At 40.9% G+C, this 341,507-nt stretch carries 339 protein-coding genes, 7 tRNA genes, 1 other RNA gene, 6 pseudogenes and 3 riboswitches; of the genes and pseudogenes, 91 read left to right on the top strand and 262 right to left on the bottom strand.

The window, feature by feature from the left end:
* The first annotated feature begins 635 nt into the window (after positions 1-635).
* On the top strand, positions 636-1,193 hold the full coding sequence (locus tag BW961_RS12425; RefSeq protein ID WP_068587316.1) for a collagen-like triple helix repeat-containing protein: 558 nt from the start codon (positions 636-638) through the stop codon (positions 1,191-1,193).
* A gap of 368 nt (positions 1,194-1,561) precedes the next feature.
* Here BW961_RS12425 and BW961_RS12420 read toward each other — a convergent pair whose 3' ends face one another.
* Together BW961_RS12420 and BW961_RS12415 are read right to left on the bottom strand one after the other, a co-directional pair.
* The gene (locus BW961_RS12420; RefSeq protein WP_068587385.1) at positions 1,562-2,092 is read right to left on the bottom strand and encodes a hypothetical protein; all 531 of its coding nucleotides are present in this window, start codon (positions 2,090-2,092) and stop codon (positions 1,562-1,564) included.
* 531 nt (positions 2,093-2,623) lie between these two features.
* A complete protein-coding gene (locus BW961_RS12415; RefSeq protein ID WP_068587314.1) occupies positions 2,624-3,577 on the bottom strand; it encodes an alpha/beta fold hydrolase in 954 nt (317 codons plus the stop codon).
* Between the two features lie 249 nt (positions 3,578-3,826).
* On the opposite strand from BW961_RS12415, the gene BW961_RS12410 reads away from it, so the two are divergent.
* Together BW961_RS12410 and BW961_RS12405 are read left to right on the top strand one after the other, a co-directional pair.
* Positions 3,827-3,910 (top strand) — tRNA-Leu (locus tag BW961_RS12410).
* 128 nt (positions 3,911-4,038) lie between these two features.
* Positions 4,039-4,359, top strand: coding sequence for a transposase domain-containing protein (locus BW961_RS12405; RefSeq protein ID WP_068587313.1), 321 nt, complete (start codon positions 4,039-4,041; stop codon positions 4,357-4,359).
* Between the two features lie 69 nt (positions 4,360-4,428).
* Here the strand turns inward: BW961_RS12405 and BW961_RS12400 are convergent, their stop codons facing one another.
* From BW961_RS12400 to BW961_RS12385, 4 genes are all read right to left on the bottom strand, one after another.
* Entirely contained in the window at positions 4,429-6,735 is a 2,307-nt protein-coding gene (locus tag BW961_RS12400) for a glycoside hydrolase (RefSeq protein WP_068587310.1), read from the bottom strand.
* Between the two features lie 530 nt (positions 6,736-7,265).
* Entirely contained in the window at positions 7,266-7,481 is a 216-nt protein-coding gene (locus BW961_RS12395) for a hypothetical protein (protein ID WP_068587308.1), read from the bottom strand.
* Between the two features lie 109 nt (positions 7,482-7,590).
* Positions 7,591-7,920 (bottom strand): hypothetical protein, encoded by a 330-nt coding sequence (locus BW961_RS12390; RefSeq protein WP_068587306.1) that lies wholly within the window; start codon positions 7,918-7,920, stop codon positions 7,591-7,593.
* A 97-nt stretch (positions 7,921-8,017) separates the two neighbouring features.
* On the bottom strand, positions 8,018-8,590 hold the full coding sequence (locus tag BW961_RS12385; protein ID WP_068587383.1) for a xanthine phosphoribosyltransferase: 573 nt from the start codon (positions 8,588-8,590) through the stop codon (positions 8,018-8,020).
* 151 nt (positions 8,591-8,741) lie between these two features.
* Between BW961_RS12385 and BW961_RS12380 the strand changes: the two genes are divergently transcribed.
* Entirely contained in the window at positions 8,742-9,770 is a 1,029-nt protein-coding gene (locus BW961_RS12380; protein ID WP_068587305.1) for a YkvI family membrane protein, read from the top strand.
* Here the strand turns inward: BW961_RS12380 and BW961_RS12375 are convergent.
* From BW961_RS12375 to BW961_RS12365, 3 genes are read right to left on the bottom strand one after another with little or no spacing between them, the layout of a single operon-like run.
* Positions 9,745-12,942 (bottom strand): AAA family ATPase, encoded by a 3,198-nt coding sequence (locus BW961_RS12375; protein ID WP_068587303.1) that lies wholly within the window; start codon positions 12,940-12,942, stop codon positions 9,745-9,747. The two genes, BW961_RS12380 and BW961_RS12375, sit on opposite strands and share 26 nt — an antisense overlap.
* Entirely contained in the window at positions 12,942-14,246 is a 1,305-nt protein-coding gene (locus BW961_RS12370; RefSeq protein ID WP_068587301.1) for a metallophosphoesterase family protein, read from the bottom strand. Before BW961_RS12370 ends, BW961_RS12375 begins: the two co-directional genes overlap by 1 nt.
* Positions 14,246-15,385, bottom strand: a complete 1,140-nt coding sequence (locus BW961_RS12365) for a glycosyltransferase family 4 protein (RefSeq protein WP_068587299.1) — start codon at positions 15,383-15,385, stop codon at positions 14,246-14,248. Before BW961_RS12365 ends, BW961_RS12370 begins: the two co-directional genes overlap by 1 nt.
* 161 nt (positions 15,386-15,546) lie before the next feature.
* Between BW961_RS12365 and BW961_RS12360 the strand changes: the two genes are divergently transcribed.
* Together BW961_RS12360 and BW961_RS12355 are read left to right on the top strand one after the other, a co-directional pair.
* Entirely contained in the window at positions 15,547-16,692 is a 1,146-nt protein-coding gene (locus BW961_RS12360) for a GGDEF domain-containing protein (protein ID WP_170878560.1), read from the top strand.
* A 106-nt stretch (positions 16,693-16,798) separates the two neighbouring features.
* On the top strand, positions 16,799-17,236 hold the full coding sequence (locus tag BW961_RS12355) for a MarR family winged helix-turn-helix transcriptional regulator (RefSeq protein WP_068587380.1): 438 nt from the start codon (positions 16,799-16,801) through the stop codon (positions 17,234-17,236).
* A 75-nt stretch (positions 17,237-17,311) separates the two neighbouring features.
* Here BW961_RS12355 and BW961_RS12350 read toward each other — a convergent pair whose 3' ends face one another.
* From BW961_RS12350 to BW961_RS12325, 6 genes are all read right to left on the bottom strand, one after another.
* Positions 17,312-17,737, bottom strand: coding sequence for an Ohr family peroxiredoxin (locus BW961_RS12350; RefSeq protein ID WP_068587297.1), 426 nt, complete (start codon positions 17,735-17,737; stop codon positions 17,312-17,314).
* A 182-nt stretch (positions 17,738-17,919) separates the two neighbouring features.
* Positions 17,920-18,720: a Cof-type HAD-IIB family hydrolase gene (locus tag BW961_RS12345; protein WP_068587378.1), complete on the bottom strand. Its 801-nt coding sequence runs from the start codon at positions 18,718-18,720 to the stop codon at positions 17,920-17,922.
* A 47-nt stretch (positions 18,721-18,767) separates the two neighbouring features.
* Entirely contained in the window at positions 18,768-19,517 is a 750-nt protein-coding gene (locus BW961_RS12340) for a pseudouridine synthase (protein WP_068587295.1), read from the bottom strand.
* Positions 19,518-19,690: 173 nt separating this feature from the next.
* Positions 19,691-20,161: a DUF309 domain-containing protein gene (locus tag BW961_RS12335; protein WP_068587293.1), complete on the bottom strand. Its 471-nt coding sequence runs from the start codon at positions 20,159-20,161 to the stop codon at positions 19,691-19,693.
* Positions 20,151-20,963 (bottom strand): GTP diphosphokinase, encoded by an 813-nt coding sequence (yjbM, locus tag BW961_RS12330; RefSeq protein ID WP_068587376.1) that lies wholly within the window; start codon positions 20,961-20,963, stop codon positions 20,151-20,153. The genes BW961_RS12335 and yjbM overlap by 11 nt, the downstream gene beginning before the upstream one ends.
* Before the next feature lie 35 nt (positions 20,964-20,998).
* A complete protein-coding gene (locus BW961_RS12325; RefSeq protein WP_068587374.1) occupies positions 20,999-22,093 on the bottom strand; it encodes a quinone-dependent dihydroorotate dehydrogenase in 1,095 nt (364 codons plus the stop codon).
* A 186-nt stretch (positions 22,094-22,279) separates the two neighbouring features.
* On the opposite strand from BW961_RS12325, the gene BW961_RS31575 reads away from it, so the two are divergent.
* Complete coding sequence (locus BW961_RS31575) at positions 22,280-22,414, top strand: hypothetical protein (RefSeq protein WP_280175203.1); 135 nt, start codon at positions 22,280-22,282, stop codon at positions 22,412-22,414.
* Here BW961_RS31575 and BW961_RS12320 read toward each other — a convergent pair.
* The 3 genes from BW961_RS12320 to BW961_RS12310 form a co-directional block, all read right to left on the bottom strand.
* Positions 22,411-23,820, bottom strand: coding sequence for a L,D-transpeptidase (locus tag BW961_RS12320; protein ID WP_068587291.1), 1,410 nt, complete (start codon positions 23,818-23,820; stop codon positions 22,411-22,413). The genes BW961_RS31575 and BW961_RS12320 overlap by 4 nt on opposite strands.
* Before the next feature lie 116 nt (positions 23,821-23,936).
* The gene (locus BW961_RS12315; protein ID WP_068587289.1) at positions 23,937-24,179 is read right to left on the bottom strand and encodes a ferredoxin; all 243 of its coding nucleotides are present in this window, start codon (positions 24,177-24,179) and stop codon (positions 23,937-23,939) included.
* Between the two features lie 127 nt (positions 24,180-24,306).
* Positions 24,307-25,599, bottom strand: coding sequence for a DNA polymerase IV (locus BW961_RS12310; protein ID WP_068587287.1), 1,293 nt, complete (start codon positions 25,597-25,599; stop codon positions 24,307-24,309).
* 182 nt (positions 25,600-25,781) lie between these two features.
* Here BW961_RS12310 and cimA point away from each other — a divergent pair, with 182 nt between their 5' ends.
* Positions 25,782-27,401 (top strand): citramalate synthase, encoded by a 1,620-nt coding sequence (cimA, locus tag BW961_RS12305; RefSeq protein ID WP_068587284.1) that lies wholly within the window; start codon positions 25,782-25,784, stop codon positions 27,399-27,401.
* A 54-nt stretch (positions 27,402-27,455) separates the two neighbouring features.
* On the opposite strand, the gene BW961_RS12300 is transcribed toward cimA, so the two are convergent.
* Positions 27,456-28,007, bottom strand: coding sequence for a TlpA disulfide reductase family protein (locus BW961_RS12300; protein ID WP_068587282.1), 552 nt, complete (start codon positions 28,005-28,007; stop codon positions 27,456-27,458).
* 228 nt (positions 28,008-28,235) lie between these two features.
* Between BW961_RS12300 and BW961_RS12295 the strand changes: the two genes are divergently transcribed.
* Positions 28,236-28,712, top strand: coding sequence for a M67 family metallopeptidase (locus tag BW961_RS12295; RefSeq protein ID WP_068587279.1), 477 nt, complete (start codon positions 28,236-28,238; stop codon positions 28,710-28,712).
* Here the strand turns inward: BW961_RS12295 and BW961_RS12290 are convergent.
* From BW961_RS12290 to BW961_RS12280, 3 genes are all read right to left on the bottom strand, one after another.
* Positions 28,698-29,435: an exonuclease domain-containing protein gene (locus BW961_RS12290; protein WP_068587277.1), complete on the bottom strand. Its 738-nt coding sequence runs from the start codon at positions 29,433-29,435 to the stop codon at positions 28,698-28,700. The genes BW961_RS12295 and BW961_RS12290 overlap by 15 nt on opposite strands.
* Positions 29,432-30,511, bottom strand: a complete 1,080-nt coding sequence (locus BW961_RS12285) for a DUF294 nucleotidyltransferase-like domain-containing protein (protein ID WP_068587275.1) — start codon at positions 30,509-30,511, stop codon at positions 29,432-29,434. Before BW961_RS12285 ends, BW961_RS12290 begins: the two co-directional genes overlap by 4 nt.
* 66 nt (positions 30,512-30,577) lie before the next feature.
* Positions 30,578-31,990, bottom strand: a complete 1,413-nt coding sequence (locus BW961_RS12280; RefSeq protein WP_068587273.1) for an ammonium transporter — start codon at positions 31,988-31,990, stop codon at positions 30,578-30,580.
* A gap of 290 nt (positions 31,991-32,280) precedes the next feature.
* Between BW961_RS12280 and BW961_RS12275 the strand changes: the two genes are divergently transcribed.
* Entirely contained in the window at positions 32,281-32,712 is a 432-nt protein-coding gene (locus tag BW961_RS12275) for a MerR family transcriptional regulator (RefSeq protein ID WP_068587372.1), read from the top strand.
* A gap of 45 nt (positions 32,713-32,757) precedes the next feature.
* Positions 32,758-33,438 (top strand): zinc metallopeptidase, encoded by a 681-nt coding sequence (locus BW961_RS12270; protein ID WP_068587271.1) that lies wholly within the window; start codon positions 32,758-32,760, stop codon positions 33,436-33,438.
* Between the two features lie 48 nt (positions 33,439-33,486).
* Here the strand turns inward: BW961_RS12270 and gltC are convergent, their stop codons facing one another.
* Both gltC and BW961_RS12260 read right to left on the bottom strand, forming a co-directional pair.
* Positions 33,487-34,407 (bottom strand): glutamate biosynthesis transcriptional regulator GltC, encoded by a 921-nt coding sequence (gene gltC, locus BW961_RS12265; protein WP_068587269.1) that lies wholly within the window; start codon positions 34,405-34,407, stop codon positions 33,487-33,489.
* 44 nt (positions 34,408-34,451) lie between these two features.
* Positions 34,452-35,057 carry a rhomboid family intramembrane serine protease gene (locus BW961_RS12260; RefSeq protein WP_068587267.1) on the bottom strand — a complete coding sequence of 202 codons (606 nt, stop codon included), beginning with the start codon at positions 35,055-35,057 and terminating at the stop codon, positions 34,452-34,454.
* Positions 35,058-35,173: 116 nt separating this feature from the next.
* Between BW961_RS12260 and tpx the strand changes: the two genes are divergently transcribed.
* Positions 35,174-35,692 carry a thiol peroxidase gene (gene tpx / locus BW961_RS12255; protein ID WP_068587265.1) on the top strand — a complete coding sequence of 173 codons (519 nt, stop codon included), beginning with the start codon at positions 35,174-35,176 and terminating at the stop codon, positions 35,690-35,692.
* A gap of 69 nt (positions 35,693-35,761) precedes the next feature.
* On the opposite strand, the gene BW961_RS12250 is transcribed toward tpx, so the two are convergent.
* The 4 genes from BW961_RS12250 to cshA form a co-directional block, all read right to left on the bottom strand.
* Positions 35,762-36,154 (bottom strand): DUF1499 domain-containing protein, encoded by a 393-nt coding sequence (locus BW961_RS12250; RefSeq protein WP_068587263.1) that lies wholly within the window; start codon positions 36,152-36,154, stop codon positions 35,762-35,764.
* A 167-nt stretch (positions 36,155-36,321) separates the two neighbouring features.
* A non-coding RNA gene (gene ssrS, locus BW961_RS12245) (6S RNA) lies at positions 36,322-36,512 on the bottom strand.
* An 85-nt stretch (positions 36,513-36,597) separates the two neighbouring features.
* Positions 36,598-37,380, bottom strand: a complete 783-nt coding sequence (locus BW961_RS12240) for a YesL family protein (protein WP_068587261.1) — start codon at positions 37,378-37,380, stop codon at positions 36,598-36,600.
* A 151-nt stretch (positions 37,381-37,531) separates the two neighbouring features.
* A complete protein-coding gene (cshA, locus tag BW961_RS12235; protein ID WP_068587259.1) occupies positions 37,532-39,148 on the bottom strand; it encodes a degradosome RNA helicase CshA in 1,617 nt (538 codons plus the stop codon).
* Between the two features lie 356 nt (positions 39,149-39,504).
* On the opposite strand from cshA, the gene BW961_RS12230 reads away from it, so the two are divergent.
* The 4 genes from BW961_RS12230 (at position 39,505) to BW961_RS12215 (ending at position 43,556) form a co-directional block, all read left to right on the top strand.
* A complete protein-coding gene (locus BW961_RS12230) occupies positions 39,505-40,326 on the top strand; it encodes a YitT family protein (RefSeq protein ID WP_068587257.1) in 822 nt (273 codons plus the stop codon).
* 177 nt (positions 40,327-40,503) lie between these two features.
* A complete protein-coding gene (locus tag BW961_RS12225; RefSeq protein ID WP_068538187.1) occupies positions 40,504-40,698 on the top strand; it encodes a hypothetical protein in 195 nt (64 codons plus the stop codon).
* A gap of 207 nt (positions 40,699-40,905) precedes the next feature.
* Positions 40,906-42,090: a putative glycoside hydrolase gene (locus BW961_RS12220; protein ID WP_068587254.1), complete on the top strand. Its 1,185-nt coding sequence runs from the start codon at positions 40,906-40,908 to the stop codon at positions 42,088-42,090.
* Between the two features lie 107 nt (positions 42,091-42,197).
* Entirely contained in the window at positions 42,198-43,556 is a 1,359-nt protein-coding gene (locus tag BW961_RS12215) for an MATE family efflux transporter (protein WP_068587252.1), read from the top strand.
* Positions 43,557-43,685: 129 nt separating this feature from the next.
* Here BW961_RS12215 and pfkA read toward each other — a convergent pair whose 3' ends face one another.
* From pfkA to BW961_RS12195, 4 genes are all read right to left on the bottom strand, one after another.
* On the bottom strand, positions 43,686-44,657 hold the full coding sequence (gene pfkA / locus BW961_RS12210; RefSeq protein ID WP_139331621.1) for a 6-phosphofructokinase: 972 nt from the start codon (positions 44,655-44,657) through the stop codon (positions 43,686-43,688).
* 20 nt (positions 44,658-44,677) lie between these two features.
* Complete coding sequence (locus tag BW961_RS12205; protein WP_068587370.1) at positions 44,678-45,709, bottom strand: tetraprenyl-beta-curcumene synthase family protein; 1,032 nt, start codon at positions 45,707-45,709, stop codon at positions 44,678-44,680.
* A gap of 314 nt (positions 45,710-46,023) precedes the next feature.
* Positions 46,024-46,767: a YebC/PmpR family DNA-binding transcriptional regulator gene (locus tag BW961_RS12200; protein WP_068587244.1), complete on the bottom strand. Its 744-nt coding sequence runs from the start codon at positions 46,765-46,767 to the stop codon at positions 46,024-46,026.
* A 183-nt stretch (positions 46,768-46,950) separates the two neighbouring features.
* Positions 46,951-47,148 (bottom strand): cold-shock protein, encoded by a 198-nt coding sequence (locus BW961_RS12195; protein WP_068587242.1) that lies wholly within the window; start codon positions 47,146-47,148, stop codon positions 46,951-46,953.
* A gap of 169 nt (positions 47,149-47,317) precedes the next feature.
* Here BW961_RS12195 and BW961_RS12190 point away from each other — a divergent pair, with 169 nt between their 5' ends.
* From BW961_RS12190 to BW961_RS12170, 5 genes are all read left to right on the top strand, one after another.
* Positions 47,318-47,551: a hypothetical protein gene (locus BW961_RS12190; protein WP_068587241.1), complete on the top strand. Its 234-nt coding sequence runs from the start codon at positions 47,318-47,320 to the stop codon at positions 47,549-47,551.
* A gap of 6 nt (positions 47,552-47,557) precedes the next feature.
* Complete coding sequence (locus BW961_RS12185) at positions 47,558-47,737, top strand: hypothetical protein (RefSeq protein ID WP_068587240.1); 180 nt, start codon at positions 47,558-47,560, stop codon at positions 47,735-47,737.
* Between the two features lie 209 nt (positions 47,738-47,946).
* Positions 47,947-49,737 (top strand): oligoendopeptidase F, encoded by a 1,791-nt coding sequence (gene pepF / locus BW961_RS12180; protein WP_068587239.1) that lies wholly within the window; start codon positions 47,947-47,949, stop codon positions 49,735-49,737.
* 149 nt (positions 49,738-49,886) lie between these two features.
* Positions 49,887-50,225: a LapA family protein gene (locus BW961_RS12175; RefSeq protein WP_068587238.1), complete on the top strand. Its 339-nt coding sequence runs from the start codon at positions 49,887-49,889 to the stop codon at positions 50,223-50,225.
* Positions 50,206-51,243, top strand: coding sequence for a M42 family metallopeptidase (locus BW961_RS12170; RefSeq protein ID WP_068587233.1), 1,038 nt, complete (start codon positions 50,206-50,208; stop codon positions 51,241-51,243). The genes BW961_RS12175 and BW961_RS12170 overlap by 20 nt, the downstream gene beginning before the upstream one ends.
* Positions 51,244-51,336: 93 nt before the next feature.
* Here the strand turns inward: BW961_RS12170 and BW961_RS12165 are convergent, their stop codons facing one another.
* The 7 genes from BW961_RS12165 to hemE all read right to left on the bottom strand — a co-directional run bounded on the left by BW961_RS12165 (position 51,337) and on the right by hemE (position 59,140).
* Positions 51,337-53,262: an ABC-F family ATP-binding cassette domain-containing protein gene (locus BW961_RS12165; protein WP_068587232.1), complete on the bottom strand. Its 1,926-nt coding sequence runs from the start codon at positions 53,260-53,262 to the stop codon at positions 51,337-51,339.
* A 76-nt stretch (positions 53,263-53,338) separates the two neighbouring features.
* A complete protein-coding gene (locus BW961_RS12160) occupies positions 53,339-54,160 on the bottom strand; it encodes a DUF92 domain-containing protein (RefSeq protein ID WP_068587367.1) in 822 nt (273 codons plus the stop codon).
* Positions 54,161-54,163: 3 nt separating this feature from the next.
* Entirely contained in the window at positions 54,164-54,787 is a 624-nt protein-coding gene (locus BW961_RS12155) for a fumarylacetoacetate hydrolase family protein (protein ID WP_068587230.1), read from the bottom strand.
* A 7-nt stretch (positions 54,788-54,794) separates the two neighbouring features.
* Positions 54,795-55,565: a glycerophosphodiester phosphodiesterase gene (locus tag BW961_RS12150; protein WP_068587229.1), complete on the bottom strand. Its 771-nt coding sequence runs from the start codon at positions 55,563-55,565 to the stop codon at positions 54,795-54,797.
* A 31-nt stretch (positions 55,566-55,596) separates the two neighbouring features.
* Complete coding sequence (locus BW961_RS12145; protein WP_068587227.1) at positions 55,597-56,991, bottom strand: CapA family protein; 1,395 nt, start codon at positions 56,989-56,991, stop codon at positions 55,597-55,599.
* Positions 56,992-57,109: 118 nt separating this feature from the next.
* The gene (hemH, locus tag BW961_RS12140; protein ID WP_068587226.1) at positions 57,110-58,051 is read right to left on the bottom strand and encodes a ferrochelatase; all 942 of its coding nucleotides are present in this window, start codon (positions 58,049-58,051) and stop codon (positions 57,110-57,112) included.
* A 45-nt stretch (positions 58,052-58,096) separates the two neighbouring features.
* Positions 58,097-59,140 (bottom strand): uroporphyrinogen decarboxylase, encoded by a 1,044-nt coding sequence (gene hemE, locus BW961_RS12135; RefSeq protein WP_068587225.1) that lies wholly within the window; start codon positions 59,138-59,140, stop codon positions 58,097-58,099.
* Positions 59,141-59,337: 197 nt separating this feature from the next.
* Between hemE and BW961_RS12130 the strand changes: the two genes are divergently transcribed.
* Positions 59,338-60,552 carry an MFS transporter gene (locus BW961_RS12130; RefSeq protein ID WP_068587223.1) on the top strand — a complete coding sequence of 405 codons (1,215 nt, stop codon included), beginning with the start codon at positions 59,338-59,340 and terminating at the stop codon, positions 60,550-60,552.
* Between the two features lie 192 nt (positions 60,553-60,744).
* Here the strand turns inward: BW961_RS12130 and BW961_RS12125 are convergent, their stop codons facing one another.
* Positions 60,745-61,377: an O-methyltransferase gene (locus BW961_RS12125; protein WP_068587221.1), complete on the bottom strand. Its 633-nt coding sequence runs from the start codon at positions 61,375-61,377 to the stop codon at positions 60,745-60,747.
* A 198-nt stretch (positions 61,378-61,575) separates the two neighbouring features.
* Between BW961_RS12125 and BW961_RS12120 the strand changes: the two genes are divergently transcribed.
* Together BW961_RS12120 and BW961_RS12115 are read left to right on the top strand one after the other, a co-directional pair.
* The gene (locus BW961_RS12120; RefSeq protein ID WP_139331632.1) at positions 61,576-62,739 is read left to right on the top strand and encodes a THUMP domain-containing class I SAM-dependent RNA methyltransferase; all 1,164 of its coding nucleotides are present in this window, start codon (positions 61,576-61,578) and stop codon (positions 62,737-62,739) included.
* A 192-nt stretch (positions 62,740-62,931) separates the two neighbouring features.
* Positions 62,932-64,905, top strand: coding sequence for an LTA synthase family protein (locus tag BW961_RS12115; protein WP_068587216.1), 1,974 nt, complete (start codon positions 62,932-62,934; stop codon positions 64,903-64,905).
* A gap of 72 nt (positions 64,906-64,977) precedes the next feature.
* On the opposite strand, the gene BW961_RS12110 is transcribed toward BW961_RS12115, so the two are convergent.
* The 11 genes from BW961_RS12110 to BW961_RS12060 all read right to left on the bottom strand — a co-directional run bounded on the left by BW961_RS12110 (position 64,978) and on the right by BW961_RS12060 (position 71,553).
* On the bottom strand, positions 64,978-65,253 hold the full coding sequence (locus BW961_RS12110) for a hypothetical protein (protein WP_068587215.1): 276 nt from the start codon (positions 65,251-65,253) through the stop codon (positions 64,978-64,980).
* Between the two features lie 108 nt (positions 65,254-65,361).
* Entirely contained in the window at positions 65,362-65,583 is a 222-nt protein-coding gene (locus BW961_RS12105) for a YuzB family protein (protein ID WP_068587213.1), read from the bottom strand.
* A 32-nt stretch (positions 65,584-65,615) separates the two neighbouring features.
* Entirely contained in the window at positions 65,616-65,918 is a 303-nt protein-coding gene (locus BW961_RS12100) for an iron-sulfur cluster assembly accessory protein (RefSeq protein WP_068587210.1), read from the bottom strand.
* A gap of 133 nt (positions 65,919-66,051) precedes the next feature.
* Positions 66,052-66,294: a hypothetical protein gene (locus tag BW961_RS12095; RefSeq protein ID WP_068587207.1), complete on the bottom strand. Its 243-nt coding sequence runs from the start codon at positions 66,292-66,294 to the stop codon at positions 66,052-66,054.
* 130 nt (positions 66,295-66,424) lie between these two features.
* The gene (locus BW961_RS12090; protein ID WP_068587206.1) at positions 66,425-67,624 is read right to left on the bottom strand and encodes a M14 family metallopeptidase; all 1,200 of its coding nucleotides are present in this window, start codon (positions 67,622-67,624) and stop codon (positions 66,425-66,427) included.
* Positions 67,625-67,816: 192 nt separating this feature from the next.
* Entirely contained in the window at positions 67,817-68,629 is an 813-nt protein-coding gene (racE, locus tag BW961_RS12085) for a glutamate racemase (protein ID WP_068587204.1), read from the bottom strand.
* Between the two features lie 196 nt (positions 68,630-68,825).
* Positions 68,826-69,179 (bottom strand): YtxH domain-containing protein, encoded by a 354-nt coding sequence (locus BW961_RS12080; protein ID WP_082867535.1) that lies wholly within the window; start codon positions 69,177-69,179, stop codon positions 68,826-68,828.
* Between the two features lie 158 nt (positions 69,180-69,337).
* Positions 69,338-70,270 carry a DUF4261 domain-containing protein gene (locus BW961_RS12075; RefSeq protein ID WP_082867534.1) on the bottom strand — a complete coding sequence of 311 codons (933 nt, stop codon included), beginning with the start codon at positions 70,268-70,270 and terminating at the stop codon, positions 69,338-69,340.
* A gap of 16 nt (positions 70,271-70,286) precedes the next feature.
* A complete protein-coding gene (locus BW961_RS12070; RefSeq protein WP_068587201.1) occupies positions 70,287-70,721 on the bottom strand; it encodes a DUF86 domain-containing protein in 435 nt (144 codons plus the stop codon).
* A 40-nt stretch (positions 70,722-70,761) separates the two neighbouring features.
* Positions 70,762-71,049, bottom strand: coding sequence for a Dabb family protein (locus tag BW961_RS12065; protein WP_068587199.1), 288 nt, complete (start codon positions 71,047-71,049; stop codon positions 70,762-70,764).
* 87 nt (positions 71,050-71,136) lie between these two features.
* The gene (locus BW961_RS12060) at positions 71,137-71,553 is read right to left on the bottom strand and encodes a phage holin family protein (protein ID WP_068587198.1); all 417 of its coding nucleotides are present in this window, start codon (positions 71,551-71,553) and stop codon (positions 71,137-71,139) included.
* 196 nt (positions 71,554-71,749) lie between these two features.
* On the opposite strand from BW961_RS12060, the gene BW961_RS12055 reads away from it, so the two are divergent.
* Positions 71,750-72,343, top strand: coding sequence for a helix-turn-helix domain-containing protein (locus tag BW961_RS12055; RefSeq protein ID WP_068587197.1), 594 nt, complete (start codon positions 71,750-71,752; stop codon positions 72,341-72,343).
* Between the two features lie 139 nt (positions 72,344-72,482).
* Here BW961_RS12055 and BW961_RS12050 read toward each other — a convergent pair whose 3' ends face one another.
* The 3 genes from BW961_RS12050 to hxlA form a co-directional block, all read right to left on the bottom strand.
* On the bottom strand, positions 72,483-72,839 hold the full coding sequence (locus tag BW961_RS12050; RefSeq protein WP_068587196.1) for a winged helix-turn-helix transcriptional regulator: 357 nt from the start codon (positions 72,837-72,839) through the stop codon (positions 72,483-72,485).
* A 139-nt stretch (positions 72,840-72,978) separates the two neighbouring features.
* Positions 72,979-73,530, bottom strand: coding sequence for a 6-phospho-3-hexuloisomerase (gene hxlB, locus BW961_RS12045; protein ID WP_068587195.1), 552 nt, complete (start codon positions 73,528-73,530; stop codon positions 72,979-72,981).
* 7 nt (positions 73,531-73,537) lie between these two features.
* Positions 73,538-74,170, bottom strand: coding sequence for a 3-hexulose-6-phosphate synthase (hxlA, locus tag BW961_RS12040; RefSeq protein ID WP_068587193.1), 633 nt, complete (start codon positions 74,168-74,170; stop codon positions 73,538-73,540).
* A 266-nt stretch (positions 74,171-74,436) separates the two neighbouring features.
* Here hxlA and BW961_RS12035 point away from each other — a divergent pair, with 266 nt between their 5' ends.
* Positions 74,437-75,822: an MATE family efflux transporter gene (locus tag BW961_RS12035; RefSeq protein WP_068587192.1), complete on the top strand. Its 1,386-nt coding sequence runs from the start codon at positions 74,437-74,439 to the stop codon at positions 75,820-75,822.
* 42 nt (positions 75,823-75,864) lie between these two features.
* Here the strand turns inward: BW961_RS12035 and BW961_RS12030 are convergent, their stop codons facing one another.
* The 7 genes from BW961_RS12030 to BW961_RS12000 form a co-directional block, all read right to left on the bottom strand.
* A complete protein-coding gene (locus tag BW961_RS12030; protein ID WP_068587190.1) occupies positions 75,865-76,974 on the bottom strand; it encodes a sensor histidine kinase in 1,110 nt (369 codons plus the stop codon).
* Complete coding sequence (locus BW961_RS12025; RefSeq protein ID WP_068587188.1) at positions 76,971-77,651, bottom strand: response regulator transcription factor; 681 nt, start codon at positions 77,649-77,651, stop codon at positions 76,971-76,973. The genes BW961_RS12030 and BW961_RS12025 overlap by 4 nt, the downstream gene beginning before the upstream one ends.
* Complete coding sequence (locus BW961_RS12020) at positions 77,626-79,446, bottom strand: ABC transporter ATP-binding protein (protein ID WP_068587187.1); 1,821 nt, start codon at positions 79,444-79,446, stop codon at positions 77,626-77,628. The genes BW961_RS12025 and BW961_RS12020 overlap by 26 nt, the downstream gene beginning before the upstream one ends.
* Before the next feature lie 177 nt (positions 79,447-79,623).
* Entirely contained in the window at positions 79,624-80,379 is a 756-nt protein-coding gene (pstB, locus tag BW961_RS12015) for a phosphate ABC transporter ATP-binding protein PstB (RefSeq protein ID WP_068587364.1), read from the bottom strand.
* A gap of 13 nt (positions 80,380-80,392) precedes the next feature.
* Positions 80,393-81,289: a phosphate ABC transporter permease PstA gene (pstA, locus tag BW961_RS12010; protein ID WP_068587185.1), complete on the bottom strand. Its 897-nt coding sequence runs from the start codon at positions 81,287-81,289 to the stop codon at positions 80,393-80,395.
* A complete protein-coding gene (gene pstC / locus BW961_RS12005; protein ID WP_068587183.1) occupies positions 81,286-82,191 on the bottom strand; it encodes a phosphate ABC transporter permease subunit PstC in 906 nt (301 codons plus the stop codon). The genes pstA and pstC overlap by 4 nt, the downstream gene beginning before the upstream one ends.
* An 89-nt stretch (positions 82,192-82,280) precedes the next feature.
* The gene (locus BW961_RS12000; protein ID WP_068587181.1) at positions 82,281-83,207 is read right to left on the bottom strand and encodes a phosphate ABC transporter substrate-binding protein PstS family protein; all 927 of its coding nucleotides are present in this window, start codon (positions 83,205-83,207) and stop codon (positions 82,281-82,283) included.
* Positions 83,208-83,434: 227 nt separating this feature from the next.
* Between BW961_RS12000 and BW961_RS11995 the strand changes: the two genes are divergently transcribed.
* Entirely contained in the window at positions 83,435-84,313 is an 879-nt protein-coding gene (locus BW961_RS11995; RefSeq protein ID WP_068587180.1) for a LysR family transcriptional regulator, read from the top strand.
* A gap of 192 nt (positions 84,314-84,505) precedes the next feature.
* Here the strand turns inward: BW961_RS11995 and BW961_RS29505 are convergent, their stop codons facing one another.
* From BW961_RS29505 to BW961_RS11935, 6 genes are all read right to left on the bottom strand, one after another.
* Positions 84,506-88,816: an S-layer homology domain-containing protein gene (locus tag BW961_RS29505; protein WP_082867533.1), complete on the bottom strand. Its 4,311-nt coding sequence runs from the start codon at positions 88,814-88,816 to the stop codon at positions 84,506-84,508.
* 254 nt (positions 88,817-89,070) lie between these two features.
* Positions 89,071-92,412: a GH36-type glycosyl hydrolase domain-containing protein gene (locus tag BW961_RS11955; protein ID WP_068587179.1), complete on the bottom strand. Its 3,342-nt coding sequence runs from the start codon at positions 92,410-92,412 to the stop codon at positions 89,071-89,073.
* A gap of 55 nt (positions 92,413-92,467) precedes the next feature.
* Positions 92,468-94,633 carry a beta-glucosidase BglX gene (gene bglX, locus BW961_RS11950; protein ID WP_068587178.1) on the bottom strand — a complete coding sequence of 722 codons (2,166 nt, stop codon included), beginning with the start codon at positions 94,631-94,633 and terminating at the stop codon, positions 92,468-92,470.
* A 33-nt stretch (positions 94,634-94,666) separates the two neighbouring features.
* Positions 94,667-95,431: an alpha/beta hydrolase gene (locus BW961_RS11945; RefSeq protein WP_068587177.1), complete on the bottom strand. Its 765-nt coding sequence runs from the start codon at positions 95,429-95,431 to the stop codon at positions 94,667-94,669.
* A gap of 60 nt (positions 95,432-95,491) precedes the next feature.
* On the bottom strand, positions 95,492-96,364 hold the full coding sequence (locus BW961_RS11940) for a carbohydrate ABC transporter permease (protein WP_068587174.1): 873 nt from the start codon (positions 96,362-96,364) through the stop codon (positions 95,492-95,494).
* 15 nt (positions 96,365-96,379) lie between these two features.
* Entirely contained in the window at positions 96,380-97,330 is a 951-nt protein-coding gene (locus BW961_RS11935; RefSeq protein ID WP_068587170.1) for an ABC transporter permease, read from the bottom strand.
* 142 nt (positions 97,331-97,472) lie between these two features.
* Here BW961_RS11935 and BW961_RS11930 point away from each other — a divergent pair, with 142 nt between their 5' ends.
* From BW961_RS11930 to BW961_RS11915, 4 genes are all read left to right on the top strand, one after another.
* Entirely contained in the window at positions 97,473-99,287 is a 1,815-nt protein-coding gene (locus BW961_RS11930; RefSeq protein ID WP_068587168.1) for a sensor histidine kinase, read from the top strand.
* A gap of 1 nt (position 99,288) precedes the next feature.
* Positions 99,289-100,899 carry a response regulator transcription factor gene (locus BW961_RS11925; protein WP_068587164.1) on the top strand — a complete coding sequence of 537 codons (1,611 nt, stop codon included), beginning with the start codon at positions 99,289-99,291 and terminating at the stop codon, positions 100,897-100,899.
* Between the two features lie 104 nt (positions 100,900-101,003).
* The gene (locus BW961_RS11920) at positions 101,004-102,686 is read left to right on the top strand and encodes an extracellular solute-binding protein (protein WP_068587162.1); all 1,683 of its coding nucleotides are present in this window, start codon (positions 101,004-101,006) and stop codon (positions 102,684-102,686) included.
* A 241-nt stretch (positions 102,687-102,927) separates the two neighbouring features.
* Positions 102,928-103,764, top strand: a complete 837-nt coding sequence (locus BW961_RS11915; RefSeq protein WP_068587161.1) for a patatin-like phospholipase family protein — start codon at positions 102,928-102,930, stop codon at positions 103,762-103,764.
* A 21-nt stretch (positions 103,765-103,785) separates the two neighbouring features.
* On the opposite strand, the gene BW961_RS11910 is transcribed toward BW961_RS11915, so the two are convergent.
* From BW961_RS11910 to BW961_RS11880, 7 genes are all read right to left on the bottom strand, one after another.
* Positions 103,786-104,706: a VanW family protein gene (locus tag BW961_RS11910; RefSeq protein ID WP_068587362.1), complete on the bottom strand. Its 921-nt coding sequence runs from the start codon at positions 104,704-104,706 to the stop codon at positions 103,786-103,788.
* 93 nt (positions 104,707-104,799) lie between these two features.
* Positions 104,800-105,582, bottom strand: coding sequence for a tyrosine-protein phosphatase (locus tag BW961_RS11905; protein ID WP_068587156.1), 783 nt, complete (start codon positions 105,580-105,582; stop codon positions 104,800-104,802).
* Between the two features lie 117 nt (positions 105,583-105,699).
* Positions 105,700-106,395 carry an N-acetylmannosamine-6-phosphate 2-epimerase gene (locus BW961_RS11900; RefSeq protein ID WP_068587154.1) on the bottom strand — a complete coding sequence of 232 codons (696 nt, stop codon included), beginning with the start codon at positions 106,393-106,395 and terminating at the stop codon, positions 105,700-105,702.
* Positions 106,392-107,312 (bottom strand): dihydrodipicolinate synthase family protein, encoded by a 921-nt coding sequence (locus BW961_RS11895; RefSeq protein WP_068587152.1) that lies wholly within the window; start codon positions 107,310-107,312, stop codon positions 106,392-106,394. The genes BW961_RS11900 and BW961_RS11895 overlap by 4 nt, the downstream gene beginning before the upstream one ends.
* Positions 107,313-107,343: 31 nt before the next feature.
* Positions 107,344-108,234, bottom strand: coding sequence for a carbohydrate ABC transporter permease (locus BW961_RS11890; protein ID WP_244555940.1), 891 nt, complete (start codon positions 108,232-108,234; stop codon positions 107,344-107,346).
* A gap of 11 nt (positions 108,235-108,245) precedes the next feature.
* A complete protein-coding gene (locus BW961_RS11885) occupies positions 108,246-109,142 on the bottom strand; it encodes a carbohydrate ABC transporter permease (RefSeq protein WP_068587149.1) in 897 nt (298 codons plus the stop codon).
* Between the two features lie 76 nt (positions 109,143-109,218).
* Positions 109,219-110,616, bottom strand: a complete 1,398-nt coding sequence (locus BW961_RS11880; RefSeq protein WP_068587146.1) for an ABC transporter substrate-binding protein — start codon at positions 110,614-110,616, stop codon at positions 109,219-109,221.
* Positions 110,617-110,858: 242 nt separating this feature from the next.
* Here BW961_RS11880 and BW961_RS11875 point away from each other — a divergent pair, with 242 nt between their 5' ends.
* Entirely contained in the window at positions 110,859-112,508 is a 1,650-nt protein-coding gene (locus BW961_RS11875) for a response regulator (RefSeq protein WP_068587143.1), read from the top strand.
* Positions 112,509-112,512: 4 nt separating this feature from the next.
* Positions 112,513-114,324, top strand: coding sequence for a cache domain-containing sensor histidine kinase (locus tag BW961_RS11870; RefSeq protein WP_068587141.1), 1,812 nt, complete (start codon positions 112,513-112,515; stop codon positions 114,322-114,324).
* Positions 114,325-114,375: 51 nt separating this feature from the next.
* On the opposite strand, the gene BW961_RS11865 is transcribed toward BW961_RS11870, so the two are convergent.
* Complete coding sequence (locus tag BW961_RS11865) at positions 114,376-115,386, bottom strand: Gfo/Idh/MocA family protein (protein WP_068587136.1); 1,011 nt, start codon at positions 115,384-115,386, stop codon at positions 114,376-114,378.
* Positions 115,387-115,413: 27 nt separating this feature from the next.
* Positions 115,414-116,256: a sugar phosphate isomerase/epimerase family protein gene (locus BW961_RS11860; protein WP_068587134.1), complete on the bottom strand. Its 843-nt coding sequence runs from the start codon at positions 116,254-116,256 to the stop codon at positions 115,414-115,416.
* A gap of 163 nt (positions 116,257-116,419) precedes the next feature.
* On the opposite strand from BW961_RS11860, the gene BW961_RS11855 reads away from it, so the two are divergent.
* On the top strand, positions 116,420-117,328 hold the full coding sequence (locus BW961_RS11855; RefSeq protein ID WP_244555939.1) for an AraC family transcriptional regulator: 909 nt from the start codon (positions 116,420-116,422) through the stop codon (positions 117,326-117,328).
* A 61-nt stretch (positions 117,329-117,389) separates the two neighbouring features.
* Here the strand turns inward: BW961_RS11855 and BW961_RS11850 are convergent, their stop codons facing one another.
* Positions 117,390-119,294, bottom strand: coding sequence for a beta-N-acetylhexosaminidase (locus BW961_RS11850; RefSeq protein ID WP_068587130.1), 1,905 nt, complete (start codon positions 119,292-119,294; stop codon positions 117,390-117,392).
* Between the two features lie 85 nt (positions 119,295-119,379).
* Positions 119,380-120,240, bottom strand: coding sequence for a helix-turn-helix domain-containing protein (locus BW961_RS11845; RefSeq protein ID WP_068587128.1), 861 nt, complete (start codon positions 120,238-120,240; stop codon positions 119,380-119,382).
* 130 nt (positions 120,241-120,370) lie between these two features.
* Here BW961_RS11845 and BW961_RS11840 point away from each other — a divergent pair, with 130 nt between their 5' ends.
* Genes BW961_RS11840 through BW961_RS11830 form a run of 3 tightly spaced genes read left to right on the top strand, consistent with a single transcriptional unit; the run spans position 120,371 to position 123,200 of the window.
* Entirely contained in the window at positions 120,371-121,408 is a 1,038-nt protein-coding gene (locus BW961_RS11840) for a Gfo/Idh/MocA family protein (protein ID WP_068587125.1), read from the top strand.
* A gap of 21 nt (positions 121,409-121,429) precedes the next feature.
* The gene (locus BW961_RS11835; RefSeq protein ID WP_068587121.1) at positions 121,430-122,308 is read left to right on the top strand and encodes a sugar phosphate isomerase/epimerase family protein; all 879 of its coding nucleotides are present in this window, start codon (positions 121,430-121,432) and stop codon (positions 122,306-122,308) included.
* Between the two features lie 34 nt (positions 122,309-122,342).
* Entirely contained in the window at positions 122,343-123,200 is an 858-nt protein-coding gene (locus BW961_RS11830; RefSeq protein ID WP_068587115.1) for a sugar phosphate isomerase/epimerase family protein, read from the top strand.
* A gap of 130 nt (positions 123,201-123,330) precedes the next feature.
* Here BW961_RS11830 and BW961_RS11825 read toward each other — a convergent pair whose 3' ends face one another.
* The 14 genes from BW961_RS11825 to BW961_RS11765 form a co-directional block, all read right to left on the bottom strand.
* Positions 123,331-126,072, bottom strand: a complete 2,742-nt coding sequence (locus tag BW961_RS11825) for an alpha-mannosidase (RefSeq protein WP_068587110.1) — start codon at positions 126,070-126,072, stop codon at positions 123,331-123,333.
* A gap of 67 nt (positions 126,073-126,139) precedes the next feature.
* Positions 126,140-129,265 carry a beta-galactosidase gene (locus BW961_RS11820; protein ID WP_068587109.1) on the bottom strand — a complete coding sequence of 1,042 codons (3,126 nt, stop codon included), beginning with the start codon at positions 129,263-129,265 and terminating at the stop codon, positions 126,140-126,142.
* Entirely contained in the window at positions 129,262-130,581 is a 1,320-nt protein-coding gene (locus tag BW961_RS11815) for a glycoside hydrolase family 125 protein (RefSeq protein ID WP_068587108.1), read from the bottom strand. Before BW961_RS11815 ends, BW961_RS11820 begins: the two co-directional genes overlap by 4 nt.
* A gap of 13 nt (positions 130,582-130,594) precedes the next feature.
* A complete protein-coding gene (locus BW961_RS11810; RefSeq protein WP_068587104.1) occupies positions 130,595-133,732 on the bottom strand; it encodes an alpha-mannosidase in 3,138 nt (1,045 codons plus the stop codon).
* 1 nt (position 133,733) lies between these two features.
* Positions 133,734-136,034, bottom strand: a complete 2,301-nt coding sequence (locus BW961_RS11805) for a glycoside hydrolase family 3 N-terminal domain-containing protein (protein ID WP_068587103.1) — start codon at positions 136,032-136,034, stop codon at positions 133,734-133,736.
* A gap of 28 nt (positions 136,035-136,062) precedes the next feature.
* Positions 136,063-136,998, bottom strand: coding sequence for a carbohydrate ABC transporter permease (locus BW961_RS11800; RefSeq protein WP_068587102.1), 936 nt, complete (start codon positions 136,996-136,998; stop codon positions 136,063-136,065).
* A 5-nt stretch (positions 136,999-137,003) separates the two neighbouring features.
* The gene (locus tag BW961_RS11795) at positions 137,004-137,936 is read right to left on the bottom strand and encodes an ABC transporter permease (RefSeq protein ID WP_068587100.1); all 933 of its coding nucleotides are present in this window, start codon (positions 137,934-137,936) and stop codon (positions 137,004-137,006) included.
* Positions 137,937-138,034: 98 nt separating this feature from the next.
* Positions 138,035-139,504 (bottom strand): ABC transporter substrate-binding protein, encoded by a 1,470-nt coding sequence (locus tag BW961_RS11790; protein WP_068587098.1) that lies wholly within the window; start codon positions 139,502-139,504, stop codon positions 138,035-138,037.
* Positions 139,440-139,727: a hypothetical protein gene (locus BW961_RS29910; protein WP_139331618.1), complete on the bottom strand. Its 288-nt coding sequence runs from the start codon at positions 139,725-139,727 to the stop codon at positions 139,440-139,442. Before BW961_RS29910 ends, BW961_RS11790 begins: the two co-directional genes overlap by 65 nt.
* A 92-nt stretch (positions 139,728-139,819) precedes the next feature.
* Positions 139,820-141,334 (bottom strand): response regulator transcription factor, encoded by a 1,515-nt coding sequence (locus BW961_RS11785; RefSeq protein WP_068587096.1) that lies wholly within the window; start codon positions 141,332-141,334, stop codon positions 139,820-139,822.
* A complete protein-coding gene (locus BW961_RS11780; RefSeq protein WP_170878558.1) occupies positions 141,327-143,153 on the bottom strand; it encodes a sensor histidine kinase in 1,827 nt (608 codons plus the stop codon). The genes BW961_RS11785 and BW961_RS11780 overlap by 8 nt, the downstream gene beginning before the upstream one ends.
* Positions 143,154-143,355: 202 nt before the next feature.
* Entirely contained in the window at positions 143,356-145,095 is a 1,740-nt protein-coding gene (locus tag BW961_RS11775; RefSeq protein WP_068587092.1) for a methyl-accepting chemotaxis protein, read from the bottom strand.
* A gap of 200 nt (positions 145,096-145,295) precedes the next feature.
* Positions 145,296-147,131 carry a UbiD family decarboxylase gene (locus BW961_RS11770; protein WP_068587357.1) on the bottom strand — a complete coding sequence of 612 codons (1,836 nt, stop codon included), beginning with the start codon at positions 147,129-147,131 and terminating at the stop codon, positions 145,296-145,298.
* A 122-nt stretch (positions 147,132-147,253) separates the two neighbouring features.
* Positions 147,254-147,949 carry a serine/threonine protein kinase gene (locus BW961_RS11765; RefSeq protein ID WP_326110656.1) on the bottom strand — a complete coding sequence of 232 codons (696 nt, stop codon included), beginning with the start codon at positions 147,947-147,949 and terminating at the stop codon, positions 147,254-147,256.
* Positions 147,950-148,127: 178 nt separating this feature from the next.
* On the opposite strand from BW961_RS11765, the gene BW961_RS11760 reads away from it, so the two are divergent.
* Positions 148,128-150,830: an S-layer homology domain-containing protein gene (locus tag BW961_RS11760; protein ID WP_068587091.1), complete on the top strand. Its 2,703-nt coding sequence runs from the start codon at positions 148,128-148,130 to the stop codon at positions 150,828-150,830.
* Positions 150,831-150,913: 83 nt separating this feature from the next.
* Here the strand turns inward: BW961_RS11760 and BW961_RS30505 are convergent, their stop codons facing one another.
* The 8 genes from BW961_RS30505 to BW961_RS11720 form a co-directional block, all read right to left on the bottom strand.
* Positions 150,914-151,642, bottom strand: coding sequence for an ECF transporter S component (locus tag BW961_RS30505; RefSeq protein ID WP_068587090.1), 729 nt, complete (start codon positions 151,640-151,642; stop codon positions 150,914-150,916).
* Positions 151,624-153,294: an ABC transporter ATP-binding protein gene (locus BW961_RS11750; RefSeq protein WP_068587089.1), complete on the bottom strand. Its 1,671-nt coding sequence runs from the start codon at positions 153,292-153,294 to the stop codon at positions 151,624-151,626. Before BW961_RS11750 ends, BW961_RS30505 begins: the two co-directional genes overlap by 19 nt.
* On the bottom strand, positions 153,267-154,157 hold the full coding sequence (locus tag BW961_RS11745) for an energy-coupling factor transporter transmembrane component T (RefSeq protein ID WP_068587088.1): 891 nt from the start codon (positions 154,155-154,157) through the stop codon (positions 153,267-153,269). Before BW961_RS11745 ends, BW961_RS11750 begins: the two co-directional genes overlap by 28 nt.
* Entirely contained in the window at positions 154,154-155,152 is a 999-nt protein-coding gene (locus tag BW961_RS11740; RefSeq protein ID WP_068587085.1) for a DUF4430 domain-containing protein, read from the bottom strand. Before BW961_RS11740 ends, BW961_RS11745 begins: the two co-directional genes overlap by 4 nt.
* Before the next feature lie 72 nt (positions 155,153-155,224).
* A complete protein-coding gene (locus BW961_RS31195; RefSeq protein ID WP_068587083.1) occupies positions 155,225-159,946 on the bottom strand; it encodes an S-layer homology domain-containing protein in 4,722 nt (1,573 codons plus the stop codon).
* 158 nt (positions 159,947-160,104) lie between these two features.
* Positions 160,105-160,299: riboswitch (cobalamin riboswitch) on the bottom strand.
* Between the two features lie 326 nt (positions 160,300-160,625).
* Entirely contained in the window at positions 160,626-161,033 is a 408-nt protein-coding gene (locus tag BW961_RS11730) for a hypothetical protein (protein ID WP_068587081.1), read from the bottom strand.
* Positions 161,005-161,168, bottom strand: a riboswitch (cobalamin riboswitch). Its footprint overlaps the gene before it by 29 nt.
* Before the next feature lie 143 nt (positions 161,169-161,311).
* Complete coding sequence (locus BW961_RS11725) at positions 161,312-161,620, bottom strand: hypothetical protein (RefSeq protein ID WP_068587079.1); 309 nt, start codon at positions 161,618-161,620, stop codon at positions 161,312-161,314.
* 245 nt (positions 161,621-161,865) lie between these two features.
* Entirely contained in the window at positions 161,866-163,572 is a 1,707-nt protein-coding gene (locus tag BW961_RS11720; RefSeq protein ID WP_068587353.1) for a DUF4127 family protein, read from the bottom strand.
* A 315-nt stretch (positions 163,573-163,887) separates the two neighbouring features.
* On the opposite strand from BW961_RS11720, the gene BW961_RS31730 reads away from it, so the two are divergent.
* The gene (locus BW961_RS31730) at positions 163,888-164,163 is read left to right on the top strand and encodes a sigma factor-like helix-turn-helix DNA-binding protein (RefSeq protein WP_342190364.1); all 276 of its coding nucleotides are present in this window, start codon (positions 163,888-163,890) and stop codon (positions 164,161-164,163) included.
* Positions 164,115-164,333 carry a helix-turn-helix domain-containing protein gene (locus BW961_RS11710; protein WP_068587077.1) on the top strand — a complete coding sequence of 73 codons (219 nt, stop codon included), beginning with the start codon at positions 164,115-164,117 and terminating at the stop codon, positions 164,331-164,333. Before BW961_RS31730 ends, BW961_RS11710 begins: the two co-directional genes overlap by 49 nt.
* A gap of 81 nt (positions 164,334-164,414) precedes the next feature.
* Here BW961_RS11710 and BW961_RS11705 read toward each other — a convergent pair whose 3' ends face one another.
* The 19 genes and pseudogenes from BW961_RS11705 to BW961_RS11615 form a co-directional block, all read right to left on the bottom strand.
* Positions 164,415-164,867: an OsmC family protein gene (locus BW961_RS11705; protein WP_068587075.1), complete on the bottom strand. Its 453-nt coding sequence runs from the start codon at positions 164,865-164,867 to the stop codon at positions 164,415-164,417.
* A gap of 26 nt (positions 164,868-164,893) precedes the next feature.
* Positions 164,894-165,640 (bottom strand): ABC transporter permease, encoded by a 747-nt coding sequence (locus BW961_RS11700; protein ID WP_068587072.1) that lies wholly within the window; start codon positions 165,638-165,640, stop codon positions 164,894-164,896.
* Between the two features lie 28 nt (positions 165,641-165,668).
* The gene (locus BW961_RS11695) at positions 165,669-166,703 is read right to left on the bottom strand and encodes an ABC transporter substrate-binding protein (protein WP_068587070.1); all 1,035 of its coding nucleotides are present in this window, start codon (positions 166,701-166,703) and stop codon (positions 165,669-165,671) included.
* A gap of 17 nt (positions 166,704-166,720) precedes the next feature.
* On the bottom strand, positions 166,721-167,515 hold the full coding sequence (locus BW961_RS11690) for an ABC transporter ATP-binding protein (RefSeq protein WP_244555937.1): 795 nt from the start codon (positions 167,513-167,515) through the stop codon (positions 166,721-166,723).
* Between the two features lie 250 nt (positions 167,516-167,765).
* Positions 167,766-168,548 carry an ABC transporter ATP-binding protein gene (locus BW961_RS11685; RefSeq protein ID WP_170878557.1) on the bottom strand — a complete coding sequence of 261 codons (783 nt, stop codon included), beginning with the start codon at positions 168,546-168,548 and terminating at the stop codon, positions 167,766-167,768.
* Complete coding sequence (locus BW961_RS11680) at positions 168,545-169,246, bottom strand: FadR/GntR family transcriptional regulator (protein ID WP_068587068.1); 702 nt, start codon at positions 169,244-169,246, stop codon at positions 168,545-168,547. Before BW961_RS11680 ends, BW961_RS11685 begins: the two co-directional genes overlap by 4 nt.
* Before the next feature lie 187 nt (positions 169,247-169,433).
* Entirely contained in the window at positions 169,434-171,845 is a 2,412-nt protein-coding gene (locus BW961_RS11675; protein ID WP_068587066.1) for a penicillin acylase family protein, read from the bottom strand.
* Positions 171,846-172,008: 163 nt separating this feature from the next.
* Positions 172,009-173,307, bottom strand: coding sequence for a DUF1963 domain-containing protein (locus BW961_RS11670; protein WP_068587064.1), 1,299 nt, complete (start codon positions 173,305-173,307; stop codon positions 172,009-172,011).
* Positions 173,308-173,359: 52 nt separating this feature from the next.
* Positions 173,360-173,764 (bottom strand): VOC family protein, encoded by a 405-nt coding sequence (locus BW961_RS11665; RefSeq protein ID WP_068587062.1) that lies wholly within the window; start codon positions 173,762-173,764, stop codon positions 173,360-173,362.
* Positions 173,765-173,844: 80 nt separating this feature from the next.
* Complete coding sequence (locus BW961_RS11660; protein WP_068587059.1) at positions 173,845-174,768, bottom strand: hypothetical protein; 924 nt, start codon at positions 174,766-174,768, stop codon at positions 173,845-173,847.
* A gap of 239 nt (positions 174,769-175,007) precedes the next feature.
* Positions 175,008-175,460 (bottom strand): DinB family protein, encoded by a 453-nt coding sequence (locus tag BW961_RS11655; RefSeq protein WP_068587057.1) that lies wholly within the window; start codon positions 175,458-175,460, stop codon positions 175,008-175,010.
* Between the two features lie 19 nt (positions 175,461-175,479).
* Positions 175,480-175,983, bottom strand: a complete 504-nt coding sequence (locus tag BW961_RS11650; protein WP_068587056.1) for a HugZ family pyridoxamine 5'-phosphate oxidase — start codon at positions 175,981-175,983, stop codon at positions 175,480-175,482.
* 42 nt (positions 175,984-176,025) lie between these two features.
* Complete coding sequence (locus tag BW961_RS11645; RefSeq protein WP_068587054.1) at positions 176,026-176,805, bottom strand: ABC transporter ATP-binding protein; 780 nt, start codon at positions 176,803-176,805, stop codon at positions 176,026-176,028.
* 1 nt (position 176,806) lies between these two features.
* Positions 176,807-177,796, bottom strand: coding sequence for a FecCD family ABC transporter permease (locus BW961_RS11640; RefSeq protein ID WP_068587053.1), 990 nt, complete (start codon positions 177,794-177,796; stop codon positions 176,807-176,809).
* 16 nt (positions 177,797-177,812) lie between these two features.
* Complete coding sequence (locus tag BW961_RS11635) at positions 177,813-178,811, bottom strand: ABC transporter substrate-binding protein (RefSeq protein ID WP_082867526.1); 999 nt, start codon at positions 178,809-178,811, stop codon at positions 177,813-177,815.
* A 318-nt stretch (positions 178,812-179,129) separates the two neighbouring features.
* Positions 179,130-179,495: a response regulator gene (locus BW961_RS11630; RefSeq protein WP_068587347.1), complete on the bottom strand. Its 366-nt coding sequence runs from the start codon at positions 179,493-179,495 to the stop codon at positions 179,130-179,132.
* Between the two features lie 199 nt (positions 179,496-179,694).
* A complete protein-coding gene (locus tag BW961_RS11625; protein WP_068587051.1) occupies positions 179,695-180,816 on the bottom strand; it encodes a response regulator in 1,122 nt (373 codons plus the stop codon).
* Positions 180,817-180,889: 73 nt separating this feature from the next.
* The gene (locus BW961_RS11620; protein ID WP_244555936.1) at positions 180,890-183,973 is read right to left on the bottom strand and encodes an ATP-binding protein; all 3,084 of its coding nucleotides are present in this window, start codon (positions 183,971-183,973) and stop codon (positions 180,890-180,892) included.
* Between the two features lie 270 nt (positions 183,974-184,243).
* Positions 184,244-184,762 (bottom strand): annotated as a pseudogene (locus BW961_RS11615) (methyl-accepting chemotaxis protein); the annotation flags it as partial.
* On the opposite strand from BW961_RS11615, the gene BW961_RS11610 reads away from it, so the two are divergent.
* The 3 genes and pseudogenes from BW961_RS11610 (at position 184,760) to BW961_RS31180 (ending at position 187,958) form a co-directional block, all read left to right on the top strand.
* Entirely contained in the window at positions 184,760-185,212 is a 453-nt protein-coding gene (locus BW961_RS11610; RefSeq protein ID WP_068587037.1) for a BMP family ABC transporter substrate-binding protein, read from the top strand. The pseudogene BW961_RS11615 and the gene BW961_RS11610 sit on opposite strands and share 3 nt — an antisense overlap.
* Positions 185,213-185,714: 502 nt before the next feature.
* Positions 185,715-186,968 (top strand): annotated as a pseudogene (locus BW961_RS31185) (family 8 glycosyl hydrolase); the annotation flags it as partial.
* A complete protein-coding gene (locus BW961_RS31180; protein WP_394327626.1) occupies positions 186,954-187,958 on the top strand; it encodes a discoidin domain-containing protein in 1,005 nt (334 codons plus the stop codon). The pseudogene BW961_RS31185 and the gene BW961_RS31180, both read left to right, overlap by 15 nt.
* Positions 187,959-188,032: 74 nt before the next feature.
* On the opposite strand, the gene BW961_RS11590 is transcribed toward BW961_RS31180, so the two are convergent.
* The 4 genes from BW961_RS11590 to nrdR all read right to left on the bottom strand — a co-directional run bounded on the left by BW961_RS11590 (position 188,033) and on the right by nrdR (position 191,124).
* A complete protein-coding gene (locus tag BW961_RS11590; RefSeq protein WP_068587035.1) occupies positions 188,033-189,814 on the bottom strand; it encodes a methyl-accepting chemotaxis protein in 1,782 nt (593 codons plus the stop codon).
* A gap of 202 nt (positions 189,815-190,016) precedes the next feature.
* A complete protein-coding gene (locus tag BW961_RS11585; RefSeq protein WP_068587346.1) occupies positions 190,017-190,304 on the bottom strand; it encodes a hypothetical protein in 288 nt (95 codons plus the stop codon).
* Between the two features lie 213 nt (positions 190,305-190,517).
* Positions 190,518-190,593 (bottom strand) — tRNA-Ala (locus tag BW961_RS11580).
* Positions 190,594-190,656: 63 nt separating this feature from the next.
* Complete coding sequence (gene nrdR, locus BW961_RS11575; RefSeq protein ID WP_068587033.1) at positions 190,657-191,124, bottom strand: transcriptional regulator NrdR; 468 nt, start codon at positions 191,122-191,124, stop codon at positions 190,657-190,659.
* 135 nt (positions 191,125-191,259) lie between these two features.
* Between nrdR and BW961_RS11570 the strand changes: the two genes are divergently transcribed.
* Positions 191,260-191,475, top strand: coding sequence for an alpha/beta-type small acid-soluble spore protein (locus BW961_RS11570; protein ID WP_068532065.1), 216 nt, complete (start codon positions 191,260-191,262; stop codon positions 191,473-191,475).
* A gap of 64 nt (positions 191,476-191,539) precedes the next feature.
* Here BW961_RS11570 and BW961_RS11565 read toward each other — a convergent pair whose 3' ends face one another.
* The 22 genes from BW961_RS11565 to BW961_RS11460 form a co-directional block, all read right to left on the bottom strand.
* Positions 191,540-192,103 carry a lytic transglycosylase domain-containing protein gene (locus BW961_RS11565; RefSeq protein WP_068587030.1) on the bottom strand — a complete coding sequence of 188 codons (564 nt, stop codon included), beginning with the start codon at positions 192,101-192,103 and terminating at the stop codon, positions 191,540-191,542.
* Positions 192,100-192,696 carry a dephospho-CoA kinase gene (gene coaE, locus BW961_RS11560; RefSeq protein WP_068587028.1) on the bottom strand — a complete coding sequence of 199 codons (597 nt, stop codon included), beginning with the start codon at positions 192,694-192,696 and terminating at the stop codon, positions 192,100-192,102. The genes BW961_RS11565 and coaE overlap by 4 nt, the downstream gene beginning before the upstream one ends.
* Positions 192,697-192,705: 9 nt before the next feature.
* Positions 192,706-193,380 (bottom strand): sporulation membrane protein YtaF, encoded by a 675-nt coding sequence (ytaF, locus tag BW961_RS11555; protein WP_068587024.1) that lies wholly within the window; start codon positions 193,378-193,380, stop codon positions 192,706-192,708.
* Positions 193,381-193,508: 128 nt separating this feature from the next.
* The gene (mutM, locus tag BW961_RS11550) at positions 193,509-194,342 is read right to left on the bottom strand and encodes a DNA-formamidopyrimidine glycosylase (RefSeq protein ID WP_068587022.1); all 834 of its coding nucleotides are present in this window, start codon (positions 194,340-194,342) and stop codon (positions 193,509-193,511) included.
* Positions 194,343-194,392: 50 nt separating this feature from the next.
* Complete coding sequence (gene polA, locus BW961_RS11545) at positions 194,393-197,053, bottom strand: DNA polymerase I (protein ID WP_068587020.1); 2,661 nt, start codon at positions 197,051-197,053, stop codon at positions 194,393-194,395.
* A 168-nt stretch (positions 197,054-197,221) separates the two neighbouring features.
* Positions 197,222-197,881, bottom strand: coding sequence for a phosphate signaling complex protein PhoU (gene phoU, locus BW961_RS11540; RefSeq protein WP_068587018.1), 660 nt, complete (start codon positions 197,879-197,881; stop codon positions 197,222-197,224).
* A 39-nt stretch (positions 197,882-197,920) separates the two neighbouring features.
* Positions 197,921-198,676 carry a phosphate ABC transporter ATP-binding protein PstB gene (pstB, locus tag BW961_RS11535; protein WP_068587017.1) on the bottom strand — a complete coding sequence of 252 codons (756 nt, stop codon included), beginning with the start codon at positions 198,674-198,676 and terminating at the stop codon, positions 197,921-197,923.
* A gap of 129 nt (positions 198,677-198,805) precedes the next feature.
* A complete protein-coding gene (locus tag BW961_RS11530; protein WP_068587015.1) occupies positions 198,806-199,540 on the bottom strand; it encodes a response regulator transcription factor in 735 nt (244 codons plus the stop codon).
* 130 nt (positions 199,541-199,670) lie between these two features.
* Positions 199,671-201,464 (bottom strand): two-component system histidine kinase PnpS, encoded by a 1,794-nt coding sequence (gene pnpS / locus BW961_RS11525; RefSeq protein WP_068587013.1) that lies wholly within the window; start codon positions 201,462-201,464, stop codon positions 199,671-199,673.
* A gap of 17 nt (positions 201,465-201,481) precedes the next feature.
* A complete protein-coding gene (locus BW961_RS11520) occupies positions 201,482-202,456 on the bottom strand; it encodes a bile acid:sodium symporter family protein (RefSeq protein ID WP_068587011.1) in 975 nt (324 codons plus the stop codon).
* Between the two features lie 245 nt (positions 202,457-202,701).
* Complete coding sequence (locus BW961_RS11515; RefSeq protein WP_068587009.1) at positions 202,702-203,568, bottom strand: SDR family oxidoreductase; 867 nt, start codon at positions 203,566-203,568, stop codon at positions 202,702-202,704.
* 151 nt (positions 203,569-203,719) lie between these two features.
* On the bottom strand, positions 203,720-204,145 hold the full coding sequence (locus tag BW961_RS11510) for a hypothetical protein (protein WP_068587007.1): 426 nt from the start codon (positions 204,143-204,145) through the stop codon (positions 203,720-203,722).
* A gap of 167 nt (positions 204,146-204,312) precedes the next feature.
* Complete coding sequence (gene mdh / locus BW961_RS11505) at positions 204,313-205,254, bottom strand: malate dehydrogenase (RefSeq protein ID WP_068587005.1); 942 nt, start codon at positions 205,252-205,254, stop codon at positions 204,313-204,315.
* 21 nt (positions 205,255-205,275) lie between these two features.
* On the bottom strand, positions 205,276-206,571 hold the full coding sequence (icd, locus tag BW961_RS11500) for an NADP-dependent isocitrate dehydrogenase (RefSeq protein WP_068587003.1): 1,296 nt from the start codon (positions 206,569-206,571) through the stop codon (positions 205,276-205,278).
* 198 nt (positions 206,572-206,769) lie between these two features.
* Positions 206,770-207,882, bottom strand: a complete 1,113-nt coding sequence (locus BW961_RS11495; protein WP_068587001.1) for a citrate/2-methylcitrate synthase — start codon at positions 207,880-207,882, stop codon at positions 206,770-206,772.
* 217 nt (positions 207,883-208,099) lie between these two features.
* Positions 208,100-208,492 carry an FxsA family protein gene (locus BW961_RS11490; protein WP_068586999.1) on the bottom strand — a complete coding sequence of 131 codons (393 nt, stop codon included), beginning with the start codon at positions 208,490-208,492 and terminating at the stop codon, positions 208,100-208,102.
* Between the two features lie 189 nt (positions 208,493-208,681).
* Positions 208,682-210,106, bottom strand: coding sequence for a pyruvate kinase (pyk, locus tag BW961_RS11485; protein ID WP_068586998.1), 1,425 nt, complete (start codon positions 210,104-210,106; stop codon positions 208,682-208,684).
* Positions 210,107-210,211: 105 nt separating this feature from the next.
* Positions 210,212-211,210 (bottom strand): acetyl-CoA carboxylase carboxyltransferase subunit alpha, encoded by a 999-nt coding sequence (locus BW961_RS11480; RefSeq protein WP_068586997.1) that lies wholly within the window; start codon positions 211,208-211,210, stop codon positions 210,212-210,214.
* The gene (accD, locus tag BW961_RS11475; RefSeq protein WP_068586996.1) at positions 211,211-212,101 is read right to left on the bottom strand and encodes an acetyl-CoA carboxylase, carboxyltransferase subunit beta; all 891 of its coding nucleotides are present in this window, start codon (positions 212,099-212,101) and stop codon (positions 211,211-211,213) included.
* 83 nt (positions 212,102-212,184) lie between these two features.
* Positions 212,185-212,373 carry a glutamate decarboxylase gene (locus tag BW961_RS11470; RefSeq protein ID WP_068586995.1) on the bottom strand — a complete coding sequence of 63 codons (189 nt, stop codon included), beginning with the start codon at positions 212,371-212,373 and terminating at the stop codon, positions 212,185-212,187.
* 101 nt (positions 212,374-212,474) lie between these two features.
* Positions 212,475-212,981 (bottom strand): phosphatidylglycerophosphatase A family protein, encoded by a 507-nt coding sequence (locus BW961_RS11465; RefSeq protein WP_068586994.1) that lies wholly within the window; start codon positions 212,979-212,981, stop codon positions 212,475-212,477.
* 166 nt (positions 212,982-213,147) lie between these two features.
* Positions 213,148-216,816: a DNA polymerase III subunit alpha gene (locus BW961_RS11460; RefSeq protein ID WP_068586993.1), complete on the bottom strand. Its 3,669-nt coding sequence runs from the start codon at positions 216,814-216,816 to the stop codon at positions 213,148-213,150.
* Between the two features lie 180 nt (positions 216,817-216,996).
* On the opposite strand from BW961_RS11460, the gene BW961_RS11455 reads away from it, so the two are divergent.
* From BW961_RS11455 to BW961_RS11445, 3 genes are all read left to right on the top strand, one after another.
* Complete coding sequence (locus tag BW961_RS11455; RefSeq protein WP_068586991.1) at positions 216,997-217,323, top strand: YtrH family sporulation protein; 327 nt, start codon at positions 216,997-216,999, stop codon at positions 217,321-217,323.
* A gap of 2 nt (positions 217,324-217,325) precedes the next feature.
* Complete coding sequence (locus BW961_RS11450) at positions 217,326-217,814, top strand: sporulation membrane protein YtrI (protein WP_068586989.1); 489 nt, start codon at positions 217,326-217,328, stop codon at positions 217,812-217,814.
* 61 nt (positions 217,815-217,875) lie between these two features.
* The gene (locus BW961_RS11445; RefSeq protein WP_068586988.1) at positions 217,876-218,196 is read left to right on the top strand and encodes a YtpI family protein; all 321 of its coding nucleotides are present in this window, start codon (positions 217,876-217,878) and stop codon (positions 218,194-218,196) included.
* Between the two features lie 20 nt (positions 218,197-218,216).
* On the opposite strand, the gene BW961_RS11440 is transcribed toward BW961_RS11445, so the two are convergent.
* The 3 genes from BW961_RS11440 to BW961_RS11430 all read right to left on the bottom strand — a co-directional run bounded on the left by BW961_RS11440 (position 218,217) and on the right by BW961_RS11430 (position 220,551).
* Positions 218,217-219,551: a DRTGG domain-containing protein gene (locus BW961_RS11440; protein WP_068586987.1), complete on the bottom strand. Its 1,335-nt coding sequence runs from the start codon at positions 219,549-219,551 to the stop codon at positions 218,217-218,219.
* Between the two features lie 213 nt (positions 219,552-219,764).
* Positions 219,765-220,049 (bottom strand): DUF2417 domain-containing protein, encoded by a 285-nt coding sequence (locus BW961_RS11435; protein WP_068586986.1) that lies wholly within the window; start codon positions 220,047-220,049, stop codon positions 219,765-219,767.
* A gap of 154 nt (positions 220,050-220,203) precedes the next feature.
* The gene (locus BW961_RS11430; RefSeq protein ID WP_068586984.1) at positions 220,204-220,551 is read right to left on the bottom strand and encodes a YlbF/YmcA family competence regulator; all 348 of its coding nucleotides are present in this window, start codon (positions 220,549-220,551) and stop codon (positions 220,204-220,206) included.
* Between the two features lie 147 nt (positions 220,552-220,698).
* Between BW961_RS11430 and BW961_RS11425 the strand changes: the two genes are divergently transcribed.
* From BW961_RS11425 to BW961_RS11400, 6 genes are read left to right on the top strand one after another with little or no spacing between them, the layout of a single operon-like run.
* Positions 220,699-222,066, top strand: a complete 1,368-nt coding sequence (locus BW961_RS11425) for a YheC/YheD family endospore coat-associated protein (protein ID WP_068586982.1) — start codon at positions 220,699-220,701, stop codon at positions 222,064-222,066.
* 13 nt (positions 222,067-222,079) lie between these two features.
* Entirely contained in the window at positions 222,080-223,204 is a 1,125-nt protein-coding gene (locus BW961_RS11420; protein WP_068586980.1) for a YheC/YheD family endospore coat-associated protein, read from the top strand.
* Entirely contained in the window at positions 223,201-224,577 is a 1,377-nt protein-coding gene (locus BW961_RS11415) for a YheC/YheD family endospore coat-associated protein (protein WP_068586978.1), read from the top strand. The genes BW961_RS11420 and BW961_RS11415 overlap by 4 nt, the downstream gene beginning before the upstream one ends.
* A gap of 47 nt (positions 224,578-224,624) precedes the next feature.
* A complete protein-coding gene (locus BW961_RS11410; RefSeq protein WP_068587344.1) occupies positions 224,625-225,692 on the top strand; it encodes a YheC/YheD family endospore coat-associated protein in 1,068 nt (355 codons plus the stop codon).
* A gap of 17 nt (positions 225,693-225,709) precedes the next feature.
* Entirely contained in the window at positions 225,710-226,234 is a 525-nt protein-coding gene (locus BW961_RS11405; protein ID WP_068586976.1) for a GNAT family protein, read from the top strand.
* Positions 226,216-227,349 carry a YheC/YheD family endospore coat-associated protein gene (locus tag BW961_RS11400; protein ID WP_068586974.1) on the top strand — a complete coding sequence of 378 codons (1,134 nt, stop codon included), beginning with the start codon at positions 226,216-226,218 and terminating at the stop codon, positions 227,347-227,349. The genes BW961_RS11405 and BW961_RS11400 overlap by 19 nt, the downstream gene beginning before the upstream one ends.
* A 59-nt stretch (positions 227,350-227,408) precedes the next feature.
* On the opposite strand, the gene BW961_RS11395 is transcribed toward BW961_RS11400, so the two are convergent.
* Positions 227,409-228,224 (bottom strand): PPK2 family polyphosphate kinase, encoded by an 816-nt coding sequence (locus BW961_RS11395; protein WP_068586972.1) that lies wholly within the window; start codon positions 228,222-228,224, stop codon positions 227,409-227,411.
* 178 nt (positions 228,225-228,402) lie between these two features.
* Positions 228,403-229,035, bottom strand: coding sequence for a phosphatase PAP2 family protein (locus BW961_RS11390; RefSeq protein WP_244555935.1), 633 nt, complete (start codon positions 229,033-229,035; stop codon positions 228,403-228,405).
* A gap of 156 nt (positions 229,036-229,191) precedes the next feature.
* Between BW961_RS11390 and BW961_RS11385 the strand changes: the two genes are divergently transcribed.
* Positions 229,192-230,583, top strand: a complete 1,392-nt coding sequence (locus BW961_RS11385; RefSeq protein WP_068586968.1) for an aldehyde dehydrogenase — start codon at positions 229,192-229,194, stop codon at positions 230,581-230,583.
* A 78-nt stretch (positions 230,584-230,661) separates the two neighbouring features.
* Here the strand turns inward: BW961_RS11385 and BW961_RS11380 are convergent.
* A pseudogene (locus tag BW961_RS11380) lies at positions 230,662-230,868 on the bottom strand (manganese catalase family protein); the annotation flags it as partial.
* Between the two features lie 25 nt (positions 230,869-230,893).
* Entirely contained in the window at positions 230,894-231,085 is a 192-nt protein-coding gene (locus tag BW961_RS11375; RefSeq protein ID WP_068586965.1) for a helix-turn-helix domain-containing protein, read from the bottom strand.
* Positions 231,086-231,159: 74 nt separating this feature from the next.
* Here BW961_RS11375 and BW961_RS11370 point away from each other — a divergent pair, with 74 nt between their 5' ends.
* On the top strand, positions 231,160-231,378 hold the full coding sequence (locus BW961_RS11370) for a helix-turn-helix transcriptional regulator (RefSeq protein WP_068586963.1): 219 nt from the start codon (positions 231,160-231,162) through the stop codon (positions 231,376-231,378).
* A gap of 164 nt (positions 231,379-231,542) precedes the next feature.
* On the opposite strand, the gene BW961_RS11365 is transcribed toward BW961_RS11370, so the two are convergent.
* Positions 231,543-231,815 (bottom strand): YolD-like family protein, encoded by a 273-nt coding sequence (locus BW961_RS11365; RefSeq protein ID WP_068586961.1) that lies wholly within the window; start codon positions 231,813-231,815, stop codon positions 231,543-231,545.
* Between the two features lie 142 nt (positions 231,816-231,957).
* On the opposite strand from BW961_RS11365, the gene BW961_RS11360 reads away from it, so the two are divergent.
* A complete protein-coding gene (locus tag BW961_RS11360; protein ID WP_068586959.1) occupies positions 231,958-232,374 on the top strand; it encodes a YhjD family protein in 417 nt (138 codons plus the stop codon).
* A gap of 109 nt (positions 232,375-232,483) precedes the next feature.
* Here the strand turns inward: BW961_RS11360 and BW961_RS11355 are convergent, their stop codons facing one another.
* Positions 232,484-233,284, bottom strand: a complete 801-nt coding sequence (locus BW961_RS11355; protein ID WP_082867522.1) for a hypothetical protein — start codon at positions 233,282-233,284, stop codon at positions 232,484-232,486.
* Positions 233,285-233,650: 366 nt separating this feature from the next.
* Positions 233,651-233,800, bottom strand: a complete 150-nt coding sequence (locus BW961_RS31725; protein ID WP_169810307.1) for a hypothetical protein — start codon at positions 233,798-233,800, stop codon at positions 233,651-233,653.
* A 430-nt stretch (positions 233,801-234,230) separates the two neighbouring features.
* On the opposite strand from BW961_RS31725, the gene BW961_RS11350 reads away from it, so the two are divergent.
* Together BW961_RS11350 and BW961_RS11345 are read left to right on the top strand one after the other, a co-directional pair.
* The gene (locus BW961_RS11350; protein ID WP_068586954.1) at positions 234,231-234,470 is read left to right on the top strand and encodes a glycine zipper domain-containing protein; all 240 of its coding nucleotides are present in this window, start codon (positions 234,231-234,233) and stop codon (positions 234,468-234,470) included.
* Between the two features lie 492 nt (positions 234,471-234,962).
* Positions 234,963-235,112, top strand: coding sequence for a YqzL family protein (locus BW961_RS11345; protein WP_076576824.1), 150 nt, complete (start codon positions 234,963-234,965; stop codon positions 235,110-235,112).
* Positions 235,113-235,558: 446 nt separating this feature from the next.
* On the opposite strand, the gene BW961_RS11340 is transcribed toward BW961_RS11345, so the two are convergent.
* From BW961_RS11340 to BW961_RS30485, 35 genes are all read right to left on the bottom strand, one after another.
* Positions 235,559-236,164, bottom strand: a complete 606-nt coding sequence (locus BW961_RS11340) for a M23 family metallopeptidase (protein ID WP_068586951.1) — start codon at positions 236,162-236,164, stop codon at positions 235,559-235,561.
* Entirely contained in the window at positions 236,161-236,568 is a 408-nt protein-coding gene (locus BW961_RS11335) for a phage holin family protein (protein WP_394327623.1), read from the bottom strand. The genes BW961_RS11340 and BW961_RS11335 overlap by 4 nt, the downstream gene beginning before the upstream one ends.
* A gap of 110 nt (positions 236,569-236,678) precedes the next feature.
* The gene (locus BW961_RS30490) at positions 236,679-236,816 is read right to left on the bottom strand and encodes a hypothetical protein (protein ID WP_169810306.1); all 138 of its coding nucleotides are present in this window, start codon (positions 236,814-236,816) and stop codon (positions 236,679-236,681) included.
* Positions 236,816-237,112, bottom strand: a complete 297-nt coding sequence (locus BW961_RS11330; RefSeq protein WP_068586949.1) for a hypothetical protein — start codon at positions 237,110-237,112, stop codon at positions 236,816-236,818. Before BW961_RS11330 ends, BW961_RS30490 begins: the two co-directional genes overlap by 1 nt.
* A 13-nt stretch (positions 237,113-237,125) precedes the next feature.
* Positions 237,126-239,462, bottom strand: coding sequence for a glycine-rich domain-containing protein (locus tag BW961_RS11325; RefSeq protein ID WP_068586947.1), 2,337 nt, complete (start codon positions 239,460-239,462; stop codon positions 237,126-237,128).
* A gap of 18 nt (positions 239,463-239,480) precedes the next feature.
* Entirely contained in the window at positions 239,481-240,092 is a 612-nt protein-coding gene (locus tag BW961_RS11320; protein ID WP_068586946.1) for a tail fiber protein, read from the bottom strand.
* On the bottom strand, positions 240,085-240,639 hold the full coding sequence (locus tag BW961_RS11315) for a putative phage tail protein (protein WP_068586944.1): 555 nt from the start codon (positions 240,637-240,639) through the stop codon (positions 240,085-240,087). Before BW961_RS11315 ends, BW961_RS11320 begins: the two co-directional genes overlap by 8 nt.
* Positions 240,636-241,694, bottom strand: coding sequence for a baseplate J/gp47 family protein (locus tag BW961_RS11310; RefSeq protein WP_068586943.1), 1,059 nt, complete (start codon positions 241,692-241,694; stop codon positions 240,636-240,638). The genes BW961_RS11315 and BW961_RS11310 overlap by 4 nt, the downstream gene beginning before the upstream one ends.
* Positions 241,687-242,100 (bottom strand): DUF2634 domain-containing protein, encoded by a 414-nt coding sequence (locus BW961_RS11305; protein ID WP_068586941.1) that lies wholly within the window; start codon positions 242,098-242,100, stop codon positions 241,687-241,689. The genes BW961_RS11310 and BW961_RS11305 overlap by 8 nt, the downstream gene beginning before the upstream one ends.
* Complete coding sequence (locus tag BW961_RS11300; RefSeq protein ID WP_068586939.1) at positions 242,097-242,435, bottom strand: DUF2577 domain-containing protein; 339 nt, start codon at positions 242,433-242,435, stop codon at positions 242,097-242,099. The genes BW961_RS11305 and BW961_RS11300 overlap by 4 nt, the downstream gene beginning before the upstream one ends.
* Entirely contained in the window at positions 242,435-243,400 is a 966-nt protein-coding gene (locus BW961_RS11295) for an XkdQ/YqbQ family protein (protein WP_068586936.1), read from the bottom strand. Before BW961_RS11295 ends, BW961_RS11300 begins: the two co-directional genes overlap by 1 nt.
* Positions 243,401-243,404: 4 nt before the next feature.
* Positions 243,405-244,082 (bottom strand): LysM peptidoglycan-binding domain-containing protein, encoded by a 678-nt coding sequence (locus tag BW961_RS11290; RefSeq protein ID WP_068586934.1) that lies wholly within the window; start codon positions 244,080-244,082, stop codon positions 243,405-243,407.
* Positions 244,075-246,183: an APC family permease gene (locus BW961_RS11285; protein ID WP_068586932.1), complete on the bottom strand. Its 2,109-nt coding sequence runs from the start codon at positions 246,181-246,183 to the stop codon at positions 244,075-244,077. Before BW961_RS11285 ends, BW961_RS11290 begins: the two co-directional genes overlap by 8 nt.
* A 46-nt stretch (positions 246,184-246,229) precedes the next feature.
* Entirely contained in the window at positions 246,230-246,577 is a 348-nt protein-coding gene (locus BW961_RS11280; RefSeq protein ID WP_068586930.1) for a hypothetical protein, read from the bottom strand.
* Positions 246,578-246,823: 246 nt separating this feature from the next.
* Entirely contained in the window at positions 246,824-247,246 is a 423-nt protein-coding gene (locus BW961_RS11270) for a phage tail assembly chaperone (protein ID WP_068586929.1), read from the bottom strand.
* A 23-nt stretch (positions 247,247-247,269) separates the two neighbouring features.
* Positions 247,270-247,734, bottom strand: coding sequence for a phage tail tube protein (locus BW961_RS11265; protein WP_068586926.1), 465 nt, complete (start codon positions 247,732-247,734; stop codon positions 247,270-247,272).
* A 1-nt stretch (position 247,735) separates the two neighbouring features.
* A complete protein-coding gene (locus BW961_RS11260; protein WP_068586924.1) occupies positions 247,736-249,052 on the bottom strand; it encodes a phage tail sheath family protein in 1,317 nt (438 codons plus the stop codon).
* Position 249,053: 1 nt separating this feature from the next.
* Positions 249,054-249,248 (bottom strand): hypothetical protein, encoded by a 195-nt coding sequence (locus BW961_RS11255; protein ID WP_068586922.1) that lies wholly within the window; start codon positions 249,246-249,248, stop codon positions 249,054-249,056.
* The gene (locus BW961_RS11250) at positions 249,241-249,666 is read right to left on the bottom strand and encodes a phage tail terminator family protein (protein ID WP_068586920.1); all 426 of its coding nucleotides are present in this window, start codon (positions 249,664-249,666) and stop codon (positions 249,241-249,243) included. The genes BW961_RS11255 and BW961_RS11250 overlap by 8 nt, the downstream gene beginning before the upstream one ends.
* Before the next feature lie 4 nt (positions 249,667-249,670).
* Positions 249,671-250,096, bottom strand: a complete 426-nt coding sequence (locus BW961_RS11245; RefSeq protein ID WP_068586918.1) for an HK97 gp10 family phage protein — start codon at positions 250,094-250,096, stop codon at positions 249,671-249,673.
* Positions 250,096-250,452, bottom strand: coding sequence for an ABC transporter ATP-binding protein (locus BW961_RS11240; protein ID WP_068586916.1), 357 nt, complete (start codon positions 250,450-250,452; stop codon positions 250,096-250,098). Before BW961_RS11240 ends, BW961_RS11245 begins: the two co-directional genes overlap by 1 nt.
* Positions 250,452-250,829 carry a hypothetical protein gene (locus BW961_RS11235; protein WP_068586914.1) on the bottom strand — a complete coding sequence of 126 codons (378 nt, stop codon included), beginning with the start codon at positions 250,827-250,829 and terminating at the stop codon, positions 250,452-250,454. Before BW961_RS11235 ends, BW961_RS11240 begins: the two co-directional genes overlap by 1 nt.
* A gap of 34 nt (positions 250,830-250,863) precedes the next feature.
* Positions 250,864-251,133: a hypothetical protein gene (locus tag BW961_RS11230; protein WP_068586912.1), complete on the bottom strand. Its 270-nt coding sequence runs from the start codon at positions 251,131-251,133 to the stop codon at positions 250,864-250,866.
* A 15-nt stretch (positions 251,134-251,148) separates the two neighbouring features.
* On the bottom strand, positions 251,149-252,174 hold the full coding sequence (locus BW961_RS11225) for a major capsid protein (RefSeq protein WP_068586910.1): 1,026 nt from the start codon (positions 252,172-252,174) through the stop codon (positions 251,149-251,151).
* A 29-nt stretch (positions 252,175-252,203) separates the two neighbouring features.
* Entirely contained in the window at positions 252,204-252,515 is a 312-nt protein-coding gene (locus BW961_RS11220; protein ID WP_068586908.1) for a hypothetical protein, read from the bottom strand.
* 22 nt (positions 252,516-252,537) lie between these two features.
* Complete coding sequence (locus BW961_RS11215) at positions 252,538-253,140, bottom strand: phage scaffolding protein (protein WP_068586906.1); 603 nt, start codon at positions 253,138-253,140, stop codon at positions 252,538-252,540.
* Between the two features lie 142 nt (positions 253,141-253,282).
* Positions 253,283-253,528, bottom strand: coding sequence for a hypothetical protein (locus BW961_RS11210; protein WP_068586904.1), 246 nt, complete (start codon positions 253,526-253,528; stop codon positions 253,283-253,285).
* A 2-nt stretch (positions 253,529-253,530) separates the two neighbouring features.
* Positions 253,531-255,066, bottom strand: coding sequence for a minor capsid protein (locus tag BW961_RS11205; RefSeq protein ID WP_068586902.1), 1,536 nt, complete (start codon positions 255,064-255,066; stop codon positions 253,531-253,533).
* Positions 255,063-255,374 carry a hypothetical protein gene (locus BW961_RS11200; protein ID WP_139331616.1) on the bottom strand — a complete coding sequence of 104 codons (312 nt, stop codon included), beginning with the start codon at positions 255,372-255,374 and terminating at the stop codon, positions 255,063-255,065. Before BW961_RS11200 ends, BW961_RS11205 begins: the two co-directional genes overlap by 4 nt.
* Positions 255,343-256,821 carry a phage portal protein gene (locus tag BW961_RS11195; protein ID WP_244555934.1) on the bottom strand — a complete coding sequence of 493 codons (1,479 nt, stop codon included), beginning with the start codon at positions 256,819-256,821 and terminating at the stop codon, positions 255,343-255,345. Before BW961_RS11195 ends, BW961_RS11200 begins: the two co-directional genes overlap by 32 nt.
* 15 nt (positions 256,822-256,836) lie before the next feature.
* Entirely contained in the window at positions 256,837-258,084 is a 1,248-nt protein-coding gene (locus tag BW961_RS11190; protein WP_068586897.1) for a PBSX family phage terminase large subunit, read from the bottom strand.
* The gene (gene terS / locus BW961_RS11185) at positions 258,077-258,730 is read right to left on the bottom strand and encodes a phage terminase small subunit (RefSeq protein WP_394327625.1); all 654 of its coding nucleotides are present in this window, start codon (positions 258,728-258,730) and stop codon (positions 258,077-258,079) included. The genes BW961_RS11190 and terS overlap by 8 nt, the downstream gene beginning before the upstream one ends.
* Before the next feature lie 130 nt (positions 258,731-258,860).
* The gene (locus BW961_RS11180; protein WP_068586894.1) at positions 258,861-259,169 is read right to left on the bottom strand and encodes a hypothetical protein; all 309 of its coding nucleotides are present in this window, start codon (positions 259,167-259,169) and stop codon (positions 258,861-258,863) included.
* A gap of 83 nt (positions 259,170-259,252) precedes the next feature.
* Complete coding sequence (locus tag BW961_RS11175) at positions 259,253-259,471, bottom strand: hypothetical protein (RefSeq protein ID WP_068586892.1); 219 nt, start codon at positions 259,469-259,471, stop codon at positions 259,253-259,255.
* Positions 259,472-259,512: 41 nt separating this feature from the next.
* Entirely contained in the window at positions 259,513-259,650 is a 138-nt protein-coding gene (locus BW961_RS30485; protein WP_156510149.1) for a hypothetical protein, read from the bottom strand.
* Between the two features lie 387 nt (positions 259,651-260,037).
* Here BW961_RS30485 and BW961_RS30480 point away from each other — a divergent pair, with 387 nt between their 5' ends.
* Positions 260,038-260,205 carry a hypothetical protein gene (locus BW961_RS30480; RefSeq protein WP_156510148.1) on the top strand — a complete coding sequence of 56 codons (168 nt, stop codon included), beginning with the start codon at positions 260,038-260,040 and terminating at the stop codon, positions 260,203-260,205.
* Positions 260,206-260,884: 679 nt separating this feature from the next.
* Here the strand turns inward: BW961_RS30480 and BW961_RS11170 are convergent.
* Genes BW961_RS11170 through BW961_RS11155 form a run of 4 tightly spaced genes read right to left on the bottom strand, consistent with a single transcriptional unit; the run spans position 260,885 to position 262,114 of the window.
* Positions 260,885-261,361 carry a sigma factor-like helix-turn-helix DNA-binding protein gene (locus tag BW961_RS11170; protein ID WP_076576818.1) on the bottom strand — a complete coding sequence of 159 codons (477 nt, stop codon included), beginning with the start codon at positions 261,359-261,361 and terminating at the stop codon, positions 260,885-260,887.
* A 12-nt stretch (positions 261,362-261,373) separates the two neighbouring features.
* Positions 261,374-261,577 (bottom strand): hypothetical protein, encoded by a 204-nt coding sequence (locus BW961_RS11165; RefSeq protein WP_068586888.1) that lies wholly within the window; start codon positions 261,575-261,577, stop codon positions 261,374-261,376.
* Complete coding sequence (locus BW961_RS11160) at positions 261,574-261,822, bottom strand: hypothetical protein (RefSeq protein WP_068586887.1); 249 nt, start codon at positions 261,820-261,822, stop codon at positions 261,574-261,576. Before BW961_RS11160 ends, BW961_RS11165 begins: the two co-directional genes overlap by 4 nt.
* Positions 261,815-262,114, bottom strand: a complete 300-nt coding sequence (locus BW961_RS11155; RefSeq protein WP_068586884.1) for a hypothetical protein — start codon at positions 262,112-262,114, stop codon at positions 261,815-261,817. The genes BW961_RS11160 and BW961_RS11155 overlap by 8 nt, the downstream gene beginning before the upstream one ends.
* Positions 262,115-262,195: 81 nt before the next feature.
* On the opposite strand from BW961_RS11155, the gene BW961_RS11150 reads away from it, so the two are divergent.
* The gene (locus BW961_RS11150; protein ID WP_068586882.1) at positions 262,196-262,399 is read left to right on the top strand and encodes a DUF6199 family natural product biosynthesis protein; all 204 of its coding nucleotides are present in this window, start codon (positions 262,196-262,198) and stop codon (positions 262,397-262,399) included.
* Between the two features lie 27 nt (positions 262,400-262,426).
* Here the strand turns inward: BW961_RS11150 and BW961_RS30475 are convergent, their stop codons facing one another.
* Complete coding sequence (locus BW961_RS30475) at positions 262,427-262,603, bottom strand: DUF7167 family protein (protein WP_156510147.1); 177 nt, start codon at positions 262,601-262,603, stop codon at positions 262,427-262,429.
* Between the two features lie 150 nt (positions 262,604-262,753).
* Here BW961_RS30475 and BW961_RS11145 point away from each other — a divergent pair, with 150 nt between their 5' ends.
* Positions 262,754-263,269, top strand: coding sequence for a DUF3231 family protein (locus tag BW961_RS11145; protein ID WP_068586880.1), 516 nt, complete (start codon positions 262,754-262,756; stop codon positions 263,267-263,269).
* Positions 263,270-263,410: 141 nt separating this feature from the next.
* The gene (locus BW961_RS11140; RefSeq protein ID WP_068586878.1) at positions 263,411-263,884 is read left to right on the top strand and encodes a hypothetical protein; all 474 of its coding nucleotides are present in this window, start codon (positions 263,411-263,413) and stop codon (positions 263,882-263,884) included.
* Positions 263,885-263,983: 99 nt separating this feature from the next.
* Here BW961_RS11140 and BW961_RS11135 read toward each other — a convergent pair whose 3' ends face one another.
* The 16 genes and pseudogenes from BW961_RS11135 to BW961_RS11075 all read right to left on the bottom strand — a co-directional run bounded on the left by BW961_RS11135 (position 263,984) and on the right by BW961_RS11075 (position 272,817).
* Positions 263,984-264,409, bottom strand: a complete 426-nt coding sequence (locus tag BW961_RS11135; RefSeq protein WP_068586876.1) for a hypothetical protein — start codon at positions 264,407-264,409, stop codon at positions 263,984-263,986.
* Positions 264,399-264,722: a hypothetical protein gene (locus BW961_RS11130; protein ID WP_068586874.1), complete on the bottom strand. Its 324-nt coding sequence runs from the start codon at positions 264,720-264,722 to the stop codon at positions 264,399-264,401. The genes BW961_RS11135 and BW961_RS11130 overlap by 11 nt, the downstream gene beginning before the upstream one ends.
* Positions 264,719-265,009, bottom strand: coding sequence for a hypothetical protein (locus BW961_RS11125; RefSeq protein WP_068586872.1), 291 nt, complete (start codon positions 265,007-265,009; stop codon positions 264,719-264,721). The genes BW961_RS11130 and BW961_RS11125 overlap by 4 nt, the downstream gene beginning before the upstream one ends.
* An 18-nt stretch (positions 265,010-265,027) precedes the next feature.
* Positions 265,028-266,191: a DNA cytosine methyltransferase gene (locus BW961_RS11120; protein WP_076576815.1), complete on the bottom strand. Its 1,164-nt coding sequence runs from the start codon at positions 266,189-266,191 to the stop codon at positions 265,028-265,030.
* Between the two features lie 111 nt (positions 266,192-266,302).
* Positions 266,303-266,461 (bottom strand): AP2 domain-containing protein, encoded by a 159-nt coding sequence (locus tag BW961_RS30905; protein ID WP_169810302.1) that lies wholly within the window; start codon positions 266,459-266,461, stop codon positions 266,303-266,305.
* A gap of 57 nt (positions 266,462-266,518) precedes the next feature.
* Positions 266,519-266,608, bottom strand: a pseudogene (locus tag BW961_RS31915) (HNH endonuclease); the annotation flags it as partial.
* A 275-nt stretch (positions 266,609-266,883) separates the two neighbouring features.
* Positions 266,884-267,033: a hypothetical protein gene (locus BW961_RS30470; RefSeq protein WP_156510146.1), complete on the bottom strand. Its 150-nt coding sequence runs from the start codon at positions 267,031-267,033 to the stop codon at positions 266,884-266,886.
* Positions 267,034-267,123: 90 nt separating this feature from the next.
* Positions 267,124-267,627 carry a Holliday junction resolvase RecU gene (locus BW961_RS11110; RefSeq protein ID WP_068586868.1) on the bottom strand — a complete coding sequence of 168 codons (504 nt, stop codon included), beginning with the start codon at positions 267,625-267,627 and terminating at the stop codon, positions 267,124-267,126.
* On the bottom strand, positions 267,624-267,896 hold the full coding sequence (locus BW961_RS11105) for a hypothetical protein (protein WP_068586866.1): 273 nt from the start codon (positions 267,894-267,896) through the stop codon (positions 267,624-267,626). Before BW961_RS11105 ends, BW961_RS11110 begins: the two co-directional genes overlap by 4 nt.
* The gene (locus BW961_RS30465; protein WP_156510145.1) at positions 267,866-268,036 is read right to left on the bottom strand and encodes a hypothetical protein; all 171 of its coding nucleotides are present in this window, start codon (positions 268,034-268,036) and stop codon (positions 267,866-267,868) included. Before BW961_RS30465 ends, BW961_RS11105 begins: the two co-directional genes overlap by 31 nt.
* On the bottom strand, positions 268,029-268,922 hold the full coding sequence (locus BW961_RS11100) for a hypothetical protein (RefSeq protein ID WP_139331615.1): 894 nt from the start codon (positions 268,920-268,922) through the stop codon (positions 268,029-268,031). The genes BW961_RS30465 and BW961_RS11100 overlap by 8 nt, the downstream gene beginning before the upstream one ends.
* Before the next feature lie 45 nt (positions 268,923-268,967).
* The gene (locus BW961_RS11095; protein ID WP_068586864.1) at positions 268,968-269,366 is read right to left on the bottom strand and encodes a hypothetical protein; all 399 of its coding nucleotides are present in this window, start codon (positions 269,364-269,366) and stop codon (positions 268,968-268,970) included.
* A gap of 11 nt (positions 269,367-269,377) precedes the next feature.
* Positions 269,378-270,190 (bottom strand): PD-(D/E)XK nuclease-like domain-containing protein, encoded by an 813-nt coding sequence (locus BW961_RS11090; protein ID WP_068586862.1) that lies wholly within the window; start codon positions 270,188-270,190, stop codon positions 269,378-269,380.
* Positions 270,171-270,920 (bottom strand): RecT family recombinase, encoded by a 750-nt coding sequence (locus BW961_RS11085; RefSeq protein WP_139331614.1) that lies wholly within the window; start codon positions 270,918-270,920, stop codon positions 270,171-270,173. The genes BW961_RS11090 and BW961_RS11085 overlap by 20 nt, the downstream gene beginning before the upstream one ends.
* A gap of 3 nt (positions 270,921-270,923) precedes the next feature.
* Positions 270,924-272,552 (bottom strand): AAA family ATPase, encoded by a 1,629-nt coding sequence (locus BW961_RS11080; protein ID WP_068586861.1) that lies wholly within the window; start codon positions 272,550-272,552, stop codon positions 270,924-270,926.
* Positions 272,553-272,607: 55 nt separating this feature from the next.
* Positions 272,608-272,817, bottom strand: a complete 210-nt coding sequence (locus BW961_RS11075; protein WP_068586859.1) for a hypothetical protein — start codon at positions 272,815-272,817, stop codon at positions 272,608-272,610.
* A gap of 450 nt (positions 272,818-273,267) precedes the next feature.
* Here BW961_RS11075 and BW961_RS30460 point away from each other — a divergent pair, with 450 nt between their 5' ends.
* Entirely contained in the window at positions 273,268-273,435 is a 168-nt protein-coding gene (locus BW961_RS30460; protein ID WP_156510144.1) for a hypothetical protein, read from the top strand.
* Here BW961_RS30460 and BW961_RS30455 read toward each other — a convergent pair.
* The 5 genes from BW961_RS30455 to BW961_RS11050 form a co-directional block, all read right to left on the bottom strand.
* Complete coding sequence (locus BW961_RS30455) at positions 273,425-273,571, bottom strand: hypothetical protein (protein ID WP_156510143.1); 147 nt, start codon at positions 273,569-273,571, stop codon at positions 273,425-273,427. The two genes, BW961_RS30460 and BW961_RS30455, sit on opposite strands and share 11 nt — an antisense overlap.
* A 177-nt stretch (positions 273,572-273,748) precedes the next feature.
* The gene (locus tag BW961_RS11060; RefSeq protein ID WP_068586853.1) at positions 273,749-274,003 is read right to left on the bottom strand and encodes a hypothetical protein; all 255 of its coding nucleotides are present in this window, start codon (positions 274,001-274,003) and stop codon (positions 273,749-273,751) included.
* A 14-nt stretch (positions 274,004-274,017) separates the two neighbouring features.
* Positions 274,018-274,779, bottom strand: coding sequence for an ORF6N domain-containing protein (locus tag BW961_RS11055; RefSeq protein WP_068586851.1), 762 nt, complete (start codon positions 274,777-274,779; stop codon positions 274,018-274,020).
* Positions 274,780-274,824: 45 nt separating this feature from the next.
* Positions 274,825-274,986, bottom strand: a complete 162-nt coding sequence (locus BW961_RS30450) for a hypothetical protein (RefSeq protein ID WP_169810303.1) — start codon at positions 274,984-274,986, stop codon at positions 274,825-274,827.
* Positions 274,987-275,039: 53 nt separating this feature from the next.
* Entirely contained in the window at positions 275,040-275,282 is a 243-nt protein-coding gene (locus tag BW961_RS11050; protein WP_068586849.1) for a helix-turn-helix transcriptional regulator, read from the bottom strand.
* A gap of 163 nt (positions 275,283-275,445) precedes the next feature.
* On the opposite strand from BW961_RS11050, the gene BW961_RS11045 reads away from it, so the two are divergent.
* Both BW961_RS11045 and BW961_RS11040 read left to right on the top strand, forming a co-directional pair.
* On the top strand, positions 275,446-276,117 hold the full coding sequence (locus BW961_RS11045) for an XRE family transcriptional regulator (RefSeq protein WP_082867519.1): 672 nt from the start codon (positions 275,446-275,448) through the stop codon (positions 276,115-276,117).
* Between the two features lie 12 nt (positions 276,118-276,129).
* Positions 276,130-277,569 carry a recombinase family protein gene (locus BW961_RS11040; protein ID WP_068586846.1) on the top strand — a complete coding sequence of 480 codons (1,440 nt, stop codon included), beginning with the start codon at positions 276,130-276,132 and terminating at the stop codon, positions 277,567-277,569.
* Between the two features lie 11 nt (positions 277,570-277,580).
* Here BW961_RS11040 and BW961_RS11035 read toward each other — a convergent pair.
* The 9 genes and pseudogenes from BW961_RS11035 to BW961_RS10995 form a co-directional block, all read right to left on the bottom strand.
* A pseudogene (locus tag BW961_RS11035) lies at positions 277,581-277,964 on the bottom strand (manganese catalase family protein); the annotation flags it as partial.
* A gap of 25 nt (positions 277,965-277,989) precedes the next feature.
* The gene (locus BW961_RS11030; RefSeq protein ID WP_068586844.1) at positions 277,990-278,256 is read right to left on the bottom strand and encodes a spore coat protein CotJB; all 267 of its coding nucleotides are present in this window, start codon (positions 278,254-278,256) and stop codon (positions 277,990-277,992) included.
* Complete coding sequence (locus BW961_RS11025) at positions 278,256-278,477, bottom strand: spore coat associated protein CotJA (protein ID WP_139331613.1); 222 nt, start codon at positions 278,475-278,477, stop codon at positions 278,256-278,258. Before BW961_RS11025 ends, BW961_RS11030 begins: the two co-directional genes overlap by 1 nt.
* Positions 278,478-278,679: 202 nt before the next feature.
* The gene (ytvI, locus tag BW961_RS11020; protein WP_068586841.1) at positions 278,680-279,711 is read right to left on the bottom strand and encodes a sporulation integral membrane protein YtvI; all 1,032 of its coding nucleotides are present in this window, start codon (positions 279,709-279,711) and stop codon (positions 278,680-278,682) included.
* A 12-nt stretch (positions 279,712-279,723) separates the two neighbouring features.
* Positions 279,724-281,067 carry a hemolysin family protein gene (locus BW961_RS11015; RefSeq protein ID WP_068586839.1) on the bottom strand — a complete coding sequence of 448 codons (1,344 nt, stop codon included), beginning with the start codon at positions 281,065-281,067 and terminating at the stop codon, positions 279,724-279,726.
* Between the two features lie 16 nt (positions 281,068-281,083).
* Positions 281,084-282,223 (bottom strand): radical SAM/CxCxxxxC motif protein YfkAB, encoded by a 1,140-nt coding sequence (gene yfkAB, locus BW961_RS11010; RefSeq protein WP_244555933.1) that lies wholly within the window; start codon positions 282,221-282,223, stop codon positions 281,084-281,086.
* Between the two features lie 285 nt (positions 282,224-282,508).
* A complete protein-coding gene (locus tag BW961_RS11005) occupies positions 282,509-283,627 on the bottom strand; it encodes an HD-GYP domain-containing protein (RefSeq protein WP_068586836.1) in 1,119 nt (372 codons plus the stop codon).
* Positions 283,628-283,717: 90 nt separating this feature from the next.
* The gene (locus tag BW961_RS11000) at positions 283,718-284,548 is read right to left on the bottom strand and encodes an undecaprenyl-diphosphate phosphatase (protein WP_068586834.1); all 831 of its coding nucleotides are present in this window, start codon (positions 284,546-284,548) and stop codon (positions 283,718-283,720) included.
* Positions 284,549-284,605: 57 nt separating this feature from the next.
* Positions 284,606-286,045: a bifunctional metallophosphatase/5'-nucleotidase gene (locus tag BW961_RS10995; protein ID WP_068586833.1), complete on the bottom strand. Its 1,440-nt coding sequence runs from the start codon at positions 286,043-286,045 to the stop codon at positions 284,606-284,608.
* 160 nt (positions 286,046-286,205) lie between these two features.
* Here BW961_RS10995 and BW961_RS10990 point away from each other — a divergent pair, with 160 nt between their 5' ends.
* Positions 286,206-286,928 carry a molybdenum cofactor biosynthesis protein MoaE gene (locus BW961_RS10990; RefSeq protein ID WP_068586831.1) on the top strand — a complete coding sequence of 241 codons (723 nt, stop codon included), beginning with the start codon at positions 286,206-286,208 and terminating at the stop codon, positions 286,926-286,928.
* Between the two features lie 65 nt (positions 286,929-286,993).
* Positions 286,994-288,040, top strand: a complete 1,047-nt coding sequence (locus BW961_RS10985; protein WP_068586828.1) for an HD-GYP domain-containing protein — start codon at positions 286,994-286,996, stop codon at positions 288,038-288,040.
* Positions 288,041-288,087: 47 nt separating this feature from the next.
* Here BW961_RS10985 and BW961_RS10980 read toward each other — a convergent pair whose 3' ends face one another.
* The 10 genes from BW961_RS10980 to BW961_RS10935 all read right to left on the bottom strand — a co-directional run bounded on the left by BW961_RS10980 (position 288,088) and on the right by BW961_RS10935 (position 296,927).
* Positions 288,088-288,693, bottom strand: coding sequence for a M23 family metallopeptidase (locus BW961_RS10980; RefSeq protein ID WP_068586826.1), 606 nt, complete (start codon positions 288,691-288,693; stop codon positions 288,088-288,090).
* Positions 288,694-289,194: 501 nt separating this feature from the next.
* Positions 289,195-289,545 carry a HEPN domain-containing protein gene (locus BW961_RS10975; protein WP_068586824.1) on the bottom strand — a complete coding sequence of 117 codons (351 nt, stop codon included), beginning with the start codon at positions 289,543-289,545 and terminating at the stop codon, positions 289,195-289,197.
* Positions 289,546-289,550: 5 nt separating this feature from the next.
* Positions 289,551-290,117 (bottom strand): hypothetical protein, encoded by a 567-nt coding sequence (locus tag BW961_RS10970; protein ID WP_068586821.1) that lies wholly within the window; start codon positions 290,115-290,117, stop codon positions 289,551-289,553.
* Positions 290,110-290,727 (bottom strand): hypothetical protein, encoded by a 618-nt coding sequence (locus BW961_RS10965; RefSeq protein WP_068586817.1) that lies wholly within the window; start codon positions 290,725-290,727, stop codon positions 290,110-290,112. Before BW961_RS10965 ends, BW961_RS10970 begins: the two co-directional genes overlap by 8 nt.
* A 270-nt stretch (positions 290,728-290,997) precedes the next feature.
* On the bottom strand, positions 290,998-292,395 hold the full coding sequence (gene sufB, locus BW961_RS10960) for a Fe-S cluster assembly protein SufB (RefSeq protein WP_068586814.1): 1,398 nt from the start codon (positions 292,393-292,395) through the stop codon (positions 290,998-291,000).
* Positions 292,396-292,415: 20 nt separating this feature from the next.
* Positions 292,416-292,847: a Fe-S cluster assembly sulfur transfer protein SufU gene (gene sufU, locus BW961_RS10955; RefSeq protein WP_068586811.1), complete on the bottom strand. Its 432-nt coding sequence runs from the start codon at positions 292,845-292,847 to the stop codon at positions 292,416-292,418.
* Entirely contained in the window at positions 292,837-294,057 is a 1,221-nt protein-coding gene (locus BW961_RS10950; RefSeq protein ID WP_068586810.1) for a cysteine desulfurase, read from the bottom strand. Before BW961_RS10950 ends, sufU begins: the two co-directional genes overlap by 11 nt.
* Positions 294,054-295,361: a Fe-S cluster assembly protein SufD gene (gene sufD, locus BW961_RS10945; protein WP_068586807.1), complete on the bottom strand. Its 1,308-nt coding sequence runs from the start codon at positions 295,359-295,361 to the stop codon at positions 294,054-294,056. Before sufD ends, BW961_RS10950 begins: the two co-directional genes overlap by 4 nt.
* A 24-nt stretch (positions 295,362-295,385) precedes the next feature.
* Positions 295,386-296,165 (bottom strand): Fe-S cluster assembly ATPase SufC, encoded by a 780-nt coding sequence (sufC, locus tag BW961_RS10940; RefSeq protein WP_068586804.1) that lies wholly within the window; start codon positions 296,163-296,165, stop codon positions 295,386-295,388.
* A 300-nt stretch (positions 296,166-296,465) separates the two neighbouring features.
* On the bottom strand, positions 296,466-296,927 hold the full coding sequence (locus tag BW961_RS10935; RefSeq protein WP_068586801.1) for a Dps family protein: 462 nt from the start codon (positions 296,925-296,927) through the stop codon (positions 296,466-296,468).
* A gap of 277 nt (positions 296,928-297,204) precedes the next feature.
* Between BW961_RS10935 and mtnK the strand changes: the two genes are divergently transcribed.
* On the top strand, positions 297,205-298,434 hold the full coding sequence (mtnK, locus tag BW961_RS10930) for an S-methyl-5-thioribose kinase (protein ID WP_068586798.1): 1,230 nt from the start codon (positions 297,205-297,207) through the stop codon (positions 298,432-298,434).
* Positions 298,431-299,507, top strand: coding sequence for an S-methyl-5-thioribose-1-phosphate isomerase (mtnA, locus tag BW961_RS10925; RefSeq protein WP_068586795.1), 1,077 nt, complete (start codon positions 298,431-298,433; stop codon positions 299,505-299,507). Before mtnK ends, mtnA begins: the two co-directional genes overlap by 4 nt.
* 87 nt (positions 299,508-299,594) lie before the next feature.
* Here the strand turns inward: mtnA and BW961_RS10920 are convergent, their stop codons facing one another.
* Both BW961_RS10920 and BW961_RS31570 read right to left on the bottom strand, forming a co-directional pair.
* Positions 299,595-299,897 carry a YunC family protein gene (locus BW961_RS10920; RefSeq protein ID WP_068586792.1) on the bottom strand — a complete coding sequence of 101 codons (303 nt, stop codon included), beginning with the start codon at positions 299,895-299,897 and terminating at the stop codon, positions 299,595-299,597.
* Positions 299,898-300,733: 836 nt separating this feature from the next.
* A pseudogene (locus BW961_RS31570) lies at positions 300,734-300,853 on the bottom strand (YunC family protein); the annotation flags it as partial.
* Between the two features lie 202 nt (positions 300,854-301,055).
* Here BW961_RS31570 and BW961_RS10915 point away from each other — a divergent pair.
* Positions 301,056-301,616 carry a hypothetical protein gene (locus BW961_RS10915; protein WP_068586789.1) on the top strand — a complete coding sequence of 187 codons (561 nt, stop codon included), beginning with the start codon at positions 301,056-301,058 and terminating at the stop codon, positions 301,614-301,616.
* Between the two features lie 38 nt (positions 301,617-301,654).
* On the opposite strand, the gene BW961_RS10910 is transcribed toward BW961_RS10915, so the two are convergent.
* Positions 301,655-302,038 carry a DUF423 domain-containing protein gene (locus BW961_RS10910; RefSeq protein WP_068586786.1) on the bottom strand — a complete coding sequence of 128 codons (384 nt, stop codon included), beginning with the start codon at positions 302,036-302,038 and terminating at the stop codon, positions 301,655-301,657.
* 169 nt (positions 302,039-302,207) lie between these two features.
* Here BW961_RS10910 and BW961_RS10905 point away from each other — a divergent pair, with 169 nt between their 5' ends.
* Positions 302,208-302,627, top strand: a complete 420-nt coding sequence (locus BW961_RS10905) for a hypothetical protein (RefSeq protein ID WP_068586784.1) — start codon at positions 302,208-302,210, stop codon at positions 302,625-302,627.
* A gap of 30 nt (positions 302,628-302,657) precedes the next feature.
* Positions 302,658-303,518, top strand: coding sequence for a DegV family protein (locus BW961_RS10900; protein WP_068586780.1), 861 nt, complete (start codon positions 302,658-302,660; stop codon positions 303,516-303,518).
* Positions 303,519-303,601: 83 nt separating this feature from the next.
* Here the strand turns inward: BW961_RS10900 and BW961_RS10895 are convergent, their stop codons facing one another.
* The 5 genes from BW961_RS10895 to BW961_RS10875 form a co-directional block, all read right to left on the bottom strand.
* On the bottom strand, positions 303,602-304,252 hold the full coding sequence (locus BW961_RS10895) for a nitroreductase family protein (RefSeq protein ID WP_068586777.1): 651 nt from the start codon (positions 304,250-304,252) through the stop codon (positions 303,602-303,604).
* Between the two features lie 174 nt (positions 304,253-304,426).
* Positions 304,427-304,867, bottom strand: a complete 441-nt coding sequence (locus BW961_RS10890) for an Rrf2 family transcriptional regulator (RefSeq protein ID WP_068586775.1) — start codon at positions 304,865-304,867, stop codon at positions 304,427-304,429.
* Between the two features lie 173 nt (positions 304,868-305,040).
* Positions 305,041-305,553, bottom strand: a complete 513-nt coding sequence (locus BW961_RS10885) for a mismatch-specific DNA-glycosylase (protein ID WP_068586774.1) — start codon at positions 305,551-305,553, stop codon at positions 305,041-305,043.
* Positions 305,554-305,663: 110 nt separating this feature from the next.
* A complete protein-coding gene (gene glgD, locus BW961_RS10880) occupies positions 305,664-306,767 on the bottom strand; it encodes a glucose-1-phosphate adenylyltransferase subunit GlgD (protein WP_068586772.1) in 1,104 nt (367 codons plus the stop codon).
* On the bottom strand, positions 306,764-307,933 hold the full coding sequence (locus tag BW961_RS10875) for a glucose-1-phosphate adenylyltransferase (protein ID WP_068586768.1): 1,170 nt from the start codon (positions 307,931-307,933) through the stop codon (positions 306,764-306,766). Before BW961_RS10875 ends, glgD begins: the two co-directional genes overlap by 4 nt.
* Before the next feature lie 285 nt (positions 307,934-308,218).
* Here BW961_RS10875 and BW961_RS10870 point away from each other — a divergent pair, with 285 nt between their 5' ends.
* The gene (locus tag BW961_RS10870; RefSeq protein ID WP_068586765.1) at positions 308,219-309,955 is read left to right on the top strand and encodes a methyl-accepting chemotaxis protein; all 1,737 of its coding nucleotides are present in this window, start codon (positions 308,219-308,221) and stop codon (positions 309,953-309,955) included.
* A gap of 70 nt (positions 309,956-310,025) precedes the next feature.
* On the opposite strand, the gene BW961_RS10865 is transcribed toward BW961_RS10870, so the two are convergent.
* From BW961_RS10865 to BW961_RS10850, 4 genes are all read right to left on the bottom strand, one after another.
* Entirely contained in the window at positions 310,026-311,216 is a 1,191-nt protein-coding gene (locus tag BW961_RS10865; protein ID WP_068586763.1) for an MFS transporter, read from the bottom strand.
* A gap of 264 nt (positions 311,217-311,480) precedes the next feature.
* Complete coding sequence (locus BW961_RS10860; RefSeq protein WP_068586760.1) at positions 311,481-312,230, bottom strand: hypothetical protein; 750 nt, start codon at positions 312,228-312,230, stop codon at positions 311,481-311,483.
* Positions 312,227-312,925, bottom strand: a complete 699-nt coding sequence (locus tag BW961_RS10855) for an ABC transporter ATP-binding protein (protein ID WP_170878555.1) — start codon at positions 312,923-312,925, stop codon at positions 312,227-312,229. Before BW961_RS10855 ends, BW961_RS10860 begins: the two co-directional genes overlap by 4 nt.
* Positions 312,922-313,323: a GntR family transcriptional regulator gene (locus tag BW961_RS10850; protein ID WP_068586757.1), complete on the bottom strand. Its 402-nt coding sequence runs from the start codon at positions 313,321-313,323 to the stop codon at positions 312,922-312,924. Before BW961_RS10850 ends, BW961_RS10855 begins: the two co-directional genes overlap by 4 nt.
* Positions 313,324-313,610: 287 nt before the next feature.
* Between BW961_RS10850 and BW961_RS10845 the strand changes: the two genes are divergently transcribed.
* The 3 genes from BW961_RS10845 to BW961_RS10835 all read left to right on the top strand — a co-directional run bounded on the left by BW961_RS10845 (position 313,611) and on the right by BW961_RS10835 (position 315,194).
* On the top strand, positions 313,611-314,369 hold the full coding sequence (locus tag BW961_RS10845; protein ID WP_068586754.1) for a threonine/serine exporter family protein: 759 nt from the start codon (positions 313,611-313,613) through the stop codon (positions 314,367-314,369).
* A gap of 21 nt (positions 314,370-314,390) precedes the next feature.
* Positions 314,391-314,825: a threonine/serine exporter family protein gene (locus BW961_RS10840; RefSeq protein ID WP_068586749.1), complete on the top strand. Its 435-nt coding sequence runs from the start codon at positions 314,391-314,393 to the stop codon at positions 314,823-314,825.
* 129 nt (positions 314,826-314,954) lie between these two features.
* On the top strand, positions 314,955-315,194 hold the full coding sequence (locus BW961_RS10835) for a hypothetical protein (protein WP_068586746.1): 240 nt from the start codon (positions 314,955-314,957) through the stop codon (positions 315,192-315,194).
* Between the two features lie 3 nt (positions 315,195-315,197).
* Here the strand turns inward: BW961_RS10835 and BW961_RS10830 are convergent, their stop codons facing one another.
* The 4 genes from BW961_RS10830 to BW961_RS10815 all read right to left on the bottom strand — a co-directional run bounded on the left by BW961_RS10830 (position 315,198) and on the right by BW961_RS10815 (position 318,439).
* On the bottom strand, positions 315,198-315,689 hold the full coding sequence (locus BW961_RS10830; RefSeq protein WP_068586742.1) for an LURP-one-related family protein: 492 nt from the start codon (positions 315,687-315,689) through the stop codon (positions 315,198-315,200).
* 177 nt (positions 315,690-315,866) lie between these two features.
* On the bottom strand, positions 315,867-316,325 hold the full coding sequence (locus tag BW961_RS10825) for a cupin domain-containing protein (RefSeq protein WP_068586739.1): 459 nt from the start codon (positions 316,323-316,325) through the stop codon (positions 315,867-315,869).
* Positions 316,326-316,430: 105 nt separating this feature from the next.
* Positions 316,431-317,033, bottom strand: a complete 603-nt coding sequence (locus tag BW961_RS10820) for a DUF2087 domain-containing protein (protein ID WP_068586736.1) — start codon at positions 317,031-317,033, stop codon at positions 316,431-316,433.
* A 176-nt stretch (positions 317,034-317,209) separates the two neighbouring features.
* Complete coding sequence (locus BW961_RS10815) at positions 317,210-318,439, bottom strand: purple acid phosphatase family protein (RefSeq protein ID WP_076576807.1); 1,230 nt, start codon at positions 318,437-318,439, stop codon at positions 317,210-317,212.
* Positions 318,440-318,670: 231 nt separating this feature from the next.
* On the opposite strand from BW961_RS10815, the gene BW961_RS10810 reads away from it, so the two are divergent.
* From BW961_RS10810 to BW961_RS10800, 3 genes are read left to right on the top strand one after another with little or no spacing between them, the layout of a single operon-like run.
* A complete protein-coding gene (locus tag BW961_RS10810) occupies positions 318,671-319,378 on the top strand; it encodes a polyphosphate polymerase domain-containing protein (RefSeq protein ID WP_068586734.1) in 708 nt (235 codons plus the stop codon).
* Positions 319,378-320,106, top strand: coding sequence for a DUF4956 domain-containing protein (locus BW961_RS10805; protein WP_068586732.1), 729 nt, complete (start codon positions 319,378-319,380; stop codon positions 320,104-320,106). The genes BW961_RS10810 and BW961_RS10805 overlap by 1 nt, the downstream gene beginning before the upstream one ends.
* Before the next feature lie 21 nt (positions 320,107-320,127).
* On the top strand, positions 320,128-321,813 hold the full coding sequence (locus tag BW961_RS10800; RefSeq protein WP_068586729.1) for a CotH kinase family protein: 1,686 nt from the start codon (positions 320,128-320,130) through the stop codon (positions 321,811-321,813).
* Between the two features lie 140 nt (positions 321,814-321,953).
* Here the strand turns inward: BW961_RS10800 and BW961_RS10795 are convergent, their stop codons facing one another.
* The 4 genes from BW961_RS10795 to BW961_RS10780 form a co-directional block, all read right to left on the bottom strand.
* A complete protein-coding gene (locus BW961_RS10795) occupies positions 321,954-322,649 on the bottom strand; it encodes an HAD family hydrolase (protein WP_244555932.1) in 696 nt (231 codons plus the stop codon).
* Between the two features lie 36 nt (positions 322,650-322,685).
* The gene (locus tag BW961_RS10790) at positions 322,686-324,230 is read right to left on the bottom strand and encodes a sensor domain-containing diguanylate cyclase (protein ID WP_170878554.1); all 1,545 of its coding nucleotides are present in this window, start codon (positions 324,228-324,230) and stop codon (positions 322,686-322,688) included.
* An 86-nt stretch (positions 324,231-324,316) separates the two neighbouring features.
* On the bottom strand, positions 324,317-326,155 hold the full coding sequence (locus BW961_RS10785; protein WP_068586725.1) for an ABC transporter ATP-binding protein: 1,839 nt from the start codon (positions 326,153-326,155) through the stop codon (positions 324,317-324,319).
* The gene (locus BW961_RS10780; protein ID WP_068586721.1) at positions 326,136-327,878 is read right to left on the bottom strand and encodes an ABC transporter ATP-binding protein; all 1,743 of its coding nucleotides are present in this window, start codon (positions 327,876-327,878) and stop codon (positions 326,136-326,138) included. The genes BW961_RS10785 and BW961_RS10780 overlap by 20 nt, the downstream gene beginning before the upstream one ends.
* 446 nt (positions 327,879-328,324) lie before the next feature.
* On the opposite strand from BW961_RS10780, the gene qoxA reads away from it, so the two are divergent.
* From qoxA to BW961_RS10755, 5 genes are all read left to right on the top strand, one after another.
* Positions 328,325-329,350, top strand: a complete 1,026-nt coding sequence (gene qoxA / locus BW961_RS10775) for a cytochrome aa3 quinol oxidase subunit II (RefSeq protein WP_068586718.1) — start codon at positions 328,325-328,327, stop codon at positions 329,348-329,350.
* A gap of 63 nt (positions 329,351-329,413) precedes the next feature.
* Positions 329,414-331,357, top strand: coding sequence for a cytochrome aa3 quinol oxidase subunit I (qoxB, locus tag BW961_RS10770; RefSeq protein WP_068586714.1), 1,944 nt, complete (start codon positions 329,414-329,416; stop codon positions 331,355-331,357).
* Positions 331,354-331,950, top strand: coding sequence for a cytochrome (ubi)quinol oxidase subunit III (locus BW961_RS10765; RefSeq protein ID WP_068586711.1), 597 nt, complete (start codon positions 331,354-331,356; stop codon positions 331,948-331,950). The genes qoxB and BW961_RS10765 overlap by 4 nt, the downstream gene beginning before the upstream one ends.
* A 4-nt stretch (positions 331,951-331,954) precedes the next feature.
* The gene (gene qoxD, locus BW961_RS10760) at positions 331,955-332,242 is read left to right on the top strand and encodes a cytochrome aa3 quinol oxidase subunit IV (RefSeq protein WP_068587323.1); all 288 of its coding nucleotides are present in this window, start codon (positions 331,955-331,957) and stop codon (positions 332,240-332,242) included.
* Positions 332,243-332,339: 97 nt separating this feature from the next.
* On the top strand, positions 332,340-332,576 hold the full coding sequence (locus BW961_RS10755; RefSeq protein WP_068586708.1) for a DUF6953 family protein: 237 nt from the start codon (positions 332,340-332,342) through the stop codon (positions 332,574-332,576).
* Between the two features lie 109 nt (positions 332,577-332,685).
* Here the strand turns inward: BW961_RS10755 and BW961_RS10750 are convergent, their stop codons facing one another.
* Complete coding sequence (locus tag BW961_RS10750) at positions 332,686-333,546, bottom strand: VOC family protein (protein WP_068586705.1); 861 nt, start codon at positions 333,544-333,546, stop codon at positions 332,686-332,688.
* Positions 333,547-333,702: 156 nt separating this feature from the next.
* Here BW961_RS10750 and BW961_RS10745 point away from each other — a divergent pair, with 156 nt between their 5' ends.
* From BW961_RS10745 to thiE, 7 genes are all read left to right on the top strand, one after another.
* Positions 333,703-334,233, top strand: coding sequence for a helix-turn-helix domain-containing protein (locus BW961_RS10745; RefSeq protein ID WP_068586703.1), 531 nt, complete (start codon positions 333,703-333,705; stop codon positions 334,231-334,233).
* A 97-nt stretch (positions 334,234-334,330) separates the two neighbouring features.
* Positions 334,331-334,434: riboswitch (TPP riboswitch) on the top strand.
* A gap of 96 nt (positions 334,435-334,530) precedes the next feature.
* The gene (locus tag BW961_RS10740; RefSeq protein ID WP_068587322.1) at positions 334,531-335,307 is read left to right on the top strand and encodes an ABC transporter ATP-binding protein; all 777 of its coding nucleotides are present in this window, start codon (positions 334,531-334,533) and stop codon (positions 335,305-335,307) included.
* Entirely contained in the window at positions 335,288-336,064 is a 777-nt protein-coding gene (locus BW961_RS10735) for an ABC transporter permease (RefSeq protein WP_068586700.1), read from the top strand. Before BW961_RS10740 ends, BW961_RS10735 begins: the two co-directional genes overlap by 20 nt.
* Entirely contained in the window at positions 336,061-337,104 is a 1,044-nt protein-coding gene (locus BW961_RS10730; protein WP_139331611.1) for an ABC transporter substrate-binding protein, read from the top strand. Before BW961_RS10735 ends, BW961_RS10730 begins: the two co-directional genes overlap by 4 nt.
* A gap of 24 nt (positions 337,105-337,128) precedes the next feature.
* Positions 337,129-337,926, top strand: coding sequence for a hydroxyethylthiazole kinase (gene thiM, locus BW961_RS10725; RefSeq protein ID WP_068586697.1), 798 nt, complete (start codon positions 337,129-337,131; stop codon positions 337,924-337,926).
* The gene (thiD, locus tag BW961_RS10720; protein WP_068586695.1) at positions 337,923-338,741 is read left to right on the top strand and encodes a bifunctional hydroxymethylpyrimidine kinase/phosphomethylpyrimidine kinase; all 819 of its coding nucleotides are present in this window, start codon (positions 337,923-337,925) and stop codon (positions 338,739-338,741) included. The genes thiM and thiD overlap by 4 nt, the downstream gene beginning before the upstream one ends.
* The gene (gene thiE / locus BW961_RS10715) at positions 338,734-339,390 is read left to right on the top strand and encodes a thiamine phosphate synthase (protein WP_068586691.1); all 657 of its coding nucleotides are present in this window, start codon (positions 338,734-338,736) and stop codon (positions 339,388-339,390) included. The genes thiD and thiE overlap by 8 nt, the downstream gene beginning before the upstream one ends.
* A 221-nt stretch (positions 339,391-339,611) precedes the next feature.
* Here the strand turns inward: thiE and BW961_RS10710 are convergent, their stop codons facing one another.
* The 6 genes from BW961_RS10710 to BW961_RS10685 all read right to left on the bottom strand — a co-directional run bounded on the left by BW961_RS10710 (position 339,612) and on the right by BW961_RS10685 (position 341,506).
* Positions 339,612-340,598, bottom strand: coding sequence for a Gfo/Idh/MocA family protein (locus BW961_RS10710; RefSeq protein WP_068587318.1), 987 nt, complete (start codon positions 340,596-340,598; stop codon positions 339,612-339,614).
* A 435-nt stretch (positions 340,599-341,033) separates the two neighbouring features.
* Positions 341,034-341,104, bottom strand: a tRNA-Gly gene (locus BW961_RS10705).
* A 12-nt stretch (positions 341,105-341,116) separates the two neighbouring features.
* Positions 341,117-341,190: transfer RNA gene (locus BW961_RS10700), tRNA-Pro, on the bottom strand.
* Between the two features lie 54 nt (positions 341,191-341,244).
* A tRNA-Leu gene (locus BW961_RS10695) sits at positions 341,245-341,329 on the bottom strand.
* Positions 341,330-341,342: 13 nt separating this feature from the next.
* Positions 341,343-341,418 (bottom strand) — tRNA-Lys (locus BW961_RS10690).
* A 10-nt stretch (positions 341,419-341,428) separates the two neighbouring features.
* Positions 341,429-341,506: transfer RNA gene (locus BW961_RS10685), tRNA-Asp, on the bottom strand.
* Position 341,507 lies beyond the last annotated feature (1 nt).

The raw sequence follows: 341,507 nt of genomic DNA, 5'->3' as shown, positions 1-341,507 counted from the left end.
ACTAAGGAATGGTCGATATCCAATTCTTTACCTACACTCTTGTAGCTCATTCCCTTTTTGAGATAGAGATTGACTGCCTTTTTCTTAAATGTAACATCGTAAGTCTTCCTAATTTCGCCCATAAAAAAATCCCCTCCATAATAGACAGATTAATCGGCTTGCTTTTTTCTGTCTACTATAAGGGGAGCATATCAATCTAATGGGTGCTCTTTCATTGAATCTATGTGCAAAAATTCCAAATCATATTTTCGTAGGGTACCGTACTTCGATTCGTCCCTGTTACACAATCACAAGTATCTGTGGAGATGTTGTAGCCACCACTCTTGGAGAAGCCCAAGAGCCAGCCCCTGCTGAATTAATAGTCCGGCAGGTAAATGCAATGATCCCTTCCCGATTCAGTATATTTCAGTATTAACGGTAATTCAGCAATGCCGTAATCTGAAAGAATACTTCCTAGAATCATAGGCAGATCATACACGCCTACTAATATACCTATGACTGATCCGATAACAGAAAGAGTTACAATCCCTCATGCTTCATCTAATTATTTTATCTATCACACATCCCGATACGCTAATGACCATTTACACAATTTGCCATAAACCTTTATATTTAATCTAAAAGAAGGTGCTAAAATGGGTAGTTCTAAAAAATATAAAATAGCTTATATAATTGAAAATAAAAAAGATTGTAGAAAAGTTCATAAAAGTAGATGCGAAAAAGAATGTAAGAAGTGTCCACCAGGACCAAGAGGAGTTACAGGTGCAACAGGTCCTTCTGGTGCTTCTGGTGCTACTGGACCCGCTTTATCCAGTTCATTTATCCAAGTATATAATAATGGAGCTCAAACGGTATTTGGGGGCGGTAATGTCACTTTCGACACCACCGGCATCGCACTGGGAGCATCACACTCTAACACAACAAACACTGATGAAGTTATCGTCCACATGGACGGCATCCATTCTGCAACTTTTACAGTCACACCTAATTTGCTTATTTCTGCTGGAAACTTCGGAGCAGAAAATTATATTATTACCATTGATGGTGTTGTCGTTCCAGCATCTAATTTTGTAACTTTTTTATCAATCGCGCAAAGCGCTTCCGAACGTGCTATATCACTAACCGCCTCTTGTCTATTAGCGATTCAAGCAGAACAAATCGTTCGACTGCAATACAACAACGACGTGGCTTAACACCTTCACAGCTTTATTCAGCGGGTTTGACGGCACACCCATTGTCAACGCTTCCTTAGTTCTGATCCGCATAGGTCCTATTTTTTAATTTTATCATTCACATAACTCATCAAGACTGCGGATTTCCTGTAGTCTTCTTTTTCTGCAACAAAACAGTTCTTTCATATTAGGGGTGAACCTCATGCATAACGCATTAAGGATCCAAATTTCAGGTATTATTCATTTTCATACCGGAGAACTTTATAACGTAATTGGAGTAGGTACTCACACAGTTACACCCCTTATTCCCTCACGTTAAACCCAACATTATTTTCCGAAACCCAGAACTCGATAGCGCTGGAATCTTGCATATCAGATGTTGTTAGCAACTAGGTAGTTTCTTCATTCTTTGAATAACTTGTAACGACAAAACATGTACTAAATGCAACCATTGTAGCTATTATTCCGAATAGTATCCCGATACCGCCCATAAAGGTATCCTCACCTGGATAAGTTGGTTTTAATGTTAGCCACAAATAAACTAATATTAGCGCCAACAAAGCATAAAATCCACTCCCTACTAGTCCCATCTTCACACGATTACCTTTACTCCCTTGCCATGCATTATTTAGTATTAACCATGAATAGATACTTCCAATGACTCCAAAGAGGATTACGAGCAATAGCAGAAATGACATTGAAAAATATATGGCTAAATAAATTCCAAATAGTGTAGAAGAAAATAGAACCGAATTAACAACGAACAGGAAAACGCCTCCCAACCAATGATTTTGATACCACTTCGTAATTCTTAGTCTTTGAACCATTTTATTATCGTTACGAACTATCTTTGTGATTGGTTTTTTATTGAATTTAACAACTAATATTACAAGAATCCCCATCAATAAGATCAAAGTCATGCCGTTCTCTCCTCCCACAACAACTTTACTTGTAAAAACATTCCACATCCATATTAACCCATCTATAGAGTTCTGGGAATCTAATATCATGATAAAACAAAGAACCAAGGCTCACCCCTGAAGGATGGCCTTGGTTAACCATTTATGAAACCACGACTTGCTGCCGGCGCAATCACACTCTTGCCTATTGTTTCGAAATGTCTGAGAAGTTCACTTTAGTTGCTGTTGGAACAACTGGAGCTGTAGGTGTTGTTTACCACCACTTGGATTGGTTCCAGTTCCACTGTCTTTAGACTGCTTCTTAATTCCACGTGATCAATGATATACGGATTAGACAGACTATACTCTGGTCAATTTCGTACGATACAGCGGTCAACTTATCGCATCAATGGTAATTCCAACGAAGGTCTGAATCATGACACGAATCCACTACAAAATACCCCGTAGCATTAATCGCTAACGAGGTCTAAAGTTATCATTAGAATTTATATATTTCTATTATGGATTGGATTCATTTAATGGATAGCTTCATCAATGTAATTGAGCAAGGAACTCATCCAATTCCTCTACAATTTCCTTACTTTTCTGATGATGGATGTAATGCTTGGCGTCGGGAAATACAACTTGTTTGACATCGGTGGACAATCCTTTTAGTTGATCCTGCGTCTCTTCCCAGTTCTTGTAACCATTATTTGTAGCGTAGAACTGCAGCATTGGCAAATCACCAAGTGAGTCACCCGCCAATACCTTTTGTCCATTCTCGCTCATTGCATTCATTTCAACTTTCATATTGTCGTTATTTATATTCTTGAGTGACATCACCACTTTGGTATCACTGAGCTCTTGTGGCAGTTCCGCAATGTCAATGAACAGTTCGTCCGTCACACCGAACTCGCTTAGGCCTCTCAGTAATCCCGAATTTTTGGCCGCACGCATAGCTTCCCAGCCCACCTTCATTAAAGGTGTCATACGGAAATCTCTGGCATACTGCGGGCTAATCCCATCAATCATGACAAGCGCTAACACTTCGTTAGGATAAAGCTGCGCAAAACGGATCATTTCGAGTGATCCCATGGAATGTGCCATTAGTACATACGGTCCTTGCTCTCCCGACTCTTTCAGTAGCTCATGCAATTCTGCTGTGATCACATCAATATCTCGGTTATCCTCGGTGGGTTCGCTCCAGCCGTAACCCGGTCTCTCATATAGAACGACATGCCTGTTAACATTAAGCCTGCTGTACAAGGGATAAAAGTCTGCAAATGGTGACGTGGTACCGCTTCCCGAGGTTAGGACCATCGTATATTCCCCCTCTTTCTTCCCGTTTGCATAGATATGCATCCGATGACCATTGATGTCAATCATTTGACCTGGTGGAAGCATCTCTTTCATATCTTTTCTCACTCCGGCCGCCTGGTATGTATATCCTGAAGCAATCAATAGCAGAATCACTAGAGCAACCATATAACGACGCTTGACCCTCATTGTATTAGCTTCCCTCCATTATATGAAAATATTTTCACCGCAATTTTACAGCATAGATTATATTAAAAAGCAATAAAAACCAACACCATTATAGTGTAATCCAATAAAAACCATTTGTATTATATTTTCTAAAAAAAATACTGTTGGCTCCAGTATGAAATTGTCTATTTATATCGTTCATCATTGGATTGACTGTACTCCCGGGCATATGTTAAAATATTCCTTACAAAGATTTACTTATCTAGATTTGCGGTCATGGCGGAATTGGCAGACGCGCTAGATTCAGGTTCTAGTGGTGTAACAACCGTGGAGGTTCGAGTCCTCTTGGCCGCATCCTATAAGGTTTTTATCGACTTATCCACAGGTGAATAATCTAGTGGTCGATATTAGACCCCATTTTGTAAAACTAAACCACTTAATTATCATGACACTAAATTCATGATAATTAAGTGGTTTTTTTGTTGCTTATATTTGCAATTCAGAATTTTATTGGTAATCGGGACTGGCCCTTTGCCCAATCGATAAAAGGTGCAAAAGCAAGAGCCATCGTCTATAGTATTGTGGAAACTGCGAAAGAACATCAGTTGAATCCATTGATATACTTAACTCATGTATTGGAACAATTATCTATAATCGATCGGACTGATTCGAAAAGCGCTGGAACAACTACTTCTATGGTCGAATGGTCGAAGTCTCTTCCGATAGATTGCCTTCCGAATAAAACCATACACAAACGCCCACCTGTTAGACAGGTGGGCGTTATTCGGCACGTACTTTCTTAGCGTTCAGATTTAGCCTCTTGGAAATTGTCTTAAGGAAAACAACCAGTTAAAATACGGATAATTTCACGCTTACTTTTCTGGTGTATAGATAGTATTACTATCTCCATCAATAATTAACGCTGATTTCCCCGGTATTGTCTGACCTTGATAGTTAAATTCATCTTCTGAGAAATTGGCTACTACACTTAATGCTTCACCATATTCAGTCATTTGAACGAGTCTATCATCTGATATCATTTGGAAATCTGTCATTTCTTGCTTTATTGCTTTTTTGCTGAAATTCGACCATACCTTAGAATGCTTTACTATTGTTTCTTTATGTTTTTCCCACTCCTGTTTATCTATATGATATAAGGGAGGTACATTATATAGTATCTCATACAACATCCTATTTGATATCTCATCTTCAAATTTTAAGGTTCCCCATCCCCACCAATGAGTGGTGATCACTGAATCGTTGTAAACCAACTTATATAAAGGAATCGTGTAGTATGAATCCAAAAATAACTTCTTGTACTTATCCTTTACAGGTATTTGTTTAGAAAACAGTTCCGGAACCCCACCATTACTCGAATAGTATCTTCCTACATAATACTCACTTTCTTTATTTTTCCCCATGTCCTCATCCATCCAAGAAAATGACGGTGTTTCTATTCCATGTGCGAAGGCAATTGTTTTGTTAGCAAAATCATTTCCGCCCTCCGTTCCAACTACCATACCCCATTCTTTTTGCAGATACTCCATTCTCTGAATTCTAGCCTGAATATCTTCCTCTTCCGTTGTAACATGCTCTGGTGAATAGTCATCATAAATCTCGCCAGTGCCATCTGTGTCTAAAAACCATGAGTTAAATGCTACACCAGTATTTAGAATCGAAGTTATTCTTTCTTTTACACTAGGCATTGCAAGCGTCGGATTTAGCTTTCTACCTTGCCCCTGGAATCCTTCGATCTTATCTCCATCTTTATTGGTTACAGTTGCATTCTCGTAAAGTGAAGTATCCTTAAACTTAGCAGTTACCCACTGCTCTTTACCTGGTTCATGGATGGAATGATACGAATCATAGGCGCCAATCAGATAGCCTTGGTCTTCTGCCTCTTTGACTAACTCTAGTTTAATGAATCCTTCCTGCCAGTCATCTAAGCCAATCCACATATTTTCTAACCCTGAATTCTTCATATCCTTTATCACATCTACAGTATTAGCATCTGCCCACTTCTCTATTGGGTCAACTACATCGCCAAGTATGCTTTTTAATAATCTCTTATTTAGGTTAATTAATTCAACGGGATTTAAATTTTCTAAGCCCGCGTTTAATAGCTTCTGAGTTTCTTTATCTGACTCACTAAATATTTCCGGATTATAGAATTCTTTTAGTTGCATTACGGCACTTAAGCCTTTTACTATTCTATTCTTAGTGTATTTGTCTAAATAATCTAAGTTATTTAAATCTTCAAATGCCGATGAAAGTTCTGAACCATCCTCAACCTTAGTAGTTAATAACCCCTGAATCCATAATCTCAGTTTTTCGGGAAAACTGTCTTTCAGTTTTGCCCATTTTATATTTTCTTCTGAAATCACAGTTCTGTCCCAAAAATAAGCATGAGGTGCACCGTAAAGTTTTTCAATATTACTATTTTCTTCAGCCTTATCCACTAAGGTTTTGAAGTCACCTTGTTCAATTAAATAATTTTTATAGGTCTTTGCAATATGAACTGGATTTTTTTCCGTTACATATATTCTAAAGCCATATTCCTTCTGTTTATTGATAGATGGAAACTCATGATTAAAAGTAAACTCAATATTATTTTCTGTATTAAACGTAATTTTATTATTAAAGGGATTTTTAATAATATATACTAACGAATATTTACTTTTATCAACAGCAAAAAACTGCATAGATAAAGCCTCAATTACCTTCATTTTTTCTTCGCTCAAATAATCTTTCCAAATAGAATCATTGCTTGGAATATACTTCCCTTCATTCAATGGGAGCATATATCCTTCACCTTTCACTTTTGGAAATTCAAACATGTTTTCATCATCTTTGCTAGATTTTATGGTCACATCAACATATTTGTCTTTTTTCTCAATATCAACACCAATTCCTTGTTCCAGATAGTTCCAGCTAACGTTATCTCCATTGTCTTTTAAATTTGAGACTTTCTTTTTCTCCAAAGGTTCAGAGGCTATCTCAGTAATTCCATTGGACTTCACCTCAATTGCTAGTGTCTCCGGATCTACACTAAAGTTAAAGTCTAAATTATCTGTTTGTGAAAGGACCTCTTTGCTTGGTATTTTTTTGTCGTTTACACACCCTGTAAGAATATTTGTTGCCATTGTAGCAATTAACACGATTGTACTTATTTTTCTCATGTATCGCACCTCCTTGATCAGAATAGACCAGTTGTGTTACGCGAATGTTACAAAAAACGCTAACCTTTTATTTTATTAATTCAAACCCCAAGTCCAAATTGTGATTTTCCACAATGGTCTTGATAATAGGTAATCTCAAACCTGTAGCAGATAGTGGTTGTTAAATATATAGTGTAGGAGTCAATTTACTTTCTTCTAATATTTATTCTAACATTGGTACGATAGCAATTCGTCGAACGTATCACGAACAAATCGGTCCATCAACGGAAATCACTTGTCTTGATTGCGATTTCAGCCAACGATTCCGATGTGTAGAGTAAGTATCAATTGTAAATTTTCTAGTGGTGTAACAACCGTGGAGGTTCGAATCCTCTTGGCCGCATCCTATCTTAAAGAAAAGAAGCCTTAATTAATAAGGCTTCTTTTCTATTTGTCTAATTGTATACAATGAAAAAACCGTCCAAATTCGGACGGCTCCTGTACTTCTTACTTCGATGATAAGATCTGATCTCCATTGATAGACTTGTCCATTATGCGAATAGATCTGGACGTGGCTCACTTGCTAATTGATAGAAGTACTTTCGATCCAACTTAACCACATTACGATTAGGTCGACGAATTAATACCTGATACTCATCCCAAGCCACGACAATGCCTCTTACATCATTGCTCTTTTCTGAATCACGTACGACGCGAACCTTCTCTCCACCAACACGAAAAGCATTCAATTCCTCATCACTAATCATTTATTTCACTCTCCTAGGCACGTGTCTCACAAAAAAGACCTAAATAATTATATTTAGGCCATATCGTTGGATCTCTATAGTTAAGAAAAAAGTAGATTATTATCCATGATTACCGTTGTGCATGTTCTTTGCTATCGTTCTTCTCAAACCAGAAATCTAACACTGTAGCTGACATCACTCGACTGTCTAAGTACGCCACTTGTTGAGTTGTGAACAATTCCTTCCACGAAAAGGTGAGTTCCTCACATAAGCTCACAACAGTCAATAATTCTGACCAGGCGACATAACGCTTATACCAAAAAAATTGAGGATGTTCAAGCATATAGGGATATAGATCATCAAACTCTGTGTGCTTACAATCCAGTGCACGTTCGAAATGATCCTTGGATGCGGCCAACTTATCAATAAAGAATTGTTCTGATACCGGTTCTTTCCCCATTGTGTTGCCTCCTCTCTCCTTCTTATACTTTATATTATAAGCGATAAATAACAAGCTGCAAAGTCATTGCAAGAAATTGGGCTTGGTCCATTATCGACTATTCACCAAAGGTTATCGTCCCATTGGTTAGCGATTCAATCTTTACAAGTGATTCTAACGTGATGCCTTGTTCTCTTATCGTCCGTGCCCCTGCTTGGAAACATTTCTCGATTACGATCCCAAGACCTATTAATTCCGCTCCAGAACGTTCAATGATCTTGATCAATCCTCTAGCCGCATCTCCGTTAGCAATAATATCATCGATAAATAACACGCGGTCTTCACTATTTAAGTACTGACGCGATAACATAATGTCTGTCACAATACCCTTTGTAAAAGAAGGAACACGTTCACAGTATGCATCTTCATCAGCAAGCAGTGTTTTTTTACGGCGTGCAAATACGAGAGGTACTCCGAGTTCATAAGCAGTAGCAAAAGCAACCGCAATCCCAGAGGATTCAACCGTAAGTACTCGCGTTATACCCGATTCCTTAAATCTTGCTGCGAACTCACGTCCCATCTCCATCGTGAGTTGTGGATCCACTTGATGATTCAATAATCCATCCAATTTCAACACCTGATCAGATAGGATCACGCCTTCTTCAATAATACGTTGTTTTAATAATTCCATCATGTTATTTGCCCTCCCAAGCCAATCCTTTGACGTTAAAATACCATATTTCAAGCCTATACATCAAGTTATTTGGACATGTTACAGTCATGTCCTTCTCATTTCCAACATACCTTGTACTAATATCAGTATTCGTTCAAGGAGGAAAAGGATGAAAAACGCTGTCCGGATTATGCAAATTGCATTCACTTACATAGGTACCGTTGTTGGCGCAGGATTTGCCACTGGACAGGAAATTCTCCAGTTCTTCACCCAATATGGCAAATGGGCTACATTGACCATTATTCTTTCATCCGTCCTCTTTATTTGGTTAGGTACGAAAATGATGATCATCTCTCGACAAATTCGTGCCAAATCATATGAGGATCTCAACAAACATCTATTTGGAAATAAGTCAGGTGGATACATCAGTATTATCATGCTGTTCGTTCTCATCGGGGTAAATAGCATCATGCTAGCAGGCGCCGGTTCCGTATTTGTCCAACACCTCAATCTACATTACCAGACGGGTCTTATCCTAACCGTGGTTGCATCGTATTTCCTGCTCAATCGAGGCATGAACTCCATTATGAACATGAACAGTATCGTTGTTCCCATGATGTTGACTCTTTCACTACTCATTATCTCCAGTACATGGCAAATGCCCAATGCAGATAGCTTTCTAACCTTATCTACAGACCGTAACCTAACCATGGCATGGTTATCACCCATTCTATACACGGCTTTCAATCTCGTAATGGCTCAAGCTGTGCTCGTACCTCTTGGTAGCCATACAGAGAGTATCTCAGCCATTAGATGGGGAGGCATACTCGGGGGGCTAGGTGTAGGCTTTATGTTAATGGCCGCGCATTTTGCGATGTCAGCGAATATGCCTGGCATTATGCAATATGAAATCCCCATGGGAAGCATCGCTTTTCAATTGGGCGTTGTCGTACAAATGATCTACGTATTGCTCATTTTCTTAGAAATATTTACAACATTTGTTGCAGACGTATACGGTGTCACCTTACAGCTACAACAGCATTTTAAATATTCTCCCAAATTAATCGCGATTGCCGTCATGATGTTATGCTTTCTGTTCAGTCAATTCGGCTTCAGTAATTTGTTATCCATCTTATATCCATTATTCGGTTTCCTTAGCTTACTATGGGTCGTCAAACTGATGGTTGTAAAGAAATAACATGTACAGTCGGATCAATGCTCCGAATATGCTTAACTACGTAGGGATGACAAGTCATCATAATAATTTGACGAGTTAAGGAGATCTCCTGAAGTAGGGATAATGCCGAAATCATTCGTTCCTCATCGAAATTAACGAAGATATCATCAAAAAGTAGAGGGATTGCTGTTGTTGTATTCATCGTATTGGCTAACGCGAATCTCATAGCTAAATACATTTGTTCAGCTGTCCCACGGCTTAATTTACCACTATCGATCAGACCTAAATCACGATGTTCAGCAAGTAGCTCCTTCGCACCTAATTTCATCACAATCCGGGTATAGGCCCCATTCGTTAATCGTTCGAAATATATGGAAGCCATCTTCAAGACTTGCGGTTGCTTTTCCTCTTCATAAATACGGCGAGTTCTAGAGATGAGTTCCGCACAAATAGACATCACCGCATAATTCGTAGTCATTTCTTTCAATGCTGCTTTCTGCTCTTCTAATTGCTGAAGTGCAGTATCATGAAGGCATAACAACTCCAATTGATCTTTCTCTTGTAACAATCTTCCATGCTGCTGTTGTAATTCGTTCCAATGTACTTCAACCTCGTTCATCTTCAGTTCATGGTTGTTGCATGCCAATTCTAATTCCGTCTCATCCTGCGTATTCAACACATGCAGGATTTCTTCTCTACGTCGATCATCGATGCCGCTAAACATTACAATCTCTAATTGGCGAATGTTACCCGATAATTCTTGGCGGCGACTGTATATTCTCCCGTATCGCAAGAAATCCTCTCCACTATTTGCCTGTCCCTCGGTCATCAGTTCTTGCATGAGAGTGGAGATACGCTGCAGATCATCCGTTACAAGCTTTGCATCTTCTTTGACTGCCTCTAATCTAGATAATAACCCACTGCGTTTACGGAGAACTTCCTGGTAGTCGATCCATTCCTTCTTCTTCAACTCGATAAATGCCCCAGGAGACAAGTCCGTATTGTCTGCTCCTATAGGTAAGAGACTAGAAATATCACGTTCATATTCAAGACAATCCTGTTGCAACTGGTGCTCTTTTCGACGTAGTTTGTCCAGGTTATCTATATTCTCTAACCCTTGCTCCGCAAGTCCAAACATATCAAGCACAGCTTCCGGTGAGAGTTGTTCATTTAATTCTCGCTCTTGTAACCAATTACCCCAACTTGTCTCAAGCTCTTCAAAGGTGTGCTCTTCCTTCGCCATGCTTTCTCCAAGCCTTGAAAGTTCACGAGAAAGCACATGAACACGTTCTTGACAAACCTTCTGTTCTGCATATAATTTATCCAACTTCTGTTGCCATGATTGCCAAACATCCATCATTTTACGCAATTCACGTATACTAGCTTCCAACTCTCCTGCATCTACAGAATTCCTCTTATAACCCTCACTTCCTGCAGCATTCAAGGGGTCTGTTATAAGCAAAGACATGAGCTTAGTTATCCGTTCAAGCTCACTTGATTCATCGGAGATAAGACTTATTTCAGTGCGCTTAACTTGTTGACGTGAAGACTTCATAACCACATTCCACAATAGAATGATATCCACTAATATTAATAGAGAGCCGAAGGAAACAGCTGCCTTCACAGAGCCCATACTCCACAACAAAAGTATAGGCGTGAGAATCGTTAAGATCCCGCTTCCCCACAAAAGATTAAGATACAACTTCTTCATCCGTCGTTGCACAACAACTTCACTATCTACTTGTCCACTGGCTGACAGCCTTAGTATTCGATTCTCACGCCACCGCTCAACAGCTCCTTGAAGTTCATTCCAGAGTGTGGCCATTTCTTGTGGACTATGAGGAACCATCATAGCAAATCGACTCCGCCCAGTATCTGTCTCTTCCTTGGCGACTTGTTGAGCTTTACGGTAATCGTCCTCTGCTAAATCTAGCTGCCGCCGTAGCTGTTGTGTTTCTTGTGCCAGACTTTCTATTCTGCGATCATAAGAGGCGAAACCCACAGCATATCGTCGGACCGATTCACGTTCACCAACTGAAGTAGAGAACTTCTGAAGTTCATTCCTCCTCCAAGCTGGATTAATCTGACGCAAAATATGAGTTAACCGCGTATCCAATGCATTTGCTTCGGCTTTTGTCTCTTCCCAATCTCTCTTTCTAACTTCGTACGATTCTCGACGATTGCTTAACCGCTCTATAACAGTACCTTGTTCCTCTAGTAGCTTATCATTCGGCAAGTTATCCAATTGAGCATGTAGTTCTTCTTGAATTCGGAGCACTTGAGTATGTCTTAGTGAGGCTACATTCTCTTCTCCTTGAAGTGACTCCCATCGTCGCAATCCCTCTTCAGGAAACGATGAGACCATCGGATAAGAAGAATGTTCCATCGTCGCTTCGGTCCACTTCAACCACATCGGTCTGATTTCCTTAGCTTTACGTAGCAATTGCACCTGTGCTGATTGCGCGTACCGATTACGCTCTTCTTGATGAAGTAATTGCACCGTTTCATTTAGCGTTATTGCATTCACATTATAGCGTTGAAGAAAGGAGCGGCTTTCGGCTATGTCTCTCTCAAGTTGCTCCATAGATTGCAGTACTTTCGCTATTTCTTGCACACGGCCCTTCGGTTTATAAATTTTCTCCATATCTTGAACAAGCTTTCGCTCTGCCTGAATAATTTCTCCGCCGCCGCCTATCCCCGCATGGAATAAATAGCTACTCATCTCGTCAGATTGCAGTGTACGTATTTCCTGTAGTTCGCTTAATGAGATCGCAAATAGCTGGTTAAATATTTCCCGGGACATACCTCCCAGTAGCTCACGTTCCATATCCTGTTGGGTAAAGTTACGAACTCGTCCATGTTCATCTGTCTTGGAAATTGTAAGTTTCTCCAATCGGCTTCCTGATCCTGTGCTTGCATCTCCAGATGTTGCAAACCGTGACACAGTCCATCTCGCCCCATCCTGATCTATTACAGTCAGCACACCACCATGTACTCCACCCGCGAGGGGCTCATATCTTTCCGTAGGATATGTACGACTAGGAATTCCAAATAGCATAGCTCTTACAAATTGCATAAGCGTACTTTTACCCGCTTCGTTAGGTCCCATGAATACCGTAATACCGGACTTTATCGTAATATCCTGTTCCTTCATTCGTCCAAAACCATGAATCTGAAGCCTTTCAATTCTCATCACTTTCTGCCTCCATCAGCAGCCTTATCGAGTAGTAACACTGCACCAAGCTCTCCGGCACGGTGCAGCCACTCCTGTCTCTCTTGTTCACTAGCTTCGCTTATAATCCGTCTGATCTCTCTGTTGCTCATTAATGGAGCCAATGCTTTCTCCACTAATTCTTTAGCTAACTCGTCATCTTGCTCTGCCTGAACCTCAAGACGCATCATTTCACCTAGGAAACTATCTTCTCCCATCATGTCAGTCCGATCGATTTCAATCCCCGATTGGAGAGAAATACTCTCGCTCCAGACTAATCCTTCGAAATGCCCACTCTCTGCTCTAGCTATTTCTCTACGTCGAAGTTCCTGCTCTAGCTCCCCTGCTACATGTCCATTTTCTAGTACACGATGTAACGCACTACGGCCTGTCATTATCCAGCGAACGATACTCATCTCTACAGGGCGAAGTTGTCGAATAGCATCGACCCTATCCTCAACTCGGATTCTCCATTCATCCTCATTGTGAATACCTTCAATCGATATTTCTTCGCGAAACCAACGAACACTGTCTAGTTCATGAAAGACCATCTGAAGCGAAGTATCTTCTAACACGTCCACAACATAGCAACCCTTAGGCCCCGTCTCCTTCACACTTCTTCCTTGAATGTTTCCTGCGTATACAATATGAGGATATTCCTGAATGACACGACGTTGATGAATATGACCTAACGCCCAATAATCATAACCCGATGCTTCTAACTCCTTTCGCGTACAAGGAGAATAGGTCTCATGTGCGGGATCTCCATCTACATTGGCATGATGAATCGCAATATGAAACAAATGAGACTCTGGATCTCTATGAAATTTCAAAGCTGTATTCTCCGTAACCTTGGACGTAGGATAAGAAATCCCACTTATGACTGCGACCTCTTGTTGATCACTCCGACGTCGAGCTATACAACTCTCAATCTCATCGCCGAACACATGTACATGCTCTGCATTCTTAATTTGAAGGCGAGGACCATCTAAAGGATCATGATTCCCATGAATAAGATAGACATGAATCCTGTGACTACCAAGTTCTTCGAATGCCGCTTGTAATGAGAGATGAGCTCTCAACGAGCTATCTGCTGCATCATATATATCGCCACTAATAACCATGAAATCCACTTGTTCCTCTATAGCCAGTGTCATTAAATGACGTAACGCAGTAAAAGTTGAATCCCTTAGATGTTGGCGTAAAGCATCCGACAACCCCTTCATTCCAGTGAATTTGCTGTCTAGATGTAGATCAGCGGTATGAATGAACCGAAAGGGAATCATTATTCCTCACTCTTTCTTCCGTCAAATTGTAAATACATTTTCTTGAGTTCGTTAACTACATGAGTCAATGAATAATGACTTTTCGCTTTCTCCCAAGCTGAACGGGCTAGCTCATAGCGATAGGATGGGTCACTAATGAGTTTCTCCAACGCATCACTTAGCGCTAGATAATCTTCCACAGGAACTAACAATCCATTAACCCCGTCTTCTATTTGCTCAGGAATCCCCCCCACATCCGTCCCCACAAGCGCAAGGCAACTTAGGGCCGCCTCAGCAAATACAGAACCGAATGCCTCTGCTCTAGATGGCAATACGAATATATCAAAGAAAGGAACAAATTCTTCTGGATGCAAGGTGTATCCATAAAATATCGTTTCATTATAAATACCTAAATCCTGTGCTAGTGTTTCCAATTCTTTACGGAAAGGTCCATCCCCAATAATATGCAACACATAATCATAGCCTCGTTTTTTCAGTTCGGCACATGCATTAAATAGAATATCTAATCCTTTTGCAGGAACTAAACGACAGACACATACGAGTTGCGGTACCTCATTCTCGTGAGGAACAGGTTTGAATCGCTTCTCATCAAATCCGTTCGGGATGACGTTAATAAGATCAGGGTGATCCACGTAAGAAGAAATATATCCCGCAAATGACTGAGATACCGTAATTAATCTTTCACTCTTCATTTCTAACTCACGATACAAGGACACTAGAAATTGATGTTCAAGTCCATTCTCCTCAATACGTCCATTGAGAATTAACTCTCGCTCATAACTTGAGTGTATCGTTTGGATGAGTGGAACATTTGGAAAAACATGCTTGAACGCTAGTCCTGCAATCGGATGATGCGCATGTATAAGCTCATATGGTTGTTGAATCCGCATGCGAGTCCACCAAATATAATCTCTGTATGTCTGAATATATTTCTGCACAATTTCACTCTCAGCATATACAGTCCAGTCGAACGTATCAAATACAATGTCTTCCCGTCCTTTATTCCGAAGTCTTCTAGGAAGCCAGAACATTTCCATCTCCCATCGTGAAGAACTGAAACGCTCCTGCATATAAGGAATCATGGAAGAAACACCACCTGGTTGCTCCGGTGGAAAAAAAAGTGCTTGAAGTAATCTCATTACGTATCCCTACTTTCTCTTATGCCCTTAACTATTCATAATTTGAGGATATATGGTATATTTAGAACATATGTTTCACATTTCATTACATAGAATACGTGCTCAATCTCTTTAAAAGAGTAGTTATGCAAACACGACAATTACAGGAACGAGGAATAACGATGCCATCTTCACCATGGTCCTCCCCTATTCTACCGGGGATCGCCTCAGCAATCGGTCTATACATTGTACTCATTATGACGGTAATGTGCCTCATTATGTATAGCAAACAACGCAAGAAGGCATACATTTATATGGTACTTGCCTTCCTCTTTATTATGACATATGAAGGGATGAACATCCATTTCAACCTTTCACACAACAATCAAGAACAATCCATTTGGTCGGCAAGAATGCAGGTCTTTTCCTTTCTCATGTTAAATGTCTCTGTCTATCTCCTGTATAGAAAAATGAGTAAGAAAGCCTATCTCATTCTTGGATTTATGTTCCTTCTTTTCCTTGCCCCCTTCTTTTCTTCAGGTTTATCGCTATTCAACATCAGTTCAGGGCAGATGCTCTATCTCAGCCTTTATCAAGGCGTTATTATTATCATAGGTCTCTCTATGATATCTCCACGAATTGGCCAAAGAGCTAAATATAATTTGGGCATTCTGATTATTCTAATTTGGGTTATCATGAATCTTATTTATCGATATGCCGACAATTGTGGTACTACTTTCATTAATGTGAGATTGTTTCTCCCTCTGATCTATTACACCTTTATCTTTTTTATATTGTTTGAACGAATTGTAGAGCAGATGCAATCTATCTATCGTTCCTCGATTACGGATGGATTAACTAACCTTTATAACCGTCGATTCTTCATGAAAAATGTAAATCGATATGTGGATCAGGGCCTGAAGGTCTCAGTAATCTTTTGTGATATCGATAATTTCAAGAAGTTGAATGACACACAGGGGCATGCAAAGGCTGACCAAGTGCTACAACAGGTATCTGCTATTCTAGAGGAAGAAGTATCGAGCTTTGGCTTGACTGGTCGATATGGAGGAGAAGAACTCGTAGCGGCAATCGTAGACAAACGTGCGAAAGTAAATCAGATAGCGGAAAGTGTGCGGGAACGTGTCGAACACGAGACCATCGTAACGATAAGCATTGGATATAGTAGTCTAAGAAAGAACATAACCGCTGATGAATTGGTGTCACAGGCAGATCAAGCCATGTATCGCTCCAAGACAACCGGTAAGAATAAAGTCAGTCCTTTTTATACATCTTCATCCACAAAAGAAGCCAAACAACTCTCCTCTTGATCTCAAAAATGGATAATGCTTTATTTTATAGGGTATAAAGATTATATTAAAGAGAAGTGTGATATGGATTTACCTATCACATGGACTACTATTAGCTGGTGATATGATGAAAAATAAGATAGAACATGTACTCGAAGATCAATTATGCTTCCTGCTTTATGCAAGTTCGAGGGAAATGACAAAGAAGTACAAACCACTGCTTGATAAACTGGATGTAACTTATCCTCAATATCTTGTCCTTCTTCTACTATGGGAACAAGATATACTCACAGTCAAAAAACTAGGTGAACTACTTTCTCTTGACTCAGGAACACTTACTCCGATGTTAAAACGTATGGAGCACAACGGTCTAATTGAACGTAAACGATCTACTCAAGATGAACGATCGGTAATGATTCAACTAACCGAAAAAGGACTTAGCCTACAGGTAGAGGCCTGCTTCATTCCTGAACGTATTGCGGACATGTCGGGTAAGGATAAAAAGACAGTTGAAGATTTAAAAGCCTCACTTCTACAGTTATTAAAAACTTTAGAAGAGTTCTAGTACAACAAGAAAAACGCTTGAGAAATCTCAAGCGTTTTTCTTGTTTGATCTGATGTGTATGATGCCATAACAATATTAATCTACTGTGATTTCAAAAGCTACGTCTATATTGCCACGAGTTGCTTTGGAATAAGGACACATTTCATGCGCTTTATGAACCAACGTTTCAAACGTCTCTTGATCTATCCCCGTTCCCTTTACGGCTAACTTTACAGCTATGCTATATTGATGCAGCTCGCCCATCAATAGACTGACACTAGCCGTAACTTTGGAATTAAAATTTACTTTCTCAATTTTACCAACAGATTGTAAAGCACTATCAAAACAAGCCGCATATCCAGCTGCAAATAGTTGTTCCGGATTCGTTGCTTCAGGTATCTCTATTGCCCTAGGGGTTCCAGGCATCGCAATTTCAACTGTAAAGTTTCCATCCTCAGAAACGGCTACTCCTTCTCTTCCCCCGGCAACTGTTACTGTTGTTGTAAATAATGTTTTTGTCATTATTAATCTCCCCTATCCATTTGTTTTTTGGTTGTGCACAATCTAATTGTATAACATTTAAATTGAAATAGCAATAATTACATCAAGGATCTACTATCTGTTATTAAACAAAATAAGACTACCTCAACCCGCTTGTTACGGAGAAAAGGTAGTCTTATTATTGTGTTATTTATCTTGTTTTATTATGAAAGGCAATGTTTAAGTAGCGCAACATGCACTCCGTCTTCATTATTCGATAGCGTTATTTCATCAGCGGCTGCTTTAACTTCTATCGGAGAATTATCCATAGCGATACCTTTACCTGCATAAGTAAGCATTGTAATATCGTTATGATAATTTCCTATAGCCAGAATTTCTTCCTGCTGAATACCGCGTTTTATAGCAAACTGTTTAAGTGCATTTCCTTTAGAAGCCTCTTTATCCATCAGATCAATGAAGTATTCTCCGCTACGAAGCATATTTAGATCAGATGTCCACGTGCTAAATTCCTTGTACGCCTCGTCTAATTGCGCTGGTTCACCGAACATCGTAAATTTAACGATAGGATCCTTCAAGTCGGTCCATGCTGGTAAATTAAAAGGTAAAGTCAAAAAGTTCTCATACATACTACGAACTTCTACTTTCAAATTCTCCACACTTTCAACGAACATTTCAAACGCTGTATTTACGTCAAAATGAATGTCCTTCTCGCGACAATATTCAATATATGGTGTTAAAGCCCCATGGTCCATTGAGAATTGATGAATAATTTCTCTTGTCTCCACTTTTGCAGTAGCTGCGCCATTATGGCTGATAACATATCCCATCAACCCCATCTTTTCCATAAAGGGGATGGAGTTCTGAGGGCCACGGCCTGTACATACAATAATTTCTGCTCCTTGCTTAGATACTTCTATTACCGTCTCCATTGTCTGTTCACTTATATCATGATCATCATTCAGAAGTGTGCCGTCAAGATCTAATGCAATTAGTTTGTATTTCATTTCTCCATCCATCCTTTTCTATCTCTATATTTATCTACATTTATTTATTATGATTCCTTAACTAACAAGGATAACTCCTCTGGGGTCAATTCTCGATATGTTCCAATTTCTAGTGTAGGATCAAGATTGAGTTGCCCCATCTGAACACGTTTGAGATAGATCACTTTTTTGCCAACAGCTTCAAACATCCGCTTGACTTGGTGAAACTTCCCTTCATGTATCGTAAGTGAAATCTTTGAAATCACCCGATCCCCATGCTCTTGACTATGCACAACTAACTCGCCAGGCAACGTCTTGTATCCGTCATCGAGCGTAACTCCAGCAGCAAACTGCTTAACATCATCCAACCCAACATCCCCATCTACAAGGGCCTCATACGTCTTAGGTACATGTCTTCGTGGAGACAACAAGCTGTGTGCAAGCTTTCCATCATTCGTTAGCAACAACAGGCCCTCTGTGTCTTTATCTAGTCTTCCCACAGGAAAGAGTTCAAACACGGAGTCCTTAGAGTCTATTAGATCTATTACTGTAGCTTCTCGCTTATCTTCCGTAGCGGACACAACCCCAGGAGGCTTATGCAACATAAGATAGATAAACTCTTTATATACAATGCTCTCGCCATTAACCTCAATAGAATCGTTATAAGGATCCACGTGCAAACCTCTATCTTTCACGATGACGCCATTCACCTTAATAAATCCCTGCTTCACCATGATTTTAATATCATTTCTCGAACCAATGCCTATATGAGCCAGAATTTTATCAATTCTTTGCGTCGTTCGTTTTCCTCCACTCATTGTGATGCCACCTCCCTCATAACTATAACTGCTAGTCTAACTTTTCTTTTTCACAAAACGACATGACAGATTAACTCAAACATATCTTCTATTTACGGAGCAACCCGCTATGATAACTCATAGCGGGTTGTTTCATACATTATACCAAAGGTAACATTGTCCACAAACCAAGGTTATTCATCAACATGTGTCTGTCTATTCCGCGGACGATCCGGCGGCTCCGGTCCCCGACGTTGCGGAATATTAGGTATAATTGTTCGTTTCGCACAATCTACCGCAAGTTGCAGTTCTGGATCAACAACAACAATGGTAAGGTCGTAATAAGGAAACGGAGACTCCTCATATTGCTCTAATTTCTTAGCATAGAGGCGAACATGGCTTACTAAGGATCCCATCTCGATACCAAGCGTGTCCACTGGGTATTTCTCCAATTGATCCGCAGCACTGTGCAGCATCTTCCTGCCACCTATTATATTGTTGTTACGGAAATGATACAGTCCTACAGCTACCTGAAGCAGGCCTTTATATAATGGATCACGATTATTATGAAGCCACAGCTCTTCTAGGACCTCATGACATTCGAAATAGTCTTGGTCTCGATTGAAATAGATAAGATAGGCAATATATAAATCCTCATATTTCATCAGGATTCTGACCCTTTTTTGTTAAAGCAATCAGTTGCTTCACTTCATCCAATAACAGCTTCATCTCATCCATATCATGTCTTTGCCAGATGTCATTAAATCGGTCTTGGAACCCAATGGCCTCGTTAACCAAATGGTAGAAATACAATTGGTGGATAAGATTAAGAACCTGTGTTGTAACATTTGAATCTTCTTCAAATTGCATCTGCGCTTCCAATATATCTTCACGGATACTCGACATCTCGTTATCTAGAATAGATGCCGCTTCTCCAGCCTTTGTCAATCGTTTGCGAATATTATCAGGTAAGCTCTCACGGTATTTATAACTAAGGGAATGTTCAATGGTAGCCCAGAAGTTCATCGCTAATGTACGAATTTGAATTTCGGCTAGCACAATTTTCTGTCCAAGAGCGGTCTGTACTGGATATTCAATAATCATATGAAAGCTACGGTAACCACTTTCCTTATAATTCGTAATATAATCTTTCTCATACAAGACTTTCAGATCTTTACGATTACGAATATATTCAGCTACCCGCCGAATATCTTCAACGAATTGGCACATGATCCGAATACCCGCTATATCCTCGATCCCACTCTCAAGTTGATCCATGGGAACATTAAGGCGCTTGGCCTTATTGAGAATGCTAGATATTTTCTTGACTCTACCTGTTACGAACTCAATGGGAGCATATTCTTCACGCTTCTTTAATTCAGAACGCATCGTCTTAAACTTAACTTTAAGTTCCTCTACTGACTGTTCATATGGGAGCAAAAACATGCTCCAATCCCTGTTATCTATCCCCATATTCCACCGAGCCTCCTATCTGTTCACCTTCAGTTATGATCTACACCTACCGCTTCCGATATATGCTTGAATCCATCCTGCTGTAGGCATTTTCTTAACTCTGCATGTATTCTCCGATTCACATCCGGCCCTTCGTAAATAAGGGCTGTGTAGATTTCAACCAGACTCGCCCCTGCCTTAATTTTCTCATAGGCATCCTTACCAGTAAAAATTCCCCCTGAACCGATAATCGGTAGGCGGCCATGACTCCGTTTATAAATGCGAGATATAATTTCTGTAGATCGGCTGCGTAGCGGTTTGCCACTCAGTCCTCCACTTTCCTTGGCGCTTTGATGATTCAACCCTTCACGAGATAAGGTTGTATTCGTCCCAATGACTCCTGATACGCCACTTGATTCAAGAACATCGATCATAGACTCAAGTTCTATATCACTCACATCTGGAGCAATTTTCACCAATATAGGCTTCGTAGCACCATGCTTAATGGACTGAGCCTTCATTTCTTCCATAATAAAGCCAAGAAGAGAAGATAGATCATTACCATATTGCAGATTACGCAAGTCCGGAGTATTCGGTGAACTAATGTTTACAACAAAGAAATCACCATAAGGATATAACGTACGAATACATTTCTGATAATCCATATAGGCTTCTTCGTTTGGCGTGTCTTTATTCTTCCCAATATTAATAGCTACGGGAATTCGTCGACTTCGACTTGTAGAAAGTCTTCGAGCCATAGCTTCAGCACCTTCATTATTGAAGCCCATTCGATTGATGAGCGCTTCATCTGATGGAAGTCTAAACAGACGCGGTTGCTCATTCCCAGGTTGTCCCTTTGGTGTAACAGTTCCCACTTCCATAAATCCGAACCCAATAGAAGAGAATCCCTCTACCGAAGCTGCATTCTTATCTAATCCCGCCGCGAGGCCAACCGGACTGTGAAAGTGTAATCCAAACAAATCAACTGCCAAATCCGATGTTTCCTTTACCCCCCATAACGAATTCAAAGCATGAGTTGCACCCGGTATGGAGCCCACAGTATGTAATCCTCCAACGACAAGATGGTGCGCTTTCTCCGGGTCTATTTTAAAAAATAACGGCTTAGCTATATTTCTATATAACACAGGTTTATCTTCAACTCCATCCACAATTTTCTCTATACTACATTTTAGCCTTTTACGGACTAAAAAGAAAGTAATTCACCCCTCAAAAGTTCCATATCATCTCCGAAATAGCGCTATAGCAATTTACAAACAAACCTATTACAATTGGGATAGCCATTGAAAATGATAGAGAGAGGGTTGATCTATATGACAGCCAAACGCAAACCACCGACACTTCATCAGAACAAACAAGAAGTAAACAAGAAAGCGGTATTATGGGTTGGTATCAGTGTATCTCTGGTTATAGTAGTCATGATCGTCTTACTTATTGTTAACAGTTAGAGCCAATGGTACGTTTTATGGGGGTTCGTCTGATCCTGCTTATGCTGGGTTTGATAACGATCTGTTGGAACCAGTATGTCATCAGGCAGCTCCCCTGTCACAATCCGTACTTTCGTACCTCTTGGAATGAGATCAAATAATTCTTCTACATCGTCCTTAGACATACGGACACAACCATTTGATTCATCGCGCCCAATACTATTAGGTTCATCCGTTCCATGAATAGCATACCTACTATCTGATAACTGCATCCCTCGGCTACCAAACTCCCCAGTTGCACTTCCGTTTGGGTTCACAACCTTGTCCGAAATAACAAATTCATCTTCTGGCGTCTTCGCCCCACCTAATCCTACTTTATAATTACGTAACATAATATTCCCACTAACAACTGCTAAGCGATGATTCTTTTTATCAACAATGACTTCTATAGGATCTTTGAAAAAGACGTCATCCCCTGAAGCTAATGCTGCTGATGCTGTTGGTGGTATATCACCTTTCTTCTGCACCAGAGTTGAAGAATCTTTCCCATTTCCACCGCCAGCGTATGCTGCATTAATCTCTCCGAAATGACGTTTCATAATATCCGTAGATCCAGAGAGCACATTACGAGGGAAAGGCTGAACCAATTCACTTAGACTGACGGGTACTCTACCTTCTTGTTGTGTGAAAGATCGGATCGCTCTCGAGAGAACCAACAAATTTTCCTGCTCCTTAATCCACGCCTCTGCAGATTGTTTAAGCTTTGGCTCCTCAGGCAGTTTACAATCACATTCATCCAGATTATAAGATTGATAAGTCACTGCGGAATCTTTACTTTTCTTTAGAGTAAAAGCAATCGGCATAGTGTGCTTCCATAGCAGCCATTTATCTTTTCTTTCCATCCCCAGTACAATCAAATTCACAGGCAAAGATCCTGGATGAGACAGCATCAAAGATAACGTACGCGACCTCTCTTGAATCGAACCTACCGCTTGAGCAGTAAATACAGGACTTGTTGCCTCACGTTGCTTATCATTCACATCAGTCACTAACCCAGGTTGCTGTTCACTATCACTTGTTACTATCTGCTCGTCCACATTAGAAGTACCGAGTTGTCCTGGGACATTAATCGTAGGTATAAAGAATAGAAGTATCATCACTAATCCAAGTAATAAATTACGGATTTTGTTCAAACGTCTCTCTTTATCACGTCCTTCCTTCAATACTTTATATTGGTGCTCCATCCAAAGATCATCTGGTACTTTGCTCAGTTCGAAAGCTTCATATACTTCTCCTGATTGATTGAAACAGTAATTAGCTTTACCTTCCTCACCGTTCTTTTCATATTCCTTGCCTAATAAGTACCATCCCATCTTATTATCAGAATGTAACTCTACATATTTTTTGAGGTATAACAAATCCTTCATCTGGACCTCCAAAATATTGTTTTATTTCTTATATCGGCAGAAATAGACAAAAAAAATAGACACTCACGCTCGGAACTTTACCGAATGAGAATGTCTAAACTTATTCAGAACTATTATTAACCCTCTTTATTAAAAGGTTCATCTGCAATCTTGATGGAGTCTGTAGGGCAACCATCACTTGCATCATCTAGATCATCATATAAACTTTCTGGAATTTCTGTATTACCACGATTACAATCACTCTTATAGATGACTTCAGCAATTCCCTCATCATCATAATCATAAATGTCTGGCGCTGTTGCACCACATGCTCCACATGCAATGCATGTATCTTTCTCAACCCATGTATATTTAGCCATTGTTCTCTCTTCCTCCTGTATACCCATTCATTACTGTCTATAAGTAAAAGATCATTAGCCATAATATTAAACCAAAAAAAATGAATTTTCAATTGATTTCAAACATAATTTCAAATCACTTTCACATTTATGACAAATTTTCATCTTCTTTATCCCTGAAATCCATCTGCAACGAAGTCCCTCTGATTTTATGGTTTCTAATTAGAACAGAGGGATCGTCACCTAGCATTCCAGCTGTCAGGACTGCATTCTCCCCGTACTTATTGCGTAATAAATCCATGGCTTTGGTTAAGGATTCTTTCTTAGGATGCTGTTCATAATTAAATAAATCTAATTGAATCGCTGAGTCTTCTTTTGGCATAAGTTGTTGCAACGTCACACCCAATAAGCGAACAGACTTATCCCAGCTCCAGTGTTCATTATATAATTGGCATGCTTTCGAATAAATATCCTCTGTATTCTCCGTTGGTGCACTGAGTGTATGCATTCGAGTGATCGTCTTCATATCAGGGGTACGAATGGTAATCTGGATCGCACCCGCAACCATTTGTTTACGTCGCAGTCTACGAGCCACCTGATCGCTCAGATTTAATAGAACCCTGTGAACATCTTCTTTCAAATAAATATCTGATGGGAGCGTCGTCGTGTGTCCTATCGACTTACTCTGTTCACGATTCTCTAACACAGGAGACTGATCCAGTCCATTGGCCGCCTGTTTCATCCATACACCTAACACACCAAATGTTTGTGTCAGCAGCATTTCTTCGCTGTTAGCTAACTGCCCTATCGTATGAATATTTATTTTCCTTAACTTATCAGCCGTTCTGCCACCAATACCAAATAATTGATCACACGGCTTATCCCACAAAATCTTAGGCACATCTCGAATACGAAGTACGGTTAACCCGTTAGGCTTGTTCATATCTGATGCCATCTTAGCCAATAATTTATTCGGGGCAATACCAACAGAGCACGGAAGAGACAGTTCCATATAAATTCTCTTCTGAATGATCGTGGCAATCTCCTGAGGGGTACCAAACTGCTTGGAGCCCGTGATGTCTAAATAACATTCATCGATTGATGTCGCTTCCATACAAGGAGTGTATTCGTAAGCTATCTTCATAAATGCATTAGAATATTTACGATAGGCAGTGAAATCGGGTGGTATCACGATCAAGTTAGGGCATTTCTTTAATGCTTGATTCACAAGCATTCCTGTCGAAACACCTAAGCGTCTAGCAGCATATGAGCAAGTCACGATTATCCCTTTGCGAAGTTCAACACTTCCCGCTACGGCTGTGGGCTTGCCACGATATTTATCGGGTTCTTCTGCTTCATGTACAGAGCAGTAGAAAGCATTCATATCGACATGAAGTATAACCCTGCCTTTCGCTGGATAATATTCATCGATTGTTCTCACGCTAAAATCCCTTCTTCATCTATATAAATGAACTCAAGAGTCAGCATAACCCCCGACTAACTATAGGTCAAGATCGAAGCACATTACAAAATATTCAATTCTTTGTTACATTCCAGTGTAGAAGTGATATAATTATGAACTATAAAAAACACGTTAAGAAAGACTTCCAAAGGAGGGCAACCATGTCTACATCTATTTCTATATTTGATACAACTTTACGAGACGGCACCCAAGGTGAAGGAGTCAGTTTATCAGCCGATGACAAATTAAAAATCGCCAAAAAACTAGACGATCTGGGTGTCCAATATATTGAAGGTGGTATTCCAGGAAGTAACAGTAAAGACATTGAATTTTTCAAAAGAGTTCAGTCCCTAGGACTTAATGCCAAGATCACAGCATTTGGGAATACACGTCGCAAAAATACAGAAGCCGCACAAGATGCTAATCTAAGATCAATGATTGACTCAGGCGCACAGGCTGCGACTCTGGTTGGTAAGTCATGGGACTTTCATGTGCATACTGCATTGCAGACAACATTGGATGAGAACCTCGCCATGATATACGATTCGATCTCGTTCCTCAAACAAAGTGGACTTGAAGTTGTATTTGACGCAGAACATTTCTTCGATGGTTACAAGAATAACCCAGAATATGCAGTTGCCGTTCTAAGAAAAGCAAAAGACGCGGGCGCAGATTGGTTGACGATGTGCGATACGAATGGCGGAACCCTGCCACACGAAATCTATGACATTGTCTCTACTATAAGCTCCAATGTACCTCAAGCTAATTTAAGTATTCATACCCATAACGACTGTGAACTTGCTGTAGCTAATACATTAAGCGCTATCCAAGCAGGAGCGCGCCAAGTTCAAGGAACGATCAATGGTTATGGAGAACGATGTGGAAATGCTAATCTTTGCTCAATCATCCCAACCCTTCAACTGAAGATGGGATACGATTGTATCGAACCTGCATCATTAGCCCAACTGACCAACACCGCCCGTTATGTAAGTGAAATTGCAAACGTGCACATGCCTGTGAATCAACCTTATGTTGGTAATGCAGCCTTTGCTCATAAGGGCGGTATCCATGTCTCTGCCATCCTTAGGGATTCACGTACCTATGAGCATATCGAACCAGAACTTGTAGGTAATAAACAACGAATCCTAGTATCCGAGTTAGCAGGTCAGAGTAATATTCTGTCCAAAGCACAGGAAATGGGCCTAGCATTCGATCCAAGCAACGAACAGTCCCGCAATGTCATTGATAAGATAAAGGATCTAGAACATCAAGGATATCAATTTGAAGCGGCAGACGCTTCATTAGAACTGATACTACGTGAAGCTAATGGACAGATTTCTGAATTATTTAGTTTCGAATCGTTCAAAATGCTTGTTGAGAAAAGTGCAGGCAACCCAGTTATTTCTGAAGCCTTCGTTAAATTGAAGATCGACGGCCAAAGTGTATATACCGCCGCAGAAGGAAATGGACCTGTTAACGCGCTCGATAATGCGCTTCGAAAAGCCCTTTCTCAGTCCTTTCCAATCCTTAAGGAAATGCATCTATCAGACTATAAGGTTCGTGTCTTAGATGAGAAAGACGCCACGGCTGCTAAAGTACGAGTACTTATTGAATCTAAAAATGTCGAACGCACATGGACGACCGTCGGAGTATCCGGCAATGTAATCGAAGCCAGTTGGGAAGCATTAGTCGATAGTATTCGCTATGCTCTATTGGGTCAAAGCACTCAGAATGAGAAAGAACTAAATATTAATGAACAACATGGCCTAATAAATCATTAAATCACAAATAATAAACCTCGATGGCCATAAAGTTGGCTATCGAGGTTTATTTGTTTAAGATTGAATTAACTTTTTCACTTTTTTCTCTAATTCTTTCTCCGAAACTGTCCCTAGAATAATTTCCTGAATGACCCCATGTTTATCAATTAACACATTCGTTGGGAATACGGCCCCTTTATATTGATCAAATACAGCCGCCTCTGAATCAAGCATTACCGGGAAGTTTATGTGATATTTGTCGATGAATTTCTGAGCATTTTTCTTATTATCATATTTGGTTACATTCATGCCATAAATACTAAGATCATTATGATACTTATCAGCTATTTTAATTAATTCAGGAGCTTCTTCCTGACATGGATCACACCACGAAGCCCAGAAATTCACAATGATGGCCTTCTCCTGCTCACCACCGACACGATACGTCTTCCCATCTAATCCAACCATTGTGAATGGGGGCGCTAATAATCCAGCTTCGGGACCCGTCTCTGTAGGCAGGGGTTTGTCCATTTGAAATACAGCTTGAACGCCCGAACCTGTATTTTGAGAAATAGCTATCGCAATCAGAATTAATGTGGCAATCACAATATATACGTTACGTTTCATGTAGTGATCGTTTCCTTTTCATTAAGTTATTACCTTTTATTCTACCCTCTTTCTTGAATAACTTACAATCGAATCATCTTAGTCTAACAAGCTGAACCGGTTGAACCATCCTTTTGAAGGACGGCACATCGGTTCAGCGGAAATATAAGATATAGAGTATGAAGTGAAACTTATAAAAAGGACTTCTGCATAAAAGCAGAAGCCAATGAGAGAGAGAGGTACGACACGATGACCAAGCTTTTAGTAAGTGATGAGGAAATGTTATTACATGCTGCCGCAGCTCGTGAACTTGTAGCGCACACCCTTCTCCATCTACCACATGAATCCTGTGGCGTCTTACTAGGTACTACCACAGCGGGTAGCATACGGATCGAGCAATTCCAGCCCATCCGTAACGTAGCGCCTGACCCGCTGCATGCTTTCATGTTTCATCCCGAGGAATGGGTCAAGTTCTGTTTACAACCTGAGAGACTCGTAGGAATTGTTCATTCCCACCCACATTCGCAACCTATCCCATCTCAAGATGACCTAACCAAATTAAGTGGGTATGGACAATTACTGGATGCTTATTTGATCTGTTCACCTAATCAGAGTGGCAACTCCATCATCATCCATTCCTATCGCATTATCCATCCTACATCCCATTCCAAGGCAGAAATCACAGATAGGTATCGACTATTGCGTACGCAATTAACAGTGACTTAAATGAGCATAAAGATCACCTAACGTATCTACCCTACGCTTTGAAATATCATTAAGGAAAGATTTCCACAGGTTAGCTGTCATCAAGGCATCCTCTAATGCATGATGTCTTCCTTTAATAGGAATATCACGATCTAGTAGTAATTCATCAAGCCCATATCCACCACGTTGTGGTTCAAGCCAGCGCGCGATCATCATCGTATCGATAACACGATGGCCTAAATTAACCTTTGATGTCTTCCATAAAGCCGCATTCAAGAACGCTTTGTCGTGAGCGCTACCATGAGCTATTAGCACCCGTCTCCCAACAAAGGACATAAAGTCATGTAAACCATTCATGAGCGTTGGAGCCTCATCATTCATCTCCTGCGTAATACCCGTTAATGCGGTGATATGATCTGGAACAAGCTTACGGCAGTTCACCAATGAATAGAACTTTTCTTCTGAAACGATCTCTTCACCCACCATCCTGACAGCACCAAATGATAAAATTTCATCGCCGTGTTGATGAGCAAAACCTGTCGTTTCAAGATCGAATACAACGGTCTCAAGTTTAGTTAAAGGAACACTAAGAACCTCAGGTCTTCGTTGCTCTCTCATGAGTGAGCGAATAAAAGCCATATGCTGAGCGGTAGGGGCTCCCATTACGGAAGCTATCGCAGACGGCATACCTCCCTGCCGAAACGTACTCCACAATCCATTGACACCCCGTACCGGCTCCTTCATAACTTTCTCCTCTCCGCAAAACGCAGCAACCGCTGTAATGCTCTATGGGTTCCTCTGATGACACCTAGGCTTTCACGGAGTTCGTGCATGATTGTTTTTTTCTTAAGTTCTTGTTCAGAGATATAGTTACTGCTGATTAACAATCCATCCGAAAGTGTACAAGGCGTACTCATCCTTAGCTGTATCGCCATGTCAAAGGCCTTTTGACAGCTTTCAAGCAGTACATTATCACTATCCAAAGATATTAACTTCTCCAACCTTTTCTTCGTTGTTGTTTCTCTCACATCTAACTGCAATGCCATAAACCTTACAAAATTAACCAAAGGGATGTAGACTCCATATTTGATATCGAAACCACCAGCATGATCTCCAAAACGTTCAGTCACCACTTGCCCTAAAATATTCAAGGTTGCTTTATGCCTAACTGTATTACGCAATATCGCATATTGCAGTTCAGGAACTTCTTTAAACCCTCGATAAAATATTCCTTTTAATTCATCGGTCAACCTTTGATCACCGGTAATATGACGCATATCTGCGGCAATAATTAGATAACGAATCGGCTCCCAACTCATGTCGCTTTGCCACTCAGCTAATGTCAGTTCCCATTCCTTCAAAGACTTCCTCCAGAGGGGTTCCGAGCACATCACCTTTCCTAGGCACTTCTCATATCCCAAATAAGCCAATTGCTCACACAGTATATTCGTAAATAATTCGAAGTATCGATCTTTAAATTCATTCGTTTCATCGCTTATAATAAGCCCATTATCTTGATCACTCCACAATGTGGATTCCTTACGTCCTGCGCTACCGAACACGATAAAAGAATATGGAACAGGAGGCGGTCCATAGCCCGCTTCCATCATTTCCTTCTCGCAGATTTCCAAGGCTTTCGTCGTGATTAAGTCATGCATTTGGTTAACTTGCATCATCCATTCTAAGATTGGTAGCTCAATCCGTTGTTGTTGCAAGTGCGTCTGATATTCTATACGCCGTTCCTTTAATTGACTCCACGAACTTGCAACAGGAATATCCGAGAAGTCCAAAACATAATCCGTTGAATTTATCGATTTCATGCGATCCCCCTCTCTTCTGATATTCCGGTACACACTTTAACCGAAATATCAGAATCTCATTCCCCTTTAATTTACAGGGGGAGTCGATTTATGAGTACGGGATAAAGCTTCAGCATCCGTAATTAATTTCATTTGTTCTGGGTATCCATAAGTTCCATGCTCACTTATATCTAGTCCCATCATCTCTTCTTCTTCTGTCACTCGAAGTCCCATGATGACTTTCATAATACCAAGAATAATGAACGAGACCACGAGTACAAATACAAAGGTACCAACCACACCTAGAGCCTGAATCCCTAATTGATGTACACCGCCACCATAGAATAATCCTGCTTGACCTACCCCAGTCTTTTCAGCCAATTCCGCTGTTGCGAATAACCCTGTGGATAGAGCCCCCCAAATACCCGCTATACCGTGAACAGAAACTGCATAGATTGGATCATCTAATCCAGCACGTTCTAACCATTGACCAGCTAAGAACGCGACTATACCAGCCACAGCACCGATGATAACAGCCGCCCAAGGTTCAACAAAGGCACAAGAACCTGTTATCGCTACAAGTGCAGCAAGTACACCATTTAGCATACTTGGGATATCTCCCTTTCCAAATACCATCCAAGAGATAGCAAGTGCGGCTAACGCACCTCCCGCAGCAGCAATATTCGTTGTAAGAGATACATATCCGAAGAAATCACCTAATCCCGAAAGACCACTACCTGGGTTAAATCCAAACCAACCTATCCAGAGAATAACAACACCTAGTACAGTATAAACTTGGTTATGTCCTGGAATAACGTTCGGCTTACCATCTTTATTGTACTTACCAAGACGTGGCTTCAATAAGAAAGTTGCTACTAGCGCCGCTGTTGCACCTGTCAAATGGACTACAGTAGAACCAGCATAATCTTGCATACCTAGTTGAGCAAGCCATCCACCGCCCCATACCCAGTGAGCAACGACAGGATAAATAACAATCATGAACAACGTTCCGAATATAATGTAAACACTCAGTTTGGCACGTTCTGCCATACCTCCTGAGGCAATAGCTAACGAGATCGCTGCGAATGATAATTGGAATAAGAACTTAACCGTTAACGACACATCTGAGAATGCTAATGAATCGAACGAACTTGCCATGCCTTCTCCACTTAAGAAGAAACCTGTTTGACCGATAATCCCATTACCATTTCCGAATCCTAGACCAAAACCGACAGCCCAGAATACAATGACCGAAATTCCTAAAGTCAATACTGTCTTACCAGCAACGTGCCCCGCATTCTTCATACGAACCGTTCCTGCTTCTAATAGAACAAAACCAGCTTGCATAAAAAATACGAGCATGACAGCTAGAAAGACGAAAACCGAGTTAATACCTGCTTGTAGTTCCAAATTTGTAGCTCCATCATCCGCAAAAGCACTTAATGGAAAAGCCAACAGTGCCAACATTCCTAAAGCAATACCCAACATCCTCTTCATCATCGTAATCGCTCCCATATGTTATATTATCTAACACAATTTAAAACTCTTAATGTCATTATAAGCAGAAAGGGATACTTTTGACAACGCTTTTTTCATAAATTATCCAATAACTTACCAGTGTTGTTATATTACATAACATTGGAGATCTTTGTAAAAGTAATACGTTTGACTGTATGGTTATCCTTCGAGTATCATATTTTAAATAGTTAATATTAAGTAAATCTTCTATCAATGGATAAGTTGTCTTATGGATTCATATTTATATAAGTGGGGTGATTCGCATTGGGGATATGACGTTGTACAGAATTGGAGAATTAGCGAAGGTTGCCGGTGTCAGCGAGAGGACGATCGATTATTACACTAAATTGGGATTATTAGTGCCCGAAAGTAGAACAGAGAAAAATTACCGCCTTTATAGCTATGAAACCTCTGCCCGTCTGATGCGTATTAATCTATTAAAACAAGAGAAGTATACTTTGGAGGAAATTAAGGAAAAGCTAGACAAATGGAATATGGGAAATGAGGAAGAACAGGTTTCAGACAAACTAACCCATCTAGAACTTCATATGTTGCAGTTAGAGAAAGAAGTTAGGGAACTCAGCCCTATCATTGAACAAATGAAGCCTGGGCAGGCTAGACGCATGCTGACGCAATTACTCCCTCAGGGAGCAGCTGTTATAGAAGCATTAAAGCTCTTGCTCAATCATGGACCATTAAGTTAATCTTTTCGCACAATTCGAGGTATTACTATTACAGGAGGTAAGGAAATGAACTCTAATTCCATGTTTATACTCATCATTATTGCCTTCATATTCTCACTATGGGCACAATTTCGCGTTAAGGGTACATTCAAAAAATGGGCTCAAGTAGAAAATCATTATGGACTAACCGGCTATGAAGCTGCTCGACGCATGTTAGACGCAAACGGCCTGCAACATATCCCAATCGAGCCAGTAAGAGGATCACTAACCGACCATTACGATCCTATTCATAAAGTCGTTCGTTTATCGGAACCTGTGTATTATGAAAGTACCATTTCCGCTGTTTCTGTAGCCTGTCACGAAATCGGTCATGCGATCCAACACAAAGAGCACTATCCAATGCTCGTTATGCGACACCGTATGTTCCCAGTTGTAAACTTCGCTTCAGGAGTAGCGCCATTCTTACTTATTGCAGGTATATTATTCTCTTTCACTAATCTACTTGGCTTAGGAATCATTTTTTTCTCCGCTGCGGTAGCTTTTCAACTCGTAACATTACCAGTCGAATTCAATGCTAGCAGTCGTGCACGCACCATTATGGTCGAGCAGGGTTTCATAACAAATGACGAAGAACGTGGCGTCGCCAAAGTATTGAATGCTGCTGCATTGACATACGTTGCTGCTGCACTAATCTCCATTCTCGAGTTAATACGATATGTCATGATGTTCAATAACAGTCGCGATTAGTATACAATTGATACACACCTACAACAATACAAAGAAACCCCCGATCGGTTATGAACCGAATGGGGGTTTCTTTGTTTCACTCATAAGTTCGAAATATGTAAGCAAAAAATTGCGAAATGCTTGTGCAACCAACGGTAACTTGTCATCCGACCTATGAATCAATCCGATCGTTCGCGTTACTTTGGGTTCCGATATTCTAACACGTGCAGGTTGAAGTGGATTACTCTGAAAGAATGCCATCTCTGGCAACAGACTGACACCCATCCCCGCTGCGACTAATCCTCGAATCGTATCCGTTTCCTCTCCCTCGAAGGCAATTTGAGGGGTGAACCCAGCTTCAAGACATGCTTGCCAGACAATAGGACGTAAGGAATAACCTTTACTAAACAAAATAAATTTATCCTCGCTCAGTTGATCGAGCGTTATAGATTCTTCCTGAGCGAGCGCATGATTAGGAGGTAGAATAGCATACATTTCTTCAGTCAATACCACATCTCCCTCAACTTGATCATGCCCCTCTGGAAAAGGAGATATAAAAGCTAGATCAACTTCAGCAGAAACAACATCCCGAATCAACGAAGGAAACATCCCCTGCTTAAACCGAAATTTCACATTAGGGTATTGCTTTCTAAATTCAGCAACAACAGATGGAATTAAATGAATACCGAGGCTATGGGGAAATCCTATGCGAATCTCCCCTCGTTCAGGATCCAAGAATTCATGAACTTCAGCTACTGCTTTGTCTAATTCCTTCATAAGACTCTCAACCCGCTTACAGAACAAATGGCCTACAGGTGTCAATTGTAGATTTCTCCCTTTTTGCATAAACAAATCAACGCCTAGTTCTTGTTCCAACTGATGAATCTGCCTACTTACAGCAGACTGAGCTACATGAAGTTCCTCTGCCGCTTGAGTTACATGTTCTTTCTGTGCAACTTTCATAAAATAGTGCAACTGTCTCAGTTCCACGCGAATGATCGCTCCAATCTAGAATGTATGATCTTAACCTTAATTTATCGTCGCTTACCTAACAGTCTAATGATGAGTCCATACGTAAAGAATCCACCAATTAAACCACCGAAATGAGCCATCCAATCCACTCTTGCCACAATGACCGAAGATATAACTCCAAAAATAAGCATAGCATATAACGTCTTACGAGAGGCTTCATCTAATAATTTCCGTTGGAACAGCGTGATATATAGATACGCACCGTACACCCCATAGATCGCACCTGAAGCCCCAACCGATATAACATTCCTATCCATTTGAATATTATAAGCAGATGACAGCACATTGCCCACAATACCACTCAATAAGTATAACAAAGCGTATTTCCAAGATCCCATAAGCCGTTCTAGCGGTGGAGCAAATACGAGTAATGCGAAACAATTAAATAATAAATGATCAAATCCATTATGAAGGAACATCGCTGTCACATACCTCCAGCTTTCTCCCTCATTAACCATTGCACCAAACCTATAGAGCGTCTCGATATTGGTAGAACCACCATTAAAAGTTAACACCAAGAACATAATAATGTTAGCTAATAGCAACAATGATGTTACAGGATACAATCTCAAATAACTTTTCCAATTCTCACTTCGGATAAATATCATAGGTACCATCCTCTACTCTATACTAAGAACATCATGATTGGTAATGTTATTCTAAAAAGCTTATAATACCCTTGACAGTCTTTACTAAATCTAAAAAATCAAGGAGGATAATCACATTGGCACAAGAACGTACTGGTATTGCAACTTTCAAGAGTAACCCTATTACATTGATTGGACCACAACTTAAAGCAGGTGATTCCGCTCCCGATTTCACCGTCAGCAAAAACTTGCTCGAAGATGTATCCCTAAAGGATTACGCAGGTAAAATTAAATTGATCAGTGTCGTCCCTTCTTTAGATACAGGCGTCTGTGATGCACAAACACGTCGTTTCAATGAAGAGGCAGCCACGTTAGGCGATGATGTCATCATCCTTACTGTTAGTATGGATCTCCCATTCGCACAAGCACGTTGGTGTGGTGCAGCCGGTGTGGAGCGTGTCGTTACATTGTCCGACCACAAGACTTCTTCTTTCGGTGAAGCATATGGCGTATTAATTAAAGAATTCCGTCTTGATATGCGCTCTATTTTTGTAATCGACAAAGATGATAAGCTCACTTATGTTGAATACCTTAGTGAGATGACAGAACATCCAAACTATGAAAATGCTGTAAATGCAGTAAAATCATTACTGTAATTCATGCTTAAAAAAGCGGGAGAAAGAGATCATCTTCCTCTCGCCTTTTTAAATTAATATCTCGATTCCTTACTCAGATGTTTTATATTTAGCCAACTTCTTATCTAGTGCTGCGAACAAATGAATAATATATCGATAATTAGCTCCTAGATCACCCAATGAACCTCTCGATGCCGAGTATATATCCACTGCACTGCGAACAGGACCGGTCGAAAGAACAGACACTGTAATATCTACCGTACGTCCCATAGAAGTCCTCTTCTCAAGAATAATCTCCCCAACTCCTGGAACTTCATGTAGCACTTTGTAACCTGGAATTTTTTTAAGCGTGGACGAAATTTCCTCCCATGCCTTGTCTTTTGATAAATTGTAATAGCGCGTTTTCATTGCAGGATCTTTCGCTCTGTCTCCCGTTCCTTCTTGACTACGTATGATCCCCACTAGAACTCTCTTTAACGACAAGACCTTTCCCCCTTTAAAATAACCATCAATACATAATAGTTTAACATTGAACTCACCAGAACAAAAGAGGTTGGCCATATAATCTCGTAGTCACAACAAAAAAGCGTTTCGCTATCGATTATTATCGATAGTGAAACGCTTTGATATTACAATTCATTAGTTAAATAAAAAATCCCGCTTATGCCGTTCGGTCAAATTGTCTTCTGAACCTGCAGTAGCAGGTGGGTGATCGCAGAAATGTTTTTGAAGTCCCCATGTCATATAGACAGGGCGTTTCAGCTACGCTCCTTATTGATCTCCCTAGACATCATCATTGGTTCAAAATAACGATTAACCGTGGCGAACATCGCAGGATTTGTTATTATTATAATCCTAACGATTAGAAATGTAAACTCAAATGAAGCCGTTTTACTACTCCATTTTATTACAATTCTTGAACTGGGTTAATTCTTAGATAATGTACCTTCTTCTAAAGAAGAAGACTCAGTCAATCCTTGTTGCTTCTCTTCTTCTAAGAGTCTCATTCGTTCCGCCTTCTCTTGCATTTTGAGGAAAGAACCATAGAAGTTAAAGAATGACCACATCGCCATTAATGTAATGATGAAAAATACAATTAATACGGGATATAGTGATGTGATATATAACAATAATCCACAGCCGGCTACTGTCGCAATCATTTTAAAAGGACGAATGAGCGTTAGGAGAATGGCATTTTTTATAATCAAGAAAATACTCATGTGATAATGGACAACCATAGAGAAGAAATTAAACATAGACACAAACAGCATAACAAGCAGTAGGAGCATCACTCCACCCACGAGTTGTAAGTTATCTAATGTCATATAAACCTTATAATCAACAAACATAATAACAAACAACAGTGTATAGAAGAATCCGCCAATCATAGACTGTTTGTAGTTATCCTTGTACCCCTTAAAAAAAGTGCGGAACACTGGTACATCTGTATCCCCCATAATCCACTTCCGTACCGTAGCAAATAAAGCTGAGATCGCAGGAAACAATGTAAACGGTGCCAAAATACCCATAGCCCAATTTAATAATAGTTGATCATTTGCTGTCGCTGGCGTTTGATACATCAAGAATTTAACTAATAGTACAAATAAAAATGGAGAAGAACAGATCACCCACAGTATGTTACTGAATGCTATTCGCGAAACCCATTCTGTTAATTTGTAAATGCCTCCCATTGCGCCTCTAAATTCCAAGATCTCTCCTCCTCTGTAAACATGCATGTACATAATAATATACCGTATTTACGGTAGAGAATGCCAGTCCATAATTTTATACTTATGTATTTTATTTTTTTGCATAAAGAAAAGGCGAAGTGTAGATACACTTCGCCTTGTAGTTGTAATATTATTCGAAAGAACTGTCAGGACGTTTAGCAGGACGGCTAGCGCTGCTGCCAGTGCTGCTAGTTGGACGCGGTCTATTCGTACGTGCTGAAGAATCACGACCAGCTCCGCCATCTTTGTTGTAACTGCTCTTACCAGCGTATCCACCACGACTTCCGCCACCACTACTGTCACGATCACGACGATAGTTACTGCTACCACCTGTGCTTGATCCAGAAGTGCTACCGTTACGTGAACTATAGCTACCGCCACCTGAAGGCTTACGACCACTGCGAATGTCTGGTTTACGACGTTTAGCGCGCATTGGATCTTCTGGTGTCAAATGGATATCACTATCCTTCTTCTCACCTGTAAGTAACTTCATAGCTGCAGTTAACAATTGAACGGAATCATATTGCTCCAACAACTGGATAGCAATTCCTTTGTACTCGTTCAACTCACCTTTTTCCAACGTTTCAAGCAATCTTTCAGCTGTAATACGTTGTTTACCTTCAATAGCCTCAGCCATTGTTGGAAGTGGTTTACGTGTAATACGGTGACGAGTAACACGCTCGATAAAGTGGAAATGATCCATTTCACGTGGAGTTACGAATGACCAAGCCGTACCTTCTTTACCTGCACGACCAGTACGACCAATACGGTGTACATAGCTCTCAGGATCTTGAGGTAGATCGAAGTTGATAACATGCGTTACACCAGAAACGTCAAGTCCACGAGCTGCTACATCTGTTGCAACTAGTACGTCAATACTGCCATCGCGGAATTTACGCATTACAGCATCACGTTGGTTCTGTGACAAGTCACCGTGTAATCCATCAGCTGAATATCCACGTTTCTGCAAAGCTTCAGACAATTCGTCTACACGACGTTTAGTACGTCCAAATACGATTGCAAGATCTGGGGATTCCATGTCAATTAGACGACTAAGAGCTTCGAATTTTTGACGCTCAGGAACTTCGATATAAGCTTGGTCAATAAGTGGTGCACTTACATGTTTAGGAATAACCGATACATGTTCAGGGTTATTCAAGAACTGTTGTGCAAGCTTCTGAATGTTAGCAGGCATAGTTGCAGAGAACAACATCGTTTGACGTTCTGCTGGTACCAACTTCAGAATGGATTGAATATCTTCCATGAAGCCCATATCAAGCATTTCATCTGCTTCATCCAATACAACGGTTTGAACATCAGTCAACTTGATTGTTTTGCGGTTAATATGATCCAAAAGACGTCCAGGTGTACCAATGATAACCTGAGGTTTGTTTTTAAGGGAACGAATCTGACGGCTAATATCTTGACCGCCATAAATAGCTAATGAACGAATTCCTTTAAAACGAGAAAGCTTACCAATTTCTTCAGCTACTTGGATTGCAAGTTCACGAGTCGGAGTCATGATCAAAGCCATGATTCTTTCTTCTTCTTTAGCAATTTTGGAGATCAACGGCAAACCAAATGCTGCTGTCTTACCAGTACCTGTTTGTGCTTGACCGATCAAATCTCTTCCTGACATAGCGATAGGAATAGCTTGGTCTTGAATTGGCGTGGATTCTTCAAATCCTAGCTCCGTAATTGCCTGGAGGATCTTAGGCTCCAAGCCAAATTCTGCAAATGTTTTCAAATATATTCATGCTCCTTCTATATAGTGGACATTCCACTTTCTTGTAAGTGGACATTCCACATTCTTCTCTGTATTCTTAAGTAGCGGCATACGTGTATAGGGTAGCCATACATGCCGTAAAATATTGCATGAACAAAAGTTCATAGCGCTATTCGGATTTTTTTAAACCATTTAAATTACTATTCGGTTATTATTAAGCCGAAATAATGCAAAAATAATACTATTGTACAACCCTACTCAAGAACATCCAATACATTATATCACAAAACAAATTGCATTTACTACTAAGTTAATCTGAATAATAAAAATATTTACTAAGAAAAGACATATTACAAGACATATGAGGTGGGTTTATTTTGTTAAAAGATGTTTGGAATGCATTATCAATTATTCTCGGCGCCGCCATTATAGCATGCGGTTTTAATTTATTTCTTATTCCACACCAACTGCTGAGTGGCGGTGTTTCTGGTGTATCCTTACTAATCAGTTATTTCAGTGATTTTAGTCTTAGTGCCATGTACTTCATCATCAACATCCCTATCCTTATTGCAGGTTGGTTTAAATTGGGGAAACGATTCATCAGTCTCAGTATACTTTCTGTTGTTGCAACCACATGGTTCTTAGCGACCATCCCAGTTAAACTTGTCATCACCGATTTCCTTCTGGCTAGTGTGTTTGGAGGGGTACTCGTTGGAATAGGCAGTGGCCTTTCCTTTCGTGTAGGTGGATCTTCTGGAGGATTTGACATCATTGGTTCCTTAATTACACGCTACCGTGATTTCCAAGTAGGGAATATTATCGTTGTTATGAATGGTATGGTCATTCTTGCGGCAGGATACTTAAGTAACAATTGGAATGTTGCCTTAGCTTCTATGGCTTCAATTTACATTACGGGTAGGGTCTTAGATCTTATACATACCAGTCACATTAAAGTAACCGTGTATATTGTGACCAATCGGACTGAGGAACTACTCGATCAACTACTTAAAATTCCACGTGGTGTTACTAAGATCAAAACAGAAGGCGCTTATTCTCATGAACCTAGAGATATGCTGATGACTGTCACGACCCAATATGAGCTAGCAGAGCTTAAACGAATCATCAAAAAAACGGACCCCAACGCCTTTGTAAATATTGTGGAAACAGTTGGAATTATGGGTTCCTTCCGCAGGAGATGATTTTTGGTAAACAACGTGTTATGTCTGCAAATTTATGTTATATTATAGATGCGTAATTTCCATTTCATCGCATAAGATACAGATTCACCCTTAATGCCCAGGCACGAAAGATTTTTCCTATTCGCTACTCAAGAACTTTTGACAGTAAAGAATTTAAAGGAGAAAGGGTGACTTTTTGTGGAAATGGAGTCCGTAACACTGTCTCAGATTGTTAAACGCTGGTATCCTGATATGATGCCTTTCTTAAAACAAAAAGAACTGAACTCCCTCATCATGTTACGTGACGGACTTAGTATTCTTGAACCCCAGGATGCCATGGAGATTATCCAAATCAGTATTTGCGAACATCAGAACCTCGCTCATCTTCATTAAGAGAAGTAAGCTAGATTTTCATGCCGTCTCCTCCCCATTTTTGGCGGAATAGACGGCATTTTATATGTATAGGATTGTTTAATTCCATTCATTTGAGGTTAAAAAAATAATAAGATTATGATTGTTACAAACCTGTTGTTTATAGAGGCTAATGCTTCTATATAATCATACAATGAGAGCGCATACGCTATAGGGGAGAGAGAGATTATGAACATCATTTGGGCATTAATGTTATTAGTATTGGGAAGCACGTCAGGTCAGTCAACAGACCAACCAGAAACGATCAGCAAATTGCAATCATCTATCCATTCCGTTATGACCCAAGACAAAGAGGCAACCACTACATTAGGCAACCCGTCAGATCCATCACAACCGTCGGACAAAGTAGACCCTCAGAAGGATGCACCTGTTGTTAAAGGGATTTATGTCACAGCTCATAGTGCTGGAGGATCACGCATGACCGAGTTACTGAATCTTATTGATTCAACAGAACTTAACGCAATGGTTATTGATCTTAAGGATGATGCTGGATACATAACGTACAAGTCCGATAATCCAACTCTTCAAAAACTAGGCAAAACGCAATCTTACATTGGAAATATCGGATTACTAATGGAGCGACTCCAAAAACATAATGTATACCCCATCGCACGAATAGTCGTATTTAAAGACACCATCCTTGCTACCAAGAATCCCAAACTATCTTTTGTTAAAAAAGACGGTACGCTTTGGAAGAACGGGAATGGAGATGCATTTGTAAACCCCTATAGTAAGGAAGTATGGGATTACAATATTGAACTAGCGAAGGAAGCTGCAAAACTAGGTTTTAAAGAAATCCAATTCGATTATGTTCGTTTCCCTGAAGGATTTGAGAAGCGTGCTGATTCAATGACATATGTTAAAAATGATAAATCTCGTGTAGATATTGTTACTGAATTCGTACAATATGCACGCAAAGAGTTAACCCCACTTGGACTTCGCGTATCAGTCGATATCTTCGGATATGCGGCATCCGTTCCAGCAGCTGAAGGAATTGGACAAGATATGGTCAAAATATCTGAAAATGTGGATGTTATTGCACCTATGGTATATCCAAGTCATTACTCCACAGGTTGGTTTGGAGCGACAAATCCTGATAAAGAACCTTACGCTGTAATTAAAGGTTCCATGGTCGATACTCATAAGAAACTTGATCCACTTGGAGAGCAAAAGCCGATCATTCGTCCATGGATTCAAGATTTCACTGCCAGTTGGTTAGGTAGTGGACACTACACGAAATATGGCAAGAAGGAAGTAGAAGAACAAATCCGTGCTATGAAAGATATGAAAGTGGATGAGTATCTGCTCTGGAATGCTAACAATCGATACAGTAAGGATGTAACCTATAAATAGTCCATCATATATTACCATCAACATGCAAAAGACCCGGTCAATAACCGGGCCTTTTGCATGTTAGAATATTAAGTCCATCTTACTGGTTAATTTAGAAAGGAATATGAATGAAACCCACAACAACAATTCGAGAAAAATTCAAGCAATTTCTAGTCATTTTATTACCGATTCTGATTACACAGATTGCATTATCAGCGATAACATTTTTTGACACAAATATGTCAGGGAAATCAAGCTCTGTTGATCTCGCCGGAGTAGCTATAGGATCTAGTCTTTGGATTCCCATCCAAGTCGGTCTTAGTGGAATTCTAATGGGCCTTACTCCCATCGTATCGCAATTAATTGGAAATAACCAAAAGAACAACGTTTCTTATCAGGTCATTCAAGCTCTCTGGCTCTCACTCATTCTCGCGATAATGGTTCTGATCGTCGGAGGAATTGTTATTTCTCCCATTCTGAATGCCATGAGTTTGGAATCTAATGTACGGCAGATAGCTCACCAATTCCTATTGGGCATTTCCATCGGGATTATTCCTTTGTTCGGATATATGGTATTACGTAGCTTAATTGATGCACTCGGTGAGACACGAACCTCCATGACGATCACACTTATGTCTTTGCCAATCAACATCACTCTCAATTATTTGTTAATCTTCGGTAATTTCGGTTTCCCCCGTCTTGGTGGTGCTGGAGCAGGTATCGCCTCTGGCATAACGTACTGGTGTATTTTCCTCATCGCGATATGGTTTGTGCACCGTCGACAACAATTTGCGGTTTTGGGTATATTTCAGAAATTCTATAAGATTTCCTTGAAAGCATGGAAAGAACTATTAAAGATAGGCCTACCTATCGGATTTTCTGTCTTTTTTGAAACAGCTGTCTTCGCTGCGGTCACCCTACTGATGAGTCAATTTAACACGGCTACCATTGCAGCACATCAAGCAGCTTTGAACTTTGCAACCACTTTATATATGATTCCTTTAAGTATCTGCATGACCCTGACGATTTTAGTCGGATTTGAAAAAGGCGCGGGACGTACGAAAGATGCACGACAGTATGCTTTCCTTGGCATTGGTACTGCTGTTGCCCTTTCGCTTCTAACAGCCGTTGTACTTATCTTCGCTAGTAGACAAGTAGCATTCCTATATTCGGATGAGAATCATATCATTGAGCTCATTCAGCATTTTCTAGTCTATGCCATTTTCTTTCAGATATCCGATGCTATTGCAACGCCAACTCAAGGCGTATTACGTGGGTATAAGGATGTCACTCCGGCTTTTATCATTGCCTTCATATCATTCTGGGTTATAGGTCTTCCTGTCGGTTATGTATTAGCTAATTTCACTACACTTGGAGCTGATGGCTATTGGATCGGTTTAATTGCTGGATTAGCCATAGGGGCTATTCTTCTTCTTAGACGTCTCGTGTATATCCAGAAATGCTTTAAAGTCGTACATGAACTCTAGCTCCTTATCTTCAATCTCGAATCTGTACGTCGAATAATGGAATCTATGGATGTAAAAAAGGAGCCCTCCTTTGATTAGATTATTCTAATCAAAGGAAGGCTCTTTATGGGTTATATGCACCCAGTTCGATTATTGAGAAAGACGTGCAGCAAGTTCATACAATTCCATATTAAATTCTTTCTTACTGTTAACGACCTTATCGATATCTGTAAGAACCAATTCATTACTAATAATTCCACAAGCTTTAGCTGATTCCCCTGCAATAAGCATACGTACAGCGAAATCACCCAGACGGCTTGCAAGGTTTCTATCTGCTGGCGTTGGTGTTCCTCCACGTTGAATATGACCGAGAACGGTAACTCTTGGCTCTAGTGTTTCGCAGCGTTCAACCAGTTGTTTCGCTACATTCTCACCATTACCTGCGCCTTCAGCAACGACGACGATACTATGACGTTTACCATGAGCGAAATTCTGCTTCATACGTTCTGCAATTTCATCCATATCGAATGGTACCTCAGGTACAATAATTGTCTCCGCTCCTGAAGCAAGACCTGCATATAATGCGATATCGCCACAATGTCTACCCATAACTTCTACAATGGATGAACGTTCATGAGATGACATCGTATCTCTCAGCTTGTTGATCGCGTCCACAACAATACTTACAGATGTATCAAAACCTATTGTGAAATCTGTATAAGAAATATCGTTATCAATGGTACCCGGTAGAGCCATTGTATTGATTCCCAACTTACTTAGCTTATTAGCGCCATGATAAGAACCATCGCCACCGATAACGACTAAGCCATCAATGCCACGTTTACGTAAAATATCCGCTCCCTTTTGCTGACCTTCAGGAGTCATAAATTCTTTACATCGTGCAGATTGAAGTACCGTTCCCCCACGTTGGATGATATCACCTACGCTTCTTAGATCCATAGAGAATATATCATCATTTAGAAGTCCTTGATATCCTCTTTGAATACCATATACCTCTAAGCCATAAAACAATCCACTACGAACAACCGCGCGTACAGCTGCATTCATTCCTTGAGAATCGCCACCACTTGTTAATACTGCTATTTTTTTAATTGTCATGATTTCTTTCTCCTCCTTGTGTATTACTTATACAAACGTTTACGAATCCAACGGCTATTCATGAAGAAGAAGATTCGGGTAAGCGGACTTCCTTTCATCAATTGCTTTGATGCCATAACAACTTCCTGTTGCTCGCTTACTTTGGGATCGGATAAATAGATAGCCAATAGCCCCTCAATAATCATTCGATGAAAAGGAGTCGAAGGGATTGTAGTAACATCCTTTCTTGCAGACTCTACAAGGAAGGTGATCCGATCTAACATCATTTCTGTATTCTTATAATAATTACAGAAATTAAGATCACCACCTGACCGATCCTCTTCCTGATCAATTAAGTAATCCAACATAATATGCAGACAGCACACATGTGGGAAATAAGATGTATGAATGGACGCTGCTCCATCATCGGACAATCCGGCATCAGTTGCAGCAAGAAACAGCATAAAAACAGCTAGTGTAGACCCTGTAGCAGCAGCGAACTCCTGCCATTCCAAATGAGGCGTTCGGTGTTTGTGCATGGACCACCAATTCAGTAGCGCTTCTTCTCTACCATCCGGATGAATATGCTTGTACACTTGTAAGTCCGTATACAAACTTACTAGATCCCTTATATAAGGTAGGGTAGCAGAATAACCTGGAAGCATTCCAATACAACTCTGGCAGGTCTTAACTAAATCAGTTAGATATCCACCATCATCGAATTCCTTATGCAAAGCATAATAATCATGTTGCAATGCGTCAGGATCCACTGCATCTAACATGGACTGATGTAACAATCTGAAATCCTCAGCTTCCATAGATGTACTACGGTCACATAAATTATCAAGGTAATCACTAATGGTCTGATACGACACAATGAGACGAATTAACACATTTCTATACGGGGGATCAATGGATGCATATACAGCACCACCCTGACAATGAAATTGTTTCGTGTCAATGCTGGCAAGTGCCTGCATACGGAGCTCTGGATCTGGTATTTCGCTTGCTAGCTTGCGCCAAGCGCTCAATTCCTTCCGTACTTCTGGCAAAATATGCTTATATACTCGACTCATTAGACTTAATGGATTACTAGGAACTTGATTTAGGCGTTGCTCATTATCTTTCAATGACGGTGCCTCCACATGGTTGTCTAATTATTTCATAATTCAAATCATCATTATTATAATATGTACCACCATTTTGTACAAATAAACAAAGTCACTTTTTCACATCTTTATTGTTATATATTCAGAAAATTCAGAAATTTTGTCGATTTTCAGTAAAAACATCACTTACCCATCGGCTTAGAAGCTTATCGCAAAAAAATACACTATCCCTTGGTTAAGTTCCAAGGTCAGTGCATTTTTTATGATGGTACGTAAAATTGTTAACCAATTCGTTCAATTTCTGCTTCACTAATTTCAAAGTTAGTATAGACATCTTGAACATCATCATTGTCTTCAAAAAGGTCCATCATACGTAGCAATTTCTCTGCATTCTCGCCTTCAACCTCGATCGTATTCTGAGGAATCCAACGCACTTCAGAGCTACTGAATACAAGTTCAGCTTCTTCCAAAACACTCTTGATTGCTTCAAACTCATGAGGATGAGTTATCACTTCAAAACTCTCTTCATTCGTAATGACATCATCAGCTCCAGCTTCAATTGCTTGTAGCATAAGTGTATCTTCATCCAAATCTTCAAACTTCTCACGATCTATAACAAGCAAGCCCTTCTGATCGAACATGTAAGAAACGCAACCAGACTCACCCATGTTACCACCACGTTTATTAAAGATGGATCTCACATCCGCAGCTGTACGATTACGGTTATCAGTCAAACATTTCACCATGATAGCTACGCCACCGGGACCGTAACCTTCATAATAGATTTCGTCGTATTCTACATTATCACCGTTACCGGCAGCTTTCTTTATAGCACGTTCAATGTTATCTACAGGCATATTAATCTGACGAGCATTCGCAATAGCTGTCTTCAAGCCAAAGTTTGCATCCGGATTAGGTCCACCTTTACGAGCTTGCACATAAATTTCACGGCCAAGCTTTACGAATTTATTATTCTTGGCTTGATCTGCTTTCCCTTTGCGATCTTTAAACAATTTAAACTTCATAACGGTAGCGCTCCCTATAAAATTGTATGTTTCATCCCTTCTAGTGTATCATTTCGTTGTTGAATCGGTCAAAGGCATTACAGACATTATTCACACGAATAATAACAAAAAAAGCACAATTCTCTGTAAAGAGAATCGCGCTTATCATATATATTTTCATTCTTAAAATGACTGATCTTTTCTTTATAATTTAATTACGTTAGCCGCTTGAGGTCCACGATTACCTTCCACAACTTCGAATTCAACCGCTTGACCTTCATCTAATGTCTTAAAACCTTCTCCTTGAATGGCAGAAAAGTGAACAAATACATCCTCGCCACCTTCAACCTGAATAAAACCATAACCCTTTTCCGCATTAAACCATTTAACTGTTCCCTTCAAATGAACAACCTCCTAAAAATATCGCCATATTTGGCGATTGTAAATAAAAAACTTCATGAATTCCAACCTATGCAACACAGTAATTATTAGGATATCTCCGTTTTTATTTGCTTTTATAAGTGTGTCTGCGTTATCATTTTATCAAAAGAGCAAACGGAGATATGTGCATATGATTAAAAAACATGAAATATACAAAAAAGACAACTGGAATATGATGACCATCGAAGTTCAAGGGAAATACCTCGTTCTTCGCGAAATCTCTGATCAATGGGGAGAAGAAACTCAGACTTTTCTAAGTCGGCCTGCACTCATGCATTGGGCAAACATTAGGTTCCCTAAAGAAGAATTTATTGATAAAGAAGACGAGTGGCGCGAGTTAATGGCTGCATTTAAAGGAGTATAATCACCAATGGACCCAAGTAGCACTCTCATTTTTATTATCTTAGCTTTTGCTTTAGGTGGTGTCCTAATCATGGGTAAGAACTCTATCCCGCCTTCATTGAAGCGTTGGATGGCTCTTACCGCCATCATTATGATCCTCATTGCCTTTATCTTAATCGTATTCAGTTTTATAAACATGGGTTCCTAAGTTTGATGAGAGAATATTAATAATTTATTGTAGGACTGGACATACTACAGGCTGATTGCATATGTAAAGGAGGTACAACTCTGGTGAAACTAACCAAGACTGTATCACTCATCATCGCCATAAGTATTATGTCCAGTCCTTATTCTCTACCCATCAAAGCCTCAGCAGGAACCCAACCTTTACTCACACAACATTTAAGGAGGATTCCCATGGATCAATTATTGAAACGCTCTGAAGTATCCAAGGACAATCAATGGAACCTACAAGATTTATTTAAAGACCAATCTGCTTGGGACCAATCTTACAAAGAAGTTCAGAAGAAAATTTCGAAAGCATCTGACTTTCAAGGTAAGTTAGATACGGTTCAATCTGTGAAGGATTGTTTTATTCTAGATGATGCAATTTCCTTCGACGTTGAACGTCTTTACGTATATGCCCATATGCACCTTGATGAGGACACAACTAACCCTACATACCAAGCTTTAACCCAAAAAGGAAAAAAATTAAGTGTTGCCGCTGGTGAAGCATTATCTTTCGTTACACCTGAACTTTTGGCACTACCAGATGATAAATTAGATGCTTTCATTGCTGATGCAACCTTAAGTGACTATAAATTTACACTTCAAGAAATGAAGCGTGAGAAAGCTCATGTTCTATCGAAGACAGAAGAGGCTCTTCTTGCACAAGTAGGTAATTTATCTCAAGCACCACAAAACATTTTCGGAATGCTTAACAATGCTGATATGAAGTTCCCTAAAATTAAAGATGAGAATGGCAAAGAAGTTGAGCTAACTCATGGTAGCTATATTCAATATCTAGAAAGTCCTAACCGTGACGTTCGTAGTCGTGCTTTCAAAGCGGTCTATGAAACTTATGGCAAACAAAAAAACACCATTGCCGCAACATTAAGTGCAAATGTAACTAAAAATATTTTTTATTCAACCGTTCGTAAGTATCCTTCTGTGCTTGAAATGTCTCTATACGGTGACAATATTCAGAAGGAAGTCTATACGAATCTAATTGACACCATTCATGAGAGCTTGCCTTTGTTACATCGATACATGAAACTTCGTAAGAAACTTCTTGGCGTCGATGAATTACACATGTATGATCTCTTCGCTCCACTTGTAGATGAATACAAAATGGACATTACCTATGAAGAAGCAAAGAAGACCATTAAAGAAGGCTTAAAACCACTTGGAGAAGATTATCTAAGTGCATTACAAGAAGGCTACGATAACGGATGGATCGATGTATACGAGAATGAGGGCAAACGAACTGGCGCTTACAGCTGGGGCGCTTATGGTACTCATCCTTATGTCCTATTGAACCACAATGAAAATTTGAACAGTATGTTTACCTTAGCTCACGAAATGGGCCATGCGTTACACTCTTACTATTCAGATAAGGCATTGAATTATCGTGATGCACAATACACGATTTTCTTAGCGGAAGTGGCCTCCACTACAAATGAGGCACTGTTGATGGATTATTTATTGAAGAAATCAACCGATCCTAAAGAAAAAATGTATCTACTTACCTACTATGCGGACCAATTCCGCACAACGGTATTCAGACAAACTATGTTTGCAGAGTTCGAGAAACTTATTCATGAACACGCTGAGGCAGGTGAGACCCTTACCCCTCAGGCACTCTCCGATATCTACTATGATCTAAATGTTAAATATCATGGTTCAGATATGGCAGTCGATAAAGAGATCGCAATGGAATGGGCTCGTATTCCTCACTTCTATAACAGTTTCTATGTATACAAATATGCTACTGGCTTCTCTGCAGCAACTAGCTTCTCTAAACAAATTTTAGAAGAAGGCCAACCTGCTGTTGACCGTTACCTTGGATTCCTCAAAAGCGGAGGTAGTGATTACTCCATTAATATCCTGAGTAAAGCAGGTGTGGATATGTCCTCACCGCAACCTATTCGTGAAGCAATGAGCGTATTCGAAGAATTAATTACACAAATGGAGCAACTCACCAAATAATAGTCATATGAACAATCGTTAATAAATCCCTTGTCCAATCGGTCAAGGGATTTTATACTATCATTGGAGCCTATGCTGTTCGATACAAGTTTTTTTACGATGGACTTAACAAGATGGTCGCTACAAAAACACTTTTAGGAGGTGCTTATATGAAAATGCAATGGTCCTTAATTGCTGGACTTGTGTTTGCCCTATTAACAGCTTTATTTGCTGTCATTAACGTGAATCCCGTTGAGGTTAACTTTTTTTTCAATGTAATCAGTCTTCCCCTCATTCTACTTATCATAGGATGTACGCTTATCGGAGGAATCATCGTAGGTTCGTATGGGATCTACAGACAATATAAGCTCCAACGGGAAATTAAACGTTTGGCGAGCGAGCTTAATCATGTCATCCAAGCAACAGGTTATTCGCCTTCCCCAGTAAATACATCAGACACCCCAGTAGATCCTAAGGAGGATGCATCAATTGTCAATTCAACCAAATGAGAAATATATACTAACCTTACTTCAGAAGTTACTAAACACACCTAGTCCGAGCGGATACACTACTCAAGTCATGAAATATATAGAGGAGGAAGCTACAGCTCTTGGAGTGCCTCTTACATGGAATCATAAAGGCGGGGCTATCTTAACCGTAGAGGGTCATGATAACAGCCGTACGATAGGTCTGAGTGGCCATGTGGATACGTTAGGTGCAATGGTTCGTGCGATTAAATCCGAAGGTACCCTTCGACTTACGTTGGTTGGCGGTTTCATGCTACAGGCTATTGAGAACGAATACTGTACGATACATACACGTAGCGGAAAGACGTATACCGGAACTATATTAAGTACACATCCTTCTGTACACGTCTACAGTGATGCTCGTGATTTCAAACGACAAGAAGATCATATGGAAGTTCGTATTGATGAACTAGTAGAATCGAAAGATGATGTATTGAAGTTAGGAATCGCTGTAGGTGACTTTATTTCATTCGATCCCAGGTCCATCATCACGGATAGTGGACATATTAAGTCTCGCCATCTCGATGACAAAGCCAGTGTAGCTGCTCTATTTGGTATCCTAGAATCTATGAAACGTGAGAACTGGAAACCACGTACAACAGTCAAAATTCTGATATCCAATTATGAAGAGGTTGGGCACGGAGCTGCATCCATTCCAGACGATATTGTGGAGATGATTGCAGTCGATATGGGTTGTATTGGTGATGATCTGAGTTGTAAGGAAACAGATGTATCTATATGCGCTAAAGACTCTTCAGGCCCTTATGATTATGAGATGACAAGCCGTCTTATCGCATTAGCTGAATCAGAGAATATCCCCTATGCTGTCGACATATATCCGCACTATGGATCTGATGCCTCTGCCGCACTCAGTGCTGGGAACAACATCCGTGCCGCTTTGATCGGTCCAGGAGTGCATGCTTCTCATGCCATGGAGCGCACACATAAGCAAGCGGTCTTAAATACAACAAAGTTGCTTGCAGCTTACTTGCAGTCATAATCATTTAATACAAATAGGGACTATTCCAGTAAGTCGTATTTCGACTTTTGGAACAGTCCCTTTTGTTATATCTATTTTTTAAATGTACACTCTTTACATTTTATCTGCTATTTCATTTAGATATGTCCAACGCTCCATGAGATGTTCGAGCTCTTGTTGTGCTTCCTGTTGCTTGGTCATAAGTTCTTGTAGAAGTGCTGAATCGCTAAAAGCAGCTTCCATCTTAGTGTTAAGATCCACTATTTTCTGTTCACATGCCAGAATTAAGCTATCAATCTGATCAAATTCCTTTTGCTCTTTGAAAGTGAACTTGATTTTCTCAGTTGATACCGCAGACTTAACCACTTCTTTAAGTTCAGGTGTTGGTTTGGAAACAGGTTCAGCAGGTTCTACACGCTTACGATCTGATCCTTTGGAAACATTCTTAGCCATCCATTCCTCATACTCCGTATATGAACCGACATGAACTCTAAGGTCTCCATTTCCTTCAAAAGCAACAATCTTATCTACCGTACGGTCTAGGAAGTACCGATCATGCGATACTGTAAATACGACACCCGGGAACTCGTCTAAATATTGTTCCAAGACAGCTAATGTCTGGATATCGAGATCATTCGTCGGTTCATCAAGAAGAAGAACGTTAGGCGCTCCCATGAGTACTCTTAGTAAGTATAGACGTCTCTTCTCTCCACCGGATAACTTCGCGATCGGTGTCCATTGAAGAACTGGCGGGAAAAGAAAACGTTCTAACATCGCTCCCGCAGTAATCGTACTTCCATCTGACGTAGTGATGATTTCTGCCACTTCTTTGATGTATTCAATAACACGTTGTTTCTCATTCATCTCTTGATGCTCTTGTGTGAAGTAACCAATCTTCACTGTGGAACCTAGACTAATCTCTCCAGCATCCGGCTGGAGTCTACCGGCAATAAGGTTAAGTAGCGTCGATTTCCCGCTTCCGTTAGGACCAACAATTCCCACTCTATCTTCCGGCACAGCAATATAAGTAAGATCCTCAATAAGAGTGATCCCTTCATTGGTTTTGTGTAAATGATCAATCTCTAGAATTTTACGACCGAGACGGCTTGAAGCTACAGACATATCCATCGATCCAGCGCGTTGTACAACTTGCTGATCTTTTAGCTCTTCATACCGATCAATCCGCGCCTTTTGTTTGGTAGATCTCGCTTTGGGTCCCTTACGCATCCAAGCAAGCTCAGAACGAAGTAAATTCTGTCTCTTATGTTCCGTAGATGCTTCTCTGTCTTCGCGATCTGCTTTCAATTCCAAGAATGCTGAATAATTGGCTTGGTATCGGAATAACCGCCCATAGTCAAGCTCCAACATAACGTTTGCTACACGGTCAAGGAAATATCGGTCATGGGTAATCATGAGTAACGCACCACGGCGCTTCTGTAAATATTGCTCCAACCATGCTACGGAATCCGTATCAATATGGTTCGTAGGCTCATCCAGGATCAACAATTCGCAAGGTTGAATTAGGGCATTAGCCAATGCTACACGCTTGCGTTGTCCACCAGATAGCGTTCCCATCAAACTTTCAAACTGTGTAAGTCCGAGTTTATTCAGAATGATCTTCGCTTCACTTTCAAGATTCCAAGCCTGTAGTGTATCCATATCCTGATTGAGCTCCAACAATCTCTCTAGAACTTCTTCATTTGAAGGATCAAGATCTAGCAAATCCATCGTTTCTGTATAGTCACGAACGACTTTCATTTGCGGATCATTACCTTGGAATACTTGTTGTAATACGGTCATTTCCGGGTCATAATCAGGATTCTGCGCGAGTGTTCTAATTCTAACGCCATTCCCACTAGAAATTTGACCTTCATCCGGCTTTTCTAAACCAGCAATAATACGTAGGAATGTTGATTTCCCTGTTCCGTTCACACCTACGATTCCAATCTTATCCTGGTCCTCCATACCGAAGGATGCATCTTTAAATAATACCTTTTCACCATAACTCTTACTTATATGTTCAACTGTCAATATATTCATCTCTATTTTTCCCTACTAACTTATCATATTTGAATAACAAACATTCCAACCTATTGTACCATTTATTATCAACCATTTATAATCCCATATATAATCCAATTATACAAGCAACCATTCCTCCGACGACGGAACTCCACACATTGACCGCATCGTTATTCAATCTGAGCCATCCTCGAAGCTGTACGGTAGGTTTGTTGCAATGATGTACTACTTCAACTTCTTTACCACAGACATGACACTTGTACATCACTTGAATCGATGCTCCTAATAAGGAATCTGTAAAGGCTCCTGCGAATCCTGAGACAAGCCCTAATAGTATCCATAACAGAAGTGCACGCCCTTGAATAGGTGCGGATGTGTCTGATAGGAATGTCAGAACCCAAGCTCCACCACCAATCATCGCTCCACCAACTGCAGCAGCAATGCTTCCTAAGAGCGATACTCCCCCCGAGGTTCCAACAGTCAATACCTTACCATTCAACACGGAACGTGGAGGTTTAGTGCTTAAGCTTCCCATTTCTGTAGCCCATGTATCTGCAGTCACCGTTGCCATAATTCCAATAAACAGGTATGTCCATTCAGGATGAGGCCATATGGCATTCAGTATACACAGCAACATGCCCAACCCACCATTTGCTAATACCTGTCCAGCATCGCGCCGACCCGTCTTCGCATACGATTTCTCCATCTCTTCCTTATGACTTTGACGGAACTTGGATAGCACAGAGGAAGAGACAAAGAATACAAGTAAAATACCGAACCAGAATAGACTTCCTGCTGCAAAATAGACGGTTCCCATAATCGTCGCTGCAAGCGCACCTGATAACGTAAGAGACTTCTTCCAATAAGCTACAGTGGATACTAACAAAGCGCATAGGCCACCAATAATCCACATGATCATTTATCCAATAATACAGCTTCCCAGCTGTTTGTCTCCCCATAAGAGGTCAAATTGGTCGCCTTGAGATACCGGACCGACCCCTGCCGGTGTGCCTGTAAAGATCAAATCACCTTTACCCAATCCATAATGTAAACCTATGTAATCAACAATATTTTGCAATGAGAAAATCATATCACTTGCATTCCCTCGCTGTACTTCCACTTTATTCTTCATAACCGTGAAATCTTGAACATTCAGTTCTTCTGTGCCTGGAAAATCAACGAATGGCGTAAGTGGTGCAGATGACTTAAACCCTTTGGCCGCTGTCCACGGATGACCCTTCTCCTTAATAACCTGCTGAACATCCCGCAACGTGAAATCAATTCCTAATGCCATGACTTCTACTAACTCATTCACAGTAACCCCCGGCTCATAATCCCTATGAATGAGGATAACAATCTCTCCTTCATAATGTACTTCACCTTGATCTTTAGGCAATGTAATAACACTTTGATCAAGCGGAATAACAGCATGAGAAGGTTTCATGAATATCATCGGTTCTTGGGGCACAGCATTACCAAGTTCTGCTGCATGTAATCTGTAGTTACGGCCAACACAATAGACATTACGAATCATTGAATCCATGAATATATCAGTCCTTTTTTTGTGATTTCCAATGCCAAAAAGATGGTTTATGTTCTAAGAACGTGTCTCCCCATACATCTGGACGGTTGGTACAAATCATAATCTCTGGATTTATAGATGCCAGACGTTTCATTCCTGTAGCATCATCCACGGTCCATGCCATGACTGTTATTCCTTGCGAGACAAGCATCGAAGCCAGCGTTGAATCCAAGTGACTTGCTCCTATTGAAAGGAATGAACATTTCAATTCTTTAAGTCTCTCCAGTAAATCCAGCGGTCTGGCATCGATGATAAGCCCTGTTGTGAAATTAGGATTTAACTCATTCACTCTTCTTAGTGCATCTGTGTCAAATGAAGTCAGTACGACATCATGCTCCATATGATAATAAGCAATTCGTTCCATAACAGCTCGCTCTAGACCCGGGTACATATCCCCCTTGGTCTTAAGTTCAATATTAAGACGAAGTCTCCCACAACTAAGCTTAAGTACTTCATCTAGTGTGGGAATCCGTTCTCCTTTGAAAGCAGGGCCCTTCCAGCTCCCCGCATCCAGTTGCTGAAGTTGTGCCCATGTGTGATCCTTCACTAATCCCTTACCATTCGTCGTCCGATTCAGCGTGAAATCATGAATAACAACGGGTATACCATCCATCGATAGTTGTGTATCAATCTCAACCCATTGTACAAAAGATTGTGCCATGGCCATTGTTATCGCTGCCATGGTATTCTCTGGAGCAATGTATGAAAATCCTCTATGAGCTACACATAAATTATTCACAACTCTTCAACCTCCTCAAGGTTTGACGAAATCATGATTTAGGCTTAACGACCGTACCATCTTTATTAATTGTCACACCACCAATAGATAAGGCCTGAATCTCTTTAAACAGTTGTTGCCCTTCTTCATCTGACATCGGTACCGGTTGACCTATTTCAGCGTGGAAAGGAATAAGTTTGATCTTGCAATCTCCCTTCGGCGTACATGTGGTTGCGAAGACAGCCGTCTTCCAAGTCGATGGGGTTGCCGATTTAGTGAAAATGAAATTACCCGTACTATAGGCAATCCACTTGCCCTTGTACTGCTCAAGCCCTTGAAGTACATGAGGATGAGATCCTATGACCAAGTCCGCACCAGCATCTACGAATTTATGTGCTAGCTGCGTCTGATTCACATTAGGAATCAAAGCTCGTTCTGCTCCCCAATGTGCCATAACAATAACGATATCTGCATTGTTGCGGGCCGTAGCGATAGATTGTAGCGCAGCAGTAGGATCATATGCTGAAGCTACACCCGGTCTGCCTTTTAATGCAAACCAATCGGTATCAGGTACCACACGACTGACCGCTACAAGCGCAATCTTTACACCTTGACGTGTGAAATACTCTGGCGCATAGGCTTCATCTGCATTTTTACCAGCACCCGCATACTGAAGCTTACTCTCTTCCAAGTGTTTCAACGTATCCAGCAGTCCTGGAATACCTTGATCCAAGATATGATTATTAGCAAGACCTACGGCATCCATTCCCGCCTTCTTCAGGGCATCTAGCGCCTTAGGAGAGGACTTGAATACATATTGTTTGTTAGTCGCCCCTACGCCCGCTGTCGTCACAGGTGTTTCTAGGTTTGCGATCGTCAGGTCATCTTTTTGAAAAAGGTCCGCTACGTATTTAAAGGGATAATCATACCCTTCTTGTTTCAGTTTACCCTCTACTTTACCGGAGAATATCATATCCCCTGCAAAGTGGAAATTAAGAATGGTATCTGCATTCGCTACGATCTTGTTCGGATCATTCGATTCAACAGGTTTTCCAGTTTCTTTGGGTTCTTCTGATAATTTGTGTTCTTTAATTATTTCGGAATCTTTAGGTGATTCAAGCTTAACGGTTTCCGTTTCTTTCGTTGTTTCATCCTTCGTTGTTTCTTTGGTTTCATCCTTCGTTATAGGTTGAACCTTCTCTGTTTCCTTAGGTGAACTACCCGTATCGAGATTAGGGCTATCTGCTGTAGGTGGAAGCTCTGTGGAAGTATTAGTTGATGAGTCCAATGGTTGAGCCGATTGAGTATCTTGGGTTAACCAGTAATAAGAAAGTAACATCACAATCATCGTAACCAGAAATAAATTAAGTAGCACCCATGACTTTCTTAAGCGCCTCTTCTTAACTCTTCTTGTAGCTTTACCTTTATCAGAACGTGGTGGGTACATTATTCACTCCTTCTTAAAACCTTAGAAATGTTCAAACCATATCGCTTTCCATTATATCAGGTTCACCTAAACAAATAGAACCCCCGAAAAATTTCGGGAGTTCCTATTTACAACCGAATTATGAATTTGTTAAAGCAGCCAGAACCTCATCACGAAGGGTTTCCATATAGAGAGGATCACTGTTCAGCGAATCAATACGCATTAAACGCATATCCAGTTCTTTCGAGATGGCTTGAGCCTCGATATCCAGATCGTACAATACTTCCAAATGGTCAGATACGAAACCTACAGGTGCAACAAGCACATTCTCGATCTGTTCTACACTCAGTTCTTGAAGTGTATCCAGAATGTCAGGTCCTAGCCATGGCTCAGCCGTCCGCCCTGCACTTTGCCAAGAGAACTGCCACGAAGTAACTCCAGTCGCCTCAGCAATAGCACGTGAAGTCTCCAGAAGCTGCTCTGGATAGGGATCTCCCATCTCGACGATTCGGCTAGGTAAACTGTGTGCGCTAAATAATACTCTTACTTCCTCGCGAACTGCTCCCGCTTCCTCGAATTGATCAAGCTTCGCACTTACACGCTCGCTAAGTGCCTGAATCAGCTTAGGATGGAGATGATAACTTTCAACAAAGGACATCTCTATACCTAGTTCCTTAGCTTTCTCCTGAGCACGTTTGATATAGCTACCTACACTCATAATGGAATAATGGGGTGCTAACACGATACCAACTGCACGCTTGATACCGTCATTAGCCATTTGCTCCACACCGTCTTCAATGAGTGGCGATGCATGTTTGAGTCCTTGGTAACAAACATACTCAATCTCGGATTGTTCTTGGCTTCGGTTAAGCGCTGATTGTAATTCAGTTACCTGTTGATTCGTATTCTCGCGAAGAGGGAATACACCACCCACGATAGCCTCATAACGACTAGTTAAATCTTGGAGTTGTTCCGGTGTTGGAGCATTCCCCCTGCGAATATGCGTATAATAAGCTTCAATTCCTTCTAAGCTTTCCGGAGTTCCGTATGACATAACCAACACGCCTACTTTAGATTTCACGAGCTAACCACCTCTAATTCAGTATAGGTTTACACAAATTAATCTTTAGGATTGGATTTGGGAAGCCGAATATTCATGAACGAATTCTGTTAATTCACGCAGTTTATCAAGTGATGCTTCTGGGAACAACCCATGTCCCAAATTGAAAATAAAACCAGGATCGGAAATTCCATCATCAATAATCTCTTTGGCATATTGTTTAATAACATCCATAGGCGCAGTCAGAATAAATGGATCCAAGTTTCCTTGCATAGCAAACCGACCACTTGTTCTTCTACGTCCCTCAGAGATAGACAATCTCCAATCCAAACCAATGACATCTGATTGCAAGTTATTAAGAGTAGGCAAGAGTTCTCCAGAACTTACACCTGGAAAATAAATTTTAGGTACATTCAAATCCGAAAGTTCGGCAAAGATACGAGTAACCGTTGGAAGCACAAATTTCTCAAAATCTTTCGGAGCAAGTGCTCCTACCCAACTGTCGAATAGTTGAAAGGCTTTACCTCCATTGGCAATATGAGATCGCACATAGGTAATGACCATATCTCCAAGCTTGTCCATTAAAGAGAACCAAAGTTGCGGCTCGCTATACATCATGGTCTTCGTAAGAATATAGTTCTTGGACGGTCGACCTTCAATCAAGTAACTGGCAATCGTAAAAGGTGCACCTGCAAAAGTGATAAGTGGAACATCTAGTTCTTTATCTAGAATCCGAATCGTCTCCAGAATATGACTTAGATCCTTATCTACATCAATAGGTCGAAGACGTTCAATATCTGCAGCACAACGAATCGGATTATCAATCACAGGTCCGATGTTCTTGACAATATCGAAATCAATACCAAGTGAAGCTACAGGATTCATGATATCAGAGTAAAGAATAGCTGCATCCACACCTAGCTTATGTACAGGCATCATCGTGATTTGAGCTGCAAGCTCAGGTTGACGACATATTTCAAGTAGACTATATTTTTCTTTGATTTTGCGGTATTCAGGATCATAGCGACCCGCTTGTCTCATATACCAGACGGGTACATGTTTAACATCCTGCTTATAGCATGCGCGTATAAAAGTATCATTGTAGGTCATTCATAGGCCTCCAGTATAGTAAGTTTTCCCTTAATATATTATGCCCCTTTTAAAAGTAAGTAACAACTATCACACCGTATGATGTCATGGCAATACTATGACATTCCTATCATTTGAGTTCATTCCTCGTATGTTATACTCAAATATTGTTCTTTATGAGGGTTGCAATGGCAGCTTAGAAGGGAAGTGCATCGCATTTGAAAACTTGGAAGATTAACCTTATTGTGCTTTGGATCGGACAATTTCTCATTAATGCTGGAATGACTATGATTACACCATTCTTAGCTTTATATCTCGCGCAAGATTTAGGAGTAACAGACGAGCATGCGATTGGCATATGGGCTGGGCTCATTTTTGCTGCTAATTTCTTAACATCATTCTTATTCCAGCCTCTTTGGGGTAAACTGGCAGATCGATATGGACGTAAAATCATGTTACTGCGATCTGGTTTTGGCATGGCTATTGTAATCGTACTCATGGGTTTTGCAAGAAGTCCTTGGGAGCTGTTGTTGCTACGCCTATTGAATGGTACAATATCAGGTTTCAATCCAGCTGCAATCTCACTCGTATCAGGAACCACACCTAAATCTCGCATGGGTTTTGCCATGGGAATGATGCAGTCCGGTGTAGTCGCTGGCACCATTCTTGGCCCTCTGATTGGTGGTATTCTGGCTGATATCATCGGGTTTCGCCCTATTTTCTATATTACAGGGACTCTCATTCTTGTCGCTTCTTTCCTAGCGTTATTCTTAGTGAAAGAAACATTTGATCGCGAAGAAGCATCGCAAATCCCTCAAGTATCTGTCATCCAAGGATTTAAAGAACTCGCGCATATACCTCAGTTGCCAGCCCTATTTGCTGTGACTTTTCTCTTACAATTCGCCATGGTCAGTCCCATGTCATTGCTCCCCTTATATGTACAAAAGCTTCATAATTCTTCGGGAGACATTGCTTTTTGGGCTGGTGTCGTAATAGCTGTAACAGGTGTTTCTAATATGATCTCTTCACCTATCCTTGGTAAGTTAAGTGATAAATTAGGGGCCCATCGCATCCTTACTTATGCTTTAATAGGTACCTCTCTTACTCTGATCCCTCAGGCGTTTGTACATAACGTCTGGCAACTTATCATAATCCGATTCCTTATGGGAATCTTTATGGGTGGTTTATTACCGAGCGTGAATGCTCTCATTCGTGCCTATACGCCTGATGGTATGGAGAGCCGTTCATTCGGATTTAACAGCAGTACGCTTGCCCTTGGTAGTATGATGGGTGCCGTTGTTGGAGGGTTATTATCTGGCATTATTGGAATCGAAGGCTTATTTATCATCTCGGGCTGCTTGCTACTGCTGAACATGGTATGGGTAAGACTAAAGCTCTATGCTCGTATTGATAAACATCGTACATTTCGGTAAATATAAAAAGTAGCAGTAGAAATCGAATAATCAATGTCGACATCCACCGCTTCTGCAAGAACGATTCCGTCCGCTAGGTAGCTAGGTATTCTCATGAATTCAAAAAAGAGGCCATTCCCTCCAGTCATGATTTTGACCTTTGGGACAGCCTCTTAATAATTGCAACGATTACTATTCTGATTAATTAATCTCTTACTTCACCCATGAGATAGACAATCCATCGTAGTCTGGAAGTAATGTGCTCACAAGTCGATCATCGGTAGCCACTTTCTCATTGAAATGACGCATTCCGAGAACAGCCGGCCCATTCTTCTCTGAGTTCAATGTGCGTCCGCGCAAGAAGCAGTTATCTCCAACAATTAATGATCCTGGCTTGGACAACTGAATAGCATATTCTAAGTACGTTGGGTAGTTCTCTTTGTCAGCATCAATAAAAAAGAAATCAAACGTTCTACCTGCTTGCTTGAGTTCTTCTAGGCTGTCGAGTGCCTGCCCGATCATATAATCTACATTGGAACCAAAGCCTGCAGATTCCAGATTCCCCTTCGCAAGCTTGGCATACTCTTCCTTTAACTCCAAGGAGAGTAGTTGTCCATTCGCTGGAAGACCCTTTGCAATACAAATGCCGCTATAACCACCGAGTGCGCCTATTTCAAGAGCATTCTGCGCACGGGCAGTCTGTACTAGTAACGTTAAAAGCCTACCATATGCGGGTGCCACGGATACTTCCGGCATTCCCTGCTCAATAATACTATTTTTCACTTGCCGTAATTGCTCATCTTCTTCATACAATTGGTTAACATATTCATCAGGGGTTAGATTCAACGCCGTTTCCTCCTTAAGACTAACTTTCCATATAAGCCTATTTGTTTTATAATAAATGTTTGGGTTGTACGTTTAAGTGTTACTAGATCATTATTGTATGTGTTTTGTCGACAATCGGCAAGACTGCTTTAAATTTATAGGTCTCTCAGTGCTGCCATGTTGCAGTACAGATGGCCGGATGGAGTTGAATTGTATACCGTGGCTAACTTGCAACTTATTGCTACCGCACCAATGGGCTTAGAGTCAATCGTAGCTCGTGAATTGAAAGAACTGGGTTACCATGATGTGACGGTTGAGAATGGACGTGTCATCTTTAGTGGTGACTTAATCGATATATGTCGTTGTAATTTATGGCTTCGTACCTCAGACCGTATTTTGATTCTGATGGGCGAATTCACTGCCCTCACTTTCGACGAATTGTTCGAAGGTGTCAAAGCATTACCGTGGCAGGATGTGATTCCTCAGAATGGTGAATTCCCCGTCGAAGGACGTTCACTGAAGTCCCAACTAAGCAGCGTACCTGCTTGTCAAAGTATCGTTAAGAAAGCAATCGTGGACAAATTAAATCAGACTTACCATACGGAATGGTTCCCTGAAGACGGACCACGTTATGTCGTTGAAGTTATTATGTTGAATGATACTGCCTTGATCACCCTTGATACGACGGGATCAGGTCTTCATAAGCGTGGATATCGTAAGCTCGTGACGGAAGCTCCATTGAAGGAGACAATGGCTGCGGCACTTATCCAATTAAGCCGTTGGAATCCTAATAGACCTTTCTACGATCCATGTTGCGGTTCAGGTACACTCTTAGTTGAGGCAGCGATGATTGGCTGGAACATTGCTCCGGGACTACGTCGTACCTTTAACTCTGAAGAATGGCCTATCATCCCTGAAAATCTATGGAATGAAGCAAGGGAAGAAGCATTTGATTCCGTTCGCGATGATATTCCTTTGCAAATTTCCGGTAGTGATATCGATCCAAGCGCTATCGAAGTTGCTCAAGCTGCGGTAAATGCAGCTGGATTTGCCAAAGATATTAAGTTAGAGGTTCTACCCATCAGCAAAGCAAGACCTCAAGGAGATTTCGGTTGTATCATTACCAACCCACCTTACGGGGAGCGTTTAAGTGAGATAACGGAAGTAGAACAAATTATTCGTGATTTAAAGAAGCTAACGGTAAGTATACCTTCTTGGTCATTCTTCGCGATTAGTTCCACTAAACGTTTCGAAACGATCTTCAACAAGAAAGCTGACAAACGTCGTAAATTATACAACGGAACCATCGAATGTCAATACTATCAATACCTTGGACCCCTTCCACCTCGTGGACGCGTGGAATCACAATTGCACATTGAATAACCATCCATTCACGGCTTGATCAACAGGAGCGAATTCAGTAAATTACTGAATTCGCTCCTGTTGTCTATTTATATGCTGTTCAATCTCTCCCATTCTTGTCTTACCTCCCAGTTGAAAACGATCATTGGAGTGATATGATAGGAAAGGCCTATTATTTTTACATTCCGTTAACAAAAAAAGGGGAGACTATTCGTGTATTTCCAAAGAGAGGGCACCCTCGGTAATGGTTGGAGCCCTAACAACAAATCTCATCTATTCCGATTCATCAGCTATCCGTTATTTATTATTGTGATCCTTTGCAAAATAACTCTGATCGATCATCGCCTTAACATTCCTTATGTTGATCTAAGTTTTCTTGATTATATCATTGCCATAGGATCAATCATGATCGTATCATTCTGGGCATTATGGTTACCCCGCCGAGGCTATCTCATATCGCTTGTACTATTGAATTTCTGTCTAACCTCAATCATGTATTCAGATCTAGTCTATTATCGCTATTTCGAGGACTTTATTACGATTCCCGTTCTTCTTCAGACTGGCCAACTCAGTTCGTTAGGTGAAAGTATAACGTCTCTATTACAATGGAATGATCTGTATTTCTTTATCGATTGGGTAATCATCATCGCCTATGTCATCTTTAAGTTTATCAAACGACTTAGAAGAAATACCCGTTCGCATGTCCATGAGACACGTTCAACCCATCGTAGACGCGAAGGTGTTCTCCACCGATTCATTACAGGCGTTCTAATATTAGTTATTGGATCCGTTCTTACCTTCGCTCCCATTAAGTACTATAGTGAAACCTGGGCCAAAGGCGTATTAGAAAGTAATTGGTGGAACATCACCCTTTACAATGTCACAGGCATACTAGGATTTCATGGCTATGATATTTATCGGTATGCCCAAGATCATCTTGGCCCCGAGCCCACACTTCCTAAAGAAGAAATGGATGCTATCAAAGCATTATTTCATCAGAAGAGTACTCAACGCTCCGTACAAAACGAAACATTCGGAAAGTATAAGAACAGTAATGTCGTTGTTGTTCAAGTTGAAGCCTTCATGAATTTCATGATTGGTAAAAGCATCAACGGTAAAGAAATCACTCCGAACTTCAACAAACTCATGAAAGAAAGTATGTACTTCAGCAATTATTATCACCAGACAGGACAAGGAAGAACGTCTGATGCAGACTTTAGTTCTCATAGTTCACTACATCCTCTGCCCTCAGGTTCTGTATTCGTCCGTTATCCTGATCATCAATACGATATGTTACCAACGATCTTGAAAGAATACGGATACTCACCTAACGTATTCCATGCTTACGATAGTAGCTTTTGGAATCGGACAATCATGTACAACAATATGGGTTATGACCGCTTCTTCAGCAAAAAGGATTTCACAATCGATGAGCCGATGGGCTGGTCACTTAGTGACAACTCATTCTTCAAACAATCCTTAGATAAGATGACATCGATCACACAGCCTTTCTACTCTTTTCTTATTACGCTTTCCAGCCATCACCCATACACGATACCCAAGGATAAACAAGGCTTAGATGTGGGTGAATTCAGTGATACCATCTTCGGAAATTATCTACAATCCATTCATTATGTTGATGATGCACTGGGGAAATTTACAGAGCAGATGAAAAAAGAGGGGCTTTGGGATAATACCATCCTAGTTATATATGGCGATCATGATAATTCAATTAAAGACAAGCCCTATTACGAACAATTTCTAGGTAAAAGCTTAAATGATCTCGATATGGAGCAAATCATGAATCAAGTTCCTTTACTGGTTCATCTACCCGATGGTAGTCAAGCCGGAGAATATTCAGATCCTTCTGGCCAACTGGATATGACGCCGTCACTTCTCCACCTACTTGGTATTCCAGCGGATTCATATCATATGTTAGGTAACAATTTATTTGTCGATCAGGATCGATTTGTAGTTCTTCGCTCCGGGGCTTTCACAGATAGTAACGTATTCTATATACCTTCCCCAGACGGCATATTCGAGAACGGTCGTTGCTATGATCTCAACACTCGTGATACGACGACTGTAGTCAACTGCCGTGTCGGATTCGATCAAGCCAAGTTGCAACTCCGTAGCTCTGATCAAGTTATCCAATATGATTTACTCCGTAAATGGGATGATGAATAATTCTTCACATGAAAAAAACCTCCACAATTGAGAATACTCATTGTGGAGGTTTCTTACATATCTTAGCCAACATTAGTCATTAGCCTCTGAAACGTTAACTGCTGCTAGCCTACTTTTCTCTTCCGCAAGCCAAGCCTCCGTTTGTTCAGCAGCTAGTCCATTCTCGCTGCCTTGAAGGGCCTGAACAGCATGCTCCGCATGAATCAAGGAATTCTGCGCTTGATCCACCAACTCCTCAGTAGGATGGCTTACAGCTTGAGTGATCGACTGATGGAGCCGATCCACAGCGTTATTCGCTTGAGACTCAGGTGTGTTCGTTTGCATACTAGAAAAATCACGTTTAGACATTCACATGCTCCTCCTTTAAGTACATATTCCTTATCAGACACCATCACTAGCTTGGTTCCAACAGAAAGGAACTATGCACAAAGAGGAACATCATCATTTACCAATGGGCTATTTTATAAACGGAGCTGCCTTAGCTAGCACTTCATCTTCTGTCGGTGCACTTATATAACGTCCATTAATATAGATGAATGCTCTTTTTCCGCAAGGACCACAGTAAGATTTACACACGACCTGAATTTCAGCGTCAGGCGCCATCTTTTGAATCTTAGGTACGATACTTTTGAGCCGTATATGCTTACACTTATCACATACGCGTATATCATTTGCCATGTTCATTCCAACCTTCTTTACTTTTTCTATCTTTAGTGGTCCCCGTGATTTCCCTTTGATGGATTCGTTATCACAAACCCCTCCTCGGGAAGGTACAGGTAATCAATTTTTACACCATCAAGTAATGGCTCACTAGTATTCAAAATCACATCGATATCTTTATCCGTTGATACCACTTCATCGTTCTCCGTTGCCATATCCAAGTCCAAACCATAGTGGGCATGGTTACCGTGAGCATGTGTGATGAGTACACGAATTTTCAATTCTTTATTGTCTTCTTTGCTAAGTTCTTTAGATAATACTTTTGCCGCATTACGAGTAATCTTACACTTCATCTGCTACATCTCCTAAATTAGATGTGATGGCTAATTCCTTTATATATTGTAAAGAAACAGAACCTAATTCGCAAGACATGACTTGTCCTTATTTATGGCGGATTGGCAACTTATTGTTGTGGAACCCATACATCTACAATGTTGGATATTTACGTTCCACCCGCGTTGTGAACCAACCCATCAATAACATGGTAATTCCGATATCATCTATAGGTAGGCCTGGTAATAAATCAAAAGGAAAAATCCAATATACAATAATAGGTACCAAGAATAACAACTTGTCTATTAGCGAAACCTGAGATGACATTACATACCTTCGTACATTAGTAAACATGACAGACCAATGCTTAAATGAAAATAATCTTCTTAGTTTCATGTTTCCTACCTCCATTCTTAGATCTATGGAAAAGAGGAAGCAACCGCTAGAAGGAAAAGAATCATGCTTAAGCGGTCGGCCCCCTCTGGTATAACATACGACTTAATGTTGAAAATGTTTCATACTGTTTTCAAAAACTCATCAATTCACCCACGATTAACCCTACCTCGAGACTCATATTCCTATAATCATGGAGTGGAAGAGGATTCACGCCTTGACCTATTTCTACCGTAAAGCCTGGACGCTTGAAATGTTGAATGAACCAATCTTTATAGCCTGCGTCACTACCTTGTAATTTCACAGCACGATATCCACTAACTTGGGCTAGCCTATGACTCCATTTCTCACTTATCTCAGGTTCATAGTCACGATAATTCCAATATATCTCTTGTCCTTGGCTGTGAAGTGAAATGACCGCATCCGGCGATATATCTAATGTAAAAGCAACAAGTGCTTTAGATTCGTGTTCACTTAATGGACTTGTACCTGCATAATCTCGAGGTGATGGGAATTTCTTTCCTCTACGAATCACTTCCTCTTCCCAATGCGCAGGAAACTGATCACCAAGGTCTACACCTCGAATATTTGCTTTCCAATGCTTGAAATCTCGGCGGTGGCTATTGTATTCCATTAGTTCAGCGTAGAAGGGGTGTGCAGGGGTAGCACCTTCTTGAACCAATTCCACTCCGTCTGGATTAGCCATAGGTAATACCCATAACGTACAATTGTCGAACCATTCTTGTGGATTATACCCATTCCACATATGCTGATTCTGATAAGCTTCGGCGTATTCCTCTACGAATCGCATCACACATAATGTTGTCATCCATTCATTAGCATGGATAGAGGCATTCACATGTATTATTCTTTTACCCTTACCTATTTTTAATACCTCAAGCGATTTACCCATCACACTTTCACCTATTGAACTTGCCTCAATAAACTTATATTTACCCATTAACTCTGTAATATGCTTCATCATATCCCTGTATCCGTATTCACCATGAGGCTCAACAATAGACATTTTGTCCGATGAAGGAAGTACTAGAATCCGTCCAATTGGGAACCAATCGTGGGAGATTCCAGGATTAAACCCTTCAAGGGCATGCTCCGAAATTGAGAATTGTTCTAGGACGCTCGCAAGTGTATCACCCGATTGTATAGCGTATCTCCGTCGAGGTGTAGATGGAATAAATAATATTTGTCCAGGAATAAGATAAGGTTGATCAGAGGCCCAAGGATTGGCGTTCAAGATATTCTCTGGCTTAAGGCCTCTAATCGTCGCGATACGTTGCAGTGTATCTCCTTCTCGAACGATATATTCTAGCATACATACCATCCTTTCTTTATGACTTGGTGTGAGCCACAACAACAAAGATTTGGTGCTTAGATTGTATGTCTAGCTCCTTGTCCTTCATTCGTAATCACGAAATAATTATTTCGTTCTACAAGATATCCAAAAAGCCCGAAGTTCAATTGAACTTCGGGCTAGGCTAATCATGATTCAGTTGTACTTATGACTTTATTCTTCAAAAGTAGACACTTGCCAGACGACGGGAGTCCGTCGTATCTGTTCGCCCAGCCATTCATTGGCAATCTTCTTGAATATTTCGCCATCTCCACTACAGAAAAATTGATGTACCGGGCTTTCATCACTCTTCGCAAGTTGACCCTTCTCGTATAAAATCGTACTGATTTCCCTTGCTGTCTCATCAGCTGAACTAATCAGCTTGACCTTATTTCCCATGACCTCTTGAATGGAATCCATAAGAAAAGGATAGTGTGTACATCCAAGAATAAGACAATCAATAGAAGTGTCACGAATGTTCTCGAGCGACCGCTCCACAATATCTGTTGTCCCTGCTCCTCGAAATAATCCTTTCTCTACAAGTGGTACAAGCAGTGGACAAGCTTCACTTATCACATTTACATAAGGAGATAGTTCTTTAAGAGCAGCCGTATAAGCCCCACTCCCAATCGTACCCACTGTCCCTATAACACCAACGTCCCCTGTCTTCGTTGCACTGATCGCTGCACGGGCTCCTGGATGAATAACGCCAATAACAGGTATATTTACCTTTTCAGAAATATATGTGAGTGCCGCTGCCGTTGCAGTATTACAAGCAATAACAATCATCTTAGGTTCAAATTGGAGAAGAAAGTCTACAATTTGTTCTGTGAATACTCTAACTTGATCCGATGACCTTGGTCCATATGGTGTGCGGGCAGTATCTCCAAAATAAATAATTTTCTCACGTGGGAGCTGTCTCATCACTTCTTTGGCTACTGTTAGTCCCCCCACACCCGAGTCTAATATTGCAATTGCATGTTGCACAAACACACCGCTTCTTTCTGTATCGATTTCTGTTTCCTACTTTGCTACCATATGTCAGTAAATATTATAACGTACCTTAAATTTTAACCCAATTCATTTCGAGCTTCAAGGAAAGTATCTACTGTTCTTACATCATAGAAAAACAGACCTTATTTCCCTTAGATTTAAGGATAAGGTCTGCATGACTTGTCGATTATCAGATCAACTCTTCATCCACAAAGAGATCAAATGCATCCAATTCAGGTTCTTCTTGTACGGATGAAATCTTAACCAACTCATCATCTGTTTCATTCTTACCATGCCGCCATGCCTGAATATCCTGAACAATATCATTGGCTTTCGTCTTCACGATGCCATATATATTGGCACTTTGCTCACCAGCTGCACTCACCAGCTCTTGTGTCTTACTGCCTACCTGACGTGATTTGTCTGCAATATCCTTACGTAATTCTGCTCCTTGTTTCGGTGCAAATAATAATGCCGTCACCGACCCAATAACACCACCAACTACAGCACCCCATAAGAAGCCTTTGTTATTAACTTTCATCATTCATCTCTCCTTCTTCCTTAGCTTTAGACTCGCTGTCTTTAAGGAGCATATCGTATGTCCTTAGCATAAGAACGGGCGAATGCCTATTTGTTAATTGCATTATAGTCAGAAGGAGCTTGGCTTGACACTCAGGACAACCCAAAAAATGAATCTTTCATCTAAGCTTGATTGTTACCTTGATTTGCATCATGTGCAGACCCTGTATTGAGATCAAGAACGACACGTGGTGGTACAACTAAAGCATGTTGGTGCTCACATAAATAAGCCTTATTCGCAGAAGTTCCGATGGACTCTCCATTATGAACGATATCACCCTGATCATATAAATATTTAGAAATCACGAGTAAATCCCGTCCTAATGCACTAGGATCTAAATCATAGAAGTGACATTGTACATCGGGAATGCCCAATGCGGATAACCCAAGTGTATCCATAATCATTTCCTTTTCTTTCCCAGTACTATATAAACGGAGATTTACCGCACCATATAACTTCTCTCCTTGAAGAGCAGCTTCCAAATATGCATGGGGTTCAACTAGCTTATCACTCGTGTGCCAGAACATGGCCTTGCAAGATGCCGATTCTAATACAGCTTGTACTACTCCTGAAATGAGTTCAAAACGTTCCTTATACGGTAAATCACCCGCAAATAGATCATGAACACGAACACTGTATTTACAATTCGTTATCGTTGCTTGTGCATCCTTCCAGTGAAAAGATTGCTGAAGTGCACTATCGAAGCGATCGTACCCTTGAAGTATATGCGGTTCATAAATGCAGCTTTGTGCATACTCAACCTCTCCATCATCGTAGGTCACCTTATGATCCAGATGAGAAAAGACCATGGGCTGTACACGCTCTTCTCCTGACTCAACAGCTTCCTCTGCAAAAGTTGAAGAAACATGATTGGTTGAATCTGTTACTTTCACTGCCCCTGTGTATTTTTCCAAAGAGGCAAGAAGTTTCTCACTTGATATATTCGGTAGTTGGTCATATAAGAACTCGATTGTATATATAGGCTCAAATCCAGATACTTCGCTATCATTTAATTCTTCTTGATCATTGTTGTTCATGTTTTCTTCAGAGGTCATACATTAACGCGCTCCTTTATGATCGTACAACACCCAATTCCTGATCCAAGTAACCCCTTACAGAAGAGGAAAATTCATTCAGAATGGTTGGAAGTACGCTTGTGAGAGGGTGAAGAGACGTTCGATCCCATTCGTAATACGTCTGTACCAATGGTTTGCGAAGTTGGACTAACTGAACTAAGGAAGCATGAATAGTGCTGTTAAACACCTTTTCTTCATGCGTAATATCAAGGATATCTTCATAACTGCTGGCATCACGCATGATAAATCCATCAATAAGATAGCTACCAATATCCGTTACTACCTCAATGGCTAAATGAAGAGTTCTCTCTTGTACAAACCCCAAGATGAGGCCTCCATCCCATTCTTCTATGACGGTTTGCAAACCCGTTACAATATCAGGAATCGTATGCAAACGTCTCTCGATCTGTTCTCTATTAACATAGTACACAGCTTTACCCCCATGAAAATGTGTTAACGATCTCTTCTATTTATAACTCGTAGTCCACTGCGATAGAGCTTTCTTTGAACTCATTCATATGTTTGATGACTTCTTGATGTACAGGATGAACTTGATAGGCTTGAAGATCCTCTAGCGACTGTACTTCTGTAATGAGGGAAATGTCATATGATCGTTCTGAACGAATGACATCTATCCCAACTTCCATAGAGATAAGCTGCGGTATTCTGCCTTCCATATCTCGAAGCACATTTGCCGACCTAAGAACACTTTCGGGAGAACTATCCTTTAATTTGAATAATACAATATGTTTTATCATCGAATACCCCTGTCTTCTTAATTGTATAAGGTTCACGAAAAATATAACATACCACATGAAATTGGGAAAGAAGCTTGTCATCTATGACTAACTTTTGTCATCATCTGATGTATCTTTATTTTTCAAAATTTTAATAATTCGTGTCACCTTATTAGGGAGTGGTAAACCCAAACGCCCATAGTTCTCAGTAATGGATATTAACTCATTCGCCATATAGAAATAGATAGCTCCACTTTTCACTACACCCAAATCCTGACCAAGTAAAATATCCATTTGATGAGCTAGCAATATGACGATGAACATCAACGCTTTTCTAGTAATTCCCCAGAACCCTATTTTACTATTAAGTCCAGTCTTGTCCTTTATTGCTGCTAACACACCTGTAATATAGTCTATAAGAATAACGACTAGAAAAATACTAAGCAGTTGATTCCATCCACCAAAAGTGAATGCAATAACAGCACCTACTAAACCACTTGCTCCCTGTATTACAAGTGTATTCATGAACACTACGCCTCCCCTAAAAACATTTCATGCTGTATAATATGAACAGTATTGTCAGAATGGGACGCCTTTTGTCACTGATTTAATAGATTTATAGAGCACTTTGCGTGGAATTATACGATAGGTTAGTTTTACTATTGATACTTCGTCTATAAATAGAGTAGAATTTATAATAAAAAAAAATATCGGAGGAAATATGCCTACACAACCAGAAAAACATTCAATCCAGGCGTGGTCCCTGATCAATCGTAAGTATTTAGGAAAAGGCGTTCGTGTCAAACGTTTCCGTAAACCAACACGTTGTCAAATACGCAATCGTGTTCTACTTGCAATTTTAATGGCTAATGACATTAAGTTATCTTATTTGGCTGAAAAACTCTCTGTATCATCTAGAAGTGTAAGTGCTTGGGTATACGAAGGACGGATTCCCGGTAAGAAAAACATGGAAAAAGTATGTGAATACTTGGGATATCCTCGACATATTCTTTTTAATGAAGCTCTCCTTGAGAAGAGTCCCATCATCTGCCAACCTGAACATTCCAGATTTATGCGCAGAACACTGACTCGTTCTCCTGTGAGCAACAAGATTCTAACGGGTCTTTGCATGGTTCATGACCTATCCGTAAGTGATGTGAGTGAATGGATTAGCGTTCATCCTGGTACATTCCGTAAATGGTTACATCAGGGAGCGTTACCATCTATGACATTTCAAGAAAAAACAGAAGAATTCTTCCGTATTCCAAAAACCATTCTATTCGCAGACGTGGTGTTGAAAGAAAAATCACTTTAACAAGTGGAATTATACTTTCTTATATTTTAAATAACGAAATAAAAAACCTCTGAATACCCTTAGTGGAATAGGTATTCAGAGGTTTTTTAGATTTGTATCCACATGTAGTTATTTAAATGCATTTGTCGGTGGAAGATATCTACTCTTTCCAAATGACATTCTCTCCATAGTTTTTTCCCCAGTCATACATCATACGTAGAACGGGCATCAGACTTTGACCGTATTCTGTCAAAGAATATTCAACTCTTGGCGGAACCTCCGCAAATACTTCTCTGAAAACTAGCTTATCTTCTTCCAACTCTCGCAATTGATTAGTCAACATTTTTTGTGTTATATGTGGAATAAGCCGCTTAAGTTCACTGAATCTCTTGGTTCCTTCGAGACCGAGATGCCATAGAATAATCAGTTTCCACTTACCGCCGATTACAGCAAGTGTAAGCTCCTTCTCACAATTGATTTCCTTGAGATTAATGCGATCTTTTATCTCCGTCGCCATATTTACAAGCCCCCTCATACTCTCTTCATACTACAGCTTACCCTAGGGAGTTCCAAATGTACGCAAAAACGAATAACTTCCCACGTAGGTCAGCATTCGTTTTTGCGATAATATTAATACGATTCAATGGATGCTCGCGTTACTCCAAATTAGCATGTTTACCGAACATTCGTGTTGTATTCTGGCCTGTCTTCTCCATCATCATCAGAATAATGGCATCATATACTACCAACATCGTCTGTTCAAATAATGAAGCCATAGGCTGAATAGTAGTATAATTTCCACTCTGATCCTTCGTAGAACCCGGTAGCTTCACAATATAATCCGCCAAGCGCCCGATCGTCGAATCCGGCATGATGGTAACTGCTACAACCACCGCACCTAACTCTCGGGCCTTTTCTACCATAGAGATCAGGCCTTTCGTTTCGCCAGAACCCGTCCCGATCACAAGCACATCTAACTTATCAATCCCTGGGGTTATGGTTTCTCCAACGACATAGGCGTCTTTACCGACCTGCATGAGCCGCATAGCAAATGCTCGTCCCATCAGTCCAGATCTTCCGGCTCCTGCTACAAACACTTTGCCAGATCGTAAGAGAAGATCAGCCACCTGTTCTACTTCTTCTCCAAGCTGCGACACTGAGTGCTGAATCTCATTCACAATTTCCTGTGCATATTCCATTGTATTCATCGTAAGATTACACTTGGCTTACGAGACGTTTCATTTCTACTGCCGCTGCTTTTCTGTCTTCCTCGCCAGTAATTCCCCCGCCCACAATAACAAGATCCGGATTCGCTGCGATAACTTCTGGTAACGTACTTAGTTTAATTCCTCCAGCAATAGCTGTCTTCGCGTTCTTCACTACGCTCTTAATTGCATTTAAATCATCGAACGAATTCTTGCCATCCGCTTGATGATCATACCCAGAATGTACACAAATGTAGTCTACACCAAGCGCATCTACTTCTGCCGCTCTACCTTTGATATCCTTGACGTTGATCAAGTCTACCAAGATCTCTTTATTGTGTTTCTTAGCTTCCTCTACTGCACCTCTAATGGTCGAATCGTCAGATACACCAAGTACGGTTACGATATCTGCCCCAGCTTCAACAGCCTTCATCACTTCATATCCACCCGCATCCATGATTTTAAGGTCAGCTAACACTATCAATGATGGAAATGCATCTTTGATTGCTTTTACCGCGTGTAGTCCTTCATTAATAACAATAGGTGTTCCAATTTCAACGATATCTATAAATTCCGCAACTTCCGATACAACCTCTATCGCTCCGGCAATATCAACAAGATCCAATGCTAATTGCAATTTCATAATAGTTAAATCTCCTCATCAATAAATTATTGTTGGTGTTGTACTCATTGTAGAACCTTACAATCAAATCAGGAAGTAGGCACTTTAAAGTGGGGTAGTTACCTGGAAGGTACTAATGTGTCGTTGTAGGCTTCAGCAAATTGATTAACACATTTATTTTCCGTTATTCCGCAAATAATACTGCATTTTCGTAAAAGCTATGCTACCATTACTCAATGTTTAGCAATTTCAAAGCACAAAATTATACATACATAAGAAGGAGTACTATGAACCAAAAAAAACATCAAGAATTCAATCTTATTAAGTTAACTTGGCCGATATTTCTAGAACTGTTCTTATTTATGCTCATGGGTAGCGTAGATACGTTTATGATTAGTTCTGTATCTGACAATGCTGTCTCTGGAGTCGGTGCAGCGAATCAAATCATTGCCATTGCTATTCTGGTACTTAGTGTAATTGGAAATGGTGCAGCGATTGTGATCTCCCAATTTCTTGGATCAAGGAAGCTGCTTGAGGCTGCTCAAGTAACAGGGAATTCCATTACACTCAATCTGTTAATTGGTTTTATTCTAAGTGCCTTTCTACTACTCTTTGGTGGAAGTTTATTGTCTGCGCTAAATGTGCAAGGTGATATTTACCTTTATGCACAATCGTATCTGAACATCGTCGGAGGTTTTATTTTCTTACAGGCATTAATAAATGCATTGGCAGCAACTATCCGCACACACGGCTTTACTAAACAGACGATGATCGTCTCATTGCTGATGAACCTCATTCATGTCGTAGGAAATTATGCTTTAATCTTTGGTCACTTTGGCTTTCCTGCGTTAGGCGTCCAAGGTGCGGCTATTTCAACAGTACTTAGTCGGTTAATCTGCCTTATCTTATTCTTTCTACTGCTTAATAAAATTATGGATGTGCGTGTAAAGTGGTCCTACTACATTCATCTGTCCAAACAACATGTCCAAAAAATACTCAAAATTGGCATCCCGTCCGGTTTTGAACAAATTACCTATCAGTCCTGCCAGCTCGTATTCACACTTTATGTTACCTATTTGGGTGCTGAAGCGATGGCTACCCGCCAGTATGCAGTTAATATCTCCAGTTATATCTATTTATTCAGTTTGGCCGTGTCTATGGGGACCTCCATTATCGTTGGGCACCTCGTTGGTGCTAAGCGTACAGATGAAGCCTATAGGCGTGTATTTACAAGTGTGAAATGGGCGCTTCTCGTCACTGTCATTATCGATGGGATAATCATCTTCTTCCGAGTACCACTATTTGGTCTCTTTACGAATAACGAGAGTATTATCATGATGGGCGCCCAAGTGATTCTGCTCAGTATATTCCTCGAGACCGGGAGAACGACTAATCTGGTCATCATCAACTCATTACGTGCATCTGGCGATGCTAAGTTTCCCGTGTATATGGGCCTGATATCGATGGTATGTATGAGCTTACCGCTCGGTTATGTGTTAGTATTCCAACTTCATCTAGGCCTTGCCGGTGTGTGGATCGCCATTGCTTGCGATGAATGGCTACGAGCCATCATAATGTTCTTCCGTTGGAAGAGTAGAGCTTGGGAAAAGCATGGACTTATTCAACACGAGACTGTGGAATCTGACGCGAATAACGTTGCGACTGTAAATTAAAATACTAATGATTAGGTATAAAAAGAGCAGGCCAAGGGATATTTAACCTTGAACCTGCTCTTTGGCATTTCCATTCTCTTTACCTTTTACTCCAAGTTCGCCCCTCTTCAAAGGCAGACGCACCACGAAAGATGTTCCTTCGCGTGAACGACTATTTACAGTTATGCTTCCGTCATGGATTTCGACAATCTTTTTCACTAATGATAGACCTAACCCACTTCCACCACCACTGGAACTTCTGGATTTATCCGCCTTATAGAAACGATCAAAGACAAGTGGTAATTCCTCTTCCGTCATCCCTATGCCACTATCCTTGATCTCCACCTCAATGCTCTCATCAATGATCTGGAGACGGATATGAATAAACCCGCCCTGCGGGGTAAACTTAATGCTGTTATGCAATAAATTGGTCCACACCTGACTCATCAGATCCTCTACTGCATGAATAGAAATCTCCTCGAGCTCAGCCTCAACCTCAATATTCTTCCCTAGCCATTGCGGTTCAGAGGCCAGAACCATCTCCCTGAGCTGCTTATCCAAACGATAAGCTTTAACCTCGAACGGTAAGCTGCCCGATTCTAGTGCAGACAGCTTCAACAGATTATCGCTAAGCCCAGAAAGACGGGTACTTTCCGATTCAATAATATCAAGATAATGCCTTCTACTATCTAGGCTCAGCGTATCACTTTGTAACGCGCGTGCAAACCCGCGTATCGAAGTCAGCGGAGACTGAATCTCGTGCGATACATTGGAGATGAAGTCCTGCCGCATCGTCTCCATTTGATTAAGCTCACTGGCCATTTCATTAATTCCTTCAACGATTCCCCCAAACTGCCTATAACGACTATCATTTTCTAATACGACCTTGAAATCTCCTTGAGAAATTTTCCTTATCGCCATAATGATCGGATTATAGAAGGCTCTCTCTTGTCCGCGCATGAAAAATCCGATCACTGCCATAATACAGAAAATAAATAAAAATTGGAGTAACATACTGATCATTTGTGCTACAAAAACCGATGAAGGCGTACCCAGGATTCGGAATATAAGCTTAGATGCAAAATATGCCCCCGTCCATGAAGCAATAATAACGGTAATGAGCAAGCATAATTTCAAAATAATTTGAGCTATCTGCTTAAATCTCCTTATCATCCTATATCTCCTTCCAACCGATAACCCAGCCCTCGGATTGTACGAATGGAAAACCCATATTTATCTTGGGGAAACCGTTCACGTAATCGATTAATATGTACATCCAACGTACGTTCATTGCCCATATAATCATAGCCCCAGATATCTTCAATTAGTCTATCCCTCGCCAATGTCTGCCCTGGGTAACTACCCAGCTTGAATAGAAGTTCAAATTCCTTAAGAGGTAGGCTGATATCTTCATGCCCAGTGAACACCTCATACGTCTTGCGATTCATCTGTAAACGGCCAATGGTTACTCTTTGTGCAGCAGAGATCTGAAAGCGTTTCAACAGCGCCTTAACCCTCGCTATAAGCACCATTGGCTCAAATGGTTTCACGAGATAATCATCCGTACCAAGCTCAAAACCTTTCACAATCTGAGACGTTTCCCCTTTGGCCGTCAGCATAAGAATCGGAAAATCGTAGGTCTGCCGTAGCTGACGGCACAACTCCCACCCGTCCATATTCGGCATCATGACATCAAGGATAATCATATCTACAGAAGTGCTTTCAAGAAGTTGGATAGCCTCTATTCCATCGCACGCGCCATATACCTCATCCATCCCCTCAGCTCTCAGAAACACTTCCACTAATTCGCGGATATGTGGGTCATCATCCACCACTAATATTTTTGGCATATTCCTGTCTTTCCTCCTCATCAATACTAGTACGCTCTTCTGGTGCTAGCATTTGTAACTGCTGAGTAGCAAATTGTCGATAAAGCTCATGGTTCTGAAGCAGCTCTTCATGTCTTCCTGTTCCGGTAATCCTGCCTTTCTCCATAAAAATAATCTGGTCGGCATTCACAACCGTAGACAGCCGATGTGCAATAACAACTGTTGTTCGTCCCTTCATCAGATTGGAGAGTGCCCTTTGTACAACGGCCTCCGACTGACTATCCAGACTGGAGGTAGCTTCATCCAGCATTAATATGGAGGGATTGCGCAACAATGCTCTAGCAATCGCTATCCGCTGCCGCTGTCCACCAGACAGCTTCACGCCACGTTCGCCCACATCGGTATTATATCCGTCTGGTAATTCTTCAATAAAACCGTCGGCATATGCCATTCTTGCAGCGTTAATCATTTCATCCTTGCTAATTTCCCGATCAAGCCCATACCCTAAATTCTCAGCAATTGTTCCCGCTAGTAACGGACTTTCTTGGGATACATAGCCGATTTGACGACGCCAAGATGAGAGAGAGAAGTCTGAGACTGGATTATCCCCAAATTTGATCACACCTGAAAAAGGGACATAGAATCGTTCTAGAAGGGAGAATAAAGTCGTCTTCCCGCCTCCGCTCGGTCCAACGATCGCAGTAACCTCACCAGGCAACATCTGAAAGCTCACATTATTTAATATATTCTCACCCGTCTTATATCCAAATGAGACGCCTTCCACACGAATAGCAGTCTCTGAACCATTTATAATCTCTTCCCCTTCGTACATTTCCTCTTCTGCTGCCAGTGTTTCAATCATACGTTCTGAAGCACCCTTCGCTTTTTGAATTTGCGTAAAGAATGTCGTCAGTTGCGTAAGAGGCATCACAATATTAATTAAATATAAAATAAAAGCAACCAATTCTCCAGCTGTCAAAGCACCCGACGATACCTGCATACCCCCATAGCCGATAATGACTACAAGCAGCATCATAAGAACGAATGAGACAAGTGGGTTAATCATGGCATTAATCTTACCTTCACGGATTCCGAAAGATAACAAATTCATAATACCAGCTTTTCCGGCCTTATATTCTTTCTCTTCTGCCCCGGAGGATTTAACCAGTCGAATTTCCGACAGTACTCCGCTTAATGTAGCTGTAAATGAAGCCGTTTCGTCTTGCATACCCTTGGATATTTTGTACATCTGGCGCCCTAGTGGCACAAGAATGAGTGCAGAAAGTGGAAGTACGGTGAACAGTACCAACGTCATTTTCCAATTCAAATAGAGCAAGACGGAGATCGAACCCACAATAGAGATCACACCGGTAAAAAGGCTTGCAATGTGCTCCGATACCAGCGTCTTGATCACTCCAGTGTCGTTCGTCATACGACTTACACTCTCACCAGTACGAGCATCGTTGTAGTAGGACACAGGTAGAACTAAGAACTTGCGCCATAGTCGTTCTCGCAGAGATGCAACCATCTTTTGCCCAACATAGTTGAGTATATAAATAGAGACGCCTCCGGCGATCGTCTGCGCAATAAAAGCACCCGCTATCGCAGCAACCTGCATTTTGCTAACAGAAGCTAGCGAGAATCCATCTACTAACGTCTTGGTGAACAATGGAATAACCAATCCTACCAGTGTAGATATGATGCTAAGAGCAATAGCTATAGCAAGCAACCCATATGAAGGCTTTGTTTCTTTCAATAGCGTCAAGAACGGCTTGCTTGCCTTACTTCCTTGACGGTTAGATTTATTTCGATTCATGGATGTTCCCCTTTTCTTACGGTTGTGTGTGTACAAAAGTCTAAAAGACCTTTCCTGCCGTAAGACAATAATAATACTCCTATGTAAACTGAAGTTAAACAAACCTATTATCAAATCATAACAAAAGAGACGAAATCCTCCGTGAAGGTTTTCGTCTCTTTTGTATATGCAGCAGCATCATCCAAACCGACCTGATATATATTCTTGTGTATTTGTATTCGTAGGATTGGTGAAAATGATATCTGTCTTATCATGTTCCACAACACTTCCTAAATAGAAATAAGCTGTATAATCAGATATTCTTGCAGCCTGCTGCATGTTATGTGTAACAATCACGATACTTAATTCTTTCTTCAAATCTATGATTAATTCTTCAACTTTCGCTGTGGATACAGGATCAAGTGCTGAAGCTGGTTCATCCAGCAACAGAATACGTGGATTGACTGACAACGCACGCGCGATACACAGCCTTTGCTGTTGGCCTCCGGATAATGATAATGCGGATTGCTTCAAACGATCCTTTACTTCATCCCACAATGCTGCTTTCCGTAAGCTACTTTCAACGATCTCATCTAATTTCCGTCTATCCTTGATGCCATGATATTTCGGTCCAAAAGCGATATTATCATAAATTGATTTATAAAAAGGATTCGGACGTTGCCATACCATCCCGATCTTTTGTCTTAATTCAATCACATCGGTTCCTGGTGCATTGATGTCTTCTCCATCAATCCATATTTTCCCGGTGATTCTGGATCCTGCAATATCATCATTCATGCGGTTTAATGAACGTAGAAATGTGGATTTCCCACAACCGGAAGGACCAATCAAAGCCGTTACGCTTTGTTCCGGAAAATTCATATCTATACCCTTTACCGCTTCATATTTTCCGTAAAAAACACTTAGGTTCTCGGTTCGAAAGGTTGTTTGCATCATTTAAGTCCCCCTATTTTATCACTTTAGATGCAGTAAAAGCTTGATATAACACTCTTCCTAGCCATCTAGCAGTTAAATTAAATATTAGTACGAGGATAACCAACACCGCTGAAGCCCCTGCTGCAATCGCCATGGCATCTGGTGCAAGACCTTCACTATTAATTTTCCAAATATGAACGGCCAATGTTTCGGCTGGACGGAATGGATTAATCGGTGATGTAGGACTTAGTGGATTCCAATTCGTGAAGTCTAGTCTTGGTGTGGACATTCCAGCTGTGAATAGAAGTGCTGCTGCTTCCCCGAATACTCTACCCGCAGCAAGGACGGTTCCTGTCACAAGATTAGGTATAGCGACTGGCAAGAGGATAGAAACGATAATTTTCCATTTGGATAGACCCAAGGCAAGACCTGCCTCTTTCTGCTCCTTCGGAACACCTCGGAAAGCTTGTTCGGTTACACGTACCATAAGTGGAAGATTGAAAATCGTCAGCACAAGTGCACCTGAGAATAGTGAGAATCCGAAACCAAATGTATTAACGATAAGTAATAACCCGAACAAACCAACGACAATCGATGGAAACGAAGAAAGTACTTCAACCACGAGACGAATACTACTTGTAATCTTACCTGGCTTCGCATATTCCGCCATATAAATACCCGCACCTAGACCCAACGGAATCGTAATAATGAGTGTTAGAACGAGTAAGAAAAGTGAGTTAAATAATTGTGGTCCGATACCACCACCCGCTCTGATCGTCTGCGGAACAGAAGTTAGGAAGGACCAGCTAATATGACTCAGTCCCCGGAATAGGATAAATCCTAACAATCCCAATAATACGGCAACAATAATCGAGGAAAATGTAACAATGACACCTGTAGCTATTTTATCAGCTGTTCTTGGTTTCATAACCGATGTCTCCTTTCCAAGAGCCTAACAACAATAACGAATATAAATGTCATGACCATCAGTGCAAGAGCCATGCTCCATAGTGCATTATTTTGGACAGATCCCATAACCGTATTCCCCATATTCAACGTAATGACACTCGTTAGTGTGGACGCTGATTCAAATAAGGAATGAGGTATATGTGGCGCATTACCTATAACCATTTGAACGGCTAACGCCTCACCAAATGCACGCGCCATTCCGAGGACTACCCCAGTCAGTAAGGAAGGCATAACCGTTGGTAGAATCACGCTATAGATCGTCTGCCATCTTGTAGCTCCTAACGCATAAGAAGACTCCTTCAACCCTTTAGGAAGTGAACTAAGTGCATCACTTGCAATACTCGTGATCGTCGGAAGAATCATAACCGAAAGTACGAGCGAACCTGCTGCAATCCCGATTCCTTGACCAGGAAATACATCACGAAATAGCGGTACAATAACGCTTAATCCCACGAAACCATACACGACCGAAGGAATTCCTGCTAATAGTTCAATAACAGGTTGCAAAAGTCTCTTTCCCCAAGATGGTACGATTTCGTTCATGAAAAGCGCAGCACATATGCTTAATGGACTTGCAATGAGCGCAGCTAATAGTGACGTAGCAAAGGAACCCGCAATAAACGGAAGTGCCCCAAATACAGGATTATCCCCATTGGGATCCCACTTCGTACCAAATAAGAAATCACCCACATTAACGCCATCTTTAATAAAGGTTGTAAGTCCCTTGGATGCTACGAAATACATCATAGAAACGATAACAATCACTAAGAGAGATACACAAAAGGTTGTATAAATTCGTCCAATCCAATCTTCCAAATGATGCTTCTTGATGAGGACAGGCGATCCATTATTTGATTTCATAATTGTCCTACTTTCTTAAAGTGAAAATAGAGGCAGATGAATCCGCCTCTTTTTTGAGTATTTGGTGGTCATAACTCTTTATGATTCAATTATTTCTTTGTTACATTTCCGTCTACGTCACGAGTAACTTGCATTTGGGATGCTGGAATATATCCTAGTTCAACGACATCGCCATTTTGAACTTCATCCGAAACCATGTAATCCAAGAATGCTTTTACAACTTCATTTGGCTCACCTTTAGTGTACATATGCTCATAAGCCCATACTGGATATTCCCCAGTCACTACATTTTCCACTTTCGCTTCAACACCATCGTACTTGATTGATTTAATGGAATCATCTAGGTAAGAGAAGGCAAGATAACCAATAGCACCTGGTGTTTCTCCAACAATTTTTCTAACCGTACCTGATGATTCTTCTAGAATAGCACCTGACAAATCTTCAACCTTCGTACCTAATGCATATTTCTCAAAAGTACTACGTGTTCCTGAGCTGCTTGGACGGTTTACGATAACAATCTTCTCATCAATACCGCCAACTTCATTCCAGTTCGTTACTTTACCAGTGAAAATGTCTACCATCTGTTGCTTCGTTAATGTATCTACGCCTGTATCTTTATTGGACACAATGGACATCGCAACGACTGCTACTTGATGATCAATAAGCTCTTTTGCTTTGTCAGCATCTGCATCTTTCAATTTCTCTTCTGCAAACACGTCAGAGTTACCGATATCCGCTTGTCCTCCGGACACTTGTGTAAGACCTGTTCCACTTCCGCCGCCTTGAACTTGTACTTGAACTCCTGCATATTTAGAATCAGCCATAAATTTCTGTCCAACTTGCTCCACCAATGGCTGTAATGCCGTTGATCCAACTGCAAGAAGTGATCCAGTTAAAGCTTTATTAGTATCTGTCGAATTACTCGCACCTTTATTTTCCCCGTTGTTTCCGCAAGCAGATAATGCAAGCACTAGTGCTAGTGTACCCATTAATAGAGCTGGTTTTTTCAATTTCATTGTTTATTCTCTCCTCCTGAATATCTCTGTATTATTCGTGTCGTAGTAAGTTTCTATTGCTAACCTACAAATCTATTGTAGTTCGCGAACATTTTTGCAAAATCGTTAGTTTGTAAAATTAAAAATAAATATCACCATATAAACTTTATAAAGTTATAGAATTTATCTATAATGAATTAATCATAATAAAACAAAAAGGCGTGGTTACGATCAACATTTTAAAATTAATGATCCTTGTTTACATAGAGAAATATAAAAAGGTCACCGACGTTGCAAAGGAACTGAATATGAAGCAGCCCTCCGTAACCTTTCATATGAAAAGTCTTGAAGAAGAGATGGGGACTGTATTATTTGAATCCAAGCGAGGACGAATGGTACTAACAGAAGCAGGAAAGGCCCTCTATCCTTATGCTTTGAAAATAACTGGACTTGCTGCCGAAGCCAAAAAGGTGGTTCGTGATTATGCCATATTGGATAAGGGCTCCTTACATATCGGAGCTGACTCCATCATTGGTACTTATCTTTTACCAGAATTAATAAGTATATTCTCAACTAAATATCCTGGGACACGACTTCAAATGACAATTAAACCTACCCATATGATTCATCAAATGCTTCTGAATCAAGACATCGATATCGCTTTTTGCCAATCCAGGCTACCGCGTCAGGGATTATTCGATGGGTTTCAACATGAAGATCTGTGGGAAGATGAGCTTGTTGTCATCTTTGGTCCATCACATCCTTTCTCGAAACTTCAACAACTGAGCCCGCAGATCATAGCCAAACAATTCTTCGTTCAACATGCAGAAGGATCTTGTATACAGGAATTCACCACAGCTTGGTCCAATGTAAACGTCATTCATCTGTGGGAACGAATTCAAATGGATTCACCCGAAGCTGTGAAATTAGCGGTAACGCAGAATGATCATATTTCCTTTTTCCCACGAAAAGGTATTCAAGCCGAAATTGCTCAAGGCACTCTCATGTGTCTACCTATTCCCGAACAAAAAAATTCTGCCTTAGCCTCATACATGGCCTATCCACCTGATTCTTCCCAGTCTTCATTGCGGAGTGAGTTTGTAGCGTTTATTAAAGAGCAGATGTAATTGCCATGCAAAGTAATGTAACTCGCTAGGGCTACCTATTTAGGAATCGGAGGCATTATTGAGAGTATATTCTCTCTAAATTCAGTGATTTGGATAGAAGTGATTGGTAATATTTATTACAGAACACCAAAAAGCTGACCCAAAAACACAGGTCCAGCTTTTTTGGTTCCATTTTTAATTTAATATCTTAAATTACTTTCCCTTCTTGTCTAACATAGTCAGAATTATGGCAACCGCTTCAGCTCTTGTCGCTGTCTGATTCGGTGCAAAGTGATTCTGACCAATACCCTTCACAATACCTTTCTCTACCGCTGCTGCAATATACGGTACTGCCCATGCCGGAACATCCTTAGCATCCGCAAAGGATAATGTGGCTTTGGTATCCACTGTGATCCCCAGAGAGCGTACAACCATAACCGTTAATTCTGCACGGCTCAGCTTCTGCATTGGACGGAAAGTACCGTCATCATAACCGCTAATAATGCCTAATGATACCGCTTGTTGAACGAAGGAAATGCCCCACGCTGGAATTTTAGTTGAATCTTTAAAGCTTGGGAGCGTTCCGCTGTTCGGCAATTGTAAAGCACGAGCCAGCATTGTGGTGAATTCTATACGATTAACTTTCTGATTAGGACGGAATGTGTTATCAGGATAACCTTCCACGAAATTAGATTCAGCGGCTTTCTGAATGACAGCAGCTGCCCAATGACTTCCTAGATCCTTAAATTTCACAGTACCTTGTGTTCCACTATTGTTTCCACTATTCCCATTTTGGTTTCCACCCGTACTTGTATTACCTCCAACCGTTCCGCTGGTGTTACTACCACCTGCATTACCAGAATTCCCTGTGTTTCCGTTACTACCATTGTTGCCAGTATTTCCGTTACCACCTGTGTTGCCATTTCCATTATCAGTACTTGTTTTCTTTATAATTCCGAATTGCTCAATAATGAAAGGCTCAGCATTATTCTTGTTCTGATCAATCTCATAAGAAACGGCTGTCAGTTTGTCTCCATCGACAGTAATGCCCACAAAGTTCTGAACTTGACCACGCTTAGGACGTTTGTTATCACTCGGATCCGGACCATATGGAGCCGCATGACTCTCATCAGCTACCTCAAAGAGATTATAATAAGCGTCTCCAAGATCCGGCTTTTGATTCTTGTAATATACCTTCGCACCCGCTGTAGCAGGAATGAGATAAATCGAACCATCAGGATTTACGGTGTATTCAACCTTTTTACCGTTAAGAGTTTCAGTAATCTTCTCAGATGTCGCTGCTGTACCATTAGCTTTAATCGGCTTAGTACGTGCATAAATGTGATCGTGACCTTGAACAACAAAGTCTATTCCAAGCTCCGTCATAATTGGAGCAATTTTTGTTCTTACACCATTGGTGCCCATAATGTCTGAATCCGTAGCATGGTTGGATGTGGTGTATGGACCTTTATGAATATTGACAATGATCCATTTATAACCGGCTGCCTTAGCTGCTTTCACATCTGATTTAAGCCATTCTACTTGATCCTTACTAAAATTAGCGTATTCATCAGAATCTTCATTACTGTTCAATACTACGAAGTGCGCGTTGCTGTAATTATAGGAATAATAAGCACCGGTTTCTGTTGCAGAGCCTGGCGCCTCCTTGATATTGAAGTGCTCATAGAAAGCATTCGCTTCATCCTCATGGTTACCCGCGGATGGAACAATTGTAGTATTCAGTAGACTATCTTGTGAGTTACCAAGTAACCATTCCCATTGAACCTCTTTTGTTCCTGTATCTACAATATCTCCATTGTGAACTACGAATTTAGCATCAGGTACTGTAGTCAGAGCCTTAGCTAGTGTTTGTCCAGATAGAATAGCCTCGTCTTCTGATTTCGCCTGAGTATCAGCTAAATCTATAAATGTAAATTTACCGGATGCAGACGCTGTCTGGAAAGTACCTGTTGCACTCCAAATACCAAGTGCTTCGTCACCTACTCTGAAGAAGTAAGTGGTATCTGGCTGTAGCCCAGTGGCTTCTGCCTTATGCACCAACTGATCCTTCGCATTCGTAGAGATGGAAGAACGTCCAGTAAATTTCGTTACCTTACTATAATCTGGCGTTCCATCTGCCTTCTTAACTACTTGCAAGTCATTTCCCATAGAAGCCAGTGGTGTGTACCATGTGAATCCTTTAGAACTAACAGAATCACCATTGAACGTCACGGTCACTTTGCTAATCGAAGCATTCGATGCAGTCGAGACAATGACAGCTTCTGAGTTTGTTCTGCCGCTAACAGCTTTTATGACGAACTGATAGGTTTTACTTGGATCGACATTATCCAACGTGTAACTGTAAGAATTCACTCCCGCTTGATTAGGAACATTTACATTCCAATTTGCTACTACCAAATCATTCTTCTCATAAATTCTATATCCGGATACCGCAGAATTTGATACCGGTGCATCCCACGTTAACGTTAATTTACCATCTGCCGTTTTATTTACTTGTGCCTGTTGGACAGGATTGGATACCTCATCTGACTTGACGATAGTATACTGATCATAGAGGTCTGTCGTTCCCGATGTCGTCGTTGTGTATGCCTCGAAGGATAACTCATCGTCAGTCACAGTTACGCCCGTGAACATTTCCTTATCCGGCTGAGCATATTTAGCAGCAAATGGGAAAGGCCCTTTGCTAACATTATATCTCTTGTTTCCTGCTGCATTGGTAATCAGATACAGTGTTCCTTTAGGATTTGTTACTATCCCGTTAGCGTCAGGCGTGTCTGTCTGAACCTCATTGTTATACATTTGGTAACTTCTTGCGAATGTATGATCATGACCACCAACAACCATATCAATTCCAAGTTCATCAAACACCTTCGTTAATTCAGCTCTATAAAAGAGAACATCCTTGTCATCCGAATGATTAGCAACAGAATAAGGGGATTTATGTAGGAAGACTACCTTCCACTTCTTATCTGTCTTAGCAACTTCGCTACGAAGCCACTCTACTTGTTTATTATAGATTTCTACAATTTCTGCTGTTGAACTTTCACCATAGTACTCTGTATTAAGCACCATGAAATGTGCTGAACCATAATCTAAAGAATATACCGATCCATCTGGTTTAGCACCTGTGTTCGAAACATTAGGCAAATTAAAGTGTGAAGTGAAGTTACTGAAATTCTTACTTTCATGGTTACCTACTACAGGAACCATTGGTGTTTGCGTCAATATATCCTTCGCTTTATTAAAAAACCATGACCATTGCTCTTCTATATCACCATTATCCACCAAATCTCCAGCATTCAGAATGAATTTAGTGGCTGGGAACTTGCTCATTCCTTCTTGAAGTGTATGATTCCAAATCTCAAAATCGCTTTCTGAGGTTCCTTGCGAATCAGTTGTATATAGGAATTGGAATGCGTTATTGCCAGAGCTTTCCGTTTTAAAAGTACCCATAGGACTCCAATTATCAGCTTGGCCATCCCCAGCACGGTAAGCATATGCGGTCCCAGGCTGTAAGCCATCAGCGATTACCTTATGGCTGGTCACAACAATCGGTTTATTGGATGATTTATCTGCCTTTGTCTTAAACACACTGATCGTATCTGAAGTACCATCATACGATTGAATCCCTGTAGTTGGAAATTCACCGTTAATCAATCTAGAAGCATCAACCACTTCCAACTTAGTACCTTTTACAGACTCCGGTGCATACCAAGAAAATGCCATACTGGTTTGTGGATTCCCATTAAAGGTCAACGCAATGGATTCAGGTTTCCCTATAACCGGAACCCCTGGATCTGGTTTGTCTGCTAAAGGATAGGCTATGAGATTCATATCAAAGTAGAGATCCGAGCTACTATCGTTATTTTGGTGAACCTCAGCAGCAAGTACATTATCTCCATCCTTGAGATTGGCTTTTAATAAAGTTGTAAGATCAACTGCTGAATAAATAACCGGGCTACTTTTATTACTAGTACTTTTGGTAAAGAAGTTTATTTCTCCTTCAGGCATACCGGCACGGTAAATTTCATTACCATTCAAATAGAGCACAGCTCCATCATCAACACCCAATGTAGCCATAATTCGGTCGTAACTGACCACCTGAGCCAAATCTACATTCAGATTCGTTCGGAAATATGTAGTACGGTATTTAGTCTTAATATTAGATCCGTATTGTACGGTTGTATTCAACCCTCCAAATTCTGAAGTACTAACTCCTTTTCCGTCATCCTTATATCCCAAAGGAGCCGGACCTGTTTCCCAATTTGTATCATCATATACGGCACGCCATACTGTCGTTTGATCTGTACCATGATCTAGATACTTCCATATAGAGTTCTTTTCTAATAAAGGCATTGGAACACTGGGTAGAACCGACTTCAACTGAGGCGAGCCCTCGTCTGCGTTCTGTGCCGCAAATGCTGGTGTTCCTGTAGCGATAAGACTTAATACCATGATTAGGGCAAGAGTGGTGGAAACTATCTTTCTAACTAACTTATTCATTAGGTATCTCCCTTATATATATTATGATTACACCTACACCGAACCATAATAACAAAGGATTGTTTTCGTAATGTTTGAATCAAGGTAAATATATGTAAACTCACTTTAAAACTTGAATCCCATTGCTCGTAACCTAGCAACAATTCAAAGAAGCCCACTTATATAAGGGGCTTCTTTGAATATTTCACATTTCAAACATCCAATGAATGAAAAGGTAAGGTATTTAAATGGTATTTAAAGCTCTATGAATTGAATTACATGTAGATTTCAACTATATTCAAATCTGTTGAACGCACACGATCGAACTCTTCCCGATCAATTCGCAATCCACCGGTACGATAACGATTCGCCGTTGTCTCTGTAGCAACATCCTGACCATTTATAGTGACACGATTCTCACCGCTGTTTAAATGATATACAAATTGCACTGGCGCTCCGGCATACTCGAAGTCGAAACGTAGACCATCTAACGATTGCGGTAACACTGGATCAATGATCAGGTTGCCTGCCTCTTGGCGGATACCTAGAGCGTTAGAGATCAATTGATTCATATAGATCCCGGGGCCACTAGAATAAATCTTCCAGCCACCTTTCACAGGTACCTCTCCGCTACGTAATTCATCAAATCGGTCTTGTGCTTCATAACGCGTATTAAATTTACCATCAGAGCTACTGAAATACGCATTACTTTGACGTATTTCAGCGTTCGGAACAACATCTTTCAACCCAATAGGATTGATTCGAGCAAGCCCGCCCCATACTTCATCTTCTTTACCTAGTTTAGCCATCGCTTCTACATAGCGAATATGGGCATGTACATATTGCAGTCCAATCTCACGTCCAAAGTTCGAAGCTTGTTCAGCACGTTTAAAGTGGGTGCTCACGCCTCCATCATATTGTGCAGGACGATTCATTAACCGAACACCGTCTGGACAAAACAATTGTTCACGAATGATCTCATAATGCGACGCCGCTTGTTCAGGGGTCAACAGCTCACTAATCATGCTTCGTGTCATCGGTAACAATCGATATTGTATACCTGTCTCCGTATCACTTGGATGAACCATCAATTTCACCTGTTCAGGGTTATCCATATATAAGAAACCTGGAATAACTTCGGTATGAAGCATGTATTTATTGAAATCACTTTGGATTCCATCCGCCAGACCCCGTAAACTTGCAGCTGAAGTTGGATCAACAGCTTCCATCACGCGCGAGAATTGTTTCAACGTCTGATATGTCAGCGCTACAGTCCAACTACTTACCATATACTGCTTCAATTGTGCATTTGCAGGCTGCAACGTATCATCCCAATCGCCATCCCCGTAGGAAGACAAGTGCGTGCCATGTAGAAAATGATTCTTAATATAATCAATTTCCTTATAAGCATGCTCTAATACTGTAGCTGTCTCTGTTGTGAAATCAAAGCCATGTTTACTTGTATAGGGTACTTGTTGTTCCAATATGCTGTAATCACGAGTAACACTCAAATAATCGCCTAGTACTTTCAGCGGCCATACGATGATGTCTCCATGGCTCTCTTCTTGTTGAATCTTCGTATATTTATCGAACATGAACCACTGCGGCCAGTTGCCATCATCTTCGAACTGGTGAGAGAATATCGTTAACAAAGTGGCACGTACCTGATCATATTTATGAGTCGCCATGAAATATTCGACAGGCCCCTGGCAGACATCACGTGTTCCCCATGCAGCTCCACCATATTGCTCTAGGCCATGTGGCACAGAATAGTGCACAAGCATATTGTGCGTATACCACCAAGCGAGTCCGTTCACCTTAAACAGATCTGCTTCATCCCCATTACCTGCTGACAAATGAAATCCATTCATTACAGAACGGAAGAATTCCCGGTAACGCGCTATTTCTTCATCAACCTGCCGCTCTACTAATGGTAGTTCCCCACCGTTCAGTAGTCCTTGGAAGGTCATCGTCCATTCACTGCTAGCTTCTAACGCAAGCACAGTCAACGAAGCTTCACCCGGTTCAACAGTACTTACGAGCATACGCTCATCTGAAACCGTCATGCTCGTTCCAGTTATATGAATACGATACTCCAAGTCTGGATAAATATCCGCACTTAAGGATGTCTCGTCTGCATGAAATGATAGATAATCACCATGATCCTGCATATGAGAAGAAACTTCATATTCATTGACATTCATTGTAATCTGGTTACTCACTAGGAATCGATAGGATATGCCACGTTCTGAACGTACATTCAATCGAACTTCTGGTGAATCTACCGTCGTAAAGTTAGTGATGATCAATAGATCATCTTGCATTTTATAATACCAACGTACGTAGTTGAAGCCCATCTCGAATAGGGATGGCATCGTCAATAGTCGATACGTACCCTCTAGTTCGATATAGATCCGCTGTCCCGATGTTTTGGGCACATTAAGTGGGTTTCTCGCATTTGTCGTCATTTTATTGAAATTGGTATTTCCAACAACTAGCTGAGAATTAAAAATTCCGTACATATATGAAGTCGTTGTAATAACAGGTTTCTTCAAAGTTACATTGTCGCCACTCATTAGAATATGTCCGTGAGGACGCTCCACTCTTAGCTCTTTCTCCTTCAGAACCACATGCTCATAACGGTCCGTGAAAAAAGCGAGTAAGTCGTTCCCTTCCATCTCCTCTTGCTGACGATCAGGGAATAAACGGTTTATCTCCGTCTTACTCATAGCCTCCGTATGTAGCGGAGTTCCTATAGAAGGCAATAGAGAGACACGTTCCAGAAGTTCTCCACCCTCAAAACTTAGCTTCTCAACTGCTTCACGTGCCTGTGATACTTCCTCACCGAACTCTAATGTAGAAATCGCATTGGGATGGTCTTCCTTACATAATCCGTAAAATACGAATCTAGCTTCTCCATCTAACGTAATACGTTCCGATTGTAAGGCTGTATAGGCAAATTCGTATTGATAGACTTCATTAGCCAAAGTATCTTGCGTTAAACAAGCCGGCTCATTTGTTTCTTTGTATGATAATCCATAGAATTGAAAGCCATCTGTTGAATAGGAAACAACCTTCGTTAAAGATCCCTGTTGAATGTACGGGAATGCGCCACCTTGGGGCTGATTCTGCCTTGAGCAGACAACATATCCATTACGCTCATCTTCAAATACGGTATGATCAATATACTGAGATAAGTAAGCCTCGTTACTTCGAACCGTACCTGCATCTGCGTTCCCCATATCTTGTCCATATATCACGTCTATTTGCTTATGATGTCCCTCGACTTTGACATCCCAGAACCATATCCCTTGCTCTGTAGGCGTGAACATCACTTGATAACGAACAGCTTCAACGATACCTTCAAATACAACGCGATTATCAAACTTACGAACACGACTCTGTGACCTAACTCCAAGCAACGGGTACGCTTTAATTCCCTCTTCATCATGTAATCGCAAATATATATTATTCATCGATCCATCGATTGAATTCGATAACCATTGATTAAGCATTGTTCTTCCATGCATAGCCTGAAACAAATCTCCGCTTGGCAAGAATTTAAACGTTAGACTCCCTGCTTCCAAAGTAAACAATTCGGCATTCTTCCATACCATGTTCTCTCACTCCTACTCTCTGTAAGGTTCATTAGGTAATATGTTGTTTTCTTGTTTACTTCAAAAGACGAAATCTACGCTCACCTGCGTCACGACTATTTGGACCTACAAACACGGCGAACTCACCCGCATCACTTGTGTAGCTCAAATCATAATGATGATACTTAAGCTGCTCCTCTGTCACTGTAAAGCTGACTTCTTTACTTTCGCCCGGCTGTAGTAGCACTTTGGAGTAAGCTTTTAACTCCTTCATCGGTCTAACAACCTCGCCAGTGATATCGCGAATATAGAGTTGCACGACTTCTTCCCCAGCTCTATTGCCTTTGTTCGTGATCTTCGTTGTAATCTGAAGTGGAAGGTCTGACGTCATTTCTTCCGCTGATAGTACCATTTCTTCGTATTTAAATTCCGTATAACTTAATCCATAACCAAATGGATATAAAGGCTCATTCGGGCTATCTAAATATTGTGATGCGTAGCGATTATCTGGTTCGGATTCCTTTTTCGGGCGCCCTGTATTGTAATGATTATAGTAAACAGGTATCTGTCCCACCGACTGTGGGAACGACATTGTTAGACGTCCTGATGGATTCACATCACCATATAGAATGTCTATAATCGCGCTAGCTCCCTCACTTCCTGGGAACCAAGCTTCCAGAACAGCATCTACTTGATCTTCAACACCATGAAGATCTAGCGGACGTCCATTAAACAAGACAACAACCATAGGCTTATCCAATGTACGTAATTTAGCAATCAGTTGAAGCTGTGCTTCTGGCAAACGAATGTCTGTACGACTTCCACCTTCTCCGCTCATAAGTGAGCTCTCACCCAGTGCAAGAACGATAACATCTGATTGACGGGCAACCTCCACTGCTTCTTGCATTTGCTGCTCAGTTATTGTATCGATCCCTGAACCTTCTGCAACTAGCACTTTAGAGGATGTCATTTTCCCCTGAATAGCTTCATTCAAGTTCATAAAACGCTCTTCGGCACCCGTCCATGACCATGAACCAAGAATATCTTTGCTCTGCGCGAACGGACCAATTAGAGCAATCTGTTGCTCTGGTTGAAGTGGAAGAACACCTGTATTTTTAAGTAGAACACATGATTTGGAGGCAAGTTCACGTGAGGCAGCTCTATGCTCATCACAGTATACGATTTCTCGTTCTGCTTCTGGATCAGCTCCACGTAGCGGATTCTCGAACAACCCTAACTTGTTCTTTAATTTAAGTATACGAAGTACTGCTTCATCAATGAGCGACTCGTCCACTTTACCGCTTCTAACGAGTTCCGGTAGATGCTTCACATAACATGAGGTCATCATTTCAATATCAACGCCTGCTTGGACGGCTAAGTAAGCCGCTTGTTCTTCATCTTCTGCAACCCCATGAGCAATCAGCTCAATCACTGCGCCCCAGTCCGAGATAAGTACCCCGTCGAATCCAAATTCCGTACGCAATACATCACGCATCAAAGCCCGGTTTCCTGTAGCTGGGGAACCATGGACCGTATTAAAAGATGTCATTACTAGCTCACAGCCCTCTTCCAAGGCTGCCTTGTATGCAGGTAAGTAATACTCTCTTAATTGTCGCTCAGATAGATCGACTGTATTGTATTCTCGTCCACCTTCTCCAGCACCGTAAGCTGCAAAATGCTTCACACATGCGGCCACACGGTTAACATCAGTCGCTAAATCGTCCCCTTGAAATCCGCGTACAAATGAACGTGCAAATAAACTATTCAAGTACGGATCTTCCCCTGTTGATTCCATCACACGTCCCCAACGTGGATCTCGTACAAGATCAACCATCGGTGCAAACGTTACATGTAGACCCGATACTGCGGACTCCTTTGCAGCAATAGCGGCACTTTGTTCTGCTAAGCCCTGATCCCAAGAACAGCCTATCGCTAGAGGTATTGGAAAAATAGTCTTGTAACCGTGGACGATATCCGCCATGAATAACATCGGAATGCCTAATCTATCATTCTTCAAATGGGTTTGTTGCACTTGAATCACTCTAGCTGCTCCACCAATGCCGAGTGCAGAACCGACTTGATTCACCGTATCTTCAGTAATTCCAAGCGATTCCATCGGTCCAGTAATCTGACCATCTTCTTCCGACTCTACGAAATAAGACACTACCAATTGCAGCATCTGAGCTATTTTCTCTTCGAGCGTCATCCGTTCTAGTAGTCCGGTCAATTGTGTATTATTCATGTTATCCTCCACATATGTTAGTCTATTTCTCAATTATCCTATCGGTAGCCAATCTAATACACGCTGAATTTGCGGGTCCCAGTAATCCCAATCATGTTCACCAGGGCCTTCGTCATACGTCACTTCTATCCCCAAATCTAATGCATATTTTCTAAAAGTCTGATTATTGTCATACAGGAAGTCTTCTGTTCCACAGCTTTGATATAACATAGGCATATCCCCGTTATATGTCTTCAAAGTATCCAATAAATAGAACAGATCATTTGAACTTCCCTTTAACTCAGACACATCACCAAATATAGCGATCAATTCATTGGGTTGAAAATTGTTAGCCCCGTTCATTCGACTGACAATATCTACTCCGCCAGACAGACTTGCAGCAGCAGCATACCTTTGCGGGAAGGAAAGCGCAAGCTTCAATGCGCCATACCCTCCCATTGACATCCCTGCTACAAATGTATCTTCCCTACGCTCAGAAACAGGAAATAAAGCACTGACAATCTTCGGTAATTCATCACTTAAAAATGTAAAGTATGGTGACCCATACTTCATATCTGTATAATAGCTGCGTCCTACACTCGGCATGACCACAACGATTCCTTTATTCTCAGCATATCGTTCAATGAAAGAATGCCTGATCCAATCCGTATGATCTGCACTCAACCCATGCAATAGATATAGGACTGGAAGTTTGCCAGAACCACTTGCCTGAATAGCAGCATTTTGAGGAATAATAACATTAATGCCCATAGATAAGCTTATTGCTTCTGAATAGAACTGACATTGAATCACAGCCAATTCATGTCACCCCCTGCTTAACTGAACTTGCTACTGAGTTTGAACAATTTCCTTTGAGTACTATTCTTTTACCGCGCCAACAACAATACCTGTTACGAAAAAGCGCTGTAGGAACGGATATACTACCAGTATTGGCAAGGCACTGATAAAGATCTGAGATGCCCGAATCGTTCTTTGAGATAGACTAGCAACCGCTTCTGGATCCAACTTCGACATATCCGACATCACGATAATCGTTTGCATGAAACTCGCAAGTGGAAGCTTCGCAGAATCTTTCATATAGATAATACCGTCAAAGTATGCGTTCCAATGTCCTACCATAATGAATAACGACACCGTCGCAATAACCGGCATGGAGAGCGGTAGATAAATACTAAAGAAGGTGCGGAATTGACCTGCTCCATCGATGAAAGCCGCTTCCTCAAGATCTTTAGGAACACCTCGAAAGAAATTCAGAAGTAGAATAATATTAAATACAGCAACTAACCCTGGAAGGATAAGTGCCATCAAGTTATTCATTAATCCAAGCTTAAGAATTAGGATATAGTTGGGAATCAACCCACCTGTGAATAGCATTGTAAAGACGAAATACCAAAGATAGATATTTCGTGCACGGAAGACACGCGTTTCTTTGGAGAGCGCATAAGCCGCAAGGGTATTTACGACTAACGCAAGCCCTGTTCCAAGGACAGTACGTTCTACGGATATCCACAAGGATGAAAGGAAATTAGCGTTCTTAAACGTTTGTGCATAGGCTTCTAATGTGAATCCGATCGGCCAAAATGTCACCAATCCCGCATTTGCAGGGGCAGATGAGCTCATGGAAACCATAAATAAGTGATACAGGGGTAGCAAACATAGAATTGAGAGAATAGTCAAAAATACATTGTTGCATATGCTGAATATTCTATAAGAGAGCGTTTTATGATACATAAGTAGTCATCCTTTCTAGAATATTCGATACCCAGCAAATTTATAGGCGAGACGATAGGATACAATGATCAACATTAAGCTAATGACAGATTTAATTAAGCTGACAGCAGTTGCAAAGCTGAACTGTCCGCTGAGTAGACCTTGTCTATACACGAATGTATCAATAATATCGCCTTGTTGATAAACCAACGGACTATATAAGTTGAATACCTGATCAAAGTTCGCGTTCAACACATTTCCTAGTGCTAAGGTTGCGATAACGATAGCGATGGGTATAATGGAAGGGATTGTGATATGCATCGTTTGCTTCCAACGGGTCGCTCCATCGACCTCAGCTGCTTCATATAACGCTGGATTAATACCAGAGAGTGCTGCTAGAAAGATGATTGTATTGAACCCGAATTCCTTCCATACATCACTAAAGATGATCGTAAATCGGAACCATGCACCATCTCCTAAGAAGAAAATCGGTTTCATCCCTAACACGTTTGAAAGGAACTGATTAACAAGTCCCGTCTGAGAGAGAATTTCAATCAAAATACCTGAAAGAGTTACCCATGAAAGAAAATGTGGTAAATAGACAAACGTTTGAATCGTTCTCTTAAGTGCCATTTTCCTTACCTCATTCAGTAATAATGCGAAAAGAAATGGAACCATTACATTCATGACCATCTTGGAACAAGCAAAAAATAAGGTATTCCAAGCAATTTGCATGAAATAATCATTCTCGAACATATATCTGAAATGTTTCAGACCGACCCAAGGAGAATCGACTATGCCTACTGCTGGTTTATAGTCTTTAAATGCCATTATGATACCTGTCATAGGAATATAAGAAAAAATAAATACTAAAATGGCCGCTGGTAATACCATAAAATGCAGCATCCATGGTTGCTTATAACTTTTTTTTCTTTTAATACTTCGGGTAGCTTCAAGTTTCACCGGTTGTATCGTTTTCGCTTCCATAGCTCTCTCCCCTTCAAAAAATATTTTGTATGTCATAAGAATCTCTGATATATATAGTATCAAGCTGTCTTGTGGGCTGACTATATAACATTGTTAGGATTGATAGGGTTTTGTTAGGGGATATCCGTTGGAGGGGACATTGATGCAATTACAGAGAGGCATTACATTTCTAAAAGAAAAGACACAGGCGAAGTTTAGTCTATTTGTCAAAATGAACACATTGATCATATTATTGTTTATACCTATCATAATCATGTATACGTATTCAAACGACGTCACGTATGATGTTGTAAGTAAAGAGTTACAGATGTCCAACACGAAACAACTCACTTTCCTATCCAGCCAAATTGATTCACGAATGAATCAAATGAAGGATTTCAGCCATATATTCTCCAAGGATCCCAATGTTCAGAAATTCAATGGACTACATATCTGGGAAGATCGGTATGACCGTATGCAGACCCGATATGTGATTCAAGAAAAAATGGTGCTTCAGGCCGGGGTGATGGATATATGGCCTGCCAGATACGCGGTTCATTCTCAACAGAACAAAGATGTCCTATCTAATTACAATAAATCGCCTGTTTACGATGAGGAATATTTAGAGCGAAATATGACTGGAAAATGGACGTACGGCGATGGCGGAATCCAATCCGCTGACGAACTTAAGTCCTTTTATTTGTTCTATAGTGATTCGTTAGCTCAGCAAGGTAAACTAACGGGAAGCAGTCTAGTGATTGAAGCCAGTTTCAGTTATGAGAACATTCAAAATATGCTAGACACATATAAAGCCGGCGGACAGGGTGATCCTTTCTTTTATCACAAAGGCGATACTCCGATCCTGAACCGTAGCGCGGACAAGCAGCTTACGAGCGAATTGATACGTTATCTGGATGGAAAATCACCGGAGAACACCACGCAGGATGTCGTGAAGTTAGATGGTAAAAATTATTTTGTTAGTTCTGTTAAATCTTCCAATTTGGATTGGCATTTGATAGACGTTGTTCCACTCGATCAAATATTAGGACCAATGTCATTTAGTCGTAATTTGTTCTATTTCTCTATGTGCTTGCTTCTTGTCGTTGGTATCGCTGCGTCGATTTTGCTATACCGAAACGTTCAAAGTCCAATCAAAAAGTTGGTTCGCGGTTTACGGCGCGTTCAACGCGGAGACTATTCAGTGCGGCTCCATACCACAAATCATAATGAGTTCTCATTTCTATTTCATCGATTTAATGATATGTCACGTCAAATTCAAGACTTAATTGAGAACGTATTTAACGAAAAAATCCGTGCACGTGAAGCAACGTTGAAGCAGTTGCAAGCACAAATAAATCCACATTTCCTCTATAATTGCCTAGGCTATATTATTAATATGGCTCAGATGAAGGATGAGGAGGCTGTCGTCTCTATGGCATACAACTTAAGCGCTTACTACCGTTATACAACTCGTATGGAACGAGAAACGGCTAGCCTACATGAAGAAATTCAGCTGCTCATCAATTATTTAGATATCCAAAAACTTCGTAATGCTAGAATTGATTATCATATTGATATTCCGCAAGAAATGAGGACACAATCTGTTCCGCGGTTGATGCTACAGCCTATTGTAGAGAACTCTGTCATTCATGGCGTAGCGAAGTCGTATACTTCTGGGGAAATTCGGATCACTGGTGTGATGGAAGATGGCTACTGTAAGATATACATTGACGACGACGGACCTGGGTTAAATCCAGATCAGCAAGAAGCATTAAATCTTAAGATGCAAGAGCCTTTGAAAGAAGAAATGGGTTGTGGCCTCTGGAATACAAACCAACGGATCATGCACCAATTCGGAAATAACTCTCACCTGTATTTCACAAATTCACCTTTGGGAGGATTCCGGACGGAGATCATTTGGAAGATACCAACGGAAGATCAACATCGTAATTATCCATACACACAAGGAGACACTTAACATGCAGATGATAATCGTAGACGATGAAGCTCACTGGGTAGACAACCTATCTATGAACAAACCTTGGCACACACTTGGAATTGAACATGTACACAAAGCCTATTCCGCACATGAGGCGCTTCAAATTATTGATACGCATCCTATCGATATTGTCATATCAGATATTCTAATGCCCGAAATGACGGGAATTGAGTTAATAGAGCGAATACGTATACGTGATAAAAGAATAAAATGTATCATATTATCCGGCCATTCAGATTTTGAATTTGCCAAAAAAGCTGTACAGCATAAAGCTGTAGATTACCTACTTAAGCCACCTACGGATATCGAATTGCTTGGGGCAGTCAAGGCCGCGATCGATCAATTGAATGTGGAATGGGAAACCGTTAGCTCATTCGAACGCACCCAGCATACCCTTCGGGAGAACCTCCCCCTTCTGCGTGGTCAGCTACTCCTTGACGCATTGAAAGGTCACCGAATGCCAGCAGATGAATGGACCCGTAAACTAGACAACTACGGATTGCCGTTTAACTACGGGGACTCCGCCTTGTTGCTAGTCCGGATGGAAGCAGAGTTTGGACAATACAAGAACAACGGTCAGCCATTGATCGAATACGCCATCATCAATATGGCTGAAGAGATTATAGGCGAATACATGCAAGTATGGGGCGTTAAGGAAGATCATGGGTATCTTGTGTTCTTACTTCAGTTAAAAGAAAATAGTGCTGACATAGGGAAAGAAACCCTTTTGGAGAAGCTTTCGTCGCAACTTCAATATAAAGTGAAACAATTCCTGAAAGGATCTCTATCCATTGTCATAACGGAGTGGTTCCAGTTCCCAGAGCAGCTACCGGACCATTTCCGTCAAGCTTCATCTTATTTCCGACAAATTGTTGGTGATGAAAGTGAATTCGTTATGAAGGTCAGTAACTTGGAACAAAACGCTACACAAGGACCTCTTGGAGCGCTATACCTGCCTCCTACTTTCATCAACTTGCTCGAGTCTGGGCGTTGGGAAGCGGCGGAAGAGAAGCTGATCGCAGTATGTGCAGAACTAGATGAGAAATGGTTCGAATCCTGGGAGCACTGTATGGAAGCTGGTTTTTTGATTTCTGCTTCTTTCACTCATCTCGCACACCGAAATGGTCATACCCTCGTTAGTTTACTTGGAACCGATATTGAACCGTTGCAGAATGGAGATGCCTTCTCCTCCATCAGTAAGCTTAGAACGTGGTCTCTCAGTGTACTTGGCAAGTTGAAAGAGGGAACTTCAAATGAAATCAAAGACATCCGATCCCTATATGTGAAGCAAATTCAAGAGTTCACAGACAAAAATTTGCATCTCGATGTTTCATTACGCGTATTAGCTGATCATGTGAACCTGCACCCAACGCACTTATCCAAAATCTATAAGATTGAAACCGGTGAAGGAATAAGCGATTATGTAGCACATCTTCGAATGGATCGTGCTTGCCACAAGCTCAAAACGACCAATAAAAAGGTATATGAAATCAGTATGGAGATTGGATATATGGATCCTGCTTACTTTATAAAAGTATTTAAACGCCAGTTCGGGGTAACCCCGCAGGAATATAGAGACAGTAATAAATAGCATGACAGAGTCCTATCAAAACTAATAATCTCATATAGATGCCCTTCCCCAATCATTGATAAAGTAACACATGTAGAGATCAAACACAGTAGGGGGAATAAAAAATGAAAAAAATCAGAAAATCATGGCAGTTGCTTATGATCAGTTCACTCGTCTTAGTTACTGCCTGTAGTGGAACGTCTAATAAAGACGTAAAGAAAGATGAAACCGCTTCATCGGAAGTTAGTGCATCTGACGCTGCATTTGCCAAAGGTAAATACGATCCACCTATCGACATCAGTACCGTCGTTATGTTCACCGCGCCGAAGAAATATGCTAATGGCGACACTAGAGAAAACAATGTCCACGACCGTTGGATGCTGGAGAAGTTAGGACTTAAGCATAAGGATACCTGGTACCCAGCTGGCGGCGATCAATATAAGCAACAACTTCAACTCGCTATCGCTTCAGGCGAGAAGTTGCCTGATTTCGTATACGCTCCAGGTGACCCTATTCTTACCAATCAGATGATCGATTCCGGCCAGTTCCTTGCAATCGATGAGTTATTTGATAAGTATGCTAATAAAACTTGGCAAAATCATACCAAAGAAAATCCGGAACTATGGTATCCTTTCACGAGAGATGGCAAGAAATACAACCTGCCTATTCTTGAATATACCGACAATGATGATACGTTGTTATGGTTCCGCGAAGATTGGATGAAGAAGCTGAATTTATCTGAACCGAAGACAATCGCAGAATTAGAAAATGTGATGGACAAATTCAAGAACGAGAACCCGGACGGGCTTGCACCTAAGGATGTCTATCCACTCGCAATTACATTGAAGAGCAATACGAATACATGGTTGGGCGGACTTGATTGGTTATTTGGAGCATACGGAACAATCGAAGAACAATGGAACAAAGATGCCGATGGCAATATTGAATATGGTTCCGTTAATCCAGGAGCTAAGCAAGCGCTCGCTAAGTTACAAGAATGGATGGAGAAAGGCTATATTCATCCCGATTCTGCTCTATGGGATGAGAATAAAGCACAAGAGCTTTGGACAAAAGGGAATGCAGGAGTTCTACCAGGCGCGAACTGGGTACCAGATTGGCCAGCTCCAGATTTGTTGAAGAACGTTAAGGGATCCGATTATAAAGCATATCCGGTTCCAGCAGGACCAGACGGAAAAATTGGAACTAAATGGCAGAACTCTGGTGTAAACAGCAGCTTCATGATTAATAAAGATGCTAAACACCCTGAAGCAATTTTCTTATATTACAACTACATGTTAGACAACTTGGCTAATCCTGCAAGCGGAAGCGAATACGAAAACGGCTTCGCCAAAGGATATGACTGGGATGTTGTAGACGGCGTACCGACTAGTAACAAAGATAAAATTGCAACCTACAGCAATGACTTCACATTCATTACTGGACCGGCACGGATTCCAAACCTTTATATGAAGACATTGGTTAAACTTGCGGATGGCAACAAGCCGGAAACACCTTACGAGAAGCAAACCGCAGAATTCCGCAAACCTGAGAACTGGGCTGCTGCAAAAATCGTTATGTCTCAAATGGACATTCGCAAGCAAAACTATTTCACAGGTGCTCCGACACCAACAATGGCTACAAAGTGGAACCTTCTTAAGCAGTCTGAGCTAGAAACATTCAACAAAATCATATATGGCAAACTGCCAGTAGATGCTTTTGACGAATTTGTTGCCAATTGGAAATCAAATGGCGGTGAGCAAGTTACGAAAGAAGTTAACGAATGGTTTAAATCTGTAAATACAAAATAAGCAAACAGTAACAGGCTGTAGATCGGGGAAACCTTGATCTACAGCCTGTTTTTTTGGAATTCATTAAAATTGTTAGCATTCAAATAACCTGTGAGCGCATTACGCATATGGTATAGTAATCGCTTCCAATTTTTAGCTAATATTTCGATAACCCTTGAAATGTGATATGTTAATATCAACATATAATATACATTCAAGTCCGTAATGACCATGTAAACACAAATCAGAGAGGTGATTATATATGCCAAGCTTAATTCTGGAAGGCGGAACCCTTCGTCCTATCTTCAGTGCAGGTGTCATGGATGCACTACTAGATCAGGAAGTGATGTTCCCCTATTGTATCGGTGTTTCTGCTGGAATCAGCAATGGATTTTCTTATATCTCCAAACAAACCCGGAGGAATTTAGATATATTGGAAAAGTACCGCCATGACAAACGTTATATTGGCGTCCGTAATTTTCTACGCAGTCGTAGCTTGTTTGGATTGGATTTTATATTTAGAGAAATTCCTAATATGTTACTTCCCTTTAATACTGAAACGTTTCACAAATATACGGGGCAACTTATCGTAGGTGTTACTAATGCTCATTCAGGAAAACCAGAATATATGAATGGACTAGAAATAGATGATCATTGGACGATGCTCCGTGCCACCTGTGCTCTTCCACTATTCTTTCCAGCGATTGAAATGAACGGAACCAAATATTATGACGGAGGCTTAAGCGATCCGATCCCTATTCGTAAAGCTATTACCGACGGTAATGACAAACATCTTATCGTTCTTACCCAGCCAAAAGGTTATGTTAAACCGATTAGCAAGGAGAATGCGATGGTTGGTAAGTTGTTAAAGCGTAAATATCCGAATCTAGAAGAAATCTTGCTAACAAGACATGTTAAATACAATGAAACTGTCGCTTTCTGTGAACAATTGGAGAAAGACGGGCAAGCGATCATTCTTCGTCCTATGCAATCTCTGAACAGTTTCGAAAAGAATCTCAACACTCTCAAAGATTCGTACCAGCATGGGTACGACATGGCTAAAGAACATATAAATAGCATTCAGAAATTGTTTCTTTGAAAATAACTTAAGTTGATCTTATCACATATGATTAGCATTCAAGTCCTTCGCGATTTCCTCTGGCATTCTTTTAGATGCACTAGGCACTTCTCTACGTGTATGTTTGACCATATCAGAAGAACAAATGATGATGCTCACCTGACCTCCATGTGCGAAAGCTCGGATAAGGATCGGTTGATTATATTTATTCTTAAATGAAAAATCCGGTCCGTACCAGCTTACCGTCGCATCACGTCCAGGTGGTACATAAGGAACGCTCTTACTATGGGAATATCGTTGGATGATCTCTAGACCAGCACGATCTACCGCATTAAAGAGTGTCGATGAGATCTGACAAATCCCCCCACCAATGTCTTCAGATGCTTCTCCTCTTACAATAATGGGCGCACGTAAATACCCCTTTTCCTTTGTCCGTTTCCCAACAACCTCATTGAAGGAAAACGTCTCTTTGGGAAAAACAACTGTATTATTAATGGCTTTGGCAGCCAATCCGATATTGTGAGAACGGTTTTTATTATTTGAATTGTAGTATGTAAAATAGCTACCAATCTTCTTTTCCAGAATGGATTGTAACAGTTCGCTATCCACCCTTGCATGAACACTCCGCAAAGGTACTTCCAATCTAGACAAATCACCCTCAACAATATATCTATAGAACTGCTCTTTAAATATTGTCCGGTTAAGCGTCATACCTGGTTTCTCAGGGATTATTCTGCCTCCCCCATCCATAACAGCATTTGTGGGAGCCAAATATACTTGTTTATCGAGGTCATTCATTAGCACATTTAATTTAACCTCATCAACAAATGTTACTCCGGGAATGGGTAATATGTATGCTGAATGATTCACTTCTGCTATAATTTCTCCTTGATCCTCGATAACCAAAGGTTCCAGTGGGAATAATTGTTGAAATACAAATAAACAAGCCATAAACAAATGCATCCCCACAATCGCTTTCCCCCATATATCAGTATCGATCATAGTATGAATCAAATAAGACAAGCTGATACATAATATTAATCGCAAGCTGACATATTATTTTCGCAAATAGGAACCTAAACGATGTAGTATCCCACCCGACAAGGGTTTCTCGATGGGTTGAATCTCAAAAGATCTGTCGTCAATGACACACTGCGCATTGTTCAAAAAATAGTTCTTCCACGGTTCCCCCATCCGATCCTCGATCACATCATAGGTCTCACGCAACCGAAATCCTCTATGCTCTATATGATGAGCATCCGATGATACGATATGAATAAGGCCACTTTTGCATAATGACCAAGCCAATTTCTCGACTTGTCTACCAAAGCCACCTAGTAACGAATGCGTCGTAACCTGTGCCCAAGCACCTCTCTCAATGAGATCAGCAAGTCGCTTAGGGTGTTTCATAATCTCTGCATTACGTTCAGGATGAGCAATAATGGGTTTAAGGTCTATAATATTTAATTCGTAGATTAGTTCATATATTTCTTTCGGTATACGAGAGGACGGCAGCTCTATCAGCACATAACGAGAGTCGGCTAGCGTAAGCAACTCCATTCGATACCATGCCTCTAACCAGTCACCATGCAACCGAATTTCTTGTCCAGACCGAACGGAAAGAGGCACACCCTCTTTCTTCAACTGTTCGTTGATGTGTCGGGTGTGCTCTATAACTTCAATAGCTGTGTTATTATATTTCCCATTTGCATGATGTGGAGTTGCAATCAACGTTGTAATCCCCTCTTCAACAGCTGCCCTAGCCATATTCAAAGTATCATGCCAGTCCTGTGCACCGTCATCCACGCCTGGCAGTATATGTGTATGAATATCAATCATCTTGAGTCTCACATCCTATGAAAGATATATTGAAGTCACCTAAAAGGTAATCTTTCATTCATTCTATCATATGGAAATATTTAATTAAAATTTACTAGAGAAAATCATATATATCTCTTACTGCCCTACACTGCTAGACTTACTCAAGGCTGCTACATATCGCGCGGTGATCAGCTGCGGGCGGGTAATTGCACTCCCAACAACGACATTTGCTGCACCACATTGGATAGCACGTACGGCATCCTCAGGTGTCCATATTCTTCCTTCTGCGATCACAGGAACCATAACCATTTCACACAATTGCTGCACAAGCTCGAAATCTGGTCCTTCCGCCTGCGTGCTGTATGAGGTATATCCCGATAATGTCGTTCCAATGAAATCAACACCTAGTTTCTCCGCGGCAATTCCTTCTTCATACGTAGAAACGTCAGCCATAACGGCAACTCCGGCCCTTTTAGCATATTCGATTAATGGTTTTACAGCTTCCAAGCGTCCTTCTCGATTAGTAACATCCAACGCCACCACATCCGCCCCTGCTGACACGATCGCCATTACTTCTCTTATCGTGGGGGTTATGAAAATCTCTGAACCAGGTATATCCTGCTTAATAAGTCCGATCACGGGTACTTTCACTGCTTGTTTAATCGAATGAATGTCAAATACGCCATTGGTGCGAATACCAATGGCACCCGACTCAATTGCAGCGATAGCCATTTTGGTTATGGTATCACCGCCATGAAGTGGTTCATACGCAAGTGCTTGGCAAGAAACGATTAATCCTTTGTCTGGAAAAATACGATTGGAAACTATCATAATTCGTTTACCTGAGCGACATAAGTCTTGATTCTCTCATTAAGGCATTGGAGCCGCTCCCAATCTGTTTCAGCTACAGGCAGCAGTGGCATTCTCGGATTACCACTGTCGATACCACGCAATTTAAGAATCGCTTTGCAAGCACCATACAGTGACGGAAATGAAAGCAACTCTGTGATCACATCATTCACAATAAACTGCCATTTCCGTGCCTCCACCATATCCCCTGCCTGGTAACAACGTTCGATCTTCATAAACAACTCTGGCATCACGCCATAGGTCCCTCCAATACCACCATCCGCACCGATGCTACGACCAGCTAAATATTGTTCATCCGGACCGTTGAGCACTAGGAAATCATCGCCTCCCGCTGCCTTAAATTGCTGCAACTCGAACGTGCTTTCCACTGAAATCTTCACACCAATTACCTTGTCCTGCGTAGCCATCTTGGTGAGTAGCGATTTGGATAACTGAAACCCCGTCGTTTGCGGGATATGATATATAATGAAGGGTAGTGAAGTACTATCTATAATGGCCTGCCAATGGGCTTCCACACTCTCGGGAGATAAGCGATAATAGATGGCAGGCACGGCCGATACCGCATGAGCACCTACAAGCTCAGCATGTTGTGCCAATTCCACGCTATCACGCGTAGAAGGTGCTCCAATATGAGCAATGACCGTGAGCTCCCGCCCAACTTCGGATACCACTGCCGCAAGAATGGCTTTACGCTCTTCTAACGATTGTAGCATGCCTTCTCCGGAGCTACCTCCGACATACAACCCGCTTACACCTGCTGTCGCATAATAACGCGCCAACTTCCGAGCTGCACCTGCACTGACCTTTCCTTGTTCGTCGTAACAAGAATACATCGCAACTGTAATCCCCTTGAATCGTTCCAATTGATCTGGCTTCATGATATAAGTCTCTCCTAATGTATAATGTCGTTTAACCTTTGACTGCGCCCATCGTAATCCCTTGTGTAAATGACTTCTGGAACAATAAGAAAATCGCAATCATCGGAATAGAAGCAAATGCAGCGCCGGCCATCAATACACCATAAGGTGTCGTATATTCCCCTTTTAGTGTGGCAACACCAAGCGGTAAAGTCATCATCGGTGTCGACCTCGTCATAATAAGCTGACTGAAATAATCATTCCATGCATTGATGAATGTGAAGATAGCTAGTGCTCCGATTGCGGGTTTAAGTAAAGGCAGAACGATACTGTAAAATAAACGCAGTTCCGAACAACCATCTATTTTGGCAGCTTCTATTAACTCACTTGGTAACGTCTGAGCAAATTGCTTGATCAGAAAGATACCGAACGGCCAACCAATAGCCGGTAATATAAGAGCTTTATAGGTATCTATCCATCCAAAATCAGCGATCATCGTAAACAAAGGAACCAGAATAACTTGCTTGGGTAATGCCATAGCAGCGACAAACATCGTAAAGATAATTTTGCGACCAGGGAATGATTTCTTGGCAAGGACATACCCTGCCATCGAAGCGACCAAGCAAACACCAACCATTTCCCCAAATGCGATGAAGAAACTGTTAAACGTCCACTTCCAGACCGGGTTCTTAAATAGCGTACTGAAATTATCCCATGTAGGTTCGTGTGGAATCCATTGAGGTGGAATTGCTACCGCCACGTTCTGAACTTTGAACGCACCAGATACGATCCAATAAAAAGGGAATATAAACAGTAAAGCAAACACAAACAATAAAATATTAGATAGTACTGCACTACCAGTCATCTCTCGAAGCCATTTTGGTTTTCTTGATTGAACTTGGACGAGATTATTGTTCACATTAATTTGATCGTTCAATTTCATGCTGACCCCTCCTAGTACTCCACATCGCTGCCTAAATATCTGAACTGAATGAATGAAATAATACCGATGACAACAGCTAGTATGATGCCCATTGCGGAGGCAAGCCCAAAGTTCCCTAACATAAACGCCTTCTCATACACGCCGTACATCACCGTTGAAGTCTTGTACAATGGTCCGCCTGCCGTCAGCAATTGAACAATGGCAAACGTTTGAAACGTATTTATGGTCGTAATGACGATAATGTATAAATTCGTAGGCATTAACATCGGCCATATAATTTTTCTGAATATTTGCCCTGATGTCGCACGATCGATCTGTGCGGCTTCAATATAAGAGGTCGGGATATTGCCGACCGATGCCACATATAGAATAATCGGCTGGCCGACAGATGTCGTAATTAATACGGCTATAATCGCGAACAAAGCTGTATGTGGATTACCAAGCCAAGCAATCGGTTCAGCACCGAATAGGCTCGTTATGTAGTTTAGTATTCCAAAATTTAGTTCATAGATCGAAGCCCAGACCACCGTTATACTGACGACAGAGGTCACAGCAGGTAAATAAAAGACACCTCTGAAAAACGAACGCGTGAACTCATTCTTCTTGTAAATGGTCATTGCAACAAAAATGGAGAATGCAATGACAAGTGGGACAGCTATAAAAACGATTAGAATCGTATTCTTCATCGACTGAATAAACGTTTTGTCCTGAAAGAGATGTTTGTAGTTGTCTAAACCAATGAAGTCGAAGTTATTCAACGAATAATCAAAAAAACTGATGTACACCCCTTTTAGCATGGGATACGCTACAAATAGAAGGAAAAACGATAACGCAGGCAATAAAAACAAATAACTGATCAACCATTCCCGCCAGACATGACGTCTTGATTTTAGAATCGTTGCGAACATAAACTGATCTCCCCTTACCCTATGGATGGAAAGGAGCAGCGCACCGTTAGTACGCTGCTCCTAATCTTCTGTTAGCTTATTTTTTTTGGGTTTGAGCTTTTGCTTTTGCATCCGTAATCGCTTTGTTCGCATTAGCGGCGAATGAATCGAGTGCTTCTTTACCCGTTGCTTCACCTAAAAGTACGCGCTGTAATTCAGGGAACCAGAAGGTACGGACATCCGCCCAACCGTCTGCGATCGTTGGAGGATCAGTAATAAATTCACGAGCAAGCTCAGCGTACGCATATTCTGGATCATTATACAGTCCTGTGATCGAGTTACGTACAGACAATCCACCCGTTTGAATCAAGTTTTTCTTACCGTATACTTCATCATTTGCCACGAAATCAATGAATTTCTTAGAAGCAGCAATTTTAGCTTCGTCGTCGTTGTTGAATATTGCCATTCCCCCAAGATAAGGTTCAAGCTTAGGCTTCGAGCCATCTAATGTTGGGAACGGAAGTAACACTTCTTCGAATTCTGCTTTTTTCAGTGTAGCGTTTTGTGCTTTAAGCACAGCTGAATAGTTAATAGTGAATGCTAATTTCCCTTGAAGGAACAGATCGTTAACATCTGCAGCAGCAAGAGCGGCAGATCCCGAAATAACTAACTTGTCTTTCTCGGCTTGTACGATCCAATCAAGTGCTTTCCCTGCATTTTCTGTGTTAATAGCGACCTGGGTGTAATCCTCATTCAAGAATCTCGATATACCAAGGTTTGCAAGGTATGCACGTGTTCCTTGGTCTCCAGCTTGGCTCTTCGCAAAGAATCCGGAAGGAATAACATCTGGTGCTTTTTCTTTAACCGCTTGAAGTGCTTTCTTATATTCATCAAAAGTCCAAGTTCTATCAGGACGATCCAGTGGTAATAAATCCAATGCACCTATTTTCTCAAATATGGTTTTGTTGACTGCCATCATGAAAGGAGCGGTATTAATGGGATACATCACTGTTTTGTCGCCTACAGTAGACTGCTTCCAGAAAGCTGGCGAGATGTCGTTTCTCACTTCATCTGTAATCATGTCATCTAACGGAGCTAGCAGACCCTTCTTGCCCCAGTCGATGATGCGTCCAGGAGCATCGTATATGAGATCAGGTGCGGAATTCGATGCAATAGCTACGTTAAGCTTCTCAGGTCCGCCATCGAACGTAATCATTTCAAGGTTGACCTTGATATCTGGATTCTTCTCATTGAAAGCGGCGATGATTTCTTTCTCATATTTGCCGACTTCTCCGTCAAGTGCCTGAAAGCTCGGGAAATTCCACCAAGTGATAGTAACGGGTTTTGCTTTTTCTGTTTCCCCGCTCGGTTTCTCTTCTTTGACGGTGTTCGTACTTGAATTTGCCGTATTGTTATTCGAACCACACGCCGCAAGCATCATCATAACGAGCATGATACTAATTACAGCTGTCAACCGTTTCATCCTTGCTGCCATTCTTATTCCCCCCAGTAATTAATTCAGAGTAGAAAGCTATTGAAGCGCTTTCAGTTCTTGTATCTAGCATAATTCAAATACTAATATTGAGAAATCCCTCTACTTTTACATTCATGGCTCTATTCTTACTAATCAATTTTATTAATTATTGTGATTAAAATTAAAACTCCTCCTGCCATAATTTTCTTGTATAATGAATGCTAATTGTACTTGCAAACAAAATTCTACTCAAGAGGGATGCTATGTATAAACTGATGATTGTCGAGGACGAACCTACCATACGAGCTGGCTTGAAGCAATATTTCCCTTGGAGTGAATTGGGAGTGAATACCATTGTTGAGGCAGAGAACGGAAAAGAAGGAATTATCATGGCTCTTCGGGAACGACCCGATCTGGTCATTACAGATATTCGTATGCCTGAAGTGGACGGCTTAGAGATGATCGAACAACTTCGCCCAGCGCTACCGGATACGGTATTTGTGTTATTAACGGGATATAACGATTTCGCTTATGCACAAAAGGCCATTAGAATTGGGGGTATACAATCATACTTACTCAAACCCCTTGAATATGATGAAAGTCTAGCAAGCTTGCTAGAATGTCTGAAGGTATTAGAGATAAGGAGACAAGAACAGCAATCCCGCTCCGAATTAGAACAAGAGGCCAAAGAAGCCATGACGCTTTTACATAGTCAGTTCTTGAAACATCTGCTGGAAGATCAGGTCGAGTTGCAACCAGACATGCTCCAACGCCTTTGCGGATTCGAAAGTAAGAATTACATGTTCTATTCTATCGTTGTATCCAATATTCCGCGGCCAGATTCCATTCAAGGAACAAATATGCGTTGGAAACAGCTTGCAGAGCGACTCGTATCGGATGTAGCGACAACCCTATTAAGTCACGATATCCGCAGACAAATTCTTATGTATTATCATAAATCAAAGTTGTACGCGCTTACAATATTCGAATGTCCCAATGGAACGAGATTCGATACTCAAATAGAAGAACAAGTACAAACATTACTTAATCAGCTTAATCTTATAGAGCTTCCAACAACGATGTATATGGCTATGGGACAACCCTTGTCTCAATTGTCTGCAGCTGGTAGATCCCTTCAGCTTGTCGATAAGGCATTATACAAGCGGTTTTCCCAACCGGGGAGATATCTTTTCTTAGAACAAGGTTTACAGCCATCCTCCGACGTACATAAAGAAGTTGCAAGTCATTTGGTCCTTCTAGAATCTCATCTAATACTCGAGGGATTAGAAAAAGGGGATGGTACGCTCACAAGAAAATTGATGAAGCAACTGGCCGACGAATCACGAATGAAATTACCTAACGTATCTAGCGACGAATGGCTTGCCTTTTTACAGGAGATTATTAATGTGACCCTACGGTTTGCCCATAAACATGGTATTGCTGTGGAGGGCGTCTACAGTAACAAGTTACTAACACTTACATTCGTAGATGATTTCCAGACGATTGATCATCTCTTTGACTGGCTGTTCGAGTGGATTATTCATCTGAACACCGTTTATCAACAACAGAATCAATTATCCGTTCCAAAAGATGTACTTATTTTTGAACAAATCAAGAATTTCATCGAGCATCATATTGATCAAGAACTAACGCTTCAAATGGTCGCAGACCGTTTCTTCTATAATCCGTCATACTTAAGCCGTCTGTTCAAAACAAAACTAAATAAAAATTATATGACGTTTGTTACCGAGATTCGAATTCATTATGCACAACAGTGCTTAAAAGATCCGAAGTATCTAGTCACAGATGTATGCAATATGTGTGGCTACAAGAGCTACAAACATTTTGTGAAAATGTTTAGAAGTATCACTCAAATGACACCATCTGATTATCGAAAACAATTGGGATGGTGATGAAGTGAATATATTCAGACGACTGTCCCAACGGTTTCAAATGAGACATGTGAACCGTCAAATATTCATTCTTATGATCTGCACAATTACGATACCTCTCACAATCATGTCAGGTATTGTTTATTTTTTCTCACTTCAGACGGTCAAAAATGAATATCAGGATAGCGCAAACCTTATCCTAAATAATCTATCCTTTAATATTGATCAGTATCTTCAAAGTATAGAAAAAGGGACACTCACCGCACAACTGGATGGTCAGCTTCAAAGCTCTCTTGTAAACTGGGCTGACAATCGGGCAAATCATATTGAAGATATAGGTATCCAATACAGAAGTGTAATCGAGCATTTCGTAAGCACCATTGAGATGACGATCAAGAATGTCGATAGTGTACAGATTTACGCAGGTGATCGCGTCTTTTATTCTGTTAACTTTAATCAAGCAGATTATGATGATAGTAATTTCCTTCAGGAAAATTGGTATAAACAGACCCTAGCGAGCCGAGGTAAAATTGTTATATTTGGTACGCATAAGCCCTTCCACCGCCTTAACTCGAAAGAGCCTGTTATGTCCATTGCGCGAGTCATTAATAAAACAGGTAGTAAACAACATCTTGCCATCATTCTAGTCGATATCAGACTGGATTCCTTACGTGAAATCTTAAACCTATCAGAGAATAGCAATCGTAAATTTCTCATCGTTGACGATAAGGGTAGCGTTATCTATTCATCCGAGGAGAATCAAGAGAATCCGCTTGTTCTATCCAATTCAGACTACGCTTCGCTAGAACGCGTGCTAGCCAATGATACAGGAAGCTTCTATGCGCCATTTGCGGGTAAGCAATCCTATCTTGACTTTATTACCTCACCTTATTCTGGATGGAAGGTCATTCAATATATTGATGAGCAGGAGATGGCGAAAGATGCCAATATGTTCCGCTTGATCATATTGGGATTTGCCTTCTGCTCGTTGGTTACAGCACTCCTATTTATGTATATCTTATCTGCACGAGTAACGAAACCTATTATTCTGTTAAGCAGACAAGTAAGGTCCGTTGGACTCGGTAAGTTCGATGTCAATCTACGCAGTGACCGTCAAGATGAATTCGGCGTTCTCTATAGAGGCATACGTAAGATGGTTGAAGACCTACAAAGTCATATTGAAAGATCATCCAATATGATCGCCCAACAGAAGATTGCACAATATGGGGCACTCAAGAGCCAAATCAATCCTCACTTTCTCGCAAATGCACTAGAATCGGTCCAGATGAAAGCCGTGCTTAGCGGACAAAGAGACATTGCAGAAATGGTGGGACTACTCGGTAAGTTATTTCGCATTCATATCCAAACAGGCAAAGATATCGTCTCGCTAAGCGATGAACTTGTTCATACCCGCTTATATATTAAAGTACAACAAATGCGCTTCGGAGATAAAATTCAATACTCCGAAAATCTCGCTCCAAATAGCGATACAGCGAATGTTTTACATTTCTCTTTACAACCCATTATCGAGAATGCCATTGTGCATGGCTTGGAACGTCGTGTCAGTACCGGCCTACTCGAAATTTCCACAACGGTACAAGATAACTGCTTGCTGATTAAGATCAAGGATAATGGGGCTGGGATGGATGAGACTCAGATTACTGGGCTACGCGAACGCCTTATGGATACCTCGGATACGTTAGGAGAAGCACATATCGGTATCAAAAATGTTCATGACCGTATCCGTTTTTATTTCGGCGATCAATATGGTATTGAAGTGGAAAGCTCCCTTGGAGCAGGCACCACCGTTACGATTCGTATTCCTTACAACGAATAGAAGGAGCATCCCTATCACGGGATGCTCCTTCTTATATGGATGATAACTTTCTTATAATACTTCCAATACACCTGATTGATCAGCAGAGCGCATTTCCGCTTCAATGATTTCTAAAGTAGCTACGGCGCTTTCCGGTGTACATATTGTTACTGGTTCACCATCCATGATGGATTGAAGGAAGTATTTAATTTCACGATAATAACCCATATCGCTCGACAGTTCAGCAACAAAACTTGGAGCATCCTTTGGATTAACCGTTACTATATTATTCTCAAACACGAGGTTTCCACCTTCAAAATTCACACGATAAGACATAACTAGGCCATGATCCCCTTCAAGGGTCCAATCTGCTTGTGCATTTACTACCTTATTGTCCGGATAAATATAGTTGGTAGAGACCATATCATAGCCACTGCCCGGAATAATGTTACGAGCAATCGACGACACTTTTTCTGGTTTGCCGAACAACCAATGAATCATATCTGCATCATGAATATGCATGTCCATGATACAGCCACCACTCTTCTCGCCTTCGAGGAACCAACCTTGTGGGGCACCTGATCCGCGGAAGAAAAGTCCTGCGGTAGCTTTACCATACCGTCCATCCTCAACGCATTCTTTCGCGTATTCATAAGCAGGCCAGAAGCGCAAACATTGCCCGATCATCAGTGTTTTCTCGTTACGTTTCGCCGCCTCTACCATGCGCCACGCATCCGTAGAATTACCTGCAACAGGTTTCTCGCAAAATACATGTAACCCTTTGTCCAGCAAGCGGCACGTGATCTCCGCATGTAAATAAGTAGGAAGGGCTACGTCAACGATATCAAACTCTTCATTCTCCAACATCGTATCAATATCATCATATAAACGGTATGGTGTTAAATCGTATACTTCCTGTTCCGTTGCAATGTTGCCCGATGCCGTTCCTTGCTTCAGCTCTTCAATCCGTAGATCACAAATGGCTACCAGTTGAATCTGTAAGCCCTCAGATATTAGTCGAACATAGTTATCAAAGTGCATACGCCCCATAAATCCAAATCCAATGAGTCCTATCTTTTTCATATTAAAAACCTCCATTTATCATTTGAATTATTTACGTCCCAATATCGCATCCATCGCACCCGAGGTATTGTATATGATTTGCTCAGAGTAATGATTGTAAGGCGGGATCATCTCTGCCGTTACGTAGTTGTCATACCCAATCGCTCTGAGTGACTCCATAACCACCGGATAGTCCACATCGCCTGCTAGAAGATCAACAAATCCATGCAATCCTCCCGCTTGACGACGGTAATCCTTGAAATGTACTTTTTTAATCCGATGACCCAAAATACGTATCCAATGCTCCGGATATCCATTCTGCAAAGCGTTACCTACATCAAAGTACGAGCCTACGTAGGTTGAATCAATTTCATCAATAAAAGAACGCATTTCGAGTGGTGTTAGCAGAAATTTATTCCAGACATTTTCAAGTCCGATAGATACGCCTGCACTCTTCGCATAGGGCACAAGCTCTGCAATCGACTCCAGCGCCCGTTCGTATGCTCGTTCATAATCGGTAACTTCAGCGTTAGGAATGAAATCTACCCCGACAGCACCGGGAATGACTAATATCGTATCGACTTCTAGTGCTGCTGCCAGCTCCAATTGTTTCTTACATACGTCGATTGCTTTGCCCTGAATCTCCTTATTCCCACTTGTCATCGGATAGTCCCAATACAGACCCGTAGCTAGTCCAGCAATCTCTAGTGAAGCATCTTCAATCCTCGCCTTGATCTCACTAACTTCCTTATCCCCAGAGTTAAGACTAAGCTCGCCCGTTGCATTCAAAGACAACTCGATACCATCAAATCCTGCTTGTTTGGCTAACGTTATACAATCGGCTATAGATGAGTCTCCCTTAAACGACCAAATGTTAATTCCCTTCTTCATCAAAAAAACCTCCATTTTAGCTATTTCAGCTGTATTGAGTATCTCTGAACAACATGTAATAATAGCTATATAATAAACGATTATTCATGATATTTATTTAGCTGTATTAGCGAATATTTGTACAATTCCGTTATCAATTCTAAATCGATTTCAAGGAGTGTATATGATGGATAAACTAAGGGATACTTATCTACTACAGCGTTCAGCTTCTTTCCAAGAATGGTCGCCAAGTATTCATTACGCACAATTCCAGCGCGTACCCACCAGCATTTTTCCCAAACGAAGACTATACGATTTCGAACTTCTCTATGTCGTCCAAGGTCAAGCTGTCACAACTATGCACGGACAACGCTTCAACATTTACGCCGGACAACTTATCTTCCTACCTTCTGGCGTATACCATCAGAATGAGATTGTTTCACAGCCGGATGCGCGTTTTATTGGTATTCATTTCGATTTCTTCCATGAGCTTAACAATATGACAGAGGCCGATTTAATCGTCGACGAAGATGATATTCATCTAAATAAGTTCGGACTCGAAGCCTGTTCAGACATATTCCCTCCCTTGTCGTCGCAAGTCATCTATACGCCCTCCCTTGTTTGCGTTCAACTCATGGAGCAGCTTGTAGAAGAATTTACGATGCGCAAGCTAGGTTACGAACTTGTCTGCAAGTCACTAATGATGAATATTTTGGTTCACTTAATGCGCAATTCCACATCTCAATCCTTAATCACTTCATCTGCGCATAGCACAAAGTTAGCAAAAATCGTTGAAGAAATAGAATCTGCTCCTTCAGAACCTTGGTCGAACCAATCGATTGCAGATGCCTTGTGTTTAAGCATCGATTACACTGCCAAGCTCTTTAAACAAACCGTAGGATTACCACCCAGTGAATATATTCAATCCATTCGCCACCGTGAAGCGCGGAGACTGCTACGTGAAACCGATACGACTATAGAACAAATCGGAGCACAAGTCGGTTATCCAGATATTCATTATTTCAGTCGTATGTTCCGTCGGCATGAGGGGATTTCCGCAAGTGAATACCGCAAGCTTTCTCGGATTCTTTAGAAACACAAATAAATCGCCTAGTCCATCATTAGAGGACTGAGCGATTTATTTGTGTCTAGAATTACGTTAGGGATCCCGCGGTTACGATCACCTGATATGATGCGTTCACATTCAGGGGTGCAGTAGGTACACCATTCTGATCAAAGATCAGACGTTGTACTTCCAACTCCTCCAATTCCTCCACCTGACCTCCGACATAATCCATAATCCGATCGCCTGTAGACTGTATACGAGCCATTAAGCCACCATACCGGATGTCGAGTACTTCCCACCCAAAGGCCTTGTAAGTGATCATCCACATCCTGCGGTGAGCCACACGCAATGCCTCAACGTGACGATATAACTCTGGAAGCTCCGCGTTGACAATGTTCGTGAGTTGATCCATCTGTCTTTCATCGTAGAACCGTTTAATACGTATACCCAATGTGGATTTCAGAGCAAGTACACCTGCCAGTTTCTCATAAGTTTCGAATAAACAATTAAACGGGGCTGGCATCGCTTCCTTGTAAGAGCGCCATTTCTGCTCCAGATCGGCATAATATCTAGGGATCACTTTCTCATTGTCCTCATCGATGTGTCCGTCGAACAATCCCATCATTAAATCCTGCCACAGCAAGAATTTCGAAGGATTGGCCATCCAGTGATTTCCCTCATCGACACCCGGAATTTCATCCATATATTTGAGCGAAACAAGCGGATCAAATAGATCGAGACCTGTGCAAGCTTTTAGACGTTGACCAAGACGTTCGTCATCGACCTCGTCCCCATATCCATGCTCAGCAAATAGCTGCAAGCCTGCAAGAATGACATAATGATTGGTTTCGTTACCATTATCACCCCATGCAGTTGAGAACACTTCCTTCAATCCTTTGTTCTTAGCAGCATGTAATGCCGGATGACTGGTTGTCCATGTTTTTCCGTAATTCGGTGCTATGGAATTCCACATATGAATCCCGCCTGCCAAAATAGGGAGTGACCCGAACTTAAGATGCATGTCATAAATTTTCTCGTAACCTGCTTCGTCACCTTTACCGTAATCCCAATAAACAAATTGCACACCATCCGGGATTTGGTCCATATTATCATCAGAGAAATCGGCATTTACGTTATATAAATGTCCTTGATAGTCGTTCGCAAGTAAGTTGAAATACATATCGCTCCAGATCATCGGATGAAGTCCAAGCTTGGTTGTCATAGCGAGCACCTTACCCACATGGTCGTTCATAATTTCGAATCGATCGCGAAAGCCATGCTCCCTCAAATACCGTCCGAGTCCAACCTGAAACGCTTCATCCATTCCGATATGAATCCGTTTCGAGCGGAATGTCTTTGCGGCTGTCGTGATCATTTGCTCTATAAATTCATATGTTTTGGGCTCACCAGGAAGGAGAATGTCGTGATGATCCTTTATCTGTCCAGCATAGTCCCATTTCAGCGCATGATGAAGGTGACCTAACGTCTGGATACAAGCAATCATTTCGATCCCGAACATATCCGCATAATCGTCCAACTCACGCAGTTCCTCCATCGTATAACGACCACGCATGTATCCGAAATACGGAAGTTCCTCTATTTCATATGTATCTTCTGTGTACATCATCAATCCGTTCAGACCCATGACTGCCATATAACGAATAAACTGCTTAATGGTATTCACTCGCATGACCCCGTTACGAGATACATCCAGCATCGTCCCGTTGAAATCGAATCTAAGTTGTTCAGTCACCTCAAAGGAATCACCCGCTTTGGTATGTTCTATAAATAGTCCAAGTGCACGATAGAAATGAATTTTGTTCTGATAATGAATGACTCCTTGGCCGTCGCTGCATGAAACACTCAGAGGACCATCCTCTTGAATGACCTCAATAACCAAGCCCCCTGGATCAATCTGTAATCCCAACATGTCTGCCAACTGAGCGACACCCTGGGCCATGCTCGTCGTCAATCCTTTAAAATATACTCTCATTGCTCTACCTCCATCTGTCTGACTATAGTTTGATTGCATGATATCAAATGAAACTTATACTTTCTTATATTTTGCTGAAAAGGTGTTACTGACCAACTCTCCCACGGTAGTTCCTTGGAGAAAGACCTGTTATACGTTTGAATACTCGGGAGAAATAGAACGTATCTTTATAACCGAGCGCTTCACCCACTTCCTTTACAGTCAGCTCCGAATTGAGCAAGATATTCTTTGCTTCTGCGGCTTTGAGACGGTGAAGAAATTCATTCAAAGGGAATCCTGTATACTCATGAATGATTCTTCGTAGTGTGGACACTGAAATATGATGTCTTGCCGCCATATCCTCAGGCTCTTGTGATAGGTGAAGTGAATGAGAGATATCATCGATGACTTTCAATACTTGGCTCCCTCGATTACCTGCTTCACTCTTATCACTTTGAGCAACAAGTTCATACAAGAAAGATTCCAACATCATGGATGCGCGGTCCAGATTACTCGGGACACCACTGTCAATGAGCATGAACATCAATTCCATCTTATGAATAAAAGCTTCATCAATGTCCGCATGCTTAAGAAGTCCGGGATCTGTTAGCCAATTCTCAAGCCACTCGTCTACTCTAACGCCGTCTACTGTAAAATAATACTCATCCCAATACCCATCCTTATGCGGACCATAATTAAAAATAGCACCAGGATATAGACAGAACCAACTTCCTGCTTCAACCGCCTGTCTCTCACCACCATTCACCTGATAAAAACCACCACCACCCGTAATCATGACGAAAGCCCAGGATTTGAAATTTGCATCTATTCTTTGGAGTGTCCTTGCCGGTAAATGTCCTGAATTTACAATGGTAAGCGACTTGATTTTCAGTTTGCTTGAATCTACCATCGGGTTATATACTCGGATCGGATGATTACTGATCATATAGTCCATATATTTTGTCATCCTAACCATTCTCCCCTTTAAACAAGTATGTTAAATTAATCTTACATGAACAAATAAAACATGTCTATGCAAAATAATGAGCTAATCATGAAAAAAATGCATGGATAATGAAAGGATGTAAACGTACACAATGAACCCAATAAAAATAGGTCTTATTGGTAATGGGTCGATCTCCGAATCACACTTGCACGCCTATCAAGCCAACCCGAAAGTAAAACTGTGGGCAGTCTGCGATTTGAACGAAGAGAGAGCCCGTAGAACAGCTGAGAAATCTGATTATCATGAACTCCTTGCCAACTCGGAAGTACAAGCGGTAAGTATCTGTACCTGGAACAATTCACATGCTGAGATCAGTATTGCCGCTCTTGAAGCCGATAAGAATGTATTGTGCGAGAAGCCACTTTGCAAAACAGTAGACGAAGCTCTAAAAGTAGAAGAGGCTGTACGGAAGACAGGTAAGATGCTTCAGGTCGGTTATGTCCGTCGTCACGCTTCTAATATCGCTGTATTAAAGAAATTTATTGATGCTGGCGATCTTGGTGACATCTACTTCGCCAAAGCTAGCATGATTCGCCGGCTCGGCAACCCAGGGGGCTGGTTCTCCGATAAAGATCGCTCAGGCGGAGGCCCACTTATCGACATTGGTGTACACGTGATCGATCTGTGCTGGTACTTGATGGGCAAACCTAAAGTCAAATCAGTCAGCGGTAACACCTACTCTAAACTTGGCAACCGCTCTAATATAGAGAATTATGACTTCTATCAGGCGGCAGATTATGACGCAACACGTAACGATGTTGAGGACATGGCAAATGCATTGGTCCGATTTGAGAATGGAGCATCCTTATTGGTGGATGTGAGCTTCTCCCTTCATGCGAAGCAAGATTCGGCCCAAGTCAATCTTTATGGTTCGAAGGGCGGTGCGGAAGTGGAACCGAAATTGTCGATCGTGACGGAACAACACAACACTATGATCAATATCGAACCACAAATCACCCAACCTGCATTTGATTTCCAAGGAAGCTTCCAGAATGAGATCAACCATTTTGTAGACAGTTGCTTGGGTATTATCGAAACGAACAGTCCCGTGGAAGATGGCGTAGAAATGATCAAAATACTAAACGCTATTTATCAATCGGCTGCTGAAGGTCGCGAAATTCAATTCTAATTTGAAGGAGGCAAGATTGAGATGAAATTAAACAACAAAATCGGTGTCATTGTAGACAGCTTTGGTATAGGTGTTCTAGAAGGTCTGAAAAAGGCAAAAGAAGTAGGTGCGGATGGCGTACAAATCTATGCCGTAGCTGGCGAAATGGACCCTGCTATGTTAAATGCTGCTAAACGCAGAGAACTTCGTAGTTATATCGACGGTCTAGGGCTCGAAATTTCAGCGCTTTGCGGTGATTTGGCTGGTCATGGCTTCCAAGATGCTGAGGTGAACCCTGAAAAAGTCGAGAAATCCAAACGAATTCTTGATTTGGCTGTAGAGCTCGGTAGTAACATCGTAACAACTCATATTGGTATTGTGCCGGACGACAAGAACAGTCGTATTTATGACGCCATGCAACGTGCATGCGATGAACTCGGAGTGTATGCGAAGAGCATGAATGCCTATTACGCGATTGAGACGGGTCCTGAACCAGCTGCTCATTTAAAGAGCTTTCTAGATACGTTGCATACCAACGGAGTCTCCGTCAATTTCGATCCAGCAAATATGGTCATGGTCACTGGTGATGATCCAGTTGAAGGCGTCAAGACTCTGAAGGACTACCTTGTGCATACCCATGTCAAAGATGGCAAACGCCTACGTACTGTTGACCCTAGAGACGTGTATGGTTATCTTGGTTACGGTGCAATGGATCATGCCAAAATCGCTGAAATGGCAGCATCCGGTGCCGCTTTTGAGGAAGTTCCACTTGGTGAAGGTAAAGTTGATTTCAAAGCCTACTTCGCAGCACTTCAGGAAATTGGTTACAACGGCTATTTAACAATTGAACGAGAAGTCGGAACAAATCCAGAAGAAGATATCCGTAAAGCGGTCTCTTTCATCCAAGCATATCGGGGTTAAAGCAAACAATATATTGCCAAAGGAGCAAATCATCATGAAATTAGGCGTTAGTTCTTATAGTTTGTATCAAGCTATGGCAGCAGATAACATGAGCATTCAGGACGTTATTTCTTGGGTAGCCGACATTGGCGCTCAACATATCGAAATCGTTCCGTTTGGATTCGATTTCAATAGTAATCCCGAATTGGAAGATCAAATTCGCGAAAAAGCAGCAGAAGTAGGCATCGCTATTTCCAATTATGCCATCGGAGCGAACTTCATCACGGATACAGAAGAAGCTTATGAGGCCGAAATTCAACGTGTCATTAGCGAAGTAGATCGTGTCCATCGCCTTGGAGCAAAACTAATGCGCCATGATGTAGCTTCACGCCAAGATACGTCCATTGCTCGATTCAATGAAGATTTATCCCGCATCGCGCATGCTTGCCAGCGTATTGCTGATCATGCTAAGCAATATGACATTACGACAAGTGTAGAGAACCATGGTTATTACGTACAAGCAAGCGACCGTGTACAGGCTCTCATTCATGCTGTAGACCGTCCTAATTTCAAGACGACGCTTGATGTCGGGAACTTCGTATGCGTGGATGAAAACCCAATATTCGCTGTGAAGAATAATATTAATTACGCATCAATGGTGCATATTAAAGACTTCTACATCCGTCCTGCTGACCGTAACCCAGGCGAAGGTTGGTTCAAGAGTGCTGGAGGCGAATTCCTACGCGGAGCAATCGCCGGTCAAGGAGATCTCAATTTATATGAAATTCTGCGTATCGTGAAACAATCCGGTTATGACAATTACATGTCTATTGAATACGAAGGCATGGAAGAATGCCGCAAAGGTACCCAAATTGCCTTTAATAACGTAAACCGAATCTGGAACGAAGTATAAAGTACAGTACATGCCATTATTATCCGCACAATAGAATCTTAATTCATACACAAAAGGGGCTACTCCTCGTCATCTACAATGACTTGGAATAGCCCCTTTTTCTTATCTTTTAAATCCTATTAACCTCGTTCTAGCGTCGAATACCAACCGTTACAATTTCACATGGACCGATCTCTAAGGACAAAGCTCCTGCTTCCTTGCTGGAAATTGGCTGACTCGCCTCTTCCAAAATCGTGGTCTTATAGAAATGCTGTTGCGGAATAGAAGAATTAAACGTCAGGTCTGTCTTCTTCTGACTCATGTTATACCAACGAAGAAGCATATCTCCAGTCTCCTGGTTCATTTTAAGTGAGGAGAATGCAAGTTCTTTGTTCTCCCATTCAAATGGTGTATATACTGGAGCAATTACTCCTTCATGAACATCCGTCTGACACACTGTCCAAGGAATCTGGAACTGATATGCCTCTGCATAAGCACCTGAAGTCATACCATTACCGTTGTGTGGGATAAGCTCCATACGTACGGTGTGTTCCCCGAGACATTGCGCTTCCGGTGTAGGGAACAAGCCCCAGTCTCCAAGTTCTCCCACACTGCGTAGCAACGTGATTGCAATCGTGTTACGACCATCTCGAAGTACTTCATATTCGTTCAATCCAAAGTTAGCGACCGTAAGACCAGCGTTATCATCACTCATATCCACAAAGGCCTGCTGATGTTGCGTGTTACTCGGATTAGACCACTCTGCAGCTGGCTCGATATCACGCTCAGGAATCTCGAACATGGAATCCACATGATGCACGGTGTTGTTAATATCCGTTGGGAACAACGCACGAACTCTATGATCCTTAGCAAGGTTGTCTATCGTTGTTTCGATGTGCACGCCCTTACCGCCACGCTCTAAGCTAATTACAGTGCGAAGCTTCAGAATGACAGTGCGACTGCTGCGCTGTGCTTTACGCTCTGGATAGTACACCAGTGCCCGCTGTTCCTCGTCAAGCAAATCATCTGCCGAAGCAGGAATTTCCCAGTCATGCTTAATTTCCACAGAAGCTCGGTAAGATGTATCTTCCAAGACGGAAATGTTCGCTTTAAGACCTTTTGTCGTCAAAGCCTGTTCGTTCACTGGCTGCATGTACATGTACTCGTTACCGATATCACCAGTGTTCTCGTACACACCAAGATCCAAGTAAGTCTTGCCACTATTTTTGTCAATCAATGTGAATGAACCATCATCTTTGATCTCTACCTTAAGTGACTTATTCTCCATTACCCGGTCTCCTTGAAGCAGGGAATCAACCGCTAATGGCAATGCGTCAGTACGACGGATCCAAGCGTATGAGCGAAGACCCAATGCCGGAACTTCTTCTGACTGGAATGTAAGTTTTACTCGGCGACACATATACGGCTGGCGGAACATGTCATCTGGCAAGTCGTAGCCAAACTGAAGACCCAAATCCTCCATTGTGTATGCCAAGACATTTCCTTGTTCGTCTACAAGTACACGACCACTCAAGTCGAGCTCTTTCATACGACGAGATGTTTCTTCCAGAGTGAAACCTTCTCTCAAATACAGACGCGCTGCGTCAAGTACGATGCTCACCGTACCGGTGCGGCTCCAACCCGTCATATTCATGACAACAAACGGAAGAACGTCCTCACCATATTTAGCGAACCCAGAAGTATTCACAGCAGATGCAATAGCAAGCTTACTATCGTCAACAATGGTTTCCGTTACATGGCGGCTTTTATCAAAACGAGTAACCATTTCACGGTGTACTTCATCTACGCTACAACCACAAATGCTGTCATGCGGGTGATTCTGCATCAACGTCTTCCAAGCATAGGTGAACAGATGATGAGGATATTCCTTGCCCAGCACTTGAGCGAACGTAGCAAGTGGCTCAGCTAACTTCTCTAGCATAACCTGTCCTTCTTGATTCATCTGTTTCAAATAGACGCGAGCTGATGCCGTGTTTACTAGCGTTCCCCATCCGTCTGTGCGCTGGCTACGTAGCTCGCCTTTTACAGAAGAAAGGTTGTCGAGATCCATTTCTCCCTCAACTGCCTTAAGATAATCTGGGAAATTCGAATGAACAAAGTCGATATCCGGATACAACTTTTTAGCCGTTTCGATCGCTTCCGGCAAATCCAGTTGAACAGGTTGGTGATCGCAACCATTCATGAATAGTAGCTCACTAGTAGATGCGAACTTCTCCACATCAGAAAGCTTACGCTCCCAGAATAATTTTGCTTCAGCTTCATCTACAGGTACTTCGTTTCCGTTCGAATACCAGTTGGCAAACAGAATTCCAAGCACTTTAGATCCGTCTGGACCTTCCCACACAAGCTCAGAGAACGAAGACTCATAACCACCATCGGATACGGTATTATTGAATCCCGTTGGTTTCACACCTCGTCCGAAAAAGGCATTCGTGATCCCAGATTGTTGCATTAACTGTGGAGTCTGACCAACAAGTCCGAAGGTGTCAGGGAAATAACCGATCTTAGCTGGCTCTCCATATCGCTTCGAATCCTGATGACCGATCTGCATATTACGTACGTTCGCTTCACCGCTTGTCAGGAACGCATCTTGTAGGATGTACCAAGGTCCAATCAGAAGGCGTCCTTCTGTAATATATTTCTGCAGACGCTCTAAATTCTCAGGGCGAACCTGTAGGTAATCTTCCAAAATAATCGTTTGTCCATCGAGAAAGAAACTCTTGAACTCGGTCCCTGAATCTAACTTATCCAGTAATGCATCAACCAATTGTACAAGACGCACGTGGTGCTTCTCATAAGGTAGATACCATTCACGGTCCCAGTGTGTATGTGAAATGATGTGAGCAGTCTGACGTTTACTTGATGCTTCCATTGTGAGAACCCCCTAGTATGAAATACGTTCTACGTTAAACAGACGCTTAACGTAGAACCTGAGATTATTAATTTACGTTGATTTCAACTTCATGTGGACGATAGACGCCAATTAGGGATCCGGTTGTGTCTGTTGCAAAGAGAACAGAACGTTCCTGCTCAAGCACGAACGCATACGTTCGACCAGTAACAGGATCCTTCACCTCGATCTTCGCATCCAAAGCGTACTCCGATACGAAGGTGAAGAGTGCTCCATTAGCGAAGCTCAACTTGCGCCCGTAGACACCAGCCAAATTACCACCGCTAACCCATTCAAGCTCACGCTCCACACCTGCAACGTCCATCGCGTAGCGATATAGTGCAGCTGTAGTATCTTTCTGACCACTTAGTTCAACAGGTAGTGGACTCCAGATGAGTCGTCCCTTTCCAAGTGGAATGTTCACGACAGAATCTCCGATGGCGTTATCTAGTGATCTGTGAACGGACGCTTCTTTCGTCACCTCTGCAATGCGTCGGTGACCGAAAGATACAGGTAATGCTTGCCCCTGAAGGTCAAGTACTTCTTCACGGCGTACATTGCGTAACTCCCGCTTGCCCAGGATATCGCTCAGGCGATCCGTTGGGCGCCAGTAAGCATCAATACTCAGTGGACCAGTGGCAAGTAGCACTGCCCCTGTCTCCTCAACAATACGGATCAGCTGTTCCATCGCCGCATCGTCAAAGTTATGCGCGCTCGGCAGCATAATAAGCTTCACTGGATTCTTTTCCAAGTCATCCAAGTGGTATTCAGAAGCACCACGGAAAGGTACCTTGAGGTCATATGCAAGAATACGCGTTAGCTGCGTTGTAGCATCAAAGGCCAACTTACGGTTAGAGAAGTCGTTGGAATAAGGGAATACCGCCGCAACCTCTTCTAACTTCCGATCACCAAACACATCACGGATACCTTCAATAAACTGACCGAAATCATAAGAAACGTTCGCCTCCGGTTTCTCCGTTCCATCCGCTCTCAGCGCCCCGATATGGGACTCATTCGCATTATCCATATAGAAATTCGTGTTCCAGATCCAGTGTACAGCTCCTGCTCCGGCAGTCCCAAAGGCATAGGCGTACTTACGTTCCAGCAAGCTGTGTAGCTCTTGCTCCGAACGTTTAGCTAGTCCATCTGGGGTTTCGACGTACATGACGCCTGTCTCCTGAATAAGATTTGGCTTATTCGGGGTCTTGGCAAAGATGCCATCCCACGTCAGATAGTCGTTAAACCACCATGAATGCACGGTCGTGTAATCTACCGCTTCTTCGTAGAAGAACGGTGAAGGACGTTGCGCTCCTAGCCCTTCATCCTGGCCAACCGTTACCATATGACCTGGACATTGTTCCTTAATCGTATCATTTAACTGCTTCGCCCAACGGTTATGCATATCCATGGAGAATAAGCAGTAATCAAGCCAGCGTGTTCCCCGCTTAGCATTGTGCATATCTTGCACGTCGAAGTTAATCTCTGATGATTCCGGAAGTTGTGCCGAAGCAAAGCTCGGAAGTTCATCTGGCGTCATATTCCAACGTTCCTGAAGCACTTCGATCACGCCATGTCTCGCTTGAAGCCATTCTACGAAAGCTTGGCTCTCAAAGCGGTCATGACATGAACTCGGACCCGCTGAGAAAATACGTACCGGATCAAACATCGACGGTTCATTGATCAGATCCCAATCCACATTGGATGTCTCTTTATGACGAGATACGATAGAACGGATGAATCTCTTCTGGGCTTCCACACTCTGTGGATCCAGATAAGGATTCACGCCTCCCCACGTTTCGGGTGTGAAAGAGAAGAATGTAAAGGTTACCTGAAGGTCGTTCTTCTTCGCCGTCATGATAAAGGCATCAATCGCGCGTAGTACATCTTCCGATACGTGACCATCGTCTTGCATCACATTACGATAGGCTGTCCAAATACCCGTGCGAATCCAGTTAATTCCTGCCTTACGCATCTGAGCCATATCGCGATTCCATACAGCAACATTTGGAAGGAACAGAAATTTCCGAGCCACATCACTTGTCATATAGGTCATCCCTACTACCGGTAGTGGGCGACCATCCTTTATGAAATAATCTCTTCCAGCCGTTACAGGTTCTCCTGCTGCTAGCATCTCAGGAGCATGTCCCCAGAAGCCTTGACGCAGCACGCGAACTTCACCATCACTTGCTTCTGCTTGGCATTCAATCTGGTACAGACCGCTTCTGATTTCCAAAGGAACAGGAATACGAACGATGTTCAGTTCAGCATTAGCCTGCATCTCCATGTTGTGAGACCAACGTAGGGAGGCATCTTCTTCATGTTGTACCGTAATCGTGAACTTCCATGGTTCTTCCTTCTGGGAAGATGCTATTGCCCGTTCAAGCTGTTGGATCTGAAGTGTGAGCATCGCTCGTTCACCTGACTCATAGGATCCGTAGGTTGGTTTAATCCACATTTCTGTAACGCCCTTAGCGCAGAAATCAGCCCATGTCTGTATCGCGGATAGACCCTCTTGTTCCCCTAAAGAAGCAGTCACTGGTGTATTTACGAACAACCAGCGCGAACCTCCAAACAACCCGAGTGTGTTCTCCCAGAGTACTACTGGAGCAGCCATTTCCCTGCCGTCCATCACAAGTCCTTTCAGTAGCGGATAAATCCGTGTGCTCATCGGACCTGAGGAACCCATTTGATGCGGTAGATCACTCGTCTTCGTCGTATGTGGTACAAGGTTCCATGTATCCGTACTCGGTGTGAACAGGGACTCTTGACCCTTAAGCAAAGGAATGTCATCCGATGCCACTAGCGATTGGATGCTTGAGCAATCAACGCGTAGAGCCTCATGAATATACAGCTGCTGATGATAAGAAGTCTGTTCTGCTTCTACATGCCATTGTCCGCCTTCGCGGCGAACTGGATGTTTGAATGGGGCACCACCGATGCTGATCAGCCCGCCGCCTCTTTTCAAATAGTCAAGGATGTCCGACCATGCCAATTTCGGAAAATAAGGTGCATGCATGTTGATGAAACAACCGCCTTCGGTTCCCCGAAGTGCTTCTGCAAGCTGATCCCCATTCACAATCGTGCCGAAACGACTCATCGATTCGATAGCCTGCTCAGATATTGAACCAAAAATCGGAAAATCCGAATCGTAAAATATGACTATCGGTTTGCTCATAGAAGGTCCTCCTTCATCGCTTTGTAGACAAGCTGGGAGAACAGACTATTAGACCAAGCAAACCATTTTCTAGTGAAAATACTAGGGTCATCAACATGGAAACCTTCGTGCATAAATCCTGTGTCTGCATCTGTCGCCTCTAGCATCGCAATCATTTCTAGCTTCTCTTCCTTCGTTGAAGCCGTCAATCCTTGCATAGACAACGCCATATGCCAGATGTATCCTTTTGGAGTATGCGGACTGCCAATACCTTTAGCTGCTGAACCTTCAAAATAAAATGGATTCTCTTTACTCAAAGCAAAACGTCTCGTATTCTGATAGATTTCATCGTCTGCCGTAACATAGCCCAAATAAGGGATAGACATAAGACCCGGTGTACCCGCATCGTCCATCAAACAGAAGTTGCCAAAACCATCTGTTTCGTAAGCATAGATTGGTCCGAATGTCGGATGACGGTAAATACCGTATAACTGGATCCCATGATCAATATCTGCTTCCAGCGCTTTAAGCTCGTCCAGAAACTCGATGTCACGGAATACCCATTCCATAATTTCCTGCATCTGACGCAATGCAACAACAGCGAACATATTCCCTGGAATGTTGTAGTGGAAGTCACAAGCATCATCACTTGAGCGGAACCCAGACCATACCATACCAGTATAGTTGACAGGCATACCCATTCCGTCGTTACGTAGTGAGTCTTCTGGAATACCGTTATTACGTGTGAAACGGTAAGGGGACAATTCGAAATGGCGTTGCTCTGTTTTAAACAAGTTGAAGATCTTAACCATAGCTGCCTTAAATCCGGCATCGAATATATCAGTCAATCCTGTTTCTTTCCAATAAGCATGCGCTAGACGCATAGAGAAACATAGAGAATCGATCTCGAATTTACGTTCCCATACCCATGGGGACATTTCCGTGATATCGGCTGTGCTCCAATGCCAATCATTCGCTGTTTCATTAAATGCATTCGCATACGGATCGATATGAATATATTGAATATGACGCTTAATTAACCCACCAATAATACGCTGAAGATCAGCATCATTCTTTGCAAATGGGATGTAGTGCATAACCTGCTCCACAGAGTCACGAAGCCATGAAGCTGGAATATCTCCAGTAATCACGAATGTTGTTCCGTCATCCATAAGCTTAGTCGTCGTCTCAAGCGTATTCGGGAAACAGTTCTTGAACAGTTGTAACAATTTAGGGCGATGAGCCAATTTCTCCTCTGCCTCGTTTAATACCTCTTGAATAGCCTGCGGAAGTGGAAACTTCGGCATTGTGATCGTTGGAAGTCTGAATTGTTCCATCATGGTCACTCCTTTATGATATGTTTGGGATTAGTCTCACCGTTTTAATTTCATATGGGGAAAATTGAAGTTCAATGGTTCCCTTGGTCATTTCAAGTTCTTCAAATTGCTCCTCAAGAGCATTCGATACATAAGCATTCTTAAGTGCATTAGGCCAACTTAGAGATACAGTCTCGCGTCCACCAGAAGATTCATAGAAACGAAGAATGATACCATTGCCATCTTCTGCTGGTTTAATGGTATCCAATACCACTTCTTGACTCTTGAATGGAATGAACGACAAGCAAGACGGTAGCGTTCCCTTCCGTTGTTCGCTTACTACAACAGGCATAACATGATTAAGCTCAGCCGCTTTCCTTACCGTATGGGCAGTCCGCCAATCTCCGGCATGCGGATATAGCGAGTAAGTGAACTCATGCTCCCCTAAATCAGCGGTTATGTCGGGCCACTTAGGTGCCCGTAGCAGAGACAACCGCAGGGTACTGCCTTGGACATCATAGCCATACTTACAATCATTCAACAGACTGACACCATATCCTCTTTCCGACACGTCAGCGAAGCGGTGACCACAAACTTCATATTGCGCCTGCTCCCAGCTCGTGTTGCGATGCGTTGGTCGTTCTAGCGCGCCAAAGGGAATCTCATACGTCGCTTTGTCCGTCACGATATCAACTGGGAATCCTACTTTGAGTAGCTTATGTGACTCATTCCAACGTACATGTGTCTTGAAGTCAATTCGAGAATCGTGATGGTAAAATACGATATCTTGCGTGATTTCAGATTGATGAAGCTGCCAGCGGAACCTGAGAATATCTTGTGTACTTCCGGCCATAATCAGCTTCTTCTCAAGCAGCACCGCTTCGCCTGCTCGCTGTTCTTCATATCGTTCATCGATATCCCATGCATCCCACAGTGTAGGACGGTCATGGTAGAAATGAAAACGATTGGCCAGTTCACCAGCCTTCACGATTTCCCTCTGAGCCTTCTTGTCGAACAAGCTTACCATTTCCCCATTAGCATTAAATCGCACGCTGTAGAATGCTGTCTCCCAATGATCCCCAAGCATATTCGGTCGATCCGTAGCATCCGCTGAGACAATCATTTCTTCATCTCTAAGCCATACTATCTTATATCCAAATGCCGGAATACCGGATACACGGACGGACAATTTATCGTTGTCTCCATTTTCTCCACGTATCATATCAGTATCCAGACGTTTACCTTCATGATTATAGAATGCAGCACACGTTTTACCACTTGTTATTTCGCTCTCAATAACAGTATCCCGCTCCCAACCCAAGCTATTGAAGATAAGATATGGGGTACCTGCTCCTTGCGTTGTTATATCAGCAACAAGTTTATTTAGTCCATACTGAAGACCACTGTTTCCTTTTTCGAAAATTTGCGTATATTCTTTCTCAGATGTTTCGTAGGCTTCCGTAATAGCAGAGCCTGGAATAATATCATGGAATTGATTTAGTAAAATCAGTTTCCATCCCTCGTGAAGGATGCCCTGGACTTCACGTTCTTCTGCCTGTGTCAGCAATGGTGCCGCCAAAGCACTCCAAAGTTCCCCTTCACGATACAATATTTCAGCCTTGCGATTGCTTCTCTTGTTCCGTCCGTGCGTGGTGTAGGTTCCGCGGTGAAGCTCCAAGTACAGATCTCCACGCCACTGTGGCAACTTCGGATCCTGCTCTGTTATTGCGCCGAAGAAATCTGCGGCTGTGCTATATCGGACCTCCGGTTGGCCAACCATCAGCTCACCACGCTCTATATATTCAAGCATTTCGCGGGTTACACCACCACCACCATCACCGTGTCCGTACAATAACATTTGTTCATCATGGTTATCTTTTTGTCTATAGGACTGCCAATGATCATGGATATCCTTAGGCATCGTATTCTCATTCACACCATGATTGAGATATGAAAGCATTGGTGTACCATCAATTCCAACCCAGTGGAACAGATCATATGGAAATACGTTGGTGTCGTTCCAGCCAAGTTTGGTGGTCATGAAATAGTTCACACCACCATGCTTCAAGATTTGTGGCAGCGAAGCACAATATCCGAACGTATCCGGAAGCCATTCAATATCAGAAGTCATCCCGAATTCTTCTTTATAAAACCGCTGTCCATAGAGCATCTGTCGCATAAGTGATTCACCACTTGGTATATTCAGATCCGGCTCGACCCACATCCCACCAACTAGCTCCCAGCGCCCTTCTGCAATTCTTGCTTTGACCCGTTCATAAAGTTCCGGGTCGTTCTCTTTGAGAAAAGAAAAGAGCAGTGGCTGGCTCTGCGCATACTTGAAATCAGGATACTCGCTCATCAACGCATCAATGGTGGAGAATGTACGACTGGTCTTGCGTACCGTCTCTCGAACCGGCCACAACCAGGCAATATCAATATGCGACTGCCCAACCATATGCTGAATCCCTTCGGCATTTCCACCAATCTCGTTCACACGCTTCTTCAATTTCTCTTCTAGCGAGATGATTGTATTACCTTCACGTATTTCCTTCTTGTCCATGGCAACAAATGTGTCCATCGTTTCATACAGCGCTTGAATCAGTCGATTACGACGGAAATCCTGCTCTGGTAAAAGAACAGCAGAAGCTCGGATCACGGTTACCGTATGCATCAGGCTTTGAACTGAACGATTAGGCAACACAAGCAGACTACGTACCGAGCGAATCGGCGGCTGAATAACAGCCTGCTGGTTAAGCGGATCTACCGGCTCGGGAATCGGATCATATAATTCAATTTCCAATTCAAGCGTTCTGACGGTGGTTCCTGCCTGCTGTAATATTGGCTTTAACGTCACATACGTATGATTTCGATCAAGTCCCTGACGTGATAAGCCATTTATACGGAGCAAACCCTCTCCACCCGATTCAAACAACAAGCCCGCGTCGCCATTCATCCAGTCTTCCGACAGCTCAACAACTCGTCTGAAGAAGTAGGTCGTCCCCTGCACACTCGGAAAATGGACCAATCCATTCCCCTCTGGGTATAGTGCACGATCTTCGTACTGACCTGGTAGTTTATAGGTCGTTCGGGTAATCTCCCAGTCACTAAGTTCCGATTGTTCGAGCCATTGATGCTCGGACAATTCGCGAATAAATCGTGTAATACGTTCCATATTATAGAACCTCCCTAACCATCAGATCAGTACTTAGTGTGTCATTGACATTCCTACCTACCTGAATCCGGAACAATCCTTCTTCAACAACAGGTTTATAATCGACTCCAATGCATTGGAGTTGCTGTGCAGAAATTGTGAATTCCACCGTTCGGGTCTCACCAGGCTGCAGGGCAACCTTGCAGAAGTCCTTCAGCTCTTTCGCTGGTCTTGTAACCGTACTAACAACATCAGTAATATACAATTGAACCACTTCCGAACCTTCAACCTGGCCTGTATTCGTCAATTCAATTGAAACGGATACGGTACCTAACGGGGACATTGTATCTGCTGTTATTTTTAAATTTGAATAGCTGAATTCCGTATAACTTAGTCCATAACCAAACGGATAACTAGGCTGCGAATCTGCCTCAAGATAACGCTTGCCACGTGAACGTTTGCCGTTATAATAAACCGGGAGCTGTCCTACATGCTTAGGAATAGAGACTGTAAGCCTACCCGATGGATTCACCTCGCCGAACAATATATCAGCAATGGCATTTCCACCTTCCTGTCCCGGGTACCATGCCTCCAGAATAGCATGGGCATGCTCGTCTACCCACGGCTCAGCAATGGGTCTTCCATTAATATAGACAATAACAACTGGCTTGCCCAGTCTATGAATTTCCTGAATAAGTTCTAGCTGCACCCCTGCAAGTTCGAGGGTCATCCGGTCAATACCTTCACCGCATTCCATATCACTCCAAGAATGCTCCGTCACCTTGGATGCCCCCGTCTTCAAGTCGATACTTCCTTCACCAAAGTCGCGGGCACTTGATCCTCCAACCACCATGACAACGGTGTCGGCCTGCCCCGCACAAGCTAGAGCATATTCGAACCCTTCCTTGGAGTCCCCCTTAATCTGGCAACCAGGAGCATACAAGAGACGATCGGGATCATTCTGCAAATGATTACTGATGCCCTGCAGTACAGTAACTACTTTGGAGCGCGGCTGTGGCGATGTATAATCACCCAGTTGATTATATCCCTGATCGGCATTCGGTCCGATTACAGCAATCTTGCCGGTTGACTTTGATAAAGGTAGCGTATTCGCTTCATTTTTCAGTAGAATGATTGCTTCTGAAGCCGACTGCCGTGCAAGCTTAATATGCTCCTCGCTACCGATGACCTTGGCAGCTTTATCCGGGTCAGCATAAGGTTGTTCGAACAGACCCAACTTGAATTTCAGTGTGAGTACCCGCCGTACAGCTTGATCCAACACTGCTGGATCAAGTTTATTCTGACGAACAGCTTCCAGTAAATAGCGACCAAACATTTCACCAGACATCTCCATGTCAATCCCAGCTGAAATCGCCCGTACTGCTGCGTCCATACCATCCTCTGCCGTATCGTGCCCGGAGGCCAACATGTCAATTGCACCACAGTCGGTAATTAACATCCCGTCAAATCCCCATTCCGAGCGGAGAATTGACTCAAGTAATTCCGTATTCACCGTACAAGGAATACCATCAATTTCGTTGTAAGCAGGCATGATTGAGACGGCACCTGCTTCGACAGCCTTCTTGAAGGGTAGCATGTCTACCTCAAGTAATTCTCGAAGTCCCATATGAACAGGACCGGCATTCCTTCCACCTTCTGAACTACCATAAGCAACGAAGTGTTTCAATGTCGCTACCACACTGTCCTCGCTATCCAGACGTTCACCTTGAAGTCCCTCCACCGAGGCAACGGCGAACTCACTGATCAAGTACGCGTCCTCTCCGAAGCATTCTTCTGTTCGTCCCCATCTTGGATCGCGGACCACATCAAGCACTGGAGAATAGGTTACCGCTCCTCCTTGGCTTCTCGTCTCTCTAGCTACAGCTCGGCACATTTCACGGTATAAATCCACATTCCATGTACTACCGATTGACAAAGGTACTGGAAAAACAGTTGCTCCAATGGCCATGTGGCCATGTGAGCATTCTTCACCAATCAGAATGGGGATACCTAGGCGCGATTGCTCTATAGCATACCTCTGGATCGCATTGACAGCCTCAGCGCCTTCTCTCGGAGAAAGTCCTGATTCTAGCGTAACACCTGTCCATGGATCAGCACGTAGTACACCGTAAAGTGAACCGACACCTCCGTTCTTCACTTGAGCCTTGAAAGCCTCCGTGAGAACAACTTCTCCATCGCTATGTTCATAAGTCTGCCAACCGAAAGGTTGAATGAGTTGGCCCACTTTTTCTTCTATAGTCATAAGTCCGAGCAGATGCTCCACCCGTTCTTCAGTTGGCTTACTTCTGTCTTGATAGAACATAGCTCCACTCTCTTTTCTATAAATGAATTTATTCTTTAACAGCACCAATAGTCAGACCCTGAATGAAGTAACGTTGGAAGAAAGGATATGCGAAGATAATTGGTCCAGTCGCAATGACAACCATCGCCATTCGTGCAGTATCTTGAGGCATATTTTGCATAGCACCCAAACTTAATGAGCTATTCTGTGAATTCTGAAGAATGAACTGCATACTCGTCTCGATCCGCATCAGCATCGACTGTAGCGGTACTAGATTTGGATTGTCGATATAGAGAAGTGCATTGAACCAGTCATTCCAATAACCAAGTGTACTGAACAAACCGATCGTTGCAAGACCCGGCAGTGAAAGCGGCAGTACCACTTTTAAGAAAATGCGGAATTCTCCGGCCCCATCAATTTTACCTGCTTCAATAAGGGCATCCGGTACACTAGTCGTATAGAAGGTGCGTAGAATCATAATATAGAACGCATTTAGAGCAAGCGGTAGAACCAGAGCCCAAAACGTATCTTTCAGTCCTAATAATTGTGTGACAACAATGTAAGTCGGTACTAAACCACCATTAAATAACATGGTGAAGAAAGCTAGAAAGGCGAAAAAGTTACGATATTTGAAGCTTTTTCTCGAAATAGCATAGGCATACAATGCAGTGATAAATAGACTTATCAGGGTTCCAATGACCGTGACTGAAATTGTCACGAAGTAGGAATTCAACAGTGCTTCTCCATTCTGAAGTACGTACCGGTAACCTTCCAGACTCCACTGGGATGGAATCAATTGATAGCCATCACGTGCCAGTGCTCCCTCATCTGTAAAGGAAATGATGACAACAAACAAGAAAGGAAATACACAGAGGAAAGCAAAAATACCAGCGATTAAATTGAACACTATATTCCATGAACCTCTAAGGCGATGGATGTCTTTTTCTTTTGGTTTTCTTTTTGACACAGTACTCACTCCCTCCATAGGTTCTAGAATAAGGCGCTATCTTTATCCAATTTACGTACAATATAGTTCGAAGTCATAACAAGAATGAAACCAACAACAGATTGATATAATCCAGCAGCTGTACTCATTCCGATTTCACCCGTTGTTTTAAGTCCACGATATACATAGGTATCAATAACGTTGGTAACGCTGTACAATGTACCCGAATCTCGTGGAACCTGATAAAACAATCCGAAATCGGCATAGAATATTTTCCCGATAGCAAGCAAAGTCATGATCGTAATGATCGGCTTCAGCATAGGAATCGTAATACTACGGATTTGTTGCCACTTACTAGCTCCATCAATCATTGCAGCTTCATAAAGTGATCTATCAATCCCCATGATTGCTGCCAAATATACGACACTATTGTAACCGACAGCCTTCCATAGAAAGATGAGAACTAGGAAATAAGGCCAGTATTTCGGATCAGAGTACCATTGAATCGGATCCATCCCAAACCATCCTGTGATTTGGTTCAGCATCCCCCGGTCCATGCTCAGGAAGCTGAATGCAAAATAACCCACTACAACCCATGATAAGAAGTAAGGTAGGAACATTCCTGTCTGATACACTTTGGCGAGCTTTTTATTCGCGATTTCAGACAATACCACAGCAAGAACTACGGACATGATTAGACCTAACGTAATAAATGCAACATTATATAGTAACGTATTTCGTGTAATGACATACGCATCATTCGTACTGAACAGAAATTTAAAGTTATCAAATCCTACCCACTTGCTTTGTACTATACTGGCCAAAAATCCGTCTCTACTGTAACGATACTGCTTAAATGCAATAATCGTTCCTAGCATTGGCAGATAAGCGAAGAATAGGAACCAAAGTGTTCCTGGCAATACCATAAGCAGCATGACTTTGTTCTTGAAAAGATTCTTTAGAAATCCACCGATCATAAATATCCCTCCCATTGGGTTATAACGAATAAGAAAAAAAAGAACCGGGTGAAGTTAGAAAGCACCCGATTCTTTCAGATTCAAACTTCCTGTGCTTGTTACTTCTTAGATGCAACCCATGCGTCAACTTGTGTTTGTGCTTCAACCATAATTTTGTCCAATCCGGCAGCTTTGAGTTTCTCAAGCGCTTTTGGTAAATATACATCTGGATCAACAGTACCTGTCATTAAGGAGGACCAGAATTCCTCTTTCACGTTCTGTACAGCTGCAATTTCATTAATGATCTTCGAAGTGTCGAAGTTGAAACCAAGCAATGGTGCATTTTTACCTGCATCATTAAACGTTTTGAATTCATCCCATTTGTTCTCAGGGTCACCCTCGTTCAAATAAGTAAGTAGAACGTTACCAATTGAGAATGTAGGGATATCATAGTTTTTAGATTCTGGCAAGTTCTTCATCATGTTCTCGCCGATTTTTTCATAATGAACCTTCTCGATCCCGGAATCTAACAGATTACGTAAATACTTATCCGTATTGAGTAGATTCAGGAACTCCATAGCTTTCTCAGGATACTTCGAGTTTGCTGAGATTGCCTGCATGGAACCCATAACAGACCAGTTAAACACGATAGAATCGCCCGCAGGAGTGGATACTATAGGATATCCATAACTAGCCGACCATTGGTTGTCCGCAAGAGGCTGAGTAGAAGCACGGTCCATTAACCACTTCCCAGTCTTCATCAGATCATCTGTCGAAGTCGTGGTAGCTGCTTCAGGAGAGATATATCCTGCTTTGTAGTACTTATGCATTGTTTCAAGGCTAGCCTTCAACTCCGGTGTTTCCAAAAGGTTGAGAACTTTATGGTCTGTTGTATCCAATTTTACTGCCATCGGCATTTTCTCGATTAGGTAATCGAAAGGCATCAACGGCATGTAATCCTTGCTCATAGCAAATGGCGTGATGTTAGGCTCGTTTTCTTTGATCGTTTTGAGAAGCGGCTCTACGCTATCTAAGGATTTAATCCCGCTAATGTCGAGTTTATATTTATCTAAGAGATCCTTGTTGAAGCGCCATGCTTCCAAAGCTGGTAGCTCTTTGTTGGCTGGAACGCCATAGTTCTTACCATCTACTTTGGAACCTTCAAGGAATGCTGGATCCAATGTTTCCGTAATCCCTTTACCTTCTTTAGTCAATAAATCATCAATAGGCGTAAATGCGCCTTTTCTAGCATTCTGTACATAATCGAAGGCCCATGAGCTTGTGAATAGAATATCCATTGGCTCGCCAGATGCAGCCATAACCTGCATCTTTTGGGAATAATCACCGTAGTCGATCATTTTCATCTTCACGGTAGCGTTTATTTTTTCTTTCGTATATTTATTCACTTCAGCTATAACGAGGTCTGTATCCTTCTGTGGTGCACCGATGGTATACCAGATTAGTTCAACAGGCTTCTCGGAACTTCCACCGTTAGCACTATTGTCTTTATTTCCTCCACAAGCGCTAAGCGTTAACGTACAAGCCATCAACGTGGCCAGCATAATAGTAAAGCTCTTTTTCTTCTTCATTTGTTAATTCCCCCTCTGTTCTGTATTGTTTCTCCACAAATCCCGCCATTGCTATTACAGTAAGTACGTCAGCCTGTACACTCTGTTTGCCTATCATACTGTGCTTAACGACTATCTTTACTTTAGTAGATGTAAGCACTTTCAAATAGAGGAGAAACTTAATAAATGGTGTAGGAATTAAAGAAAATAATGTACTCAAAACAAGAAGAAACGGTTGTCCCATCCTAATAAGGCCAGCACAACCATTTATGCGAAAATATAAAATAAAACAGAAGCCATTCCTTTTATTTCCTTATAGTCCTTATTTTTCAAAAACTAAAGTAGCCCTTTATATTCGACCGGAGAAATTCCTACATATTTTTTAAATTGTTTATAAAAGTATCCGCTTTCTAAATAACCTACATTTGAAGCGATTTCATGAACTTTCAGGTGAGTCGTTTTAAGTTGCTCCTTAGCCATTTCCACACGATATTTATTAATGTATCCGGTGAAAGTCTCGTTCGTCTCCTTATGGAACAGTTGCCCCAAATACACGGGATGTATATTGTAGGCTGCACCTAATGTCTTGAGGGAGAACTCTCCGGCGTAATTCTCATGAATATACTTCAGTACCTGCTGCACAACCGGGTTCTTCACATCTCTTACCAGCGCATCGATAACACAAACAGCCACCTCTTGGATCGCTTTAATCAGATCACTTCCCTTACTTGCTTCCCTGACCTTAGTAAACCCCAAGGTGAAAGGTTCAGATTCTTCCTTGTGATTAATTCTCTTTAATTCCATTTTAAATCGTATGATCAGCTCAAGTGCGATATCCTGTAGACGGGTTGGTGTCATACCTTCCAGTCTCTGAATCTCTTCGAAATCCTTCCAGATTCGCTCTTCAAGACTTTCCGTCTCTTTCGCCAAAATAAGCTTGACGTATTCTGACCAGTCTATAGGGAATTCCGATTTGAATGGACCTTCGCTAAGTGGAAGCTCACTATAATCCATAATCGCTCGTTCGGGATAGATGAGGAAATATTCCATTGCTTTTTTGGCCTCTGAATAACTTCGAGAAGCATGTGGAAGCAAAAAACCTACGCTACCCATAGAGATTCGTACTGGACTGAACGCAGAGAGTTGCTCATGTATATTCTGAAGAAGATCCTGCAACCTCTCTTCTTCAATGACCTCCATCGTGGAGAGAATAACGATGTCCCCATCAATATCACGAAATGGCGTGAATGAATCATCGTTATCCAACAGCCTCGCAATCAAGTCGAATACCTCATCGTCTGCCTTCTCCATCCGTACAATGGATACTGCTGCCAAAGGGCGCTTAAGTTGAATCCCAAGAAGGTCTGCCCGCTCATTGAACTCCGTCGTTGCCATGTAACCCTTCAGCCAGCGGTGCAGTATATTATCTTTTAATATTTGCACACCCTTACTATCAAACCATTGTTCCTCATGTAAAAGATTCAACTTCTCTACGACAGTTCGTAGTGTAGACTTCAACTCTTCAATATTTATGGGCTTCAGTAGGTAATTCTCAATCCCAAGCTTCATAGCTTCTTTCAGATAATTAAATTCACTGAACCCACTAAGTATGATCGCTAGTAGATTAGGATGGATCTCCCGAGCATTACTGATCAACTTCAGCCCATTCATGACTGGCATGGAGATATCTGAAATTAGCAGATCTACAGGTGTATGTCTCAAAATATCCATTGCCAGCTGCCCATTCTCCGCATGCCCCACAATTTCCAATCCGAAATCCGCCCAATTAATAATGTTATACAATCCTTCAAGGATAAATGGTTCATCATCCACAATAAGTACTTTATACATACTGATCCCCCTCCCCTTCCATATCGGGAAACCTTACAGTTACCGTCGTCCCGTTGTCTAATTCACTCTGTATATCAATCCCGTAAGGCGCACCATATAATAACTTCAGACGAGCATGTACACTACGTAATCCGAATGATCCTCCTTCTTCTTCCGGCTTGTCCAGTGAATCTTTTATTTGTGCAAGCCTTTCCGACTCAATTCCTCGTCCGTTATCCTCAATAACTACCTTGATGAATCCTATCTCCTGTAGAACCCGAATCGATAAGTGATTATCAGTCCGCTCCGTTCTTATCCCGTGTACGATGTAATTCTCGATCAATGGTTGCAGTGACATCTTCATAACGACTCTTGAAGAATGAATCGGATCAATTTCGATTTGGAAAGAGAATTTATCCTTAAATCGAATTCGGAACAGTTCGAGATAAAGACGGCATGCCTCCAGTTCATCTTTGAACAAATGAATTTCTTTCTGCTGGACAAGGCTTTTGAACAACACGGATAGGATGTAGATCATTTCACTCACATCGTCAGCACCCTGAGAGATAGCTCGCATACGGATAACCTCAAGCGTATTATAAAGAAAATGGGGGTTAATCCTTGCTTGCAGTGCCGCAAGCTCTGTATGTTTTTGCTTGATTTCTGCTTTAAACACCCTATCGATATAGAGATTGAGGTCATCCATCATATTGTTGAAACTCTTCGATATTTGCCCGAGTTCGTCTTCACGATTGTCCTCAATGCGAGCCTCCAAATCACCGTTCTTCACCTTACGTGTGAACTTAATAATTCTACTTGTCCGCTTAGCATAGTTAGCTACGAACAGCGCTGGAATAACAATAGAGATGATAATACAAAGCGCGCCGATCATAATAATCGTATTCCTGAGACCGTTATAAGCTTGTCCAATAACATGCTTGGGCACAACACCAATTACCATGTAACCGCCTTCGTTCGAGGTTAGCTTATTAATATACATCGCCTTATCCACCGGCTGGGTACTTTTGTCGCTATAGAGAGATAATTGTTCAGTATAAGGGTAACTTTTTTCATAATATTGAGAGGAAGAATCATACAATACCCTCCCATCTACCGATATAACGGCAATGTCGCCTTTTAATTTACCTTTATAACTGGACAGTACATTAGAAATCTTATCAGCATCATAAAAAACTAATAATTGACCTATATTTTTCAATGTCATTTTATCATTAAGCGGGACACGGACGGAGAACAGTCGCGAATCCCACTGATTAATCGCTGTACGAATCCACACGTTTGGCAGCGAAATATGTGTACTTTCCTGCGCCATACTATCGGGGATATACGAATGAGCAGCATTTGTCGAAACCATATTGAAATGCTTATTCTGATCAAAGGTGAATAGGTTCTGCTGATCAGCACTATATAACATTAAGTTGCGTATATCCGGATCGTTGTTAAGCTGATCTTTTAGAAATTCTAGCACATCCGTCGATTTGTCTGCATTATCGTTATAATATTGGTCCAACTTATGTTGAGCATACTCTTGAAATGGATGTGTCAAGAAAAATGACAGATTGCTAGACAATGACTCATTACGGTAAGTAGCTATCGTCATATCTTTTGCCGCGACATACTTAGCATCTAGGTATTGACTCACACTCTCCATCGCATTCTTTTGGATATCAAGTTCTTTCTCTACGATGGATTGAGACATAGAGCGAAACATCAAATAGGACAAGGTAATGATTGTAACGATCGTAATACCGGAATAAAGCGTTATCATTTTTAAGAACACGTTGTTTTTAAAATAATTTCTATATAGTTTCCTGACCATCACCATGCCCCCCACATTGTTTAACGGTTTTATTATAACAAGGTATTATAGTAAATAGGACATAAATTATCGAAAAAAGTCGAATTTGCGAATAACTTAGAATATAACTCTAGTAAAAAAAAACAACAACCAGGCCTTTTACAGCCCAGTTATTGGCATATGATATGTCTATGAGTGTATTATTTGGAGCAAATCGCCTTCTTCATTCCAATCTAAACTTGCCAATCTCATTCTCTAGATCATGTGCCATATCCCTAAGAGTTGTAGCGGAACTCGAAATCTCTTGCATCATAGCCATTTGTTCCTCGGAAGAAGCTGCGACGTTTTGTGAATTCTGTGATGCATTTCTACCTATTCTAGCAAGTTCATCGAGTGAAGCTGCGACCTGCTCGCTCCCAGCGGACATTTGTTCCGAAGCTGCCGAGACTTCCTGTACTTGTTCATTAACGCTCTGCAAAGCGCCAACGATCTCTTGGAATGTCTCCCCCGCTGAATACACGGATTGGATCCCTTGAGTAACTTGATCCATACTCGTATTCATAGCTCCCGAAGCACGGTCGACATTTGTAACAATATCCGTTAACAGAATTGAAATTTGCTGAGAAGAGTTATGTGATAGCTCAGCCAAATTCCGAACTTCATTTGCAACGACAGCGAAGCCTTTACCATGTTCTCCAACTCTCGCTGCTTCAATAGAAGCGTTCAGTGCTAACAGATTCGTCTGTCTTGCAATGTTAGTAATAATACCAAGAATCTTCTCGATTTCTTGAGAACGTTGCTGAAGTTCGGCCAATATATCGACGGTACCGGATACCGACGTATGAATGGCTTCCATTTCATGCACCGATTGATGGATAACTTTATTACCTTGCTCGGCGTTTCCTGTGACCTCATTAGCATGTTCAGACAATCTCGAAGAGGACTCCGCAATCCGCTGAATTCCAAGAGCCATTTCTTCCATGGCAATTTGGCTTTCCATAGCTGACTGCATTTGTGTCTCCGAACCGTACGCTACTTCTTGAATTGAATCTGCGATTTCCTCCGCTGCCTTTGAAGTCTGATCTGCACTCATCGTCAACGCATTCGAGGAAGCGGCAACGTTTGAAGATGTTGACTGTACGTTAAGAACTAATTGACGGATATTGCTAATCATAGTATTAAAGTTACCGGATAGTATTCCAACCTCATCCTGATTGTTAACAGGGATCATTACAGAGAGGTCTCCATCGGCTACTTGTCTACTCAGTTCAGACAACTTTCTAATAGGGCGAAGTGTAACTCGCACTAGATAAATGGTCAACGCTACGAACAGAATAATAAGAACTGCTCCAATGATAATCGTCACTTTCAGCTGAGAATTTTGCTTCTTCTGTAAGAGTTCGTAGTTGAAGTCGACTCCAAATATCCCAATTCTGTTCCCTTTATCATCGTTAATCGAGCTGACAACGCTTACCCATTCGCCAAATTCATCTGTATATACATCTGATGATGCATATCCGTCTACTTCCATCTTAGCTAACGCTTCAGCGAAAGCCCCCTTTGCCTCATAACTAGTACCTGGTAAAAAGTCGGTTTCGTACAATTCTTGATTACCAAGTATTAATTTAATCTTTTTATGATCACCGATTGTCTCCAGATCGGGCATATAAATATAACTATTCGAAATCATCTGATTGCTTTTCATACTATCTAACTGCCTCTGTAATTGTTGAACACTTTCATCCTTCATGGGTTTGTCTGATGCGATCAACGTTTTTGCTTTCTCTATCGCTGGAATATTCTGAACTATCAAATTATGTAATGTCCATTCCATTGTAACCATTTCATCAGCTTGTTCCACCTGTAGCCGTTCGAAAGAAATATATGCCATTGTACTCCCTAGCAAAACAAACAACAATGATAAAACAATACTTGATTTAAAGATTAAACTTTTTGTATTCATGATCTGCCTCCTCGTAATGCCATGTTGTTTTTAATTTAAGATATTAAAATTTGTGATACTCTCTTATATCGGTATTTATAGTCCTAAATTGTATGCTCAATTTTTCCCAAACAACAGGGTTCAACGCGAACATTCCCTATACAAAAAAACGCCAAAACCCATGTTTTATCAAGGATTTTAGCGTTTGTAACTCACCCATCTCAGTCGATCTTTAACCCACCTAAACTAGCCCCTTTAGCAAATAATCGTTCGATGGTCTTCGTTACCGCTGGATCGGCTATTAATGGAGGTGCTTGATGTGGCTTAATGCGTGCATCAATTATCACATTGTCACAAGCCCAATGTTTGTTCTCATAACGACCGTTCACACCATGAATGTCATGAGAAGGATTGCTTCTCGTGAATGTGACCCAGAGAAAATTCTGAATTGTCGCACTTATGAATGAGCTGTCATCACTCAGAATGATCATCGGACAAGATGGGATCGCTCCCTTTGCTTGGATAGCATCCGATAAATCTTGTAACTCTTGTTGCGCTTGACTATAATCGATAAATTTAGACCCTTGAATCACTACAATCCCAGGCATCACTAATTGCGCATTTTCGAATCCACGGATTTCTTTTAAAGCATCGGGAACCTCTGTACATAAATCTCTCTTTTTATCTCCATAAGCTGCGAATACTACTTTGCTACCACTATTTAAACCCGTACCTGAATAATCTAGTGTATCGATGGTCGTATTGGTATGGAAATGAATATCTCGATTTAAGTCAATCCGTTCCAAAATATACTTTAAAAACGCTACTTCATTGTGCGAATCTACAGGTTGATTCTCTTCCGCCGTTATGAATAAATACTTCGCCAAGCTCAGTTGCCCTGTACCTAATATACGGTTGGCAATCGTGAGTATTTCTGTCGGCTGTTTCACTTTCTGGTATGGGGTGTATCGCTCACTACCAATCGCAAACAGCAACGGATGTACACCAGCCGCATCGACAGCATGTACTTCTTTGACACCTGGAATTTCTTGTTTGATCGCGTCACCGGTTAACTCATGAATAAGTTCTCCAAATGCGGTATCTTCCTGTGGTGGACGACCCACAACAGTGAACGGCCAGATGGCATTGGGCTTAGCGTACACTTTATGCACTTTCATGACTGGGAAATTATGGGTAAGGCTATAATAACCCAAATGATCTCCAAAAGGACCTTCTGGTTTCGTGTCCTCAGAATGGATTTCTCCAGTAATTACAAAATCAGCATCATTACTGATACAGTAACCATCAACATAGCTGTAACGAAAATTACGTCCTGCAAGCAATCCAGCGACCGTCATCTCGCTAAGACCTTCTGGCAACGGCATAATGGCTGACAACGTGTGCGCCGGAGGACCTCCTACGAAACAGCTCACTTTCAGAGGTGTTCCTAACTTGTTCGCCTTAGCTTGATGTACGCCTATTCCGCGGTGAATCTGATAATGTAAGCCAATTTCTTTATTCAATTCATAGTCATTTCCACTCAGTTGAACACGGTACATCCCTAGATTAGAATTCATGATTCCAGGTTTCTCAGGATCTTCCGAGTACACTTGCGGCAATGTGATAAAAGCACCGCCGTCCATTGGCCAATGTTGGATCTGTGGAAGGTCGGATATTTGAATTTCCTGTGCAATAACTGAAGGAGTCCCGAATTTCTTCAAAGGAAGAGCTTTCATTGCAGCAAATCCATTTCCGATATTTCTAAAAGGTTGTTTCAACGCCTTCATTGGATCGTCACGTAAAGCCATGACGTTCTGTACAGACGTCCAAGTATTTCGAAAGATAAACTTACTGCGCTCTATTGTTCCAAATAAGTTGGAAGCCGCTCGGAACTTCGAACCTTTTACATTTTCAAATAACAACGCTGGACCACCAGCCTCATACACTCTCATATGAATGGCCGCCATTTCAAGATATGGATCTACCTCTTCTCGAATACGAACCAAATGTCCATGTTTCTCTAAGTCGATAATACAATCTTCTAAATTTCGATACAATGGAATGACTCCAATCTGTACTGATAGGTTTAGTGAACACAAACAAGCTCCCCTTTGTGGGGGCTTATTCCGCTATTTTACTAACGTTAAAACAAATTCAAGATAAATGTCAATCGATTAAGTCATCTACGCCGCCAAAGCTGATATCCCTTTCGTACCGCCTCCAACACAGCGCCGGGAACCGGAAATAACCATAGAGACGCTATAGGACGATACAGGGTATAATATGCTTTCTTGAAATCATCCCACATGTTGCAATCTTCTTGCTTCAAGAAGTCAGACACATCCACGACCAGACCACGGCCATCCTTGATCATGATATTTTTACCGTGTACATCGTGTGGACGAAGTTCACGCGAACAAGCATATTCTAAAGCTCCGTCAATATCCTGGATAGCCTGTTCCGATACGGGAATGCCTCTTTTGATACAATCATAGACCGTGACGCCATTCAGTCTCTTCAATATAAGAAAGTCCGTTCCGACATAATAGCATATGGAGTACGCTGGATGATCGCCAAGTCGCTTGTATACCTCAGCTTCTTCCTTTAATCCAGGCCTTCCCGGAGCATAAATTTTCACAGCATAATCTTCATAATCTGGGTGAGAGAATACTGCCGCATAATTCCCTGCTCCTAGCAATAACCAAGGCTTAGGGAGCCACCAAACCTTCACGGGTTCATCCGGACGGACGCTCTCTGACGACAACTCCTCCAACAATTCCCTCGTAACCAGTTCTCGTAACTTCATTATCTCTTCTTCTATTTGTTTCTGAATTCGATATCTACCCCATTCTAATACATTTTGACCTACTATCATTCTCCCACTGATAAAACAAATAGTCACTGATATAATTCATTCAATTTCAGCCATTCTTTATTCTAGATTCTCGATAACCGCTAACAAAACCTTTACCTCAAGATGACATTCCCCAAACACTACTTCATTAGACTAATAATTCGACAACTTAGCTTTACAGAAAAGAGGAGGAAGATTTATGTTAGCACCTTGGTTTAAACAGAACAATAGAAAAGTGACCCTACTTTTCTGCATCATGACTATTTTAATAATCACGTTGCTACCGTTTAAAGAAGTGAATGCGGCCATCGCACAAGAGACCAGCTTTAAAGTAGCCGTCCTGCCGGACACGCAAATGTATTCGCGTTACAATAAGGATATTTTCATTTCTCAAACAGAGTGGATTGCGAAACATCAATTCAGCGATAACATTAAATTTACCGCGCAAATCGGTGATATTGTTGACCGTAGAAATCAAGATTACGAATGGAATAATGCCCTAGATGCTTTTAAATGGTTTAAGAACTATAGTGTACCTTTTGGATACCTAGCTGGGAATCATGATGTTAATGAATCGAAGTGGGACGATCAACGTGACCCCGATGAGAATTTCATGAAATTCCTACAACCATCAACCTATATGGCAGATATTCCTGGTTTCCAAGGGGTATCTGATTCCGGATACTGCTCTTATTTCATATTCGAAGGTGCCGGTAAACAGTATTTGGCACTCTTCTTGGATTGGAGAACTTCCGATGCCTCCATTGCATGGGCCCAAAAAGTATTGAAGGATCACCCCGGCCTTCCCGCAATGGTATTCACACATCAACTTCTAAATGTTGAGGAAGATGGTAAAACAGCCTTTATTACACCCGAACATGGTCAGAAATTATGGGACGATCTGATTAAGAAGAATGATCAAATTTTCTTAGCGGTAAATGGTCATCATCATGGTTCTGCACACATGATTAAGAAAAATAATAACGGGAAAGACGTTTTGATGATGCTTGTTGATTTTCAAGGCGCATACATGGGCGGAAATGGATGGTTACCCCTACTTAATTTCGATATGAAAAAAAATGAAATTAACGTATCCACCTTTTCCCCATGGGTTACGAATATACCCGAGGATGAGCGTACTGAATTCGATATGGAACGTTTAACGGATGTAAACAATCAGTTTACAGTAAAAATGAACTTCGAGAATCGATTCGGATCATTCTGGGGTGCGCAAAATAAAGCACCGATTGCAAAAGCTTCTGAATTTGAAACAAAGAAAGATCTACCTCATAAAGGTACCTTAAAAGCAAAAGACGAAGATTTTGATACACTGAGTTATCGTATTACAAATTCAGGAATGCTAGGAACAGCAGTTATTACCAATCCTTCCACAGGCGCTTTCACCTATACTCCGAAAGCAGGGGTTACGGGTAGCGATACCATTAAGTTTACAGCTAATGACGGAAAAGCCACTTCCGCAGAAGGAACCATTAGCATCAGTATTACAGATCCAAACAGTAACCAAGGTGTGGTTGCCCATTGGCGATTCGAGAGTGATAAATCTCTTGACGGGAAGCCACTTACAGGCGACGGAGCCGTTGTCGTGAAAGATTTATCTGGCAACAACAATGATTTGCACCGAGTGGATGAAGGGAAAAGTAAGCCGGAAGACATGATCTGGTCCGCGGACAAGCCTATTAATTCAGCTACGAACAACAGTATTCGTATTTTCGGTGATAAGACCGCAGGTAAAGCTTCTTACCTGAAGACCGATGACAATGCTAAGGTTAATGCCCTTGAATTCGATAAAGGATATACGATCGAAGCCTATATGAAAATCGCTCCTGAATGGGATCCGAATAAAAACGGTTGGATGGGTATTCTTACTCGTGAGGATACGGGTAGCGATATCGGTAATACTGGGGGCGACAAGGATGAGCCAACGGCTACGTTAGCTATATCTACCCTAAGAGAGATGCAATGGTCCGTATTTCCCAAAAAGAATGATGATAGTGTTACGAACTGGTCTGGAGAGCTCTTCTTTAAATGGCATCATGTTGCCGTTGTAAATGATGGTGTGAAGACGATCATGTATATTGATGGTGCTCCTGTACTTCGCAATCCAGATGGCGAACAAGGCGGTATGATGACAACAGGGAAACCTTGGGTTATTGGATCCAACCAATATGACCATGGTCATGAGGGATCTTTTAACGGATGGATTAGTGAAATTAGAATTACAGACCGTGCGTTAAAGAAGAGTGAGCTTCTGAATATGCAAAATGAGTCTACTCCTGTTGTTGGAACTTCGAAGCCGCAGGTTGAGTCTCCTAAACCTACTGAAACACCATCGGCTCAGCCGCTAGAGTACAAAGATATGAACATTCACTGGGCTAAAGAATCTGTCGCGCAATTAAGCAAGAAGAAACTATTGAGTGGATTCTCTGACAAATCCTTCAAACCAGACAACGGAATGACCCGTGCAGAATTAATTACTGTTATTTCACGATACTTAAATTTCGATAAGACTAGCGCTGAAAAGACCTCATTCAAAGATATTACTAACCATTGGGCATCTAATGCCATTTCCACTGCTGTTGAGAAAGGGATTGTGGCAGGTATCGATGCTACCTCATTCGGACCGGACAAGCAAGTAACAAGAGAGCAAATGATGGTCATTCTCGTCAATGCTTTCGAATTGTCGGGTGATGGAAGCAAACATACGAACACATTTAAAGATAACGCCAACATATCCAGTTGGTCTAACAAGGCCATCGCAACGATGGTCGAGCTTGGTCTAGTTAACGGATATAACGATGGAACCATCCGTCCGAAAGATCCTGCTACTCGAGCAGAGGTTGCAACCATTCTTGTACACCTGATCGACCTCATCGAGAAATAATTAATAGAGTAGAAATCAAAACGGTAGATCGCCTAATTAGCGATCTACCGTTTTGTCATGTCCAATCTAGGAACCAAATTCCACTACTTCTCAATCAGTCCATACTTCATCTTTATCCTATCCAGTTTCTCAATCATAGGTTGCGAAATAAAGTAGAGAAACACCACCGTTGCAATCGCATGAACCATGTCAAACCAAAAACCTGAAATGTAAGTAGCAAGCAACGCCTGCCATGAGAACTGTGATGTGAACATCATTAGTGACCCTATGTTAATAATACCGCCGTAAATCAACAAAGTAGCTAAGCCTCCAAACACACACAATGATAGTTTGGTCTTTTTAAGCAGTCCTTTTTCGAATAAAATTCCTGCTACAAACCCAATAAAACCAAAACAGAACATTTGCCATGGAGTCCACGGCCCTTGACCAAAGAAGAAATTGGATACAAATCCCGTAACAGCACCTACAAGAAATCCTGCCTCAGCACCCAGACTCACACCTGCGATAATGACAATGGCAACGACGGGCTTGAACTGCGGTAGCATGAAGAATGCGCCCCGCCCCGCTACTGCAATAGCTGTTAATACAGCGATCACGATTAACTCCCGTGCCTGTGGCTTACGCTTTTCAAATACCATGGCAAAGGGAATCATCGTATACAGTACAATTAATAAACTAATAAAATAATATTTACGATCATTTAATACGAAAATACCTAACATCATCGTAGCTGGAATGACAATGAGGATAAGCACAGCTGCTAATAATGTTCGGCGGCTTAATCGCTTACCCGCTACCTGCTTGTCTGACATCGTTCTATCACATCCTCAATTCTAACTGCTTCAGGCCATACATGACGAACCATCCGATTGGCTGCCGTCGTATAAAAGCTATTTCCTGCGAAAAATTGCTGAGTTGTATTCGAGGTAATGATGCTCCCATCAAAGAACATCGCACATACTTCTGCATACTTGGCACAGAATTCAATATCGTGCGAGACCATCACAATCGTAACACCTTCAGCATTTAACTTCTTCAAGAATAAGGCAAGTTTCTCCTTGAAAAATCCATCCAGACCCTTCGTTGGTTCATCGAGCAACAATAACCTCGGCTCTAACAAAAGAACTTTAGCTAGTGCCGCTCGCTGCTGCTCACCACCACTCAAGTCATAAGGATGCATAGCTAGTAGATCCTCAAGCTCTGCGAACTTAACGATTGCATCTACTTTAACTGCCTTTTCTTCCTTCGTTAGCGGCTTATCAGACAACATTTCGTACAAATCTTGTTCAACTGTTTTTTTCACAAATAACGTTTGTGGACTTTGTGGAAGTATTCCTAAGTTATTAGTGAAAAGCTCTCTCGCTTTCATTTTGTTAGGATTTCTACCACCTATGAGAACTTTCCCTCTATAGGGCTGGAGGATGCCGCTAATAAGCGATAGCGTCGATGTTTTCCCCGTGCCATTCCCACCAACGATGCAATAGAACTGGCTCTCTTTCACTTCAAAAGACAAATCCTTGATAATATCTGGTCCGCTCTTTTCGTATTTAAACCATACATCTTTGAATGTAATTACAGAACGACTTGATATCGCTAAGGTTTCCTTTGTATCCACCATTTCGGGTGGCGTATTATCACGCAGGAACGCATTTAACCATTGCCGTCCCTCCTTTACCGTCACAGGGCAGGCTAAGTCATTGTCCACGCCGGCATATATCTGCATCGGTGAAGGCATTGAACAAAACATCGGATGATTCAGTGCACTTAATGTTTCTCCTACCTTATGGGGTGAATCATCTGCAATAATTACCCCTGCATCCATGACAATCAGGCGATCTGAGATCGGCAGTATATCCTCTAATCGATGCTCTGTCATAATAATGGTAGTCCCAAGGTCACGATTTATTTTCTTTACCGTCTCTAAAAAGTCAGCCGCCGCGATTGGATCTAGTTGCGACGTTGGCTCATCAAGTATTAATACCGAAGGGTGCATCGCCATGATAGAAGCTAAATTGAGAAGTTGCTTCTGTCCTCCCGAAAGCTCAGAAACATTTTTATGAAACCATGTCTGAATGCCAAAAAAACTCGCCATTTCAGCTACACGTAAACGAATAGTGCTTTGGTCATACCCTAAACTCTCTAGCCCAAAGGCAAGTTCATGCCATACCTTGTCCGTCACAATTTGATTATCAGGGTTTTGTAGCACAAATCCTATTTCTGAGGCCTGTGTCCGTTGGTCCATTTCTTCTATCGGTTGACCCCCGTAATAAATCTCTCCGGTACGTTTTCCATGTGGCGTAAGTATCGTTTTCAACTGCCTAAGTAATGTGCTCTTGCCACAACCTGACTTTCCACATATCGTTATAAATTCCCCACTTTCAATCGAAAGACTAATATGGGAAAGGGTCTCTTGTTCTTTCTCTGGAAAGGTGAAGCTTACATCTTTGATTGTATAGATTTCCATTTCATTCCCTCCACCACATTGATGATCACAGGTATCATACATAGAACAAAGTAGGCGAAATACACAACCACACTTAACGGCGTCATCGCTACCATCCTAATAGAAGGAAAGAATCGTATCGTATTCTCACCCATTGCCCCGCCTATGACAACCATGATTGTTAATCCCATCATGATCATAAGTACTACCCTATCCCTGCTATCAAATCGAAATATGGAGAAGCTCGTGCGATTAGGCAAGCCATATCCTCTTGATTTCATCGAATCCGCGGTTTCAATGGCATTTTCTAATGCCCATGTGGTCATAATCGAGAGAATGGTAATCCCATTCCGCGCTCTTTGGAGTATGTTTCCCTGTGAAATATCCCTGCCTACACACTTCTGAGCATTAGAGATCACCTTAATTTGTGCCACATATCTAGGTACAAAGCGCAACACCATCGATAAAATTAACGAAAGCGCGGGCAATACTTTTCCGAACAAATAAATAAATTTATCCGAAGTCATCACGATGTTATAACAAGAGAACCATATAATAATCGTCACAAACATACATGCTGCTGCCACGCCAAATAGGATAGATTCAAGCGTAATGGGATTTCCATTATTTAAATAAAAGAGAATCGTTCTACCTTCATGATTAAAAGCAGGATTCATAAGTGCCATGATCAATAACAATGGACTCATATAGAGTAGATTAAATTTAATGGCGCTATTTCCTTTTAACATTATGGAATACGTAATTGCGCTGATGAGCGCTAAGACTTGAAAGACCGGATGCATAAAGATCATACTAAACAACAAAATTACGACAAAATAAATAAAATTCACTATCGGATGAAAGGTCGCAAAGGAATCCTTCATTGTTTACCCGCTCCCATATCCCCACCAACATCTCGGCCTAAATCACAAGTGTACACCCAGTCAACGACGTCCCCGTCTTTGAGAACATACCGACTGCTACCGTAGTTAGGAAACCATCCGTTCACCTTATACATCCAACCGCTTAACTCTCCACAGTCAAATTCATATAAATTGTTTATGCCCTCAATATAATTACTGTTGTAGATGGGTGTCATCGAGAATTCCATATGAATTTTATTCTTTTTCATCTCTCGGAGTAACACGGCAAAGACAGACTCTCCTTCATAAAAGGTTACCTTTTGCTTTTTATAAATGATACCGTCGGCTGGCAACACTTCGAGTTTATCCTTATTGAATGTATCCATATTATTTAATATTGTTGTCGCTGATACGGACAATGTAACTGTTAATTCTTCCTTCTTGTTTATCGTTGCATCCTGCCATTCAACAGGTTTAGGTTTTCCTTTTGGAACGGGATCGGTAAGATACTTATCTTTCTTAGCTTCTGTATTCGGAACCTTAACTTCCGATTTACTAACTGTTGGTTTCTTAGATTCCTGCGCCTTTAATTGGGGTACAGTATCCTTCACTGGCTGCTTAATAACAACCATGTCTGACTCTTCTACTTTAACAACGGGTTTGTCTGGTTCTACTACTTTTTCTGTTTCTGGTCCCTTTTCTGTTCCTTTAGCTACTTCGTTTACTTTTCCTGATTCAATATCACTCTCTATTTCTTCTGACTTTTGTAATTCTTCTGTTAATGGCTTGGAAGCGTTACTATCAGACTCTTTTGTTGTCGTGTCTTCTAGTCTATTAGCCTCTTCATCTTGCTGAAGCACCATATTTGGAGAGGTAGTTATTTCACTTGTATCCTCAGTCTTAGTTGTCCCATCTGCAATCTCAGTTGAGCTCTTCTGATAATCCCCACCCCAAAAGAATGCAATCGCTAGTACACTTATGATCAGTAGTGCGCTGAACCATCTTTTCTTGTTCATTTGCTCATTCCCACCTTAAATGACAAAACAAGGGCATATAATCACCCTTGCTTCGCTCTACTATATTATTTGCTATTTAACATCTGACATGTCATAAAGACGAGTCTGCTTATTGATATAACGATCGTAAGCTACAAGTGCGTACATCCCTTGATCTGTCGCCATAAGATCAATTTCCCCAGGTTTGGCACCACCGTTATCTTGACCGCCTGACTTAATATGATAGAACCCTCCACTTGGTGCAGCGAAGCTCAATAAGGCATCCAGTGGTGATTTTCCATTTTTAATAAATCTAGCGTCACGATCCGCGTCTATACCAAGGCTAGACAAGGCTACAACAACCTGAGCAATACTCTCAGAGTTTACCGAGCCCCAACTCGTATATCCTCCATCAGCCGTCTGAGCTTCGGATAACCAAGCAACACCACGATCCACAGCCGCTTTTACTTTTGAATTTGTTTCATAATATGGCGCAAGCCCTTGAATGGCCATTGATGTGACATCAGTATCTGAGACATCAGGCTTTTCACCTAATGCCCATCCGCCACCACTAATCTCTCTATTCAAAATGTAATCAACAAGCAACTCTCTTGTTGTTTGTGTCTTTACTCCTGTAACTATCGGTATTTCATAATGCTTACTATCTAACGCTATAAGTGCAAAGATAGGTCCATTAATACCTTGTTTAATTAAAGTATCGAAATCAGCGAGTCTCTCTCTTAAGTTATATCCCGCCACATCGTCGATATTTCTACCGATTGAGGTTAGCGCCAAAATAACTCTATCGTATTCCGTATACTTTACATTATGCAGTTTCCCTGATTTTTCTTTCAGAATTTTCTCTACATTCGCATAGTATTTAGCATAATAGGCATCAGGTACTGGCACATCAGAACGAGCCAATCCGAATACGGTCCAATCCCCGCCAACACTAGCTATTACCGGATCCGTCACTGCTTTTTGCATAAAAGCTGCGGTATCTTTAATTTGTGTCTGAACTTCAAGCTTAGTTGTGCTGTCTACGATATCTACTTTACCCGTATTGTTATCCGTGGTTTTATGCTCATTCTTGTAGTTATGAACCCTAGTAGATACAACGGCGGCCATTTCTCTCGTAACCACATCTTTAGGGTTAAATAGACTACCACTACCTGTCATCAAACCAAGTGCAGTCACCGTTTCGATATCTGTCTTAGCCCAAGCAGATGCTTTATTGATATCTTTGATTACTGTTCCTGACTTCGACTCTTGTATACCCAAAGCTCTAACGATCGTTACTGCCATTTGCTCACGTGTAATATTGTCATTTGGACGGAATTCATTATTATATCCTGTTACTAATCCTGCTTTATTAGCTGCGTTAACATAAGGATAGAACCAGTCATTCACACGTACATCCTTAAAGTTAGCTCCGTTAGCAAGCTTCGTATCCAGAGCCAGCACTATGACTAGAATTTTGGTGAATTCTGCTCTAGTAATATTAGATTTAGGACTAAACTTGCCGTTGCTTCCTTGGATAAAGCCATTTCGAGTTGCTTCACGAATCGCATCATAAGCCCAATTCGAAATAGTACCTGCATCTGAGTACACATTATTCAACTCACCATTTGGTACAACTCCAGGTAAAGTGCCTGGCGAAGTTCCCGGCGTAGTCCCCGTTGTTCCTGGTGAATTTATTGATCCAGTAGTAGAACCAGGAGTCGGAATCTTCAAATCTACTGTATAAGATACAAAGGTTGTAAAATGGTTTGTTTTGATATAAATATCATTTCCTTTGACAACCCCATAAGTTTGTTTCTCGCTACCTTGATTCTCTTTGAGCCCTTGCTCCTCGGTTGGATACATCATAATCGGTGTATATTTGTTATTCTCAATAAATCCTACCGATTGCCCTTTTGCTCCCTTAATGCTGATGGTAAGTGGCTTATCGAATAACACTGAGCTATTTGGATTACCCATTGTAAAGGCATGATTTAAGGTCTTCACCTTACTACCATTAATCAAAGTGCCTTGAATAATGTCTTGTACTTTTGCGTCTTGATTTGAAGTAATGAGCTCGACCTTGCGATCTCCAGATTTAAAGCGTGTGCCTCTATCGAAAATAACCGAAATATCCCCTTTACTAGCTGAAATCATTGGAATATTGTCTTTAACATCCTCTAAATTAAGGGTAACTTTAGGTTTAATATCTGGAATATTAATGGTGATATTATTGGTATTCTTCAATTCTTTCGGGATATTCAAGTTATAATCCCTTTGGATATTACTTGGAACATTGATAATTGGCGTCTTATCGTCAGCATTAATCTCGATTCCTTCACCTACAGAAATCGGATCCCACTTGCTTAGATCTTCTCCTAAGTCCGACCCTAGATTTGTCGTGTAACGCCACTGGAGACGGTCGCCCTCATTAAGAATATACTTACTTGCACCATAGTCGGGATACCATCCATTGACATTGTACATCCATCCACTACCGCTACCGTGATCAAATTCCCCGTCGCCAGCTATGGATTCTACATATACACTTCCATATTTATCACTCAAGCTATAATCGTAGCTAATACCTCGGCTATCTAGCATTCTTTGCAATATGGACCATGCCGTATCACCAGATTTCATCTCTACCTTTGTAGTTGATACTACGAAGCCTTTATTAATTGTAAGTTTGTCTACAGATACAGTTACATATTTCTTAAGATCCGGATTGGTTACTTCCCCACCAGGAATTTCTATTGTGCTTGAAGTATAAGCAACATAATCCGTAAAGTGATTTGTTCTTACAATGAGATCATTTCCACTGTCATAGGCATACTCATTCTTGCCGCTATTTTCACCTTGAGCATTACTAGCATATTTTTGAATCGCATGAGGGGAACCATTCTGTATATAAGAAGCTTCTTTCCCTCTCAATCCCTTAAATGTTAACGTAACAAATTGATTGAACTCTACCTTTCCAGACCCGCCGATGGTGAATGCCTCTAGGATATTATCAAGCTTCTTGCCCGCTGGAATAATTGAATTAACGCTATTAGTTAGCGTTGTATCTGAAATATCTTTAGAAGATATTAATTCGAGCGAAGATGCATCACCACTAGTGACCTTGGAGCCCTTAGGGATCATTACAGAAACATTGCCCTTGATAGCTTCTAGATTAGGAAGATTACTGTTAACAGGTAAATTAACACTTACCTTTGAATTCAAGCCATTTGGGATTTCTACCGTTATTTCTTTACTACTATCTGTTACCTTGATGGGGATGAGATAATCGTGATTGTCTTGAGGAATGACAACTTTAGGTTTTTCTCCAACTGGTAATGGAATTTTGATTTCATGTGGTACTTCTGGTACTTCAGGTAATTTAATCTTTACATCCGTCATATCATAGAGACTATTTTTACCGCTTATGAATCGGTCATAAGCAACTAGTGCATAGGTACCTTGATCCGTAGCCATACCATCTACTCTGGCAACTTGTGTACCTGTGGGTTTAGTATGCATAAAGCCGCCATCAGGAACAGCAAAGGTTAATAACGCCCCTAACGCCGATTTGCCATTCTTAACAAACTTAGGGTCTTGATTGGCATCAATTCCCAAACTGCTTAATGCTACGACAACCTGTGCAATACTTTCACTACTCGTCGATCCCCAGCTTGTATAACTACCTTCAGCATTTTGGTTGTCGGACAGCCATTTGATTGCACGATCTATAGCTGCCGTTACCTCATCGTTCTTATGATAATACGGAGCAAGCGCTTGAAGCGCCATTGCTGTCATATCCGTATCTGCCTTAGTGACACCTAGTGCCCAGCCCCCAGCCGTTGGGGTACCCTTCATTACTTCTGCATCTAGGATAAAACGAATCAGTTTATCTCTTGTGGTTTGTTTGGTTTCATCTCCCCCTGTTAGGGAAGAAATTTCATAATTGTGAGCATTAAATGCTATTAGGGCAAAGATAGGACCATTCAGACCTTGTTTCTTTACATATTCTAAATTAGCAAGTTCTTTCTTGATGTCATAACCAGCAACATCACCGATATCTCTACCAATTGAGGTTAATCCCAAAATTAATCTTGAATGCTCCGTACTCTTAGTCGCATCCAGTTTACCATTATTCTTGGTCATTAAGACCTGTACTTCTCTGACCACATTGTTATAGTAGATATCATAGTACCCATTAGGAACTTGATAATCTCCTCTAGCTAGTGATAGAACTGACCATTCACCGCTACCTGTACCAAACGTTGGATTACTAACTTTATTCACAATATAAGCAAGATTTTTATCCAACTGTTCTTTAGCTGTGAGTGGAGGGACTACCTTGTTATATTCGATGCTAAAAGTTTGTTCAGCTTTATTTCCAGCACCATCAGTAGCCGTTACCTTAATCAGATTTACGCTTGCATTTAAGGAAACCTTGTATTCTCCGGCTGTTTCAGGAATAACATTGTCATTCAGCTTCACTTCTGGAACGATATCTTTATAAACATTGTCTGTTACCGTTACTTTAAAATTAAGCTCACTGATCGATACTTCATGTTTATCAACTAAACCTACTACTGTGATACGCGGTGCTTCTGTGTCCACTTCTTTTGCACTATCTGAAGTTTCTAATTCATCAATCAACTCCGCTTGATCGATATCAGCACTTTGTTGCGGAACTTCTACTTTTTCTTCATACCCCGCTTGTGTTGAATTTCCTCCATCTGCATATGATACTGTCATTCCTGGTAAAGCCATGGTAAAGAACATACTAACGACGAGCAACCACGCTAAAAACCTATTTTTCTTCAATTAATAATCCCTTCCTTTCTCTCCCCTTAATTTGAAATACAAGAAACACTTTCTGACAGCACGAAAAAAACCTCTCAACTTGTAAGTTGAGAGGTTTATATAGTAAACAGCTGAAAGAAGCATGCACTAATAAACACCCTTCTATCCTTCGTAGAGTTAATGGTGTGACGAAACAGGCAGGTCTTCTGGCTCAAGTATCATCATCCTTACAACCTTCCCGGTTTCCCAGTGGTATCTTGCAAGGACTCCTCTTTCACAGCGGCGGGACCGCGTGGGATTTACACCCACTTCCCTTTTAACCAATCCATGATTTTTTTCAAAATCACATTGGCACCTGTTTCAAGTTTATTGAATTTACATTCTATCATACCGAATATGTCGAATTTTGTCCTGTTAAAATTTTATTTCTTATGAATTTATTAATTTACATACTATAAGCCTATCTTAGTTATAAAGACATTCCCCTCATACGCTCCTTGTCACACCGCTCCATTTTAGTAGTGATTAAATCGATATGCATTATTACATTCATAAGAGGCGTAGCCTATTCAAGCTCGCCCCTTTAATTGTTCAGCTATTATTTGAAGTGCCCTACTCATTTTTGAAATCAAATCAAAACCCTGAAATATAGGTAGCACATTGTACTCGAATGATTGCAACTGCCTACATAGTCTACTTACTATCGCTTAATTCTAATCGTATTACGTTTAATTAATAACAATAATTGAAATATAAGACTCGCTATTGTTGAAATCACAATTGCGTGAACCGTAACACCTATAAGCCAATATTTCTCCAATGGATCATCAATATCATTTCTATATATATATATGGAAGTCACCATATAACTGAAGTGCTGCCCACATATGATTACTACTAATACGGCCAAAAATCCAGTTAAAAATAATCTTTTATCTCTTATAATTGTAATTTTATAATTTATAAACACAACTAGAATAGGTAAACCTATTATCCCAACTAAAACGTATATGACACCACTGAAATCACTATCTATTAGTGATATTAATACTGCAAATAGCCAATAAATAACTACCAGTAATACATTTACTTTTATGAGAAGTCTCACTTCATAACTCCTTATTGATTATTTCCCAGTGGTTTCTTGTAAGGACTACTCTATTACAGCGGCGGAACCGCGTGGGATTTGCACCCACTTCCCTTTTAACCAATTCATGTTCAGTTCGTTGAACTACATCATTGGCACCTGTTTTTCTACTCTATTCTATTAAATTTCCTTGCTCATCATATCTAATATCTCAACATTTGTCATGTTAAAATTTTGTTGCTGTAAACTTTAACTTAATACAAAAAAACGGCATCTCTGCCGTCTTCATGTCTTATTATTCAGTGAAACGTTGATGAAGGAGATCCATTTACAAGAAACAAGACAGGTGCTCCATCCGCTACATATTTTTGTCCGATTTCTGTAATCCCGTAGAGAAGCAACCATAGTGCTTGATCCACTTCAATTTGACTTGCTGTTGCATCATCCATGATACGATGTGCATCTCCTCTAAATGCTACGAACTGTCCCCATCTAGAAGTATGATTATTCATCTTAGGATCTACATACATCGCTACTTCCGTGATCTGATCTGCAAACGCTAGTACTTGCTTTAGCTCTTCTATATTAACACCTTCTTTTTTATTCATGCCCTTGCCTTTAAATTTTTCTATACTTATTATATCGACAACTATTCCATAAATTTATTTAGTTATTTAGGTTTAATTTTTGGTTACCCTATCGACTATCTGAAGGCACTTGATATTGTAAATACAGTATAACTTCAGCTCCAGTATATCAATTTCCACTCATTTATAGTCTATTTTGCCCATCATGATTCCTGAAGTGCCTTACTTTATTTGCAAGATAAATATGTTAATAGAAGAAAAGGACATTATTCCAATATAACCTTAGGCCTTAAGGTAATTTCAAATACTCGCTCCCAAATATAATCAGGATTTGCATAGGCAAGTGATGCGCTACTATATTGTGAGAATGACCACGTTGATCCACTAATTTGGCGTACATTTCCCCTCGACGTCGAAGAACCAATTAAGAAAGCATTCTTCCCTGCAAGTGTGTTCATGTACGTCTGCATCCGATCTCGCAAGAGAATAATCATATGGTTGTAATCACTCGTCGAATTGAACAGCCCCATATTTTGATCAGGATAAAGTACGTTCGTATACAGTGTATTTGCTCTCGAATAAGTTCGGATTTCTGCAATAGCCACCGTTTTGTAATAGTAATCTTTCAAGAACCGTTTGAATAGAAGTGAGCCATGCGCGTTCACTGCCTTATGAAGGGCCGCGGGATGAGATTCCGTTACTAAATATGCGTAACGTGCCTGCCCCATTCCGAGAGCAATCCCAATTTTATTCCCCGCTGTATTCCACCCACTATACCCTAGAAGACCTCCAGTGAATGGACTATCAAGTAATGCCTCTGTTACCGTCGCATTGGACGCACCTTTAGCTACAAAATCAATAACGATCGTCGGGATGCGCTCGTTACGATTTGATTCAATACGACTTAGCGCACTTGATACTTGATTAACGTCCGTAATCGCAACAATTTCTAAATCATATGAACCACTAGTGACCCATTGTCCCCCGATCATTTCAACGTGACGCTGAATATTGTCGTGTACGGTCATATATTCGTATGTGTTAATGATCGTTGAACCATGAGGTCCATAATATTGCACCATATATCTTGGATTTACCCCGTCACAATACAAATGGTTCGCCATGCGTGCCAAGAGAGAATGACCTAAACCATCTGCATCAGGAAGAATGATGGCACGCTCAGGATTCTGACCTTCCGTCCCGCCACCGAGATACTCATTGATGTAAGCTTCAATAAATCGGATTTCATTTGCTTGCACCCCTTGGGTAGAGGAGTCATCGACACCAATCGCAAGGAAGTCAATATAACCTAAGCGGGCAAGTTGATCTAGGATATAATAGTTCGACTTAAATTTATGGTGTCGTGCGTAATAATATTGTTCTTTATTGAAATGGACTGGATCTCCAAAAGGTGTGTTATCCGGTTTTGTATCATAGCCATTTATGATGTCGTTGAATTCCACATATATTTGTCTAGGTTGCTGAGTAAAGCTACGTGACTCCGTATAAGCATCATAATTTTGACCCTCAACATACGCTGATGTAGCCAATCGCATTATAGTATCCATAACATAGACAGGCTTACTCGGATAGCATTGCTTAATTTCACAAATAACATCTAATAAATTTGTGGTAGCAGCATCATAGTTAGGATATATCCCCCCATCACTTGTGCGAAGACGTCTGCTTCCAATTAATCCACCGTAAGCGAGCATATCTGTAGAGATAATGAAGCCGTCCACAGAGGATGCGTTATTCAGAATGAATTGGCGAATGTTTAATGTTTTCCCAAACCGGGGCGACATCGTATCTAGTACTGTAGATCCCGAAATTGTTTTGTGAGCATCCAAGCGGTTCTTAATATCATTAATACTTGGTGTAATGACCTCGATTCCTGCCGATTTGCCCTGTAGGATAACATCATCTAAATTAACTGGGCGGTCATCCAGTGGTACATATAGAACTCTTTTCATATTAACAACTCCATATTTCATGATAGGCACGTTCGTCCAGTCCATTACTTTCACGTTTGTGCCTTCATATATATAGGTGATTCACCTTTGAAATTAACAACCATTACTATCTAAATATTTTTTTTAACCAAATCTAACCAACAAATGATATACTAAAATAAGAACAAACGTTCTTATTTTGGTTGTAGAATTACGCTTTCTATTTCCCTACAGGTAAATAGATTTAGAACATAATAGAAGGGAGAGCTTATTATAGAGACACAACAGAGCCTATATGAACGTTATAAGACCGAAGTTTATCGTATTGGATGGAGATTGCAGTATCGAGCCAAAATCATTAAAAAACGAGAATGTTCTTTCTATGGAATAGAATCTACTGTTCCTAACTTTACCTATTCTACTGAAAACAAGATATTGGTCCAGCAACTCATAAATACATTACCTCCATATGGAAAGATCATTTTATATAAACTCTATATCCAAGATCAGACCGAATCAGAAGTTGCACGACAACTACAAATGAGCCAACAGGCGGTGAACAAATGGAAGCGAAAAATGATCCAGCAACTATCCCAGACAGCGAATTCCTAGACTTACTTCATTCGGCAAAGCACAATAATCCTGAGTCTATGATGGAACTCATCGAATTGTATAAAGGGGATATCCTTCGTCTAAGCCAGTTTATTCATATGCCGCAAGAAGATGCGGTATCGCACATTATTGTAGAGTTTCTTGAATTCATCAAGAGTAATAAGATTTGAACCTTAATGAATTCCATAGAATCCATACGATGATACTAACAAAAAACGGGTCCACATAGGACCCGCCAAATTCATTAAATATTAGGTACAGCAATTGCCGCCTTCTAATGTACAACTAGTACCTTCATTAGGAGTATCCGTTAAATCGGACTCCTTAAAACTGATAGCGATATGAGAGCCTACCGTACGCAACACCTTGCAGTTTTTTTTCACATGTTGCAGTAGACTTTCTTTCTGTTCATCCGTTAGATCACCTGTGAAGCTAACGCTAAAGTCTATCGCAGAAATATCCCCATTCTCATCTACCGTATCTTCCGCATTAACGGATACATCTGTGAGTGGTAATGCATTCTGTTCTGCATAACGGATCAGCGTCATCATCGAACATGACGACAACCCGATAAGCCATAACTCGGTAGGACGAAATCCTAAATCCTCGCCTCCGCGCTCCACACTTTGATCGACAGTTACCGTGCGATTCTGTGCATGCGCTAGATGCAGAAACCGTTTCACGCGCTGTATATAAATTTTCATTAATGTTAACCTCCTCAAATATTGTATTACCCCTTAAGTGCCCATGATGCAAACCGCTTCTTCAACGGATACAACAGTACAAATTCGAAGAACATAGCCAAAATACCAATCGTGATAATGCCCACCATAACTAATGGCGAATTACCAATTTGCCCACTAGAAGAGATAAGCCAACCAATTCCTGAACTTCCACCAATCATCTCTGCTGCAACAAGTGAGCGCCACGCGATTCCAAACCCTACGACTACGCCTGTGAACGCAGAAGGCATAACCTCTGGCAAATACACGTGCCATGCCAACTGAAGCCGATTAGCACCAAGGGTCTTAGCTGCTCGAATATGCGTAATTTTGATTCGTTCCATCCCTTGGATCACATTAACGAGAATAGGAAAAAATGCAGCAATAACAATGACAGCAATCATCGGCGCATTCCCTAAATCTAGCATCAATATGAGCAGTGGAGCCCATGCCATTGGTGGTGTTGCCTGAAACAACATGACCATTGGAGATAAGAATTGTCGAAATGCTTTACTTACCCCTGCTAACAATCCAAATACGAATGCGGAGATCGCCGCGATTGCAAATCCAAAGAATAATCGGTAGAGACTGATCCCAATATGGTGGTAATAATCTGGAGAACTGAGCTGCTTCTTCAACTCAAGCCAAGTACTCCAAGGTCCCGGAAATATAATGGGCGGATAATTCCTTGCAACCAACATCCATACAATGATGATAAAAGGGATGGCAAGTATGCCAAAATGAAATTTTTTCATGATTTTCCCCCTGCCTTCGAAGGCCCGGTTATTTAATCCAAGTTGTATCGATGATAGTAGATACATCTAGCTGCTTTTCGATCGATTTGATGGTGAAGCTATTATCTGCTACCTCTTGATAATATTTCAGATCTTCATCAGTAAATTTATATTCGAACTTATTGCGCTTCAAAGCTTGAGTTATCACCTCAGCTGGTGTGTACGTCTTATCAGTCCCTTTGATCTCTGGTACATTAAATGCTTTGGCAAGTACCTCAGCATCTTCCTGCGTATTTTGATTCAGATCCTCGATGGAAGCAATATGACCTTGAATGAATTTCTTCACAGCCTCCGGTTGATCCTTTAAGAATGCGTTCGAACCGAGAACAACAAATGCCGGATCTGGAAGCTCCTTCACTACTTTAAGTCCGCGTAGCTCTGCAAACGTCAGGAATGGCTCACCAGCCACTGCCGCATCAATTGTTCCGCTTGTAATCGCAGTCTCCATGTTGGGCGTCTCCATTTGCACTAAGGTTACGGATTGATCGTCCAACTGACCTTCTGGAAGCAGTACAGCACGAATTAGATAATCTACACCGCTACCTTTCACCAGATTCCCAAGTTTTTTGCCATTGAGATCAGCTGCTTCTGTAATCCCGGAAGACTCTTTCGTGAATAGCCCATTTTTCCCTTGATCTACCTTAGCAATTATTTTAAACTCTGCTCCGCGTGAGCCCCAATTGACTGCCGCTGGCATACCCGCATATGCGATGTCCAACTTCCCTGAGGATAGTGCCTTATACAAATCCGGTCCATTCTTAAAAGAGAAAAACTCAGCTTTTAACCCCTGCTTATCAAGTAGTTTCTTCTCTTTGGAAATAATAGCCGGTGCTGCGGCAATCAAATTCACATAACCAACCTTAATCTCTTGGACTTGCTGCGTTTGTTCTCCCTCTTGACCTTTATTTGCTGCTTCAGCCTGCTTATTTGTATCCGAGTTCCCGCAACCGGAAGTAAGTGCCGCTACTAGCACAAGGCTACCTAACATACTGAACAATTTGGTGTGTCCTGTTCTCTTTTTCATGGTTACATTCCCCTTTTTTATATCCCGGAGCCTTCTGACTCGTAGTAGATTTGGAAATCATATCTTAAATCCATCATTAACTGCTTTTTATATTCATTAAAGTAGGATGACACCCGGATTTCTGGGATTCTCGGTCTTCCCAAGCCAATATTCACAATGTTATGAATTTGTCCTTGATCATCAAACACTACAACCCGATCCGATAAATAGATCGCTTCATCAATACTGTGAGTAACCAAAATGACGGTCATTCCCGTCTCCTTCTGGATACGGAGTAGCTCCTCTTGTAGAGATTCCCTCGTCTGTTCATCCAACGCACTAAATGGTTCATCCATCAGAAGAATACTTGGTTTAGTTACCAAGGTTCGAGCTATGGCAACCCGTTGCTTCATCCCACCAGATAAGTCTGAAATGCTCTTATGCTCTGACCCAGCAAGTCCAACCATTTGAATGGCTTCTTTGCAACGCTCCACTCTTTCCTTTTTGCTAATTCCAGCCATACGTAGTCCAAAAGCAACATTATCAAGCACGTTTAACCAAGGAAATAATGCCAAGTCTTGAAATACAAACCCGCGATCCGGTCCTGGATTGCTTACTTCTTGACCATTGATCGTAATACTTCCCTGCTTAGGCTGTATATACCCAGCAATCACATTGAGGAGCGAACTCTTCCCGCAACCACTCTTGCCGATAATACTGACGAATTCGCCTTGATTTACCGTTAGATGTACATCGTTAATAATGCTTCGTTTATCCTCGTAAGACACTGTGACATGATTAATTTCTAACATGGAAGTACCCGCGTGTGACAAGGACATCTCCCCTTTCTAATTGCAACTATGCCGATATGAATTAATATATAAATTAGCATTAAATGGTTACTAGCGTCAAGGGAAAAATATACAAACACTCGAATGAAAAAGATTCTTGTCATCCAAAAAGAACCGGTAACGACGTCCTAAAAGGTGGTAGCCGTGTCTCATAGAAATATAAGAAAAACTTCCTCGCCCATGAAGTGGGCTAGGAAGTTTCTATTTGCATCATGTTGGTCTTCTTATAACTTTATGGATTACCCAAGATTGTGAGCCAGTTACGTTCATTGCGCCGCTCGACTTCCAGTGGAGAATCAAAGAAACGCGATAACAATTCCGAATTTAATAAGTCTTGAGTGTCGCCAGCTTTAAAAATCTGTCCATCTTTAACAAGTAAGGTTTTGCTAAACACTGGCATAATTTCTTCGATATGGTGAGTTACAAAAAGAAAAGTTGGAGCATCGGCTTGCTTAGCTATTTTCTCCACCATGCTAAGCAACTGTTCGCGTGCAAATACGTCCAGTCCGGTACAGGGTTCGTCTAGAATAAGTAGATCAGGCGAAGCTATTAATGCTCTTGCAATGAGCACTCGCTGACGCTCCCCTTGGGAGAACGTATCATATCTGCGGTTCGCCAATTTCTCGCACCCCAACAGCTTTAATAAATCATAAGCCTTTTCGCTATCCTCTTGTTGAGTCTTATCATACAATCCAATAGTCGCGAACTTTCCACTCAACACAATATTTAAAGCCGTTTCATTTCCGCGTAATCGTTGCTGAAGCGATGAACTAACCCAACCGATAGACTTACGCAGCTCCCTAAGATCAAATTCACCAAATTTCTTACCTAGCACTGTAATTTCACCTTTAGTCGGCCAAATGTAACCATTAATCATATTGAGCAACGTTGTCTTTCCGGAACCGTTTAACCCAACGATACACCAATGCTCTCCTTGATTGACCTCCCAACTTACATTTTGTAATATAGCGGATTCTTCACGTTGCCAGCTTACATTCTCTATTTTAATAATCAACTTTTCGTAACACCCCTTTCTCCTTTATTTACATCCATTGAATTGCTTTTATTTTTTTCAACTTCGATGTTAGCGGTAACCCAATATACAGCCTCTTGAGCATTTTGTTCTACAATTGCACGATATATCTTTTCATGAATCATTGTATTGTCACTATAATTCGGAATATTTAATAGAAATTGATTCAAGTGAATCTCTAGTGATTTACTAAACACATGATAAAGATCAGCTAGAGTATTATTGTGTGCAGCTTTGGCCACTGCCAAGTGGAATGCAAGGTCTTCTCGTATATATGCTGAGTAATTCCCCTTCTGCAATTCATCATTTCGTTGATCCAGATACAATCGAAGCTTGATTAGATCATCCTCAGTTCTTCTCTCAGCAGCCAGCTTTACAATCGCTTGTTCCAGTATGATTCTCGTTTCATTTAAATTCTCACCACTAGACAGATCATCGGAGACCTCATCTTCGTTATACACTACAAACGTTCCTTGACCGTGTTGTATCTTTAACAATCCAGCATGCACCAGAATTTTCACAGCTTCACGAACTGTTGAACGGCCCACACCATATTCCGTCATTAATTCGAATTCTGAGGGCAACCGATCACCAAGTGTAAATTCCTTGCTTACAATTCTTCTCTTCAATTCGATTAAAACCAGATCCACTAATTTACGAGGCTTTACATACTCACTCATCCGTTTACAACTCCTTAGTGGAAAATAATAACACATCAGACGTCTGATGTCTAACGTGATTCTTAGACATAGTTCAAGAGACGAACTTACCTCAAAGCCATTTGGCTATTTCCCGTTGCTCTTTTACCACGAAAAAAGAAGCTCCCTTTCCCACTTAACTAGTGGTTTAGGAAGCTTATTCTATACGTTATTCTGGAATTAACTTCAGTTGATTCCCCTCAGCTTGATAGACGGACGGTACACTACTGGTTGTATGGTATTGTCCAGTACTCCAATCATCTATCTGATCATTATACCAGCTGCTCAATAAATTACCGGATTGACCCGGAGCAACCACATTATACGACTTCGATGGATCTGCTAGGTCGATAACTGTTCTCCAAGGTGCTCCATGATTCACTTCTCCGGTGTCTTTGTTCCACCCTGCTGCGCCGACAGTTACTTTACTTCCTCCCATCGGAACAGGCTTGGGATTGAAGATCAGATTCAGTGGTTTAACAGAACCTAGAGGATGAGGGAACTCGACTTGGTGAAACTTGCCCCACTGCCATTTAGAAGGTTGTTTCCCTTGTAAGGAAATTGCTTGATCAACTGCAAGTTGAAGCGCCTGAAGCGCCACCTGCTCCAATCCACCCTTTTCATCAATCCATGGATCCTTCTCACCTCTAAGCGTCTTACGAATCATCTCATCCTTAGCGGTAGCTTTATTATTAAAGAGCTTCATCATTTCATCAGATATTTCAGGTTTGAACAATACATCATCAAATCGTTGCATCCATAGTTCATAGGCAAGCGGCGCAGCTTGATCCGCATCATTCACCTTATTCCAGTTCTGCAGTAGCTCTAGTGTTTCCACATCAATGGACCGAAGGTTTGTTTTCCCCTTGACCTGTTTGATCAATCCATCGAGGAATTCTTCTGCTTGAAGATTGTTATGGTCGAACTGCAATTCCTGTAAATCCTGAGTTGTCAGCACAGCTTTATTGCTCAACACTTGCTGAATTCGAGCTTCACGATAGGGTTGGGACCAGTTATCAGTAATATGGTAGGGATAACTATCATTGATTACTTTATTGTTGGCAGTTGCGATATACCCTTCTGGTGGACTCACTGTCGTTGGAAGCTCATCCCAAGGTATAAATCCTGTCCATTCATATTCGTCTGTCCAACCAGGTACTGGAACGGATCCATCACCCTTCTTACGAATCGGAATTAAGCCGTTAGCTCGGTACGCAATCGTGCCGTCATTGGAAGCAAACACGAAATTTTGTGGGGGAGCATTGAAGAACTCTAGGCTTTTCTTAAATTCATCCCAATTACGCGCTTTAGCAAACATTTGAATTGCTTCAAGTTCAGTCGTCGGATCCAGTGCTGTCCATCTCATGGAAAGCGCTGTGTCTTGCTGCTGATCCTTGGCAAATTCAGATATAATAGGCCCATGCCGTGTGACCGAGACTTTATAGGAAATTGGCGACTCACCCTTGATCTTGATCTCCTCATTGTATACTCTCGCATCTTCCCACTTGCCCATATACTCGAACTGATCAGGGTTGTTCGGATTTCTCTTTTCAATATAAAGATCCTGCACATCAGGATTTAAATTCGTAACACCCCAAGCTATGTTCTCATTGTGTCCGAGTATAATACCTGGGACACCCGCAAATATAACACCACTGACATTCAACTCTGGCGCAGATAGATGCGTCTCGTACCAAATGGCCGGTGTAGCTAATCCTAAATGTGGATCATTCGCTAGCATAGGTTTACCAGAAGCTGATTTATCTCCAGATACAACCCAATTGTTACTTCCATTATACGGATCAGGAGCTACTGCAATGGATGCCAATGCCGATAAGTCAATGGGATTATCCTTTATCGCTTGAATGATCGTCGCGCCATTCTTCGGATATGTTGGGAATAATGACTTGGCCTTCTCCGCAGATACTTGCTGAATAAGTTGATAGCGGAATGCTTGCCCTTCCCAACCGTTCGCCATATCATAAGCCATGTATTTTCCTATCGTTAAAGAGTCCACTGGCACCCAATCCGTTGGTTCGTATCCTAGAACTGTAAACTCAATCGGTAGTGAACCCGATTCCTTCGCTTGTTTTATGTAATTATTCACACCCTGTGCATACCATTCTAGCACCTGCTTGGAAGACTCAGAATACGCACTTAATGAAGCTTCAGCCGCTCGTCGCAGCCCAAATGTTCGGAAGAACTTGTCACGGTCAATAGCTTTTGCACCCACGACTTCACTTAACTGTCCTGATGCCTGCCTTCTGCTCAGGTCCATCTGGAACATACGATCCTGTGCTGTCACGTATCCTTGAGCTAAATAAAGATCATGCTCACTTTGTGCCTCTATATGCGGTACCCCTGACTCATCCCTCCATACATTCACAACCTTCTCTAACCCACTAATCTTTAATTCGCCCTTAATAACAGGTACACTTTTATTCAGTAGCCAGTATACATAGCCACCCGCACATGCAATTAAAATGACAATAATGAGTCCAATAATCCCTATGACTCGTGGCCAACGCTTCTTCCTACGCAGTGTAATCTGCGGAATACTCACTGATGTTGCTAATTTCATGCAGATTCCCCCATCATGTTACGTGTTTTGTTAAATGCCAACCATTAGTATAGTGGCAAAGCGCTTTCATACAAGATGAACCATTACTGTTTTCGATTTCGAATTAATCACTCTAAATCATCGTTATGTCTTATTGTGATCTACCATGAGAAAATGACTCCATCTATGATTGCTGGAATGATGTAGCTGTAATCCTGCAATCCGAACATATAAACGTATAATAGATCCCCTCTCCATACTCCACTACTTCTCCCCAATCTAACTGACTGATAAAGATCATGTACTTGGAGCAACAAGGACATATCGGATACTCCGCATCCTGTATCCAAGTTGGATGCCCACCAACTTGTGAAACAGTTGACTCTAACGTCCAGTGAGCTGCATGGTAGCTGTTTCGAGACTGACTTGCTAGCCTAAATAACTTACTTGCAGATAAATGTTGGTTATCATAGTCATCAATATTAAATACTGGCAAATAATCTGGTCTCTGATTATATGTACTCCATTTGGACTCACCACTTGAATCAACATCCATAAACACAACGCTATAGCAGCTACACATAACACATGTCTCTATCTTAAGCCGCTCTCCAGCCATAGACAAAAAATGAAGCGATGGGTGACCTACTTTCAGATCTAGCAGTGTGGTCAGCTTCCCTCCACACCACAGACAGGTATGTGAGCTTGGAGTCAGTATTGTTACAGGTTCAATTGCTTCATTTCTTGAATCACAAGCTTCTATCTTCTCAATAGCATAGTTATATTCATGAAACAGATTACGACGATTACCATTTTGGGTAAGCTCCCAGCCTGCTTCATAAGCGTATAGTTCAGGCCGGATGTGGAGCTCCTCCACCCATTGCGGGGGGGATTTCCTCCATTCACAAAACCGCTTTACTACCTGCTCATCTCCAATCCAAGCTAACGCAACTAATAGATGATTGCGACTGTCCTTATCATGTTCCACCTGATTCAGCAATCGATCCCGCTCCTCCTCAGAAGCATCCTTAAACAATATCCCCGGATAATATAAGTCATGGAAGATAAGTCCCTGGATCGAGGTAGCTAGCGACTTGTTCTTATAACAAAGCAGAGATAACAAAATGTCCTGGCTTGTGTCCACATCACCAGAATCCATTAGACTCATGCCATAAACTAACATTCTGTCTGTGTCTTCCTCTGATAATGATATGTATAACTGCTCCCTGTTCAGTACATAGGGAATGTATTGTATTAATGGATTGTATGAGGAAGGGGTGTGCATGATCTTAAGAATTTCAACCGGATCATCAATCCCCTCATATAAATCCACATCTTTGCGATTCTCTTTTATATATTGCTGCCTCTCTTGGTGCTCTATCTCCTGACGACATGGCATGCAATAGCCACCTGTCTTATCAGCAGTGGCTGGCAAAATGGTTGCTAAACAGTCTTCACTTTTACACGGAATACGTATCACCATATCTCCTCCTTACTCTTAAAACCCCCTTCAACACAAGAGATGATTCAAGAATTTATGCAAGGTTTAATTGCCAAGACACACCATACTTATCTTGAACCCAACCAAACTTATTTGAAAAAGGATACGCTGCTAGCGGCATTAATACTGCTCCATCTTGAGACAACAATTCATATGCTTGTATGATCTCATCTTCCGTATCACATGTTACATATAAAGATATTGCAGGGGTAAATGTAAAGCCATGTTTAACGTTGCTATCTATACACATGAACACTTGTCCTTTTAGAGAAAAACTTGCTTTCAATACACTCCCTTCAACACCCGCCTCATTTGCTCCATAATGTTGAATGTTGATAATCTCAGATTGCTCAAATATAGAGGTATAGAATTTCATTGCCTCTTCCGCTTTACCCTCGAACATTAAGAATGTAGTGATTTTTTGATTAGAATCTACCATTATATTCAGCTCCTCTTCTCTTTTAATACTGCCCTGTTTGTTGTGATAAAGTATATCGATCACTCGTGGTTTGTTATTCCTTAGTAAATTGATTCATTAACAGTATACTCCAATTGTGCCCGTACACCTTCTAATTGTCTGGTTAGATAAGGAGAAACTTCGCCTTTTCTCGATAAGGCTTCTAACAGAGGGAATGTGTGCCCGCCCCATGGGCCTTGTGGATCGAATACTTGCCTGCCGATTCGCAAGCCATCTACTTCAATGAAGCTATTCAGTTGTTGCATTCCTTCATTAAGCAGACCCATCGGTAGCGGTTTATTCCTGCGCCGAGACCATTCTGCCAAGTAGGACATACCACGTAAGATATCGTATTCAAAAAATCTCGGAAAACAAGGTTTCAGCCAATCCTTATCGATGATGTGTCCAGATTGTTTGGAACATACAAGACGATGTTCAATCAAATAACGTGCGCCTTCATCTAAGAAAACCTCTTCCTGCACAGTGAAGTCGCGGTTCGTAAACAAAAGAATTGCCTCAAGTGGAGGCAGTGTTGAAACGATAGAACTCTTATTAGAATCAGTATAAGCTTCAGGTTCGCAGTTCAATCCACCATCAGATAACTGATGCTTTAAGAACCATTCACGAATCCAAGGCAGTTCCTTGTCCAAATCACAGCCATAGGCCATCAATATCATATAGTACACGGCGAGCTCGCAATGGCAACAATCCATTTTCCTTTTATCCGTTTCACTTATAGGGTGGTCGCTGTCGGATATAACGAAAACAGGCCATGTTTGAGCTTCCAACAAATATTTCGCTCTGGCAATAGCGGACTCCGGAATTTGTTTCACTTCTCCCATTTCATAAAGAGTAGCCATATGCCACCAAGCACCATCCCATTTTCTACGGCTGATCTCACAACGATCCATAGCCACATCGGGATAAGATTCAAGATATCGTATAGATTCTTCGATTACATACCGTATTTCTCGATTAGCTGGCATCTTTAGTATCCCCTTTATTATTTACCTCTACAGTTATACAGCAAATAGCTTCTTCTCTGTCGACTAAGATGATAATCCTTCCCCGTAATCATACTCGACAAAGGGTGCTCATGTAATTGTTATTTGAGTTCGAATCACCGAACGCAAAAACAACGGCATTTCTGCCGTTGTTTATGTTTAAGAAATATATAACACATGATCCATCACTCTAACTTTTAGACAGTAGTATGAGGCGCTTCTTAGATTCTAGGAGCGTTTTTCTGAATCATTGAAATCTGCCCTGAATGAATTCCTGTATGATACATTAGTCTTCCTACGGCTTCAAGAGGTGTTGATGGACCCATACGCGATTCAACAATTTGATGCCATGACTTCTCAGGAAGCTCCCGCATCGCTTCAATGAAATGCGCATTCGATGCCGCCAACAGATCAACCAGCTCAACAGATCGGTTAATAGACTCGTTATTCCCCTCAACTGCATCACTCTTTGCAGTATTATGTACCTCAGGCATAGGCTTACCGAAGAACCAATCCGCGAACATAAACTCCACTTCCGCATTATGACGAATCAATGATTCGATAGATGAGGAGCCGATCTGTAGGTTCAAATCTTCTTGCGGTACTGCCTTCACTGTCTTGTGGAATCGTTCCTGAATCGCTTGCCATATTGGCAGTACAGTATTAAAAGTCATATGAAATAGGCTCCTTTATTTAAGCGTCTTTCTTCTTATCAATAACAACATGACTGAATAGATTCGCATCCACGTCGATATCGAATGCCATTCCGAATCCAACAACATAACGTCCCTGTACAGGAGTTAATTCGAATAGCGAGAAATCTAATCCCCGCAACAAATCCATCATTTTTGAACCATGATCGGCATTGAACAATTCGAAGATGTCCTCATGTCCATCGTTACCGATATTGCTAGACGTACAATTCAAACGTGCACGTTCTGTAGCAAATTTGTTGTTCGTTGCAGATTCGTCTGCAATAAGAAGTACATCGACAAATTCATTATTTTCCGTATATCTATAATGATCTGCAATCTTGCTAATGTAGATATAAAGCTTACCATCTTTCTTAACGAATGGAGCATAACTAATAAATGGCTTACCATCTTCATCTATCAAACTCAAAATCAGGTTTCTACGGTTCGCAATAAACTGTAGATAATTTTCCTTATTCTTCTCTAAGTCAACTGGTTTTTTCATTAAAAGATCCTCCAATATATATGGTTCGTTAATTTATAGTAATTACTTTACGGTGCTTAACAAATGAATGCGAGGTTTCTTTTCTGTCGGAATATATTGAATTTCCGAATCCATCCGATAAACCTTGCGGATCATGTCCGTTGTCATGACTTGATTGGGTGTGCCATGCATCGCTTTCTCGCCACCTTGCACGACGACAACACTATCGCTATAACAAGAAGCTTGATTAAGATCATGCAATACCATCACAACAGTCATACCCATATCCTGATTCAACTCACGCACAAGCTCAAGTACTTCATGTTGATGAGATATATCCAGATAAGTTGTCGGTTCATCAAGCAACAACACTTTAGGACGCTGAGCAAGCGCCATAGCAATCCATGCACGTTGCGATTCACCACCGGACAAAGATACGATCGGTCGATCCTTATAGGCAGTAAGATGTGTCTTCTCAAGCGCCCAATGGACGATTTCCATATCTTCATTGTCTAATCTCTCAAACCACTTCTTATGTGGATATCTTCCATAAGAGACAAGATCGATCACGGTCATATCACTTGGTGCTTGATTCTTCTGACTTAACATGCACATTTTACGGGCAACTTGTTTAGCGCTCATGGATTTCAAATCCGTGCCTTCGAGTACGACAGAACCTGTATGATACGGGATAAGTCGCGACACCGCTTTGAGTATCGTTGATTTCCCAGATCCGTTGGGTCCAATGATCGACACGATCTCACCTTGCTTAGCGGTGAAAGAAAAGTTGTTAATGATGTTCTTCTGTTCATACTTAATCGAAATCGAGTCGACAGTAAACATGTTAGAACGCCTTCTTTCTCATCAGGTATAGGAAATAAGGTGCGCCTATGACAGCCATTAGAATTCCCGCAGGTATATCCAAGGGTGAGAACAACGTGCGTCCTCCTGTATCGGCTATCAGTAGTACAAGAGCTCCTAATGCCATGCTCATTGGCATCATATACTTATAGTCTGAGCCAACGAGTAATCTAGCCATATGCGGTACAACAAGACCCACAAACCCGATCATTCCAATGGCAGCTACAGAGATTGCTGCCAAGAATACCGCTAATAAAGACAATAGGATACGAATTCTGTTAACATTCTCACCAAGATTAGATGCGACTTGATCACCCAGACGAATGATATTCGCTTTCCGAATGGCAAAGAATGAGAGTATCCAACCAACAATCGCATATGGGAGAACCATCATCAAGGCATTATTCCCTTTCGCTGCAAGGCTACCGTTCAGCCATTGAACCGCTGCTGGGAGACGATCACTATACATGATCGTCAATAATCCAATCAATCCGCCACAGAGAGCATTCACCGCAACACCAGATAAGATGATGGTTACAGGTGATATCCCGCTTCGTCTCCATGCTAGGGCATATACAATGGATGCAGCAAATAATCCACCGCCAAAAGCAGCAATCGGGATAAATTGCGTATATTCAGGTGCAGCAAGCATAATCACAAGAACACAAGCAGCGGCCCCACTTGTCACACCTGTTAAACCAGGATCAGCAAGTGGGTTACCCATTACAGCTTGCAAGAGTGCACCCGAAATCGCAATATTTGCTCCGATAATCATCGCTAGCAATACACGTGGCAATCGAATATCCCATATGATCGTGGAATTTACCGTATCGGAAGAAGAACTAAAGAGCGTACTTAATATATCTGGTATCGGTATGTACACGCCACCTACTCCGATTGCGATTATACCAGCAACGATTGCTAAAATTAACGTGAAAGTAACAATGATCCTACTTCGAGATGTATTTATCACTTGCTGTCTCCTCTATCTATTCATAGAAATATTTTGAAATTTCAGTCAGTGCGCTCTCCGCGTTAAGAATCGATGTTACACCAAACACACTGTAATCCAAGATGTGTACCTTATCGTTTTTATAAGCAGAGAGCTTAGTCCATGTACTATTCTTCGCTACTTCTTTCTCGAACATGTCTTTGGATGCACCATGGTCGCCAGAAGCCAACACAAGTATAATGTCTGGATCAGCAGCTACAACGTTCTCCATATTGATTGGAGAGTAAGTATCCGTCACTTTCAATACGGAAGTCGCGATGTTATCTGCATTTGCCTTTTTCACTAGGCTTCCTAGATAAGATTTCTCACTCATAACCATGAAAGAATCTGAAGTTCCGATAACAAGCATGACACTCGGTGCTGTCTTACCTTCAGAAAACTTAGCTAACTCATTTTCCTTTTCCAATATCTTGGAAAGTGCTGCATTCATTTCATCTGTTTTCTTAAAGTAAGTACCTAGTACTTTCAAACTAAGCTTTAAATCATCAAATGAATCAGTACTTAGATAAACTTTATCTAACTTCATGCCTTCCATACTTTTATCTAATGTGCTCCGAAGTGACTCCGCACCTAGAAGTAAATCAGGTTTAAGTTTTGTTACAACTTCAAGATCCGGTGCCATTGGTGAACCAATTCGCTCTACCGCATCGAATTCCGCAGGAATCGGGTTCTTAGATGTTGGTACACCAACAGGTGTAATTCCCAGTAATTGTAGCATCTCTGTTAATGGTACAGAAGTTGTTACAATTCGCTCTGGCATCTTCGTTGGAAATTGACTCAATGCTTCCGTGAATAATGATTGATCAACACCATCGTTCTCCAGACTATATACATTACTTGTAGCTTCCGCTGTATTTGCTTCCTTCGTTTCATTGCTAGTCTTATTTGTTTCAGCTGTGTCCGCTTTATTCGTGGACGAACATGCCGTCATTACGCTCAGCGCCGCAATCAGTAGTAATACTATTAACTTTTTCAAAATCTATCCCTCCGAGTATGTATAATTATGTTGCTCATATAATAGTTTCAAATGATAAGTATGTAATGATAATGATTTTCATTTGCATCTACTGGTAATATGATAATGGTTCTCATTATCATCTGTCAAGAAATATATTTGTTACTCTTATGAGACAATATACTAATACGCATACTTATACATACTTTAATCTTATCGTTTGAAAGAAAAGAAAAAAGACCACTCCCATTGATGATGTTGAGTGATTTCTTCTACTTCATGGAAAACCCTGTTGTAGTAATGTAATAGTGATCCTGTTAAACCATGCACAATGGTGTCTTATCTACTCAATACATTGTTGATCGTCTCAATCACCCGATCTTTATTGAATGGCTTTACAATAAAGTCTTTCGCACCCGCCATAATCGCATCGAGAACTAATCCCTTCTGTGCCATAGCAGAACACATGATTACGATAGCGTCAGGATCAATTTTCTTTATTTCGATGAGAGCAGAAATCCCATTCATCTCAGGCATTGTTATGTCCATTGTTACCAAATTAGGTTTATGTATCTTAAATAAGTGTACTGCCTCTTCACCATCACCTGCTTCGGCAACTACCTCATACCCGTTGGATACGAATATGTCCCTAAGTACTTCTCTCATAAACTTGGTATCATCAACAATCAGGATTTTGGCCTTCATTATTTTGATCATCCTCTCTATATCAGCCTCTGTTTTGAATTCTATAAACACAGTAATTGTTACGTCTAACAACCAACGACTTTGTTTAGTGTCGATTCTTTGGAATTCTACCAAATCGTTCTCACAAATAACTCACAAGATCAAATGATGTGAGGAGTATTGATCTTATAGTAGAAATAAGCACAAAAAAACAGAGAGACTATCTTCTTCTCTCTGTCGTCTTCAATACCCAATCCCTCATCTCTTGTGGAGGAGCCAAACCCAAGTCCAGGAGATAGGCATTCTCAAACTTAGCATAAATTTTTTTGATTTGTTCTTGTCTTCCACTACACTCATAGATCTTAAAGAGCGAGAGGTTCATTTCCTCATCCAAAGGATATATGTTCAGAAATTGATCTAACCTTTGCTCTGCTTTCTTCCAGTCCCCTTTAGCCAAATCCTGTTGTATTAGACTATTGATCAGCATAGTGAAATGCTTACTAAATTTCTTCTCATGCGATGTTTTCCACAGATAATCTTTCCTGTCGAATAAAGTCCCCTTATATAGAGAGACCAATTTCTCCTCTTGTGCAGCATCTCTTCCCCCTTCAGAGATGGAATGAAGATATCGCTCAAACGCTAGTACATCATAGGTATGATTACTTGCATCCAGCATATAACCTTCATTTACTTTCTTAATATCCATGTCGATTTCCTGTTCCTTCAATAATTTCTTCAATCGATACATGGTGTTATGCAAATTATGTGAGGCACGTTCTTCATCCATATCATGCCATAACAAATCAGCTAAGTACCACTTACTGATTTCTTTTCCCGGATGACATAGAAAGTACGCAAATAACTCTTCTGTCTTACGTGTTGGCCAATGGACAGGTGCGCCATCCAGATTACGAACCTCAAATCCTCCGAAACATTGAATTGAAACATGTCGTGCTCGCCGTTCTGGGGGGATTGCCAAACGATGTTGCTTCATTAGTCGTTCTGTCACTCGCTCAATGGCCATTTTCGTCACAGGTTTCAATATATAATCAAATGCCTGTACATTGAAAGCTTCCAATGCATAATTCTTGTATGCTGTAGTGAAAATAATATGGGTATGATCCCACAGATCATTCATCCTTTGTGCCAGTTCGAGCCCATTCATCTTGGGCATCTCCACATCGAGGAAAACCACATCCGGCCTTAGTTGTGGGAAACAAGCCAAAGCCTCTAGAGGATTACTAAAGGCCCCTAAGATGGTATATTGCGGATTTTGGCCGATTACATATTTCATTAGATCCAATATTGGCTTTTCATCCTCCACAATCACTACATTAAACAAATTAACCACTCCTATACAGTTTACATAAGTATTAGCTACATATTATCCGAGCTTCTACTCTCCACATAAGCACCTAATTCCCATCATGATGCACAGGTAAATAGATCGTCACTTTGGTTCCCAATCCTAAGTCTGAACTTATCGTAAATGTTGCCCCTGAAATGACATCCATTCGCTTGCGTATGTTTTCAATACCGATCCCTCCAACTTTACCATCACCTTTAATCATTTGATAAAGTAAATCATCAGGAATACCCACGCCATCATCCTCAATGCATATTTTTATATATTCGTCTCCCTCATCGATCATAAGCGAAACCTTACCATAGCCGTCTTTTTCAAATAATCCATGACGAATCGCATTCTCCACAAACGGTTGGATGCATAATGAAGGAATCTCCCTCACACGAACACTTTCCTCTACCTGAACAATAAATTCGAATCTTTCTCCAAACCGAGCCTTTTCGATCTCAACATAGGCATGAATGAGTTCCAACTCCTGATGTAGGGGAACGAACTGCGTCGTACGATCCATATCCAGAATATAACGCAAATATTGACTAAGCATCGATAATAAATATGCTGCTTTATCTCCATCTGTATAACAAAAGGAGATCACACTACTTAGTGCATTATATAAGAAATGGGGTTTGATCTGAGCATGATGGAACGCGAGTTCATTGAGAATAGCCTCTTCAATCGCAGTCTTCATAGCAATCAAGGTCTGAACTCTAGCGATCAAGGTCTCTGCGTCAAATGGCTTTGTTACATAATCGTTAGCTCCCGCCCTAAATCCAAGGGCAATATCCTGTGGGCTGTCCTTACTCGTTGCAAACAGGATCGGTAGATCGAGAATGGAATACTGACCACGCAACATCTGACACAGTTCAATTCCTGAAATTCTCGGCATCATGACGTCCAGAATAACCAGATCCACTTGAGGATACTCTTTCAATTTAGCTAATGCTTCATTAGCAGAGAAAGCCGTAATAACGTTATAGTGATGTCTTTTCAAAATATTAAGTAGAATACGGATGTTAGAAGCTTCATCATCCACAATCAGTACCGTGTACTCATATTGATCGATGAAATCTAATGGATCATCGCACACGATCAGCGATTGATTCATAGATGTACTAGCTGCTTCTCGATAGACTTGCGTATGTACTGCACTTGGTAGCGTAAAGGTCATCCGCGTACCCATCCCAACCTCTGACCACTCTACACGGATATATCCATTCATCTGTTCTACCAACTTACGACTAATGTACAATCCAACACCCATACTTGTATATCCATCCTGTGGTAGTGGCTCATTCACTTGCACGAAATACTCAAAGATTTCTTCATGTTTATCCTCAGCAATCCCTGAACCTGTATCCTCCACTGAAATGACCACTTTATCGTCAACCACATGTGAGATCACCTTGATCGACCCTTTTTCCGTATGCTTGATGGCATTCTGAATGAGATTATATAGAATCTGACGCAACCGATTCTCGTCTGCCAAAACCCAGATTTCTGACTCGACGAGATTCACCAACTTCACATTCTTGCCCAAGAGCTCAAATTCCAGCACGTCGAATACGATTTGAGTTACCATCTTCAGGTCTACAGCAGTAGGATACAAACGTAGCTCGCCATGTTTCAAGCGTGTGAGATCAATGATATCGTTAATCAACATGGACAACTTTATCGATGTATCTTTGATCAATCTAAGATTCTGTTTCTGATTTACCGATAAAATGTGTTCCTCATCATCAAGTAAATAAGAAGTAATATTCATAATACCGTGTAACGGAGTCTTAAGTTCATGTGAAGTATTAGTCAGAAATTCGTCCTTAAGCTGATTCGAAATCATGAGTTGATGCGATAGAATCTCCGTCTTCTCATAGGCATTCGTGAAACGTAAAGCTAACAATATATTCATGAATGTTATGAATCCAACGACCCCCATCGTCCCCACAAGCGCAGTATCTACCGCATTCTCCGTATATAGAATTCCGAATGTCATATAGATACCTAACGAAATAATAGCTCCAATGAAGAGTATCATTTCTTTACGATCCGATAAATCTTCCTCATTTCTATTGTATAAATAAACCATCCTACCAAGAAGGTACAGTTCAATTATTCCTAAGTACAGTAAGAAGAATGGTTTCATTACACTATGTACTTGATAAGGTACTACTATGATAATCAAGAGAAAAAAAACAATCGGTGATATGACTAGATATATCTTTCTTTTGGATAGAAGACGCACATCAATAGAATGAAAAAATAATATGATTACAACTGCACTAAGAAATATACTGAAATCGAGCAACTTATAGGCAAATATAAACGGAATATTAGGAAATAATCTCAAGCCAATCTTCTCTCCTATAAATAGTTGGAGCAATAATAGGGTTAATAAATAGAGTCCACTAAGAAGATACGACTTCTCTCGCCTACGCAGGAGATAAAAGCTGAGATGATAGGCTCCAAACATGCCAAAAATCATGATAGCTGAAACATTAATACCCAGTTGTATGCCACTTAATGTGCCGATATCCTTGTCCAATCCGAACTGAATCGAATTAACGATGCCGCCAGTCATATACACATAATTCGCAACTTGAATTACAATTTCGATTTCACGGCCATTCGTATGAAAAAACGTACTGTAAGGGGTATTTCCAGGTGTGTGTGCCTCTTCATCCACTGCAGGTCGTCCCATCTCACCTTCTAGCTGACCATTGATAAATAATCGATGGGACATTCGAATGCTATTTATTTTTAACCCATAGATTTGTTCTTCATTCGAGACGAGTACTTTTAAACGGTACGTTCCGTAGCCTTTTCTATTCATGCTTTCTTTACCCACTTTTTCTCCCATCCAAATACTTGGGACTTTCAAATAGGATACTTTCACAGGTGAATCTTGAATGAAGTCAGATGGTTCTAGTAATTGATCTTCGTAGAACTCCCACTCCCCATTCAGGTTAGCCAGCCCTTTACTAGCAAAGTCCCAATGGGCCAAATCCAACACACCGTTCTTAGCAATCAAGATGTTAGAACTAGGCTTTATAAGAGAATAAATCCCTATAAATAGCCCAAGAGATATCGAAAAGATCAAAAGGATCCCTATCAGTTTGCTATAATTTATTCTTTTCAATTGTATCGTCCTTTTACAGTGAAATTAGATTCTATCTAATCGTACCATTTCACACTCACAAATATCTCACAAATATAGTAAATGAACCCCTTATTTAAGGTGATTTCTAAAAGCGTGCTCCCAACAGTATTCAGGAATTGCGTATGCAAGTATTGAAAAAAAAGATCGTAAAATCACTGTCCCGTGAGGGCTACGTGATTTACGATCTTTTTAGAACATATTAATGTGTGTCTTCTATAGTAATCAGAATAATATCCGATTGGAATTTGCCTAGTTTTTAAACCGTTGAGTAACCTCAAGCAACTCTTGAGCCATTTGTGATAGAGCACCTACCGCCGAAGATATTTCCTCCATTGTTGCTAATTGTTCTTCAGATGCTGCAGCCGCACTCTCCGAATTCGAATAGGCTAAATAGGCGACGTCTTTCATATTGAATAGGGATGCTGTAACCTGCTGCGTACTAGCAGACATCTCTTCAGAGGAGGCAGAAACTTCTGAAATCTGTTCGGCCACCTTTCGAACTGAGTATATAATTTTAGCGAAGGCTTCCCCAGCTTCCTGCATAACAGAGGTCCCATTCCTAACTTCCTGATTCCCCTTTTCCATCGAAACAATAGCGAGATCAGTATCAATCTGAACTTGGTGAATTATCGTGACAATTTGGTCGGCCGATTGTTTGGATTGTTCAGCAAGTTTTCTGACCTCATCAGCAACAACAGCAAAACCACGTCCATGTTCCCCAGCTCTAGCTGCCTCGATTGCAGCATTCAATGCTAACAGATTCGTTTGAATGGCTTGAAATATACGAATCCGAACGCGACTTACTTAACCACCTTTACCGGTAATCAAGACGATGCTGTCTTGTCCAAAAAAGTAGCGCAAGCTGAAATTAATGCAGGAGCCGATATTATCTTCACTATGCTTAATAATGCTAGAATCGGCGTTACTGAAGCTAACCGTGAAAGTGGCACTTATCAAATAGGTAATGTACGAGATTACTACGCAGATGCACCTGATGTATATATCGGTTCCGCGATTTCCGATGCAGGGCAGACCGTTTATACCGCTATCAAAGATCTCACGGAAAGAAAATGGAAAGCAGGAGTGGTGGTAAAAATCGGAGCTAGTAACACTGATGCTGTTCGTTTAGCATTATCTCCTACTGTATCCAAAGAAATTGAGGATACAATGCTAGAACTTTCAAAAAAATCATTAATGGAGAAATTGAAATTTCCTTAAAGTACGATGGTCCCGATTTTATCGTTAACTAGTATTCAGTGAATTTCCGGCTCGACCCTTCTTGAAATTTACTTGTGTAAAGGACTGCTCATAAGCAGAACGTTGCTTATAGGACAGTCCTTTTTTTGAACATGCCAAATAAGAAAAGGACTAATCATGTTCCTTTTTATAAAGAAGATGAAATATATGTGGACATAACCAAAATTTGTATGTTAAATTCATTATGAAGAGAGAAGTACCCGTTCCTTCGAGAGTAAAGGGCTAAAAGTAACTTAGTTGATCCAGTGGTGGCACGTCATGCCCCTCTAGTATTACTAGATTACTTTTTATATAACCCTAAAGTTAAAGTGCTTACAGTTTATTTATTCTGTCCAAAAGTTAAAGCGCTTTAATTTTGATGCATGCCTATTACATGGAAAGGAGGCCGTGATAGCGTCGAGGTTTGTTAGAATATAATTTAAAGGAGGAGTTTTAATTGTACACTTTAAAATCAAACAAAAGGATGATGAAATTAACGGGTCTTGTTCTTCTCTGTCTAACAATGCTTATGACACTACTGGGTGCGCCTGCTCCATTTCAATCGAAAGCTCACGCTGCAGGAGAACTAAAACCGTTTCCTCAGCAAGTCAGTTATCCAGGCATTATTAAGCCTAATCATGTAACTCAAGCAGCAATGAATAGCGCAGTTTCAAGTTATTATGACTATTGGAAAGGAAAGTATTTAAAAAACAACTTATCTTCCTTACCTGGCGGATATTATGTAAAAGGCGAAAGTACTGGTGATTCTAAGCCTTACACTGCCCTCGGCACTTCAGAAGGACAAGGATATGGAATGGTCATCACAGCTCTGATGGCAGGCTACGATTCGAATGCAAAAACAATCTATGATGGCCTATTCAAAACGGCAAGAGCCTTCAAAAGTAAGAACAATGCCAATCTAATGGGCTGGATTGTCGCGGATAGCAGCAGTGCCCAAGGGTATTTTGGCTCAGCTACCGACGGTGATTTAGATATCGCTTATTCCTTGATTCTTGCAGATCGTCAATGGGGATCGTCTGGTACGATTAACTATTTGGCAGAAGCCAAAAAAATGATCACCAACGGAATCAAAGTAAGCAATGTGACAACGAATAATAGGCTGAATCTTGCAGATGATTCGGATGGGAAAAACACATTTGACACTCGTCCATCCGATTGGATGCTCTCCCATTTAAGAGCTTTTAACGAAGTTACAGGAGATCCAATATGGTTAAATGTCATCAATAACTTGTATACCGTTTACGGCCAATTCTCAACAACTTACTCATCTACTACAGGTCTAATTTCTGACTTTGTAGTTAACAATCCCCCTAAACCGGCTGATCCCGACTTTTTGGAGGGTCCGTATGATAAGGAATATAACTACAATGCAAGCCGGGTTCCATTAAGAATTGTAATGGACTACGCTTTTTACGGAGACACTAGAGGCCGGGATATTGCTAACAAAATGGCGGTATGGATTAAAGGTAAGACAAGTGGCGTTCCAGGCAACATTAAAGACGGATATCAATTGAATGGTACAGCAAGAGGATCATATGCTACAGCCGTGTTCGTATCACCGTTTATATCAGCAGCGACAACAAACAGCGCTCATCAAGCATGGGTGAATTCTGGTTGGGACTGGATGAAGAACAAGAAAGAGGGATATTTCAGCGATTCCTTCAACTTGCTTAACATGCTCTTCATTTCAGGAAATTGGTGGATACCAACAGCTGACGGAGGAACACCAACACCAGATACACAAGCACCTACAACTCCTACTAACCTCACTACAACAGTTGTATCAAGCAACCAAATTAATTTAAACTGGACAGCTTCGACGGATAATGTTGGCGTTGTCGGTTACCAAGTATTCCGCGGTAGCACTCAAGTGGGCACACCTACTGGTACCACGTTCAATGATACAGGCTTGACTGCATCCACGGCATATAGTTATAAAGTTAAAGCCGTTGATGCCGCTGGGAATCTTTCGGCAAACAGTAATACTGCAACTGCTACAACAACAGCTACAACTCCAACACCAGATACACAAGCACCTACAGCTCCTTCCAACCTAACTACAACAGTGATATCAAGCAACCAAATTAATTTAAACTGGACGGCTTCGACGGATAATGTTGGCGTTGTCGGTTACCAAGTATTCCGCGGTAGCACTCAAGTGGGCACTCCAACAGGTACCACGTTCAATGATACAGGCTTAACACCATCCACGGCATATAGCTATAAAGTTAAAGCCATTGATGCCGCTGGGAATCTTTCCGCGAATAGTAATACTGCAACTGCTACAACAAGTTCAACGCCAACAACAGGCACGAACCTCGCACTTGGCAAAACAGCTGTAGCTAGTTCAGTAGAAGGAAGCGGATTTGAAGCATCCAAAGCGACTGATGGCAACTCAACAACCAGATGGGCCAGTGTTGAAGGAAACAATAACGAATGGATCTATGTGGATCTTAGTGTGACCCAAAGCGTCTACCGGGTAAAATTAAACTGGGAAGATGCTTATGCTAAGGGTTACAAAATCCAAGTTTCCGATGACAAATCCACATGGACAGACGCTTATTCAACAACAACCGGCGATGGCGCAATTGATGATATTACATTCACAATACCTAGGAGCGGAAGATATGTAAGAGTACTTGGCGTAACAAGAGGCACAGCATACGGATATTCACTATTTGATTTTGAAGTGTATGGTGCTTCTTAATCGATAACAAGCTGACAAAGCCTGACGGAATATTCCGTCAGGCTTTGTTCTTATTTAATACAAAATCATTAAGTCTATTCCAATTTAAACCGGTTCACTGTCGTACGCATTTCATCGGACATATCTCGCAGCTTGGAAGCAGAAGTTGCAATTCCCTCCATAGATGCAAGCTGTTCCTCAACGCTTGCAGAAACGGTCTGTGCAGCAGCTGCAGAGTGAAGTGAAACTTGCTCCACTTCAATAACCGAAGCAGATATTTGCTCAGAGCTTGCAGACATCTCATGTGCAGCAGACGTTGAATCCTTCACTTGATCTACGATTGTCCGAGTAGCTTCCACAATACGCTCAAAAGCTTTTCCTGTCTCATCAATAGATTGAACACTTGCCGCAACCTCATTCTGACCTTTACTCATGGATTGATGGGCTTTGCCAATACTCCGTCTGATCTCTTCAATCATCCCAGAAACCTGCTCCGCAGCTTCACTAGTTTGTCCAGCCAACTTACGCACTTCACTAGCAACCACTCCAAAACCTTTGCCATGCTCTCCTGAGCGGGCAGCTTCAATTGCCGCATTAAGAGCTAATAAATTCGTTTGTTCAGATATTCCTTTGATCGTACTGACGATTGTTTCAATTTGTTCAGACTGATCATTTAATTCCGTAACAGCAATACTTAAGTCATCCACAGTGTTACTTACTGCTTTCATTTGCAGAGAAGTGTTATGGATAAGACCATAGCCAGTATCAGCTTCTTTAAGCGTTAGCACAGATAGTTGATAGGCATGGGTAGAAGCTTCGGCTACTCGTTGAATTCCTGCTACCATCTCTTCTATCGAGCGGGAAGTCTCTTGAGCGGAAATAGCTTGTATCTCATTATTGTTAGCCACATCCGCGATTGAGGATGATGTCTGATGAAGTGCCCCTGTTGTTTCACCTAACGTGGCAGACAACTGTTTAGATGAAGATGCCAAAATATTCGAGCTTAAGCTTAAATTCCCCACTAATTGTCTAACATTTCCAGATAATTGATTGAAGGAACTCCCCAATTCTCCAATCTCATCCCGATTGCGTACAATCAATTCCTTACCACTTAGATCACCTTTAGCTATTCGTTCAGCCTCTCTTGCTATACGGACAATTGGTTTTGAGATGTGTTGGGCAAATAAGAGTATTACTGCTGCTCCGATGACAAAGCATATGATCAATGTTGTTATGATACTCTTGAGTATGTTCTCTTGTCCGGTGTTATAATCTTGCATGTACGAGCCTGCTGCAACGACCCATCCCCAGGAAGGGGAAAGTTTGGCGTACGATATTTTCAGCGCTTCGCCTTCCTCATTGTTAGACGAATTCTCCGATTTAGGTAGTGGCCATTTGTAGTAAGTAGCTCCACCGCCGTCTAATGCTGCTTTAATCAAATCCTGTATGTAATACGTGCCGTTGGAGGTTTGTTTATCCCAAATATTGTCTCCCTCAAGTTTGGGATGAGCGAGTAGTTTCCCTTTATTATCCAATATAAAGAAGTAACCATTTGTACCCAAATCTATAGATTTATTAATCGGACGAGTACCGTCCGCATCTTTAGCTCCAAGAAGCAAAGTACGTACCTGTTCTTGTGCTTCCAATTCAGTCAACTGCCCCAATTGGACGGATTTCTCCATATTCTCAATCAATGCTAATGCTAGGTTTACGCTTGAACTCAGTTTACTTTCAATTAGAGCATTTGTTTCTTTGACTGAAATCTGATAAGAAACAGCTCCTAATACCACAATGGGAAGAATCAGTAGTGTTAGTGACATCATAAGCAGTTTCTTCCTAATGGTTAATCGCAAAGCTGTACTTGTAACTTTTTGCATCTTCTCCGCTCCGCATCCAAGTAATGTAAATAACAATGTAATACTATAGTACTAGGTTTGGAAAAATAAATCAAAAAATATAGTATTAGCCATACGAATAACCTATGTGAAAATCAAAAAATACTGCCATTTTTATAGCCTTTACAGCTAGAAAAATGGCAGTTATTTATACATTTGTTATCATGTGCAGTCGGATTACACATTACTTACTTTTGTATTCCACATTTGCTGTTTCCAACATCGATTTCCAGTCAGCAAATTTAGTTTCCCTAACAACATGCCGATCAAAAAGTTCATCAGGTATGTTATTGACGTCTTCTTCTGTCCTAACTTGAAAGTTCCCTTTGATCAAGAAATCTTCAAAACTCTTGTGACTGGAATGTTTACTCATGAACGCGTTATTAAACAAATTCTCTAATGAAATATGATTTGGATCTTCTTGAAACGTTTTCTGCCCTTGTAAATCGCTCATTAGCTCTTCTAGTGTCATTGGTTTTTGTCTTCTCAAATTACCACTCCTAATTTTATTATGTTATTTCAATTTAAACTCGTGGAACCTAACAATCATGTGGATATAATCATCTTTACATCATATCATCTATTTCACTTTGATGTGTCGACAAACTGTCTACACTTATCATGAGTCAAATGACAACAATCAAAACAAAAAAAACGGCATTTCTGCCGTTTGAATTTAAGGTGTTGGTGGAGCCTAGGGGGATCGAACCCCTGACCTCATCACTGCCAGCGATGCGCTCTCCCAGCTGAGCTAAGGCCCCATTTGAATACAACAACAATCATTAATTTATCAAAAAATGAATGTTATGTCAATAGATTTATCCTTATTCCCCTGTTGTGCCTTTGGATAAAAGATTCTTTAATTCCTTCATGAACATGTTAATGTCCTTGAATTGACGATATACAGAAGCAAATCTTACATACGCTACCTCATCAACCCGATATAACTCCTCCATGACCAGTTCACCGATTTGTTGACTATCCACTTCAGTTACTGCTGTATCACGCAATGCTTTCTCTACTTCTGAGACGATCAGGTCAAATTGTTCTACGGACACTGGGCGTTTCTCACAAGCTCTAATTAAGCCACGCATGACTTTGTCGCGACTGAATTCTTCACGATTACCACTCTTCTTAATCACAATTAAAGGTGCTTCCTCAACCATTTCAAACGTAGTGAACCTCCGACTACATTGTTCACATTCACGCCTGCGTCGTATCGATTTATTCTCATTGGCTGGGCGTGAATCCAATACCTTGGTTCCCGCATAGCTACAATATGGACATTTCATTGTGTTAGCACTTCCCTTTTCACATGAGTTTTCTAAAGCAATATTTATTCCATAAAAATTTCCACCTGCAAAAAGTTATGAAGATTGCAAATTTAACACATAATACTTTTACAAACAGCGAGGAGGTGAACGACAATGGCAAACAACAGTTCCAATAACTTAGTTGTTACTAAAGCTACAGGCGCCCTAGAACAAATGAAATATGAAATTGCTCAAGAACTTGGAATCAGCATTCCTCAAGATGGATACCAAGGAAACATGACTTCTTATGAGAACGGTTCAATCGGTGGATATATCACTAAACGTTTGGTTACCCTTGCAGAACAACAATTAGCTGGTCAATTCAGCTAGTCTGATGAAGTTATGGAGTGTTGGACCGGCGAGAAGCTGGACCAACACTCCTTTTAGTTCATCATTAGAACTCATCGTAGATATCTGTATATTTATCATAATAATATAATACACGTTGTACATAATGCCTAGTCTCATCAATAGGAATTTCTTTAACGGTTTCAAGTTGTCCATCCCACAGACCTTTATCCATCCAACTTCGTACATTACCAGGCCCTGCATTATAGGCAGCAATAGCGAGCGCCTTATTGCCATCAAATTGCTTAGAAAGGGAAGCAAAGTACCATGCTCCCAACTGAATATTTGGACCTACTTCGTGTTTGATTCGATCCAGAGACACTTCAGGAAGTTTGGCCATTTCCATAGCCCAAGTCGCCGTACGTGGCATAAGTTGCATAATTCCAAGCGCACCCTTTGATGACTCTTTTCCTGGTTTATAATTAGACTCTACACGAATGATGGCAGCAATTAGAAATGGATCTACCTCGTATTCCTCAGCTTGTAATTGAATTTCCTCTTTGTAATGAATAGGATAAAACCAAGACATCCAATTACTATTAAAGAATAACAACAACACGAACGTCATAAACAGCAGGATGAGCACTCTTTTCTTAAGAAAGAACTTCATATCAACCTCATCTGAAGCCAACATTCATTCACTTGTTGCTCCGTTACTTCTAAGCTATGACTGTTATCAATAACTCGATCTGCTGAACTTTTCTTCTGCTCAATATCCATCTGTGACTGAAGCCTCGCCTCTGCTTGTCCAATTGATAAAAGATCTCTCTTCATGAGACGTTCCTTCTGCACATCACGTGGTGCGTATACCACCCATACTTCTTCAAACATGGATTGAAGTCCTGATTCATATAAAAGCGGGATGTCTACCACAACGAGACGTTCAGGATACGCTGTCTCCAGCTCCATCATTTGCTTCCTGATCTCTTTACGGATCTCAGGGTGACTAATATCATTCAAAGCCTTTAGGGCTTCTTTGTCGTCAAAAACAATATTTCCAAGCTTCTTACGATCCAATGTACCATCCTCTTGCAGTATACCTTGTCCAAAAAATTCAGCTACCGCAGCAAGAACAGGGTGCCCCGGGAGCATAACTTCCCGGGCAATAGCATCTGCGTCAACAAGCATAGCTCCCTTCTTGACTAGAAGGGAGGATACCGTACTCTTACCTGTTGCAATTCCCCCGGTTAATCCAATGTTCATGATTTCACCTCATAATAGCTTCATTATTCCCATTATTATTAACATTAACGCTGGTAGAGCCGTCATATGTCGTGTCCATGATTTTGTAGCAAAACGAAATCCTGCATTCATACCCATGACCAGAAAACTACCGCTGAATAAAGCAATTACTAACGAAGTGGGCAATGGAGAGAACCCTAGAAGAGCTGCTCCGAGCCCTGCACCAAATGCATCTAATGATAATGCAATACCCAACCACATCGCTTCATAACCCGAAATACTGCCCGATTTATCTACGTCTGCCGATGAGGGTGTACGTAATATTTGAATCACAAGGCCTAACTTACGAATTTCTAGTGTGAATACTTGCCGCTGCGTTAGAGGCTTGGGTAATTTCTCAACTTTCACTGGTTCAAGCACTTGATCTTTTTCTTTTTGAACAAGCATTTGAACCAATGACCATAACCCCATGACGATAAGAATAATAGCTCCTACAGCTGAAGCAATCTTAGGAGATACAAAGTGTGCAAGCAGAACCCCTACTTGCATAGAAATGCAAATAACAATGCCAGATAGAACTGAAATAATCACAATCGAGAGTAGAGGGATTTTAACCTGCCTTAATCCATATGTAATCCCTACTCCGAAACTATCCAAACTCACCGCAAAAGCCAGCAACGTCAGTGCAAGAATGTGACTGAGCACCCTGTTCCCTCCCTATCTAACATGCGAAAATGACCGAATTTCAAAATCCGATACGCTTTTCGCTACAGTCGATACGTTCTCCAATATTATATGGAAGAAAAAACGAGGGGTGCACATTCTTATGAATATTACTTTGTATCCGGTTGGCATGTCGGGCAGAAATGTGTTCCTCTTCCACCAACGACTGTTTTCTCAATGATAGAACTACAATTTACACAGGGTTTGTTCTGACGACCATACACGAGTAGCTGCTGTTGAAACATCCCCAACTCACCTTGACCGTTTACATAGGATTTGATGGAGGATCCACCCGCTTCAATGGATTCCAACAATATACTTACAATAGCTGCATGTAATCGTTCAATCTGTTTATCATTCAATGACTCCGTCGTTGACTCTGGGTGAATTCCAGCCTTAAATAGTGATTCATCCACATAAATATTCCCGATCCCAACGACATATGCTTGATTTAGCAAGACAGATTTAATTTTTGTTTTTTTACCCGCTAAGATCTGCTTGAACTGCGCTAATGTAAACGACTTATCTAAGGGTTCTAACCCTAACTTGGACAAAGGTAACGATACCATGTCCTCCCCTGTCGCAAACAGATGCATCGTACCAAATTGACGAACATCTTTGTAACGTAACTCAGTCCCATCATTAAAATGAAATACGACATGTGTATGTTTCTCCACAGGTTCTTCACTTGTGTAAAGTCCATATCTGCCTTCCATCCGCAAATGGGACACGATAACAAGTCCATCCAATAGAATTCGTATAAATTTCCCTCGACGTTCTACCCCTAAGATGGTATGTCCTTGAAGCAAAAATGCAAATTCCTCTATATCATCAGGGCGCTGAATAATCCGCGCCAAATGGACACTTACATGATCAATGGTTTTACCTTTTACCAATACATTCAAGGTTCTTATTATGGTTTCTACTTCCGGTAATTCCGGCATGATGTCTCACCTCTATCCCATTATAACGGAATTCTGCAACCTTTGGGCTACTATTTCGCTTCGTACCAATTGCCACCATAACTTACCTCTGCTTTCAGTGGAACATTGAGCGGGAGTGCTTTGCCCATAATTTCTGGCACCAATAATTTCATGATCTCAAGCTCATCTTCCGGAACTTCAAATACCAATTCATCATGAACCTGAAGTAACATTCTACTCTTTAATTTCTTATCAGTAAGTGCCTGATCCATGTGTATCATAGCTAGCTTAATGATATCTGCTGCCGTCCCTTGAATAGGCGTATTCATAGCAGTTCGTTCAGCAAATGAACGAAGATTAAAGTTACTAGCATTAATTTCAGGAAGGTACCTTCTTCTCTCTAACAGCGTCGTGACATAGCCATTCTCTTTAGCTTCTTTCACGATATCAACCATATATTGTTGAACACCTTGGAACACTTCGAAATATTGCTCAATAAACTTCGCAGCTTCTTTGCGCGTAATATTCAGATTCTGAGATAACCCATAATCGCTAATGCCATACACAATACCGAAGTTAACGGCTTTGGCGGCACGTCGCATGTTAGAGTCAACATCCTCAGCTCTCACCCCAAACACATCCATTGCCGTCTTCGTATGAATATCCATATCATGTGTAAAGGCTTCAATTAGCCCTTTATCTTGTGATATATGTGCGAGCACACGTAATTCCACTTGGGAATAATCGGCTGCTAAAATAGACCACCCAGGCTCTGAAGGTACGAATACTTTACGAATCTTACGTCCCTCTTCCAATCGAATCGGGATGTTCTGCAAATTCGGGAATTGACTACTCAAACGACCTGTTGCAGCTACCGTCTGCCGGTAATACGTATGCACCTTGCCCGTCTTCGGAGATATTTCCTTCAATAACCCTTCTACATACGTAGATTGTAGCTTCGCAATTGTGCGATATTGCAAAATAAGTTGGACGATATCATGATACGGTGCCAACTTCTCAAGCACTTCTGCATCGGTAGAGAATCCTGTCTTGGTTTTTTTAACGACAGGTAGACCTAACTTCACGAATAGAATTTCACCCAACTGTTTAGGCGAATTAATATTAAACTGCGTCTCTGCAATGCTGTAGATTTCCTCTTCTAATCGATGAATCTGCACTTCAAATTCCTTGCCTAGCTCTTGCAAATCACTCATATGAACCTCAATACCTTGTTTCTCCATATCCGCAAGGATCCGAGAAAGAGGCATCTCGAGGTCATGGAATAGCGACTTCATCTTTTTCTCATCTAATTCTGCTTCTTGTATCGGAATAATACTGAGCACGGTTGCCGATTTGCGTGCTAAATGGTTGCTTAGTATGTCTACATCGGGCACTTTATATTTCGCGCCTTTACCAAATACATCTTCCTCAATGGCTATAGAATCTAATCCATATTTGGATGCCAATGCACTTACCGTTTGACTGGATTCTGTCGGATCGAGTAAGTATGCTGCTAGCTGTACATCAAAAGCAACCCCAGCAAAGGGAATATCATGCCAATGTAAAGCAAGATCCATCCGATGCAAATCATATCCACGTTTAGGAACCGAAGGATCTTGTAGCCAGTTCAGAATCGGTTCAGCTTGATCCGTCTTTAATAAGTCAAACGGCACGTAATCATGCCGATCTTCGGATGAGAACACGATCCCAATAACATCAGCACGATGTGGGTTATCTCCATGAGTCTCTGCATGCAGAACTTTGACATTAGAAAGTCGCCCGATAAGCTCGTCCATATTGTCCTTATCGATTACAGTAACTTCTACATTCAAAACTGGCTGAGCTACTTCACCTTCCTCCAATCCTCCTTCACCAGATAGCGATAGACGTTCAAGGAGTGATTTAAATTCCAATTTAGCAAGTGCTGGACCTGAAGTTTCTTGATTAAAACCGTTGAATACCATTTCATCCAATGATTTATCTAATTGAACTTCACGATATATTGTCGCTAATTTCTTACTCATGATCGCATCATCCGCATGCGTCTCAATCTTTTCTTTCATCTTCCCTTTTAACTCATAAGTATTCGCTAATACCTCTTCTACTGATCCATATTGATGTAGAAGTTTAAGTGCGGTTTTCTCTCCTACCCCTGGAATACCTGGAATATTATCGGATGTATCCCCCATTAATCCTTTGAGATCAATGATTTGATGAGGTTCTAGACCGTATCTCTCTTGAATCTGTTCAGGTGCATAAAGTTCGATCTCAGTTACACCTTTGCGTGTCAATCCAATCTGTACGTGTTCAGATGCGAGTTGGAACATATCCTTATCTCCCGATACCACGAGCACTTGACGTCCAGCTTCGTCTGCTTCCTTAGCAATTGTTCCAATAATATCATCGGCTTCATATCCACTTAACTCATATTGGGCAATTCCTAAGCCTTGTAACAACTCCTTTAACAAAGGAAATTGCTCAGATAGCTCACGAGGCGTCTTTTCTCGTCCACCCTTGTATTCCTGATACCCCTCATGTCGGAACGTAATCTTTCCCGCGTCAAAAGCAACCATCATATGCGTTGGTTTATGATCCTCAATCAATCGTAAAAGCATGTTCGTAAATCCATATACCGCATTTGTGTGCAGTCCTTTTGTATTCGTAAGCGGCGGCATTGCAAAAAATGCACGATAAATAATACTATTACCATCAATAAGAATTAGCTTATCCATAAAACACCTTCCCTTTTTAAAACTTCTCATTTCATGATACCATATGACCCCTCAAAATGAGAAAAATGTACGTAATGCTTCAACTATTTATCACTTTGGGTAGCCACATATGACTCCAAAATACAAAAAAGCACCGACATGGTCGGTGCTTCGATGTAACCCACACAATTATTGGTTCAAATCAGGCCGTTTACCTGTAACTAGGTAAACGACACTTTCTCCAATATTTGTAGCATGGTCAGCAATACGCTCGATATATCTTCCTACTAATGTAAGCAACATCACTTGAGATGAGGACTCTGGGTGAGCCGATAGGAAATCATATAGCTCAGTAATCATTTGGCCATATAAATGATCAACCTGATCGTCATCTTGTGCCATTTTGTAAGCAAGATCTGTGTTCTCATCTAGATATGATGTGATAGCCTCTGTAATCATGACTTTAACAATCGCTGCCATATTAGGGATATCCACGAGTGGTTTAATTAATTGTTGCCCCTGAAGGCGCATGGTTACTTTAGCCACATCTAGAGCGAGATCGCCCATTCTCTCCAAGTCACTTGAGATTTTAAACGCAACAATAATACGTCTTAAATCTTTTGCTACAGGTTGCTGCGTAACGATCAGACGCGAACCGATGTCCATAATCTGATCTTCCATCGCGTTCAGCAATACATCGTCTTTCACGATTTGTTGAGCCTTAATCGTATCCAATGTATGTAGTGCCGTAATGGCACCTTCCAATGCTTCAATAACATGCTGGCCCATACGAAGTAATAGTGAACGTAACTCTTCTAAGTCTTGATCTAATCCAATTCTTCGAATCATCTGTTCTGTCATCCCCCTAATCAATGCCTCTATTTAACCTTATCCAAATCTGCCTGATATATAATCTTCTGTGCGAGAATCCTGAGGATTCGTAAATAGTACGTTTGTATCATCTGATTCCACGACTTCCCCATTCAGGAAAAACACAGTACGTCCAGATACACGTGCAGCTTGGTGCATATTATGAGTAACCATTACTATCGTATACGTTTCCTTTAATTCCTGGACCAACTCTTCAATTTTGAGTGTTGAGATCGGATCTAACGCTGAAGTTGCTTCATCCATTAACAGAATATCTGGTTGCACCGCGAGTGCGCGTGCAATACACAACCGTTGCTGTTGTCCTCCTGACAAACTTAGAGCAGAACGTTTCAAATAATCCTTAACTTCTTCCCAAAGAGCAGCTTGACGCAAACTCTGTTCTACTATTGTATCCAATTCCGCTTTACTCCGAACACCGTGTAGGCGAGGACCATAAGCAATGTTATCATATATTGATTTAGGAAAAGGGTTCGGTTGTTGAAATACCATTCCAACTTGCTTACGAAGGGCTTCAACATGTACATCTTCACCATAAATTTCTTTACCGTTAATTTGGACAGAACCAACAATTTGAGTTCCAGAGATCATATCATTCATACGATTCAAAGTACGTAACAATGTAGATTTACCACAGCCGGACGGCCCAATGAAAGCCGTTATTGTTTTTTCTGGGATATTGAGATCTACATCTTTGAGCGCATGGAAATCTTCATAGAATAGATTCAATTGCTTAATATGGATAATATCTTCCATTTAATTATCATATCTCCTTATCTTTACGTGGTATTCTCATTAATATTACAGTTCGTATGTAAATACTGTGCCCCATAATTGTAAACTCTGTGTAAAATATATCGTAAAAAAAAGGAAATGCTCATCCAATCATACTGACTGATGAGCATTTCTCTTTTTACTGACGACTAGCTTGTATCCAACACCTCGAATAGAATCGATATGAACGGATTCAGGATCAAGTTCGAGCTTTTTACGAAGTGAGCTGACGTGTACATCCACGGTTCTCTGACCCCCGATATAATCAAAACCCCATACTTCATTCATTAAGTCGTCTCTTGTTAGAACAACCCCAGGCTTGCGGGCTAGATACAATAACACTTCAAATTCTTTGGGGCGCAAGTTAATGCTCTGTCCGCCCAATGTCACTTCATATTTCTCAGGGAAAATCTCCAATTGACCTAAAGAGATCATGGAAGCGGAAGTCTGTGTCGTATTTCTGACTTCTTCCGTTTTCCCCGTCACCCGTCTCATCACAGCACTCACTCGAGCAAGTAGTTCTGAGACGCCAAAAGGTTTCGTAATATAATCATCCGCACCTGATTTAAGCCCTTGAACAACTTCCTCTTCACCATTCTTCGCTGTCAGAATGATAACAGGTGTTACTACACCTTGCGTGCGTAGTTTATTCAAAATATCAATTCCATTCATACCTGGTAACATTAAATCTAGTAAGATTAAGTCAAAAGATTCTTGAGATGCCCGCTCGTAGCCAGCTGTACCATGGTCTTCCATGGTTACATCATAACCTTCTTGTGACAAATTATAAGATAAAAGTCTGGCCAATGTCGGCTCATCCTCAATGACCAACAATCGTTGTGACATATGGGACCTCCATTCATTTATCATCTCTAACTAGAGAGATGCTAGTTCAACATTACAATCATAACACCATAATGTTAACGGAGTGTAAAGTAAGAAACAATCATTTATACTAAGTTGTTAAATTTTTCTATCATTCTTCGTCTTGCAATACGGGTAATTCCACTGTGAACGAACTACCTATATTAAGCTCACTATCCACTGATAACTGACCATTATGCATATCAACTAAATGTTTCACAATCGATAGTCCTAGTCCCGTTCCACCTGACACTCGTGAGCGAGCTTTATCCACGCGATAGAAACGTTCAAATATTCGTGGAAGATCTTTTTTAGGAATACCTAAGCCTGTATCCGACACTGTAAATTGTATACGATCCTCACCTTGATCATGTTCAAGGTGATGAACGATGACCTTAACTCGGCCGCCTTCTTGTGTGTAATTAATCGCATTCGATAAGAGATTGATGAATATCTGTTTCAGTTTATCCTCATCCGCTTCAATAAATAACTCATCAGGAACTTCCATTTGTAAGCTAATTCTTTTTTTCTTCGCCATCGTGGCAATGGTCTCTCTTACCGATATAAAGAACGAGGACAAATGAACGGGTGAATAATCCATAGGAATACGTTTAGATTCGATCTTCGAAAGATCTAGAATATCACTAATAAGTCTGTTCAAGCGTTCACTCTCGTCATATATAATCTGTAGAAACGATCGAGCCGTCTTCTCATCGGTCACACCACCCCCAAGTAGTGTTTCAGCGAACCCTTTAACTGCCGCAATCGGAGTCTTCAATTCATGTGATACATTGGCAACGAATTCACTGCGCATGTTCTCCAACCTACGAATGGCGGATATATCCTGTAGTAAGAACAGAATACCCTTGTAGGAACCACCCTCATCTAGCATTGGAACGCCATCTATTCGCATCATTTTTTCCTCAGGATAATATAAACTTCGTTCTTCATGAACGGCAACTCGTAACGAAATCCCTTCTTTTAAGACTTTAGATAATTCATAATGTTGTTTCATTTCCAAATATGATTTACCTAATACCTGCTCGCTTTTAACTTTGAGCATGCCTTCCGCAGCCGGATTAATAACGGCAATATTACCTTTCACATCAATCATCAGTATGCCACTGGTCATATTGTCCAATACACTTTGAATTAAATCCTCATTATCTCGGATTCTTTTCAGTTGATTCTGCAAGCTATCCGCCATCGCATTAATCGCTTTCCCCAATTGCCCTACCTCATCGTGACGCTCTAATTGTACACGTGCGTCATAATCCAATTGCGTGATTCTCCTAGCAACCTTAATAATCTTTTCCAGAGGTAATGTTAGACTCGTAGCCATACGATAACTGACCAGTGCAGCAATCGCAAATAATATGAGTAGCCACACCGCCATTGTCGTCCAACCACGCTCTAGACCTTCATCTATAGAGCGTAGACTAACGGATAATCGGATATAGCCATCAAATACATTTTCCACTTTGACTGGTGCAGCAACATATAACATATTTTGCTCAAGTGAAGTACTGTATCTTATGACATGTCCCAACCCAGTCTGGTTCGCTGCTACAATTTCTTCACGTTTCAGATGGTTATCCATAATCAACGGATCTTTCTCAGAATCACCTATTACTTCACCATTTTTATTAATAAAAGTGACTCTCGAGTCAATTACTTTCCCAATCTCATGAGCTTCTTTGGTGTAATATGAAATGGCTTCTTCATTTTCCGTAGATTGAAAATCAAGTGTATTACTTAATAGTTTTATTTCCCGGGCCATATTTTCTTCAAGCACCACAATATGTGAGTTTTTAAACACTTTGGCCATTGCCACTCCAGCAACAATCATTGTAAGTCCTATCATAATCATTAAAATAAGTGTCAATCTAGTACGAAAGGACTTCATAAATCGCTCATGCTCCCTTAATTCAATTTAAACTCTTCTTTATGTAATGGAACCCAACGCTTCATACAACTATGAAAAAGGGTTGCTAGTGGTTGCTGTATCATAATACCTAGAACAACTGGAACAGAAGCCATCGGTGAGAAATAACTCATCGCTAGCACCATACCTAGCGAAATATTCCGCATACCCGACGCATACGATAATGTCACCTTTATCTCTCTAGATGGACTCCGCAAAAGGTTAGAACCGAAATAACCTGTTATGTAATTTATAGCCACCACGATTATAACAGAAGGAATAACAACTAACATATCATTTTTTAATTGAATGATGTGGGGGGCAATAGCTGCTGCATTCAGCATAACCACAGAAGTGAATCCGACCTTAGATAACGGAATAGCTATTGGTGCAGTCGTATTCTTCAATTCACCACCTGATAACTCATACAATGTAACACCAATAAAAGTAGGTAGAACAACAATAACAAACAGATCCTTCATAAGGCTCACACTGTCAAAAGCAATTTGGGTTCCAAAGAAAACTTCAATAAGAAAAGGAACAACAAATGGACTGAGCGCTGAGTCGATGACGACCAATGCTAACATTAATGCTACGTTACCATGTGATAATCCAACCCACAGAACAGAAGAGACGCCAAGGGGGATACTCGTAAATAGAACTAAACCAACGGTATAATCTGAATGGGCTCCAAACAATAGCCATCCAAGAACATATGCGAAGAGTGGAGCTACGATGTGACTCAGGAATAGTATCAATACGATCGGAGCCGGACGTTTAAGAACCCCTTTCAAATGCTCCAGCCCACACCCTAAAGCCATCACAAGTGTTACATATCCGAACACGTAAGGTGTCCACGAAACGAAGGGCAATAAGGCCTGACTAAAAATAAACCCTAAAATGAGTGAACCCGGTATGATAATAAACATATATTTTTCATACCAAAACGTAAATGCCTCTGCCCATCTCCTCATCAAGTTACTCCTCTCTCTTGCTGCTATATGATAAAATCTATTCTCTGTTAACCATTCATTGGTATTATAATAGCATACGAATATGAATCCAATAGGGATCTACAATATTTTCAAGGTGGTCTTATGAGAAAATAGATGTCAAAGTGCGTAGTCGATCACTCTTTCCGTATTGCATTGCTCACTCACACGTAAAAAAAAGCCCCTCCCTCGGTTACAACTCTCGAGTAGGGGCCTTAAATCAATCTTTAACCGTTCACAATCTCTCCACCATTAATATGGATCACTTGTCCGCTTACATAAGAAGAGTCTTCAGAAGCAAGATACACGTACGCTGGCGCTACTTCTGCAGGCTGACCCGGACGTTTCATGGGCTGAGTACCACCGAATTCGGATACCTTCTCTTCATCGAAGGTTGATGGTATAAGCGGTGTCCAGATTGGACCCGGTGCAACTGCATTCACTCGAATTCCCTTCTCTATGACATTCATCGATAGCGACCGTGTAAAGCTAACAATGGCACCTTTGGTCGCTGAATAATCAATGAGTGTAGCATTACCTTTGTAAGCAGTAATGGATGCCGTATTGATAATGGTACTTCCACTCTTAAGATGTGGCATAGCTGCCTTCGTCATGTAAAACATACTAAAAATATTCGTACGGAACGTCCGCTCCAACTGTTCTGTCGTAATATCCTCTATTCTTCCCTGCGGATGTTGTTCTGCCGCATTATTCACCAGAATATCAACCGCTCCGAACTGATCCATGGTTTGCTTAACAGACGCCTTACAGACCTCTTCATCTCCGATATCTCCAGCGATTAACAGGCATTTGCGGCCTTCTTGCTCCACTTGGGTTTTAGTCTCCAACGCATCGTCATGTTCATTCAGATAGAGTACAGCAACGTCCGCTCCTTCCTTAGCAAAAGCTACACTTATGGCTCGTCCAATCCCACTATCTCCACCTGTAATTATCGCTGTTTTCCCTTGCAATTTCCCTGCTGCCTTGTAATTTGAAGATTCGAAGACAGGTAAAGGGTTCATCGTACTTTCCACACCTGGTTGTTGATTCTGGTGCTGAGGTGGTAAGGTTTTCTTAGGTTGTTGCCCTGACATGATCATTCCCCCTTCTAAAACTATCTTTAGTAGGATGACAATAATCCGTCTTAACTATTCGTTGTCGATCTAGAACCCATAAAGTCTCTTTTTTTCACAAAAAAAAGAATACCCCGTTATAAACAACAGGATATTCTCTCATTCAGTTGTATTAAATGACTGTGTTAAATACCATGAAATATACCATCACAAGTAGACATACTGCGAGGATTGCACTCATCACTCGTAATTTTCCTGCTTCAGCAGAAATATCTCTCTTTTCCTTGATCTTAACAACTGCTGCCTTCAATGGTTTGCTCATCATGCCACTTACTGCAAATAGAGCAACGATTAGGATACAAGTAACAGCCATCCAAGCTGGAGAATAATCACCTTGCGACATCATATATCCACCCGTAATGAACTGAATTAGCAATCCAACCTGGGCAAAAATATTAAAACTACGAATCGCTACAGCTGTACCTTCTTGAGCTGGCAACGACAACGTTGACATTTTACTCACGATAAACGGTAATAACAGATAGAACCCTACAGATAAAGCTCCTAAAATATGTACAAAAGACATAACGTTCCACATAAATAATATCCCCCTAAAATCTGTTTTCTGTGATAATTATCACATTAAGTATAACGTACCTATGAATGAAAAGAAAGAAGCCTCTTGCCTTTAACAGATAAAGGGGCTTCTTCTTTCATAACTTTGACACTTTTATCGTGTCTTATACCTAACACAAATCATTTATATTAGATTGTTATTACTGAAATCACATTTCGAACAGAATCAGCAGACTTTTCCAAGGCAGTCTTCTCATCAGCAGTCAATTCTAGTTCAAATATTTTCTCAATTCCATCCCCACCAAGAATCGTAGGCACGCCCATAAATAATCCGTCGTATCCATACTCTCCTTCAAGCAGAGCAATAACCGGAATAATACGTTTCTTATCTTTCAAAATAGCTTCTGTCATCTGTACTAAGGACGCCGCAGGTGCATAATAAGCACTACCATTACCTAGTAGGTTTACAATTTCACCGCCTCCAACGCGTGTACGTTGAACAATTGCTTCAATACGTTCTGCACTGATTAGTGTATCAATAGGAATGCCTCCAACGCTTGAATAACGAACTAGAGGTACCATGTCATCGCCATGTCCACCTAGTACAAATCCACGAACGTCTTCAACAGATACATTCAACTCTTGGGCAATGAACGTACAATAGCGCGCCGTATCCAGAACACCCGATTGACCAATCACACGATTCTTAGGAAATCCAAGAGCATTATAGGCTACATAAGTCATTGCATCCACAGGATTACTTAGAATGATTACGATAGAGTTCGGAGCATATCTCTTAATGTTCTCACAAACAGACTTCACAATTCCAGCATTTGTATTCACAAGATCATCACGACTCATACCAGGTTTGCGAGCAATACCAGCCGTAATAATAACAACATCAGAATCAGCAGCATCTTCATAGTTAGACGTACCGATAATTTGGCTATCAAATCCTTGAACAGGACTCGCTTCCATCATATCAAGTGCCTTACCTTTGGTTGGGTTCTCTAGCTGTGGAATATCAATTAATACAACATCGCCAAGTTCCTTTTGCGCTAACATTAATGCAGTTGTTGCTCCAGTAAATCCAGCTCCAACTACGGATATTTTATTTCTCTTTAAGCCCATAATCGGATGATCTCCTTATGACTACATGTTTTTGATAACTTGATCAGCGAACTCTGAACATTTAACTTCTGTAGCTCCATCCATTTGACGAGCGAAATCATAAGTAACAATCTTATCGTTAATGGATGTCTCCATACCTTTATAAATAAGATCTGCTGCTTCCTTCCAACCCAAATGCTCAAGCAACATAACACCGGATAATACAACTGAACCTGGGTTAACAACGTCTTTATCTGCATATTTAGGAGCTGTACCATGTGTTGCTTCAAAAATAGCGTGTCCAGTAAGATAATTGATGTTAGCTCCTGGAGCAATACCAATGCCACCAATTTGTGCTGCAAGAGCATCAGATAGATAATCACCGTTTAGGTTAAGTGTAGCAATAACGTCAAAGTCAGTCGGACGTGTTAGAACTTGTTGTAAAGCGATGTCAGCAATAGCATCTTTAACAAGGATCTTCCCTGCAGCTAACGCTTCATTTTGTGCAGCATTTGCTGCTTCTTCGCCATCTTTTTCCTTAATGATGTCGTATTGTGCCCATGTGAATACTTTATCCCCGAACTCCTGTTCAGCTACTTCATATCCCCAGTTCTTGAAGGCACCTTCTGTATATTTCATGATGTTACCTTTATGTACCAACGTTACACTCTTACGTCCATGCTCAATCGCATATTCAACTGCAGCACGTACTAGACGTTTAGAACCATCTTCAGATACAGGCTTGATACCAATCCCTGAAGTTTCTGGGAAACGGATATTCTTCACACCCATTTCATCCTGTAGGAAAGTGATCAATTTCTTCACTTCAGCAGAACCTTCTTTGTACTCAATACCCGCATAGATGTCTTCTGTATTCTCACGGAAGATAACCATATCCACTAGTTCTGGACGTTTTACTGGGGAAGGTACACCTTTGAAATAACGAACTGGACGCAAACATACGTACAAGTCTAATTCTTGGCGCAAAGCTACGTTCAAAGAACGAATTCCTCCACCGATCGGCGTAGTCAAAGGTCCTTTAATAGCTACGATATATTCACGGATAGCTTCTAATGTATCATTTGGAAGCCATTCTCCATATTCATTGAAAGCTTTCTCACCTGCAAATACTTCATACCAAGCAATTTTCTTAGAACCGCCATAAGCCTTATCTACTGCAGCATCAAGTACACGTTTGGAAGCTTTCCAGATATCGCGACCCGTTCCATCCCCTTCGATAAACGGAATGATTGGGAAATTCGGAACATTTAGTACCCCATCTTGAATCTCAATCTTGTCACCCTCGGTTGGAAGTGCGTACTTTTCTAATTTAAACATGTATTTGTATCCTCCTAAAATTTTTTATAAGCATAACTTCTTAGGTTAATTCTCCGTAAAAAATTCACATCGAAAGCATATGCTTAGTTTATTTGAAGCATTACTTCATGATTATTCTTCTCAAAAAAATAATTCGAAAGCATAATCTTATATTTATTATAGCGTTACTACGAAGTCAATTCATCTATCAATTCAAGTTTAGCGTAATTCAATAGAAATATATTTCTGATCATGTAACCCTATATATTCTGCACGTGGACGGATAATTCGATTCGATTCCCATTGTTCAAGCATATGTGCTGTCCATCCAGATACTCGACTAATCGCAAAGATCGGTGTAAACAACTCACGTTCTATTCCAAGTTGGGTATAGACAGAAGCAGAATAGAAATCAACGTTAGGTTTTAGTCCTTTTTGTCCAGTTACCATCTCTTCAATCTTCACGGACATCTCATAGAGATCAGAATTGCCTTTCATCTCACTAAGTTCACGTGACATTTTTTGAAGATACTTAGCTCGTGGATCTCCATTCTTATATACTCGGTGTCCGAATCCCATGATGATTTCACGCTTATTCAATTTATCTTGAATATAGCTCTCAACTTGATCTAGACCACCAATTTCTTCAAGCATCTTCATCACAGCTTCATTAGCTCCACCGTGCAAAGGTCCCTTTAACGCCCCGATAGCAGAAGTAACGCCAGAATAAATGTCAGAGAGCGTTGCAACGGTTACACGACCTGCAAACGTGGAAGCATTAAATTCATGATCAGCATGAAGAACAAGTGCTTGATCCAATGCTTTAATGGAAGTTTCATCTGGTTGTTCGCCTCTTAACATAAAGAGAAAGTTCTCAGCAATAGTCAGTCCTTTTTGAGGCTGAACTGGTTCTTTTCCTTGGCGAATACGGGAGAGCGCAGCTACGATCGTAGGCAATTGAGCCTGAAGTTTTACAGCTTTCTTCTCGTTAGCTGTACGACTCATATCATCTGCTTCTTCATCATATAAAGCAAGAGCAGAAATAGCAGTACGAAGTGCAGCCATTGTATTTGTATCTTTAGGAAACAACTTCATCTGTTCTATCAATGTCTGAGGGATTGGTGCAAAAGTATCCAAATCTCGCTTCAGGTCATTTAATTCTTGAGCATTAGGTAACTTACCGAACCACAATAAATAAGCGACTTCTTCAAAGCTAGCATGTAACGCTAAGTCATTAATATCATATCCGCGATATGTAAGCACACCATCCACAATTGAACTTATGGATGAAGTTGCAGCTACGATACCTTCCAATCCTTTGGTTGCTGTCATCGTACATCTCTCCTTTTGTGAAAACGTATTTTTAAGAGTGCTACCAGCATCAATGAAAACATTTACATTCTTAGATACTAAAAACATAACATCGAGAGTAAACCTTATAACATCATACTGGATTTTGTCTGATATGTGAACATTTACATGCTAACCTATCGCATTAAATTGTTTTATCAGCTTAATAAAGTTATTTTTTTGAAAGCCTTTTCATTCTCTATCTCTTATATACAGTCATATTTCCATTCTTCATTTTTTTCTGTAGCCATCTCAGAATAAAAAGACGATAGAATGGCCGTGTCAACGGAAATATCATTGTGAATCCTACGACATCTGTCACAAAACCAGGTAATACTAAAAAAAGTCCCCCGATAAAAATACTTAACCCATCAACTAAGGTTCTCCCAGGAATTTGTCTCATCTGCATTTGTGCACGAGCATCTTCCAATACCTTTCGTCCTTCAAATCGCATCATTACGAAACCTAAGACTGAAGTAAATAAAGTAAGGAGAAATGTGTTCATCCCACCGAATCTTCCGATAACAAAATCAAATACGTATATCTCTATCATTGCAATAACTACGACTAATCCTAGAATCCACTTCTTCATACAAAAAAACCTCCCTTAGCACCATATCTATACTTATAAATCATAGTATACTCAAATGCAATTATCCAGTTTAGTCGAATGAGAGCTTACAAATATGGATTATAAAGCAAAAAAAGTAACGACCTATTCATTTCTTAGGTCGTTACTTTGTATATATTACATGAAGCCTTAGCTTATGATTTAAACCAATTAACCTTTATTAATTACGCTCACTTTAATAAGGTTCGTAGAACCTGAACGTCCCAAAGGTACACCTGCAGTAATTACAACAAGATCGCCTTCAGCAACAAGTCCGGAATCAATTCCGCCTTGAAGTGCATAATCAAACATTTCATCCGTAGTTGACGCTAGTTTGCCTTTTACAGGTGTTACTCCCCATGTAAGAGTTAAACGACGCATCGTACGATCTTCAGTTGTTACAGCGACAATAGGAGCTTCTGGACGGTATTTGGAAACGACACGAGCCGTGTGACCTGTCTCAGTTGAAGAAATGATTGCTTTCGCATTCAAATCCAATGCAGAAATAGCAACCGCTTGGCTGATCGCTTCAGTAATCGTTGTTTCTTGAATTGTGCTTTGTTTCAAGAATAGTTCACGATAATTCAGAGCAGATTCTGCTTTTTCAGCGATACGTGACATCGTAAGTACAGACTCAACTGGATATTTCCCAGCAGCTGTTTCACCAGATAACATAATCGCATCAGTTCCGTCAAAAATAGCATTCGCTACATCACTTGCTTCAGCGCGAGTTGGACGAGGATTACGTTGCATAGAATCCAACATTTGCGTAGCTGTGATTACAGGTTTACCTGCCCAGTTAGCTTTTTCAATCATCATTTTTTGTACCAATGGTACGTCTTCTGCCGGGATTTCTGTTCCTAGATCTCCACGTGCAACCATCAATCCGTCAGATACTGCAAGAATTTCGTCAAGATTATCAACGCCTTCTTGATTCTCAATTTTGGAGATGATGTTGATATGACCAGCATTATGGCGCTCTAACAATTCACGAATTTCAAGTACATCACTCGCTTTACGAACGAATGAAGCGGCAATAAAATCAATGTCTTGTCCAATTCCGAAAATAATATCGTTAGCGTCTTTCTCTGTGATACCTGGAAGAGAAATACGAACTCCTGGTACGTTAACGCCTTTTTTACTCTTAATTGTACCCCCATTAACAATAAGGCACTTAATTTCTGTTCCTTGAACTTCCACAACCGTCAAACCGATCAAACCATCATCGATTAGAATAGTGGAACCCACTTCAACATCATTTGGAAGGTTGTCATACGTAATAGAGATACGATCTTTGTCTCCCAAGATTTCTTCTGTAGTCAGTGTAATATACTCATCTTGTACAAGTTCAATCGGCTCAACAGCAAGCTTACCTGTACGAATTTCTGGACCTTTAGTATCTAATAGGATGGCAACAGTCTTGCCTAATTCCTGACATGCTTGGCGAATGATGTTAATTCGATTACCATGTTCATCAAAATCACCATGGGAAAAGTTCAAACGTGCTACGTTCATACCAGCCAATATTAATTTTTTTGTATTCTCTAAGGATTCACTTGCCGGACCGATCGTACAAACAATTTTAGTTTTGCGCATTATGTTTTCCTCCGTTTTATAAAGATCTCTCTAGTACATATCTTTTCAACAACTAAATCTACTACATGAGGAAGGATTTGTATAGGACCTTTATCACTTTAATTATTATCCAATTTCTGGGCTTGTCTGTCCATCAGTAGCTAAAGACCGTTCAAATGTAAATTTACCTATCTTCCTAAATTTCAAATAACGATCTTCTTTTAATTCATTTGTATTCATCGCAGAGAGTTCTTTCAATTGTCGGCAAAGACTATCTTTAATATAACCTGCCGTTAACTCATAATCTCTTTGTGCTCCGCCTTGAGGCTCGGGAATAATCTCTTCGATGACTTCTAATTCCAGTAGATCTTGGGCAGTAATCTTCATAGCTTCTGCAGCTTGACCAGCACGAGATGCATCTTTCCACAGAATAGAAGCGGCACCATTAGGGGAAATTGCGGAATAAATGGCGTGTTCTAACATCAGTACGCGATTGCCTACAGCCATAGCAAGTGCTCCGCCACTTCCTCCCTCACCAATAATGACACATACAACAGGTACACCAAGAGCGGACATATCCCGTAAATTACGTGCAATCGCTTCAGATTGACCTCTTTCTTCAGCCGTATTGCCGGGATAAGCCCCCTTCGTATCTACAAAAGTGATGATTGGACGATTAAATTTTTCAGCTTGTTTCATAAGTCTGAGCGCTTTCCTAAAGCCCTCTGGATGTGCACTTCCAAAGAAACGAGCAATGTTATCTTTGGTATCCTTACCACGTTGCTGTCCGATAACAGTCACGGGCACACCGTTTAGGGTAGCAATCCCCCCCACAACAGCGAGATCATCACCGAACAAACGGTCACCATGTAATTCAATAAAATCATTAAAGATCAGTTGAATTAAATCTAATGATGTGGGCCGTTGTTGATGTCTTGCAAGATGCATTTTTTGAGGGGCAGATATATTGGCGTATATTTCTTCTTCCAATTTATTATATCTTTCTTCAAGTCTAGAAATTTCATCCGTGAAATCAATGCCTTTTTCCTGACCAAACACCTTCAATTCATCGATCTTTTTACGCATCTCTACAAGAGGTAATTCAAAAGGCAATTCTCCAGCCATTTAAAATTCCCCCTTTACCGTATGAAGTTCTATGAGCTTAGCAAGCATTCCACGCATTTCTTTGCGGTGTGTCACTAGGTCCAATTGTCCATGTGCCATATTATATTCAGCCGTTTGAAAATCATCTGGTAATTTCTGACGAATCGTCTGTTCGATAACAATTCGCCCAGCAAAACCAAATACGGCACCTGGTTCCGCAATATTAATATCTCCAAGCGTGGCGAAACTTGCTGAAACACCACCAAATGTTGGATCAGTAATAACAGAGATATAAAGCCCTCCCTGTTCGTTAAACCGAGCTAGTGCCGCGCTTGTCTTGGCCATCTGCATAAGGCTAAGAATACTCTCCTGCATTCTTGCACCACCTGAGGTAGAGAAAATAATAAGTGGCAATTTCCGTTCCGTAGCGGTCTCAATCGCTCTTGTTATTTTCTCCCCAACGACAGATCCCATACTTCCGCTGAAGAAATTAAAACTCATGACGGCTACTACAACCGGATTTCCACAAAGGGTGCCTTGTCCAGTTATAACCGCTTCTCGCAAACCTGATTTCATTGCTTGCTCTTCTAGCTTGATAGCATAACCAGGAAATTGCAGCGGATCTATAGATATCATGTCACTGTCGAACTCTTCAAATCCTTCTTCATCCAAAGTCATTTGGATTCGTTCATTAGCATTCAGACGTATATGATATCCACAAGATGTACAAACCTTCAGGTTCTTCTCTAGTTCCTTACTGTACTGAATTGTGCCACACTTGGCACATTTACTCATTAGTCCTTCGGGAACTTCCCGTCTCGGGCGATCGCCTTCTGGATTGCTGTCCCGTCCCATACGATCTGAAGGAATGGTCGCGTATTTTCTTTTCTTCTGAAATAAGTCTTTAAACACACCTACACCTCTTCAGCCGTTAATTTGTTGGACGATCTATCCACAAACTTTTATTATACACCATCAACCAATTATATTAAAAGTTAAGGATGTAAAATAGTATTGAGTACTTCCTGAACTTCTTCTAGTTCCCCAGAAGGAACCTGTATTTCAAACTGTTGCTTGGACAAATTCACAGGACGGCTTCGAACCAAAAAACCTTCTTCTGTTAATTTGGTCTGAATCATTTCCGCAACCTTGGCGGTAGGTGCGATATATATAACCGTCCACACTTTCGAAAAAGCCCCCTACTCTCAAGATCTGAGCTCATATAATGAACCCATGATACCATAACTATCTTTTTAATCGCAACAATAGTATTGGATTTAAATGGTTATGAAGGTTCTATATCCAATGGAATGGAATAGTTCTTAGCCCCCTCGTACCGGTGGGCGATTCTTGCTGAGGCAGCAGCAGCTAAACCAGCAACTAAGTCATCTAGAAATACATGAATAGCACTTCTTTTATTATTCAACGTCGCAATAATACCCTTTTTTTCCTTGTCTAGGTATCCAAAACTCGTTAATCCAATCATGCCATATACACTGGTTATTCCAAGTGCCATTGTCTCATCTACACCATAGAGAGGTTCATCAGCTTCCATAATGGATTGCAAAGGCTGCGGGAGTAATTTCTGTTCCGCTAACTCATCAAGAGCAATACCTGTATACAATGCATATTGGACTTCTCTCTTATTCAACACAGCTGTAACGCTATCCACGCATTCTTCCATTTTTAATTGAGGATGGTAGGGTAATTGCAATTCATAGACAATTTCTGCAATATCATTAATACAAACCCCTCGACGCTCAAGTATCGAATTCACGATTTCAAATGACATCATTATTCCTCCCACATACCTATTACCTAACCGAAGCAATCACATTTCGCCTTGTTTGCTAAGGTTGAATTCTTAGGTGTTCCTAAGTGTATGCAGGAGGTATTCGAAAAGTTCGTCATTTACAATTAAATACAATATAATTCATAGATTTAGGAACGTACACAGTTTATTTAATACGTACTGTTCCAGAACCCAACATTTGTTCCATTTCTTCAAACAGCTCAGGTGAGGGCTTAATTCGGTAATGGTCGCTTAATGCTAGCAATTTCTGACTTTGCTCATAAAAAAGTACGATGGCTACCGATCCCGGATGTTTGAGGAGCAATTCCTTTAATCGGATTAATAACTGAGCATTCTCTGCATGCGTACTAATCTTTACGAACACTCGCTGTTCATTCACACGCTTCAAGCCGTCTTTCTCAACCGAAATATCCTTGCGAACTTCTGATGAAATGTCTGATTGTGAAGCACCCGATTGGTGCACGAGTTCTTGCTTCGCTACGCTTGACGTTGTTCCAAGCGTACGCGGCTGCGACGAACTTCGTACTCTTGGTTTCTCACTACCTGTTCGAGCATTATTCTTACGCTTAACCAACTGTTCCAACCCTGTATCATCTAACAGCACAACTTCCTCTGCGAGTAGCTTAAATCCTTCATCTTGTTGTTGTACTTTCGCCCTCAAGGCAAGTAATGCCCCTTTCTCAATAAAGGAAGAGCTACGTTTCCATACCTCAGGGAATAAGACGACTTCACAGCGCTCTATTTGATCCTCACACTCCATGAATGCCATAGCCTTCCCTTGCTTTGTCATAATTGTTTTAATTGAAACAACCATACCTACAACAACGGAGAGCGTGTCATCTGGTAGTTCACCGAGATCCATTAACCGATCAACGCCTGCCGTCTGATCTAGGAGATCCTCATAATCGTCAAGTGGATGCCCCGATAGATACAATCCGAGTAATTCTCGTTCTAATTCTAATTGCTGACCTATGGTATAGGGTGATATGACTGGATAAGCAATGTCCCAATTCGCACTTTCTACGAAATCAAACATTTGAATTTGTAAATCATCACGATCCTTACGCCACTTTAATGCAGCTTCAACCGTCTCATCTAACATCGCTAGCAACTGAGCTCGATGCCCAGGTAGCGAATCGAAGGCACCCGCTTGAATAAGTGATTCAATAACTCTTTTGTTACATACCCTAAGGTCGATACGTCTGCAGAAATCAAGAAGACTCTCAAACGGCTTGTCTTGCCTAATCATCATCATATTCTCTACAGCTTGGGTACCTACATTCTTCACCGCACCTAATCCGAATCGAATATGGCCAGAACTTGCTTGCCCTTCAGCATTCTCCTCCTGATCAAATGTCGGTACAGGCGTAAACAGCACACCGCTTTCATTCACATCAGGCGATAATACACCTATATCCATCCGACGGCACTCTAGCACGTACTCTGCTACTTTCCGATGATTACCCATGACGGCTGTCAACATGGACGCCATAAATTGCACAGGATAATGTGCTTTTAGATATGCGGTTTGGAACGCAAGTACACCGTATGCTGTTGCATGCGCTCGTGGGAACCCATAATCTGCGAATCGTACGATCATATCATAGACCTTATTAGCTTCTTCTTCTGTATATCCTTGATTGGAACTTCCTTCCACAAAATGACTTCTTTCGCGGTCCAATACTTCTCGTTTTTTCTTAGAAACTGCACGGCGTAACAAGTCCGACTCACCTAATGAAAATCCAGCCATTGTAGATGCGATCTTCATAATCTGTTCTTGATATACAATAATACCGTACGTATCTTTCAGGATGGGTTCCAAATCTTCATGGGGATATTCCACTTGTAACAACCCATGCTTCGCTTGAATGAATTTAGGGATGAACTCCATCGGACCCGGACGATAAAGGGCAAGAACAGAGATAATATCTTCGAACACTGAGGGCTTCAAATCCTTCAATACACGTCTGACACCCGCTGATTCCATTTGGAACACACCTGTTGTATCTCCATGCCCAAGCATTTCGTAAGTCTGTGCATCATGATCTGGAATTTGATCGAAATCAGGTGTTTCCCCTGTCATTTCCCCTATCCATTTCATTGTACGCTCTATGATAGAGAGCGTTCTAAGTCCAAGAAAGTCCATCTTTAACAAGCCGATACTTTCCAGATGTTCCATTGAATACTGGGTGAGCGCCGTCTTTTCACTACCCTCCTGCAAAGGTACAACATCTGTTAAAGAATCGCGAGAAATGACGACACCCGCAGCATGCGTAGACGAATGTCGTGGCATTCCCTCAACTTTCATTGCCCTATCCAACATTTCTCGTACCTTACCGCCAGCATCATACAATTTCTTCAGTTCTTCGCTTACTTCCATAGCTCGATCTATATGAATCCCTAATTGGTTAGGAATAAGTTTAGCAACCTTATCAACATCACCAAAGGGAACATTTAGCGCCCTTCCTACATCCCTAACGGCAGCTCGAGCAGCCATCGTTCCAAAAGTAATGATCTGCGCAACATGCTCACTCCCATACTTATCTACCACATATTCAATGACCTCATCACGGCGTTCATCACTGAAGTCAATATCTATATCTGGCATGGTTATCCGTTCAGGATTTAAGAATCGCTCAAAGAGCAAATGATACTTCATAGGGTCCACATTCGTAATCTGTAACACGTACGCCACAATACTTCCAGCAGATGATCCACGCCCAGGTCCTACTGCAATTCCTTGTCTGTGAGAGTAAGCAATAAAGTCCCACACGATAAGGAAATAATCAGCAAATCCCATGCTCCCAATTACCCCGAGCTCGTAGGAAAGCCGTTCTTCTAGCTCCCGTCTAGCTTCCGCCTCATGCCACCTGTCTGTCCTCTCATACCTCGTTATGAGACCTTTTGAACATAATTCATGTAAATATTGCTCAGAAGTCACCCCATCAGGAAGAGGACTGTACTGAGGCAGAATAGAACGATCGAATTCAAGCTCTAGCTGACACTTATCAGCGATGACTGATGTATTGAGCATGGCTTCCTGAACATGAGGAAATAAGCGAGCCATTTCCTCCCCACTTTTGAAATACAACTGGTCTGTTGGGATACGTAGCCGTTGCTCATCATCCACCGTCTTTCCTGTTCCGATACAGATAAGCACATCTTGTACTTCGGCATCTTCACGCTGAAGATAATGAACATCATTTGTCGCTACTAAAGGAATGCCTGTTTCTTCACTGAGCTGAATCAGCTGGGGATTAACCCTTTTCTGTTCAGATATCCCATGATCTTGTAGCTCCAAATAGAAATCATCACCAAATATATCTTGATATCGTAGAGCAGCCTTTCGAGCCTCTTCATATCGACCATGTAATAAATGTTGTGGAACCTCGCCACCTAAACATGCACTTAGGCAAATAATACCTTCGTTATGCGTTCGAAGTGATTCTAAATCTATTCTTGGTTTATAGTGAAAGCCTTCCAAATGTCCAATGGAGCACAGTTTCATCAGATTTCGGTAGCCTACTTCGTTCTTAGCTAGCAGAATTAAATGATAGATCGGCTGATCCTTTCGGCTGCCTCTCTCCTTACGCGACCCTGAAGTGAAATAAGCTTCACAGCCAATAATGGGCTTAATACCTTTACTTTTACATGCCTTATAGAACGGAACTGCACCGTACATAACCCCATGGTCTGTTAAAGCCAACGACTTCATTCCTAAATCTGCAGCCTGTTGCACGAGATCCGTTATACGTGCGGCTCCGTCCAGGAGGCTAAATTCACTATGAACATGTAGATGTACAAATGAAGCCATGTCCGCCCTCCCTTTCACCGCAAGTTCTTTTTTTAGAAAGTTCTTTCTCTTATTTTATCATAATACCTTAGGGAACGCCCATAGAATGGATTATAGCAAGGAGAATCGGATTGGATCTATGAATAGAAGGAGCGGACAAGCGTAATTTGCAGACGATTGTTCAAGAGAGGGGATAAATTCATGAGTACTTTCTTATCAAAAGCCATTTTGGATTTCTGTATTGCCTTCGGCATTGTGCTCGGAGGTGCGATGGTTGGAGGGATAGGGGCCGTTATTTCCTTACAGCCACCTACTCAAACGATGCTTGATATCGCAGACAGAATTAAGATTTGGGCGCTCGCAGCTGCTGTAGGCGGAACCATTGATCCCATGCGTGTCATAGAAAGCAACTTCTTTGGTGGCAACTTATCGCCCGCGATCAAACAAATTCTTTTTCTCGTGTTTGCCTTTTTAGGTGCTCATGCGGGCAGTGAATTAGTCAAATGGGTATGCGCTGGTAGGAAATAATCATGCGAATCCCTTCAAACAGTCGTATCCTCGCCTTCTCAAAGACCACTTCGCTTATTGTACTAGGCATGGTTTTGGGCAGCATTCTATATAATGCTATATTTCATGCTAGCTACAACCAACTGTGGCTAGACAACCAAGATCTAAAAATCCAAAAGAAGCAATTCGAAGATGATATCAAAACGCTTAAGAAATATAGTAATCAGCAAACCGTCATTAAAGAGATAAAAATACGTGCTGAACAACAAGATCCTCCACTCGACTCCATCATTGTGAAGGAAATTCTCGTTCGAGTTGGTGATGATATCGAAGTACTTCGAGGTCGAAGTGTGTACGAAATTGATACTGATAGTAAAATTGCTAGAACGCTACTAGACCGAAAAATTTATACAGTCCGAGAGAAAAATTATGCTATCCAGATCAAAACGATGCTTGTCGCCGAAAGTGTGTTGCAAATTTGGATATCCATCGCGAATCCTCCTGTGCGTTAACAACGCATTCATGATACAATACAAGCAAATTTGTCATTTGCTTAAGGAGTGAAGCGTGGTCATGATTACTGTTATTAAATACGTTCTGTTTATACTATTGGTTGTAACCTGTATTACCTCTGCCTACTACAGCATACGTTCACACCGTTCTTCCGATCCAACCGATAGAGGACTATATGGTGCTACTACCAATATATTAATGGGCATCATGCTCATGTTAATGTCCGTTGTGTTCATGTTCATCTTCCGCGGATCTACCCTATCTATTGTTGTAGAAGCGTTATTCTTAGTCCTAGGTGCATTCAATATGTTCGCCGGACTACGTAATCGTAAATATTTTGTCTACCAACGAAGTCAGATTATGATGAATAACAATAAGTAACAACAACTATCAAATTTCCTTTACCCATGTTCAATAGACTGTAAGGTCATAACCGCTTTGGCGACTAACGTGTCCTCGTGAGTCATTTCAATCTCTATTTTACAAGTTCTGCGACTCATTTCTAGCAACTTTGGCATAATCACAATCTGGTCTTCAATCTGGACAGGTCGTAAGAAATAGGTAGACATGTTATCCAACACATAATCATTTCCCGAAATATCTTTCGTAGATTTAAAAGCAGCTTGCGTCATTACTGTGGCTAATACCCCCTCAGAAATTGTACCTAAATCAGTCGCCATTTGAGGGGTAATAAAACCATGGAAAAATAACCGACCTTCTTGGTCACGCTCCTCAGCAATTCCATTCCATATCAAATGATCGAACGTCTCTCCAAGCCGTGGCTGGTGTTGTGCATCTCTCATGGCTTGAAGTACTTCTTTACGATTAACTGTAGCGATAAGTTTGCGATTACGATCCACAATAGGTAAGAAATCGATTCCCTCCCACATCATGTGTTGTGCCGCAGATGCAAGGGATGTCTGTAAGCTCGTTGTTATCGGATTACGAATAAGCACTTTCTCGATACTCTGATCGTCAGATAGACACACCGTATCTTTTATATTAACAATACCTATCACCCGATTCCATTCATCCGTGACAGCATACCTTGGTTCTCCAGTTTGCTCCGCAAGTTCTCTACATTCCTGTGCAGTACTCGTTATCTTCAGAGCGTAAAGCTTCGGTTTCATTGCGACAATATCTTCAACAATCATGATCTTCTTCTTAATTAATCGATCAAAAATCGCCCGATTGATCATCGAAGCAACTGTAAATGTATCATGACGTGAAGAAAAAATAGGTAAATTGAGTTCATCTGCTAGATTCTTAACCTCTCTGCTGATACCAAATCCACCAGTTATAAGTACCCCTGCACCATGTTCTAGCGCCAAAGAATGAGCATCATCCCGATTACCCACAATGAGTAAACTCCCTGCATCGATATACCTCGCCATCGCATCAATTTTCATCGCACCAATGACATACTTGTGAAGGTTCTTCTGAAGCCCTTCGGCTCCACCCAATACGTGACCCTCCACGATATCTACGACATCAGAAAACGTTAACTGATCTGATATATTACGTGGTTTCTTCTCTACTCGAATGGTACCCATTCTTTCCTTCGTGATCACAATTCCTAAATTCTCAGCTTCCTTTACTGCACGATAGGCTGTTCCCTCGCTAACTCCCATTTCCTTTGCTAACTTACGTACGGATATCTTCGTACCTACTTTTAATCCCTCTATATATTGGAGCAAATATTCGTGTTTCGTGACTGTGTCATCTCTATTCTCCAACTGTTACACCCCCATACTCAAATCTGTACTATACTGTACCTATTATATCACGGAATTTCTTTAATATACTACATTTAAAGTACCCTATTACCACGTCTGAGAGGGTTCAGGAGCCGCTTCTATCAAACAAAAAAAGCCTTAAGATTCATATGAAGAACCTTAAGACTTTTTAGTGAAATACGAGAGTAATACTACGAACAAAACCAAACCAACCTACAGGCCCGCGCTTCTTTCCGACTCTTCTGACAATTTCAATTGCCACTGCTCAAGCTTATGTTGTCTCACACGCTCAAGTGTCTTCTTCTTCTCTTCATCCACGCCCAGAATAACATGCCAATGGGCGGCGATGACAAGAAACGAGAATGCAACCCATACTACGCTGAACAATGTTATCCAGCCATTCCCACTTTTGAAAGAAATACTAGGTATCGCATAAATTAACATCGCTAATGCAAGTAACATGAACATGAAATGCTTGAATTTCGTTCTCTTTCTCATCCTTATAAGCAACTCCTTCATTTCGAATCTATATTTCTAGTCTATGAAGATAGCGGATGAAATATGAGAACAAAATACGAGAGTTGCAAAAAGAAACGGATACACCGTCCCTTAAGGGCGGATATCCGTCTCTTTGGAAATACAAGAAAACAAATTACATATTGGAACCACCATATAAATGCTGAAGACTCTCAGAGATTATTTTATTAACATCTTCAATGATGATACTTAATCTACGTTCCGCGTCGAACAAACGACGGATATTCAAATTTAAGCTGAGAACTTCAAACAGCTTTTCCATCTTCTCCATCTCTTCAGGTGATGGCATATCTCCTGTCATCATTTGTTGCTGAAGATCCATTTGACGCTGACGGAAGTCCTCTAACATTTCTTTCCCCTCAGGGTCCTTCTCAATAAGGCTCATAGCCTCATTGATCTCTTGTACTTCTTCACTTTCTTTGAGGGCTTTCGCTAATTCGTGTGTCTTGTCATAAATGTTCATAATTGTTTCCTCCTTTAAAATTACTCTCCAATTCTGATAAATGGTCAATCACCAAGGGATATATGTCCTCATATGATGAATTACATGCAATATGCACAGTCCAAATATGACTCAAGACATCAAGTTGTTGTTGGAAGGAGATCCACGATGTCCACAAAAAAGATATCGGTCCAACTATTCAAACCGGGCATTGTGCAGGCGAACGCAATCATGTTAGGTGAGAAGCTCGTTAAACTGTGGAAAATACCCACAGATCGCCCTCTTCAGTTGACGTTTGGTTCCTTCAAACAGGATATCAACGTCATCCCGGTACCCAAGTATAGCGGCCTACGAATCAGTGCAGCGTTATCAAAGCAGATGGGACTGTCCTCTCGTCCTGAATTAAAAATCCATTATCATGCTGGAAGCCGGACACTTCGATTAGGACCTCTGATTGGTATCATGATCAGCCGTGATCATCCTAACATGCCTGACAATCCGTTTGGTTCCATCTCAATGTTCTGTCGTGAACTTGTCAATGCCTGCCAAAAGCAAGGGGCACATGTTTACTTTTTCACCCCAGACCATATCACATCTAGCACCAGCTCAATTCAAGGCTGGATCTATGATGGAGGCTGGCGTATGACTCAAATGCCAATCGCAGATGTCATTAATAATCGTTTGACATCGCGAAAAATGGAGAATAATCCAAGCGTACAGCATTTTATGAAGGAAGTAAAATCCTTGCACGGTAGTCATATTTTCAATGAAAAGTTTCTCGACAAAACCGAAGTGTTCGATGCATTAAAAAAAGAGACAAATCTCCATCGTTACATGCCTGAGTCTCACTTATTGAATGGCTATGCCATTCTAAAAAAGATGTGTACGACGCATTCTGTTGTATTCCTTAAACCCATCAGAGGCAGTCTTGGTAAAGGGATCATTCGCATCACTAAGCAACCCGATGGTACCTTCCATACGTTATCCACCATCATGGGTGGAACACAAAAGAAAATATATGCTACTCTTCCCAAGTTATTCACAAGTATTTCAGGGAAAATGAAAAGCACACGTTATCAAATTCAACAAGGTTTGACGCTTATTGATCATGGTAAACACCCTGTTGATTTCCGTTCATTAGTTCAAAAAAATGGTACCGGAAACTGGAGCGTGACATCCATTGTGGCACGTATTGCTGGTGGGAGTCACTTCGTATCTAACTTAGCTCGTGGTGGTAGCCTTAGCACGGTGAAGGATGCTGTCCTTAAAAGTAATATGCCTGTAGCTGCCAAGAATACAGCTTATATCAATCTCAAATTGGCATCCATGCAAATCGCAAAAGGTCTCGATAATGCCATTCCTGCCCACTTCGGCGAGTTGGGGATAGATCTAGCTATGGATAACACCGGACGGATCTGGCTACTCGAAGTCAACTCTAAGCCGTCCAAGAATGACAATACACCACTTAATGAGCAAAAGATAAGACCATCTGTCAGACAAATTGTTCAATATAGTTCCTTTTTGTCTGGCTTTTAAGGGGCGGTTCACCATGACTCCTCATCCAATCGGCTCCCTAGGTATTCTGTGCAGTACCAGACGAGGAAGTCCTCCGTTCTCGGAGCAACATTACTGCCGTACCTTAAGTCAAGCGAGTTCCAAATACGGAATTTCTGTCGTAGTCCTATGTCCTCAGACCATTCAACGTGATTCTCAAGTCGTACACGGCTATATCCTCAAAAAGGATGGTTGGAAGGAAACGATCGTTCCCATGCCTGATATTATCTACGATCGCTGTTTTGATCTAAAAGGAAGAGAACGTAGAGCTGCATCTAAGCTACTTACTTCTTCTAAAGAACAGACACCCTGGATGATATGGGCAAGAGGACTACCAGGGAAATGGAACGTATATAACAAACTAAAAGATGAGCCTGCACTTAAACCCTATCTTCCACCTACTTCATCCTATTCAGGACCTGAATCTCTAGCCCAGAGCTTATTCACTTTTCAAAAGCAGGTATTTCTTAAACCCCAAGCAGGTTCACAGGGGAAATCAACACTTCATATACAAATGCTAAATGGTCCTTACCCTTTAATAATTAACGGTCGCGATCATCACAACAACCCAATCAGCCAACGGTTTGACAAACATTCCAAAGGTCTAGCATGGATTCATCAATTTATTCATCATCGTCCATTTATCATCCAACCTTATTTACATTTATACAACAAACAAGAGCATCCCTATGATATACGTGTTCTCATGCAAAAGAACGGTGAGGGACACTGGATGCTCACAGGGATGGCAGTACGAAAAGGCAATATTGGAGGAACCACCTCAAATTTGCACGGCGGAGGAACAGCAACTTCGGTCCTACCATTCTTGACTTGGGAATTCGGAGCTACCCCAGCTGAACATATGATGGCTGTTCTTCATAACCTGTCGAAGGATATTCCTTCGATACTAGAGAGCCATTTCGGTCGGCTGGGTGAACTTGGAATCGATTATGGTATCGATACGAATGGACATATTTGGCTGCTTGAAGTGAACTCCAAACCGGGACGCAGCTCATTTAATCATATCGAGGACCCGACAAGCGCAGTTCTCGCAGCAGAGAATCCACTCCGCTACGCTCGTTATTTATTGCTTCGACAACCTAGGAGGGTATATTCATGAGTTTGACTTTTTGCAATGTTCATTTCTCGCAACAACCTGAGAAAGTCGCCTATATTTCCAATACACTAATGAAAAATCTCAAACTATCCGGCAAAAAAAACATACACCTTCGCTTTGGGAATGATGTCGTTCCAGCAAGCATTAAATCAATCAAAAAAGCGGGGAGCCACCTCTATTTAAGTTCTGGAATCCGAAATACCATTCACGTTCCCCAAGCCGGAGGGGTTTACCTCCGCAATCTCCAAGAGAATGAATTTCAAATTGGACCGCTGATTGGTATCCTATCTGATGGACCGACCAACTCTACCACACAACCTTTCAGTTCGAGAACAGGCTTTATTAAGCAACTCCTTAAAGAAGGTAATAAGAAAGCTTACATCTTTGCATTTTCACCCAAGGATATCAATTGGCAGCAAGAAACCGTTCGAGGACATTTTCTTGCTGATAATGGTACTTTTACGCGTAAAACGGTTCCACTACCGGATGTAGTATACAACAGACTTCCGAGTCGTAAAGAAGAGACTTCCCCTGCCATGAACCAGTTACGAGAACGCTTTGGCCGTAGAAAAATCCCTTTCTTTAACTGGAGTTTTTTCAACAAATCAGATATCTATAAGCTTATTGAGAATGATAACAGTGTCAATCGTTACGTACCTGAATCTCATATGAATCCAACTACAGAGGTCCTAAACGACATGCTCGAGCGGCATCAATTTGTTTATTACAAGCCCTCGAGTGGTAGTCTAGGAAAAGGGATTTATCGAATGACTTATTTACCTAAGCGTGGCTATTTCGCACGTTATCGCAAGAACACAGAGAACGTTCTGCTTCGCTTTAATAATTTCAAGAGCCTCATGCGTATGTTGAATACAAAACATGGTCGAACACTACATGGTTATGTCATTCAGCAAGGAATCCGTTTGATTGAAATTGACAATTGTCCTATCGATTTCCGCTTTCATATGCATAAAAACGGTAGTAATCAATGGGTTGTCGTCGGCATTGGGGCCAAAAAGGCGGGACGTGGTAGTGTCACCACACACTTAAAGAATGGTGGTTCTCTCATGACCCCGGAACAAGCACTGAGTCGTAGCTTTGGTGCGCGTTCCGATGAAGTGCTTAAGCAAGCCAAACATGTTGCTATTTCTCTTGCTGAAGCTATTGAATTCCATCACCCCCATTTACTCGGTGAGATCGGGTTCGATCTAGGTATTGATCAAGATGAGAAAATTTGGATGTTTGAAGCCAATGCCAAACCTGGAAGGACGATATTCAACCACCCTTCCCTGAAGAATGAAGGAAAAGCCTCGGTAGAACATATTCTGGAACATTGCTTATATCTAAGCAAGTTCCGTAGGAGGATAAACCAGTGAACGGCCGAGGTTTTGAGGAAATAAAACCGGTCGTTGCCATATTGACCATGGATTCCACAAATGGTTTTCGAGGCAATCGTGATAATTTTGTGGATATTGTCCGAACAGGGAAAGATATGGGCTTCCTTGTTTATGTGGTCACTATTCGTGATTTAAAGTTTACTTCCCCCACCGTCAAAGGTTATACACTAAATAGCAGTAACGACGGATGGGAAACACACCAATTCCCACTACCTCAAGTCATCTACAATCGAATTCCTCTACGTGAAGATGAGGAAAAACCTTGGGTTCATCGTAAAATATTGACCTGTTTACAGCACCCAGACATCCAGTTCTATAATCCTTATTTTTTCAATAAATGGCATCTATTCGAATGGCTCAAGGTTTCAAAATCCACGGATTATCTGATTCCTCAAACGAAACGTATGGATGGAGTTATCTCACTCGCAAGACTTCTTGATAAGCATCCCTATCTTTATTTGAAACCAGAAAGCGGAAAAGCGGGCAAAGGCATCATGATGTTGAAGTACAAAAAAAATAAAATCATCCCCTATAGACTAAAGATTCAAAATGATAGATCAAGTATCACATATAAATCCACGAGTCTGAGAAGGCTCTGGGTTCGTATCAATAAGGAAACAGGTCATTCTCCCTATATTATTCAACAAGGAATTGCGCTCGCAACGGTGGATCATCGTCCTTTCGATCTACGCATTCTAGTTCAAAAAACCGCAAAAGGGCATTGGGGAGTCACTGGCGTAGGGGCTCGAATGGCTGGTTTAAAGAGCATAACAACACATGTACCACGCGGAGGAACGATTGAAAGCCCATCTAAACTCCTCTCAACACTCTTTGGAGCTGATATGTCCTCAAGCATGATGAGTCGAATTAGAACCACCGCCTTAATTATTGCTCGTCAGATTGAAAAAGGCTCTGGGTTCACGTTAGGTGAAATGTCCATGGATCTCGGCATTGACGCTTTAGGTAAACTGTGGTTTTTTGAAGCTAATGCACGACCAATGAAGTTCGATGAGCCTCATATTCGAAGAAAATCGTTAGAGCGAATATTTGAGTATAGCCAATATCTAGCTCGTAAGAACAACCAATATAATTAAGGGGGTGAGTATAAAGGATGCAAATTACATCCTTAAGTACAGTGTCCAAACGCGAATGGCAGAAACTACATGATCAAAGTGTTCTTTTTGTTAAGAAATATAGTGGGAAACGGATAACAACGGAGGGCTTTCGTCACTTTGCCGAATTAACTTATGAAGATTTGTTACGATCAGATGTATCTTTTCTAATAGCAACGGTTCGAGGGGATCTCGGACCTACGCTCGCTGGTGTGAGTTTCATTTCTGGGTATGGTGAACAATCTTGCTTAATCGTCGTGCATCCTTTATACCGAGGACGACATATTGGGACTTCCCTCATGTCATCCCAACTCACCAATTTAAGAGAACTAAGCTGTAATGTTGCGTTAGACAATGTTCATAGTCTTCAAATGTGCTTTAATGTTGGACTTACAGCCGGTTCACTCCATATTGGACCAACCGGCAAGCCGAGTCTTAAGTTACACGGAGAAATTCGAAATCACTACACCTCAACAACTTTCACTCAAGAAGAAGGTGAATCGATATGCCACGTCCCGTCTTAGGGATCTTGACGCTATACCTCAATGAGCAAAAACAACTCGAAGAACGAATCATTTACCAACACATGATCTCCGAAGGAAGAAAGCTTGGACTTGATATCTTTGTCTTTACACCCATGGATGTTATCACCTCGAAGAAGAAAATCATGGCTATGGAATTTGATCCAATACAACGCAAATGGAGTCGAAGACTTCGGGATTTCCCCAATATGATCTTTGACCGCTGCCGTATACAAAAAGGTTACCGATTTAAACAGCTTCTAAATTTCCGAAAAAACTATGGACATCACGTATTTCTTAATCGTCCACTCCGTAATAAATGGATTATTCATGAAGTTCTCTCCAAAAAAGAAAACTTCCGTCCACACTTACCTCTGACGAAGTTAGTTACCCGTATTTCAGATGTTGAACAAATGTTAAAAACGACATCTGTCGTATACCTCAAGCCTGTTAATGGAACTGGGGGGCGTGGCATTCTTCGGATCGAGAAATTAAAGAATCAGAATCAATATTATATTCAAGGGCGCAATCAACAACGTAAAATCATCACACCACATAAAATACACGCTGCCCGTCTTGGATCTATTCTGCAGACTTGGGATATGAAAGACAGTTATATCGCCCAAGAAGGGATTCCCGTTCAATTACCTAATGGACGTGTACATGACTATCGCATGCTAGTACAGAAAAACCGAGAAGGTCAGTGGGAGTTGACCGGAATGGTCGGAAGAGTAGGCGCATCTCGGAGTATCACGTCTAATCTGCACGGAGGCGGTCAGGCCATAACGATGGATATCCTGTTATCTCAATGGATTAAAGACCGAGAAGTACAAGAGCAAGTGAAAAAGAAATCAGAAATTCTTGGACTAGAGACGGCTAAGTATCTGGAACAAACCTATGGTGCATTGTGTGAACTTGCCCTTGATTTAGCTATCAATAAGAAGGGTGAAGTCTTCCTTCTGGAAGTTAACCCCAAACCCGCTAGAGAAGTATTCGCAAGAAGTGGGCAAAAAGATATCTATCATCAATCGATCATCAAACCTTTAGAATATGCCCTGTGGTTATACAAACAAAAACAGGTTCTTATCAAAGCAGAAGAAACAGAAGAATTATCCTAAAAAAGAAGGACCCGGAAAAAAATCCGAGTCCTTCTTTTACTATTCTCAAATCTCCTACATTACTCTTCCTTCGTAATCTGTTCTAGAAACGTTATCAAGTCCGGATTCGGTTCTGGTTCTTTCAACTTCAAGCTTCTCATAGCTTCTACAACAATACTTAGAACTGCATAATCACGATACCAACGATGATCTGAAGGAACGACATGCCACGGGGAAACACTACTACATTTCTCCATCATTTCTTCATAATGTTTGCGATATTGTTTCCACGATTTCCGTTCCTCTAGATCACTAGGATCGAACTTCCAGTTCTTACTTGGATCTTCAATGCGACTCTTTAACTTCTCCAACTGAAATTCCTTCGATATGTGCAAGAAAATTTTGACGACCAACGTAGAATTATCGTTCAAAAGCTCCTCAAAATGATTGATATGCTTAAATCTTCTCTTTGCTACTTTGTCCGATATTAGTTCGTGTACCCTAGTGATTAGGACATCCTCATAATAAGACCGGTTAAACGTTGTGATATGACCAAGCGCAGGTGTTCTTGTATGAGCTCTCCACAAAAAATCATGCTGGCTCTCTTCTTCAGTCGGCGTTTTGAAACTATAAGAGGATATCCCTTGTGGATTAAGTCCCGAAAAGACGTGCTTGATAACCCCATCCTTTCCACTACAATCCATACCTTGGAATACAAACAAAACAGCCTGTTTCTTACCCGCTACGAGCATCTCCTGTAACTCTTGTAATTCTTCTTTCAATTTCAAAGTTTCCTCTAAGATTTCCTCTTTACTCAGAATCCCACCCGTATCACTAGGATCAATCGCGGTAAGATCCACTTTCTTCTTTACAGGTAGTGCAAATGGTTTGGGCATCCTTTTCATCCTCCATAAATAGCAAATTTGGACACTTTGATTGTGAACCCATTAATAGCGTCACTATATTGAATTAATGCAGCATGCTATATGACTATCATGTATTCTAATCATAGATTATTTGCCTATTATTAACAAACGTTATAAATCTCCCCTCCACATTAAAAAAGCCTACTCATCAGTGAGTAGACCTATTACGTTTCGAACGCTCTAAATATCTTTGATAGAGCCATATGGAACCCGTTAGCCAACAGGCACTCATCAAGTATCCACCGAGGATGTCACTTGGATAATGAACACCTAAATAAATCCGACTTATACCAATCAATGCAATGAATAGGGAACTTAGAATAATGATCGTAACCCGTCCAACTGCGGTTGGGACATGTTTCCACACTAAAAAGGCAAGTACGCCATACAACGTGAATGCAGCCATAGAGTGCCCACTAGGAAAACTATAACCATGAGCTTCCGCGATGCGGTTAATGTCTGGTCGAGCACGTTTAAATATTAACTTCAGTAACGTATTCAACAGCGCAGAACCAATCACTACACACACTAGAAAAATGAGTTCTCTACGGTGACCCAAGAATATGTAAAGTATAATCATAACCACGATCGTAATAATGGCTATGGGGATCCCATTACCAATCATCGTGAAAAATTTCATGATTGTAGTCAATGGAGGCGTCTCAATCCCTTGGACCACTGAAATAATAGTATGATCAAAATTCTGAATTTTAGCGTTCCCAACAAATACAGCAATTAGGCCAAATCCGATAGCACATATAACGGAAATCACAAGAGTCATTGAAAATTCAAGCTTCCTATTATTCATAAGTCATGTCTACCCTTCATGTTTTTATTATCTTAACATACATATAACTTCAAAGAAGCTACATTATGGACTTACAACAAAGTAAATAGTACTATTCAAACATAGGTTTAAACAGGAGGAGTTCGGTCTATGGAACATTTAACAACCTCGCGTATGGAGGAAGTATTACAAGAACACCATCAGTACTTTTTCAGTGGTCGAACATATGACCTTCAATTTCGGATGCAACAATTAACGAAGTTAAAAGAGACCATAAAACGCAATGAACAACAGATTATGTCAGCCCTATATCAAGATTTAGGGAAGAGTGAATTTGAATCTTATGCTACGGAAATTGGTCTAACGTTAGATAATATCGGATATATGATGAAACATTTGAAACAATGGATGAAGCCACGTAAGGTAAAAACGCCCATTCATCAATATCCGTCCAAAAGTTTTATTCTAAAAGAGCCATATGGAACTGTATTAATTGTAGGTCCCTTTAACTATCCTTTCCAATTAGTCATTGAACCACTCGTCGGTGCCATCGCTGCTGGTAACTGCGCTGTACTCAAACCTTCTGAGAATACACCTACCGTATCAGCTATCATTACTACTATCATAAAGGAAACATTCGACGAATCCTACATTCGAGTGATTGAAGGTGAGAAGGAAATCACGTCAACTTTGATCCATGCTCCCTTTGATTATATCTTTTTTACGGGAAGCGTACCTGTAGGGAAAATAGTGATGGAGGCTGCAGCCAAAAATCTCGTTCCTGTCACGCTTGAATTAGGAGGAAAAAGCCCTGTTATCGTCGATCGAACAGCCAATATCAAGTTAGCGGCTAAACGTATTATTTGGGGGAAATTATTAAATACAGGACAGACATGTATAGCTCCTGATTATGTCATCGCTCATGCAGAGATTAAACAAGAACTGATTGAGACCATGAAAGCTGTCATAACAGACTTTTACGGAACAGATGCCAAAGAAAGTAAAGACTATGGGCGAATCGTCAATGAACGGCAATTTGATCGACTCTCTGCTATTTTGGAAAAGGATCGTGCTCAAGTTCTATATGGTGGTCGTGCAGTCAAGGAGGACCTGTATATAGAGCCTACCCTATTAGCTGTTGAATCACTAGCTGATGCTTCAATGCAAGAAGAGATTTTCGGACCGATTCTACCCATCATGTCGTACCATGAGCTTGAAGAAGCCATTCAGATCATTCATAGTCGTCCGAAACCATTGGCTGTATATTTATTTACAGAGAATAAGGACATTGAGAATGAAGTGCTGAGACGTGTTTCCTTTGGAGGCGGATGTATTAATGATACAATCTCACATGCTGCCAGTGTCCATCTCCCATTCGGAGGCGTAGGGAATTCAGGTATAGGTGCATATCATGGGAAAAGTAGCTTTGAACTCTTCTCTCACAACAAAAGTATTATTAAGAAGAGTACAAAGTTAAGTATTAACGTTGTATTCCCTCCTTATGGGGACAAAATAAAATTACTCAAGAAATTATTGAAATAACGATAATATAAAAAGGACTTTACCTTTAGGAAAACCTAAGGGTAAAGTCCTTCTTTTATCCATTCCTATACTGCCTATCTAAAACACCTTCTGCTCCTGCCGATCATCCTTGATCATCTCGACGGCTTCTTTGAAGCGTAAAGCGTGAACAATCTCACGTTCACGTAGGAACTTCAAACTATCTTGTAAATCCACATCATCCGTCATATCAATCAGCCACTGGTATGTAGCCCGTGCTTTCTCCTCGGCAGCAATGTCCTCATAAAGATCCGCTAACGGGTCACCTATTATACTACTAGGTATATAAATGTTATGGGTTGAACCGGACGGAACTCGCTGATACTTTGTACAGTTTTAAAAGCTTAGTGGCTGTAAGTATCGGCATTTCGTCCGCATTGATTTCATATTCTATTAAAGTTTTTTCCGGAACATTAACATAGGCAGCAACTTCCTGAATTGTATATCCGCAATCAGTACGCACTTCACCAATTCTTTTGATCATTTATTCATCTCCTGTATTCTTATGATGTTAAAAAAGATATAATTGAACAAATTACCAAGAAAGGAGAAAATGATTTGGCATTCTCCCAAGGGAGATGTCTATTGGAGTTCCATCTCAAAAAAAACCATATGACTCAGCAAGATTTAGCCAACAAAACAGGTTACACAAGACATGCGATTTCTCATTATGTAAATAATAGATCTTTTATGTCTCCAGCAGTCATGAGAACCATCTCTAAATTTGTGCGTTGTCGTATGGAAGATTTGTATGAATGGGATTGGAGCGACCATTAGGCCTCCCCCTTGGAGTTGTATACTGATAGTATACAACATCATTAAAATATTGGAGCGCCATATCCCTTACAGGGTTCAGACTCAAATGAAGGGATATGGAAAATTATACTCCTTATAAGCTTAATCGCATGTCAGATTATGTCGACTGAATGAATGGTAATATATTACTCAATGTTATCCGCTCTCAAAATGTCGATAAAAAGAATCTTTAATAAACCATTATCCCTAGTCTGTATATGTACTCTCTGTGTTGCTGGTTCCAGCTCGGTAACTATACCTTCAATTAAATCGTTATTACGCCACACGACAAACCTTAGACGCTTAGAACTCTCTTTAGCTTCGCCTATTTTCTCTGCCAACTCTTCTAACTCAAAATCGTCACGTTTCGGACGACTTACTGTACTTTTCTTACCTGATGGTTTAGGAACTGCATTCATGTAAACGCCTCCTCTATGTAGTTTACAGAGCATACCAAACATACGTTCTTATGACAATGAAAATAAATACATTTGATAAATTAATATCTGTCGGCATATAATACGAATACACGTTCTTATTATACGATTTGGAGGAATCAAAATGTCTTTACCTAAAATGATTGTTGATGATGATATAGAGCTAATAAAGTCTTACATCGTTCTTCCGCTTATCCTGACGACTTTCGAAAGAGATATGCGTATTATAAAAGACTTTGACATATTGAAGACTCCTGACCCTTACCTAGAAGTTATTGAGCAAGCTATGGATGCAGTAACCAAAGACTTGACGGTAGTTAGAAAGAGTTTTAAAGATAGAGGGATAAAAGTTTACGATGAACACCAAATGACCAACGGTGTGCATGCAGAGTACATGTGTCGAGGGTATCATGGTAAGATGCATCTACAATGGGGATTAATTAAAGCAGAGGTATATGTACTAATGAGGAAATACTTAGGGCTTGATGTGAGTAAATATAAAGATAATGGTGATATGAGGAGTAATTTCGGTGAAAAATGACCGCTTAGATGCTTTTGTCTCTTTTGATTTGCTCAGGAAAAATTTCCTTACCTATATTAAAAAAATAATACCCCACCAAAAATGGTAGGGTACGGATCAATGTGAAATATTACTCTTCATTAGAATATTCATCAACGTTAAAGGTTAAGATTTTATCGAAGATTACGTATTCAGTTCTCTTACTGAAAGGCCCCTTATTCCATGTTTTATTGAATGCATACTTAGCAAATCCGACTCCTGCATCCTTGCTATCGTACCAATCAATGAAGGCATTGACTTCATACATGGAAAGATCATATTCTTTCTCAAGTCCATTCGTCATGGTTATTGTGAGGATGGCGCGATCTGATTTATCTGGAGTTGATGGTTCTTTAGTAGGTGTGTCGTAGTCAACCAGTTCTCCGTCAGTATCGATTGCATCAAGACGATAGTCGTATGTAATATAAGTGGAACTTGGCTCTTCAGTCCAAATTTCTACATTATGTACATTAAGATCTAACCCAGTTTTTTCATAGGCTAAGCCTATATATGTAACTGAACTATTGGGAGAAAAATATTCAGTTTTTCCATCAATGCTTATTCCAACTTTTTTGGAGTACGTTGTAGATAAGGTAGTAATTATTCTTAGCTTTGTACCTTTAAACTTAAACTTAAGTTCCCCAGATTTAGTATGTTGTGTTCCCATATAGGTATCTGCATGGGCGTGCTCAGAACTGTCTGTCTTCTTGTCCCATCCATTCCCATAGATCAGAAAATCAGATCTATCATCATACCGTGTCCAGCCATTTTCAGGATCCTTTATTTGTTCGCCTATCGTAGCAGCAAATGCGCTCGTTTGAAACACAAAAAATGATACCACAAATATTAAAGCCAAAAACAACTTCATTACTCCACTCTTCCAACTCTTCACAAACATTCATCTCCTTAATATGTATACTCAAAGCGTACACTAAATATAGGCGAACAAACAGTCTTTGATTCGACAAAAATTTACAATATACTTGAGAGTTGAATAGGTGAAATGTGGTTTATTTAAGCTAAGTAAAGGTTTCCTTACCTTAATTAAAAAATACCCCACCGACCAGTTAAGGTAGTGGGGTATTTATACCGATGTTTTCGGATTGCATAACGATGCTTCCGTATATGTTACGACTAGTATAATATATTTGGGTGAATTTGTAAATGATTACTAGCCGTTGCTAGTAAAAAAAATTTCCTTACCAATAAAAAGGGCCTACCATGGGCTGCAGGGTCCACATTATGAAGAAGTATTAATTTAGATAAAGAACGCTTTGGAGATTATAACTAGCAAAATGAATAGTACTAATATTGCACCTATTCCTCCACCACCAAATCCACGCACACCGTAACCTCCATCAAATCCTCTGTCAAATCCTCTGTCAATTCCTCCAACAACTTCACTCATAGTAATTCCTCCTTTTAATTAGAATACACCTTACTATATGGGTAAATATAAAATTGAGATTGGGTTTAATGGCAAGTAAAAGATTCCTTACCCAAACAAAAAAAATACCCTGCCAGCATTCACGTCAGCAAGGTATCAAGCAGTCAAATATAACATGTGTCCCGAATAATAATAAACATGTACCCTTAACGCACTAAGGCCCCGCCAGGATTATCCTGCGGGGCCTTACCATATACATCATAAAATAAGAGGTACCTTTATAGTAGGTGATGAACCTTAAAGGGAGATTATGTTGAGGTTAGAAACAAATAAAAGCCCCTAATTAAATTGGATTTATAATTAAGAATTCTTTCAGATTGGTAAGGGCAAGATATATTTTGGGACTACGCCATAAGTAGTAGCCTTCATAAAAAAGAGGGAGTGAGATTAGATGACTAAAAACAATGACCGTAATCTAAATGTTGGTTCTGATCGCGACACGACCAATAAGGATGGCGTTGACACTGGTAAAGTTGTAGGAACCATGGGTGGTGGTGCTGTGGGCGCCGTCGTGGGTTCCGCTTTGGGCCCTGTTGGAACCGTCGTAGGTGGCATCGTAGGCGCAACGTTGGGAAATAAAGTAGGTAAAGCTACTGAAGATAACGACAACGACACACACCGAACAGAATAAACAGGCACTAGCAAAGATATAGTTTTCTTACCATGTTATTTTTCTGCCAAGTAAAATTATCCTTACCCAAACAAAAAAATACCCCACCGACCAATTAAGGTTAGTGGGGTATTTTACCAATATTTTCGGATTGCACGCTCGGTGCTTCCGATTAAGCAATAAAAAAGAAAAATCGCCCCAGTCTTGGAAGGACGGGCGATTTATTCTATGTATTCTATAATAAAGCGTGAGATTCCTGCTATTCTCCCTCAGTGGTTACCAGTTTAACAGACAACAACCCTGACATATTCTCACCGTTTTTAGAGCTGATGCTAAAAATCCAGTGCGTACCCGTTCCCACAAGTGTGCTTTGATCTTCGTGATCTAGGCTTCCACCGCGGAAGCTAGAGCTTTTGCTCTGGTTGGTAGGAATTGCAACACATATAACCTCGTACAAAGCACATCCTAATTTTGAAGATGCAGACGCATTTCCAAAGGAAAGGATGAATACGTATGCGAGATTTTTCGTGGAAGTATTTTGCGATGACTGGAGATGTCGATGCTTATTTGTTATTCAAAGAAGCAGGCGGATCTCCAGATCAGGTGTTGTTTTCAACAGAACCAGTGGTAGAAGAGATGGTTGATTATGAAAAGAACGAATGAGTGGTTGCTCCGTGAATGGTTGGGGGAAGAGGCAGTGATGGTAAGTTGCAATAAACGCTTCATTTAACACTCTCGTTATTCGTGTTCTTGTTATGTCCTTATCCAGTGTTTTAGGAGAGTAATCACGGTATTGAAGAACTAAGAACTTTTCTTGAAGATCAATAGCAAAGAAAGTGTGCAAGGAATGAATATCCTCCGGAGGATACACTTCCTTCTCATTATTAACAGAATCTGTTAGAGGTAAGTATTCCTTACTTATATTAGATGAGTCTAAAGTCATGCCATTTATTAACAAGGTTCAAGATTTTCTGAATTTGTCCAATATTCGTCACCGTTATCGGTTGCAACCCTTACATTTTGACCATTAATATCAGTAATTTTAACTGTTTGTCCAACTCGATGCCAAAACTAGAAAAACTCATATTCCCAAGCGCTTGGGAATTTGATTATCCGTTTTGCTTAGCTTGTCCAGATGCTTCACGCAATGTATCCGCCAATCTACCAATCTCCTGTTTATCTGCTGCTGACTTAGCTGCCCCCCATGCTGGCTTGAGATACTTATCAATGATTGCATTTGCATCTTTCTTATCCACGATTGGTGCCTCCTCTTTGGAATAATAATCTTGCAAATACTTGGTAGGCTCCACTACGCCAGATACAGTTTCCGTCCATCCAAAACTAGGACTAAACTTCTTTCTGACCTCATAATGCAAATGTGCCCCTGTACTCTTACCCGTATTACCTTGATTACCTATAACCTGACCCTTGACCACTTGCTGTCCTACTTTAACTGCTATTGCAGACAAATGCGCATACACATGCAAATAGCCTTTGTCATCTTTAATAGCTACCACATTGCCCATATTGCCGAATCCTGAGCCTGTTACACCCATCTTAGCGTGTAACACTTCACCAGCTACAAATGCTTTAAGTGCACCGTTAGATGGTGAAATCACGAGGTCTACACCTCTATGGAATCTCTTAACATGATCAACGGGATGCATACGCATACCAAATGGACTTGTTAGCCTATAAATTTCAAATGGATTCATGATTGATCGCCGCCCTTCTGTTTTAAAACTGCTATAATCTCTTTTATCTTATTTGGCAATGGCAGCCCAAGCCGCCCGTAATTCTCAGTAACTGATATAAGTTCATTCGCAAGATAAAAGTAAATGGACCCTATCATGATCACATCGGTTCCCATCAAGACATCTAGCCTGTGTGCTAATATAACCACAAGAATCATGAGCCCTTTTTTAGCTATCCCCCAAAATCCAACTTTACTGCTAAGCCCGTTACCTTCCTTAATTGATGCTGCCAGACCTGTGACATAATCGATCAAGATCGCAAGAAGGAAAAACGATATCAATTCTGACCATCCACCTAATAGATAAGTCCCTGCCGATCCTAAGAATGCTATACCCCACTTTAATGTCAAATCCAATCTATCCACGCTTATCATCTCCCTATTCAATATAAATAGCCCCCATGGTTATGAGGGCAAAATAAAAACACCATCTAGGGTGCTGTTGATGTTGCGTATAATCGTCCGTAAGCGGTATATCAAGTAATTATAAGTTCACCGCTGTCCATGTTGTTTAAATACTTGTCTATGCCTTCTTTAAGGTCGGGACGCTTTGATATGACATATGAATAATCTTGTGCTTTATCAATGATCCTTTGTGCTAAATAGTTAGCCATTACATGCCACCCCCAAGTAACAGTTCGTCTAGTGCATCCTGCATTAGCTTCTGTTGGGCCCTCAAGTCCTCGTTCTCTTTTTTCAGCATGGCTTCAATGTGGGATAAAGGTACATCAACATACTCATAGAATAATTCTTTTGTTGTTGGATTGATATGCAACTCCGCATTTTTACCCGGCTTGTTTTCGGGATTTGGTAGTGTTTCGACCTCGACACTCATTATAATTGTATCGTCTGTATATGAAGCTAAAACCTTTGCTTTTGTATCGGATTTACGTTCGCTTGCTATTTGCATATTAACATCCCCTTTACCAAATTATTAACGCTCTGCCATCGGCACCTTTTTGACCGTTAGAACCGTTAGACCCGCCATTACCACCGCTACCCGCTTGACCTGACCCCATACATACACCACCTACCCCGTAACCGCCATTTGATCCACCAAATCCCCCGGTACCTCCGGGGCCTCCGTAAGTGTTTGTGACGATTGAGTCACCACCTATACCGCCAAGCCCTGACCCGCCTGATCCGCTTCTTCCTCCTGATCCCCCGAAGGCTAAAGTACTGCCCCCGAGACTCGAATTACCGCCCGCTTGACCATCGGGAGAGGCACTAGTACCGAATGCACCCCCCGCCCCAACTTGGAAGGACAGTACCTGTCCCGGGGTAACGTCTACAGATTTAATTAGGGCGCATCCTCCGCCTCCGCCTCCGCCACCATTTGCGCCGTAAGAAAAACCACCACCACCGCCCGCACCACTAAGCAGAAGAGTAATGCGGTTTATCCCGCTTGGAACAGTCCAGTTATACGTTCCGGGTACACCGTATTGTTGCTGACCGCGGGCGCCCCCCATCAAGGTACCAACTACCCCTAATACATTTACTCCGTTTGCTATGTTGGCACTGGCAAAGTTAGCATCCGTAATCGTCACGTTATCATCTACACCATCACGATAACCGTTAGACGCTCTCAATTTAAGTGTCGTACCTACTACCGAACTCGCAAGCGCCGCCGTATCTCCTGCACGATTTGGTACTGATTTAAGAGCATTAACAAAGGTTTCCCATGATGCATTGTCTTGAACAGATCCACCCAACCCCCTAATTGCAAGGGAAATCTCCGATTTCACAGCGGGAAGGAAAACCCCTTGTGTATCCTGCAATGCCTTGGCTACTTCTTCGATCCCCGCACCTGTCGGGAGTCGCTTATCGAATGTGTACGTCCAAGTTTCGGCACCCATAGAGATGGTTAATGTGTTCTTTTCTCTAAATTGGGGACTATCAACATACTTCCCGTAAGTAACAGCATCCCATTGCGCTTGAGACAAACCCACTACATTCGTCTGCCCACTCGTTGCAGTCTTTGACCCTACAGTGACACCATTTACTTTTTCTGTGATCGTGGACATAGCGCCGTCTGTTGTGATCGCATATGAGAGTAGATTGTTTTTAGTATCTTTCGTGCCAATTGAACCTTGCGGAACTGAGTTGTTCAAGACTATCCACTTCCCATAGAACCCTATGTAGGAAGGGTTCATGTAAATGAACAAAGGTTCCTCAAAGTTAAATGTCGGGTCATATATCGCCGATGGAAATGTATAGGTATTTTCCGCGCCATTAGCTACTACTACATGACTACTCCATGACGATCCGTTGGAAGTAGATACCTTATTAGCTGTTCCAAGCACATAATCAGGAAACAATATGAATATTTGATTTAATTTATTGGCTGTTATCACAGGTGTAACCATGTGCTTGGTAGTTTCGGTAGTTAACTTTTTCATAGCTGACCAAGTAACTCCACCATCATCTGAATAAGATACTCGGATATTGTAGTAACTGGTCACCACAGAATCCATCCCATACCATGTTACCCATATACGCCCGTTAGCTAGACCGTTCACCGATTTAGGTACAAATATGGCTGATGGTGCGTGTTGGGCATGTGTTGTCACGTTATAAACATATGATCTTGACCAATTTGTAAGGGTATCCGCTGGAAAGGCAAGCCCCGATGCTTTTAAAGCTGTAATAAAATAATTAGCGGGTGGGTTAATAGTCCACTCACATAAAATAATTGCTTCATTATCTTTAACCACAATACTCTGATTTTTAATATCTGTAGAGGCTGTATTGAATTTCGTAACCTGTTCAGCAACACCCCATGTTATTGCTCCCGTACTAGCATTAATAGTCCCTTTTGCATATCGGATATTGGAACTACTAGGGTATGTTGCGTTCTTACTAGACCATGCGGCGTGAAGTTCTGTTCCTGCTTCGTTGATAGCGAGTGATACGTTTCCTAATGCTGTTTGTGATTGGTCAACTGTAATTGTATCCAATTGACTACCACTTTCGGAAAATCTAATAAACATGGTGGATACATTTGATGCACAATAAGCTAAATAGATATGTGTACCGTTTGTAGATAGAGTAGCATCCCCCATTATAGTCGAACCAGCAGTAGCAAAATTAGCCCACGTAGAACCATTATTAATAGACTTGTAGAGTTTAGACGCATTATTTGCGGTATCTTTAACCACCGCTACTAATGTACCATTGTTCAACCTAACTAACTTCCTACCGCCATTACCACTTGTATCATAAGCACCTGTCGCAACTTTTGAATCTACTATATTAGGCATTTATACCACCATCCTTTCCTATGATCCTAAAATTCCGTTTATGGATGTAATTAATGGCGCGGTATCAACTCCTTCACCCTGTAAGATAAAAGCCGCTTTAGGCGCGCTGTATCGAAATGTGTACACTCCGTCTTTTTTGAGGTTAGATATCGCGCTTCCTTGTGCATTCCTTAAAGGGATCTCTCCTAGTGCGTTAGCTTGAATTGTAGCCGCGCCCGTTGAATCCGCATTTATAGTAGCTACGATACCCATGCCGTGCTTGTATGCGGTCAATGAAGGTAATGTTACTGAATAGGTGTTCCCTACATTTGTTGTATCGACCACCGCCGGATGATTCACATAATCCGCCTTATGCAACACAAGAGCATCGTTTACCGTTTTAATTGCCTTGGGTGTAGCTGCCTCTGTCTCTGACGTGCTATTCACAGCGCTATTCAGTTTTGTGATTCCTTTAACCGTTAGTGATGCATCGGGAATAACAATATCTTGAACCTCTTCACGTATTTCTCCTACTGCCTGATCGATCTTATCCCAGTTGTCGTTCATCATCGTTTTGATATTAAATGTATCGTTTCTTTCTGTTGTTGGGTCTTTCTTTAATAATCCTAAATTTGGTGTAACACTAGACAATAGGCTCACCTCCTGCGAAATTTGATAATGTTATTCCCTCTATCTCACCTAACGTCATGACGTTGTGAATTTCACCTATTAATAGGAAGCGAAATTTATATTCAAGCCTCATATGAGCAGGTTTGATATCCTCTAAGGCCTGTTTAAGATCATTAAGGTTCGGAGGTATACCTAAGGAATCAATGAACGTAATTACGATCGTATAATGAGATACATCAACCCCTACATCAACCGTTCCGCCATCATAGGCTTGAGCAACATTCTTGAGCATAGAACCTGACACCTTACCGCTACCACGCATCTTAGATATAATTACGGACCGTCTCTGAACTGCTGGCTTAGTGGGCTCAATAGGTATCTGGAGATCACTCTCATATCGATCTAGAAATATGGTTGCTGTCTCAGGATATGACTCATTCAATAGTGTCTCGATGTCTGAATATAGCCTATCAAACTCAATGCCTTCTGTTGCTGTCAGAGTGTCCATCTCTACGATCTCATCATAGTAATCAGGTAAGTGTTCCCTTAATCTCTCAACGGCTGTCATGACACGTTCACTACCCCTAGGACTGCAACAGAATCCAAAGGAATCTGAATATTTTGCGTTCCTCCATTTACAAGCAAATTCGAATAGTCGATAACTGGAGGTATCCCTAAGATGATGCTCTGAACCCTTGTGTACCTAACTAGCGGATCGTTAAACGCTAGGTCCTTTGAATATGCCTTCATCCCATTCTCAATTTGCTCTTTGATATCCTCAATACTTGCGCCAGTAGCAAGAACAACTGTAACTGATATGTTAATTGGCACCTCTGAAGCTCCTACAATTGTTGCAATCGCCCCAATAGGTGCCGCCCCTTCCCCCATGCCATCCTGAGTGGGGTCAATGTATGTTTGTACCGCATTGACTATAGCTGTTGCAGGAGTACGCATGTCACCGTCTAATAAAGCCACTTTAACGGTCCCGTTACCGTTCCAAAGAGGAAAAGCCCTAGCTCTGCCAACTCCCGGCACCTCCCTTGCCCACACCTCATACTGATATCTGTTTCCTGATGTGATAGGACGTGAAATTCTCTCTTGATAGTTATCGTAAAGCGCCTCGTCTGTTTCCTTGTCTTCCCCCGCCACAAGTAACTCTGTTATTTCTCCGCGGCCAAGATCATTAATGTAATCAATCGGTAAGACTGCCCCGAAATGACGATTACCTTCTGAACCTGCAATTTCACATTCTATTCGGTAGTTTCCTAATGAAAGTTTCTCAGTAGCTTTGTAATTCAATTCCCCTAAAGAAAATCGGCTCCCGATCGGTATATCTAACAAAGCATTACTACCGCTATAGAACACTCCTCTTAATTGAGCTTTACTTGCCTTCTTCCGCACAATGCCTGACCAAGCAATAGAGCGCTCAAGATACTCATCTGTGGCAGTATCAGGAAAGCGAAGATTAGCATTAATCTCTAATTCAATGTAGGCTTGTGCAAGCTCAGTAGCGGCAGGAGCTAAAGCGTCATAAATTATCGATCCCTCTCGTTTGTCTATGCCGCCTGGTACTCTGTCTAGCATGCGTTCTAGGATATTTTCATAGGTTTGATCCTCATACAATGTTGCCCACCTCCTTTGTTTCTTGATATCTTCCATACTCCGTTTCAACTGTAAATTGAATCAATGCATTATCAAGTTCATAAGCAAATTTAAAGCTTGTTACAGCTATAATCCGATCATCTTGTGTCAATGCTTCCTTAACCCATCGTTCGATCTCAGATTCAAACACAGAGCGCCCACGATTGGCAGATAGATCCACTTCACTACCAAAGTCATTACTATAAATAAGATGTTCGAAACGAGTTGTTGAAAGAATCTTGAACACGACTTGCTTGATCGCTTCCAATCCGTCAATCGTTTGACTGCTGATTCTTTTGTTCACTAGATCAAGCTTGTATGTTCTACTCGGTAAGGCAACCGGTTCTAATTCTTCATCCGACATTTCAATGTCACTTTGGGGTATCATCCACTCACCACCTTGTCCATCACTATGAATTGTTGACCGCCTTGTACACGTAGCAGAATCACCTTGTCACCACTCTCTAACCCTTTCCTAATCACTATCTTTTCCAGTAATGATTCCTTGGTATCGGGTAAACCAATGATTGCATGAACGTGTTTCAAATCGATTTCAAAGCGCCCTATCGATTCGGGAACAATTAAAAAAGCCTCTGTTAGAATTAGGCGCTGATCCACACTAATTTCTAAAGGGCTTATAGATAACACTGTTCCGAACATTACAGCTGTGGGACCACTGGCTTTAATGACATCTAATGCTGCTTGCTTGATAACATCGAGCATTATACCAACCTCAATTCCAATGACATCGTGTGATTAGTTCCGCTTTTTTTATGTGAGCATTCGTCCACCAGAAAGAATTTATTAATGCCTAAACGCTCGATGTAGATATTTACGTACATTCCAGCTCGTAACCGAAAGTCACCGATAGCTTCAATCTTTAATGATCTAGTCTCTCGATTCTTCATAGTCATCAGCCTAGTTAAGATGTCGTTGATCTGAGCGTCATTCAAGCCTTCATCCACACTCTGAGGTAGTTGCAGCAACCCCCAATTCTTTATGCGGCTGCTATCTTTAATCTTGTATATATCGCGCTTTCCCGTCTTCTTGTTATCGCGGTATAGGATAACTTGGTTATACGTATCATCATCTATAGACTTCGAATACGTATAATCCGTCATCAGGCTGCCTTCTCCAATTACAAACCCATATTTCATATTCGAAATGTTTTTAAGTGTAAGCTTTCCAAAATCGTCAAAAAACACGAAATTAGTCGTGGTAGCTATCAGGGATTTGTCCAGTGACTCACAAATCATATCAAATAAAGATTTGTTGTCGAATAGCAAGGCGGGTATCTTATAAGCTGTGTCATCTAGCTTCCCGACCTTCAATTCGAAGTCTTTCGCTATCTTCTGAACAATCTGTGTTGCACTCATGTTTGTAAATGCATATGTGTGACTTACATTTAAATAGCGCATTTGATCATAGGCTAAAATCTTAACATCTTCACCTTTTCCTGATTCGTTGCGGAAGATATATCCAAGAAAAACATTCAGATCATCATCCCTGTATCTTACGATATCCCCATTCTGATACTTGAATTTTTTGTCTTGATAAATCCCTTGATCAATGAGTGTAAACTCTAAGGACGATGCCTTCCCGATCCTGCTTGTACGGTAACCTATATCTTTCACGATATCCGATACGTCCCACACATTCCCGTCTTTGTTATCAATCAATAATTCCATGTGATCACCCCGGGAGTTTGATTATAGTCCCAACTTTTAACTTTTTAACTTGGGCATCCGTAATACCATTCAACTTCTGAATCTCTTTATACTTCGCACCATCACCAAGATTCTTTTTCGCAATAATAAACAGTGTGTCACCACTCTTAACTGTGACTGTCTTTGGCTTGGTTCGTTCATCGGCACGCTTCGGTTCTGTTTTGGTAGCTGTTTTCTTTGCACTAGTAGCTGTTGCCTTTTTAGCAAAAACAACCTTCTTAGCAGCGTAGAAAACAAACTCTTTCAAAGAGATGTCGTATTCCCAGTCTCCAACGGCACCGCCAACCTCTTTGTAATTAAAATCCTCAATAGATACTGGTATGTTTATTTTCAAGCTGTTACTGACATAAATAAAACGGATTGGACGCTTCTTATTCATCCAATCCTCAATCCGCTGGATAAAGCTCGCTGGACTATCAAACCCAGCTGACTGTATTGCATTTGACATATCAGCAGGGAACACACCACTAAAGCTGATCTCTTTCAAAGAAGGCGCCTTGATAACGTTTATTTCACCCAACCCAGCAACATCATGTGTCTCTCCATTCCCTGCGCCCTCAATTTCAATTTCTTCAGGTAAAACAGGGATTTGAAAGAACACTTCATGATTATTATAGCTAAGCTCAATGCTATACTCAGCCATTCGCAAACACCCCTTTAGCAGACGATGCAACAGAGTCTTGAAGGTGAGTAGTGATTTTAGATACGATAGAGTCTAGGTTGGTTTCATTGCTGATTGGACCTGTTTTAACTTGTACAGTAGGCGTAAGAGTAACAAAGTTTTGGATATTCTTCATCTCTGCAAGATCCCGCATGACCTTTAGATCCTCACTAGAGATATCCACTTTGCCTTTGATTTTGTCTACCGTACCTATATTCTTTTTCTTTTTGTCATCAGCACCGTTAGCCTTACGTGCAGCGTCTGCCGCCTTATTCCAAGCGGAAAAATCATCTTTTTTACCCGTGCCAGGTAACGATAAATCCAGACTGTTGGCAAATTTAGAGCCCGTCTTGTATCCTGAGTCAAATTGGTCTTTAAGGTTTTTTGTTTCCATACGACCAAAGTTAACAACATTTTTGGTACTTGTTGGCTTTTCCCACTGATCGATAGTGCTTTGCATTCTATCGGACATGGAATTTATGTTTTCAACGTCAAACATATCAGCTGTGCCCAATACATCCATACCTGTCATATCCAATATTTTTTTGCTTAGCCAATTGAACCCCTTTAATACACCGTTAATACCACTAAGGATCGTTTTCATAAATCCCCCAGCAAAGTCCTCCGCACTACGGAGCATGTTAATCATTTGCCCACCAAAGGTCACAGCTAAGTCATAGACAAGCTTTTGTATCGCGTAGATAGGGTCGATAAAGAGGTTGTTTAGGAACTCTGCAAAACTCGCAAATATATTCCATATTAACGCTACTTTGTTATATATAAAACCGTAAAACATCATGAACCAACCAACCATAAACCCGATGACCTCACCAAATGAAACTCCCATTTTTTGAAGAATGAGTATGAAACCAATTACTGCTAGACCGATTAAGAGGATGGGCCAGTTAATAGCCAACCAAGCCGTAGCCTGTGCCCATACCGCCGTTGTGGCGGCCCACAACGGCGGTATCATTGCCCATAGTTTAGGTATCACCAACAGAGCGATTGTTGTACCAATTCCAGCTAATATCGCGATAATCTCAGGCCAGTAAGTCTTTATAACATCACCTAACCACATTGCGCCATTTGCTAAGCCCACAACAAGTGATGTTGCCCCTGCTAATCCTGTGCTTAGTGCATTAAAAAATGGTTCGAATTTCTTTTCTCCGAACGCTTTGTTAATTGATGTTATCAGTGGCAAGAGTGCCTGAACTGCCGCGCCGCCTGCATCCGCAAATTTCGATCTAACCTTATTACCGAGAGTTTCTAATTGTTTGACCGGGCTCGCCATCATGGTATCAAAAGCAGCTTGTCCCATCTTTTGCTTTTCAAGGAGTTTATCGAAGGCTTTAATAAACCCGTCCATATCCCCAGCTTTACCGAGTTTGTCAATATCAAAAGCTCTAATATCCGTTTTAGACATATTAAATCGTTCTGCCAATGAAACAATATCGCCTGACATTGCTTCCTTCAATGCAAAGGTAGCTCCCTCTATGCCGTTACCGGCACTATCAAACGCATTCATGCGTTGTGCGAGATTGTTTAACTGTTTTAACTGATCGGTGTTTTGAGTTGTAGAGAAGAACGATAGTGTACCTTGCAATGATTTATTTACATCTTGTCCAGCGGCCAATGCGTCCCGTTTAAATTGATCGAACATTGCCGTACCTATTCGGGCATTGCCTGTTCGTGCAATAAACATATCTTTCATTTTCTGCTGTTCCATAGAACCACCCATCGTAGCTCCGATAAGTGACTTGGTTCCTTCTATTGTTAGGTAAGCAGCTGCCATTGCCTTAATGCTACTCAACAATCCTGAGCTCTGACTCTTTCCTTCTTTGAGAGATCGGTTAAATTTATTTTGGCTACTTGTAGCTTGATCGACGGATGATTTTATCGCCGCTTCCGCTGCCGCTATTTGCTTTTTAGCTGCAATTAAACTCTTATCAACATTAACGTTTTTGTCAGTTGCTTTTTGCATCTGTTGCATGGTAGTGATCACCATATTCATGCTCGATGTAATGCTCTTCAGCGGACCACTCATTGAATCAAATAGCTTAAGACTAGATGATACGGTTGCCATTGCACACCTCCTACCAAACAATAAAAAAACACCCATGTTTAGGGTGTTAAAACATTGACGTTACCAATACTTTGTGAAGTTTGTCATCTAGTTCAAACAAACTTCTTTTACCATCTTTAAATTGTATAGCCACTACGTGAGTCCCTTTATTCTTTGCGCTTAGCCCAGCAAGCAATCCGACAGGCCCAAGGATAAGTGATCCAACGAGCCCTCTACCAATAGCACTTGCGGCACTCTTGGTATGCTCCTCACTCATCTCTTCCCATGACTCCACGGTGTCTTTTGATATTGTTACATTACCTTTCCAACCGATAGCGATAATCAATTTTCCTTTCGACACAAGAAACTTACTTCTTTCATAATCTCCAGCGATAACCGCATTCTTCGCTCCCATAGCCAAACCCCCTGAGTAGGTCATATTTTCCAATAACCTTATCAAACTAAAGAGGTTTGGTCTATCATTTTTTACACCCCTTACCTTTTGGTTTCGGTTGATTCTTCTCACTTTTAATCTTTACAGATATCATGGCATAGATTGCAGCTTGTTCCTCTGCCCTCATACTCATTAAGTCGTGCGGTAAGATGTGTAATTCGTGGAGGGCATAGTAAGCTAGGTTAGCCTCACTATCGCCCCCCTCTATTAGTTTTTTACCTCTTCCACCAACTCATTCATATCCTGATCAAATCCGTTCATAGCTTGGACTTTCTCCATTAAAGCGCTGAATTCTCCTGGTAGTAACATTTTGCGAAGAAGCTTTTCCGCGCCCATTACGCCATATGTCTTTTGGATCTCAGCATTTTTCAAGTCGGGATAAACGACGCAAGCGACTACCAATTTTGAAAGATACTCATTCGTGTCTAGATCAGAAGTGTACATCCCGTTCTTGCCTTTCGTTTTCTTAGTTGCTGACTTTCTTAATTCTTGGTTGTCATCCTCAGTGATAGAACGTAACTTCCACTTCCCAACCTTACCGTCTTTATCCTTAAAGCGTGTAGATACTTCGACTTCTTCTGCTACCTCAACCGCTGCATTCTGTGCAAAAAACATACTTAAATCGCTCATTTATAATTCCTCCTATTATTTTATTAACCCAACGTCGGGGCTACAAATTGGTCTAAAATATCTACATCATCAAACGTAAAATCAGCATCTTCTTCAAGTATTTCGCTTTCTGTATCAACCTTAGCCATAATGACGCTATCTAAGTTAACACCTCTAAGTACCACAGTCTGCTTTCCGATTGTCGAACCTTCATCATCATTTATGATAGTGATATCAAAGTACGTATCTTTACCAGTCTTGATATATTCCAGCATCAATTGTCTGAAGCGAGATGTAACATAATAGATTGTCATGCTACCTGTGCCTGTCCAACCGGTAGCTTTATGTTGCGTTCCTCGTCTTCCTAGTGTCTTCCCTTCGGTTTTGTTCTTCTCAGCGGTAGCTTCTAGGGTTTTGACGTAGAACATCTCTTCCACTTGCCCACCGATTGTCGCATACGCCCGACCTTCTTGACCGGATATCGTGTCCCCTATATTTAGGAATGACATACTACTTCACCTTCAATCTAAAGTATATTTTCTCAATCGAATCCACTGGTTGAGCAAAGCTCTCAGCATATACCGCATCAGATTCAACACCTTGGATAAACGTAATATCGTTTTGTGCATCGAAATTTTGAATGGCGTTGATATTCTGTAATGTAGTGAAATAGTTAATTGCTTCACTTCTTAGTAAATTACGGCCATCAGCGTTATTATCTACTTTGCCGATATAGAATTTCTCAAATATCGTTTTAAGGTCATTGGCTATTCCATCCAATACCCGAATAACACGATTCTTCCTAAACTCTTTCCCCTTCTTAACTGTGAAGCTTTGGAGAGTGTTGATATCCTGTTCTACAATCGCCCTACCATTACTAGCCGTGAATAGGAATTCTCCAGCGTTCAAGGCTGCTATGATCTGACTGTTGGTGTAACGCGGTACAACATCTACGGCATCATCATAAGCACTATAGGTGAGTGCTTCATTAACGTTAGCAGCTGCCGTTGCCCCTGCCACCCATGCTACTGTTTGAGCATTAGTGAGAGTTGTTCCATCAGATAGGACCACGCCGTTTTTAACGCTTATTACACCCTCGTAATCAGCAATAGGATAGTTTGGCACAACTGCTTGTACTTTCTTGCCCTCGTCTTCTCTAAGGCGCTTAACAAAGGCTGTGTAGACTGATTTCAATTGCGCTTCGTCCGTAGTCAATCCAACGGTCTGAAATTCTTGTAACTCCAAGGCTGATAGGAATGCGGTATGATCAGCATTGGTCACCGTACCATTGGCACCACCCGCAAGTGGTAACCCCGCCGTGACAGCTAAAGAGCCTGTTCCGCTAAACACTACCCAATCATTAGTCATGAGTCCTGCAATACCTGAAACGATCTGTGTGTTAACTACAGCGCCCAATACAAGTGTAGTAACATCGAACTTTGCAGGATCATCTATATTGGTCTGGATAATGACTGAAATATCATTACCACGTACGCCGCCGTATTTAGCTGTCACAGTCAATGTTGTTAATGTTGCAGTAGCTTTAACACCTTCATTCAAACGGTATAAGAGCAGTGTCTTTGCTCGTTTAAGAGACTCTTTGACCAATAGTAGTGAAGCGCCTGTGATGTCGTATCCAAGCACATCGAACGTGTCAGCCCCTGCCTCTACAGTAATAAGCTGCTTAGATGGTCCCCATGGAAGTGTAAGAGCTAATGCTGTAATACCGCGCTCTCCTAAAGCACCTAATGGTTTTGGCACTGAGCTAGTTTCGATATATACTCCTGGTCTTACTTTGTTTTGAGTTACGAATGTTCCTCCGGCCACGTTATTTCACTTCCTTTCCTAAGAATGTTTTGGTGATACTTTCAACCTCTTCAATCGTGTATGTCTTACCATCCTCCAACAGCCCATTCAAGATGTCTCGTTGTCCTGTGAATCTCTTGGAATCAGTAATCTGTGATTTGGTATACCCTTGAGTAACTACCGGCTCATCTACCGGTTTATCTTCAGCTTTAGCCATTTTTAATAAATCCCTCCTCAGTGAGAGTTTGCATCTTCGGATAATTTTGTTTTGGACGCATGATATGGAAGTCATATGAAACAAAGAAATGAAGCACGCCATCAATGATTTCATGAGTCATCTTAGATCCATGGTGCGGACCTGATATCCATTCCAGCGTGTCATATAACTTCTCAGCTACATCATGCATCTCAACATTTGCGTCTTCCGTTGATAGTGGAAAGTAATGCACATCAAATGTGTGATAGCGTTTATAGCGCCTACCAAACTCTTTATCCTGCGCAACGGGAAAAAGCTTAACAAAAAAGCAAGGCTCTTTTAGGCCCTGCTTGATCTCTTCACCATATATATCTGCGTTCGGAAAGGTTTGGCTCAGCTTCAATATCACACCATCAAGTACGTTATTTATTGTTACCACGGCTTCACCCCTTACGGCCGTTCATTAACTGATTGAGCAGCTCCATTTGCTTCTTTTCTATATATCTCGGCAACTCACGTTCCATCTCTTGCATGGATATCGTCATCATGAAGCGACCTTCAACCCATCCAGTTAAGTCCTTGCCAGTACGATGTCCGTGTTCCACGTAAGAAGCATATTCAGTGTTATTGAATATTTCGACTACATAGGCGCCGCCTTGCTTCTCAACTTTGCCTACTTGCCAATTACGCCTCAACTCACCTGTATCACCTACAGGCGTACGCTTTTTAATCTTCCGATCTGCACGATAGGCCATTTCCAAAAGGAACTCTCTGATCCAACGATCAATAACTCGTTCATCCAGCGCTTTTTTAAATCTCTTTGCCATCTGATCCATCTGTCCGAAGTCAAAACTACCCCATTTAGCCATCAGGCTTTATCCTTACGTTGTAAATTGATCTCTTGATGTGTTGAGTAGGGATAGGGTTCTCCTGCTGTGTACAGTCGTACTAGAGTCCCGCGAGTCACATTTACAGTGTCGCCCTGTTTGATCTCAATATCAGGTGATACGAAAAGCTTGGTCTCGTATGAAATGTTATTAACTGACTCTGTCTGTCCGTTAGCTCCTAATGACTTCTGAGAGATTCGGCAAGGCTTGTCAGTATGAATCGCTTGAAGCTCTTGCTTCGTGCTTCCGTTTGGCTGTTTAACTGGACCATATCGGCTTATTGTGCATTTGTCCTCATACAGCTTTTCAATTGCCTTACGGTGCCTTCTCACATTCATTACCACACCACCTTACGATGGCGAACCAAATCAGCATGATGACCTATCATTGCGCTCTCAACAGCAGAACCAATGGTTCCTCCTGAACTTTTACTTGGAGTAACAGAAGTATCTCCTAACTTCACTGTTTCCCCGCCGCCTAAGAAGTCGTCCAACTCTTCAATGTGACCTTGTTGTGCAGAAAAAGCACCCATTGTTATGGATGCCCATGTGTACAGTAGCGGTTCAGGTATCTGACTGATAGAGGAACGGTTGATATAATTCATGATATGGAATCCTGCCTCATCAATGTAGGAAAGCATGAGAAAATCATACTTAACTGGTAGATTCCAACGCCGCTTAATGATAGCTTCGACCTTCTCCGTTAGTTCAGTCATTGTTGTAGCCCCCTATAAAAGAAAGAAGCAGGGGTTATTCGCCCGCTGCCACCTTTTGCGCTTCTATAATAATTGCAAGAATATCTTCAGTCTTTGTCGCCTTACCTAATTCAATTTCTTTGGACTTCGCGTATTCCTTCAGCTCGTCCAGTTTCATTTCCTCAAACGGTTTATCCTCAGAGATAACATTGACGTGTTGCTGAATACCAGCAATGTGTTGCACTTCGATCTCAAATGTTTGACCTGCTACATATGTCTCACCGTTATACCTCACTGGGATTTCAATAACTTCTACCTTTTTCATCTCTATTTACCCTCCTTATGCCATTGGTTGAGCTTGGAATACGTTGTTAGCTTCAGGGAAAGACGGGATTGCTGTTGTAGCAGCTTTCGCCCAAGTGGACACTGGATCTAGACCTTCTTCGTACACCATACCGATTACATTCCCTACATTGGTTACCTCTTCGTTACCTTGACGCAACAAGCGGCTTTCTTCAGGTGTTGGTCCGTACAAAGTCTCGCCTAAAGTGCTATCGCCAAACATGACAAATTTATTCTCAGGAAAGTAACGCTTTGTCGTATACGTACCATTTCCACTTTGAACACGGTATTTAGCATCGTATGTTGCAATGGTTGGTAATTGGTGTGAAGTAAGGAAACTGTTTAGATCACCTAACGTTGCGACACGTCCACTATCTTTACCAAATAGGTAGCCGATAATCTTCGAGTTGCGCAAAATTTGACTAGCGAGTTTATTGGAAGTGATAGCGCGTGTTGCTTTTTCATCCAAGGTTGATGCCCAACGCTCTAGATCGCCAATGATATCCTCAGTTCCTGTCCCCCAAATATTCGTACCTGCTAGGACCTCTTTATTACCCGTTGGCACTTGGTAATCCACCGTTAACATCCCACCACCATCAATTGCAAGCGATAATTTACCATCGGCTAAGGCTTGCATACGCATAACCTCAACCTCTGCTCGGACATCTCCTACTGCTCTGTCGATCAAATTAAACACTCTACCCACCAATGCTTGTTGTTCTTGTGGAGTGCGAGGGAATTGTAGTGCTATCAAATCTTTCTCTTTAATTTGATATTTCTTTTTAATGTAGGCTGCTTCCAACGCTTGATCATTAAATTCCAAGGAACCAATCTCAGCTTGTGTATCAAATGCGTGAATCTTTGCTGCTACTGGTAAATTACTAGCCCCTACTAGGTATTCAAATTCTAACGTATCGTGCTTAACTTCGGGAAATAGTGTTTCTCCTAGATATGGGGTAATTACTCGCTCTTTTAGGTAACTCAACACTGTTTTTTGATTAAATAGTTCAAAAATATCTGCCATTGTGGTTTTCCACCCTTCATTTTGTTTGTTTATTTAAATGTAATCTTTTTTAATGCTGTTTTAGCGAGTGCAGACGGTACAACAGGTAATCGTGCCTCAAGGATATAACCTTCTTCGATCAATGCACCTGGTTGCGGCCCATAAGTCACATCCACATCGTTGTACAAAATACCCTTAGCTGAAGCATCGTTAGTTGGTAACACTGTACCCGCCTTAACGATTTTCTTTCCGTCCACAACAGCCACTCCAGTGTCGCTCACAATAGTAGTGAATGACTCCACACTCGATGATGCTAAAAAGTTAACGTTGCTATAATTTTTAATTCCTCTTACGTATGCCATTTAGATTCACTCCTTAGAATTTTTAACCCCACGGATTCAGGGCTTTTGATGCAGGTGTACCTTTTGAGTTAGCTTCTTTAGCGAAGTTACTACCGATGTCGTTTGGATCACTATCTTTGGGCCCGTTACCTTCTGGCGGCTTGGCTCCTTTAAAGAGAGGCGGCTTATCTTCCTTTTTCTCAGCAAACAAAAAAGCCTTCGATTCACGAAGACTCTTGATCTGATCATCCAGTCCTGATTTAACGTTACCGGATTCATCTAATTCAATTTTTGCTTTGTCTAGTAATCCAGCAACTAGATCAGGATCGTGTGTATCAGTGGCAAGAGCCAACTTTAGTGCCGTGTTGATTCTTAGAGCTTTTACCTCCGCATCGTACTTATCTGATGCTGTCTTGTTGTCTGTCTGCAGCTGTGTAATCTGTTCCTGGAGCGCTTTGTTATCACCTGTTGACTTCTTCAGGTCCGTGAGTTGGTTATCTCGATCCTTCAGATCTGATTCAGCTTGTTTCTTAGCATCATTCACTTCATCAAAGCGTATTTTCGGGATCATCGTTCCAAAACCTTCTACAATCTTATTTGCCTGTTCCTCTGTTAGCCCCAATGCCATTAACTGCTCTTTGTTCATATCAATCACCCTTTCAAATCACGTTGTTTTACATGGGTTACGAACCATGGAATTTGTCTTGTTCTTTTACGTCTACAATACCAAAAAGACGAAATAGACATAATAAAAAGCACCCCTACCAGTGACGGTTGAAAGTGCTTCGTTACATACTATATATTTCGATATCTTGCCAAATATCTTTTAAGGCCTTACCTTCGATTTGGAAATCTAGCATTTCCTCAAGTGTATCAAAAAAATCACCATCACCATCCGGACACAATGCTATGACTCGTTTATGATTCGACCAACCTATATAGTACCTTTCACCAAAAATAAAGCATTCAATATCTAGTCCAATTTCAATGGAATCTTTTAATTCCTTTAAATTTTCGAACTTGCCATAATCCACGGTTATCTATCCTTTCCGATAATGTTTTTATTCGCAATTTTTTCGGCCAGAGTGAGTTCTCTACCATCTATCTCTCTACTAATTCCGTCAGGAGCATCAATTTTATCCCCCCAGGTATGAGCATGAGGCACAATTGGATGCATTTTTGCATTTCTATGATTCGTCAAATCAATATCAAGCCTCGTCTTGCCTGTGTTACCGTAGTAACGTCTTGACTCTAATTTACCATCTTTATAATTATCAAACACACTATTAGGCACGCCTATTTTTTCTACCTTATGCACACTGCCCGTTAAGAGATTCCCTTGTGCTTTTAGTTGCCAATTAACATCTCGATACAAGCTTTTCGTAGTCAACCATTCTTCAGGCTTATTATACTTCATGTCCTGAAATGCAGCAAAGGATTTAGGTCCTTTATTACCTAAAACTTCCTTGTACTGGTTGAACTGATTTTTATCTGCTGATTCTCTTAAGACTTTCTTACTCATGATGTCTAATTCTTCTTGGCCGTATTTATCTACTACATGCTTTTGATACCAATCCTCATAATTCATATCACCAGGAACAAAGTAGGTGTTGCCATCAGGATCCATTGCTATACGTTCGCCAATATCCTCATCGTCATCGAAGTGTGCAACAGTTGTTGTACGACACCTCGCATGGAATGGTGGGTAGTTAACATTCACTTCCATTTCGGATAGCTTAAACACCTTTCCATCCATTTCCCTGCATACTGAGCTTGTGCGAGTATCCAGTGTTGCCAATACCTCATATTGCTGTACAACACCACTTTCCTTGTATCCAGTTGCCGTTGCTTGACCAGCGAAAAAAGCACTCTCTGTTTGGACTAGCCGTTCAGCGTTAGAGCGCGACACACTCATTCGTTCAATTACACTTTTAACGGTACGATCAATACTATCTCCCCGTATAAAAGATTGTGATAGATTTCTTTGAAGCTCTTGTCTCACCTTAGAACGATCATCCCATATCCGCTGTGACCAGTTACGACCATCCAACTTCGACCCTAAGACCTTCTTTAATCCCTCATCATCCACATGAGCGAAAGATCCTCCAATACTAAAACCTTTTTGAATCTCGTAAATATTGCGGTAATAGGTATCAGTATAGATATCGCCTAAAAGCTTCTCTGTGCTTTCCTGTCGACTTCCTGCAAGCATCTCTGAGTGTTGCCCGATCTGAGTTTGTAACGCTTCTAATCGAGTTACACGAGTCTTGTAATACACATTGTTTAACTCCTGTGTCCATCGACCATCCGCGTTATCTTTTGCCTTCTCGGTAAACTCCTCAAGAGTCATCTTGAACTCTTTCAATTCACCTGCTGTTAGTTGCTTACGAGCTTCAGCCATAGTAACTTCATTATTAGTCGCATACCGTTGATAGAAGACCTCGATATCTCTTTGCATACTCTTCATAGCTCTGTCATATTCTTTACGCTGTGCAACCTCAAAGGCATCTGCCTTGATGAATTGACGCCGGGCTATCTGCTCACTACGTTTCTTCCAGTAGTCTGGCTTCATGAGCTAATCCCATTCCCCGATTTCATTGAAGCTTCTATCCCTTGCTTGATTTTATTTACTATTACATCAACTTCACTTGTTCGAGGGCGTTTAGTGCGCGCGTCTGCTTCTTCCTGAGAGCAAAACCCACCAGTTTCAAATCCTACAACAGGATTGAATATTTCATATGCACTTCCACCCAATGAATCTATTAGTCGTGCGATGCCTTCAACCTGTTCCGCAGGGTTACCAGCAGATGCCACATTATCACACAACGTGCATATAAGTTCATTTACCTTAGTTGCTGTTTGCTTGGTTATCATCATCATTACCACCTCCTTGGTCTTTAGTTACTAAACTAGGGTAATCATCCATGACCGACTCTTGTTCTTTCTTGATGCGATCCAATTCAGCCTGTGTATCTGTCGTCCATGGATGATTGGCAACAATGGTCTCATCTGAAATGATCCCTACACTATCTTTAGCATTGGTGATCGATTCTGTTTCATTGATCAAAATATCCCGATTAAATAGGATGTCTACGTTAATATCTGAGTAATCAACCTTAGCGGTATTGAATAGGTGTTGGTCAATGAACCATATGAGCTGTTCTAAGGCTGCTTGAAACTCATTCTCTAAATCATTTGCATCCAGGTCCAAGTCGCCATAAGAGAACCGAATGGCCGTACCTGATTTATCCTGAGCGAAGTTCTCTGATTGTGTATCCAATCCACGCCCAAACTCATAGATGTTCTTACGTAACATACCTACATGAGTCTTAAAGGCTTCAGTGTCGATAGTAAGGCTTAGTGTATCTACATCACCATCACCACTTACCTTTATAGCTCTATATAATGAAAGGTTCTTTCTGAACTCCCCTAGATTGGCACCATCGTAGTTCTTCAATACATAGGTGCTATTGGGTAGGTCCTCAAGGTTATTGGCATTGTCTGACATAGTTTTATCGTAGTTATCCACCAATGTCTTCAACACTTTAACCAGAGGCATTTCCTCAGCGTTGTACTTAAACGGTATGAAGGGTATCTGTTCCCAATTCAAAGGCTCTTCAACATCATCCTCACCAACAACAGCAAAGTGACTTGTATCAGCCCCTGCATCTTCATCTGGTATGAGTTGGCCTGTGACATGAGAATCAATCTTGTATCTCTTAACACCTTCTAGGTTCCAAAACTCAACCTTGGTGACTGTTACCTTATTCTTAGCCTCATACACTTCAACATCATAGAAACGAATGATAGCATCCAATTCGGTATGAGCTGCATCTTTCCACAACGGCACGATTTCCTCAGAAGGTATTAGCTTAAAAGATAGCTCGCCTTTGTCGTTGTAATACACTTGAATCCAGCCAATGCCTTTATTGATGGCATTCTTACCTACATTACGAAGTAGTCGTTTGAATGACTTACCTAGATAGCCCTCTAATGCTTCCTTATAAGGTTCGTTGCCATCAGTTTGGATGCTGAATGGTTTAGATAGTAGATAACCTACCTTCTGATCTACAAGCTTACGTATGAAGCCATGCACCAGTTTGTTGTTAGCCAAGTTCTCAACATCTATAACGCGACCACCTTCACCTATCCCTGTTCTACGGTTCTTCAAAATGTCTGTCTTCATCTCATAGTACTCTTGACCCGTAATCATGAGCTTGCGTCGTTCTGAACCTTTGAAGTCACTCAATTCTTGTGTGATGATCTCCCGTAATGTCATAGGTGCATTATCATCTAGGTTTCGGATAATATCCTGTGTTGTACTCAAGTCTTAACCTCCCTTCTAATCAAATGAGATTGCATCTGGCTTACGGATCTGTTCCATGGCATAACGTAAAGCATCTAACGTATGGTTAAAGTCATCAACTGGACGATTAAGAAACTTTCCTGCCTTATTCTGATCCCACACATAACCGGAAAGCTCAATAGCAATATTAGGACAATTGAATTTATGAACAATGATTTCAAACTGCTGTATGAATTGAATCCCAGCCTTAACGCTATCAGGACCTTTATCAGCTGCACGAATGCGTCCAATTCCATGACCGCGTATTTCGTCAATAGACTTGGGTTCAGATGAATCGGCTATAATACGCTCTTTGGCATATTCTTTGCGCTTGATCATAGCTGCAATATCATCATTCTTCATGCCGTGTTCATAATGTTCATCGAATATATAAAGCTTCTTCTCTTCTTTATTTACCAAAGCACATACAAGCGCACTCGGGTCATTGGTGTAACCAAAGTCTAAGCCGAATACAGCTTTATATCCTTTCATTTTCGCAATTGCACGATAATCAAAGTCTTCTTCTCGCCAGTCCTCATAGACAGCGCCTTCAGCTATACCCCAATCTCCATCGCCCTCAACCTTATGCCGCTTGGGTTTGTGCTTCTTCATCCATTCAAACAAAGCGCGGTCATCATCGCCAAGGAACTCATTACATCTATAATTAGTTGTAATAGCCATGACATTATCATTGGGAACGTCAAAAAAACGCTTCTTCAACCAGTGTTTCTCATTCCACGGGTTAAACGATAGCGTCAATTGTTTAAAGTATCCTTCTGGTAGCTCACCACGTATAGACATATCCACCTTATCAAAATCATCTTCATTCATGAGTTGGTAGGCTTCTTCAAACCACGCCCAACACAGATATCCATTCTCCACCGTAATAGATGTAATGGACATTGGATCATCTAATCCCCTAAACAGAATCATTTGTCCTGTTGGTTTGTATATAGCTTCTAGTGGACTCTTCTTGAAATGCCATAAATGAGACACCTTCAACCGGTTTGCAGCCCATTTAAGTTGCGTAAATGTTGAATCTTTATGAGCATTAAATGTCTTCCTCAGGACCAATGTATTAGATAAAGGCATTTTCATCATGTTATATACGATCCACAATGCCGTTGTGACACTCTTCTTTGATCCCCGACCACCTTTTACAACTCTGTACCGTCCCTCATAACGCCAAAAGTCGGCATACCCTTTGCCTACGGTATCTTGTAAACTTATCTCTTTACTACTCATGAAGATCATCCTTAAAGACTACTGATTCAGCAGCACTTACTTTATCTAGTGCCTTGACCTCTGCTTTCAACTTACTGATTTTAAGCTGTTGCTCTTCGTCTGCATGACCTTGACGACACATATCTTCATACTGCTTAATCATGCTTTGAAGAGTACTCATAGCCCTACTCTGAGCTTGTAAAAATGATGCTTGTTTATCCCAAGCGTGTTGATATTCCCATTCCTCAGATCCACCAAACGCATTGTCTGCAGACTTAGTTAAGACTTTGGTTACGTCCTCTTTATTTGCAACAAACATGATCTGTTGAGCTCTGAGTATAGCAGCGTATTGAATTGTTATCTGATCCCACATCATATCTAATAGAGAGCGTGTTTCTATCTCTTCCATGATCTCTAACGTGTCATCAGGCAGAAACTTGCGAAAGAACCCGTGAGTGACAGCATTTGAATTCTTCTCAGGAGCTCCACCATCATTCCCGATTGCATTCTTATTACCAGGAGGTGCGCCCCCTCTATTTGTGTGCACACCTTTTTCGAAGGGTGCACCCATATCACGGCTCCAACTATGTCGTTGTTTCCAACTCTTTACCGTGTTGAGAGTGACACCATATTTTTCGGCAATCTCTTTATATTTATGACCCGCCATGTAATCTTTCTCGGCTAAAACATGATTATCAGCCACTACATTATCACCACCCCCGACGTTGTGTTGTTTTGTAACGTTTGTACCTTATGAAGGCAAAAGAAAAAGCACCTTGTTAGGGCGCTTAGCTAGACTAAATCTTTTCGACTGGTTCCATTACAATAATAACCGGTTCAGGTCCCTCTGTTGGCGGAATGTGATTTTCATTAATAAACACGTTACCGTCTGTTGCATAGCTCCAAAACATTGCCCTGTCTTCAGTATTTTCGCGGATTTCCGCATAATGAGAATCCACTGGGAGATTAAGTACCTCATCAGGAATGACCTCTTCACTGGTCACTGCTGCTATTCTGCCAGTTTGATAAATCAGAGTAAATCTAACGAAACTCCATCTTTTGCTTTGAGCATGCGCTATTACTGCATTTGTAGTAAATCCTTTCATTATTTATCACCTCCCTTACATCATATTTCGACATCAGGAAGTATTCACCTGCAATAAGAATGTAGCCTATTGGCGACTCAATTTTAGAAACCGCCTTCTATTATTGGGCTTGGATACTTAAATTTATTATCTTGTTCAAGTTCAATCACTGATATATCTGTTATGTTTGCAGTTCTAATATGTCGGTCTCCAATTTCTATCCAATCTTCTATTTTCAACTTCTCAATTATTGAGGAATCTGTGGCAACAGATAATTCTCTACCTCCAATAAAATAGATTTTCAATTCGATTTTTATATTCATTCAAATCACCTCCTGATAAATATACTCTACACCAAGAGGTATTATTTGTATTTAAGAATGCCACTCTCGAAGGTATGGCTAGTATGAAACAAGTTATGAATAATACGAATGACAGGATTTGAAACTGTGAGTACAGTTTTAGGCTGTTGATATGTTGCTTCTTCCTCTAATGGCTTCATCGTGAAGCTCCTTCACGAATAATTAAACTCTCTAATTATAGGTGGCAGGTGTAATACAATTAATCCACTTATTCAAGCTATCAGAGTTAATCAATTAACTTCCTTGAAATTTCTCACTACCTTACAGGCGATTTTGCTATTAAAGTACTATTAATCGCTTTAAAGGTCGAAAAATGAATAACTTTTAATGCCAAAATTATTCAATTAAAGAATTAGTAGTGGTAATTAAGCCTATCGGTAATAATTCTTAAATTAGCATGTATTACTTGCGTACATATAATATATCAATCATGATAAATATTTAATATTCAATAATATAATGATGAATGTTATAATATTGGCAGTGCCTTAACGGCGGTCTGTTATCACACCAGAAAGAGGCCGTGAATGAGTTTAACTGCTGGTATTGTCTTAGGCATAAAGGTACTGATCGCTATCATTCCTTTAGTAATTCTATTAATGAAGAAAAAGAACAAAGTAACACAAGAAACAGAAACAGTAACAAACACCAAAACAACAACTACTACTACAACTAGAACAACAACTAGATCTTAGTAAAGTGATGATTAATTATTTAAGTAAGTAAGGTTAAAAGGATGCCGGTACATAATTGAAATAACCGATAGTCGTCTTTGGACCAGGGAACCTCTAACTCGTAATGGTCTTATTCCCCTGAGACCAGAGCCGAACCGAAAAGGTGTTTTTGTATTAACAGATCTTTAGAGAATTTTGCCGGGCATGACTTTCAGGTTACAAATATGCGCAATAAGAAAAAGATCAGGGCCTCCCCCTGATCTTTCCTTTTTAATTCATAAGTTTTTTTAACAACATGAATGTTATTAATATAAATTTAACTAATATAATGTTATTAATATAAATTTAACCAATATATAGAAAGCTTTTTTTATTATTTCTCTAAAATATAAATTATTTTCCAAAATTAGAAAATCCTAATCAGAAAAATATATTTTTCTTAATATTTTTCCTAAACCCTGCGCCGATGGCGTGCTTTTTTTTGCCGATGGCGAGTGTTTTCCAAATGACAGGATCAAATTGACGTATGCACCTCCATTCATAAAAATATGACTTACATAATTGTGGGCACTCAAGATCTTCCCCAAGATCTTTAGAAACCATTTAGTGAGATTTAACTGTTACTTAGGCACATCAATCTTAACAGACATTACATTAAATTCCTATAATTATTATTAAGTAATTTTTCATTTTATAAAACCTATCCCACAAGGAATAGGCTATTTGCTTTATTCTCCTTTATCTTCAATTCTGCTCTATCCAACATTGTCTGGGCCGCACCTCGACTGATATCCATTTCCTGCGCAACTTGTCCAATACTAAAGCACAATCCATACCGAAATGTGTAGGCCTGTTTCTCTCTTTCACTCAATGTGGACAGTGCATCATCTATTTGAAACCTTTCATGGTCACTTAATGTTGTTGGGCTCCCACAAGCTGACGGCTGAGCGTATGACTGCATATACAATGGATCTTTAGTGATAGTGCGTTGCCTTCCTGATCTACGGTGTATAGGTCTACGAGGGTCAGGTTCATGACCTCTATTTAGCCAGTCTATAGCGAACTGGACATCTGACAACATAGCTCTGATTAATGGTTCATCTTCTTCATTTGCATCTATTTTCGCTTTCATCAAGAGTGATCGTGTAATTCTGTAACTCTTTAATAGTTCCTTCAATGTATTCACCCCTTATATAAAGTCAAATATAGTTGTTTGCCCTTCCTTGTCCACGTCTTCAGCGTCTTGAATCAATCCATCTGTTAACCATTGTTTAGGAGCTTCATAACGTTTATCTTCCCATATTGGCTCACCTGATCGGCTGTACGCTGGATTCTTTGTCGCTGCTTTATCCGTCCATACCCAATACGTTTTAGCTGTTACAGTTTCACTCATGCTCTGGACCCCGCAGAATTGGCTTCTTGGTATCCGCGCACCTTTTTACCACAGATCGGACAGAACTTAGGTGGGATATCCTTATATATCACCGTTTTGGATAGCCGAGCACCCTTTATATCATCAAATATATAGGGTCTGATTATGATGTTAATATTCACATTTGTTTGAACCTCTGCATCCCTTCGGTTCTGGTGACTACTCTTGGAATGTTGACTGGCTAGTTCTTGTAGGCATTTACACATTAGTGCTCTCCTCCTTATCTAAGGGGTAAAGGGTATCAAGAGTGCCTTCCAATCCGTTTTCTATCTCAAGCATGTTGGCTTCACCGTGATACCAAGTCCACTTTAGAGCTTCTTTTATAGCTTCCTTCAGCTTCTGTTCTCTCTCTTCTGCCATAATAGCTCGTCCTCTCAATTCAGCTATCACATTAGACTGAGTCTGGTACTTTTGTTCTGCTGCTGTGTGCTTACATATCCAATGAGCTGATTTTTCTTTTTCGGCTGCAAGCTCGGCTTGTAGGTCTCTATTCTCCATTAGGGATTACCTCCCAGTTAATTTTGATAATGAAACAATTTTCCAATTTCTGCGTATTTATTTGAAAAGGGGTTGAATTAAATGCTCATATTTGCTGGAATTTTATTTATAGCGATTGGTATATTGAATATCTTGAATCCTAACTTCGCCTGGCAACTAAGAGAAGGTTGGAAAGTAGATGGTGATTCTGAACCAAGCGATACTTATTTAACTCTTACAAAGATTAGTGGAGTGTTAATCACAGTCGCAGGCATCTTCATTTTAATCATAGGAATATTAACATAACACTCTCTCATATCTCTTCTTCCTCTCTTATAAATTGGTTGGATTTATATCTACATATTGCATAGCATCTTCATGAATTTCTTTGTATATTAATACTGTTCGTTCTTCTTCAGACAATCCTTCAAAATCTTCGTCCTGAATTTCTACTTCGCCTTCTCTGCAAGCCCCTAGGTAACCAATACTCATTTTCCAGTTAACTATCATATCTTTGTTTACCTCCTGTTATTAGGGGATAATGGTTTATATCTTTATCCCCATAACCTTTTTATATGGCTTTTGCATCTTCTTACATTAATTAAGTTATCTCGGACATAATAACTATGTTAAAAATTATGAATTGAAGGAGCTAAAATAATGGGTATTTTAAACGGCAATCCAAAAGATGAACCATTGCATTATGGTGAAATTTTTAGTGTATGGAGTGGCTCTGTGGTTGCCAGAGGAGCTGTATCATGCTACCAAGCATTTTTAAACCACGCTGGTGACAAGGACCTTAAAAAAATACTCAATGATCTAATTGATCAAGCAAAACTAGAGATTAAAGAATTCGATAAAATACTTACTGAAAATGGATTTGCTCCTGCACCAATCATGCCTGAAAGACCACCAGTAAAACTTGAAGATATCCCTGCGGGCGCAAGATTTACTGATCCTGAAATTGCTGCTAAAATTTCGGCAGACGTTGCTATTGGGTTGGTTGCTTGTAGCCAAGCTATGGGTCAATCAATTAGAGTGGATGTTGGTGCTTTGTTTGCTAAGTACCATCTCACTATGGCTGCTTTCGGCGCTAAGATCCTTGAGTTGAATAAAGAAAAAGGTTGGCTTATTCCTCCTCCTCTTCAAGTGAAGCGACCTGATTCTAAAGAATAGTTATAATGGATAATTCCTGCTCATTGAGCAGGAATATTTTTTCCCCCCAGTAATGCGTAACATCGTCGTACTGTGCAATAGAATATTTTTTCTTATCAAAGAGATACTAATTAAAAATTGATTATTTCACAGGAGGCAACAATGCTGAAAAAGCTAATAATTTTCTTAACTTTTTGTTTTATAGCCGTTGGAATTTCTCCATATACTGCCGTAGCATCAAATGATCTCTTCAAAACACCTACATCAAAACAATCTGATCAGTGGAAAGTTGAAATCAAAAAAGTTGAGAAATATGACTCTAAGATGTCAAAACCTCGTAAAAATGAAAGTGAAATGTACAACATTATCATCACCAATATCGGAGTTGGATTAGAAAACGTCATGCTCAACTCCTATAGAGATGAACCAAATACCCAAACAAAGTATGGATTGAGCATTTCAGACGATCATCACAAAAATTTTAAACATGGTGAGATAGTCGACTTTTCTAATTTCCCTATTTCTGTTAATTCAAAGGAGCTTCAAATCGAAATTAGCTGGTACGGAAAACCTTCAAACAACGAATCCCATGATAGAAAATACAAGGAAACCTTTACTTTCACACCAGCAAAATAATATTAAAGAGAAATGACCGATTGGGCACTTCACTTTTAGGTGCCCTTTTTTAGTGCACAGTTTGTGTCTACTGCGTATTTTCTGATATAGCCTTAATGGTTATGAAGCATCAAAATGCATTTCAAATTCCTTACCACAACCGTTATCAAATTCATCGTCACACCGTAAGGTATACGTATTCCCACAATCATTTTTATCTTCTTCAAACCACTCATTTCCGCAATATGGACATTTCACCTCAGTTGATAGCATCGTAACTTCGGTGTCTGCATACGTCCTATAAATCTTCTTCATTGGTTCTTCCTGTAGCAATACCATCCATTCTCCGCTGTCTATAAGCATTTGGGCTTCTTCCTTGGTTATCGTTGTGTGGGACGCATCTGGATAGACAACGTGAATTTCACCTGTATAAAAGCTCTCATCGTCTTGGTGAAGTGAAATCATCAAACTTCCAATGTTGCTACTCTTAACAAATTCACATCCGTCAATATCATCGATCTGGAAACCGTGTATGCTATTGCTCATTAGGGTTATCTCCTTTACCAGATAGCTTTGTTGCCCGTAACTGGTGATAATTTCGGTCTTCTCTGAAATAATCTCGCTGATGTTCCAATTCCTTTATAAGTGCGTCCTTCTCGGTGTTCTCGGCTGTAAGGCGTTCTACTTCACTCTGTGCCTTCTCTAATGTATCTAGCACAATATCTATCTCTGCTTCTGGACACGTTAGTATAGGCATTCCTTTCTCTCCATACCGGACAAATAGAATCCTCTCTTCATCATTCCACAATAGTTCTGATCCGTTAGATAACACCACTGACCGTTCTTGTATCTCTGTCATGACTTATCACCTCTCCCCTCAGTGACTATAATTTCATCTTCAATATCGCCCCACTCGACTAACTTCCCATCTTGATAACCGTCTGCATATCCCTCATGACACGCTAAGGATAAAATGCAGAATGTTTCCTCATCACCAAACGCCATGATCTGTTCGTCCGTCACTCCTACAGCGTTTAACTTAGCTCTGGTTTCTGGCGTATTTTCAACTAAGATATAGGCACTGTCTCCACCCTCTTGTTCAACTACCTCTAAACTGTTCAGTACATCTAAAATTAATTTTGTCATCCGTTATCTCTCCCTTGCTTATATATTCAATACTGGGTGTAAGCTGTAGTTTATGGATTTAATGGCTGCTAGGACTGGATATATTTGATGTGGATTCACGGCATTTCCTAAACCCTTCAATCTACCAACTCGATCTTTTGCTCCAGTCGCTACTCGTGGCGGCTCCCAATCATGTTGCTCTTGTCCTAATCCGGCAGGCCATTGATGTTTGTCCAATCTTGTGGAAATCCCATCAAGGATTCTACCCAGTTCGGATTCAATTGACCACTCTTTTCCGACGCAACCATTGATAGGTTCACTTGTTTTCCCTTTTCCACTCTGCGTTGAATTGAAGGATTGGAGAGATTTCCTCTGTCCCTGTTGTCTGATGCTTGTGGAGTCGGCCACATTCTTACCGCACCCGGCAAACCGTTCCTCGGATCTTCTGCATTGAAGTTCCCGCGTTTCTCTGGATCGTTCGCCCTTGGTGTCGGCCACATTTTCACCGCTGCACTCAAGTCCGGTGTATTTCGTTCCCGTTCTGATGGACAATCCCCTCGAATGCTTGCCTTGGGTGTCGGCCACATCCTCATAACTTCCGGGTCTACCTGTTCTCTCAGGTTCGCCGGTTTTGTTCTCCCTTTCCTTGTCGTAGTCGCTTGTCTGATTAAAGCTTCTTCCGACCTCTGCCCCATATGATCCATCGTGTTCGGTGTAGCCCACAATGAAGACTCGATCCCTTCTATGTGGGGCGCCGATGGCACAAGACGGAATAACAAATGTTTGCGCTGTGTAACCGATACTTTCCAATTCAGTAAGCACATCGTCGAGCCCCAGTGTAATGTGCCCAGCAACATTTTCGCCAAGGAACCAATTGGGCCTGATTTCCCGCAAGAGTCGAGCAACTTCTGGCCAGAGGTGACGGTCGTCTTCTTTGCCATCTCTGTTCCCGGCAACACTGAAAGGCTGACAAGGATATCCTGCGGAAATAATTCCAATTGTTCTTGTGTCGATCCCATCATCTTCTAACCTCGCTTTCGTTAACGTACATACATCGTCATATATTGGAACATTAGGCCAGTGTTTCCGCAGCACCTTCTGAGGAAATGGTTCACGTTCGCAACATGCTACTGTTGTGATTCCTGCCCACTCAGCTGCTAAGTCAATTCCGCCAATTCCGCTAAATAGGCTTAAATGGTTCATGTCTGTCTCCCGTCCTTTCTAACTGTTACTCTCTATATGGGATAAAATGGATGTTAACTTATCCATACTCTATCTCCTTATAATTCAAATTCCCTTATACGGCTTGGGGTACTATGCAATATTATCTGTTGCATACGGCATATGTTGATTCCTCGCATGGATAGCTGCGGACTTAGCTTCTTCGATGTCTTCAAAGTAACCAAAACTCATTCGTTTTCCGTCTATTCGCAATTGCACATTCCATTTTTGCGACTGTTTGTGCCAATTCACTCCGCGTACTCCTGAACTACTATTGCTGGCAGCTCCCTTACGGTTCTGCATGTTTTGTGCGTTTGTTAAATTTCTTAGATTATCTGAGGTATTGTCCAATGTGTCATGGTTGATGTGGTCAACTATCATGTTCTTTGGATTTTCCATTATCCATCTGTGGATAGATGTTAACCTACGGCTTCCGTTCGAAATGGTGATATTCCCACACGCATAATATGATTTTGTTTTTCTGCTATAGGATGCATACCATGTATTTGGAAATTCGAGAAGTTTATTCAACTTGTCTGTACTGATTAAAGATTCTAACGTTCCGTTATTGTGACTAAGAAATATTGCCGTTATATCACCACGCACCTCATAATCATTTTTTATTCTTCTCTCCTCCTATGAATTCGTTCGTCTCGATGGCCTACGGCAAAGCCTTATTCTCCTTCGACTGTTGCAATCGCTGAAAACTCACCACTTCGATTGTTATGAACCAACTTTAGCTTGTGAACGTAATATCCCTTTTCCTCCAAGTACTGTTGTATCGCCTCGCCTAACTGCTCTTCATTTAACGCAATCCGTCTCATTTGTTCTTCTCTCCCTTATTGGTTTAATGTGCCATAATAAGAACGCCAGTTCTATTTTTGGTAGCAAAGGGTCGCGGATTAATTGCTTTCCTATCTAATCGCTGGCAAGTAATCCAGTAGCACGCCTTGGTTCTGATACGCACCTTTCCCTATCAATCTAGCGGACTCCTGACACCACTTGTATGGGATGCTCTTCCTGCCCCCTAACATTCGCTCGTCCCACATCCTAAGAAGGCTTAGGCGATCAATCAGGTATGTTTCCTCATATGATTCGAAGTGGATCAGGGCGAACGATTCACCTTTCCAACTTCTTATGAACTCAATTTGGTGTTCTTCGAAGTTAGAAAACGGGAAACTTGTTTCATTCTTCGTGCTTTTAGCTTCGAAACAAATTGACTTACCTTGCCAGTCACCCATGAAATCCACTGTGCTAGGGCCGCTCGGGAATGCACTGGTGATCCTTTTTCCTTGTCTCAACACTGTCCAAGGGGTGGATATTTTCTTGATATTCGCTATACCTTTTGCTTTATATTGATCGTTAGAGTAATTTATAAGCTCTTCAAATTTCATTCCTCGGTTAGCGTGCGTACTCATGCCATCCACCCCAACAATCCGTTTTGACGTTTTACTATAAATTTATTTCTTCTCGCCCGGTCGATCAGCAGGATCAACACTTCGTCAGGATCTCGCTCTAATTGTTTAGCAATGCTTTCGAATGCCAATCCCTCTAGCCACATTTCCTCAAAGGCCTTAACCTCTTCAGTACACCAAGTAAAATCCATTTCCTCACATGCCAGATGCAACTTATGCCTACGTTTGGCATTTGGTGGTTCTAGTACAACATGGCTTTTTCTAGTTCCCATGCTTTCCCCTCCCTTTCTAAAGCTCTGTATTGTGTCTCTGCTGACTCTATTACTCTAGTCGACCAATCCTTGATATCATCGTTTCGAGTGGCTAGGATGATCTCCTGTTTGATTTGTGTGGGTATTGGTGGGTTAGGCACGTTGTCCCTCCTTACTTGCTTGTAGTTCAGCAGCCATTCGCATCATTTCTTGATACTCTTCTTCAGTTGGCGGTGATCCGCCTGAGTTTTGAGCAATAGGAATGTTCACTTTGCCACTGGTGCCTGAATTGGGTCTACTGAATCCTTTGGGTGCTGATCGCTGTTGCTCCTCTATGATCCATTCATCTCTCCATCTTTCTTGATTAAGAAATACCTGAGCTGCACAAATGCTATAACCATGATGGTTTTGAAACGATATATACCTACTCACTCCGTCAAGCATTTCTTGAAGGTTGATCTTTTTGTTTTTCCAAAAGGTTGACCATTTTTGTGAAGTCATTTTTTTATTACTTCCCTTTGTCGGATAAGCATCCCAAAACTTTTGAAAAGAGAGGTCGCATTCGTCAGAATCGACAATAGGTTTTAAACCTTCTTCACCTTCTTCAAGATTATTAATATTCTTATTTATTGCCCTCGCTCTGCCCTCACTCTGCCCTTGCTCTGCCTTTGCTTTGCCTTTTTCACTGCCTTCTACACTGCCCTTGTAGTTTTCTGCATCCTGATAAAACCCATATTTATCAACGGTTAGAAGCAATCCTTTCTTTGCCTTTTGGACTGCCTCGTCCTTTGCCAAAAATTTACCTCGTTCCATCTTGTCTATCGCTGTTCTCACGATCTTAATAGTTATATCTTTATCACCAATATCATCTATTAATTGTTGATAAGAAGTAGCCAATTGACCCCGTTTTAGAGGTATCACCTCTCCGTTTCTAACCACCTCTACATCCTGCCATTGAGCTTGTAACAATATCTCCAACATGACCAATCGGTGTGCCGATTTTAAAGAAAGCCATAGAGAAGATTTTCTGATTTTACGGGCGATCATTACGTACCCGCCCGTAATTAATGGATCTGACATTCCACCACCTACTTATTCTGCTATATAAATCCACCACGAACGTCCCGGTCCAATTGTGTAATATTGTATTAATTCAGCTCGTTTTTTCATCTTCATTTCTCGACCTTCTTCTGTATCATCTAAGAATTGATGACATGTACCCGTCTCGGTTCTAGGTCCACATACAATTGCGATGTTCCATGGCTGCCCACCTGATCCGTACTGACTGGCATTGATAAGGTGCGCACGTTCGAACCTAACAGCCGGACGACTACACCCACAGAACTCACAGATCAAGTAGCCTTCAGGATTGCCCTCTGATGCTCTCCGTTTAACCTCATTGCTACACTTATCTGTAATGGCTGTATGACGGCCTCTCTTGGGCTTAGCGCGGCGGTGAGTTATCTTAGGCACTGGGTTAAATCCGTACATCCTAGCACCTCCTAGTACAAACTCAATTCTGAAAAGTGCTTTATGGTGTGGATCTTTTTCGTAATTCGACAATACTCACATTTCTCACATCTCACAGGCTCGACAAGCCCTGCCTTGACCGCTTTAACTCGCTCTATATTGTTCTTCACGATATTTAAACTTTGTTGGATAACGTCATAATCAAAGTAGATAATTTCATGATCAGGCGGGTTCTGTTTAGTCACTATAACCATGTGGGGTAAGAGCCAGTTCTCCCGACCTTTCACGAGCTTTTCAATCTCTGCATATACAGACATCTGAATTGTGTATCCGTAGTGATCTAGGAAGTTTTCATAAGCCTGAGCATCTTTGTTCCACCACTTGCCGTCCATTTCTTTTAGTGCTTTTAAATCTGCGAATAAACCAATATGGGGCTGATAGCTATCTAGCATCACCTTCCATGGAATACCGAACATTTCAGCAGTCATGATAACTTCTTTTTCTCCTGCCAAAGCCATCATGACTTTAGGATCGTTTTCCAAGACTTCTATCATCGTGTTGCAGTGTTGGAAGTTAGATTTAAGCTGTCCGGCGGTTGCACCTCTGCTGCTGTATAAATCAGGGTTATCAGCTTTGAATTCATCAAGTGTGCCTTCATTCCAAGCGTGTACATAGTGCCCTTCCATGAATGCCATGACAGATGATCGTTCATAAGTTCCGTTAAGCGTGGCGACTGCCTGAGCCTCACAGCCCCCATAAGAGGGCAGGAAGCTTTTAAACTGAGATACAGACATATAATGGCGGTTGGCTTCTTGGCTAAAGTAATTACTCTTGGTTAGTTTCATCTATCGCCACCTCGCTTACTTCTAAAATATTAAGAGGGCTTTGCTGTTGTGGTCTTGGATCTCTATTGAACTCAAACTCACTTCCTGCATCAAAAGCTAAGGTTTGTTCAGCATCAAACTCAATCTCGATATTCTTACAAAGGCGTCTCAGGACTGTCCTTTTGTACATTTCCCCTTGGCTTTTTTCCCAACTGTCACTGTTTGGATTTTTACCGTAGTGTTTACGTATTGATTCAATTTCGTCGGTAGATATCGTCTCATAGACCATTCCACCGTCTGCAAACAGGGCTACCGCAAAACTTCCAATAATTTTACTGTTGTTAAATGGCTGTGGGAGAAAATAAACTGTTGGTCTTCCATCGGTTACTTCTTCTCGGAATTCATCGCCTTCCCTGACGTTTTTTGCATATATGTCTAGAATTGGTCGGACGCTGTATTTCTTGGTTAGCTTTTTTTCACCCTTATAGTCGGTCTGGAATTTGATAGAGTTCCCTTCGATAATTACATGGCATTCATTATTCAAAAAATCTAATCCAAGAACAGCACCATTGAATAATAATTGCGCTACGTCCTCATCCTTATGCTTGTCAATGTCTTTAATTCCCCGTAAGTATTCTTTGCAGTTTTGCAAGAATCTGATCCTATTAAACCCAGAAGGAAGTGCCCCGTTTTTGGATTCTAGCAAATTGTCCAGGGCCTCTTGAATCTTCATAACGTTGTCATTAGTCACTGTTTATCCCTCCATAATTTCAATGTTCAAGTCTTGCCCATCTACTGTTTCTAAAACAAAGTACTGGTAATCATCTAATTTGGAAGACTCAATGATCTCTTGTTGTTTGCTCCCAAGGTTTTGCCATCCATCAATACAAATCACCTTTAGCTCTCCGGCTTGTTCCTTGGCTAAATTGAAAGCAAACTTCCATGACTCACCTTCTGATAAGCCATCAATCAACGTGTTGTTAATGCGGATACGCCCTTGCTCATCAACCGACAATCCTTCTACTGGCAGGGATGCAGTTTTAAGTAGCTCTTTCGGTAGATCCCTAGCCATTTGGATCTTGTTTGTTAACTCGGCTGATCTAGCTTCTTTAGGAGACAACTTCTCTTTAATGATTTCATTCATGCGTTCCCATTCTCGAAGATACTCTTTCATTTCAGCAGCCTGATGAGCGGCTTCTTTAAGCGGTTCAACATCGATTAATACAGATTCGTCGATTGTTTTCTGAGCATTGCCCGACTTCTCGTTCTCCGTGACAATCAGATTTGCTTCATGATCCGAAATCTTCTCAAGGTCCTTCTTTTCATGCTCTTCAATATTTGAGAGATTACCTTTCTTTTCGATAAGTTGTTCTTTATATTCCGCAATGAACAAGGTTGACTGTTCACCTTCCTGCTGAATCGATTCTTTTGATATGTTCTTTTTCGCCTGATATTGTAGTTTTAAGCGTTCTATAACTTGTTCTAATTCGGTATCCAATCTGATACCTTCATCACTAATTCTGCGAGATACATCATCTACTTTTAGTTGTTCATCCTGTATGTTTTCGCCCAATCGTTTAATAGATGAATTCAACGTTTCGCGTTGACGACTATATTCCAACACCTTAGATTCTTTAGCATTGGCAGACCGTTGCTTGATGTCATCAATACGGATATTTAATCCATCGATCAGCTTAATTGCTTCATCCAGCTTTTTGTTGGATTCCTCCGCATCGGATAGCTCTTTATATAATGCTTGCAGATTAACATCTTTCCACTCTGCTCCGTCATAGTTCTGTGGTAGATCGCGTTTAATACCTTCAATGTTGGCTCTCAATAGGTTGATTTCTCCGTTGATAGAAGTTCGTTCAGTGAAGTATCCTGTCTCGATCTCCTTCAAAATTTGCAGGATATGCAACTGGTAATCAGCTTCGGGCATTTCTCCAAACCAATTTTTTATATCCTCGACTGTCCATTCGATTGCAAGCATATTAAGGATAATTTCTGTCTGTTCTTTTGCGCTCTTTTGGACAAACTCAATAGGTCTGAATATATCGCCACTGATAAGTTTCTTAAGAAACGATTCCGTACTACTAACCGCTTTGGAATCGTGTTTCACTTTTAAATAATCGGCTTTCTCAGTACGGATTTTCCTTGTTGTTTGCAAACCATCATCCAATTCAACGAACAGTTCTGCTTCATCCTCACCATGCTGAATAACTTCTGTTCTACGGCTTTTGTTCGTAAACACCTTTTCTAATGCTTCGACAAGACCTGTCTTTCCCGTTCCTGTATCCCCTGAAACCTTGTTGAATTTCCCTGGACTAAACATCAATTCTTTGATAGCCAACCAATTTTTTATTTCAATCCGTTTAATATGCATCTTTACATCCTCCTAAAATTTGTGTTATGTTGTCCGTAAGATTTTTTCAAAGCTTTTAATTCAAAGTGATCTCGGTTGCAGCCGTGGTCACTTTTTCGTTTTTATACATCTTTCTAAACTGCTCATACCTAATTCTCTGTTCTTCATTATCAAATCCGAACATGGGAGGCTTGTTATGTGGAAAAACGATTCTTCCACCTGCTTGAGATAAAGCTCGTTGATCTTCGTGATTTTCACTGAAATTTATACGAATTGCCATTCTCAATTCATCAATCCTCCTAACTTCGTTTTCGTGCCCGCATGTCTTTACCACTCGAGTAAACCTCCACTGGGTAAGCATCGTTCAGTAAGTCCCTTAGTTTTAATGCGTTCTTGATTCCAGATGCTATATATATTGGCTTAGCCTGTGAAACTGTGTGTATTTCTAAGAGGTTTTGAGACTTATTCAATATTGCGGTTTCGCTTTTCCCGAAGCATACAGATAATACATTCATTCTCTTATCAGCCCTCATGCTTGTCCCTCTCTTCTAGACCACTTCCTGCTTGTCCGATCAGCTAAATATTTAAGTGCTGACATTTGCTCACCAGATGTTAGAGATAACCAAGTCCTTGCTTTGATAATCATGTTTATTCCTCCTTTTGATAGGTTTATTGTCCTCTTGTGTCGAATAATGAAAGTGTCCAACTTTTAATATTCTTGAGAGGAGGTTTTTAAATGTCTGACTTTATATCTCTATCATCAACCGCAAAAGCTCACCAACTAGCTATGTTGTACTTGGAAAATCGATATTCTGGTCAAAAGCCATCAGTTGATACATTGATGACTGAATACGAGAATGCGCTACCCGAGATACTAGCAAGAGTGCAAAACATTAAACTTTAGTAGCTGTAATTAATTCAGCAGTAGCAGAGATTACCTTCGCTAGAGATCCCAACTCTTCGGAGGTATTTTCTTTTTTAACACTCTCTTGAATCAGCTTGCAAAGCGAGTTGATAGTAATTCTGATTTCCTTTTCCATGCTTATTCTCCTTCCTTAACTGGATATAGTTCATTAAGCTTGTCACGAAGCTTTAAAATATCTTCTCCGCCTCGTATGATCACCTTGCTGCCGTTAGCTTCGATTTCACATTTATCTGACTTACCTAACCCTTGGTAAATGAAACCCAACCGTCTTTTATGGGGAATCCTGAAACATTCATGCAACCCACTCTCCATTCTGATAACGCATGTAATTTTCAGGATTGAGCTTATTGCGCTTTAGGTACTGAATAACATTTTTGATACGACGACCATTAACTTTTAAAACGAATGACCATTCATCAATAGCTAGTCCGTCTAGCAGCTCATGAAGGTTTTCATCTTCGAATTTGTATACTGCAACTTCTTCAAACCCAGAAGCTTGGAACCAACTATACGTGCCTCTGATAATTCCTTTAAATTGATATTTCATGGTTGTCATCCTTTCTAAGCCAAAGTCCCAATAGATAATTCCTTGACGATCGTTGTATAGATTTCCTTTAGCCTCGGTTCAGACTCGATGACATCCAAACGATTGGTTTCATTAAGCTTGGTTTTTGTGGCTCCTTGTTCTTCCAATCGATCTTTGAGGTTAACCAACCGTCTTTTTAGGTCGCACCGTCCACGATCTTCAAGGATTCGGTAACTCTCCGATCTGATATCTTTGTATGCTTGTCCGGAACTTCTAGCTGTACCATTTAGCAGACCATTGATCTTCGATCTCCAATTTTCGTCACGCTGCAGGAAGGTTTCTTTGATGGTGATAAGTGTTTGTTCTTGCTCCTGTTGGCGTTGTTCGATTTGCTTTAATCCCTGTTCCATATTGATTAAGAGTTGTAGTTGCGGGCTTAGTCCGGTTAGGTCGATTGATGGAGTTTCTTTTATGGAATAATAATCATCAATCAACATTTCGTATGCTTCCCATGCTTTATCTGTATTTAATGACTTAGCGTGTAGCCATGCTCCTTTTTCGGTCCAAAGGTATAAAACGGCTGCGTTTCTTGAACCGTCTTGAATTTCATGACGGTCTAAAAACTCTCTTTTTGCATCTCCTGTTAAAGAATAGAAGTGCTTGCCCTGGTCGTAGCGTTTAGCGTTATTAATAAAGTTGTAACTAATCTGTTGCCGATCAGCTTCGTATGATTCAGCAAGTTGGTTAGTTGTCAAAACTCGTTGTCCGTTATGATCGATAATTTGTAATTGGTTCATATGACTGCTCCTTTCGTTAATTACGCTTGTCCAACAAGGGAAGGCTTACCCTTCCACTAATTCGTATTTGTTCCCTGTCATTATTTCGGTCCAAATAAGTTTGCACCGATCTGGAATATCAGTCTCGCTGAGTACAATTTCTACCTCTTCTCCATTTATAATTCTAAAATGAGAACGAGTTATAAATTTTTGTTCTTCCTTTCGCATCCCACATCCCTCCCCTTCTAATCTATGCGCTTCTGGTTGTCCAACTTTCCAATTTACATTATTTCTTGTAATCCTAAGTTAAAATTAGGATTTTCTTCAAATAGAATAATGTCACATACTCTACATTGCAATATTTGTGCAATGCGAACTAAATCAATTATTCTTAGTACTGAGGGCTTATTCTCCCACTTTGCATAGGTGACTTGATTAATTCCCAATCTAATAGATACATCTTGTTTACTTAAATTTCTCTTAGCTCTCCATTCTCTCAGAGTTCGCTTTCCTACATCCTTCATGTAATCACCTCCTCTGTTGAATTAATAGTATCCTAATTATTAATTAGAGTCAATGCCAAATAAACTAATGTTTAATATAATTAATCTAATTTTTATTTAGGTTTTATTTGCGTTTCCTATTATAAATGTGATACAATACAGAAAATTACTTAGGAGGATTAACGTGAATAATATCAATTTCGCAAATAACCTAAAGAAAATTAGAGAAGGGAAAGGAATGTCTAAGTCAGAGTTAGGAAGAAGAGTCGGTGTATCTGATGTGACTATCGGATATTGGGAGGCTGGCAAAACTGAACCTCGCATGGGTAAAGTAGAAATGATAGCTGATATTTTAGGAGTTAAGACTGATGATTTAATATTTGATAACAACCAACAAACATCGGAATTGAAAGAATCGAGTGAAGTTTATACAATCGAAGGTAAATCAAGATTAGTGCCTTTGTACGGAAGTATAGCGGCCGGGGTACCGTTAGAAATGATCCCAGTAGACGATAATATAGAAATCCCTGAATACATATTTAGCTGTCACCAAGAGGCATTTTTACTCCAGGTAAATGGAGACAGTATGAATAAAGTAGTTCCAAATGGATCATATGCATTAATCGATCCAACAGAAGAAATATCTAATGGCGATATTGTGGCTGTATCTGTAAATGGATATGAAGCAACCTTGAAAAGGTTTTATAAACTTCAAAACACCTTAGTCCTTGAACCTGACAGTTACAATACAGTACATTCAGCTAAATCCTTTGATGCTAACGTGGTAGAAGAAATAACCATTAATGTTATCGGTAAAATGGTTTGGTTCATGTCACCATTTAATATTAAATACTAAGGAGGCGTCATATTGAGAGTAGCAGCATACATACGTGTTTCAACGGATGAACAAGTGGAACAAGGTAATTCCCTGGCCGAACAAGAAGAGCGACTAAAGGCATACTGTGTTTCAATGGTGTGGGATGAGCCGGTTATATTCTCTGATGATGGAGTAAGTGCAAAAAATACTAAGCGGCCATTGTTAAGAAAAATGATAAAGAGGATTGAGAATAGAGAATTTGATCTTGTACTAACAACAAAGATAGACCGTTTGGGTAGAAACCTACTCGATTTATTGCAAATGGTCAATTTCTTCAAGGAGTATGATTGTGACTACGCATCATCAACTGAGAAGTTCGATACATCTACATCCGTTGGGAGAATGACACTTCAGCTACTTGGAACATTTGCGGAGTTTGAGCGCGAAAGAACGAGCGAGCGAGTTAAAGATAATATGATATCTCTTGCTAAGAATACAAATAAGGCGCTAGGAATCGCATGTTACGGGTATTTTATAAAGGATGGATTGTATGCCATTAATGAAGATGAAGCTAAACACGTTAGATATATGTTTGAATTAGCAGAACAAGGCCATGGGCATAGAATGATAGCTAAATTATTGAATGAATCAGGATCTACAACAAGGAAAGGGAAGATGTGGGATCAGGTCAATGTTAAGCGATTGATCAGCAATGAAATGTTATCAGGTGTCATGATATACAATAAAAGAGAAAATAAAAATGGTAAGACTGTAATTCGTGACAAGAGTAAATGGATAACCAACGAAGATAACCACCCCGCCATTATCCCCCTAGAGAAATTTGAGAAGATTCAACTAATATTCAAAGCACGCTCACGCTCACATAAACATGCTGATAATGAGTCTTATCTTCTTACCGGATTAGTTAAATGTAAGCATTGTGGCGGTAATATGAAGGGCAGTACAGCACGATATCAAAGAACGAGTGGGAATTATGCCTATTTTAGATACATTTGTTCATCTTATGTCTTGGGTTACGGATGTAAGCACCATGCATTTCATCGAGATCCATTTGAGAAACACATAATAGAAGAAATTGAAAAAGCGTATTATACTTCCGAAAAAAATCTTAATTTAAAAATAGCGATGACTGTGACTGACGAGGATGAAAAGGAAGATATAAAAAGACAACTTACAAGAATCGATAAAAGGATACAAAAACAAATTGAAGCATATGAGAATGATTTAATTTCAGCAAATGATTTAAAGGTAGCAAGTTCTCGAGTTGATGGTGAAAGGATCTTATTGTATGAAAAGTTAGAGGAATTGGAGAAAAAGAAGGGTAACGTACAAGGGGTTAAATCGAATATAAAAAAACTATTAGGCGATGTAACTGGCACAGATAGGCTAAAGGCAAAAAAAGCTTTGGCCCTACTAATAGAAAAAATTGTAGTTGAAGACGGTAAATTAGTTGATATTACATGGCGTTAGCCCTACATGCCTAAGCTTACAATAGGGTCACCTTTCGCTTGAATATAGGCAGCTGTGAATGGAACGCCGCTTGCATTCTCATAGAATAGGGCACTATCATGGGCCGCGTAATGCGGACCGAGACCCGCTGCTTTCAGTTGTTCAACAGAAGCATCTTTGGTTAGTTTGTAGATCATCGTCGCAATCATCTCGAGGTGAGCGAATTCTTCAGTACCAATATCTGTTAACAGACCAATAACTTTATCCGGTATTGTATACCGCTGATTTAAGTAACGTAACGCAGCAGCCAACTCTCCATCCGCACCACCATACTGTTCAGCCAAATATCTGGCCATTTGGGGATCACATTTACTAACCCTAACAGGATATTGCAATTTTTTCTCATACACCCACATGAACAAACCTCACCTCCGTTAGATTCTATACTTGCCAAGGCCAAGGGGATTGTGACCATTGCCATGGAAATCTTGAAAAAGCATGGCCAAAATGCATAAGAGGTCCGTATACTTCCTGGAACTGATGCGCAAGTCGCATTCTTTCTTGACTCAGTTGGTTATACTGTTGGATGCTTTTTAGATCGTCAGGATGTGTGTCAAGAAATAAGTTGAGTTCTACAAGAGCAAAATCTACGGTTTGAAGTTGTTCCAGCCATTCATAATACTGGTCATCACACTGTGTAAACTCCATCAAGAAGTCCTCCCTTGCGATTGTCTAGCAGTATATGGACTGTATAGTGCTGGCCAAAGCGTTCCCCGTCTTAGAGCTTCAGAAAGACTATACTGTGGCCAGCCTAATGGCTGGAATTGAATGAATTGATTAGGCGGTACCACATAAGTCCTACAGAGTAATGGCGGACAGGGATCGAAAGGACCAACAAAAGGTGTATAGCTTCGTATCTGTGAGTTCAACAAAAGTCTCCTCCTTAAGAATCATAATACCTACGCGTCTTTGTAATAAGCATATGACGTTAGCCCAGAAAATGAACTGAAATAAGACAAAAAAACTCCTTGGCTTGGCCTAGTTGTCGGCTTAAACCACAAGGAGCTTAAATAAAACGGAATGATCCAGCCATAGTGTACTTGGCTGAATCATCCCGTTCAGTGAGTGAATTTAAAACTTAATTTTGATATGGAACAAGCCCGCTTTACGCATGGCTACATAAATGATAATGACCAATGGCCCAATAAAGAAACCGATAACTCCAACTAATTTGAAACCAACATACATGCTAATCAGAGCAGGCAGTGCCCCAATACCAACGGCATCACCTATAATTTTAGGTTCAAGAACGCGACGCCAGACCGTAATTACTATAAAGAGGATCACTAATCCAAGAGCCGTATAGGTGTTCCCAACAATCATCAGATATATGGCCCAAGGGATTAGAACCGAACCCACACCAAGAATCGGTAGCAGATCGACAACGGTGACTAATAATGCGACAGCTAACGGATAGGATACCCCCAAAATTAGAAGACCTAGGAGTGTAACGACATAAGTCGAGATACTTAATATAAGCTGCGCACTTAGAAATCCAAAGATTGACCTTTTGAGACTAAGGATCACTTCATTCACTTGGCTCTGTGACTTTTCTTCAAAGAAAGATAGTACGCTACTACGCATCGTATCGAGACTGAAACTGAACAAATACACAGCTACGCAGAACACGATGAAGAATATAAACATATCCGGTATCCCTTTTGCAAAAGACAAAAATGAAGAAGAAACCGTATTTACCATGGATTGAACATACGAGGTCAGCGTAGATAGAAACTGTTGTACACTCGTTGCCACATCAGGCTGAAGACGGTCAAATAATCCTTCCGCCTGTATGTTCGTCTGTTGAATGAAATCATTCGCGCTTGAGAAATAACTAGGTGCATTCTTCCAATACTCCACAAGTTGAGTAAATACTTGAAGTCCCAAGATATACACCATCAAAAAGATCAAGAGTAGAAATAATGTACATGTGATGGTAGATGCCGCAATTCGATTTATCTTCAACCGTTGCATTAGGACCACATTAGCCGGCTCAATGAAGATAGCTACTAATGCTGCGAGAAGAAATGGCGAACCGATCGTAAAGAGACCATAAATGAATAGAAGACTTAACGTAATGAATATTAACTGCTTCCCAGACATTCCTCACATCCTTTAGAGATCATCCTGCTCTGTTTGTCTCACGGTGTCTGCTCGTATAATCATGACCCTAGTAATACGCAATCGAGTTGATTCCTCTACTTGAAATATGAAATTACCGATCTGCACATGATCGCCTTTGGTAGGACTTCCCTCTAGTTCTTTGAACAACCAACCTCCGATGGAATCGACTTCATTATCCTCAATCAAAACACCAGTCAGATCATTCACATCCTCAATAAGCATTCTCCCCTTCACAGAGATAATATCGCCATCAATTTCCACATTTTCGCGTTCATCATCCTCGAATTCATCGTATAAATCACCAACGATTTCTTCTAGGATTTCTTCCGCTGTTAGGATCCCAGCTGTTCCTCCGTACTCATCTACAACAAGTGTAAGCTGCGCATGTTTCTTTTGCATTAGGCGGAGGACTTGGCTGATCTCCATGGATTCCGGCACATTTAATATCGGTCGAAGCATGGATGTAAGATCCTCTTGTTGTTCCTTGTTCGCAAGTAGAAGATCCGTAATATGAATAAAACCAAGAATCTGATCTTTATCTTCTAATGCAACAGGATAACGAGAATGCTTGGTCTCATTAATTATCTTTATGTTGTCTTCAAGAGGTAAATTCACATATAAGCAAACCATATCTGTTCGAGGTAACATAACCTCCCGGGCTAGCAGATCTGAGAATTCAAAAATATTGTCCATCAGTTTCATTTCTTCTTTATCAATCACACCATTACGGGCGCTCTGGCTCATTAATAAACGGATTTCTTCCTCCGAATGTGCCCCTTCGGCCTCGCTGGCAGGTTGAATACCTATAATCCGAAGCAAGGCATTTGCTGAAGCATTCAATACCCAAATAAACGGGAAAAATATTTTGTAAAAAAAGATCAACGGAGCAGAAAGTGCAAGTACGGTCCCTTCTGTTCTTTGAAGCGCTATTGACTTGGGAGCTAATTCTCCTAATACAATATGTAAGAAGGTAATCAAACTGAAGCCAACCACAACACCTACTGTTGTAATCAACGTTGGATCGGTAATACCTAACTTAAACATGATTGGTTCAACAAGCAGTTCCGAAATAGCTGGCTCTCCGAGCCACCCTAGTGCCAGAGAAGTAAGCGTGATTCCAAACTGTGTCGCTGATAGATAAGAATCCAACTTATTGTTAACTTTCAGAGCAAATCCAGCCAATTTATTCCCTTCACTGACCAATTGTGTAATACGTGTTTGACGTATTTTCACAAGTGAAAATTCAGCCGCGACGAATACGCCATTTAACAATACAAGCAGCAATACTAGAGTTATATTTATTGTAAGTTCCCCGATTGCAAACTCTGTATGCAATACGAACGCCTCTTTTCTATAAACGGTTTGCGGTTCTTAATTTAAAGTTCACGTCTTTGTAATACATATCTGCTACGAGGAGATTTGGACCGCAACACCCCACAGCATCACAATGACAATTCACTTTTTGGTTCAGCGGATGCCCATTCGTCCATTGGTTGAAAATATCTTCAAGTGATTCATTCTTAATGTTCCCAAACGGAGGAATATCTGCAAAATCTGTCACATACACATCCCCGGAAAATAAATTCACATTCACGCGGTTACGACCATCAGGGTCGTTTCGAACTGTGACATTCTTTGATTCCTTTAATCGACGAAGCAACTTCAAATCTTCCTCCCGATCACTACAAGCGTAGAACGGAAGTGTACCGAATAACATCCACACAGACTCATCACGTGAATCAAGCAAATTGTATATGGATTTGCGCATATCTTCTAAGGACAATACCGGAAGGTTTGAAGCAAAGTTTGATGGATACATGGGATGAACTTCATGACGTTGACAGCCCATATCTACAATCAATTGATGAATCTCATCTAGCTTCGTATGTGTTCGATAATTAATCATGGATTCAGCTGAGATGTACATGCCCGCATCCGTAAGTTTACGTGTATTCTCAATCATGGTGTCATATAGACGGTACGCAGCCTCTTTACTAACTGGACGTCCACTGTTAGCAAATCCAACTTCATGGAAATCATCTCCGTTCAAGTAATTGAACGACATATGCATAACATCCAGGTAAGGAAGAAGCTTCTCATAGCGATCCATACCCATCGTCAAATTAGAGTTCATCTGAGATTTGATTCCACGTTCTTTCGCATATTTCAGCAGAGGGACAATGATTTCATCTACAGTTTGCTTACGAAATAGAGGTTCTCCACCTGTCATACTTATCGTTTCCAAATGTTCTACTTGGTCCAATCTTTTGAGCATCAGATCTAATGAAAGAGATTCAGGCTCTTTCATAACAAGCATATCTCCCACCGCACAATGTTCACACCGCATATTACAAAGATGAGTAACCGTCATTTCTACGCTAGTCAGGACATGCTGACCATACTTCCGAAGTGAATTTATAGGTTCCCATTGATCATACCTTGGTGATATCTGTTGCATGTTCATAGACCTTGCATTTTCTTCTGTAATCATATTCTCCACCCTGTTCCCTTTATTAACCAACAATATAATAGCCCAAACGTTTACTATATATCATATCACGAAGAGGGTTTTAAATCATTTTTCTTGATAATACATTTCTTGTTAACCATTCAAATATATTATTATCCCAATGCCCATCATAATCATACCTATCCCCAGAAGTGCCCGTATAGATAGTCAAAAAAACCATGCTACAACGACAGCTAAAGTGATAGTGACACATCTTTGTGCCCACTGTACATTAGCTTTTAATACTGTCATTGTTTCATGGAATTCTTATTTAATCGATGTATCGGCAAACGTATCTAACCCTTCAACTTGTGTAATGACGATAGACAAAAGTTGTGTCAAATCCATATCATAAGGTGCTTTTAGTGCTTCCCCAAATTCGTTAGTCAGAATACGAACTACAGGTCGTTGAGGCATACTTGGATCTATTCTACATACCACTCCGGTCTCTCCAGAACTAAGCTTAACACTCATTCCTGGCGGATAAATGGCGACCTTATCACGAAACACTTGTAGCTTCTTCTGATCAAACAGAATACCCGCCCCCCCATACAAGATCTCCATGGCTTGATGTGGTAGCATTGCTTTCTTATACACACGATGAGAAGTCATAGCATCATATGAATCAGCCATTCCTAACCACTGTGCGTATTCATGAATTTCAGAACCTTTCAGCCCTCGTGGATACCCTGTACCATTTAATCTCTCGTGATGCTGTAACGCACAGTGGGCTGCAAGTAAAGGGATATCAGGTTCGTCCTTCAGTATTTTGAAACCTATTTCCGTATGAGACTTAATTTGTTCATATTCCTTCTCATCAAGCTTTTCAGGCTTCAGTAATACCTTAAGTGGAATCTGAGTCTTCCCAATATCATGCAGAAGTGATCCTACGCCAAGCACCTTAAGCTGTTCGTGAGACAAGCCACCCGCAGCACCAAGAATTAATGTATATATACATACATTTAACGAATGCCTATACAAATAATGATCGGTCTGGTTCATATCCATAAGCATGATCATCGTCACTTCTTGGCTATTCAGATCATCTAGAATGGATTGCATTACAACAGAGAAGTCTCTGCCTAAATGCCGATACCCACCACTACTACGTGAGGTTATAGGCGATTCCGATATTTTTTGAAAACTTGATTGAATGGCACGAAGGGCATTGCGCCGTGTTTCTTCATGCAAGACCTCAGGGATGACAATATCCTCTGTTAATACGTCTTGAATATATACATAATCAATTCCAATTCCAATTAATCTACGAATCAGATTATTCGTCAATTCCACGCCTACTGCCAATAGCGTAACGCCATCGGCACTATATATTTTCTTGCCTAATTTCATGCCTTCTTTAAGCTTCTGTACAGGTACTAGTCGCAAAGTATATCCTCCTACATGGACGAATAATGTCATGATACATCAAATCCGTTACATTGATCTCACAATCGAGAACAATCGGCTTGGATGCGATTAGTTCAGTATAAATATCCAGAATACAGCTGCGAGTACAAATCGATAGATTGCAAAGTGAGTAAGTCTAATTCTCTGAATATGTTTCATAAAGGCCAATACTACAAAGTACGCAACTACAAATGCTACGAGAAACCCTATTACAAACACGCCTATAGTATCACTATTAAAATTTTGGTATGAATCGAGTAATTCATAACCCGATGCAGCACACATAATCGGAATAGCGATCAAAAAGGAGAAATCCGCAGATGCTTTATAACTAACACCGCTTAGCATTCCCCCAGAAATGGTAGAACCGGAACGTGAAAATCCTGGCCATAGAACAGATATAATCTGATATAATCCGATCAATAACGCCTGCTTGTAAGTCAAGTCATCTAAATCATGTGCTGTGACATTCGATTTGGATTTATTAAACCATTCTGCAAAGATCATAAATATACCACCTGCTACTAATGCCCATACCACCGTGTTCGCACTAAACAAACTTTTAATAAAATCTCTCGCAAAAAAAGCAACAATCAATGCAGGACCAATCCCCAATATCACATGAATAAGGTCAAGCCCTTTCTTTGATCCAGTTCCAACAACGGTTGATTTATCATTTCGTTTAATTCCGAGCAAGCCCAAGATTCGGCGCCAATACACAATCGCAATCGCAAGGATAGCCCCTAATTGAATAACAATTTCAAAGGTTTTCATAATATCCGTTTGATCATTAAATCCCATCGCTTTGGACGTCAAGATCATGTGCCCCGTAGAAGATACCGGTATGAATTCCGTAATCCCTTCCACAATCCCAAGAATAATAGCTGTAATCGTATCCATTATATCCTCCTAAATGTTTCTGTTCTAAATGACATTATATGTTGAAATCCTGATAACTTAGACTTCAGAGTGCCATCTTATCTCATGACAATCCTCGAGACTACCCGGACGTTGAAGTTCAATACTTAATAAGTCTCTCAGAAATTCTGGTAGAATAAACGTTCTATCCGTACCCTTTGCAATTCTTTCGTAACCTATTCCAAAAGTGAACATATCAATGGTACCTACAACATACTCTTGATCATCACATAAAGGAATTCCATTGACACTAACACTTATTATCCTATCATAAGGGATTCGGGTACTGTCGTACAAGACCTCTGCTCCATCAAGTGCTATACTCCCTAATATCTTCCCCCGAAATCCATACCCAAAGATTTTCTTTTCCTTATACTCAGACAATAGACTTTGTTCTAGTGTATAGCGAATATCACTGCCTTTTAACTTAAGAATACAAGGATTAATAGGTGACGGACATAATTGATGTAACATCCCCACTGTGATATTTCCCTCAGGGAGAGATCCTAACAGTTGCCCCGTATTAACCATAGCAATATCTGTCTTTGTGAATTGTCGTAATGACTGTGCCATGATATTACCAAAAGGAGACTCCTGACACTCTTCATTCAGCAATAATGCATGATCTGTTACGGTTATGGTACGTTGTAACACCTTTTCGGCTTGTGTACGATGAATCTCCAATGCTGTAGTTATCCTGTCATCCTTTTGCATCGGATCTACAGGTAAACACCCTCCCCATACCACTTTAAATGTCCCATCACCATCTCGCTCCATAACAACTTTACCAACGAATTGTCCGAACTTACCCGCACCACAAATACTAGTATTACCGATATGTATTGGTTCCTCAAGTAAGTGATGTGTATGTCCACCTAGAATTAGATCTATGCCATCTAAGTTAGTCGCGAGTTCACGATCTGTCGGCAATCCTAAGTGAGATAGAAGAATAAGAATATCAACTTGTGGTCTAAGGATTGCTATCTGCTCCTTTATTGCCATTTCAGGATCAATCGCTTCCCACCCAAGAAGTCTGTAGAATTCGTCAAATGGTGCGGTTACGCCAATGATTCCTATGTTGATATTCCCTTTGGTTATGATCATATGTTCCTTCATCCAACTTGGACGAAGACCACTAGCTACTTCACGAATATTACAGCAGACGACGGGACACAACAATCCGCTATATGCTCTCTCTAACATGTCAGGTGTGAACGTAAGACCCTCATTGTTACCTATCGTAATCGCGTCGTAGTTCGTTAAATTAATGATATCCGTATTCGCTAGCCCAACACTACCTTCTGTCTCTACTGACATGCGATCCATATGATCACCTATATCCAACAGAAGAAGGGGACTGTCTGAAACAAGATTTTTTTCTGTGTTTATCAATTCAGCGATGGAACTTACCATTTCAAAATGACTATGTATATCATTGGTATGCAGAATGGTTAGTTTTTCTTTCTGAATCTGTATCATGATGATTGTCCCCCCTCTCTTTTCTTCCCAATTCAATCAAATCTATTTCAAGACTACCCACCCGTTTACTTCCTCATAATGCTTACGCTTAATCATAACATTTCCTTAATGATTGTGGTATATTGAAGGGGAAAACCGACATAATACGAGGTGCATAAATATGATAATCAAAATTAGACTTTTTGCTGGACTAGCTGAACTACTAAATACTACTGTACTCGATTTCTCCATAGATCAGTTGCCCATTAGCGTGGATCAATTAAAAGTTTCACTTTCTTCTGCCTATCCCGAAGCGTCATCCCAAATTTCAGTATCCTTCTTTGCTATCAATGAAGAATATGCTACAGGCGAAATGATGATTACCGAAGACGATGAAGTCGCTCTTATCCCGCCAGTATCTGGAGGGGATGGACACAAATCACTCATAGAAAGAAGTTCAGATGGGATGTATGTCATCACGGACGAACCTCTGTCTATTGAAGAAGTATATTCCAAAGTACTGAACAATAATCATGGCGCTACGCTCTCCTTCGTCGGGACCACAAGAGAAATGACCGGAGACAAGCGAACCGTCCATTTAGAATATGAAGCTTATATCCCAATGGCATTATCTTATTTAGAAAAAATAGGCACTGAATTGAACATACGTTGGCCAGGTACGATTTGTGCTATTTCACATCGAATAGGAAAGGTTGATATCAAAGAAGTCAGTGTAATCATTGCCATTTCTTCAGCACATCGAGATATTTGCTATGAGGCGAGTCGATATGCCATTGAGAACTTAAAACAATCTGTTCCTATCTGGAAAAAAGAGATTTGGGATGATGGACATACGTGGAAAGGTGTTGACCAACAAGAAAGTTGGGACCCTCTCTCACGTTAATATCGTATATCCAATTTATTCTTGATATGATATATTTATTATAAATATAAGTGAGGTGCTTCCTCTTGAGAGTTCATGTAACCGATTTAAAACCAGGAGATATTTTGCAAGCGGATACCTTTAATGATAAAGGCCTTCATGTACTAAAGAAATATGCTGAATTAGGAACAACTGAGATAAATAAACTAATTCAGCATGGTGTTGATTATGTCGATGTTGAGTCTCTTACTACGACCGAGAATCAATATAATTCAACCAAAAATCAGGAGTCTCTAGCCAAGGCTAAACCTCTTTTAGCAAATGCTATTGATGGATTCGAGAATATATTCTTGGAAGCTATCAGTACTGGAAAAGTTAATAGTAGTATGGTAGACGATATCTTCCATCCTTTGGTTGATGAATTATCAGACCAATCAGATGTTGTATCATTATTGTTAGCGAATGATTTCACTGATGACTATACTTACCAGCATTCTATGCAAGTTGGGATGTTATCCTATTATATTGCCAGTTGGCTTGGATACACCAAGAAGGATGCCTATGCAGTTGGTAAAGCAGGTTATTTACAGGATATAGGTAAATGTAGAATCCCTCGGGAACTACTTAACAAACCCACTAAATTAACACAAGACGAATTTGAAGAAGTGAAGCTACATACCACTTATGGTTATGAAATTATTCGTAGTTCTTCCATGGATGAAGTAAGCGCTTTAGTTGCTCTGCAACATCATGAACGCGACGATGGCAGTGGATATCCTCTTAGATTGCATGTACATAACATTCATCCATTCTCACAAATCACAGCTGTCGCTGATGTGTTCAGTGCGATGACCACGAATCGTGTCTATCAATCCAAGCAAGAATTATTAACCGTGCTTCGTGAGATATACAGCTTAAGCTTCGGTAAATTGAATGCTAAACCTACTCAAGTCTTCATAAGACATATGCTTCCAAACTTCATTGGAAAGAACGTGCTCTTATCCGATGGTCAAATAGGAACGATTGTCATGACAAATCCCATAGATTCATTTCGTCCTCTCATCCAAATCGAGTCTACCTTTCTTGACCTTTCCACCCAACGAAATTTATCAATTGAAAAATTATTTATGTAAAACAGTAAAAGCAGGCTAACTTTCATAGGTAGCCTGCTTTTGTTATATCATCCATTTTGTTTCGCCTGTCCAGAAGCTACCCGTAGTTCATCAGCCAATCGACCAATCTCCTTTTTCTCTTCAGGAGTCTTAGCTGCTCCCCACGCTGGCTTGAGATACTTTTCGATGATTGCATTTGCATCCTTTATATCCACTTTAGATAGCCCCACTTTCGCGTAATAGTCTTGCAAGTACTTCGTAGGTTCAACAACACCAATCTCCGTATCCGTGTAACCAAATGAAGGTGCACATGCCTTACGTATCTCATAATGAAGATGTGCGCCTGTACTTTTCCCAGTACTTCCTTGAAGCCCCACCTTATCCCCTCTCAGTAGCTTATCTCCAACCTGAACCATTGCCATAGATAAATGAGCATAACAATGCAGATACCCTTTGTCGTCCTTGATTGCTACCACGATACCGTAGTCACCAAATCCTGAGCCTTTCAATCCTTCTTTCGCATGAATAACTTCTCCAGCTACAAATGCGTATAGTTGCCCCGAAGATGACGTAGTTACAAGATCAATGCCTCTGTGAAACTTGGGTACTTTGTTTATTGGATCAATCCTCATCCCGAATGGACTCATGAGTCTAAATGATTCAAATGGGTTCATTGCTATCCTCTCTCCTTTTCGTTCCAATCAACTCTCAATTCATTCATATATTTTATTCTTATAATCTATTCCTGCTTGTGCGTTTCCTTTGACGAATAAGCCGATTGCAAGTCAATATAACAAAAAAACATGTCTGAGCTTCTTAAACACCAAAGTGTAAAAGATAACCCAGACATGTTTTACTTGTTACTTAAAAGATAGAAATTATTTTAAGAAAAGAATTAACCAATAGAACCTTCCATCTCGAACTTGAATAATACACGTTTTCAAATCGTTTTAAATAATGCAGAAACCGTTGATTTAATGACGTTTCTGCATCCTCACTTTCAAAACGTATCATCTATTCTTTAAATGAATCGGCACGATATCGGCACGTTTAATTTTTAACTTCATTCCATACAGAGCATTGAAATGATGTTCTTCCCTCTCCTATTCACGGTTATCTTTGTAAAAAAAAGAGCCCCCATGTATAGGAAGCACTTTCTTTTACAAATCAAGAAATTAAGCTAATTGCTTTTCTATTCTGTCTAAAAATTCAAGAATTTTACTAACATCTTCTTTATTAAATGACTTGCATTGATATCTAGATCTATGACTATAGTCCTCAAGTGTACTATACAAAGCACCAACAGGTCTTAAGGTAGAAATCCTGGTCATTGCTACTCTACGAGTTTTATGGTCTTTAGTTCCTTTACTAGTCTTATCTACAATTACGCCTTCGATTAAGTGAACCGCTGCATAGAATGCCATCGTAATCAACCAATCGTTTGGAGGGCTATCTAATTGATTAACAACAGCTATTGTGGCTTTATTCTTTTCAAATTGACGCTTGTGCTGTTGAGCAGTAGCCAATATCATTACCTCCCAAAAACAAGTTGCGCATCACTAGGCAACAAATCCGAATTGAATTGATCAAGGGGAACAGGCTTAAATTCAAAATCGAAATGGGAAATACTATCCTGCAATTCCCAATAAAGCTCAAAAATTTCTAATGTAATATCCGGATTATCATCTGCAAGTGTAATAAGAAATATATGTTCTTCACGACTAACAAAATAATAGACTTCATTCACAAAAGAATTCTTACTTAGATTTGAAACGACGATCTTATTATATTCATTACCCATCTCCTGATCACCACCCATACTATGGATATGTGATCTAGGCTTTACACTTTCCAATTTTTTTAAACCTGCACTTGTCTCATTGAATTCTTCTTCCATTAATTCTATGTACTTTTTAGCAAAAGATAATGAATTTAATGACTCCTTGCCGATTTGTTCCTTTTCCTTATAACCCTGAACTTTCCAGTATAGTCCTTGAGACTCTCTCATCAAACTATCTAATTCCTTTTCAAGTGGTTCATTATAATTAGCCTGATACCGTTCCCTATATTTGTCTGCTATTACTTGGGCGCTATTCATTAACTTTCACCTCTATAGGAACATAGGATAGATTATTATCTGGGGAGTTAATGCCATTTGCTATGTCGTTAAGTTCTTTATAACTCAAAACATAAAATTCTTTGAATTCATCAAAAGAGATTAAGTCTCTACTCGAACTCAAATTTACACTAGCATAATTATACTTATCTCCTTCATCGCTCATTAATCTAATCCTAATAGAACCTTCACCATCTTTAGCTCTTGTCTCAAGCGTAATATCAAAATGTTTTAATGGTAAACTACTTAGATTAAGATTAAGAATAGTTTCAGGACCCTGTACTAAAAATAAACCAACCATTTCTAATCTTTTGAAAGATACATGTTTCAGATTCATCTCAGAATATACTAATTGAATAATTTCTATAACTCTTTCATCTGCTTCGGACGCAAATACTACTGTTAAAGTCTCCTCAGTAAAGCTGCATGTCATTATCTTATTACCATTTCTTAATTCAATCGAATCTTTAAGTATCTCTGTTTCTTCAAACCCGTATTGTTCCTTTAAAGGTCTTATTAAATCAAATTCTACTTTTTTAAGATCAACTCCGGAATGTTTTAAACTTATCTCAATGAAAAATGGTGAGAACATAATAATCCTCCTGAAAAACCTATTTATATATACCATAATATCTCATTTGAATGCGTGAAAGTCAATTATTTCTAAACTCTCTTAAGTTTTTATTACTACCAACTACTTCTATCGTATGTGGCAGTCTTGATATCATGACACGGAAAAATAGAAACAGACGAACTTAAAAAGTTCGCCTCTTACACTAAGAGAAAAATCTGAATCGGCACGCACACTTTTCCTCACTTCTCAAACGGGTCACAAACGTTGTTACACCAACGCTTTCAGGACTTACCCGATAGAACCTTCCATCTCGAACTTGATGAGACGGTTCATTTCTACTGCATACTCCATTGGAAGTTCTTTCGTGAACGGTTCAATGAAGCCCATAACGATCATTTGAGTTGCTTCCGCATCTGTAAGACCACGGCTCATAAGGTAGAAGAGTTGATCTTCTGATACCTTGGATACCGTTGCTTCATGCTCAAGCGTAATGTTGTCATTCATGATCTCATTATAAGGAATTGTATCTGAAGTAGATTCGTTATCTAGGATCAATGTATCACACTTGATATTAGACTTAGCCCCTTCAGCTTGGCGTCCGAAGGAAGCCAGACCACGATAGGTTACTTTACCACCATGTTTACTGATTGATTTAGATACAATCGTAGATGTTGTGTCTGGTGCTAAATGGATCATTTTAGCTCCAGCATCCTGATGTTGACCTTTACCTGCAATCGCAATGGACAATACCATTCCTTTTGCTCCACGGCCCTTAAGAACAACAGAAGGATATTTCATTGTTAGTTTGGAACCAATATTTCCATCTACCCATTCCATCGTTGCATTTTCTTCTGCTACAGCACGTTTCGTAACTAGGTTATAGATATTCGGAGCCCAGTTCTGAATCGTTGTATAACGCACGCGTGCGTTCTTCTTACAGATGATTTCAACAACCGCACTGTGTAGAGAATTCGTGCTGTATATTGGAGCTGTACAGCCTTCTACATAGTGAACATGGCTATCTTCATCAGCGATAATCAACGTACGTTCGAATTGTCCCATGTTCTCTGAGTTAATGCGGAAATATGCTTGTAAAGGCATTTCACATTTAACACCCTTTGGTACATAGATAAAGCTACCACCGGACCATACAGCACTGTTAAGAGCTGAGAACTTATTATCTGCTGTTGGAATAACGGTGCTGATATATTCTTTAACGATTTCCGGATGCTCTCTAAGTGCCGTATCCATATCCATGAAAATAACGCCTTGATCCTCAAGGTCCTTCTGCATGCTATGATAGACTACTTCAGATTCATACTGTGCAGATACTCCAGCTAGGAACTTCTGCTCAGCTTCAGGAATCCCAAGCTTATCAAATGTTTCTTTGATCTCAGAAGGAACTTCCTCCCATGTTTTCCCTTGTTTATCGGAAGCTCTTACGAAATATTGAATTTCATTGAAATCCAAATCATCCATGTTCCCACCGAAATTAGGCATAGGCATTTTCTCAAATGTTTCTAACGCCTTCAGACGGAATTCAAGCATCCATTCTGGTTCGTTCTTAATACGAGAAATTTCCATAACAATTTCACGTGTTAACCCTTTTCCTGTCTTGAATATGGACTCATGTTCATCGCGAAATCCATATTTATATTCTTCTAATTCTGGTGATTTCTTAGCCATGTTATGTCAACTCCCTATCATTATTTGTTGAACTGTTCCTCGTCAATCACTTTCCGTAGTGCATTCCAAGAGAGCGTTGCGCATTTAATGCGTGCAGGGAACTTATTCACTCCAGATAAGGCTTCAATATCTTCATAATCATCAAATTGAACGTCTTCACCCAGCATAAGCTGCGAGAATCGTGCAGTCATTTCCCTAGCTTCATCCAAGGTTTTACCTTTCACTGCTGCTGTCATCATCGAAGCTGAAGACATACTGATCGAGCATCCATCTCCAGTATATCTGGCATCTTCTACAATGCCATTATTCACCTTTAGCTGCAGTGTGATCTTGTCGCCGCATGTAGGATTGTTTAAATCGACCGTTATAGCGCCATCTTCAAACTTTCCTTTGTTACGAGGGTTTTTATAATGATCCATGATTACTTGCCGGTATAAATCATCAAGTTGCATCGCCAAAATACTCCTTTGTCTGGATTAAGGCACTTATAAGACGATCAACGTCATCCTTTGTATTGTATAAATAGAAGCTCGCACGTACCGTAGAGTTTACGTCTAACCAGCGCATAAGTGGCTGGCAACAATGATGTCCTGCCCGAACGGCTATACCACTTGCATCCAGAACGGTAGCTACATCATGAGGGTGAACCTCACCTAGATTAAAGGTGACAAGTCCAACTTCACGAGTACGTGGACCATAGATAGTAATTCCCTTAACCTCTGACAAACGATCCATGGCGTATGAAGCTAATTCAATCTCATGGCGTTCAATGTTATCCATTCCGATGTCATTAAGGAAATCAATAGCAGCACCTAATCCGACAGCACCCGCAATGATAGGCGTTCCACCTTCAAACTTCCACGGTAGTTCTTTCCATGTTGAATCGTAGAGACCTACTTCATCAATCATTTCTCCTCCGAATTCAACCGGCTCCATAGACTCCAGCAGTGCCTTCTTGCCGTAAAGTACACCGATTCCGGTTGGACCACACATTTTGTGAGAAGAGAAAGCATAGAAATCACTATCTAAATCTTGAACATCCACTTTCATATGTGGCGTGCTCTGAGCACCATCCACCACAATAATAGCTCCGTGTCGATGGGCAATTTCAGCAATCTGTTTTACGGGATTCACGACTCCCATAACATTCGATACATGTGCAATGGATACGATTTTAGTCTGAGCTGTTACAGCTTTTTCTACTTCAGCCAGATCCACCGATCCATCTGATTGCAAGGTAATATATTTGAGCGTAGCACCGGTAGCTTTAGCTACCTGCTGCCACGGAATGAGATTGCTATGATGTTCCATAGGTGTAATCACGATTTCGTCGCCCACACCACATACAGCGCGTGCATAAGATGAAGCAACCAAATTTAAAGCCGATGTCGTTCCTCGAGTGAAGATAATCTCTTGTGTACTTTTGGCATTAATGAAACGGGCCACCTTTTCGCGAGCACCTTCATATGCATCTGTAGCACGGCTACCGAGCGTATGCACTCCACGATGCACGTTCGCATTGTCCCATTGATAATAATGCTGCAGTGCATCAAGAACCACACGAGGCTTCTGAGAAGTAGCTGCGCTATCCAAATATACTAATGGATGTCCATTGATCTCCTGCTGCAAAATAGGGAATTGCTCCCGCACGTCAAGATTCATCGTCCCAACTTCCTTTCAACCAATGCCTGAAGTTGCGTCCGTAAGCCTTCAAGTGGAATTTGAGATACCACTGGAGCCAAGAAACCATAAATAATCAAAGCTTCAGCCTCTATACGGGAAATACCACGAGACATTAGGTAATAGACTTGCTCTGCATTCACTTGTCCAACAGATGCAGCATGTCCTGCGGTAACGTCATCTTCATCGATAAGAAGAATTGGATTCGCATCTCCACGTGCTTTCGGACTTAGCATCAATACTTTCTCCGTTTGCTGTCCGTCTGCTTTGGAAGCACCATGTTCAATCTTCGTAATACCATTGATAATAGCTGTAGATTGTTCACGTAATACGGCACGTGTAATCATTTGACTTGGAGTGTTTTTGCCGAAATGCTGAGCTCTAGTTGTGTAGTTCAGCTTCTGCGCACCTGATCCAACAGCGATAATCTTAGCGTCCGTAGATGCACCATTGCCTTTGAGAATAGAACTTGTGTCGCTCATTGTATTCCCGTCATTCATCTCACCAACGATCCATTCAATCACGCCATCATTCTCAACGATAGCACGACGGTAACTTAAATCAGTTACTTGATCGCCCAATTGATGAACCGTAGCATAACGAACCTTAGCTCCAGCTTTTACAAATACTTCAACAGATCCATTATGGACCACATTACCCTCAATCTCACCAGACACATAATTATCCACATAGGTTACGGAGCTGTTAGTATCTGCAATGATCAATATATGTGGAGCAAACGTTGATTGTACCTCATCTGTTAAGAAAATTGCCTGAAGAGGTAAAGTAACTTCTACGTTCTTAGGTACATATAGGAAGACTCCGCCATTCCATAGTGCAGCATGCAGTGCAGTAATGGCGTTCTCGCCTTTCTCAATAGCCTTATGCAAGTAGCTCTTCACTAAATCTCCATGTTCACTTGCAGCTGTATGAAGATCCATGAAAATAATGCCTTGTTTAGCTAATTCAGCAGAAAGATGAGTATAGACTACACCAGAATTATGTTGAACAATAAGGCTACCTTCTAAGTTTTCTTCCTTAATCAATCCTTGAACAGACGTTGGAAGATTCTCTAAAGAATCGATCACAGTCGTTGCTTGATAGGCACCATAAGTTTGCGTGTTCCAACGATCAATTCTTGTCTTCTCAAGACGAGGAAGTTCCAATTGACCCGCCAATTCCAACGCTTCAAGGCGAAGTTCTGTTAACCAAGCTGGTTCATTATTTCCTAACGAAATTTCTTTTAAACTTTCGGTATTAACCGGAAGAATGGTTTGTGTTGTCATATCTTTGTCCTCCTCCCGTTATATTTACGCTTGACCTACTGTTTCGTCTTCAATACCCAATTCTTCTTTAACCCAGTCGTAACCTTCAGCTTCTAGACGTTGAGCCAACTCAGGTCCGCCAGACTTCACGATTCTACCTTGCATCATAACGTGAACGAAATCAGGCTTAATGTAGTCCAATAGGCGTTGGTAATGCGTGATAATAAGGAAACCACGATCTTCGCTTCTCATTGCATTAACACCATTAGCTACAATTTTTAGTGCATCTATATCAAGACCGGAATCTATTTCATCTAAAATAACAATTTTAGGATCTAACATCATCATTTGTAGAATTTCATTACGTTTCTTTTCTCCACCAGAGAAACCTTCGTTAAGATAACGGTGTAGGAACTCAGGGTTCATATCAAGCTCTTTCATCTTCGCTTCCATTTGACGAATGAATCTAATCAATGAAATTTCGCTTCCTTCTTCACGGCGTGCGTTAATTGCAGAACGAAGGAAATCGGAATTGGTAACACCGCTGATTTCACTTGGATATTGCATACCCAAGAATAGTCCTGCACGAGCACGTTCATCAACAGCCATCTCAAGTACTTCTTCATCATCCAACAATACTGTACCTGCTGTTACTTCATACTTAGGATGTCCCATCAAAGCAGAAGCCAATGTACTCTTACCTGTACCGTTTGGACCCATGATTGCGTGGATTTCTCCACCTTTCATCTTCAAGTTAATACCTTTCAGTATTTCTTTACCTTCGATTGATGCTTTAAGTCCTTCAATGACGAAATTTGTAGTCATGTTTATTATTCCCTCCGCTATTTTGATTATTTGTATTAAAAATGAAAAACTATATTTGAAATGGAGTCTCTCTCCAATTTCAAGCATGTGTTATGTTGTTTATACTTATTCTAAACTAAATCAGCCTGATTCTCAATGATTCTCATTAATTTTATACTAAAGTTATTTAAAATCAAGCATATATGCGCTTAGCGCTGTGATTTTTATCACTGTTTATTTTTTAAATACATGTTATAAGGAAAATGGGCTTAGCTGAGTAGTTCAGCCAAGCCCATTTTCTTCTACATTAAACCTGCTTGATTACCCCTGTAAAGCACGAAGCATCCACATATGTTTCTCGAAATCACCTTTAATCGTAATCAAGATGTCTCCAGTAACGTGGTCATGAGCATTTTCCGCAAGATCGATGCCTTCTTCAAGTTCTTCTGCCACTGTCGCCAAATCTTCGATCAGATTCTGCACCATCTTACTTGCATCCTCTTTACCATCAGCTTCTTGAATTGTCGTAATATCGAGAAATTCCTTCATTGTTGCAACTGGACTTCCTTTGAGTGTCAAAAGACGTTCAGCTACCTCGTCCATTTTCAAAGTAACATCATTATATATTTCTTCAAATTTCACATGTAATGTAAAGAACTTCTCTCCGCGTACATACCAATGGTAATTATGTAGCTTCACATACAATACATTCAAATTCGCAACTTGTTGATTCAGAACTTGCTCTAATGTAGTCTTTTGTGTAGTTGAAGTTGATTTTGTCATGATAAATCCCATCCTTTTCAGTAATATGTGATACAAGACTGCCTATAAAAAGACAAGCGAGTTATTAGAATTGGATCATTTCTTAAGTTAAATCATCTGGCATTGGTTACCCGCTTGCCTATATATACTTTAACCATTCTACCTATGTGTTGAAACATCAAAGGTCACATTTCCCTCAAATTAAGTGTACAAAATATGTCTTATTTCCGTTATACTAAATTATACCTAGTTAACGAGTAGGGATAACATTCTTTATATTTTACCGGAGGTGAATCCTTTGTCCACATATCATCCTTTTAATAATGAAGAAGCTATTGCATATGTCAAAGAAATTCCTAACTTCTTCTCTCAAGAATCCAACCTCGTATGCCGTGAAATCGGTGACGGAAATCTAAATTTAGTGTTTCATATTAGCGACCAAGATACTGCTAAGAGTATCATTGTCAAGCAAGCCCTTCCTTATGCAAAAGTCGTAGGAGAATCTTGGCCCCTTTCCTTGGATAGAGCAAGAATAGAACGAGAAGCGCTTCAAATTCAGCATCAGCTCTCCCATGGACATGTACCTATCGTCTATGCTTATGACGAAGAGCTGGCACTTACCGTTATGGAAGACCTAAGCGATCATGTCATTATGCGACAAGGCCTACTCAATGGTGAACAGTATCCTTTGTTTGCTGAGCATATTGGAGAATTCTTAGCGAATACGCTCTTTTACACATCTGATCTAGCCTTAAATCCCGTAGATAAAAAAGAACAATCCAAAAAATTCATCAATCCAGATTTATGTAAAATTACAGAGGACCTTATCTTTGAGGATCCCTACCATATTTCAGACAATAACAACTATCCTGTTACCATTGAGGATGAAGCGCAGAGTTTACGTGATAATCTAGACCTCCATTTAGAAGTAGCTTTATTAAGAGAAAAGTTTCTAACCCAATCTCAAGCATTGTTACATGGTGATTTACATACGGGGAGTATCTTTGTTACTCAGACATCCACTAAAGTAATTGACCCAGAGTTTGCATATTATGGCCCTATGGGATTTGATATTGGAGCTGTAATAGCTAATCTCATACTCAATTATGTAGCACAACCTGGCTGGAATGATTCCGAACTCGCAGTTCAGGAGAAAGAAGCACAACTTCTACTCACGGTGGGCAATGTTTGGAACAAATTCGAATCTAGCTTCCGTGCATTATGGAATAAAGATGTTCAAGACCTCATGGCTCGCACACCTGGATATCAAGATTTGTACATTGCACGCGTCTTACAGGATACTGTAGGATTTGCCGGTTGCAAAATAATACGCCGCATTGTAGGCTTGGCTCATGTTGCCGATATTGATACAATCGTAAGTGAAGAATTGAAAGAGACAGCACAACGTAAGGCGCTGGCCATCGGGAAACAACTCATTCTAAATCACCGGCATATCTCTTCTATTGAAGAATTGCTCCGTATCGTACAAGATACAAATCCAACTTCTAGACAAGGAGCTACAACATGACTACCACAAACGCAATGAACGCACCTTTATCTTCCCTTACTTGGGGAGATGATAGACTGATCCTGCTTGACCAGAGATTGTTGCCTGAATCCATTATTATGCTTGATCTGTATACTCCCGAAGAAGTATGGGATGCCATTCATACCATGAAGGTACGTGGTGCACCGGCAATCGGAATCGCAGCTGCATATGGTGTAGTCCTTGGTGCTCGTCGTATTTCACAAGATCACAACGACAACCAAATCTGGTTGGATCAAGTCCTTGAAGTCTGCAAATACCTAGCGACTTCAAGACCAACTGCTGTAAATCTCTTCTGGGCGCTAGATCGTATGAAGAACAAAGCTACGACACTTATCCAAGAAGGACATGACATACTTGAGCTCAATCAAGCACTTCTTACGGAAGCACAAGCTATTCAATCCGAAGATGAAGAAGTATGTCGTATGATTGGTGAACATGCACTCCCATTATTCCATGATGGAATGGGCGTCCTAACGCACTGTAATGCAGGTGGTCTGGCTACTGCCAAATATGGAACGGCTCTTGCTCCTATGTATCTTGCTCACGAACAGGGCATCAAGTTAAAAGTATTTGCTGATGAGACTCGTCCCGTGTTACAGGGCGCAAGGTTAACTGCATTTGAACTACAACAAGCCGGAATTGATGTTACCCTAATCTGCGATAATATGGCTGGTATGGTGATGTCCAAAGGATGGATTCAAGCTGTCATCGTAGGAACTGACCGTGTTGCAGCTAACGGAGATGTATGCAATAAGATTGGTACCTACAGTGTAGCTGTACTTGCCAAAGCACATGGAATACCATTCTATGTTGCCTGCCCTCTCTCAACGATTGATCTAAACACTGCGACAGGCAATGAAATTCCTATTGAGGAAAGACCGGCAGAAGAAATAACCGAAGGGTTCGGCAAACGAACTGCACCCCAGGATATTAAAGTATTTAACCCTGCCTTCGATGTCACTCCAAATGAATATGTAACGGCTATCATTACTGAAAAAGGCATTATTCAAGCGCCTTACAACGAAAATCTAGCTGCTATTTTTTCGAAATAATTCTTCTAATTGAATTGAAATCTAAATACACATAAAGCAAAAAGACCAATTCGACAATACGAATTGGTCTTTTTACATATCGCTTCTCTAGAACATCTTTTGCAAAGCGTCTCTTCCTGATAATCCAGGGGTTATACCTAGCTTCTCCGCCTCATAGGTAACCGATTCAAGCGGTGCATCCAGTAACTCTTGCAGCGTTTTCACACCCACAGCTCTTCCAGCGATAATCTGGCGATCGGAAAGCCTTTCATTTAATAGCCCAATATCCAGAGCACCACACATAATATATCCTTTGGGAGTATTAATGGTCAGAAGCGTCGTTTTGGGAAGTTTCACTTCAACACCGGTCACGGTTATACCCTCGATAACAATAGGCACAATATTAATCATGCAGGACACCTCCTCACGTCTATCTCAACATTATGTGTATTCAATCTGAGGTCGGAGGGTGTCTATGTTACAATAAGAAGTTACTATGGTAGTGATGGAACTTATGTTAGACCACACGCCATGCAAGACTCCCCTTTCCACATGAAATCCGTGTTTTATAATACTTCTTACTTCTTAAACCTAGATTTAAATACAACAATTAAACCACCAATGCAAATTCCAGTTAAAGCCCAACCAGCAACAAACATTACCGAACTCATGCTGTTTCCTCCTCTTGTTGTTTTTAGTTCACTAGTCCATCACTACGCTCAGTTATTTATAATTTCCTCTCTGTAAAACAAATTTCTATTATACATAAAATCAGGTTTTTGTTAGTTCTTCTTCAAACTCTTCAATTATCATCCCTAGACCCAGTTTAATAACAAACTTGACAATATACATTACCTCTTAACCTCTTCAACCTCTATAGTAAGCACTAAATTTTTAACCGAAACATTAAATCCTTGATCCGCACACTTCAAGAGCCTAACCAAAAATGAATCCAATTTTTATTTCCACTTCGTTATCACTACGTGTGATTATTTTACCATACATGTGATAATAGAATAGTTAGAGTTTGTTTCATATTTACAAAACGCAAAAAAAAAGGCTAATCACCTAAGAGAGATTAGCCACTTCATTTGAAGCTTCATCGTATTGATTTGATACCATAATAAATCAACAATAGCTACATGTTTACTCAACCTATTTGGTCACACACAAAGTCACAGATGCGGTCACAATAAATAGTGAATTTCGCTTAATTTTTGACACTCACTAAATTACTACATATTATGTGCACCACACATAATATACCCTTTAGGAGTATTAATGGTCAGAAGCGTCGTTTTGGGAAGTTTTACTTCAACCCCGGTCACGTTTATACCCTCGATAACAATAGGCACAATATTAATCATGCAGGACACCTCCTCACATCTATCTCAACATTATGAGAATTTTGTCGAATATACAATAAAATCCACTTTAGACCTACGACATAAGGACTATTTTTCTCCTGATTATAATGGTATAGTTTATGTATAGTTTATGTATAGTTTATGTATAGTTTATGTATAGTTTATAATATAGATAAGATTTAACTGACAGGCTGGGGGAAATATGAATAGTAAACTACATACAGAGGACCTAGGATATTTATTCAAAGTCGACATTTTAATCAAAAATGAATCCAATGCTCGTGCGCTTCAATCGTTAATTGAAATGATGAATGGAAACAAACAAGTTATGGATTTCCGAATCCAATCTGGTATAGAGTTAGGCGAAATCATAGATTCACTTCTTCAATCAAAGGAAAAGAATTCCCTTTCCAAAATAGAATCAAATTCCCAGCATCTTTCCAAAACCACGCTAGGTGGTAAAACTGGGAAGGAAATCGTGCAATCCAGATTAAAGAATTCACTTACTCAAGAACCAATCTCAACTCCAACAACCAAAAATCCAGCATCAAATCATAGTGAAGATCCTAGGGTATGGATTAAATCCTGTATTAATGACAATCGTCTAGTACGTTTGACCGCAAATCGGAAGGGTAAACACATGGAAATCCCTTGCAGGATATTGAATTTTGATGAAGAACAACAGTTCGTTAACGTTTACCATGTAGATGAGAAACAAGTATATTCATTTATGCTGAATGAAATCGATGCATTTACGGATTAAAAAAAGAGGACTCACGAGTCCTCTTTTTTTGAATTCTATTATGAAACTTTTTCCGACCGTAAAAAAGCTGATAAATAACATAACCAGCCTGCGATGAAAGCTACGCCACCTAATGGTGTAATGGCCCCAAGTACTTTAATCCCCGTGATGCTGAGCACATAAAGACTACCTGAGAACAATATAATTCCGGCTACTAATAACCATCCGGCCCATTTAAGGCTTTTCGATTCACCAATCTGACCTACTGTTATACTGATCATTAGAAGACCAAGTGCATGGATCATATGATAATGAACACCCGTCTCATATACTCCTATAGCATCTGCACCTATTCTTGGCTCCAATAAGTGCGCTCCAAAAGCCCCAATCCCCACCGATAAGGCCATCAAGATTGTTCCCCACTTTGCAAATGTCCGTTGCAATTAATCCAGCTCCTTCATCATAAATCTGATTTTCTTACGTAATAATAACGCATAGCCTACACGTTTACCACTTTGGAGTCCCTCACCAATACATATAACAATCCTTGATTTTTCCATCCAAATATGGAAGAGTTATAGTATCTTGAATATTTCTAAGGAGAGATTAACCATGGATTCAAATGAACCACAGCACACCGTTGAAGAAGGTTCATTCTTTAACCCCGCCGCTGTTCCCGCTCCAATTATTTTAAAACATTCGGGTCCGGGGATAGCATCTTTTATTCTGTGTATGATTAGTCTATTAGGTTATATTGCATCCGTCGCCCTAATCGGCTCCCTAATGACACCCTATCTTACAGAAGATCTTACTTCCCCTAGCGCAGAAATGATTGAAAAATTAGGCGTTGCAGGAGCAATCGTCATCTTGTTCTTATTCATGAACTTGATCGGTGTTATATTGGGCATTGTTGGGGTTTCACTGAAAAGAAGAAAGAAAATATTCGCCATCTTGGGCTTGATTATGAATGCCGCTATCTTGCTAAGTTTAGCTATATTTTTTGTAATTGCCGTTGTAAACGCTACAATATAATAAATACGAATAAGGGAGATTTACTACCACATGCCTACTATTAAAATATTTGCGGACAGTACTAGTGATCTGCCTACATCATGGATTGAACAATACGACATTGGTATCATACCCTTATACGTAATCTTCGGAGAACAGTCATTGCGAGATGGATTAGATATTACCCCAATTGATCTCTATAAGAGAGTCGACCAGAATGGAGATTTACCAAAGACAGCGGCGCCTTCGCCTTCTGATTTCATGAGGGCCTTCACTCCACACATCGAACGGGGAGATCAGATTCTTTTTATTAGCCTCTCTTCAGAACTCTCCTCAACGTATCAGAATGCTCGCATTGCAGCTGATGAGTATCCATCAGACCAGATCGCAGTGTTTGATTCATTAAATTTATCGTCTGCCATTGGGCTCTTAATTATGAAAGCAATCAAGGGTGTTGAAGACGGTCGTTCTTTGGACGAGATAGTTACACTTCTAGAGGCTGTGCGGCCTGAGATTGAAACCGAGTTTGTTGTTGATACTTTGGAATATCTCTACAAAGGTGGACGCTGCTCAGGCATGCAGAACCTCATCGGAAGCCTGTTGAAGATTCGTCCAGTTATTAAAGTATCTGAAGGTAAAATGATACCCGCTAATCGTGTTCGCGGTAAACGTGAAAAAGCTGTAGAACAGTTATTACAGAACGCACTAGAAAAGAAAGATCTTATGGATCATGACCATATTATGGTCGTTCACTCCCTTGCTGAAGAAGATGCCCTTGTCATGCAAGCTCGTCTGCAAGAGCACACACAAGCTAAGGTAAACCTGTCCAGCGCAGGCTGTGTTGTCTGTAGTCACTGCGGACCACATACGATCGGCATTATGTATTCGAAAAAAACGGCATTAGGTCATTAGAATACATAACTTAAACTAGAAATCCCTGACGAGAAGATATCGTCAGGGATTTTTAAGGTTATCGTTCAATTATTATCGCTACTTTAATTCTTAAATTCATTCCAGGAAACTACATCTTCAAGTGGCAAACGTACACTTTGACGTCCCTCTACTGCTGCTTTACCCAATGCAATGAGCATCACGGTCGTGTAACGATCCGAAATATTGAACATTTCTTTGAACTGAACAGCATTATAACCACCCATAGGTACTGTGTCATATCCTTTAGCTTTGGCAGCGAGCATCAGTTGCATAGAGACCAAACCACCATCAACCAGTGCAATCTCTTTAAGTTTCTCAGCACCTACGTTTGGATACACTTTCATCGTGTTCGTCACCATCATATCTTTGATCTCCGGTGTCATCACGCCAGCATCTACTGCAATACCATGAATCTTCTCTACATTCTCATAAGCATTCAAATCACCAATCACTGCAATCACAGCGGAAGCATCAATGATCTGCTGTTGATTATTCGCAATAGGAAGCAACTGTTCCTTTAGACTTTGATCTTGAATAACAATAAATCTCCATGGTTGAAGATTAGAGGACGAAGGAGCCAATACCGCATCCGACAGAATCTCCTTAATCTCATCTTCTGACATTTTCCAAGATGCATCGTACTTTCTTACTGAATGTCTGTCTCTGATCACCGTATCGAAATCCTGCTTCACTTGTAGTGCTGTATTTGTCATTGTATTTCCTCCATATCCAATTTTAAACTCTTCTACTATATCTGCGTAAATATACGCACAGTTAAAACCAAAAAAAATCTCTGATTCATTCTGTTACAATAACGTGTTCATCAGATACTTCTTCATGAACTGTGAATTTATATTGCACAGTATAATTCAAAGAAATGACACTTGTCAACACCCTTCTTTTTGCGCCAGATCTGCGATAGTGTAGTTATCCAATGTATCTAGTATGCTTTGATCCATTTCACCCAATATTTTTGTGAAATCGGCTCTAAGCTGTATCCCTAATTCATTCTCGCACGTCGTATGAAGCATCGTTTTGAACTGTGCTTCTCCGACATCAAGTGCTCTATATACCTCAGCTAGGGTAAGTAATGCAGGGTCTATTTTCAGCCGATAACCACCTTCTCTACCTTCACGTGTCTCTAGTATATTCTCACGCACCAGATTAGCTAGTATACGTCTTAACAAAGTGGCTTCTGAATGTAAACTCTCTGCAATATAACAGCTAGGACAAGTATCTCCTTGATGATTAGCCAGTACTACTAGTGCCTGTACAGCAAGACCAAATGATTTGTACTCGGGTGATCCCGTCATGCGTTCTTTTACCATTATTGATCTCACCTTTCAATTTCATCCTACGAAGCTGTATCATTCTAAGATGCATCATTATTCTAACAAAAGACTTATAGTACGTCTACTTTGGTATGACCTATCTTAATGGAAACTGGAAACTGGAAACTCTCTCTGTATATATCACCTATTCAATTAGGTAAGCCGCTTATCTACAATCCTTCAGATATGAACAGCTTAAGTTGCTCATATATTCCGATGATCTCATCCATAGGCATCCGTACAAGACCACTCGATGAAGGAGCAACAAACTCATAGATATCCTCCACAACGGATTCCGATTGGAATCCCCAATCCACCTTAGACGTACGGCTATATTCTGTATATACCCCTTTACCTACGAAACAAGCCACTTTCGGCCGATACTTGCTCAATTTAGCATGGAGAATCTTGCGCCCCTCTGCATATTCTTCACGTGTTATATCATCCATACCGCGTGTGGGCCGAGATACAATATTGGTGAATCCATACCCTAAATTGAGCAGATCCTGGTCCTCATAAGCCTCATACAGTCGGGGCGTTAACTCTGATCGTTGAAGAATTCTCCAGAAATTATTCCGAGGATTAGCATAATGATGACCCACTTCTCCTGAACGCAGACTTGGGTTAAATCCGATAAATATGATGGATAGACCATAATCTAAATGATCTGGTATTTCAAACATAACGAACCTCCCGCTTCAGATAAAGAGACATTAATATCTATCGTAACAAACCACCTATTCAAAGACAATGACGTCTTCAAGTAGGTGGCTCTATTGTTTCAAATCTCCAATTAAATCACTTTCCTCTTCACAACAATAAAGGGCGCTCGTTCATGTCCAATTAACGTTCTATCTGCTTTTACAACAACATCTTTATCGATAATAGCATGTTCGATTGAGGTATTCTCGTGGATCACTCCATTTTGCATGATAATACTATTTCTCACGGTCGCGCCTTTACATATGTGTACCCCACGAAAAAGAATGGAGTTCGTAACGCTTCCTTCTATCACACATCCATTTGCCACCATAGCGTTACTTGTATGACCGCCATCAATATGTCGGGTGGGTGCCTCATCCTTGATCTTCGTATAAATAAGGCCAGGCTTAAAGAATAACTCTCTCCACACGTTCGGATTCAAAAGATTCATACTATGCCTGTAATAGCTGTTCAGTGTATTAATAATGCCTAAATAACCTTGATACGCATATCCATATATATTTAATCGACCGATATTGGCGCGGATCGCGTCCTTCATGAGGCTATGATGACCTTCCGCCAAGGAGGTTTCTATTAAATCTAGCAGTAGACTTTTCTTCAGAAAAAACATTTCCATTGATACTTTATTTCCATACGGAGATGCATTCGGTTCCCACATCGAAGTTACTCTACCACGATCATCCATCCCAATCCGTGTAGAGAATGAATCGATATCATTCGTTTCTTTATATACCACTGTGATGTCCGATTTATTATCATTGTGAAATTCCTGTAATCCATTGAAGTCGATGTTACATACCATGTAGCTGCGAGAAATCAATACGTACTCCTCACTACTCCGATGTAAATAATCCCTATGGGCATTTAGCGTTTGCAAATCACCGTTGGTTGGATCCAACCCTTCTTTCATAGGAGGTAGAATAAAGAGTCCAGAACGCTTGCGATCTAAATCCCATTCTTTCCCGGATCCTAAATGATCCATTAATGAACGATATTTCGTGTGGGTGAATATGCCAACATTTGTAATCCCTGAATTAACCATGCTTGATAAAATAAAGTCAATTAGACGGTACCGCCCAGCAAATGGAACAGATGCAATATTACGATGGTACGTAAGTTCTTCCAATTGATCTGGCTCATTTACCATATTTATTATGCCCATTACATTCTTCATATCCCCATCTGCTCCTTTACGGATAAGAATTCGGAAGGTATAGATTCATGGTTACCTACTAACGTAACTTCATTACTATCAGGTGAACCCACGACACTTCCATCCCCAATAATGGACCCTTCACCTACGATCGCTTTGTAGATCGTGACATTATTTCCAATCTTGGCATTAGGCATAATAACAGAGTCGATAATGACACTTCCTTGTCCAATCTCTACCCCATAGAACAAGACCGAATGCCTTACTTCCCCAAATACCATACAACCTTCATTTACAAGGGAATTTGAAATGACTGCGGAAGCCGCGATATATTGAGGCGGTTGATTCGGATTGAGAGAATAGATGCGCCATTTACGATCATTTAGATTCAATGTCGTCTCCTCATCTAATAAATCCATATTCGCTTCCCATAAGCTATCAATGGTCCCAACATCCTTCCAGTATCCATCAAAAGGATAGGCCGTTAACTGTATACCATCATTTAACATCGCAGGGATAATATCTTTACCAAAATCATGACTTGATTTCGATTGAGCTGCATCATTCTCCAAGTATTGTTTGAGTACCTTCCAGGTGTAAATGTACACCCCCATAGAAGCGAGATTACTTGTCGTCTCTTCCGGTTTTTCTTGGAAATCAGTCACTCTGTGGTTATCATCGACACTTAATATTCCGAATCGATTCACTTCTTTCCACTTCACTTCAATGACTGCAATCGTTGCATCTGACTTCTGTTCTTTATGAAAACGCAACATACGCTCGTAGTCCATTTTATAAATATGATCACCCGATATGATGAGGACGTATTCAGGATTGTATTGTTTAATATAGTCCATGTTCTGATAAATGGCATCTGCGGTCCCCTTGTACCAATCGCCACCCTTTCGCTTGATGAATGGAGGTAGAATAGACACGCCGCCTTCTTTCCGATCTAAATCCCACGGTTTCCCAATGCCAATATAGTGATTCAATACTAGAGGATGATATTGCGTTAGTACACCAACGGTATCTATACCAGAATTCGTACAATTACTAAGAGTGAAATCGATAATCCGATATTTACCGCCAAAAAAAACGGCAGGTTTAGCTATCTTTTTCGTAAGCTTTCCTAACCGTTTCCCTTCGCCTCCAGCTAATAACATCGCTATGCATTCTTTATTCTTCATGACATGACCCTCCCTCTCAAGAAATGGCTCTCTTCACAGCTTGTCTCCGCCGTCTGAGTGCCTTCATGAACTAACTAATGAGATAATAACGCGGGGCTTCATAGGAAATATATTACTGGTTTTTAGAATTAAATTCCTCTTAGTTCATTCTATCCATATGAAAAATCGGACAAGAATATGTCTGCTAGTGGTTGTTTTCCGCAGTAATCTCACAATACAATTACAATTTTCCGCCTATTATTCCGATAGTAATAAGACAGACATATATAAGGGAGAGAGACACGCATGAATTTTTTCAAAAAAATATTAAGTTACCGAAAGAATCGAACCATTACCCAACAACTTATCTTGATGTTAGTAGTCATAACCTTGGTAAGTGTTGGAGCAACAACCAGCAATATTGTATCCAACCGAGCAGTATCACAGAGTATAAAGGATTCAGAATATGCAACTCAGCAAGAAAAAGGTTACGTGGAAGTAGCCGATAAAATGCAGCGGGATCTAATATGGATGATCGATATATTGGAGACAGGAAACAAAGAACATAAGGAAACTATAGTGGAGGATATTGCAGCCCTCCCTAAGGATATGGAATCTCTAACTTTACAATTCAATGCTTTCGACAAGTACTTGAATTTACCGGAAGGTAAGTTTGTGCATTATGTCAATGTTTTGAAAATGGTCTATGGTACCATGGTTGATGTCCATCCACGGATAACACCTGACCTAGAGGACTTCGAAAAGAGCTTATTAAAACAGAAGCTCATGAGTACCTACTCTTCCGTATTATCCTATAGTAAGTCCACAATAAATGACGAATTCCGGAACGTGTTACAAAAAAATCAGACTCGTCTTAGCCAGAATATATCTCAAGTAAACATTACCATTTATGTTACTAGTGCACTCCTTATCATTATACCGTTCTTTATGATTATGCAGTTCATTACTAGAATTCGAAAGGGACTATCAGACATCATGAAGCGTATTGATTCCTATCATAATAGTGATTTCACGTATGAAGGTAGTTTCATGCGTGAAGATGAATTTGGCACAATAGATCAGAAACTCTCTATGATGGGAGCCAATCTTAGGACTACTATTCAATCCACCCTTGATATTAGTAACAATGTCATGGATATATCTCAACGTATGGAAGGCATTGCTCAAGATAACAAAGAGGCCTCCGTTACAGTGAAGAAGGAAATTGATAACAGCGCACCAGTACTCTTATCTCAGCTTGACGAGACTACGTCTATATCTGCAGTAACCGAGCAAGTATCTGCTAGTTCTCAACAAATCGCGGCATCCAGTGAATATATTAATGACAACATGCAATTGATGAAAGCTTCATCACATATTGGCGTTGGGCACATGACTGAAGTCGTTAATTTAGTTGATCGGACGGGAATTGAGTTCGAACAGCTAATGAAGGTGTTTGATACCATGTCCGAGCGGTATAACCATATCGAGCATACCCTTTCTGGTATTCAAGATGTGAATACCCAGACTAATCTATTGTCCTTGAATGCTTCGATTGAAGCAGCGAGAGCTGGTGAACATGGAAGAGGTTTTGCCGTAGTTGCTGACGAAATTCGTAAACTATCGGAGAATACCAAATCGCTGTCTGAGGAGATTAATTCAGACTTAGTTCTTATCCATTCTAATATGACATCCTGTGGTCAAAGTCTAGCTACCTTCTCAAGCGTCATTCAGGAAACGAAGGATATTTCTGAGAAGTCCAGCACCACATTCCAAGAGTTGGAATCGCAGAGTTCCGTCCTAGCTGATCAAGTTAGCGAAATTACGCTAGCCATAGGCGAGATTTCTACGAGCATGAGTAATATCGTTACTTCGGTTGAGACACTATCCACCTCATCTTCTGATGTAAATACGCGTATGCAACTTGTAAGTGGAATTTCTCAAGGTCAGAACGAAATATCTGATCAATTATATGAACTTACCCATACTTTAAAAAATACATCAACAAGCTTGAAGAACAACACATCCTCTTTTACGCTGTAACTTCAATCATACGGTTATAATACAACAGCCTCGATCGCGAGATATAACGCGTTCGAGGCTGTTTGTATTTTTATACGTCCACTTGCCGTTCTAACATCTTTGATCTCACAAGCAGAGCAGATCCGATCAGTGCCAATCCATTAATAATAAATATCCACCGGATAGGCATCCATGCCCCTAACAATCCGCCAATAATAGGCCCTGCCATTGTTGCCATCTGGGAGACGGATTGATTCAGTCCGAATGCCCTACCCCGGAAGTTCGAATCTGTCACGTTTACAATCATTGCATTGATCGTGGGATATACAGCTGCAAAGAACAGCCCATAACCAAATCGAAGCACACCAAATCCGATATAACCTGTCACAAAAAACTGCAATAAATTCCCCAATCCGCCGCCGATTAAGCCAAGAAATAATACTTTTCCGTACCCAATCCGTCTACCTATTTTCGCCCACTGAGGAGCCATGATAATTGTTGCAATACCAACCGCCGAGAAAATAATACCTGAGGTACGCGAAGCATTGGCCTTCGTGACCCCCATCTCCATAACATAGACCGTAATGAGAGGTTCTAAGATCATCACCGAGAACGTTGTGATGAATACGAGCCCCATCAGTGTCATGAATGTACTATTCTTCGCTGCCATCTTAAGATCATCTCTTACATGAGAACGAACAGCAGTCCGATCGAAATTATGTTCTTTCGCAAACAAAGTTGCAATAAGTGCGGAGACTAACACAATGATACTTGAGAACAGAAAAGCATTCCTGTTCCCGTAATAATGACTTACAAAACCTCCAATGAGTGGTCCAATAATACTACCCGTTGCTCCAGAAGTAGACATGATCCCTAATGCATAACCTGTCTTTTCCTCCGGTGTATTCGTTGCTACCATAGCTATCGCAGCAGGTACGAATCCAGCTAATAACCCCTGTAGAATTCTCACGACTAAGAACCAATATGGATCTGTAACGAAATAATTTAATAAATATAATGCCGCAAGACTGAAGCCCGAGCGTATCAGCATGGGTTTACGACCGTATTTATCTGCTAGAGAACCCCAAAATGGGGAAATTAACGCACTAGCTAGAAATGTAATACCGAACGCCAATCCTGACCAAATCTCAATATTTGTTTCCACACCAAGTTCTGTGTTCAGAAATATGGGCAGAAAGGGGATTGAAATAGAATACGCTGTACTACAAAAGAAGACCCCTAACCAAAGGACAACTAAATTACGTTTCCAAGAATATGACATGGTCACACATCCTTTCACAACACCCTTATGTACCTTACTACTCTTAAGTTATATGAAAGAGTTCCTTCAAGATTGGTAACATTAGGTACTATTCTACTCCTATCTTACTTGAATCTCTAGACCACGGACTGTGCTAAGTCGTACCACGAATGCACTTTTCTCTAATTAGTTGAGTCATATCGAGGCCTAAATGAAAATAAAAAAATAACCTTATACGCAAATTAACTGCGTATAAGGCCATTTATCATACTTTCACTTCTCTTATTATGCTTCTACTTTCCGATCAATAAGTTTCACCATAATATACAAGAAAGCTACGGAGCATACTAACTCAAAGATGAATGATCCTATCATTCCTCCAGTAAGAGATGACGGATTGTAATTCACATTTGTTACTATACCATCCACTGCAGAATTAGATTCATCCGAGAAAATTTGGAATATCCCCCATTGGGACTCTCCAAAAAACAGATTTTCTATCCAAGATAACCCATTCACGATAATGAAAAAGACCACAATTCCGATCCAAAAGCTACCCTTACTACGAATACTAGTAGCAATAGTAATCGCTAAAAAGATCGTAATAAGCATATTAATCATAATCCAACATGCAGATAACAGTGACATTATCGTATCCATAGGATACATTTTAATGATGTCAAATATGCGTGTATTTTCATAAACCGTAAGGTATACATATCCGTGAATGAGCATAATAAGGCCCAATATCAGCAAACATATAAATCCCATCGCGATAGGTGAAATAATAGTCTTCAATGAATGAACAGGTAATAATTTACGGTGATAGGCTTTAAGATTATAACTATAGGTGCGGATCGGTGTTATAAACAAAATCACTCCAGCGATCATATAAGCAAGCATACTAAACACTGTTATCAGCGTAATGTTATTAATTAATAGCATTATCGATAACTGGGCAAGAATGAGTACAACAGCAACGCCTAATAGCTTCGCACCATTTCGCTTAAAGTCATATTTCAACAATTTCATCATTCTGCATACACCTCTTTAAACATGTCATCTACACTTTTTCCATATTTGATCCGTAAATTCTCTACTTCTTCATGCATGACAATTTCACCTTCGCGGATGAAGACCACTTCATCAAAGATCCGCTCAATATCACGCACAAGGTGTGTAGAGATAATGATGCTACTGTCTTCGTTGTAGTACTCTACGATAGCATCTAATATTTTACCTCGGGCGACCGGATCTACTCCACCAATCGGCTCATCAAGTAAATAGAGCTTCGCATCACGTGATAATGCTAACGTGAGCTGTAACCGTTCATTCATCCCCTTCGACAATACGCTGACACGATCACTTTCATTTATCTTCATGAATTGAAGCATTTCTCGAGCTTTCACAATATCGAAATCGTCATAGAAATCTTGAAAGAAGGTAATGGCATCTCGCACTTTCATCCATGATTCTGTCAAAGGTCTATCCGGCATGAAGGACACTAACGCTTTACTCTTCAGTCCTACAGGTAATCCAGCAACAGTTAATGTTCCTCTGGTTGGTTGTAACAACCCTGTGACCATCTTCATGAGCGTACTTTTCCCGCTTCCATTGCTCCCAAGAAGTCCTACGATCTTTCCCGGTCCAATCTCTAGAGATACGTCATTTAATGCAGTCTTGGAACCGTAAGATTTGGTTATACCATTCATTTGTAATAAGCTACTCACGTTGGATTCACTCCTCTCTCTTGGCCTAGTTCAGGGCTTTGCGTTACCGCTTCAGCAACAATCGATACAATGTCTTGATTTGCAAATCCAAGTTCCTTCATACCGTTAATAAATTGATCTAACAATGCGCCTGCCATTTCCTTCTTAATCTCCATAATTTTAGATTCCTCACTTGTCACGTATCTTCCGAGACCACGTCTCGTCTCTACAATCTCTTCACGCTCTAGTTCCTGAAATGTGCGCTGAATCGTATTCGGATTAATCTGCAATTCAGCTGCTAATTCACGAACCGATAGTATCTTGTCTCCCGGCTTCAATGTGCCTGTTACGATCTGTCTCTTGATGTAATTCATGATCTGTAAATAGATCGGCATATTATTATCAAATTCAATACTCACAATTGGCATATCTCCTTCCACTGCATCAGTGTCACTGTCATAGCTAAATAGTACACTATGATTGTGACGTTGTAAAGTACTTTTAGCCTTTTATCCAAAAAAAATACAAATAAACTTTCAGATACGCCAATTGGAGTTACACGCTAATGGATTCAAAATATCCAAACATGTCACCTGTGTTTTATGTATTCCGCTTTTTATTTATCTCATGATATAATGGCTCTGTAATTGGGAATAAATGTTCTTCATTAGCAGAATTGATATCATCCTAGGGGAGAAGATTAGACTTGGAGATTAAGCTTGAGCAACCGACTCATGAAGTCATTTCTGTATGCCTCTTAGCAGGTCAGATCATGCTCCAAAGCGGAGCAGAAACCTATCGTGTAGAGGACACGATGTCACGTATAGCAGCCTCATTTGGATTTACCAACTCGAACAGCTACGTGACGCCTACAGGAATCATTTTTCAACTGGATAGGGCTGGATCAGCTCAGTTGATCCAAATTGTGAAACGAACAACGGATCTTCAAAAAGTGGTAGCTGTGAATGCCATTTCAAGACAGCTAAGTACCGGGGAAATTTCTGTTATGGAAGCACAGTCCATGCTCCATCAGGTGGATATAGAGGCTCACGCCTTCTCCATAGGGTTTCAAATTATGGCGGCATCGATTGCAAGTGGCTGCTTTACGATCATGTTTCAAGGGGGATGGCTTGATTTCATACCGGGTATGATTTGTGGAGGACTAGGTTATTGCGCATTTGTGTATTTCCATCGTTTAGTAAAGGTCAAATTTTTCGCCGAATTGGTGGCGGCCTTCCTTATCGGAATCGTCTCATTCTTTCTAACCTCTGCAGGAATGGGACAATCGTTAGATAAGATTATCATTGGCTCCGTTATGCCGCTAGTACCTGGTTTACTTATAACGAATGCAGTACGCGATTTAATGGCCGGGCATCTCGTATCTGGGTTATCTAGAGGAGCAGAGGCGTTCCTGACAGCTTTTGCAATTGGAACAGGAATTGCAGTTGTGTTCACTATTTTTTAAATTGAAAGAGGTCCTTCTATCATGATTGAACAATTAGTCACGTGTTTCATTGCTACCGCAGGATTTGCTATACTCTTTAATGCTCCAAAGAGATCTCTTATCCAATGTGGCTTGGTAGGGACGCTCAGTTGGATGGCATATATTCTTCTTCTAGAATACGACGTAGACCCCATATTAGCTACGCTTGCGGCCACCTTCCTCGTCGGAGTAATTAGCCAAATATTTGCGAAGTATTATAAAATGCCGGTTATTATATTTAGCGTATCTGGTATCATTCCATTGGTTCCCGGTGGATTAGCTTATAATGCGATGCGTAGATTCGTACAAAATGATTACAACGAAGCGATTCACTTCGCCGTTCAAGCCTTTATGCTTTCTGGATCCATCGCCTTAGGTCTCGTATTATCCGAAGTGTTAAACCAGACCATTCGCAAGAAAGCTCCTCCATTAACATAAACAAGGAGATACATATAATGCTTAAGCCTTCTTGTGATCTTCCAATTATTAGCTATTTCACAAGTATAGCCAAAATCAAAATAGGACGTATAATAGAAGGGAAGTTCAAATCTAAGGAGGAACACAACGATGTCATCAAGTAAAGCCAAAAAAATAAGACAAAAACTCGAGAAACAAGGTAAAGTAAACCCAGAGTTACTACGAGGATCATGGTTAGGTATTAATCCCCTTTCCAAAGTAACACCTACACTTCAACAAAGACGCACACAACTCCATAATAAACACAAAAGGAATCCAGCCCTCGAGCGCAGCGGCAGCGATTCCTTTTTCTATGTACATATAAAAATAAACGGTCGGATGACTTCGTAATATTTAACCTGCGTTTTGTGAATCCCTCTTCTGTATCTCATGCACGCCCATGACAACCGCCACTAGCTCATAACTATCTAATTCCTTGGAATCATTAACTAAGCGAAATGCTCCCGTTTGTATCCAACTGCTTACTTTAGCAAAAGAAGCAACGATCTCACTATTACTGCTCTGTATACTATATTCTTTGGAAAATGCGGGTGATGTAATCTCATAGACTCCTCGATTTCCTGCATCATATTCATACTTTTTTGTAAGAAAACTCATTCGTCTTCGCAGTACACCTAGTTGTCCATCTCTGTCATCAGTTATGATCCATTTATTTGAGAACGAACGAAACTTTCCACCACACACGATCTGTCCTTGATGACCAAATACATCCAGTGAAGAACCGAAGGCGGATTTCAAGTCCATACTTCCCACAACTTCTCCATCATGATTCATAATATCTGAGATTCCTGAATTGAAAAATTTATCTTTAAAATATAATTCCATAATCATCGCTCCCTTGTGAGATAGAATTTCTTATGATATATTTCATCCTATTTTACCATAAACATCCAATAAATGACTATGTATCTTTAATGTTACACTTGTCTGATATAAGCAAAAAGCCCACATATGGATCTATGTAGGCTCTTTCGATTGCAATGAAATGAAGAACTCTCTTCTCTATTTCGCTGAGTCAATAAGTTTGAAATCATCATAGTGAAAAGCTGGAGCTACAACACAAGTAACGAAACCAGGCTCATTTCCTACCGCTACCGAGGTCTGCCATACATTAGCAGGTACTAGCGCTTGAGGAACTTGCCCATTCTCAATATCCATACCAAGAATGATCTTCTGACCCGCTTCAGGATTCTCAAGCGTTCCACCTAAAGTCAATTCAATCGGACCACCAGAATGATACAACCACAATTCATCGGATAGTACGACATGCCATGCAGAAACTTCACCTGGATGTAGTAAGAAATAGATCGAGCTCGCGGCAGCACGTGCACCAGAATATTCTGGACCTAATACGGATTTAGGTATTTCGTACGATGCTTTCCATATTTCCTTGCACCAACCACCTTCAACATGTGGTTCTAAGTTCAACAATTTAACTAATGGTGACTGCTCTTGTGTCATATTTTCTCTCCCATTTCACTTATATTTTGATATTGATGGATGAATGATCAATCCTTGTCGCATCTGGCTTGTCATATGTAATTGGAAGCCGTTGTAATCATTTTACTACAGAGTCTCCCACCTTGCCCATAATTCCCTCGGATTTAATTCATAAATCTCATTTTCCCTATACATGAATTGATGCATAATAAACTCTCTGCGTATCGTTGCAAAATCTTCATGAACGGGTTTAATGAAGTGATTTATTTCCTTCTCCGTGTATTTTCTCCCTTCCTCCAACTGACTGACTAAATGCTCTAGAACGATTAATTTCTTCTTAAGCTGCGCTGGTATCTGCTTTAATTTCCCTTCCGCCGTAAAGAAATTGTTAATAACCGATTCTTGCAGTTTCTTATGAGTTTCTTCCATTGCGTCTACCTCCTTCTTGTTCCCAACATTTCTGTATATCAGTTCTACGATTGCCGTTGCATTATTGTGGATGAAATAATCATTTAACAAAAAATAGATCGTGTTCTTATCTCTGCGCTCATTAATCAGACTTGCTTCACGTAATTTGGTAGCATGGTGTGTAATGGTAGCTGGCGTCACATGAAGCTTCTCAGCTAAGACTTGACCATTACGTTCGCCCTCAGCCAGAATGATTAGTATTTTTATCCGTGTTGGATCTGCAAGTGCTTTATGATAGCTGACGATCTTATCGAGTTGCATGAATCGTGCGCTCCCTTCTATCTAATTTAACAATCTTCTAATTAGATACTTGTTAAATTACATAATAATGTCATCGTTCATGATTGTCAACAGAAGAAATAACCAGAAGATAGGTTCATCTTCTGGTTATTTATGTTGAGCGATCCATCACTCTTAAATAGCATCAAACCAAATCATCAATGCTGTATGACCAACTCGTCTAACTTTTCCCCATCGACATCATATGCCTGAAAGGTCAACGTGTCCGCTTGAATCGTAACCCCAGCAAACATCTGCTTCTGATTTTGAAAATGCACCTGATGATAGAATTGATCATCCTTCTTCTCATTGAACTTCTGTCCTGCTGTATTCGTAACAACATATACTGTCCCTTCACGATCGTTCACGATGTTTCCACCATCGCCAACTATCTTGCCATCTCTCAAAGGATAAGAACGAGAATACTCATGATTATGACCCTGTAATACAAGATCTACTTCGTACTGGTCGAAAATAGACACCCAATCTTCTACTTTATTATAGGTTTTACCGCCATAAGCTCCTCTGTGCATAGCTATAATTTTCCACGGCTTATCCGTCCCTGCGAGATCTTTCTTCAACCACTTCGTCTGCTCTTTAATATTAGACTCTGTATTCAATACAACAATGTGAGCGGAACCGTAATCGAATGAATAGGTTGTTCCGACTATAGATCCTTCTGCTCCATTATCAGGTAAATTGAAATGAGATGTATACCGGTCTGCTACACCATTCACTTCATCATGATTCCCCGTGACAGGCATGAATGGTACTCGTGTTAGCCACTTTGTCGCTTTTCCAAAGAAATGATCCCAAGCAACCTCATCCTCAGGTTCCTCTGTTAGATCGCCATTATGCACGATAAATTGAGCTGTTGGAAATATCTCAAAGGCTTTATTCAATGTCTTTCCCCACAGGTCAAAGTCCCCTTCTGTTATGCCCTGCGAATCTGTCACATTGACGAGCGTGAATTCGTCCATCTCCTTGGATTCCGTAGTGAAACTTGCCTGTGTGCTCCATTCATTGTCCTTTCCACTCCCAACACGATAAGAATAAACAGTTCCAGGTTCGAGTCCAGTCGCTTCAGCTTTGTGAGTACCTTGTACATGATTATTCCCCACATCCACTTTAGACGTCGATCCGGTAATCGTAATCACATCCTGTCCATCGAAGTCCCGATTTGAACCTTTTACTAGTTGTAATATTGAATCAGTATTAGGACTTTCCGTATACCAAGTAAATGCGCGACTCGTTAGTGCAGAGTGCTTCAATGTCATCACTAAAGACTTCGGTTTCTCGGACTGCCCTACCTTCATCCATTCCAACCCGACTACTATAATTAAGATTACTAAACCTATCAATCCGACCCAGATGAACTCTTTTCGCAACTTTACCTTTCCCCCTCCATAAATCCTCACTCACTTAATAATGAATATACATGTATTGCATATACGATACCTCTCAATGGCTCATAGAGTCAATTTCGCGTTATTTTACACCCTTTTGTTAACGCAATGTAAAAATTTTCAGTTTACATTCAGTTTACGCTCAGAGAAAAATCAGATTAGCTAGATACAATGAAATCAAGCGTAACGAAGAAACGAGGTGTGATTAACAATATGAATCTTAAATATCGTAATGAACTCAAGTATTTCATCAATCAACATCAGTACCAGATCATACGTCAAAGGTTGAAAAACTTGGTTAAACAAGATAAGCACGTTGGACCCAATGGAGAATATGCTATTCGGAGCTTGTACTTTGATGATATTAATAACAAGGCCCTTCATGAAAAGTTGGGTGGGATTAGTGACCGCGCCAAGTACCGGATTCGAATTTACAATAACGATGACACGGTTATTCATTTCGAGAAGAAAATCAAATTTAGAGATTATATCGCTAAATTGAAAGAACCACTGACAAGAGAAATAGCGGATGAACTCATATCAGGAAATTATGAAGTGCTACGACAGTCAGACAAGCCCTTACTTATTGAACTACATGAAGAGATGAAGAACAACTTACTACGTCCTAAGGTCATTGTGGATTATGTTCGAGAGCCTTTTATTTGTGTGAATGGAAATGTTCGCATTACATTTGATAAAGAACTTCGAACGGGGCTACATTCCGTGGATATATTCGATCCTGACTTACATTGTGTTCGTGCAATTGATGACAATCTGATTATTCTTGAGGTGAAATACGACGAGTATATTCCCGAATATATCAGAATAGCTCTACAGCTTGAAGGATTAAACAGACAATCCGCTTCGAAATATGTGATGTGTCGTAAGTTTCTAAAAACCAACTCTTGGGAGGATTATTAATGATGAGCGCAATAACAACAGCAGCTGCGGCTGCAGCACCAAATGATACAACGACTAATTTTACAGATATTCTAAAAAACTCGGTGACCGAGAACTTTGTATCTGATATTAGTATTTCCAAAATAATTATTACTATGGCGATTTCATTTATTATTGGCTTCTTTATCTATCTTCTTTATAAACGGGTATTCAGTGGTATTTTATATTCTAAAAGCTTCAATGTCTCTTTAATCGGGATGACGATGGTCACTTCGATGGTCATCATTGCTATTAATTCTAATCTAGTACTATCACTCGGTATGGTCGGCGCACTCTCCATTGTCCGCTTCAGAACACCTATTAAAGATCCTACAGATCTAATTTTCTTATTCTGGGCTGCAGCAGCCGGTATTGTATCTGGCGCTGGATTCTTCACTCTAGCAGCTATTGGTTCAATTATTGTTGGTCTAGTTATGTTCTTCTTTATCAAAAGAACGTCTGTCGAGACCCCTTATCTACTTGTCGTGAACTGTGACGGAGATACAAGCGAACTAGCTGTTCATAAACAACTAAATACATCCGTTAAACGATTTAATGTGAAACAAAAAACCGTAACGAATGGAAATATTGAAATGACATTGGAGATCCGTCTTCATGACAAAGAAGGAAGCTTTGTTAATCAACTTTCTGGTATTAGCGGCGTTAAGAATGCCGTACTTATTAGCTACAGCGGCGACTATGTATCTTAAGGATGGGAAGGTGTTTATAAGATGAAAGCACAAATGATGAAGCTTCTTCTATGCATCTGTTCTATCGTCACCATTATAGCCATGGTAGGGTGTGAAGCAACTACAACCTCCAGTAGCATAGAGAATTCCAAAGTTACGAGTACAACCGAAACATCGAAGGCAAATGACGATATAGCTACGAAGGTTTTCCCTAAGGATAAGATTATAGATGTCAAAATAACGATTGATAAAGATGATTTTCAAAGTATGATGGACAATGCTTCTGCGGAAGAGATTAAAACCGCATCTGTCGATTATAATGGCATGCATTACGATAATGTCGGTGTTCGTACGAAAGGAAATCTAAGCTTGCGAAGTGTAGTGAGTATGGACGATTCAGATAGATATAGTCTAAAACTCTCCTTTGATGAGTATTTATCCAGCCAGACTATTTTGGGTATCAGTAAAATAAATCTGAATAACGGCTACAGTGACGCCAGTTATATGAGAGAGTATCTGACTTACGAACTTGCGGAACAAATGGGACTCCCTACACCTGGATATTCATTTGTGAACGTTTATGTGAATGATGAGTTATATGGATTCTATTTAGCTGTGCAGCAAGTCGATGAACAGTATCTCGAATCTAATTTCGGCAACTCTTACGGAGCCTTATACAAAGGAGAGATGACTGGAACCGGAAGTGACCTTCTCTGGATTGATGATAAAGTATCGTCCTATACTGGCCTAGCCCAGAAATCCAAAACTTCCAATGACGATATTCTTATTGATATGTTAGATGAGTTGAATCACGGCACTGATTATGCGAAATATTTGGATGTTGAGGAATCCTTGAAATATGTTGCTCTGAATGTCCTGACTAACAATACTGATAGTTATATTGGTGGAAACAAACAAAATTATTATTTGTACGAAGATGACGGTGTATTCTCAGTTCTCCCTTGGGATTATAATATGGCATTTGGAGGATTAGGAAGTTCAACACTTCTAATCGATGAACCAACACAAGGCACCTTAGCTGAACGACCTTTGGTTGCCAAACTTCTTGCTGTTGATGAATACAAAGAAATGTATCATAACATCATTAAAGACGCGACTGAGGGCTACTTGTCTTCCGCTACATTTAAGGAACGAGTTGAGGAAGTCTCCGCTATGATCTCACCTTACGTGAAGGAAGATCCAAGTTCTTTCTATACTTATGAAGAGTATCAAAGCGCGGTACCGAAGCTCATATCAATTAATGACACGCAAGTCAGTAGTATAGATCAACAACTTGCCGGTACCATTGCTTCCTCAGGCGATGGGTCAGGAAGCGGCGGCGGTAAGGGTGGTGGCATGAGAGGTGGCGGCGGACGTGATTTGCCAGCCATGGCAGGCAATAATACACAAGCAACTCCAACTGAAGTAAATGCCCAAGCTGGGGAATTAGCTCCTACCGATGGTCAGAATGCTCAAGGTGCTCCAACTGCTCCTACCGATGGTCAGAATTTCCAAGGTGGTGGCTTCCCTGGAGGCGACATGGGCGGCGATAGACCCGATGGAATGGGTGGTGGTCGAGGCGGAATGGGTGGCGGAATAGGCGGTTTCGGAGAACAAAGTATTCAGCCACAAGGTTCTGTAAAAGAAGCCGTTACCGTTGGTATTACACTCATTGTACTTCTCCTTTCTGGGTTGTTCGTTACCTTCTATAAACGGAAAAGACTTTAACCTTAAACTTTAAAAGCTAAACATAACAAAAATAAGCCTGTATGGATGATGGTTACCATCAATCCGCACAGGCTTATTCTTATTAAATATACTTCCTCCGAAATTTCCAATTTTGCTATCTCTCTGCTATTCGCAAATTACTAACTCTTATCATTAAATGTATGGTTAATGAGTTGTACGAAGTCCACTTCGCTAAGACTATTTGCTCTATGAAACACAGAATCGAATTCCATGAAGCCTGTTATTTCGTTAGGAGTAACCACGCAATGCATACCTGCGGAGGCTGCCGCCCTTGCGCCATGAAGTGAATCTTCTATAGCTATCGCTTCATCCGCTTTAACTTGAAGACATGCTAAAGTCTGTATATATAATTCAGGATCAGGCTTTACATTGGTTACATGATCAGACGTCCGAATACACTCGAAATAATGTCGAATATTCAATTGATCTAAATATTTTCCTACCCATTTCATCGACGAGCTTGATGCCAAACCGATTCTAAGTCCAGCATCTTTGGCCGCTTCAAGATATTCTAATACACCAGGACGAACCTTCTCAAGTTCCATAAGTTTAGTATGACGTAGATCAACAGACTTTCGGAAGGAATCTTGGTCGATGGGAAGTTTCTTCTCTGTAATTAAATATTCATACGGATTAAAGCCATCTAGGCTAGTACCAATACACTGGGAATACAATTCACGTGTCAGGTCAACACCATATTCCATATACGCCTCTCTAAAAGCTATGTACCATGCCGTTTCAGTATCAATAATCGTACCGTCAAAATCAAAGATCAGTGCTTTAATCATAGATAAAATCGCCCCTTCTTCATTCAACTTCGAATATCCTTAACGAAAACATATATCCCCTGCTCAATCTTCGTAGATATTCGTCCTATTCCTACCTTCTTTTTTGGATTGATATAGAGCTTGATCTGCGAACTCTATCACCTTTTCCGGTCCACCTGACAAGGTATCAGATAAGGCTACTCCAATCGATATCGTAATCCCCTTACCACCGTTGGGACATTCCGATTCAGCTATCTTTTTACGCAAAAGTTCTGCCATATCCATCACAGATTGTCTTTCAGCATATTTAACTAAGATCCCGAATTCCTCTCCTCCATAACGAAAGCATACATCCCCAGGCGTAGCCACAAGCTTTAGTTGAGAAGCAACAAACTTTAATACCTCGTCTCCTCTAGCATGCCCATAAGTATCATTAATTTGTTTGAAATGGTCCATATCCACCAAAATCAGAGCAAATGGTATCTTCTCTTCATACCATTCTTGTATGTTTAAATCGAATGTCTTTCGATTAGATAGACCCGTCAATCCATCGATTTGAATTTCCTCATTTAATAAGTTTAAATATTTACCCATGCTTTTATGGAGCTGATTCACCTCATAGATAATAGATGATATCTTCGGTAACGAAGGTGGATTCGCTTTTTTAGAGTCAAACGCCTCTTCTGAGAACTGTGCAAGTCTGTATAGCGGTGTGGAGATATAATAAGAAACGCGCATTGCAATAAGTAATATGATAAGAAAAAGAGGAATATCCTTCATCAAGAAGCTGATTAACATTTCTCGTAATGGCTTATCCATGATAGCAGTAGGTGTTTGCGACACGATGACCCATTCACTAATAGGTTCATATGCAAATCCTGCAAAAAATGATTTCCCTTTTGAGTTAACGACCCTTTGAGAACCACTTTGTCCCGACAATCCTCTTTCAATCGCTTTATTATTCTTTACAATTTCATTAACACGTCCAATTACAGGATGATATATGAGTCTTCCTTGCTGATCTGACACATACACATAGGATCCATTCCCGTAGAAATGTTCCATTAACAACTTGCTTAATGCGTTATCCTCTTGAAGGTATAATGTCCCCCCAGCAAATCCTATGTAGGTTCCTCTATCATTATATATCGGTGCAGAGACCATGAGTATAAGACGTCCCGATACGGCCACATAGGGCTCAGAAATCATCGGTTTTCTAAGTAAAGAAGCTTGGAGAGATGCATCCGATGTTAAACGCGTTCCGACATTAACTCCCGTATCTCCCGGATTCACAAACCGTACCTCACGATTTGAATTGGATATAACGATAGAATTGAAATATTGATCATTACCCCTATACACAATATCTAGGTCCTTCTGTGAGAAGGACTCTTGTCCTGCTATCTCGGCAATGTACGAAATATTATTCTGCATCACATTCAATAAATCGCTAGTGTTAGAAGATAACTTTTGAGCATAGTTATGATTATTCTCCAGATAGCTGGAAGATAAGGAACTAATGTTACTTATATATGCCATATAACCACCTAGTACAGCAGTTATTAGTACAGATCCTATCACTAACATGCCAAGAATAGTACGAAGCTTAAACCCTTTATGTTTTCTCACGAAGTGACCTCTTTCATTGACTTAAGTACAAGTTATATACTATATGATATCTATATGAAAACAAATCTACTTTTCTAACTATCAAGTTAGCCCTTTAGTTGCGCCTCATATAAGCTGTTGTAAAACCCATGTTCTATAAGAAGTTCCTCATGCGTCCCCTGTTCAAGGAGATGCCCATCCTTCAATACTAGGATTTGATCGGCCTTCCGAATCGTGTTTAATCGATGTGCAATAACCAAGCTTGTACGACCCTTCATTAACCGCTGAAGGCCCTCTTGTATCTTAATCTCCGTCACCGTATCAATACTACTCGTTGCTTCATCTAGAATTAGAATCGAAGGATTAGCGAGAATGGCTCTAGCAATTGCGAGCAATTGCTTCTGCCCTTGGCTAATACCAGCGCCGCCCTGCTTAAGTACCTTATCATACCCTCCTCGCATCCGCTCGATAAACGAATGAGCATTAGCCATTCGGGCAGCCATCTCAACTTCTTCATCCGTTGCATCAAGCTTGCCGTATCGGATATTATCACGGATCGTACCTTCGAATAAGAAGGAATCTTGTAATACAAATGCCATATGAGAACGTAAATTTTCTCGCCGGATCGTTGTAATATCATGACCGTCAATCGTAATTGTCCCATGATCCAACTCATAGAATCGAGAAAGCAATTGGATTAGAGATGTTTTACCCGCTCCTGTGGGACCAACTAGCGCAATCATCTCTCCTGGCTCTGCCTTAAAACTGATATCAGACAACGTCTCTCTCCCTTGATCGTACGCAAACGACACGTGTGAAAAAATTACTGCCCCTTGTACTGCATTTAATGTGATTGCATCTTTCTCATCCTTCGCCTCTATTTCCTCGTCCAGAATTTCGAACACTCGCTCTGCTCCCGCAATCGCAGACAACATCGTATTCCATTGGTTGGCCAAGTCATTCAGAGGTCTTGTGAATTGTCTTGCGTACTCGACGAATATGACGATAACACCAATCGATATTGTCCCACGAATGGCTAATAATCCACCCACGCCAGCAATAAGGGCAAAACTCAAGTTATTGAGCGCATTCATCAACTTAGGAATAAACCCTGACATCGATTGAGCCCAGAACCCCGACTGCTTAATCATTTCATTACGTGTTCTAAATTCGTTAATAACTCTTTGCTCTTGAGAAAAAGCCTTTATAATCCGTTGACCTGATAATGTCTCCTCAACGAATCCGTTTAATTCGCCCAAATTCCGCTGTTGTTGCTTGAATAAAGGCCCTGTGCGCCATGTAATCCAACGCATACCTAATACCATTAATGGAACAACTAGAAATGTCAGTAAAGTCAATAACGGACTAAGCCATAGCATAACGATGATCGTCCCCACTAACGTAAGTACACTAGAGAATACTTGAATAACAGAGCTATTCAAAGTTGAGCTCACGTTATCTATATCATTGGTAACCCTACTCATTAACTCCCCTTGCTGACGTTTCCCGAAGAAAGGGATCGGCAAGCGATGTAAATGTTGGACAAGGTCTACCCTCATTCGATATACCGTCTCCTGTGCAATTCCAATCATCCAAATATTTTGCAACCATAACGTTAGCGACTGCAGCCCATACACGATTCCAAGTCCACCGAGAAAATACAACCAGGATCGATCTGCTGGGCGTTCGATAAATGTATCTATAGCTGTTCCAATCATAAAGGGTCCGAGTAGTGCCAATGCTGAGCTTAGAAGTACCATAAGAAGCACTAATATGAGCCGACCTTTTCGATGAGAAAGATAGATCCATAACCTTCTCAGTGTTCCCGACACATCTTTTGCTTTACGTTTAACTCGCTTTCCCGAAGCGGTAGTGTCAGTTCCTTTGGACCTCTGGATCGCCCCTGGTCGTGGATAGCGGAATGGTTCACTTAACTCCTTCCACATGACTATCCCTCCTACTCTCGAACTGAGATTCATAAATTCGTTGATATAGAGCACAATCTGCAATTAATTCCTCATGACTTCCCTGCGCAAGTAAGGAGCCATCTTCCAATAATAGAATGAGATCTGCGTGAAGCGTAGAACTAATCTTTTGTGTAATAAGAAATGTGGTACATGAGATGTTCCTCAATGCTTGTAGTAATGAAGCTTCCGTTCGCACATCTAATGCGCTAGTGCTATCGTCAAGTAATAATATGCATGGTTTACGAACCAGCGCCCTAGCAATCGTCAATCGCTGTTTCTGTCCACCTGAGAGATTGACACCCTTTTGCCCTAAGATCGTGTCATACCCCAACGGGAACTGAATGATCGTATCATGAATTTGCGCTAATTTCGCTGCTTCAATGATCTCATCGAGAGTCGCATCCTCTTTGCCCCAAGCGATATTCTCACGAATGGTACCTGTGAAGAGAATAATCTCCTGAGGCACATAACCGATTGAATCACGTAAATACTCTGTGTTCAGGGTCGATATATCGGTACCATCGATCTTAATTACCCCTGCATTCTGCTCATATAGTCGCGGGATAAGTCCCACAAGTGAAGTTTTCCCAGCTCCCGTCGCTCCCATAATAGCAACTGTTGTGCCTGGCTTAGTCTCAAATGAAATATCATGCAGTACAGCAGCTGCAGTATCCGGATACTGGAAAGTCACATGCTCAAACGTCACAGCACCATTCATCGTATATGTAGTCAGATTCCCGTCTGTCACGCCCAAGAGATTACTATCTGTCTCGAGTGCATCAGCAATACGTTGAGCCGATGCACGAGCTCTTGAGAAGTTAACAACAATCATAGAGAATACGGATAAAGCACCTGTCGTTCGTAACGAGTAGTTAACGATAGCTACTACTTCCCCCATAGTTGCTTCCCCGAGGCTAATCTTTACCTGTCCGAACCATAACACTGCCAATATACCCGCATTCATGATCAAAAGAATAATAGGCATCGTTAGTTCTGTTAGTCGTAGAGCAGTAATCGTCCGAACCATCAGTTCCTGACTTGAACGTGCAAATCGCTCCGTTTCAAATTTCATACGTCCATAGACTCGAATCAACCGCATACCGATCAAATTCTCCTGAATTACGCCATTTGCAGTATCCAATTTCACTTGAACCATTCGAAACAGATTCCCTGCCTTCTTAACTACCACCAATAAAAAGATAAGTAATACTGGAACCGTTAGCGTCAATAATAGAGCAAGCTTTGCATGAACAACAAATGCCATTACCACGCTACCGATCACAAGTAGAGGTGCCCTCATCATAATTCTGAGCCCCATAAATACAGTATTCTGTAGCTGTGTAACATCATTGGTCAATCTTGTAATCAAGGAGGAGGCCGCAAAGCGGTCAAATACAGATAGTGAATACGATTGTACTTTTTCATATAACTGCTCCCTCAAGTCATATGCAAATCCTTGACTCACATGGGAAGCATAAAAAGAACTTAAAATGCCAGAAACAAAGGCAATAATAGAACAAACAGCCAAGAAACCACCCCATTGCAACACAATGGAAAGATCACCATTTCTAATTCCACCATCAATCATTTTGGAAATAATTAAGGGTTGTATTAATTCAACTGAAAGCTCAATTAACATCATTAATATGGCTGCAATGGTAGATATTCGATACTTTTTCAGATAAAACAGACATGTAACCATCACTATACCCCCATATCCCCAACTCACGTTCACAATTATACCAACTCAAATATGACTTATTATAACAAATTAAAGCCGCAACTGCTTGGGTATGCTATTCCAATGAAGGACGAATAAGAAGCCAAAAATGTAAGTAAATAGCGAATTCTCCGTAATTCAGAGCTTGTCAAATGTGTCGATTAAAGAAACTTTTGTGAAATAATGAACATTCTATGAACGAGCCAAAAACAGCGTCAATACAGTGATCTATGTCATATCAATGCTCCCTTGTAACAATTTCATCACACTTTGTTAAATAGTTAGACAATAATTAACAATAATATGGTAAAAGAGCAATGTTTTGGGTTTTGCTTTATCTGAAAGGTATTCCTAATATAGAACTATGATTGTTTATAAGGTTTATCCGTAATCAGTTTAAATGCAGTTCATAAAGGAAGGAGTTCATCATGAAAAAAAGAGGATCATTATTAGTACTATTCATGAGCCTTGTGTTGCTCTTGTCTGGATGTAGTTCAATCACAGTATTGGATCCTAAGGGTCCTGCTGCAAGAACATTATCCGATACGATTCTTTTCTCAATTGCCATGATGGCAGGCGTACTACTGGTAGTATATGTTCTTTATGTCGTGTTCTTGGTTAAATACAGAGGATCGAAGACGAAAGACGACTACATGCCTCCACATGAGGAAGGAAACAAATGGCTAGAAGCGATTTGGATCACAATTCCAATCATCATTGTAGCTGTTCTTTCTGTAGTAACCGTGCAGTCAACAGGCGCAGTTGAAAAGGTAGCCGCAGGTTATGAAGATCAAAAACCTTTGGTTATTTATGCATCTTCATCTAACTGGAAGTGGCATTTCAGCTATCCAGAGGAAGGGATTGAAACAGTCAATTATCTGAACATCCCTGTTAATCGTCCTATCGAATTACGCTTGTATTCATTTGGTCCGATCACAAGCCTCTGGATACCTCAATTAGCCGGACAGAAATATGCAATGAGTGACATGGTTAACACCTTGAATTTAGTTGCCGATGAACAAGGCTCTTATCTAGGTCGAAATTCTAACTTCAGTGGACAGGGTACTGCACACATGGAGTTTGAAACACTTGCCATGAGTCCTAAGGAGTATGGTAAATGGGTTGATGAAGTTAAAACGACAGCCTCTAAATTGGATGAAACAGAATTTAAAACGCTGCTTTCAACCTCCTATGTAGGTCGCAAAACATTCTCAAGTACACATCTCTCCTTTAGTCCAGCTCCAGGAGATCATTCCGATCATATGAAACACACAGATATGGAGAATGGTAACAAAGAGCATCAGGAGAACAAAGCAGAACATCCGGTTCCAGCTAATCCTGAAGAAACAAAATTCGATGCTATACCAAATGTAAATCCGAACGAACCGTTACCTCAATCACCAGCAGAGGACAGCACCGAAGATATCGATCATACAAGTCATAAAGGGAAATAAGAGCATTTATTTTCCTGCACAAATTAATTGCTTATTATATAACCTGAAAGGAGTCAAATCCTAATGAAATGGGACGAATTTTTCGTTACCGGTGAACCAATGATTTACGGCGCAATGGCTAGTATTGTTCTTGTTACCATTGCGATTATCGTCGGTCTTACCTACTTTAAGAAATGGGGTTACCTATGGCGTGAATGGCTAACCACTGTTGACCATAAACGCATCGGAGTAATGTACATTATTTCCGCTCTGATCATGTTGTTCCGTGGTGGTGTCGATGCCATGTTGATGAGGGCTCAGACCGCCGTTCCAGAGAATAAACTTCTGGATGCACAACATTACAACGAGATCTTTACGACTCATGGTCTGATTATGATTCTATTTATGGCTATGCCATTTATTATTGGAATTATGAACGTCGTTGTTCCTCTACAGATTGGAGCAAGAGACGTTGCATTCCCACGTTTGAATGCCATTAGTTTCTGGCTATTCTTCACAGGAGCCATGTTATTAAATCTTTCGTTTGTTATCGGAGGATCTCCTGACGCAGGTTGGTCAGCTTATTTCCCACTTGCAAGTCTAGAGTTCAGTCCTACGGTAGGAAATAACTATTACTCTCTAGCTCTACAAATCTCAGGGATTGGTACATTGTTGACAGGGATTAACTTCATTGTAACCATACTTAAGATGCGTGCACCTGGCATGAAGCTTATGCGTATGCCAATGTTTACGTGGTCTTCTCTGATCACAAGTGTTATCATCGCATTCGCATTCCCAGTACTTACTGTTGCGCTTGCTTTAATGATGTTTGATCGCATTTTTGGGTCACAATTCTTCACCATGTCCAATGGTGGGATGGATATGTTATGGGCCAACCTATTCTGGGTATGGGGACATCCTGAAGTATATATCGTTATACTTCCTGCATTCGGGATATACAGTGAAATTATCGCAACATTCTCGAAGAAGAACCTATATGGTTATACGTCCATGGTCGTTAGTATGGTCGTAATATCACTCTTGTCCTTCTTAGTATGGGCGCATCACTTCTATACGATGGGTCAAGGGGCTATGGTTAACGGATTCTTCTCCATTACAACCATGGCGATATCCGTTCCTACGGGAGTTAAGATCTTTAACTGGCTATTCACCATGCGCAAGGGTAAGATTACCTTTACGACGCCTATGCTTTACTCATTAGCCTTTATTCCAATCTTCACAATCGGTGGTGTTACGGGTGTCATGTTGGCTATGGCCAGTGCCGATTATCAATACCATAATACAATGTTCTTAGTAGCCCATTTCCATTACGTTCTAATTCCAGGTACAGTCTTTGCCGTTATTGCCGGCTTCCATTATTGGTTCCCGAAAGTATTCGGCTTCAAGCTTAATGAACGTCTTGGGAAACACGCCTTCTGGTGGATCGCTATTTCCTTTAACGTAACATTCTTCCCACTGTTCTTCCTAGGTTTACAAGGAATGACACGTCGGATGTACACCTATTCGGCAGAAACAGGTTTTGGTCCACTTAACTTAATATCGTTTGCCGGCGCCTTAGGCCTTGCCTTCGGTTTCATTATTCTGGTATATAACATTTACTATAGTATTCGTTACAGCCCACGTGAAACGGACGGAGATCCATGGGATGCACGTACGCTTGAATGGGCAACAAGTAGTCCAATTCCTGCATACAACTTCGCTGTAACTCCAAATGTTAAGGGTAGAGATGCGTTATGGTCCGCTAAGCACGATAACCAACCTATCTTCGACGGTAAGATTGAACCGATCCATTTACCAAGTAATAGTGGCAAACCAGTTATTCTTGGTGGTGTGTTCTTCGTCTTTGGGTTCGCATTGGTATTTAGCTGGTGGATTCCAGCCATTATCTCTGGAATTGCTATTCTGATCGTGTTAGCTTCAATGTCCTTCGATAGAGATCATGGAATTACCGTGTCTGTCGAAGAAATTATGGAAACAGAAAAGAAATTGCGGGGTGAAACGCTATGAAAATAGATGCCACTAAACCGCTTGAATACGGGTCAGAAGAAAACAGTAATAAAATCTTCGGATTTTGGATCTTTTTAGGAGCAGAAATTGCTCTTTTCTCCACCCTATTCACCGTTTATTTCGTTTTAGTGAATCGTTATGCAACAGGTCCAAATGGTACAGAATTATTTGAACTATCAGGTGTTCTATGGGAAACTTTCTTGCTACTTTCAAGTAGTTTTACCATCGGTCTTGCGGTTCATAGTATGCGACTTGGTTTGAAGAAGCCGATGATGATCTTTTTCGGACTTACCTTACTCATGGGTCTTGGATTCCTTGGAATTGAGATTACTGAATTCTTCACCTATGTTCACGAGGGAGCTACCATATCGACAAGTGCCTTTACATCTAGCTTGTTCGTATTACTAGGTACACATGGAGCTCACGTTAGCTTTGGTATATTATGGGGAGCGTCTATTTTACTCCAAGTCAAGAGACAGGGCTTTACACTGGCTACTGCCAATAAATCCTTTATCTTCTCTCTTTACTGGCATTTCCTAGACGTTGTATGGATCTTTATCTTTAGTTTCGTTTACCTGAAAGGACTGATGTAACATGATGAAACAGCTATTTCCAATTCGCCATGTAATGGGCTATCTAACCTCCCTCATCCTTTCAGCCCTTGCATTAACAGCTTTACTTGATATTCCTTTTGCTTCTAAGATGGCAATCTTAGCAGTTACTGCCATCATTCAGGCTTCCTTGCAGCTGTTTGTATTCATGCACATTAGTGAAATGGCTAGTACAAAAAAAGAACTTTACCTCAATATCGCTTATGCACTGTTTGTTGGTCTGGTTACACTCTTCGGATCGATGTTCATATTCGTATGGGGCTGGTATAGTTAATTAAGAATGTATTATAATGAAAAATGCAGCTTCTCCTACAATGTTGTAGGCAAGCTGCATTTTTCATTACACAATTAAATGGTGAGGATTGATGCACATGGAATTTACAGCGGAACAAGTCGCTGAATGGATGCTTAGTGAATTAAAGGACTCCGGTAAATTAATACAACCCGAGGCTGTTAAGCATATTTTAGAACATTTTGGAGAACCTTTTATTTATGTCAATGACAATGGGAACCAATCCATATCCAAGGATGTAAAGAAGGCTTTTAAAAAGTTACATGCTGGACGAGCAGCTTGGGATCGTGAAGGATTCTTCTGGTATTGGACCTAATACATTAGAACTTAATACAGATGCAACAAGGGTGCTGGAAATATTCCAGCACCCTTGTGATTCATTTACTGCAATAACCATAATGCTGGTACATTGGATGGCTCCCACCTTAACCCTGACTCAAAAGTTTAATCGTAATATTAGAAGGATCCTTCACAAACCATCCACCATCTATATATTTCACACTTATCCCTGCATCCTTCAACTGAACGATCACATTGTCTAGTTCCTCATGATTAGGAAGGACTAATGTGAAGTAATCTAGACCTACCGCATCATGCGGTGCAGGTGGAGCACCAACACCTGCCCAAGTGTTTAAGCCAATATGGTGATGGTATCCTCCTGCAGAAATGAATAATGCCATAGATCCATAGTGCGCAGTAACATCAAAACCCAGAATACCACAATAAAATGCCTCTGTCTTTTGTAGATCAGACACATGAAAATGTACATGTCCCATGATCGTATCTTCAGATAACCCGCTCCAAGTCTTGCCTTCAGAGATCGCAAGTAAACCATCTATATCGACTGGATCAGTTGCCATTACAACCTCGCCATCAGCACCATGTTTCCAAGTTTCTTTTGGTCTGTCCGCATAAATCTCAATACCATTGTTGTCCGGATCATTAATGTACAATGCCTCGCTTACAAGATGGTCTCCTTGACCCACACCTATGTTGAACTTAATCAAATTACGCAACGATAATCCTAGTGATACTCGATCTGGTACCAGAATTGCAAAATGGTACAACCCAGCAACCGTTCTTTCTGGTAGTATCACCGCATTCTCGATTTGTTCTAATATTAATAATGGTTGTTTACCGTCTACTGTAAGTTCAGCGATATTCTCCGTTTGACTTAAGATTCGTAACCCAACTACCTCGGTATAAAAAGCTACTGAACGTTTAAGATCGCTGATTTTAATTTTCACAAGTCCAATCTGAGTACTTGGATGTATTTGCTTTGTCATAAGTATCTTCCTTTCGATAATAGCTATAGTGTATATATCAGAATTATATTTGTAATAGAAATATATTTTTCGTATAATAAATTTATCACGAGTGTTTTGCCAAGTCAATAACTGTTTGATATTATTAAAAAAAGTGCTCGACTAGGAGAGATTACATTGGATATCGGTTCTAATATTCGGTCCATTCGCAAAAGAAAAAATTGGTCTATTCAGCAAATATGCGAACGAACTGGATTATCACAAGGATTTATGAGTCAAGTCGAGAACAATAAAACTTCCCCTTCCATAACCACATTAGATAGCATCGCACAGGCTCTTAACGTACCGCTTGCATTTCTGCTATTAAAGAACGATGAACGAATGCATATCATCCGTAAAGATGAGCGGCGCAAGACGATACATGGTAAGGAAAACTTCCATGTTGAGCATCTAAGTGATCGTGGCAATGTGCGTATGATGCTTGTAGAAATGCCCGCGGGTGCGTCGACAGAAGATGCTCATGCCCATGCTGGTGAAGAACTTCATTTCATCATACAGGGCACTTTATTCATCGAACAAGGTGAGGATTCTGCCACGCTGAGCACCGGTGATTCTTTTAGTTGGAAAGCCTGTGTACCTCATTATGTCAAAAATATTGGTGATGAACCTGCCATTGTATTAATCTCTATCAGTATCGATTCTGATTAGCGACGCATATTTACAATTAAGTATGACCTATTTAATACATATTTACTTATTTGTAAATTGTGTTATATTTGATGGGTTATGAATTGAATAAGACCTTGTATTTCACTAGGGGAGTCTAACGACTGAGATGGAACTTAACGTTCCGGACCCTTGGAACCTGATCTGGATGATACCAGCGGAGGGAAGTGGAACGAAATCTTCAACTCGTGCATATTCTTGCTGATTGAATTTTTGGACCCACTTTTTCCTTATCGGAAATGGTTGGGTCTTTATTTGTTTGCAGAAAGCGAGGCGATCATGTCCATCTTATCTCTACACAATTTAACATACTCTTATTCTCAGTCACACGAATCAGCCATCATTCAAGGACTCTCTATGAATGTTCATGCTGGTGAATTCATTTCTATTATTGGCGTTAGCGGTTCAGGAAAGAGCACTCTTTTCAAGCTCATTGCTGGACTTCTAGAACCTAACTGCGGTGAAATACGGATACATGGTGAGAAATGCACAACGAATCGCTTAGGTGAAGTTGCATATATGCCTCAGAAGGACCTCCTCCTACCCTGGAGAACGGTTCTAGATAATTGCTTACTCCCATGGGAATTCAATCGCAAACCTTCCAGAGGGCACAAAGAAGAGGTCATAGCTAGCATTCAGAGAATGCTAGCACGATTCGGTCTAGGGAATTACGAACATTGCTATCCTAATGAATTATCAGGGGGGATGCGGCAACGTGTCGCTTTTCTTAGAACGCTCATAACGGGTCAAGATCTTTTGTTATTAGATGAGCCTTTCGGCGCCCTTGACGCTATGACCAAAAGAGAGATGCACCGCTGGTTACTGGGTTTATGGGGTGATCTGCATAAGACTATTCTCTTCATTACACATGATCTCGAAGAGGCGATTCTATTGAGTGATCGAATCTACCTCCTACCCTCTGAGCATAATCAAACTGTTCAAGAGATCCACGTAAATTTACCGAGGCCGCGGCAATACGCGATGAACTACGACCCTCACTTTATTCAGTTGAGGAAAGACTTGGAGCAGAGACTATATGAGAAGACCTCTATTTAAACAGTGGGCTCATGATTATGGGTGGTCCGTACTTCTATTACTAATACTTCTAGTCTCTTGGGAAGCAGTTGTCGCTTTAGGATGGGTCCCCTCTTTTATTATCCCAGCGCCTACCTCGATTATCCAAGCGTTGATTAAAGACAGCCCTTTATTAATTGGTCAGCATTTAATTGCGACTTTAGAGGAAGTTTCTTTAGGGTTTCTACTATCTGTTATTGTGGGCGTTATGCTAGCGGTGGGCATGCATATTTTCCGTCCACTTGAGAAGACACTCTATCCTTTCCTCATTATTAGTCAGACCATCCCTTTAATCGCTCTATCTCCTATCTTCATCATGTGGTTCGGTTACAGCATTTGGAGTAAAGTAGCGGTGGTCTTCCTGACTGCATTCTTTCCGATTGTAGTGAGTACATACGACGGCCTCAAGAAGGGCGATGGCGATTATACCGAGTTACTCTTGACCATGGGGGCCAACCGCTGGGATATATTTCGAACCATTGAGATTCCGATGGCCTTGCCTTCCTTCTTCTCAGGATTGAAGCTATCTATCGTATATTGCGTCGTAGGCGCTACGATTGGCGAATGGTTAGGCGGTACGAAGGGTTTAGGTTACTTCAGCCGACGGATGGCGAGCAATATGCACACAGATGCCATGTTCGCGTCCATACTGTTACTTTCTTTACTTGGTATTTCCCTATTTATGATGATTGTAATTATGGAGAAACAAATTCTTAAGAGAAGAGGATCAACGAAATGACCCCAACAAAGAACTCAATAAATTCAACGAAATCCATGATTTCCATATTACTTGTATTCCTACTACTATCACTAACAGCTTGCAGTAGCCGAGCTAACTCAAATCAAGTCTCTGTTCAGCCCCCTACTTCTTCTGAAAAAGAACTTCAAGAACTCTCGATCATGCTCGATTGGTATCCAAATGCTGTTCACTCTTTCTTGTATTCAGCACAAAAGAATGGATATTTCGCAAAACAAGGATTAGAAGTAAACATTCAAATGCCTGCAGAAACCAACGACTCTTTAAAGCTAGTGGCTGCTGGAAAAGTCGATCTAGCCCTTAGCTATCAACCTCAAGTCCTTATGGCCCGTGGAGAAAATATTCCCGTTAAATCAATAGCTGCTATCGTTAGACATCCCCTTAATCATCTTATGGTGCCTGTTGGTGGAAAGGTCAAATCGCCTAAAGATCTAATCGGTGCAAACGTCGGATACTCTTCCATTCCTTTATATGAAGCTATGGTACATACGATGATTAAGAACGATGGAGGCGCCTCTGAGAACGTCAATATGATCGATGTAGGCTATGATCTGATTCCTGCCATTGCAACATCCAAGGTTGATGCGATCATGGGTGGTTTCATTAATCATGAACAACTGATCCTAGCTAAGCAAGGTCACCCTATGGTCTCTCTAAATCCAACGGAATATGGTGTACCCGATTATTATGAGCTTGTACTCGTCGCTAGCGACCAAGGCTTGAAAGACAAGACAGAATTACTTACCAAGTTTGTTACAGCCATTCGAGAAGGACAACAATATGTACAACAGCACCCTGACCAAGCGCTATCCGTTCTTTTCGAACATGAAGATCAAACATCACCTCTAGACAAAGAAATAGAAACGAAGAGTTTACAGATTCTATTACCCCTTATGGATGCTATGGATCAACCTTTCGGATATCAAGCACCAGTATCATGGGAGAACGTTAATCAATGGCTCATGACGAATAAGCTATTATCGAATTCGATTAACACTAACGATGCATTTATCAATCTCTAATTCAATCCAAGGAGGAATTCAATCATGACCTTTCTACAAAAATTACGTAACAAGAATCCACTTGTACACAACATCACCAATGCTGTTGTTACCAATTTCACAGCCAATGGGCTACTAGCCTTGGGTGCCTCTCCTTTTATGGCAGATGGTATTGAAGAAGTAGCAGATATAGCTACGATCGCAGATGCTGCGCTTTTTAACATGGGAACTCTCAATGAAAGTATTGTGAACTCCATCCTCATTGCAGGTAAATCATCAAATGAGCGCAACGTGCCCATCGTATTTGATCCAGTCGGTGCAGGCGCTACTTCCTATCGTACAGCTATAGCACAACTAATAACTCAGGAAATCAAGCTTACCGTCCTACGTGGGAATGTTGCTGAGGTAGCCCATGTTATTGGTGAGAACTGGTCCATTAAAGGCGTTGATGCAGGTGCCGGTGAAGGTAACGTGATTCAACTCGCGCAAAAAGCATCTCAAACGTTAGGTTGTATTGTTGTAATTACGGGTGCGGATGATGTGATTACGGACGGACATACGACTTATCTCGTGAGTAATGGCCACCCGATTATGACAAAAGTGACGGGCTGCGGTTGTTTACTTGGATCTGTAATCGCTGCTTTTTTAAGTGTGGGTCAACAACAAGCCCTTGAATCTGTTACCGAGGCCGTTGCATTCTATGGTATCGCCGCAGAAATCGCTGCTGAGAAGACAGTTGCTCAAGGACCTGGTAGTTTTCAGATTGAATTCCTGAATCAATTAGCATTGGTTACCCCAGAAGTTGTCCAACAAAGATCAAATATTCACAAGGTCACATCATGACTATATTTAAAGCTTTGACTATAGCAGGTTCTGACAGTGGTGGTGGTGCTGGCATCCAGGCAGATTTAAAGACATTTCAAGAACTAGGCGTGTATGGAATGACTACAGTCACAGCTATCACTGCGCAGAACACGTTAGGCGTTCAAGGGGTCTTTCCCTCAAGCGCAGATGCCATTGCAATGCAATTAGACTCCATCGGTAGTGATTTAGCTCCTGATGCAGTGAAGACGGGGATGTTATTTAGTAAAGAGATTATTCGTATCGTAGCTGACAAAGTACGGCATTATCATTGGCGGAACTTAGTTATTGACCCTGTCATGGTCGCCAAAGGTGGCTCCCCTCTTTTGCAACAAGAAGCCGTTCAATCCGTCATTACAGATCTACTCCCCCTTGCTCTAGTCACTACGCCCAACTTACCCGAAGCAGAAATCCTAACCGGAATGTCTATTCGAACTTTGAGTGATCGAGAAGAAGCAGCCAAAGTCATCGTTCAGATGGGTAGTCAATATGTTGTTATGAAAGGCGGACACGATGCTTCAACGGATCAAATCATAGACCTACTCTATGACGGAGAGAATTATCTCTATATGGAGAACTTACGAATTGAGACGAGACATACTCATGGTACAGGATGCACCTACTCAGCTGCGATAACAGCAGAATTAGCAAAAGGAAAATCTGTGCATGAAGCCGTTCAAATAGCTAAATTATTCATCCAATCGGCGATTGAGGATCAACTAGGAATGGGATCGGGTCATGGACCTACGAACCATTTTGCTTATCAGAGAAGACAGCGAGGTGAAATACATGTCTAGTATTCATGCAGAGATCATTCGAAAGCATCTTAAGCTCTATTTCATCATGGGGAGTATTAACTGTCAGAGGCACCCCGTGGACGTATTGTCTGAGGCGATTGCAGGAGGAATTACTTTATTTCAATATCGTGAAAAAGGTCCTGGTGCTCTAAAGGGTCAAGCTAAGCTTGAATTAGCCCAGCAGCTTCTGAAGTTATGCCGGGAACATCATATCCCTTTCATCGTGAATGATGATATCAATTTAGCTATCGCAATTAGGGCAGATGGAGTCCATGTTGGGCAGGATGATGAATCTGCAAGCATTATACGTAAACAACTAGGCTCACATGCCATCATCGGTGTCTCTGCTCATACGATATCCGAGGCTGAACAAGCCATACAAGATGGAGCTAACTACTTGGGAATAGGTCCGATCTATCCAACACAATCCAAACCGGATGCTAAGGCAGTTCTAGGTACTCGCCTTATTCAAAAGTTACGCATTAAGGGTATTGATATTCCCCTAGTAGGCATTGGGGGCATCACCATCGATAATGCTGCAGATGTCATCCAGGCTGGCGCAGATGGTATATCTGTCATCTCAGCCATTGCTAGCGCAGCTTCCGTTAGAAATGCAACAGCACTTTTCAATCAAAATTTAAATATTTAACTTGTTATACCAATACAGCAGAAAAAGGGTACTCAATGTATGTTAAAGTACCCTTCTATCGCTACTAATGATAATAGACGTAGACAATTATTCATTTATTCGTACATTCGTTTCATAATTCAATTCATTCAGTTCACTTATTTTACTCAATATGATCCATATGAACTCATCAGATAATCATGTACATCTCTTCAGAACGCCAGTAATTGTTCTTCACATTCCTATTTCAAAAGATCCGCAGGATACTTAACTCCCATCTGTCTTCTAACTTCCTCCATTATTTCCGCAACGGCTAACGAGTTGGCTAAAGTATTTACAGAACTTTCTCGTTGACCAAGCTGAATTAATTCTATAAATTCTTGAATCTCATAATACATCGGTTTATGTATATCTGGTTGGTTTAGATCTTCAATCGTACCATCCCCATAATGAATTTTAACATCTTCTGGTGAGCTGATTTTATCAATAACCATCGTCCCATTCTCACCCTGAATTTCTATAGGTAAAAAAGAATCCGCTATTTTGGAATGCATGATAACAGCGTCCATCTTCCCATATTGCATGACCATACTTCCTTCTCCATCAGCCCCAGTTGATAGTAATACACCCGTAGCTTTAACAGATTGAGGCTTACCGAAAAGAGTCACCATTGGATAGATACAGTAGACACCCAAATCCATTAAAGAACCATTGGAATAAGATAGATTGAAGACATTTGGAATATTCCCCTTCTCTAGTTCCTCGTAACTTGAAGAATAACGACAGAAACTTGCGAAATAGCGACGTATCCTACCAATCTTATATAAGTTGTCCTTCATTATTTTAAAAGACGGCATGAGTGTCGATTTCATAGCCTCCATCAAGAGAACATCATTCTTCTGTGCTGTATCAATCATTTCTTGCATCTCTCTCACATTCGATGCCATAGGCTTCTCACATAAGACATGTTTACCATGATTCATACATATAATTGCTTGCTTCGCATGGGATGAATTCGGACTCGCAATATAGACAGCGTCTATTTCATTACTTGAGACCATCTCTTCCAAGTTTGTATAGACCATTGGAATATTATATTTAGTAGCAAATACGTTACCTTTCTCTTCTGTTCGAGAGTAGATGGCACTCAAGGTAAATTCCTCCGACTCCCTTCCAGCTAGAATGAACCGTTCCGTTATCCAACTGGTTCCAATGATTCCAAATCGTATCACAGTGATCACCGCTTCCTTTTCTTATAAGATCATATTCATACTCCATTTGTATACACAGTAAGTTTTGTACCACATACATTTTGATATTTCAAAAGAGCTGTTCCCCCTAGTATAAGGGTTCCATCCTTTGTATATAAGTAAGCTAATATAATTACCAAAAAAGAGGATGCCCTACTCAGGTATCCTCCTTATATTCAAGTATAGTAATTGTATCAATATTATGGCGAAATAGGAACCGTCATTTCCATCTCTTTAATATACTCTTTCATCATACTTCTCTGACTATTACCATGGCTCACTCCCATTATCCTTGGTCATATAAAGCTATGTCGTATTTATACTAGGCTTCGACGTACTTGGTTAAACAAAAAGAGCCACGAATTTTCGCAGCTCTTTTTGTTTATTACTTATTCATTTACTTATGAATCATTAAGCGGGTGATGGGAATCGAACCCACGCTATCAGCTTGGAAGGCTGAAGTTCTACCATTGAACTACACCCGCATACTTAAAATATCGGGACGACACGATTTGAACATGCGACCCCCTGGACCCAAACCAGGTGCTCTACCAAGCTGAGCTACGTCCCGATGCTTTGAAATAGATATTCGGTAATGATACCTTTATGCTACTTCGATAAAAAATGGTGCGCGTGGAGGGACTTGAACCCCCACGTCGTGAAACGCTAGATCCTAAGTCTAGTGCGTCTGCCAATTCCGCCACACGCGCACAATGAAAAATATGGTGGGACATGAAGGGCTTGAACCTTCGACACCCTGATTAAGAGTCAGGTGCTCTACCAACTGAGCTAATGTCCCTTAGTAAAAATGGCGGAACCGACGGGATTCGAACCCGCGATCTCCTGCGTGACAGGCAGGCATGTTAGGCCAACTACACCACGGTTCCA

Source organism: Paenibacillus macquariensis, assembly GCF_900156375.1.
GTDB lineage: Bacteria > Bacillota > Bacilli > Paenibacillales > Paenibacillaceae > Paenibacillus_AQ > Paenibacillus_AQ macquariensis.
Note: the sequence above shows the minus strand (reverse complement) of the source record. Positions and strands in the feature narration are given on the sequence as shown.

Bases quoted from the DNA above. Each gene is read 5' to 3' on its own strand.
- BW961_RS11270 (WP_068586929.1), bottom strand. From the start codon at position 247,246: ATGAGCGATTTAAGTATGTTTTTTGCACAGAATGCAGCGGTTGAGGTA.
- BW961_RS10840 (WP_068586749.1), top strand. From the start codon at position 314,391: ATGATTGAACAATTAGTCACGTGTTTCATTGCTACCGCAGGATTTGCT.
- pstB (WP_068587017.1), bottom strand. From the start codon at position 198,676: ATGGAAGATATTATCCATATTAAGCAATTGAATCTATTCTATGAAGAT.
- BW961_RS11910 (WP_068587362.1), bottom strand. From the start codon at position 104,706: ATGCATTTGTTTATGGCTTGTTTATTTGTATTTCAACAATTATTCCCA.
- BW961_RS11895 (WP_068587152.1), bottom strand. From the start codon at position 107,312: ATGAAGCCAGATCAATTGGAACGATTCAAGGGGATTACAGTTGCGATG.
- BW961_RS12415 (WP_068587314.1), bottom strand. From the start codon at position 3,577: ATGAGGGTCAAGCGTCGTTATATGGTTGCTCTAGTGATTCTGCTATTG.
- BW961_RS10900 (WP_068586780.1), top strand. From the start codon at position 302,658: ATGCCTACTATTAAAATATTTGCGGACAGTACTAGTGATCTGCCTACA.
- BW961_RS11645 (WP_068587054.1), bottom strand. From the start codon at position 176,805: ATGTTTACTGTCGACTCGATTTCGATTAAGTATGAACAGAAGAACATC.
- BW961_RS12095 (WP_068587207.1), bottom strand. From the start codon at position 66,294: ATGAAACTAAGAAGATTATTTTCATTTAAGCATTGGTCTGTCATGTTT.
- BW961_RS11135 (WP_068586876.1), bottom strand. From the start codon at position 264,409: ATGAGCAATAGCATACACGGTTTCCAGATCGATGATATTGACGGATGT.
- BW961_RS12285 (WP_068587275.1), bottom strand. From the start codon at position 30,511: ATGAAATCGATAAATTCAACGGATTATGTTTTGGACTTCTCGGATATT.
- BW961_RS10980 (WP_068586826.1), bottom strand. From the start codon at position 288,693: ATGAACCCATTTGAATCATTTAGACTCATGAGTCCATTCGGGATGAGG.
- BW961_RS12220 (WP_068587254.1), top strand. From the start codon at position 40,906: ATGAACATCATTTGGGCATTAATGTTATTAGTATTGGGAAGCACGTCA.
- BW961_RS30490 (WP_169810306.1), bottom strand. From the start codon at position 236,816: ATGGCTAACTATTTAGCACAAAGGATCATTGATAAAGCACAAGATTAT.
- BW961_RS11890 (WP_244555940.1), bottom strand. From the start codon at position 108,234: ATGAAATTGAACGATCAAATTAATGTGAACAATAATCTCGTCCAAGTT.
- BW961_RS11140 (WP_068586878.1), top strand. From the start codon at position 263,411: ATGCTGAAAAAGCTAATAATTTTCTTAACTTTTTGTTTTATAGCCGTT.
- glgD (WP_068586772.1), bottom strand. From the start codon at position 306,767: ATGAAGAATGTAATGGGCATAATAAATATGGTAAATGAGCCAGATCAA.
- BW961_RS31575 (WP_280175203.1), top strand. From the start codon at position 22,280: ATGACAGCCAAACGCAAACCACCGACACTTCATCAGAACAAACAAGAA.
- BW961_RS11900 (WP_068587154.1), bottom strand. From the start codon at position 106,395: ATGATAGTTTCCAATCGTATTTTTCCAGACAAAGGATTAATCGTTTCT.
- BW961_RS12280 (WP_068587273.1), bottom strand. From the start codon at position 31,990: ATGATGAAGAGGATGTTGGGTATTGCTTTAGGAATGTTGGCACTGTTG.
- BW961_RS11330 (WP_068586949.1), bottom strand. From the start codon at position 237,112: ATGCAAATAGCAAGCGAACGTAAATCCGATACAAAAGCAAAGGTTTTA.
- BW961_RS12375 (WP_068587303.1), bottom strand. From the start codon at position 12,942: ATGAGAATTGAAAGGCTTCAGATTCATGGTTTTGGACGAATGAAGGAA.
- BW961_RS11265 (WP_068586926.1), bottom strand. From the start codon at position 247,734: ATGTCATTCCTAAATATAGGGGACACGATATCCGGTCAAGAAGGTCGG.
- BW961_RS12390 (WP_068587306.1), bottom strand. From the start codon at position 7,920: ATGGGGAAAGAACCGGTATCAGAACAATTCTTTATTGATAAGTTGGCC.
- BW961_RS12000 (WP_068587181.1), bottom strand. From the start codon at position 83,207: ATGAAATTGAAAAAACCAGCTCTATTAATGGGTACACTAGCACTAGTG.
- BW961_RS30480 (WP_156510148.1), top strand. From the start codon at position 260,038: ATGAGTTTAACTGCTGGTATTGTCTTAGGCATAAAGGTACTGATCGCT.
- BW961_RS11130 (WP_068586874.1), bottom strand. From the start codon at position 264,722: ATGACAGAGATACAAGAACGGTCAGTGGTGTTATCTAACGGATCAGAA.
- bglX (WP_068587178.1), bottom strand. From the start codon at position 94,633: ATGAATAATACACAATTGACCGGACTACTAGAACGGATGACGCTCGAA.
- BW961_RS12260 (WP_068587267.1), bottom strand. From the start codon at position 35,057: ATGATATTTATCCGAAGTGAGAATTGGAAAAGTTATTTGAGATTGTAT.
- BW961_RS10865 (WP_068586763.1), bottom strand. From the start codon at position 311,216: ATGTCATATTCTTGGAAACGTAATTTAGTTGTCCTTTGGTTAGGGGTC.
- pyk (WP_068586998.1), bottom strand. From the start codon at position 210,106: ATGCGCAAAACTAAAATTGTTTGTACGATCGGTCCGGCAAGTGAATCC.
- cimA (WP_068587284.1), top strand. From the start codon at position 25,782: ATGTCTACATCTATTTCTATATTTGATACAACTTTACGAGACGGCACC.
- pepF (WP_068587239.1), top strand. From the start codon at position 47,947: ATGGATCAATTATTGAAACGCTCTGAAGTATCCAAGGACAATCAATGG.
- coaE (WP_068587028.1), bottom strand. From the start codon at position 192,696: ATGAACATTGGATTAACCGGGGGAATTGCAACAGGTAAGAGTACGGTA.
- BW961_RS10935 (WP_068586801.1), bottom strand. From the start codon at position 296,927: ATGACAAAATCAACTTCAACTACACAAAAGACTACATTAGAGCAAGTT.
- BW961_RS30450 (WP_169810303.1), bottom strand. From the start codon at position 274,986: ATGCGAAAGGAAGAACAAAAATTTATAACTCGTTCTCATTTTAGAATT.
- BW961_RS11700 (WP_068587072.1), bottom strand. From the start codon at position 165,640: ATGAAAAAATTTCATTTTGGCATACTTGCCATCCCTTTTATCATCATT.
- BW961_RS11725 (WP_068587079.1), bottom strand. From the start codon at position 161,620: ATGAATAAAAAAGAAGGTGTTAATATAGAAGAGCTAAAGCAAGTACTA.
- BW961_RS11445 (WP_068586988.1), top strand. From the start codon at position 217,876: ATGATTACTGTTATTAAATACGTTCTGTTTATACTATTGGTTGTAACC.
- BW961_RS11840 (WP_068587125.1), top strand. From the start codon at position 120,371: ATGAACCCAATAAAAATAGGTCTTATTGGTAATGGGTCGATCTCCGAA.
- BW961_RS11205 (WP_068586902.1), bottom strand. From the start codon at position 255,066: ATGAAGCCAGACTACTGGAAGAAACGTAGTGAGCAGATAGCCCGGCGT.
- thiE (WP_068586691.1), top strand. From the start codon at position 338,734: ATGTCTAGTATTCATGCAGAGATCATTCGAAAGCATCTTAAGCTCTAT.
- hemE (WP_068587225.1), bottom strand. From the start codon at position 59,140: ATGACCTACAATGATACTTTTATACGCGCATGCTATAAGCAGGATGTT.
- hxlA (WP_068587193.1), bottom strand. From the start codon at position 74,170: ATGAAATTGCAATTAGCATTGGATCTTGTTGATATTGCCGGAGCGATA.
- BW961_RS12295 (WP_068587279.1), top strand. From the start codon at position 28,236: ATGACCAAGCTTTTAGTAAGTGATGAGGAAATGTTATTACATGCTGCC.
- BW961_RS11405 (WP_068586976.1), top strand. From the start codon at position 225,710: ATGCAAATTACATCCTTAAGTACAGTGTCCAAACGCGAATGGCAGAAA.
- BW961_RS11235 (WP_068586914.1), bottom strand. From the start codon at position 250,829: ATGACTGAACTAACGGAGAAGGTCGAAGCTATCATTAAGCGGCGTTGG.
- BW961_RS12190 (WP_068587241.1), top strand. From the start codon at position 47,318: ATGATTAAAAAACATGAAATATACAAAAAAGACAACTGGAATATGATG.
- BW961_RS11385 (WP_068586968.1), top strand. From the start codon at position 229,192: ATGGAACATTTAACAACCTCGCGTATGGAGGAAGTATTACAAGAACAC.
- BW961_RS11400 (WP_068586974.1), top strand. From the start codon at position 226,216: ATGCCACGTCCCGTCTTAGGGATCTTGACGCTATACCTCAATGAGCAA.
- BW961_RS11095 (WP_068586864.1), bottom strand. From the start codon at position 269,366: ATGTACGGATTTAACCCAGTGCCTAAGATAACTCACCGCCGCGCTAAG.
- BW961_RS12065 (WP_068587199.1), bottom strand. From the start codon at position 71,049: ATGATAAAACATATTGTATTATTCAAATTAAAGGATAGTTCTCCCGAA.
- pstA (WP_068587185.1), bottom strand. From the start codon at position 81,289: ATGAAACCAAGAACAGCTGATAAAATAGCTACAGGTGTCATTGTTACA.
- BW961_RS11345 (WP_076576824.1), top strand. From the start codon at position 234,963: ATGCGAGATTTTTCGTGGAAGTATTTTGCGATGACTGGAGATGTCGAT.
- BW961_RS11280 (WP_068586930.1), bottom strand. From the start codon at position 246,577: ATGGGAGCGAAGAATGCGGTTATCGCTGGAGATTATGAAAGAAGTAAG.
- hxlB (WP_068587195.1), bottom strand. From the start codon at position 73,530: ATGAATACAATGGAATATGCACAGGAAATTGTGAATGAGATTCAGCAC.
- BW961_RS12165 (WP_068587232.1), bottom strand. From the start codon at position 53,262: ATGAATATATTGACAGTTGAACATATAAGTAAGAGTTATGGTGAAAAG.
- BW961_RS30485 (WP_156510149.1), bottom strand. From the start codon at position 259,650: ATGAAGCCATTAGAGGAAGAAGCAACATATCAACAGCCTAAAACTGTA.
- BW961_RS12335 (WP_068587293.1), bottom strand. From the start codon at position 20,161: ATGAAATATGAGGATTTATATATTGCCTATCTTATCTATTTCAATCGA.
- BW961_RS12030 (WP_068587190.1), bottom strand. From the start codon at position 76,974: ATGATAAGGAGATTTAAGCAGATAGCTCAAATTATTTTGAAATTATGC.
- BW961_RS10785 (WP_068586725.1), bottom strand. From the start codon at position 326,155: ATGTGGAAGGAGTTAAGTGAACCATTCCGCTATCCACGACCAGGGGCG.
- terS (WP_394327625.1), bottom strand. From the start codon at position 258,730: ATGGCGGGTCATAAATATAAAGAGATTGCCGAAAAATATGGTGTCACT.
- BW961_RS11805 (WP_068587103.1), bottom strand. From the start codon at position 136,034: ATGTTCTATCAAGACAGAAGTAAGCCAACTGAAGAACGGGTGGAGCAT.
- BW961_RS11760 (WP_068587091.1), top strand. From the start codon at position 148,128: ATGTTAGCACCTTGGTTTAAACAGAACAATAGAAAAGTGACCCTACTT.
- BW961_RS11940 (WP_068587174.1), bottom strand. From the start codon at position 96,364: ATGTATCATAAAACGCTCTCTTATAGAATATTCAGCATATGCAACAAT.
- BW961_RS11680 (WP_068587068.1), bottom strand. From the start codon at position 169,246: ATGAGTGAGTATGTAAAGCCTCGTAAATTAGTGGATCTGGTTTTAATC.
- BW961_RS11150 (WP_068586882.1), top strand. From the start codon at position 262,196: ATGCTCATATTTGCTGGAATTTTATTTATAGCGATTGGTATATTGAAT.
- BW961_RS11815 (WP_068587108.1), bottom strand. From the start codon at position 130,581: ATGGAACAATTCAGACTTCCAACGATCACAATGCCGAAGTTTCCACTT.
- BW961_RS11765 (WP_326110656.1), bottom strand. From the start codon at position 147,949: ATGATAGTAGGTCAAAATGTATTAGAATGGGGTAGATATCGAATTCAG.
- BW961_RS11000 (WP_068586834.1), bottom strand. From the start codon at position 284,548: ATGGATACGATTACAGCTATTATTCTTGGGATTGTGGAAGGGATTACG.
- BW961_RS11935 (WP_068587170.1), bottom strand. From the start codon at position 97,330: ATGGAAGCGAAAACGATACAACCGGTGAAACTTGAAGCTACCCGAAGT.
- BW961_RS11390 (WP_244555935.1), bottom strand. From the start codon at position 229,035: ATGACTCTTGTGATTTCCGTTATATGTGCTATCGGATTTGGCCTAATT.
- BW961_RS11455 (WP_068586991.1), top strand. From the start codon at position 216,997: ATGAGTACTTTCTTATCAAAAGCCATTTTGGATTTCTGTATTGCCTTC.
- BW961_RS29505 (WP_082867533.1), bottom strand. From the start codon at position 88,816: ATGAATAAGTTAGTTAGAAAGATAGTTTCCACCACTCTTGCCCTAATC.
- BW961_RS11495 (WP_068587001.1), bottom strand. From the start codon at position 207,882: ATGACAGCAACCAAAGGATTGGAAGGTATCGTAGCTGCAACTTCATCC.
- BW961_RS10730 (WP_139331611.1), top strand. From the start codon at position 336,061: ATGACCCCAACAAAGAACTCAATAAATTCAACGAAATCCATGATTTCC.
- BW961_RS11060 (WP_068586853.1), bottom strand. From the start codon at position 274,003: ATGAAATATCAATTTAAAGGAATTATCAGAGGCACGTATAGTTGGTTC.
- qoxB (WP_068586714.1), top strand. From the start codon at position 329,414: ATGAAATGGGACGAATTTTTCGTTACCGGTGAACCAATGATTTACGGC.
- BW961_RS11100 (WP_139331615.1), bottom strand. From the start codon at position 268,922: ATGATCGCCCGTAAAATCAGAAAATCTTCTCTATGGCTTTCTTTAAAA.
- BW961_RS11665 (WP_068587062.1), bottom strand. From the start codon at position 173,764: ATGGTAGATTCTAATCAAAAAATCACTACATTCTTAATGTTCGAGGGT.
- BW961_RS11585 (WP_068587346.1), bottom strand. From the start codon at position 190,304: ATGACACTAGAAGAGCTAATGAGCGATTTACAAGGGCAGAAAACGTTT.
- BW961_RS30475 (WP_156510147.1), bottom strand. From the start codon at position 262,603: ATGATAGTTAACTGGAAAATGAGTATTGGTTACCTAGGGGCTTGCAGA.
- BW961_RS11820 (WP_068587109.1), bottom strand. From the start codon at position 129,265: ATGAGCAAACCGATAGTCATATTTTACGATTCGGATTTTCCGATTTTT.
- BW961_RS11300 (WP_068586939.1), bottom strand. From the start codon at position 242,435: ATGCTCGATGTTATCAAGCAAGCAGCATTAGATGTCATTAAAGCCAGT.
- BW961_RS11340 (WP_068586951.1), bottom strand. From the start codon at position 236,164: ATGAATCCATTTGAAATTTATAGGCTAACAAGTCCATTTGGTATGCGT.
- BW961_RS11905 (WP_068587156.1), bottom strand. From the start codon at position 105,582: ATGATTGATATTCATACACATATACTGCCAGGCGTGGATGACGGTGCA.
- BW961_RS12185 (WP_068587240.1), top strand. From the start codon at position 47,558: ATGGACCCAAGTAGCACTCTCATTTTTATTATCTTAGCTTTTGCTTTA.
- BW961_RS12300 (WP_068587282.1), bottom strand. From the start codon at position 28,007: ATGAAACGTAACGTATATATTGTGATTGCCACATTAATTCTGATTGCG.
- BW961_RS12320 (WP_068587291.1), bottom strand. From the start codon at position 23,820: ATGAAGGATTTGTTATACCTCAAAAAATATGTAGAGTTACATTCTGAT.
- sufC (WP_068586804.1), bottom strand. From the start codon at position 296,165: ATGACTACAAATTTCGTCATTGAAGGACTTAAAGCATCAATCGAAGGT.
- thiM (WP_068586697.1), top strand. From the start codon at position 337,129: ATGACCTTTCTACAAAAATTACGTAACAAGAATCCACTTGTACACAAC.
- BW961_RS11145 (WP_068586880.1), top strand. From the start codon at position 262,754: ATGGGTATTTTAAACGGCAATCCAAAAGATGAACCATTGCATTATGGT.
- BW961_RS10750 (WP_068586705.1), bottom strand. From the start codon at position 333,546: ATGACAAAGCAAATACATCCAAGTACTCAGATTGGACTTGTGAAAATT.
- BW961_RS10805 (WP_068586732.1), top strand. From the start codon at position 319,378: ATGATGAGCGCAATAACAACAGCAGCTGCGGCTGCAGCACCAAATGAT.
- BW961_RS11740 (WP_068587085.1), bottom strand. From the start codon at position 155,152: ATGAACAAGAAAAGATGGTTCAGCGCACTACTGATCATAAGTGTACTA.
- BW961_RS30455 (WP_156510143.1), bottom strand. From the start codon at position 273,571: ATGGAAAAGGAAATCAGAATTACTATCAACTCGCTTTGCAAGCTGATT.
- BW961_RS10830 (WP_068586742.1), bottom strand. From the start codon at position 315,689: ATGGAATTATATTTTAAAGATAAATTTTTCAATTCAGGAATCTCAGAT.
- sufB (WP_068586814.1), bottom strand. From the start codon at position 292,395: ATGGCTAAGAAATCACCAGAATTAGAAGAATATAAATATGGATTTCGC.
- BW961_RS11875 (WP_068587143.1), top strand. From the start codon at position 110,859: ATGTATAAACTGATGATTGTCGAGGACGAACCTACCATACGAGCTGGC.
- qoxA (WP_068586718.1), top strand. From the start codon at position 328,325: ATGAAAAAAAGAGGATCATTATTAGTACTATTCATGAGCCTTGTGTTG.
- BW961_RS12090 (WP_068587206.1), bottom strand. From the start codon at position 67,624: ATGCTAGAATATATCGTTCGAGAAGGAGATACACTGCAACGTATCGCG.
- ytvI (WP_068586841.1), bottom strand. From the start codon at position 279,711: ATGTCTGGGAAGCAGTTAATATTCATTACGTTAAGTCTTCTATTCATT.
- BW961_RS10990 (WP_068586831.1), top strand. From the start codon at position 286,206: ATGATAATCAAAATTAGACTTTTTGCTGGACTAGCTGAACTACTAAAT.
- BW961_RS11155 (WP_068586884.1), bottom strand. From the start codon at position 262,114: ATGGAGAATAGAGACCTACAAGCCGAGCTTGCAGCCGAAAAAGAAAAA.
- BW961_RS11240 (WP_068586916.1), bottom strand. From the start codon at position 250,452: ATGAATGTGAGAAGGCACCGTAAGGCAATTGAAAAGCTGTATGAGGAC.
- BW961_RS11230 (WP_068586912.1), bottom strand. From the start codon at position 251,133: ATGAAAAAGGTAGAAGTTATTGAAATCCCAGTGAGGTATAACGGTGAG.
- BW961_RS12315 (WP_068587289.1), bottom strand. From the start codon at position 24,179: ATGGCTAAATATACATGGGTTGAGAAAGATACATGCATTGCATGTGGA.
- BW961_RS11915 (WP_068587161.1), top strand. From the start codon at position 102,928: ATGCCAAGCTTAATTCTGGAAGGCGGAACCCTTCGTCCTATCTTCAGT.
- BW961_RS10920 (WP_068586792.1), bottom strand. From the start codon at position 299,897: ATGATTAATATTGTGCCTATTGTTATCGAGGGTATAACCGTGACCGGT.
- BW961_RS11780 (WP_170878558.1), bottom strand. From the start codon at position 143,153: ATGGTCAGGAAACTATATAGAAATTATTTTAAAAACAACGTGTTCTTA.
- BW961_RS11225 (WP_068586910.1), bottom strand. From the start codon at position 252,174: ATGGCAGATATTTTTGAACTATTTAATCAAAAAACAGTGTTGAGTTAC.
- BW961_RS11465 (WP_068586994.1), bottom strand. From the start codon at position 212,981: ATGTCATTTGAAATCGTGAATTCGATACTTGAGCGTCGAGGGGTTTGT.
- BW961_RS31725 (WP_169810307.1), bottom strand. From the start codon at position 233,800: ATGAGTGAAGTTGTTGGAGGAATTGACAGAGGATTTGACAGAGGATTT.
- BW961_RS12400 (WP_068587310.1), bottom strand. From the start codon at position 6,735: ATGAGAAAAATAAGTACAATCGTGTTAATTGCTACAATGGCAACAAAT.
- BW961_RS11305 (WP_068586941.1), bottom strand. From the start codon at position 242,100: ATGATACCCCAAAGTGACATTGAAATGTCGGATGAAGAATTAGAACCG.
- BW961_RS11120 (WP_076576815.1), bottom strand. From the start codon at position 266,191: ATGAACCATTTAAGCCTATTTAGCGGAATTGGCGGAATTGACTTAGCA.
- BW961_RS11790 (WP_068587098.1), bottom strand. From the start codon at position 139,504: ATGAAGAAGAAAAAGAGCTTTACTATTATGCTGGCCACGTTGATGGCT.
- BW961_RS12200 (WP_068587244.1), bottom strand. From the start codon at position 46,767: ATGAAGTTTAAATTGTTTAAAGATCGCAAAGGGAAAGCAGATCAAGCC.
- BW961_RS30470 (WP_156510146.1), bottom strand. From the start codon at position 267,033: ATGAGACGGATTGCGTTAAATGAAGAGCAGTTAGGCGAGGCGATACAA.
- BW961_RS11850 (WP_068587130.1), bottom strand. From the start codon at position 119,294: ATGAGAGTATATTTTAAAGGATTGACGACGAGCATGGCCCAGGGTGTC.
- BW961_RS11180 (WP_068586894.1), bottom strand. From the start codon at position 259,169: ATGAAAGGATTTACTACAAATGCAGTAATAGCGCATGCTCAAAGCAAA.
- BW961_RS11775 (WP_068587092.1), bottom strand. From the start codon at position 145,095: ATGAATACAAAAAGTTTAATCTTTAAATCAAGTATTGTTTTATCATTG.
- BW961_RS12175 (WP_068587238.1), top strand. From the start codon at position 49,887: ATGAAAATGCAATGGTCCTTAATTGCTGGACTTGTGTTTGCCCTATTA.
- BW961_RS11315 (WP_068586944.1), bottom strand. From the start codon at position 240,639: ATGACAGCCGTTGAGAGATTAAGGGAACACTTACCTGATTACTATGAT.
- BW961_RS11520 (WP_068587011.1), bottom strand. From the start codon at position 202,456: ATGAGGAGATGGGCAGAGGCATTTACGTTTTGGTATGAAAAATATATG.
- BW961_RS11515 (WP_068587009.1), bottom strand. From the start codon at position 203,568: ATGTCAGGGCAACAACCTAAGAAAACCTTACCACCTCAGCACCAGAAT.
- BW961_RS12060 (WP_068587198.1), bottom strand. From the start codon at position 71,553: ATGAATACACTTGTAATACAGGGAGCAAGTGGTTTAGTAGGTGCTGTT.
- BW961_RS12340 (WP_068587295.1), bottom strand. From the start codon at position 19,517: ATGAGTGGAGGAAAACGAACGACGCAAAGAATTGATAAAATTCTGGCT.
- sufU (WP_068586811.1), bottom strand. From the start codon at position 292,847: ATGCAACTTGATGATTTATACCGGCAAGTAATCATGGATCATTATAAA.
- BW961_RS11565 (WP_068587030.1), bottom strand. From the start codon at position 192,103: ATGAAGTTCTTTCTTAAGAAAAGAGTGCTCATCCTGCTGTTTATGACG.
- BW961_RS12360 (WP_170878560.1), top strand. From the start codon at position 15,547: ATGCCATCTTCACCATGGTCCTCCCCTATTCTACCGGGGATCGCCTCA.
- BW961_RS11655 (WP_068587057.1), bottom strand. From the start codon at position 175,460: ATGACTTTTAATACTGTACTGCCAATATGGCAAGCGATTCAGGAACGA.
- BW961_RS12055 (WP_068587197.1), top strand. From the start codon at position 71,750: ATGCCTACACAACCAGAAAAACATTCAATCCAGGCGTGGTCCCTGATC.
- BW961_RS10995 (WP_068586833.1), bottom strand. From the start codon at position 286,045: ATGATACAGATTCAGAAAGAAAAACTAACCATTCTGCATACCAATGAT.
- BW961_RS11290 (WP_068586934.1), bottom strand. From the start codon at position 244,082: ATGGCTGAGTATAGCATTGAGCTTAGCTATAATAATCATGAAGTGTTC.
- BW961_RS11245 (WP_068586918.1), bottom strand. From the start codon at position 250,096: ATGGCTAAATGGGGTAGTTTTGACTTCGGACAGATGGATCAGATGGCA.
- BW961_RS12380 (WP_068587305.1), top strand. From the start codon at position 8,742: ATGAAAAACGCTGTCCGGATTATGCAAATTGCATTCACTTACATAGGT.
- BW961_RS12155 (WP_068587230.1), bottom strand. From the start codon at position 54,787: ATGGATTCAATGATTCGTAATGTCTATTGTGTTGGCCGTAACTACAGA.
- BW961_RS11220 (WP_068586908.1), bottom strand. From the start codon at position 252,515: ATGGCATACGTAAGAGGAATTAAAAATTATAGCAACGTTAACTTTTTA.
- BW961_RS10905 (WP_068586784.1), top strand. From the start codon at position 302,208: ATGGATTCAAATGAACCACAGCACACCGTTGAAGAAGGTTCATTCTTT.
- BW961_RS11325 (WP_068586947.1), bottom strand. From the start codon at position 239,462: ATGCCTAATATAGTAGATTCAAAAGTTGCGACAGGTGCTTATGATACA.
- BW961_RS11995 (WP_068587180.1), top strand. From the start codon at position 83,435: ATGATCCTTGTTTACATAGAGAAATATAAAAAGGTCACCGACGTTGCA.
- BW961_RS11880 (WP_068587146.1), bottom strand. From the start codon at position 110,616: ATGGCAGCAAGGATGAAACGGTTGACAGCTGTAATTAGTATCATGCTC.
- BW961_RS12050 (WP_068587196.1), bottom strand. From the start codon at position 72,839: ATGGCGACGGAGATAAAAGATCGCATTAATCTCAAGGAAATCAATTGT.
- BW961_RS12370 (WP_068587301.1), bottom strand. From the start codon at position 14,246: ATGATTCCCTTTCGGTTCATTCATACCGCTGATCTACATCTAGACAGC.
- BW961_RS11080 (WP_068586861.1), bottom strand. From the start codon at position 272,552: ATGCATATTAAACGGATTGAAATAAAAAATTGGTTGGCTATCAAAGAA.
- BW961_RS12290 (WP_068587277.1), bottom strand. From the start codon at position 29,435: ATGAAGGAGCCGGTACGGGGTGTCAATGGATTGTGGAGTACGTTTCGG.
- BW961_RS12080 (WP_082867535.1), bottom strand. From the start codon at position 69,179: ATGATGAAAGTTAATAACAAAGGCTTCTTATGGGGTGCTGTAGTTGGT.
- BW961_RS11670 (WP_068587064.1), bottom strand. From the start codon at position 173,307: ATGGTGATACGTATTCCGTGTAAAAGTGAAGACTGTTTAGCAACCATT.
- BW961_RS11800 (WP_068587102.1), bottom strand. From the start codon at position 136,998: ATGGAGGGAGTGAGTACTGTGTCAAAAAGAAAACCAAAAGAAAAAGAC.
- BW961_RS11930 (WP_068587168.1), top strand. From the start codon at position 97,473: ATGCAATTACAGAGAGGCATTACATTTCTAAAAGAAAAGACACAGGCG.
- BW961_RS12275 (WP_068587372.1), top strand. From the start codon at position 32,281: ATGACGTTGTACAGAATTGGAGAATTAGCGAAGGTTGCCGGTGTCAGC.
- BW961_RS10780 (WP_068586721.1), bottom strand. From the start codon at position 327,878: ATGGTTACATGTCTGTTTTATCTGAAAAAGTATCGAATATCTACCATT.
- BW961_RS11110 (WP_068586868.1), bottom strand. From the start codon at position 267,627: ATGAGTACGCACGCTAACCGAGGAATGAAATTTGAAGAGCTTATAAAT.
- BW961_RS11420 (WP_068586980.1), top strand. From the start codon at position 222,080: ATGACTCCTCATCCAATCGGCTCCCTAGGTATTCTGTGCAGTACCAGA.
- BW961_RS11460 (WP_068586993.1), bottom strand. From the start codon at position 216,816: ATGGCTTCATTTGTACATCTACATGTTCATAGTGAATTTAGCCTCCTG.
- BW961_RS30460 (WP_156510144.1), top strand. From the start codon at position 273,268: ATGTCTGACTTTATATCTCTATCATCAACCGCAAAAGCTCACCAACTA.
- BW961_RS11285 (WP_068586932.1), bottom strand. From the start codon at position 246,183: ATGGCAACCGTATCATCTAGTCTTAAGCTATTTGATTCAATGAGTGGT.
- BW961_RS11375 (WP_068586965.1), bottom strand. From the start codon at position 231,085: ATGATCAAAAGAATTGGTGAAGTGCGTACTGATTGCGGATATACAATT.
- BW961_RS12145 (WP_068587227.1), bottom strand. From the start codon at position 56,991: ATGTACCCACCACGTTCTGATAAAGGTAAAGCTACAAGAAGAGTTAAG.
- BW961_RS10755 (WP_068586708.1), top strand. From the start codon at position 332,340: ATGGAATTTACAGCGGAACAAGTCGCTGAATGGATGCTTAGTGAATTA.
- BW961_RS11425 (WP_068586982.1), top strand. From the start codon at position 220,699: ATGTCCACAAAAAAGATATCGGTCCAACTATTCAAACCGGGCATTGTG.
- pstC (WP_068587183.1), bottom strand. From the start codon at position 82,191: ATGAAATCAAATAATGGATCGCCTGTCCTCATCAAGAAGCATCATTTG.
- BW961_RS11450 (WP_068586989.1), top strand. From the start codon at position 217,326: ATGCGAATCCCTTCAAACAGTCGTATCCTCGCCTTCTCAAAGACCACT.
- BW961_RS12105 (WP_068587213.1), bottom strand. From the start codon at position 65,583: ATGGCAAATGATATACGCGTATGTGATAAGTGTAAGCATATACGGCTC.
- BW961_RS12035 (WP_068587192.1), top strand. From the start codon at position 74,437: ATGAACCAAAAAAAACATCAAGAATTCAATCTTATTAAGTTAACTTGG.
- BW961_RS11365 (WP_068586961.1), bottom strand. From the start codon at position 231,815: ATGAATGCAGTTCCTAAACCATCAGGTAAGAAAAGTACAGTAAGTCGT.
- BW961_RS10735 (WP_068586700.1), top strand. From the start codon at position 335,288: ATGAGAAGACCTCTATTTAAACAGTGGGCTCATGATTATGGGTGGTCC.
- BW961_RS11415 (WP_068586978.1), top strand. From the start codon at position 223,201: ATGAGTTTGACTTTTTGCAATGTTCATTTCTCGCAACAACCTGAGAAA.
- BW961_RS11125 (WP_068586872.1), bottom strand. From the start codon at position 265,009: ATGACAAAATTAATTTTAGATGTACTGAACAGTTTAGAGGTAGTTGAA.
- qoxD (WP_068587323.1), top strand. From the start codon at position 331,955: ATGAAACAGCTATTTCCAATTCGCCATGTAATGGGCTATCTAACCTCC.
- BW961_RS12355 (WP_068587380.1), top strand. From the start codon at position 16,799: ATGAAAAATAAGATAGAACATGTACTCGAAGATCAATTATGCTTCCTG.
- BW961_RS10800 (WP_068586729.1), top strand. From the start codon at position 320,128: ATGAAAGCACAAATGATGAAGCTTCTTCTATGCATCTGTTCTATCGTC.
- BW961_RS11490 (WP_068586999.1), bottom strand. From the start codon at position 208,492: ATGAAGAAGTGGATTCTAGGATTAGTCGTAGTTATTGCAATGATAGAG.
- BW961_RS11030 (WP_068586844.1), bottom strand. From the start codon at position 278,256: ATGGAGTTTACACAGTGTGATGACCAGTATTATGAATGGCTGGAACAA.
- BW961_RS11885 (WP_068587149.1), bottom strand. From the start codon at position 109,142: ATGTTCGCAACGATTCTAAAATCAAGACGTCATGTCTGGCGGGAATGG.
- BW961_RS11175 (WP_068586892.1), bottom strand. From the start codon at position 259,471: ATGAATATAAAAATCGAATTGAAAATCTATTTTATTGGAGGTAGAGAA.
- icd (WP_068587003.1), bottom strand. From the start codon at position 206,571: ATGTTTAAATTAGAAAAGTACGCACTTCCAACCGAGGGTGACAAGATT.
- BW961_RS30505 (WP_068587090.1), bottom strand. From the start codon at position 151,642: ATGTCAGACAAGCAGGTAGCGGGTAAGCGATTAAGCCGCCGAACATTA.
- BW961_RS10835 (WP_068586746.1), top strand. From the start codon at position 314,955: ATGTCATCAAGTAAAGCCAAAAAAATAAGACAAAAACTCGAGAAACAA.
- BW961_RS11955 (WP_068587179.1), bottom strand. From the start codon at position 92,412: ATGGTATGGAAGAATGCCGAATTGTTTACTTTGGAAGCAGGGAGTCTA.
- BW961_RS11360 (WP_068586959.1), top strand. From the start codon at position 231,958: ATGTCTTTACCTAAAATGATTGTTGATGATGATATAGAGCTAATAAAG.
- BW961_RS11855 (WP_244555939.1), top strand. From the start codon at position 116,420: ATGATGGATAAACTAAGGGATACTTATCTACTACAGCGTTCAGCTTCT.
- BW961_RS10950 (WP_068586810.1), bottom strand. From the start codon at position 294,057: ATGAATCTTGACGTGCGGGAGCAATTCCCTATTTTGCAGCAGGAGATC.
- BW961_RS11295 (WP_068586936.1), bottom strand. From the start codon at position 243,400: ATGGAATTATTGATTGATAACAAAGACGGGAATGTGTGGGACGTATCG.
- thiD (WP_068586695.1), top strand. From the start codon at position 337,923: ATGACTATATTTAAAGCTTTGACTATAGCAGGTTCTGACAGTGGTGGT.
- BW961_RS11050 (WP_068586849.1), bottom strand. From the start codon at position 275,282: ATGAAGGATGTAGGAAAGCGAACTCTGAGAGAATGGAGAGCTAAGAGA.
- BW961_RS11215 (WP_068586906.1), bottom strand. From the start codon at position 253,140: ATGAACAAAGAGCAGTTAATGGCATTGGGGCTAACAGAGGAACAGGCA.
- BW961_RS11160 (WP_068586887.1), bottom strand. From the start codon at position 261,822: ATGTGTAAATGCCTACAAGAACTAGCCAGTCAACATTCCAAGAGTAGT.
- BW961_RS11830 (WP_068587115.1), top strand. From the start codon at position 122,343: ATGAAATTAGGCGTTAGTTCTTATAGTTTGTATCAAGCTATGGCAGCA.
- BW961_RS12075 (WP_082867534.1), bottom strand. From the start codon at position 70,270: ATGACCTCTGAAGAAAACATGAACAACAATGATCAAGAAGAATTAAAT.
- mtnA (WP_068586795.1), top strand. From the start codon at position 298,431: ATGACTACCACAAACGCAATGAACGCACCTTTATCTTCCCTTACTTGG.
- BW961_RS11430 (WP_068586984.1), bottom strand. From the start codon at position 220,551: ATGAACATTTATGACAAGACACACGAATTAGCGAAAGCCCTCAAAGAA.
- BW961_RS12350 (WP_068587297.1), bottom strand. From the start codon at position 17,737: ATGACAAAAACATTATTTACAACAACAGTAACAGTTGCCGGGGGAAGA.
- BW961_RS12205 (WP_068587370.1), bottom strand. From the start codon at position 45,709: ATGAGTCGAGTATATAAGCATATTTTGCCAGAAGTACGGAAGGAATTG.
- BW961_RS11660 (WP_068587059.1), bottom strand. From the start codon at position 174,768: ATGCCAGCTAATCGAGAAATACGGTATGTAATCGAAGAATCTATACGA.
- BW961_RS12215 (WP_068587252.1), top strand. From the start codon at position 42,198: ATGAAACCCACAACAACAATTCGAGAAAAATTCAAGCAATTTCTAGTC.
- BW961_RS11650 (WP_068587056.1), bottom strand. From the start codon at position 175,983: ATGAAAAAACCAGTTGACTTAGAGAAGAATAAGGAAAATTATCTACAG.
- BW961_RS11860 (WP_068587134.1), bottom strand. From the start codon at position 116,256: ATGAAGAAGGGAATTAACATTTGGTCGTTTAAGGGAGACTCATCTATA.
- BW961_RS11795 (WP_068587100.1), bottom strand. From the start codon at position 137,936: ATGATCGGTGGATTTCTAAAGAATCTTTTCAAGAACAAAGTCATGCTG.
- BW961_RS11750 (WP_068587089.1), bottom strand. From the start codon at position 153,294: ATGGAAATCTATACAATCAAAGATGTAAGCTTCACCTTTCCAGAGAAA.
- BW961_RS11530 (WP_068587015.1), bottom strand. From the start codon at position 199,540: ATGTCACAACGATTGTTGGTCATTGAGGATGAGCCGACATTGGCCAGA.
- BW961_RS11510 (WP_068587007.1), bottom strand. From the start codon at position 204,145: ATGTGGAACGTTATGTCTTTTGTACATATTTTAGGAGCTTTATCTGTA.
- BW961_RS12395 (WP_068587308.1), bottom strand. From the start codon at position 7,481: ATGATTAGTGATGAGGAATTGAATGCTTTTCGTGTTGGTGGAGAGAAG.
- BW961_RS10825 (WP_068586739.1), bottom strand. From the start codon at position 316,325: ATGACACAAGAGCAGTCACCATTAGTTAAATTGTTGAACTTAGAACCA.
- BW961_RS10810 (WP_068586734.1), top strand. From the start codon at position 318,671: ATGAATCTTAAATATCGTAATGAACTCAAGTATTTCATCAATCAACAT.
- BW961_RS11570 (WP_068532065.1), top strand. From the start codon at position 191,260: ATGGCAAACAACAGTTCCAATAACTTAGTTGTTACTAAAGCTACAGGC.
- phoU (WP_068587018.1), bottom strand. From the start codon at position 197,881: ATGATTCGAAGAATTGGATTAGATCAAGACTTAGAAGAGTTACGTTCA.
- BW961_RS11675 (WP_068587066.1), bottom strand. From the start codon at position 171,845: ATGAAATTAGCAACATCAGTGAGTATTCCGCAGATTACACTGCGTAGG.
- BW961_RS10890 (WP_068586775.1), bottom strand. From the start codon at position 304,867: ATGGTAAAAGAACGCATGACGGGATCACCCGAGTACAAATCATTTGGT.
- sufD (WP_068586807.1), bottom strand. From the start codon at position 295,361: ATGACAACACAAACCATTCTTCCGGTTAATACCGAAAGTTTAAAAGAA.
- BW961_RS10915 (WP_068586789.1), top strand. From the start codon at position 301,056: ATGAATAGTAAACTACATACAGAGGACCTAGGATATTTATTCAAAGTC.
- BW961_RS11630 (WP_068587347.1), bottom strand. From the start codon at position 179,495: ATGAAGGCCAAAATCCTGATTGTTGATGATACCAAGTTTATGAGAGAA.
- BW961_RS12425 (WP_068587316.1), top strand. From the start codon at position 636: ATGGGTAGTTCTAAAAAATATAAAATAGCTTATATAATTGAAAATAAA.
- BW961_RS11745 (WP_068587088.1), bottom strand. From the start codon at position 154,157: ATGAAGGATTCCTTTGCGACCTTTCATCCGATAGTGAATTTTATTTAT.
- BW961_RS11350 (WP_068586954.1), top strand. From the start codon at position 234,231: ATGACTAAAAACAATGACCGTAATCTAAATGTTGGTTCTGATCGCGAC.
- BW961_RS12020 (WP_068587187.1), bottom strand. From the start codon at position 79,446: ATGAATCGAAATAAATCTAACCGTCAAGGAAGTAAGGCAAGCAAGCCG.
- BW961_RS10895 (WP_068586777.1), bottom strand. From the start codon at position 304,252: ATGACAAATACAGCACTACAAGTGAAGCAGGATTTCGATACGGTGATC.
- BW961_RS11720 (WP_068587353.1), bottom strand. From the start codon at position 163,572: ATGAAAAGAGTTCTATATGTACCACTGGATGACCGCCCAGTTAATTTA.
- BW961_RS11825 (WP_068587110.1), bottom strand. From the start codon at position 126,072: ATGGAAGCATCAAGTAAACGTCAGACTGCTCACATCATTTCACATACA.
- BW961_RS10870 (WP_068586765.1), top strand. From the start codon at position 308,219: ATGAATTTTTTCAAAAAAATATTAAGTTACCGAAAGAATCGAACCATT.
- BW961_RS11165 (WP_068586888.1), bottom strand. From the start codon at position 261,577: ATGAGTGAAACTGTAACAGCTAAAACGTATTGGGTATGGACGGATAAA.
- BW961_RS10860 (WP_068586760.1), bottom strand. From the start codon at position 312,230: ATGATGAAATTGTTGAAATATGACTTTAAGCGAAATGGTGCGAAGCTA.
- mutM (WP_068587022.1), bottom strand. From the start codon at position 194,342: ATGCCGGAATTACCGGAAGTAGAAACCATAATAAGAACCTTGAATGTA.
- BW961_RS11200 (WP_139331616.1), bottom strand. From the start codon at position 255,374: ATGATGATGATAACCAAGCAAACAGCAACTAAGGTAAATGAACTTATA.
- BW961_RS11925 (WP_068587164.1), top strand. From the start codon at position 99,289: ATGCAGATGATAATCGTAGACGATGAAGCTCACTGGGTAGACAACCTA.
- BW961_RS11835 (WP_068587121.1), top strand. From the start codon at position 121,430: ATGAAATTAAACAACAAAATCGGTGTCATTGTAGACAGCTTTGGTATA.
- BW961_RS11395 (WP_068586972.1), bottom strand. From the start codon at position 228,224: ATGCCCAAACCATTTGCACTACCTGTAAAGAAGAAAGTGGATCTTACC.
- BW961_RS12025 (WP_068587188.1), bottom strand. From the start codon at position 77,651: ATGCCAAAAATATTAGTGGTGGATGATGACCCACATATCCGCGAATTA.
- BW961_RS11845 (WP_068587128.1), bottom strand. From the start codon at position 120,240: ATGACAAAATATATGGACTATATGATCAGTAATCATCCGATCCGAGTA.
- BW961_RS11435 (WP_068586986.1), bottom strand. From the start codon at position 220,049: ATGAGAAAGAGAACGAAATTCAAGCATTTCATGTTCATGTTACTTGCA.
- pnpS (WP_068587013.1), bottom strand. From the start codon at position 201,464: ATGAAGTCCTTTCGTACTAGATTGACACTTATTTTAATGATTATGATA.
- BW961_RS11865 (WP_068587136.1), bottom strand. From the start codon at position 115,386: ATGAAAAAGATAGGACTCATTGGATTTGGATTTATGGGGCGTATGCAC.
- mdh (WP_068587005.1), bottom strand. From the start codon at position 205,254: ATGGGCTTAAAGAGAAATAAAATATCCGTAGTTGGAGCTGGATTTACT.
- BW961_RS12365 (WP_068587299.1), bottom strand. From the start codon at position 15,385: ATGAGATTACTTCAAGCACTTTTTTTTCCACCGGAGCAACCAGGTGGT.
- BW961_RS10765 (WP_068586711.1), top strand. From the start codon at position 331,354: ATGAAAATAGATGCCACTAAACCGCTTGAATACGGGTCAGAAGAAAAC.
- pstB (WP_068587364.1), bottom strand. From the start codon at position 80,379: ATGCAAACAACCTTTCGAACCGAGAACCTAAGTGTTTTTTACGGAAAA.
- polA (WP_068587020.1), bottom strand. From the start codon at position 197,053: ATGGATAAGCTAATTCTTATTGATGGTAATAGTATTATTTATCGTGCA.
- BW961_RS11480 (WP_068586997.1), bottom strand. From the start codon at position 211,210: ATGGCTGGAGAATTGCCTTTTGAATTACCTCTTGTAGAGATGCGTAAA.
- BW961_RS11255 (WP_068586922.1), bottom strand. From the start codon at position 249,248: ATGGCTAAAGCTGAAGATAAACCGGTAGATGAGCCGGTAGTTACTCAA.
- BW961_RS11810 (WP_068587104.1), bottom strand. From the start codon at position 133,732: ATGGAACGTATTACACGATTTATTCGCGAATTGTCCGAGCATCAATGG.
- BW961_RS12100 (WP_068587210.1), bottom strand. From the start codon at position 65,918: ATGAAGTGTAAGATTACTCGTAATGCGGCAAAAGTATTATCTAAAGAA.
- BW961_RS12385 (WP_068587383.1), bottom strand. From the start codon at position 8,590: ATGGAATTATTAAAACAACGTATTATTGAAGAAGGCGTGATCCTATCT.
- BW961_RS10820 (WP_068586736.1), bottom strand. From the start codon at position 317,033: ATGCAACTCGATAAGATCGTCAGCTATCATAAAGCACTTGCAGATCCA.
- BW961_RS11410 (WP_068587344.1), top strand. From the start codon at position 224,625: ATGGATTCCACAAATGGTTTTCGAGGCAATCGTGATAATTTTGTGGAT.
- nrdR (WP_068587033.1), bottom strand. From the start codon at position 191,124: ATGAAATGTCCATATTGTAGCTATGCGGGAACCAAGGTATTGGATTCA.
- BW961_RS11055 (WP_068586851.1), bottom strand. From the start codon at position 274,779: ATGAACCAATTACAAATTATCGATCATAACGGACAACGAGTTTTGACA.
- BW961_RS11090 (WP_068586862.1), bottom strand. From the start codon at position 270,190: ATGAAACTAACCAAGAGTAATTACTTTAGCCAAGAAGCCAACCGCCAT.
- BW961_RS29910 (WP_139331618.1), bottom strand. From the start codon at position 139,727: ATGGGACAACCGTTTCTTCTTGTTTTGAGTACATTATTTTCTTTAATT.
- BW961_RS11920 (WP_068587162.1), top strand. From the start codon at position 101,004: ATGAAAAAAATCAGAAAATCATGGCAGTTGCTTATGATCAGTTCACTC.
- BW961_RS11785 (WP_068587096.1), bottom strand. From the start codon at position 141,334: ATGTATAAAGTACTTATTGTGGATGATGAACCATTTATCCTTGAAGGA.
- BW961_RS12420 (WP_068587385.1), bottom strand. From the start codon at position 2,092: ATGACTTTGATCTTATTGATGGGGATTCTTGTAATATTAGTTGTTAAA.
- BW961_RS10965 (WP_068586817.1), bottom strand. From the start codon at position 290,727: ATGTTCTCACCATTTTTCATTGAGATAAGTTTAAAACATTCCGGAGTT.
- BW961_RS12110 (WP_068587215.1), bottom strand. From the start codon at position 65,253: ATGTCTAAACGTGATTTTTCTAGTATGCAAACGAACACACCTGAGTCT.
- BW961_RS11190 (WP_068586897.1), bottom strand. From the start codon at position 258,084: ATGAGTAGTAAAGAGATAAGTTTACAAGATACCGTAGGCAAAGGGTAT.
- BW961_RS11710 (WP_068587077.1), top strand. From the start codon at position 164,115: ATGGAAGCGAAAAATGATCCAGCAACTATCCCAGACAGCGAATTCCTA.
- yfkAB (WP_244555933.1), bottom strand. From the start codon at position 282,223: ATGATTACAGAAGAAAATGCAAGGTCTATGAACATGCAACAGATATCA.
- BW961_RS11695 (WP_068587070.1), bottom strand. From the start codon at position 166,703: ATGAAAAAGAGAACAGGACACACCAAATTGTTCAGTATGTTAGGTAGC.
- BW961_RS10970 (WP_068586821.1), bottom strand. From the start codon at position 290,117: ATGAATAGCGCCCAAGTAATAGCAGACAAATATAGGGAACGGTATCAG.
- BW961_RS11705 (WP_068587075.1), bottom strand. From the start codon at position 164,867: ATGAAAATTTATATACAGCGCGTGAAACGGTTTCTGCATCTAGCGCAT.
- BW961_RS11590 (WP_068587035.1), bottom strand. From the start codon at position 189,814: ATGCAAAAAGTTACAAGTACAGCTTTGCGATTAACCATTAGGAAGAAA.
- BW961_RS11105 (WP_068586866.1), bottom strand. From the start codon at position 267,896: ATGGGAACTAGAAAAAGCCATGTTGTACTAGAACCACCAAATGCCAAA.
- BW961_RS12345 (WP_068587378.1), bottom strand. From the start codon at position 18,720: ATGAAATACAAACTAATTGCATTAGATCTTGACGGCACACTTCTGAAT.
- BW961_RS12270 (WP_068587271.1), top strand. From the start codon at position 32,758: ATGAACTCTAATTCCATGTTTATACTCATCATTATTGCCTTCATATTC.
- BW961_RS10875 (WP_068586768.1), bottom strand. From the start codon at position 307,933: ATGAAGAATAAAGAATGCATAGCGATGTTATTAGCTGGAGGCGAAGGG.
- BW961_RS10885 (WP_068586774.1), bottom strand. From the start codon at position 305,553: ATGTTTGAAATACCAGATCATTTAGATTATGGTCTATCCATCATATTT.
- BW961_RS10740 (WP_068587322.1), top strand. From the start codon at position 334,531: ATGTCCATCTTATCTCTACACAATTTAACATACTCTTATTCTCAGTCA.